Annotated in this window: 407 protein-coding genes, 2 tRNA genes, 1 other RNA gene, 6 pseudogenes and 1 riboswitch (2 of these 417 running past the window's edge); of the genes and pseudogenes, 191 read left to right on the top strand and 225 right to left on the bottom strand. The window is 58.9% G+C overall.

What is annotated here, in order from left to right; genetic code table 11:
• A protein-coding gene (gene bglX / locus QFW87_RS22650; RefSeq protein WP_283181362.1) for a beta-glucosidase BglX crosses the window boundary here: on the bottom strand, positions 1-1298 show its 5' portion. It extends 967 nt beyond the left edge of the window; the window shows 1298 of its 2265 coding nt (coding positions 1-1298); it begins with the start codon at positions 1296-1298; the stop codon falls past the left edge of the window.
• Positions 1299-1574: 276 nt separating this feature from the next.
• Here bglX and QFW87_RS22655 point away from each other — a divergent pair, with 276 nt between their 5' ends.
• Entirely contained in the window at positions 1575-1892 is a 318-nt protein-coding gene (locus tag QFW87_RS22655; RefSeq protein ID WP_283181363.1) for a helix-turn-helix transcriptional regulator, read from the top strand.
• Between the two features lie 11 nt (positions 1893-1903).
• Positions 1904-2164 carry an XRE family transcriptional regulator gene (locus QFW87_RS22660; RefSeq protein WP_283181364.1) on the top strand — a complete coding sequence of 87 codons (261 nt, stop codon included), beginning with the start codon at positions 1904-1906 and terminating at the stop codon, positions 2162-2164.
• 51 nt (positions 2165-2215) lie between these two features.
• On the opposite strand, the gene QFW87_RS22665 is transcribed toward QFW87_RS22660, so the two are convergent.
• Positions 2216-3274, bottom strand: coding sequence for an MBL fold metallo-hydrolase (locus QFW87_RS22665; protein WP_283188924.1), 1059 nt, complete (start codon positions 3272-3274; stop codon positions 2216-2218).
• 213 nt (positions 3275-3487) lie between these two features.
• Between QFW87_RS22665 and QFW87_RS22670 the strand changes: the two genes are divergently transcribed.
• The gene (locus QFW87_RS22670; protein WP_283181366.1) at positions 3488-4099 is read left to right on the top strand and encodes a TetR/AcrR family transcriptional regulator; all 612 of its coding nucleotides are present in this window, start codon (positions 3488-3490) and stop codon (positions 4097-4099) included.
• Between the two features lie 134 nt (positions 4100-4233).
• Here the strand turns inward: QFW87_RS22670 and QFW87_RS22675 are convergent, their stop codons facing one another.
• Positions 4234-5175, bottom strand: a complete 942-nt coding sequence (locus QFW87_RS22675) for a LysR family transcriptional regulator (RefSeq protein WP_283190944.1) — start codon at positions 5173-5175, stop codon at positions 4234-4236.
• Between the two features lie 15 nt (positions 5176-5190).
• Here QFW87_RS22675 and QFW87_RS22680 point away from each other — a divergent pair, with 15 nt between their 5' ends.
• Together QFW87_RS22680 and QFW87_RS22685 are read left to right on the top strand one after the other, a co-directional pair.
• The gene (locus QFW87_RS22680) at positions 5191-5898 is read left to right on the top strand and encodes a CTP synthase (protein WP_283188925.1); all 708 of its coding nucleotides are present in this window, start codon (positions 5191-5193) and stop codon (positions 5896-5898) included.
• A complete protein-coding gene (locus QFW87_RS22685; RefSeq protein ID WP_283181368.1) occupies positions 5895-6218 on the top strand; it encodes an antibiotic biosynthesis monooxygenase in 324 nt (107 codons plus the stop codon). The genes QFW87_RS22680 and QFW87_RS22685 overlap by 4 nt, the downstream gene beginning before the upstream one ends.
• 43 nt (positions 6219-6261) lie before the next feature.
• Here QFW87_RS22685 and QFW87_RS22690 read toward each other — a convergent pair whose 3' ends face one another.
• Complete coding sequence (locus tag QFW87_RS22690; RefSeq protein ID WP_283181369.1) at positions 6262-6588, bottom strand: DUF2025 family protein; 327 nt, start codon at positions 6586-6588, stop codon at positions 6262-6264.
• Positions 6589-6822: 234 nt separating this feature from the next.
• Here QFW87_RS22690 and QFW87_RS22695 point away from each other — a divergent pair, with 234 nt between their 5' ends.
• From QFW87_RS22695 to QFW87_RS22705, 3 genes are all read left to right on the top strand, one after another.
• Positions 6823-7950: a glycerophosphodiester phosphodiesterase gene (locus QFW87_RS22695; RefSeq protein WP_283181370.1), complete on the top strand. Its 1128-nt coding sequence runs from the start codon at positions 6823-6825 to the stop codon at positions 7948-7950.
• 109 nt (positions 7951-8059) lie between these two features.
• Positions 8060-8365 carry a PepSY domain-containing protein gene (locus QFW87_RS22700; RefSeq protein ID WP_283181371.1) on the top strand — a complete coding sequence of 102 codons (306 nt, stop codon included), beginning with the start codon at positions 8060-8062 and terminating at the stop codon, positions 8363-8365.
• A 134-nt stretch (positions 8366-8499) separates the two neighbouring features.
• On the top strand, positions 8500-9678 hold the full coding sequence (locus QFW87_RS22705; RefSeq protein ID WP_283184618.1) for a GAF domain-containing sensor histidine kinase: 1179 nt from the start codon (positions 8500-8502) through the stop codon (positions 9676-9678).
• A gap of 118 nt (positions 9679-9796) precedes the next feature.
• On the opposite strand, the gene QFW87_RS22710 is transcribed toward QFW87_RS22705, so the two are convergent.
• On the bottom strand, positions 9797-11422 hold the full coding sequence (locus tag QFW87_RS22710; protein ID WP_283188926.1) for a methyl-accepting chemotaxis protein: 1626 nt from the start codon (positions 11420-11422) through the stop codon (positions 9797-9799).
• 270 nt (positions 11423-11692) lie between these two features.
• Between QFW87_RS22710 and QFW87_RS22715 the strand changes: the two genes are divergently transcribed.
• Positions 11693-12715, top strand: coding sequence for a transporter (locus tag QFW87_RS22715; RefSeq protein WP_283188927.1), 1023 nt, complete (start codon positions 11693-11695; stop codon positions 12713-12715).
• Between the two features lie 98 nt (positions 12716-12813).
• On the opposite strand, the gene QFW87_RS22720 is transcribed toward QFW87_RS22715, so the two are convergent.
• Complete coding sequence (locus QFW87_RS22720; RefSeq protein ID WP_283181374.1) at positions 12814-13251, bottom strand: multidrug/biocide efflux PACE transporter; 438 nt, start codon at positions 13249-13251, stop codon at positions 12814-12816.
• A 90-nt stretch (positions 13252-13341) separates the two neighbouring features.
• Between QFW87_RS22720 and QFW87_RS22725 the strand changes: the two genes are divergently transcribed.
• A complete protein-coding gene (locus QFW87_RS22725) occupies positions 13342-14196 on the top strand; it encodes a LysR family transcriptional regulator (protein ID WP_283188928.1) in 855 nt (284 codons plus the stop codon).
• A gap of 95 nt (positions 14197-14291) precedes the next feature.
• On the opposite strand, the gene QFW87_RS22730 is transcribed toward QFW87_RS22725, so the two are convergent.
• The 3 genes from QFW87_RS22730 to QFW87_RS22740 form a co-directional block, all read right to left on the bottom strand.
• The gene (locus QFW87_RS22730) at positions 14292-15527 is read right to left on the bottom strand and encodes an RNA polymerase sigma factor (RefSeq protein WP_283188929.1); all 1236 of its coding nucleotides are present in this window, start codon (positions 15525-15527) and stop codon (positions 14292-14294) included.
• Positions 15527-15877 carry a YciI family protein gene (locus QFW87_RS22735; RefSeq protein ID WP_283181376.1) on the bottom strand — a complete coding sequence of 117 codons (351 nt, stop codon included), beginning with the start codon at positions 15875-15877 and terminating at the stop codon, positions 15527-15529. The genes QFW87_RS22730 and QFW87_RS22735 overlap by 1 nt, the downstream gene beginning before the upstream one ends.
• 80 nt (positions 15878-15957) lie before the next feature.
• Positions 15958-16383 carry a nuclear transport factor 2 family protein gene (locus tag QFW87_RS22740; protein ID WP_283188930.1) on the bottom strand — a complete coding sequence of 142 codons (426 nt, stop codon included), beginning with the start codon at positions 16381-16383 and terminating at the stop codon, positions 15958-15960.
• Positions 16384-16523: 140 nt separating this feature from the next.
• Between QFW87_RS22740 and QFW87_RS22745 the strand changes: the two genes are divergently transcribed.
• Both QFW87_RS22745 and QFW87_RS22750 read left to right on the top strand, forming a co-directional pair.
• Complete coding sequence (locus tag QFW87_RS22745; RefSeq protein ID WP_283188931.1) at positions 16524-17009, top strand: GNAT family N-acetyltransferase; 486 nt, start codon at positions 16524-16526, stop codon at positions 17007-17009.
• 7 nt (positions 17010-17016) lie between these two features.
• Positions 17017-17622 (top strand): pyridoxamine 5'-phosphate oxidase family protein, encoded by a 606-nt coding sequence (locus QFW87_RS22750; protein ID WP_283188932.1) that lies wholly within the window; start codon positions 17017-17019, stop codon positions 17620-17622.
• A 138-nt stretch (positions 17623-17760) separates the two neighbouring features.
• Here QFW87_RS22750 and QFW87_RS22755 read toward each other — a convergent pair whose 3' ends face one another.
• From QFW87_RS22755 to QFW87_RS22795, 9 genes are all read right to left on the bottom strand, one after another.
• Positions 17761-18258 (bottom strand): GNAT family N-acetyltransferase, encoded by a 498-nt coding sequence (locus QFW87_RS22755; RefSeq protein WP_283188933.1) that lies wholly within the window; start codon positions 18256-18258, stop codon positions 17761-17763.
• A 406-nt stretch (positions 18259-18664) separates the two neighbouring features.
• A complete protein-coding gene (locus QFW87_RS22760; protein WP_283188934.1) occupies positions 18665-19357 on the bottom strand; it encodes a response regulator in 693 nt (230 codons plus the stop codon).
• A complete protein-coding gene (locus QFW87_RS22765) occupies positions 19354-22047 on the bottom strand; it encodes a sensor histidine kinase KdpD (protein WP_283181382.1) in 2694 nt (897 codons plus the stop codon). Before QFW87_RS22765 ends, QFW87_RS22760 begins: the two co-directional genes overlap by 4 nt.
• A 54-nt stretch (positions 22048-22101) precedes the next feature.
• Positions 22102-24171, bottom strand: coding sequence for a potassium-transporting ATPase subunit KdpB (gene kdpB, locus QFW87_RS22770; RefSeq protein WP_283188935.1), 2070 nt, complete (start codon positions 24169-24171; stop codon positions 22102-22104).
• An 11-nt stretch (positions 24172-24182) separates the two neighbouring features.
• Positions 24183-24863, bottom strand: coding sequence for a K(+)-transporting ATPase subunit C (kdpC, locus tag QFW87_RS22775; RefSeq protein WP_283181384.1), 681 nt, complete (start codon positions 24861-24863; stop codon positions 24183-24185).
• A gap of 10 nt (positions 24864-24873) precedes the next feature.
• Positions 24874-26580 carry a potassium-transporting ATPase subunit KdpA gene (gene kdpA / locus QFW87_RS22780; protein ID WP_283181385.1) on the bottom strand — a complete coding sequence of 569 codons (1707 nt, stop codon included), beginning with the start codon at positions 26578-26580 and terminating at the stop codon, positions 24874-24876.
• A gap of 167 nt (positions 26581-26747) precedes the next feature.
• Positions 26748-26846, bottom strand: coding sequence for a K(+)-transporting ATPase subunit F (kdpF, locus tag QFW87_RS22785; protein ID WP_095130908.1), 99 nt, complete (start codon positions 26844-26846; stop codon positions 26748-26750).
• Positions 26847-27109: 263 nt separating this feature from the next.
• Entirely contained in the window at positions 27110-27595 is a 486-nt protein-coding gene (locus QFW87_RS22790) for a GyrI-like domain-containing protein (RefSeq protein WP_283188936.1), read from the bottom strand.
• 67 nt (positions 27596-27662) lie between these two features.
• A complete protein-coding gene (locus tag QFW87_RS22795; protein ID WP_283181387.1) occupies positions 27663-28325 on the bottom strand; it encodes a LysE family transporter in 663 nt (220 codons plus the stop codon).
• A 139-nt stretch (positions 28326-28464) separates the two neighbouring features.
• On the opposite strand from QFW87_RS22795, the gene alaC reads away from it, so the two are divergent.
• Entirely contained in the window at positions 28465-29676 is a 1212-nt protein-coding gene (gene alaC / locus QFW87_RS22800) for an alanine transaminase (RefSeq protein WP_283188937.1), read from the top strand.
• Between the two features lie 123 nt (positions 29677-29799).
• On the opposite strand, the gene QFW87_RS22805 is transcribed toward alaC, so the two are convergent.
• Positions 29800-31152 (bottom strand): GntP family permease, encoded by a 1353-nt coding sequence (locus tag QFW87_RS22805; protein ID WP_283188938.1) that lies wholly within the window; start codon positions 31150-31152, stop codon positions 29800-29802.
• An 82-nt stretch (positions 31153-31234) separates the two neighbouring features.
• A complete protein-coding gene (locus QFW87_RS22810) occupies positions 31235-31768 on the bottom strand; it encodes a gluconokinase (RefSeq protein WP_008151141.1) in 534 nt (177 codons plus the stop codon).
• A gap of 213 nt (positions 31769-31981) precedes the next feature.
• On the opposite strand from QFW87_RS22810, the gene QFW87_RS22815 reads away from it, so the two are divergent.
• The gene (locus QFW87_RS22815; RefSeq protein ID WP_283188939.1) at positions 31982-33013 is read left to right on the top strand and encodes a LacI family DNA-binding transcriptional regulator; all 1032 of its coding nucleotides are present in this window, start codon (positions 31982-31984) and stop codon (positions 33011-33013) included.
• A gap of 40 nt (positions 33014-33053) precedes the next feature.
• On the opposite strand, the gene QFW87_RS22820 is transcribed toward QFW87_RS22815, so the two are convergent.
• The gene (locus QFW87_RS22820; RefSeq protein WP_283188940.1) at positions 33054-33680 is read right to left on the bottom strand and encodes a DUF998 domain-containing protein; all 627 of its coding nucleotides are present in this window, start codon (positions 33678-33680) and stop codon (positions 33054-33056) included.
• Positions 33681-33770: 90 nt separating this feature from the next.
• On the bottom strand, positions 33771-34643 hold the full coding sequence (locus QFW87_RS22825) for a LysR family transcriptional regulator (protein WP_283188941.1): 873 nt from the start codon (positions 34641-34643) through the stop codon (positions 33771-33773).
• A gap of 120 nt (positions 34644-34763) precedes the next feature.
• On the opposite strand from QFW87_RS22825, the gene QFW87_RS22830 reads away from it, so the two are divergent.
• The 4 genes from QFW87_RS22830 to QFW87_RS22845 all read left to right on the top strand — a co-directional run bounded on the left by QFW87_RS22830 (position 34764) and on the right by QFW87_RS22845 (position 37501).
• Positions 34764-35195 (top strand): PACE efflux transporter, encoded by a 432-nt coding sequence (locus tag QFW87_RS22830; protein ID WP_046049513.1) that lies wholly within the window; start codon positions 34764-34766, stop codon positions 35193-35195.
• Positions 35196-35251: 56 nt separating this feature from the next.
• Positions 35252-35884: a glutathione S-transferase gene (locus QFW87_RS22835; RefSeq protein WP_046049512.1), complete on the top strand. Its 633-nt coding sequence runs from the start codon at positions 35252-35254 to the stop codon at positions 35882-35884.
• A gap of 40 nt (positions 35885-35924) precedes the next feature.
• Positions 35925-36665, top strand: a complete 741-nt coding sequence (locus QFW87_RS22840) for an NAD(P)-dependent oxidoreductase (protein ID WP_283188942.1) — start codon at positions 35925-35927, stop codon at positions 36663-36665.
• 269 nt (positions 36666-36934) lie between these two features.
• Positions 36935-37501 carry a hypothetical protein gene (locus QFW87_RS22845; RefSeq protein WP_283188943.1) on the top strand — a complete coding sequence of 189 codons (567 nt, stop codon included), beginning with the start codon at positions 36935-36937 and terminating at the stop codon, positions 37499-37501.
• A gap of 47 nt (positions 37502-37548) precedes the next feature.
• On the opposite strand, the gene QFW87_RS22850 is transcribed toward QFW87_RS22845, so the two are convergent.
• Positions 37549-38880, bottom strand: coding sequence for an IS4 family transposase (locus tag QFW87_RS22850; protein WP_283182085.1), 1332 nt, complete (start codon positions 38878-38880; stop codon positions 37549-37551).
• 256 nt (positions 38881-39136) lie between these two features.
• Here QFW87_RS22850 and QFW87_RS22855 point away from each other — a divergent pair, with 256 nt between their 5' ends.
• Entirely contained in the window at positions 39137-39631 is a 495-nt protein-coding gene (locus QFW87_RS22855; RefSeq protein WP_283188944.1) for a hypothetical protein, read from the top strand.
• Between the two features lie 65 nt (positions 39632-39696).
• Here the strand turns inward: QFW87_RS22855 and QFW87_RS22860 are convergent, their stop codons facing one another.
• Both QFW87_RS22860 and QFW87_RS22865 read right to left on the bottom strand, forming a co-directional pair.
• A complete protein-coding gene (locus QFW87_RS22860; RefSeq protein ID WP_283188945.1) occupies positions 39697-41016 on the bottom strand; it encodes a PAS domain-containing methyl-accepting chemotaxis protein in 1320 nt (439 codons plus the stop codon).
• Positions 41017-41433: 417 nt separating this feature from the next.
• Entirely contained in the window at positions 41434-42306 is an 873-nt protein-coding gene (locus QFW87_RS22865) for a LysR family transcriptional regulator (RefSeq protein WP_283188946.1), read from the bottom strand.
• Positions 42307-42405: 99 nt separating this feature from the next.
• Here QFW87_RS22865 and gstA point away from each other — a divergent pair, with 99 nt between their 5' ends.
• Positions 42406-43008, top strand: a complete 603-nt coding sequence (gene gstA, locus QFW87_RS22870; protein WP_283188947.1) for a glutathione transferase GstA — start codon at positions 42406-42408, stop codon at positions 43006-43008.
• A 118-nt stretch (positions 43009-43126) separates the two neighbouring features.
• Here gstA and QFW87_RS22875 read toward each other — a convergent pair.
• From QFW87_RS22875 to QFW87_RS22885, 3 pseudogenes are all read right to left on the bottom strand, one after another.
• Positions 43127-43273, bottom strand: a pseudogene (locus QFW87_RS22875) (ABC transporter substrate-binding protein); the annotation flags it as partial.
• Between the two features lie 225 nt (positions 43274-43498).
• A pseudogene (locus QFW87_RS22880) lies at positions 43499-44093 on the bottom strand (PhnD/SsuA/transferrin family substrate-binding protein); the annotation flags it as partial.
• A pseudogene (locus QFW87_RS22885) lies at positions 44082-44927 on the bottom strand (fatty acid desaturase); the annotation flags it as partial. The pseudogenes QFW87_RS22885 and QFW87_RS22880, both read right to left, overlap by 12 nt.
• 348 nt (positions 44928-45275) lie before the next feature.
• Between QFW87_RS22885 and QFW87_RS22890 the strand changes: the two are divergent.
• The gene (locus QFW87_RS22890) at positions 45276-45692 is read left to right on the top strand and encodes a GNAT family N-acetyltransferase (RefSeq protein ID WP_283188948.1); all 417 of its coding nucleotides are present in this window, start codon (positions 45276-45278) and stop codon (positions 45690-45692) included.
• Between the two features lie 12 nt (positions 45693-45704).
• On the opposite strand, the gene def is transcribed toward QFW87_RS22890, so the two are convergent.
• The 3 genes from def to QFW87_RS22905 form a co-directional block, all read right to left on the bottom strand.
• Positions 45705-46244, bottom strand: coding sequence for a peptide deformylase (gene def, locus QFW87_RS22895; RefSeq protein WP_283181401.1), 540 nt, complete (start codon positions 46242-46244; stop codon positions 45705-45707).
• A complete protein-coding gene (locus QFW87_RS22900; RefSeq protein WP_283188949.1) occupies positions 46241-47197 on the bottom strand; it encodes a YihY/virulence factor BrkB family protein in 957 nt (318 codons plus the stop codon). Before QFW87_RS22900 ends, def begins: the two co-directional genes overlap by 4 nt.
• 170 nt (positions 47198-47367) lie before the next feature.
• A complete protein-coding gene (locus tag QFW87_RS22905) occupies positions 47368-47559 on the bottom strand; it encodes a CsbD family protein (protein WP_283181403.1) in 192 nt (63 codons plus the stop codon).
• A 200-nt stretch (positions 47560-47759) separates the two neighbouring features.
• Here QFW87_RS22905 and QFW87_RS22910 point away from each other — a divergent pair, with 200 nt between their 5' ends.
• Positions 47760-48137: a hypothetical protein gene (locus QFW87_RS22910; protein ID WP_033056806.1), complete on the top strand. Its 378-nt coding sequence runs from the start codon at positions 47760-47762 to the stop codon at positions 48135-48137.
• A gap of 61 nt (positions 48138-48198) precedes the next feature.
• On the opposite strand, the gene fadD1 is transcribed toward QFW87_RS22910, so the two are convergent.
• Both fadD1 and fadD2 read right to left on the bottom strand, forming a co-directional pair.
• A complete protein-coding gene (gene fadD1, locus QFW87_RS22915) occupies positions 48199-49899 on the bottom strand; it encodes a long-chain-fatty-acid--CoA ligase FadD1 (protein WP_283188950.1) in 1701 nt (566 codons plus the stop codon).
• A 347-nt stretch (positions 49900-50246) separates the two neighbouring features.
• Entirely contained in the window at positions 50247-51935 is a 1689-nt protein-coding gene (gene fadD2, locus QFW87_RS22920) for a long-chain-fatty-acid--CoA ligase FadD2 (protein ID WP_283181405.1), read from the bottom strand.
• 228 nt (positions 51936-52163) lie between these two features.
• Here fadD2 and QFW87_RS22925 point away from each other — a divergent pair, with 228 nt between their 5' ends.
• The gene (locus QFW87_RS22925) at positions 52164-53108 is read left to right on the top strand and encodes an alpha/beta hydrolase (protein WP_283188951.1); all 945 of its coding nucleotides are present in this window, start codon (positions 52164-52166) and stop codon (positions 53106-53108) included.
• 41 nt (positions 53109-53149) lie between these two features.
• Entirely contained in the window at positions 53150-53620 is a 471-nt protein-coding gene (locus tag QFW87_RS22930) for a MaoC family dehydratase (protein ID WP_046049496.1), read from the top strand.
• 55 nt (positions 53621-53675) lie between these two features.
• On the opposite strand, the gene QFW87_RS22935 is transcribed toward QFW87_RS22930, so the two are convergent.
• The 4 genes from QFW87_RS22935 to QFW87_RS22950 form a co-directional block, all read right to left on the bottom strand.
• A complete protein-coding gene (locus QFW87_RS22935) occupies positions 53676-54539 on the bottom strand; it encodes an HlyD family secretion protein (protein WP_283188952.1) in 864 nt (287 codons plus the stop codon).
• A gap of 10 nt (positions 54540-54549) precedes the next feature.
• Positions 54550-54756, bottom strand: a complete 207-nt coding sequence (locus tag QFW87_RS22940; RefSeq protein ID WP_008151119.1) for a DUF1656 domain-containing protein — start codon at positions 54754-54756, stop codon at positions 54550-54552.
• The gene (locus QFW87_RS22945; RefSeq protein WP_283188953.1) at positions 54743-56731 is read right to left on the bottom strand and encodes an FUSC family protein; all 1989 of its coding nucleotides are present in this window, start codon (positions 56729-56731) and stop codon (positions 54743-54745) included. Before QFW87_RS22945 ends, QFW87_RS22940 begins: the two co-directional genes overlap by 14 nt.
• A gap of 157 nt (positions 56732-56888) precedes the next feature.
• A complete protein-coding gene (locus QFW87_RS22950) occupies positions 56889-57356 on the bottom strand; it encodes a PA2169 family four-helix-bundle protein (RefSeq protein WP_283181410.1) in 468 nt (155 codons plus the stop codon).
• A 203-nt stretch (positions 57357-57559) separates the two neighbouring features.
• Here QFW87_RS22950 and QFW87_RS22955 point away from each other — a divergent pair, with 203 nt between their 5' ends.
• Both QFW87_RS22955 and QFW87_RS22960 read left to right on the top strand, forming a co-directional pair.
• Positions 57560-57796 (top strand): DUF3820 family protein, encoded by a 237-nt coding sequence (locus QFW87_RS22955; protein ID WP_007949456.1) that lies wholly within the window; start codon positions 57560-57562, stop codon positions 57794-57796.
• A gap of 36 nt (positions 57797-57832) precedes the next feature.
• Complete coding sequence (locus QFW87_RS22960; RefSeq protein WP_283181411.1) at positions 57833-59014, top strand: aminotransferase class V-fold PLP-dependent enzyme; 1182 nt, start codon at positions 57833-57835, stop codon at positions 59012-59014.
• A 2-nt stretch (positions 59015-59016) separates the two neighbouring features.
• Here QFW87_RS22960 and QFW87_RS22965 read toward each other — a convergent pair whose 3' ends face one another.
• The 4 genes from QFW87_RS22965 to zwf form a co-directional block, all read right to left on the bottom strand.
• The gene (locus QFW87_RS22965; protein WP_283181412.1) at positions 59017-59742 is read right to left on the bottom strand and encodes an intradiol ring-cleavage dioxygenase; all 726 of its coding nucleotides are present in this window, start codon (positions 59740-59742) and stop codon (positions 59017-59019) included.
• A 218-nt stretch (positions 59743-59960) separates the two neighbouring features.
• A complete protein-coding gene (locus tag QFW87_RS22970; RefSeq protein WP_008151112.1) occupies positions 59961-60626 on the bottom strand; it encodes a bifunctional 4-hydroxy-2-oxoglutarate aldolase/2-dehydro-3-deoxy-phosphogluconate aldolase in 666 nt (221 codons plus the stop codon).
• Positions 60627-60643: 17 nt separating this feature from the next.
• Complete coding sequence (gene pgl / locus QFW87_RS22975; protein WP_283188954.1) at positions 60644-61357, bottom strand: 6-phosphogluconolactonase; 714 nt, start codon at positions 61355-61357, stop codon at positions 60644-60646.
• Positions 61344-62813: a glucose-6-phosphate dehydrogenase gene (gene zwf, locus QFW87_RS22980; RefSeq protein ID WP_134417595.1), complete on the bottom strand. Its 1470-nt coding sequence runs from the start codon at positions 62811-62813 to the stop codon at positions 61344-61346. The genes pgl and zwf overlap by 14 nt, the downstream gene beginning before the upstream one ends.
• Before the next feature lie 243 nt (positions 62814-63056).
• Here zwf and QFW87_RS22985 point away from each other — a divergent pair, with 243 nt between their 5' ends.
• The gene (locus QFW87_RS22985) at positions 63057-63917 is read left to right on the top strand and encodes a MurR/RpiR family transcriptional regulator (protein ID WP_177318169.1); all 861 of its coding nucleotides are present in this window, start codon (positions 63057-63059) and stop codon (positions 63915-63917) included.
• 125 nt (positions 63918-64042) lie between these two features.
• Here QFW87_RS22985 and QFW87_RS22990 read toward each other — a convergent pair whose 3' ends face one another.
• The 11 genes from QFW87_RS22990 to edd all read right to left on the bottom strand — a co-directional run bounded on the left by QFW87_RS22990 (position 64043) and on the right by edd (position 77681).
• Entirely contained in the window at positions 64043-64897 is an 855-nt protein-coding gene (locus tag QFW87_RS22990; RefSeq protein ID WP_283188955.1) for a D-hexose-6-phosphate mutarotase, read from the bottom strand.
• Positions 64898-65005: 108 nt separating this feature from the next.
• Positions 65006-66352, bottom strand: a complete 1347-nt coding sequence (locus QFW87_RS22995) for a carbohydrate porin (RefSeq protein WP_283188956.1) — start codon at positions 66350-66352, stop codon at positions 65006-65008.
• Between the two features lie 194 nt (positions 66353-66546).
• Positions 66547-67707: a sn-glycerol-3-phosphate ABC transporter ATP-binding protein UgpC gene (gene ugpC, locus QFW87_RS23000; protein ID WP_283188957.1), complete on the bottom strand. Its 1161-nt coding sequence runs from the start codon at positions 67705-67707 to the stop codon at positions 66547-66549.
• Positions 67708-67711: 4 nt separating this feature from the next.
• Positions 67712-68557, bottom strand: a complete 846-nt coding sequence (locus tag QFW87_RS23005; protein WP_007902370.1) for a carbohydrate ABC transporter permease — start codon at positions 68555-68557, stop codon at positions 67712-67714.
• Positions 68550-69458: a sugar ABC transporter permease gene (locus QFW87_RS23010; RefSeq protein WP_253550840.1), complete on the bottom strand. Its 909-nt coding sequence runs from the start codon at positions 69456-69458 to the stop codon at positions 68550-68552. The genes QFW87_RS23005 and QFW87_RS23010 overlap by 8 nt, the downstream gene beginning before the upstream one ends.
• Before the next feature lie 161 nt (positions 69459-69619).
• On the bottom strand, positions 69620-70927 hold the full coding sequence (locus tag QFW87_RS23015; RefSeq protein WP_283181417.1) for an ABC transporter substrate-binding protein: 1308 nt from the start codon (positions 70925-70927) through the stop codon (positions 69620-69622).
• A 117-nt stretch (positions 70928-71044) separates the two neighbouring features.
• Positions 71045-72304 (bottom strand): AGE family epimerase/isomerase, encoded by a 1260-nt coding sequence (locus QFW87_RS23020; protein WP_283181418.1) that lies wholly within the window; start codon positions 72302-72304, stop codon positions 71045-71047.
• A gap of 226 nt (positions 72305-72530) precedes the next feature.
• The gene (locus QFW87_RS23025; RefSeq protein ID WP_074879393.1) at positions 72531-74000 is read right to left on the bottom strand and encodes an ATP-binding protein; all 1470 of its coding nucleotides are present in this window, start codon (positions 73998-74000) and stop codon (positions 72531-72533) included.
• Positions 73990-74721 carry a response regulator transcription factor gene (locus QFW87_RS23030; RefSeq protein ID WP_283181419.1) on the bottom strand — a complete coding sequence of 244 codons (732 nt, stop codon included), beginning with the start codon at positions 74719-74721 and terminating at the stop codon, positions 73990-73992. Before QFW87_RS23030 ends, QFW87_RS23025 begins: the two co-directional genes overlap by 11 nt.
• Before the next feature lie 177 nt (positions 74722-74898).
• Entirely contained in the window at positions 74899-75858 is a 960-nt protein-coding gene (locus QFW87_RS23035; protein WP_283188958.1) for a glucokinase, read from the bottom strand.
• A complete protein-coding gene (gene edd / locus QFW87_RS23040) occupies positions 75855-77681 on the bottom strand; it encodes a phosphogluconate dehydratase (protein WP_008155848.1) in 1827 nt (608 codons plus the stop codon). The genes QFW87_RS23035 and edd overlap by 4 nt, the downstream gene beginning before the upstream one ends.
• Before the next feature lie 220 nt (positions 77682-77901).
• On the opposite strand from edd, the gene gap reads away from it, so the two are divergent.
• The 21 genes from gap to QFW87_RS23145 all read left to right on the top strand — a co-directional run bounded on the left by gap (position 77902) and on the right by QFW87_RS23145 (position 103912).
• Positions 77902-78903: a type I glyceraldehyde-3-phosphate dehydrogenase gene (gap, locus tag QFW87_RS23045; RefSeq protein ID WP_056744970.1), complete on the top strand. Its 1002-nt coding sequence runs from the start codon at positions 77902-77904 to the stop codon at positions 78901-78903.
• A 29-nt stretch (positions 78904-78932) separates the two neighbouring features.
• Positions 78933-79397 (top strand): methylglyoxal synthase, encoded by a 465-nt coding sequence (locus QFW87_RS23050; protein ID WP_008155845.1) that lies wholly within the window; start codon positions 78933-78935, stop codon positions 79395-79397.
• Positions 79398-79487: 90 nt separating this feature from the next.
• Positions 79488-80006: a sigma-70 family RNA polymerase sigma factor gene (locus QFW87_RS23055; protein ID WP_283188959.1), complete on the top strand. Its 519-nt coding sequence runs from the start codon at positions 79488-79490 to the stop codon at positions 80004-80006.
• Between the two features lie 124 nt (positions 80007-80130).
• Positions 80131-81111 carry a FecR domain-containing protein gene (locus QFW87_RS23060; protein ID WP_283188960.1) on the top strand — a complete coding sequence of 327 codons (981 nt, stop codon included), beginning with the start codon at positions 80131-80133 and terminating at the stop codon, positions 81109-81111.
• A gap of 122 nt (positions 81112-81233) precedes the next feature.
• Entirely contained in the window at positions 81234-83798 is a 2565-nt protein-coding gene (locus tag QFW87_RS23065) for a TonB-dependent receptor (protein WP_283188961.1), read from the top strand.
• A gap of 113 nt (positions 83799-83911) precedes the next feature.
• Positions 83912-84520 (top strand): biliverdin-producing heme oxygenase, encoded by a 609-nt coding sequence (locus tag QFW87_RS23070; protein WP_283188962.1) that lies wholly within the window; start codon positions 83912-83914, stop codon positions 84518-84520.
• 163 nt (positions 84521-84683) lie between these two features.
• Positions 84684-85079, top strand: coding sequence for a YbaN family protein (locus QFW87_RS23075; RefSeq protein ID WP_283181426.1), 396 nt, complete (start codon positions 84684-84686; stop codon positions 85077-85079).
• 178 nt (positions 85080-85257) lie between these two features.
• A complete protein-coding gene (locus QFW87_RS23080; RefSeq protein WP_283188963.1) occupies positions 85258-87396 on the top strand; it encodes a methyl-accepting chemotaxis protein in 2139 nt (712 codons plus the stop codon).
• Positions 87397-87567: 171 nt separating this feature from the next.
• Positions 87568-88899: a CoA transferase gene (locus QFW87_RS23085; protein WP_283181428.1), complete on the top strand. Its 1332-nt coding sequence runs from the start codon at positions 87568-87570 to the stop codon at positions 88897-88899.
• 703 nt (positions 88900-89602) lie between these two features.
• Positions 89603-91030 carry an arginine-ornithine antiporter gene (gene arcD, locus QFW87_RS23090; RefSeq protein WP_283181429.1) on the top strand — a complete coding sequence of 476 codons (1428 nt, stop codon included), beginning with the start codon at positions 89603-89605 and terminating at the stop codon, positions 91028-91030.
• A gap of 35 nt (positions 91031-91065) precedes the next feature.
• Positions 91066-92322 (top strand): arginine deiminase, encoded by a 1257-nt coding sequence (gene arcA / locus QFW87_RS23095; protein WP_283181430.1) that lies wholly within the window; start codon positions 91066-91068, stop codon positions 92320-92322.
• A gap of 71 nt (positions 92323-92393) precedes the next feature.
• On the top strand, positions 92394-93404 hold the full coding sequence (locus QFW87_RS23100) for an ornithine carbamoyltransferase (protein ID WP_283181431.1): 1011 nt from the start codon (positions 92394-92396) through the stop codon (positions 93402-93404).
• A gap of 73 nt (positions 93405-93477) precedes the next feature.
• A complete protein-coding gene (gene arcC, locus QFW87_RS23105) occupies positions 93478-94407 on the top strand; it encodes a carbamate kinase (RefSeq protein ID WP_283188964.1) in 930 nt (309 codons plus the stop codon).
• Between the two features lie 12 nt (positions 94408-94419).
• A complete protein-coding gene (locus tag QFW87_RS23110) occupies positions 94420-94782 on the top strand; it encodes a DUF5064 family protein (RefSeq protein ID WP_283181433.1) in 363 nt (120 codons plus the stop codon).
• Positions 94783-94909: 127 nt separating this feature from the next.
• Complete coding sequence (locus QFW87_RS23115; RefSeq protein ID WP_283181434.1) at positions 94910-96418, top strand: sigma-54-dependent transcriptional regulator; 1509 nt, start codon at positions 94910-94912, stop codon at positions 96416-96418.
• A gap of 346 nt (positions 96419-96764) precedes the next feature.
• Complete coding sequence (gene gcvH, locus QFW87_RS23120; RefSeq protein WP_007949423.1) at positions 96765-97148, top strand: glycine cleavage system protein GcvH; 384 nt, start codon at positions 96765-96767, stop codon at positions 97146-97148.
• Between the two features lie 11 nt (positions 97149-97159).
• Positions 97160-100012 carry an aminomethyl-transferring glycine dehydrogenase gene (gene gcvP / locus QFW87_RS23125; RefSeq protein WP_283188965.1) on the top strand — a complete coding sequence of 951 codons (2853 nt, stop codon included), beginning with the start codon at positions 97160-97162 and terminating at the stop codon, positions 100010-100012.
• A 159-nt stretch (positions 100013-100171) separates the two neighbouring features.
• The gene (locus QFW87_RS23130) at positions 100172-101548 is read left to right on the top strand and encodes an L-serine ammonia-lyase (protein ID WP_283181436.1); all 1377 of its coding nucleotides are present in this window, start codon (positions 100172-100174) and stop codon (positions 101546-101548) included.
• Positions 101549-101586: 38 nt separating this feature from the next.
• Positions 101587-102711, top strand: coding sequence for a glycine cleavage system aminomethyltransferase GcvT (gene gcvT / locus QFW87_RS23135; protein ID WP_283188966.1), 1125 nt, complete (start codon positions 101587-101589; stop codon positions 102709-102711).
• A gap of 403 nt (positions 102712-103114) precedes the next feature.
• Positions 103115-103327: a cold shock domain-containing protein gene (locus QFW87_RS23140; RefSeq protein WP_003175786.1), complete on the top strand. Its 213-nt coding sequence runs from the start codon at positions 103115-103117 to the stop codon at positions 103325-103327.
• Between the two features lie 96 nt (positions 103328-103423).
• Positions 103424-103912, top strand: coding sequence for an RDD family protein (locus tag QFW87_RS23145; protein ID WP_283181438.1), 489 nt, complete (start codon positions 103424-103426; stop codon positions 103910-103912).
• A 134-nt stretch (positions 103913-104046) separates the two neighbouring features.
• On the opposite strand, the gene nadA is transcribed toward QFW87_RS23145, so the two are convergent.
• The 19 genes from nadA to QFW87_RS23240 form a co-directional block, all read right to left on the bottom strand.
• Positions 104047-105105 (bottom strand): quinolinate synthase NadA, encoded by a 1059-nt coding sequence (gene nadA, locus QFW87_RS23150; protein WP_283181439.1) that lies wholly within the window; start codon positions 105103-105105, stop codon positions 104047-104049.
• A 271-nt stretch (positions 105106-105376) separates the two neighbouring features.
• A tRNA-Lys gene (locus tag QFW87_RS23155) sits at positions 105377-105452 on the bottom strand.
• A 63-nt stretch (positions 105453-105515) separates the two neighbouring features.
• Positions 105516-106208: a 7-cyano-7-deazaguanine synthase QueC gene (gene queC, locus QFW87_RS23160; RefSeq protein ID WP_283181440.1), complete on the bottom strand. Its 693-nt coding sequence runs from the start codon at positions 106206-106208 to the stop codon at positions 105516-105518.
• Position 106209: 1 nt separating this feature from the next.
• Positions 106210-106857 (bottom strand): 7-carboxy-7-deazaguanine synthase QueE, encoded by a 648-nt coding sequence (gene queE, locus QFW87_RS23165; protein WP_008072914.1) that lies wholly within the window; start codon positions 106855-106857, stop codon positions 106210-106212.
• 167 nt (positions 106858-107024) lie between these two features.
• Positions 107025-107873, bottom strand: a complete 849-nt coding sequence (ybgF, locus tag QFW87_RS23170; RefSeq protein WP_283188967.1) for a tol-pal system protein YbgF — start codon at positions 107871-107873, stop codon at positions 107025-107027.
• A gap of 6 nt (positions 107874-107879) precedes the next feature.
• Complete coding sequence (pal, locus tag QFW87_RS23175; protein ID WP_131059800.1) at positions 107880-108377, bottom strand: peptidoglycan-associated lipoprotein Pal; 498 nt, start codon at positions 108375-108377, stop codon at positions 107880-107882.
• Between the two features lie 52 nt (positions 108378-108429).
• On the bottom strand, positions 108430-109710 hold the full coding sequence (gene tolB, locus QFW87_RS23180; protein WP_166675809.1) for a Tol-Pal system beta propeller repeat protein TolB: 1281 nt from the start codon (positions 109708-109710) through the stop codon (positions 108430-108432).
• Between the two features lie 17 nt (positions 109711-109727).
• Positions 109728-110807, bottom strand: a complete 1080-nt coding sequence (gene tolA, locus QFW87_RS23185; RefSeq protein WP_283181442.1) for a cell envelope integrity protein TolA — start codon at positions 110805-110807, stop codon at positions 109728-109730.
• On the bottom strand, positions 110807-111259 hold the full coding sequence (tolR, locus tag QFW87_RS23190) for a protein TolR (protein ID WP_161807482.1): 453 nt from the start codon (positions 111257-111259) through the stop codon (positions 110807-110809). The genes tolA and tolR overlap by 1 nt, the downstream gene beginning before the upstream one ends.
• A gap of 23 nt (positions 111260-111282) precedes the next feature.
• Entirely contained in the window at positions 111283-111978 is a 696-nt protein-coding gene (tolQ, locus tag QFW87_RS23195; RefSeq protein ID WP_017340467.1) for a protein TolQ, read from the bottom strand.
• A complete protein-coding gene (gene ybgC / locus QFW87_RS23200; protein ID WP_008147372.1) occupies positions 111968-112435 on the bottom strand; it encodes a tol-pal system-associated acyl-CoA thioesterase in 468 nt (155 codons plus the stop codon). The genes tolQ and ybgC overlap by 11 nt, the downstream gene beginning before the upstream one ends.
• 124 nt (positions 112436-112559) lie before the next feature.
• Positions 112560-113624, bottom strand: a complete 1065-nt coding sequence (gene ruvB, locus QFW87_RS23205; RefSeq protein WP_283181443.1) for a Holliday junction branch migration DNA helicase RuvB — start codon at positions 113622-113624, stop codon at positions 112560-112562.
• A complete protein-coding gene (gene ruvA / locus QFW87_RS23210) occupies positions 113625-114242 on the bottom strand; it encodes a Holliday junction branch migration protein RuvA (protein WP_007897033.1) in 618 nt (205 codons plus the stop codon).
• A gap of 114 nt (positions 114243-114356) precedes the next feature.
• Complete coding sequence (gene ruvC, locus QFW87_RS23215) at positions 114357-114881, bottom strand: crossover junction endodeoxyribonuclease RuvC (RefSeq protein WP_008147379.1); 525 nt, start codon at positions 114879-114881, stop codon at positions 114357-114359.
• A 156-nt stretch (positions 114882-115037) separates the two neighbouring features.
• Positions 115038-115784, bottom strand: coding sequence for a YebC/PmpR family DNA-binding transcriptional regulator (locus QFW87_RS23220; RefSeq protein WP_283181444.1), 747 nt, complete (start codon positions 115782-115784; stop codon positions 115038-115040).
• Between the two features lie 123 nt (positions 115785-115907).
• Complete coding sequence (gene aspS, locus QFW87_RS23225) at positions 115908-117683, bottom strand: aspartate--tRNA ligase (RefSeq protein ID WP_283188968.1); 1776 nt, start codon at positions 117681-117683, stop codon at positions 115908-115910.
• 122 nt (positions 117684-117805) lie between these two features.
• Positions 117806-118027, bottom strand: a complete 222-nt coding sequence (locus QFW87_RS23230) for a zinc ribbon domain-containing protein (protein WP_010457489.1) — start codon at positions 118025-118027, stop codon at positions 117806-117808.
• A 136-nt stretch (positions 118028-118163) separates the two neighbouring features.
• Positions 118164-118502, bottom strand: a complete 339-nt coding sequence (locus tag QFW87_RS23235; RefSeq protein ID WP_283188969.1) for a ribbon-helix-helix domain-containing protein — start codon at positions 118500-118502, stop codon at positions 118164-118166.
• A 270-nt stretch (positions 118503-118772) separates the two neighbouring features.
• A complete protein-coding gene (locus QFW87_RS23240; protein WP_129437851.1) occupies positions 118773-119243 on the bottom strand; it encodes a Dps family protein in 471 nt (156 codons plus the stop codon).
• 308 nt (positions 119244-119551) lie between these two features.
• On the opposite strand from QFW87_RS23240, the gene QFW87_RS23245 reads away from it, so the two are divergent.
• Positions 119552-120154, top strand: coding sequence for a cold-shock protein (locus QFW87_RS23245; protein WP_283188970.1), 603 nt, complete (start codon positions 119552-119554; stop codon positions 120152-120154).
• Between the two features lie 70 nt (positions 120155-120224).
• Here QFW87_RS23245 and QFW87_RS23250 read toward each other — a convergent pair whose 3' ends face one another.
• Entirely contained in the window at positions 120225-120431 is a 207-nt protein-coding gene (locus QFW87_RS23250; RefSeq protein ID WP_056741397.1) for a SlyX family protein, read from the bottom strand.
• A gap of 3 nt (positions 120432-120434) precedes the next feature.
• Positions 120435-120860 (bottom strand): HIT domain-containing protein, encoded by a 426-nt coding sequence (locus tag QFW87_RS23255; protein WP_283181447.1) that lies wholly within the window; start codon positions 120858-120860, stop codon positions 120435-120437.
• A gap of 411 nt (positions 120861-121271) precedes the next feature.
• Between QFW87_RS23255 and QFW87_RS23260 the strand changes: the two genes are divergently transcribed.
• Together QFW87_RS23260 and QFW87_RS23265 are read left to right on the top strand one after the other, a co-directional pair.
• On the top strand, positions 121272-121682 hold the full coding sequence (locus QFW87_RS23260; RefSeq protein WP_283181448.1) for a hypothetical protein: 411 nt from the start codon (positions 121272-121274) through the stop codon (positions 121680-121682).
• 95 nt (positions 121683-121777) lie between these two features.
• Complete coding sequence (locus QFW87_RS23265; protein WP_283188971.1) at positions 121778-123124, top strand: OprD family porin; 1347 nt, start codon at positions 121778-121780, stop codon at positions 123122-123124.
• Between the two features lie 101 nt (positions 123125-123225).
• On the opposite strand, the gene QFW87_RS23270 is transcribed toward QFW87_RS23265, so the two are convergent.
• Both QFW87_RS23270 and QFW87_RS23275 read right to left on the bottom strand, forming a co-directional pair.
• Entirely contained in the window at positions 123226-124068 is an 843-nt protein-coding gene (locus tag QFW87_RS23270) for a mechanosensitive ion channel family protein (RefSeq protein ID WP_283188972.1), read from the bottom strand.
• Positions 124069-124235: 167 nt separating this feature from the next.
• Positions 124236-124721: a YajQ family cyclic di-GMP-binding protein gene (locus QFW87_RS23275; protein ID WP_007906601.1), complete on the bottom strand. Its 486-nt coding sequence runs from the start codon at positions 124719-124721 to the stop codon at positions 124236-124238.
• Positions 124722-124862: 141 nt separating this feature from the next.
• Between QFW87_RS23275 and QFW87_RS23280 the strand changes: the two genes are divergently transcribed.
• The 3 genes from QFW87_RS23280 to QFW87_RS23290 are packed head-to-tail and all read left to right on the top strand — an operon-like array spanning position 124863 to position 128446.
• On the top strand, positions 124863-125780 hold the full coding sequence (locus tag QFW87_RS23280) for a putative 2-dehydropantoate 2-reductase (protein WP_283188973.1): 918 nt from the start codon (positions 124863-124865) through the stop codon (positions 125778-125780).
• A gap of 45 nt (positions 125781-125825) precedes the next feature.
• On the top strand, positions 125826-127862 hold the full coding sequence (locus QFW87_RS23285) for an ATP-binding protein (protein ID WP_283181452.1): 2037 nt from the start codon (positions 125826-125828) through the stop codon (positions 127860-127862).
• A gap of 2 nt (positions 127863-127864) precedes the next feature.
• The gene (locus tag QFW87_RS23290; RefSeq protein ID WP_283188974.1) at positions 127865-128446 is read left to right on the top strand and encodes a cob(I)yrinic acid a,c-diamide adenosyltransferase; all 582 of its coding nucleotides are present in this window, start codon (positions 127865-127867) and stop codon (positions 128444-128446) included.
• A gap of 105 nt (positions 128447-128551) precedes the next feature.
• Here the strand turns inward: QFW87_RS23290 and QFW87_RS23295 are convergent, their stop codons facing one another.
• The 4 genes from QFW87_RS23295 to secA form a co-directional block, all read right to left on the bottom strand.
• Complete coding sequence (locus tag QFW87_RS23295) at positions 128552-129502, bottom strand: Nudix family hydrolase (RefSeq protein WP_283188975.1); 951 nt, start codon at positions 129500-129502, stop codon at positions 128552-128554.
• Positions 129499-130131 (bottom strand): glutathione S-transferase family protein, encoded by a 633-nt coding sequence (locus QFW87_RS23300; protein ID WP_283181455.1) that lies wholly within the window; start codon positions 130129-130131, stop codon positions 129499-129501. The genes QFW87_RS23295 and QFW87_RS23300 overlap by 4 nt, the downstream gene beginning before the upstream one ends.
• Positions 130132-130278: 147 nt before the next feature.
• Positions 130279-131496, bottom strand: coding sequence for a bifunctional glutamate N-acetyltransferase/amino-acid acetyltransferase ArgJ (gene argJ, locus QFW87_RS23305; RefSeq protein WP_008147411.1), 1218 nt, complete (start codon positions 131494-131496; stop codon positions 130279-130281).
• A 122-nt stretch (positions 131497-131618) separates the two neighbouring features.
• Positions 131619-134354 (bottom strand): preprotein translocase subunit SecA, encoded by a 2736-nt coding sequence (secA, locus tag QFW87_RS23310; RefSeq protein ID WP_283181456.1) that lies wholly within the window; start codon positions 134352-134354, stop codon positions 131619-131621.
• Positions 134355-134661: 307 nt separating this feature from the next.
• Between secA and QFW87_RS23315 the strand changes: the two genes are divergently transcribed.
• Positions 134662-135117, top strand: a complete 456-nt coding sequence (locus QFW87_RS23315; RefSeq protein ID WP_111451433.1) for a DciA family protein — start codon at positions 134662-134664, stop codon at positions 135115-135117.
• A 124-nt stretch (positions 135118-135241) separates the two neighbouring features.
• On the opposite strand, the gene QFW87_RS23320 is transcribed toward QFW87_RS23315, so the two are convergent.
• Positions 135242-136729, bottom strand: coding sequence for a helicase HerA-like domain-containing protein (locus tag QFW87_RS23320; protein WP_283181457.1), 1488 nt, complete (start codon positions 136727-136729; stop codon positions 135242-135244).
• Positions 136730-136918: 189 nt separating this feature from the next.
• Between QFW87_RS23320 and QFW87_RS23325 the strand changes: the two genes are divergently transcribed.
• The 4 genes from QFW87_RS23325 (at position 136919) to QFW87_RS23340 (ending at position 141971) form a co-directional block, all read left to right on the top strand.
• On the top strand, positions 136919-138808 hold the full coding sequence (locus QFW87_RS23325; protein ID WP_283188976.1) for a methyl-accepting chemotaxis protein: 1890 nt from the start codon (positions 136919-136921) through the stop codon (positions 138806-138808).
• A gap of 280 nt (positions 138809-139088) precedes the next feature.
• Positions 139089-140210: a glycosyltransferase family 1 protein gene (locus QFW87_RS23330; protein ID WP_283188977.1), complete on the top strand. Its 1122-nt coding sequence runs from the start codon at positions 139089-139091 to the stop codon at positions 140208-140210.
• Positions 140203-140979, top strand: a complete 777-nt coding sequence (locus tag QFW87_RS23335) for a polysaccharide deacetylase family protein (protein ID WP_283188978.1) — start codon at positions 140203-140205, stop codon at positions 140977-140979. The genes QFW87_RS23330 and QFW87_RS23335 overlap by 8 nt, the downstream gene beginning before the upstream one ends.
• Complete coding sequence (locus tag QFW87_RS23340; RefSeq protein WP_283181461.1) at positions 140976-141971, top strand: lysylphosphatidylglycerol synthase transmembrane domain-containing protein; 996 nt, start codon at positions 140976-140978, stop codon at positions 141969-141971. Before QFW87_RS23335 ends, QFW87_RS23340 begins: the two co-directional genes overlap by 4 nt.
• Here the strand turns inward: QFW87_RS23340 and QFW87_RS23345 are convergent.
• Both QFW87_RS23345 and purU read right to left on the bottom strand, forming a co-directional pair.
• On the bottom strand, positions 141958-142134 hold the full coding sequence (locus QFW87_RS23345; RefSeq protein WP_283188979.1) for a hypothetical protein: 177 nt from the start codon (positions 142132-142134) through the stop codon (positions 141958-141960). The two genes, QFW87_RS23340 and QFW87_RS23345, sit on opposite strands and share 14 nt — an antisense overlap.
• 86 nt (positions 142135-142220) lie before the next feature.
• Complete coding sequence (purU, locus tag QFW87_RS23350; protein WP_283188980.1) at positions 142221-143069, bottom strand: formyltetrahydrofolate deformylase; 849 nt, start codon at positions 143067-143069, stop codon at positions 142221-142223.
• A 340-nt stretch (positions 143070-143409) separates the two neighbouring features.
• Here purU and mvaT point away from each other — a divergent pair, with 340 nt between their 5' ends.
• The gene (gene mvaT / locus QFW87_RS23355) at positions 143410-143787 is read left to right on the top strand and encodes a histone-like nucleoid-structuring protein MvaT (protein WP_007933316.1); all 378 of its coding nucleotides are present in this window, start codon (positions 143410-143412) and stop codon (positions 143785-143787) included.
• Positions 143788-143886: 99 nt separating this feature from the next.
• Here mvaT and sbcB read toward each other — a convergent pair whose 3' ends face one another.
• Positions 143887-145317 carry an exodeoxyribonuclease I gene (gene sbcB, locus QFW87_RS23360; RefSeq protein WP_283188981.1) on the bottom strand — a complete coding sequence of 477 codons (1431 nt, stop codon included), beginning with the start codon at positions 145315-145317 and terminating at the stop codon, positions 143887-143889.
• Between the two features lie 183 nt (positions 145318-145500).
• Between sbcB and QFW87_RS23365 the strand changes: the two genes are divergently transcribed.
• Genes QFW87_RS23365 through QFW87_RS23390 form a run of 6 tightly spaced genes read left to right on the top strand, consistent with a single transcriptional unit; the run spans position 145501 to position 152217 of the window.
• Positions 145501-146226, top strand: a complete 726-nt coding sequence (locus QFW87_RS23365; RefSeq protein WP_283181465.1) for an RDD family protein — start codon at positions 145501-145503, stop codon at positions 146224-146226.
• Positions 146223-147200, top strand: a complete 978-nt coding sequence (locus QFW87_RS23370) for a stage II sporulation protein M (protein ID WP_283181466.1) — start codon at positions 146223-146225, stop codon at positions 147198-147200. Before QFW87_RS23365 ends, QFW87_RS23370 begins: the two co-directional genes overlap by 4 nt.
• Positions 147187-148731, top strand: coding sequence for a DUF4129 domain-containing protein (locus tag QFW87_RS23375; RefSeq protein WP_283188982.1), 1545 nt, complete (start codon positions 147187-147189; stop codon positions 148729-148731). Before QFW87_RS23370 ends, QFW87_RS23375 begins: the two co-directional genes overlap by 14 nt.
• Positions 148728-149891 (top strand): DUF4350 domain-containing protein, encoded by a 1164-nt coding sequence (locus QFW87_RS23380; RefSeq protein ID WP_283181468.1) that lies wholly within the window; start codon positions 148728-148730, stop codon positions 149889-149891. The genes QFW87_RS23375 and QFW87_RS23380 overlap by 4 nt, the downstream gene beginning before the upstream one ends.
• A complete protein-coding gene (locus QFW87_RS23385) occupies positions 149888-150889 on the top strand; it encodes a MoxR family ATPase (RefSeq protein ID WP_283181469.1) in 1002 nt (333 codons plus the stop codon). Before QFW87_RS23380 ends, QFW87_RS23385 begins: the two co-directional genes overlap by 4 nt.
• Positions 150886-152217 (top strand): DUF58 domain-containing protein, encoded by a 1332-nt coding sequence (locus tag QFW87_RS23390; RefSeq protein WP_283188983.1) that lies wholly within the window; start codon positions 150886-150888, stop codon positions 152215-152217. The genes QFW87_RS23385 and QFW87_RS23390 overlap by 4 nt, the downstream gene beginning before the upstream one ends.
• 134 nt (positions 152218-152351) lie before the next feature.
• Here the strand turns inward: QFW87_RS23390 and QFW87_RS23395 are convergent, their stop codons facing one another.
• From QFW87_RS23395 to QFW87_RS23410, 4 genes are all read right to left on the bottom strand, one after another.
• Positions 152352-155552 carry a hypothetical protein gene (locus QFW87_RS23395; protein ID WP_283188984.1) on the bottom strand — a complete coding sequence of 1067 codons (3201 nt, stop codon included), beginning with the start codon at positions 155550-155552 and terminating at the stop codon, positions 152352-152354.
• A gap of 67 nt (positions 155553-155619) precedes the next feature.
• Positions 155620-159732 carry a neuraminidase-like domain-containing protein gene (locus QFW87_RS23400; RefSeq protein ID WP_283188985.1) on the bottom strand — a complete coding sequence of 1371 codons (4113 nt, stop codon included), beginning with the start codon at positions 159730-159732 and terminating at the stop codon, positions 155620-155622.
• A gap of 102 nt (positions 159733-159834) precedes the next feature.
• Positions 159835-164607 (bottom strand): Tc toxin subunit A, encoded by a 4773-nt coding sequence (locus QFW87_RS23405; RefSeq protein WP_283188986.1) that lies wholly within the window; start codon positions 164605-164607, stop codon positions 159835-159837.
• Between the two features lie 132 nt (positions 164608-164739).
• On the bottom strand, positions 164740-168396 hold the full coding sequence (locus tag QFW87_RS23410; RefSeq protein WP_283188987.1) for a hypothetical protein: 3657 nt from the start codon (positions 168394-168396) through the stop codon (positions 164740-164742).
• A gap of 467 nt (positions 168397-168863) precedes the next feature.
• Between QFW87_RS23410 and QFW87_RS23415 the strand changes: the two genes are divergently transcribed.
• On the top strand, positions 168864-169238 hold the full coding sequence (locus QFW87_RS23415) for a DUF6124 family protein (protein ID WP_283188988.1): 375 nt from the start codon (positions 168864-168866) through the stop codon (positions 169236-169238).
• Positions 169239-169331: 93 nt separating this feature from the next.
• On the opposite strand, the gene QFW87_RS23420 is transcribed toward QFW87_RS23415, so the two are convergent.
• Both QFW87_RS23420 and QFW87_RS23425 read right to left on the bottom strand, forming a co-directional pair.
• Positions 169332-169691: a PilZ domain-containing protein gene (locus QFW87_RS23420; RefSeq protein WP_283188989.1), complete on the bottom strand. Its 360-nt coding sequence runs from the start codon at positions 169689-169691 to the stop codon at positions 169332-169334.
• Positions 169692-169932: 241 nt separating this feature from the next.
• Positions 169933-170319 (bottom strand): tetratricopeptide repeat protein, encoded by a 387-nt coding sequence (locus tag QFW87_RS23425; protein ID WP_283181477.1) that lies wholly within the window; start codon positions 170317-170319, stop codon positions 169933-169935.
• Positions 170320-170494: 175 nt separating this feature from the next.
• On the opposite strand from QFW87_RS23425, the gene pyk reads away from it, so the two are divergent.
• The gene (gene pyk / locus QFW87_RS23430; RefSeq protein WP_283188990.1) at positions 170495-171946 is read left to right on the top strand and encodes a pyruvate kinase; all 1452 of its coding nucleotides are present in this window, start codon (positions 170495-170497) and stop codon (positions 171944-171946) included.
• Positions 171947-172232: 286 nt separating this feature from the next.
• Here the strand turns inward: pyk and QFW87_RS23435 are convergent, their stop codons facing one another.
• From QFW87_RS23435 to QFW87_RS23445, 3 genes are read right to left on the bottom strand one after another with little or no spacing between them, the layout of a single operon-like run.
• Entirely contained in the window at positions 172233-172982 is a 750-nt protein-coding gene (locus QFW87_RS23435) for an enoyl-CoA hydratase-related protein (RefSeq protein ID WP_283188991.1), read from the bottom strand.
• Between the two features lie 27 nt (positions 172983-173009).
• Complete coding sequence (locus QFW87_RS23440; RefSeq protein ID WP_283181480.1) at positions 173010-173945, bottom strand: iron-sulfur-binding ferredoxin reductase; 936 nt, start codon at positions 173943-173945, stop codon at positions 173010-173012.
• The gene (locus QFW87_RS23445) at positions 173938-175044 is read right to left on the bottom strand and encodes a GGDEF domain-containing protein (protein ID WP_283188992.1); all 1107 of its coding nucleotides are present in this window, start codon (positions 175042-175044) and stop codon (positions 173938-173940) included. The genes QFW87_RS23440 and QFW87_RS23445 overlap by 8 nt, the downstream gene beginning before the upstream one ends.
• Positions 175045-175391: 347 nt before the next feature.
• On the opposite strand from QFW87_RS23445, the gene QFW87_RS23450 reads away from it, so the two are divergent.
• From QFW87_RS23450 to QFW87_RS23475, 6 genes are all read left to right on the top strand, one after another.
• Positions 175392-176915, top strand: a complete 1524-nt coding sequence (locus QFW87_RS23450) for a fumarate hydratase (RefSeq protein WP_008156025.1) — start codon at positions 175392-175394, stop codon at positions 176913-176915.
• 235 nt (positions 176916-177150) lie between these two features.
• Positions 177151-181704, top strand: coding sequence for a SpvB/TcaC N-terminal domain-containing protein (locus QFW87_RS23455; protein WP_283188993.1), 4554 nt, complete (start codon positions 177151-177153; stop codon positions 181702-181704).
• Positions 181701-184472 (top strand): RHS repeat-associated core domain-containing protein, encoded by a 2772-nt coding sequence (locus QFW87_RS23460; protein ID WP_283188994.1) that lies wholly within the window; start codon positions 181701-181703, stop codon positions 184470-184472. The genes QFW87_RS23455 and QFW87_RS23460 overlap by 4 nt, the downstream gene beginning before the upstream one ends.
• Before the next feature lie 3 nt (positions 184473-184475).
• Complete coding sequence (locus tag QFW87_RS23465; protein WP_283188995.1) at positions 184476-187205, top strand: RHS repeat-associated core domain-containing protein; 2730 nt, start codon at positions 184476-184478, stop codon at positions 187203-187205.
• 98 nt (positions 187206-187303) lie between these two features.
• A complete protein-coding gene (locus QFW87_RS23470; RefSeq protein ID WP_283188996.1) occupies positions 187304-189070 on the top strand; it encodes an ATP-binding protein in 1767 nt (588 codons plus the stop codon).
• A complete protein-coding gene (locus tag QFW87_RS23475) occupies positions 189064-190395 on the top strand; it encodes a sigma-54 dependent transcriptional regulator (RefSeq protein WP_283181485.1) in 1332 nt (443 codons plus the stop codon). The genes QFW87_RS23470 and QFW87_RS23475 overlap by 7 nt, the downstream gene beginning before the upstream one ends.
• Positions 190396-190540: 145 nt before the next feature.
• Here QFW87_RS23475 and QFW87_RS23480 read toward each other — a convergent pair.
• A protein-coding gene (locus tag QFW87_RS23480) for an IS3 family transposase (protein ID WP_283180883.1) occupies positions 190541-191721 on the bottom strand; the annotation gives its coding sequence in 2 pieces (ribosomal slippage) (positions 190541-191466 and positions 191466-191721; 1182 coding nt in all).
• Positions 191722-191892: 171 nt separating this feature from the next.
• On the bottom strand, positions 191893-193011 hold the full coding sequence (locus QFW87_RS23485) for an IS481 family transposase (protein ID WP_283182018.1): 1119 nt from the start codon (positions 193009-193011) through the stop codon (positions 191893-191895).
• A gap of 320 nt (positions 193012-193331) precedes the next feature.
• Here QFW87_RS23485 and QFW87_RS23490 point away from each other — a divergent pair, with 320 nt between their 5' ends.
• The 3 genes from QFW87_RS23490 to QFW87_RS23500 all read left to right on the top strand — a co-directional run bounded on the left by QFW87_RS23490 (position 193332) and on the right by QFW87_RS23500 (position 195770).
• Positions 193332-194651 carry an MFS transporter gene (locus QFW87_RS23490; protein ID WP_283188997.1) on the top strand — a complete coding sequence of 440 codons (1320 nt, stop codon included), beginning with the start codon at positions 193332-193334 and terminating at the stop codon, positions 194649-194651.
• Between the two features lie 208 nt (positions 194652-194859).
• Complete coding sequence (locus QFW87_RS23495; RefSeq protein WP_140676913.1) at positions 194860-195063, top strand: hypothetical protein; 204 nt, start codon at positions 194860-194862, stop codon at positions 195061-195063.
• Between the two features lie 77 nt (positions 195064-195140).
• The gene (locus tag QFW87_RS23500) at positions 195141-195770 is read left to right on the top strand and encodes a flavin reductase family protein (RefSeq protein WP_283181488.1); all 630 of its coding nucleotides are present in this window, start codon (positions 195141-195143) and stop codon (positions 195768-195770) included.
• On the opposite strand, the gene QFW87_RS23505 is transcribed toward QFW87_RS23500, so the two are convergent.
• Together QFW87_RS23505 and QFW87_RS23510 are read right to left on the bottom strand one after the other, a co-directional pair.
• Positions 195771-196001: a hypothetical protein gene (locus QFW87_RS23505; RefSeq protein WP_134417485.1), complete on the bottom strand. Its 231-nt coding sequence runs from the start codon at positions 195999-196001 to the stop codon at positions 195771-195773.
• Positions 196002-196042: 41 nt separating this feature from the next.
• Positions 196043-196396 carry an antibiotic biosynthesis monooxygenase family protein gene (locus QFW87_RS23510; RefSeq protein WP_283181489.1) on the bottom strand — a complete coding sequence of 118 codons (354 nt, stop codon included), beginning with the start codon at positions 196394-196396 and terminating at the stop codon, positions 196043-196045.
• A gap of 335 nt (positions 196397-196731) precedes the next feature.
• On the opposite strand from QFW87_RS23510, the gene QFW87_RS23515 reads away from it, so the two are divergent.
• Positions 196732-197661 (top strand): AraC family transcriptional regulator, encoded by a 930-nt coding sequence (locus tag QFW87_RS23515; protein ID WP_149628398.1) that lies wholly within the window; start codon positions 196732-196734, stop codon positions 197659-197661.
• A gap of 211 nt (positions 197662-197872) precedes the next feature.
• On the opposite strand, the gene QFW87_RS23520 is transcribed toward QFW87_RS23515, so the two are convergent.
• The 6 genes from QFW87_RS23520 to QFW87_RS23545 form a co-directional block, all read right to left on the bottom strand.
• Positions 197873-198928 (bottom strand): ABC transporter ATP-binding protein, encoded by a 1056-nt coding sequence (locus QFW87_RS23520; protein WP_283181490.1) that lies wholly within the window; start codon positions 198926-198928, stop codon positions 197873-197875.
• Between the two features lie 15 nt (positions 198929-198943).
• Entirely contained in the window at positions 198944-199792 is an 849-nt protein-coding gene (locus QFW87_RS23525) for an ABC transporter permease (RefSeq protein WP_283181491.1), read from the bottom strand.
• A complete protein-coding gene (locus tag QFW87_RS23530) occupies positions 199789-200697 on the bottom strand; it encodes an ABC transporter permease (RefSeq protein WP_283188998.1) in 909 nt (302 codons plus the stop codon). Before QFW87_RS23530 ends, QFW87_RS23525 begins: the two co-directional genes overlap by 4 nt.
• Positions 200698-200891: 194 nt before the next feature.
• Entirely contained in the window at positions 200892-201995 is a 1104-nt protein-coding gene (locus QFW87_RS23535) for an extracellular solute-binding protein (RefSeq protein WP_131063254.1), read from the bottom strand.
• A 218-nt stretch (positions 201996-202213) separates the two neighbouring features.
• The gene (locus QFW87_RS23540; protein WP_283188999.1) at positions 202214-203662 is read right to left on the bottom strand and encodes an aldehyde dehydrogenase family protein; all 1449 of its coding nucleotides are present in this window, start codon (positions 203660-203662) and stop codon (positions 202214-202216) included.
• A gap of 8 nt (positions 203663-203670) precedes the next feature.
• Positions 203671-205308 (bottom strand): 5-guanidino-2-oxopentanoate decarboxylase, encoded by a 1638-nt coding sequence (locus QFW87_RS23545; RefSeq protein ID WP_283189000.1) that lies wholly within the window; start codon positions 205306-205308, stop codon positions 203671-203673.
• A 158-nt stretch (positions 205309-205466) separates the two neighbouring features.
• On the opposite strand from QFW87_RS23545, the gene QFW87_RS23550 reads away from it, so the two are divergent.
• Complete coding sequence (locus tag QFW87_RS23550) at positions 205467-206348, top strand: LysR substrate-binding domain-containing protein (protein WP_283189001.1); 882 nt, start codon at positions 205467-205469, stop codon at positions 206346-206348.
• A gap of 181 nt (positions 206349-206529) precedes the next feature.
• Here the strand turns inward: QFW87_RS23550 and QFW87_RS23555 are convergent, their stop codons facing one another.
• Both QFW87_RS23555 and QFW87_RS23560 read right to left on the bottom strand, forming a co-directional pair.
• Positions 206530-207144: an NAD(P)-dependent oxidoreductase gene (locus QFW87_RS23555; RefSeq protein WP_283189002.1), complete on the bottom strand. Its 615-nt coding sequence runs from the start codon at positions 207142-207144 to the stop codon at positions 206530-206532.
• Between the two features lie 41 nt (positions 207145-207185).
• Positions 207186-208067, bottom strand: a complete 882-nt coding sequence (locus tag QFW87_RS23560; protein ID WP_283189003.1) for an MBL fold metallo-hydrolase — start codon at positions 208065-208067, stop codon at positions 207186-207188.
• A gap of 114 nt (positions 208068-208181) precedes the next feature.
• On the opposite strand from QFW87_RS23560, the gene QFW87_RS23565 reads away from it, so the two are divergent.
• Both QFW87_RS23565 and QFW87_RS23570 read left to right on the top strand, forming a co-directional pair.
• The gene (locus QFW87_RS23565; RefSeq protein WP_283189004.1) at positions 208182-209087 is read left to right on the top strand and encodes a LysR family transcriptional regulator; all 906 of its coding nucleotides are present in this window, start codon (positions 208182-208184) and stop codon (positions 209085-209087) included.
• A gap of 222 nt (positions 209088-209309) precedes the next feature.
• The gene (locus QFW87_RS23570; RefSeq protein ID WP_283189005.1) at positions 209310-209486 is read left to right on the top strand and encodes a hypothetical protein; all 177 of its coding nucleotides are present in this window, start codon (positions 209310-209312) and stop codon (positions 209484-209486) included.
• A 9-nt stretch (positions 209487-209495) separates the two neighbouring features.
• On the opposite strand, the gene QFW87_RS23575 is transcribed toward QFW87_RS23570, so the two are convergent.
• Positions 209496-210392 (bottom strand): helix-turn-helix domain-containing protein, encoded by an 897-nt coding sequence (locus tag QFW87_RS23575; protein WP_283189006.1) that lies wholly within the window; start codon positions 210390-210392, stop codon positions 209496-209498.
• A 179-nt stretch (positions 210393-210571) separates the two neighbouring features.
• Here QFW87_RS23575 and pobA point away from each other — a divergent pair, with 179 nt between their 5' ends.
• Positions 210572-211765 (top strand): 4-hydroxybenzoate 3-monooxygenase, encoded by a 1194-nt coding sequence (gene pobA / locus QFW87_RS23580; protein WP_283189007.1) that lies wholly within the window; start codon positions 210572-210574, stop codon positions 211763-211765.
• Positions 211766-211845: 80 nt separating this feature from the next.
• Entirely contained in the window at positions 211846-213363 is a 1518-nt protein-coding gene (locus QFW87_RS23585; RefSeq protein WP_283189008.1) for an MDR family MFS transporter, read from the top strand.
• Between the two features lie 221 nt (positions 213364-213584).
• Here QFW87_RS23585 and QFW87_RS23590 read toward each other — a convergent pair whose 3' ends face one another.
• The 3 genes from QFW87_RS23590 to QFW87_RS23600 all read right to left on the bottom strand — a co-directional run bounded on the left by QFW87_RS23590 (position 213585) and on the right by QFW87_RS23600 (position 216533).
• Positions 213585-214460: an ATPase gene (locus tag QFW87_RS23590; RefSeq protein WP_283189009.1), complete on the bottom strand. Its 876-nt coding sequence runs from the start codon at positions 214458-214460 to the stop codon at positions 213585-213587.
• 118 nt (positions 214461-214578) lie between these two features.
• The gene (locus tag QFW87_RS23595) at positions 214579-215571 is read right to left on the bottom strand and encodes an NAD(P)-dependent oxidoreductase (RefSeq protein WP_283181502.1); all 993 of its coding nucleotides are present in this window, start codon (positions 215569-215571) and stop codon (positions 214579-214581) included.
• A gap of 68 nt (positions 215572-215639) precedes the next feature.
• On the bottom strand, positions 215640-216533 hold the full coding sequence (locus QFW87_RS23600) for a LysR family transcriptional regulator ArgP (RefSeq protein ID WP_283189010.1): 894 nt from the start codon (positions 216531-216533) through the stop codon (positions 215640-215642).
• Between the two features lie 96 nt (positions 216534-216629).
• Between QFW87_RS23600 and QFW87_RS23605 the strand changes: the two genes are divergently transcribed.
• The 3 genes from QFW87_RS23605 to QFW87_RS23615 all read left to right on the top strand — a co-directional run bounded on the left by QFW87_RS23605 (position 216630) and on the right by QFW87_RS23615 (position 218414).
• Positions 216630-217031 carry an ACT domain-containing protein gene (locus tag QFW87_RS23605; RefSeq protein WP_283189011.1) on the top strand — a complete coding sequence of 134 codons (402 nt, stop codon included), beginning with the start codon at positions 216630-216632 and terminating at the stop codon, positions 217029-217031.
• A gap of 7 nt (positions 217032-217038) precedes the next feature.
• A complete protein-coding gene (locus QFW87_RS23610; protein WP_283189012.1) occupies positions 217039-217641 on the top strand; it encodes a LysE/ArgO family amino acid transporter in 603 nt (200 codons plus the stop codon).
• A gap of 176 nt (positions 217642-217817) precedes the next feature.
• Positions 217818-218414 carry a Fe-Mn family superoxide dismutase gene (locus tag QFW87_RS23615; protein WP_095133215.1) on the top strand — a complete coding sequence of 199 codons (597 nt, stop codon included), beginning with the start codon at positions 217818-217820 and terminating at the stop codon, positions 218412-218414.
• Positions 218415-218589: 175 nt separating this feature from the next.
• Here the strand turns inward: QFW87_RS23615 and QFW87_RS23620 are convergent, their stop codons facing one another.
• The gene (locus QFW87_RS23620) at positions 218590-218856 is read right to left on the bottom strand and encodes a DUF6124 family protein (RefSeq protein WP_283190945.1); all 267 of its coding nucleotides are present in this window, start codon (positions 218854-218856) and stop codon (positions 218590-218592) included.
• A gap of 673 nt (positions 218857-219529) precedes the next feature.
• On the opposite strand from QFW87_RS23620, the gene QFW87_RS23625 reads away from it, so the two are divergent.
• From QFW87_RS23625 to QFW87_RS23655, 7 genes are all read left to right on the top strand, one after another.
• Positions 219530-221581, top strand: coding sequence for a bifunctional diguanylate cyclase/phosphodiesterase (locus tag QFW87_RS23625; RefSeq protein WP_283189013.1), 2052 nt, complete (start codon positions 219530-219532; stop codon positions 221579-221581).
• Positions 221582-221789: 208 nt separating this feature from the next.
• The gene (locus tag QFW87_RS23630; RefSeq protein WP_283189014.1) at positions 221790-223136 is read left to right on the top strand and encodes an imelysin family protein; all 1347 of its coding nucleotides are present in this window, start codon (positions 221790-221792) and stop codon (positions 223134-223136) included.
• A 159-nt stretch (positions 223137-223295) separates the two neighbouring features.
• Entirely contained in the window at positions 223296-224723 is a 1428-nt protein-coding gene (locus QFW87_RS23635; RefSeq protein ID WP_283189015.1) for a di-heme oxidoredictase family protein, read from the top strand.
• 26 nt (positions 224724-224749) lie between these two features.
• A complete protein-coding gene (locus tag QFW87_RS23640; RefSeq protein ID WP_283189016.1) occupies positions 224750-225814 on the top strand; it encodes an imelysin family protein in 1065 nt (354 codons plus the stop codon).
• A gap of 14 nt (positions 225815-225828) precedes the next feature.
• Positions 225829-226926, top strand: coding sequence for a DUF1513 domain-containing protein (locus QFW87_RS23645; RefSeq protein WP_283189017.1), 1098 nt, complete (start codon positions 225829-225831; stop codon positions 226924-226926).
• Positions 226927-227175: 249 nt separating this feature from the next.
• Positions 227176-228324 carry an efflux RND transporter periplasmic adaptor subunit gene (locus tag QFW87_RS23650; protein ID WP_283189018.1) on the top strand — a complete coding sequence of 383 codons (1149 nt, stop codon included), beginning with the start codon at positions 227176-227178 and terminating at the stop codon, positions 228322-228324.
• A 13-nt stretch (positions 228325-228337) separates the two neighbouring features.
• Positions 228338-231364 carry a multidrug efflux RND transporter permease subunit gene (locus QFW87_RS23655; protein WP_283189019.1) on the top strand — a complete coding sequence of 1009 codons (3027 nt, stop codon included), beginning with the start codon at positions 228338-228340 and terminating at the stop codon, positions 231362-231364.
• A 203-nt stretch (positions 231365-231567) separates the two neighbouring features.
• Here QFW87_RS23655 and QFW87_RS23660 read toward each other — a convergent pair whose 3' ends face one another.
• The 5 genes from QFW87_RS23660 to colR form a co-directional block, all read right to left on the bottom strand.
• Complete coding sequence (locus QFW87_RS23660) at positions 231568-231795, bottom strand: hypothetical protein (RefSeq protein ID WP_283189020.1); 228 nt, start codon at positions 231793-231795, stop codon at positions 231568-231570.
• A 2-nt stretch (positions 231796-231797) separates the two neighbouring features.
• Positions 231798-232511 (bottom strand): lipopolysaccharide kinase InaA family protein, encoded by a 714-nt coding sequence (locus QFW87_RS23665; protein ID WP_283181514.1) that lies wholly within the window; start codon positions 232509-232511, stop codon positions 231798-231800.
• 4 nt (positions 232512-232515) lie between these two features.
• Positions 232516-233184: a class I SAM-dependent methyltransferase gene (locus tag QFW87_RS23670; protein WP_283189021.1), complete on the bottom strand. Its 669-nt coding sequence runs from the start codon at positions 233182-233184 to the stop codon at positions 232516-232518.
• Between the two features lie 153 nt (positions 233185-233337).
• Positions 233338-234621, bottom strand: coding sequence for a HAMP domain-containing sensor histidine kinase (locus tag QFW87_RS23675; RefSeq protein ID WP_283189022.1), 1284 nt, complete (start codon positions 234619-234621; stop codon positions 233338-233340).
• The gene (gene colR / locus QFW87_RS23680) at positions 234611-235294 is read right to left on the bottom strand and encodes a two-component system response regulator ColR (RefSeq protein WP_095132512.1); all 684 of its coding nucleotides are present in this window, start codon (positions 235292-235294) and stop codon (positions 234611-234613) included. Before colR ends, QFW87_RS23675 begins: the two co-directional genes overlap by 11 nt.
• Before the next feature lie 219 nt (positions 235295-235513).
• Here colR and QFW87_RS23685 point away from each other — a divergent pair, with 219 nt between their 5' ends.
• Positions 235514-236257 carry a phosphatase PAP2 family protein gene (locus QFW87_RS23685; RefSeq protein ID WP_283189023.1) on the top strand — a complete coding sequence of 248 codons (744 nt, stop codon included), beginning with the start codon at positions 235514-235516 and terminating at the stop codon, positions 236255-236257.
• Positions 236258-236374: 117 nt separating this feature from the next.
• On the opposite strand, the gene groL is transcribed toward QFW87_RS23685, so the two are convergent.
• The 4 genes from groL to QFW87_RS23705 form a co-directional block, all read right to left on the bottom strand.
• Positions 236375-238018, bottom strand: coding sequence for a chaperonin GroEL (gene groL, locus QFW87_RS23690; RefSeq protein ID WP_129438004.1), 1644 nt, complete (start codon positions 238016-238018; stop codon positions 236375-236377).
• A 49-nt stretch (positions 238019-238067) separates the two neighbouring features.
• A complete protein-coding gene (locus tag QFW87_RS23695) occupies positions 238068-238361 on the bottom strand; it encodes a co-chaperone GroES (protein ID WP_047532658.1) in 294 nt (97 codons plus the stop codon).
• A gap of 248 nt (positions 238362-238609) precedes the next feature.
• Positions 238610-239089, bottom strand: a complete 480-nt coding sequence (locus tag QFW87_RS23700; protein WP_283189024.1) for an FxsA family protein — start codon at positions 239087-239089, stop codon at positions 238610-238612.
• A 66-nt stretch (positions 239090-239155) separates the two neighbouring features.
• Positions 239156-239887, bottom strand: coding sequence for a HugZ family protein (locus QFW87_RS23705; RefSeq protein ID WP_283189025.1), 732 nt, complete (start codon positions 239885-239887; stop codon positions 239156-239158).
• Between the two features lie 170 nt (positions 239888-240057).
• On the opposite strand from QFW87_RS23705, the gene QFW87_RS23710 reads away from it, so the two are divergent.
• Positions 240058-240816, top strand: coding sequence for an SDR family oxidoreductase (locus QFW87_RS23710; protein WP_283189026.1), 759 nt, complete (start codon positions 240058-240060; stop codon positions 240814-240816).
• Between the two features lie 130 nt (positions 240817-240946).
• On the opposite strand, the gene apbC is transcribed toward QFW87_RS23710, so the two are convergent.
• A complete protein-coding gene (gene apbC, locus QFW87_RS23715; protein ID WP_046047101.1) occupies positions 240947-242041 on the bottom strand; it encodes an iron-sulfur cluster carrier protein ApbC in 1095 nt (364 codons plus the stop codon).
• Positions 242042-242222: 181 nt separating this feature from the next.
• Here apbC and metG point away from each other — a divergent pair, with 181 nt between their 5' ends.
• The 8 genes from metG to QFW87_RS23755 all read left to right on the top strand — a co-directional run bounded on the left by metG (position 242223) and on the right by QFW87_RS23755 (position 249110).
• On the top strand, positions 242223-244274 hold the full coding sequence (metG, locus tag QFW87_RS23720; protein WP_283189027.1) for a methionine--tRNA ligase: 2052 nt from the start codon (positions 242223-242225) through the stop codon (positions 244272-244274).
• 142 nt (positions 244275-244416) lie between these two features.
• Positions 244417-244986 carry an Rnf-Nqr domain containing protein gene (locus QFW87_RS23725; RefSeq protein WP_129438012.1) on the top strand — a complete coding sequence of 190 codons (570 nt, stop codon included), beginning with the start codon at positions 244417-244419 and terminating at the stop codon, positions 244984-244986.
• A complete protein-coding gene (gene rsxB, locus QFW87_RS23730) occupies positions 244983-245993 on the top strand; it encodes an electron transport complex subunit RsxB (protein ID WP_283181521.1) in 1011 nt (336 codons plus the stop codon). The genes QFW87_RS23725 and rsxB overlap by 4 nt, the downstream gene beginning before the upstream one ends.
• Positions 245980-246972 carry an RnfABCDGE type electron transport complex subunit D gene (locus tag QFW87_RS23735; protein ID WP_283189028.1) on the top strand — a complete coding sequence of 331 codons (993 nt, stop codon included), beginning with the start codon at positions 245980-245982 and terminating at the stop codon, positions 246970-246972. The genes rsxB and QFW87_RS23735 overlap by 14 nt, the downstream gene beginning before the upstream one ends.
• On the top strand, positions 246969-247580 hold the full coding sequence (locus QFW87_RS23740; RefSeq protein ID WP_283189029.1) for an RnfABCDGE type electron transport complex subunit G: 612 nt from the start codon (positions 246969-246971) through the stop codon (positions 247578-247580). Before QFW87_RS23735 ends, QFW87_RS23740 begins: the two co-directional genes overlap by 4 nt.
• Positions 247573-248160 carry an Rnf-Nqr domain containing protein gene (locus QFW87_RS23745; protein WP_283189030.1) on the top strand — a complete coding sequence of 196 codons (588 nt, stop codon included), beginning with the start codon at positions 247573-247575 and terminating at the stop codon, positions 248158-248160. The genes QFW87_RS23740 and QFW87_RS23745 overlap by 8 nt, the downstream gene beginning before the upstream one ends.
• Before the next feature lie 25 nt (positions 248161-248185).
• Positions 248186-248824 carry an endonuclease III gene (gene nth, locus QFW87_RS23750; RefSeq protein WP_008155568.1) on the top strand — a complete coding sequence of 213 codons (639 nt, stop codon included), beginning with the start codon at positions 248186-248188 and terminating at the stop codon, positions 248822-248824.
• 106 nt (positions 248825-248930) lie between these two features.
• The gene (locus QFW87_RS23755; RefSeq protein WP_010457665.1) at positions 248931-249110 is read left to right on the top strand and encodes a hypothetical protein; all 180 of its coding nucleotides are present in this window, start codon (positions 248931-248933) and stop codon (positions 249108-249110) included.
• 91 nt (positions 249111-249201) lie between these two features.
• Here the strand turns inward: QFW87_RS23755 and QFW87_RS23760 are convergent, their stop codons facing one another.
• Positions 249202-249828: a response regulator transcription factor gene (locus QFW87_RS23760; RefSeq protein ID WP_008155570.1), complete on the bottom strand. Its 627-nt coding sequence runs from the start codon at positions 249826-249828 to the stop codon at positions 249202-249204.
• A 577-nt stretch (positions 249829-250405) separates the two neighbouring features.
• On the opposite strand from QFW87_RS23760, the gene QFW87_RS23765 reads away from it, so the two are divergent.
• Positions 250406-251038, top strand: coding sequence for a hypothetical protein (locus QFW87_RS23765; RefSeq protein ID WP_283181526.1), 633 nt, complete (start codon positions 250406-250408; stop codon positions 251036-251038).
• 169 nt (positions 251039-251207) lie between these two features.
• Here QFW87_RS23765 and QFW87_RS23770 read toward each other — a convergent pair whose 3' ends face one another.
• Both QFW87_RS23770 and QFW87_RS23775 read right to left on the bottom strand, forming a co-directional pair.
• The gene (locus QFW87_RS23770; protein WP_007898502.1) at positions 251208-252425 is read right to left on the bottom strand and encodes an argininosuccinate synthase; all 1218 of its coding nucleotides are present in this window, start codon (positions 252423-252425) and stop codon (positions 251208-251210) included.
• A gap of 129 nt (positions 252426-252554) precedes the next feature.
• The gene (locus QFW87_RS23775; RefSeq protein WP_283181527.1) at positions 252555-253463 is read right to left on the bottom strand and encodes an OmpA family protein; all 909 of its coding nucleotides are present in this window, start codon (positions 253461-253463) and stop codon (positions 252555-252557) included.
• Between the two features lie 159 nt (positions 253464-253622).
• Here QFW87_RS23775 and pyrC point away from each other — a divergent pair, with 159 nt between their 5' ends.
• Both pyrC and rnt read left to right on the top strand, forming a co-directional pair.
• Positions 253623-254669, top strand: coding sequence for a dihydroorotase (gene pyrC / locus QFW87_RS23780; RefSeq protein ID WP_056742014.1), 1047 nt, complete (start codon positions 253623-253625; stop codon positions 254667-254669).
• Positions 254666-255343 carry a ribonuclease T gene (rnt, locus tag QFW87_RS23785; protein ID WP_046047091.1) on the top strand — a complete coding sequence of 226 codons (678 nt, stop codon included), beginning with the start codon at positions 254666-254668 and terminating at the stop codon, positions 255341-255343. The genes pyrC and rnt overlap by 4 nt, the downstream gene beginning before the upstream one ends.
• A gap of 52 nt (positions 255344-255395) precedes the next feature.
• Here the strand turns inward: rnt and QFW87_RS23790 are convergent, their stop codons facing one another.
• Entirely contained in the window at positions 255396-256727 is a 1332-nt protein-coding gene (locus QFW87_RS23790; protein ID WP_283189031.1) for an IS4 family transposase, read from the bottom strand.
• Positions 256728-256849: 122 nt separating this feature from the next.
• Positions 256850-257452: a peroxiredoxin gene (locus QFW87_RS23795; RefSeq protein WP_064679479.1), complete on the bottom strand. Its 603-nt coding sequence runs from the start codon at positions 257450-257452 to the stop codon at positions 256850-256852.
• A gap of 301 nt (positions 257453-257753) precedes the next feature.
• Between QFW87_RS23795 and QFW87_RS23800 the strand changes: the two genes are divergently transcribed.
• Together QFW87_RS23800 and bfr are read left to right on the top strand one after the other, a co-directional pair.
• Positions 257754-257972: a bacterioferritin-associated ferredoxin gene (locus QFW87_RS23800; protein ID WP_283181530.1), complete on the top strand. Its 219-nt coding sequence runs from the start codon at positions 257754-257756 to the stop codon at positions 257970-257972.
• Between the two features lie 198 nt (positions 257973-258170).
• On the top strand, positions 258171-258644 hold the full coding sequence (gene bfr, locus QFW87_RS23805; RefSeq protein WP_283181531.1) for a bacterioferritin: 474 nt from the start codon (positions 258171-258173) through the stop codon (positions 258642-258644).
• A gap of 172 nt (positions 258645-258816) precedes the next feature.
• On the opposite strand, the gene grxD is transcribed toward bfr, so the two are convergent.
• The 3 genes from grxD to QFW87_RS23820 all read right to left on the bottom strand — a co-directional run bounded on the left by grxD (position 258817) and on the right by QFW87_RS23820 (position 261786).
• On the bottom strand, positions 258817-259158 hold the full coding sequence (gene grxD, locus QFW87_RS23810; protein WP_007943565.1) for a Grx4 family monothiol glutaredoxin: 342 nt from the start codon (positions 259156-259158) through the stop codon (positions 258817-258819).
• Between the two features lie 97 nt (positions 259159-259255).
• Entirely contained in the window at positions 259256-261361 is a 2106-nt protein-coding gene (locus QFW87_RS23815) for a molybdopterin oxidoreductase family protein (RefSeq protein WP_283189032.1), read from the bottom strand.
• Positions 261362-261495: 134 nt separating this feature from the next.
• Positions 261496-261786, bottom strand: coding sequence for a hypothetical protein (locus QFW87_RS23820; RefSeq protein ID WP_008155590.1), 291 nt, complete (start codon positions 261784-261786; stop codon positions 261496-261498).
• Positions 261787-262203: 417 nt separating this feature from the next.
• On the opposite strand from QFW87_RS23820, the gene argF reads away from it, so the two are divergent.
• Positions 262204-263124 carry an ornithine carbamoyltransferase gene (gene argF / locus QFW87_RS23825; RefSeq protein ID WP_283189033.1) on the top strand — a complete coding sequence of 307 codons (921 nt, stop codon included), beginning with the start codon at positions 262204-262206 and terminating at the stop codon, positions 263122-263124.
• Positions 263121-264230 (top strand): ABC transporter ATP-binding protein, encoded by a 1110-nt coding sequence (locus tag QFW87_RS23830; protein WP_283181534.1) that lies wholly within the window; start codon positions 263121-263123, stop codon positions 264228-264230. The genes argF and QFW87_RS23830 overlap by 4 nt, the downstream gene beginning before the upstream one ends.
• Before the next feature lie 111 nt (positions 264231-264341).
• Here QFW87_RS23830 and QFW87_RS23835 read toward each other — a convergent pair whose 3' ends face one another.
• Together QFW87_RS23835 and ybaK are read right to left on the bottom strand one after the other, a co-directional pair.
• Positions 264342-265124, bottom strand: a complete 783-nt coding sequence (locus QFW87_RS23835) for a PhzF family phenazine biosynthesis protein (RefSeq protein WP_283189034.1) — start codon at positions 265122-265124, stop codon at positions 264342-264344.
• A gap of 106 nt (positions 265125-265230) precedes the next feature.
• On the bottom strand, positions 265231-265701 hold the full coding sequence (ybaK, locus tag QFW87_RS23840; protein ID WP_007971306.1) for a Cys-tRNA(Pro) deacylase: 471 nt from the start codon (positions 265699-265701) through the stop codon (positions 265231-265233).
• Positions 265702-266072: 371 nt separating this feature from the next.
• On the opposite strand from ybaK, the gene QFW87_RS23845 reads away from it, so the two are divergent.
• The 4 genes from QFW87_RS23845 to glpD all read left to right on the top strand — a co-directional run bounded on the left by QFW87_RS23845 (position 266073) and on the right by glpD (position 271349).
• Entirely contained in the window at positions 266073-266924 is an 852-nt protein-coding gene (locus QFW87_RS23845) for an MIP/aquaporin family protein (RefSeq protein ID WP_074874028.1), read from the top strand.
• A 75-nt stretch (positions 266925-266999) separates the two neighbouring features.
• Positions 267000-268505, top strand: coding sequence for a glycerol kinase GlpK (gene glpK / locus QFW87_RS23850; protein WP_283189035.1), 1506 nt, complete (start codon positions 267000-267002; stop codon positions 268503-268505).
• A gap of 253 nt (positions 268506-268758) precedes the next feature.
• Positions 268759-269514 (top strand): DeoR/GlpR family transcriptional regulator, encoded by a 756-nt coding sequence (locus tag QFW87_RS23855; RefSeq protein ID WP_007916700.1) that lies wholly within the window; start codon positions 268759-268761, stop codon positions 269512-269514.
• Between the two features lie 296 nt (positions 269515-269810).
• Positions 269811-271349 (top strand): glycerol-3-phosphate dehydrogenase, encoded by a 1539-nt coding sequence (gene glpD / locus QFW87_RS23860; RefSeq protein ID WP_283189036.1) that lies wholly within the window; start codon positions 269811-269813, stop codon positions 271347-271349.
• A gap of 62 nt (positions 271350-271411) precedes the next feature.
• On the opposite strand, the gene QFW87_RS23865 is transcribed toward glpD, so the two are convergent.
• A complete protein-coding gene (locus QFW87_RS23865; RefSeq protein ID WP_283190946.1) occupies positions 271412-272299 on the bottom strand; it encodes a LysR family transcriptional regulator in 888 nt (295 codons plus the stop codon).
• A gap of 105 nt (positions 272300-272404) precedes the next feature.
• Between QFW87_RS23865 and QFW87_RS23870 the strand changes: the two genes are divergently transcribed.
• The 9 genes from QFW87_RS23870 to QFW87_RS23910 all read left to right on the top strand — a co-directional run bounded on the left by QFW87_RS23870 (position 272405) and on the right by QFW87_RS23910 (position 281628).
• Positions 272405-273772: an MFS transporter gene (locus QFW87_RS23870; protein WP_283189037.1), complete on the top strand. Its 1368-nt coding sequence runs from the start codon at positions 272405-272407 to the stop codon at positions 273770-273772.
• Entirely contained in the window at positions 273753-274163 is a 411-nt protein-coding gene (locus QFW87_RS23875) for a DUF4440 domain-containing protein (RefSeq protein ID WP_283189038.1), read from the top strand. Before QFW87_RS23870 ends, QFW87_RS23875 begins: the two co-directional genes overlap by 20 nt.
• 320 nt (positions 274164-274483) lie before the next feature.
• The gene (locus QFW87_RS23880) at positions 274484-275398 is read left to right on the top strand and encodes a glutamate/aspartate ABC transporter substrate-binding protein (protein WP_283181539.1); all 915 of its coding nucleotides are present in this window, start codon (positions 274484-274486) and stop codon (positions 275396-275398) included.
• 350 nt (positions 275399-275748) lie between these two features.
• Positions 275749-276495 carry an amino acid ABC transporter permease gene (locus QFW87_RS23885; protein ID WP_283189039.1) on the top strand — a complete coding sequence of 249 codons (747 nt, stop codon included), beginning with the start codon at positions 275749-275751 and terminating at the stop codon, positions 276493-276495.
• Entirely contained in the window at positions 276495-277166 is a 672-nt protein-coding gene (locus QFW87_RS23890; RefSeq protein ID WP_095132566.1) for an ABC transporter permease subunit, read from the top strand. The genes QFW87_RS23885 and QFW87_RS23890 overlap by 1 nt, the downstream gene beginning before the upstream one ends.
• The gene (locus tag QFW87_RS23895; RefSeq protein WP_129438052.1) at positions 277163-277897 is read left to right on the top strand and encodes an amino acid ABC transporter ATP-binding protein; all 735 of its coding nucleotides are present in this window, start codon (positions 277163-277165) and stop codon (positions 277895-277897) included. Before QFW87_RS23890 ends, QFW87_RS23895 begins: the two co-directional genes overlap by 4 nt.
• A 166-nt stretch (positions 277898-278063) precedes the next feature.
• Positions 278064-279965, top strand: coding sequence for a sensor histidine kinase (locus QFW87_RS23900; protein ID WP_283189040.1), 1902 nt, complete (start codon positions 278064-278066; stop codon positions 279963-279965).
• A complete protein-coding gene (locus tag QFW87_RS23905; protein ID WP_008155247.1) occupies positions 279962-281290 on the top strand; it encodes a sigma-54 dependent transcriptional regulator in 1329 nt (442 codons plus the stop codon). Before QFW87_RS23900 ends, QFW87_RS23905 begins: the two co-directional genes overlap by 4 nt.
• 8 nt (positions 281291-281298) lie before the next feature.
• A complete protein-coding gene (locus QFW87_RS23910; RefSeq protein WP_283190947.1) occupies positions 281299-281628 on the top strand; it encodes a GlpM family protein in 330 nt (109 codons plus the stop codon).
• A 113-nt stretch (positions 281629-281741) separates the two neighbouring features.
• On the opposite strand, the gene QFW87_RS23915 is transcribed toward QFW87_RS23910, so the two are convergent.
• Positions 281742-282410 carry a DsbA family oxidoreductase gene (locus QFW87_RS23915; RefSeq protein ID WP_283181542.1) on the bottom strand — a complete coding sequence of 223 codons (669 nt, stop codon included), beginning with the start codon at positions 282408-282410 and terminating at the stop codon, positions 281742-281744.
• Positions 282411-282511: 101 nt separating this feature from the next.
• Positions 282512-283531: an alpha/beta hydrolase gene (locus QFW87_RS23920; protein ID WP_283181543.1), complete on the bottom strand. Its 1020-nt coding sequence runs from the start codon at positions 283529-283531 to the stop codon at positions 282512-282514.
• A 206-nt stretch (positions 283532-283737) separates the two neighbouring features.
• Here QFW87_RS23920 and QFW87_RS23925 point away from each other — a divergent pair, with 206 nt between their 5' ends.
• A complete protein-coding gene (locus QFW87_RS23925; RefSeq protein ID WP_283189041.1) occupies positions 283738-288966 on the top strand; it encodes a hypothetical protein in 5229 nt (1742 codons plus the stop codon).
• A 43-nt stretch (positions 288967-289009) separates the two neighbouring features.
• Here QFW87_RS23925 and metE read toward each other — a convergent pair whose 3' ends face one another.
• Positions 289010-291322 (bottom strand): 5-methyltetrahydropteroyltriglutamate--homocysteine S-methyltransferase, encoded by a 2313-nt coding sequence (metE, locus tag QFW87_RS23930; RefSeq protein ID WP_283189042.1) that lies wholly within the window; start codon positions 291320-291322, stop codon positions 289010-289012.
• 107 nt (positions 291323-291429) lie between these two features.
• On the opposite strand from metE, the gene metR reads away from it, so the two are divergent.
• Complete coding sequence (metR, locus tag QFW87_RS23935) at positions 291430-292347, top strand: transcriptional regulator MetR (RefSeq protein WP_008155262.1); 918 nt, start codon at positions 291430-291432, stop codon at positions 292345-292347.
• A gap of 120 nt (positions 292348-292467) precedes the next feature.
• Here the strand turns inward: metR and QFW87_RS23940 are convergent, their stop codons facing one another.
• From QFW87_RS23940 to QFW87_RS23955, 4 genes are all read right to left on the bottom strand, one after another.
• A complete protein-coding gene (locus QFW87_RS23940; RefSeq protein ID WP_283189043.1) occupies positions 292468-292965 on the bottom strand; it encodes a GNAT family N-acetyltransferase in 498 nt (165 codons plus the stop codon).
• 2 nt (positions 292966-292967) lie between these two features.
• Entirely contained in the window at positions 292968-293606 is a 639-nt protein-coding gene (locus QFW87_RS23945) for a LysE family translocator (protein ID WP_033057445.1), read from the bottom strand.
• A gap of 25 nt (positions 293607-293631) precedes the next feature.
• Complete coding sequence (locus QFW87_RS23950; protein ID WP_283189044.1) at positions 293632-294066, bottom strand: NUDIX domain-containing protein; 435 nt, start codon at positions 294064-294066, stop codon at positions 293632-293634.
• 192 nt (positions 294067-294258) lie between these two features.
• Positions 294259-295617: an HD domain-containing phosphohydrolase gene (locus QFW87_RS23955; protein ID WP_283181548.1), complete on the bottom strand. Its 1359-nt coding sequence runs from the start codon at positions 295615-295617 to the stop codon at positions 294259-294261.
• A 260-nt stretch (positions 295618-295877) separates the two neighbouring features.
• Here QFW87_RS23955 and QFW87_RS23960 point away from each other — a divergent pair, with 260 nt between their 5' ends.
• From QFW87_RS23960 to QFW87_RS23980, 5 genes are read left to right on the top strand one after another with little or no spacing between them, the layout of a single operon-like run.
• Positions 295878-298184 (top strand): EAL domain-containing protein, encoded by a 2307-nt coding sequence (locus QFW87_RS23960; protein WP_283189045.1) that lies wholly within the window; start codon positions 295878-295880, stop codon positions 298182-298184.
• Positions 298181-300055, top strand: a complete 1875-nt coding sequence (locus QFW87_RS23965; RefSeq protein ID WP_283181550.1) for an EAL domain-containing protein — start codon at positions 298181-298183, stop codon at positions 300053-300055. The genes QFW87_RS23960 and QFW87_RS23965 overlap by 4 nt, the downstream gene beginning before the upstream one ends.
• Positions 300056-300089: 34 nt before the next feature.
• Positions 300090-301049, top strand: coding sequence for a cytochrome c peroxidase (locus QFW87_RS23970; RefSeq protein WP_283189046.1), 960 nt, complete (start codon positions 300090-300092; stop codon positions 301047-301049).
• Entirely contained in the window at positions 301046-302857 is a 1812-nt protein-coding gene (locus QFW87_RS23975; RefSeq protein ID WP_283189047.1) for a DAHL domain-containing protein, read from the top strand. The genes QFW87_RS23970 and QFW87_RS23975 overlap by 4 nt, the downstream gene beginning before the upstream one ends.
• Positions 302854-304266, top strand: coding sequence for an ATP-binding protein (locus tag QFW87_RS23980; protein ID WP_283181553.1), 1413 nt, complete (start codon positions 302854-302856; stop codon positions 304264-304266). Before QFW87_RS23975 ends, QFW87_RS23980 begins: the two co-directional genes overlap by 4 nt.
• On the opposite strand, the gene QFW87_RS23985 is transcribed toward QFW87_RS23980, so the two are convergent.
• Positions 304259-305584, bottom strand: a complete 1326-nt coding sequence (locus QFW87_RS23985) for an APC family permease (RefSeq protein WP_283189048.1) — start codon at positions 305582-305584, stop codon at positions 304259-304261. The genes QFW87_RS23980 and QFW87_RS23985 overlap by 8 nt on opposite strands.
• Before the next feature lie 254 nt (positions 305585-305838).
• Positions 305839-306660 (bottom strand): carbon-nitrogen hydrolase family protein, encoded by an 822-nt coding sequence (locus QFW87_RS23990; RefSeq protein ID WP_283189049.1) that lies wholly within the window; start codon positions 306658-306660, stop codon positions 305839-305841.
• A 125-nt stretch (positions 306661-306785) separates the two neighbouring features.
• On the opposite strand from QFW87_RS23990, the gene QFW87_RS23995 reads away from it, so the two are divergent.
• The gene (locus QFW87_RS23995; RefSeq protein WP_008147857.1) at positions 306786-307586 is read left to right on the top strand and encodes a LuxR C-terminal-related transcriptional regulator; all 801 of its coding nucleotides are present in this window, start codon (positions 306786-306788) and stop codon (positions 307584-307586) included.
• Between the two features lie 646 nt (positions 307587-308232).
• Here the strand turns inward: QFW87_RS23995 and QFW87_RS24000 are convergent.
• A complete protein-coding gene (locus QFW87_RS24000) occupies positions 308233-309474 on the bottom strand; it encodes an outer membrane beta-barrel protein (protein WP_283189050.1) in 1242 nt (413 codons plus the stop codon).
• Between the two features lie 386 nt (positions 309475-309860).
• Here QFW87_RS24000 and glgX point away from each other — a divergent pair, with 386 nt between their 5' ends.
• Positions 309861-311990: a glycogen debranching protein GlgX gene (glgX, locus tag QFW87_RS24005; protein ID WP_283190948.1), complete on the top strand. Its 2130-nt coding sequence runs from the start codon at positions 309861-309863 to the stop codon at positions 311988-311990.
• Positions 311991-312171: 181 nt separating this feature from the next.
• On the opposite strand, the pseudogene QFW87_RS24010 reads toward glgX, so the two are convergent.
• From QFW87_RS24010 to QFW87_RS24035, 6 genes and pseudogenes are all read right to left on the bottom strand, one after another.
• A pseudogene (locus QFW87_RS24010) lies at positions 312172-312436 on the bottom strand (DUF1109 domain-containing protein); the annotation flags it as partial.
• Between the two features lie 292 nt (positions 312437-312728).
• Positions 312729-313974, bottom strand: a pseudogene (locus QFW87_RS24015) (UbiA family prenyltransferase).
• A gap of 35 nt (positions 313975-314009) precedes the next feature.
• A complete protein-coding gene (locus tag QFW87_RS24020; RefSeq protein WP_283181558.1) occupies positions 314010-314384 on the bottom strand; it encodes a GtrA family protein in 375 nt (124 codons plus the stop codon).
• A 150-nt stretch (positions 314385-314534) separates the two neighbouring features.
• A complete protein-coding gene (locus tag QFW87_RS24025) occupies positions 314535-316052 on the bottom strand; it encodes a glucosyltransferase domain-containing protein (protein ID WP_283189051.1) in 1518 nt (505 codons plus the stop codon).
• 1 nt (position 316053) lies between these two features.
• Entirely contained in the window at positions 316054-316995 is a 942-nt protein-coding gene (locus QFW87_RS24030) for a glycosyltransferase family 2 protein (protein WP_283189052.1), read from the bottom strand.
• A complete protein-coding gene (locus QFW87_RS24035) occupies positions 316992-317366 on the bottom strand; it encodes a GtrA family protein (RefSeq protein ID WP_283181561.1) in 375 nt (124 codons plus the stop codon). Before QFW87_RS24035 ends, QFW87_RS24030 begins: the two co-directional genes overlap by 4 nt.
• A gap of 241 nt (positions 317367-317607) precedes the next feature.
• Between QFW87_RS24035 and QFW87_RS24040 the strand changes: the two genes are divergently transcribed.
• The gene (locus tag QFW87_RS24040; protein ID WP_283189053.1) at positions 317608-318732 is read left to right on the top strand and encodes an OpgC domain-containing protein; all 1125 of its coding nucleotides are present in this window, start codon (positions 317608-317610) and stop codon (positions 318730-318732) included.
• A 731-nt stretch (positions 318733-319463) separates the two neighbouring features.
• Here QFW87_RS24040 and QFW87_RS24045 read toward each other — a convergent pair.
• The 3 genes from QFW87_RS24045 to purL all read right to left on the bottom strand — a co-directional run bounded on the left by QFW87_RS24045 (position 319464) and on the right by purL (position 325614).
• Positions 319464-320882 carry an amino acid permease gene (locus QFW87_RS24045; protein ID WP_283189054.1) on the bottom strand — a complete coding sequence of 473 codons (1419 nt, stop codon included), beginning with the start codon at positions 320880-320882 and terminating at the stop codon, positions 319464-319466.
• Positions 320883-321400: 518 nt separating this feature from the next.
• Positions 321401-321712, bottom strand: a complete 312-nt coding sequence (locus tag QFW87_RS24050) for a YqfO family protein (protein WP_283181564.1) — start codon at positions 321710-321712, stop codon at positions 321401-321403.
• A gap of 5 nt (positions 321713-321717) precedes the next feature.
• A complete protein-coding gene (purL, locus tag QFW87_RS24055) occupies positions 321718-325614 on the bottom strand; it encodes a phosphoribosylformylglycinamidine synthase (RefSeq protein ID WP_283181565.1) in 3897 nt (1298 codons plus the stop codon).
• Positions 325615-325888: 274 nt separating this feature from the next.
• Between purL and mltF the strand changes: the two genes are divergently transcribed.
• A complete protein-coding gene (mltF, locus tag QFW87_RS24060; RefSeq protein WP_283181566.1) occupies positions 325889-327349 on the top strand; it encodes a membrane-bound lytic murein transglycosylase MltF in 1461 nt (486 codons plus the stop codon).
• A 125-nt stretch (positions 327350-327474) separates the two neighbouring features.
• Here the strand turns inward: mltF and pdxJ are convergent, their stop codons facing one another.
• The 8 genes from pdxJ to lptF form a co-directional block, all read right to left on the bottom strand.
• Positions 327475-328218: a pyridoxine 5'-phosphate synthase gene (pdxJ, locus tag QFW87_RS24065; protein WP_150654752.1), complete on the bottom strand. Its 744-nt coding sequence runs from the start codon at positions 328216-328218 to the stop codon at positions 327475-327477.
• Positions 328219-328427: 209 nt separating this feature from the next.
• Positions 328428-329117, bottom strand: coding sequence for a DNA repair protein RecO (gene recO, locus QFW87_RS24070; RefSeq protein ID WP_283189055.1), 690 nt, complete (start codon positions 329115-329117; stop codon positions 328428-328430).
• Positions 329118-329290: 173 nt separating this feature from the next.
• On the bottom strand, positions 329291-330193 hold the full coding sequence (gene era, locus QFW87_RS24075; protein ID WP_008151577.1) for a GTPase Era: 903 nt from the start codon (positions 330191-330193) through the stop codon (positions 329291-329293).
• Positions 330186-330875: a ribonuclease III gene (gene rnc, locus QFW87_RS24080; RefSeq protein ID WP_283189056.1), complete on the bottom strand. Its 690-nt coding sequence runs from the start codon at positions 330873-330875 to the stop codon at positions 330186-330188. Before rnc ends, era begins: the two co-directional genes overlap by 8 nt.
• Before the next feature lie 184 nt (positions 330876-331059).
• Complete coding sequence (lepB, locus tag QFW87_RS24085) at positions 331060-331914, bottom strand: signal peptidase I (protein ID WP_283189057.1); 855 nt, start codon at positions 331912-331914, stop codon at positions 331060-331062.
• A 5-nt stretch (positions 331915-331919) separates the two neighbouring features.
• On the bottom strand, positions 331920-333719 hold the full coding sequence (gene lepA, locus QFW87_RS24090; protein ID WP_008151572.1) for a translation elongation factor 4: 1800 nt from the start codon (positions 333717-333719) through the stop codon (positions 331920-331922).
• Positions 333720-333890: 171 nt separating this feature from the next.
• A complete protein-coding gene (lptG, locus tag QFW87_RS24095) occupies positions 333891-334952 on the bottom strand; it encodes an LPS export ABC transporter permease LptG (RefSeq protein ID WP_283181570.1) in 1062 nt (353 codons plus the stop codon).
• The gene (gene lptF, locus QFW87_RS24100) at positions 334945-336063 is read right to left on the bottom strand and encodes an LPS export ABC transporter permease LptF (RefSeq protein WP_283189058.1); all 1119 of its coding nucleotides are present in this window, start codon (positions 336061-336063) and stop codon (positions 334945-334947) included. Before lptF ends, lptG begins: the two co-directional genes overlap by 8 nt.
• A 306-nt stretch (positions 336064-336369) precedes the next feature.
• On the opposite strand from lptF, the gene QFW87_RS24105 reads away from it, so the two are divergent.
• From QFW87_RS24105 to rlmF, 5 genes are all read left to right on the top strand, one after another.
• Positions 336370-337860, top strand: coding sequence for a leucyl aminopeptidase (locus QFW87_RS24105; protein ID WP_283189059.1), 1491 nt, complete (start codon positions 336370-336372; stop codon positions 337858-337860).
• 60 nt (positions 337861-337920) lie between these two features.
• A complete protein-coding gene (locus tag QFW87_RS24110; RefSeq protein ID WP_283181573.1) occupies positions 337921-338349 on the top strand; it encodes a DNA polymerase III subunit chi in 429 nt (142 codons plus the stop codon).
• Between the two features lie 8 nt (positions 338350-338357).
• Complete coding sequence (locus QFW87_RS24115; RefSeq protein WP_283181574.1) at positions 338358-338756, top strand: DNA polymerase III subunit chi; 399 nt, start codon at positions 338358-338360, stop codon at positions 338754-338756.
• A gap of 219 nt (positions 338757-338975) precedes the next feature.
• The gene (locus QFW87_RS24120) at positions 338976-341822 is read left to right on the top strand and encodes a valine--tRNA ligase (protein WP_283189060.1); all 2847 of its coding nucleotides are present in this window, start codon (positions 338976-338978) and stop codon (positions 341820-341822) included.
• Between the two features lie 268 nt (positions 341823-342090).
• Entirely contained in the window at positions 342091-343113 is a 1023-nt protein-coding gene (rlmF, locus tag QFW87_RS24125; protein ID WP_056743581.1) for a 23S rRNA (adenine(1618)-N(6))-methyltransferase RlmF, read from the top strand.
• Positions 343114-343223: 110 nt separating this feature from the next.
• Here the strand turns inward: rlmF and QFW87_RS24130 are convergent, their stop codons facing one another.
• The gene (locus QFW87_RS24130) at positions 343224-343505 is read right to left on the bottom strand and encodes an HU family DNA-binding protein (protein ID WP_007905514.1); all 282 of its coding nucleotides are present in this window, start codon (positions 343503-343505) and stop codon (positions 343224-343226) included.
• 394 nt (positions 343506-343899) lie between these two features.
• Here QFW87_RS24130 and yejK point away from each other — a divergent pair, with 394 nt between their 5' ends.
• Both yejK and QFW87_RS24140 read left to right on the top strand, forming a co-directional pair.
• Positions 343900-344904, top strand: a complete 1005-nt coding sequence (gene yejK, locus QFW87_RS24135) for a nucleoid-associated protein YejK (protein WP_149419038.1) — start codon at positions 343900-343902, stop codon at positions 344902-344904.
• Positions 344904-345254: a glutaredoxin family protein gene (locus QFW87_RS24140; protein WP_283189061.1), complete on the top strand. Its 351-nt coding sequence runs from the start codon at positions 344904-344906 to the stop codon at positions 345252-345254. Before yejK ends, QFW87_RS24140 begins: the two co-directional genes overlap by 1 nt.
• A 26-nt stretch (positions 345255-345280) precedes the next feature.
• Here QFW87_RS24140 and QFW87_RS24145 read toward each other — a convergent pair whose 3' ends face one another.
• From QFW87_RS24145 to QFW87_RS24165, 5 genes are all read right to left on the bottom strand, one after another.
• A complete protein-coding gene (locus QFW87_RS24145; RefSeq protein ID WP_283189062.1) occupies positions 345281-346216 on the bottom strand; it encodes a glutathione S-transferase family protein in 936 nt (311 codons plus the stop codon).
• A gap of 87 nt (positions 346217-346303) precedes the next feature.
• Entirely contained in the window at positions 346304-346615 is a 312-nt protein-coding gene (locus QFW87_RS24150) for a GIY-YIG nuclease family protein (RefSeq protein ID WP_283189063.1), read from the bottom strand.
• A gap of 39 nt (positions 346616-346654) precedes the next feature.
• Positions 346655-347125 (bottom strand): nuclear transport factor 2 family protein, encoded by a 471-nt coding sequence (locus QFW87_RS24155; RefSeq protein WP_283189064.1) that lies wholly within the window; start codon positions 347123-347125, stop codon positions 346655-346657.
• Positions 347126-347236: 111 nt separating this feature from the next.
• Positions 347237-348544, bottom strand: coding sequence for a CynX/NimT family MFS transporter (locus tag QFW87_RS24160; protein WP_283189065.1), 1308 nt, complete (start codon positions 348542-348544; stop codon positions 347237-347239).
• The gene (locus QFW87_RS24165; protein WP_283189066.1) at positions 348534-349193 is read right to left on the bottom strand and encodes a FadR/GntR family transcriptional regulator; all 660 of its coding nucleotides are present in this window, start codon (positions 349191-349193) and stop codon (positions 348534-348536) included. The genes QFW87_RS24160 and QFW87_RS24165 overlap by 11 nt, the downstream gene beginning before the upstream one ends.
• 166 nt (positions 349194-349359) lie before the next feature.
• Here QFW87_RS24165 and QFW87_RS24170 point away from each other — a divergent pair, with 166 nt between their 5' ends.
• A complete protein-coding gene (locus QFW87_RS24170) occupies positions 349360-349671 on the top strand; it encodes a type II toxin-antitoxin system MqsR family toxin (RefSeq protein WP_283189067.1) in 312 nt (103 codons plus the stop codon).
• On the top strand, positions 349668-350150 hold the full coding sequence (locus tag QFW87_RS24175) for a type II TA system antitoxin MqsA family protein (RefSeq protein WP_283189068.1): 483 nt from the start codon (positions 349668-349670) through the stop codon (positions 350148-350150). Before QFW87_RS24170 ends, QFW87_RS24175 begins: the two co-directional genes overlap by 4 nt.
• Before the next feature lie 53 nt (positions 350151-350203).
• On the opposite strand, the gene QFW87_RS24180 is transcribed toward QFW87_RS24175, so the two are convergent.
• From QFW87_RS24180 to QFW87_RS24195, 4 genes are all read right to left on the bottom strand, one after another.
• A complete protein-coding gene (locus QFW87_RS24180; RefSeq protein ID WP_129441418.1) occupies positions 350204-350968 on the bottom strand; it encodes an amino acid ABC transporter ATP-binding protein in 765 nt (254 codons plus the stop codon).
• Positions 350969-350979: 11 nt separating this feature from the next.
• On the bottom strand, positions 350980-352077 hold the full coding sequence (locus tag QFW87_RS24185; RefSeq protein ID WP_283181585.1) for an amino acid ABC transporter permease: 1098 nt from the start codon (positions 352075-352077) through the stop codon (positions 350980-350982).
• Positions 352078-352087: 10 nt separating this feature from the next.
• Positions 352088-353269: an amino acid ABC transporter permease gene (locus QFW87_RS24190; protein ID WP_283189069.1), complete on the bottom strand. Its 1182-nt coding sequence runs from the start codon at positions 353267-353269 to the stop codon at positions 352088-352090.
• Positions 353270-353334: 65 nt separating this feature from the next.
• Entirely contained in the window at positions 353335-354363 is a 1029-nt protein-coding gene (locus QFW87_RS24195) for an amino acid ABC transporter substrate-binding protein (RefSeq protein ID WP_283189070.1), read from the bottom strand.
• A 467-nt stretch (positions 354364-354830) separates the two neighbouring features.
• On the opposite strand from QFW87_RS24195, the gene QFW87_RS24200 reads away from it, so the two are divergent.
• The 5 genes from QFW87_RS24200 to QFW87_RS24220 all read left to right on the top strand — a co-directional run bounded on the left by QFW87_RS24200 (position 354831) and on the right by QFW87_RS24220 (position 360186).
• Complete coding sequence (locus tag QFW87_RS24200) at positions 354831-355487, top strand: alpha/beta hydrolase (protein ID WP_283181587.1); 657 nt, start codon at positions 354831-354833, stop codon at positions 355485-355487.
• A gap of 97 nt (positions 355488-355584) precedes the next feature.
• Positions 355585-357072, top strand: a complete 1488-nt coding sequence (rhlB, locus tag QFW87_RS24205; protein WP_283189071.1) for an ATP-dependent RNA helicase RhlB — start codon at positions 355585-355587, stop codon at positions 357070-357072.
• A 140-nt stretch (positions 357073-357212) separates the two neighbouring features.
• The gene (locus QFW87_RS24210) at positions 357213-358160 is read left to right on the top strand and encodes an ornithine cyclodeaminase family protein (RefSeq protein ID WP_283189072.1); all 948 of its coding nucleotides are present in this window, start codon (positions 357213-357215) and stop codon (positions 358158-358160) included.
• Between the two features lie 148 nt (positions 358161-358308).
• Positions 358309-359436, top strand: coding sequence for an FAD-binding oxidoreductase (locus tag QFW87_RS24215; RefSeq protein WP_283181590.1), 1128 nt, complete (start codon positions 358309-358311; stop codon positions 359434-359436).
• 93 nt (positions 359437-359529) lie between these two features.
• The gene (locus QFW87_RS24220; RefSeq protein ID WP_283189073.1) at positions 359530-360186 is read left to right on the top strand and encodes a PAS domain-containing protein; all 657 of its coding nucleotides are present in this window, start codon (positions 359530-359532) and stop codon (positions 360184-360186) included.
• A gap of 94 nt (positions 360187-360280) precedes the next feature.
• Here the strand turns inward: QFW87_RS24220 and hmpA are convergent, their stop codons facing one another.
• Positions 360281-361462: an NO-inducible flavohemoprotein gene (gene hmpA, locus QFW87_RS24225; protein WP_046048235.1), complete on the bottom strand. Its 1182-nt coding sequence runs from the start codon at positions 361460-361462 to the stop codon at positions 360281-360283.
• 156 nt (positions 361463-361618) lie between these two features.
• Here hmpA and norR point away from each other — a divergent pair, with 156 nt between their 5' ends.
• Entirely contained in the window at positions 361619-363169 is a 1551-nt protein-coding gene (norR, locus tag QFW87_RS24230) for a nitric oxide reductase transcriptional regulator NorR (protein WP_283189074.1), read from the top strand.
• A gap of 409 nt (positions 363170-363578) precedes the next feature.
• On the opposite strand, the gene QFW87_RS24235 is transcribed toward norR, so the two are convergent.
• Positions 363579-364637, bottom strand: a complete 1059-nt coding sequence (locus QFW87_RS24235) for an IS110 family transposase (protein WP_283190887.1) — start codon at positions 364635-364637, stop codon at positions 363579-363581.
• A 257-nt stretch (positions 364638-364894) separates the two neighbouring features.
• Here QFW87_RS24235 and QFW87_RS24240 point away from each other — a divergent pair, with 257 nt between their 5' ends.
• The 4 genes from QFW87_RS24240 (at position 364895) to QFW87_RS24255 (ending at position 367486) form a co-directional block, all read left to right on the top strand.
• Complete coding sequence (locus tag QFW87_RS24240) at positions 364895-365797, top strand: chemotaxis protein (protein WP_008147551.1); 903 nt, start codon at positions 364895-364897, stop codon at positions 365795-365797.
• A gap of 27 nt (positions 365798-365824) precedes the next feature.
• Positions 365825-366283 (top strand): GNAT family N-acetyltransferase, encoded by a 459-nt coding sequence (locus QFW87_RS24245; RefSeq protein ID WP_283181593.1) that lies wholly within the window; start codon positions 365825-365827, stop codon positions 366281-366283.
• A 43-nt stretch (positions 366284-366326) separates the two neighbouring features.
• On the top strand, positions 366327-366653 hold the full coding sequence (locus QFW87_RS24250) for a hypothetical protein (protein WP_283181594.1): 327 nt from the start codon (positions 366327-366329) through the stop codon (positions 366651-366653).
• An 83-nt stretch (positions 366654-366736) separates the two neighbouring features.
• On the top strand, positions 366737-367486 hold the full coding sequence (locus QFW87_RS24255) for a YkgJ family cysteine cluster protein (RefSeq protein ID WP_283189075.1): 750 nt from the start codon (positions 366737-366739) through the stop codon (positions 367484-367486).
• Positions 367487-367546: 60 nt separating this feature from the next.
• Here the strand turns inward: QFW87_RS24255 and QFW87_RS24260 are convergent, their stop codons facing one another.
• The gene (locus tag QFW87_RS24260) at positions 367547-368686 is read right to left on the bottom strand and encodes a transporter substrate-binding domain-containing protein (RefSeq protein WP_283189076.1); all 1140 of its coding nucleotides are present in this window, start codon (positions 368684-368686) and stop codon (positions 367547-367549) included.
• Positions 368687-368828: 142 nt separating this feature from the next.
• Positions 368829-369086, bottom strand: a complete 258-nt coding sequence (locus QFW87_RS24265) for a hypothetical protein (protein ID WP_008147542.1) — start codon at positions 369084-369086, stop codon at positions 368829-368831.
• A 354-nt stretch (positions 369087-369440) separates the two neighbouring features.
• On the opposite strand from QFW87_RS24265, the gene QFW87_RS24270 reads away from it, so the two are divergent.
• From QFW87_RS24270 to QFW87_RS24280, 3 genes and pseudogenes are all read left to right on the top strand, one after another.
• Positions 369441-369665 (top strand): hypothetical protein, encoded by a 225-nt coding sequence (locus tag QFW87_RS24270; protein WP_283181597.1) that lies wholly within the window; start codon positions 369441-369443, stop codon positions 369663-369665.
• A gap of 194 nt (positions 369666-369859) precedes the next feature.
• Positions 369860-371177: pseudogene (locus tag QFW87_RS24275) on the top strand (OprD family porin).
• A 147-nt stretch (positions 371178-371324) separates the two neighbouring features.
• The gene (locus tag QFW87_RS24280; protein ID WP_283189077.1) at positions 371325-372821 is read left to right on the top strand and encodes a sensor domain-containing diguanylate cyclase; all 1497 of its coding nucleotides are present in this window, start codon (positions 371325-371327) and stop codon (positions 372819-372821) included.
• Between the two features lie 94 nt (positions 372822-372915).
• On the opposite strand, the gene lpxC is transcribed toward QFW87_RS24280, so the two are convergent.
• The 18 genes from lpxC to rsmI all read right to left on the bottom strand — a co-directional run bounded on the left by lpxC (position 372916) and on the right by rsmI (position 392422).
• On the bottom strand, positions 372916-373827 hold the full coding sequence (gene lpxC / locus QFW87_RS24285; protein WP_283181600.1) for a UDP-3-O-acyl-N-acetylglucosamine deacetylase: 912 nt from the start codon (positions 373825-373827) through the stop codon (positions 372916-372918).
• Positions 373828-373939: 112 nt separating this feature from the next.
• Positions 373940-375133: a cell division protein FtsZ gene (ftsZ, locus tag QFW87_RS24290; RefSeq protein WP_033061342.1), complete on the bottom strand. Its 1194-nt coding sequence runs from the start codon at positions 375131-375133 to the stop codon at positions 373940-373942.
• 71 nt (positions 375134-375204) lie between these two features.
• Positions 375205-376464, bottom strand: coding sequence for a cell division protein FtsA (gene ftsA, locus QFW87_RS24295; RefSeq protein WP_033061341.1), 1260 nt, complete (start codon positions 376462-376464; stop codon positions 375205-375207).
• A gap of 15 nt (positions 376465-376479) precedes the next feature.
• A complete protein-coding gene (locus QFW87_RS24300; protein ID WP_008147517.1) occupies positions 376480-377349 on the bottom strand; it encodes a cell division protein FtsQ/DivIB in 870 nt (289 codons plus the stop codon).
• A gap of 4 nt (positions 377350-377353) precedes the next feature.
• The gene (locus QFW87_RS24305; protein ID WP_201185775.1) at positions 377354-378322 is read right to left on the bottom strand and encodes a D-alanine--D-alanine ligase; all 969 of its coding nucleotides are present in this window, start codon (positions 378320-378322) and stop codon (positions 377354-377356) included.
• The gene (murC, locus tag QFW87_RS24310; RefSeq protein ID WP_283189078.1) at positions 378319-379779 is read right to left on the bottom strand and encodes a UDP-N-acetylmuramate--L-alanine ligase; all 1461 of its coding nucleotides are present in this window, start codon (positions 379777-379779) and stop codon (positions 378319-378321) included. Before murC ends, QFW87_RS24305 begins: the two co-directional genes overlap by 4 nt.
• Positions 379772-380842 carry an undecaprenyldiphospho-muramoylpentapeptide beta-N-acetylglucosaminyltransferase gene (gene murG, locus QFW87_RS24315; protein ID WP_046048250.1) on the bottom strand — a complete coding sequence of 357 codons (1071 nt, stop codon included), beginning with the start codon at positions 380840-380842 and terminating at the stop codon, positions 379772-379774. The genes murC and murG overlap by 8 nt, the downstream gene beginning before the upstream one ends.
• Positions 380832-382043, bottom strand: a complete 1212-nt coding sequence (gene ftsW, locus QFW87_RS24320; RefSeq protein WP_176471587.1) for a putative lipid II flippase FtsW — start codon at positions 382041-382043, stop codon at positions 380832-380834. The genes murG and ftsW overlap by 11 nt, the downstream gene beginning before the upstream one ends.
• A gap of 2 nt (positions 382044-382045) precedes the next feature.
• On the bottom strand, positions 382046-383392 hold the full coding sequence (gene murD, locus QFW87_RS24325; RefSeq protein WP_283189079.1) for a UDP-N-acetylmuramoyl-L-alanine--D-glutamate ligase: 1347 nt from the start codon (positions 383390-383392) through the stop codon (positions 382046-382048).
• Positions 383393-383397: 5 nt separating this feature from the next.
• Positions 383398-384480 (bottom strand): phospho-N-acetylmuramoyl-pentapeptide-transferase, encoded by a 1083-nt coding sequence (mraY, locus tag QFW87_RS24330; RefSeq protein ID WP_283189080.1) that lies wholly within the window; start codon positions 384478-384480, stop codon positions 383398-383400.
• A complete protein-coding gene (murF, locus tag QFW87_RS24335; protein ID WP_283189081.1) occupies positions 384480-385847 on the bottom strand; it encodes a UDP-N-acetylmuramoyl-tripeptide--D-alanyl-D-alanine ligase in 1368 nt (455 codons plus the stop codon). Before murF ends, mraY begins: the two co-directional genes overlap by 1 nt.
• Positions 385840-387303 (bottom strand): UDP-N-acetylmuramoyl-L-alanyl-D-glutamate--2,6-diaminopimelate ligase, encoded by a 1464-nt coding sequence (locus QFW87_RS24340; protein ID WP_283181606.1) that lies wholly within the window; start codon positions 387301-387303, stop codon positions 385840-385842. Before QFW87_RS24340 ends, murF begins: the two co-directional genes overlap by 8 nt.
• Positions 387303-389042 (bottom strand): penicillin-binding protein 2, encoded by a 1740-nt coding sequence (locus QFW87_RS24345; protein WP_283184627.1) that lies wholly within the window; start codon positions 389040-389042, stop codon positions 387303-387305. Before QFW87_RS24345 ends, QFW87_RS24340 begins: the two co-directional genes overlap by 1 nt.
• Positions 389042-389335 carry a cell division protein FtsL gene (ftsL, locus tag QFW87_RS24350; RefSeq protein WP_033053422.1) on the bottom strand — a complete coding sequence of 98 codons (294 nt, stop codon included), beginning with the start codon at positions 389333-389335 and terminating at the stop codon, positions 389042-389044. Before ftsL ends, QFW87_RS24345 begins: the two co-directional genes overlap by 1 nt.
• Positions 389332-390273, bottom strand: coding sequence for a 16S rRNA (cytosine(1402)-N(4))-methyltransferase RsmH (rsmH, locus tag QFW87_RS24355; RefSeq protein WP_150659115.1), 942 nt, complete (start codon positions 390271-390273; stop codon positions 389332-389334). The genes ftsL and rsmH overlap by 4 nt, the downstream gene beginning before the upstream one ends.
• 2 nt (positions 390274-390275) lie before the next feature.
• Positions 390276-390731: a division/cell wall cluster transcriptional repressor MraZ gene (gene mraZ / locus QFW87_RS24360; RefSeq protein WP_008147486.1), complete on the bottom strand. Its 456-nt coding sequence runs from the start codon at positions 390729-390731 to the stop codon at positions 390276-390278.
• A 356-nt stretch (positions 390732-391087) separates the two neighbouring features.
• Positions 391088-391441, bottom strand: an RNA gene (gene rnpB, locus QFW87_RS24365) — RNase P RNA component class A.
• Positions 391442-391516: 75 nt separating this feature from the next.
• Complete coding sequence (rsmI, locus tag QFW87_RS24370) at positions 391517-392422, bottom strand: 16S rRNA (cytidine(1402)-2'-O)-methyltransferase (protein WP_161990822.1); 906 nt, start codon at positions 392420-392422, stop codon at positions 391517-391519.
• A 177-nt stretch (positions 392423-392599) separates the two neighbouring features.
• On the opposite strand from rsmI, the gene QFW87_RS24375 reads away from it, so the two are divergent.
• From QFW87_RS24375 to QFW87_RS24390, 4 genes are all read left to right on the top strand, one after another.
• Positions 392600-394411, top strand: a complete 1812-nt coding sequence (locus tag QFW87_RS24375) for a penicillin-binding protein activator (RefSeq protein WP_283181607.1) — start codon at positions 392600-392602, stop codon at positions 394409-394411.
• The gene (locus QFW87_RS24380) at positions 394411-394773 is read left to right on the top strand and encodes a YraN family protein (RefSeq protein WP_201185765.1); all 363 of its coding nucleotides are present in this window, start codon (positions 394411-394413) and stop codon (positions 394771-394773) included. Before QFW87_RS24375 ends, QFW87_RS24380 begins: the two co-directional genes overlap by 1 nt.
• A gap of 104 nt (positions 394774-394877) precedes the next feature.
• Positions 394878-395471 carry a phosphoheptose isomerase gene (locus tag QFW87_RS24385; protein WP_008025961.1) on the top strand — a complete coding sequence of 198 codons (594 nt, stop codon included), beginning with the start codon at positions 394878-394880 and terminating at the stop codon, positions 395469-395471.
• Positions 395468-396046, top strand: coding sequence for a BON domain-containing protein (locus QFW87_RS24390; protein WP_283181608.1), 579 nt, complete (start codon positions 395468-395470; stop codon positions 396044-396046). The genes QFW87_RS24385 and QFW87_RS24390 overlap by 4 nt, the downstream gene beginning before the upstream one ends.
• A 190-nt stretch (positions 396047-396236) precedes the next feature.
• Here the strand turns inward: QFW87_RS24390 and QFW87_RS24395 are convergent, their stop codons facing one another.
• From QFW87_RS24395 to rplM, 7 genes are all read right to left on the bottom strand, one after another.
• Positions 396237-396650 (bottom strand): ClpXP protease specificity-enhancing factor, encoded by a 414-nt coding sequence (locus QFW87_RS24395; protein WP_008155980.1) that lies wholly within the window; start codon positions 396648-396650, stop codon positions 396237-396239.
• Between the two features lie 16 nt (positions 396651-396666).
• Positions 396667-397284, bottom strand: coding sequence for a glutathione S-transferase N-terminal domain-containing protein (locus QFW87_RS24400; RefSeq protein ID WP_008155978.1), 618 nt, complete (start codon positions 397282-397284; stop codon positions 396667-396669).
• A gap of 148 nt (positions 397285-397432) precedes the next feature.
• Entirely contained in the window at positions 397433-398215 is a 783-nt protein-coding gene (locus tag QFW87_RS24405) for a cytochrome c1 (RefSeq protein ID WP_283189082.1), read from the bottom strand.
• Entirely contained in the window at positions 398215-399426 is a 1212-nt protein-coding gene (locus QFW87_RS24410) for a cytochrome bc complex cytochrome b subunit (protein WP_283181610.1), read from the bottom strand. The genes QFW87_RS24405 and QFW87_RS24410 overlap by 1 nt, the downstream gene beginning before the upstream one ends.
• Positions 399426-400019 (bottom strand): ubiquinol-cytochrome c reductase iron-sulfur subunit, encoded by a 594-nt coding sequence (petA, locus tag QFW87_RS24415; protein ID WP_007905300.1) that lies wholly within the window; start codon positions 400017-400019, stop codon positions 399426-399428. The genes QFW87_RS24410 and petA overlap by 1 nt, the downstream gene beginning before the upstream one ends.
• Before the next feature lie 267 nt (positions 400020-400286).
• Positions 400287-400679: a 30S ribosomal protein S9 gene (rpsI, locus tag QFW87_RS24420; RefSeq protein WP_003216038.1), complete on the bottom strand. Its 393-nt coding sequence runs from the start codon at positions 400677-400679 to the stop codon at positions 400287-400289.
• 14 nt (positions 400680-400693) lie between these two features.
• Positions 400694-401122: a 50S ribosomal protein L13 gene (gene rplM, locus QFW87_RS24425; RefSeq protein WP_007905295.1), complete on the bottom strand. Its 429-nt coding sequence runs from the start codon at positions 401120-401122 to the stop codon at positions 400694-400696.
• Positions 401123-401367: 245 nt separating this feature from the next.
• Here rplM and QFW87_RS24430 point away from each other — a divergent pair, with 245 nt between their 5' ends.
• Complete coding sequence (locus tag QFW87_RS24430) at positions 401368-402408, top strand: NADP(H)-dependent aldo-keto reductase (protein ID WP_283189083.1); 1041 nt, start codon at positions 401368-401370, stop codon at positions 402406-402408.
• Between the two features lie 104 nt (positions 402409-402512).
• Here the strand turns inward: QFW87_RS24430 and QFW87_RS24435 are convergent, their stop codons facing one another.
• Entirely contained in the window at positions 402513-403649 is a 1137-nt protein-coding gene (locus tag QFW87_RS24435) for an acyl-CoA dehydrogenase family protein (RefSeq protein WP_283189084.1), read from the bottom strand.
• A 244-nt stretch (positions 403650-403893) separates the two neighbouring features.
• On the opposite strand from QFW87_RS24435, the gene QFW87_RS24440 reads away from it, so the two are divergent.
• Both QFW87_RS24440 and ltrA read left to right on the top strand, forming a co-directional pair.
• The gene (locus QFW87_RS24440; RefSeq protein ID WP_173860460.1) at positions 403894-404790 is read left to right on the top strand and encodes a GlxA family transcriptional regulator; all 897 of its coding nucleotides are present in this window, start codon (positions 403894-403896) and stop codon (positions 404788-404790) included.
• 547 nt (positions 404791-405337) lie between these two features.
• Positions 405338-406654 (top strand): group II intron reverse transcriptase/maturase, encoded by a 1317-nt coding sequence (ltrA, locus tag QFW87_RS24445; RefSeq protein ID WP_349294100.1) that lies wholly within the window; start codon positions 405338-405340, stop codon positions 406652-406654.
• A gap of 100 nt (positions 406655-406754) precedes the next feature.
• On the opposite strand, the gene zapE is transcribed toward ltrA, so the two are convergent.
• The 3 genes from zapE to QFW87_RS24460 all read right to left on the bottom strand — a co-directional run bounded on the left by zapE (position 406755) and on the right by QFW87_RS24460 (position 409950).
• Complete coding sequence (gene zapE / locus QFW87_RS24450) at positions 406755-407849, bottom strand: cell division protein ZapE (protein WP_283181613.1); 1095 nt, start codon at positions 407847-407849, stop codon at positions 406755-406757.
• A 91-nt stretch (positions 407850-407940) separates the two neighbouring features.
• A complete protein-coding gene (locus QFW87_RS24455) occupies positions 407941-409296 on the bottom strand; it encodes a tryptophan--tRNA ligase (protein ID WP_283189085.1) in 1356 nt (451 codons plus the stop codon).
• A gap of 24 nt (positions 409297-409320) precedes the next feature.
• Complete coding sequence (locus tag QFW87_RS24460) at positions 409321-409950, bottom strand: alpha/beta fold hydrolase (protein WP_283181615.1); 630 nt, start codon at positions 409948-409950, stop codon at positions 409321-409323.
• 144 nt (positions 409951-410094) lie between these two features.
• On the opposite strand from QFW87_RS24460, the gene QFW87_RS24465 reads away from it, so the two are divergent.
• Positions 410095-410529, top strand: coding sequence for a DUF1043 family protein (locus tag QFW87_RS24465; RefSeq protein WP_283181616.1), 435 nt, complete (start codon positions 410095-410097; stop codon positions 410527-410529).
• 84 nt (positions 410530-410613) lie between these two features.
• Here QFW87_RS24465 and QFW87_RS24470 read toward each other — a convergent pair whose 3' ends face one another.
• Together QFW87_RS24470 and QFW87_RS24475 are read right to left on the bottom strand one after the other, a co-directional pair.
• Positions 410614-411330 (bottom strand): OmpA family protein, encoded by a 717-nt coding sequence (locus QFW87_RS24470; protein ID WP_283181617.1) that lies wholly within the window; start codon positions 411328-411330, stop codon positions 410614-410616.
• 116 nt (positions 411331-411446) lie between these two features.
• Positions 411447-412091 (bottom strand): MBL fold metallo-hydrolase, encoded by a 645-nt coding sequence (locus QFW87_RS24475; protein ID WP_056740859.1) that lies wholly within the window; start codon positions 412089-412091, stop codon positions 411447-411449.
• Positions 412092-412322: 231 nt separating this feature from the next.
• On the opposite strand from QFW87_RS24475, the gene QFW87_RS24480 reads away from it, so the two are divergent.
• Positions 412323-413141, top strand: coding sequence for a PP2C family serine/threonine-protein phosphatase (locus tag QFW87_RS24480; protein WP_283181618.1), 819 nt, complete (start codon positions 412323-412325; stop codon positions 413139-413141).
• 54 nt (positions 413142-413195) lie between these two features.
• Here the strand turns inward: QFW87_RS24480 and QFW87_RS24485 are convergent, their stop codons facing one another.
• The 5 genes from QFW87_RS24485 to QFW87_RS24505 all read right to left on the bottom strand — a co-directional run bounded on the left by QFW87_RS24485 (position 413196) and on the right by QFW87_RS24505 (position 422462).
• Positions 413196-415931: a LuxR C-terminal-related transcriptional regulator gene (locus tag QFW87_RS24485; protein ID WP_283189086.1), complete on the bottom strand. Its 2736-nt coding sequence runs from the start codon at positions 415929-415931 to the stop codon at positions 413196-413198.
• 391 nt (positions 415932-416322) lie between these two features.
• Complete coding sequence (locus tag QFW87_RS24490) at positions 416323-417687, bottom strand: DUF1329 domain-containing protein (protein ID WP_283189087.1); 1365 nt, start codon at positions 417685-417687, stop codon at positions 416323-416325.
• Positions 417688-417715: 28 nt separating this feature from the next.
• Entirely contained in the window at positions 417716-419653 is a 1938-nt protein-coding gene (locus QFW87_RS24495; RefSeq protein WP_283189088.1) for a DUF1302 domain-containing protein, read from the bottom strand.
• A gap of 336 nt (positions 419654-419989) precedes the next feature.
• Positions 419990-421672, bottom strand: coding sequence for a fatty acid--CoA ligase (locus tag QFW87_RS24500; RefSeq protein ID WP_283189089.1), 1683 nt, complete (start codon positions 421670-421672; stop codon positions 419990-419992).
• A 160-nt stretch (positions 421673-421832) separates the two neighbouring features.
• A complete protein-coding gene (locus QFW87_RS24505) occupies positions 421833-422462 on the bottom strand; it encodes a LysE family transporter (RefSeq protein ID WP_046048281.1) in 630 nt (209 codons plus the stop codon).
• A gap of 91 nt (positions 422463-422553) precedes the next feature.
• On the opposite strand from QFW87_RS24505, the gene QFW87_RS24510 reads away from it, so the two are divergent.
• The 3 genes from QFW87_RS24510 (at position 422554) to QFW87_RS24520 (ending at position 425398) form a co-directional block, all read left to right on the top strand.
• The gene (locus QFW87_RS24510; RefSeq protein ID WP_283181623.1) at positions 422554-423519 is read left to right on the top strand and encodes a 2-hydroxyacid dehydrogenase; all 966 of its coding nucleotides are present in this window, start codon (positions 422554-422556) and stop codon (positions 423517-423519) included.
• Between the two features lie 32 nt (positions 423520-423551).
• On the top strand, positions 423552-424550 hold the full coding sequence (locus tag QFW87_RS24515) for a class I SAM-dependent methyltransferase (RefSeq protein ID WP_283189090.1): 999 nt from the start codon (positions 423552-423554) through the stop codon (positions 424548-424550).
• A gap of 52 nt (positions 424551-424602) precedes the next feature.
• Positions 424603-424724: riboswitch (yybP-ykoY riboswitch) on the top strand.
• Between the two features lie 89 nt (positions 424725-424813).
• On the top strand, positions 424814-425398 hold the full coding sequence (locus tag QFW87_RS24520) for a TMEM165/GDT1 family protein (RefSeq protein WP_283181625.1): 585 nt from the start codon (positions 424814-424816) through the stop codon (positions 425396-425398).
• A 122-nt stretch (positions 425399-425520) separates the two neighbouring features.
• Here QFW87_RS24520 and QFW87_RS24525 read toward each other — a convergent pair whose 3' ends face one another.
• Entirely contained in the window at positions 425521-426339 is an 819-nt protein-coding gene (locus tag QFW87_RS24525; protein WP_283181626.1) for a M48 family metallopeptidase, read from the bottom strand.
• 273 nt (positions 426340-426612) lie between these two features.
• Between QFW87_RS24525 and QFW87_RS24530 the strand changes: the two genes are divergently transcribed.
• The gene (locus tag QFW87_RS24530) at positions 426613-428754 is read left to right on the top strand and encodes a methyl-accepting chemotaxis protein (protein ID WP_283189091.1); all 2142 of its coding nucleotides are present in this window, start codon (positions 426613-426615) and stop codon (positions 428752-428754) included.
• A 117-nt stretch (positions 428755-428871) separates the two neighbouring features.
• Here QFW87_RS24530 and QFW87_RS24535 read toward each other — a convergent pair whose 3' ends face one another.
• From QFW87_RS24535 to QFW87_RS24545, 3 genes are read right to left on the bottom strand one after another with little or no spacing between them, the layout of a single operon-like run.
• Positions 428872-429495: an SOS response-associated peptidase gene (locus QFW87_RS24535; RefSeq protein WP_283189092.1), complete on the bottom strand. Its 624-nt coding sequence runs from the start codon at positions 429493-429495 to the stop codon at positions 428872-428874.
• A gap of 35 nt (positions 429496-429530) precedes the next feature.
• Positions 429531-429791 (bottom strand): DUF2007 domain-containing protein, encoded by a 261-nt coding sequence (locus QFW87_RS24540; protein ID WP_283181629.1) that lies wholly within the window; start codon positions 429789-429791, stop codon positions 429531-429533.
• 9 nt (positions 429792-429800) lie between these two features.
• Entirely contained in the window at positions 429801-429983 is a 183-nt protein-coding gene (locus tag QFW87_RS24545; RefSeq protein WP_283181630.1) for a CPXCG motif-containing cysteine-rich protein, read from the bottom strand.
• 142 nt (positions 429984-430125) lie between these two features.
• Here QFW87_RS24545 and QFW87_RS24550 point away from each other — a divergent pair, with 142 nt between their 5' ends.
• Positions 430126-431289 (top strand): 1-acyl-sn-glycerol-3-phosphate acyltransferase, encoded by a 1164-nt coding sequence (locus QFW87_RS24550; protein ID WP_283189093.1) that lies wholly within the window; start codon positions 430126-430128, stop codon positions 431287-431289.
• A gap of 64 nt (positions 431290-431353) precedes the next feature.
• Here QFW87_RS24550 and QFW87_RS24555 read toward each other — a convergent pair whose 3' ends face one another.
• Positions 431354-431638, bottom strand: a complete 285-nt coding sequence (locus tag QFW87_RS24555) for a hypothetical protein (protein WP_283181631.1) — start codon at positions 431636-431638, stop codon at positions 431354-431356.
• Positions 431639-431830: 192 nt separating this feature from the next.
• On the opposite strand from QFW87_RS24555, the gene QFW87_RS24560 reads away from it, so the two are divergent.
• A complete protein-coding gene (locus QFW87_RS24560; protein WP_283181632.1) occupies positions 431831-432037 on the top strand; it encodes a hypothetical protein in 207 nt (68 codons plus the stop codon).
• A 102-nt stretch (positions 432038-432139) separates the two neighbouring features.
• Here QFW87_RS24560 and QFW87_RS24565 read toward each other — a convergent pair whose 3' ends face one another.
• Positions 432140-432724, bottom strand: a complete 585-nt coding sequence (locus tag QFW87_RS24565) for a YajG family lipoprotein (protein ID WP_150658977.1) — start codon at positions 432722-432724, stop codon at positions 432140-432142.
• Between the two features lie 205 nt (positions 432725-432929).
• Between QFW87_RS24565 and QFW87_RS24570 the strand changes: the two genes are divergently transcribed.
• Both QFW87_RS24570 and mqo read left to right on the top strand, forming a co-directional pair.
• Positions 432930-433163 carry a hypothetical protein gene (locus QFW87_RS24570; protein WP_150658978.1) on the top strand — a complete coding sequence of 78 codons (234 nt, stop codon included), beginning with the start codon at positions 432930-432932 and terminating at the stop codon, positions 433161-433163.
• 739 nt (positions 433164-433902) lie between these two features.
• A complete protein-coding gene (mqo, locus tag QFW87_RS24575) occupies positions 433903-435411 on the top strand; it encodes a malate dehydrogenase (quinone) (RefSeq protein WP_223429649.1) in 1509 nt (502 codons plus the stop codon).
• Positions 435412-435478: 67 nt separating this feature from the next.
• On the opposite strand, the gene QFW87_RS24580 is transcribed toward mqo, so the two are convergent.
• The 4 genes from QFW87_RS24580 to QFW87_RS24595 form a co-directional block, all read right to left on the bottom strand.
• Positions 435479-435766 (bottom strand): PA4642 family protein, encoded by a 288-nt coding sequence (locus QFW87_RS24580; RefSeq protein WP_008153397.1) that lies wholly within the window; start codon positions 435764-435766, stop codon positions 435479-435481.
• Positions 435767-435829: 63 nt separating this feature from the next.
• The gene (locus tag QFW87_RS24585) at positions 435830-436315 is read right to left on the bottom strand and encodes a hypothetical protein (RefSeq protein ID WP_283181633.1); all 486 of its coding nucleotides are present in this window, start codon (positions 436313-436315) and stop codon (positions 435830-435832) included.
• Between the two features lie 172 nt (positions 436316-436487).
• On the bottom strand, positions 436488-436961 hold the full coding sequence (locus tag QFW87_RS24590) for a WbuC family cupin fold metalloprotein (RefSeq protein ID WP_283181634.1): 474 nt from the start codon (positions 436959-436961) through the stop codon (positions 436488-436490).
• 4 nt (positions 436962-436965) lie between these two features.
• Positions 436966-437523: a hypoxanthine-guanine phosphoribosyltransferase gene (locus tag QFW87_RS24595; RefSeq protein WP_283181635.1), complete on the bottom strand. Its 558-nt coding sequence runs from the start codon at positions 437521-437523 to the stop codon at positions 436966-436968.
• A gap of 166 nt (positions 437524-437689) precedes the next feature.
• Between QFW87_RS24595 and upp the strand changes: the two genes are divergently transcribed.
• Both upp and QFW87_RS24605 read left to right on the top strand, forming a co-directional pair.
• Complete coding sequence (upp, locus tag QFW87_RS24600) at positions 437690-438328, top strand: uracil phosphoribosyltransferase (RefSeq protein ID WP_150658982.1); 639 nt, start codon at positions 437690-437692, stop codon at positions 438326-438328.
• Between the two features lie 2 nt (positions 438329-438330).
• The gene (locus QFW87_RS24605; RefSeq protein WP_076029807.1) at positions 438331-439605 is read left to right on the top strand and encodes a uracil-xanthine permease family protein; all 1275 of its coding nucleotides are present in this window, start codon (positions 438331-438333) and stop codon (positions 439603-439605) included.
• 110 nt (positions 439606-439715) lie between these two features.
• Here the strand turns inward: QFW87_RS24605 and hemH are convergent, their stop codons facing one another.
• Together hemH and QFW87_RS24615 are read right to left on the bottom strand one after the other, a co-directional pair.
• The gene (gene hemH, locus QFW87_RS24610; protein WP_283189094.1) at positions 439716-440741 is read right to left on the bottom strand and encodes a ferrochelatase; all 1026 of its coding nucleotides are present in this window, start codon (positions 440739-440741) and stop codon (positions 439716-439718) included.
• Between the two features lie 13 nt (positions 440742-440754).
• Positions 440755-441657, bottom strand: a complete 903-nt coding sequence (locus QFW87_RS24615) for a TIGR01777 family oxidoreductase (protein ID WP_283189095.1) — start codon at positions 441655-441657, stop codon at positions 440755-440757.
• Positions 441658-441853: 196 nt separating this feature from the next.
• On the opposite strand from QFW87_RS24615, the gene QFW87_RS24620 reads away from it, so the two are divergent.
• The 11 genes from QFW87_RS24620 (at position 441854) to QFW87_RS24670 (ending at position 451710) form a co-directional block, all read left to right on the top strand.
• A complete protein-coding gene (locus QFW87_RS24620) occupies positions 441854-442840 on the top strand; it encodes an NAD(P)/FAD-dependent oxidoreductase (RefSeq protein ID WP_283181638.1) in 987 nt (328 codons plus the stop codon).
• Positions 442841-442969: 129 nt separating this feature from the next.
• Positions 442970-443929 (top strand): DUF523 and DUF1722 domain-containing protein, encoded by a 960-nt coding sequence (locus QFW87_RS24625; RefSeq protein ID WP_283181639.1) that lies wholly within the window; start codon positions 442970-442972, stop codon positions 443927-443929.
• A 10-nt stretch (positions 443930-443939) separates the two neighbouring features.
• Positions 443940-444881, top strand: a complete 942-nt coding sequence (locus QFW87_RS24630; RefSeq protein WP_283189096.1) for a MerR family transcriptional regulator — start codon at positions 443940-443942, stop codon at positions 444879-444881.
• A gap of 20 nt (positions 444882-444901) precedes the next feature.
• Positions 444902-446347: a deoxyribodipyrimidine photo-lyase gene (phrB, locus tag QFW87_RS24635; protein ID WP_283190950.1), complete on the top strand. Its 1446-nt coding sequence runs from the start codon at positions 444902-444904 to the stop codon at positions 446345-446347.
• Positions 446340-446762, top strand: a complete 423-nt coding sequence (locus tag QFW87_RS24640) for a nuclear transport factor 2 family protein (RefSeq protein ID WP_283181641.1) — start codon at positions 446340-446342, stop codon at positions 446760-446762. Before phrB ends, QFW87_RS24640 begins: the two co-directional genes overlap by 8 nt.
• Positions 446759-447541 (top strand): SDR family NAD(P)-dependent oxidoreductase, encoded by a 783-nt coding sequence (locus QFW87_RS24645; protein ID WP_283189097.1) that lies wholly within the window; start codon positions 446759-446761, stop codon positions 447539-447541. Before QFW87_RS24640 ends, QFW87_RS24645 begins: the two co-directional genes overlap by 4 nt.
• On the top strand, positions 447538-448785 hold the full coding sequence (locus QFW87_RS24650) for an FAD-dependent oxidoreductase (protein WP_283189098.1): 1248 nt from the start codon (positions 447538-447540) through the stop codon (positions 448783-448785). Before QFW87_RS24645 ends, QFW87_RS24650 begins: the two co-directional genes overlap by 4 nt.
• Positions 448782-449597 carry a DUF1365 domain-containing protein gene (locus QFW87_RS24655; protein WP_283189099.1) on the top strand — a complete coding sequence of 272 codons (816 nt, stop codon included), beginning with the start codon at positions 448782-448784 and terminating at the stop codon, positions 449595-449597. Before QFW87_RS24650 ends, QFW87_RS24655 begins: the two co-directional genes overlap by 4 nt.
• Positions 449584-450855: a cyclopropane-fatty-acyl-phospholipid synthase family protein gene (locus tag QFW87_RS24660; RefSeq protein ID WP_283181645.1), complete on the top strand. Its 1272-nt coding sequence runs from the start codon at positions 449584-449586 to the stop codon at positions 450853-450855. Before QFW87_RS24655 ends, QFW87_RS24660 begins: the two co-directional genes overlap by 14 nt.
• Positions 450848-451351 carry a DUF2878 domain-containing protein gene (locus QFW87_RS24665; protein WP_283189100.1) on the top strand — a complete coding sequence of 168 codons (504 nt, stop codon included), beginning with the start codon at positions 450848-450850 and terminating at the stop codon, positions 451349-451351. The genes QFW87_RS24660 and QFW87_RS24665 overlap by 8 nt, the downstream gene beginning before the upstream one ends.
• 53 nt (positions 451352-451404) lie before the next feature.
• Positions 451405-451710, top strand: coding sequence for a YkgJ family cysteine cluster protein (locus QFW87_RS24670; protein ID WP_046030160.1), 306 nt, complete (start codon positions 451405-451407; stop codon positions 451708-451710).
• 34 nt (positions 451711-451744) lie between these two features.
• Here the strand turns inward: QFW87_RS24670 and QFW87_RS24675 are convergent, their stop codons facing one another.
• The 6 genes from QFW87_RS24675 to hemA form a co-directional block, all read right to left on the bottom strand.
• Positions 451745-452263, bottom strand: a complete 519-nt coding sequence (locus QFW87_RS24675) for an acyloxyacyl hydrolase (protein WP_283189101.1) — start codon at positions 452261-452263, stop codon at positions 451745-451747.
• Between the two features lie 112 nt (positions 452264-452375).
• Positions 452376-453167 carry a glutamate racemase gene (murI, locus tag QFW87_RS24680; protein WP_283189102.1) on the bottom strand — a complete coding sequence of 264 codons (792 nt, stop codon included), beginning with the start codon at positions 453165-453167 and terminating at the stop codon, positions 452376-452378.
• On the bottom strand, positions 453160-453915 hold the full coding sequence (locus QFW87_RS24685; protein WP_283189103.1) for a molybdopterin-synthase adenylyltransferase MoeB: 756 nt from the start codon (positions 453913-453915) through the stop codon (positions 453160-453162). The genes murI and QFW87_RS24685 overlap by 8 nt, the downstream gene beginning before the upstream one ends.
• Complete coding sequence (gene prmC, locus QFW87_RS24690) at positions 453909-454739, bottom strand: peptide chain release factor N(5)-glutamine methyltransferase (RefSeq protein WP_283189104.1); 831 nt, start codon at positions 454737-454739, stop codon at positions 453909-453911. The genes QFW87_RS24685 and prmC overlap by 7 nt, the downstream gene beginning before the upstream one ends.
• Positions 454740-455822, bottom strand: a complete 1083-nt coding sequence (gene prfA / locus QFW87_RS24695; RefSeq protein ID WP_283189105.1) for a peptide chain release factor 1 — start codon at positions 455820-455822, stop codon at positions 454740-454742.
• On the bottom strand, positions 455819-457108 hold the full coding sequence (hemA, locus tag QFW87_RS24700; RefSeq protein ID WP_033061251.1) for a glutamyl-tRNA reductase: 1290 nt from the start codon (positions 457106-457108) through the stop codon (positions 455819-455821). The genes prfA and hemA overlap by 4 nt, the downstream gene beginning before the upstream one ends.
• 182 nt (positions 457109-457290) lie before the next feature.
• Between hemA and QFW87_RS24705 the strand changes: the two genes are divergently transcribed.
• The 5 genes from QFW87_RS24705 to QFW87_RS24725 all read left to right on the top strand — a co-directional run.
• Entirely contained in the window at positions 457291-459015 is a 1725-nt protein-coding gene (locus tag QFW87_RS24705; protein WP_283181652.1) for a tetratricopeptide repeat protein, read from the top strand.
• A gap of 4 nt (positions 459016-459019) precedes the next feature.
• Positions 459020-459637 (top strand): lipoprotein insertase outer membrane protein LolB, encoded by a 618-nt coding sequence (lolB, locus tag QFW87_RS24710; protein ID WP_283181653.1) that lies wholly within the window; start codon positions 459020-459022, stop codon positions 459635-459637.
• Positions 459638-459639: 2 nt separating this feature from the next.
• Positions 459640-460491: a 4-(cytidine 5'-diphospho)-2-C-methyl-D-erythritol kinase gene (gene ispE, locus QFW87_RS24715; RefSeq protein ID WP_283184629.1), complete on the top strand. Its 852-nt coding sequence runs from the start codon at positions 459640-459642 to the stop codon at positions 460489-460491.
• A gap of 37 nt (positions 460492-460528) precedes the next feature.
• A tRNA-Gln gene (locus tag QFW87_RS24720) sits at positions 460529-460603 on the top strand.
• Between the two features lie 45 nt (positions 460604-460648).
• Positions 460649-461373, top strand: the 5' portion of a protein-coding gene (locus tag QFW87_RS24725; protein WP_003208392.1) for a ribose-phosphate pyrophosphokinase. The gene runs 217 nt beyond the window's last position; the window shows 725 of its 942 coding nt (coding positions 1-725); its start codon is at positions 460649-460651; its stop codon lies off the right edge, out of view.

Genomic DNA, 461373 nt, shown 5'->3' on the forward strand with positions numbered 1-461373 from the left:
GTCACCGATTGCGAGGGCACGCCGCTTGCGGACCAACTGCCCATGATGTCGACGGTACTTTTTGCCAACGGGCCTATGAGCGCGATCACACCCTCTTTTTTTAGCGGCAAGAGCCCGTTTTCATTCTTCAGCAGCACCAATGTCTTGCGTGCCACCTCACGAGCCGGCGCTCTGTGCAGACGGTTTTCGGCATTGTTATCAGCGGGGTCTTCACTGGCAACGCCGATGCGCCGGTAAGGGTCTTCGAACAGCCCCATGTCATACTTGGCCCCCAGGACTTCCCGCACTGCGTTATCGATATTGCTCTGGGAAACAGCGCCAGACTCAAGCAGCCCGGGTAGCTCCGGACCATAGGAGAAGTCGTTCATGCTCATATCAACACCGGCCCTGATCGCGAGCCTGGCCGCTTCGCGGTGATTCTTCGCAACACCATGCTGAACCAGATCGTTTATCCCATTGTGGTCGCTGATGACCAACCCCTTGAAGCCCCATGCTTTGCGAAGCAGGTCTTGCATCAACCATGCATTGGAAGCGGCTGGCACGCCATTTATCGAGTTAAGCGCCACCATCACCGCTCCCGCGCCACCCTCAATCGCCGAACGATAAGGTGGCAGGTAGTCCTGGTGCATTCTGGCCAGGCCCATGTCGACGCTGTTGTAGTCGCGTCCACCCTCGACAGCACCATACAACGCGAAGTGTTTGGCGCTGGCCATGATGCTGTCGGGTGCTTTCAGGCTTTTGCCCTGGTAGGCCTGAACCATCACTTTGGCAATGCGCGAAACCAGATAGGTGTCTTCACCGAAGCCTTCGGATGTACGCCCCCAGCGAGGATCACGGGCGACATCTATCATCGGTGCAAAGGTCAAATCGATACCGTCCGCACTGGCTTCTTTCGCCGCCGTTCGACCGCTCAACTCAATGGCGTCCATGTCCCAGCTGGAGGCCAGCGCCAGGCCAATGGGAAAAATGGTTCGATGGCCGTGTATCACGTCCCAGCCGAAAAACATCGGTATTTTCAGGCGGCTTTGTTGAGCCGCGTCCTGCATGGGTCTGTTTACGGAACGGCTCACAGAGCCGTACGTACCTCCGATTCGCCCGGCGGTGATCTCTTGGCGCATCCTTTCGGGAGTCATCTTTTCATCAATAGCGATCAGCCGCAGTTGGCCGATCTTTTCCTCCTGGGTCATCTGATTTATCAGGTGGGTGACAAAGGCATCTTTGTTAGACGATTCCATATCGGCCAGGACCGGCAGACTTGTAAAACCGATCAGGGCACACAGCAGACGTAATCTTTTCATGATTGCCTTCCCTGTGACGCATACCACCTGCTTGCTTTTGAAACGCCACCTTTCCTTGTGTTGAAAATCAGAAGCTGACGTTCAAACATTGCTGCTGACGGGGGCTGAAAGCCACTGAGTTTTCAGGATCCCGCATAGAAATAGCGTAGTCGCTCCGACGCTCCTGCCAGAGAGAAAAAACATAACCGATCAAAAAATGAGTTTGATCCGGGCGCAAAACAACTGTACAAAAACACAGTATATTTTGAATCAGCACTCTCGAGCCCGGAGAACACCATGGCCTCTCTTGCGATGAAAATCACCCTGGAACGTATCGCCCTTTTCCAATTCACCCCCGCGCATTGCGCTCAGGCCCGAGCGATGCTGGGTTGGAGTGTGGAGGAGCTGTCTCGGGAATCCGGGGTTTCGGTTGACGCTATTCAGCGTTTCGAGGCGGAGCGTGATGTGCGGGATGTGACCCGGCTTGCGTTGGCTTACCGGTTTGAATCGGAGGGTTTGGTTTTCTTTCCGGGGTTCGCGCCGGGGAGAGGGATGAATGTGAAGGGGTCTACGCCGAATCCGGTGGGGCGAGGGGATTATGCGATGGTTGAGTGAGGTGTCAGCGAATGAGTGAAGTCGATGGAAACGACAGCTGTTTTTACGAGGCGCTGAACTATCCCCATGCGGGTCAGATGCGGGCCAAATCTGAGTACGTTATGAAGATTGGCATACTCCTCGAAACCGGTCGGCTAAGTAAGACGGAGGCGGCGCAAAAGCTCGGGCTGTCTCAGGAGGAGTGGAATGAAATGCTCCGTGGAGAATTTCGCGATTTGACCGTGGCAAAGATCTCGGAATATCTAAACCTGCTAGAGGATGAACGCAGGTAGTTTAGTGGTGAAACTCGGGCCGCTCACGTGAGTCGGCCCGGCAACACATCATCAAGCGTTCTGAGTCGCGACCTGATCGCCTACATTTTCCAACCCTACCCACCAAGCACTACCACGCTGCGGATACATGACGTTGAACGCCTCGCCCATTTGCGGTGTGGTAATCGACATATTGCGCTCCCAGGCCAATGCCAGAATCCGGTCGAAAGGTTCGTACCAGGCGTGCATCGACAAATCGAAGGTGCCGTTGTGAATCGGCAGTAACCAGCGACCTTTGAGGTCAATGTGCGCTTGCAGGGTTTGCTCCGGCTGCATGTGAACATGCGGCCATTCGACGTTGTAGGCACCGGTTTCCATGAGCGTGAGGTCGAAAGGGCCGTACTGTTCGCCGATGCGTTTGAAGCCGTCGAAGTAGCCGCTGTCGCCGCTGAAGAAGATCCGCGTGTCGCCGTCGATCATCACCCACGAGGCCCACAATGTGCTGTTGCTATCGAACAGACCGCGACCGGAAAAGTGTTGCGATGGCGTGGCGATGAACTGGATGCCGTCAACTTCTGTGCCCTGCCACCAGTCCAGTTGGCGCACTTTGCTGGCGTCGACGCCCCACTTGATCAGGGTGTCGCCCACACCCAGCGGCGTCAGAAAGTACTTGGCCTTGTCCGCCAGTTTGAGCACGGCTTGATAATCGAGGTGGTCGTAGTGATCGTGGGACAGGATCACCGCTTCGATCGGCGGCAACTCTTCGAGGCTGATCGGCGGCTGGTGGAAGCGCTTGGGGCCGGCCCATTGCACCGGTGAGGCGCGCTCGGCGAAGACCGGGTCAGTGATCCAGAATTTGTCCCGCAGTTTCAGCAGTACCGTGGAATGACCGAGGCGGTAAACGCTGTGGTTGGGTGCGGCGATCAACGCTGCCTGAGTCAGGGTTTGCACCGGGACGGATGCGGTCGGGCGGGTGTTACGCGGTTTGTGGAAGATCATGTTCCACATGATGCGCAAGGTTTTGCGAAAGCCTTCGCGCTTTACCTGCGCATGGTTTCGAAAGAGCCCTTCTACCTGACGGGAAGCTTCAGGAGTAGAGGCGTTATCCGATGGGGAAGTTGATGTGGCCATGACTGAATGACTCCAGGAAAACCACATGATTCGCGGTTCTCCGCTTGGGACGACAATGGCCAAGGCACGCACGCATCAGCCGCAGATTCTATTGTTCACTGCGCAGGATTCACAAAACATTACACTGCACAGTGTAGTTTCTAGGTTGCATCAAACCCGATCACAAGTAAACTGCCAAGTGTAGTTCTCACTTCTTCCTGCCGAAGCGTACTTATGACAGCTCCACAGCGCCTCACCGACCGAAAACGCGAAGCCATCATTCAAGCGGCGATTGCCGAATTCCGTGCCAACGGGTTCGACATCACCAGCATGGACAAGATCGCTGCCATCGCCGGCGTATCGAAGCGCACGGTGTACAACCACTTCCCCAGCAAGGAAGAATTGTTCGCCGAAATCCTCAATCAATTATGGGCGCGGGTGACATCAGAACAGGAAACGCCCTACCACCCTGACCTGCCGCTGCGCGATCAGATGCGCCGGATGCTGATGGCGAAATTGCAGATGCTGGGCGATGACAATTTTCTCGACCTGGCGCGAGTGGCCATCGCCGCCACCATCCATTCCCCCGAGCGCGCCCAGAATATGGTCGCCCGAATGGGTGAGCGCGAAGAAGGCCTGACCGTGTGGATCCGCGCCGCTCAGGCCGATGGCCGATTGAAACCGGTCGCCCCCGAATTCGCTGCACAACAGATTCAGGGAATGCTCAAATCCTTTGCGTTCTGGCCACAGATTTCCATGGGCCTGCCCGGCCTGTCAGCCGAGATGCAGACCACGGTGGTGGAGTCGGCGCTGGACATGTTTCTGGCCTGCTATCAGCTGCAATAAATGACAATGTCCGCCGCTTTATCAGTGATCGGTAGCGCGGAAAATGACCAAGGCCCACCGAACGCATCGAAAGCCTGACCTCGGAAATGCATCAGCACTTCGTGCGCAAGATCAGCCGAAGGTTTAGCGCTCGCTCACGGCAATCGAAGCGCCCGCCCCAACTCATCGAATAACGTCACCACCGAGCGCAAGGCGCGGCAGTCCGGGCGGGTCAGCAACCAGAGCGCCGTGTCGTAACCGTGTAGCGGCTCGCTCAACGGTTGCAGCCCTTCACCGATGAGGAAGTCCGGTAATGCCGCGACACCGAGCCCGGCCCGTACCAGTTCAGTCACCGACAACATGCTGTTGCAGCGATAACCCGGTGTGACGCCGGGCAACTGCTGACGGCGCCACACGACGGTGGGGTGATCGGGGAGGAAATCGTCCGGCGCAATCCAGGTCAGCGAAGCCAAGTCTTCGGAGTCGACCGATTTCAGATATGCCTCACTGGCACAAACTCGATACGACACCTCCGCCAATCGCCGGCCAACCAAGTGCTCGGGCGGTGTGCGGGTCAGGCGCAAGGCGATATCCGCATCCCGGCGGCTGAGGTTGGCGAAGTCGTTGGAGGTACTCAACTCGATGGTCAGCGCCGGGTAACCGGGCATGAACTTCGCCAACGCCGGCAGCAGCAAGCCTTGCAAGACCGAATCGGTGCAGGTCAGGCGCACCGTACCGCTGATGACTTCACCGCCCTGCTCCACGCCAATGCGCGCCGCCTCTAGCGCCTGTTCGGCCCGCTCAGCCTGCTCGGACAGGGTTTGCGCCAGGGTAGTAGGCAAGTAACCAGCGCGGCTCTTTTCAAACAGCTGCTGGCCCAGCGCGGCTTCCAGTCGGCGCACGGCGCGAAATACGGTCGAGACGTCGACCTTCAACAGCGTCGACGCCCGGGCCAGAGAGCCGCCGCGCACCAGTGCGAGGATCAGGGACAGGTCGGGGTAGTCCAGTCGATAGTGCGTTGATGCATTGATCAATTGGGATAACGCCAATATTGAGTGCGTGAACGCCAATCTATAGTGGGTGCCAGGAATCAACAAGCGTGGAGCGCACTCATGGAAACCCGCCCAATCCGCATCGCCCTGATCGGCGATTACGATCCGCAAGTCACCGCTCACCAGGCCATCCCCATCGCTCTCGGCATGGCCGCTGAACATGCGAACACAGACGTGCAGTTCCAATGGTTGGCCACCGACCGCATCAGCGCCGATGCGCCATTGACTGATTTCGACGGTTTCTGGTGCGTGCCCGCCAGCCCTTACCGCAATAGGGACGGTGCGTTGCGGACGATTCGTTTTGCCCGTGAACAGCAGCGACCCTTCCTTGGCACCTGTGGCGGTTTTCAACACGCCGTACTCGAATACGCCCGAAATGTTCTGGGCTGGGACGATGCCGAACATGGTGAAACATCGCCGGATGCGGCGCGAGCGCTGATCACGCCACTGACCTGTTCGCTGGTGGAGGCCGTCGACATCATTCATCTGGTTGAAGGCTCGTTGATCGCGCAGGCGTACGAAAGCACTGAGATTGTCGAGGGATATCGCTGCCGCTACGGCGTTAATCCAGCATTCGAACGTGAGTTATTGACCCAACAGCTGTGCGCCGTTGGACACGATTCAACCGGCGACTTGCGGGCGGTGGAACTCAAAGGTCATCCGTTCTTCGTCGCGACGCTGTTCCAACCTGAACGCGCAGCACTCAAGGGCAAGCTGCCGCCGCTGGTCCGTGCGTTGATCGCAGCCTGCAAGAGGCAGACGTCATGATCGTCAAGACTCCGCCAGCGCCTTACTACGCGGTGATTTTTACCTCCCTGCGCACTGACGGTGATCACGGTTACGAGCAGGCCGCCACGCGCATGGTCGAACTGGCCCGTGAGCAACCCGGTTTCCTGGGTGTGGAATCGGCTCGGGGTGAGGACGGGCTCGGGATTACGGTCTCCTACTGGGCCAGCGAAGCGGCGATTCTGGCGTGGAAACATCATCCCGAGCACAGTGAGATTCGCGAACGCGGGCGCTCGACCTGGTATTCGTCTTTTCATACGCGGGTGTGCAAGGTTGAGCGGGCGTATCGGTTTGATCAGTGACCATTTGGCGCTCTGAAGAACGCCGACGCAGTCACCGCAAAACTCAGCTCTGCACGAGACTGCGAACCGCCGAAATCTCCGGCACTTCCCGCCGATTCATGTACACCCGCAACGGCTCGGTGATGTTGATCCGATCATCGATGTTCTGATCCAGCAGCAACTGAATCAACTCACGCTTGAGCGTCATGGCCTGCGCGGTACCTGAGGCCCAGACGAATTCGCTGGTGGGAATAATGCCGTCGTCAGCCACGTCCATGCCGAAAGAGTCTTCGCTGAAACGAACAATGTACTGGCCGGTCTTGCGATTGAGGCCGACGAAGCCTTTGAGTTGGTCGGCGGCCTGGCAGATGAGCTCGGAAGTGATGCGCATGATAAACCTCACAGAAGGTCGCAAAGGACCGGTGATCGATGGTTTACACGCAGGGCAAGCGAATGGGCGTTCCCTCTGTCGGGGTAACTGCCGGGGCCAAGAGTACTGCAAAGAAGCGCACAAAAGCGCTGAAAAAATCTGCTTTAAACACGTTTATGTCGGTCTGGCGATAGCGCAAGCGGCGCTCAGTTGTTAAAAGATACGTCTTTGAAAATCTGCGAAAGGACCTCGACCATGCCTGTTACCTTCACCAAGAGCGCCCTGTTGCTGAGTCTGATGCTGGGCCTCGGCCAGGCACAGGCCGCCAGCGAGCCAAGCCCCACCGCACTGGCAACCCGCACGGGCATCCCGCATCCGGCCGTGATCGCCCACCGTGGCGCGTCGTTCGATGCACCGGAATCCACCGCCGCCGCCTACAAACTGGCCCGCGATCTGGGTGCCGACTACCTGGAAATGGACGTGCAACGCAGCAAGGATGGCGTGCTGTTCGCCCTGCACGATGACAACCTGCAACGCACCACCGACGTCGCCAGTAAATTCCCTGAGCGCAAGGACCGCCCGGCCAACGAGTTCACTATCGCCGAGCTGAAAACCCTCGATGCCGGGAGCTGGTTCAACGCTGCCTACCCGGATCGCGCGCGTCCTGCGTACGTCGGTCTGAAAGTTCTGACCCTCGACGAAATCATCGACATTGCCCAAGGCAATCCGCTGCACAAGCCCGGTCTGTACATCGAAACCAAAGAACCGAAGCAGTTTCCCGGGATCGAGCGCGACCTCAAGGAAAAACTCCAGGATCGCGGTTGGTTGAGCCCGGCCGGCTCGAAACTGGCGAAGAGCGATCTGGCGGTTGGCCAGGGCAAAGGTAAAGTCGTGCTGCAAACCTTCGAGAAGAGCAGCCTCGAACTGCTCGAGAAGGAAATGCCGAAAGTGCCGAAAATCCTCCTGCTGTGGGTCGGTGAAGGCAGTATTGAACCGAAATCCAAGGTGACGTTTGCCGAGTCCGGCGACAAGGACAAAGCCACTTACTACGCCAAACAGCAACCGAAAGACAAAGCCGAATTCCAGCAATGGGTCGAGTACGCCAAAGCCCAGGGCGCGATCGGCACCGGCCCTTCTGCCGCGCTGACCAAGGGTGGTGATCAGAGTTACTCGGACCTGGTGCAACCCTGGATGAACCAATACACCCACGATCAGGGCTTGTTGGTGCACGTGTACACCATCGACGATGCCGTGGATTACCAGAAAGTCATGGACGCCGGCGTCGACGGCATCTTCACCAACCGCGCCAGCGAACTGCTCAAGTTCTACAAGCGCCCGGCGGCGGCCAGTGTTGCGCAGTTGTTGCAGAACAACGGGTACTGATGAACGAGGGAACGATCTTCACTCAGTCGCGTTCGGAGAATTAAGGGTGGATTAAGTTGCGCCGGTTAACCTGATCCCACTTAAACAGATCACCCAAGGATAGAACCTCATGAAAACCCTGACTGCCCTGTTCACTGCCGCTGCCCTGACCCTCACCGCTGGCCTGGCCCAGGCCGATGTTCGCGTCGACCAGATCCCTGAGCTGGTCAAAAGCGGCAAGATCAAGCCATTGGAAGAAATGAACCAGGCTGCTCTGAAGTTGCATCCAGGTGCGACCATCACCGACACGGATCTGGATAACCATTTCAACAACTATGAATACGAAGTCGAACTGAAAACCGCTGACGGAAAAGAGTGGGACGTGGATTTTGATGCCGCCACCGGTAAAGTCCTGAGCGACAAGCAAGACACCTGATGCACAAACACCAAGCCGCACGATCTTCGGATCGTGCGGCTTTTTTGCACGTCAAATTCAAGCAATCAAATCGCACCAACGCAGCATCAGCCCGCTAGAATCCCACCACACTGTTCATGCAGAGATGGATTGAAATGGGGCAAGCAGCGGCAGCAGACATCGCCACGATCGCTCGGATCAGTGCGGTGCCGGCGATTCTTCAAGTGATCCGTGAACTGACAGGCCTGCGCTTTGCCGCCGTAGCTCGGGTCACCGAAGAGTCGTGGACAGCGTGTGCGGTGCTCGACCAGCTGAATTTCGGTTTGCAGGTCGGCGGTGAGCTGGACCTTGTCACGACCCTGTGCCACGAAATTCGTCAGGCGCATCATTCGGTGGTCATCGACAAGGCCAGTGAAGACCCGCTTTACCGCGATCACCACACCCCTCGCCTCTATCAGTTCGAAAGCTATATCGCCGTGCCGATTTTCCGCACCGACGGACGCTTTTTCGGCACCATCTGCGCCCTTGACCCCAATCCTGCCCCCCTCAAATCCAGCACGATCCAGAGCACCATGGAATCCTTCGCCCGGATGCTGGCGCTGCAGATCGAGGCCGAAGAAAATCTGCAAAAGACCGAAGCAGCGCTGAGGCAGGAACGGGAAACCGCCAAACTACGCGAGCAGTTCATTGCCGTGCTCGGACATGATCTGCGCAACCCCTTGTTCGCCATTAGCGCCGGCGCCGAAATGCTCCTGCGCAAACTACCCGATCCGGCGAATCAGCAACGGGCCCGGCACATCCTCACCAGCGCCGGTCGTGCGACCAAACTGGTCGATGACGTTCTGGATTTCGCTCGCGGCTCTTTGGGCCGTGGCATTCCCGTGAACATTGAACCGTGCCCGGATCTCGAGGATGCATTGCGGCATGTGATTTCAGAGGTTCAGAGCGTCCATCCCGACCGCACCATTCAATCGTCCATCGGTGACCTGCGCAGCGTTCATTGCGATCGCGAGCGGGTCGCGCAGTTACTCTCCAATCTGGTGGCGAACGCGGTTGCTCATGGCGATCCCGACGGCTCGATCGATATCAGCGCGCAGATCAATGAAGGACAGTTTGTGCTGAGCGTGAAAAATCAGGGGCTGATTGCCGAGGATGCGCTGCCCCATCTGTTCCGGCCCTACTCGCGACCGGCCAGCGGAACACCGCAGGCCGGCCTCGGGTTGGGGTTGTACATTGCCAGTCAGATTGCGCAGTCCCATGGGGGGAAACTGGACGTGGTATCGACCGAGCAACAGGGCACGACGTTTACCTTCAGTCTTCCAGCACGGAGTTAAGCGGTCGTACTGACCAAGGAACCGAAAGTAGATTACCGTGGTCATCGACATCGACACTGCGGACTTGAGATCGACTGTGTACCGACTCGGTAAGCAAACCGGTACACAGCCCTTCCCGTTACGCGCTTAAGCGCGCCGTCACTTCATTCAACTGCCCCGACAACCCGTGCAGGTTGTGGCTGGCCGCTTCCGTGCGCTGCACATTGTCCAGATTGGTGCTGGCGATGCTGGTGATTTCGGTGAGGTTGCGCGAGATGTCTTCGGCCACCGAGGTCTGCTCTTCGGCGGCGGTGGCGATCTGGCGGTTCATGTCGCGGATGGCTTCCACGGCAAGGGTGATGCGCTCCAGCATGGCGCCGGCCTGAGTCACTTGCTCGACACTTTCCTCACTGCGCGACTGACCGCTTTCAATTGCCTGAGCGGCGTCCACCGCACCGGTCTGCACCGTTTGAATGATCTGGTTGATCTCGATGATCGACGCCGCCGTGCGCTGAGCCAGGCTGCGGACTTCATCGGCCACCACGGCGAAACCGCGCCCTGCTTCGCCGGCACGGGCCGCTTCAATGGCTGCGTTGAGCGCCAGCAGATTGGTCTGCTCGGCGATGCCGCGAATCACTTCCAGCACCTTGCCGATGCGCCCGCTGTCGGTTTCCAGACGACGGATGACCGTGGCGGTATTGGCAATTTCGCTGCGCATTTGGGTGATGGTGTGAATGGTGCCCTGCATGACCTTTTCGCCCTGCTGGGCGGACTGGTCGGCATCGTCGGCGGCACGTGCCGCATCGGCAGCGTGGCGTGCGACTTCTTGCGCGGTAGCGGACATTTCGTTCATCGCCGTGGCCACCTGATCGGTGCGGTTGAACTGCTCGTTAGTGCCGCTGGCCATCAGGGTGGCGATGGAATTCAGCTCACCGCTGGCGCTGTCCAGATCCGAGGCGCTGCGCTGCAAACGGTTGAAGGTTTCGGCAAGAAAATCGCGCAGGGTATTGGCGGCCATCGCCAGTTTGCCCAGTTCGTCCTGACGGGAACTGGCCACGCGTTCGGCGAAACGACCCTGACTGAGTTGCGCCACGTACTCGATCAGTTTGCGAATCGGTTCCACCAGGTTGCGGTTGACCAGCCACAGGCTAAATAACCCGATCAATAGACCCGAGGCGAGCATCACAATGATCCCCAGCAACACGGTGCGGTCAGCGTCGGCGCTGATCAGCCTCGATTGCTCGGCACCCTGCTTGCGCAATTCGCTGACCAACTCACTCATCTGATCGCTGGTCGCGCGGTCCACACCTTTGACCGCCGTGTCGCCAACCGTTGGGTTGGCGCCTGCCGCCACGTAGGCGTCACGGCCCTTCTGATAGGCCGCGCCCAACAGGCGATGTTCGTCCCTCAGGCGTTCGATGCGAGTCTTGAGTGACGGCTGGATACCCTTCTGCCCGGCCAGTTCACCGAGGATGCCCTGCACATCGCGCTGACGGTCTTCGAATTGCTTCCAGTATTTGTCCAGATCCGCAGGCTGCTTGCCGCGTAGCAGGACGTTTTTCCACTCCTGAACCTGAACCTTGAATTGCAGGTTGGCTTCATCGATCAATTGCGAGGTATGCAGCGGGCCTTCGATCAGATTCGCGTAGTTCTGAACACCGCTGGACAGAAAGTGAAAGCAGGCCAGGGCAATCAGCAACATGGCCAACAGGCTGCCGCTCAACAAGGCAAGGATTTGTGCTCTCAGGGATTTTTGCAAAAACATCGAGTGATCTCATGACAGGGATAAGGCACGCCCGGCAGGCGTGCAAGGTGTCCGGACATCCCTGTCAGCGACGCTGGCCCAAGACCGCACCGCGAAGTTCAACATCAACATCATCGGCGTGCCAGAGCCTTTCTTTAACGCTTCCGACCACCGGTAGAGTGAATTTTCAGCGCCACTAGACTGTCACAAGGCGGTCAAAAATCCTTGCAATGATGCGGCTCAAGTGAACCTGTGAAACCCGCGACAGGCGCCTCCTCACAGTGAGACCTCATGAACCACAGCATCGACCAAAGTCATCGCGACACGGACCTGTTCGGTCTGCTGTACGGTTTCAGTTTTCGCCCCGGCGAGCGCGGCCGCGAGCTCGATTCGGCCAAGGCGTTGCAATGCCTGCAACAGCCCGGCGACAGCGACGAATTTCTCTGGTTGCACCTGAACCTCGCCCACGCCGCCTGCGAGCGCTGGATGAAGAGCCATCTGGAGTTGCCGGACGAGTTTTTCGAAGCGCTGCATGAGGGTTCACGTTCGACGCGCATCGAGCATGTGGATTCGGCGTTGCTGGCGGTGGTCAACGACGTGGTGTTCAACCTCAGCAGCATGGTTTCCTCGGATGTCTCGACGCTGTGGGTCTGCGCCCGCAGTCGGCTGATCATCAGCGCACGCCTGCAACCGCTGCACTCGGTAGACAAGCTGCGCTCCTCGGTGAAGGCCGGTGAGTGCTTTCGTTCGCCGCTGGAATTGCTGGTGCATTTGCTGCGCGATCAAGGTGAAGTACTGACCCAGATCGTGCGCAAGACCAGCCTCAGCGTCGATCAGATCGAAGATGAGTTGCTGTCCTCAAGGTTGTCGACCAACCGGGCTGAGCTGGGTGCCAATCGTCGAGTGCTGGTGCGCCTGCAACGCTTGTTGGCGCTGGAACCGGGCTCATTGCTGCGCCTGCTCAATCGCCCACCGCAGTGGTTACAGAAGGAAGACGTCAAGGAGCTGCGCAAGTCCACCGAGGAGTTCGCGCTGATCATCAACGACCTCACAGCTTTGGGCGAACGGATCAAACTGTTGCAGGAAGAAATCGCCGCCAACCTCAACGAACAGAGCAACCGCACACTGTTCACCCTGACCGTGGTGACGGTGCTGGCGCTGCCGATCAACATCATCGCCGGGTTCTTTGGCATGAACGTCGGTGGGGTGCCGCTTTCCGGTGATCCGGAGGGGTTCTGGATTCTGGTGGCATTGGTCGCGACGTTTACCGTGATCGCCGGGCGTTGGGCGTTTCGCAAGCGCCAGGATTATTAAGATCAAAAGATCGCAACCTCGTTTCACTCGACAGCTCCTACATTGGAATGCGATCCCTGTAGGAGCTGTCGAGTGAAACGAGGCTGCGATCTTTGCTTTTAAGCTTCGTAAGACTGACGCATGACAAACCGCTCCCGTACCACGTCATACGCCCAGTGGTAGACGTAGGTGTACGGCAGGAAAAACAGCAACACGCCGATATCCAGCACGAACGCTTGCCACAGGCTGACCTTCAGCCACCAGGCAATCAACGGCACACCCACCGCGACCAGACCGCCTTCGAACAACAGCGCATGGACAACACGTACCCACGCGTTGTGCACGAGGTTGTAGTGTTTGAGCGCACGGTCGAACAATCCGTTGAAGACCACGTTCCAGGCCAGGGCAAGTGCCGCGATAGCCATGGTCACGACGCCCATATCGAGCATCGGCTTGTCCATGATCCAGGCCAGCAACGGGGTACAGATCAGGATGGCCAGCAATTCGAAACCGACGGCCTGGAAAATACGTTCAGTGATGGATTTGTTGGCGCTCATGGCCAGACTCCTCTGAGTGACTGTGGTTGCCATGATCCTTCTTCACACCGATACTTCATAACCAATAACCATCGATCAAGGCGATAGTTCATGGCCTCTCAAGAAGTGTTGCAGGCCTTCGTTCAGGCAGCGACTCAAGGCTCGTTTTCCGCCGCGGCGCGCAAATTGGGCCGCAGTCAGTCGACCATCAGCGCCGCCGTGGCCAGCCTTGAAATCGACTTGAACCTGACACTGTTCGACCGCAGCAGCCGCAAACCGAGCCTGACCCCGGCCGGGCACGTGATGCTGCAACGGGCCGAGGAAATCCTGGCCGCCACCAGCCGACTGGAAATGACCGCCAGCCAACTGTCCCAAGGGGTCGAGCCAAAACTGACCGTGGCGATTTCCGACACGTATCAGTCCGACCGATTCGAAGCGGCGCTCAGCGCCTTCGAGCAGCGTTATCCGGACCTGGAACTTGAATGCCTGATCGCCGAATGCGATGACTTGGTGGCATTGGTACAACGGGGTCGGGCGCATGTGGCCTTCGCCGAAAAACAAGACAGTTACCCGCCGGACTTGGTCAGTTCGACCGTAGAAGAACGGACCGAGATTGCCCTGTTCGTGTCCCGCGAGCATCCGTTGGCGGCCCTGAGCCACATCGATCAGGACGTGTTGCAACAACACCGAGAGCTGCGTCTGGCGACGATCGTCAATCCGTATGAAAGCCGGGCAAAGGGGCGCGTCTGGTCGGCGCCGAGTTATCTGATGCTGCTGGAAATGGCTCAGGGCGGATTCGGCTGGGCGCCATTGCCCCGGTGGCTGGTGGAGCGGTTTGGCCCAGGGACGTTGCAGGAACTGGACGTGCGCGGCTGGCCAAAACCGGTGTTCGTCGATGCACTGTGGTCGCGGCTGCATCCGCCAGGGCCGGCGGGGAGTTGGTTGTTAGGCAAAATGCTGGAATAGCGGCGCGGCCACTCGCGGGCAAGCCTCGCGCCTACGGAAGGTGTGAGGAACCTGTAGGAGCGAGGCTTGCCCGCGAAGGCGCCCGCAAGATCACATCACTTCAGCTCCCGCAACCGGGCCTCAATAAACCGCCGCTCCGGCACTTGCTGCGTCAACTCCAACGCCCGCTCATAAGCCGTCCGCGCCTCCTCAACCCTTCCCAACTGCCGACAAAACTCCGCCCGCGCCGCGTGCGCCAAGTGGTAATCCAGCAAATCACCCCGCGCCAGAATCCCTTCAATCAACGTCAGCCCCGCCAGCGGTCCATCCCGCTTGGAGATCGCCGCCGCACGGTTCAGTTCGATCACTGGCGAAGGCGCCGCCCGCAACAGCACGTCATACAGACCCACAATCTCCAGCCAGTCCGTTTCCGCCGCCGTGGGCGCTTCGGCATGCGACGCCGCAATCGCCGCTTGCAGGCAGTAAGGCCCGAAGCGCCGGGTTGTCAGTGCACGCTCCACCAGTGCGCAACCTTCAGCAATCATCTCGGCGTCCCACAACGAACGGTCCTGCTCATCCAGCACGATCAACTCCCCGCTCGCCGACGTCCGGGCCGGGCGTCGGGACTCGTGCAGCAGCATCAGCGCCAGCAGCCCCATCACCTCGGGTTCCGGCAGCAGCTCCATCAACAAACGACCGAGCCGAATCGCCTCGCGGGTCAAATCCTCACGGGTCAGTTCCGCGCCCATGGACGCGGAATAGCCTTCGTTGAACACTAGGTAAATTACTCGCAGCACGCTGTCCAGGCGCTCGGGCAATTCCGCCAGGGTCGGCACTTGATAAGGAATTTTCGCGTCACGGATTTTCGCCTTCGCACGTACGATGCGCTGGGCGATAGTCGCTGGCGCCGACAGGAACGCCCGGGCGATTTCTTCCGTGGTCAGGTCGCAGACTTCGCGCAGCGTCAACGGCACCTGGGCGTCCGCCGCAAGTGCCGGGTGGCAACAGGTGAAGATCAGGCGCAGGCGATCGTCTTCCACGTCTTCATCACTCCAGTCGGCCTGCTCCAGCGACTCCAGTTGAGCGATCAACATCGGTTGCGACGCGATGAAGCGTGCGCGCCGCCGCAACACATCAATGGCCTTGAAGCGCCCCGTGGACACGAGCCAGGTACGCGGATTGTCCGGCACGCCGTCACGCTGCCAGCGCTCGACCGCGACGAAAAACGCCTCGTGCAAGGCTTCTTCGGCGAGATCAAAATCGCCGAGCAAACGGATCAGGGTCGCCAGAATCCGCCGTGACTCTTCGCGATAAACCTGCTCGACCTGCGCCCGTACCGACTCGACAGACATCAGGCGCCGGAATTCAACTGGCGAACGGGACGCACCTCGACGCAGCCGACCCGGGCCGCCGGGATGTTGCCGGCGACCTGGATGGCTTCATTGAGGTCCTTGGCATCGATCAGGTAGAAGCCGGCCAACTGCTCCTTGGTTTCGGCGAACGGGCCGTCGGTGATCGACATCTTCCCGTTGCGCATCCGCACGGTGGTCGCGGTCTGCACCGATTCCAGCGCCTCGGCGGCAACCATTCGGCCACTGCCCTGGATCGCCTCGGCGTAGGCCATGCATTCAGCGTCATTCGGGCTTTCGGGCAGCGAGTGCAACTCGTGCTCGTTGCTGTAGACCAAGCATAAATACTTCATGGGGCTCTCCTGAATCGAACGGATCAACTATGGCTGCTGATTGACGCTTTCGCGACATTCCCGACGAATCGGCCTGACGCTCAGGGCTCCAGGTTGAACAGCGTCGTACCGCTCATCATGTCGAACGGGGCCGACCAGTGTTCGTGGACAATGCGCCATTGCCCATCGTCGCGCCGATAGCAGGCGGTCACGCGCATCCAGCAGGCCTGGGTCTCGCCCTTCTCGTTGGTGCCGCCGCAATGGGCCAGCCAATGGGCGAAGGCGATGTGCTCGTCTGCCACGATGTTCATATGGTCGAAGTCGAACTTGTGCGCGCCCTGGCACATTTCCATGCATTCCTGCCAATGCGCGCGGTAGGCCGCCGTGCCCCGAAATTGCAGGGCCTTGACCGCGTCGTAGGAGACGATGTCCTCGGCATACAAGGGCATGAGTTTCTCGACATCCTTGGCGATGACCGCCTGACGATAGGTGTCGATCAGGGTCTGGATTTCGTGGGTAGCGTTCATGGTGGTTCTCCGTGGTTTTTGTTGTGAAGACACCCTTAGTCGTCTGGCGAAAAGCCAAATCGACAGTAGAAATAAAAATAATCCATGAACGCAAACTCGTTAGAATTCGAAACACATTTTGTTGGAAAAAGGACACTCCAGTGACAGCCCTACTCGTGCCTTACGACAGCCTGAACGCGCTCCAGCGCCAGCAGGTCGAGGCCATTGAAGTTCACAAAGAACAAATCAGGTTCTCCGGCGACATTCACGGTGCGTTGCACACCTTGCTGTCCAAACCCGGCCCCGGCGTCAAAGGATTTGCGCTACTGGTCGAGGAGGTTCCCGTGGCCTTTCTGCTGCTCAAGCGCCCGCCAGTGCTGCCGGCGTGGGCCAATGAACACAGCGCGACCCTTCACGCACTGCAAGTCGATCAACGGGCTCAGGGCAAAGGCTATGGCAAGGCCTGTCTGCAAGCCCTGCCCGACGTGGCCCGTCAGGCGTTTCCGGAGATAAAGGGGCTGGAATTGTCAGTGGATGCGGATAACGCATCGGCCATCGCGCTTTACGCAAAATTCGGCTGGGTCGACAGCGGCGAAGCCTACAGGGGTCGGATCGGTTACGAACGGCGCATGGGTCTGATTTTCTGAGGTGGTTATGCTCAACAGCATCGAAGAACTGGAAGCCCTCTACGGCCAGCCCCACGACCGCGCCGTGCGCAAGCAAATCCCCTTTCTGAACGAGGACTATCAGGCGATGGTCCGCGCCTCGCCGCTGGTAATTGTCAGCTCGGTGGGGCCTGACGGGATGGACGGTTCGCCACGGGGCGACACGCCGGGTTTCGTGCGGGTCATTGATGAACGCACCCTGGCGATCCCGGATCGGCCGGGCAACAACCGAATCGACACCCTGCGTAACGTCGTACTCGATTCGCGGGTGTCGCTGCTGTTCATAATTCCCGGGATTGGCGAAACGTTGCGGGTTAACGGCACGGCAAAGATCAGCGCCGAACCTGGGTTGCTGGAGAGCTTTGCGGTGAACGGCAAACCAGCGCGCACGGTGATGCTGGTGACGGTCGAAGCGGCGTACTTCCACTGCTCCAAGGCCATCGTTCGTTCGGACTTATGGAACCCTGAGAAGCACCTCGAACGCTCTGCCCTGCCAACGGCGGGTGCCTTTCACAAGCGCTTGAACGATGGGCAGTTCGATGCCGAGACGTATGACCGGGAAGCGCCGGTCAGGGTGCGGGACAGTCTCTACTGATACAACGCCCCCCCTTGTAGGAGCTGTCGAGTGCAACGAGGCTGCGATCTTTTGATTTTGGCGGTTTTGAAGCGGCTGAAGAGCAAGATCAAAAGATCGCAGCCTCGTTGCACTCGACAGCTCCTACAGGGCTCGTGTTTACAGCTCCAGAATCATCTCATGCCACTCCATCCCGCCATGGTCAGACGCTGAAGGCTTGATGTAGGCAAACCCGAACCCGGCATACAGCGGAATGTGCCGCTCCTTGCACATCAGATGGATGCTGGTCTTGCCCAACGCGCGCATCCGCTCGATGAATTCGCCCATCAACCGTTTCGCCAGCCCCTGCCCCTGAAAATCCGGGTGCACCACCACCGACATGATGACCACGTGTGGGCCGGCCGGGTCGTGGCCGATCAGTTCTTTGAACGCCTCGTCCGACATTTCTACCTGAAACGCCGCACCGGAATTGATGAAACCGGCTACAACGCCATCGACTTCGGCCACGATGAAACCTTCGGGCCAAGTGGCAATGCGCGTGGCGATTTTTTCGCGGGTGGCGGCTTCGTCGCCTTCGTAGGCAACGGTTTCGATGGCGTAACAGCTGTCCAGATCAGTAGGCAGGGCGTTTCGGATGACAGGGTTCGACGAGTTCATGGCGCAGCGCAGACCTTGGGGCAAGTGAGATGACAGGATAACGCTCGCCGATTCTAGCAATACTTGCTTGCCCTCGAACGCCCGATACCCACCCCTCGTATGAAGTGCATAGGGTTCAAGGACGGCGCCGTAAAGCTTTCATATAACCGCTACCCAAGGCCCCGGGTTCGTATTATCTATCTGTGTCTCGACGATTGATGACGCCCAGCCACGGCAGGTTGAGCGCTCCTCGCCCCACCCCCAGGACTTTGATCATGAGCTCGACTCAAATCGGCCTACTCGTGTTGTTCAGCATTACCTCGTTCGGTTTCATCACGCTGTACATCGATTTCCTGCACGAACGCCGGATCAAGAAAGACAAGTGAGCGACACACGGCCAGGCGCTGCGACCAGCGTCCGCCGTGCTTTACAGCCCCACCAAGCGATATCCCACCTGCAATTCGGTGATGAAATGCTGCGGCTGGGCCGCATCGGCCTCCAGTTTTTGCCGCAAGTGCGCCATGTGCACCCGCAGATAGTGAGCACGATCGACGTAATCCAGGCCCCACACTTCCAACAGTAGCTGGCGATGGGTCATGACCCGGCTTTGTCCGCGAATCAGCGCGCACAGCAAGCGATACTCGATGGGCGTTAGATGGACCGGTTGGTTTTCGCGCCGGACCTCGTGCGTGGCCATGTCCACCTCGATCATGCCGAATGTCACCTTGCTGGTGACCGCGGCGGTGCCGTTTTGCACATGCCGACGCAACTGGGCGCGGATACGCGCGAGTAACTCGGGCACGCCGAAGGGCTTGACCAGATAATCGTCCGCCCCCGCATCCAGTGCCGCCACTTTTTCCTCTTCACGATCACGGGCCGACAGCACCAGAATCGGCACCGTCATCCAGCCCCGCAACTCACTGATCAATTGTTTGCCGTCACCGTCGGGCAAACCCAGATCGACAATCACCAGATCCGGTTGACGGCTGGCGGCGTGGATCAGGGCGCGTTTGACGTTGTCGGCCTCGAACACCTGAAAACCTTCGTCCTGCAGCGCGATACCGATGAAACGGCGGATGTTGGCCTCGTCCTCGACAATGAGGATGCGTGCACTGGTCATAGCGATTCCATGGAAGGCGGATGACCCGCCGGTAAAGTGATGACAAAGCGGATGCCCGAGATGGCCTGAGGCTGAGCCTCGATCGTTGCGCCATGGGCCTGGACAATCCGTTTTGCCAACGCCAGCCCAAGGCCGATGCCGGCAACGGCCGACTCCTGCTGACCCCGGGTGAACGGTTCGAACAAACTCTGAGGCGTGCTGCCCTGAGGACAACCGGGACCGGCGTCGATCACCTCCAACACAATGCTGTCCTCCTCTTGCCGGGCCACAACCTGTACCAGCGTTCCGGCCGGGGTGTACTTGGCGGCGTTGTCCAGCAGGTTGACCAGCACGCGCTCGATCAACAGCGCATCGACTTCCACCAACGGCAACAGTGGCGACAGGGCGGTGCGCACCACATGCCGCGCCAATGGCTCGCGCAGTTGACGCAAAGCACTGCCGACAATTTCCTCCAGTGAGTGCCATTGCCGGTTGAGGCGCACACCGCGTTCCTGCATTCGGGCCATGTCCAACAGGTTTTCGATCAACCGCTGCATGGAGCTGGCCTGATCGCGAATACCGCCCAGCAACTGGGTCAGCGGTCCGGGCGGCGCATGGGGCGCTGCTGCGTCTGCCGCGCCGATTATGGTGGTCAGCGGCGTGCGCAGGTCATGAGAGATCGCAGCCAGCAGGGTATTGCGCATGCGCTCGCCCTCCATCTGCACCAGGGTGCTTTGCGCCACTTCGACGAAATGCACCCGTTCCAGCGCTATCGCCAGTTGGCTCATGCAGGCCTCGAGCAAGCGCTGCTCTTCAGGCCCGTTCAACCGCTCGGGCTCAGCCAGCGCGAGCACCAACACTCCGCGCACGCGCATTGGCGCCTTCAACGGCAAATACCGGCCCTGAGCGGCGGCCAGCGTATCGGTGCCCTGGCCGGCGGGTTGGCCATGGTCGTAAACCCATTGAGCAATGTTTTCATCGATCGCAAATGCACCCGCGCCACAAGCGTGGACACTGTCGGCGGCGTCCGGCAGTGTCAGCCCGACCCGCGCTTCAAATACGCCGCTGAAGGTGCGCAGCGCCACCTCCGTGATCTGCTCCACCGTCAGTGCCGCCGACAAGTCGCGAGCCAACCTGGCCAACGAAGTCGCGCGCCGTTCACGGCTGGCAGCGGTGCGGGCTTCGTGACGCAAGCGTGCCGTGAGCTGCCCGGTGATCAACGCAATACCCAGCATCAGGGCGAAGGTAAAGAAGTACTGGGTGTCGTTGACCGTAAACGACCAGCGTGGCTGGACGAAGAAGAAATCAAAACACAGCACCGCCAGCATCGCCGCCCAGACACCCGGCCCTCGCCCAAAGCGCAGGGCGACCAGCACCACCGTGAGCAAAAACAGCATGACCACGTTGGCCAGGTCAAACACCTGCAACAGCAACGCGGCCACCGCCGTGGCGGCAAAACAGGCCAGGCTGGCCCACAGATAAGCCGGAACCCTGCTGGGCGGAAGCGCTGTATCTGTATTCACCGCCACCGCAACCACGATAGGCAGTGGGCCATGGGCGATGACAATCTGATCGATCTCGGGATGGCGACGGCTGATGCGGTCACTGACCGACTGGTGCCAAAACTGCCAGACCTTGCGCGGGTAATGCCCGAGCACCAGCCGGTTGGCGTTGTGCTCACGAGCAAACGCCACCAAAGCCTCGGCCACGTCCATGCCCGAGAGCGTGGCCGTGTCGGCACCGAATTCGGCGGCCAGTGCCAAGGTCTTCATGGCGGCGGCATAGCGGTGCGCACCCGCGCCACGTCGCTGCACCGAAGGCACATGAACGACAATCCAGTCCGCCTCAAGTTTTTGTGCCAGACGCGCCGCTTCACGAACCAGACGTTCATCCGAAGGGTGCCCTGCCACGCCAACCAGTAAACGCTCGCGCGCGGGCCAAAGGGAATTGATGGATCGCTCGCGGCGATAGTCGCGCATCTGTGCATCGACGCGATCAGCGGTACGCCGCAACGCCAGCTCGCGCAAGGCCAGCAGGTTGCCCTTGCGAAAGAAATGCCGGGACGCGCGCTCGGCCTGGGGCGGCAGGTAGACCTTGCCTTCCTTGAGACGGCGCAGCAGGTCATCGGGTGGCAGGTCGATCACCACCACTTCATGGGCACCGTCGAACAGATGGTCGGGCACGGTCTCGCGCACCCGGATGCCGATGATCCCGCTGACGATATCGTTGAGACTTTCCAGGTGCTGGACATTGAGGGTGGTCCAGACGTCGATGCCGGCGCGCAGCAGTTCTTCGACATCCTGCCAGCGCTTGGGGTGACGCGAACCGGGAACATTGCTGTGGGCCAGTTCATCCACCAGCAGCACCGCCGGACGCCGCGCCAGCGCGGCATCCAGATCGAACTCGCTGAGGGCACACTCGCGATGCATCACGTTATAACGCGGCAGCAATTCCAGGCCAGCGAGCAGTTCGGCGGTTTCCCGGCGGCCATGGGTTTCTATCACGCCAGCCACCAGGTCACGGCCCTGGGTCACTTCGCGTTGGGCCGCGGTGAGCATCGCGCAGGTTTTCCCCACCCCGGCGTTGGAACCGAAATAGATGCGCAGTTTCCCACGCAGGGCGGCCTGTTCGTCCTGTTTCAGCTTCTCCAACAGCGTGTCGGGATCAGGGCGGCCGTCTCGTGAAGCGGTGAACGTATCAATAACGGGCATGGCAATCCTTTTGAACTGCACGGCGCCATACACGGCGCCGTGCAGTCAGTCCTTTCAAACCAGGCCGAGCCCGGTCAACAGCATGTCGATCACCTTGATCCCCGCGAACGGTACCAGCACGCCACCCAGGCCATAGATCAGCAGGTTGCGATTGAGCAACGCCGCCGCGCCGATGGCTCGGTAAGTCACGCCCTTGAGCGCCAGCGGGATCAGAAACACGATGATCAGGGCATTGAAGATCACCGCGCTGAGAATCGCCGAGTTCGGGCTGCTCAGTTGCATCACGTTCAGTGCGCCCAGTTGCGGGTAGGTCGCGACGAATGCGGCCGGTACGATAGCAAAATACTTGGCCACATCGTTGGCCACGCTGAAGGTGGTCAACGCGCCGCGCGTCATTAGCATCTGTTTGCCGACTTCCACCACCTCGATCAGCTTGGTCGGGTTGCTGTCCAGATCGACCATGTTGCCCGCTTCCTTGGCGGCCTGAGTACCACTGTTCATGGCCACCGCCACGTCTGCCTGAGCCAGTGCCGGCGCATCGTTGGTGCCGTCTCCGGTCATGGCCACCAGCTTGCCCTGGGCCTGGTAGTCGCGGATCAGTTGCAGCTTGTCTTCCGGCCGAGCCTCGGCGAGAAAATCGTCAACCCCGGCTTCCACGGCAATCGCTGCCGCCGTCAGGCGGTTGTCGCCGGTGATCATGACTGTCTTGATCCCCATGCGCCGCAGTTCGGCAAAGCGCTCCTTGATCCCCCCCTTGACCACGTCCTTGAGTTCCACCACGCCCAATGCCTGTTGGCCATCACACACCACCAGCGGTGTGCTGCCACGACGCGAGACTTCATCGACCCTGGCCTGCAACGCGGACGGAAAGCTGCCGCCCAGCGCCTCGATGTGCAGGCGAATGGCATCTGCCGCACCCTTGCGGATGCTCCGGCCACCGGCCAGATCGACGCCGCTCATGCGGGTTTGCGCGGTGAAATGCACGAAGCTTGCACCCAGGGCATTGAGGTCCCGCGCCCGCAGGTCGAACTTCTGCTTGGCAAGCACCACGATACTGCGCCCCTCCGGCGTTTCGTCGGCCAGCGAGGCCAGTTGCGCAGCGTCGGCCAGTTCCGACTCCTTAACCCCGGGCGCCGGCAGGAAACTGCTGGCCTGGCGGTTACCCAGTGTGATGGTACCGGTCTTGTCCAGCAGCAGGACGTCAATGTCGCCAGCCGCTTCCACGGCTCGCCCGGAGGTGGCAATGACGTTGGCCGACATCATCCGGCTCATGCCCGCCACACCGATCGCCGACAACAGACCGCCAATGGTCGTGGGGATCAGGCAAACCAGCAGCGCCACCAGTACCGTTGCGCTGACCACGTCACCTCCGCTCATGCCCACCGCGAACATCGAGTACGGGCCCAGGGTCACGATCACCAGCAGAAACAAAAATGTCAGGCCCACCAGCAGAATGTTCAGCGCCACCTCGTTGGGAGTCTTCTGGCGTTTCGCGGATTCGACCATGGAAATCATGCGATCCAGAAATGACTCGCCCGGGTTGACACTGATGCGCACCACCAGCCAGTCCGACAGCACTTTTGTCCCACCGGTTACCGATGAAAAGTCGCCGCCCGCCTCGCGAATCACCGGTGCCGATTCTCCGGTAATCGCGCTTTCATCAACCGACGCCACGCCTTCGATCACCACGCCATCGAGGGGCACCAGATCGCCAGCCTCAATCAACACCACATTGTCCTTGAGCAGTTCGCCGGAAGGCATCGGCATCCAGGCGGAGCCATGCCGGGGTTGCTTCAACAGCTTGGCCAGGGTCTGGCGCTTCATCCCGCGCAAGCTGGCGGCCTGGGCCCGACTGCGCCCCTCGGCCAGTGCTTCGGCGAAGTTGGCGAACAGCACAGTGAACCACAGCCACAACGTGATGCTGAGAATGAAGCCACTGGAGGCTTCACCCTTGCCGCCCAGTGATTGAAACCACAACAGCGTGGTGAGAATGCTGCCCAGGTACACCACAAACATCACCGGGTTCTTCCACTGCGCCTGGGGCAGCAACTTCTTGAAGGCATCCAGGCACGCCGTGAGCAACAACCCACGGTCGAACAAAGGCAAACGAGCTTGCTTACTCATGGTTGTTTCTCTTACTCACTGGCCGCAAGGGGTGGCTGATGCGCAGGCGCCAGAGCATCCAGCGCGAGGTTGAGTTGCAGCACATTGACTCGGGGTTCGCCGAGCAGGCCGAAGGTGCGTTGTTCGGTGTGGGTATTCACCAGCTTCAACAGATCGGCGGGCGGCAGGTGGCGCAGACGTGCGACGCGCGCCGCCTGAATTTGTGCGTTGGCCACCGAAATGTGCGGATCCAAGCCTGAAGCCGACGAGGTGACCGCATCCACCGGCACCTGCGCATCTGCCGCCAGGCCGTTCTGCCGGCGGTAGGCTTCGACCCGCACGGCCACAGCATCGATCAACTTCTGGCTGGTAGGGCCAAGGTTGCTGGCGCCACTGGAACCTGCGTTATACGGCTGCGCCACGCTTTTGCTCGGGTCCAGTGGATCTGCGCCGAGGGTCATGCTCGCACGTCCCTGGAAATACTCGGGGCGGGTGAAATGCTGGCCGATCACCGCCGAACCGATCACCAACCCGTCCCGTTCAACCAGGCTGCCCTGGGCCTGAAACGGGAACAGCACGTTGGCCACCAGTGTGGTGAACAACGGATACGCCAGCCCGGTCAGCAGCATGAAAAACGCCGCCGAAATCAGCACCGGGCGCAACAGGCCGACAAACAGAAATTGCATCTTGGTTTGTGTTTGTACTTGAGTCATCACAGCCCCCTTACTTGTAGGTCTGGCCAGACAGCAACTGCAGTTGCTCGACCAGTGGGCCGAGCGCGAGCGCCGGCAGGAAAGTCAGGCCGCCCACCACCAGCACCACGAACACCACCAGGAACATGAACAGCGGTGTGGCGGTCGGAATGGTGCCGGCACCGGCCGGGATGTTCTTTTTCATCGCCAAGGAACCTGCGACCGCGAGCATCGGCAGCATGGTGAAGAAGCGTCCGAGCAACATGGCAAGACCGATTGTGGTGTTGAAGAACGGCGTATTGGCGTTCAATCCGGCGAACGCCGAACCGTTGTTGGCAGTGCCCGAGGTGTAGGCATAAAGCACCTCACTGAAGCCATGGGGCCCCTGGTTGTTGAGGCTGTTCATGGTGTCTGGCCAGAGTGCCGCCAGGGCCGTGAAGCCAAGAATACAAATGGGGTGCGCCAGCACTGACAGCATCACCAGCTTGATCTCCCGCGCCTCGATCTTCTTGCCGAGGAACTCGGGGCTGCGACCGATCATCATCCCCACCAGAAACACCGTCAGCAACGCGTACTGGATCAGGTTGATAAACCCAACTCCGTCGCCACCGAACACGCAATTGAGCATCATCTGCGCCAACGGTACGAAGCCGCCCATGGGCGTCAGCGAGTCATGCATGGCGTTCACCGAACCGGTGGTTGCGCCAGTGGTGGTGGTCACGAACAGGCTGGTGTCGGCAATCCCGAAGCGCAGTTCCTTGCCTTCCATGTTGCCGCCACTCTGGGTGGCCGACAGCACCTGGTCCGCGCCCACCCGGGTCAGCAGCGGGTTGCCACTTTGTTCAGCCGTGTAAACGATGCTCAGAAAGCCGACGAACATCACCAGGAACGTGCCAAAGAACACCCACCCCTGACGCCGACGCATCAGCATGCTGCCGAAGGTGTACGTCAGCGCCGACGGAATCAACAGCATGCTGAGGATATGCAGCATGTTGGTCAGCGGAGTCGGGTTCTCGAACGGGTGTGCGGCGTTCATGCTGAAGAAGCCGCCGCCGTTGGTGCCGATGTGTTTGATCGACTCGAAACTCGCCACCGCGCCGACGATCAATTGCTGCTGTGCACCTTCCAGAGTGGTGGCCAGTGCCTGGGAATTCAGGGTTTGCGGCATGCCTTGCCAGACATAAACCAGCGCCATGCCAAAACACAGTGGCAGCATCACCCGGTACAGCGTGCGAGTGAAGTCCACCCAGTAGTTGCCGATATCAGCGGAGTTCGACCGACTAAGGCCGCGAATGAAACCCGCCGCTGCCACAACGCCGGACGTTGCGCCGACGAACATCAGGAAGGTGATGACCGCCATCTGGCTGAAGTTGGACAGGCTGGTTTCACCTGAATAAGCCTGCCAGTTGGTGTTGGTGATAAAAGACGCTGCGGTGTTGAACGCAAGATCAGGGGTTTGCGCGTTCAGCCCCAAGGGGTTGAGCGGCATGAAAACTTGCAGGCGCAACACGATGTATCCCAGCAACATCATCGCCGCATTAGATAGCAGCAGGGCCGAGCCATAACGTGCCCAGCCCATCGTTTCGGCCGTATCGATCCCCAGCAGACGATAAGTAGCGCGCTCCGCCAAGGCATGTTTACGCCCGGTAAATACCAGCGTCAGCCACTTACCCATCAACACGGCGAGTCCGGTCATCAACCCGAGAATCACCGCAAATTCCAGCATAGTGCTCAACATGTCGATGCTCCGTTCAAATCTTGCCCATGGCGACGATGACCATGGCTGTCGCAGCAAAAAAAACCACGCTAACCCCCATAAAAATCAGGTCGTACATTGCCGATTTCCTTTCTCAAGACCGCCCTGACGGGCTGATAAAAAAGCCTGTGCCGCAATGACTGCGGCCATCAAAACTTCTCTGCACGGATAAGGGCGTAACCCAGGTAGGCAAACAACAAGGCGGCACACAGGCCGCTGGCGATGTAAATGAACTCGAGTGTTAACAAGACAGCTCCCCCTGACAAAACGAAAGGACACCCGCAATCGGGTACCGGCTGAGAGCGTCAGTACAAAAAACGCACTGAATTCACGCTCTCATCTGCGCCTTGCAGGGTAAGTGAGGGGGTATCAAGGACGGACACTGATTGGGGGCAGCGGTATTAAGACGGCGTATAGAACGAGCGAAACGGACGGTGTGCGAGGGGTGATGCCAGGAGTCAACGACAGCCTTGGACGGGCACTTTGAAGTGCCCGTCCCGGGCTAGGCTCATTACGATTTGAGCGGCAGCCAGATTTCCAGCACACCGGTGTTGAGCGTCGGGTTGAAGTCTTCGCTGTAGCGTTCGAATTCCGGCGCGTCCGCCGCCTGATAACCGGACTGCGGCAGCCAGGTTTTCCAGATGTACTGGAAGGTCTGGGGCAACTGATCGAGAGAGCCTTTGTGCTCGAACACCGCATAGTGCTGAGGCAGGACCTCAACCCAACGGTATTTCTCGGGCAGGTCGTCGAGCTTGCTGATTTCAACGCCGGCGATGTATTCGAAGCCGCCCTTGCCATCCGGATTGCAACAAATGCCGTAGGTCACTTCGTTTTTTTGACCGGGAATTTTGCCCATCTCGGGAATGAATTTCTCCCAGAGATCGGGAATGCCTTTAGTCGTGTCTGCGGTAAATCGTCCACCAAGCCCTGCAATGAGCAGGAAGTGCCCGTGCTCGAAGCGTGGCTTGGCGGCTTCGACGCCTGTTTGCTCATCCATGACTCAACTCCTGGAACAAAAAAGTGGGTTCGGCTGGGAGTATAGAACCCAAACCGAATTCGCCCAGTTACAGTGCATGCAACTGTTCGACGGCACCCGAGCCGACGAACTCGTTATACCCCGATAGGATCACGTAGACCGCGAAATAGCAGAAGATCGCTGCCGATGCCAAATAGGAATAACGCAGCAGTTTGTCACCCAGTAACTTGCCGCCGTGACTCGCTGCGAAGCACAAGGCGACACACCAGAGCAACCCGGCGCACAGAAATCCGCCGAGAAACAACGCCGAACTGAGCGTGCCACCGCCACCGGAACGAGCGATCAATGTGCCGCCCACCGCCGCGAACCAGAGAATGGCGCTGGGAGACGACATGGCGAGGAAGATCCCGCGGAAAAACTCGCGCCGATGAGAGTTCTGACCCACGTCTTCGGCCTGCGCCAATACCGCCTCATGGTGAATCGCCGAATAGATCATCTTCGCCGCGAAGTACAACAACAGCGCCGACCCTCCGATCCACAGCACCCAGCGCACGGTTTCGTATTGCAGCAAAACGGTCATCCCGGCCAAGGCCAGCACGGCGTAGATCAGGTCGCCGACACACGTCCCCAAACCCAGCGCGAAGCCTTGAAAATAGCCACGCTGCATCGCCAACGTGATCATCGCGATGTTGGCCACGCCGATGTCCAGGCACAACGAAAGGCTCAGCAAGAAGCCACTGGTAAATTCCATCAACCGATTTCCTTCGGACAAATTTGTTTACATAGTCGCTGGACAGTTTGCCACATCAGCACTTACATTCCGCCACAGGTCACCGCAGTGACCAGCGTCGCTCGGACGGTTCCGGGCGCTCACGTTACCCGAGGCAACAATGGCTAACCAAGGTTCGCCGCGCCGCTTTGCGCGCATAGATCGACTCCCCCCTTACGTATTCAACATCACTGCCGAGCTGAAGATGGCCGCCCGTCGTCGTGGCGAAGACATCATCGACTTCAGCATGGGCAACCCCGACGGCCCGACACCGCCGCACATCGTCGAAAAACTCGTCACCGTCGCCCAGCGCGAAGACACTCACGGCTACTCGACGTCCAAGGGCATTCCGCGTCTGCGCCGGGCGATTTCCAATTGGTACAAGGATCGCTACGAGGTCGACATCGACCCGGAAAGCGAAGCCATCGTCACCATCGGTTCCAAGGAAGGCCTGGCGCATTTGATGCTGGCCACCCTCGACCAGGGCGACACCGTTTTGGTGCCGAACCCGAGTTACCCGATTCACATCTACGGCGCGGTGATTGCCGGCGCTCAGGTGCGTTCGGTGCCGTTGATTCCGGGCGTGGACTTCTTCGCCGAACTGGAAAGCGCCATTCGCGGCTCGATTCCAAAACCGAAAATGATGATCCTCGGCTTCCCGTCCAACCCCACCGCCCAGTGCGTGGAGCTGGATTTCTTCGAGCGGGTGATCGCCCTCGCCAAGCAGTACGACGTTTTGGTGGTGCATGACCTGGCCTACGCCGACATCGTCTACGACGGCTGGAAAGCCCCGTCGATCATGCAAGTGCCAGGCGCCAAGGACATCGCGGTGGAGTTTTTCACCCTGTCCAAGAGCTACAACATGGCGGGCTGGCGCATCGGTTTCATGGTCGGTAATGCCGAACTGGTCAATGCCCTGGCGCGGATCAAGAGTTATCACGACTACGGCACGTTCACCCCGCTGCAAGTCGCGGCGATTGCGGCGCTGGAAGGTGATCAGCAGTGCGTCAAAGACATTGCCGAGCAGTATCGTCAGCGTCGCAACGTGCTGGTCAAAGGCCTGCATGAACTGGGCTGGATGGTCGAGAATCCGAAAGCGTCGATGTATGTCTGGGCGAAGATTCCCGAGGCTTATGCGCACATGGGCTCGCTGGAGTTCGCCAAGAAACTGCTGGCCGAGGCCAAGGTTTGCGTCTCGCCGGGCGTAGGGTTTGGGGAGTATGGGGATGATCACGTGCGCTTCGCGCTGATCGAAAACCAGGACCGGATTCGCCAGGCCATACGCGGGATTCGCGGGATGTTCCGGGCGGATGGGTTGGTCAACAAATCTTGACGCCTGACACATAACACTGTGGGAGCGAGCCTGCTCGCGAAGGGGGCGTGTCAGTCAACGTTGATGTTGATTGACACACCGCATTCGCGAGTAGGCTCGCTCCCACATTTGGTTTTGCGGTGTTTAAACGAACAGCGACAACAGCAGGATAAAGCCCAGCGCAACGATGGACAGGATGGTTTCCATCGCCGTCCAGGTCTTGAAGGTTTCCGCCACGGTCATGTTGAAGTATTGCTTCACCAGCCAGAAACCGGCGTCGTTGACGTGAGACAGGATCAGCGAACCGGCACCGGTGGCCAGCACCAGCAACTCACGGTTCACACCCGGAATCATCCCCACCACCGGCACCACAATGCCGGCGCCGGTAATGGTCGCCACGGTGGCTGAACCGGTCGCGATACGGATCACCGCCGCCACCAGCCACGCCAGAAGAATTGGCGAGATCTGCGCTTCCACCGCCATGTTGCCGATGACATTACCAACGCCGCTGGTCACCAGCATCTGCTTGAAGCCACCACCGGCACCGATGATCAGGATGATTGCGGCGGTTGGCGCAAGGCTGGCATCCAGCCATTTGAGTATCTGGTTGGAGCCAATGCCCTGCTTGTAACCGAAGGTGTACAGCGACAGCAGCAACGCCAGCAGCAGTGCCGAGATCGGATGACCGATCAGGTCCATGAAAGTGCGGAAGAAGTTGCCGTCCGGCAGCACCACATCGGCAAAGGTCTTAAGCAGCATCAGGAACACCGGCGACAGCACGGTGATCAAGGTGATGGCGAAGCTCGGGAGATCGGCAGAATCGTTATCACGCGCCAGTTGATCGACCAGTTCCTGGTTAGGATGACCCGGAATGTACTTGGCAATGAACGTGCCGTAGATCGGGCCGGCGATGATGGCCGTCGGCAGCGCAACGATCAGGCCGTAGAGAATGGTTTTACCAATGTCGGCACCGAACACGCCGATGGCCAGCAACGGGCCCGGGTGCGGAGGAACCAGACCGTGCACGGCGGACAGACCGGCCAGCAGCGGGATACCGATCTTGATGATCGACACGCCGGTACGCCGGGCCACGATGAACACCAGCGGAATCAGTAGCACGAAGCCGATTTCGAAGAACAGCGGAATACCGACCAGAAAGGCCGCGAACATCATCGCCCACTGCACCTTGTCCTTGCCGAACGCGCGAATCAGGGTTTGGGCAATCTGATCCGCCCCGCCCGACTCGGCCATCATTTTGCCGAGCATCGTGCCCAGCGCGAGGATGATCCCGACGAACCCGAGCACCCCACCGAAGCCGTCCTGGAACGCCTTGATGATGGTGCCGATCGGCATGCCGGAGGTCAGCCCGAGAAAGGCTGCGGCGATGATCAGGGCAATGAACGGGTGAAACTTGAACTTGGTGATCAGGACGATAAGCCCGATCACCGTGACCACTGCATCGAGCAGCAGGAACGTCTCGTGGGACATGCCAAACATTAGGGGTGTCTCCTGGTTGTTGTTGTTATTAAAGCGGGGAATTCACAAGCCATCAGGACAGCGCTATCTCTTCTGGCAAAACTCATACGGCGTGTTTCAGGCCATGAGCCTGCCACCAGTCATGAGCTTGCTTCGCCAATTGGTCGACGCTGTGGTTCGAAGCGTCCAGAGCCAGGGTCAGGGGCTCGCCAACGGGTGATTCAAGGGTGGCGAACTGGCTGTCGATCAGCGTTGACGGCATAAAGTGGCCCGGTCGATGGGAGACACGATCGGCGGCAACTTCAGGGGTCAGCTCAAGGAACACGAAGCCCAGGCCTGGCAAGGCACTGCGCAGACGTTCGCGGTATATGTGTTTGAGGGCCGAGCAGGTCAGCACCGGACGTTCGCCCTTGGCGTCAATGCGGCGCAATTCATCGCACAGGCTGTCGAGCCAGCCAGCACGGTCTTCGTCGTTCAGGGGGATACCCGCGCTCATCTTTTCGATATTGGCGGCAGGGTGGAAAGTGTCGCCTTCAATGGCGGTCGCGCCGCTGAGTTGGCACAAGGCCTCGCTGACGCAAGTCTTGCCGCAACCGGCAACGCCCATGATGACCAGGGCGGTGATGGGATGATTCATGTAACACCTCAGCGCGCAGACAGCGCTACCTTTGCCAGTTATGACACTAGAAAAAGCAGAAGTTGCCGACGCCTTCTTGTCATTTTTGTGGGTTGCAGCATGTTCGTTCCCAACGCCAAAAAACGGGGATCAGGCAAACCCCGCTCACGCATTTGCAGCGGCGTCGAGACAGCGCTACCTTAGTGCCTCGAATTTTGTTTGGCAAGCCGTCCGATGATCTCCCCTAAAAACGATAAAAATACGCGCACCACTGGCCGCCCCACTTTGAACGAAGTCGCACGCCTGGCCGGTGTCAGCCCGATCACCGCCTCTCGCGCCCTGCGCGGGGTCAGCACGGTGGCCACCGAACTGGTGGAAAAAGTGCAGAAAGCGGCGCTTGAACTCAACTACGTGGTCAACCCCGCCGCCCGCGCGTTAGCCTCGGCCCAGAGCCATTCGGTGGTGGTTTTGGTGCCGTCGCTGTCCAACTTATTGTTCATTGATACGCTGGAAGCCATTCATCAGGTTTTGCGCCCAAAAGGCTTCGAAGTGCTGATCGGGAACTTCCATTACTCACGTGATGAAGAAGAAAACCTGCTGCGCAACTACATGGCGTATCAGCCTCGCGGTTTGCTGCTGACCGGTTTCGACCGCACCGAAAGCTCGCGCCGGATGATCGAGGCCAGCAACATTCCGTGCGTGTACATGATGGAACTGGACAGCGCCGCCGGGCTCAATTGCGTGGGCTTTTCGCAACTCGCGGCCGGCGATACAGCGGCCGGGCATTTGCTGTCACGCGGTCGTAAGCGTCTGGCCTACATCGGCGCGCAACTCGATCAACGCACCTTGCTGCGCGGCGAAGGTTTCCGCAAAGCCCTGCAAAAGGCCGGTTTATATGACCCGGATCTGGAAGTGCTGACCCCGCGCGCCTCCTCCGTCGGTCTCGGTGGCGAACTGTTCCTGCAACTGCTCGCCAGTCATCCCGATGTCGATGCGATCTTCTTCGGCAACGACGACCTGGCCCAGGGCGCACTGCTCGAAGCCATGCGCTGCGGGATCAAGATCCCCGAACAAGTGGCGATCCTCGGCTTCAACGACCTGCCGGCCTCGGCGCACATGGTGCCGCGCCTGAGCAGCATCAGCACCCCGCGAGAAGCCATCGGCCGGCGCGCGGCGGAGCAGATGTTGACGTTGATGGCTGGTAATACGGTTGCAAAACCGGTGCAGGACATGGGGTTTGAGTTGAAGGTGCGCGAGAGTACCTGACGCTTTGATCGTTCCCACGCTGCGTGGGAACGATCGGTTACTAAGCGCGACGGCTTATCAGCACCCCGGCAAACACGCCAACCCAAAGGATCGACACGCCATAGTTGATCCGCTGATACAAACCGAACCCCTGCCCCGCCTCAACGGCCTGTCCCATCAAAGGCAGCACCGACAACGCTCCAAGGGTGCACACCAGGGAGAACCAGGCGAACCACTTCAAGCCCAGTACTCGCGACGCTAGATAGATCCATAGCGCACTGGCGATCAACAGCGTCAGAAACATCACCAGACCCGAAAGGTTATGCAGCTTCTGACTGTCGGAGGGATTTGCCAGACCACAGCCGATATCGCAGGAAAAATACCCGGTACCGAAACTGGCAACACCGTGCAGCACGATCAGCACGGCGCTCAGTCGAGCGAGTTTCGAGGTATGGAGGGTCGCGAACGCGGCCAGACCGAAGACGATAAACAACACACCCAACGGAAAATTATTGATCAGCGGCGACACCCCATGAGTCGGTGCCCCGATTGCACCCAGCTCACTCATGGCCTGATTGAGATGGCTGTAACCGGGATAAAGCCTGCCGGTAGTCACTACACCGACCAGCAGCCAAATCGGCGCCAACAAACCCGCCACATAACCCCATTTGAACATTCCCTTGTTCACGCGCCGTCACTCCTTTGATAGCCCTGTCCAAAACAGACAAGTGGCCAGCAACTTAGTGACTATTCGAACAAAAGTCACCCTGTCCGAGCATCAACGCCCCATCAACTCCACAAACGCCAACGCCCCTTTCTGCAACGGCTGGCTCTTGAGCCACACCGCATGCACCGGCAGCACCAGTCCGTTCTCAATGTTGCGGAAGCTCAGGCGTTTGAGCCTTCCGACGTCGAGCAACGGCTGGACCACCGACAGCGGAAAATTGCCCCAGCCCAATCCGGCCTCGACCATTTCCAGCGCCATGGCCAAGGTGTCGGTGCGCCAGTAAGACTCGGCCACCAGCGGCCGGGTTTCACTGATCGGCAGGTCGCGGCTGGCGACGATGATTTGCCGTACGTGGACCAAATCTTCGAGATACACATCCTGGCCTTGAAACAGCGGATTGTCCGCCGCCAGTGTGGCGATCATCCGTTCGGTGCCGACGAACTGGAACCGCTCCAGCACGTTCATGCTCAGCCCGGCGAACGCCAGGCAAACGCTGACCCGGCCGCTGTGGAGCATCGCCAGCACATCATCCTGCGGCGCGCTGAGCATTTCGATGTCCAGTAGAGGATGACGCTCGGCGATGACCTTGATCGCCGCCATCACGCGGCCCTTGTCGATGTCCGCCACGACCCCGATTGACAACTTGCTTTCAAGCCCCAGCGACAACTCGACCGCATGCACTTGCAGCTGTTTGAGCTGCTCGGCAATCAGTCGCGCATGCGGCACCAATGCGCTGGCCATCGCCGTCGGCACCGGCTCGCGATGGCTGCGATCAAACAGGGGATAACCGAGTTCGGCTTCCAGGTTGGCGATGCCCATGCTCACCGCCGACGGCACTTTACCCAGCGCCCGAGCGGCAGCGGAAAACGAGCCGCGCTCGATCACCGCGAGGAACAACTCGATGCTGTCACTGTTGAAATTCATTCCTCTTCCTATCAATAAAACTGAAAGCTACCGACTTTTTCTGTCACGCCTATTGAAGCTATCTTTCGCCGCCTTCGCCAGTGCTCCTGGCTTCAAGTTCGCAGAAAGAGGCAAATTCCCATGCAAGGCGTTAAACGAAAACTGCTCTACGTGTCGCTTTACGAGGTCATCGGCATGACCTTCTCGGCCCTGGGTCTGGCGTTGTTGTCCGGCACCTCGCCCGGCAGCACTGGCCCGTTGGCAGTGATCATTACCACCATCGCGGTGACCTGGAATTTCATCTACACCACGCTGTTCGAGCGCTGGGAAAGCCGCCAGCCTTCGCGAACCCGCACCGTTAAACGGCGCATCGCCCATGCCGTGGGTTTTCAACTAACCTTGATAGTGTTCCTCATCCCGTTGATCGCCTGGTGGATGAACATCAGCCTGGTGCAAGCCTTTCTGCTGGACGCGGCGCTGATCATTTTCATCCCGTGCTACACCTTCGCCTTCAACTGGTTGTTTGATCGCACGTTTGGTTTGCCAACTTCGGCGCTGCCAGATCCGGTTTGAAAACGCTGAATGTCTGTTAGATTCCTGAAGCGTCAAATCGCTAACGGAGTAGCTCAATGGAACATGCACTGAAGATTCTGGGAAAAGCCTCGTCCATCAACGTCAGAAAAGTCCTGTGGACCTGTGAGGAACTGGGTGTTGCCTACGAACGTGAAGACTGGGGCGGCGGTTATGCGTCGACCCACACGCCGGAGTTTCTCAGGCTCAATCCCAACGCACTGGTGCCCGTGATCATCGATGAGGCCGGCGTGCTGTGGGAGTCCAACACCATCTGCCGCTATCTGGCCGGTAAACACCACAACACCGATCTGCTACCCCACGAACCGGCGGCCCGCGCTCGGGTAGAGCAGTGGATGGATTGGCAAGCCACCGAACTCAATGCCTCCTGGAGCTATGCGTTCACGGCATTGGTACGCAAAGATCCGGAATTCCGGGACCCGCATCACATTGCCGCCGGTGTACACGGCTGGAATCAGAAAATGGGCATCCTCGAGCATCAGCTCGCGGCCACCAAAGCGTATGTCGCCGGGCCGCACTTCACACTGGCGGACATCGTCATCGGACTGTCAGTCAACCGCTGGCTGATGACACCGATGGAGCGCCCTGACTACCCCGCCATCGACGAGTATTTCCAACGGTTGGCACAACGCCCGGGATTCCTGAAACATGGCTGCAACGGCCTGCCATAACGCCAAACCCGCAACGCTCCTACCCTGAAAAGAGAGACTCATGAACGGACTCAACGTACTGCTGACCGGTGCCTGCGGCAGAATCGGCAAAACCTTCTTCGAAGCCTCAAAAGACCGCTACACCTTCGTCCTGACGGATCGCATCGAGCCCGACTTTGCGGTCGATGCGCCTCACCGTTTCGTCAGCCTGGAGCTGTCCGACCCCGCGACCATGGGCGAAGTATTGAAAGGGATCGACGTCATCGTGCACCTGGCCGGTATTCCTCACGCCACTGCCACTTTCAATGAGTTGCTGCCCAATAACATTTTGGCCACCACTTACCTGTTCGAAGCCGCGGCGGCGGCTGGCTGCAAGCGACTGGTGTTCGCCAGCAGTGCGCAAACCATCGAAGGCTATCCGGTGGACCGGCAGATCACCCCGGGCATGCAGGTCATGCCGGCCAATCTGTATGGCGTCAGCAAGTGTTACGGCGAAGCGTTGTGTGCGTTCTATGCTGCCAAACGCAACCTCTCGACCATCGCGATACGGATCGGCGCTTTCGAATTCCCGGACCGTCATGAACTGACCAACGCCCGAGACCTGAGCGCCTGGCTGAGCCCACGCGATGCGGTGCAGTTGCTGCAGCGTTCGGTGGAGGTCGAAGGCGTGCAACACCTGATCGCCCACGGCATTTCCAACAACCGCTTCAAGCGCCTGGACCTCAGTGAAACCATGCGGGTGTTGGGTTACCGGCCGGTGGATGATGCGTTTCAGACCTTCGATATCTCGATTGCGCCATAAACCCTCCGATCAGGCCGCCTTCGCCTCGGCGACGTTTCTCAGGTTGTTCCTTGGCGCGAGAGAACCCGCAACCTGATACTGGAAAACATCGCCCATCGCTGACCCACCGTGCGGTCGACCTCTGCCGCCCGGCGGCAAAGATTGACCTCAATTCCTCGTCACTTGCTGAGCTGCAAATATTCAACTAGTTGTTTTTATTAATATTTTTTCACCAGGCACACTATTTGCTGAAAGCACTGCACCGCAAATACCTACAAGGTCTATTCATCATGTTGGTCAGTGCAAAACAAAACCTGGTGGCGCCCCTCCCCAAGCGTCCCGGCGACGAACCGAACTCGGACGCCGCCGCCGGACTTCAGGGCGGCCTGCAAGCCGCCATGACGCAAGCCCTGCAAAACAATGTGCAGGCGCAAACCGCGCAGACCACTAAGCAGGTCCAGGACTCCGCCACCCAAATCGCCACGCAACAGGTCAGCGAAGCGACCCGGATCAGCGACAACGTCGATGAGGCGTTCGCCAAAACCCGCGTGGCCCTGCAAGCCTCTGTCCCGGACGATAGCAAAACCAAGTCCACCGACAGCGCGGCCATGACCGACTTCAAGGACTACATGAGCAAAACGCCGGAACAGCGGCTGCGCGACAGCATCCTGAAAGAGCTGGGCATTACCGAAGATCAATTGAAAGCCATGCCGCCGGAGCAACAACTGGCCATTGGCAAACAGATCGCCGAGCGCATCCAGGACAAGATGAAGATGGCGCAGGCCGACAAAGAAAACGGCGCCACTGAAAAGGCTAATGACCCGCAAGTGGTCGATAAGTTTCTCGCTTCGCTTTAACGCGACCGATACACCCAAAAAAGGGTCCCTTCTCGGGATAATGCCAGTCAGTTAAGCTGACTGGCATTTTTCTTTCTGATCGGATATTTCGGTGATTTGAGCCTTATGGCGCGGGGATAAATGCGCTCTTCCCGTCGATGCGGCAGAACATAATGCGGGGCAGAGGCGTGCAGCTCGGCCAGATATTTGGGGATGTTCCCGGAACGGTCGGCCGAAACGCTGTTGATAAACCCTAAAATTGCCCAAGTACACGCGGCAAAGCTCATTTCGCACGGGTAAATACCTGGACAGTGGCGGCTCATTTCCACCATCTGGTAGCGCAGCAGGTTGTAGCCCAGCAACACACCCCACAGTTCCTGCTCGATCATCTCGGGCGTCTTGCTACGCAATGTATAGCTGCTGTTGAGCAGCGTCTGTTTCATCTCGCGAAACCCTAATTCGATCTCCCATCGCTGGCTGTACAGGTCGACGATTTCGTCGGACGGGAAGCGTAGCGGATCGGCCATCGACGTCAGGATCTGACAAACCTTGCCCTTGACGGTTTTGCTCAGCAATCGCGCGGTCAGGCGCTCCGGCAGCCCCGGCCATTGCGTGCGGGCCTGCGGCGAAGTGCTCAACGAGACCACAGCGTCCTGGCGCCCCAAGCGCTGAATCACTTCGTACTGCGCACCTTTGCGCAGAGGCATCAGCCAATGTCGCTCGATGCCTGCTTGCTGCCACTGATGCAGCAAACCCAAGGAGTAAAAACCGCGATCGAACAGCGTCAGCGAGTGATCGGGCGTGGTTTCGATCAGTTGCTCCGCCAGTTTCATTTCGTTGCTGCGATAGCCATCCAACGCGCTGCCGATCAGCATGTGGCTGGTCAACTCCATTTGGCAGACCATGCGCACCTGGGGGAAACCGGTGTCGCCATGCTGGTTGCTGGCGGAATCGTAGCGCGCCCGATTTTCGGGTGTATCGGGCGTTCGCCATACGACACCGTCGACCCCCAGCAAACGCAAGCCTGCCCAAGTTGGGTGATCCACGGCCTCATGCCAACTTTTCTGAGTCAGATGGAAGACTTGTCGTACAGCCTCGCAGCCCAATCTCTGACGGGCTTGAACCACAGCGCTGGGTGCCACCAATGGACGTTGGCCCGGCAGCATGATGTTCATGCGACTGACCACATCCCAGGCCGACATGCGTCGAAAGAAGGCCATGGAGATCACGCACCAGAGCATCATTTCCAGTGGCAAACGCCGCTTGCGCAGGGTCGCCACGCCGGCCTGTTCAAGTGCCTGCTCGACCAAAGATGGATCGAGTAAAGAATCCAGTCCCTCGATTGAGTTAGGGGTGGAGGCGATATTGTGGGTCAGTTCCAGGGCCCGAGCGAGACGCATAAAAAAATCCGATGCCAGTACAGGCATCGGATTTTGATTTCTTGCGGCCAAAGGTCAAGCGAGAGGGCTTAACTGATCGGCATTAGCCTTCTCGGGACCCTTTTCTTTTTTGGTTCGATGACCGCTCATCGGCTTTACCTGACTAAAGCCTCTTACCTGTCAATTGTGACAGTAGACAGTCGTGAGGGACGGGTAAATCATGAACGTGTTGCGGCAATCATTACTCGCACTAACGATCAAGAGAATGGAGACTGATATGTCTATAAATGCACCCGCTACGACCACACTTTCACTGGACGACAACGCAACCAGTCAATGCGAATCAGCGACTGTGACGTCAACCCAGTCACCACAAAATTTTCGCGGAACCTGCACCGCAAAATTCATGAAGGATGGTAACGAAGTGGCGCCAGCCTTTGATGGCTCGCGCTTTCAACTTGATTACGGCTCGTTCTTTCCGAAAACGATCAAACACATTTACATCGACGACACCATCGATACCGGCCGCGGTTTTGTTTTCGACATCAGCCCTGCGCGCGGAGATGGTACTTATCCAATCCCCCTGACCAATAGCAATACTAACTTCCGTTATTACGTAGGTTTCAATGTCGATGAGGGAGAAATAATTATTAACGTCGACAACGGCAATTGCAGCGGCACATTTAGCCTCACGGTTACTGGCAACCCAAGCGGGGGCGGCGATGAAACTTTGAATATTGTAGAAGGGAGATTCGAAATCATAGATATTTGATTCGCCTTAGACTGCCCCTCTAAAGCGTGAGCTTCCCGAGGCCGAGGGGCAAATCTCACGGGCAGTCAGTTAATTTGCAACGTCGAATTAAACTGACTGATCGCATCCACGACATGCCGCGACCCTTGCTGAATCTCCAGGATCACCTCCCCCGCTTCGTTCGCCAGTTCCACGCCTAACCCGGTGCGACTCAAACTCGATTGCATGCTCGACACCGCGCTCAACGACAAGTCATGGTTCCTGCGCACCACTTCGACAATCTCCAGCGTCGCCTGACTGGTGCGTGCAGCCAGGCTGCGAACCTCGTCGGCGACCACCGCAAACCCGCGTCCATGCTCCCCGGCCCGGGCCGCTTCGATGGCGGCGTTGAGTGCCAGCAGGTTGGTTTGATCGGCAATGCCACGAATGGTCTGGACGATGGTGCCGATGATGTCGGACTGTTTGCTGACGGCATCAATGCTCAGCGCCGCTTCGTTCAAGTCTTTGGAAATGTCCTGGATGATCTGCACCGTTTGCTGCACCACCTGGGAGCCTTTCTGCGCGCAGGCGTCGTTTTGTACCGAAGTGCTGTGGGCCGATTCCGCGGCGGTTTGCAGGGTGGTGACTTGCTGGGTGATGTCGCTGGCGAACTTGACCACTTTGTACAACCGCCCCTTGGTGTCGAACAGCGGGTTGTAGGAGGCCTCCAGGAAAACCGTATGACCGTGCTTATCTTTGCGCTCGAAACGGTGCGTGTGATATTCGCCGCGATTGAGCGAGGCCCAAAACGCTTTGTAGGCCTGAGATTCAGCGTCGGCACGATGACAGAACAGGCTATGGTGCTGGCCAACCACTTCGTTGAGCGAGTAATGCATCGTCTTCAAGAAGTTGTCGTTGGCGGTGATGACCTTGCCATCCGGGGTGAATTCGATCACGGCCATGGAGCGACCGATCGCCGCGAGCATGCTCTCGTTTTCGTGTTCCTTGTAGGTCCTGGCTGAGATGTCAGTGGCGACTTTGATCACACTCCGAACCTGACGATCAGCGCCGAACACCGGCATATAGCTGGCTTCGAGCCAGATCTCCTTGCCGCTCCTGTTCAAGCGTAAAAAGGTCCCGCTAATCGGTTCGCCACGGGCCAGGTCACGCCACAACTTGGCGTAGGCTTCGCTTCGATAAAACGCTTCTTCGCAAAAGATCCGGTGATGCTTACCGCGCACTTCTTCAGCGCTGTAACCCATGGCACTGCAAAAGTTGTCGTTGGCATCGAGCACGATCCCTTCGGGGGTGAACTCAATCATTGCCATCGAGCGACTGACCGCGGCCAACTTCGCGTTAGCCTCGGTCAGCGCGCAACTGAATCGTTCGATTTCCAGCAGGTCGGTCTTGTGACGTCGGTTAAACATAGTCGTATCACCTTCAGCGCGGTCTTTTGTTTGATGAAAGTACTTTGGTCTTTCAACAGCTCCACCACTACGTTCCAAGGAACAGGCACACGCATCCCTCCACAGGAAGGACTTGATCAGGTGATCAATGATGTTTAATCGGAGAGTCCATGCCGCAACGCTCTTATCAAGACATCCTTCTCTTGATAGCCCGGAATCGGGCCAACCCTAACGTTCTGATAAGACATTCCATTGACCGGACAGCTCCGTGTTGTTCAGCGTCGGTGCCTTGGGTTGCGCACACTTTTAACCTGTATGACGGCCTTCTCATGGCGGTCGACATAGTTAGTTAGGAGTCAGCATAGACAGGCGAGGCAGGTAAGCAAGGCCACTAGTCGGCCAGTATTGAGGACAAAATCGGTTCAGCATCGGTATGAGTCATTTCTCGGCAAGCAGACTCATCAGCGCCTGCACCGCCGCCGAGGGCGGCTTGTTCGCAGCGGCCACCAAGGCAAACTCTCGATCGATACGCGGTTTGACCGGCACCACGCGCAGCCCCTGAAGTTGGCTCGGCAGTGTCATCTCCGGCACCAGCGTCACGCCGATGTTTTCCCGCACCAGGGTGAACGCACTGCTCCATTCACGGACCTCGACCCGCACATCAAGCAGTTGCAGTCCGGCATCCCCCGCCAGGCTGCGAGCGTTGGTCGAACAACCGCCCGTGGCCAGTACAAAAGGTTGCTCCGCCAACTCAGCCAGGGAGACGCCCTCTTCATGCGAACGACGAGCCAAGGGATGGCCGCCAGGCACCACCGCCATCCAGGCATCACGTCCCAAGCGACCGGCATTGCGCTCAGTTGCCGGGTTCAACACCACGCCGACATCCACCAGCCCGGCGCCGAGTAGTGTTTCCACTTCATCGTCGCTGACCTCCAGCGCGACCACCTGAATGCCGGGATAAAGCCGATTGAACTGACGCAGCAGCGGCGGCAGGAAAGTCGCCAACACCATGGGAAAACTGGCCAGGCGAATCGTCCCGCGCTGAATGTCTTTGGTGGAATCGACAGTACTGCGAATGGTTTCCAGAGCACCGAGCATGGTTCTCGCGTGTTCGATCACAGACAGGCCGATTGCCGTCGGCAAAGTCTGGCGATTCTCTCGACTGAACAGTTGAACGCCCAGGGTTTCTTCAATCAACGCCAAGGCCTGGCTGGCACCGGACTGGGTCATGCCGACCCGCTCGGCAGCCCGGGTAATGTTGCCCGTGTCAGCCACCGCCACCACCATTCGCCAGTGCATCAGATTCATCATGGCAGTAGCTTTCCTTATGGCGGTTTTCTGAAAGATTAATTTTACCGAGGGTGCCGCGCACTATGACACTGGCGCAAATCCCCAGCCAGAGCCCTGCCGATGAAGTTGTATTACGCACCACACGCCTGCTCGCTGGCGCCGCATATCGTCCTGCGTGAACTGGATCTGCCGTTCGAATTGATCCGCGTCGACAACACCACCAAGCGAACCGCCAGCGGCAAGGACTTCCTCGCCATCAACCCCAAGGGTTACGTCGCGGCATTGCAACTGGACAATGGCCAAGTGCTGACCGAAGGCCCGGCGATCCTGCAATACCTGGCAGACCTGCGCCCCGAAGCGAACCTGGCACCCTTGAGCGGGACATTCGAGCGGGTGCGGTTGCAGGAATGGCTGAATTTCGTTTCGACCGAGATTCATGGCGGGCTGGGCTGGCTGTTCAGTTCGCAGTTCCCGGATGAGGTCAAAGCGCTGATCAAGGAGAAACTGTTCAAGCGGTTTGCGGTGTTGTGTCAGACGCTGGAGCGCCAGGACTATTTGATGGCTGACGGGTTCAGCATTGCCGATGCGTATTTGTTTACGGTGTTGCGCTGGTCGCACCTGTTTGCCATCAATTTGAATGAGTGGCCGGCGTTGGCGCGGTTTCAGGCGCGGGTTGATCAGCGGCCAGCCGTGAAGGCAGCGTTGGCGGCGGAGATGGCGTAGGGCATTAGATCAATCGCGGGCAAGCCTTGCTCCTACAGGATTCAGGTCGTTCGCTCTGTAGGAGCAAAGCTTGCCCGCGATAGCAATCTATTGATCGCTACAAAACATCAGACAGAAATCACAAACTCCCACTGACCTTGGTCGCCACTTCCCCCGGCACCCACGCCTTCCACACCTGCGGCTCATCGCGCAAAAACGCTTCTGCCACCTGACGCGGTTGCAGGCGCTTTTCCCTCAGTTGGCCGAGCGTCTGGTTCAGCAGATTGAAGGCTCCAAGGGTTAGGGGTCGCTGAATGTCCGGTGATCCGGTGACGCGATCCTAGCAAGGAGCCTTATTCTTTAATAAAATTCAAAAAGCATTTTTATATTCAATTTTAGAATTAAACATCAAAAGATCGCAGCCTCGCTTCGCTCGACAGCTGCTACAGATTTACACCGATTTCCTGTAGCAGCTGTCGAGTGAAACGAGGCTGCGATCTTTTCACACCGCCTACCGTAATCGCCCAAACCCCAACGCCTCAGCCTCTTGCTGATAGTCGAGAATGATTTGATAGTCGCTTTCGCTGGCCGGCAATACCTCTTGCAGACCGAGGATTTCGCTGACTTCGGGCAATTCCTGCAACGTCGTGTTCATCACCTGCCGCAGCGCCTCGGCCTGTTCATCGGTGACGGTCGCGGCGGTGATAAACGGTAAGGTCGGACTGAATGCACTTCGCGCGATGACCCGCAGGCCGGCCACTTCTTCTTCGGCGTGCCGCGCCAGATAGGCAAAGGTGACGCTGTCGATGGCCGCCAGGTTCGCTGTTTCTTCACGCAACCCGCGCAGGCTTTCGCGGTGGCTGCCGCTGATACCGACACTGGCGAAGAACTGCCCCTCTCGCTGCAACAGCGCCAGTCGGTGACGCAACAGGTTCATGCCGCTGTTGGAGTCTTCGCCATTGATCACCCCGGGACTGTCGCGAAAGGCCGGCAAGCTGCGCCGTCAGCAGCAAGTACGGGGACAGCCAGAGGTCCATCAGCGAAAGGCCCTCGGCGTTGCGGCGGGTGGCACCCAGTCGCTCGAGCATTCGCGTCAGCCATTGCTCGCGACGCGCGCGGTAGGCGCGGGGCAAGTCGTACCAGGGCAGCCCTGGCAAATCGTGATGCACCAAATGCAGATTGAGGTTGAGAAACAGCCAGCGCCACGGCCAGGCGGCTTCATTGATGACCGTCCTTTGCTCGGGCTCGGCGCGGGGACGGTGTTCATAGTAGGAGCGAATCATCGCAATCGATAGCGCCGGCACGCTGATCAGCAACAGGTAATGCCACACCGGCAGCACGCTGTAGTGGGCCATAAACAGCAACATCAGCAGGGTCAACGTGCCGTGGGTCAGCCATATAAACCAGGCCTGCCGCTCACCTGCTTTTAGACGTTGCAGCTCTTCCCGGGCCAGCGCCAGCAAGGCCAGCGGTGCGCCGAGGACGAAGCGTCCGAGTACGGTTTTGTTCAGCCAGTGCAGACTCTGTTTGAACAGTGAACTGCCCTGCCACTGCTCGGCGCTCAGGTAACGGCTTTCCGGATCGCGCCCCGGTAGAGTCAGGTCTTCGTCGCGGTGATGCAGCAAATGGCTGTCGCGATACAGGGTGTAGGGATACCAGACGGCGAACGGCGCGTAGCCGAGAATCTTGTTCAGCGATGCCCAGCGGGTGGGGTGACCGTGTAGCAATTCGTGCTGCACCGACAACCAGAGCACCACCAGCGGAATCAGCAACAATGTGCTCCACCAGAGCCCCAGCCGATAGCTCCCCAAAACAATGCTGAACCAACCAGCGTACACGCCGACCAGCAACATCCAGGTCGGCCACTCGGTGCGAGCGGTCAGGCGTTGGCGCAGGGTTTCGATTTCTTCACGGTGGGCGGTATCGAAGTAATGGGGCATGGCGTTGCTCAGATCGGGGACCAATCCCCTTCTGTGCAATGGCGCAGGGAAATCTTGCAGATTATTTTAAGGATCGTTCCCACGTCGAGGCGTCGAACCGTCTGCGTGGGAACGATCATTTACCAGCGGCGGGATCAATGCCCGAACACATCCACCTTCTTGGCCTTCTTGTCCGCGCGCTTTTCATCGGCGGTTTTTGCCGGTTTTTTCTTTGCCGCTTTTTTTGAATCCATGCCTTTGGCCATGATACGTACTCCACTCATACGGGATGTGAGCTCAGGTATACACCTATCCCCGCGCTCGCGTTCTTTTATAATCGCCCGCTTTGCGCACCGACAGTCGAAGACCATGCCCAACACCCAGTACACCTTGCTCGCCGAGCCTTTGTGGCCCTTGATGAACAAGTTTTATCGCGCTCACCAATCGTCGATGAAAGCCGTCCGCGACGCTCAACTCTGGGTGGCCAGGCGCGAGGAGATCATTGGCGCGCTGTGTTTGCGACCGGTGGCGGACGGGCATTGGCTGACGGGTTTGTTTGTCGATCCGGCCTGCCGTGAACAGGGCATCGCTGCGGCGTTGATCGCCAAGGCGCTCAAGGATCTTGAAGGCCCGGTGTGGCTGTTTTGTCATCCAGACTTGCGCGGGTTTTATGAACGTCGTGGTTTTACCTTCGACCCGCCACTGCCCTACTCCATGGCCGAACGCCTGAGCCGTTATGCGCGGAGCAAACCGATGATCGCCATGGGTTTGGAAGCCTCTGGATGATTCAGGAAGGCGTCAGTCGTCGGCGTTCGGATCGAGATCCGGGAACATTACTTCGGTAAACCCGAATTTGCTGAAGTCACTGATGCGCGAGGGGTATAACCGGCCGATCAGGTGATCGCATTCATGCTGCACAACCCGCGCATGGAAGCCTTCGGCAACGCGCACGATCGGATTGCCCTTGGGGTCGAAACCTTCGTACCGAATGTGCTGATAGCGATCCACCGCGCCGCGCAGACCGGGCACCGACAGGCAGCCTTCGAAACCCTCTTCCAGCGTCGGGCTCAACGGCGTGATCAGCGGGTTGATCAGAATCGTCTGCGGCACGGCTTCGGCGTCCGGGTAGCGTTCGCTGTGCTCGAAACCGAAGATCACCAGTTGCAGGTCGATGCCGATCTGCGGTGCGGCCAGGCCGACCCCGCCGACGCTTTCCATGGTCTGGAACATGTCGTCGATCAGTTGCCACAGCTCGGGGCTGTCGAACATTTCGGCGGGCACCGGCGGGGCGATGCGCAGCAGGCGCTCGTCGCCCATTTTCAGAATTTCACGGATCATTTGATGACTTCGTCAGTGGTCGGCTTGATCGAGTGATCCCGACCCAGCCCGGAAACGTGTTGTTTGGGTTCGTGATCGAGCTCGCCGGGGACTTTTTCGCCATCATTCTTGCCTTCGGTCGACATGTGCTCGATCACCGCATTCATCTCTGCGCCGAGCAACAGCACTGCGGCGGAAATGTAGAAGTACAGCAACAGCACGATGATCGCGCCGATACTGCCATACATGGCGTTGTAGTTGGCGAACATCTTGACGTACAGGCCGAAACCCAGCGACGCAATGATCCACACCACCACCGCCAGCACCGAGCCCGGGGTGATGAAGCGAAACTCTTGTTTGACGTCGGGCATGACGTAATAAATCAGCGCCACCGCCATCATCAACAGAATCACGACCACCGGCCAGCGCACGATGGTCCAGAGGGTCACGATGAAGTCCTCAAGGCCGACTTGCGAGGCGATCCAGCCCATCACCTGCGGCCCGAGCACCATCAGCGCGGCGGCGACCAGCAGCATGCCGGCGATGCCAACGGTGTAGATAATCGACAGCGGAAAACGCTTCCACGCCGGCCGACCTTCGACTACGTCGTAGGCGGCGTTCATCGCGCTCATCATCAGCCGCACACCGGCGGACGCGGTCCACAGGGCAATCACGATACCGACCGACAGCAAGCCACCCTTGGATTGCTGGAGCTGGTCGATGACCGGGTTCACCTGTTCCAGCGCCTGGGGCGGCAGGACCAGTTCCGATTGCAGGCGCAGCCAGGAGAAGAAGTCCGGCAGGTGCAGGAAACCGATCAGGGCGATCAGGAACAGAATGAAGGGGAAAAGCGAGAACAGCATCTGATAGGCCAACGCCGAGGCATAGGTAGACATCTCGTCGTCGACGAACTCGGTGATCGTGCGCACCATCACACGGTGCAGGCGCAGACCTTTCATGTGTGGGAAAAACATTAGCGTCTCCTTTCGCCGCAAATTTGCTCGAAGTCTGGCGACTCAGGGGCCGTTTTCTACATCAAAGTAGCCTACTTGGCGAGTTTGAAACAATTTCCGTGCGCAAGTTCAGGCTGACACAAAAACGGCCATCCGTGGATGGCCGTTCATGTTGCTCATCAAAGGCCGAATCAAGCCTTGTCGACGCCTTTCTTGATCGCGTCCTTGGCCTTGCCGACCGCTTGCTGGGCTTCGCCTTTCTTTTCCTGCACGACCCCTTCGGCACGCATTTTGTCGCTACCGGTGGCCTTGCCGACGCCTTGCTTGACGTTGCCGGCGGCTTCGTTGGCCATGCCTTTTACTTTATCGCCAGTGCTGCTCATGGTGTTTCTCCTGTGAACAATTCAACGGGGAAAGTTGTTACACAAAGATTGACCGGAGGCGTTTGCGCGGAGTTTCATTTATTTTCACCGCAACATTTCATCGTTCAGTGCAGGTTGGGCTTTATGTTTGCCGACCAACCCCCGAGAATGCGCAACGTATTCAGGCCATGGCGCTGAAGATCCAATCCCGTAGGAATGTTATGAAACTCGATAAAAAGCAGGCCATTGCCCGCAGAAACCAGGAACTTGGCGGTGCTGTGCTTGGCGTCAACAACTGCCATTTCACTGAATTGAACCGCAACCGCAACATCTGGTGGTTCGATATTCCGGTCGCGCGCCTGGCCATTGGTCAGTACGAGTGGGTTCACCTGTTGATGCACACCCCGGATACCGACGAACTGCTGCACCTGAAAGTGCCGACGGTATTCCTTCGGGAGAAGCTCGAAGGCCTGGTGGTGCGCAACGAAGGCAAGCGTAAAGCAGCCTTGAGCCTGGAACTGAGCGCCGACAAGGACTCGTACCTTCAGGACATGCGACCGGCGGGTACCAACGTCAATTTCGCGCAGTTCCGCCTCTGAATAGAGCGTGGGAACGATCGGTCAGGCAAACAAAGCCCCGCATCTGCGGGGCTTTTGTTTGTTACGCGCTTACCTTTTTGACGCCGAGCTTCTTCAGCTCTTCGTCGCGCAACTCGCGGCGCAGGATCTTGCCGACGTTGGTGGTCGGCAGCGCATCGCGGAATTCCACGGCTTTCGGCACTTTGTATCCGGTGACGTTGGCGCGCATGTGCTCCATCACCTGTTCCTTGGTCAGTGTCACGCCCGGTTTGGCGACGATGAAGATCTTGATCGCCTCGCCCGACTTCTCGTCCGGCACGCCGATGGCTGCGCATTGCAGCACGCCCGGCAGGGTCGCGAGCACGTCTTCCAGTTCGTTCGGGTACACGTTGAAACCGGAGACCAGAATCATGTCTTTCTTGCGATCGACGATGCGCATGTAACCGTCAGGCTGGATCAGCGCGATGTCACCGGTCTTCAACCAGCCTTCGCTGTCGAGGATTTCATCGGTGGCGTCCTGACGCTGCCAGTAGCCCTTCATCACTTGCGGACCTTTCACACACAGCTCGCCGATTTCGCCTAACGGCTGTTCAACGCCGGCATCGTCGATGACTTTGCACAGGGTCGACGGAACCGGAATACCGATGGTGCCGATCTGGATGTGCTGAATCGGGTTCACAGTGGCCACCGGACTGGTTTCGGTCATGCCGTAACCTTCACAGATGGCGCAACCGGTGACCGCTTTCCAGCGCTCGGCCGCGGCCAGTTGCAGGGCCATGCCACCGGACAGGGTGACTTTCAGCGCCGAGAAGTCCAGTTTGCGGAAGCCTTCGTTGTTGCACAGGGCGACAAACAGCGTGTTCAGCCCAACAAAACCGCTGAACTTCCACTTCGACAGTTCCTTGACCATCGCCGTCAAATCGCGCGGGTTGCTGATCAGGATGTTGTGGTTGCCGATCAGCATCATCGCCATGCAATGAAAGGTGAAGGCATAGATGTGGTACAGCGGCAGCGGCGTGATCAGGACCTCGCAACCTTCATTGAGGTTAGAACCCATCAGTGCCTTGCACTGCAGCATGTTCGCCACCAGGTTGCGATGGGTCAGCATCGCGCCCTTGGCCACGCCGGTGGTGCCGCCGGTGTATTGCAGCACGGCAACGTCGCCGCTGGCCGGGTTGGCTTCAGCGACTGGCTGGCCGTGGCCCTTGCTCAGTACGTCGTTGAACTTGATGGCCTTGGGCAAGTGATACGCCGGGACCATCTTCTTCACGTACTTGATGACGCTGTTGACCAACAGGCGCTTGAGCGGCGGCAGCAGGTCGGCCACTTCGGTGACGATCACGTGCTTGACGCCGGTTTTCGGCACGACGAGCTGGGCCAGGTGCGCCATGTTGGCCAGGCAGACCAGGGCTTTGGCACCGGAGTCGTTGAATTGGTGTTCCATTTCCCGCGCGGTGTACAGCGGGTTGGTGTTGACCACGATCAGCCCGGCGCGGATGGCACCGAAGACGGCGACCGGGTACTGCAACACGTTGGGCAGCTGCACGGCGATTCGATCGCCCGGCTGCAAGTCGGTATGCTGTTGCAGGTAAGCGGCAAAGGCACCGGACAATTCGTACAGTTCACCGTAGGTGATTGTCTTGCCCAGGTTGCTGAATGCCGGTTTGTCGGCAAAGCGTTGGCAGGACTGCTTCAACACTGCCTGAATATTCGGATACTCGTCTGGATTGATGTCGGCAGCAATCCCGGCAGGGTACTTATCCTTCCAAAAGTCTTCGATCATGGAAGCCCACTCCTCAGCAACGCGAATTCATCACCGCATTTGATGCGATTATTATTGGTGTATGTTTTTTATTGGTATCTGTTTGTTGGTGAGTCTGGCTTTTTATATAGGCCGAGAAGTCACAAAGCGCGCCGAGAGTAGCAGCTTTGCCAGAGGCCGACTAGAGCCAAAAACAGCCTCTACAGTCACATTCGTGACTCAAGACCAAGCAATGGTCTTTTTTAGAGCAAAAATTCTATACAGACATTAAACGCTCTAGAACAGGCCTTACAGCCAAACCTCGAAGACAAAAAAAGGGGCGCCCATAATTGACCGCCCCTTTTTGATGCTGCGTCGCTAACAATTCATTACGCGATATCACGCAACTCCCGCCGCAATATCTTGCCCACCGGCGTCATCGGCAACGACTCACGCAAGACAATGTGCTTGGGCACTTTGTACGCCGTGAAGTTTTCCTTGCAGTAGGCCTTCAGCTCTTCAAGGCTGACACCCGTTTCACGGGCCACCACAAACAGCTTCACCGCTTCCCCCGAACGCTCGTCCGGCACACCGATCACCGCACAGTTGGCGACTTTCGGGTGAGCCATGACCACATCTTCGATCTCGTTCGGGTACACGTTGAAACCCGAGACGATGATCATGTCTTTCTTGCGATCGACGATGCGCACAAAACCGTCCGGGTCGATCACCGCGATGTCACCGGACTTGAACCAGCCTTCGGCATCCAGCACTTCGGCGGTGGCTTCGGGTTTCTGCCAGTAGCCCTTCATGATCTGCGGGCCCTTGATGCACAGTTCGCCGCGCTCGCCCAGAGGTTGCTCGACGCCTTCATCGTTGATGACCTTCAGCGTGGTGCCCGGCACCGGCAGGCCGACCGTGCCGAGCCGCGACTTGTCGCCGTACGGGTTGGTGCAGGCCACCGGCGAGGTTTCGGTCAGGCCGTAACCTTCGGTGATGCGACAACCGGTGAGCTGTTCCCAACGCTCGGCCGTGGCCTTGACCAGCGCGGTGCCGCCAGAGTTGGTGAGTTTCAGGCTGGAGAAATCCAGGGTCTTGAAATCAGGGTGATCCATCAGCGCGACGAAAAGCGTGTTGAGTCCCAAAAGGGCCGAGAACCGCCAATTCTTCAGCTCCTTGATGAAACCGCCGATGTCCCGCGGATTGGTAATCAGCACGTTGTGGTTGCCCGACACCATCATGCACATGCAATTCGCGGTGAACGCATAGATGTGGTACAGCGGCAGCGGCGCGACCATGACCTCTTGCCCCTCGCGCAACAGCGGCTGGCCGTCATTGCCGAACTGCTCCAGGCATGCCCGCACTTGCTGCATATTGGCCACCAGATTGCCGTGGGTCAGCATCGCGCCTTTGGCCAGGCCGGTAGTGCCGCCGGTGTATTGCAGCACGGCGATGTCGTCGAGACTGGCGTTCAGCGGCTTGATGCCCAGGCCCCGGCCCAGACGCAGCGCGCTCTTGAAGGAAGTCGCCTGCGGCAAGGAGTACGCCGGGACCATCTTCTTGACCTTGCTCACCAGGGTATTGACCAGCCAGCCTTTGGCGGTGGGCATCAGGTCGCCCATTTTCGCTTCGATCAGGTACTGGATGTCGGTGTCGGGCAGCACTTCCTGGACTTTCTGCCCGAACATGTTCAGGTACACCAGCGCCCGGGCACCGGAGTCCTTGAACTGATGACGCATCTCCCGCGCGGTGTACAGCGGGTTGGTGTTGACCACAATCAGCCCGGCGCGCAGGGCACCGAACACGGCAATCGGGTACTGCAGGACGTTGGGCATCTGCACCGCAATGCGATCCCCGGGCACCAGGTCGGTGTGGGCTTGCAGGTAACCGGCGAACGCTGCGCTGTGGCGTTCCAGTTCGGCGTAGGTCAGGGTTACGCCCATGTTGCTGAATGCCGGGCGGTCAGCAAATTTCTTGCAGGAACGCTCGAACACCTCGATTACCGACTTATAGGCCCCTTGATCGATGTCCAGGGGCACGCCGGCCGGGCGTTTGTCATTCCAGAAATCAGGTTGCATTGTTCTTGTCCTCTTTACCTGAACCTATCCGGGGCCGCTTTTCTGTCCTTCTTCAAAACAAAGAGCGAAAAAGCGGGGCTCTACGGACACTAGCAGCTATGGCGAATCAGGCAAATATGCCAACAGGCGTCATTGACCGTGTGAATCTTGCAGCAGCGGCGTGACCTGATCAGACGGCACGCCATGGATGCGCTATACAATGCAACGACCAAGCGCAAAGGAACCGCCATGATCCACGACACTTTCTGGCTGAACGCGAGTGACCGCAGCCGCCTCTTCGTCAACCAGTGGCTGCCCGCCGCGCCTTTAAAAGCAGTGATTCTGCTGGCCCATGGCATGGCGGAACACAGTGGCCGCTACGCCCGTCTGGCGGAAAAACTCTGTGATCAGGGCTACGGTGTGTATGCGCCGGACCTGCGTGGACATGGCAAAACTGCCGAAAACGGGACACTGGGCCATTTCTCCGACGATGACGGTTGGTGCAAGGTGGTCGGCGACCTGGCGAGCCTCAACCAGCACATCGGCCAACAACATCCGGGAATGCCGATTGTGTTGCTCGGTCACAGCATGGGCAGCTACATCGCCCAGGCTTATCTGCTGCACCACAGCGCCAGCCTGCACGGGGCCGTTCTCAGCGGGTCGAACTTCCAACCGGTGGCGCTCTATCGCGCGGCGCGGCAGATTGCGCGGTTAGAACGTTTGCGCCAGGGCCCGAAGGGTCGCAGCGCGCTGATCGAATGGCTGTCGTTCGGTTCGTTCAACAAGAAATTCAAACCGGTACGCACGCGGTTCGACTGGCTCAGCCGCGACCCGGCGGAGGTCGACCTGTACGCCAACGACCCGCTCTGCGGCTTTCGCTGCACCAATCAGCTGTGGATCGATTTACTCGGTGGGTTGCAGCAAATCAGCAAAGCGTCCAATCTCGCTCAGATTGATCCGGGCCTGCCGTTGCTGATCATTGGCGGTGAATGTGATCCGGTGAGCGAAGGCAAGCGTCTGAAAGATCTGGCCCATGCGCTGCGCGCTGCCGGCAGCCAAAGCCTGCAACTAACCGTTTACCCGCAGGCACGGCATGAACTGTTCAACGAGAGCAACCGCGATGAAGTGATCAATGACGTGTTGAGCTGGATCGCCCAGGCGCTGAGCCACCGTCGGCCACCCAGATCGGAATAGTTTTTTTTGAATTTATTTATTCGTGACAGGAATTGAAACAGATGACCCAGGTTACCAACACCCCTTACGAGGCCCTTGAAGTCGGCCAGACCGCCAGCTACAGCAAGACGGTCGAAGAGCGCGACATTCAGTTGTTTGCCGCGATGTCCGGCGACCACAACCCGGTGCACCTGGACGCTGAATTCGCCGCTGGCACCATGTTCAAGGAGCGCATTGCTCACGGCATGTTCAGCGGTGCGCTGATCAGCGCTGCCGTTGCCTGCGAGTTACCTGGGCCGGGGACTATTTATATCGGTCAGCAAATGAGCTTTCAGAAGCCGGTGAAAATTGGCGACACGCTGACCGTGCGTCTGGAGATTCTCGAGAAGCTGCCGAAGTTTCGTGTGCGGATTGCCACTCGCGTGTTTAACCAGCGCGATGAATTGGTGGTCGATGGCGAGGCGGAGATTCTGGCGCCGCGCAAGCAACAGACCGTGACGTTGCCTAAGCTGCCGGCAATCAGCATCGGCTGATACCTGACACTGATCGTTCCCACGTCGAGGCGTCGAACCGTCCGCGTGGGAACGATCATTGTGAACCCTCCTGCACCTGCACACTCGCCGTCATCCCCGAACTCAAATTCATCCCTTCCGGCAACTGATCAATCTTGATCCTTACCGGAATCCGCTGCGCCAACCTCACCCAGTTAAACGTCGGCTCCACCTCCGCCAGCAACTGCCCATCCGGCGTGGTATTGCGATCGGTAATCCCGCGACTGATGCTTTCCACATGCCCCTGCAACGCCTCCCCCGCGCTCATCAACCAGATCTTCACCGGATCGCCAACACGAATCCGTGGCAGCTTGGTTTCCTCGAAATACGCCTGCACATAGAAAGTCGAATCGTCGATCAACGCCATCACCGATTGCCCGGCATTCACGTAGTTGCCTTCAGCCAGGCGCAGGTTGGTGATGTGACCATTGCGCGGCGCATGGACCTGACTGCGCGCGAGGTTGAGTTCCGCAACCTTGGCTTCGGCCTGGGCTTCACGCAGTTCGCCACGGGCGACTCCGGCGTTGATTTGCGCATTCTCCCGCAGTTCGGCGCTGATGGCCTGCGGACCGAGGGCAGCGCGGCGGCTGGCTTCATGTTCACGCAGATTGAGCTGCTGCTGACGGGTCTGCACCACCGCCTGGGCTTTCTCCAGCGCCGCTACGAAACGGTCACGATCAATGCTCAGCAATAAATCGCCAGCCTTGACCTGCTGGTTATCAAAAGCCTTGAGCTCACGCACCCAACCCGAGACGTCCGGCGCGATCACCACCACGTCAGCGCGGATCCGCGCGTCCCGAGTCCAAGGCGTGAGCATGTAGTACTGCCACAAATGGAAGCCGGCAAATATCGCCGCCGCCACCAGGCACAAGGTCACCGCGACACGTATCGATGTACGCATTTTCAACTCCTTATAAAGGTCCGAGGACGACGGTGATCAAGGTCAATACACAGACGTACAAGGCGCAATCAAACAATGCTTCGTGCCAGATCCAGCGGCCCACCGGCGTCAGGCGCAAAAGCATGCGCAAGGCACCAGTGACGAGCAGCGCCAGCAGCACATAAATCAGAAACGGACTGAGCAGCACGCCACCCACCGACCACTCACGCAAGCCCATGGCTTTGCTCCTGTTGACGGCACCAGGCGCGCCAGCTGCTTTGCAATTGCAGCACCGCACCTTGAGCCAGTTTCACCGCATCGCTGGGGGGCAATGCGTACAAGGTCTTCAAGAATTCTTCGCTCGGCTGCGCCAACGCCTCGGCGCGATTGCCGGTCGGGCCTTGCTCGAGGATTTTTTCCAGCTGTTCGAGATAACGCCGCTGAGGCGCACTGACCGGTGCCTGCGCCACCGCCAGACTCAAACGCAAATGCAGCAATTCGTCGCCGATGTCCAGGCCGAGCAAACCATCGTCCCAGCGACTGCGCGCCGGTTCCGGCAACTCGGGGTAGTGTCGCGCCAATTGCAGCAAGCGGTCGGCCATGCGCCCGCCAAACCAGCTTTCGGCACCGCGCAGATTGCGCCGGGTCAGGCGCACCAGATCGTCGAGGGTCGCCGCCAGCAAACGTCGGCCATGCCACGTCGGGTTGCGCAGGATCAACAAATGGAACGCCAGCACTGCGGCGCCGACACCGACCACGATGGATTGAGCGCTGTTGAAGAACGCCGCGACATCAAATTTCATCACATTGAGCGGCGAGACCAGCACGATGAAGTGCAGACAAAATGAGGTGGCCGTCGCACCGATCTGCGGTTTGGCCATGCCTAGTGCGCCGAGGAACAACGGCACGCCCATGCCCATGCACAGCAATGCAAAACCACTCCATTGTGGCAGCAGAATCTGCCCGACGATAAACGCAGCCGGAATTGCCAGGAAGATCCCGCGCATAAAACTCATGCCGATCTGAGCGCCGTTCTCGCGGCTGGCGAACAAACTACACACCACGCACGTCAACAGCAGCGCGCCGGAGGCAGCGGGCCAGGCGGTCGCCAACCAGAAGCACGAGACCACCAGAAACGCCAGGGCACTGCGGGTACCGAACATCAGCGCCAATGACAGGTCACGGTGTGGTGTCAGGGTTCTCGGTGGATCGACCGTTTCCTTGCCCTCCTCAACGGCGTTCAACGCGGCGCTGGCCGCCATGGCGGTATCGAGCAACAAGGTGAAACGGGCCAGGCAGTAACTCTGTGCGGAGCTGATGTGCGGGTCGTGGGAAGCGTCGAGCAACCTTGGACGCAGCGCTTGCAGGGTCGCGGTATCCGGGCTGTTGAGCGCCTCTTGAACCTCGGTCATCCAGGGCAACAGCTGCTCGGCTTCCTGGGGTTCCAATTGCTTCCACTGGCGGCGTACCGAACGGGCGATGCGCAGCAGCATCAACAGCTTCTGGCTCAAGCCGCTGATCGCGCGTGCTCGTTGGCGCCCCAGGCTTCCTTCAAACCAGGCATGCTCGCGCTGGGCATCGACGGCGACGATTTTCCCGAGGATTTCCAGCAAGCCTTTACGCGCTTGACCATCACCGGCCAGGGTCGCACGCGCGGCGTTCATGCCGCTTTGCCACGCTGCTCGCGCCTGATCCGCCAATTGCCGTTCAACCCGCATCGGCCAGAGCAGCGCACTGGCGGCGGTGGCGCAAAGAATGCCCAGGGAGATTTCCGTGCAGCGAGCCACGGCTTGATCGAACACGGTCAAAGGATGGGTGATGGCCGGCAGCGCGATGATCGCCACCGTATAACCCGCCAGCACGAACGAATAGGACCAGGCGCTGCGCAGCAAGGTCGAACTCGCCGTACACAACCCCAGCCACAACGCCAAGGCCAACAAAAACAGCCAAGGCGTCTGGGCAAACAACCCCATGAACACCACTGACATGATCGTCCCGACCAAAGTCCCCAACAGCCGCGCCAGGCCCTTCTGCACCACCATCCCCGACAAGGGCTGGGCGACGATGAACGCCGTCATCAGCGCCCATGCCGGTTGCTCCAGGCCCCAGCGTAATGCCAGCCACAGCGCCAGGCCGCCACCGATCAAGGTCTTGATTGCGAACTGTAAGGCGCGGCGGTCAGGCGCAAACAAAGCCTGCAGGGTGATAGGCACGTAATGGACTCTTGGAAAGACGATTTAACGATAGTCGGGATCGGTTCAGTCACTTGATAAACAAATTATTAGCTAGCTAACTAACATCCGTCCAGTGCTAATTCCCGGACACAAAAAAACGCCAGACTGGCTGGCGTTTTTGACAGACAACGAACGCTTACGAGCGTGCGCGAGCCTGGTTACGCAGGGCTTTTACCTGATCGTGATTGCGTTGCACGCCGTGGTACTGACGTTCAACCAGGTCACGAATGCCCACCAGGTTGTATTTGTTGATTTTTTCGATGGCTTCTTTATAAGCCTTGAGTGCATGGTCTTCACCCCGTTCTGCTTCGTTCAGTACGGCCTCTTCATCCTTGCCGGTGAACATCGCTTTCACGTCGACCCAGCGACGGTGCAGGTCACCGCTGACACTGGTAGAGGTTTCCGGATCGCCACCCATGGAACGTACAGCGGCCTGCAATTCAGAAGCAGCCTTGGCGCAGTCAGCCGAGCGCTGTACGAAAATGGCTTTGAGTTCCGGGTGTTTGATGTCTTCAGCGCAAGTCTTGAACCCTTCCTGACCGTCTTTACTGGTTTCAATCAGGTCGTTGAGTACAGAGATGGCTTCTTTATTCATGTCGGTCATTTTCAATTCCTCGCGGGTTGATGAAAGATGCAATAGGTGTTGCATCCTGCATGCCAGCTTTGAACTGATGAGTTATTCCTTATATTTCAATTACTTATCGATTAACAAGAAAACTGTATCCGCTTTATTTGCATGATCTGTCATTTGGCCTGCATGCAGAATGCCTGTATTTTCCAGACTGTTTGAATCAAGACGACTGATTGATGAACCCTGAAAAGCTCGAACTGTTGATTACCCGTGAAATGCCCTTTGGCAAATACAAGGGTCGGATCATTGCCGACCTCCCCGGCCAATACCTGAACTGGTTCGCTCGGGAAGGTTTCCCCCATGGCGAACTCGGCGGCTTGTTGGCTTTGATGCAGGAAATCGATCACAACGGCCTGTCGGAGCTGCTCGAACCCCTGCGCGCCAAACATGGCAAACCCGCCCCTCGCCATTGACCCGACACCCAGACCTGGCCCCTGATTGAGTAAACCATGCCCGATAACACCCGCCGCGCCCGTGACGAAGCCTTCTGGCGAACCTTTGCCGACCGATACGCGGTTGAACCCGGCCCGGTCAACCTTGAAAACGGGTACTTCGGGCGCATGTCGCGCACGGTGGTCGAGGAGTATCAGCGCAACATCGAACTGATCAATCGCAGCAACTCGGTGCACGTGCGGCAACGCTTCGAACAGGGCGAAAGCCTGGAGATTCGCAAACAGCTCGCCGAGCTGATGGGCGTAGCCGCTGACACTGTCGCCCTCACCCGCAACGCTTCGGACGGTCTGCAATCGCTGATTCGCAACTACAACCGTCTGAGGTCGGGCGATCAGGTGCTGATGTGTGATCTGGAGTACGACACGGTCAAAGGTGCCATGCGCTGGCTGGCACGTCATCGCGGCGTCGAGGTGATCGAGATCGAACACTCGCACCCCGCCAGTTTCGACAGTTTGCTGGCCACTTACCGCGAAGCCTTCGTGCGTTATCCGCGACTCAAATTGATGGCCCTGACCCACGTCACCCACCGCTCCGGGCTGGTAATGCCGGTGCAGGCCATTGCTGCAGACGCCAGGGAACATGGCATCGACGTGATCCTTGATGGTGCCCACGCGCTCGGCCAGCTCGAGTTCAATCTCGATAAACTGGGCATCGCCTTTGCTGGCTATAACCTGCACAAATGGATCGGTGCACCGCTGACTCTGGGCTTCATTTACATCGCCCCCGAGCGCCTGGCCGACATCGACCCGGACATGGACGAGATGCATTTCCCGGTCACCGACATTCGCGCCCGCACGCCGTACAGCACGCCCAACATCCCGGCGCTGCTGACCCTGCCGCTGGTGTTCGAGGAACATCGGGCCATGGGTGGCTCCGCCGCCAAGGGCGCTCGGCTCAATTACCTGCGCAACCGCTGGGTGAGCGCGGTACGCGAGTTGCCGGGGATTGAAGTCATGACTCCGGACGACCCGCGACTGTATTGCGGCATCACTTCGATGCGCTTTACCCGGCATGCCGATCAACAGGCGATGGTCGAGCGGCTGCTCAAGGACTACAACCTGTTTACCGTGGCGCGCAGTGGTGCCGCGAGTGGTCCGTGCATTCGCATAACCCCGGGGCTTACCACGACGGGTGCAGACATGGATTTGCTGGCACGGGCGTTGACCGAACTGCGCTGACGTCACACGGTGTGTTTGTCGAAGTCCTCGGGCTTGATCTGCGTCGATACCGCGAAGGTGTCGATGCCGATGGTCGTGTGCCCGAAGTAGCCGTCTTTATTCGAGTCTCGACTCAGGGTGTGAACGTTCAAGGTCGAAGCTTCGCCGCCCATGTTTTCATAGAAAAAATCTTGATCGTTGGTCAGGGGCGAAACGGATCGACCGCGGTACTCCCTGGCGTTGAGTACCGAGCGCGAGGCCACCTCAGGAAAATAGAGCTGACCGACCCAGGCAACATGCCGCTCTTCCAGGTAGTTGTTGCCTTCCATAATGCGTACCACGACGTGAATGTGCAGGGCACGGCCGGCGTAGAATCCCGGATAGATCGTGGTAAACCGCACGATGCCGTTCTTGTCCGTAAATTGCCCGCCACGCAGGTAAGTGTCGTCGTCGGTTCGCGGGATCGAACCGATGTCATCGACTTCGACTTCCTTGTCCGGATTGACCTTGCTCCAACCCGAATACGCCCCGCGTGCGTTGCAATGCCAGATATCCACTAACGCGTCAGTCACCGGTTGCCCGGTCATGGCATCGACGATCGTCAGCCTCAGCACCAAAGGGATGCCATCCATCCCTTCGCTGATGTTTCGTCTGATCAATTTCGGATTTCGGAAATAAGGACCGGCGATCTGTTCGGGTGAAAGCAGGTAAACCGCTGGTGCGGGTGAAACCGGAGTGTTGTCGTCCATAACGTTCTCTCTTCCATAAGATGAACGCAGGTTAACGCTGGCCGAGTAGCGAGATGCGGTAACTATGTATCGCATGATGTCGATCTGTAGCAGCTGCCGAAGGCTGCTACAAAGGTGCGTCGGCAGTCGGATTTTCTTTGGGCAAAAAAAAACGGTGCACCGACCAAGCGCACCGTAAAGCCGTAGAACACCCAACGAAGTGTTTGGTAAAAAGCCGATCAGTCCAGCAGCGCCAATGCCTCGGCAGTGCATTCCTGAATGCGGGCCCAGTCGCCGTTCTTGATCCACTCGGGATCAAGCATCCAGCTACCGCCCACGCACATCACGTTTTTCAACGCCATGTAGCTCTTGATATTGGCCGGGCTGACGCCGCCAGTCGGGCAGAATTTCACTTCGCCGAACGGGCCGCCGAGGGCCTTGATGGCCGCAACGCCGCCGCTGACTTCCGCCGGGAACAGCTTGAAGCGGCGATATCCCAGGCCATAGCCTTCCATGATGCCGGAGGCGTTGCTGATGCCTGGCAACAGCGGAATCGGGCTGTTGACGCTGGCTTCCAGCAGGTCACGGGTGATGCCCGGCGTGACGATGAACTGCGAACCGGCTGCTTCGGCAGCCGCCAGCATGTTGCGATCCAGCACAGTACCGGCACCGGTCACCAGTTCCGGGCGTTGCTCGCGCAGAATCTGGATAGCCTTGAGGCCGAACTGTGAACGCAGGGTCACTTCCAGGGCTGTCAGGCCACCGGCCGCGAGGGCGTCGGCCAGCGGCAGGATGTCCTGCTCGCGAGCGATGGTGATCACCGGCAGGATCCGCGCCTTGGCGCAAAGGCTGTCGATCAGGGCAACTTTGTCCGCCATGGAAACGGTCGGGGATGGGGTTGTCATAGCGGCTGTTCCTAGGCTCATGGGCACCAGTAAATCTCTAACGTAGGTTGCAGAAACGCGCGAATCGGCATGGCGGCGACATCGTCACCGGCCAATGCGGCACTCAGGGTGGTCAGCTTGGACTGACCGGAAATCGATAGAACGGTGGTCTTGGCTGAGGCCAGAAGCGCGCGACTCATGGTCAGGCGCTGATGCGGCACGGTCGGCGCCAGCATCGGCCAGCAGCGACGGCTGCCGTCGATTTTCAAGGCATCGGCCAGGTTCGGGCTGTTGGGGAACAGCGAGGCGGTGTGACCGTCGTCGCCCATGCCGAGTATCAACACGTCGATCGACGGTAATTCCGCAAGCAGGCGATCGGCCTGTTCGGCCGCCAGATCAAGGTTGGCAGTGGCGCTGTACAGACTCAGGAACTGAGCCTTGGCCGCCGGACCTTGCAACAGGTAACGCTTTAGCAGACCGGCATTGCTGTCGACATGCTCTACCGGCACCCAGCGCTCGTCGGCCAGGGTGACGACAACCTTGGACCAGTCCAGCGTCTGCTTGGCCAGGTGCTGGAAAAACGCCACCGGGCTGCGTCCACCGGAAACCACCAAGGTCGCGGTGCTGCGCGCGTCGATCGCGTCACTCAGTTGCTTGGCCACATTCAGCGCCAGGCCTTCGGCCAGCAGCACCGGGCTTTTGAACGCATGGGCGCTGACGCCCTGAGGCAGTTTCAATTCAGATATCGCCATACCACGACCTCCCATCCCGCGTGATCAATGCAATGGAGCTCATCGGCCCCCAGGACCCGGCCGCGTACGGCTTGGGCGCATCACCGGATTTTTTCCACCCGGCGATCAACTGGTCACACCACTTCCACGCGGCTTCGATTTCATCTTTACGGACAAACAGGTTCTGATTGCCGCGCATCACTTCCAGCAACAACCGCTCGTAGGCATCGGGAATCCGTGCGCTGCGATAAGTGTCGGAAAAATTCAGCTGCAACGGACCGCTGCGCAGCTGCATGCCCTTGTCCAGGCCTTGTTCTTTGGTCATCACGCGCAAGGAAATGCCTTCGTCCGGTTGCAGGCGGATAATCAGCTTGTTGCTGATTTGCAGGCGCTGCTCGGGGGCGAAGATGTAGTGGGACGGTTCCTTGAAGTGGATGACGATCTGCGACAGCTTCTGCGGCATGCGCTTGCCGGTACGCAGGTAAAACGGCACGCCGGCCCAACGCCAGTTGCGGATATCGGCACGCAGCGCAACGAAGGTTTCGGTGTCGCTCTGGGTGTTGGAATTTGGCTCTTCCAGGTAACCGGGGACCGATTTGCCTTCGCTGTAACCGGCGATGTACTGACCGCGCACCACCTGAGTGGTCAGGCCTTCCGGGCTGATCGGCGCCAGCGCCTTGAGCACTTTGACTTTCTCGTCACGAATGCTGTCGGCGGACAGGTCGGCCGGCGGGTCCATGGCGATCAGGCAGAGCAGTTGCAGGAGGTGATTCTGGATCATGTCCCGCAGCTGTCCGGCCTTGTCGAAGTAACCCCAGCGACCTTCGATCCCGACCTTCTCGGCCACGGTGATTTCCACGTGGGAGATATAATTCTGGTTCCACTGGGTTTCGAACAGGCTGTTGGCGAAACGCAGGGCGATCAGGTTCTGGACGGTTTCTTTGCCCAGGTAGTGGTCGATGCGGTAGGTGCGGTTCTCCGGGAAGAACTGCGCCACGGCGTCGTTCACCTTGCGCGAGGATTCCAGGTCCGAACCAATGGGTTTTTCCAGCACCACGCGAGTGTTTTCGGTCAGACCGACTTTCGCCAGGTTCTCGCAGATCGCGCCGTAAACGGCGGCCGGTGTCGCGAAGTAGGCAATCACCCGCTGGGCGCTGCCGGCCATTTCGGCCAGGGCGACGTAATCGTCAGCCTTGAGGAAGTCGACGTGCAGGTAACTCAGGCGGGCCAGAAAGCGTTCGACCACGGCTTCGTCCAGCTCTTTGGCGACGACGTAGCGGCGCAGCTCGGAGGCGATGAACGCCAAATGCTGCTGCTCGCTGCCAGGCTCACGGGCCAGCGCGATAATTCGCGTGTCCTCGTGCAACAGGCCTGCGCCATCGAGCTGATAAAGGGCAGGAAACAGCTTGCGCAGGGCCAGATCGCCGAGGGCGCCGAACAAGGCAAAGGTGCACGGTTCAACCGTAATCGAAGGCATGATGTTTGTTCTTTTATCAAGTTAAGCTACAAATACCTTTTTTCAAGGCATCACTCAAGCGAAAATGTAGTAATAACCACAACATTTTCGCAAAATACAGATTCCGAGTGGTGGACGGTCGGAGCCATCAGTAGGATAGGCCACCGTTTGGGGCCGCATCAAAGGCCCAATTTGCATAGCAACACGCTTGTTTGCATCGCAGATGCACTCTTGTAGGCGAACCAAGGAAACCATATGGACCGCGTGCGAAATTTACTGGAACAGATCCAGAATCGCCTTGAAGACCTGAACAAGGCAGAACGCAAAGTCGCCGAAGTGATCCTGCTCAACCCACAGCAGGCCACCCGGTTCAGCATTGCCGCCCTCGCCCAGGCCTCAAAGGTCAGCGAGCCGACGGTCAACCGTTTCTGCCGTTCGTTCGGCGTCAGCGGCTACCCGGAACTCAAGCTTCAATTGGCGCAGAGCCTGGCCAGCGGCGCGGCGTATGTCAGCCGTGCGGTCGAGGCCGACGACAATCCGGAAGCCTATACCAAAAAGATTTTCGGCAGCGCCATCGCCTCTTTGGACAGTGCGTTGCAGGCGCTCGACCCGAACCTGATCAGCCGCGCCGTCGACCTGTTGATCCAGGCCCGGCAGATCCACTTCTTCGGCCTCGGCGCCTCGGCCCCGGTGGCGCTGGATGCGCAGCACAAGTTTTTCCGCTTCAACCTGGCGGTCACCGCGCATGCCGACGTGCTGATGCAGCGCATGATTGCGTCGGTGGCGCACACCGGCGAGTTGTTCGTGATTATTTCCTACACTGGCCGTACCCGCGAACTGGTGGAAGTGGCGCGTATTGCCCGGGAAAACGGTGCTTCGGTACTGGGCCTGACGGCCGAGGGTTCGCCACTGGCCAAGGCCAGCACGTTGAGCCTGAACATTCCGCTGCCGGAAGACACCGACATCTATATGCCGATGACGTCGCGGATCATTCAACTGACCGTGCTGGATGTGCTCGCCACCGGCATGACCTTGCGTCGAGGCGTGGATTTCCAACCGCATTTGCGCAAGATCAAGGAAAGTCTGAATGCCAGTCGGTATCCGATTGGGGATGAGTTCAACTAGGCCAACTTCTTCATTGCCTGATCTGGCCTCATCGCGAGCAGGCTCACTCCCACAAGGGAATGCATTCCAAATGTGGGAGCGAGCCTGCTCGCGAAAGGGCCAGCTGCAACACCGCAACTCTTGAGCTAAACCCCCACCCGCGCCTGCAAACTCAAATGCGCCCTCTCCCCCGGCGCCAGGCTCAGGCTATCGGTCCCGCCACTCGCGGCCTCAACACACACAAACTCCGAAATCTCGTTCCAGCTCACCCCCAGCAACGGTCGCGAGCCCGGATGCCAGACCACGGTGTCTGCATGGTCACCGGTATCGATGCACAACTCACGCTGCCAGGCGTGATCCTTGATCTGTAATTCGCCGTCATGCTGGAACACCCGCTGACAGCCACCCTCTACCCGCAATTCGCCTTCCTGATGACAAATCTGACGGTTCAACTGGTCGTAACCCTGCGCCCCGTCGAGCCCAGACAGCGCTACCTCACCGACGTCACCAATACGCCAATAAGCGTGCAACGCCTGACTCAATTGGCACGGCAGGCTGTCCTGATGCTCGGTGCTCAGACGCAAATCCATGCGTTCGCCCAAGTGCGCGCGCAGGTCCACTTGCCAGTCGCACAACTGAAGTTGCCAGTGCAAGCGCACGCCATCGCCATCAGTGCTGCTGTCCAGCAGCTTCCAGTCGATCAGCCGTGCCCAGCCATGGGACGGCCACGCGTTTTCGCTCGGATGACGGCCATACCACGGCCAGCACACCGGAACGCCACCACGAATCGCGCCGACCTGCGGCCACTTCGCCGCGCACCAGAGCCAGGGTTTCTGACCCTTTGGCTGGAAGTGCAGCAACTGCGCACCCTGCCGACTGAACACCGCCTGACACAGCGGATGGTCGATCACCAGCACGTCGCGCTTCTGATAGCGCTCCCACGCAAACACCGGACGTTCGCGCAAGGATTTGAAGAAGCGTTGTAGCGGATGCTCATGCATGTGCCACGGTCCTGAAAATCACCCGGGGTGTGCAGCCCCCAAAAAAAAGCGGACAGCCTGGGCTGTCCGCAAAAATGCGCACATGGAGAGGAGCTTATCGCAACAGCGTTAGAACACCGACTGAATTTTCAGGCCGGCGACCAGCGCGTTGTCGACTTCATCAACACCACCCGGGTGAGTGATGTATTGCAGGTTAGGACGCACGGTCAGCCAGTTGGTAACGTGGAAGCCGTAGTTGATCTCGTAGTTGTACTCTGTGCTACGCAGCGGCGAGAACAGTGGATCCTCGTACTCGGTGACACCATTGGAGGCGTTGACCAACTCGGCGTTTTTCTTCACGTCATCGTTGACATGGATACGGGCAAAACCGATACCCATGTCATCTTTTGGACGTGCATCGAACGGGCCCTTATACACAAACATCAGCGACTGGTAGTTGTCGACGAAGTTGGTGTCCTTGTCGTGGAAAGTAGCGTTGGCTGCGATGTTCAGACCGCGGGACGCGTCACCGTTGTGGCGGGTGAGTTGTTGCTGCGCAACGAACCAGTAACCGTGTTTGCTATCGTGGCTGCGATAGGCGTTACCGCTGGTGGCTGCATCATTGCCGTCGGCATCCTTACGGACGTCATCGGCATTGGCTGTGCTTTTGTAGTAACCGACACGGTATTCGCCCGGCAGGTTGCCAGGGTTCGGCAACCAGACCAGTTCGACCGGCAGGACGGTGCCCTCGGTACCACTGCCGCTGAGCTTGAAGCCGTTACCGTGCTCCAGTTGCGACGGGTTCTGGTTGTACGCGCCGATCTGCGCATAGAACTCAGGCGAGATGTTGTACTTCACGCGGACCGCAGCCTGCATGACCGGCCAGTTGTACCAGATGTTGGTGGCCCAGTTACCCGCTTGGGAACCGCAGAACGCCAGGTTCTGGAACTCGCAAGGGAAGGTGTTGAAGTCCTCGCCTTCGCCGAAGTAACCGGCTTTGACGTCCAGTTTACCGTCGAGGAACTGGTGCTTGATCCACAATTGGGTCAGACGGACCATATGGCCACGGCCGTAGACTTCCTGTGACGAACTCAAGGTGCCGGCACGCGGGTCGCCGACACGGTCATTGGAAATGTTCTCACCGTTACGGTTAGTGAGCTGGATCTTGGCCTGGGTGTTATCCCAGCCCCACAGTTTTTGCAGGTCCAGCGCCACGCCCAGACCAAACTGGTCGGCGTAACGCGCAGTCTTGTCATCATTAAACCCGCCGTGGAGGTTGCCGCCCACTTCACCGACATAGTCCATCTTGATGTCGATACCCTGCTCGATCAGCCTGGTCCGCTCGCCACCCCAATCACCGGTCATCCATTCGGAGTCGGCGCTGAACGCGTCAGCCGCGTGCACACTACCGGCCAGCATCATTGCCGCAATGGCTGACAACTGGCAGATAAGCTGAGCGTTGTTGTTCTTCTTCATCCCTACATCCTCGTTTTATTGTTATTAACTGTTTTTATTTAACGCGGTGACATCGGTTGCGGCGGATAACAGGCCATCCACCGCGTATTCCCCCTGTGGGAGCGGGCTTGCTCGCGAATGCGGTCTGACATTAAAAAGGGATGTCGACTGATACACCGCCTTCGCGAGCAAGCCCGCTCCCACATTTTTGATCTTCAGCGGCCTTTGAATTGGGTGACGTTGGCAGCTCGTGTTTCGGCTTGTGGCTGACCGGCCACCCCCAGGCGCTCACCAGTCTTGGCATCGAACAGCAGCACTTTCGATGGATCGAATTGCAGGGTCAGGGTCTCGCCCACGGCCGGTGCAACGTCCGGCGCTAGACGGCAGCAGACTTTGGTTTCGTTGAGATTGACGAACACCAGGGTGTCGGGACCGGTCGGCTCGGTGACCTGGACTTCGGCGCGAATGATCGGCAAACCATTCGGCTCGCTGCCCGCCAGCACGATCTGCTCCGGGCGCATGCCGAGGATCACTTCGCGGTCTTCAAGACCGGCGTCTTGCATACCCAACGGCAATTCGCAACGTGCCTGACCACTGTCGAGCAGCGCTACCAGACGACCGTCCTTGCGCTGCAACCGCAGCGGGATGAAGTTCATCGGCGGCGAACCGATGAAGCTCGCCACGAACAGGTTGGCCGGGTTGTTGTAGATGTCTTTCGGCGTGCCGAACTGCTGGATGATCCCGTCCTTCATCACCGCCACTTTGTCGCCCAGGGTCATGGCTTCGATCTGGTCGTGGGTCACGTAGACCGTGGTGGTTTTCAGGCGCTGGTGCATCAGTTTCATTTCGGTGCGCATCTCGACGCGCAGCTTGGCGTCGAGGTTGGACAGCGGCTCGTCGAACAGGTAAATCTTCGGCCGCCGTGCCAGGGCACGGCCCATCGCCACGCGCTGTTGCTGACCACCGGAGAGCTGGCCAGGTTTGCGGCCGAGCAAATGTTCGATCTGCAACAGCTTGGCCACGCGAGCGACTTCTTCGTCGATTTCGGCGGCGGGCATTTTGCGAATCTTCAGGCCGAACGCGATGTTGTCGCGCACGCTCATCGTCGGGTACAGCGCGTAGGACTGGAACACCATGGCGATGTCGCGATCTTTCGGGCTCATGCCGCTGATGTCGGCGTCGTCCACCAGGATCGCGCCGCCGCTGATGTTTTCGAGACCGGCGATGCAGTTCATCAGCGTGGATTTACCGCAGCCCGACGGGCCAACCAGAATCAGGAACTCACCGTCATCGATCTTCAGTTCGATGTTTTTCAGAGTGTCCGGCAAACCGGCGCCGTAGGTCTTGTTGACGTTGCGTAATTCGAGAGTTGCCATTGTTCTACCCCTTGACCGCGCCGGACGTCAGCCCACGCAGGAAATACTTGCCAGCGAATATGTAGACCAGCAGTGTCGGCAGCCCGGCGATCATCGCGGCGGCCATATCAACGTTGTATTCCTTGGCCCCGGTGCTGGTGTTGACCAGGTTGTTCAGGGCCACGGTAATCGGCTGGGCATCGCCACTGGCGAAGACCACGCCGAACAGGAAGTCATTCCAGATTTGGGTGAACTGCCAGATCAGGCAGACCATCACGATCGGGATCGACATCGGCAGCAGGATCTTCCAGAAAATCGTGAAGAAGCCCGCGCCATCAAGCCGTGCAGCCTTGACCAGCGCATCTGGAATGCTCACGTAGTAGTTGCGGAAGAACAGCGTGGTGAACGCCAGGCCGTAGACCACGTGCACCAGCACCAGACCGGTGGTGGTGTTCGCCAGGCCGATCTTGCCGAGGGTAAACGAGGCTGGAAGCAGCACGGTCTGGAACGGCAGGAAGCAGCCGAAAAGCAGCAGGCCGAAGAACAGTTGCGAACCGCGGAAGCGCCACATCGACAGCACGTAGCCATTCATTGCACCGATGAAGGTGGAGATCAGCACCGCCGGCACGGTGATTTTCACCGAGTTCCAGAAGTAGCTGCCCACGCTGTCCCAGGCCTTGATCCAGCCGATGCCGTCAATCACTTGAGGCCAGCTCAGCAGGTTGCCGGTGCGGATGTCTTCCGGGGATTTGAAACTGGTCAGCAGCATCACCACCAGCGGGATCAGGTAGATTGCGGCGGCCAGCAACAGCGTGGCGTAGATTGCGATGCGGCTGAAACTGATCGCCGGTTTTCCGAGTTGATTACTCATGGCGTTTGCCTCGCAATTCGGAGTACAGATACGGCACCAGAATCGCCAGGATCGCGCCGAGCATCATCATGGCGCTGGCTGAACCAATGCCCATCTGGCCACGGCTGAAGGTGAAGGAATACATGAACATCGCGGGCAGGTCGGACGAGTAGCCCGGGCCGCCAGCGGTCATTGCCGCCACCAGGTCGAAGCTCTTGATCGCGATGTGCGCGAGGATCATGAAGGCGCTGAAGAACACCGGGCGCAGGCTCGGCAACACGATCTTCAGGTAGATGGTCGGCAGGCTCGCACCGTCGACTTGCGCCGCACGGATAATCGATTGATCGACACCACGAAGGCCGGCCAGGAACATCGCCATCACAAACCCGGAGGCTTGCCACACGGCGGCGATCACCAGGCAGTAAACCACGCGATCCTGATCCACCAGCCAGTCGAGACGGAAGCCTTCCCAGCCCCAGTCACGCAGCATTTTGTCCAGGCCCAGGCCTGGGTTGAGCAGCCATTTCCACGCGGTACCGGTGACGATCATCGAGAGCGCCATCGGGTACAGGTAAACGGTGCGAATGAAGCCTTCCTTGCGAATGCGCTGATCCAGCAGCACCGCCAGGAACACCCCCAGCACCAGGCTGATGCCGATGAACATGCCACCGAAGACCGCGAGGTTTTTGCTCGCGACCCACCAGCGATCGTTGTCCATCAGGCGGATGTATTGCTGCAGGCCGACCCATTTGTAGCTCGGCATGAAGCTGGAATTGGTGAAGGACAGAACGAATGTCCAGAGGATGTAACCGTAAAAACCAACCAGGACGATCAGCATGCTTGGCGCCAAAACCAGTTTGGGGAGCCAGCGCTGCAGTGCGTCGAACGGTGAGGCTTTGCTGAAAACCGCCACAGAGCTCATCGGGATAATCCAGGTGAAGAGGAATTGATATCGGCAGGGATCCCTTGTGGGAGCGAGCCTGCTCGCGAAGGCGATTTCTCAGCCGACATCATTTCTGAATGTCAGACCGCTTTCGCGAGCAAGCCGGTCTCGCTCCCACAGGGATTACTGAGTGCCGGAGATTACTGGGCGGCTTTGACGGCCGATGCCAGTTGGGCGCTGGCCTTGGCCGGGTCAGCGTTCTTGTCGTTCATGAAGTTGGTCACCACATCGAAAATCGCGCCCTGCACGGCCAGGGAAGTGGCCATGTTGTGCGCCATGCTCGGTTGCAGGCCGCCAGTCTTCTCGTCTGCAAGGAAATCCTTGGCAGCCGCTTGAGCGCAGGAATCGAAGCCCAGACCGCTCATGTCGTTAAGCATGTCGGTACGCACCGGGATCGAACCTTTGTTGATGCTGAAGACTTTCTGGAAGTCTTTACCCAGCGCGACCTTGGCCAGGTCCTGCTGAGCGGCGATGTCGCCTTTGCGATCAGCCTTGAGCTTGAACACCGCCAGGGAATCGATGTTGTAGGTGAAGGCTTTTTCGGTGCCCGGGAACGGCACGCACTGGTAGTCCTTGCCGGCTACTTTCTTGGCAGCGGTCCATTCGCTCTTGGCCCAGTCGCCCATCATCTGCATACCGGCCTTGCCGTTGATGACGTCGGCCGCCGCGATGTTCCAGTCACGACCGGCGCGGTTCGGGTCCATGTAGCCCGTGAGTTTTTTAAGCTCGGTGAACGACTTGGTCATCTCGGCACCCGAGAGGGTTTTCTGATCCAGGTCTACCAGGGCTTTCTTGTAACCGTCAGCGCCCATGACCGAGAGCACCACGTCTTCAAACACGGTGCTGTCCTGCCAAGGCTGGCCACCGTGGGCAAGCGCGATGAAGCCGGCGGCTTTGAGCTTGTCGCCGGCGGCATAAAATTCTTCGAGGGTGGTCGGGGTTTTTTCGATCCCGGCTTTCTTGAAGACTTCCGGGTTGATCCACAGCCAGTTGACGCGGTGAATGTTCACCGGCACGGCGACATAGTCACCTTCGTACTTGACGGTGTCGGAGACTTTCTTCGACAGCAGGCCATCCCAGCCTTCGGACTTGGCAACGTCTTTCAGGGTATCGGTGCTGAGCAGGCCAGTGCTGCCCCACTCCTGGATGTCCGGACCTTTGATTTGTGCAACGCCCGGCGGGTTACCGGCGACGGCGCGGCTTTTGAGTACGGTCATGGCAGTGGAACCGCCGCCACCGGCGACTGCGCCGTCCTTCCAGGTAAAGCCGTCTTTTTCGACTTGGGCCTTCAGAACATCGACCGCGGCCTTTTCACCACCGGAGGTCCACCAGTGAACGACTTCCACCGAACCTTTGGAATCGGCAGCAAGCGTACTCAGCGGAAATGCAGACAGGGGAAGCAGTGAGGCGAGAGAAATGACAGTAGCGAGGCGAGAAATCGCATTCATCTAGTAGTACCTTTCTTGTTGTTATGCATGCAAGTCTGGTGCTTGCGCTGCATAGGATTTTAAACAGGAGTGACCCCTTCGCAGGTAACGAAGGGACGTTCGAATGTCACCACATGGTTACACAGGAGCGCTCTGGGATAACTGTGCCAAGGCAGTCGCCATACTCGGAGCCAGAGGCAATCGCGGGATCAGTACGGCTTGCCAGGCGTGATAAAGGTCGGGTTTACCGGCCCAGATATCGGCGCTCGGGCGGTTCTGCGGATCGAGTTCGTGATGCCAGCTGCCACTTTCGCGGTCGATGAAATGGCTGTCGCAGAATTCCCAAAAAAGTCGGTACCAACTTTCGTATTGCGCATCGCCTGTGCGTTTAAGCAGCGCACTGGCGGCGGCGCTGGCTTCGCAATGGGTCCAGTGCAGACGATGGCGCACCACGGCGCGATTGTCCCAGTCGAGGGTGTAAACAATCCCCGGTGCCCCGTCGACATCCCAGCCGTGACGGCAGTTGTGGTCGAAGAGTTTCTGCGCGTCGCTGGCGAGCCAGCCCGGCGTGAGCATCCCGGCCTTAACCCGCGCCGCTTCGAGGTGCAGCATCAGCCGGGCCCATTCGAAACCGTGACCCGGCGTGGTGCCGTAGGGGCGAAAACCATCAGCCGGGTTGTCGTGGTTGTATTCGCGCAAGGGTTGCCAGTCGCGGTCGAAATGCTCGACCACCAGGTAATCGTTAGCGGCCGCGTGACCGTGGATGACGCGCTCGACGATGCGCTGGGCGCGGCACAGCCAGCGGTTCTCTTCGGTGACATCAGCCAACGCGAGAAAGGCTTCGGTGGCGTGCATGTTGCTGTTGGCGCCGCGATAGGCTTCCTCGACGCTCCAGTCGCGGTTGAAGGATTCGCGCATCGCGCCCTCCTCCTCGCTCCAGAAATGCGCGTCAATGATGTGGATGGCATCGTCGAGCAAGGCCTGTGCGCCGGGACGCCGAGCGACGACCGCAGAACTGGCGGCCAGCGCGACGAAGGCGTGCAGGTAAGCTGCTTTGTCGGTGTTGCCGTCGCGATGCTCGGGGGCAGGGAACCAGCCACCGTGTTCGGCGTCGCGCAATGGGCCGCTGAGGGTTTTGATGCCGTGATCCACCAGCTCGGCGAAACCCGGCAAGCCCTGAATGTGAGCCATGGCGAAACTGTGGGTCATGCGCGCGGTGTTCATGGTTTCGGCGTGGGCGTTGGCCGGCAGGCAGCCCTTTTCATCAAGATTGCCGAAGCCTTCGGCAAGCTTCGAGGCCTTGGCAAACGCCAGCAGGCGCAGGCCTTCGTCGGCGAGCCATTGCTGATGGGCGGGAGCGTTCAGCCAACTGCTGAAAGCGGGTTGGAAGGTGTCCATGGGGTGCCTTTTTTGTTGTTATGACTGGGGGCAGTCTAAACAACGGGCGGAGGCGGGCTTGTAACGAAGGGGGCGAGTTATGTCACCGCTTTGTGACATTCGCCTTGAGGAATGTGTTGAATGGTCTGACGCCTTCGCGAGCAGGCTCGCTCCCACAGGGGAGATGCGTCGTACACAAATCCAATGTGGGAGCGAGCCTGCTCGCGATGGGCGCGACGCGGTCTAACTAATCAACACTACGAGGCAGCTGCAACGTCACCCTCAACCCACCCTCACGCAGGTTTTGCAGGCTGACTTCCCCGCCATGGCTATGCGCAATATTTCGCGCAATCCCCAACCCCAACCCATAACCCTGCTGCTGCCCGGCCAGGCGGAAGTGCGGCTCGAACACCTGCTCCATCCGCTGTTCCGGCACGCCTGGGCCTTCATCGTCCACATGCAGGATGAACGCACTCTGGTCGTCATCAATGTGCAAATGCGCTTTCTGCCCATACTTCAAGGCATTGTCGATCAGGTTGCCGATGCAACGCTTGAGCGCCAGCGGCTTCCCCGGATACGCCGCCAGCGCACGCCCTTGCTGAGTGACGCGACCATTGCCGTTGGGCGCCAGATACGGCTCCACCAGACAATCAAGTACATGGTTGAGGTCCACCGGTTCAATGTTTTCGTGGATGTCGGTGTCTTTCACGCATTGCAGCGCGCCTTTGACCAGCAGCTCCAGCTCATCCAGATCACGGCCGAACTTGGCTTGCAGCGTTTCGTCTTCGAGCAATTCAACGCGTAACCGCAAGCGGGTAATCGGCGTGCGCAAGTCATGGGAAATCGCGCTGAACAACTGGCTGCGCTCGGTCAGATAACGGCTGATGCGTTCGCGCATCGCATTGAAGGCGCGGCCGACCTCAACCACTTCGCTGCCGCCCCCCTCGGCCACGGGTTCGACTTCCGCGCCGAGGGACATGTCCCGTGCAGCCCGCGCCAAGCGCTTGAGCGGCCGGCTCTGCCAGTGCACCAGCAGGCCAATGAACAACAGCAAAAAGCCGCTGGTGAGCACGATGAACCAGACCTGCTGCGCCGGCAGGCCTTGTTCTTCAAGACTGGTGTAGGGCTCGGGCAACAGTGAGGCGATGTACAGCCACTCGCCCGGCGCCATCTGGATTTGGGTGACCAATACCGGCGGGTTCACCGGCTCCAGCGTCAGCGCGTAATGCGCCCAGGAGCGCGGCAATTCATCGAGTTTCAGGCCGCCGTTGAAGATCCGCAGGTCTTCGGGGCTGACAAATGTCACCGAGATATCCGTGTCCTGGCCCAGGGATTGGCGCAGCACTTCGTCCACCGCTTTGAGTACCGCTTCCTTGCGCGGGGTGATCGGCAGCACTTCCATGCCCAAGGGTTTGTCGTTGAGCGTCACCACAAAACGGGTGCCGCCCATGCTGCGCAACTGGTCGAGTACCAATGGCCGAAACGCTACCGGCAGAGAGCGAAAGTAACTGACACTGGCGGTCATCGAATGAGCGAGGCTACGGGCGCTGGTGACCAGGCCTTCAAGTTGGGTGGCGCGCAGTTGCGAGACCCAGATCACGCTCGACAGCGTCTGGGCGAACAGCACCGCCAGCAGCGTCAGCAGCAACATCCGCCCGAGCAGCGAACGCGGCACGGGAATCCGTGCGGCGAGCTTGCGGAAAAACTCAGTGGCCATTGCTGGCAACCACATTGGCGGCCAGTTGGTAGCCGCTGCCGCGCACGGTACGGATCAGCCGCGGTGGTTTTTCGGTGTCGCGCAGGCGATGACGCAAACGGCTGACGGCCATGTCGACGATGCGATCCAGCGGCATCAAATCGCGGCCACGGGTGGCGTTGCCGATGGTGTCGCGGTCGAGGATTTCCTGAGGGTGATCGAGGAACAGTTTCAGCAGCGCGAAATCGGCGCCGGAGAGAATCACTTCTTCGCCATCGATGTGGAACAGGCGATGGCTGACCATGTCCAGCCGCCAGTCATCGAAGGCCAACACTTCGCCGCCGGAACGCTCCTGACCGAACTGCGCGCGGCGTAACAAGGCTTTGATGCGCGCCTGCAATTCACGCGGGCTGAAGGGTTTGCCGAGGTAATCGTCGGCGCCCAATTCCAGACCGATGACGCGGTCGGCCTCGTCGGAACTGGCGGTGAGCATGATGATCGGCACCTGCGCCTGACGCGGGTGCTGACGGATCCAGCGGCAGAGGCTGAAGCCGTCTTCGTCCGGCAGCATCACATCGAGGATCACCAGATCGCTCGGCGCCTCGTTCATCGCCTGACGAAAGCCTGCACCGTCCGGCGTGGTACGAACCTGGAAACCGGCGCGGGTCAGGTAGGTGTCCAGCAACTCGCGTATCTCTTGATCGTCATCGACCAACAAAATCGACTTGTTGACTGAGCTCACGGGGCGGCGTCCTTGTTGTTTGAATTGGGCGGATTATGCCTGATGCACCATTTTTACAAACACCACAAAACTACTGTAGGAGTGAGCCTGCTCGCGATAGCGTTTTTACATTCAACACATTGGTTGACTGACACACCGCTATCGCGAGCAGGCTCACTCCTACAGGTTGATTGCATTTCAAGTCGGGTTGGATTGTTCCAATGCCACACCCGCCCCCATCAATCCGGAGTACGGCGCCGTCACCAGCCACACAGGGATGCCTTTGAAGTAATCACTCATGCAGCCCTTGTCGGCAAAGCACCGGGCAAAGCCGCTTTCGATGAAGAAATCGGCGAACCGCGGAATCACCCCGCCCACGATGTACACGCCACCCCGTCCGCCCGTGGTCAGCACGTTGTTGCCGGCCACACGACCCAGCCAGCAGCAGAACTGCTCAAGCACTTCCAGGGCAATCGGATCACCGGCCAGACCGGCTGCAGTAATCGACTCGGGGGAGTCCAGCACGGGTTCATGACCGTCCACCGCACAAATCGCCCGATAGACTCGTGGCAAGCCGCTGCCACTCAACGCTGTTTCAGCGCTGACATGACCGATCTCATTGAAGATGTGCTGCCACAGTTGAGTTTCCCGCGGACTGCTCAGTGGCAAATCGACGTGACCGCCCTCCCCCGGCAACGCGGCAAACCGCCCTTCACCGAGATCGAGCAACGTGCCGACACCGAGGCCAGTGCCTGGACCAATCACCACCGCCGGCCGCAACGGTTCCGGCGTGCCTTCGCAGACCACCCGAAACTCGTCCGGCTGCAAACGGGTCATGCCCAGCGCCATCGCCGAGAAGTCGTTGACCAGCAGCAGTTGATCCACCTGCAAGCTCTTGCAGAAACCCTTGCGGCTGAGTCGCCAGTGATTGTTGGTGAACTTGAATTCATCGCCGCTCACCGGGCCGGCCACCGACAGGCACACCGAACCGATCGAACCCGATTCCAGGCCAAGCCCGCTCAGGTAGAGGGCAATCGCCTCTTCCGGGCTGGCGTGGTCGGCCGTTGCCAGCACCTGGACCGATTCCAGTTGCTGGTTTTTCCACAACGCGAAACGTGCGTTGGTCCCACCGATGTCACCGACCAAAGCCAGTTTCAATTAAGCGTCTCCAGGGCAGAAGTAAAGGCGCTGGCGCCCTGCTCTGCGGAGCTGAAGGCCATGCGCATGAAACCAAACAGTTCGCGACCGCTGCCGATGTTATTGCCCAACAGGCCTTTGGCAGGTTCGCGCGCTGCGAATTCTTCGGCGTCCACCTTAAGCTCCAGAGTGCCTTTGACGCCATCGACGCGGATGATATCGCCCTCTTGCACCCGCGCCAAAGCGCCGCCCACATAGGCTTCGGGGCTGACGTGAATCGCCGCCGGAATTTTCCCCGAGGCGCCGGACATGCGCCCGTCGGTGACCAGCGCCACTTTGAAACCGCGATCTTGCAGAACGCCGAGGAACGGCGTCATCTTGTGCAGCTCCGGCATGCCGTTGGAACGCGGGCCCTGGAAGCGCATCACGGCGACAAAATCCTTCTCCAACAAACCGGCCTTGAACGCATCGGCCAGATCCTGCTGATCCTGGAACACCATGGCCGGTGCTTCGACGACCTGGTTTTCCAACGCAACGGCGGACACTTTCATGACACCGCGGCCGAGGTTGCCTTCCATCACCCGCAAGCCGCCCTCTGGTGAGAACGCACGCGCGACTGGACGCAGGATGGTTTCGTCGAGGCTTTCGATCGGGCCTTCGCGCCAGACCAGTTCGCCGTTTTCGAGGAACGGTTCCATGGTGTAGCGGCTCAGGCCATGGCCCAGCACCGTGTTGACGTTTTCGTGCAGTAGCCCGGCTTCCAGCAGTTCACGGATCAGGAACGACATGCCGCCCGCGGCCTGGAAGTGGTTGATGTCAGCTTTGCCGTTCGGGTAGACGTGGCTCAGGGTCGGCACCACCTCGGAGAGGTCGGCCATGTCTTGCCAGGTCAGTTGAATGCCCGCCGCCATGGCAATCGCCGGCATGTGCAAGGTGTGGTTGGTCGAACCGCCGGTGGCGTGCAAGGCCACGATGGAGTTGACCAGCGAACGTTCGTCGACGATTTCGCCGATCGGCATGAAGTCGCCGCTCTGCTTGGTCAGACGCGTGACCTGATGCGCCGCTTCGCGGGTCAGGGCATCACGCAACGGGGTGTTCGGGTTGACGAAAGAGGCGCCCGGCAAGTGCAGACCCATGACTTCCATCAGCAACTGATTGGTGTTGGCGGTGCCGTAAAAGGTGCAGGTGCCCGGGCTGTGGTAGGACTTCATCTCCGATTCCAGCAGCTCTTCGCGGCTGGCCTTGCCTTCGGCATAGCGTTGGCGCACGTCGGCTTTCTGCTTGTTGGAAATGCCCGAGACCATCGGCCCGCCCGGCACGAAGATCGTCGGCAGATGACCGAAACGCAACGCGCCCATCATCAGGCCCGGCACGATCTTGTCGCAGATGCCGAGCATCAGCGCGCCGTCGAACATGTTGTGGGACAGCGCCACGGCGGTGGACAGCGCAATCACTTCGCGGCTCGGCAGGCTCAGTTCCATGCCCGGTTCGCCCTGGGTCACGCCATCGCACATGGCCGGGGTGCCACCGGCGAACTGGCCGACGGAGCCGATTTCGCGCAGGGCCTTTTTGATCTGTTCAGGAAAGACTTCGTACGGCTGGTGCGCCGAGAGCATGTCGTTATAGGACGAAACAATCGCAATGTTCGCGGAGTTCATCATCCGCAGACTGTTCTTGTCGTCGGTGCCGCAACCGGCCACGCCATGGGCGAAGTTGGCGCATTGCAGCTTGCCGCGCATGGGACCGTCGCTGGCAGCACCACGAATCAGTGCAAGGTAAGCCTCACGCGTGGCGCGGCTGCGGGCGATAAGCCGTTCGGTGACCTCAAGGACGCGGGGATGCATGTTTAGAACTCCAGGCTAACGGATGTGGCGACCTGATTGTCTATGCTGAACAAGGACCGCTGTGATTGGGATGACAGACGGTTTTCTTGATCGGTCGGACCAGTTGATTCAGGTCACTCGTTGTAGATTGAACAAAATATTGCCATTAAAAAGGCTTGTTTTCTATTTTTATGCGAATAATCTTGTAATTCCAACAACAAAACGACGGCGGCCCTGTTAAATGACTCTTCGAATCGCAATCAATGGTTTTGGCCGAATTGGCCGTAACGTCCTGCGCGCACTGTATACCCAAGGTTATCGCCAGGATCTGCAGATCGTTGCCATCAATGACCTTGGCGACAGCGCGATGAACGCTCATCTGCTCAAGTACGACACTGTTCACGGCACGTTCGATGCCGATGTGCAGCACGATCAGGAAAGCCTGACCGTCAACGGCGACCGTATTTCAGTCAGCGCCATTCGCAACCCGGCCGAGCTGCCGTGGGCTGCCGAGCAGATCGACGTCGTATTCGAATGCACCGGTTTGTTCACCGACCGCGCCAAAGCCGCCGCGCATATTACGGCCGGCGCACGCAAAGTGATCATCTCGGCCCCGGCCAAAGGCGCCGACGCCACGGTGGTGTATGGCGTTAACCACGACATTCTGCGCCAATCGCACCAGATCATTTCCAATGCTTCGTGCACCACCAACTGCCTGGCCCCGGTGGCCCAGGTGTTGCACCGCGAGCTGGGTATCGAAAGCGGTCTGATGACCACGATCCACGCCTACACCAACGATCAGCACCTGACCGACGTCTATCATGTCGATCCGTATCGTGCGCGTTCGGCCACCCAGAACATGATCCCGAGCAAAACCGGCGCGGCTGAAGCGGTCGGTCTGGTGCTGCCGGAACTGGCGGGCAAACTGACCGGCATGTCGGTACGCGTGCCGGTGATCAACGTATCGCTGGTGGACCTGACCGTGCAACTCAAACGCGAAGCGTCGGCCGATGAAGTGAACGCGCTGCTGAAAGAAGCCAGCCAGCACTCGAAGATTCTCGGTTACAACACCCTGCCGCTGGTCTCCAGCGACTTCAACCACAACCCGCTGTCGTCGATCTTTGACGCCAACCACACCAAGTCCAGCGGCAAGCTGCTCAAGGTGCTGGCCTGGTACGACAACGAATGGGGCTTCTCCAACCGCATGCTCGATAACTGCCTGGCGCTGTGCAACGCTGAATAGCCCGCCGTGAAAAAGCAGGAGCAGCACCGATGATCGGTATCAGCTTTACGCAAAAGACCATGGCAGCGCGCAAGCGTATTGCCTTGGTCGCCCATGACCACTGCAAAGTGTTTTTGCTGGACTGGGCGGAGCGGCAGAAAGACAGGCTCGCACAGCATGAACTGGTCGCCACCGGCACCACCGGGTTGTTGTTGCAACAACGCCTGGATTTGCCTGTAGAGAGCATGATCAGCGGTCCGTTGGGCGGCGACCAGCAACTCGGCGCGCGAATCGCCGAGCAGCGGGTCGACATGCTGGTGTTCTTCTGGGACCCGTTCGAACCACAGCCGCACGACCCGGACATCAAGGCGTTACTGCGAGTCGCGGCGGTCTGGAACATTCCGGTGGCCTGCAACGAATGCAGCGCCGACTACCTGCTCAGCAGCCCGATGATGGAGCAGGCGCACGAACATCGGATCCCCGATTACGCGACCTACCTGCTGGGCCGCGCGTAGCCTTTCGAAAATCAGCTTCACAAATCAATACTTGACCACTCGAGCGGATGATAAGCATTATCATTCGCTCGAAATGGATCAGGTCCTCCCGTGAGTCAATCTCGCTTCAATCACGTCTTCATCGCCCAGCGAGTTTCTCTGCTGCGCACATTGGAGCGGATGGTCAACAATCACAGTACCGCCGAAGACCTCCTGCAGGAGACCTACCTGCGAGTGACCCGGGCGCTCAGTGAGCGGGCCATCGATCACCTTGAACCGTTCGTTTTCCAGACCGCCCGCAACCTGGCGCTGGACCATTTGCGTGCGCGGCGCATCCAGTCCCGCACGATGCTCGACGACGTGCCGCTGGACGTGGTGGAAAGCGTCGCCGCCCCTGCCAGCAGTGCCGAAGACGCCGCCCATGCCGAACAATTGCTTGAGCGTTTGAACGTGAGCCTCAATGAGCTCAGCGCCCGCCAGCAGCAGATTTTCATCCTCAGCCGTCTGCACGGGCACAGCTATCTGGAGATCGCCGAGAAGCTCGGCGTGTCATTGAGCACCGTGCAAAAGGAGCTGAAACTGATCATGGCGATCTGTGTAGGCGTGGCCGAACGGTTAAACGGCGACTGAATCTGTAGGTTAATTCTCTATGTGTGAGGATGACCTGCACTGACTATCGGGCTTTGCTACCCTTGCCCCACTTTCAAGCTTCACTAAAAAAACAGCCGTGCCAAGACACTGCCGAGGAAACACCGTGACGGACACGCTTCCAGTGCCTCCCCCCGCCCCCCCTGCGCCCTCCGCGGCGCGGGACCCCGCAAGTGCGATGGACCAGGCCCTGGACTGGCTGATCGTGCTGGACAGTCCGAGCGAGGAACAAACCCGACAGTTTCACGAATGGCTGGCCGCCCATCCGTTGCATGCCGAGGCGTTCGCCAAGGCTCAGGCGATCTGGGAAGGCCCGCAGGTCGTGCAATGCGCGCAAAGCCTGGCCGCCCGGCCGCCGAAAGTGACCGTCCTGTCGCGCCTGCGCCCGCACTGGAAACCCTTGGCCACCGCCGCCGTGCTGATCCTCGGTTTGTTCAGTTTCAGCAATCTGCCGATTCGCCTGCAGGCTGATCACCTGACCGTGGTCGGTGAACGCCAGCGGCTGCAACTGGAGGACGGCTCGAAGGTCCTGCTCAATACCAACTCGGCCTTCTCCAGCACCATCAACGATCAACAGCGCGTTGCCCGTTTGTATCAGGGCGAGGCATTTTTCGAGGTGGCGGCCAATCGCGGCCAGCCGCTGGAAATCGACGCCGGGCCGGTCAAGGCCAGTGTTCGGGACACCGCCTTTGCGGTGCGTTATCTGGACGGCGTGGCACAGGTTCGAGTGCAGCGTGGGGATGTCGACTTGCGAGCGACCCGCGACGACGCGCGAATTCGATTGTCCGCCGGAGAAAGCATTCGCATCGGCCCCAACGGTTTCGATCGCCCCGCCAAACTCGATGCCGCGACCGACCTGGCGTGGGTCCAGGGCCGACTGGTGTTCGAAAACTGCCCGCTGAGCCAGGTGCTGGCGGAGTTGCGTCGTTACTACCCAGGCTGGATCATCAATAACAACGAACAGTTGGCCGACATCGCCGTCACCGGCAATTACCGCCTCGACCAGCCGTTGGACGTGGTCCGCTCGCTGGCCCACATCACCTCGGCGCGACTCCAGGAATTCCCGGCGCTGGTGATTTTGAACTAAATGAGAATTATTTTTACTCGATAGCCAAGCCCCGTACGTCTCGTTATAGCCAATGCAATTGATTCGCATCTGCGGATGCCGATCAGCACCTATAAAGATTCGTGCGACACGGAGCGCTATCGATGTCCTCTCGCCTTACCCGCCAACCTTCTTCACCTTCTCGCGTGCTGTCGCTGCTGACCGCCGCCATCCTGATGGCCGGCAGCGCGCAGCTCTGCGCCGCCACCGCTGCAGAGCAACCGACTCGCAACATGGGCGATTACGCGTTCGCCATCCCTCAGCAGTCGCTGGTCTCGGCACTCAATGCCTTTACCGCCGTGACCGGTTGGCAGGTCGGCTTGCCGGCAGAACTGGCTGAAGGCGTGGCCTCGCCGGGCGTACGGGGTTCGTTGCCACCGGAAAAAGCCCTCGATCGCCTGTTGGTGGGGACCAACCTGAGCTATCGCAAACTGGGCACCAACAACATCGTGCTGGAGAAACGCAGCAACAGCAGCGCGCTCAACCTGGACCAGGTGACCATCAGCGCCACCCGCCAGGAACAGGACGTGAACAGCGTGCCGAGCACCGTCACCGTCCACACCCGCGAAGCGCTGGACCGCAACAACGTGAATAACATCAAAGATCTGGTGCGCTACGAGCCCGGTGTTTCGGTGGGCGGTGCCGGTCAACGCGCCGGCCTCACTGGCTACAACATCCGCGGTATCGACGGCGACCGCGTACTGACCCAGGTCGACGGTGTGCAGGTGCCCGACAGCTTCTTCAACGGCCCTTACGCGCAGACCAACCGCAACTACGTCGACCCCGAGATCGTCAAGCGCGTGGAGATTCTGCGCGGCCCGGCGTCCGTGCTCTACGGCAGCAACGCCATTGGCGGCGCGGTCAGCTACTACACCCTGGACCCGGACGACATCATCAAACCGGGCAAGGATGTCGGCGCGCGCCTGAAAACCGGCTACAGCTCGGCCGATGACAGCTGGTTGACCTCCGGTACCGTGGCCGGTCGCACCGGCGACTTCGACGGCCTGTTGCACTTGAGTCAGCGCAATGGTCATGAAACAGAGTCCTACGGCGAAACCGGCGGAACCGGCCTGAACCGCACCGAGGCCAACCCTGAGGACGTGCGCACCACCAACGTGCTGGCCAAACTGGGCTGGGACTACGCCGACGATGCGCGCTTCGGCCTGACTTACGAGCACTACAAGGATGACCGCGACACCAATCAACTGAGCGCAGTGGGCGGCCCATTTAACGCAGGACGCGGTTTCGGCTTCTATAAATCCCGTACCGGCAACGACACCGTCACCCGCGAACGCTTCGGTCTGGAACACAGCTTCGGCCTGGACAGCGTCCTGGCTGACAACATCAAGTGGACGCTGAACTACCAGATCGCCAAGACTGACCAGAGCACCGAAGAAATCTACGCGCCGTCGCGCACGGTGCTGCGCAACCGCGAAACCACCTACAAGGATCGCCAATGGGTGTTCGATGCCCAGGCTGACAAGTCGTTCGCCATCGCCGATACCGACCACCGCGTCACCTATGGCACGACCATCAAACAGGACAAAGTCACCGGCCTGCGCACCGGTAGCGGCACCTGCCTGACCGTGGCCGGCGCTTGCCGGGTCATCGGTGCTGCCAGCGCCGCCGACACCCTGAAACCGGCCAGCGACTTCCCGGACCCGACCATCAACAGCTACAGCCTGTTCGCCCAGGATCAGATCAGCTGGGGCAACTGGACGTTCCTGCCCGGAGCACGCTACGACTACACCGAACTCAAGCCGCACATCACGGACGAATTCCTGGTCACCGCCGACCAGAGCGGCAACGGCGTGGTGAGTGACAAGACGAAGACCTGGCATCGTCTGTCGCCAAAATTCGGCACCACCTATAGCTTCAACGACAACTACACCTGGTATGGCCAGTACGCCGAAGGCTTCCGCACACCGACCGCCAAGGCGCTGTACGGTCGCTTTGAAAACCTGGCCGGCGGCTATCAGGTCGCACCCAATCCCGACCTGGAACCGGAAAAGAGCAAGAGCTATGAAACCGGCCTGCGCGGCCAGTTCGAGGCAGGCACTTTCGATGTGGCGGTGTTCTACAACAAATACCGCGACTTCATCGACGAAAACGCCATCACGCCCGGCTACACCGAGACCACCTTCCAGAGCAACAACATCGCGCACGCCAGCATCAAAGGCGTGGAGCTCAAGGGTCGCTTGAACCTGGACAGCTTCGGCGCCCCGACCGGTCTCTACACCCAAGGCTCGGTGGCGTACCTGTATGGCCGTAACGATGACAGCGGCCAGCCGCTGAACAGCATCAACCCGCTGACTGGCGTGTTCGGCCTGGGTTACGACCAGGACAACTACGGCGCCCTGTTGAGCTGGACACTGGTCAAGCGCAAGACCCGCGTCGACAGCACCAGCTTCAAAACCCCGGACGGCACCAGCACCCAGTTCAAGACCCCGGGCTATGGCGTGCTTGACCTGGCCGGCTTCTACAAGGTGACCGACGACGTAACCGTCAACGCCGGTTTGTACAACCTGACCAACAAGAAGTACTGGCAGTGGGACGACGTGCGCGGTTACGACAGCGTCGGCGAAGCCTCGGTCACTCAACCGGCCAACCTCGACCGCCTGACTCAACCGGGTCGCAACTTCGCGATCAATCTGGTCTGGGATATCTGACCCTGCCACCTCACTGCGCTGCTTTTAGAAGTGGCGCAGTGAGGTTTTTTTTACTGTCAGGCGCCTGCTTATTCGTCTCGTTACCAAGCGCCTCTTCTTCTCAAGGACTTCTCATGACCACTCAGGACACTGCTCAACGCCCTGCTCTGCGTTCGCAACGTTTGAACCAGATCACAAACGAGCCTCACACCAAGCTTGATGCCTTGGTCAAAGCCCACGCACCGTTTGAAACCCAGGCCAACTTCGCGCGTTTCATGGTGGCTCAGTATTTGTTTCAGTCGGAACTGGTGTCGCTGTACAACGATGCCGAATTGACCGCCATCGTCCCGAACCTGCCAGCTCGCTGCCGTGCTGAAGCAGCCAAGGCGGATCTGGCGGACCTGGAAACTGAAGTTCCAGCGCCAGTCGCCGGTGCGGTGAAGAACCCAACCAAAGCCGAGGCGCTGGGTTGGCTGTTCGTGTCAGAAGGTTCAAAACTTGGCGCGGCGTTCCTGATCAAGCGTGCCGTAGGTCTTGGGTTAAGCGAAACCTTCGGTGCTCGTCATCTCGCTGAACCGGCCGGTGGCCGCGCTGAGGGCTGGAAGAGCTTCGTCAAAACCCTCGACGGGCTGGAACTCAGCGCACAAGAAGAAGCCGAGTTGGATAAAGGCGCTATCGACGCGTTCAACCGCTTCACCGTATTACTGGAACAGGCCTACGCCTCCACCCCCGAACTCGCCTGAAGAAATACATCCCCCTGTGGGAGCGAGCCTGCTCGCGAAGGCGGAGTACCAGTCAACATCTTGATTGGATGTGACATCGCCTTCGCGAGCAGGCTCGCTCCCACAAGGAATTGAGTAAGTCTGCTAGATCCTGATCTAACCTCAATTACCATCCGTGAGCCCTATGCCTCACCTTTCCGCCTCGAAACTCGCCCGTCAGCTGTTTGGTTTACTCGCCTACATCAGCCTCGGCATCGGCCTGATCGCCATCGTCGTACCCGGCCTGCCGACCACCGAGTTCATCCTGCTGGCCGCCTGGGCCGCGACCAAAAGTTCGCCGCGCCTGAGTGCCTGGCTGGAAAACCATCGGCTGTTCGGTTCCATCCTGCGTAACTGGCGAAACGGCAAAATCATCGCCCGCCGAGCCAAGGTCAGCGCCACCGCCAGCATGCTGCTGTGCGCCGGGTTGATGCTGGTGATGCTCGATCATGGATGGCCGATTTACCTGGCCATCGCCGGCATGAGCCTGGGTAATGTGTGGATCTGGTCACGGCCGGAAACGTTGCCGACAATCTCCTGAATTTCTGTCATTTTCAGGGCATTTTCCTGCGCAAACGTTCAACCATTACCGTTCGTCGGTTTTGCGTTCATGTAACCTCCGCCCACGCCGATGTGCATTAAATGGCGCTGAATGGACTTGGCGAACCGGGTCGATCCCGACTCACAGCCAACACCTCATCCATTCGCGAGCTCGTCCTATGTTCGACTCTCTCTCCATCCGCCTGAAAATCGTCCTGCTGTCCGGTCTGTGCCTGCTGGGCGTGGTCGTCCTGATCGTCGGCATGAACATCTACCAGACCGATCAGAACGATGAACTGGTTAGCGCCTCCAGCAGCAAGATGCTCACCGCCAGCGTGCAGAACCTGCTCCAGGCCAAGGCCGCCGAGCAAGCGGTACGGGTGCAGAAGACCTTCGGTGAAAGCCTGCTGGTGGTGACCGCCCTGGCCGATCAGATCGAGGACATGCGCAACATGGCGAGCAAGCGCTCCCTTGACGCCGGCACCCTGCGTGAAGAGTTGAACCAGAGCCTGAAAACCGCCTTCGAGCGCAACAGCAAAGTGCTCGGCATCTGGCTGGCGTTCGAGCCCAATGGCCTCGACGGCAAGGACAGCGAATTCGCCAACGATGCGGCTCGCCAGTCCAACGAAGCCGGTCGTTTCGCCAGCTACTGGAGCCGTGCCGGCGGTGTCGGGATCAACACGATCATGCTCGAAGACGACATGACCAAAACCACCTTGAGCCTCAGCGGCACACCCTATAACAGCTGGTACACCTGCCCTCGCGACAGCAAGCGTACCTGCCTGCTCGACCCCTATGCCGACACCGTCGCCGGCAAGGAAATGCTGATGACCACCATTTCCGTACCGCTGCTGGTAGATGGTAAATCCATCGGTGTGGTGGGTGTGGACATTGCCCTCGACGCGCTGCAAGCGGCGGCTGTCGACTCCCAACGCGATCTGTTCAACAGCGCCGGGCACATGCTGATCGTCTCGGGCAGCGGCGTACTCGCCGGTTACAGCGTCGACGCGAGCAAGGTCGGCAAAAGCATCGGGGACACCCTGGGTGCAGACGGCAAGGACGTTCTGCAATTGCTCAGCGCTGGCACGCCGAAAATTATCGAACAGGGCGACCTGATCCGTGCGGTGTACCCGGTCAGTCCGATTGCCGAGTCCAAGGCCTGGGGCGTGGTGATCGACCTGCCGAAACAAGTGTTGCTGGCCGACTCGGTAAAGTTGCAAGCCGTACTCGACGACGCCCAGCAAAGCGGCACGATCAAAGCGGTGCTAGTCGCTGTCATTGCCGGTCTGGTCGGACTGTTGCTGATCTGGCTGACGGCGTCCGGCGTGACCCGGCCGATCAACAGCGTGGCCGAAATGCTCAAGGCGATTGCCAGCGGCGACGGCGATCTGACGCAGCGTCTGCACTACAGCAAGAAAGACGAACTGGGCGAACTGGTGAGCTGGTTCAACCGTTTCCTCGACAAGTTGCAACCGACCATCGCGCAGATCAAACAAAGCATCACCGATGCGCGCGGTACCGCCGACCAGTCTTCTGAAATCGCCCGTCAGACCAGCGAAGGCATGCAGGTGCAATTCCGCGAAATCGACCAGGTCGCCACCGCGTCCAACGAAATGAGCGCCACCGCCCACGACGTCGCCAACAGTGCCTCGAACGCGGCGAACGCGGCCAAGGGTGCCGACCAGTCGGCCCGCGACGGCATGCAGATCATCGAACGCAGCACCCGCGACATCAATCAACTGGCCGACGAAGTCAGCAAGGCCGTGACCGAAGTCGAAGCATTGGCGGTCAACAGCGAGCAGATCGGTTCGGTGCTGGAAGTGATCCGTAGCATCGCCGAACAAACCAACCTGCTGGCGCTCAACGCGGCGATTGAAGCGGCGCGTGCCGGCGAGAGCGGTCGCGGGTTTGCGGTGGTCGCCGATGAAGTGCGCAACCTGGCCAAACGCACCCAGGACTCGGTGGAAGAAATCCGCATCGTCATCGAGCGCATCCAGACTGGCACTCGCGGCGTGGTGGCCACCATGCATTCGAGCCAAACCCAGGCTCATAGCAACGCCGGGCAGATCCAGCAAGCGGTGCAGGCCTTGAGCAAAATCAGCGACGCGGTGACGGTCATCAGCGACATGAACCTGCAAATCGCCAGCGCCGCCGAACAGCAAAGCGCCGTGGCCGAAGAGGTCAACCGCAACGTCTCGGCGATCCGCACCGTCACCGAAACCCTGACCGGCCAGGCCACCGAATCGGCACAGATCAGCAGCCATCTCAACTCGCTGACCACCCACCAGATGAAATTGATGGATCAGTTTCGGGTTTAAACAGGCGCCACCGAACAATGTGGGAGCAGGCTTGCTCGCGAAAGCGGTACATCAGCCAACATCAATGTTGAATGTAAAACCGCCTTCACGAGCAAGCCCGCTCCCACAGGTTTCATCCGGCCTGTCATCTAATTTGATCTATGCTCGGGCTCTCGTTCCGGAGGGCCTTCGATGACTGATTTACTCACGTCCATTCAAGCCGCACTCGGCTTGCCTCACACCCAGGTCAAGTTCACCTCGAACGGCGCCCTGCCCTCGGCGTTTGCTGTCACCGACCTGGCGTGCGCCAGCATTGCCGCCGCCGGCCAGGCTGCCAGCGAATGGCTGCAGCAACAAACCGGTCGCTTACCCAGCCTTGAGATCGACCGCCGCCTGGCCTCTTTCTGGTTTGCCACTTCGATCCGCCCGATAGGCTGGAGCGTCCCGCCGCTGTGGGATCCGGTCGCCGGTGACTACGCGGCCAAAGATGGATGGATCCGCCTGCACACCAACGCGCCCCATCACCGCGCCGCTGCCGAAACTGTTCTGGGCTCCTGTGCCGACCGTGCAGCGATGGCGAGCAAGGTTGCTCAATGGGTCAAAAGTGATCTGGAGCAGGCCGTAGTCGATGCCGGTGGCTGCGCCGCCGAGATGCGTACCTGGGCGCAATGGCAGGCCCATCCCCAAGGTCAGGCCGTGAACGCCGAGCCGCTGATTCAGTTCGCCGCCAACAGCAGCCAGAACGCCAAACCGTGGCAAGGCTCGGTGGCGCAACCGCTGGCCGGGATCAAGGTACTGGATTTGACCCGCGTACTCGCCGGACCTGTCGCCAGCCGCTTCCTCGCAGGGCTTGGCGCCGACGTTTTGCGAATCGACTCACCAACCTGGAACGAACCGGGCGTGGTGCCGGAAGTCACCCTGGGCAAACGCTGCGCGCGCCTGGACCTGCACGACAAGACTGATCGCGCGGTGTTCGAAAGCCTGCTCAAGGACGCTGACATTCTGCTCCACGGCTACCGCGCCGACGCACTGGAACGCCTGGGTTACGGTGTCGCCGAACGCCAGAAACTGGCGCCCGGCCTGATCGACGTCAACCTCAATGCCTACGGTTGGAGCGGCCCGTGGCAGAACCGCCGCGGCTTCGACAGCCTGGTGCAAATGAGCAGCGGAATCGCCGACGCCGGCATGCGATGGAAGAACGCGGATAAGCCGACGCCACTGCCGGTGCAGGCGCTGGATCATGCGACCGGGTATTTGATGGCGGCTGCGGCGATCACGTTGCTGGGGCGTGGCGGGTCGGCCCGGTTGTCGCTGGCGCGGACGGCGAAGTTGTTGATTGAACAGGGCGCAGGTTCACACGAACCGCTACGGGCAGAGGATGAAAACGATCAGGGCATGTTGGTTGAGCAGACAACCTGGGGACCGGCGCATCGACTTCATGTGCCACTGAAAATCACCGGAACTCCGATGCAGTGGGCACTTCCTGCCGGGGAATTGGGTTCCCATCGCGCACAGTGGTGGTGACTTTTCGGACGCCTTCGCGGGCAAGCCCGCACAGGTTTAGCGTCGTGCTCATTACCGGCATCCGACACAAAAACTGTGGGAGCGGGCTTGCCCGCGAAGAGGCCCGAAAGTCAGCAAAAATATCGGATCAGCTCAGTCTGGCCGACTCAACGAAGTCCACAGCAACTGCGCCGCATGCCCTCGACAAGGCCGCCACGCCTCTGCCCGCGCCTCGGGGAACACATGAGTGGTGCCGAACACATCGAGCGCCAAAGGCTGCCCATAAAAGACGAACGCCAGGGTCAGCATGCCGACGACGGTGATCGCCCAACCCTTTAACTAAATAGTCAAACGGTAATAATGTTTATTGATTAATGGGCCATTAACGTAATTTTATTTATAGCCCGTGCTTCTATCACACGCGTTCTCAATAGCAGTTTTGTGTGTCTAACTTAATAATTCAATTCTCAACTACACGCAAACAAGAAAATTTGCGAAAACTCAAAAACAAACTAGCTTCAAAACTCCATGCGATAGGCATTATTTCTGTTTGATCTGGCCGAGGCCTTTGGATAGGGCTTTCGAGCAGTACCGTTATGTCCGGTAAAAGTTCATAAGTCTTTCATTAACAATGGAATGTGCCTATGCATTGATCCATGTCAGATGAGTGAATAACTAACAGAATTATTCTGTTGTCTCTCTTCTCCTGCATTGGAGTCATGCAATGTCTGAATCCCCCGGAAAACTGAAACTCGGTGCACTTGTTGCGCTGGTGGTCGGTTCAATGATTGGTGGCGGGATCTTCTCTTTGCCGCAGAACATGGCCGCCAGTGCCGACGTCGGCGCGGTGTTGATCGGTTGGGCGATCACCGCCATAGGCATGCTGACGCTGGCCTTCGTGTTCCAAACCCTGGCCAATCGCAAGCCTGATCTGGACGGCGGGGTCTACGCCTACGCCAAAGCCGGTTTCGGCGACTACATGGGTTTCTCGTCCGCCTGGGGTTACTGGATCAGTGCCTGGCTGGGCAACGTCGGTTACTTCGTTTTGCTCTTCAGCACCCTCGGTTACTTTTTCCCTATTTTTGGCGAGGGCAATACTGTCGCCGCCGTTATTGGCGCTTCGGTGCTGCTCTGGGCCGTGCATTTCCTGGTGCTGCGCGGGATCAAGGAAGCGGCGTTCATCAACCTGGTGACCACCGTCGCCAAGATCGTGCCGCTGGTCCTGTTTGTGCTGATCGCGATTTTCGCCTTCAAGCTGGACATCTTCACCGCTGACATCTGGGGCGTGAAAAACCCGGACCTGGGTAGCGTGATGAACCAGGTGCGCAACATGATGCTGGTCACCGTCTGGGTGTTCATCGGCATCGAAGGCGCGAGCATTTTCTCGGCCCGTGCGGAAAAACGCAGCGACGTCGGTAAAGCCACGGTGATCGGCTTCATCACCGTGCTGCTGTTTCTGGTGCTGGTGAATGTGCTGTCGCTGGGCATCATGACTCAACCGGAACTGGCCAAACTGCAAAACCCTTCGATGGCCGCGGTGCTGGAGCACGTGGTCGGTCATTGGGGCGCGGTGCTGATCAGCGTTGGCCTGATCATCTCGCTGCTCGGCGCGTTGCTGTCGTGGGTGTTGCTGTGCGCAGAGATCATGTTCGCCGCCGCCAAGGACCACACCATGCCGGCCTTCCTGCGCAAAGAAAACGCCAACCATGTGCCGGTCAATGCGCTGTGGCTGACCAACGCAATGGTCCAGCTGTTCCTCATCATCACACTGTTTTCCGCCAGCACTTACCTGTCGCTGATCTACCTCGCCACCTCGATGATTCTGGTGCCATATCTGTGGTCGGCGGCCTACGCGCTGCTGCTGGCGGTGCGCGGAGAGAGCTATGAAAACGCTGCCGCCGAACGCAGCAAGGACCTGTTCATCGGCGCCGTTGCCTTGATTTACGCGGTCTGGCTGATCTATGCCGGTGGCGTCAAATACCTGCTGCTCTCCGCCCTGCTCTATGCCCCCGGCGCGATCTTGTTCGCCAAGGCCAAGCTTGAAGTCAACAAACCGGTTTTCACCAACGTCGAGAAGCTGATTTTCGCCGCAGTCGTCGCAGGCGCCCTGGTGGCGGCCTACGGGCTGTATGACGGCTTTCTGACCCTGTAACACCTGATTGTTTTGTCATCTGGAGGATCACTGTAATGACCACGGAAAAAGTTAAGTACGGCGTACATTCCGAAGCCGGCAAACTGCGCAAAGTCATGGTTTGCTCCCCCGGTCTGGCCCACCAGCGGCTGACCCCGAACAACTGCGATGAACTGCTTTTCGATGATGTGCTGTGGGTTGCCCAGGCCAAGCGTGACCATTTCGACTTCGTCAACAAAATGCGTGAACGCAACATCGACGTGCTGGAAATGCACAACCTGCTGACCGACATCGTCGCGATCCCCGAAGCGCTGGACTGGATTCTGGAACGCAAGGTCACCGCCAATTCGGTCGGCCTCGGCCTGATCAATGAAGTCGGTTCGTGGCTGCGCAGCCTGGAGCCGCGCAAGATTGCCGAGTTCCTGATTGGCGGTGTCTCTGCCGATGACCTGCCGGACAGCTTCGGTGGCAAGACCATCCAGATGTTCCGCGACTTCCTCGGCCACTCCAGCTTCATTCTGCCGCCGCTGCCCAACACCCAGTTCACCCGCGACACCACCTCTTGGATCTACGGTGGCGTGACGCTGAACCCGATGTACTGGCCGGCGCGCCGCCAGGAAACCTTGCTGGCCAGCGCCATTTACAAATTCCATCCGCAGTTCACCAACGCCGACTTTGAAATCTGGTACGGCGACCCGGATCAGGAACACGGCAGCGCCACCCTCGAAGGCGGCGACGTGATGCCAATCGGTAATGGCGTGGTGTTGATCGGTATGGGCGAACGCTCGTCCCGTCAGGCCATCGGCCAACTGGCGCTGAACCTGTTCAAGAACAAAGCCGTGGAAAAAATTATCGTCGCAGGCCTGCCGAAGTCCCGCGCGGCGATGCACCTGGACACCGTGTTCAGCTTCTGCGACCGCGACCTGGTCACCATCTTCCCCGAAGTGGTGAACCAGATCGTCGCCTTCACCCTGCGCCCTGACGAAGGCAAACCGGGCGGCATCGACATCCGCCGCGAGGAAACCAACCTCCTCGACACCGTGGCCCAGGCACTCAACCTCAAAGCCTTGCGCGTGGTGGAAACCGGCGGCAACAGCTTCGCCGCCGAACGCGAGCAGTGGGACGACGGCAACAACGTGGTCGCCGTGGAGCCCGGCGTGGTGATCGGTTATGACCGCAACACCTACACCAACACCCTGCTGCGCAAGGCCGGCGTGGAAGTCATCACCATCAGCGCCGGTGAACTGGGACGCGGGCGTGGCGGCGGCCACTGCATGACCTGCCCGATCATTCGCGACCCTATCGACTATTAATTCTGGTGCCCGGCTTCACGCTTACAACGCGTGAAGCAGGCGGATAACCGAAACTTAAGGAGATCCACATCATGGCTTTCAACATGCGTAACCGCAGCCTGCTCTCGCTGATGCACCACACCACTCGCGAGCTGAATTACCTGCTGGACCTGTCCCGCGACCTCAAGCGCGCCAAATACACCGGCACCGAGCGTGCGCACCTGCAAGGCAAAAATATCGCGCTGATTTTCGAAAAGACCTCGACCCGCACCCGTTGCGCGTTCGAAGTGGCGGCTCATGACCAGGGCGCCCATGTCACCTATATCGACCCGGTGTCGTCGCAGATCGGCCACAAGGAAAGCATGAAAGACACCGCCCGCGTGCTCGGGCGGATGTTCGACGCTATCGAGTACCGTGGCTTCGAACAGGAGATCGTCGAAGAGCTGGCCAAGTTCGCCGGCGTGCCGGTGTTCAACGGCCTGACCGCTGAATTCCACCCTACGCAAATGATCGCCGATGTGCTGACCATGCGCGAACACAGCGACAAACCGCTGCATGACATCAGCTACGCCTACCTCGGCGACGCCCGCTACAACATGGGCAACTCGCTGCTGATGATTGGCGCCAAACTGGGCATGGACGTGCGCATCGCCGCACCGAAAGCGTTGTGGCCGCATCAGGATTTCATTGATCAGTGCAAGGGCTTCGCCGAAGAAAGCGGCGCACGTATCACCATCACTGAAGACCCGAAAGAAGCGGTCAAGGGCGTGGACTTCATCCACACCGATATCTGGGTGTCGATGGGTGAACCGGTGGAAGCGTGGGACGAGCGCATCGAGCAACTGCTGCCGTACCAGGTCAACGCGAAAATGATGAAAGCCTCGGGCAACCCGCGGGTGAAGTTCATGCACTGCCTGCCGGCGTTCCACAACAGCGAAACCAAGGTCGGCAAGGACATCGCCGCGCGGTATCCGCACCTGGCCAATGGCGTCGAAGTGACTGAAGAAGTCTTCGAATCGCCGGCCAACATCGCCTTCGAGCAAGCGGAAAACCGCATGCACACCATCAAGGCGATCCTGGTGTCGGCGTTGGCGGATATCTAAAGGCTCACCCGGCGGCCCCCTGTAGGTGCCGCCCCGGGCCATCCGTAATTTCTCTGCTTAGAAGGACTGCATTATGCGTATCGTCGTTGCTCTGGGCGGTAACGCCCTGCTCCGCCGTGGTGAACCGATGACCGCGGACAACCAGCGGGCCAACATCCGGATCGCCACCGAACAAATCGCCAAAATTTATGCCGGCAATGAACTGGTGATCGCCCACGGTAATGGCCCCCAGGTTGGCCTGCTGTCACTGCAAGCGGCGGCGTACACTTCGGTTTCGCCTTACCCGCTGGACGTGCTTGGTGCCGAAACTGAAGGCATGATCGGCTACATCATCGAACAGGAACTGGGCAATCTGCTGGACTTCGAGGTGCCCTTCGCCACACTCCTGACCCAGGTCGAAGTCGACGCCAATGACCCGGCGTTCCAGAATCCGACCAAACCCATCGGCCCGGTCTACGCCAAGGCCGAAGCGGAAAAACTCGCCGCCGAAAAAGGCTGGGCGATTGCCCCGGACGGTGACAAATTCCGCCGCGTAGTGGCCAGCCCGAGACCGAAACGCATCTTCGAAATCCGCCCGATCAAGTGGCTGCTGGAAAAAGGCAGCATCGTGATTTGCGCCGGCGGTGGCGGCATCCCGACGGTGTATGGCGCCCACGGCAAGCTGCAAGGCGTGGAAGCGGTGATCGACAAAGACCTGTGCTCAGCGCTGCTGGCCGAACAGCTCGAGAGCGATCTGCTGGTGATTGCCACCGACGTCCGCGCGGCCTTCATCGATTTCGGCAAACCGACCCAGAAAGCCATCGCCCAGGCTCACCCGGACGATATGGAAAAACTCGGCTTCGCCGCCGGCTCCATGGGGCCGAAGGTTCAAGCCGCCTGCGAGTTCGCGCGCCACACTGGAAAAGTCGCGGTGATCGGTTCACTCTCGGACATCGAAGCGATCATCCAGGGCAAGGCCGGCACGCGGATCAGCACGGCGACACCTGGCATAACTTATTTATAAGGAGAGAAGTCAATGGCAACGTTCGAGCCCGGTCACTTGCACATCGAGCGCCACGCGCTGAACAAGGATGATGTCAGCTACGACCTGCTTCTCGACTATGAAGTCGTCCAGGACCCCAAAGAGGGCAAAGGGATGCAGTTCATATTGCATGGTTCGATCGAGGGTAAAGACGTGAAGGAAACGTTCTTCCTCCCCAAGGACCAGGCCTACAACTTTGCTAGCAACATCACAAAAATTCTTGAAAAGAACGGCATTCCCAAAACGCACAGCAGCCTCGGTTCAAATCATAAATTCTACGACCTGATGTTTGAGGACGTACGGGTGCAACTGGACATGAAATCCGGCGATCCGGTCAAGCCCGAACACCTGGAATAACTCACTCACCTCTGTAGGAGCCGGCTTGCCGGCTCCTACAGGTGACGCTTCCATCACTGGATTTCACCAACCACCCTGCTCCAAGGCATACTTGCCACCCTCCGCACGTCAGATTGAAAACCGCCCCATGCGTATCCACGTCAGCTTCATCGACCGCGTCGGCATTACCCAGGAAGTCCTGGCCTTGCTCGGTGGGCGCAATCTCAATCTGGATGCGGTGGAAATGGTCCCGCCCAACGTCTATATCGATGCCCCGACGCTGAGCCCGGAAGTCCTCGAAGAGCTGCGCGATGCGCTGTTCAGTGTGCGCGGCGTGCAAGCGGTGACGGTGGTCGACATTCTTCCTGGTCAGCGTCGGCATCTGCAGCTTGATGCGTTGCTCGCGGCCATGACCGATCCGGTCCTGGCGCTGGACAGTGCCGGCAAGGTACTGCTGGCCAACCCGGCATTGATTGCGTTGTACGGTCGCGAGCCTGACGGCGAAAGCATCGCCGACCTGTTCGCCGACCCGGCACTGCTCGAAGCCCTGCTGGAAAACGGCTTCCGCCTGCCGTTGCGGGAAGTCACCGTCAACGGCCAGACGTTGCTGCTGGACGCCACACCGATTACCGACGCCGGCGCCCTGCTGACCCTGTATCAACCGAACCGCATCGGCGAACGCCTCTCGGCGCTGCACCACGACCATGCCGAAGGTTTCGATGCGCTGCTCGGTGAGTCCCCGGCGATTCGGACCCTCAAGGCCCGCGCCCAGCGCGTTGCGGCCCTCGATGCGCCCTTGCTGATCCAGGGCGAAACCGGCACCGGCAAAGAACTGGTGGCGCGTGCCTGCCACGCCATCAGCGCTCGGCACAGTTCGCCATTTTTGGCGCTGAACTGCGCGGCATTGCCGGAGAACCTCGCCGAAAGCGAACTGTTCGGCTACGCCCCCGGCGCCTTCACCGGCGCCCAGCGTGGTGGCAAACCCGGGCTGATGGAACTGGCCAACCAGGGCACGGTGTTTCTCGATGAGATCGGCGAGATGTCGCCGTATTTGCAGGCGAAATTGCTGCGCTTCTTGAACGATGGCAGCTTCCGCCGGGTGGGTGGGGATCGTGAGGTGAAGGTCAACGTGCGGATCCTGAGCGCCACGCACCGCGACCTGGAAAAAATGGTCAGCGAGGGTTCGTTCCGCGAAGACCTCTTCTATCGCCTCAACGTCCTCAACGTGGAAGTCCCGCCGCTGCGCGAACGCGGCCAGGACATCCTGCTGCTGGCCCGCTACTTCATGCAGCAGGCTTGCGCGCAGATCCAGCGCCCGGTCTGTCGCCTGGCGCCCGGCACCTATCCGGCCCTGCTGGGCAATCGCTGGCCGGGCAACGTGCGGCAATTGCAGAACGTGATCTTCCGCGCCGCCGCCATTTGCGAAAGCAGCCTGGTCGACATTGGCGACCTCGATATCGCCGGCACCTCCGTGGCGCGTCAGAGCGACAGCGACGTCGACAGCCTCGAACAGGCCATGGAAGAGTTCGAAAAAACCCTGCTGGAAAAGCTCTACGTCAGCTACCCCTCGACCCGCCAACTGGCCAGCCGCCTGCAAACCTCTCACACGGCGATTGCCCATCGATTGCGCAAGTACGGCATTCCCGGCAAGCCGTAACGCGCCGATTTCATCAACCCCACAGGTTTTGTGCCCAGCCTGAAAATCTGCTTAAAAACGACCTCCATCTGTACTGAAAGCGCTACAGCGGAACGATATCGATACACTCTCATTCGATCACCGCTGTGCAAGGCTTTGATCCCACTACGCTTTTTTCTTTGCTTCCGGCTGTAGCGATTTCGCTACAGGCATTCAATTCGCTCGCGCCTCAAAAACTCACAACATACTGATTTATAAGAACTTATTAACATTGGCCGAGATTTTGCTTAGTAACCACGCATAAAGCAGGGCTTTGCCCAGCATTCAATCGCGTCCACCAGACGAGTCTGGCCCCTTAGGAGTTTCCATGAGCGAGTTGCGTTTTACTGAAGATCACGAATGGCTGCGCACCGAAGCTGACGGCACTGTCACAGTCGGCATCACCGCTTTCGCACAGAACGCCCTGGGCGACGTGGTTTTCGTACAACTGCCTGAGCTGCAGTCCTACGACAAAGGCGCTGAAGCCGCCACCGTGGAATCGGTAAAAGCCGCCAGCGGCGTGTACATGCCGCTGGACGGTGAAGTGCTGGAAGTGAACCCGGCGCTGGACAGCAGCCCTGAACTGGTCAACGAAGATCCGCTGGGCGAAGGCTGGTTCTTCCGCTTCCAGCCAACCGATGCATCGGCTGTCGCCAAACTGCTGGATCAAGACGCTTACGACCGTCTGATCAAAGCCAACGCCGAAGCCTGAGGAGCGCTGACATGACTCAAGTAAGCCTGACCACTGCCAACGAATTCATCGCCCGCCACATCGGCCCGCGTGCCGGCGACGAGCAAGCCATGCTCAATAGCCTCGGCTTCGACTCGCTGGAAGCCCTGAGCGCCAGCGTCATCCCCGACAGCATCAAGGGCACCAGCGTCCTCGGTCTGGAAGACGGCCTGAGCGAAGCCGACGCCCTGGCCTTGATCAAGTCCATCGCAGGCAAAAACCAACTGTTCAAGACCTACATCGGCCAGGGCTACTACGGCACCCACACGCCGTCGCCGATCCTGCGCAACCTGCTAGAAAATCCGGCCTGGTACACCGCGTACACCCCGTACCAACCGGAAATTTCCCAGGGCCGTCTCGAGGCGCTGCTGAACTTCCAGACCCTGATCAGCGACCTGACCGGCCTGCCGATCGCCAACGCCTCGCTGCTGGATGAAGCCACCGCCGCCGCCGAAGCCATGACCTTCTGCAAACGCCTGAGCAAGAACAAGGGCAGCCACGCGTTCTTCGCTTCCGTGCATTGCCACCCGCAAACCCTCGACGTGCTGCGCACCCGGGCAGAGCCGCTGGGCATCGACGTGGTGGTTGGCGACGAGCGTGAACTGAGCGACGTGTCGCCGTTCTTCGGCGCCCTGCTGCAATACCCGGCGAGCAACGGTGACGTCTTCGATTACCGCGAACTGACCGAACGCTTCCACGCCGCCAACGCTTTGGTAGCGGTCGCCGCCGACCTGCTGGCCCTGACCGTGTTGACCCCGCCGGGCGAGTTCGGTGCCGACGTGGCCATCGGCAGCGCGCAACGCTTCGGCGTGCCGCTGGGCTTCGGTGGTCCGCACGCGGCGTATTTCTCCACCAAGGATGCGTTCAAGCGTGACATGCCGGGCCGTCTGGTCGGCGTCTCGGTGGACCGTTTCGGCAAGCCGGCCCTGCGCCTGGCGATGCAGACCCGCGAGCAACATATCCGCCGCGAGAAGGCCACCAGCAACATCTGCACCGCGCAAGTGCTGCTGGCCAACATCGCCAGCATGTACGCCGTGTACCACGGCCCGAAAGGCCTGACGCAGATTGCCAATCGCGTGCATCACCTGACCGCGATCCTGGCCCAAGGCTTGAGCGCCCTTGGTTTGCAAGTTGAACAAACCAGCTTCTTCGACACCCTGACCCTGAACACCGGCGCTAACACCGCCAAGCTGCACGACCAGGCGCGTGCTCAGCAGATCAACCTGCGCGTGGTCGATGGTGAACGTCTGGGCCTGTCCCTCGACGAAACCACTTCGCAAGCTGACGTGGAAACCCTGTGGGCCCTGCTGGGCGACGGCAAAACCCTGCCAGACTTCGCGGCATTGGCTGCAACCGTCCAAAGCACGATCCCGGCCACGCTGCTGCGCCAGTCACCAATCCTCAGCCACCCGGTGTTCAACCGTTACCACTCGGAAACCGAGCTGATGCGCTACCTGCGCAAGCTCGCCGACAAGGACCTGGCCCTGGATCGCACCATGATCCCGCTGGGTTCCTGCACCATGAAACTCAACGCCGCCAGCGAAATGATCCCGGTGACCTGGGCCGAATTCGGCGCCCTGCACCCGTTCGCCCCGGCCGAGCAAAGCGCCGGCTACCAGCAGCTGACCGACGAACTGGAAGCCATGCTCTGCGCCGCCACCGGTTACGACGCGATCTCGCTGCAACCGAACGCCGGTTCGCAAGGTGAATACGCCGGCCTGCTGGCGATTCGCGCCTATCACCAGAGCCGTGGCGAAGACCGTCGCGACATCTGCCTGATCCCCTCGTCCGCCCACGGCACCAACCCGGCCACCGCCAACATGGCCGGCATGCGCGTGGTCGTCACCGCCTGCGATGCCCGTGGCAACGTCGACATCGAAGACCTGCGCGCCAAGGCCATCGAGCACCGCGAGCATCTCGCGGCATTGATGATCACCTACCCGTCGACCCACGGCGTGTTCGAAGAAGGCATCCGCGAAATCTGCGGCATCATTCATGACCACGGCGGCCAGGTGTACATCGACGGCGCCAACATGAACGCGATGGTCGGCCTCTGCGCCCCGGGCAAGTTCGGCGGCGACGTCTCGCACCTGAACCTGCACAAAACCTTCTGCATCCCGCACGGCGGTGGCGGCCCGGGCGTTGGCCCGATTGGCGTGAAGTCGCACCTGACCCCGTTCCTGCCGGGTCACGCGCAGATGGCACGCAAGGAAGGCGCGGTCTGCGCCGCACCGTTCGGCAGCGCGAGCATTTTGCCGATCACCTGGATGTACATTCGGATGATGGGTGGCGCCGGTCTCAAGCGTGCCTCGCAACTGGCGATCCTCAATGCCAACTACATTTCCCGTCGCCTCGAAGAGCACTACCCGGTGCTGTACACCGGCAGCAACGGCCTGGTGGCGCACGAATGCATCCTCGATTTGCGCCCACTGAAAGACAGCAGCGGCATCAGCGTCGATGACGTCGCCAAGCGCCTGATCGACTTCGGCTTCCACGCCCCGACCATGTCGTTCCCGGTCGCCGGCACGCTGATGATCGAGCCGACCGAAAGCGAATCCAAGGAAGAACTGGACCGCTTCTGCGACGCCATGATCCGCATCCGCGAAGAAATCCGCGCAGTGGAAAACGGCACCCTGGACAAGGACGACAACCCGCTGAAGAACGCGCCGCACACCGCCGCGGAAATCGTCGGCGAGTGGACGCATCCGTACAGCCGTGAGCAAGCGGTGTATCCGGTTGCGTCGCTGATCGAAGGCAAGTACTGGCCACCGGTCGGTCGCGTCGACAACGTGTTTGGCGACCGCAACCTGATCTGCGCCTGCCCGTCGATCGAAAGCTACGCTTAAACCAAAGGGGGGCGGGTTCACTCGCCCCCTGTAGGAGCAAAGCTTGCTCGCGATAGCCGTTACACGGTCTATCTGATGAACCGCGTCATCGCTCATCGCGAGCAAGCTTTGCTCCTACGGGTTCGCGCTGCATCTATAACAAGAAACCGGAGAACAACCATGTCGTTAAGCGTGTTCGACCTGTTCAAGATTGGCATCGGCCCCTCCAGCTCACACACCGTCGGCCCGATGCGTGCTGCGGCACGTTTCGCCGAAGGTTTGCGCCGTGAAGGGCTGCTGGCAGCGACCACCCGCGTCAAAGTCGAGCTCTACGGATCACTCGGCGCCACCGGTAAAGGCCATGGCAGCGACAAGGCTGTGTTGCTCGGTCTGGAAGGCGAACACCCGGACACCGTGAACACCGAAACCGTCGCCGCCCGTCTGCAAGAGATTCGTGGCAATGGTCGCTTGAACCTGCTCGGCGAACACAGCATTGCGTTCAATGAGAAAGAACATTTGGCGATGATCCGCAAACCGTTGGCCTATCACCCTAACGGCATGATCTTTCGCGCCTTCGATGCCGCGGGCATACAAATCCGCAGCCGCGAGTACTACTCGGTCGGTGGCGGTTTTGTGGTCGATGAAGACGCCGCCGGCGCCGACCGTATCGTCGAAGACGCCACGCCACTGACCTTCCCGTTCAAAAGCGCCAAGGACTTGCTCGGTCACTGCGCCACCTACGGCTTGTCCATCAGCCAGGTGATGCTGACCAACGAAAGTGCCTGGCGCCCGGAAGCGGAAACCCGCGCCGGCCTGTTGAAAATCTGGCAAGTGATGCAGGACTGCGTCGACGCCGGTTGTCGTAACGAGGGCATCCTGCCGGGTGGCTTGAAGGTCAAACGTCGGGCGGCCGCCCTGCATCGGCAACTGTGCAAAAACCCGGAGTCTTCACTGCGCGATCCGCTGTCGGTGCTGGACTGGGTCAACCTCTACGCACTGGCCGTCAATGAAGAAAACGCCAACGGCGGGCGCGTGGTGACGGCTCCCACTAACGGTGCGGCAGGGATCGTCCCCGCTGTTTTGCATTACTACATGCGCTTCATCCCCGGCGCCAACGAAGACGGCGTCGTGCGGTTTCTGCTGACGGCGGCCGCGATCGGCATTCTCTATAAAGAAAACGCCTCGATCTCCGGCGCTGAAGTCGGCTGTCAGGGTGAAGTCGGCGTGGCCTGTTCCATGGCCGCCGGCGCCCTGTGTGAAGTCCTCGGCGGCACCGTGCAGCAAGTGGAAAACGCCGCCGAAATCGGCATGGAACACAACCTCGGCCTGACCTGCGACCCGATTGGCGGGCTGGTGCAAGTGCCTTGCATCGAGCGCAACGCCATGGGCTCGGTGAAAGCCATCAACGCGGTACGCATGGCCCTGCGTGGCGACGGTCAACACTTCGTCTCCCTCGACAAGGTCATCCGCACCATGCGCCAGACCGGCGCAGACATGAAAAGCAAATACAAGGAAACCGCCCGTGGCGGTTTGGCGGTCAACATTATCGAGTGCTGATGTTTACGCGCATCTGCACACTTTTTCAGGAGCTGAATATGTCCACCGAACAACTGTCGAAAACCCCACTGCACGCACTGCACATCGAACTCGGCGCCCGCATGGTGCCGTTTGCTGGCTACGACATGCCGGTGCAATACCCGCTCGGCGTGATGAAAGAACACCAGCACACCCGTGATCAGGCCGGGCTGTTCGATGTCTCGCACATGGGCCAGATCCGTCTGACCGGCGCCAATGCCGCCAAGGCGCTGGAAAGCCTGGTACCGGTAGACATCATCGACCTGCCAGTGGGCACGCAGCGCTACGCGATGTTCACCAACGAAACGGGGGGCATCCTCGACGACCTGATGGTCGCCAACCTGGGTAACGACGAACTGTTCCTGGTGGTCAACGCGGCCTGCAAGGACCAAGACCTGGCGCATCTGCGCAAGCACATCGGCGACCAGTGCACCATCGAGCCGCTGTTCGAAGAACGCGCCTTGTTGGCGCTGCAAGGTCCGGCCGCCGTCACCGTGCTCGCACGCCTGGCATCTGAAGTGGCGAAGATGACCTTCATGCAATTCGCCCGCGTAAAACTGCTGGGTGTGGACTGCTTTGTCAGCCGTTCGGGCTATACCGGTGAAGACGGTTACGAAATCTCCGTGCCGGCCGCCAACGCCGAAGCCCTGGCTCGCGCCCTGCTGGCCGAACCTGAAGTGGCGGCCATCGGCCTTGGCGCTCGCGACTCCCTGCGCCTGGAAGCCGGCCTGTGCCTCTATGGCCACGACATGAACACCGAGACCACCCCGATTGAAGCAAGCCTCCTGTGGGCCATCTCCAAGCCTCGTCGCGCTGATGGCGCACGTGCCGGCGGCTTCCCCGGCGCAGAAACCGTGTTCGGACAGCAACAAGCCGGTGTCAGCCGCAAACGCGTTGGTCTGTTGCCTCAGGAACGCACGCCGGTGCGCGAAGGTGCGGAGATCGTCAATGAAGCAGGCGACATCATAGGTGTGGTTTGCAGTGGCGGCTTCGGTCCGACCCTGGGCGGCCCTTTGGCGATGGGTTACGTCGACAGTGCTTATATCGCTCTCGATACGCCGGTATGGGCGATTGTTCGTGGGAAAAAAGTGCCTTTGCTTGTAAGCAAAATGCCATTTGTTCCACAACGCTACTACCGCGGCTGATTGACTGTTTCTATAAGTAACGCGGTTGCGTTAACAGCGCACTAATGTGTAACGCAACCGCCATAAAACAGTGCATCACTTTACCTGTAAGCTTCGTTTATGAACGTTGCTTATAAGGATCGAAAACAATTGAACACGGCGATTGCATAAGCCAACACTAGTTGCGGCATAAACGCCCCAGCGCGAGCAAATCCGGGCCCTCCACAGGGCTTGTTTTTTCTCCCGTAGTTGGCGTAGAGTTTGTCCACTGTGTTTGCATGGGTCGCTTGGAATCGTGACCTGGGCAGTAGCCTACAAGTTAGCTACATCCCGTTCGACGTCTTCTTACTCTCCTGCAACCAGCCCCAGTACTCTTTCACAAGAAGGAGGCTGTCATTAATTTTTGCGTCAAAGGAAATAAGAAATGTCCCAACGTCAGAGCGGTACCGTCAAGTGGTTTAACGACGAGAAAGGTTTTGGTTTTATCACTCCAGAAAGCGGTCCGGATCTGTTCGTGCATTTCCGCGCTATTCAGGGCAACGGCTTCAAGAGCCTAAAAGAAGGCCAGAAAGTGACTTTCGTTGCTGTGCAAGGCCAGAAAGGCATGCAGGCTGACGAAGTACAAGCAGAAGCCTGATCTTCTGTAACGAAAAAGCCCCTGATGCTGACATCAGGGGCTTTTTTGTGCGCGTAAATCCGTAAAATGGCTTCTTTTTTCCGTCCAGAGGCTGCCATGTCGAAACATCTTCTCAAACCCCAGGGCGACTTTCCTGCCGTCACCCTGGGTCGTCGCCTGGCAGCGATGTTCTACGACTTCTTGTTGTGTGCCGCCCTGCTGATCGTCACCAGCGGCATTTACAAGATGATCCAGATGGCGATCATCGGCGAAGACAAAATGCGCACCCTGACCGAAGCCGGCGCGCTGGATGGCGATCCATTGCTCTCAACGGTGCTGCTGTTTGTGCTGTTCGGCTTCTTCGCCAAATTCTGGACCTGGTCCGGTCAGACCCTGGGCATGCAGGTCTGGTGCATACGCGTGCAAAACGCCGACGGTTCATCCATCAGCCTGTGGCAGGCGTTGCTGCGCTTTGTGGTGTCGATCGCGTCCTTGCTGTGCGTCGGGCTGGGTTTCTTCTGGTCGCTGTTCGACAAACAGAAACGCAGCTGGCACGACATCTACTCCAATACCCAGCTCGTGCGGATTCCAAAGAAAACCAAGTAGTTCAGCCATACGAAAACCACTGTGGGAGCGAGCCTGCTCGCGATGGCGGTGTATCAGTCAACATTGATATGACTGACACATCGCCATCGCGAGCAGGCTCGCTCCCACAGGTTCTGTGACTTATCTGAAAGATCTCAGGCGTTACCGGCCAATTTCATCCGCGCTGCCTGTGTGAAGTCGAGCATGCGCTTGAGCGGCCGAATCGCTTGTGGAATCAGCGCGGGATCGACAAAGATCTCGTTAGTCCCCTCTTTCAAGCTCTTCAGCGTGCGCTCAAGGGTATTCATCGCCATCCACGGGCAATGTGCGCAACTGCGGCAGGCTGCGCCGTTACCGGCCGTTGGCGCTTCGATGAAGACCTTGTCCGGGCACAGCTGCTGCATCTTATAGAAGATGCCGCGATCAGTGGCGACGATAAAGGTCTTGTTTGGCAGACTTTGCGCTGCCGCAATCAACTGACTGGTGGAGCCGACGGCATCCGCCAACTCGATCACCGACGTCGGCGACTCCGGATGCACCAGAATCGCTGCGTCCGGGTACAGCGCCTTCATGTCTTCGAGTTGCTTGGACTTGAACTCTTCGTGAACGATGCAGGCACCGTCCCACAGCAGCATGTCCGCGCCGGTCTGGCGCTGGATGTAGGTGCCCAGGTGTTTGTCCGGGCCCCAGATGATGGTTTCGCCGTTATCCATCAGGCTTTCGACGATCTCCAGCGCGCAGCTTGAAGTCACCACCCAATCCGCCCGGGCTTTGACCGCCGCCGACGTGTTGGCATACACCACCACGGTACGCTCCGGGTGCTGATCACAGAACGCCGAGAACTCGTCAACCGGGCAACCCAGGTCCAGCGAGCAGGTCGCTTCCAGGGTCGGCATCAGGATGCGTTTTTCAGGGTTGAGGATTTTGGCGGTCTCGCCCATGAACTTCACACCGGCGACCACCACGGTCTTGGCCGGGTGAGCATTGCCAAAGCGAGCCATCTCCAGCGAGTCGGAGACGCAACCACCGGTTTCTTCGGCCAGGGCCTGAATGACCGGATCGCAATAGAAGTGAGCAACCAGCACCGCATCCTGAGCCTTGAGCTCGGCAGCGATGGCGGCACGGTAATAGGCCTCTTCCTCGACAGTCAGCGGCTTGGGCTGCTTGGCGTCGAGGTGGGCTTGAACCAGAAGGCGTTCGGAAATCTGCGTCATGTTCGCAAGACCTGCAGGCGCTTTCGCGCGAAAGTCGAGTATACACCCGGCTCCGGACCCTTCAGGGTACCGCCGGGAAAGTGAGTATCATCAGGCACGGACAACGTTGAAGCTGCGCAAGGCTACAGAATATCCCGTTGATGCAAAAGATGATTCTGACCTGCGTCACGGGTCGCAGCCCGGAACTGGGCGAGCTCAAATCGCGGGCAAAAAAAAATCCGGAAATCCTCACTTGCGTGGGCCTTCCAGACTTTTAAAACTGCTACAAAAATGGTGGGTCGTGTGGGATTCGAACCTACGACCAATTGGTTAAAAGCCAACTGCTCTACCAACTGAGCTAACGACCCGCTGTGTGGTGGCGCGTATAATACTGATTTTTAAGGACTATTCAACACCTAATTTGAAATAAATCAAAAATAGGGTGTTGGGTCGCTAACACCGGCCGCTGCAAAGCCTTCTGCACGCAGTCGGCAGCTGTCGCATTTGCCGCATGCACGGCCGTTATCGTCGGCCTGATAGCAGGAAACAGTCAGCCCGTAATCAACACCCAGCTTCACGCCTGCCTGGACGATCTGCGCCTTGCTCAGGTTCTGCAGCGGCGCCTGAATGCGGAAACCATTCCCCTCTACACCGGCCTTCGTCGCCAGATTGGCCATGCGCTCGAAGGACTCGATGAACTCAGGACGGCAGTCCGGGTAACCGGAGTAATCCACGGCGTTCACACCAATAAAGATGTCACGCGCGCCCAACACTTCGGCCCAGCCTAGCGCCAAGGAGAGAAACACGGTGTTGCGCGCCGGCACGTAAGTTACCGGGATACCCTCGCCCGCCACTTCCGGCACATCGATGCTGCTATCGGTCAGTGCCGAACCGCCGATGCCATTCAGGTTCAGACCGATCACCTTGTGTTCGACCACACCCAGGTCGCGCGCAACACGTTCGGCGGCGTGCAGTTCGGCATGGGACCGCTGACCGTAGTCGAAGCTCATGGTGTAGCAGCTGTAGCCTTCAGCGCGAGCCATGGCCACAACGGTCGCGGAGTCGAGGCCGCCGGACAGCAGGATGACTGCACGTTTTTCGGTAGTGTTCAGTTGTTCAGTCATTTCAGCGCCCCGGCTCGTCATTCCAAAGATATTTATGCAACTGCAATTGCAGACGCACTGGCAGGTTGTCCGCCACCACCCAGTCAGCCAGGTCCCGAGCATTCAGGTCATGGTGACTTGGCGAGAACAGGACTTCGCCGGCACGCTGATCCAGACCGTACTGGATCAGCTTGGACACGGCCCAGTCGTAGTCTTCCCGCGAGCAGATGACAAACTTCACCTGATCGTTGGGCGTGAGCAGTTCGATGTTCTCGTAGCGGTTGCGATGGGCTTCTTTAGAACCTGGGGTTTTCAGGTCGACGACGCGACTGACCCGTGGATCGACCGCCGAGATATCCAGGGCACCGCTGGTTTCCAGCGAGACCTCGTAACCGGCGTCACACAACTGCTTGAGCAATGGGATGGCGTTGGGTTGTGCCAGCGGCTCACCGCCGGTGACACAGACGTAACGCGGACGAAAACCGGCCACTTGCTCAAGAATGTCGTCGAGCGTGCGAATGGTGCCGCCAGTGAATGCATAAGCGCTGTCGCAGTATTGGCAACGCAATGGGCAACCGGTCAGGCGCACAAAAACAGTAGGCAGCCCGGCAGTCCGCGTTTCACCCTGCAACGAGTAGAAAACTTCGGTAATTCTCAATGTGTCTTGCATAGTCGCCACGGGCATAACAGCTAAACAGGCTGTCCGCCTCCGTCAGGCACTTCAAGGAACCCCGCCACCGCGCAGATCCCAAAAAGCGTGTTTCATAAAAAGGGCGTGAATTCTAACGAAAAAACCCGCGACAAGCGCGGGTTTCTTCAAAACGGGTCAAGCAGCCCTTACATTTTTTGCAGATCACGCTGGGCCAGCTGAGCGGCGGAAGTGCCCGGGTATTGCGACACGACCTGTTGCAGAATGCCTTTGACCTTGTCGGGATGACCAAGGCGGCGCTCTACATCAGCCAGCTTGTACAGCGAATCAGGCACTTTTGGATGCTTGGGGTACAGCTGTGAAACCTTGGCAAAAGCCTGACCTGCACCTTGCAGATCGCCTTTGGCCAGGTTCACTTCGCCCAACCAGTACTGAGCATTACCCGCGTACTGGCTGTTCGGGTACTTGCGCAGGAATGCGGCAAAAGCCTGGCTGGCCTTGTCGAAATCCTTGGCTTTGATCAGGTCGAAGGCTGCATCGTAATACAGTTTTTCCTTCGCCGGATCAGCCGGCTCACTACCCGCGGCAGGTGCCTGAGCGGCTGCCGCTCCTGCCGCTCCTGCGGCTGCGCCCGCTGCTGCACCGGGGGCATTCAAACTGCCACCGGTGGAAGAATTATCAGGAGTCGCGGCTGGTGCAACGCCGGTTCCTATGCGCCGATCAAGATCCTGATATCGCTCCAGGTTCTCTTGCTTCATGCGCCCTACATCATTTTGCAGAACTTCGATGATGCCTTGTTGGCGCGAGATCTGCTCCTGCATTGATTGCAGTTGGTTGAACAGCTCGCCCTGTGCCGAGACAGGGGCCGAAACCCCTCCCCCGGCATAGGCGCCGTTCGTACCGTAACCCGCAGGCGGATTACTAGTCCCGCTATTGTTATAGCCGGAGTCGTTATCGACCACAGGAACCGCAGCCCACACCGCAAGCGGTGCGAGGCTGAGAGCCAAAACAGTTACAGCACGACGGCACGTTCGCATGACGAATTACTTACGCAGTTCGACGCGACGGTTTTGAGCCCAGGACTGCTCGTCGTTGCCGGTAGCAACTGCACGCTCTTCGCCGTAGGAAACCAGTTCCAGCTGAGCTGGGGAAACACCTTGCAGTACCAGGTAACGCTGAACGGCTTTCGCACGACGCTCGCCCAGTGCCATGTTGTACTCACGAGTACCACGTTCGTCGGTGTTGCCTTCCAGAACAACGCGAGCGCCGTTTGCTTTCAGGTCTTTGGCGTGAATGTCCAGGGAGCGCATGGCTTCTGGCTTCAGGTCCGAGCTGTCGTATTCGAAGTAGAAAGTGGTGATTGCGCGCAGAGCAGCTTCTTCGCTCAGGGAGCCGTCAACTGCACCAGTGTTTGCGCCGTAACCAGCGTTTGGATCTACAGCGCCTTCACCGGCATTGTCGCCGCCTTTGGACGAGCAACCTACAGCTACAGCCATGGCCAGAGCCAGCGCAGCAAATTTACCAAACTTCAGCATTTCCATCGTAAAACTCCTAATGAACCCCAATGTGTTAAGTACAACGTGTAGCGCCGCGTCAGTTCAGGTAAGGGGACCAGGAAGGTTCTCTGACTTCGCCTTGTGCGGTAGGAAGCGGGAGCCTTACGCGTCCATTAATGGACACGAGCATCAAGACTCCCCGGCCCTGCTGGCGGGTGGCGTAGATTACCATGGTGCCGTTGGGCGCAACAGTAGGCGACTCGTCCAGAGTGCTATCAGTGAGGATTTTTACGCTTCCGCGCTGCAAATCCTGGGCCGCCACCTTGAAATTGGTGAAACCTTCCTGACGATGGATCATCACCAGGGTCTTTTCGTCAGCCGAAAGTTTAGGGTTGGCGTTGTAGTTACCGATAAAGGTCACACGTTCCGCACCACCACCGCCTGCGCTGGTTTTGTAAATCTGTGGCTTGCCGCCACGGTCCGAGGTGAAGTAGATGGTCGAACCATCTTTACCCCAGAACGGTTCGGTGTTGATGCCAGGACCGTTAGTGACACGCGTGATCTGACGCGAACCCAGGTTCATCACGTAGATGTCCGGGTTGCCATCTTTCGACAGTACGAATGCCAGACGATTGCCATCCGGCGACCAGGCTGGCGCGCCATTCAGGCCTTCGAAGTTGGTGATCTGCTCACGGCGACCGGTGTCGATGTTCTGCATGAAGATACGCGGACGCTTCTGCTCGAACGAGACATAAGCGATGCGCTTGCCGTCCGGTGCGAAGCGCGGCGACAGGATCGGCTCGCGCGATTGCAGCAGGGTCACGGCACGGGCACCGTCATAGTCCGAACGCTGCAGCGTGTAGCGAGTGTTCTTCTCGGAGAAACGCTCTGCCGTCACGTACAACAGGCGAGTCGAGAACGCACCTTTAATACCGGTGAGTTTTTCGAACGACTGGTCCGCGATGTAGTGCGACATGTCGCGCAGTTGATCGACGCTGCCCGATACGCTGCCGGTCAGCACTTGCTGCTCGGTGGCGACGTTGAACAGTGCGTATTGGACCTGCAGACGACCGCCCGCAGGAGCAATGCTGCCGACCATGACGTACTGGGCGCCCAGCGCCTTGAAGTCACGGAAGATGATTTCGCTGGCCTGGCTTGGCTGGCTGATCATGTTCTGTTTTGGAATCGGCGAGTAGTAACCCGAGTTGCGCAGGTCGTTACCGATGATTTCGGCCATGTCGTCCGGCAGCACGCTGCCGCCCTGGTTGCCGAACGGAACGACTGCAATCGGGGTGGCCCGATCACTGCCGCTGGTGACCAGAATGTTTTTTTCATCTGCTGCCGCTATCCCTGCCATGCAGCAGATAACGACAAGCATTCCTCGAAGAAGGTTTCTCACAAGGCTAGATCCTCAGGTGTGAATGTCATCTTGAATGAACGATACGGAGCGAAATCGCTCGGCTTCATTCCCTGCATTTCTGTCAAACGTCCAATGTTCTTCACCGCTGCTACAGCCGAAGCGTCAAACGGACCATCGCCACTGGACTTGGCCACGCTGACCGAAGTCAACGTACCGTCCGGCAACATGCCGATTTGCAACACGACTGTCATGCCTTTGCGGGCCGAAGGTGGACGAGCCCAACCTTCCGCTGCACGAGCACGGATCAGATCATCGAAACTGCCGGCGACTTCGTCACCCTGCTCATCCGCCAAGGCCTGCTGACGCTCCGGCGTGTCGGAAAGCAAATCTGCCAAGGCCTGAGCCTTTTTGTCTTCGGCGGATTTACGTGCCGCTTCCTGCGATTTTTTCTTCGCCGCATCGGCAGCAGCTTTCTTCTTCGCGTCTTCCGCGACTTTCTTCTTCGCGTCTTCAGCTTCAGATTTTTTCTTGGCGTCTTCCGCGGCTTTCTTCTTCGCGTCTTCGACGATCTTTTTCTTCGCTTCTTCAGCGGCTGCTTTCTTGGCCTCTTCTTCAGCTGCTTTCTTGGCTTCTTCTTCAGACTTCTTCTTGGCTATATCAGCCAATTGTTTCTCTTCGGCCTTTTTAGCTTCGGCGGTCTTCTTCGCTTCATCGGCTTTCTTGGCTTCATCAGCCTTTTTAGCCTCTTCCGCTTTCTTCGTCTCGTCGGCCTTTTTGGATTCTTCAGCTTTTTGAGCCGCATCTTCCTTCTTTTGTTCCGCGGCCTTGATCGCTTCCTGTTCGATCTTTTTCTGTTCCATCTGTTCGACTTCGGTCTGACGCGCGGCAGATTTCTTCGCCTCACCCGCAATCTTCTGATTGGTCTGGGTGGTCGCCTGACTTTTCGATTTCAGTTGATACAGGGTCGCCTGGACAATCGGCTTGGCCGGCGGCAGTTCTGGTGTGAAGGCAAAACTGACGAACAGCATGCCGAACACCAGCACGTGCAAGACAATCGCCAGGACACTAGGCCAGAAGTAGCTTTCCGAGGCGGACGGCTCTCGCATTTGCTGCATCAGGGTGCCTCGGTAATCAAGCCAACGTTACCGACCCCGGCTTTCTGCAACCCGCCCATGGCGCCCATGACGGAACCGTAATCAACGGTCTTGTCGCCGCGGATGAACACTTGGGTACGCTTGCCGCCTTCAGTACCGGCGCGAATGATCTTGGTCACGGCGTCAGTCATCTGCGGCAAGGTCATGGCCTTGTCCTGTTGCTTTTCAGTGTCGACTTCGCTGCCAAGGTTCCAGTAATAGGTCTTGTCAGCCTTGATCGAAATGGTCAGGACCTGAGTGTTGTTGTCCTGCGGCAAGGCTTCGCTGGAAACCTTGGGCAGATCAACTTTCACGCCCTGATTGAGCATCGGTGCGGTCACCATGAAGATGACCAGCAGTACCAGCATCACGTCGATGTAAGGCACCACGTTCATCTCGGCAACCGGCTTGCGCTTTTTGCGAGCTCGAGCGATTAAAGCCATTGGAAATTACCTGCTTATTCTTCGCTGGTGTGCACTTTGCGGTGCAGGATCGCCTGGAATTCATCGGCGAAGGTGTAGTAGCGGCTGATCAGCGTTTCGCTGCGAGCAGCAAAACGGTTGTAAGCGATAACGGCCGGGATGGCGGCGAACAGACCGATCGCGGTTGCAATCAGTGCCTCGGCGATACCTGGAGCCACAGTGGCCAGGGTTGCTTGCTGGGCAGTGGCCAGACCACGGAAGGAGTTCATGATCCCCCAGACGGTACCGAACAGACCGATGTACGGGCTGACGGAACCTACGGTCGCGAGGAACGGCAGGCTCTGCTCGAGCTTTTCTTCTTCGCGGGAAATGGCGACGCGCATGGCACGGGCCACGCCTTCCATGACCGCTTCCGGATCAACGCCTGGCTGCTGGCGCAGACGGGAGAATTCCTTGAAACCGGCACGGAAGATCTGCTCTACACCTGAATCCGGATCAGGGTTGCTGCCGGCCTGACGGTAGAGTTTGGACAGGTCGATACCCGACCAGAAGCGCTCTTCAAAGCTCTCCAGGGCACGTCGACCGGCGCGCAGCAGGTTGCTGCGCTGAAAGATCATGATCCATGAGGTCACCGATGCGGCTACCAGGATCAGCATTACCAGTTGCACCACGATACTGGCATTGCTGACCAGGCTCCACATGGAGGAATGGTCGACGACGTTAGCTTCCACGCTTTATCTCCTGCTTTGAGTGTGTACCCGCGCCGCTCACGTCGGCAAAGGCCGCACGTAGAGCTTCGGGAATGGCCCGGGGTTTCAAACTGTTAGTGCGCACACAGGCCACCAAAAACTGCCCTTCGCAGAGCAGCGCATTATCCGTGGCTCGCCTGACCTGCTGTTTGAAGCGCAGGCTGACACGGTTCAATTCGATTACTTCAGCGCTTACCAGCAGCTCGTCGTCCAGTCGCGCCGGCGCGTGGTAGCGCGCTTCGCTGGAATGCACGACGAACAACAGGTCCTCACCTGCAAGCTGGGATTGGGCAAAGCCCAGCTCCCGGAGCCGCTCGGTTCGAGCCCGTTCCATAAACTTGAGGTAATTAACGTAATACACGATGCCGCCCGCATCGGTGTCCTCGTAATAAACGCGACAACGAAGTGCGAAAGGCTCAAGCCCGTTTTGCGCGCGCATACTCTAGTGCTTACTCCTCAGGTTGCCAATCCGGCCAGGCAACTGTTTTTCATTGATTCACGGCTTTCTGGCGAAAGTACGGTCCTAGGACCGCACAAACCCCGAATAAATCAGCGCGCAAAGGTTATTTATCGTCCACGGCATCGAGGAACTCGTCTACCACGGGCATCTCGCCCAATCGTGACGGGATGTTTAAACCGAAGTGCAGGTACGCATGCCGAGTCACCACTCGCCCCCGCGGCGTACGCATGATGTAGCCCTGCTGGATCAGGTACGGCTCCAGCACGTCTTCAATAGTGTGTCGCTCTTCACTGATGGCTGCGGCGAGGCTATCGACCCCGACCGGCCCACCGTCGAACTTCTCGATCATGGTCAACAACAGGCGTCGATCCTGGTGATCGAAACCACGCTCGTCGACATCCAGCAGGTTCAAGGCCAGGTCGGCGATCGGTTTGGTGATGTGGCCTTTGGCGCGAACTTCGGCGAAATCCCGAACCCGGCGCAGCAAGCGGTTGGCGATCCGCGGCGTACCACGGGCACGGCGGGCGATTTCGAAGGCGCCTTCCGGATCCAGCGGCAAGCCGAGGATGTTAGCCGAACGACTGACAATCGTTGCCAGGTCGGCAGTGTTGTAGAACTCCAGGCGCTGGACGATGCCGAAACGGTCGCGCAGCGGATTGGTCAGCATGCCGGCACGGGTCGTTGCACCGATCAGGGTGAACGGCGGCAGATCAAGCTTGATCGAGCGCGCGGCCGGCCCTTCACCAATCATGATGTCGAGCTGGAAATCTTCCATGGCTGGGTACAGCACTTCTTCGACGATCGGCGAGAGCCGATGGATTTCGTCGATGAACAGCACGTCGTGCGGCTCAAGATTGGTCAGCAGCGCAGCCAGATCACCCGGGCGCTCAAGCACAGGGCCCGAAGTGCTCTTGATCGAGACGCCCATTTCCTGGGCGATGATGTTGGCCAGGGTGGTTTTACCCAGACCCGGCGGGCCGAAAATCAGCGTGTGGTCCAGGGATTCATTGCGCCCACGGGCAGCCTGGATGAACAACTCCATTTGCTCGCGAACGGTCGGCTGGCCAATGTACTCGGCCAGGCTGACAGGACGAATTGCCCGGTCCTGGACTTCTTCGCGGTCACGAGGGCCAGGTGTGGCGGTAATCAGACGATCAGCTTCAATCACTTAGATCATTCCCTTCAGGGCACGACGAATCATGTCTTCACTGCTCAATCCTTTCTCCTTGATCGCAGAAATCGCCTTGCTGGCTTCCTGCGGCTTGTAGCCCAGGGAGATCAGCGCGCTGACCGCGTCATTTTCGGCGGTGGCGACCGGAGCTGGCGCATCTGGCCCACCCGGCTGGTTTGGTACCAAAGCGAACATCGCCGGTACGGTTTCCCAGGCCTTGAAGCGATCCTTGAGTTCCACCAACAAACGCTCGGCAGTCTTCTTGCCCACGCCCGGCACCTTGGTCAGTGCCGAGGTGTCCTGGGACTGCACGCAGCGGACCAGCTCATCGACTTCCAGGCTCGACATCAGGGCCAGGGCCAGTTTCGGCCCTACACCATTGAGACGGATCAACTCGCGAAAAAAGTCTCGCTCGCGCTTGCCGAAGAAGCCATAGAGTAACTGCGCGTCTTCGCGTACGACCAAATGGGTGTGCAAGGTCAGCGGTTCACCGACCGACGGCAAGCGATAAAGCGTGGTCATGGGCACTTCCAGCTCATACCCCAGACCGTTTACATCCAGAATCAGGTGCGGCGGCTGTTTCTCAGCCAGTGTGCCGCGCAAGCGTCCAATCACGTTTCAGATCCTTGAGCGTTGGCCAGATCAGTGCTGGCGACTGACAGAACAAGGGTTTTGCGCCGACGACACAGGCGCAAACCCTCGTTCTATAAAAAATGATTGCTGATGCTATCAGAGACGCAGGCGCCCGCCACGACTGCGTGCCGTACCCAAGCCATGGGGCAACAGGCTGGAACGGGTGTGAGCATGGCAAATGGCAATGGCCAGGGCGTCCGAGGCATCGATCTGCGGTTTGCTGGTCAGTTTCAACATATGCATGACCATCATTTGCACCTGCTCTTTATTCGCCGCGCCGGTCCCGGTCACCGCCTGCTTGACCTGGGTCGCCGTGTACTCGGCGATTTCCAGGCTTTCTTCCGCCCCGGCAACGATGGCTGCGCCGCGGGCCTGGCCAAGTTTCAGCGCAGAGTCGGCGTTGCGCGCCATGAAGACCTTTTCGATGCCCATGGTCACCGGGCCGTAGGTCTGGATGACTTCGCGAACACCGCGATAGACGATTTGCAGGCGTTCATGCAGCTCGCCGGAACCTGTGCGAATGCAGCCCGACGCCACGTACACGCAACCACGCCCGGTATCACGCACCACGCCATAACCGGTAATGCGCGAACCGGGGTCGATACCAAGAATTAAAGTCATAACGCCTGCAGCTTCAGTAAAAGCACGATATTCATTACAGCGAAAAAACTGTGGGAGCGAGCCTGCTCGCGAAAGCGGTTTCATATTCAGCAACAATGTTGCCTGAAATTCCGCATTCGCGAGCAGGCTCGCTCCCACATTGAATCTTAGTCGCCCTTAACCGAGCTGTGCGGCTACCGACTCAGGAATGTCCGCGTTGGAATAGACGTTCTGCACGTCATCCAGGTCTTCAAGCATGTCGATCAGCTTGAGAACCTTCTCGGCGCCTTCCAGGTCCAGTTCGGCACTGGTGGTCGGCAGCATCACGATTTCCGCGTCATCACCTTTGAAACCGGCCGCTTCCAACGCGTTACGCACCGAGTAGAAACCGGCGAACGAGGTGAATACGTCGATGGAGCCGTCTTCGTGGGTCACCACGTCATCGGCATCGGCCTCCATCGCCGCTTCCATCAGCGCATCTTCATCGACGCCCGGCGCGAAGGAAATCTGCCCCTTGCGCTCGAACAAATAGGCCACCGAACCGTCCGTACCGAGGTTGCCGCCGCACTTGCTGAACGCGTGGCGAACAGCGGCCGCGGTGCGATTGCGGTTGTCGGTCATGCACTCGACCATCACCGCCACGCCGCCCGGGCCGTAGCCTTCGTAGCTCAGCTCGACCATGTCGTCGGTGTCGGCAGCACCGGCGCCGCGGGCGACCGCGCGATCAATGATGTCGCGGCTCATGTTCGCGCCGAGGGCCTTGTCCAGCGCCAGACGCAAACGCGGGTTGGAACCCGGATCACTACCGCCCTGACGGGCAGCAACGGTCAGTTCACGAATCCACTTGGTGAAAATCTTGCCCTTCTTGGCATCCTGACGTTCTTTGCGGTGCTTGATGTTCGCCCACTTGGAATGACCCGCCATATCTCGCTCCGAATTCTCTTTGAAACATTGCCCGCCACGCCATGACGCGCCAGCCAGCAAATAAAAATCTCGACCAATCTATAAAGAAAGGGCGCATCCGAAGATGCGCCCTTCTGGTCAGCCTTACTCAGCTTTAGGCGTTTCGCGCAGACGAATATGCAGTTCGCGCAGTGCCTTGGCATCTACCACACCCGGAGCCTGAGTCATGACGCAAGCGGCGCTCTGGGTTTTCGGGAAGGCAATCACTTCACGGATCGACTGGGCGCCGGTCATCAGCATCACCAGACGGTCCAGACCGAAGGCCAGACCACCGTGCGGCGGCGCGCCGTATTTCAGGGCGTCGAGCAGGAAGCCGAATTTCTCTTCCTGTTCCGCTTCACTGATACCCAGCAGACGGAATACCGACTGCTGCATTTCCTTGCGGTGGATACGGATCGAACCGCCACCCAGCTCGGTGCCGTTCAGGACCATGTCGTAGGCACGGGACAGAGCGGTCGCCGGGTTGGCTTCCAGTTCTTCCGGGGTGCACTTCGGCGCGGTGAACGGGTGGTGCAAGGCAGTGAAGCTGCCGTCGTCGTTCTCTTCGAACATCGGGAAGTCGACAACCCACATCGGCGCCCACTCGCAGGTCAGCAGGTTCAGATCGTTACCGACCTTGATCCGCAGCGCGCCCAGGGCTTCGCTGACGATCTTGGCTTTGTCGGCACCGAAGAACACGATGTCGCCGTCAACCGCGCCAACGCGATCAAGGATCACATTGAGGTTGGCTTCAGGGATGTTCTTGACGATCGGCGATTGCAGACCTTCAACGCCTTTGGCGCGCTCGTTGACCTTGATGTACGCCAGGCCCTTGGCACCGTAGATGCCGACGAACTTGGTGTAGTCGTCGATCTGCTTGCGCGGCATGCTTGCCGCGCCTGGAACGCGCAGAGCGGCAACGCGGCATTTCGGGTCGTTGGCAGGGCCGCTGAACACCTTGAAGTCGACTTCTTTCAGTTGATCGGCAACGTCAACCAGTTCCAGCGGGTTACGCAGGTCCGGCTTGTCGGAACCGTAACGGCGCATGGCCTCTTCGAAGGTCATGTGCGGGAAGTCGCCGAATTCCAGATCCAGCACTTCCTTGAACAGGTTGCGGATCATTTTTTCGGTGATGCCCATGATCTCTTTTTCATCGAGGAAGCTGGTCTCGATGTCGATCTGGGTGAATTCCGGCTGACGGTCGGCGCGCAGATCTTCGTCGCGAAAGCACTTGGCGATCTGGTAGTAACGGTCGAAGCCGGCGACCATCAGCAGTTGCTTGAACAGCTGAGGCGATTGCGGCAAGGCGAAGAAGCTACCTGCGTGAGTACGGCTCGGCACCAGGTAGTCGCGAGCGCCTTCTGGCGTGGCGCGGGTCAGAATCGGCGTCTCGACATCGAGGAAGCCGTTCTCGTCCAGGAAGCGACGGATGCTGGTGGTCATGCGCGAACGCAGACGCAGCTTCTCGAGCATTTCCGGACGACGCAGGTCGATGAAGCGATAACGCAGGCGGGTTTCTTCGCCGACGTCGGAGAACTCGTTGAGCGGGAACGGCGGGGTTTCCGCTTCGTTCAATACTTCCAGCTCGTAGCCCAGCACTTCGATCATGCCCGACGCCATGTTGGCGTTGCCGGCACCGGTCGGACGCAGGCGAACCTTGCCGGTGACCTTGACCACGTATTCGCTGCGCACGCGATCGGCGGCGGCGAAGGTTTCAGCGCGGTCCGGGTCGAACACCACCTGGGCCAGACCGTCACGATCACGGATATCGAGGAAAATCACCCCACCGTGGTCACGGCGACGGTGAACCCATCCGCAAAGGGTAATTTCCTGGCCTTCCAGGCTTTCGTTCAGTTGGCCGCAATAATGGCTGCGCATCATGGTAGTGGTTTCGCTTCTCGTAATTCGAAATTCGGTTGGAGACCTTGCTCATATCCTGCCCTTTTGAAAGGCGCCAGATGATGCAAGAGCTCGCACGTGTCGTTCAACTCAGGTTCAAGACCCTAGTCAGCTTTGTCGCCGCCGGCCAGATTCTTCTTGGAACCGGTCTTGAAATCGGTTTCGTACCAGCCGGTGCCGCTAAGGCGGAAGCCCGGCATGGACAGCATCTTCTTAAGCTCTGGCGCCTGGCAGGCAGGGCAGTCAACCAGCGGTGCTGCGCTGATCTTTTGAATGGCTTCCAACTGATGACCACAGGAAGCACATTGATAGTCGTACATCGGCATGGGGGTTGTCTCGGCGATCAGATTGCTACCGCACACGCTGGGTTTTGCGGCAAAGAGCGGGATTATATCCATTAAATGCAGCCTGTGCAGCCGTAAGACTGCACAGACCGACACTCTACCCATTCCACCCCTGTGGCTAAGGCATGGCGACGCAGCCGCCTTCCTTCAGGCTGTGCACGACGCACACAACCCGCACCAGCCCGGTGAAGTTCTTGACCCCGCCGTGACGCAAATGCACCTCACGGTCCACATGGGACAACAGCGCACTGACCGTACAGCAGTTGACCTTGGCCATGTCGCCCAAAATATCCCAATAGACCTGTTCAAGCCGCAAACAGGTTGCAAAGCCATTCAACCGCACTGATCGGGATAAAGGCTGGGCCAGGCCCATATCAAATTCACTGACAAATGGATCGATCCTTATCTCCTTGACCGGACCGCCACTCCCCTCGCTTCGCCTGTCTTCGTAATCCATATCGTTGACACTCCTTTGTCATCCTTGCTTTTTTATAAGAGCAACAAGCTGTTTCTCTATAAAAGCGCAGGCGCAAAGTTATATCCAGATGACTTTATGACCATCAACGTAGGATAAGCCAACAACTGAAGGGCGATCATGGAGACCGTCCTACTCCAGATAATTTCCTACATGCTTGGGCGTAATTTCATTCAACAGAAAGACATTTAAAGTCACGAGAAGACAGGGCGCGAACAACACCCCAAGGGCGCCATCCGCGCACCAATATTGTTACTGATCCAGCAGGGAGCGCAGCATCCACGCGGTTTTCTCGTGGACTTGCATACGCTGGGTCAGAAGGTCAGCCGTTGGCTCGTCACTGACCTTGTCGAGCAATGGAAAAATCCCGCGTGCAGTACGCGTGACCGCCTCCTGGCCTTCGACAAGTTGCTTGATCATGTCTTCAGCGCTGGGCACACCCACCTCCTCCTTAATGGAAGAAAGGCGCGCATAAATAGAATAGGCACCCGGAGCAGGAAATCCGAGGGCACGAATTCGCTCGGCAATCGAATCGACGGCCAGGGCCAACTCGTTATATTGCTCCTCGAACATCAAGTGCAGGGTCCGGAACATCGGACCGGTGACATTCCAATGGAAGTTATGGGTTTTCAAATACAGCACATAGGTGTCCGACAGCAGACGCGAAAGTCCGTCAACGATGGACTTGCGATCCTCTTCACTGATACCGATATCGATTGCCATGCGTTTCCCCTAAAGGTGATGGAATTCATCCAGCAGGTGCAGGACCACTCTAGCAAGCCTACCGGCCCCCCGCAGCCCCGGGTTCTCTGCTTACCTGCGACAAATCGACCCTCAGGGCACCGCTGGACTGCCTGATTTGAGTAGCTGCAGGCTTTGCTGTTAAATAGGCAGTGTGTCGCTACCGCCTATTTTCCCGGGGCTGCGCATAGGCTGGTACCGGGTACGTGTCCAACGCCTCTTATTGTTCTGAAGCGAACCGTACTCAATCAGCTCTTCCTTGTGATCCGTCTTAACGTGAGTTACTCAAAATGTTGAAAATTGTCCACCTGCTAATGGGCGCAGCAGCCTTGCTGTTGTCCTTCATCCCTAGCCTGCGATCCGAAGCCGTACCTTACCTGCAACAACCTGATGCGCTGTACCTGGCCTTTTTCGGCCTGCTCAACCTCACCCTCGCTCCTGTTATCCCTTACTGGAACAAAGGCCCGCGTCATCAACTGCAAAACCTGGTCAGCGCCTTGCTGGTTCTGACCGTCGTCCTGCAAACACTGACGCTGATCGCGCCAATGCCTGTCATTGCCGGTCAACCTGCTGTTCTGTTCAGCCTGGTCGCAGCCCTGATTGCCGTTTTTCTGCACCTGGCCATCAGCTTCTACAAATCTTCACCGGCCGCCGCCTCGCCAAGCTATGACATGAGCAACCGCGATACCGGCACCGTAAAGTGGTTCAACACCTCCAAAGGCTTCGGCTTTATTTCCCGTGATTCCGGCGATGATATTTTCGTGCATTTCCGGGCCATTCGTGGCGAAGGTCATCGTGTTCTGGTCGAAGGCCAGCGCGTGGAGTTCTCTGTCATGAATCGTGACAAAGGCCTGCAAGCCGAAGATGTGATCGCCGCACTGCCGCGCCGCTGATCCAAGGCTAAAAAAAACCGCGAACAGCCTGGCTGTTCGCGGTTTTTTATTGCCCGCCTGTTGGTCACACTCAGTAATGCGGCGGTGGCGCTTCCTCTTCAAACGTCTCGAACTGGCCGGCCATTTCCTCTTGCCGCTTGAGCAATGCCGCCATCTGCAGTTGCAGGCGCTCAACTGCACGCTGCTGCGTCGCCAGCACATCACTCAATGCCTGGATGGTGTCATCCTGAAACGCCAGCTGGCTCTCCAGATCGGTAACGCGATCTTCCAGGCTCATGATTCAACCCTCCAGAAACGTAAAATTATCGGTCAATACCAGGCGCAACCGCTCGCGAATCAACTCGATCTGCTCTGAGCCATAAGGCTTGGCCGGGTGTTGACCCCAGACCGGCGCTGGCCAGGCGGCGTCCTCACGCTTGCGCACAATCACATGCATGTGCAACTGACTGACGACGTTACCCAAGGCCGCGACATTCAACTTGTCCGCGTCAAACGAGTCCTTGAGCATTTCCGCCAGTGCGGTCGTTTCCTGCCACAGCTGCTGTTGATCTGCGACATCCAACTGAAATATCTCACTGATATCGTCGCGACGTGGCACCAGAATGAACCAGGGGTAGTTCGAATCATTGGACAGCAGTAACCGGCACAGTGGGAAATCCCCGATCGGTAACGTGTCTTGTTGAAGCCGTGGATCTAAAGCGAACACTGCGCGCACTCCCGCCTGGTCATCATTTTTCAGCTTAGCGCCCATCCCGAGAGACGGCGCACCAAGCGACAGGACGGCAGCATACCTGCGAACGCCGCTGGCTTCACGACGAACCATGGTCGAAGCCAACCCGAGAAACTATAAACGACCGGTCACGCGCCCCGACATGAGTCATTTTCGTGCAGGACGCACCATTACAGAACCAGCAGCCACACAAAAAACGCTGAACTGACTGATAAACAACGACGCGTTCGAATTTGCCAAGCGGCCGCACTGTATGAATTCAGTACAGCGACTAAAATGTTTTGCACCAAAACCGCACAGTGCGTCTACGCTGAATCGGTCAGGTATCCGCCATCTACTCACTGGTGGGGTGAACCGGTAACATTTTTGGTTGTCACGCCGTCGGCCATGAGCGTACAACACGATGCAAACCATGGCGTCAAGCCCGAACAAAACGTGCTTGAACACCCCGGTTTTATGAGGTTTTTACAGCGACAGGCAAGCATTCAGAAAAAAAACCAGCAAGATTCTGATTTGTGCACGCTTGTTGCATTCACACCCACATCGCCTCTAAAGCGTCCGCTGGAAGTGGAAGCCTCAAGGCAAATAAAAACAGTGGCAGGGTTGCCCTATGGAGATTCAAGCGTTTCACCAGGGACTCTTTTTACCGATGCTCAGGCCCTGGAAAACAACGCTAAAAGTTGTCAGTCCGCTTGCGTCGGGGCTGTAAATTTGCGACATCTACCAAGCCGTTTGCGACAGGGTCGCAAAGAAGCTGAAAGGTTAGATGCCCAAGTATCGCCAACATGGTCGGCGTGATATAAGTTTGCGCCGACACAAAAAGAAAGAGCCGCCCAGATAATAAATCAGGTGGGACGGCAGTACTCTTCTAAAAACCAAAGGAGCAAATCACGATGCGCGTGATGAAGTGGAGCATGATCGCACTGGCAGTTGCAGCAGCAGCCAGTACTCAAATGGCTACGGCCGCACCTTTTGTAAGTGACCAGGCTGAAGCCAAAGGTTTTGTTGAAGACGCCAAGTTCGACTTGCTGCTTCGCAACTACTATTTTAACCGTGACAAGAAAGACCGTTCAGTCGATGACAAAGACTGGACCCAGGGTTTCCACGGTGTATTCAGTTCCGGTTACACCCAAGGTACTGTTGGTGTAGGTGTTGACGCGTTCGGTTACCTGGGTATCAAGCTGGACGCCCGCGACAAGTTTTCCGGCTCGGGCAACCTGTCAACCAACAGCGAAGGCGAAAACAGCGACAGCTTCGGCAAAGCCGGTGGAGCCGTCAAAGTTCGCATTTCCAAGACTGAACTGAAGTTCGGTCAGATGCAGCCAAGCACTTCTCCAGTGTTCGCTGTCGGCGGTTCCCGTCTGTTGCCTCAAACCGCTACCGGCTTCCAACTGCAGAGCAGCGAAGTCAAAGACCTGGACCTGGAAGCGGGTCACTTCTACTCGGCCTCCAGCCAAGATGAGATGAACAGCGACGGTGAGTTGCATTCGCAATACTCGAGCACCTCCGACGATCCGGTTACTGGCCGCACCATGGACTATGCCGGTGGCAAATACGGCATCTCCGACAATCTGAGTGTTTCGCTGTACGGCTCCCATTTCGAAGACATCTGGAACCAGTACTACAGCAACGTGAACTACACCATCCCAATGGGTAGCGATCAGTCGATCAATCTGGACGGTAACATCTACCGCACTACCGATACTGGTAGTTCCAAAGCGGGCGACATCAGCAACACCACGTACTCGCTGGCAGCCGCTTATTCGTTCCTGAAGGCTCACACCATCACCGTTGGTTACCAGAAAGTTAACGGCGATACTCCATTCGACTACGTCGGTGTGGGTGACAACAACCGTGGTGGCGACTCGATCTTCCTCGCCAACTCCATCCAGTACTCCGACTTCAACGGTCCAAACGAAAAGTCTGCACAAGTTCGTTATGACCTGAAAATGGCTGAGTACGGCGTACCGGGCCTGAGCTTCATGACCCGTTACGTTAAAGGTTGGGATATCGACGGTACCAAAATGGACGCCGACAGCCCATACAACTCGTACGGATATGGTGCAGATGGTAAGCACCACGAAACCAACGTTGAAGCCAAGTACGTAGTTCAAACCGGTCCAGCGAAGGACCTGTCCTTCCGCATGCGTCAGGCATGGCACCGCGCCAATACCGACCAGGCTGAAGGCGATATCAACGAATTCCGTCTGATCGTTGACTACCCGCTGTCGATCTTGTAATCGCGAACAACTAGTTTGTAGTTTGCGGTAACAAACAAAAGGCCCATCTTCGGATGGGCCTTTTTTATTGGCTTCTCAAAAATAAATCGAAAGACCGATCATTACACCGTTGCCGATTCCTGAACCACTCGAATCACCCGTTGTGGAAACGGAATATCAATACCCGCTGCCTTCAAACGATCACGGGCTTGTTCGTTAAACATGAACAGCACATTCCAGTAGTCAGCGGTCTTGACCCAGACCCGTAGCGAAACAGTGATCGAGCTTTCGCCCAGCATAGAAATGACCGCTTCCGGTGCCGGGTCAGTCAACACCCGCTCATCCCTAGCCAGTTCCAGCAACACTTCACGGGCCTTTTGCAGATCCGCGTGGCAATCCACACCTACATCAAACACTACTTTGCGTGTCGACTGACGGTTGGTATTGGTAATGATGCCGTTCGACAGATTACCGTTCGGCACGATGATGGTTTTGTTATCGCCGGTACGCAGCACGGTGTGGAAGATCTGAATGCTGTCGACAGTGCCAGCAACACCTTGGGCTTCGATCCAGTCACCAATGCGGAACGGGCGGAACAACAGAATCAGCACACCACCCGCGAAGTTCGCCAGGCTGCCCTGCAAGGCCAGGCCGATGGCCAGACCGGCCGCACCGATGGCCGCAACGAACGAAGTGGTTTCCACGCCGATCATCGAGGCGACGCTGACGATCAGCAGAACCTTGAGAATGATGTTTGCCAGGCTGCTGATGAAGCCTTGCAACGCCAGGTCGGCGTTACGCAGCGCCAACAGGCCGCCGAGCTTTTGCGTCACCTTGTTGATCAGCCACCAGCCGACGGCCAGAGTGATGACCGCCAGCAGCACGCGGCTGCCGTATTCCATGATCATTGGAAGCCAGGCTTGAGACGCCTTGACCAGGTTGTCTACTTCAGCATTCAAATCCATCTACATTCTCCTGGGTTAAGCATAATCCGGGTGGGAGCGGCGGTGCGACGATTCGACTTGCTCGCGAAAGCGGGGTGTCATTCAACAGTGATGTCGACTGATACGCCCTCTTCGCGAGCAAGTCGAATCGTCGCACCGCCGCTCCCACAAGGTTCCCGTCTGAAAGGTCAGTCGCGGAAGTTGTTGAACTGCAGCGGCATATCGAACGTCTTGGCGCGCAGGGCCGCGATGGCTTCCTGCAAGTCATCACGCTTCTTGCCGGTGATCCGCACTTGCTCGCCTTGAATGGCAGCCTGAACCTTGAGTTTGGCGTCTTTGACATGAGCGACGATTTTCTTCGCCAGCTCTTTGTCGATGCCTTCCTTGAGGACCGCTTCCTGCTTCATCAGTTTGCCCGACGCATAGGCATCCTTGACTTCAAGGCACTGCACGTCGATTTTGCGCTTGACCAGGGCCAGCTTGAGGATCTCAATCATCGCTTCGAGCTGGAAATCGGCTTCAGCGGTCAGGTTGACGGTCAGGTCCTTTTCCTTGAACTCGAAGGTGCCTTTGCCTTTCAGGTCATAACGACGATCGAGTTCCTTGACGGCGTTCTCGACCGCGTTGGTGACTTCGTGTTTGTCCAGTTCGGATACCACGTCGAACGACGGCATGTAATCTCTCCAATAAAAGGGCATGCTCGATCACGATGGAGCACGCCTGGCTTGCGGTTAAAATCCGCGCTGATTATAACGGGTCTTTCCCATCATTCACTGCGAGCCTCCCATGCGCGCGATAAACAGAGCAAAAAGCTGATGTCCACCACCTGGCATGTTCTGGGCGCCGGCAGCCTTGGCACCTTATGGGCCACTCGACTGGCGCGGGCCGGCGTGCCGGTCAAGCTGATCGTGCGGGACGCTGCACGCTTAGAGGCGTATGAAGCGGCGGGTGGGCTGACGCTGGTCGAACACGGTGAAGCGAAGTGCTATCCGGTGCCCGCCGAGACACCCGACAACAGTGAACCGATCAGCCGCTTGCTGGTGGCCTGTAAAGCCTACGATGCCGAGAAAGCCGTGGCCCAACTGGCATCGCGCCTGGCCCCCGACGCCGAGCTGATTCTGTTGCAGAACGGTCTTGGCAGCCAGGACGCCGTCGCCACGCAGTTACCGCAGGCACGCTGCATTTGCGCGTCAAGCACCGAAGGCGCCTTTCGCGATGGCGACTGGCGCGTGGTATTCGCCGGCCACGGTTACACCTGGCTGGGGGATGCCGGGCATCCCATGGCGCCGATCTGGCTGGATGACGTGAGCGCCGCCGGTATTCCCCACGAGTGGAGCACCGACATTCTGACCCGGCTGTGGCGAAAACTGGCGCTCAACTGTGCGATCAATCCGCTGACCGTGCTGCACGATTGCCGTAATGGCGGTTTACAGGAACACCACTGCGAAGTCGCCACCCTTTGCGTCGAATTGACCGAGTTGCTTGAGCGGTGCGGTCAACCAGCAGCGGCCGAGGACCTTCAACAGGAAGTCGAACGGGTGATTCACGCGACCGCCGCCAATTACTCTTCGATGTACCAGGACGTCGCGAACCAGCGCCGCACCGAGATCAGCTATCTATTGGGTCATGCCTGCAAAGTCGCCGCGAGGCATCAGTTGAACCTGCCGCACCTCAATCAACTTGAGCAACGGTTGATCACCCATCTGCACAGCCTTGGATTGCCCAGCGACTGAGCAGCGGCTACGCTGGCCACTTGTTCCTTTTCAGCGATGAACCTGATGCCATTGCGCCAGCGCCTTGAAAACCTTCCGGTCGGCCAGAAATTGCTGGCCGCCCTGCTGGTGCTGTTGACCACCGTCCTGCTGGTCGCCAACCTGACTTTTATCAGCGCCGCGTACTACATCTCCCAGGAAAGCATGGCCCCTCAGGCCTTGCAGACCATCGGCCGCCTGGTGTCCAACCCCAGCCTGGTGTCCGAAGCCTTGCAGTCACCGCAAAGCGCCGAACGCCTGCTCAATGAACTCAACAGCTATTCACCGCTGCGCGCGGCGGCCCTTTATAACGGCAAGGGCGAGCGTCTGGCGCAGTTGCAGCATGGCGAAAATCTGAGCCTGCCGGAGCGCTACCGGCACATCGAATCCTGGCAAGCCACCGAGTTTCGCAGCAATCAAGTGATCACCCTGCCCCGCCCCGGCACCGCGCCCGGCCACCTGTTACTGGTCGCCAGCAGCGAACTGCCGATGGCGTTCTACACCGGCACCCTCACCGCCAGCCTCGGGATTCTGATCTTCAGTGTGCTGTTGTGGCTGGTGATCGCCCGGCAGATCAAACGCCTGATTACCCGGCCGATCCATCAGCTCGAAGAGCTGTCCCGGCAAGTGACCCGGGAAGAGAACTACGCCCTGCGCGCCTCCCGCGGCAACCATGACGAAATCGGCAGCCTCGCCGAGGCGTTCAACACCATGCTCTCGCGGATCGAGGCCCGTGAGCAGCAACTCAAGCGAGCACGAGATGATTCCCAGGCCGCGTATGACCAGGCCCAGGGCCTGGCCGAAGAAACCCGTCATACCAATCGCAAGCTGGAACTCGAAGTCCAGGTGCGCAGCAAGATCGAGAAGAAGCTCACCGGTTTCCAGAATTACCTCAACAGCATCATCGACTCCATGCCCTCGGCACTGATCGCCCTTGATGAACAGCTCTACGTGACGCAGTGGAATCAGGAGGCCAGCGCCCTGTCTGGTACACGCCTCGACGAAGCCTTGAACCAGCCGATCTTCCTTGCCTTCGAACCGCTCAAACCGTTTCTGCCGCAACTCAAGCAAACCGTCGAACAGCACACGGTCGCCAAGATCGAGCGTGTCACCTGGTTCAAGGACGACGAACCCAAGCACTACGCGCTGACGTTCTACCCGCTGATGGGCGGCGCCGGTCGCGGTGTGGTGATCCGGATCGACGACATCACCCAGCGCCTGTCGCTGGAAGAAATGATGGTGCAGTCGGAAAAAATGCTCTCGGTCGGTGGCCTCGCCGCGGGCATGGCCCACGAGATCAACAACCCGTTAGGCGCGATCCTGCACAACGTGCAGAACATTCGCCGACGCCTTTCGCCTGATCTGCCGAAGAATCTCGAACAAGCCGAGCAAACCGGGATCTCGCTGGATACGGTCAACAAATACCTGCAAGCGCGCGAAGTGCCGCAGTTGCTCGACGGCATTCAACAGGCTGGCGCCCGGGCGGCAAAGATTGTCACGCACATGCTCAGCTTCAGTCGCCGCAGCACCCGGCAAATGGCCCCGTGCGACCTGCCGGCGCTGATCGATCAGGCGGTGGAAATCGCCGGCAACGACTTCGACCTGGCGATCGGTTTCGACTTCAAGGGCCAGGCAATCATTCGCCAGTTCGATCCAGCATTGGGGCCGGTGCCCGGGACCGCGAACGAACTGGAGCAAGTGCTGCTCAATTTGCTGAAAAACGCCGCGCAGGCGATTCACCAACGTGAAGACGACCGCGAGCCGGGACGGATCATTCTGCGCACCAAGCTGAATCCACCCTGGGCGGAAATCCAGGTGGAGGACAACGGCATCGGCATGAGCGAGAGTGTGCGTAAACGCACCTTCGAACCGTTCTTCACCACCAAGGAGATCGGTCAGGGCACCGGCCTTGGCCTGTCGGTCTCGTATTTCATCATTACCAACAACCACAAGGGTCAGATGGAAGTGCAATCGACCCTGGGCCAAGGCACGTGTTTCACCTTGCGCCTGCCCTTGGCGGGCACCCCGCTCGTCTCTCAAGAACTCAATCAGCTATCGAGGTAACCATGGGCTTTCGCTTGTCGAAGATTTACACCCGCACCGGCGACAAAGGCGAAACCGGGCTGGGCGACGGCCGCCGCGTGCCCAAGGACCATCCGCGGATCGAAGCCATTGGCGAGGTCGATACGCTGAACAGTCAGGTGGGTGTGCTATTGGCCGGGTTGGCGGCGGAAAGTGGCACCTATCCAGGATTGAACGAGGTGATCGAGGTTTTGGCGCCTTGCCAGCATCGGTTGTTTGATCTGGGTGGCGAGTTGGCGATGCCGGTGTATCAGGCACTGAACACGGCAGAAGTCGAACGTCTGGAAGCGGCGATTGATGTGTGGAATGAAGAACTGGGGCCGCTTGAGAATTTCATTCTACCGGGTGGCTCGGCGTTGATTGCCCAGGCTCATGTGTGCAGAAGCCTGGCGCGCAGTGCCGAGCGACGGTGTCAGCAATTGAATGCCGTCGAACCGTTGGCTGGGGTTGGGTTGGCGTATATCAATCGGTTGTCGGACTTGTTGTTTGTGGTGGCGCGGTTGATTGCCAAGCGGCAAGGGATTGCCGAAATATTGTGGCAACCGGCGACCAAACCAGAGGTTTAATCGGCGCCTGTCACGCCGTCTTCGAGAGCAGGCTCGCTCCCACATTGGATCTGTGTGCGCCACAATCCCGTGTGGGAGCGAGCCTGCTCGCGAAGAGGCCAGCCGCTACACCAAAGAATCAGGCCAAAACGCCCGAATCCCCGCCGCACCCTGTGCGCCCGCCTCCCAGGCTTTCTGAAGATCCGCCGGGCCAACACCACCGAGCAAGAACACCGGTTTGCTGAAACCTTCGATCAACGCGCAAGCCTGCTCCCAGCCCAGCGGCTGAGCCCCCGGATGAGTCAGGGTCGGTTGCACCGGTGACAGGGTCACAAAATCCACCCCCATCTGCTCGGCCAACGCCAGCTCTTCAGCGTTATGACAGGACGCCGCCAGCCAGCGCGACGCCGGCAACGGGCGGCCAGCCGCCGCGTACTTGCGCAGTTGCGCGGAGGTGATGTGCCAACCGGCGGACGGGAAATCTCCCAGCCACTCGAACGGCCCCTTGATCATCAACTGCGCCTTGCCCGCACACAGCCCCGCCGCGTCCACCGCCAGATCGCGGTACTTCGGATCGTAACCGTTGGGTGCCCGCAACTGGATCAGCTTGATGCCGCCAGCAATGGCTTTTTGAATACCGCGTAGCAAGGCCGGGGTTTCCAGGTCTTGCGGGGTAATCAAATACTGCGCGGGTAACCGCGCAGCCGCGACAATCGGCTGGTTGGCGGCCGGGAACTCGTAGTTCAGCAGATCGCGGGGCGCGACCCACTCCAACGGCTGGCCTTCGGCGCCGTGCGGTACGCCGCTAAAGGCCGACACTTCCCAGACATCCAGCAACACTTGCTTGTCCGGGTAATCGTGCCGGACCTTGATCAGCGGGCGAGCCGCGTTGACCACGATGCCCAACTCTTCAAGGAGCTCGCGAGCCAGAGCGGTTTCGACGGATTCGTCGGCCTCGACCTTGCCACCGGGGAATTCCCACAGGCCACCCTGATGCTGGGTGTCGGCACGGCGGGCAATGAGGATCTTGCCACTGCCATCACGGATAACAGCGGCAGCTACGTGGACTCGCTTCACTGCCCGACCTCCTCCAGACCCGCCTTCTGCCAAGCCTTGAAGGCCGGCCATTGGTAGATGGTTTCAACGTAGGCCGCGTCCGTCGCAGGCAACCTCACCTGATAGGTGCGCAGGCGCACGGCGATCGGCGCGAAGAAGGCATCCGCCAGGGTCGCGCCGCCAAACAGGAACGGACCGGTTTCGGTGGCGGCGGCGCGGCACTCGGCCCACAACGCCAACATACGCTCAATGTCGGCCTGGACGTCAGCCGGTGTCGGCGACAGCGCAGCGTCGTGGCTCAAGTCGAATGGCATGTTGCCGCGCATGGCGAAGAAACCGCTGTGCATCTGCGCGCAGGCCGAACGGGCCTGGGCGCGGGCGGCGGTGTCTTTGGGCCAGAGGCCGGCGTCGGGGAACTGCTCTGCCAGATACTCGGCAATCGCCAAGGAGTCGGCGATGGTGCCGTGTTCGGTTTTCAACAGCGGGACTTTGCCGGTCGGCGAGTGCTTGAGCAGACGCTCACGCGTATCCGGCTGGTTCAGCTTGATCAGTTCTTCGGTGTAAGGAACGCCGGCCAGGTCGAGGGCCAACGCGCCGCGCAGGGACCAGGAGGAATGCAGTTTGTCGCCGATGATCAGGTGGAGGCTCATGTTCGGGACCTTTTGATGGAGGGAACAAGCCAGTCTGTATAGTGACTGACAGACCGCTTTCGCGAGCAGGCTCGCTCCCACATTGGGTTTGTGTACACCTCAATACCCTGTGGGAGCGAGCCTGCTCGCGAATGGAGCGACTCGGTCTTAAGTACGGTACTCGGCGTTGATTTTCACGTATTCGTGGGACAGGTCAGTGGTCCAGATGGTTTCGCTGCAATCACCGCGCCCCAGCTCGATACGGATCGTGATTTCTTCCTGCTGCATCACGGCCGCACCCTGGGCTTCGGTGTAGGTCGATGCGCGAGCGCCACGGCTGGCGATGCACACTTCACCGAGGAACACGTCGATCTTGCTCACGTCCAGGTTCGGTACGCCAGCACGGCCGACGGCGGCCAGAATGCGGCCCCAGTTCGGGTCGGAGGCGAACAGTGCGGTCTTGATCAGCGGCGAGTGAGCCACGGTGTAACCGACGTCCAGGCATTCCTGGTGATTGCCGCCGCCGTTGACTTCAACGGTCACGAACTTGGTCGCGCCTTCGCCGTCACGAACGATGGCCTGAGCCACGTCCATGCACACTTCGAACACGGCCTGTTTCAGCTTGGCGAACAAATCACCGCTGGCTTCAGTGATTTCCGGCAGTGCTGCCTGACCGGTGGCGATCAGCATGCAGCAGTCATTGGTCGAGGTGTCGCCGTCGATGGTGATGCGGTTGAACGACTTGTTGGCACCGTCCAGCAGCAGGTTTTGCAGCACATCGCGGGAGACTTTGGCGTCGGTGGCGATGTAACCGAGCATGGTCGCCATGTTCGGGCGGATCATGCCCGCGCCTTTGCTGATACCGGTGACGGTGATGGTCACGCCGTCATGCTGGAACTGGCGGCTGGCACCTTTTGGCAGGGTATCGGTGGTCATGATGCCGGTGGCGGCAGCTTCCCAGTTGTTGACCGACAGGTCGTCGAGGGCGGCTTGTAGAGCCCCTTCGATTTTCTCGACCGGCAGCGGCTCGCCGATCACACCGGTGGAGTACGGCAGCACCAGGCTGGCGTCGACGCCGGTCAGCTCAGCCAGTTTGGCGCAGGTACGCTCGGCGGCGGCAAGGCCTGGTTCGCCAGTGCCGGCGTTCGCATTACCGGTATTGGTCAACAGGTAACGCACCGGACCTTGCACACGCTGCTTGGCCAGGATCACGGGAGCCGCGCAAAAAGCGTTCAGGGTGAACACGCCAGCGACCGTGGAGCCTTCGGCACAGCGCATGACCACAACATCCTTGCGCCCCGGGCGCTTGATGCCAGCCGAGGCGATACCGAGTTCAAAACCGGCAACCGGGTGCAACGTTGGCAAAGGACCAAGACCAACAGCCATGAATGCGCTCCTTAATAAATGATGTCAGCACCGCTTTCAGGAAGAACGGTGGTTTAAATGGCAAAACGCCGCGACGGCATAAGCCGGTCGCGGCGCGGGTATTTCAGCGTATGAAACGGGTTTTACTGGATCTGCCCGTGGCAATGCTTGAACTTCTTGCCCGAACCGCAGTAGCAAAGTTCGTTACGGCCCAGCTTCTGTTCATTGCGTACCGGCGCGGTGGCAAGGGCGACATCGACCTCTTCACCCAGCAGTTCCGGTTGCTCAAGCCCCGGTGCTTCGTCGTGCTGGAACTGCATGCGCGCAGCCAGTGCTTCGGCTTCCTGACGCAGGCGTTGTTCTTCTTCGATCGGATCTTCGCGGCGAACCTGAACGTGGGACAGCACACGGATCGAGTCGCGCTTGATCGAATCCAGCAGCTCGGAGAACAGTGTGAAGGACTCGCGCTTGTACTCTTGCTTCGGGTTCTTCTGTGCATAACCACGCAAGTGGATACCATGACGCAGGTGATCCATGGTCGACAGGTGATCTTTCCACAGGTCGTCGAGCACACGCAGAACGATTTGCTTCTCGAAGGTGCGCAGCGCTTCGGCGCTTGCCTGCTCTTCTTTCTCGTTGTACGCGGCCAGCAGCTCGGTCATGAGCTTCTCGCGCAGGGTTTCTTCGTACAGGTGGTCGTCTTCGTCGAGCCATTTCTGGATCGGCAGCGCCACACCGAAGTCGCTCTGCAACGCCGCTTCCAGACCGGCAACGTCCCACTGCTCAGGCAGCGATTGCGGTGGAATGTGTGCGCTGACGGTTGCGTTGAGCACGTCCTGACGGAAGTCGGCGATGGTTTCACCGATGTTGTCGGCGGCCAACAAACTGTTACGCATGTGATAAATCACTTTACGTTGTTCGTTGTTGACGTCGTCGAACTCGAGCAGTTGCTTACGAATGTCGAAGTTGCGGCCTTCAACCTTGCGCTGAGCCTTCTCGATGGCGTTGGTCACCATGCGGTGCTCGATCGCCTCGCCAGGCTGCATGCCCAGGGCCTTCATGAAGTTCTTCACCCGATCAGAGGCGAAGATGCGCATCAGGCTGTCTTCCAGCGACAGGTAGAAACGGCTGGAACCAGCGTCACCCTGACGACCGGCACGACCACGCAGCTGGTTGTCGATACGGCGCGATTCGTGACGCTCGGAAGCAATCACCTGCAAACCGCCCGATTCGAGCACTTGCTGGTGACGTTTCTGCCAGTCGGCCTTGATCTGGGCAATCTGCTCAGGGGTCGGGTCTTCCAGGGTTGCCACTTCTACTTCCCAGTTACCGCCCAACAGAATGTCGGTACCACGACCGGCCATGTTGGTGGCGATGGTCAGTGCGCCTGGGCGACCGGCCTGGGCAATGATCTCGGCTTCTTTTTCGTGGAACTTGGCGTTGAGGACCTTGTGTTCGATGCCTTCCTTCTCGAGCAGACTGGACATGTGCTCGGAAGTTTCGATGGTTGCAGTACCCACCAGCACCGGACGGCCCTGGGTCATGCATTCCTTGATGTCGGTGATGATCGCCGCGTATTTCTCTTCGGCGGTCAGGAACACCAGGTCGTTGTAGTCTTTACGCGCCAGCGGTTTGTTCGGCGGGATAACCATCACCGACAGACCGTAGATCTGGTGGAACTCGAACGCTTCGGTGTCGGCGGTACCGGTCATGCCGGACAGCTTGTTGTACAGACGGAAGTAGTTCTGGAACGTGGTCGAGGCCAAGGTCTGGCTTTCGGCCTGAATGTTCAGGTTTTCCTTGGCTTCGATGGCCTGGTGCAGGCCTTCGGACAGACGGCGACCCGGCATGGTACGACCGGTGTGTTCGTCGACCAGAACGACCTGGCCATCCTGCACGATGTATTCGACGTTGCGATTGAACAGCTTGTGCGCACGCAGACCGGCATAAACGTGGGTCAGCAGGCCCAGGTTATGCGAAGAGTACAGGCTCTCGCCTTCAGCCAGCAGGCCAACGCGGGTCAGCATGTCTTCGATGAACTGGTGACCGGCTTCGTTGAGCTCAACCTGACGGGTCTTCTCGTCGACGGTGTAGTGGCCGGCCTTGGTGACTTCGCCTTCAACTTCTTCGATGTGCAATTCCAGCTGCGGGATCAGTTTGTTGATCTCGATGTACAGCTTGGAGCTGTCCTCGGCCTGACCGGAAATGATCAGCGGGGTACGGGCTTCGTCGATGAGGATGGAGTCGACTTCGTCGATCACGGCAAAATTGAGTTCGCGCTGGAATTTTTCTTCCATGCTGAACGCCATGTTGTCGCGCAGGTAGTCGAAACCGTATTCGTTGTTGGTGCCGTAGGTGATGTCGGCAGCATAGGCCGCACGCTTCTCTTCCGGCGGCTGGAATGGCGTCACCACGCCGACCGTCATCCCGAGGAATTCGTAGAGCGGACGCATCCAGTTGGCGTCACGACGGGCCAGGTAGTCGTTCACCGTCACAACGTGCACGCCCTTGCCGGACAGTGCGTTGAGGTAAACGCCCAGTGTTGCCACCAGGGTCTTGCCTTCACCGGTACGCATTTCCGCGATCTGGCCTTCATGCAAGGTCATGCCGCCGATCAACTGGACGTCGAAGTGGCGCATACCCATGACGCGCTTGCCGGCTTCGCGGGCGACCGCAAAGGCTTCTGGCAGCAGCTTGTCGAGGGTTTCCCCTTTGGCGATGCGGGCCTTGAACTCATCTGTCTTGGCACGCAATTGATCGTCCGAAAGGGCCACCATTTGCTCTTCGAAGGCATTGACGAGTTGCACCGTCTTGAGCATGCGTTTGACTTCACGCTCGTTCTTGCTTCCAAAAAGTTTCTTTAACAAAGGCGCAAACATATCGGCAGGATCTTCCACACTAAAGGGATGGAGGGCGGCCCCGTGAGTCGCCCGAGCAGCCCTCATGGCCGCATGCGAACGAGCATTCTACCCGGAAACGATGGTGAGGAAAGTGGCGTTGTTCCACGATGCTGGCACAGCGTTGTGACGGGGCTCACTTAAAATAAGGGCTTTTTGCTGAACTTCAAGCCATTCACGGCACAAGTTACTTGTTGATTTAATGGGTAAAGCGCTCGCAAAGCAATGGCTCGGGTGCATCCGGTGCTTTCTGCTACCATGGCGGCTCTGTTACTTCAGGTGTCTGATCATGGCATTTCGCCCTCTTACGGCCAGAGCACCCGCCGTCCTGCTTCGCGAAGCCAAACCGCTGAAAGCCATCTTCGGCCACGCTCAACGCCTGGGTCATTTACAACGCCTGCTGGAAAGCCAATTGCAGCCCGCCGCCCGCGAGCATTGCCATGTGGCGTCGTGGCGCGAAGGCAGTTTGTTGCTGATAGTGACCGACGGTCATTGGGCAACCCGCCTGCGTTATCAGCAAAAGCGTCTGCAACGGCAACTACAGATGTTCGACGAATTCGCCAGCCTGACGCGGATTCTGTTCAAGGTTCAACCGCCCACGGTTCAGCAAGGGGCCGCCGGCCATACCATCAGCTTGTCGACGGACGCAGGCGCGACCATTCAGGCCACGGCCGATGGCATTAGCGATCCGAATCTGCGGGCGGCGCTGGAGCGGTTGGCGGCGCACGCCAAACCCAAGGCATGACATAGAACCCAATGTGGGAGCGAGCCTGCTCGCGAAGGCGGCCTGACATTCAACATAGATGTTGTCTGATCTACCGCTTTCGCGAGCAGGCTCGCTCCCACATTGATTGCACCCAGCCAGATGTTCAGCGGCGTTTGTTGCCTCCGAGCAGCGAGCCCATCAAGCCGCGTACCAACTGTCGGCCCAATTGATTGGCCGCCTGGCGCATCGCTGATTTCAGTGCCTGCCCCGCCGCGGTGCCGAGGAATTCCCCGGCCTTGTCGGTGAAGCTTGGCTCTTCGACTGCCGTTTTTCCCGGAACAGCGTCAGGCTCTGGCGCCAACCCTTTGCGCCCCATCAACACTTCATAAGCCGATTCGCGATCAACGGGTTTGTCATACCGCCCCTTGAATGGCGACCCCGAGATCAGCACTGTGCGTTCAGTATCGCTCAGTGGCCCGATCCGCGATTGCGGCGGTGCCACCAACACCCGCTGGACCATCTCCGGCGTGCCCTTGTCCTGCAACGTACCGACCAGCGCCTCGCCAATCCCAAGCTCGGTCAGCACCGACAAGGCATCGAACGCCGGGTTCGGCCGGAAGCCTTCGGCCACCGCTCGCAGGGATTTCTGTTCCTTGGCGGTGAACGCGCGCAAGCCATGCTGAATGCGCAAACCGAGCTGAGCCAGCACGTCATCCGGCAAGTCGCCCGGCGATTGGGTAACGAAATACACGCCAACGCCTTTTGAGCGTATCAGCCGCACCACTTGCTCAAGACGATCCTGCAAAGCCTTTGGCGTACCGGCGAACAATAAATGCGCTTCGTCGAAAAAAAGCGCCAGCAGCGGTTTGTCCGAATCGCCGCGCTCCGGCAATTGCTCGAACAGTTCGGCCAGCAGCCACAACAGGAACGTTGCGTAGACCTTCGGCGCTTCGTGAACCAGACGGCTGGCATCGAGCAAATGAATGCGCCCGCGGCCCTCGGCGGTCGGCTGCAGAATATCTTCGAGTTGCAGCGCCGGCTCACCGAACAGCGCTTCGGCGCCCTGCTGTTCCAGGGTCGCCAGACGCCGCAACAGCGCCTGACTGGAGCCGGTGGTCAGCAGCGCGGCGTCGTCACCCAGTAATTCGGGGTTGTCACGCAAGTGATTGAGCAGCGCCTTCAGATCCTTGAGGTCCAGCAGCAACAGCCCTTCACGGTCCGCCACCTTGAACGCGGCGTACAGCGCTGACTGTTGACTGTCAGTCAGCTCCAGCAGGCTGCCAATCAATAACGGCCCCATTTCGCTCAAGGTTGTGCGCAACGGATGACCGGACTGACCGTGAATGTCCCACAGGGTCACCGGATACGCTTGAGGCGTGTGATTCAGCCAGGGCATCCCGGCGATCCGCTCGGCGACTTTGCCTTGAGGGTTGCCGGCGGCGCCCAGACCACACAGGTCACCCTTGATATCGGCGGCGAACACCGCCACGCCGGCATCGCTGAATGCTTCGGCCATCCGTTGCAAGGTGACGGTTTTGCCCGTCCCGGTAGCGCCCGCGACCAAACCATGACGGTTCGCCAGACGCATGGCCTGGGCAATGGGCTGCCCGGCGAGGTCGGCACCGATAACGAGTTGCAATGAGTCAGGCATTTTGTCCCCCATGGTTAATCTTTGATCCTTCACGGCCGATAGAAATAAGCGAGAGACCCAATTGAAAGCAAGGTCCGACATTCCCCTATGGAGAGCAGGAATTACCGACTCGCTCCATTGCGCACTCATTTTGCGCGCATTAACAGCAACGCGCCCCGAACAATAAGACCTTAGCGGACACCCCGAGCCATGAATAAAAATCTGCGCTTCAGCCATAAAATCCTGCTTGCCGCCGCCCTCATCGTCATTGCCGCCTTCGCCTCGTTCACGCTGTACAACGATTATTTGCAGCGCAACGCCATTCGCGAAGACCTGGATAACTACCTCAATGAGATGGGAGACGTCACCGCCAACAACATCCAGACCTGGCTTGCCGGTCGTATCCTGCTGATCGACAACCTCGCCCAGAACATCGCCATCAACCCCGAACAGGCCACCGTCTCCAGCCTGCTTGAGCAGAAAGCCCTGACGTCGACCTTCATGGCGTCCTACCTGGGCGACGCCACCGGCCACTTCACCATCCGCCCGGATGCGAAGATGCCCGATGGCTTCGACCCACGGGTTCGCCCTTGGTACAAAGGCGCCGAAAGCAGCAGCACCGCCACCCTCACCGAACCCTACATCGACGCAGCCACCGGCCAGACCATCATCTCGATCGCCACCGCCTCGAAAAAGGCCGGGCAAAGCGTGGGTGTGGTGGGCGGCGACTTGAGCCTGCAAACCCTGATCGACACCCTCAGCGCCCGCGACTTCAACGGCATGGGCTATGCGTTTCTGGTCAGCGCCGACGGCAAAATCCTGGTCCACCCGGACAAAGCGCTGGTGATGAAGTCCCTGAGCGAGGCGTACCCGAAAAATACCCCGCGCCTGAGCAGCGACTTCAGTGAAGTGGAAGTCGACGGCAAAACCCGCATCGTCACCTTCACCCCGATCAAAGGCCTGCCATCGGTCAACTGGTACATCGGTCTGTCGGTGGACAAAGACAAAGCCTTCTCGATGCTCACCGAATTCCGCGCCTCGGCGGTCGTTGCGACGATCATTGCCGTGGCCATCATCATCGCTCTGCTGGGCATGCTGATCCGCATCCTGATCCAGCCGCTGCACGTCATGACCCGCGCCATGGCGGACATCGCCGACGGCGAAGGCGACCTGACCAAACGCCTGACCATCCAGAACAACGATGAATTCGGTGTCCTCGGTACCGCGTTCAACCGCTTCGTGGAACGCATTCACGGTTCGATCCGCGAAGTGTCGTCGGCCACCGGGCAAGTCAACGAAGTGGCTCTGCGTGTCGTGGCCGCCTCGAACTCGTCGATGTTCAACTCCGACCAACAGGCTTCGCGCACCAGCAGCGTGGCCGCGGCGATCAACCAGCTCGGCGCCGCCGCTCAGGAAATCGCCCGTAACGCAGCGCAAGCATCGAGTCAGGCCAGCGATGCCCGCAGCCTGGCCGAAGATGGTCAGCAAGTGGTGGATCGCAGCATTGCCGCGATGAATCAACTGTCGAGCATGCTCAGCGCCTCGAGCACCAACATTGAATCGCTGAACAGCAAAACCGTGAACATCGGGCAGATTCTCGAAGTGATCACCAGCATCTCCCAGCAAACCAACTTGCTGGCGCTCAACGCGGCCATCGAAGCGGCGCGCGCCGGTGAAGCCGGACGTGGTTTTGCCGTGGTGGCCGATGAAGTGCGCAACCTGGCGCACCGCACTCAGGAATCGGCGCAACAAGTGCAGACCATGATCGAGGAGCTGCAAATCGGCGCTCGCGAATCCGTCAGCACCATGAGCGAGAGCCAGCGCCACAGTCAGGACAGCGTCGAAATCGCCAACCTGGCCGGTGAGCGTTTGAACAGCGTGACGTTGCGTATTGGCGAGATTGACGGGATGAATCAGTCGGTGGCGACGGCGACCGAGGAACAGACGGCGGTGGTGGAGTCGATCAACGTCGACATTACCGAGATCAACACACTGAATCAGGAAGGGGTGGAAAACCTGCAGTCGACGTTGCGGGCGTGTTCGGATCTTGAGCAGCAGGCGGCGCGGTTGAAACAGTTGGTAGGCAGTTTCCGGATCTGAGGGTTCGATGGTGGATAGGCGTTGAAGCGCAGAACCACCCCTCACCCCAGCCCTCTCCCCAGCGGGGAGAGGGGAAAGGGAGCCGATCGCAAGCTTTTCAAAACCTGAGTTCGACTTGGACTTTCAGGTCTGTCGATGTAGCTCCAAGAACAACTCGGTCAGTCCCCTCGCCCCCTGGGGAGAGGGTTAGGGTGAGGGGGCGCGACACCCCACCACAAAACCCCAACCGAACATCTATCCTTCATAAAGGTCAACCTAGGGAGCCCAACGGACCGGAGGGATGTTCATCGTGCATATCGCTGACATAACCATGTTCTACGCCCCTGCCAGCGGTGGCGTGCGCACTTATCTGGATGCAAAGCACCGTCGCCTGAGCATCAAGCCGGGCATTCGCCACAGTCTGCTGATTCCTGGGGCTTACTTGAGTGAACAGGATGGCGTTTACACGGTTCCGGCCCCCGCCCTGCCCTTCGGCAAAGGTTATCGTTTCCCCCTCCGTCTCGCGCCTTGGCGCAATGTTCTGCAGGATTTACAGCCCGATCTGATCGAAGTCGGCGACCCCTACCTCACCGCATGGGCGGCCCTCGACGCCCGGCGGCAACTCGATGTCCCGGTGATCGGCTTTTACCATTCGGACCTGCCGCTGCTGGTCAGCAATCGCATGGGCAACTGGGTCACCACCAACGTCGAAGCCTATGTCAGCAAGCTCTATGGCAACTTCGATCGGGTTCTGGCACCCAGCCAGGTCATGGCCGACAAACTGATCGGGCTCGGGGTGAAGAACGTTTTCGTGCAACCGCTGGGCGTCGACTTGCAAACCTTCAATCCCACGGCACGAGACACGGGCCTGCGGGCCGAACTGGGCATAGATGAAAACACTCATTTGCTGATCTTCGCCGGGCGCGGCTCCAAGGAAAAAAACCTGCCGGTGCTGCTCGACTGCATGAAACGCCTTGGCCCACGCTATCACCTCCTGCTGGTAGGTTCGTCGATGCCGGCCGCAGTGCCCGACAACGTTACCGTGATCGGTGAGTTCTGTCCGGCGGCACACGTGGCGCGATTGATGGCCAGCGCCGATGCGCTGCTGCACGCCGGTGATCAGGAAACCTTTGGCCTGGTGGTTCTTGAAGCCATGGCCAGTGGCATTCCGGTGGTGGCCGTGGCGGCCGGGGCCTTTCAGGAAATCATCACCGAGCAATGCGGCCTGCTCTGCCCGCCGAATAATCCATTGGCGATGGCCGACGCCGTTCGCGAACTGTTCAGCTCGGGCAGCGTCGTGTTGGGCAAACAGGCCCGCAGCCATGTCGAGCGGCATTACTCTTGGGACACGGTGGTCAACAGCCTGCTGGGGCATTATCGCGCCGTACTTGGCAGCCACTTGCCGCTGACCGCCAGTGGTTGAGCCCATGAACCCGCCCAGTCTGATACTCGTCCTGCACGACGTCGCACCGCAAACCTGGGCCGATTACCAACCCTTTATCGAAGCCGTCGACGCCCTGGGCGAGGTGCCGATGACCTGGTTGGTGGTGCCCAATTTCCACAAGCACAACGATCTGGAGGAGCATCCGGGATTTCGACGTTTGCTCACCCGTCGTATCGCCCGAGGTGACGAACTGGCATTGCACGGTTACTTTCATTGCGATGAAGAGCCCACTCCCACTACTCCACGAGACTGGTTCATGCGCCGGATTTACACCCACGAAGGCGAGTTTTACAGCCTGTCTCAAGAAGCCGCTCTTGCCCGCCTGCGCGCCGGCATCGAAGTGTTCCACCGTTATCACTGGCCGCTGGAGGGCTTCGTTTCTCCGGCCTGGTTGATGAGCGAAGGGACGCGCCAGGCCTTGCGTCAGTTACCCCTGAGTTACACCAGCGATCCGCAGCATCTGTATCGTCTACCGGACTTTACCGCCGTTGATGCGCCAGGCCTGGTCTGGAGTGCGCGCAGTGCCTGGCGCCGAGGGCTGTCGAAGCTCGTCAACGATCAACGCGAACAACGCTGGCAGCAAGCACCGGTGATTCGTCTTGGCTTGCACCCGGTGGATATGCGCCATGGGTTCTCGCGCACTTACTGGCTGCAAACCCTCAAGCGCTTGCTCGACGAGGGACGTGTGCCGATGACCAAGGCACGCTGGCTGGCGCTGCAAAGCGACCGTATGGGTCGCGCCGCATGAGTCGCGGGATACTGCTGCTCGTCGCGCTGCTCGCTGCGGTGCTGATTCCGTCGCTGTTGGGTGGTAACGAAACCTGGTATCGGCTGCGAAGCTTTCCACTGCAATGGCTGCTGATCATGTTCGGCATGATCCTGCTGTGCTGGGTGCTGAACACGATGCGCTTGCGCCTGTTGCTCGGGGATCAGCGCGACAAGGTGGGCCCGCTCAGAAGCCTCGGGGTAGTGATGGCCGCCGAGTTCGCTTATTGCGCTACCCCCGGCGGCAGCGGCGGCCCACTGACGATCATGGCGTTGTTGGCGCGCAATGGCGTGCGTCCAGCCAGGGGCAGCGCCGTGTTTGCCATGGATCAGCTGAGCGATTTGCTGTTTTTTCTCTGCGCGCTGAGCGGGATCCTGATTTACGCGTTGTTCCAGCACCTCAGCCAACGCATGGAATGGCTGCTGACCGTCAGCGCCATTTCGATGTTCGGCGGGTTGTTCAGTTGCGTGGTGGTCGCCCGCTACCATCGAATGCTGATTCGTCTGAGCGGTCGATTGCTCGCCCGCCTGAATGTCAAAGCCACCACGCGCGTACGCTGGGCGCGAAAACTCCTGCACTTTCTGGCGGCGTTCACGGACACACTGAAGCTGCCCTTTCAGACGCTCATCACGGTGTTTGCCCTGACGTGCCTGCATTGGATCTTGCGCTATAGCGTGCTGTATCTGGCGTTGCGTGGGCTCGGGGCGGATTTGCAGTGGGCCTGGAGCTTTCTGATCCAGATGCTTTCGCTAAGTGCGGGGCAGTTCAGCCTGTTGCCGGGCGGTGCCGGGGCGGCGGAGTTGACGTCGGCGGCGCTGCTGGCGCCGATGGTGGGGAAATCCACCGCCGCGGCGGCGATTCTGATCTGGCGGGCGGTGACCTATTACTTTTATCTGGTCGTCGGCGGGCCGGTATTTTTGCTGATGCTTGGGCGGCCGCTGCTGAAGAAGTTGATGAAGTTCAAACAGGCTTAGTTTTATCGTCGGGCTCTTTCTGCAACTGTTCCCACAACTCGGCAGCACCGGGAAACTCCGTGCCGTCTTCGCGGCTCATGTCATCCGGGTCGTAACGACTCAGACACCCTTCGCCCAACGTGGCAGGAGCCTTGGATGTCGCTTTGTCGAGTGGATCGGCCATGGTCATGTCCTCAGTGCAGAAACGGCGAAGGGCCTGAAGCGATTGAACGCCCAGGCCCTTCGAATTTCAATTGTGTTGTATGGCTATCAGAACACGACGGTTTTGTTGCCGTGCACCAGCACCCGATCTTCCAGGTGATAACGCAGACCACGGGCCAGCACCATCTTTTCGACGTCCCGACCGAAACGCACCATGTCGTCGATGCTGTCACTGTGGCTGACGCGAACGACGTCCTGTTCGATGATCGGACCGGCATCCAGCTCTTCGGTCACGTAGTGGCAAGTAGCGCCGATCAACTTCACGCCACGCATCGATGCCTGGTGATACGGCTTGGCACCGACGAACGACGGCAGGAAGCTGTGGTGAATGTTGATGACCTTGTGAGCATATTCACGGCACAACTCGGGCGGCAGGATTTGCATGTAGCGGGCAAGTACGACCACTTCGGCATCGTGCTGTTTGACCAGGCGCGAGACTTCGGCGAATGCCGGCTCTTTATCCTGCGGATTGACCGGTACGTGGTAATACGGAATCCCGTGCCACTCGACCATGCTGCGCAAGTCGTCATGGTTGGAAATCACGCAGGAAATTTCGCAATCCAACTCATCACTGTGCCAGCGGTGCAACAAGTCGGCGAGGCAGTGAGACTCGCGACTGGCCATCAGTACCACGCGCTTTTTCTGCTCGGTATCGGTGATGCGCCAGTTCATCGCGAACTCTTCGGCAATCGGTGCAAACGCTTCGCGAAAGGCATCGATACCGAAGGGCAGCGAATCGGCACGAATTTCGTGACGCATGAAGAACCAGCCACTGAGATTGTCCGAGTGATGGCTCGCTTCAGTGATCCAGCCGTTATGTGACGCCAGAAAGTTACTGACTTTAGCAACGATGCCGACGCGGTCCGGGCAAGCAATCACCAGCCGAAAAGTGCGCATGAGGGTCAAACTCCAGAACTTCGCAAAGGCGGCCATTCTAGCGATTGCGCAGCAAAACTGCAGTATTGATGACGTTTTACCCGACACAAAGGTAAGCGGCACAGGTTCTGGCAGCAGCTGCAACCCGCGCGATGGTGTTCCTGTTGCCAATCTTCAAGTGCCCAATTGTGAATATTCGTGAAGACTGCATCACACTATTTAACTACACCGGCAATTTATGCCCTATTCACCGTAACTAATTTAAATAAAACTCCGGTTAAATGTTTACTTGGTGAAACACCCTGACTATTATTGCCGCACTGTCACCTGCCATCCAGCGCCCCAACATAAGGTAGTCCTCATGTCCTTGATCAACGAATATCGCGCCACCGAAGAAGCTATCAAAGAGCTGCAAGCCCGTTTGAAGAACCTGTCCCAAGACGACAAACTGCAAACCGAGCTGGAATTCGAAGGCAAACTGCGCACCCTGATGGGCGAGTACTCCAAGTCTCTGCGTGACATCATTGCGCTATTGGATCCAGAGTCCAAAACCAAAGCACCACGCGGCGGCGCAGTAAAAACTACTGGTACCAAGCGTGCTCGCAAAGTTAAACAATACAAAAACCCGCACAACGGTGAAGTCATCGAAACCAAAGGTGGCAACCACAAAACTCTGAAAGAGTGGAAAGCCAAGTGGGGCGGTGACGTGGTTGAAGGCTGGGCTACCCTGCTGGGTTAAGCCGCAGCGCTTGTCGCGAACTCATCCGCGACAAAAAAGAACGCCAGCATCTGCTGGCGTTTTTTTATGCCCGGAATTCAACCCCGGACATTTTCGATTTCAAAGATTCAAACGTTTGCGTAATCCTTCGACATAATTCTGCCATTCATTCAGCACCTCTCGCTGAAACGATGTAGCCGCAATACTCCATTGGGCTGCGGCGTCTACAAAAGTTTCCAGCGTATTTGGCGCCCCCCACTCGGGGGCTGACAAACGTTGCTGACAGAATATTCGCCAGCGTTCTTGCTCTTCGAAACTCAACGTATCGGGGAAGTTGCGTGCGCGATATCGAAACAATAATTCCGGCAAGCGTTCATCATCGAAAGGCCATTGTTGTTGCGCTAATTGAGCAGGATCGGCAGACCTGACTTGCTCACATAGGCGCCGATCCCGATCACCGATAAAACCATCGTATAACTGTTGCTCAGGGTCTTGGCTCGGGGTGAAATCTTCGCTGGCGTAAATCGCCTGAACTTTATCTCGCCAAACTGTTTGTGCGTCACTTAGCCGCAGCGCGCGCTCTTGGTAGAGCGACATATCCAGCCCCAAACGTTGCTGATCTTCAGAGCGAAGTACCGACAACGGCGCCACCACCGGGCATTTATTGATGTGGATAAGTTTGAGCGGCACCGGCAACTCGCCCTCGGCCAAGTCATCGCGGCGGGTATACAGCCGTTGGCGCAAGGTGTCGGCATCAAGATCGAGCAAGCCCTGAGGATCCAGGTGCAGGTCACAGACAATCAAGGCGTTCTTGTTTCGCGGGTGCCAGGCCAAAGGCAGCACCACACCGACATAATTGCGCGCCGCTGAAAAGCGCCCCGAGATGTGCACCATCGGCTGCAACAGACGAATCTGATCCATCACCTTTTGTTTACCGCGCAACTGAAACAACCAGTCATACAACTTCGGCTGCTTTTCCCGGATCAGACGCGCCAGGGCGATAGTGGCGCGAACGTCCGAAAGCGCTTCGTGAGCATTTCCGTGATCAATGCCATTGGCGGCGGTCAGGCGTTCGAGTTTGAGCGTTATCCGCCCCTCGTCGTCTGTCGGCCAAACGATGCCGTCAGGGCGCAAGGCATAGGCTGCACGCACCACATCGATCAGGTCCCAGCGGCTATTACCGCCCTGCCACTCGCGCGCATAAGGGTCGAAAAAGTTTCGGTAAAGACTGTGACGGGTCATCTCGTCATCGAAACGCAACGTGTTGTACCCCGCCCCGCACGTTCCGGGCGCAGCGAGTTGGGCATGCACCCGGGTCATGAAATCGGCTTCGCTCAAGCCTTGCTCGGCCAGTCGGCCGGGGGTGATACCCGTGATCGCACAGGCCGCCGGATGGGGCAGGATGTCTTCACTGGGCTGGCAGTAAAGGTTGACCGGCTCGTCTATTTCATTGAGATCGAAGTCAGTGCGAATCCCCGCCATTTGCAGCGGGCGGTCGCAACGGGGGTTGATGCCAGTGGTTTCATAGTCGTACCAGAAGATAGAGGTCACGGGCTATTCCTGAACTGAAGATCGGCGAAGTCTAGGCGTTCACATCCCGCTCCGGCCAGTAATCTCGTCATTCAATCACCTCCGGCCTCTTACCGTGCAATACATAGTTATGTCGTTTTCCCCCTAGAGGCTGCTAGCATCGGCCGGACATCGAATCGCGAACAGGCCACATCAAGGTTGCCCATGCTCGAGACCACAGCACTGCCAAGGAAAGCGACGCTGTCCCCGCCACTGGATACGCGGTATCAAGTCGAAACGCCGGAAGGCATCGACTTGCCACTGCGCCCGGCCGGGTTGATGGTTCGTGCGCTGGCGTTCTCCATCGATCTCGGACTGCGCGGGTTGATCGTCGGCCTGCTGTTCATTGTCCTGGCGTTCCTCGGAAAACTCGGTGCAGGGCTCGGCTCGATTCTATTGTTCGTGGTGAGCTGGTGGTACATGGTGCTGTTCGAAGTGCTCAATCAGGGTCGTTCGCCAGGCAAGCAATGGATGGGCCTGCGGGTGGTGCAGGACGATGGCACGCCGATCGGCTGGTCTGCTTCGCTGCTGCGCAACCTGCTGCGATTTGTCGACATGCTGCCGTTCGGCTATTTCCTCGGGGCCATCAGTTGCCTGCAACATCCCACCTTCAAGCGCCTTGGCGATCTGGCCGCCGGCACGCTGGTGATCTACCGCGAACAACCGCTCGCTCGACCACAACTGCCCGCCGTCCAGCCCCGGCGTCCGGCCTTTACGCTGACACTGACCGAACAACGCGCCATCCTCGGGTTTGCCGAGCGCCAGGGTGAACTCTCTGAAGCACGGGTCAAAGAGCTGGCGGCCATACTCGCGCAACCGTTGCAGGTGTCGGCGCCAGGGGCCGTGGACGAACTCAATGGCATCGCCCGCGGCTTGTTGGGCCCCACATGAAGCAAAGCCTTTTCGAAAGTCGCCACAAGGCCGAATGGGAGCAATTTGCTCTCGTGCTTGAACAGCTGGAGCAAGGCAAGGAAGCAGAACGAGTCGCCGGTTTCCCCAGCGATTATCGTCGTCTCTGCCAGCATCTGGCGCTGGCCCAGGAACGTGGTTACAGCAGCTTTCTAATCGACTCGTTACAGCAACAAGTCTTGCGTGGGCATCAACAGCTCTATCGGCATCGCAGTCGACTGGGTGCCAACGTGCTGGGCTTCATCCTGGCTGACTTCCCGCGACTGGTGCGCGAACAGTGGCGCTTCGTGCTCGCCGCCAGCCTGATGTTTTTTGGCAGCCTGATCGGCATCGCACTGCTGGTGTACCTGTTCCCCGACCTGGTCTACAACCTGATCCCGGCCGAGCAGGTCAGCGAGATGCAAGGCATGTACGACCCCGAGGCCGGTCACCTGGGGCGTTCGGCGGAACGGGCGGCCAGTGAAGACTGGGTGATGTTCGGTTACTACATCATGCACAACATCGGCATCGCCTTTCAGGCCTTCGCCAGCGGTTTGTTGTTTGGCTTGGGCAGCGCGTATTTCCTGTTCTTCAACGGTTTGATGATCGGCGCGGTGGCCGGGCACCTGACGCACATTGGCTACGGGCAAACCTTCTGGTCATTCGTGGTTGGCCACGGCGCCTTCGAACTGAGTGCTATCGCCCTGGCCGGTGCCGCCGGCCTGCAATTGGGTTGGGCATTGATCGCGCCGGGACGCCTGCCCCGCTCCGAAGCCCTGCGGTTGGCGGCGCGCAAAAGCGTATTGCTGATTTGCGGGGTCATGCTGTTTCTGCTGATTGCGGCGTTTATCGAAGCTTACTGGTCGTCCACGATCGGGGTCGCGCCAATGACCAAATACCTGGTCGGCGCAGCGCTCTGGTTGTTGGTGGCGGTTTATCTGCTGTTTGCCGGACGGACCCGCCATGCGCCTGAGTGACGCCACGGTTGTCATCCGCCCGCGCACCACCTGGGAAGCCATGGACCTGGGCATCCTGCTGAGCCAGCGACACCGACGCCTGCTGATGACCAGTTGGGCCATCGTGACCTTGCCGGTTTTCGCGCTGCTCAGTTGGGTGCTGTGGGATTCGCCCTCCCTCGCCGTGTTCATTTTCTGGTGGCTGAAACCGGCGTTCGACCGCCTGCCGCTGTACATACTGTCCAAAGCCATGTTTGGCGAAACGCCCACCCTGAAACAGGCGCTGTACCAATGGCCGCAGCTGCTCAAACCGCAACTGCTGGCGAGTCTGACCTGGCGACGACTGAGCCTGAGTCGCAGTTTCCTGATGCCGGTGGTGCAACTCGAAGGGCTGAGTGGGCAGCCACGACAACAGCGCTTGCAGGTGCTGTTGCAGCGCAACGCCGGTGCCGCACGGTGGCTGACCATCATCGGCGTACATCTGGAAACCGCGCTTTGGATCGGCCTGATGGTGCTGTTCTACATGTTCTTGCCGCAACAGGTCGAACTCGACTGGAGCTGGCAGACCTTGATCACCGCCGCCTCACAGGACTGGCGATGGCTGGAACACCTGACCAACGCCTTTTACGCACTGGTGCTCATTGTCTGGGAACCGGTTTATGTCGCCTGCGGCTTCAGCCTCTATCTGAATCGGCGCACGGTGCTGGAGGCCTGGGATATCGAGCTGGTGTTCCGCCGCATGCGCCAACGCTTGACCAGCGCCGCCGTCACCCTGCTGCTGGCGGCGTTTCTGTTGATGCCGACAGCACAAACCGTGTGGGCCGCCGAGCCAGTCATTTCACCCGACAGCCCACGCCTGCTGGACCAGCCACTGACCAGTCAGGCATCCCGGGACAGCATCAAGGCGATCCTCGATCAGCCTCCGTTCAAGAACAAGGAAACGGTCACGCGCTATCGGTTTGGCGAGGACCAACCCGCCGTCGATAAGGCGGACGATGACAACGCCACCGAATGGCTGGAGGCGCTGCTCAAGCTTCTGGACAACCAACACTTCGGCGCAGCGGCCACGCTGATTGAAGTCGTGTTGTGGGGTGTCGTGATCGGTGCCATTGGTTTATTGATCTGGCATTACCGTGACTGGTTGCAAGCCTTCGTCAGCCGTCGACCGGCCTTGAACAGCAAGGTCGCGCGGCCGTTACCGCAACAGGCTTTCGGCCTGGACCTCAACCGCGAAACCCTGCCTGCCGACATCGCCGCCAGCGCCGAACGCCTCTGGCAAACCCACCCTCGCGAAGCCCTCGGATTGCTCTATCGCGGTCTGCTCAGCCACTTGCTGCACGACTTCAACATGGCGCTGAAACCCGCCGACACCGAAGGCCAGGTCCTGGAGCGCATCGAACACCTGCAACAACCTGCCTTGCTGGCCTTCAGTAAAAACCTGACCGGGCACTGGCAGAACATGGCCTACGGGCATCGCCTGCCTCCCGCGCATGTGCAACAGGAACTCTGTGACGGCTGGCGAGCCTTGTTCGGCCCGGGAGCGTTGCGTTGAACCGGCAACGCTGGCTGGCGGTCGGCGTGTTCATTGCCGTGCTATTGATCGCGCTGAGTGTTTATCTGTACGTCAAGGCAACGCCCTATCAGACAGACATCGATCACGGCCCCTCACCCGAAGCCCAGGCCAATCCTTACCTCGCTGCCGAGCATTTCCTGCGCCAACAGAACCTGACCGTCAGCCACGCCAATAGCCTCGACATCCTGCCCACCCTGGAGCCGCTTCAGCACAGTCTGTTGTTGCTCGGGGACCGGTACAACATGACCCCGCGCCAGATCGATCAGCTATTGAACTGGACCCGGGCCGGCGGGCGTCTTTTGTTTGTTGCCCAGTCGCTGTGGGATGAAAAGACCGGCCAAAGCAATGATCTGCTGCTCGACCGGGTGCAGTTGCACCAGTCGCTGAGCAAAGACCTCAAGGACCCGCCGCCCGCTATCGACGACGATCCTTACCCCAAGCTGACCAAGCTGTATCTGGAAGACGAAAACGCGCCGGCCTACGCTGGTTTTGATACCGCATTCCATCTCGAAGACCCGAAAAACCTCGCCCAGGCCTGGGCCAACAGCGGCAAGGCCACGCACATGATGCAGCTCAATCACGGGCTCGGTTCGATCACCGTGGTCACCGACGCCGACCTGTGGAAAACCCCGGCCATCGACCAATACGACAACGCCTGGCTGCTCTGGTACCTGACCGCGGACACGAACGTGACCCTGCTGTTCAATACCGATCACGACAGTCTTCTGACCTTGCTCCTGCGCTATTTCCCCCAAGCATTGGTCGCCCTTTTTGCCCTGATCGGTCTTGGCTTCTGGCACGTCGGCGTGCGCCAGGGTCCGCTGCTGGAACCGGCCCCAAGGGCGCGCCGCCAACTTCAGGAACACCTGCGCGCCAGCGCCGATTTCATGTTGCGCCGAAACGGTCAACAGCACTTGGTGCAAGCCTTGCAGCACGACATCTTGCGTCGTGTGCGGCGCCGTCATCCCGGTTTCGAACAACTCGGCGTTGCCGAACAATGGCTGGTGCTCGCACGCCTGACCGGGCAACCCACACGCGCAATCAGCCAGGCCATGAGCCCGCGACCGAAGCAGCGGCAGTCCAGCGCTGAATTCAGCCGTCAGGTCGCCCACCTGCAAACCTTGAGGAACGCCTTATGAGTGAACAGATCGAGCCCGGCACACTGAGCCACGCTGCGCAGCAACGCCAACGCGCCAGCCAACTGGCCCAAGCGGTACGGACCGAATTACAGAAAGCCGTGATCGGCCAGAACACCGTGATCGACGACGTCCTCACCGCGTTGATTGCCGGCGGCCACGTACTGCTCGAAGGCGTGCCGGGGCTGGGCAAGACGTTGCTGGTGCGCGCCCTCGCCCGCTGCTTCGGCGGTGAGTTCGCACGTATCCAGTTCACCCCGGACCTGATGCCCAGCGACGTCACCGGGCACGCGGTGTACGACATGCAGACCGAGCAATTCAAACTGCGCAAAGGTCCGTTGTTCACCAACCTTTTGCTCGCCGACGAGATAAACCGCGCCCCGGCGAAAACCCAGGCCGCGCTGCTCGAAGCCATGCAGGAACGGCAAGTCACCCTCGAAGGCCGCGCCCTGCCCATCGTGCAACCGTTCATGGTGCTCGCCACGCAAAACCCTATCGAACAGGAAGGCACTTATCCACTGCCGGAAGCCGAGCTCGACCGCTTCATGCTCAAGGTGCGCATGGATTACCCCGATGCCGAGCAGGAATTGAACATGGTGCGCCAGGTCAGCCGCTCGACCCGGGCCGACATGCTCGACGTGCAACCGCTGCGCACGGTGTTGCAAGCCAAGGACGTGCTGGCCTTGCAGCGCATTGCCAGCGATCTGCCGCTGGACGATCAGGTCCTCGATTACGCCGTGCGCCTGGCCCGCACCACCCGCAACTGGCCGGGCCTGATCCTCGGCGCCGGGCCTCGGGCCTCCATTGCCCTGGTGCGTTGCGCTCGAGCGCGAGCCTTGTTGCGTGGTGGCGAGTTCGTGATTCCGGATGACATCAAAGGCTGCGCCCTCGCGGTGTTGCGTCATCGTGTGCGGATTGCGCCGGAGCTGGACATCGAAGGGCTGGACGTCGATCAAGTGCTCAAGCAACTGCTCGATCAAGTGCCGGCGCCACGCCTGTGAAACCCTCGCGCCTGTTACTGATCTGGCTCGCCTTATTGCTGGCCATCGGTATCGTGCTGGGCGCGTTGCAGGCATTGGAGTTCGCGGTTCCTTCGAGCCTTTTGTCGATCAACTGGGGATTGCTGCTGGCGCTGCTGGCCTTGGCGATACTCGACGGCTTCCGTCTCAAACGACTGCCCTCGCCCCGCGTACAACGGCAGATGCCCGGCAGCCTTGCACTCGGTCGATGGGGTGAAGTGCGACTGGAAGTCGAGCATGACTTTGATCAACCACTAAACATCCAGATCTTCGACCACGTGCCGGAAGGCCTGAGCTTCGAAAACCTGCCACTGTCGATCGAGCTGCAACCCGGTCAGCACAGCCTGATCGGCTACCGCCTGCGCCCGCTCAAACGCGGTCATTTCACCTTTGAACACTGCGAATTCAGCCTGCCGAGCCCATTGGGTCTATGGTCCGACAAACGCCTGCTCAACGTGGCCGACAACACCCGCGTTTACCCGGACTTCGCCCGTCTCTACGGCGGCCAACTGCTGGCCGTCGACAACTGGCTCAGCCAACTTGGCGTGCGCCAACGCCAGCGTCGCGGGTTGGGTATGGAGTTTCATCAGCTGCGTGAATTTCGCGAAGGCGACAGCTTGCGGCAGATCGACTGGAAAGCCACCGCCCGACAACGCACGCCGATTGCTCGCGAGTACCAGGACGAGCGCGATCAGCAGATCATTTTCATGCTCGACTGCGGCCGCCGTATGCGCAGCCAGGACGGTGAACTGGCGCATTTCGATCACGCACTGAATGCCTGCCTGTTGCTCAGCTACATCGCCCTGCGCCAAGGCGATGCGGTAGGCCTGAGTACGTTCGCCTGTGACCGACCGCATTACCTCGCCCCGGTCAAAGGCACCGATCAACTCAAGGTCCTGCTCAACACCGTCTACGACCTCAACAGCACCCAACGCCCCGCCGATTACCAGGCCGCCGCCAGCCAACTGCTGGCCCGGCAAAAACGCCGGGCGCTGGTGGTGCTGGTGACTAACCTGCGGGATGAAGACGATGAAGAACTGCTCACCGCCGTCAAACGCCTGAGAAAACAGCATCGGGTGCTAGTGGCGAGTCTGCGCGAAGACTTGCTCGACACGCTGCGGCACACGCCGGTACAAACCTTGTCGGAGGCGCTGGCTTATTGCGGGACGGTGGATTATTTGAATGAACGAGCCGAACTCCATGAGCGGTTGAGTGCTCATGGAGTGTCGGTGGTGGATGCTCGGCCCAGGGAGCTGGGTAGCCAAATTGTGACGCGCTATCTGGCCTGGAAAAAAGCGGGAGCATTCTAGGCTCTTTACTAAAAATGCCTGCGCGTGTGCATCTAAAACTCAACCCGCACTTTTGCCCTGTTTCATTACCGTCCCAGATACCTATATTGATAACTGGATTACCGGCGTACAACGCAAGGTTCAGGCAATTGTCATCAGCCTGAAGAATCGAGGGCATGGGTCGGGTTATATCGGATGCCTAATGAAAACGGCTGCGGTGGTGACAGTCCAAGCAGATTGGCAGCCTCGGCAAACCAACGAAAACTTCCGTCCTTTTTATCGCCACATTCAGCGCCCCATATCAGCCCTGCCATGCCCATCGACCGTTTTTCGCCCAGCGCCGGTCTCACGATTACGCTCAGGTCGTTCGGCAATGTCCCCGCCCAGCCCAACCTCACAGGGATACCCATGAGTGGATTGTCGGTCATTGTGGGGGCAATGCTGTACGAATAGCCGTTGGCGCGACGTGGAAACGCTGTTTTTTCCCCCAGTTTTTGGCCCGATTCGAGGTCTCGGTAAAAGACCACGCCCAGCCACGGGCTTGTCGGCAACGCGTCAACCTCCAGGGAAGCCGATGATAATTGCCCCGTGTAAGGGCTGTTTACCTCAGCCTTGACCTCAGCCTTGACCTCAGCCGGGCCTGTGGTCTTCGGTTGATAGGCATAGGATGACCAGCCGTCCCCCTGAGTGGGCACGATCAACGCTTGCGCATCTTCCTTTCCTTTCCAGCTCACGGGAACATTCGCCACGGGGGCTTTCGTGTAAAACGAGCCCACTTGAACCCACACCCTGGCACTTTCATTCCCTGTCAGCACGGGTCTGATCGTCGCCTCGCGCCGGCCGATGATTTCCAGCCGGTTGTGCCCCAGCGACATGGCCATCGATGTCGAGGACATAGCCAGTTGAGGCAGCAACGTCAACTGCAGTGAGAAGTCGCCTGCATGCTGGCTGTTACGGCAATCGAGCGACCATCGTGCCCCGCCCGATACGATCTCGACACCAGAGCCCACAGCAGGCTCGACGATCACGTTCAGTTGCTCAGCCGGTATGCCGTTCCAGTCGAGCACCATCGATAAACCGGACAGCGGCCCCAATGGATTGGGCAGGAATGAGAATGCATGCTTCGCCCCCAGGCACGGGTACGACGATACAGCGGAAAGCACCGGGGTTGTATCCAGCGAGACGCGGCCCTCATCGGCGAGATTTCTGGAGATCAATCGGCCAGACAGCTCCCAGTCCTGACTGATTACCCCGAGAGCGCTCAGCTTCAACTCGAACCTGCCGCTCTTCGTTGCACCCCCCGTGATTTTCCATTGCAGTCCGGCAGCGGTGAGCTTCTCTGGCACACCAATGGCTCGGTCAAACGTCAGCCCCAGGCCCGGATCACCATCCCGCCAGTCCAGCGTTACATCCTTGTCGAGCAACTGGCTGCCAGGCTTGGGCGTAAGTGTCAGGGTAACGGTCTCGCCTCGCCAGCAGACAAAACCGAGCGCTGCGGGTACGAGCGGGTTGCCGATCGTCCACTCAACCTCGGTCTTCCAGGGGTTCGTCGCCCAGGCCGTGAACGGGAATGTCTCTTCAAGCGTTTCGCCCTCCCCGCCGCGAACCTGGATTGTGGCGACAAGATCCTGAGGGCCAGCTGCAGTCGGCTGATAGGACAACTCCGTCCAGCCCCCTTTGCCGGTGAGCGTCGTGACAGAACCGCCAGGCGTCTGCCATTCGACTTCCACGTTCTCCACACCCACCCGGGTCTCAGGTTCCACAAGCTGCAACAGCACCTGCACGCGCTCAACTTGATCGATCACCGGGGAGCGATTGGCCTGGCGCGTATCACCGACAATGTACCGGTTGAGCCCCAGCGACATCCGATTGGATTTGGACGTGTCTTGCAACCGTTCTGCCGCCAACAGCAACTCAAACTCGCCGTCCTTCGTTGCATGGGTGCAATCGAGTGTCCAGACGACCTCCCCACTTTTCCAATCAACAGGCGTATTCAGTGACGGAGTCACGGTGATCCCGAGCGACTCGGCCGATTCACCTTTCCAGATCAACTTCAACGGATAGTCAGGCAGCTCGCTGCCCGGCGAAGCACTCACGCGGACGGTGAACATACCCCCACGGTGGGGATAGCCGGCCCTGGTACCCCAAAGCGATTGTGTTCCGCCCTCAAAAGTCACCTGTGCAGAGTCAAACGGATCAGCCGCCAGCACTTTGACTTCCAGCGTTTCATTCAACACGCCGGACGTGTAGTAAGGGCTATCGATCGCAATTTCGACCTTTTTCAGGCCGGCGACCGCAGGCGAGTAATCAACGCCGACAACACCGACGCTATCGGTATAGGTGACTTTCGACTCACCTTCCAGCATCCAGACAACCTGGCGTTCCATAAGGGGGAGGTCGGTGTAAAACGATTTCACCGTGCCTGTCAGACGGACCGACTGCTTATTGACGATCGGATCGAAATCACCGTTTTTGGGGTCTGCCAATGCGACGCGGTGATCGCCGATCGACAGTGTCAAAGGACAGGGTTCAGCATCCCACCTGCTGACAATCATCAGTTCAAGTACACGCACAGATGCAGTGCCCGAGATACTGAACAACCAAGGGTTTTCCAGCATCTGCAATGTATCCAGTTTGGGGGTCATGACCACATTTGGGTCAAGGTCCTCGTTTTCGTCAGCCATCAACAAGGCAACTTCGGAGCCTTGCCACGCCCCGCCATCCGCCTCCTGGAACGTCACCTTGATGCCCTCGGCTCCCCGGCACACATAAACGGTTCCATCGGCGTGCCTCTGCTCATCGACCTGCACATGAAGCAGCTTCAAAGGCTTTAGTACAATCCCGAAGTGCACACGGGTAAAGCTCATTCCGGCGGGCTCGTGTACGTCCGGAAAACCAAAAAGCACAGCAAGTGACTCGTTGCGGTCATTGGGCTGAAGGTCAACTACGTATTCGCGAAGCGCGGGATTGAAATCCAGAGGATCCTCTATCGGCAGGATCTCGTACGGCGGGTCGTCTGACGCCACCACGCTCCCGACCGGCAGTTCAATGTTATCTCCCCATTTACCGTCGCGGGCGATTCGGAAAAAGCCGTTTTTTAGCGAACTTTGATACAGAAAGCTCAATACATGTTTCACACCCTCGCCGCGCAGCGGCGGCAATGTGAACGCTTGTTCGAGAGTTGCCTGAACGACCAGGCGCGCGACGTAGATCCGTCCCCCGTCATAATCGGGTTCCTCCAGGCTGGCAGCGTGGTGGGGGGGGTCCCCCTTTTTCCACCCTTCAAACCAAACATCTTTGTCAAAACTGCCATTGACTATCAGGCTCTCGCCTTTCCTTACGGATTTCTTATTCATGATGATCAAGTCCTTGTGTTCAACCAAAGTCGCCGACTGCGCACCCCACCGAAAACCCCTCTGGAACTCACGGCGTCGTCTCCGGGGGGGCGAGCAGCGTTTCCACCTCGCGTGCCAGCTCCGGTCCGCCATCCCTGGCCAGATAGCGGACGGTCACAATGATGTCGTTCAGAGACGCAAGCATTGACGCTTGTTCTTCCTTGCCATGCCGGGGAAAGCTCAACGTCCACGTCGACACCGCACCGGTACCTTCGAAGGGCAGGTAACGGTCGTCGGTCGCCATGACGACCATGCCGTTATCGTCCAGGCCGGTGGAAACGCAAATCTGTTGGCTGTTGCGCACATTGATCTTGATATCCGGCCCCGCCGCGCTGTCCTTCACCCCGTGCATGAACTGCACGGCTGAAAACAGTGGTTTGGTCAACGTATGGCTTCCACGCTGCACCAGAATCGCTCGCACGTCCTGGTAAGGCCCCACCAGTACCGGCAGCGAAACGCTGACCGAAATGATCTGCCGGCAGTAATGCCCGGGGTAATCGAGGTCGAACAGCTTTTGGGGGAGGTTGAAGTTCAGGCTGCCCGACCCGTTGCTGGGGTGAAACACCGCCAGGGCCTCCTGCCAACAGTCATAGTCCTGATCCGGCGCATGAGCCGGATTGTCGAACAGCTGTCGCAACGACACCGTCTTGACCAGCTCCAACCGCCGTTCGTGCCGTTTGAGGTACTCGCTTTCCAGCAACAGCAAGTCCAGTTTCAGCGACTCGGCCGCCGTCAGGCCGTGGTACTTCTCCATCCACACTTCCGGGCGAATGAAGGACTTGGTGTCATAGTCGCCGGTTTCGTAGCGCATGCAGGTTTCAACGGTCTGACACAGTGAGATCACCGCATCATGGGCCGGAAAATAGAGGTTCTTCATCTGGCCCAGCATCCAGGAGCTGAGTTCGACCGTGGTCAAGCGCTCCTGTTTGTAAAACGTGTAAAGCGCCTGAGCCTGGGCACTCGCGGTTTCGGTCTGGCGCAGGCTGGCCGTGGCCGCGCTGATAGAGTGGTCATGAGCCAGCAGTTGCTGATCCATCGCCTGCAGTTCAAGCCTGGCCTGCTGGCTGTTGAAGTTCCAGTCTTGCTGGCGACGCCGGTAGTGTTCGGAGCTGGCCATGCGGTCGGCGTCCATGAGCAAGCCTTCCGAGATCACCTGCATCCCGTAACCTACAGCACGAAAGGGGCTGCCAATCTGATGACCGCCATTGGCCACACCGAAGACATTGGGAAATGTATCGAAAATGGCGCCCACGCCCATATACCCGGAACCCGTGGCAGCAAATATTTTGCCAGCCAGTATTTGATCCATGACCTGGTATTCGGCCACCGACACATTCTCGCTGGATAACTGCTCGTAGTGATCCATGCGTGCCTGCACCTGCCCCCGGGTTTGCAACAACGCATTCCTGGCCTCTTGCAACTGGCTGATGGTTTCCTTCTGAACATTTTCGGCAAAGGCACCCAACTCGATCAAATGGCTCTGTTGCAATTCCTCCTGCTGACCGCGATCACGCTGCTCCATATGAAGGCGCAATTGCTCGCCAAAACGCGCATGGGTTTCCACGGCACGCAAGGCCATTTCCAGCATCGTGCGGAACCGATACGGCGGCACCACCAGTTGCCCCCCCATCCGCCGCGCCAGACCATCGGTGCCGGCCGCTTGTGCCCGTAACAATTCCCGAGGGTCTGCTGGCGGCGCGTAAAGGGGCAGGGACAACGGTTTGCCATCCAGCGTCAGGTAATGACGCAGGTTGAACATTCGTTGACTGATTTCACGGTAAGTATTCAGCCACTCCTGATTAAGCGGTGCCCGAAAGACTTTGACCCCCAGCATCTCCAGTCGGGGTCGGGTGGTCGTGCCCTGGGGCCAGGCGTCCGCCGACAGTACGAATGTTTTCTCGAACGCCCTCAATGTCTGACGTTCGTCCACTTCGCGAATCAGATCTTCGATGGATTTGGGCTCCCAATCGTTGGCCGTACCAAACTCAGGGGCTTCGCCCATCAGCGACTGCGCACGCAAGTAATGCAATTGCGCCGCCGCCAGACTGTCGCGGGTCAACTGCCGGTACAACCAGTCGCCCCATTCGATCAGCGTGCGCACATACCCCATGAACAAGGCAATCTGGTAGTGCCTGGGCCTGGCATAGGCAATGGCGTCCGGGTCATTGGGCAAGGCCAGTTCATGGGCAATGTCGCCAGGCAGGTTGAGCGGCCGGCAGCGCCAATAGTCGGGGGCGTCCGGCACACCGGGTTCGATGTCCGCAAAAGACTGCGCCTTCAATTGCGGATCGAACAGGTAATGACTCCAGCGCTGAGCCTCAAGAAAACGCCCTTCATCGCGCAGGCGATGGGTGACCAGGTGCACCAGGTGAAAAAACAACTCCCAGAAGTACAGCCCATTGCTGCCGTCGAAGGGGCCATTGATTTCCACGGCACCATCGGGCAGCGCGGGTTCTGGCAAATGCTGGGTCGTCCAGTCCAGTACCGCCGCCACGGAAATATCCGCCCGGGCCACCAGTTGCGGGCCGATCAGCGTATTCAGACGGGTGTAACGGAGTTCTAGCCCGGTGATCGCACCATTGAAGTCCAGAAACTGCGCCGCCGAGTCGGGGCTTCGATGGAGTTTTGGCACCACATACGTTTGCGGTGATGAGGACAGTTTCACATCGAAAGCGTTGCGGCCGTGCACCTCGGCCCCAAAAACAAAAGGAATCGCCTCTCCGATGGGTAATGAACCAACATCGCGTTTGATTTCCATCCACGGTGTGCGCAGATTTCCGTTGATCTTGAGCTTGCCTGTCCATGGCGGCGGATCTCCCACTGTCGCGGCGGTGAATTCAAGTTTGAACGTCGCCTCCACGTCGCCAAGGTTCTTGTCGCAGGTCCCCCGCACCCGCAGGACGTCCTTCAGCGTGCCGGCTACCAACTCGCGCGCAACGGTCACCTCCAGCTTAAGGTGCTCATTCAGGTCTCCCTGCTCTTGGTTTCTACTGTCCACCGTCAACACAATGCGCTCCTGCGGCATGACGGTGTACTGCAACGTATCGCGGTCCTTGAACCGTACGTGCGCCAACTCCAACAGGGCGGCCATCTCGTTCGGCTGCTTGCGAAACAGCGTGTCACGGATCTCGTAGATGGAAGGCTTACCTTCGTCATCCTCGCCCATCGACGAGACGCCGGTGAAACACACCGCCAGTTTGTCATCCGCGCCGCGTTTCTCGGCAAACACCACCGCTACCAGACGTCCCGTTGACGGTTCAAAGTCCTTGTCGTACTTCAACTGGTGCAAAGTCACCGGAGCGGACCATTGCCCGCTGATCGTCACGAAAGACGCCAGCACGTCCAGCCGCGCCGGCTCCACCTGATGACCTTCATTGTTAGTCAGCGCCTCGGCCCAGGTGGCCCAGACCACGGACAGACGTCCCCTCCAGAACACCGGACGAATATCCAGCATCGTTCCAGTCAACGGAATATCGATCGCTTGCCACTCGCCCCAGGCCGTCGGGTTGACATAGCTCGGGTTGTCAGTGACATCGATCCGCGCCTTACGCCAGAAATACCGGTAAGGCGGAGTGCGCTCCCTGCCGATGAAATAATACGTGGCGTCCTTGAAGTCGCTGCGGTCGATATAACCGCTGAGCACCTCCAGGTCACAGGTTTCCTGGAAGGCACGCAAATACTCCTTGATCGCGCTGTGCACCGAATCTTCGGTGAGCCGCGTCTGGCTCAGGTTGCTTTCAAGGGTTTTGAATAAACTCGTTCGTTTGATCCGCAACGAGGGATCGATAAAATTTTCCGGGTAATCCTCCACCATTTGATTGGCGGCCCAGATATCAAAGCGACTTTCGATGTTCTGCCAGTACTCCACATCTTCAGGGTCGAAACGCGCCTCGGAATAACCCGGTTCCATGCCGTTGTATACGCTGTTGATGTACTGCTGGACGCTGGCGATCGCCTGCGCCACATGGGTGGTCCGAGGCTCGGCACTGACCTGCGGGTCGACGAACAACAGCTCGTACAAATCGTCCCGGGTCACCGGTATTACCTCACCCGGTTGTTTAATCAGTCGTTTATTACGCGCGAGGCTGGCGACGGCGTCGAGCAATGACTGAGCCATTGGGCCCTGGTTGGACATCGACATGTTGGACTCCCATCCTGATAACTCAATGCCTCAGCCCGACAACGGGCGCAAGGGCAACCGTGGTGTACCGAACGCCAGGGCCTCATGGCCCCGGCGCGACATTCAGCTCGCGGCGGGCTTTCTCAACGTGCCCGGCAACAGAAAAATCTCGCTCACTTGCGAGCAATTGAGCGCTAACTGGAAATCGCCATCGCGCACATCGGCGCAATCGATGAGCCAGGACAACGGTTCGTCCGGTTTAAACGCTTCGGTAGCGGCAAGCCTTGGCGTGAACGTTATACCCATTGCGACGGCGCTATGGACGGCACTCCAGCCGACAACGGCGGTCGCCTTTTCCCTTTCGGGCAGCGCACTCACCGGCTCGATCTTCAGCCGGTAGCTACTGTTTCTCAGCAAGGGCAGCGTGTCGTTCACCCCTTCGACGAAGTGTTCAACGTCGTTCTCCAGCTTGAAGAGCTTGACGTCCCATAGGAAAGCCGCCTCGACGTTCAGGTCGAAAACCTGCTCGGAGTCCATGTTTTCCGGTCGAGCCGCTACCCTGTACACCCCTTTGGTACTGACCTTGAATGGAAACGTCGAGCGCCCGGCCGAATCGGTTTCGATCGTAATGCTTTCGGTGACGGACCCTTCTTTCGAGATCAACGCACTACGCCATGTGACCGGGTAATTCGTGATCGGACGAGCGCCGTCCGAGAGGCTGTCCTTGAGCTCGATCCAGAGCATGCTCGGCTCACGCGCCCCCGCGACAGGGACCCTATAGTCGGTGGACCAGTCCGTAATCAACACATCCTCAGCCACGAAGATCTCGATACACTTCTGCAGACCGAGCGTGCCGACTTCCGCTGTCACCTCCGATTCACCCGCGCTGTCCAACCGGGACGTCCAGACAGCACGACCGTGCACATCGGTCGTCGCGGTTCCCTCTTCGGCTCCCACACTCCATCGAACCTTGTAGCCCAGATACGCGTCACCGTCTGACCCAATCACATCACATACCAACCGTAACAACCGGCCAACCACGACTGCCGAGTCGATATAAAAGGCTTTGATGCGGGGCTCATCGACATATTCGATGTCGGTGAACACTGTGGCCTCCCCGCTGAGCACATGCCGGGCAGTGACTCTCTCTTTCCCCGGCTGCCGACTAGTCAAGTACACCCTGGCGATACCCTCGTTGTTGGTAAAGGTTTCTTCCGGACTGATCGTGCCCAACTTCGAGGACCAGGAAATCGGCTTGCCGATGGCCAGGTTTCCATAATCATCGATGACCTGCACCGAAACCCTGGCGGTGTCTTTCCCATCGGCCAGCAAGGCGCGATCCGGCACCACCTCTTTGCTTGACGTCTTAAAGCTCAGAGCATCACCGCAATCGATCACTACGGTGCCCGCATGGACCTCTTCACGCATGTCCAGCCTGTACGACACATGAGCAGCGCCCATTTCACTGCCGGCCAGCAATCGGGTCGACGTCTTGCCCTCATGGTCGGTACGGGTGGCGTAGTCCAACAGCACCCCGACTCCGCTGTGGCTCCAGTACACATCGACATACTTCATCAACTCGCCGGCGAAGTTGCGCAGGACCAGAGTGAAGGTCGCCATTTCACCCGGCACATTGGCCACCAGTTTTTTGTTGTCCACCTGGCAACGTACATCGACGCTTTGGCCGAACTCGCCAAGGGGCTCGTCCTGTCCGCCCACAGACGCGCGCGACAGGCTTTCCAGCGCACTTTCTGCAGCCTCGCGATAGGCTTCGTCGCTGCTTTTAGGCGTCAAACGGCCCAACGTCAGCAACGTTGTGAACCCCATGCCTGTCAGCTCCTCGCCTTCCAGTAACCGCAGCAGCAACGCCAGTTGCGGCAGATTGCGGATCAGCGGTTTGGGTGCCCCGGATCCGTCCTGCGCAGGCGGGTTGACATGGACGGCGCACTCCAGAACGTCTCTGATGCCACAGCCGAAAAAGTCGGCCAACTTCCCGGCCGCCGCATCACGTACCAGGCTCAGGGCATCGTCGGAGAGGTCCTCGGGCAGTTGATTGACCATTTTCAAGTAGTCGAGCAGTTTCTCAGCCGGTTGCCTGGCCAGTTTCACGGCCCGACCGTACAGGGTCAGATAGAAGATGGTTCTGAGTGACAGCTCGCTTCTGTCCTCCACGCCGAACCAGGTCGATTGCCCACCTTCCAGGTACTGCACCAACATCGCTGAACTGAGCTTGATCTCGCGGGCCACACTACTGCGCCGGCGCAATTCGACCAGCAGCCGCAAAAATTCCCGTTGCTCGGACTCCTCAGGATCAGGGGGCTCAACCGGCTCCTCGGCGGCTTCCGCCGGCAGGCCTGCGGGAATGGCCTTGATCGCCTGGCCAAGGAGTTGATAGACATTACCGCCCGACCAGTCGATAACCGGCAGTACCAGGTCCGAAGACAACTCCAGATACACCGCAAAACTTTCCTGAACCACCGAGCGCTGTCCCGTCCGGGTCTTCAACACCGCCGTCAGGATGGTGCCTTCTACCCAGGGCATGCTCTCTAACGGAACGCCGGCGGCCTTCACTGCCGCGTTGATTTCCACACTAGCGCGGTCCCGGTAGCTGTTTTCGGATTCCCCGCTCCGGGCGATAATCAGCCCGGCATCGTCCACCAACTCTGCGAGCAGGTGCATCCAGCCTCGAAGGGCCTTGTCGGGTGGTACCCCTGCGTCCAGCAGTAGCGCTTCGCTCATGCGTACCGGTTGCAGCTGGGTATTCAATTGCTCCAGCAACTTGAGTTCCGCATCGGCCGCCGCCACCGGCACCGGCACCGGCTGCACATGCTGCATCAGCCACATTGCGCTCAACTGTTCGTGCCGGCTCCAAAACACTGCCGTAAGCGCTGCATGGATAACACTCAACGTATCGGTCTGCGTCGTGAATTTGTGCAGGGCAACCTGCGTAGGCCCCGCCAACCGGGCGAGCCAACCATCGTTTTCAGTATCCAGAAAATTCAGCAGCGCCACCCCTTCCAGCGGGCTGATCCCAAACAAGCGAGGCAACCGCACCAGTCGATAAAAACTCGACAGCACCGAGAGGCTGCGCTTGAGCTTCATGGCCGACATGCCGGCCCCCGGGTCATGGGCAATGGCAATCAACACGGCCAGATACCGGTAAGTGCTGAAGGTAATGCCCAGGGCCGCACAAATGTGATCGGCGGTACGTTGATCTTCGTTGTTTTGCGGGACCACGGAGAACTCGACGTCATCGATCTGCAGTGGCTTGAGAAACAACGATTGCGCGTTGTAAATACGGTCGAACTGCGAGAGCTCCTTGCCCCGCCCATACACCGAAACAACGTCCAGAAAGGCCGCACACTCTTCCGCCGTACAGCCGTAATCGCCTCGCAACTCTTGAAACAGACCAATAGAGCGCATCGTGTCATCAGTGATCCAGATGACCTTGACGCGAGTCGATCCTCCACGGTTTTCGGCGTTGATTGACGCAATGATCAATTGGTCAGTCTCGTAGGCCGCCAGACCCAGCCAGCGATCCAGACGCACCTTGCGATTGATGCGGTCAAAACGATGCTGGTTGCTGCTGTCAAGATTCCGGAGCGTGAAACTCACTGCGTTGCCGCTGCTCACCCTTTGCAGACAGATCGCCTCCCCCAGGCCACCATGGACATACACCGATCCGAAATCGACCGAGGTGGCCGGCGCGGCAGAATTGGTTTCGTCGATCGGCTTGAGCGGGTCTCGCCCCCTGAGCAGGGCCGGAACATTGGGAGACAACACAGGGGCAAACTCCCCAATGGAAAACAGCGCCTCCACCCCGGTCTGATCAAGCTGCGTGGCCCGGCTGAATGCATCGAGGTCCAGCAATTCCCCATAGCCCTCACGGTCGAAGTTATCCCGGTAAAAGTCCTTGAGCGGGGTATCCGAGGGCTCAACGACATGCCGGGTTCGCGGGTTGACCCAAGGCAGCGTCGGTCTTTTATCACCGAGGGAGGACGAGGCGGGCGTGTGCCCAGGCTCGGTCAACAGCGCCTGCTGTCCGGGTGCCAGGCCTGACGTCATGCGCAAGGCAATATCGGAATTGGCACCACGGGCCCCCGTTTCCTTGAAGTACGGATACTGCAAGTCAGTCAGGCGCACGATATCGCCCAGCAGGTTGGAGTTCCGGCGAGCCTTGACGGAATGTTCAATGGTTTGCCAGGAGCGGTCGAAAGGTAATGTGTTGGGGTAGCGCGTGGTGATCAACAAACCGTCGATGTCCAACTGAACCTGCTTGTTGGCCTCGATGTTGGCCATCAACACCTCGGTCACGATACCGATCACCGGTTCCACACGATTGACCGCGCCCTCGTCGATCAAAAGAGCCCACAGATCGGGACGTCGCACTTTCAGACCAATGCTGCTCGCTGACGCGCCGCTGGGCTCAATATTGAGCAACGCCCATTGAATGATCGACATCAGGTACGCCACCGGGGAAACGCTCGATTCAATAGCCCCGGCGGGGCTGCTGTTGGCCAAATCCGGCTTGAACAGATCGGCGAACGTCGGCCCGTCCACCAGCGCTCGCACGCCGATACGCGGCCCGCGGCCGGCATCCTCGTGGCGCGTTAAACGCTGCTCGCGGAACTCACGCGCCAGGTACCGGGCCAGGCTGTAACTGCGTTGCAGCAACAGACGCCCCTCGTGCGCGGTGAGTTTGAACTCCTTGCACAGATCGGCGTGGCGTCGCTGCACCAGATCGAACACGTTACCGCCCTTGTTCATGAACGTCTGCAACGTGCCCAACCGGGCAATGCGCGCCTCACTGAAGAGATTAACCAGCAGTTGCTGGCTGGGACGAAGACTGGAACCTGTCATTGTCATGCTCCTTGATTGACCGATAGCGCCGTGCATCGGCCTGGGCGCTTGAAAGGCGAACACTGTGGGGGAGATTCAATACCTGCACCGGACCCGCGTCTACTGTCATAAATGACAGTAGACGCGACCGTTTGCCTGAGGATTCACGCATCGGCATGACACGCTCATTCAACCCGCGTTAACCACCCACAGCCGGACGGGCACCGGCATCCAGCCAGACGTTGTCCCTGCTTTGGTTACATTCCCGGTAATGACAAACGGGCCAATTGGCAACGTACGTGTGACGACGATCGCCCAATGCCCCTGAGCGTCCGCCACACCCGTGCCGTAACCGGTATTACCGTCACCGTCCTTGCGCAGGTTCACGGTCGCCCCCGGCAATGCGATGCCGCGGATCAATGGGCGAGGGGGGACTTGAGCGTTGCTCTGTGGGCTGAGTATGACCAGGGGTCTGATTGTGTTTGTCACAACGACGCTGATCGGGCCGCAAAAGACTGAGAGCTGGCCGTCGATAAACTGTCGCGCCACAATCTGATACGGTCCAACAGCCAGCACAGGCAGACGAAGCGACCATACGCCCTGTGCATTCACGATGGCGTAGGCTTCGACCTGCGTCGGGTTGTTGTGCTTGTGCACATCAACACGGGCACCCGGTATGCCAGTACCGCTGATCAGTGGCTGCACTTCGACTTGTTCGTTCATCTGCGGCCCGGTAATGACGGGGCCTGGAAAATTGGCGGCTACCTGAACCACATTCAACGCCTGATTCGACAGCCGCAAGGCAGACAACACAGCATCCCGGTTCTGACGAACAGAACAGGTAAACGCGCCTACCGGCAACGCTTCCTTGAAGCTGGCCGTCCAACGACCCTCGCGGTCCACGAAACCACCGGCCAATTCGTTGAGGAGGCCTGCTTTGAAAATCTGAACATAAGCCCCTGGCACACCACTGCCCGACATCACCGGCTTGCGCCCTACGCTGTCACCTGGCTTTGGGTAATCGACCGTCGGTGCCGTGAAGTCCTTGGCCATTTTCTCCACCATAAAGCGCCCGCTTTCGACCCACTCCGACACGACGCCCCCAGAGATTTGTCGCACCACGACCCGGCAAGCCCCCTCCGGCAACATCGCCGGGCTCTGTATTTCCCATCGCCCGTTGGCATCGGCAGTCGTGAACGCCAGCACCAGCGCAGGGTCGAAGCAGGAGGCAACGGTGATCGCCGCCCCCGGCGTGGCCAGCCCCCGGTAAAACGGTTGGGCGCCCACCCAGTCACCGGCGGCCGGTTCGTAAAGGGTCGGCCCGGCAGCGAGCAACGTCACGCTGGCGACACTCCAGTCCGACGCCACGGCATTAAGGGTACTGCGTGCACGATACAAGTAAGGATCTGCCCCTCCCAGCCCATGGGTCAATTTGCCAGACCAGTAACCCTGCGGATCCACCACAAAACTACCGATGACCTCCGTGTAACCATCCCGCGTCACGCTCACCGTATCGCCGGGATAACCCGCCCCGGATGCCACCACCCACGCTGGCGTGACGAATTCGCCCCCGCTCGGGCTTTCGATCACCGGCGCATTCGGCACGACGGTGAACACACGGTTGATACTGGACCGCTTCCCGCCCTTGTAATTCTGCTCGGCCACCATTGTTGTCGAGCCCACAGTCGGCAGGTTGACAGTCCGGCGCCAATTGCCCTGCGCGTCCACCACAATGCCGGATGCAATCACCGTGTTGCCGATCTTCAGCGTGACCAACGCTGCGGGTATACCGGTGCCCACCACCTCGCTGCTGCGAGCAAACCGGCCATTGGCAGCGGGCGTGGTGATGACCGGCACCCCCACCTTGACGTTGAAGGTTATCTGGGCACTGCGTTCGGATGCGTACGTCCCGTACTCTTGCACGGCATAGATGACCTGCGGCCCCTCTTTCTCGAACTCCTTGTCGAGTTCAACCGCCCAGTCACCCAAGGTCTGTACGGTCGTTTGCCCCAGCACCTTGTTGTTGACCGTAGCGTCGAACACTTTGATCGTGCTGGCCGGGAATGCGTTCGTGCCCCGGACGATGAGTTTGAAACCCACCTCGCCATTGTTCTGCGGGTAAGTTATGCCCGGCACCGGGGTTTTGACCGTGAAGGTGTGATCCTTCCAACCGGATGCCTGCCCGCCAAACGTCGCTTGTACCTGAACGGTGATCCGGCCGGGAGACTTCAGCGTGGCGTTAAAACTCCACGCCCCTGTCGTGGGGTTGGACTTGAACTCACGGATCGGTGCGCCATCCTTATAGCGCACGACGACATCGGCATTCCGCCAGGTGGCGCCCACGAATTCTGTCGTCAGCGCCACGGGCGCGCTGCCGGGTTTGGTGACGAGCGGCAGGTCGGGCTTGATGATCAGATTGGGCGCTGTTGTCGCAGGGGACCAGACGTTGTTCATCAACTGCAAGGCAGTGACCACGTAAGTACCGGGGGCCAACTTGTCAGTAGCCCTGACGGTCCACGTACCGCCAGCGACCACATTTGCTTGCCCAAGAAGGGCATGAGTGCTGCCGTTGAGCCGGACTTCGATCCTGGCAGCGGCCTGCCCCGTCCAGACGTTGCCTCGCCCGGTGAACGTAGGGATCTGTCCGCTCAGCGTGGGAGTATTGAGGGTCGGCTTGGGTGTAATGATCTCTACTGTAAACGTGCGATATTCGGTGCTGTAAATACGCCCGCCGACCGAATCGGAAACGCTTTGCAGCAAACTAAATCCGTATGGATTGTTGGACGGTAGAAGATCTGGGATGTCCGCTGACCAGCCTCCGTTTGTGGCAGGAACGGTCAGGAAAGGAGTGGGGGTATCACTGTAGTGAATGTGAACCTGAGTATCCGTGGCGTTATAGGCGCGACCGTACACCCTAATGATGGTGTCGCTGATGCTCGCGACAACGACTAGCGGTAACTTAGGGGGGCGGATTTTGAAGGAGCGGAGAGCACCTCGCCGTGACACTTGCCCGTTATAACGTTGTAGCGCAACAAGATGTCTATAACCTGGCTCCAGATTGAGCGGAACGGCCCAGGCTCCCTCCGCTGATACAAAACCTTCACCGAGTTTGACGATCTGCGTGTCCTGGTATATTTCGACCTTGGCGAGGGCTATCCCATCGCCTCCACTAATGGTAAATACCTGCTCTTGCTCACTAGCGGGAGCAGGAGAAGTAATGGCAGGGCCGCCGAGTATGTGTAAGGGGAAGGCGTCCGAATAGCCGAGGGGGACGCCAGCCAATATGTATTGAACTTGTACACTGACGTGACCACTTAGCCCTATGTCCGTCAGCGGTGCTTCCCATTCGCCATTTTGTTGAACGGCAACTGCCTCGCTGAGCGCTTTCCTATGATTTGTCGCGCTGACCACGTGGACAATTGCCCCTGCGTTGCCTTTGCCCTTGAAGATGAGCTGGGAGCTAGGGACTACCATAAAGAAAGTTGGATAGGTAACAGTAGCCCCGACAACAGTAATGGGGTAGCTCGTTGGACTGCCAATACCTACGTACCTGAGATTGACCGTATGGGGACCCAGGGCCAGATTTCTCACTTCATAGGACCAGGAGCTAGGTGATTCGGACTCAGTCCTTGCGAATCTTTCGACCGTATCAATTCCTATATAGACGTACTGCTCGCTTGGGTCTTTGGTGCCTGAGAGGGTCGTCCACCGAAGCACGAAATGGGCGGAAGTCAGCGTCGGCTTTGCTGCTAGTGGTAGCACGGTGGGATCGTCGACCTCGTGATTATCTTCAGCCTCTGGCGACTCCTGCCCCTGCGTTATGAGTTCTTCCCGATCATCAGACATGAAATCAGCTCCTCAGCTGTGGTAGGCAGCCAGTGGGTTGGCGCTGAGAGATTCTTATCTTCATCCCTCAGCACTGCCTACCTGTAAAAACTGACAGTCCCGACGAACGGCCACGCTACACTCCGCCACTTTCTCCAATGTTTTCAACGCCTCAGTCCGCGGCTACAACGTCTTGCGCCTTTGCCTACAGATCCGCCAGAATCCGCCGGCTTGTGCGCCTTGGTCTTGCCCCGTAACTTGATCCGCGTCGCTGCCAATCAGCGATCGGGTTTAGTCGCCCGGTGTTGTACGAATGTGCATAAGCGTCATCCAGTCGGGTTTTCCCTATCCCCCGCACTTGATGGTGGCTGTTCGCAGGGCGCTCTCGGGCGCGCCGGTTTTCGTACTCGCCGGTCGACTAACCTGCTTACAGCCGCCACCCCTCGTTTAGTCGCAAGGTCGTGGCAGCCCCAATCGAGTACGAAAATATGTTCAAACCAACACCTAATCCACCCCCCGAAACCGACCCGGTTTCCCCCTACGCCACCCTCGATTCAAAAAAGCTCCACGCCGCCGCCGACAAGGCGCTCGACCACTACCTCAAACCCGACATCACCTCCCTTCGCTCTTCCCAGGACCGCACCATGAAAATGTTCACCGTTGTGTCCGATGCCAACCCCGAAGCCTTGACCATCGAGACCTACGAGACCTTTTCGACGGTCAGCATTCTGCTGCTGGACCTGGCCGAAAGCCTGGACGACAAGCCGCGACATCTGGCGATGGCGATTTATCAGTTGAGTGAATTGGGGTTGTTGCTGGTGGAGAGGTCGCTGGAGAACGAGATGGCGATCAAGACGACGTAACATCAAGATCAAAAGATCGCAGCCTTCGGCAGCTCCTACATTGGGTTGGTGTGCACCCGGTAGGAGCTGCCGAAGGCTGCGATCTTTTGCTTTTCAGGCAGAAGCAGGCAACGGCTGAAAACTGAAGTATCGCTTCAAGGCGCTGACCAGTTGCCCATACTCCGGCGGTGCCCGTTGCAGGCTGAACCCGGCGTCATAGTGGTGAGGGGTCGTGTCTTCATGGCACCACAAACAACTCGCCTGAAGGTCAATGACCTGCAGGCAGCCATTGCTGGCGGGGATTTTCAGGCGCAAATCGAAATCGGCGCCGATCATCATCGGCAACTGGCTGATCAGCATCAGCCCGTCTTCGGACACGTTGCCCAGAAAGCCGATGGGTTTGTCGGTGACGCTGTTGAACACTCTTAGAAAATACGGCAGTTGATGCCGCTCGATCCGGCGGTCAGTGAACATACGCAATTGGCCCAGCAAGGCTCTTAAGCAGAGCCGCACTAATGCTTCGGAACGGGCCGGCTTCTTTTATATAGAAGCATGGGCGCGCTCTCCCCGATCCCGGTGCGACAGTCCATAAAGCCGCTGTCGCTTACTCCTGCCGATCACAGGTGTTACCTCGATTAGAGGCAAGGCTCTAAACCGATCTATTCGACTATAGCTCACCACTGCCGGTGAGCCAGCCTTTGAACAACGACGACAATCAGAACCGCGTCGGGCGCACGACCGCAGCAGCGCTGCGCAGCGGATAGTGGCCCAGCGACTGCAAGGTTTCCAGGCGGGCGCGGGCGCGGTAGGCGTATTCACTTTGCGGGTACGAGGCGATGATGAACTGGTAGGTTTGCGCGGCATCGACAAACAGTTTCTGCCGTTCCAGGCACAAGCCGCGCATCATCGATGCTTCCGGCCACACGTAAGGCCGAGCTCGGCTGGCGCGTTCGACTTTGGACAGTTCAAGCATGACCTGCTCGCAGTTGCCGCGGTCGTAGGCCCTGTAGGCGTTATTCAAATGATGGTTCATTGACCAACGGGTGCAGCCCGTGACGCTGAGGGCACTGATGGCAAGGGCGGCAATGAGCACGAATCGCATGGGGGTTCTCCTGTCTTGAGCTCTGTATCGACCCGTGGTGCAAAATCTTCAGGAATGTTCGTTTAAAGAAACAAGCGAATAACAAAGCTCTTCACAAAAAGTAGTGCATATGAACAATGACTACACCCCTAGAGCATAGTAGCCTCACTCAGCGCTTGAACTCAGGAGTCTATGCATGTCCGTCCGTCGCACCAAAATCGTCGCTACCCTTGGCCCGGCCAGTAACTCGCCGGAAGTTCTCGAACAGCTGATTCTGGCTGGCCTGGACGTCGCCCGCCTGAACTTCTCCCACGGCACCCCCGACGAGCACAAGGCTCGCGCGAAGCTGGTGCGTGACCTCGCTGCCAAGCACGGCCGCTTCGTCGCCCTGCTGGGTGACCTGCAAGGCCCGAAAATCCGTATCGCCAAATTCACCAACAAGAAGATCGAGCTGAAGATCGGTGATCAATTCACCTTCTCCACCAGCCATCCTCTGACCGAAGGCACCCAGACCGTCGTCGGCATCGACTACCCGGACCTGGTCAAGGACTGCGGCGTGGGCGACGAGCTGCTGCTCGACGACGGTCGCGTGGTGATGCGCGTTGATACCGCCAATGCCACCGAGCTGAATTGCACCGTGCTGATCGGCGGCCCGCTGTCCGACCACAAAGGCATCAACCGTCGCGGTGGCGGCCTGACCGCTCCGGCCCTGACTGAAAAAGACAAGGCCGACATCAAGCTCGCTGCCGAGATGCAGGTCGACTACCTCGCGGTGTCCTTCCCGCGTGACGCCGCCGACATGGAATACGCCCGTCAACTGCGCGACGAAGCCGGCGGTACGGCCTGGCTGGTGGCGAAGATCGAACGCGCCGAAGCCGTGGCCGACGACGAAACCCTCGATGCGCTGATCAATGCATCCGACGCCGTCATGGTGGCTCGTGGTGACCTGGGTGTGGAAATCGGCGACGCCGAGCTGGTAGGCATTCAGAAGAAAATCATTCTGCACGCACGTCGCCACAACAAGGCTGTGATCGTGGCGACCCAGATGATGGAGTCGATGATCCAGAACCCGATGCCGACCCGCGCCGAAGTTTCCGACGTGGCCAACGCCGTGCTCGACTACACCGACGCCGTGATGCTTTCGGCGGAAAGTGCCGCTGGTTTGTACCCGCTGGAAGCCGTGCAAGCCATGGCGCGCATCTGCATCGGCGCTGAAAAGCACCCGACCAGCAAGACCTCCAGCCACCGCATCGGAAAGGTCTTCGAAAGCTGCGACCAGAGCATCGCGTTGGCGGCCATGTACACCGCCAACCACTTCCCGGGCGTGAAGGCGATCATCGCGTTGACCGAAAGTGGCTACACGCCGTTGATCATGTCGCGCATCCGTTCCTCGATACCGATCTACGCGTTCTCCCCGCACCGCGAAACCCAGGCCCGCGCGGCGATGTTCCGTGGCGTCTACACCGTACCGTTCGACCCGGCATCGCTGCCGCCTGAGCAAGTCAGCCAGGCCGCGATCGACGAGTTGCTCAAGCGCGGCGTAGTGGAGAAAGGCGACTGGGTCATCCTGACCAAGGGCGACAGCTACCACACCATCGGCGGCACCAACGGGATGAAAATCCTGCACGTTGGCGACCCGATGGTCTGAGTAATCGACCGCTGAAAAACAAAAGCCCCGCCATGTGAATGGCGGGGCTTTTTTGGTTTTTGTGTGGAGGTGTTTGGCTGGAGTTTTGTGTCGGTTTGCAGATCCACCCCCCTCACCCCAGCCCTCCCGAAACGTCGGACCGCCCCCAAGGGGGCGAGGGGAAAGGGAGCAGATCGGGGGGCGCTTCAGGTCCTGAGTTCGGCTCGATATTGCAGGTCGATGTACTTCGCCAGAACAACTCGGTCAGCTCCCTCTCCCTCTGGGAGAGGGCTGGGGTGAGGGCTTTTCAATGCCTGCGAATAAACCCGGTCAACGCCGCAATCGCCTCCGGCGAGCGCAGCCGTTGAGTGAACAATGCGCCCTCTTCTTCTATTGCCTTGCGCAGCTGCTCGCGGTCCGGGGCTTTCATCAATTGCTTGCTGATGCGCACCGCCTCCGGCGGCAGCGATTCAAAACGCAATGCCATCTCCCGCGCCTTGGCCAGCGCCGCTTCGCCACTGCCCAAGGCTTCAGTCGCAATCCCCCACTGCGCAGCCTGCTCACCACTAAAACCTTCACCGAGCAGCAACAACTCGGCGGCTTTGGCATGTCCGAGCAAACGCGGCAGGATCAGGCTGGAACCAAACTCCGGGCATAACCCGAGATTAACGAACGGCATGCGAAGGCGCGCATCGCGACTGACATACACCAGATCGCAATGCAGCAGCATCGTCGTGCCAATGCCCACCGCTGCGCCGGCCACGGCGGCGATCACCGGTTTGCGGCATTCGAGCAGGGTGAGCATGAACTGAAACACCGGGCTGTCGAGGTTGCTCGGTGGTTGCTGGATGAAGTCGGCGATGTCGTTGCCAGCGGTGAAGCACTCGGTAGAACCGGTGATCAGCACGGCGTTGATTTCAGGGTCGGAATCCGCCTGTTTCAGCGCTTCGGCCAAGTGGCTGTACATGGCGCGGGTCAGGGCGTTTTTCTTGTCGGGGCGGTTGAGGCGCAGGGTCAGCAGGCCGCGCTCACGTTCAAATTGGATGGCATCGCTCATGGTCGGTCTCGCATCGAAAATCAGCGCTCAACCGCGGAGAACAAAGACGTCCGCCAGCAGTTGATTGCGCGGCAATCCCGCCAGATACAAGCGCCGGGCAAAGGCGTCGACGCTGTCAGGGGCCCCGCAGAGTAAGGCCAGGGTTTGCCGGGAGACAAGCCGCAGTTGCGCCAAAGCCTCTGGCAACTCGGCCGCGGTCCACAGCTCAATGCTCAGGTTCGGGTGGCTGGCGGCCATGGCCTGCAGGGGTTTGGCCAGGTAATGCTCCTCGGCATCATGGGCCAGATGAATGACACGAATGGCACCTTGGTGATCTTGCCGTAGCGCTTCACGCAAGATACCGAACAACGGCCCCAAACCCGTTCCGGCGGCCAACAGCCAAAGCGCTCGGGTGTTCCAGTCAGGGTCGTAATGCAAGGCCCCGCCGCGCAACTCGCCGAGGTGGATCGAATCGCCGATTTTCAACTGACTGGCCGCGTCGCTGAATTCCCCCGGCTGGCGACAATCGAGATGGAACTCCAGAAAGCGGTCTTCTTCCGGCAGGCTGGCCAATGAATACGGCCGCGCCACGTTGCCCGCCCACAACACCAGATGCTGCCCGGCGCTGTAGCGCAACGGACGCTCGGGGGTCAGGCGCAAACGCAACACGCTGGCGCTTAACCAATCGACAGCCGCCACCTCGGCCGGGCGGCCATCCTGCTGAGGATCGAAGGTGTGCACCTGCAAGTCCTCGACCACCTGACACTGGCACGCAAGGCGCCAGCCTTGCTGACGCTGGTCTGCGCTCAGGGCGTCGGGGCGGCTGTCACTCGGCAACCCTTGGACACATTGCACCAGACAGGCGTGGCAACTGCCGGCGCGACAGCTGTAGGGCACAGACACGCCGTTCTGATTCAACGCATCGAGCAGGTTGCTGCCCGCCGCCACCGACCATTGGCGTTCGCCGACCCGTAACTCAGGCATCGACGTTCTCCCACGCCGCCGCGCAACGATTGCGGCCGTCACGCTTGGCGCGATAGAGCGCCTGATCGGCGCGCTGCAAGGCTTCATCGAGATCGTCGCCCAGTTCGAGCAACGTCATGCCCGCCGACAAGCTGAGATGGGCGACGTTGAGTCCGATCAGTTCTACATCGGTGAACGCAATGCGCAGCCGCTCGCAACAGGAGGTCAAGCGCTCGGCGTTGCAATCGGGCAACAGCACGACGAATTCTTCGCCACCGTAACGGGCCAGAACATCGCCATCGCGCAAGCAGGCGGTGGCCACGGCGGCAAAGGCTTGCAGCACCTGATCACCGGCGGCATGGCCGTGCACGTCGTTGATCCGTTTGAAATGGTCGAGGTCGATCAGCGCCAGGCCATGCATGACACCGGCGTCCATGGCCTTCAGCTCACGGGAGGCCAGGCGCAGGAAATGCCGGCGATTGAACAGCCCGGTCAGTTCGTCGGTGGCCACCAGGTCTTCGAGCTGGCGCATCATCCCGCGCAGGGTGTCCTGATGCGCCTGCAAGGCAAATCGGCGCTGACGCATGCGTAGACGGGAGGCCTGGACGTGACGGGCATAAAGTTCCAGCCAGACCAACACGATGAGCAGCACGCACACCTGCAATGCGGCCAGCGCCGGGTCGGGTAACTGGAAGTGGTAACCCTCCCACAGCGTGATCGCGCTGAAACTTACGAACACCAACAGCGCGCACCGCAAGAAGGCAAGGCGCGAAAGATGAAACAACCCGAACAGCAGAATCAGCACGTAGAACACCAGGAACGCGCCGCGTGCCTCGTCCAGATGGGCGATCAGCCAGGTTTGCCAACCCAGCCCCAGCAACACTTGCGCTTCGGTCAGGCTGGGGTCGGAAAAACGCAGGTTGCAGCCGCTGTAAAACACCGCAAACAACGCCGCCTGACTGATGACCACCAGCGCACTGCCGATGGCAACGCTGGGCAGGGATTCATCGTAATGACCGGTGAAAAACGCCAGCCACAACAGCAGCAAAGCCAGGGCGTAGGTGCCGGCTGCGAGGGCAAAGCGTTTGAGCAACAAGCGCTGGATGGCGTTATGGGTCAATCGTTGACTCACCGTGCGAAGGGAGGCTGCTTGAGTGTCCTACTCTACAGACCGAATGCCACTTTAGTAGCGTGCCTGATAAATGACCATTCAATTTTAAGGGCGGAAAACTGGCGTCAGAACGCTGACTGATTTCCTGATCCTTGCTACAGGGATCGTGTTCGATATGCGACCAACGATTGACTACCGGCGGGTGTGCCCGGAACCGAGGAGCGGTATACTGCCGCGCCTTTTTAGCGTCGCGCCAGCAGCCCCGGCGTGCCTTGTAAAGGTGCTTGCAACCGACCGATGCACCCAAGCTGCAAGCACCTTATTGAATGTTCCCGTCTTTTAGAGGAGCGCGACTCATGACCGTGATCAAGCAAGACGACCTGATTCAGAGCGTTGCCGACGCCCTGCAGTTCATTTCCTATTACCACCCCGTTGACTTCATCCAGGCGATGCACGAAGCCTACCTGCGCGAAGAATCCCCAGCGGCCCGTGACTCCATGGCGCAAATCCTGATCAACTCGCGGATGTGCGCCACCGGCCACCGCCCGATTTGCCAGGACACCGGCATCGTTACCGTCTTCGTTCGCGTGGGCATGGACGTACGTTGGGATGGCGCCACCATGGGCCTGGACGACATGATCAACGAAGGCGTGCGCCGGGCTTACAACCTGCCGGAAAACGTCCTGCGTGCCTCGATCCTCGCCGACCCGGCGGGCGCTCGTAAAAACACCAAGGACAACACCCCGGCCGTTATTCACTACTCCATCGTTCCGGGTAACACCGTGGAAGTGGACGTGGCGGCCAAGGGCGGCGGTTCCGAGAACAAGTCGAAAATGGCCATGCTCAACCCGTCCGACTCGATCGTCGACTGGGTGTTGAAAACCGTTCCGGAAATGGGCGCTGGCTGGTGCCCACCGGGCATGCTCGGCATCGGCATCGGCGGCACCGCCGAGAAAGCCGCCGTGATGGCCAAGGAAGTGTTGATGGAATCCATCGACATCCACGAGCTGAAAAAGCGCGGCCCGTCCAACCGTATCGAAGAGATGCGCCTGGAGCTGTTCGAGAAGGTCAACCAACTGGGCATCGGCGCCCAGGGCCTGGGTGGCCTGACCACCGTGCTCGACGTGAAGATCATGGATTACCCGACCCACGCCGCTTCGTTGCCGGTGTGCATGATTCCGAACTGCGCCGCCACCCGTCACGCGCACTTTGTGCTCGACGGTTCCGGCCCGGCCTCGCTGGAAGCGCCACCGCTGGACGCCTACCCGGAAATCGTCTGGGAAGCCGGCCCGTCGGCCCGTCGCGTCAACCTCGACACCCTGACCCCGGAAGACGTGCAGAGCTGGAAGCCGGGCGAAACCGTCCTGCTCAACGGCAAAATGCTCACCGGTCGCGACGCCGCGCACAAGCGCATGGTCGAGATGCTGAACAAGGGTGAAACCCTGCCGGTGGACCTCAAGGGTCGCTTCATCTACTACGTCGGCCCGGTTGATCCGGTGCGCGAAGAAGTGGTTGGCCCTGCCGGCCCGACCACCGCGACGCGGATGGACAAGTTCACCCGTCAGATCCTCGAGCAAACCGGCCTGTTGGGCATGATCGGCAAATCCGAGCGCGGCCCGACCGCGATCGAAGCGATCAAGGACCACAAAGCCGTTTACCTGATGGCAGTGGGCGGCGCGGCTTACCTGGTGGCACAAGCCATCAAGAAATCCCGCGTGGTGGCTTTCGCCGAACTGGGCATGGAAGCGATCTACGAGTTCGACGTCAAAGACATGCCAGTGACTGTTGCGGTCGACAGCAAGGGTGAGTCGGTACACATCACCGGTCCTGCCATCTGGCAGAAAAAGATCAGTGAAAGCCTGGCGGTAGAAGTGCAGTAAACGCTTCAGCTTGCCAATACGGCCGGGTCGTCTTTTAGATGATCCGGCCGTTTTTTTTGGCACCGCTTTTACCATTCGCGATAAAGCGTCGTGTCGTCCATCTTATTCGGTCTAAAAATACAGGCCTTACCTGTCACATCTGACAGGTCACGCAGCACCTTGATCTTGTTAGCGTTGCTTCATCACGCAATTCCGATACCACGGGAGAGCGCAAAGTCGACACAGGATCAGCCCCATGGAAGAGCAAGCCTCCCTGAGCATCACCGAGCCCTCCATCGCCAAGAGTGCTTCCATTGCCACGATTGGCAAAAGCTGGGGATCGGTCGGCGTGACGGGCAGTGCCTCGTTCGAGTTGCCGCTGCCCCTTTCAGCAGGGCGCGGTTTCGATCCCGCCATGACGCTGAGCTATGACAGCCAGGGCGGTAACGGTCCGTTCGGTATTGGCTGGCGTTTGGGCACCAGCGCTATCACTCGCCGGACCAGCAAGGGTGTGCCCGATTACCTCGCCGCCGACATCATGGTCGGCCCCGGCGGCGAGGAGTTGATGCCCGAGCTGGATGACAAGGGCAAGCCCAAGTCCAGAATCGAGACTCAATACCGCGAGCTCCCCATTGGCGAGCACAGCGTAGTGCGCTACTGGCCGCGGATCGAGAGTTCGTTCGACCTGATCGAGCTCTGGCAACCGGATGAAAAACCGCCCTTCTGGCTGGTACACGGAGCCAATGGCAGCCTGCATGTGTACGGTAAAACCGACGCTTCGCGCCGTGCCGAGCCTGTCGACCCGGCCACCCCTGACGCGCCACCGCGTATCGGTGTGTGGTTGCTGCTCGAAAGCATGACCCCCCATGGCGAACACATCTGTTTCGACTACAAGCCCGAAGATCAGACTCACTCCCCGGATGACCCGCACGACTATCGTGCCCAGCGTTTTCTGCACCGGGTGTATTACGGCAATGCCCTGGCCAGCAAAGACTTGTACGCCTGGACGGTAGAAAACCCGGCAAACCTGGGCTGGCATTTCCACCTGGTGTTCGACTACGGCGAACGGACCCGAGATCTGGAAAAGAAACCGCTCTACGGCCCTCCGTTCGATACTCCCGGCGAGGGTTATGGTGAGTGGCAGTTGCGCGACGATCCCTTCCATAGCTACACCTATGGTTTCGAACTGGGCACCCGACGCCTGTGCCATCAGGTTTTGATGTTTCACCATTTCCCCGCAAAACCGGATCAAAAGCCGGCGCTGATTCGACGATTGCTACTGCAGTACCAAACGACTCCCTTGGCGTACACCCAACTGGTGGCGGCGCACTATCAGGCGTACGACGCCGGCGGCGCCGTGGAAAATATGCCACCGGTGGAATTCGACTATTCAGGCTTCGAACTCAATCAGCAGTCGAGCCCGTTCTTCCCCTTCGAAAACATGCCCGGCATCGAGGACGGCGCGCACCACCAATGCGTCGATCTGTTCGGTGAAGGCGTGCCGGGGTTTATCTGTCGTTATGACCAGAGCTGGTATTACCGCGAACCCTTGCGCGCGCTGACGGGGGCGGATGACATCCACTACGGCCCATGGACAGAACTGTCCCGAATTCCCGTGGCCAATCGCAATCAACCGACCTATCAGGCGTTGACCGATCTGACCGGCGACGGTCGGCTCGACTGGATCCTCGCCTCACCCGGCATGAGCGGTTTCCACACCCTCAACCCCGATCGCAGCTGGTCAGGGTTCATTCCCTTTACGGCGTTCCCGGTGGAGTTTTTCCACACGCTTTCACAGTCTGGCGACTTGATGGGTGACGGGCTCAGCTCGATGGCGCTGATCGGCCCGCGAAGCGTGCGCCTGTACGCCAATCGGCGTGAAGGCGGTTTCGCCCAGGGCCAGGACGTCGAGCACAAACCGGAGACCGATCGCCTGCCGCTGTTCAGCAATTCACGCAGCGAACTGGTGATGCTGGGTAACTTGCTGGGCAGTGACATGACCGAGCTGTGCCGCATCCGGCACGACGAAATCAGATGCTGGCCGAACCTCGGTCACGGTCTGTTCGGCAAAGGTTTTGTCATGAGTGCCCTGCCCTTCGATTACGCGACATTCGACGCGGCGCGGGTGCGGATTGCCGACCTCGACGGCTCCGGCGCACCGGCACTGATTTATCTGAAGTCCGACTGTTTCGAGATCTATTTGAATCACGGTGGCAATGGTCTGGAGCAGATCCCCGTCACGGTCCGTTGGCCCGACGGCATCCGTTACGACAACCTGTGCCAGGTCACCCTCGCCGACCTGCAAGGCCTGGGTTGCGCGAGCCTGATTTTGACCGTGCCGCACATGAAACCACGGCACTGGCGCTACGATTTCGTCAGCACCAAGCCTTACATGCTGGTCGCCAGTAACAACAACATGGGTTGCAGTACCCAGGTGGTGTATCGCAGTTCGGCGCAGGAATGGCTGGATGAAAAGCATCGGATACTCAAGCTCAAACGTTTCCCGATTTCCTACTTGCCGTTCCCGGTGCCCGTGGTCAAGCAACAAAGCCAGCTCGATGAAATCACCGGCAATCGCCTGAACCAGTTTTTCCAGTATTTGCACGGTTACTACGATGGCCGGAACCGCGAGTTTCGCGGCTTTGGCCTGCTAAGCCAGACCGACAGCGAAACAAGCGCCAGTGAAGACGACATCGGCTTTACCGCCCCGGCGCTGGTCTGCACCTGGTTTCACACCGGACGGCAGATCGACCTGCCACGCGATGGCTATTTCAACCGTGACTCCGAAGCGTGTGATTTGAAACCCACGCTGTTCTGCCAGTATCACCGCAACGACGCTTTCGATGACCCGATCCCGCCGCCCGATGAAGCCACCGCCCACGAAATCGCCCGAGCCCTTGCAGGTTCAGTGTTGCGCGTGGAGACCTACGCTGGCGACGATGACCTGTCCACGGCGGTGCCGTTCGCGGTGGAGGAAAGTCGTTACAAGGTCCGCGAACTGCGCAAAAAAGGAGACCATGACGCTTACCCGATTATGCTGCCCTTGCAACTGGAGAAGATCAGCTACCAGTACGAGCGCTTCATGAACGACCCTCTGTGCCGACATGAAATCACCTTGGGCCATGACGAGTTCGGTCTGCCTGTGCATGCCATCACGGTCAGTTATGCACGGCGTAGAACCGCCAGCGATGAACCGCCCTTTGACGATGTCGATGAACAGAAATGGTGGCTTGATGCCCACGATCCGGCACAGCAGTCTTATTACCTGAGCGAAACCCGCGCCGAGTTCATTCACTTGAAGGAGGACCTGCAAGGCTGGCGACTGGGTCTGCCCTATCTGCAACGGGGCAACGCAATGGTCTTGCCCAAGGAAACGGCACCCGCAGGACTTACCCCGGCAGATATCTCCCATGAACGGTTTATCGAGCTGTACGCCTCGCCCGAATGGGCCGCTCAGCGGCTACTGACCACGCAGTCGGTACATCGCTACCTCAAGACTGACGATCGAACCATACTTGCCGATGGCAAAGCCGATTTCGAGGCACTGCGGGCACCGCTGGAAATTGCCCAACTGGACAAGACAGCACTGCAAGCCTACGACACGGTGCCGTCGCTCGTTATTCGGGACGAACTGGAAAAAATCGGCTATTCGGCCATGCCTCTGGTGCTGGGGATAGACGAGGAGGCAGACAAGGAAGAGGACAAGGAGAGAAATCTATGGTCGTCCCGGTATGGTTTTGCCAAGTACGGCGAGTTCGATAGTTTTTACAAAGTGATGGCGTACAACGAAACGCCCAGTTACGGCATCACGACAGCCCGCTACGACGCCTACTGTCTGCTGCCGAAAAGCATCACGCAGCCGGACGGGTGCGAAGCCCGTTTCGAATATGACTATCACGCGCTGCAACTCATGCGCAGCATCGATGCCAATGACAATGTCGAAGAAGCCCTTTACGAGCCGTCCGGACAACCCCTTGCCATCAGTTTTTATGGAACTGAAGACGACAAAGAAGTTGGTTTTCGCCCCCTCGATGAACACGTACGTCCCGTGGACCATCGTCCGGACCCTGCCATCGAAGATCCGAAAGGCGCCCTGAAAAAAGCGGCCAGCGTATTGAGCAAGGACCTGTTCAGCTGGATGGGCGAACTTCCCCATTCCGTCAGGCAGACACCTGACTGGCTGACCACCTGGGTCGCACAAGGCTACGTGCTGCCAAGTCTACACATTTGCGCCAGCGCCCGCCGTCGCCTGTCCCGGCTCAAGTCCCTGACCGGGCCTGAACAAGCGCTGCTCGACCTGATCCACACGGTTCCTCGCGAACCGGTGCACAGCGTCGTCCTCACCGCTGACCGCTATTGGGATGATGAGCTGCAACAAATCCAGATCGTCAAAGCTTTCGTGGATGGTTTCGGCCGGCCACTGCAGACCAAACAGTTGGTCGAGCCGGGACAGGCTTTTGTGGTGGAAAACGGTGAGCTGGTGATTGAAGACGGCAAGCCAAAAATTGCGCACGCCGATCCGCGCTGGCGCGTCAGCGAACGTGTGGAATACAACAACAAGGGGTTGGCCGTTCGGGCGTTTCGCCCTTACTTCGCCAATGGGCACCGCTATATCAATGACCACTCTTTTCGTGAGTTCGGCCATCACGATCAGAACTTTTACGACGTGCTGGGTCGCCTGAACAAAGTCATCAACGCCAAAGGAGATGTCGCGCTCGAGATCATCCATCCCTGGTACTCCACCAGCCTGGACTTTAATGACACCTATGTTGCGCCGATTGATGGTGAGCTGAAGGCAGGCAAGCCATGACAACCACCGTCCATTGGCGGACCCCGAATGTGACGGCCATTGATAGCCGGGGCTTACCGATTCGCCAGATCGCCTACTTGCGCAAGATCGCTGCCGGCCCAGTGGCCCCCCTGATCACCCGCCAGCACTACGACGCCGCCGGGCGACTGCTCGAGCAATGGGATCCGCGTCTGTTTGGGCTCGTCCCGAACCTGACCACGGTCTACCGCCTGTCCGGTGAACCGCTGAAAGTCGACAGCGTCGACGCCGGCTGGCGTTTGAGCCTGCCAGGCTTGGCCGGGGAAGTGCTGGTGCGTTGGGACCAACGTGGCAGTCATTGGCGCACCACCTACGACCCTCAATTACGCCCGCTGGTCGTTGAGGTAATTGATACACCGAACGTCGAAACCTTTACCTATGCCGATGCATCCGCCGACCCCGCCCACAACCTGCGCGGTCAGTTGACCGAGCAGCTCGACCGCTCCGGTCCCTTGAGCCTCGACAGCTACAGCTTGCTGGGACAGCCACTGCGAGAAACCCGAACCCTGGCCGAGGGCAAGCCCTACCAAAGCTGCCGGATTTACAGCCCGCTCGGTACGCTGTTAACCCAGACCGATGCCGGTGACCACCAGCAACAGTCGCGTTACGACATCGCCGGGCAGCTCAAACAGGTTGAGCTGCTACTAAAAGGCAGCCCGAACTGGCAGCCGGTTCTCAAAGACGCGCAGTACAACGCCGCTTGCCAGATCACCGAACAACGGGCCGGTAATGACGTGCTCAGCACCTGGACCTACGACCCGGCCGATGGGCGCCTGTCCATGCAGCGAGCGCAAAAAAAAGCCGAGCCAGCTCTGCAAGATTTCGAATATTTCTACGACCGCGTTGGCAACATCATCCGCCTCGAAGACCACGCCTTCCAACCGACATTTTTCGCCAACCAGCTGATCGACGGCCATCGCGACTTTACCTATGACTCGCTGTACCGACTGATCAGCGCCAGCGGTTACGACGATGCGCCGCCGTCGGATGTTCCGGGTCGGCCCCTGCCCGGGGATCCGAACAATCGGCTCAACTACACGCAACACTATGATTACGATCACGGCGGTAACCTGATCGAACTGCGTCACGTGCGTGCGGGCGCTTCGCAGACTCGCCAGATATTCATCGACCCCGGCAGCAATCGTGGCGTGCGCTGGACAGAGGGAGATCCTGCTCCGGTTTTTTCCGAGTTGTTCGACCTTCACGGCAACCTCAAGGACTTGCAACCGGGCAAAGCCTTGCAGTGGAACAGCCTGGACCAGTTGGAAGCGGTCACGCTGGTCCAACGCGACAATGGCCCCGATGACCAGGAGTTTTACCGCTACAGCCAAGGCGTGCGTGTGTACAAACGCCATGAAACCCACACGTCATCGCTCAGCCATTTCCAGGACGTGATCTACCTGCCGGGGCTGGAAATCCGCACCCGCGACAGCGGCGAAAAATTGCATGTGATCACCCTACCCGGCGGACGCGGCAGCGTGCGTTGCCTGCACTGGGTCAGCGGCAAACCCGCCAACATCGCCGCCGATCAATTGCGCTACAGCCTCGATGACCACTTGGGGTCCTGCGCGCTGGAACTCGATCATGATGCGCAAGTGATCAGCCAGGAAGGTTATTACCCGTTCGGCGCCACGGCCTGGTTCGCGCGCGGCAGTGAGGTGGGCGTCGACTACAAAACCATCCGCTATTCGGGCAAGGAAATGGATGACAGCGGGCTGTATTACTACGGTGCGCGCTATTACGCGCCGTGGTTGCAGCGCTGGGTCAGTGCCGACCCGGCGGGGGATGTGGACGGGCTGAATTTGTATGGGTTTGTCGGGAACAATCCCCTGAATTACTTCGATGACAGTGGTGAAAGCAAAAAACCCAGCGAGTTGAAGAGTGAAATCATCAGTGGCTTCAAATTTCTATCCAGTGTTCACCATGAAATGAACACCCTGGACAAGCAGCTCGGTGATCTTTCCCATCCGGCTGCATTCCGATTGAACATTCTGAAGAATTTTATCTATCAAGTCGGCAGTATTCCTGTCGGCTGGTTCACGTCATTCAATGCTGCCGGCGAAGCATCTGGTGCGTTTCCCAACTTCAGCAACGCCAATCCGCATATGTCTGGCGCCCTGTCCGGAATGTTGTTAGGCAACCAGGTCGCCGATGCAAGCACCGGGTTGTATGCAACCCAGATGAGCCCCTTGAATCTCAATACGCCGGTGGTACCGGATCCTTCTGCTTTCAGCGCTGACGCCCTCAAAGAAAAAGCCGGTTTAACACAGACGAGCACCCCGTTTTTTCATGAACCGACAGGCGAAGAACTGTTAGAAAACTCTATCGCGTTGGTGTCCAGAACGGCCGGTGCTTATATACCGGGGGTGGGAGAAGCCATTGCAATGGCAAAAGTAGCCGAGGATGGAAGCAGGGCCGAAGAAGGCCTGTTCACACAGGAACTTAATGAGATCGAGTCGACGCTGGAGCAGTTAAGCGAAGCGACCCTCACCGTTGCCGCCATGATCAATGCGAACTATGCAGAGCTGGGTATTAGAGAGTTTTATGACGAAAGCCATCACGGTCTGGACTTCCTGATTGACCTTGGACTTGGACGAGTGGGCACCGAAAAATCAAAAATGGTCAGGCAGGCGAAGCTTCATCCCTTTAAGGAACGAGCTCTGAGTGACATTAACGATACGAAAGCCACGTTAAAAAGATACGGCAATCACCTCACACAAAAAGCAGCGAAAAAAGCGGCCGGAGGTTGATCGATGACTATTAGCGAGTCTGTGCATCGACGCACGCCTGACATCACCACCCATGACGGCAGAGGTTTACCGATTCGCCAGATCGAGTACTTGCGCAAGGTCGCTGCCGGCCCCGTGGAAACACTGATCACCCGCCAGCACTACGACGCCGCCGGGAGATTGCTTGAGCAATCAGACCCGCGACTGTTCGGTGTCGTCCCCAACCTGATCACCGTATACCGCTTATCCGGCGAGCGGTTGAAGGTAGATTCCGTCGACGCTGGCTGGCGCTTGAGCCTGGCCGGACTGGCCGGGGAAACGCTGCAGCGCTGGGACCAACGTGGCAGTCATTGGCGCACCACCTACGACGCTCTGTTGCGCCCGCTCAGCATCGAGGAAAACGGCGAGCCCAACGTCGAAACCTTTACCTATGCCGATGCCTCCGCCGATCCTGCTTTCAACCTGCGCGGCCAGCTGACCCAGCAGCTCGACCGCTCTGGCACCTTGAGTCTCGACAGCTATGGCCTGCTGGGGCAGCCCCTGCGCGAAACCCGAACCCTGACCGAGGGCAAGCCCTACCAAAGCAGCCGGATTTACAGCCCGCTCGGTACGCTGTTAAGCCAGACCGATGCCGGTGACCACCAGCAACAGTCGCGTTACGACATCGCCGGGCAGCTCAAACAGGTTGAGCTGCTACTAAAAGGCAGCCCGAACTGGCAGCCGGTTCTCAAAGACGCGCAGTACAACGCCGCTGGCCAGATCACCGAACAACGGGCCGGCAATGACGTGCTCAGCACCTGGACCTACGACCCGGCCGATGGGCGCCTGTCCATGCAGCGAGCGCAAAAAAACGCCGTGCCAGCGCTGCAAGATTTCGAATATTTCTACGACCGCGTTGGCAACATCACGCGCATCGAAGACCACGCGCTCAAACCGATTTACTTCGCCAACCAGCTCATCGACGGTCATCGCGATTTCACCTATGACTCGCTGTACCGGCTGACCAGCGCCACCGGTTACGACGATGCGCCGCCGTCGGATGTTCCGGGTCGGCCCCTGCCCGGGGATCCGAACAATCGGCTCAACTACACGCAACACTATGAACACGATCACGGCGGTAACCTGATCAAACTGCGTCACTTGCGGGCAGGCGCCTCACAGACCCGCGAGATGTTCATCGACCCTGCCAGCAACCGCGGTGTGCGCTGGAAAGAGGGAGATCCTGTACCCGTTTTTTCCGAGTTGTTCGACCGCCACGGCAATCTCCAGGACTTGCAACCGGGCAACGCCCTGCAGTGGAACAACCTGGACCAGCTGGAATCGGTGACGCTGGTCAAACGCGCCAACGGCCCCAATGACGAAGAGTTCTACCGCTACAGCCAGGGCGTACGCGTGTACAAACGGCATAAAACCCACACGTCCTCGCTCACTCATGTCCAGGACGTGATCTACCTGCCGGGGCTGGAAATCCGCACCCGCGACAGCGGCGAAAAATTGCATGTGATCACCCTACCCGGCGGACGCGGCAGCGTGCGTTGCCTGCACTGGGTCAGCGGCAAACCCGCCAACATCGCCGCCGATCAATTGCGCTACAGCCTCGACGATCATTTGGGTTCCTGCGCGCTGGAGCTCGATCAACAGGCGCAGGTGATCAGCGAGGAAGGTTATTACCCGTTCGGCGCCACGGCCTGGTATGCGCGGGGAAGCGAGGTGGACGTCGACTACAAAACCATCCGCTATTCGGGCAAGGAAATGGATGACAGCGGGCTGTATTACTACGGCGCGCGCTATTACGCGCCGTGGTTACAACGTTGGGTCAGTGCCGACCCGGCGGGGGATGTGGATGGGTTGAATCTGTACGGGTTTGTGGGGAACAACCCTATGCGGTACATCGATAATGCAGGGTTCAGCAAGACAGAAACCGAACGACGCACAGAAATAAAAGGGTTCATCAAAATCCTGTCCTCAGCAACGAAGGCCGTAGATAAACAAAATACATTGCTGGAGCATGCTTTTGAGGAAAAGGACATAAACCGTACGATCGCTAAAACTAACGTATTCGCTGTTGTAACCGGTGTTGTTGCCTACGGTTCAGGAGTGGTCGGAGGCTTCACAGGTGGACTGGTGGGAACGAGTATTCTTCCCGGAGTGGGTACTGTCACGGGCGCGACCGTCGGTGCTTTCGGCGCAAGAAAAGCGGCCAGTAAAGGCATGGAGAAATTAGGCATCGCAACGAATCTTGAGCCTTCGATTACACCTAAGGCTGCTGCTCTTTCCTGGGAAACAATCAAGAAGGATAGTGCCTCGATTCTTTCTGTCGAATACGCTAAAGGCCTGCGCAATGAATACAACCCGCTTACATCGAAAGGCCAAAAAACATATTTCAAGGAGACAGTAACGTTCGCAATGGGGGGGCTCATAAAGAAGGGTGCAAAAGAACTGATCGCGTTGGGAAAACTCTCTGAAGAATCAAATGATCTGGTAGACGGCTTGAGCCCCATGAAGGTCAATGGACTGGAAGCCGCTTACACGAAACTGGGCAACGATGTCGCCGCAGATTTCAACCTCGCAATGGAAAACTTTATCGCATTAGGTACCCCAACGCTGTACTCGACCGGTGGGGCGACAGGTCCTGCAGAGTTGATAGAGCTCAAAACCATAAAAGCAGACATGATGATATTCAAGGCGAAATTACAAAGAGCGCAGGGAAATATTGCAAGGTACAGACAGCGACAAGACTGGCCGAGCAAGTGAACGTCACCGTCAGCCTGAAGCGTGCGCAGGACTATTACAGAGACTCTACACAGGCATGCTATCTTGCCGGTCCCGATGACTGACCCGTTGCCGTCCACATGCCTTTGAATGCCCGCGCAGCCAGGTTGACGCTCTATACCTTGCTGATCCTGGCCGGTGCCGCGCTGGCTGCAGGTTTTGCCGTGCGTCATGCCGAGCGCCAGGCGCTGGTCGAAGACGCCGCCCGCGCCAATCAGCAATTGGCGCTCTACGCCAACTCCCTGCACACCCTGATCGACCGCTACCGCGCCCTGCCTGCCGTGCTCGCGCTGGATCCGCAATTGCGTGCAGCCCTCAAGGGTTCGGTATCCGCTGAACAGCAGGACGCACTGAACCGCAAACTGGAAAAAATCAACGGCGCAGCCCACTCATCGACCCTGGAACTGCTCGACCACACCGGCCTCGCCGTGGCCGCCAGCAATTGGCGTTTGCCCAGTAGTTACGTCGGCCACAACTACGGTTTTCGCCCCTATTTCAGCCAGACGCGCACCCAAGGCACCGGGCGTTTTTACGCGGTGGGCGTGACCAGCGGCATTCCCGGTTACTTCCTGTCCAGCGCGGTCACCGGTGACGACGGCCAGTTCCTCGGCGCCATGGTGGTGAAACTCGAATTCCCGGAACTGGAGCGCGAGTGGCGCCAGGGCAGCGACACGCTGCTGGTCAGCGATGCACGCGGGATTATCTTCATCGCCAACCAGCCGGGCTGGCGCTATCGCCTGTTGAAACCGCTGAGTGACAGCGATCACGCCGAACTCAAGGTCACCCGTCAATACGATAAACAACCGCTGACACCGCTCGAGTATCAATCGGTGCGGCGCTTCGACGACAACAGTGACCTGACGCGGGTCGTGGGTCCTGACGGGACGGCGAATTACCTGTGGGAATCGCTGCCACTGAGCACTGAAGGCTGGACGTTGCACCTGCTGCGCCGCCCGCAAATCGCGTTCGAAGACAGCCGCAACGCCGGGCTCGCCGCCGCCGGGTTGTGGCTGGCGGTGGTGTTTCTGTTGCTGTTCCTCAATCAGCGCTGGCGTCTGGCCAAGCTGCGCCAGCGCAGTCGCGAAGAGCTCGAACAACTGGTGGAAGAACGCACCCGCGACCTGCGCACCGCTCAGGACGGTCTGGTGCAATCGGCCAAACTCGCCGCTCTCGGCCAGATGTCTGCCGCGCTGGCCCATGAAATCAATCAGCCATTGACCGCCCAGCGCATGCAGCTTGCTACTCTGAGGCTGCTGCTCGATCACGGCAGGGTTGACGACGCTTACAAGGCGCTCAAACCGGTGGATGACATGCTGACGCGCATGGCCGCCCTCACCGGCCACCTGAAAACCTTCGCCCGTAAAAGCCCCAGCGGTTTACGCGAACGCCTGGACCTGGCGGCGGTGGTCGACCAATCGTTGCTTCTGCTCGACACACGGTTGCGCGATGAACAGGTCAGCACGGTGCTGCACCTGACGCGCCCGGCCTGGGTGCGTGGCGATGCGATTCGTCTGGAACAGGTGCTTATCAATTTGCTGCGCAATGCCCTGGACGCCATGCAGGACAAGCCCTGCAAACGCCTGGAAATCCGTCTCGAAGCCGACGAACAACTCTGGCGCCTGACCGTTACTGACAACGGTGGCGGCATTGCCGAAGAGCACTTGGCCAACGTGTTTGATCCGTTCTTCACCACCAAACCGGTGGGTGATGGCCTGGGCCTCGGGCTGGCCGTATCCTTTGCCATCGTTCATGAATCGGGTGGACGCCTGAGCGCCGACAATCATGCAAACGGCGCGGTGTTTACCGTGACCTTGCCCATCGACCTGGAGGCACCTGGCTCATGCTGAACTCAGTGATGGTGGTCGACGACGAAAGCAGTATTCGCAGTGCCGTCGAACAATGGCTGAGCCTGTCGGGGTTCGAGGTGCAGTTGTTCAGCCGCGCCGATGAGTGCCTGGCGCAGCTGCCGAAGCATTTCCCCGGGGTGATCCTCAGCGACGTGCGCATGCCGGGCATGACCGGCCTGGAACTGCTGGCCGAAGTTCAGCGGCGCGATGCCGACTTGCCGGTGATTCTGCTGACCGGTCACGGCGATGTGCCGATGGCGGTCGAAGCGATGCGCGATGGCGCCTACGACTTCCTTGAAAAACCCTTCAGCCCCGAAACCCTGCTCGGCAGCCTGCGCCGTGCGCTGGACAAGCGGCGGCTGGTGCTGGAAAACCGCGCCCTGCATGAGCAGGCGGACAACCGCGCCAAACTCGATGCGACGTTGCTGGGCGTGTCCCGTGGTTTGCAGACGCTGCGTCGGCAAGTGCTGGACCTGGCGACGCTGCCGGTCAATGTGTTGATACGTGGTGAAACCGGCAGCGGCAAGGAGTTGGTTGCCCGTTGCCTGCACGACTTCGGCCCGCGGGCCGACAAACCGTTTGTGGCATTGAACTGTGCGGCGATCCCCGAGCAGTTGTTCGAGGCCGAGCTGTTCGGCCACGAGAGCGGCGCGTTCACCGGCGCCTCGGGCAAACGCATCGGCAAGCTCGAATACGCCGATGGCGGCACGCTGTTTCTCGATGAAATCGAAAGCATGCCGCTGGCTCAGCAGGTGAAATTGCTGCGGGTGTTGCAGGAGCAGAAGCTGGAGCGGTTGGGCTCCAATCAGAGCATCCGCGTGGATTTGCGAATCATCGCCGCGACCAAACCCGACTTGCTCGACGAAGCCCGGGCCGGACGCTTTCGCGAGGACCTGGCCTATCGGTTGAACGTGGCCGAGTTGCGGCTGCCACCGTTGCGCGAGCGGCGTGAAGACATTCCGTTGTTGTTCGAGACGTTTGCGCACAATGCCGCCGAGCGTTTGGGGCGGACTTTTCCACCGCTGAGTGGCCCGCAGTTGAGCCACCTGCTGAGCCACGACTGGCCAGGCAATGTGCGCGAATTGGCGAACGTTGCTGAGCGGCAAGTGTTGGGGCTGGGCGAGCCGGAACCGGTGGGGATCGATCCTGGGCAATCGCTGGCGGCGCAGCAGGAAGCGTTTGAAGCGCATTGTTTGCGCGCGGCGTTGACCCGGCATAAGGGCGATGTGAAAGCGGTGCTTGAAGAGCTGCAACTGCCGCGCCGGACCTTTAATGAAAAGATGCAGCGGCATGGGTTGAGTCGGGAGATGTTTTTGGGGGAGTGAGTTTTCACGCGGGATTTTCAGTGATGCTGAAATCCATCCCCTCACCCCAACCCTCTCCCCAACGGGGAGAGGGGGAAAGGGAGCAGATTTGTGTTGTTTTCAAAGCTGCGTTCGGCTCGGTCTTTCAGGTCGATGTATGTCGTGGTCAACTAATTCCGGACACCTCGATAGGTGATTTTGATGCCATCGCCCGTTCATAAACTGTCGGTGGCAGATATCCCAGTTTCGAGTGCAGCCGTTCGTTGTTGTAAAACCCAACGATGTACTCAGTGATGTCGCGTATCGCCTCGCCATGGTTGGCGTAATCACGTCGCCATACCCGCTCCATTTTCAAGCTCAGGAAGAAGCGCTCCATCACTGCGTTATCCCAGCAGTTACCTTTACGGCTCATGCTTTGCTGCATGTCACTTCTTGCCAGCAGCGCTCTGTAGCTCGCACTCGCGTACTGGCTGCCGCGATCCGAGTGGGCGATCAAGCCGGGTGGCGGTTGACGTTGAGCAACCGCCAGCTGCATTGCACTGCACACCAGTTCAGCGGGCATGTTCGGCGCCATTGACCAGCCCACTACCTTGCGTGAGAACAAGTCCAGCACCACAGCCAGATACAGCCAGCCACTGCGGGTTCGGATGTAGGTAATGTCTGCTACCCAGGCCTTGTTCGCCGCCTCGGGTTCAAATTGGCGGTTCAATACATTTTCAGCAATCGGCAGGTCATGTTTGCTGTCGGTGGTGTGCACAAATTTACGCTTCCAGGCCGAACGCAGGCCGTTGACGCGCATCATGCGGCGAATCTTGTAAATGCCTACTTCCATACCCTTTGCACGTAACGCTTTACGCAATGGGCGACTGCCATAGCAGCCGCCACTTTCAGCAAACGACGCCTTGAGTTGCAGAGCAACGGGGCAGATCGATGCAGGAGCCTCAGCGCGCTTGTTTGCCTCGTAGAAGCCGGATCGACTAACCCCCAACAAACGACACACATACGCCACCGAATAAGCCTTCTGTTGCAGCTGCCGAACCAAGCGGTACGTTACTTCAGCTCGCGGGCAAAGAAGGCGGTGGCTTTTTTTAATACATCGTTATCCATCTTGAGTTGACGGTTTTCTTGCTCCAACTGACGAATACGCTGTTGCTCAGAGGTCAGCGGCTTGCCGATCCCGGCTTGTCCCAACTTCTCGGCCTCATACTGTTGTACCCAGCGTCGAACGGCCGTATCACCAATATCAAGATCACGACAAACCTGTGAAACACTCAGGCCCTGGTCCTTGATCATCTTTACAACTTCCAGCTTGAAGCTGTCGTCGAATACTTTACGTTTGTCGGTCATGGAGAACTCCTCAATAGGTGCATTTTCCACCTATCGGGGTGTCCGGGGAAATTAGACCACTGCAGTAGCTCCAAGAACACCTCGGTCAGTCCCCTCGCCCCTGTGGGGTGTTTGTACCGGACACATGGTGGACACATGGTGGACACATGTTCGGGGACATGGTGGACGTCTTCAAAGCCGCTTTCCTGATACAACGGTCTGCAAGCTCAAGTCAATTTTGGCAATGCGATGTCTGCTCCAATAGATGTCGTAGATGCCATCCTCGGTCGTTTCTCTGATGGCTATGTGCTCGCCGATGAAGGCCTTTCCAATCGCATACTTGCGGCTTTTCCAGTACATCTCGCCATTGGCCTGAACCTTTCTGATCAAATCCCCTTCGGCGTACTCCAGTGCTTGCCGATGCTCCTGGTATTCACGAGGACTACAGCTGTAGCGAGTCGCTGGAACCTCCATTTCCAATGCTTGATGGGGGCGTTTCTGGTTGTAGATATCGCGCCAGATATCGAAGGCGTTCTGTGCCCCAAGCAGGTCGATGAAGCACTGACCTTGCAAAACTTCAGCCTTGAGGCTGCGGTGAAAACGCTCAAGCTTGCCCTGAGTCTGCGGGTGATAAGGCCTGGAGTGGCCCACTCGGATGCCCTGGCTCATCAGCCAGACCTCTAACGCGGTATAAACCCCGCTCTGATCGCCCCACGGTGCACCGTTATCCATGGTCATGCGCATCGGCAAGCCGTAGCGCCGAAACACGTGGATAAGCTGCTCCTGCACGGTCTGACGCTGCTCGTTGCCACAGGCCGCGATGCACAGCGAGAACCGCGAATGGTCGTCCAATACCGTCAAGGGATGGCAGCGACCATGGCGCATGCCGACATGTCCCTTGAAGTCCATCTGCCAAAGATCGTTGGGGGCTTCATGCTCAAATCGGATAAAGGGTTTGGTATTTGCCGCCTGCGGGTCGATTCGCGAATTACGCTGCAAAATCGCATGCACCGTGCTGACGGCGGGCATCAAATACCCCTCATCCTCCAGATTGCGTTTGAGCTTGCGGGCGCCCCAGGCCGTGTGCTCCACCCCCAAGGCCAGAATCTGCTTTTCAACCGTATCAGCGCAGCGTTTGGGTGAATGTTTTGGGCGCCGAGACTGGTCGTGCAAGCCGTCTGCACCAGAGGTTTCGAACCGGCCAAGCCATTTGTATCCGGTGCTTGGGCTGATATGAAAGCGTCGGCAGAGTTGTCGGATATTGGCCCCTTCTTGCCGAGCTAACAGTACAAATTCGGAACGAAGCTGCATGGTGGACACCTCTTCCCAAGACACAAACCATCTCCTTTCAGATGAGCAATGTGTCTATTTAAAAGTGTCCACCATGTCTCCGAACACCTGTCCACCATGTGTCCGGTACAAACATGGGGAGAGGGTTAGGGTGAGGGGTGTTTCTCCCTGAATAAGCGGATTTCCGCTCACACCCCCATCACTCATAAGCAAACATCCGCTCATAAAACCCCGTCACCCCCTCTAAACCGGCCCTCCTCCCGTTGGCACACCTCCTGCTATAGCCCAAGCAGGCTGCGTTTCAACGCGCTCCACAAAAACAATTAAATGAAGGATCCGTCATGGATAACTCACAAACCCTGCCTCTTGGGTCGGCAGCTTCGCCTGCCAAAGAAAGAACCACTGCCAGTCGCATCAAATCGATCTTCAGCGGCTCTGTCGGCAACATGGTCGAGTGGTACGACTGGTACGTCTACGCCGCCTTCTCCCTGTACTTTGCCAAAGCCTTTTTCCCCAAAGGCGACACCACCGCACAACTGCTGAACACCGCCGCGATCTTCGCCGTGGGCTTCCTGATGCGCCCGATCGGTGGCTGGTTGATGGGCCTCTACGCCGACAAGGCCGGTCGCAAGAAAGCGCTGATGGCTTCGGTGTACCTGATGTGTTTCGGCTCGCTGCTGATCGCCCTGAGCCCGGGTTATGAAACCATTGGCATCGGCGCACCGATCCTGCTGATTTTCGCCCGTTTGCTGCAAGGTCTGTCGGTCGGTGGCGAGTACGGGACCTCGGCGACGTACCTCAGCGAGATGGCGACCAAGGAACGTCGCGGCTTTTACTCCAGCTTCCAGTACGTGACCCTGATCTCCGGCCAGCTCATCGCCCTGGCGGTGTTGATCGTGCTGCAACAGACCCTGACCACTGAAGAGCTGTACGCCTGGGGCTGGCGCATTCCGTTCGCCATCGGCGCGCTGTGTGCCGTGGTCGCGCTCTACCTGCGTCGTGGCATGGAAGAAACCGAGTCTTTCACCAAGAAAGAGAAGGCCAAGGAAAGCGCGATGCGCACCTTGATGCGCCATCCGAAGGAACTGATGACCGTGGTCGGCCTGACCATGGGCGGTACGCTGGCGTTCTACACCTACACCACGTACATGCAGAAATACCTGGTGAACACCGTCGGCATGAGCATCTCCGACTCCACCACTATTTCGGCCGCCACGCTGTTCCTGTTCATGTGCCTGCAACCGATCATTGGCGGGCTCTCGGATAAAGTCGGTCGCCGGCCAATCCTGATTGCCTTCGGTGTTCTCGGAACGCTGTTCACCGTGCCGATCCTGACCACCCTGCACACCGTTCAGACCTGGTGGGGCGCGTTCTTCCTGATCATGGCGGCGCTGATCATCGTCAGCGGCTACACCTCGATCAACGCGGTGGTCAAAGCCGAACTGTTCCCGACCGAAATCCGTGCGCTGGGCGTCGGCCTGCCGTACGCGCTGACCGTGTCGATCTTCGGCGGCACCGCTGAATACATCGCGCTGTGGTTCAAGAGCATCGGCATGGAAACCGGTTACTACTGGTATGTCACCGCGTGTATTGCCGTGTCGTTGCTGGTCTACGTGACCATGAAAGACACCCGCAAACATTCGCGGATCGAGACGGACTGAGTCCGTAAGCGACACAAAAAAAGGGGCAGACCTGGCAAAGGTCTGCCCCTTTTTCATTGACGCTGAAAAGAGTGCGGTCAAGACAAATAAGTGCGCCATGAACAATTTGTCACATAAGCAAAAGAGCGAATTAATCAGCGGTTAATGCCCTCCACAGACTCTCCTCGCCGATTCATTACATTGTGCAAGCGAACCTGGAGTACACACCATGAAAACCCAACTGATCCTCGCCCTGACCCTCTCTGTACTGGCCGCCAGTACCTTCGCCGCTGACGGTTACGATCGCACCGGCTCTGCCGCTTTCACCTCCGGAAGTGGCGCTGCAGTCGCCTCCGCTGGAAACGATCGCACTGACTCGGCGAAGGTCGCTTCCGACAGCGCCGATCACACCGACGCAGCCCGTACCAACTGATCTCACGCTGGAAATTACCCGTCAGCCCTTGCACTATGGCCGTCTTCGCTACGAACCGAATTCAGGAACCCCATGCCATGGCTGACGACATCCATTTCTACGAACCCGCCAACGGCCACGGCCTGCCGCATGACCCGTTCAATGCCATCGTCGGCCCGCGCCCCATTGGCTGGATTTCCTCTCAGGATGCCGATGGCCGCCTGAACCTGGCGCCTTACAGTTTCTTCAACGCGTTCAACTACATTCCGCCGATCATTGGGTTTTCCAGTGTCGGGCGCAAAGACAGCCTGAATAACATCGAGCGAACCGGCGAGTTCGCTTGGAACCTGGCGACCCGTCCGCTGGCCGAGCAGATGAACCGGTGCTCTGCCATGGTCCCGCCTGAGGTCAACGAGTTCGAGCTGTCCGGGCTAACCCCGGCAGCGTCGAAAATCATTCAGGTGCCGCGCGTCGCCGAAAGTCCGGTGTCCTTCGAGTGCAAGGTCACGCAGATCATTCAGTTGCAGCGGGCGGACGGCGAAGTGGTGCCGAGCTGGCTGATACTCGGCGAAGTGGTCGCCGTGCATATCGCCAAGTGGCTGTTGAAGGATGGGGTGTACGACACCGCCGCGGCAGAACCGATCCTGCGCGGCGGCGGGCCAGCGGATTATTTCCAGCTGGGGCCTGAGGCGTTGTTCAAGATGTATCGCCCGGGGGCGGTCAAGTAATTACCAGATCAGGTCGCCGTCTTCGCTGACGCCTTTGAGGTGTGTCAACTGCAGCGCGGCGGCTTCATCGGCCTCATGGGCAGTTTTGAAGGTCTGTTCTTCGAGCAGCTTGTGAAAGCGCGGTGCACCCGAACCACCGATGGCCTTGGTGGCGATTGCGGCGTGATAGCCGCCTTCACGGGGTACTACGGCAGATACGGCTTCGAAGGTTTCAAAGGCTTTGCGTGCCATGTCGCGGATCCTGGCTGATTGAGAGTTGAGCCATTAAACCCTCAACCCGCCATTTTGTGTACCCACGACTGGGACTGCCCCAGCGCCTGGGCAGCCGACACGTCCTTGAAGGTATGAAAATCCAGGCTGTTGACCACCAGGTCTTGCACCAACTCGGCAAAAATCTGCATGGCCGGGGTGCTGAAATAAGCGGTCATGGCCTGCTGGTTCATCCAGAAACCGGACACCAGCCACAACTCGGGATCGCATTGCGAATGCTGCAGCGCAAAGCTCAAGCAACCCGGTGCGCTACGAGACGGTTCGATCAAAGCGCTGAGGCGCGCACCGAGTTCCGCCGAACGCCCGGCGCGGGCGCGGACAAAGGCCATATGACTGACGGGGATCTGCGTAGACATGGTTAACCCTCCCAGGTACTCGAGTGGCAGCCGTGGGACGGGCTGCGACAGGATCAAAGGTTAAGCGCGCAAGTAGAAGCGCGGCTAGTCGATTCCTGCCGGCTTGTTGCACAATCCTGCGCGGCTTCTCGAAAAACCTATAACAACCTGTTAAAGCTTTCGTGCCAATGAAACAGGGCTTTCAAGCAAGTTTTCCTTGGGTTGCCCTGACATAGAGGTGCCGTTAATTCACTCCGTGCAGAATCAGGCAAGGTTGAGGCAGGATGTGTCTACCGCCTCGTCTTGCACAAACTTAAGCTCACCTCATTATTGACGCCCCACCGAGGATGCCTTGCATGTCGTCGCTCGATCACTTTGAAGCCCCGCTGGACGCCGACATGGAGAAACAGCGCGCGGAACTGGCCGCTATCATTCGCCATAACACGGCGGAGGATGGCACTTATGCGACTGCCGTCGGCTCGCTCTTCATGTCTCGCCATAGCAAGTCCCATGAGTTTGCCCCGGTACTGGCGCAACCCGCGCTGTGCATCATGGCGCAGGGCCGTAAAGAGGTCAGGCTGGCCGATGAATACTTCAACTACGATCCGCTGAATTACCTGGTGGTCTCCGTCTCGATGCCATTGAGCGGACGCGTGGTGAACGTCACGTCTGAAGAACCGATCCTCGCGGTGCGGCTGGACATTGATCCGGCAGAAATCACTGCGCTGATTGCCGACGCTGGCCCTCTCGGTGTGCCCACCCGGCCGACGGGACGCGGCTTGTATGTTGAACGGATCGACACCGCGATGCTTGACGCGGTGTTGCGTCTGGCACGTTTGCTGGATGCGCCGAAAGACATCGCCATGCTCGCACCGCTGATTCGCCGGGAGATTCTTTATCGGTTGTTGCGCAGCCAGCAGGGGCATCGGCTGTACGAAATCGCTATCGCCAACAGCCAGAGCCATCGCATCAGCCAGGCGATCAAATGGCTCAACGGCAACTATGAACAGCCGCTGCGCATCGATGATCTCGCGAAGGAAGTGAACTTGAGTGTGTCGACGTTGCATCACCGGTTCAAGGCGATGACGGCGATGAGTCCGCTGCAGTATCAGAAGCAACTGCGTCTGCAAGAAGCGCGGCGGTTGATGCTGGCGGAAGGGCTGGAAGCTTCGGCAGCGGGGTATCGAGTGGGGTATGAAAGCCCTTCGCAATTCAGCCGAGAGTACAGCCGGTTGTTCGGGGCGCCGCCGTTGCGGGATTTGGCGCGGTTGCGGTTGACGGTTTGAGGTTGTGTGTTGATCTCAAGAGCCACCCCTCACCCCAGCCCTCTCCCCACGGGGGAGAGGGGGAAAGGGAGCCGATCTTCATACTTTTCAAAGCCTGAGTTCGACTCGAAATTTCAGGTCGATGTCACTCGAAAGAACACCTCGGTCGACCCCCTCTGCCCCTTGGGGAGAGGGCTGGGGTGAGGGGCCGATCCAACGGCAGAAACCCAATTTAGGCGCCGAGTACGCGGCACGCCTCAGCCGGAAGGGTCACCGACACCGGGTTGCCAATGCTCAACCCAAACCCCTGACACGGCGTACTCAACGCTGTAAACGACACCCCGGAACACTCCACAGTCGTCTCAATCGTCGCGCCAATATCACGCACAAACGTCACCTTACCGAGCAACCGATTCCCCGCCGTCGCCTGTGGATGCGACAGTTGCAGGTCCTCAGGGCGAATCAGCATTTTGACTTTCTCACCCACCACGATGCTGCTGCAGATCGGCACTTCCAGCGCATCGCCACCCGGCAGCCCGATCTTGCCGTTGCCCAGTGCCGTGGCCGGGAAGATGTTGCCCGAGCCGATAAAGTCCGCGACAAATTCATTGGCCGGGTGACGATAAATCTCAATCGGCGTGCCCACCTGCTGCACGCGATGCTCACCCAATACCACGACGATATCCGCCATGGTCATGGCTTCACGCTGGTCGTGGGTCACCATGATGGTGGTGATGTTCAAGCGTTGTTGCAGCTGACGGATTTCCACCTGCATCGATTCACGCAGCTTGGCGTCCAGCGCCGACAGCGGTTCGTCGAGCAGCAGAATTTTCGGGTGATTGGCAATCGCCCGGGCAATCGCCACGCGCTGACGTTGGCCACCAGAGAGTTTCGACACCGGACGGTCGATCATTTCCTGCAACTGAATCAGTTGCAACAACTCCACCACCCGCGCCTGCTGATCAGCCTTGCTGACCCCACGCAGTTTCAGCGGATAGGCGATGTTCTCCCCCACCGTCATGTGCGGAAACAGCGCCAGCGACTGAAACACCATGCCGAAGTTACGCAAATGCGCAGGCGTATGGCCGATGTCTTCACCGTCCAGGCGAATCTCTCCGCCGCTCAGGGTTTCAAGCCCAGCGATCATTCGCAGCAACGTGGTTTTGCCGCAGCCCGAAGGGCCGAGAAAACACACCAGTTTGCCCTCAGGCAAATGCAGGTTTACATCTTTTACCGCGCAGGCCGAGCCGTAATGTTTCTCGACGTTTTCCAGAATCAGACCAGTCATGTTGCACCTCAAGAATCAGAACGAAACGCCACCTTCACCGACTAACTTCTCCAACGCCCAGATCAGGACGAAGTCGATCAGCACGATCAGCACGGCAAACGAGAAAACGGTTGGGTCGAGCGATGACACGGTGCGGCTGTACATCCAGATCGGCACGGTCATGACGTCGATGGTGTAGAGGAAGTAGGTCACGGTGAATTCGTTGAACGAGACGATGAACGCCAGCAGCATCCCCGCCAGAATCCCCGACTTCATCAGCGGCACCACCACATCGATAATCGCCCGGGTCGGTGAAGCGCCAAGCATCTGCGCGGCTTCTTCGACTTCGCTGCCGATGGAGAGCATCGCGGCGGTGCAGTTTTTCACCACGAACGGTAACGCCAGGATCACGTGGGCAATCACCAGCCGCGACGTAGTGATTTGAAAGGGCAGGCTGTCAAACACCAGCAATAACGCCAGCCCCAACACCACCATCGGAAACACCAACGGCAACGACATCAGTTGCAGCGCCACGGCTTTGCCGCGGAACTCACAACGGGTCAGGGCATAAGCCGCCGGCACCGCGACAATCGTCGCAAACACCATGGTCAGGCACGCCACCATCAAGCTGGTGGTCATGGCTTTGCCGAGGCTCAGCACATCGCTGGAATCCGGCGACACGAAGGTGTTCCAGGCAGCCTTGTACCATTGCAGGCTGTAGCTGCTCGGCGGGAAGTCGAGGTTCGACGCACCGCTGAACGACATCACAATCATGGTCAGGATCGGCAACACCGCCAGCAGCAGGATGAAGCCCGACAGGATGCCGGCAAACTTGCCGGTCTCGCCGGGCAGCAGCCCATAACGTTTCTTGATCACAGAGCTCATTGCGAAGCCTCCAGCATGCGCCGACGACGGCCAGTGATGTATTCGGACAAGGTCATGATCGCGAGCGTGGTGACAATCAACACCACACCGGCAGCAGACGCTGCGGGCCAGTTCATCAGCGGGGCGATCTGGTCATGCACCATCACGGCCAGCATCGGCACGCGTCGGCCACCGAGCAGCAATGGCACCACGAAGCTGCTGGCGTTGTAAGCGAATACCAACGTCGCACCCGTGATGATCCCCGGCATGCTCATCGGCAGCACCACCTGACGGAAAACCTGCAAACGACTGGCGCCCAGCGTTGCGGCAGCTTCTTCGTAGGTACGGGCGACGCCACGCATGGCGCTGGCAATCGGCAGCACGGCCAACGGGAATGCGGTTTGTACCAAGCCCATCAGTACGCCGTTCTGGTTGTACAGAAACATGATTGGTCGCTTGATCAGGCCCAGGCCCATCAGCGCCTGGTTGAGCATCCCGCCAGGTCCCAGAATCACCAGCCAGCCGTAGCTTTGCAGCAACAGGTTGACCAGCAATGGCAACAGCACCGCGGCGAGGAAGATCCGGCGCACAAACGGTGAGGTCAGCCGCGACATGGTGTAGGCCACCGGGATCGCCAGCACGACCGCAATCACCGCGCTGATCAGCGCCAGACGCAGGGTTAGCAGCAAGGATTTGAGGTAATACGGTTCCAGCAGTTGGGCGTAACTGGCCAGGCTGAACCCGGTCCATTCCGCGCCCTTGGTGCCCACGCTCATGCGCAGTACCAAGAGGCTGGCGGCAATCAATACGCCCAGAAACAGCATCGACGGTGAGAGGAAAATCCAGGCACGCGTCGTCGGCGAAACACCCCGATTGACGCGCACTGGAGCGGCGGCGACCGGATGAGTCAGAGGTTGGTGTTCCATAGCAAGGGTCTCGTCAATGGAAAGCAGCTGAGCGAGCACAGGCCTCGAAATCACATTGGCCCTTGTGGGAGCGAGCCTGCTCGCAATAGCGATTTGTCAGTCGACATCAATGCTGAATGTCAGTCCGCAATCGCGAGCAGGCTCCCTCCCACAGGGGATCTATAGAGTTTTCAGGACCTGTGTTCGTCACTCGATCAGGAAGAAAAGATTTCCGTGTAACGACGAATCCATTGGTCATGCACGGAGGCCAGGAAGGCGTTGTCGTGCATGATCGCCTTCTCGGCAATCTGCTCAGGCGTGAGGATGTACGGGCTCTTGCGCGCTTCGGCGGAGATGATCGCCTTGGCGTTGACCGGACCGTTGTAGATGTCCTCAGCCATCTTGCCCTGCACCAGTGGGTCCAGAGAGTGGTTGATGAAGGCGTAGACCAGGTCGGTGTCGCCCGGACGATTCTTCGGCATCACAGAGAGCATCAGGTCGGTGTAGAAACCTTCCTTCATGCCGAAGGTGGCGCCCAGACCGTAAGCCGGATCGCGGATCTGTTTCGGGAAGAATGCCGGTGCGTACAAGCCACCCATGTCCAGCGAGCCGGTACGGAACAGTTCGGCGATCTGGTTCGGGTTTTCGCCCAGGGTCACTACGCGATCTTTCAGCTCGGCGAGCTTCTTGAAGCCCGGTTCGATGTTGTGTTCGTCACCACCGGCCAGTTTGGCGGCGATGATGATCAGGTCCATCGCTTCGGTCCAGTTCGGCGGCGGCAGGAAGATGTTCGGCGACAGCTCGGCGTCCCACAGGGCCGCGTAACTGTCCGGCGCTTCCTTGATGGTGCGGGTGCTGTAGACGAGGCTGTTGCACCACAGCAGGTAACCGATGCCGTGACCGTTGGCGCCGGTGCGGTATTTCTCCGGTACATCGACCAGGTTGGGAATGCGGTTGAGGTCGGGTTTTTCCAGCAGGTTGGCCGCGGCCAGACCTTCGGCGCCGACGCCGGCCAGGGTGATGATGTCGTACTGCGGACGATCACCAGCGGCCTTGAGTTTGGCGACCATTTCCGAGGTGCTGCCAGTGCGGTCAGCGATGACCTTGCAGCCGTACTTGTCTTCGAAGGTTGCCGCGATGTTGCGCAGTGCGGCGAGACCGGTGTCATCCGACCAGGTCAGCAAACGCAGGGTCTTGCCCTGGAAGCGTGTGTCGCTGGCATTGGCCTTGACGAAGGGCAAACTCATGGCCGCCGCGGCTACGGACGCCACGCCCACGGTTTTAATGAATTGACGTCTGTTTAAATCATGCTCGCCCATGAAGGACTCCCTTTGTTTTTGTAAGTATGAGGTTGGTCGCAACCGTTGCATCCGCGCGCCAAGATCAGCACCAAACCCCCGGTTTCAAAGGGTTTGAGTTGAGCCGACCGCTTCATCCTGAGGTCGTGCAAAACACCTGACTATCGATAAAAACTCATTGAAGCCATGACGCCAGCGCATGCCTCATCGCGAGGCATGCGCTGACCCTTTTCGAGCCGTCAGACCGCTCGAATCACGTGTTTTATTTCCTGGAAAGCCTGCAAGCCCCACGGCCCCAATTCGCGGCCGATGCTGCTCTGTTTGTAGCCACCCCAAGCGGCCTGCGGGAAGATCACTTGCGGCGCGTTGATCCACACAAGCCCCGCCTGCAAGGCGTTGGCGACCCGATCTGCAACTTCAGCGTCGCGAGTGACGACGCTGGCCACCAGACCGAACTGGGTGTCGTTGGCCAGGGCAATCGCCTCGGCTTCGCAGGCAAAACTGCGCACGCAGATCACTGGTCCGAAGATCTCTTCACACCACAGCGCACTGTCGAGGGGCACTTCAGTGAAAATCGTCGGCTGCAAAAAATAGCCGCGCGACAGGTCTGCTGGACGATTGCCGCCGCAAACCAGCTTGGCGCCAGCACTCAAACCACGATCGATGTGACCGAGCACGCGCTGGTACTGCGCCTGATTGACCAGTGCGCCCATTTCCACGTTCGGGTCGAACGGGTCGGCTACACGAATGGCTTCGGCGCGGGCCTTCAAACGGATGAGGAATTCATCGGCCAGTTCATCAGCGACCAGCACACGGCTGGTGGCGGAACACATCTGCCCGGCATTGAAGAAACCACCGCCACAGGCCACTTCCACGGCCAGTTCAATGTCGGCGTCTTTGAGCACCAACAGCGAGGATTTACCGCCCAGTTCCAGGCTCACGCCCTTCACGGTTTCAGCTGCACGTTGCATCACCTGGACGCCGACCGCGTTGCTACCGGTGAAGGAAATCTTGGCGATGCGCGGGTCGGCCGACAGCGGCGCGCCGACTGCCAGGCCAGTGCCGCAGACCAGGTTGAACACGCCCTTGGGCAGGCCGGCCTCGGCGATGATCGCTGCCAGTTCCAGTTCCGGCAGCGGTGTCACTTCGGAAGGCTTGAGCACCACGCAGCAACCCGCGGCCAAAGCCGGGGCGAGTTTCCAGGCGGTGGTGACCATCGGGAAGTTCCACGGCACGATCAGGCCGACAACACCTGCGGGTTCACGACGCAGACGAGCGCTGAAGTCGTCGGTTGGCAGCTCCACATTGCTGTCTTGCTTGGCATCGAGCCCTTCGGCCAGACCGGCGTAGTACTCGAAGGTGGCGATCACGTCGTCGACGTCGATGGCCGCTTCAAACAGCGGCTTGCCGTTGTTGCTCGACTGCAAGTGCATCAACTGTTCGCGACCGGCCTGCACACCCGCAGCGATTCGGCGCAGGATCGCGCCGCGCTCGGCGCCGGTGGTTTTCGACCAATCCTTGAAGGCGTCGGTCGCCGCAGTGACGGCTTGATCGACAGCACGTTCATCGCAGCCATTCACGGTGGTCAACAGGGCTTCGGTCGCCGGGTTGATCACGCGTAAATGTTCGGTGCCGGCCGACCATTGGCCATCAATGAACAGGCCGTCCAGTGTCGTTGGGAAAGTCATGCGGAAAGTCATTTCGACACCGCCTTCATCCACTGCGTCTGATCGATTTCAATCAGGGTCGGGCCCTGGCGATCGGCGGCGGCGCGCAGTGCGTTGCGCAGTTGCTCGACACCGTTGATGGCTTCGGCTGCACAGCCCAGCGCCTTGGCGACACCGATGAAGTCCGGGGTGTAGATGTCTACGCCAACCGGCTCGATGGCGCGGTTGACCATGTACTTCTTGATCTCTTCGTAGCCCTGGTTATTCCACAGCAGGACGATCACCGGGGTGCGCGCTTCAACGGCGCTGGCCAGTTCCGGCAAGGTAAATTGCAGGCCGCCGTCGCCGATCAGGCACACCACTGGCGGCCGGGCACCATTTTCAACGGTGCCGCCGAGCCAGGCGCCGATGGCTGCCGGCAAGGCGTAACCGAGGGTGCCGTAACCGGTGGACGAGTTGAACCAGCGACGCGGGCGTTCCGGGTTGAACGTCAGGTTGCCGGTGTACACCGGTTGGGTCGAATCGCCGACGAAGACTGCGTTTGGCAGTTCGTGCAAGACGGTTTCCAGGAAACGAGTCTGGGCCAAGGTCGGAGCGTCCCAGGTGGCGGCCAGTTCGTCGCGCAAGCGTGCGGCACGCACTTGGCCCCAATCGTTACGGCGCTCGGCGAGCGACTTGTGCGACAGCGCACTCAGCAAGGCCTGGGCGGCGTTGCGCGAGTCGGCCACCAACGCGACCTTCGGCGGGTAGTTGCGCACGGTCTGGTCGGGGTCGATGTCCACACGTAGCAGCACGCCAGAAATCTCGAAGCCGCCAGCGAAGGTGACGTCGTAATCGGTCTCGGCCAGTTCGGTGCCGATCGCCAACACCACGTCAGCTTCAGCCACCAAAGCACGAGTCGCGACCAGGCTTTGGGTCGAGCCGATCAGCAACGGATGGTTGGATTCGAGCATGCCTTTGGCATTGATGGTCAGGGCCACCGGGGCGTCCAGCAGCTCGGCCAGTTCAGTCAACTCGGCGGCGGCTTCGATCGCACCGCCACCGGCGAGAATCAACGGGCGCTTGGCACCGGCCAGCAGCGCGGTCATGCGGCTGATTGCACTCGGCGAGGCACCGGCGCGGTCGATGTTCACCGGGACGCTGGCGAGCAGGTCATCGGCCTCTTCGACCAATACGTCCAACGGAATTTCGATATGCACCGGACGCGGACGGCCGGCCTGGAACAGCGCAAAGGCACGCGCCAGGACGCCCGGCAATTCAGCCGCCGACATCAAGGTGTGGGAGAACGCCGCCACACCACCGACCAATGCGCTCTGGTTCGGCAACTCGTGCAGCTTGCCGCGACCGCCGCCCAACTGGCTGCGCGATTGCACGCTGGAGATCACCAGCATCGGGATCGAGTCGGCGTAGGCCTGGCCCATGGCGGTGGTGATGTTGGTCATGCCAGGGCCGGTGATGATGAAGCACACACCCGGTTTGCCGCTGGTGCGAGCGTAACCGTCGGCCATGAAACCGGCGCCCTGTTCGTGACGCGGAGTGACGTGGTTGATGCTCGAACGGGCCAGCCCGCGATACAGCTCCACGGTGTGAACCCCGGGAATGCCGAACACCTGCTCAACCCCGTAATCTTCGAGTAACTTGACCAATACTTCGCCGCACGTCGCCATGTCTTTGCCCTTCTTGTTCGTTTGAGACGCCGGACCTGCGCAGTGTTTATGATGCGTTGGCAGTCCAGGGATGGCCTCATTGGAACGGGCGACACGTAGCCGCAACAATGGATAAAAAGTCATACTAGCCATGTCCTCACGTCATACCTTGGATCCCAATGAAACGATTGCCTCCCCTGCCGGCGCTGCACACTTTTCTGATTACCGCGCAGTGCTGCAACTTCACCCGTGCTGCCGAACAGCTGTACATCACCCAAGGTGCGGTGAGTCGGCAGATCGCCGGGCTGGAAGAACATCTGGGTTATGAACTGTTCATTCGCCAGGCCCGAGGCCTTGGTTTGACGGCCGAAGGACGGGAATGGCTGCCACGGGTCCAGCAGATTTTCGGCTTGATCGACGAAGCCGTGGAACAGATCGGCGAGAAGCGCGAAACCCTGCAACTCAAGGCCCCGACGTGTGTCATGCGCTGGCTGTTGCCACGGCTGTTGCACTGGCAACGGGAGCGCCCGGATGTGCCGGTGGAATTGACCACCACGGTCAAGCACGGTGTGGATTTTCATCGCGAGCAGTTCGATGCAGCGGTGATGTACGGCGCACCGCCGGACAGTTCATTGGTGTCTCAACATCTGTTTGATGAACAACTGACGCCGGTCTGTTCCAAGCCGTTGCTCGAAGGTCCGGTGCCGCTGCTGAGGCCGGAGGATCTGGAGCAGCACATGCTGCTGCACCCGACCCGGGATGAACGGGACTGGAAGGCCTGGCTGGCCACCGCGGATATTCGCTTGAGCAATGTCGGCAAGGGTCAGCATTTCGAAACGCTGGACCTGGCGATGTCGATGGCGTCCCAAGGGACAGGCGTGGCGATCGGGGATTGGTCGTTGATTGGCGATGATTTGAGTGCCGGGCGGCTGGTCATGCCATTTGACTTGAAGGTGAAGACGGGGTTGGCGTATTACCTGGTTTTCCCGGAAAAACCCGGGCCTTCGCCGAAGTTGCGTGAGTTGATGGGGTGGTTGGTGGAGCAGGCTCAGGCGCGCTAACTGATCGTACCCTTGCGCTGAATTGCACCCATAGCAGCTGGCGCAGCCTGCGTTCGGCTGCGCAGCAGTCGTAAAACCATCCACCGCGGTGTGTCAGAAAAACTGTGGATATCGGTTTACGACTGCTGCGCAGCCGAACGCAGGCTGCGCCAGCTGCTACAGGTTTGTGGTGTTACGAGGATCAGTAGCCGACAGTAAACCGCTGCCGAGAATACTTCGGCACTTCCACTTCATCCAGCATCGCAATCGCATAATCGGCAAAAGTGATCCAGCTACGCCCTTCGCTACTCACCAGCAAATCATCTTTGCCGATCCGAAACGTCCCCGTGCGCTCACCTTCGACAAACTCTGCCGACGGCGAAAGAAAGGTCCAGTCCAGATCGCTTTCCTCACGCAGGTTCCCAAGAAACAAAGCGCCGGCACCCGCCTCGGCTTTGTATTCCTCCGGGAAGCCCTTGCTGTCGATCACCTGAGTGCCGTCCGGCAACAACAACGAACCCGCACCGCCCACCACCAACAGACGTTTTACGCCGGCCTTCTGAACCGGCTCGATGACGGCGCTGGCAGGAAGGGTCGCGAAGTGCGCAGCACTGATCACCACGTCATGACCCGCGACTGCCGCTTGCAAGGCCTCGGCGTCGAGGGCATCAACATTTTTGCTGACCACACCGGCACGCTGGCCGATCTTCGAGGTGTCGCGGGCGATGGCAGTGACGCTGTGACCACGGCGCAGGGCTTCTTCCAACAGTTGGCTACCGGCACGACCGGTGGCACCAATGATTGCGATCTTGCTCATGACGTTCTCCAGTGTGGATCAGTGTGAGTGGGCGAATCGGGTTACCACTTCATCTCGCCCTTGGCGACTTTGGCGCTCAGTTCCAGGGAGCTTTCTTCACCCAGCTTCGGGTAGCGTTTTTTCATCGCGGCGATCAGCGCGGCAGCGTCCTTTGCCTTGGCGGTTTCTTCGTCGAAGGCCTTGATGTAATCGGCGGTGAACTGCACGGCGGCCAGGGAGCGAGCGCTCTCACCGAGGTAATGACCCGGCACGATGGTTTTCGGTTTCAGGGTTTCGATGGCATGCAGCGTGGTCAGCCAATCGGCGTGGGACTGCGGCGTCTGGGTGTCGGCCATCCACACGTGGATGTTTTCCGCGACGACGACGCCACCGACCACGGCCTTGATTGACGGAATCCAGACAAAGGTGCGATCCGGTTGCTTGCCGTCCAGCCCCACCACCTGCAGTTTCTGCCCTTCGAGCATCAAGCTGTCGCCCTTGAGTACATCCGGCACGATGGTTTTGGCTGGCACGTCGGCGCCCATTTTCGGCCCCCAGAACGCCAGTTTGCCGTCGACGGTTTTCTGGATGTGATCCACGGTCGGCTGCGAGGCGAGCACTTTGGCATTGGGGAATGCGGCGGTCAGGGTGTCGAGGCCGAAGTAGTAATCCGGATCACCGTGGCTGATGTAGATGGTGGTCAATTGCTTGCCGCTGGCGCGGATCTTTTCGACCACTTGCTCGGCCTGGGATTTGCCAAATTGTGCATCCACCAAAATCGCGTCTTTCTGGCCGCTGACCAACACCGAGGTCACCGGGAAGATCGCCTTGTCGCCCGGGTTGTAGACATCCAGGGTCAGGCTCGATGCTGCCGCGGCATGGGCGGCGAAACCGAGGGTGGCGGTGGCCAGCAAAATACGTTTAAGCGAGGTGAAGCCGATCATCTGTTGCTCCGTTGTCCGAATGCCGTGCTTGGCGATGGGACAGAGCTTAGTTGCATGACTCAGTACAAAAAATGCGATGCTGGGACATAGTTTGTTTCTGAAAGCGGGCAAATCATGGATCGTCTACAAGCAATGCGGGTGTTCGTCACGGTGGTTGACCTCGGCAGCCAGTCGGCCGCCGCCGATCACCTGGACCTGTCACGGCCAGTGGTTTCGCGCTATCTGGCGGAGCTGGAGGATTGGGTCGGCGCACGCCTGATGCACCGCACCACGCGCAAGCTGAGCCTGACCGCCGCCGGCAGTGAAATCCTGCCTCGATGCCGGCAGATGCTCGACCTCTCCACGGACATGCAAGCCGCCGTCAGCGAACCGGACGAGGCACCGCGCGGCGTGTTGCGCATCAGCGTCAGCACCTCGTTTGGTCAGGCACAACTGGCGGATGCCATGGCTGCTTACGTCAAACGTTATCCCGGCGTCAGCATCGACCTGCAGATGCTCGACCGCACGGTGAACCTGGTGGATGAACGCATCGATCTGGCGATCCGCACCAGCAACGACCTGGACCCGAACCTGATCGCGCGACGGCTGACGGTCTGCCGCTCGGTGATCTGCGCCTCCCCCGCTTATCTGCTCGAACACCCGACGCCGCTGCGGGTCGAGGATCTGAGCCAGCACAATTGCCTGACCCACTCCTACTTCGGCAAAAGCCTCTGGCATTTCGAGGAGGACGGCGAGCAGGTGTCAGTGCCGGTGCAGGGCAACATCAGCGCCAACGAAGCCAGCACGTTATTGCGCGCGGCGATGGCCGGCGCCGGGGTGGCGATGCTCCCCAGTTATCAGGCCGGCGTGCATGTCCACAGCGGCGAACTGATCCGCCTGCTGCCCCACGCTGAACCCCGACAAATGAACATTTACGCGGTGTATGCCTCACGCAAACACATGCCGGCGGCGTTGCGCAGCATGCTGGATTTTCTGGTGCTCAGATTTCCGGAAGAGCCGGAGTGGGATATCGGCCTGTAACCGAATCAAAAAAATGTGGGAGCGAGCCTGCTCGCGAAAGCGGTCGATCATCCAACAATGATTTCGACTGACCCACCGCATTCGCGAGCAGGCTCGCTCCCACAGGGGTTCATCAGTGTTCTGAATGTCGGGGTACATGCGTAAGCCGCGTTGCTGGCAACTCACTGGCACTGACCTATGCTGAAACTAGTACCGAAGGGTATTCGTTCAGAGGTCAACGCCATGAACATCAAAACAAGAAGATACCTCGCGATTTTCATCACCTGCGCGGCCACGCTCGCGCTGTATGGCACCGCGGCCTGGCGCGTCGAGCAATTGCGACAAATGCCCCGTGAATACGCGAGCTGCAACTTCGAGCGCTGCATTCCCCACAATGCGACCCTCAACGCCCTCAAGTAACGAAGGGGATCAGGCCTCGTTGTCCTGATCGGCCTTCAAACGGTCACGAAATGCCTTGGGCGAGATCCCCACTCGACGCCGGAACAGGCGCGTGAAGTTGGTCGGATCAGAGAACCCCAACACGTCGGACATCTCATAAATGGTCATGCTGGTGTAGGTCAGCAAGCGCTTGGCCTCCAGCAATTGACGTTCGTGCATGATCTGCAACGCCGGTTGTCCCGCCAGCTCACGGCAGGTGCCGTTGAGGTGGGACACGGAAATCCCCAGCCGATGGGCCAGGTCTTCGACCTTGACGTGTTGGCGATAGGTCTCTTCCACCAGTTGGATAAAACCGTTCAGATATTCCCGGGCACGCTGCGGACGCTGGCTGGCGTTGCGGCGGGAAATTACCTGGCGGCTGACCCACACCATGATCACGCTGACCAGCGAATGCATGAGCATTTCGCGAGCCGGCTGGTGGCCGGTGTATTCGTCTTGCAGCGCTGAAAACAGGCTATTTAGGTAGTCGCCTTCCTTGCCCGCCGGATAACTTTCGGCCTGGGCCAGGGCGTTCACCGAGTTGCCCAGTTGCGCCTGAAGATGGGCGACCAGCGGCGCGGCAAGAGTAACCACAAACCCTTCGACGTCCTCGGAAAACCGGAAACCGTGAACGGACAGCGGTGGCAGGATCTGGATCGCCGGCTCGATCAATTGCGTACGCTTGCCTTCGATTTCAAGCTCTGCCTGACCTTTGAATACGAAGAGCAGCTGACACAAATCGGCGTGGCGGTGGGGTTTGATTTCCCATTGGTGTTCGCGGCTGCGTTTGGAAATGGTTTCACAGTGCAGCAAGTCCGGGGTCGGCCAATCCAGGCTTTCACCGTAGAGCTTGAACACTGGAATCGAAGGTAGGTCAGGCTTGTTCATCACTTCAATCCAGGCCTCGGGGGTAGGCGGGCGATAATCGCACCGATTGGCAGAATGTACAGGTATCGGCTCAGTTTTCCCCTTCAATTGACAGACTCGCGAGAGAAAAATGCAAGCACTCGATCCATAAAAATTATTCACCGGCCTTGGTCGCGTGAAGCTTGCGAGTCATAAAAACAATGAAAGCGCTGAAAACGCAAATCGCCATCATCGGCGCCGGTCCGTCCGGTTTATTGCTCGGCCAGTTGCTGCACAATGCCGGCATCGACACCCTCATTCTCGAACGCCAGACGCCGGACTATGTGCTCGGACGAATCCGTGCCGGTGTCCTCGAACAAGGCATGGTAGAGCTGTTGCGCCAGGCCGGGGTGGGGCAGCGCATGGACGCCGAAGGGCTGGTCCACACAGGCTTCGAACTGGCCCTCGACGCACGCCGCGTACACATCGATCTGCAAGCCCTGACCGATGGCAAAACGGTGATGATTTATGGCCAGACCGAGGTCACCCGCGACCTGATGGCCGCTCGTCGGGAGGCCGGTGCGCAGACGATTTACGAGGCAGGCAACGTCGTTCCTCACGGGATGAAAACCGAAGAGCCGTTCGTGACTTTTGAGAAGGACGGCGAACTGTATCGACTCGATTGCGACTACATCGCCGGGTGCGACGGTTTCCATGGCGTGGCCCGGCAGTCGATTCCTGCCGAGTGCCTGAACGTGTTCGAGCGAGTCTATCCGTTTGGCTGGCTGGGAATTCTTGCCGATACCCCGCCAGTGCACGAAGAGCTGGTTTACGCCCGGCATGAGCGCGGTTTTGCCCTGTGCAGCATGCGTTCGGCCACCCGCACTCGCTATTACCTCCAGGTGCCGGCCGACGAGCACATCGAGAACTGGTCTGATCAGCGCTTCTGGGATGAACTCAAATCCCGTCTGCCTTGCGCGTTGGCAGCGTCGTTGATCACCGGGCCTTCCATCGAAAAAAGCATCGCGCCGTTACGCAGCTTTGTCGTCGAACCGATGCAGTACGGACGGATGTTTTTGGTCGGCGACGCCGCGCACATCGTCCCGCCTACCGGCGCCAAGGGCCTGAACCTGGCGGCCAGCGACGTCAGTACGCTGTTCAACATTCTGCTGAAGGTTTATCGAGAAGGCCGTGTGGATTTGCTGGAGAAATACTCCGAGGTCTGCCTGCGTCGGGTGTGGAAAGCCGAACGGTTTTCCTGGTGGATGACCTCGATGCTGCACCGCTTTGACGATAACGACGCCTTCAGTCAGCGGATTGCCGAGTCGGAACTGGGGTACTTCGTCGACTCCGAGGCCGGTCGAAAAACCATTGCAGAAAATTACGTCGGTCTTCCATACGAGGCTATCGAATAGCCTGCTATCGACTTACACTGGCGAGCATCCCCGCTCGCCTTGCTCCTTGCGGGTCAATCACTGTCCGCAGGTTCTAACCCGTGACCAATCTCAACCAGCCCGAAACGCCAAAACCGGCCATTCGCAGCGTGTTGATCGCCCTGATGCTGGCGATTTTTCTTGGCGCGCTGGACCAGACCATCGTCGCCGTGTCGATGCCGGCCATTTCCGCACAATTCAAGGACGTCAGCCTGCTGGCCTGGGTGATTTCCGGCTACATGGTGGCGATGACGGTGGCCGTGCCGATCTACGGCAAACTGGGCGATCTCTACGGTCGATGCAAGTTGATGCTGTTTGGCATGGGGTTGTTCACGGTTGCTTCGTTTTTCTGCGGCATGGCCCAGAGCATGGAGCAACTGGTGCTGGCGCGAATTCTTCAGGGCATCGGCGCCGGCGGAATGATTTCGGTCAGCCAGGCGATCATCGGCGACATCGTGCCGCCCCGGGAGCGCGGCCGCTATCAAGGCTATTTCAGCAGCATGTACGCAGTGGCCAGCGTGGCCGGCCCCGTACTCGGCGGTTACATGACCGAGTACCTGTCATGGCGCTGGGTATTTTTGATCAACCTGCCGTTGGGCCTCGGTGCCTGGCTGGTGGCCAATCGAACGTTGGTGGGTCTGCCAGTGCCGCAACGCAAACCGATCATCGATTACCTCGGCACGTTGCTGATGATCATCGGCTTGACCGCCTTGCTGCTGGGCATCACCCAGGTCGGCCAGGGCCATTCGTGGCGTAGCGCCGACGTGCTGGGCCTGCTCGGTTGTGCGGTGTTGGTACTGGCGCTGTTGGTCTGGCATGAACGCCGGACGCGGGAGCCGCTGCTGCCAATGCATTTGTTCGCCAATCGCAATGCGATCCTGTGCTGGTGCACGATCTTCTTCACCAGTTTCCAGGCGATCTCGCTGATTGTGTTGATGCCGCTGCGCTTCCAGAGCGTTACCGGCGCTGGGGCCGACAGCGCCGCGCTGCACCTGTTGCCGCTAGCGATGGGCTTGCCGGTCGGCGCGTATTTCGCCGGCCGCCGGACTTCAGTGACCGGGCGCTACAAACCCATGATCCTGACGGGCGCCGTGCTCATGCCGATTTCGATACTCGGTATGGCGTTCAGTCCTCCCCAGGCCTTTGTGCTCAGTAGTCTGTTTATGTTGCTCAGCGGGATCGCTAGCGGCATGCAGTTCCCGACTTCCCTGGTCGGAACGCAGAACGCGGTGGCTCAACGGGACATTGGTGTCGCCACCAGCACTACCAACCTGTTCCGCTCACTGGGCGGTGCGGTGGGTGTGGCCTTGATGTCAGCCCTGCTGCTGGCGTTGTTACAGGACTCAAGTTTTGCCCACCTGGCCGGCTCTTCGATGATTGCCGAGGGCAGTTCCGGAAATGTCTTACTCGATGGTTTGAACGCCGCGCCGGGGGATGCGCAGAACGCCTTGCGTGCCGAACTGCTGCTGACCTTCCAGAATTTGTTGATGGTCAGCGCGGCGGTGTCGCTGCTAGGGCTGGCGGCGGCGATTGCCATGCCGAACATGGTGTTGCGTGGGCGCGAGGATAAGGTTCGGTAGATAGACCGAAGCGCCTGCATTCGCGAGCAGGCTCGCTCCCACATTGGATCTCCGTCGTACACAAATGCTGTGATCACTGGAGATCTACTGTGGGAGCGAGCCTGCTCGCGATTACGGTGTGTCAGGCACCGCCGTAGACGGCAATGGGGTATGTATGGATATTCAGCGAATGGCAGTGTGTAAGGAGATCATTCCCGGGGAATCCGGGAATGATTCATGGCTCAAGGCCTTGCGCGCAGCTGCTGTTGCAGATTCTGGATCTGCGCCTGAAGGGTGTTGATGTTGCGGGTGACCTGGCTACGGAAGGCGTCGAATTCGGCGGTATTGGTCCCGCCTGGTGTCGCGGCCGGGCGATTGTCCTGTTCGCTTTTGAGCACAATGACTTCCTGCTCCAGACGCTCGATGGCGGCGCTCGGGTTGCCTTGTTTCTTCAGTGCAACGATGTCGGCGCCAAGGCTTTTTAGCTGTGCGTCGAATTTGTCTGTGTCCACCGGGGTGCTTTTCAGCACGGCTACATCGCTGTTCAAGACTTTGACCTGAGCCTGCAATTGAATGGTGGCGCTCTGTTGCTCAGTGGTCTGAGCGGTCATCTGCGCCAGGCGCTTATCCAGATCAGTGGTTTGTGCGCTCATCAGTGCCAGGCGCTTGTCCAGATCGGTGGTCTGGCCGACAACACCTTGCTGTTGTTTGCTTTGATCCTGGAGTTTGCTTTCCAGCTGTTTGATTTGCAGCTTCAAGGCTTCGCTGTCGCTGCTGACGTTGGTCTGACTGGCCACAACCTTGCCGGAAATGTCCTGCAAGCGCCCCGCCGCATCTTCACTGATACGCGCGAAACTTTCCTGGGTCGCCACCAATTGCTGTTCCATCAGCGAGAGCTGCTGGAAGCTCCACCAGGCAAGGCCTGCAAAAGCAAAGAACAAGGCGCCAACCAGCGCCCATAGCGGGCCGGTGCTCGGGCTTTTGACTTTGACGACTGGCGCGGTCCGCGAATGTACGGAGTTGCGAGCCGTGGTCGGAAAAACATCGTCGTCGAGGCTGTCGGCACGCAGGCTCGGTACATCGTCGAAGTCGTCGTTGGCATCGTTACGCATGGACATTGAGTCAACCTTTGTGGAACGCGGTGATGGCTTGATGCGGCGCAGTATAACCCCCACTGCCGCATCGATTGACCCTCAACCCCGAACTCGGTTCAGTGTGGCGGCGCTAACCCGTGCGTCAACGAATGTCCTGGGCCTTCCACCAGCCGCAGAATTCATCGAGGGCGGTCCAGAGACTGACTTTGGGATCGTAGTCCAGATAATGCCGGGCGCGGCTGATGTCCAGGGTGAAATTTTTGTTCATCACCTGCATGCCCAGGCGCGACAGGGTCGGTTCGGGACGACCCGGCCACAACTTGCACACGCCCTCGTTGAGCGCCGCTACGCTGTAGGCCAAGCCGTAGGAACGGTAGCGCGTGACCTGTGGGACATCCATCTTGCGCATCACGTAATTGACCACGTCCCACAACGGCACCGGCGTGCCGTTGCTGATGTTGTAGGCCTTGCCCAACGCCGAACCACTGGCCAGCAGACTGCTTAGCAACGCTTCATTGAGGTTTTGCACGCTGGTGAAATCAACCTTGTTCAGGCCGTTGCCGATGATCGCGAGCCGTCCCTTGCGCTGCATTTTCAGCAATCTCGGGAAGATGCTCATGTCACCAGCCCCCGTCACGAAACGCGGGCGCAGGGCCAGGGTTTCGAGGCCGAACTCCTGAGCGCCGAAAACCTTTTGCTCCGCCAGGTATTTGGTGGCGGCGTAGGGATGTTTGAAACGCTTGGGCACCTGTTCTTCGGTCAGCCCCAGATGATCGCGGCCATCAAAGTAGATCGACGGCGACGACAAGTGCACCAGACGCCGAACCCGCTGTTTCAGGCAGGCCTCGACCACGTTTTCGGTGACCTGCACGTTGCCTTGATGAAAGTCCTGATAACGCCCCCACAAACCGACCGCACCGGCGCAATGCACCACGGCTTCGACGTCTGAGCACAGATCGCGTGCCAATTCCGGGTCGCTCAAGTCCCCCTGGATGAACTCGGCGCCACGGCGCACCAGATGCTCCACACTTTCGGCCCGGCGACCGTTGACCCGCACGTCCAGGCCCTGCTCCAGGGCAAAACGCGCAAAGCGCCCGCCGATGAAGCCGCTTGCGCCGGTAACCAGAATCTTCATGAATTGCTCCGAATATTTCGTTTTGCGTTTTGCATATTGCGTAGGGCGTGAGGACTTGACGCTGCCCATCAGTCCAACGGCACCAGCCATTGCTTTGATGAGCGCACCAACTGATCGGTCAGTAGCCCCAGCAACTGACCGCCATTGCGCCAATGATGCCAGTACAGCGGCACATCGATCGGCTTATCTAGCAAAAGCTCTACCAATACACCGCGCTCCAGTTGCTCGCGCACCTGCAGTTCAGGCACCAGGCCCCAACCGAGTCCCGCTTCGGTGAGGCGGATGAAGCCTTCGGACGAGGGGCATAGATGGTGTTCGAATCCGCCATCGACGCCGAGGGACGCGAGGTAGCGATGCTGTAGGAAATCGTCCGGGCCAAACACCAATGCGGGCGTTTTCGACAACAGATCGGCGCGCACACCTTCAGGAAAATGCCGAGCAATAAATGCCGGGCTGGCCAACGCACGGTAGCGCATGGCCCCCAGCAAAACGCTGCGCGCGCCGGCCACCGGTCGCTCGCTGGCGCAGACGCACGCCGCGACTTCACCGGCGCGCATGCGTTTGAGGCCGACCGTCTGGTCTTCGACCACCAGATCAAGCAGCAGATGCTGCTGCGCACAAAAATCCCCGACCGCCACGGCCCACCAGGTGGCGAGGCTGTCGGCATTCAAAGCGATGCGCAGACGTTCCGGCTGGCCTTCTTCGTCGAGTGCCGGCACCAGGGTTTGCAAGTCCCGTTCAAGCAAACGCACCTGCTGCACATGGTTGAGCAATCGTCGGCCGATTTCGGTTGGCGCCGGCGGTGTAACCCGCACCAGTACCGGTTGACCGACCCGCGCCTCGAGCAATTTGATGCGCTGAGAGATCGCCGACTGAGATAAACCCAGCACCTGCGCAGCACGTTCGAACCCGGCCTGCTCAACCACCGCAGCCAGGGCAGACAGCAATTTATAGTCGAACATCAGTTTTCCTAATGAGCGATCAGCATGATTGGTTTTTCTTATACAGCGTTGCACCGGAGAATGGCCAGCAAGAACTCTTGAACAAGGATCATCGACATGGCTGGCGAAACTTCATTGGCAACCCTGCTGCGCAGCATGAGCCCGCAACTTAACCTCGGCGAATACGTGTTCTGCACCCTGCGCGACGGCAAGTTGCCGGCAGGCCTTGAGATTGTCGGCAGCTTCCGCGAGCAGGAAGGTCTGACGGTGATTCTGGAACGCTCCCACGCCGAGAAGGCGGGTTTCAGTTTCGATTATGTCGCGGCCTGGATCACCTTGAACGTGCACTCGGCCCTCGAAGCCGTCGGCCTGACCGCCGCGTTCGCCACGGCATTAGGCCAGGCCGGCATCAGTTGCAACGTGATTGCCGGCTATTACCACGACCATTTATTCGTCGGCCAGGCCGATGCCGAACGCGCCCTGCACGTGCTGCGGGATCTGGCGGCCAACGCGGAGTAAACATCTTATGTGGCAAAGCTATGTGAACGGCCTGTTGGTGGCCGCGGGGCTGATCATGGCGATCGGTACTCAGAATGCGTTCGTGTTGGCTCAGAGCCTTCGGCGCGAACATCACCTGCCCGTGGCGGCACTTTGTGTAACCTGCGATGCCTTGCTGGTGGCCGCCGGGGTGTTTGGCCTGGCGACGGTGCTGGCGCAGAACCCGACGTTGCTGGCGGTCGCCCGTTGGGGTGGCGCGGCGTTTTTGATTTGGTATGGCAGCCTGGCGTTGCGTCGGGCCTGCTCGAAACAGAGCCTGCAGCAGGGCGAAAGCCAGACCGTGCGTTCACTGCGCGCGGTGATGCTCAGTGCTTTGGCCGTAACGCTGCTTAACCCGCACGTTTATCTGGATACCGTGTTGCTGATTGGCTCTCTCGGTGCCCAACAAACCGAGCCCGGCGCTTATGTCGTGGGCGCGGCCAGTGCGTCGTTGCTTTGGTTTTTCACCCTGGCGCTCGGCGCGGCGTGGTTGGCGCCATGGTTGGCGCGGCCAAGCACCTGGCGAATCCTTGATCTGTTGGTGGCGGTCATGATGTTCACAGTGGCGTTTCAATTAATCGTCGCCAGCTGATTATTCCAAAAGGCTCTGGAACCTCTATTCCACACAGTTGTTGCGTGGTTATGCCGCACCCCCGGTGCTATGATCCGATCCGATGCGCCGCAAAGAGTACAAACTCCCCGGCGCTTGTCTGGCCGCCCGTGATCGGCCTTGCGCTCACCGCAACTGACCTGATTAGGAGAATCATCATGGCTTTCGAATTGCCGCCGCTGCCTTACGCACACGATGCCCTGCAGCCGCACATTTCCAAGGAAACTCTGGAATACCACCACGACAAGCACCACAACACCTATGTCGTGAACCTGAACAACCTGGTGCCAGGCACCGAGTTCGAAGGCAAGACTCTGGAAGAAATCGTCAAATCTTCCTCGGGCGGCATCTTCAACAACGCCGCTCAGGTCTGGAACCACACTTTCTACTGGAACTGCCTGGCGCCAAACGCCGGCGGTCAACCAACCGGCGCACTGGCTGACGCAATCAACGCAGCCTTCGGTTCGTTCGACAAGTTCAAGGAAGAATTCAGCAAGACTTCCATCGGCACCTTCGGTTCCGGTTGGGGCTGGCTGGTGAAAAAGGCTGACGGTTCCCTGGCCCTGGCCAGCACCATCGGCGCCGGCAACCCGCTGACCAACGGCGACACCCCGCTGCTGACCTGCGACGTCTGGGAACACGCTTACTACATCGACTACCGCAACCTTCGTCCAAAATACGTCGAAGCGTTCTGGAACCTGGTCAACTGGAAATTCGTGGCTGAGCAGTTCGAAGGCAAAACCTTCACCGCTTAAGATCGACGCCAGTCAAAAAAACCCGGCTTTTGCCGGGTTTTTTTATGGGCGCTGGAAATGTGTTGTCTGTTCGGACGCCTTCGCGAGCAGACTCGCTCCCACATTTGGAATGCGTTCCCCTGTGGGAGCGGGCTTGCTCGCGAAGAACGATGACACGGTCAACCTGACGGAATGCCTAGTCCTGTGTGTCGACGATATCCAAAGCCCTGTTCACAGCAAGGTCCGCCAGCATGACGATCTGCGCAATGGCCAACGCCGTACTGCGCTGGGAGCCGCTCAGGTAGGTGGCGAAATCGCTGGCCAGAACACTTGCCGAGGCCAATGACTCACAGGCGTGGGCCAGGAGGGTTTCGGTGTTCATGTCCGGGGAGATCAGGAACATGGGGCTGGGGTTGTAGGGTTTGGAGCTGTTGAAGGGGGGATCGGGGATTAATTTATCCAAGGGAATGCCTATGACGTTGGGTGCCATTCCCTCGCCGTTTCTCACGCGACGAAGAGGTGGCAGCTATGTGCGAGGTGAGAAACCGGTCATAGACACCCGGCCAGACCGAAGTCTGCCCGCACACAGCCGCCATAACGCATATGCAGCAGATAAGCTGGCGGCAATTATGCGGATACTGGCGATGGATGACTATGACTTGCCGGGTTCTCACACCCGATCGCTGAGTTTTCAGCGACACCCAAAAGGTTATTGAACCCGCTTCCTACGGGCAACCTGAAAACCTCGTGGGAAAGGTCTGGTTTTTTTACCCCTGTTTAAACGGACGCATCCGTTGCCTGTGCGGCCGCTATCGCGAGCAAGCTCGCTCCCACATTCAAAACGTGTACATCAGCAGAAACCAGAGCAATTTCCCACGATGAAACCAGCATTCAGCCCCTTGCCCCAACGCCACAGCCGTCTAACATCAACCAAACGGAAAATATGTCCCAATCCCCCTCAAGTTGAAGGACCCAACAACCGACACAGTACGAATAGGACAAACACTCCAACGACAGCATTTCGGCCAAGCTACAGGCAAAACCCAATGTGATTGATTGTCCCTTTGACTGCCATCACCGGATTGCCAATACTCATGGCAACTTGACGCTACCCGCACGGAACAAGGAATGACTCTTTGAAGCTGGAACTCAAGAACAGCTTGTCGGTGAAGTTGCTTCGGGTAGTGCTCCTGTCGGCATTGATCGTCGGCGTGGTCTTGAGCTGCGCGCAGATCGTTTTCGATGCCTATAAAACACGCCAGGCCGTGGCCAGCGATGCCCAACGCATCCTCGACATGTTCCGCGACCCCTCGACCCAGGCCGTCTACAGCCTGGACCGGGAAATGGGTATGCAGGTTATCGAAGGCCTGTTTCAGGACGACGCTGTGCGCAAGGCCTCCATTGGCCATCCCAACGAAGCCATGCTCGCGCAAAAGTCTCGCGAGCTGCAGCATTCCGACAGTCGCTGGCTGACCGACCTGATCCTCGGCAAGGAACGCACCTTCACCACCCAGCTGGTGGGTCGCGGCCCTTACAGCGAGTATTACGGCGACTTGAGCATCACCCTCGACACCGCCACCTACGGCCAGGGTTTCATCGTCAGTTCGGTGATCATCTTCATCTCCGGCGTGTTGCGTGCGATGGCCATGGGGCTGGTGCTGTACCTGGTCTATCACTGGCTGCTGACCAAGCCGCTGTCGCGGATCATCGAACACCTCACGGAAATCAATCCGGATCGCCCCAGCGAACACAAAATCCCGCTGCTCAAGGGGCATGAAAAGAACGAACTGGGAATCTGGATCAACACCGCCAACCAGTTGCTCGAGTCCATCGAGCGCAACACCCATTTGCGCCACGAAGCGGAAAACAGCCTGCTACGCATGGCCCAGTACGACTTCCTCACCGGCCTGCCGAACCGCCAGCAATTGCAGCAGCAACTGGACAAAATCCTGGTAGACGCCGGCAGGTTGCAACGTCGGGTCGCGGTATTGGTCGTCGGCCTGGACGACTTCAAGGGCATCAACGAACAATTCAGCTACCAGACCGGCGACCAACTGCTGCTGGCCCTGGCCGATCGCCTGCGCGCTCACAGCGGACGCCTTGGTGCCCTCGCCCGCCTCGGCGGCGACCAGTTCGCCCTGGTTCAGGCCGACATCGAACAACCCTACGAAGCGGCCGAACTGGCCCAAAGCATTCTTGATGACCTGGAAGCGGCATTTGCCCTCGATCATCAAGAGATTCGTCTGCGCGCGACCATCGGCATCACCCTGTTCCCCGAAGACGGTGACAGCACCGAGAAACTGCTGCAAAAAGCCGAGCAGACCATGACCCTGGCCAAGACTCGCTCGCGCAACCGTTATCAGTTCTATATCGCCAGTGTCGACACCGAAATGCGCCGCCGTCGCGAGCTGGAAAAAGACCTGCGCGACGCCTTGGCCCGTGGCCAGTTCTACCTCGTCTACCAGCCGCAGATCAGCTATCGCGATCACCGGGTGGTGGGTGTCGAGGCGCTGATTCGTTGGCAGCATCCCGAGCACGGGCTGGTTCCGCCGGACTTGTTCATCCCCCTGGCCGAGCAGAACGGCACCATCATCGCCATCGGCGAATGGGTGCTGGATCAGGCGTGCAAACAATTGCGCGACTGGCATGACCAGGGTTTCGTCGACCTGCGCATGGCGGTGAATCTGTCCACGGTGCAGCTGCACCACGCCGAGTTGCCACGGGTGGTCAACAATTTGCTGCAGATGTATCGCCTGCCACCGCGCAGCCTGGAGCTGGAAGTCACCGAAACCGGCCTGATGGAAGACATCAGCACGGCTGCCCAGCACCTGCTGAGCCTGCGTCGCTCCGGCGCGCTGATCGCGATCGACGACTTCGGCACCGGATACTCATCATTGAGCTATCTGAAAAGCCTGCCGCTGGACAAGATCAAGATCGACAAGAGCTTCGTTCAGGACCTGCTCGATGACGACGACGATGCGACCATCGTTCGGGCCATCATCCAGTTGGGCAAGAGCCTGGGCATGCAGGTGATTGCCGAAGGCGTGGAAACCGCCGAGCAAGAGGCCTACATCATCTCTGAAGGCTGTCACGAAGGTCAGGGCTATCTCTACAGCAAGCCGCTGCCGGCGCGGGAATTGAGCGCGTATCTGAAACAGGCTCAGCGCAGTAACGCGGCTATTTTGTAGAAGATCAAAGGATCGCAGCCTCGTTTCACTCTGTAGCAGCTGTCGAGTGAAACGAGGCTGCGATCTTTTGATCTACCTCACGTGTCTCCGTGAATAAGAAATATTTACAAGCACAACCCTTTACACATAATGCGAAAGATTTGCATTATGTCGCAGTTTTGCGCGCTTGCTGCGCCATTCCACCCCCTCTCGAAGCAGGATGTTCGCCATGATTCGTATGCCTCTGGCTACCGCCAGTCTGTTGGCCATCGCTATTTCCCTCGCCGGTTGTGGCGAAGGCAAAGACAAAGCTGTCGCTGCGCAAGCACCGAATCCGGCCGCCAGCACCACGGCCCCGGTTGCTGCGCCTGCCGCTGTTGGTAAAATCGACGAAGCCGCCGCCAAAGCCGTTGTCGCGCATTACGCCGACATCGTCTTCGCCGTTTACAGCGATGCCGAATCCACCGCGAAGACCCTGCAAACCGCCGTCGACGCCTTCCTCGCCAAGCCGAACGCCGACACCCTGAAAGCTGCCAAGGCTGCCTGGATCGCTGCCCGCGTTCCTTACCTGCAGAGCGAAGTGTTCCGCTTCGGCAACACCATCATCGACGATTGGGAAGGTCAGGTGAACGCCTGGCCACTGGACGAAGGCCTGATCGACTACGTCGACAAATCCTACGAGCACGCACTGGGTAACCCGGGCGCCACGGCCAACATCATCGCCAACACCCAGGTTCAGGTCGGCGAAGACAAGATCGACGTGAAAGACATCACCCCGGCAAAACTCGCCAGCCTGAACGAGCTGGGTGGTTCCGAGGCCAACGTTGCCACCGGCTACCACGCCATCGAATTCCTGCTCTGGGGCCAGGACCTGAACGGCACCGGCCCTGGCGCTGGCAAACGCCCAGCTTCCGACTACCTGGAAGGCAAAGGTGCAACCGGCGGTCATAACGATCGTCGTCGCGCTTACCTGAAGTCCGTGACCCAACTGCTGGTCAGCGACCTGGAAGAAATGGTCGGTAACTGGAAGCCGAACGTGGCCGACAACTACCGCGCCACCCTCGAAGCCGAGCCAGCTGAATCCGGCCTGCGCAAAATGCTGTTCGGCATGGGCAGCCTGTCCCTGGGCGAACTGGCGGGCGAGCGCATGAAGGTTTCCCTGGAAGCCAACTCGCCGGAAGACGAACACGACTGCTTCAGCGACAACACCCACAATTCGCAGTTCTACGATGCCAAAGGCGTTCGTAACGTGTACCTGGGTGAATACACCCGCGTCGACGGCACCAAAATGACCGGCGCCAGCCTGTCGTCCCTGGTGGCCAAGGCTGACCCGGCTGCCGACACCGCGCTGAAAGCCGACCTGGCTGCGACCGAAGCGAAGATGCAGGTTATCGTCGATCACGCCAACAAGGGTGAGCACTACGACCAGCTGATCGCTGCCGGCAACACTGCTGGCAACCAGATCGTGCGCGACGCTATCGCTTCCCTGGTCAAGCAGACCGGTTCGATCGAAGCAGCCGCTGGCAAACTGGGCATCAGCGACCTGAACCCGGACAACGCTGATCACGAGTTCTGATCAACGCTGTCTGAATAAAAAGGCGACCTTCGGGTCGCCTTTTTGCTGCCGGTCGCCGATCAGTTGCCCCACATCAACCAAACGATAATTCCTCTTATTCAATCCCCCCTGCCCTGTTAGACTTTGCGCCCTTGTTTTGCTCGTCTTGCAGGATGTCTGATGCCCTCGCTGCCTCTTCGCTTGTCCGCACTGTTGCTGGCCCTGGGCCTGAGTGCCTGCGATGACGCCCCGCGCTTTACCCAAGCCGAACCCGGTGAAGCCCGGTCCGGTGGCAGCGCAACCGTGCGCAAGACCGATCAGAACGCATTTTCCCTGCCGTCCGCCAACCTGCCGCCGTCACGGCGCGTGGACTTCAGTGTCGGCAACAGCTTTTTCCGTAATCCCTGGGTGATCGCCCCGTCGACCACCACCGCCCGGGATGGCCTCGGCCCGCTGTTCAACACCAACGCGTGCCAGAACTGCCACATCAAGGACGGACGCGGTCATCCGCCCACGCCTGATGCGCAGAACGCCGTGTCGATGCTGGTACGTCTGTCGATTCCCGATACGCCAGCGTATGCCAAGGTCATCGAGCAGCTCGGTGTCGTCCCGGAGCCGGTCTACGGCGGCCAGTTCCAGGACATGTCCGTACCGGGTGTCGTGCCGGAAGGCAAAGTGCGCGTCGATTACACACCCGTTCCGATTCGCTTCAAGGACGGCACCGAAGTCGAGTTGCGCAAGCCGACGTTGCAAATCACCCAGCTCGGCTATGGCCCGATGCACCCTGACACGCGCTTCTCAGCCAGGGTTGCACCGCCAATGATTGGCCTGGGCCTGCTCGAAGCAATTCCCGACGAGGCGATCCTGGCCAATGCCGAGGCTCAGGCAAAAGACAAAAACGGTATCGCCGGACGCCCGAACCGGGTCTGGGATGACGCGCAGCAAAAATCCGTTCTCGGGCGATTTGGCTGGAAGGCCGGCCAACCAAACCTCAATCAGCAAAATGTTCATGCGTTTTCCGGGGACATGGGCCTGACCACCAGTCTGAGACCCGTTGATGACTGCACCGCCGCGCAAACCGCTTGCAAGCAAGCGCCCAACGGTAATGGCCCGGATGGCGAGCCGGAAGTCAGCGATAACATCCTGCGTCTGGTGCTGTTCTACAGCCGTAACCTCGCCGTACCGGCCCGCCGCGATGTCAGCGCCCCCGAGGTGCTGGCCGGCAAGAATCTGTTTTTCCAGGCCGGATGCCAGTCCTGCCACACCCCGAAATACACCACCGCCGCCAACGCCGCAGAACCTGAACTGGCCAATCAAGTGATTCGCCCTTACAGCGATCTGCTGCTGCATGACATGGGCGACGGTCTGGCCGACAACCGTACCGAATTCCAGGCCAGTGGCCGCGACTGGCGTACTCCGCCGTTGTGGGGCATCGGCCTGACGCAAGCAGTCAGTGGCCACACCCAGTTTTTGCACGATGGCCGCGCCCGCAATCTGCTCGAAGCCGTGCTCTGGCATGGCGGCGAAGCAACAGCGGCGCAGCGACAGGTTTTGTCTTTCAATGCCGAGCAGCGCGCTGCGTTGCTGGCGTTCTTGAATTCTCTTTAATACGTATTCCATAGCGGGAGCCCGACATGTTCCGTCCCAAATTGTTGTTCACCAGCCTTGCCGCACTCGCCCTGGGCGCCTGTTCGCCTCAGGATCCGCAGGCCGTCACGTCGGCGGCGATCGCCAAGTCGGTAATCCTGCCGACCTACACGCGCTGGGTTGAAGCCGACCGCCAACTGGCCGTCAGCGCCCTCGCCTACTGCGAAGGCAAGGAAAACCTCGACACCGCCCGCGCCGACTTCCTGCACGCGCAGAAAGCCTGGGCCGAGTTGCAGCCACTGCTGATCGGGCCGCTGGCCGAGGGCAATCGCGCCTGGCAGGTGCAGTTCTGGCCGGACAAGAAAAACCTCGTCGGCCGTCAAGTCGAGCAACTGGTCACCGCACAGCCGCAGATCGATGCCGCTGCATTGGCCAAGTCCAGCGTTGTGGTTCAAGGCCTCTCCGCCTACGAATACATCCTGTTCGACAGCAAGCCTGATGTGGCCAACGCTGAACAGAAAACCAAGTACTGCCCGCTGCTGATCGCGATTGGCGAGCGTCAGAAACAACTGGCCGAAGAAATTCTGAAAAGCTGGAACAACACCGACGGCATGCTCGCGCAGATGAGCAAATTCCCGAACCAACGCTACGCCGATTCCCACGAAGCCATCGCCGATCTGTTGCGCGTGCAAGTCACCGCCCTCGACAGCCTGAAGAAAAAACTCGGCACGCCGATGGGCCGTCAGACGAAGGGTTTGCCGCAACCGTTCCAGGCCGATGCATGGCGCAGCCAGTCGTCCCTGACCGGTCTCGAAGCCAGCCTCGCCGCCGCCAAAACGGTATGGGAAGGCGTCGACAACAAAGGCCTGCGCGGCCTGTTGCCGAGCGAGCAAAAACCTTTGGCCGACAAGATCGACGCCGCTTACGCCGCGTCCCTGAAACTGTTCGCCAGCAACCAGCGCTCGCTGACCGAAATGCTCGGCGATGACGCCGGTCGCCAGCAACTCAACGAAATCTACGACAGCCTCAACGTCGTCCACCGCCTGCACGAAGGCGAACTGGCCAAGGCGCTGGGCATCCAACTGGGCTTCAACGCCAACGACGGTGACTGATGAGGGCAAGTTCCATGCTGCGACGCCAGGCTTTGACGTTAGGTAGTTTGCTGCTGGGTGCGGTGACACTGGGCGGCTGGACGCTGTTCAAGCAGAAGGACAAAAGCCCGCTGCTGCTCTCGGCGCGGGACGATACCGACGGCAAGCACTACGCCGTCGGTTACCGGCTGGACGGCACCCGGGTGTTTGCCACCCAGGTTGGCCAGCGTTGTCACGACATCATCAACCACCCGACGCTGCCGATCGCGCTGTTCGTCGCCCGTCGACCAGGCACCGAGAGTTACCTGATCGACCTGCGCGACGGCACGCTGCTGCAAACCGTGGTCTCACAGCCGAACCGGCACTTCTACGGTCACGCTGTGATTCACAAGAGCGGCGATTGGCTGTACACCACCGAGAACGACACCTCTGATCCGGGTCGTGGCTTGCTGGGTGTGTATAAGTTCGAAGGCGAGCGACTTATCCACAGCGGCGAGATCCCCACCCACGGCGTCGGCCCGCACCAGGTGTCGTGGATGCCCGATGGTGAAACTCTGGTGGTCGCCAACGGCGGCATTCGCACCGAGGCCGAAAGCCGCGTCGAAATGAACCTCAACGCCATGGAACCGAGCCTGGTCCTGATGCAACGCGACGGCACCCTGCTGAGCAAGGAAACCCTGGCCCAGCAGATGAACAGCGTGCGTCATTTGGGGATCGCCAGTGACGGCACCATCGTCGCCGGCCAGCAGTTCATGGGGCCGTCTCACGAGTCTTCGGAGCTGCTGGCGATCAAGCGGCCCGGCCAGCCGTTCGTGGCTTTCCCGGTGCCTGAGCATCAGTTGCAGGTCATGGGGCATTACACCGCCAGCGTCGCGGTGCACAGCGAACTGCGCCTGGTGGCGTTGACCGCGCCACGGGGCAACCGCTTTTTCATCTGGGACCTGGACAGCGGTGAAGTGCGCCTGGACGCGCCGCTTCCAGATTGCGCCGGGGTCGGCGCGGTAGCCGATGGCTTTGTCGTGACCTCGGGTCAGGGGCGCTGCCGGTTCTACAACTGCCGCCAGACAAGCCTTGTTGCAAAACCCCTCGATCTACCCGCAGGGCTCTGGGACAACCACCTTCACCTCATCTAAACACAGCCCTTTGTAGCAGCTGGCGCAGCCTGCGTTCGGCTGCGCAGCAGTCGTGAAATCAGGCGCCGCGATGTTTCATGCAAACCGAGGTGTCTGGATTTGCGACTGCTGCGCAGCCGAACGCAGGCTGCGCCAGCTGCTACAGGTCGGGGTGACGCCTCCCTGTAAGTTCTGCCAGTTGGAATCAACCTCCCACTCGGAGTAATGTGCCCGACTGTCTCACCTGGTTTTCTCCAAGGAAGTGGAAATATGCTGCGTCGCCGCATGCTGATCATGTTGGGTGTTGTTTTGCTGATCGTGCTGATCCTGGCCGGTTACAAAGCCTTCTCCATCTATACGATGATTCAGGGCTTTGCTGTGCCGAAACCGGCGATCAGTGTCGCCGTGGCCACGGCCACCGAACGGCCGTGGCAAGCCCGCCTGCCCACCGTCGGCACGCTCAAGGCGCTGCAAGGCGTGGACCTGAGCCTGGAGACCGATGGCACCGTCATCGATTTGCAGTTCGAGTCAGGGCAGAAGGTCAAGGCCGGTCAACCACTCCTGCGGCTCGACAGCGCCGTGGAAAGTGCCTTGCTGGAAACGGCTCTGGCCGACCTCGGGCTAGCCCAACTCGATTACGGTCGCGGTAGCCAACTGGTAGGCAGCCAAGCCATTTCCAAAGGCGAATTCGACCGACTTTCGGCGGTGCAGAAAAAGAGCAAGGCCACGGTCAATCAACTCAAGGCTGCACTCGGCAAAAAGAGCATCGTCGCGCCCTTCAGCGGGACCATTGGCATTCGTCAGGTGGACATCGGTGACTATCTCGCCAGCGGCACCATGATTGCCACCCTGCAAGACCTCAGCAGCCTCTATGTTGACTTCTTCGTGCCCGAGCAGTCGGTACCGAAGATCGCCATCGGCCAACGGGTACAGATCGTTGTCGCGGCCTACCCGACACAAACTTTCCCCGGCACCATCAGCGCGATCAACCCGAAAGTCGAAAATAGCACGCGCAACGTCCAGGTCCGCGCGACCCTGGCCAACCCCGACGGCAAACTGCTGCCGGGGATGTTCGCCAGCCTGCAAGTGTTGTTGCCCGACCCGCAGCCGCGCATCGTCGTGCCGGAAAGCGCGATCACTTACACGCTGTACGGCAACTCGCTCTATGTCGTCGCGCAGAAAAAAGCCGAAGACGGCAGCTTGGAAAAAGACGACAAGGGCCAACCGATCCTGATCGCCGAACGGCGTTTCATCGAAACCGGCGAGCGCCGCGATGGGCAAGTGATGATCACCAAAGGTGTGCAGAACGGCGAAAAAGTGGTCACGGCCGGCCAGATCAAACTGGACAACGGCGCACACATTGCGATCAGCGACGACAAGACCTTAGCCGAGAAGAACAGCCCGCCGCGCGCGGACTGATCAAGGAATCCCCATGGCTTTTACCGACCCGTTCATCCGCCGCCCGGTGCTCGCCACCGTGGTCAGCCTGTTAATTGTGCTGCTGGGCTTCCAGGCCTGGAGCAAGTTGCCGCTGCGCCAATATCCACAAATGGAAAACGCCCTGATCACGGTGACCACCGCTTATCCCGGGGCCAATGCCGAAACCATTCAGGGCTACATCACCCAACCGATGCAGCAAAGTCTGGCCAGTGCCGAAGGCATCGATTACATGACCTCGGTCAGTCGCCAGAACTTCTCGGTGATCTCGATCTACGCGCGCATCGGCTCCAACAGCGACCGCTTGTTCACCGAACTGCTGGCCAAAGCCAACGAGGTGAAGAACCAGCTGCCCCAGGACGCCGAAGATCCGGTGCTGAGCAAGGAAGCCGCCGACGCCTCGGCACTGATGTACATCAGTTTCTTCAGCAAGGAACTGAGCAACCCGCAAATTACCGACTACCTGTCGCGGGTCATCCAGCCGAAACTGGCGACCCTGCCGGGCATGGCTGAAGCCGAGATTCTCGGCAACCAGGTATTTGCCATGCGTCTGTGGCTGGACCCGGTCAAGCTGGCCGGTTTCGGCCTGAGTGCCAGCGACGTGACCGATGCCGTGCGCAAATACAACTTCCTCTCCGCCGCCGGCGAAGTGAAAGGCGAGTACGTCGTCACCAGCATCAATGCCAACACCGAACTCAAATCCGCCGAAGCCTTTGCCGCGATTCCGCTCAAGGTCGAGGGCGACAGTCGCGTGCTGCTCAGCGATGTGGCGCGGGTTGAAATGGGTGCGGAAAACTACGACTCGATCAGTTCTTTCGGCGGTACGCCTTCGGTGTACATCGGCATCAAGGCCACGCCCGGCGCCAACCCGCTGGACGTGATCAGGGAAGTGCGCAAGATCATGCCGGACCTGGAAGCCCAACTGCCGCCGAACCTCAAAGGTGAAATCGCTTACGACGCCACGCTGTTTATCCAGGCCTCGATCGACGAAGTGGTGAAAACCCTGTTCGAAGCGGTTCTGATCGTCATTGTGGTGGTGTTCCTGTTTCTCGGCGCGCTGCGTTCAGTGGTGATCCCGGTGGTCACCATCCCGCTGTCGATGATCGGCGTGATGTTCTTCATGCAGATGATGGGCTACTCGATCAACCTACTGACGTTGCTGGCGATGGTATTGGCCATCGGCCTGGTGGTGGACGACGCCATTGTGGTGGTGGAAAACATCCACCGGCACATCGAAGAAGGCAAGACGCCGCTGGATGCGGCCATCGAAGGCGCCCGGGAAATCGCCATGCCGGTGGTCTCGATGACCATCACCCTGGCGGCGGTCTATGCGCCGATCGGCTTCCTGACGGGGCTCACAGGGGCGCTGTTCAAGGAGTTCGCCTTGACCCTGGCCGGCGCGGTGGTGATCTCCGGCATCGTCGCCCTGACCCTGTCGCCGATGATGTGTGCCTTCCTGCTGCGTCACGACGAAAATCCCAGCGGTCTGGCCCATCGCCTGGACCTGATTTTCGAAGGCCTCAAGCGCCGTTACCAAAGCATGCTCCACGGTACCCTCAACACCCGGCCGGTGGTGCTGGTGTTCGCGGTGATCGTGCTGTGCCTGATTCCGGTGCTGCTCACGTTTACCAAGTCGGAACTGGCGCCGGACGAAGACCAGGGCATCATTTTCATGATTGCCAACGCCCCGCAACCGGCCAACCTCGACTATCTGAGCACCTACACCGACGAGTTCGTCACGATCTTCAAGACGTTTCCCGAGTACTACTCGTCGTTCCAGATCAATGGCTTCAACGGCGTGCAATCGGGAATCGGCGGCTTCCTGCTCAAGCCGTGGAACGAACGCAGCCGCACGCAAATGCAGATCCTGCCCGAGGTACAGGCCAAACTGGAGAGCATTTCCGGCCTGCAAATCTTCGGCTTCAACCTGCCTTCCCTGCCCGGCACCGGCGAGGGGCTGCCGTTTCAGTTCGTCATCAGTTCCGCCAACGATTACGAGTCACTGCTGCAAGTGGCCGACCGGGTGAAAAAACGGGCAATGGAATCCGGCAAGTTCGCCTTCGTCGACCTCGACCTGGCGTTCGACAAGCCCGAAGTGGTGGTGGATATCGATCGCGCCAAGGCCGCACAGATGGGTGTTTCCATGCAGGATCTTGGCGGGACACTCGCGACGTTGCTGGGTGAGGCGGAGATCAACCGTTTCACCATTGAAGGTCGCAGCTACAAAGTCATCGCGCAGGTCGAACGGCCCTTCCGGGATAACCCCGACTGGCTGAACAATTATTACGTCAAGAACACCCAAGGCCAACTGCTGGCCCTGTCGACCCTGATCACCGTGACCGACCGGGCGCGTCCACGGCAGTTGAACCAGTTCCAGCAACTCAACTCGGGCATCCTGTCCGGGGTTCCGCTGGTCAGCATGGGTGAAGCCATCGACACCGTGCGCCAGATCGCTCGGGAAGAGGCGCCGGTGGGTTATGCCTTCGATTATGCCGGCGCATCACGGCAATACGTCCAGGAAGGCAGTGCGCTGTGGGTCACCTTCGCCCTGGCGCTGGCGATCATTTTCCTGGTACTGGCCGCCCAGTTCGAAAGCTTCCGCGATCCGCTGGTGATTCTGGTGACCGTACCTTTGTCGATCTGTGGTGCGCTGATCCCGCTGTTCCTGGGCTGGTCGAGCATGAACATCTACACCCAGGTCGGCCTGGTGACGTTGATCGGGCTGATCAGCAAACACGGAATCCTGATCGTCGAATTTGCCAACCAGTTACGCAAGGACAAAGGCCTGACGCCGCGCGAGGCTGTGGAGGAAGCGGCGGCCATTCGTCTGCGTCCGGTGTTGATGACCACCGCTGCGATGGTGTTCGGCATGGTGCCGTTGATCATCGCCACGGGGGCGGGCGCCGTCAGCCGGTTCGACATCGGCATGGTGATCGCCACGGGGATGTCGATCGGAACGTTGTTTACGTTGTTTGTGCTGCCGTGTGTTTACACGTTGCTGGCTAAACCCGATAAACCCTAGGGGAACGCAGCACAACCCTGTGGGAGTGAGCCTGCTCCGGGCGGCGTTCCGACGATTGCGGTGTGTCATTCAGCCTTGATGTTGACTGACACACCGCAATCGCGAGCAGGCTCACTCCCACATTGGTTCGGCATCACGACCTGAGCGTCGGGAATAAAAAAGGCCTCGCATTAGCGAGGCCTTTTATTTGGGCTTCAATCTGTTCAACTCTGTGGCCTCAATCCTTGAGAAAGTCCGAACATGAACAGCAATAAATCATGATCGGGTTGGGATGCCACGGATGCCTTCGCAACTCGTGGCATTGGACAATGCGCGTCGCCGCTCACTGAACTGAGGACCTGCGGGCGGGGCTGCTCCCATGCCGCCACCGCCAGTGAAGCAACTGCCAAGGCTCCTATTAAAAATACACCTCGTGCAATTTCGAGTTTCATTGCTATAAACCCTTGATAGCGCTGCCAAACGCCGTCTTATAAAAATAGACGAGTTTCTGCCAGTCCGTCGTGCTGAACGACGAGTGGCGACGCAGTTGTTTCATGTCATGCGTAGCCGCTTGCCGGGCGGTCAAACGCTGCCGACATTTCTCCAGATCGATCAAGGCCACTTCAACCTTGGCAGCCTCGTCTTCACCTGTGACGCGCACGAATACGTGCTTGACGTAGAGGCAGCTGTGCTGCCAGCGACCCTTGTGCATCCGGGCCAGGTTCTCGGCCAGTTCCTTCAACACTCGATCATGCACAGCCTCACCGTGACGTTCGCGACCACCGCCAGCGTACCAGTGTTCGATTTCCTCGAAGCCGTCCAGCGCCTTGGTGATCAGCAATGCGCGCCATTTATGCACCGGATCGCGCTGTGCACCGCAAAAAACGATTTCCGGAACGCGAACGTCGAGCAGGTTCAGGCCGATGAGCGCATCGCGCTCGCGCAACACCGTCGGCCGACCGAACGGGTGCAGCAAGCTGCGATGGATATGACCGGTCTGACGTTTAACGTAAAGCAACTGTCCATTGCTGCTCACGACGCGCTGCACGCCACTTTCTCCACCGCGACGGACGTTGGGTTCTTCTACCCACTCACCGCGCTGATTCCAGAAATAGTCGAAGCGGTCCTGAGGAGCGACGTCCGTTTCTGCTGCACATTGCACTGCCATTCTGTTACCTCTTGCGTAATACGTAGACCCGCCACATGGCATAGAGCGGTAAAAAGTCCAGTTGTTCCTGAATACGGAAACCCACCTGCTCGAATTCCTTTTCAACCGTAGCCGCCGGTAACACAAATCGATTTTGGTAACCTTCCTGCCCACGGGTTTTCTCGAGGCGCTTGCGTTTCCACGCTTTGAAATTGCCGTCCACCCACAAAGAAAGGATCACGCTGTCGCGGGTGACGCGCTCGAATTCACGCAAAATAGCCAGTCGATGCTCGGCTTCACCGATGTGATGGAGCAAACGCATGCAGAAAATGCTGTCGACGGCGTTATCAGGCAAGGCGATGTCAAATGCAGAAGTGTGCAAGGGCCGTACCCGTTTCACCACCTCGGCAGGTTGCGCCTGCATGGCAATCTTCAGCATGGATTCGGAGTTGTCGGCCCCAATGATCGCACGATTGGTTTTTTCCGCCAGCAATGGCCAAAAGCGCCCCGCACCGCAGGGCAAATCGAGGATCAGCCCCGGCTCACCGACCAGTGCCAGCGCCTTGCGCGCCAGTTGCTCGTCACGCCAGTGAGACAGGCGGCGGCCAAGGCCATCCTGGTGTTTGCGCAGGTATCGTTGAGCGTGTTGATCATCGTATTTTTCGGAAAAATCAAGTTTGATCGGGCCGGCCATCACCAAGGTTTCCTTAACTGCTGATGGCACCCACGATAGGTAGCGCCGTGTCAGCGACAGGTCATTCCTTTGTGAAAAAAACGTCATGTAAAACCACAAATTATTTCGAGGTTTTGCAGGGCGGCAACGATGGCTCTGGGCCGTTGCGACCGATCAGCTCACATCCGACGAACACAACTCCACCTCAAAACGACAACCATGAGGCTCCATGTTCGTCAGGCTGACGTTCCAACCCTGGTTTTCACAGATCCGCTGCACCAGCGACAGCCCAAGCCCCAAGCCCTCACCGCGCTTCTCGTTGCCCCGCACGAACGGCTCGAACATCGCCTCGCGCTTTTCCTCGGGAATGCCCACGCCACTGTCCTCGACCATGAAACCCGTGGCCGTCAAGGTCAGGCGGATGAACCCGCACTCGGTGTAATGCAGCGCGTTACGCAGCAGGTTGCCCATGACCGCGTGCAGAAGGGTTGCGTTGTAGCAAGTGTTAGTCGGATTACCCGGTTCAAAGTTCAGTGCCAGCCCCTTGGCCTCGATCGGCTCGCGCCACTGATTGAGCAGTCCATCGGCTATCTGGCTCAGGGTCTGCTGGGGCGACATGCTGGCGTCTTCACGTTGTGCGCGGGCCAACATCAGGAAGGTTTGCACCAGCTCGCGCATCTCCTCACAAGCACGGGCGATTCGCTGGACCTGTGCACGTCCACGCTGATCGATGCCGGGGTTTTCCAGCAGCAGCTCGCAGGAACTGGCGAGCACCATCAATGGCGTGCGCAGCTCGTGACTGACGTCACTGGTGAACAACCGTTCGCGGGTCAACGCCTGGCGCAAGCGCCCGAGGGTGGCGTCGAAGGCCACGGCCAACTCGCCCACCTCATCAGCCGCGTAATCCGGCGCCAGCGGTGGCGCAAGACCTAATAATTGATCACGGTGACGGACCTGACGGGCCAGCCGCACCACGGGCGCCATCACTTTGCGCGCCAGTACCCAGCCAAGAAACACCGCCAACGCCAGACTCAGGACGAAGCCCACCAGCACCACGGCAAACAGCACCCGTTCACGCTCTTCGAAATCGCTCTGATCCTGCAACAGCACATAATGCCGGCCGTCGACGACTTCGACCATCGCGTGATACGACAGCTGTTCGCGAAACACTTCGTGAAAGCCCGGGTCCAGGTGCCGCAGGTCCTTGGGCAGCTCGAAATCCCCCGGCCCGCCGCTGAAATAGAACATCTGGTCCGGCTCGGGACGGTGGCTCCAGTCCGACACGCTGTCCATCAGCAACAGACGTTGCAAATCGCCGCCCAGACCTGCCGAAATCAGTTTCTCTTCGACCAGGTGCACGGTCGCCACAATGCCCATGGCGAAGGCCCCTGCCACCAATGCGCTCATCAGCGCAAAGGCGATGATGATCCGTTGAGCAAGGCTCTGTTTAAACTCCATCTCGGCCCTCGGCCAAGCGATAACCCACACCGTGCACGGTTTGCAGCAACGGTTTGGCGAACGGCTTGTCGATCACTTGGCGCAATTGATGGACGTGGCTGCGCAGGCTGTCGCTGTCCGGGCAGTCATCACCCCACAGCGCCTCTTCGAGAATTTCGCGGCGCAGTACGTGAGGACTTTTTTGCATCAACACGGCCAGCAATTTCAGCCCCACCGGGTTGAGTTTGAGCAGACGACCTTCGCGGGTGACTTCCAGGGTATCGAGGTCGTAGATCAGATCGCCGACCTGCAGGGTGCGGCGACCGCCACCCTGGGCGCGACGCATGACCGCCTCGATGCGCGCCGCCAATTCAGACAGCGCAAAGGGTTTGATCAGGTAGTCATCGGCGCCGGATTTGAAGCCTTGCAGCCGGTCGTCCAATTGATCGCGAGCGGTGAGCATGATCACCGGCGTGTCGCGGCGCGCGTCTTCACGCAGACGTTTGCACAGGGTGTAACCGTCGATGCCCGGCAACATGATGTCGAGCACGATCAAGTCGTAATGCTCGGTGGCCGCCAAGTGCAAGCCTGACAAACCGTCCTGCGCGCAATCCACGGTATAACCTTTGAGCCCCAGGTAATCGGCCAGATTGGCCAGGATATCGCGGTTGTCTTCAACCAATAGAATTCGCATGGGTGTCTCCTGCGTACACAGTAACGGCCGTCTTGGCCCGCGCAGCTTAAGGCCAAGTGTGGCTGAGGGCTAGGACTGTGTGCAGTTGTAAATCCACCCCCATAAACCCGGGATGGCTATAACGACTTTTTCACTATCGATTCACACGCCGACGACAGAATCAGGCTCAAACTCCGCGCGGCTGCGTTTTCAGAACATTTCACCGACCAAGGAACTGCCATGGTTTCGACTGCTGTCCGCCCCGCCTCCCGCCCGCTGAATTTCTGGGTGTGCCTGGGCGTTCCCGCCATCGCGGCGATCGTTCTGGTGCTGCTCGAACTGACGTCCCTGGACATGGACCTTGCCAAGCTGTTCTATGACCCGGTCGCGGGGGATTTCATCGGCCGGCACAGTTACTTCCTGGAAGAGATCCTGCATGACCGCGCCAAGCAGGTGGTCATCGCCTTCTCGGTGTTGGCCATCTTCGGTTTCATCGCCTCTTTTTTCATGGACAGGCTCAAACCGATCAAACGGGAACTGGGCTGTCTGGTGCTGTCTCTGGCGCTAGCGACCTCCTTTGTCACGCCAGTCAAAGCGGTGACAGCGGTTCAATGCCCGTGGAGCCTTGAGCAGTTCGGTGGTCACGAGACCTATAGCGAGTTGCTCAGCCCTCGCCCGCACACCGATAAACCTGGCCGTTGCTGGCCCGGCGGCCATGCGGCGACCGGTTTCACACTGTTTGCGCTGTTCTTTGTCCTGCGCGACCGTCGTCCGCGTCTGGCGCGCAAGGCGTTTGTGTTCGCTTTCGCGTTGGGCACGGTGTTTTCCATCAGCCGGATGATGCAGGGGGCGCACTTCTTTTCGCACAACGTGTGGACGGCGATTTTCTGCTGGCTGATTTGCCTGGGGGCGTATTACTACATTCTTTATCGGCCAGCCTCGAAGGCTGAGCGAGAGTCCGAAGCACAACCGGTCAACGCCTGAAACACAGATCAAAAATGTGGGAGCGAGCTTGGCCCGAGGTGACCCTCGAAATCCGGGCAATAAAAAACCCCGCCTGCTTATCGCAGGCGGGGTTTTTTAGTACGGGGTAAGGCTGGCTTACATCATGCCGCCCATGCCACCCATACCGCCCATGTCTGGCATACCGCCGCCAGCTGGTTTGTCGTCCGGAGCATCAGCGATCATGGCTTCGGTGGTCAGCATCAAGCCACCAATGGACGCCGCAGCCTGCAGAGCAGAACGAGTCACTTTGGTAGGGTCGAGGATGCCCATTTCGATCATGTCGCCGTATTCGCCGGTAGCAGCGTTGTAACCGAAGTTACCCGAACCTTGCTTGACCTTGTCGACTACTACGCTTGGCTCGTCGCCGGAGTTGGCAACGATCTGACGCAGTGGCGATTCGATAGCGCGACGCAGTACAGCAATACCGACGTTCTGATCAGCGTTGTCGCCTTTCAGTTCGCTGATGGCTTGCAGAGCGCGAATCAGCGCTACGCCACCGCCAGGTACCACGCCTTCTTCAACGGCTGCACGGGTAGCGTGCAGGGCGTCTTCAACGCGGGCTTTCTTCTCTTTCATTTCAACTTCGGAACCAGCGCCAACCTTGATCACTGCAACGCCGCCGGACAGTTTGGCCAGGCGCTCTTGCAGTTTTTCACGGTCGTAGTCGGACGAAGTGTCGGCCACTTGCTGACGGATTTGCAGAACGCGAGCCTGGATATCAGCTTCAACGCCGGCGCCGTCGATGACGGTGGTGTTTTCCTTGGTTACGGCTACGCGCTTGGCATTACCCAGGTGTTCCAGGGTAGCGCTTTCCAGGCTCAGACCGATCTCTTCGGAGATAACGGTACCGCCGGTCAGGACAGCGATGTCCTGCAGCATGGCCTTGCGACGGTCACCAAAGCCTGGAGCCTTGACGGCAACCACTTTGACGATACCGCGCATGTTGTTCACAACCAGAGTCGCCAGGGCTTCGCCTTCAACGTCTTCGCTCACGATCAGCAGCGGACGACCTGCTTTGGCAACGGCTTCCAGTACTGGCAGCAGTTCACGGATGTTCGAGATTTTCTTGTCGACCAGCAGGATCAGCGGACCGTCGAGCTCGGCAGTCATGGTCTCTGGCTTGTTGACGAAGTACGGGGACAGGTAGCCACGGTCGAACTGCATGCCTTCAACAACCGACAGTTCGTTTTCCAGGCCCGAGCCTTCTTCAACGGTGATCACGCCTTCTTTACCGACTTTTTCCATGGCTTCGGCAATGATGTCGCCGATGGAGTTGTCGGAGTTGGCCGAGATGGTGCCGACCTGAGCGATGGCTTTGGTGTCAGCGCACGGCTTGGACAGGGCTTTCAGCTCTTTGACGATTGCGATGGTCGCTTTGTCGATGCCGCGCTTCAGGTCCATCGGGTTCATGCCGGCAGCGACGGCTTTCAGGCCTTCGTTGACGATCGATTGAGCCAGAACGGTAGCGGTGGTGGTGCCGTCGCCTGCGTCATCGTTGGCACGGGAGGCAACGTCTTTGACCAGCTGCGCGCCCATGTTTTCGAAGCGATCTTTCAGCTCGATTTCTTTGGCAACGGACACGCCGTCCTTGGTGATGGTCGGAGCGCCGAAGCTCTTCTCGATGATCACGTTACGGCCTTTAGGGCCCAGGGTCGCTTTTACTGCGTCAGCCAGGACGTTGACACCGGCGAGCATTTTCTTGCGGGCGGAATCGCCGAATTTAACTTCTTTAGCAGCCATGATCGATATTCCTTAAATACTTTGTAGTAGCGGGAAAATGAGCGGGGAATCAGCCTTCGATAACAGCGAGGATTTCGTTCTCGCTCATTACCAACAGGTCTTCGCCGTCGACTTTCACGGTGTTGCTGCCGGAGTACGGGCCGAACACAACCTTGTCACCCACTTTAACGGCCAGTGCACGCACTTCACCGTTGTCCAGCACGCGGCCGGTACCGACAGCGAGGATCTCGCCGCTGTTGGCTTTTTCAGCAGCCGAACCTGGCAGGACGATACCGCCAGCGGTTTTCTTTTCTTCTTCGCTGCGACGGATGACGACGCGGTCATGCAGAGGACGAAGCTTCATTGTCGATCTCTCCTAATTGTGGTTTTCATCGGCCGGTGTATTCCCGGCGGGTTTAACAAATCCGGCGGTGCCGGGTGCGGTTCGTCGAGCGAACCGCGGAAGTCTGTCTGGCGTAATCGCCAGAAACCTTGCGGTGACCGTTACATAAGGGCGCATAAGCTTATTACAAGGGCGAGGAAGCAAATTTTTTCAGGTTGCTGCCCCACAAACGAACACGGCACCCGAAGGTGCCGTGCCGGTATAGCGGATTACTTGGTATCGCGGTGTTCGAATTCGCCTTCGATCACGTTCGGCTCACGGCCTAGCGGCTCGCGGGTCGCAGGGCCGCCGCCACGTGGCTGAAGGTCGTCGGCGAATGCACGCTGACGGATTGCCGCCTCTTCGGCACGCTGGCGCATTTTATTGGCCAACAGTCGACGAGAGATCGGCAGCAACATGATCAGACCCAGCACATCAGTGACGAAGCCCGGCAGGATCAACAGACCACCCGCCAGTGCCAGCATCAAACCTTCGAGCATGGTCTGGGCCGGCAACTCGCCGCGGTTCAGGCTTTCACGAGCACGCAATGCGGTTGCCAGACCAGCGATACGCAGCACGAACACGCCGAGCATCGAGCCGAGAATGACCAGCAGCAGGGCCGGGAAAAACCCGATCGCCCCGCTGACCTTGACGAATATGAACAGCTCCAACACCGGGAACAGTACAAAGAGCAATAAAAAAGGGCGCATCAAATGGTTCCTCAACGCAAGAATGCCTTGCCAGTAATCCCTAGATGACGTCGCCGTTTCGTGAATTCAAGCGTCGGCCACTTCATTTTTCGGCCAATGTTCGGCGTGAGCCAGGAAAACCAAGGCTTCGCGCACTTGTGTCGGCGTATTACACGGTGCTTGAAACGGCAACCAATAGAGCCCCTGGCCAATGCGCAGGTGCATGCCTTCGGTGTCGATACCCGCCAGTTGCGCCGGCTCGGTTTTCGGCAGGCCCGCCAGTTCGACGTAGTGGACGATGGCTTTGGCGTGATCGGCATTCATGTGCTCGACCATGCTCGCTTCGGCCTTACCGGCGAACGGGTTGGCCAAGGTCAGTTGATCGACCCAGTGAATCGCACCGAAGCCGCCGATGTAACGGTGACGTACCGGTTTGAGCACCCAGAAATCGAAATCGTGGGCCTTGTGGTAGCTCTGCGAATCCGGGAAATAGCGGTAGTAACGCTCAGCCGCCGCTTCGATGGCTGACTCGTCCTCGAGCTTTTCTGCTTCGGCGAGGTAAGTCAGACGACCAACGGCTTGCACGTCTTCGGCCCCGCGCTCACCCACAAACAGTGAGCATTTTGGATCTTTCTGCAGGTTGTGAGTGTGCTGAGCGATGCGGCTGATAAGGATCAGCGGCCGGCCCTGTTCGTCCAGACAGTACGGAACCACGGAGCCAAACGGGAAACCGGGCATCGCCTTGGAGTGTGTCGAGAGCACCCCACGGTATTCCTTGAGAAGCAATTCTCGGGCATTCTTGGCCGCTTCAACGCTCAATTTATGACTCCTTATATAGAATCCGTCAAAAAAACGGACAGGCGCCTGGGGATAAGCTCCAGTACGCCATCGGGGCAGTTCTCATGTGCAGCCAGGCCGCATCAGGTGCAGATCGAGAGGCTACTCTCTAAAAGGAAACCACTCCTCTGACCTGCTATTGGGGCATGCGAATGCAACTCACTGACAAAGTAATCATTATCACGGGCGGTTGCCAGGGTTTAGGCCGTTCCATGGCCGAGTATTTCGCCGATAAAGGCGCGAAGCTGGCGCTGGTGGACCTGAACCAGGAAAAGCTCGACGACACCGTAGCCGTTTGCAAGGCTAAAGGCGTCGATGCTCGCGCTTATCTGTGCAATGTCGCCAATGAAGAGCAAGTGACCCACATGGTCGCCCAGGTGGCCGAAGACTTTGGCGCGATCCACGGCCTGATCAACAACGCCGGGATCCTGCGCGATGGCTTGCTTATCAAGGTCAAGGACGGCGAGATGACCAAGATGAGCCTGGCCCAGTGGCAGTCGGTCATCGACGTCAATCTGACCGGCGTATTCCTGTGCACCCGTGAGGTCGCGGCCAAAATGATCGAGCTGAACAACAGCGGCACGATCATTAATATCTCGTCGATCTCCCGCGCTGGCAACGTCGGCCAGACCAACTACTCCGCCGCCAAGGCCGGTGTCGCTGCGGCGACCGTGACCTGGGCCAAGGAACTGGCACGCTACGGTATTCGTGTGGCAGGCATTGCACCGGGTTTTATCGAAACCGAAATGACGCTGAGCATGAAGCCTGAGGCGCTGGAGAAGATAACGTCCGCGATTCCGCTCAAGCGCATGGGCAAGATTGAAGAGATCGCCCATTCGGCGGCGTACATTTTCGAGAACGACTATTACACCGGTCGGATTCTTGAATTGGATGGCGGGTTGCGGATTTAGGGCCTACACAAAACAAATGTGGGAGCGGGCTTGCTCGCGAATGCGATAGATCAATCAACTTATCTGTTGAATGACATACCGCCTTCGCGAGCAGGCTCGCTCCCACAGGGGATCGCATTTCTTCAGCGAATCAATCGTCGCTGATGGTGATGTTCGGCATGGCCGGTGTCGCCGCTTCCTGCAACACGATCCGCGCGCCGACATGGCGGGCCAGTTCCTGGTAAACCATCGCAATCGGGCTGTCAGGCTCGGCGATCACCGTTGGCTTGCCGCCGTCGGCCTGTTCGCGGATGGCCATCGCCAAGGGCAACGAAGCCAGCAGCTCGACGCCGTACTGGTTGGCCAGCTTCACACCACCGCCCTCACCGAACAGATGCTCGGCATGCCCGCAATTGGAGCAGATGTGCACGGCCATGTTTTCCACCACGCCCAGCACCGGGATGTTGACCTTGCGGAACATTTCCACACCCTTGCGCGCGTCCAGCAATGCCAAATCTTGTGGCGTGGTAACGATCACCGCGCCGGCCACCGGGACTTTCTGCGCCAGAGTCAGCTGGATGTCGCCGGTGCCTGGCGGCATGTCGATGACCAGGTAATCCAGGTCGCCCCAGGCGGTTTGAGTGACCAGTTGCAACAAGGCGCCGGAAACCATCGGCCCGCGCCAGACCATCGGCGTGTTGTCATCGGTCAGGAACGCCATGGACATGACTTCAACACCGTGGGACTCGATCGGAATAAACCACTTCTGATCCTTGACCTTAGGTCGGGTGCCTTCGGGGATGCCGAACATGATGCCCTGGCTCGGTCCGTAAATATCCGCGTCGAGGATCCCGACCTTGGCGCCTTCGCGGGCCAGGGCCAGGGCCAGGTTGGCGGCGGTGGTGGATTTACCCACACCGCCCTTGCCGGACGCCACGGCCACCACGTTCTTGACGTTGGCCAGACCCGGGATCTGCGCTTGAGCCTTGTGCGCGGCAATGACACTGGTGATCTCGACGCGGGCGATGGTCACGCCGTCCAGCCCTTCAATGGCCATTTGCAGCAACTGCGCCCAGCCACTCTTGAACAGGCCGGCGGCGTAGCCCAGCTCCAGCTGGACGCTGACGCGATCACCCTGAATGTCGATGCCACGCACGCACCCGGCGCTGACCGGGTCCTGGTTCAGGTAAGGGTCGGTGTATTGGCGAAGGACGGCTTCCACCGCTGCGCGATTGACGGCGCTCATGGGCAACTCCGATAGCAAGACTGGAAAATCAGGCGGGTATCCTACGCCGGACACACATTTGTGGCGAGGGAGCCCGACGCAGGTTGGCGGTTGTCGTCGATCGAAACAGGCTCACGGGGTGAAAAATATACGCCGGCGCTTTATAGTGGCCGACCTCCGTTTCATCAAGTAGCCGAGCCCCATGTCCGAGCCACGCAAGATCCTCGTCACCAGCGCCCTGCCCTATGCCAATGGTTCGATCCATCTTGGCCACATGCTGGAATACATCCAGACCGATATGTGGGTGCGCTTCCAGAAGCACCGCGGCAATCAATGCATTTATGTCTGCGCCGACGACGCCCACGGTTCGGCCATCATGCTGCGCGCGGAAAAGGAAGGCATCACCCCGGAACAACTGATCGCCAACGTCCAGGCTGAACACAGCGCCGACTTTGCCGAGTTCCTGGTGGACTTCGACAACTTCCACTCCACTCACGCCGAAGAAAACCGTGAGCTGTCGAGCCAGATCTACCTGAAGCTGCGCGACGCCGGGCACATCGCCCAGCGTTCGATCACTCAGTACTTCGACCCGGAAAAGAAAATGTTCCTGGCCGACCGCTTCATCAAGGGCACCTGCCCGAAATGCGGCACCGAAGACCAGTACGGAGACAACTGCGAAAAATGCGGTGCGACCTACGCGCCGACGGACCTGAAGGATCCGAAGTCGGCGATCTCTGGCGCTACTCCGGTGCTCAAGGATTCCCAGCACTTCTTCTTCAAGCTGCCGGACTTCCAGGAAATGCTGCAAGCCTGGACCCGCAGCGGCACCCTGCAAGAGGCTGTGGCGAACAAGATCGCCGAATGGCTGGACGCCGGTCTGCAACAGTGGGACATCTCCCGCGATGCGCCGTACTTCGGTTTTGAAATCCCTGACGAGCCAGGCAAATACTTTTACGTCTGGCTGGACGCGCCGATCGGCTACATGGCCAGCTTCAAGAACCTCTGCGACCGCACGCCGGAACTGGATTTCGACGCGTTCTGGGGCAAGGATTCCACCGCCGAGCTGTACCATTTCATCGGCAAGGACATCGTCAACTTCCACGCCCTGTTCTGGCCAGCCATGCTCGAAGGTGCCGGTTTCCGTAAACCGACCGGCATTAACGTGCACGGTTACCTGACCGTCAACGGTCAGAAAATGTCCAAATCCCGCGGCACCTTCATCAAGGCCCGGACCTATCTCGACCACCTGTCGCCGGAATACCTGCGCTACTACTACGCGGCGAAGCTGAGCCGTGGCGTCGATGACCTGGACCTGAACCTCGAAGACTTCGTGCAGAAGGTCAACTCCGACCTGGTCGGTAAAGTCGTCAACATCGCCAGCCGTTGCGCCGGTTTCATCCAAAAGGGTAACGGCGGTTTGCTGGTGGCCGGCAACGCCGCGCCAGAATTGACCGAAGCGTTCCTGGCCGCAGCGCCAAGCATTGCCGAGGCCTACGAGGCTCGCGACTTCGCCCGTGCCATGCGCGAGATCATGGGCCTGGCCGACCGTGCCAACGCCTGGATCGCCGAGAAGGCGCCGTGGTCGCTGAACAAACAGGAAGGCAAGCAGGACGAAGTCCAGGCCATCTGCGCCTTGGGCGTGAACCTGTTCCGCCAGCTGGTGATTTTCCTCAAGCCGGTGTTGCCGTTGCTGGCCGCCGACGCCGAGGCGTTCCTGAACGTCGCGCCGCTGACCTGGAACGACCACGCTACCTTGCTCAGCAACCATCAGCTGAACGAGTTCAAACCGTTGATGACCCGTATCGACCCGGTAAAAGTGCAAGCCATGAGCGACGCCTCGAAAGAAGACCTGACCGCCAGCCAGACCGACACCGGTGAAACTGCACCTGCCGGCAATGGCGAACTGGCCAAGGATCCGCTGTCGCCGGAAATCGAGTTCGATGCCTTTGCCGCTGTCGACCTGCGCGTCGCCCTGATCCTCAAGGCCGAACACGTGGAAGGTGCCGACAAACTGCTGCGCCTGACCCTCGACATCGGTGACGAGCAACGCAACGTGTTCTCCGGAATCAAGAGCGCTTATCCGGATCCGTCCAAGCTCAATGGTCGTCTGACCATGATGATCGCCAACCTCAAGCCACGGAAAATGAAGTTCGGCATCTCCGAAGGCATGGTGATGGCGGCCGGCCCTGGCGGTGAAGAAATCTACCTGCTCAGCCCTGACAGCGGCGCCAAGCCTGGTCAGCGCATCAAGTAAGCTTCTGCTGTAAACCGATCCCACAGTCGTGCCTGACGCGACTGTGGGATTTTCATGTCTGGCCCACCCTCCGTCCTTGCCGGATAATGCCTAAGCTTTTTAGACCGCTCCGTTAAAAAGCCCCGTTCTTGCCGGCACGATCATGACCGAAATTGTTCTTACGCTTATCAGCACTGCCCTGATCAACAACCTCGTGTTGCACTGGCCGCTGGGCGTCGATCCGCTGCTGGGCAACGAGCATCGACAGGTCCATGCGTTGGGCCTTGCGACGACGTGTTTGATGCTGATCGTCGGCACGCTGGGTTACTCGGCCTACCGTTGGTTGCTGGTCCCGCTGGAGCTGACGTCGCTGCGCCTTTTCGTCTTCCTTCCATTAAGCGTTCTGCTGATTGGCCCGCTGCTGAAAGTGCTTTCCCGGTTACTTCCAAAGCTTGCGTTCGATGGCCTCTGGCCCCTGCTGCTGGGCAATGCTGGCGTACTCGGCCTGACGCTGCTCAATGCTCAGGACGACAAAGGCTTCTTCCACGCCATGGCCCTGAGCCTGGGTGCCGGCCTGGGCTTCTGGCTGGTACTGAGCCTGTTCAGCGACTTGCGCCAACGCACAATCGAAAATGATATCCCCCTGCCCTTTCGCGGCCTGCCCATCGACCTGATCGGCGCCGGATTGATTGCAGTGGCCTTTCTCGGATTCAGCGGACTGATCAAAACATGAGTCTGATTCAACGCATCGACGCCCTCTTGCCGCAGACCCAATGCGGCAAGTGCGGCCACCCCGGATGCAAACCGTACGCCGAAGGCATTGCCAGCGGCGAACCGATCAACAAGTGCCCGCCGGGCGGCAGCGAAACCATCGCCGCCCTGGCCGAGCTGTTGAAAGTGCCGGTGCTGGAACTGGACGTCAGTCGCGGTTCGGCCCCGGCGCAGATCGCCTATATTCGTGAAGCGGAGTGTATTGGTTGCACCAAGTGCATCCAGGCCTGCCCGGTGGATGCCATTGTCGGCGCGGCGAAATTGATGCACACGGTGATCGTCGATGAATGCACCGGTTGCGATCTGTGCGTAGCGCCCTGCCCGGTGGATTGCATCGAGATGCGGCCGTTGCCGCTGGCCACAGTGCTGCCGATTGTCGGTGGCCTGGCGTTCAGCTTTGAGGAGCAACGCGCCCGGACGGTCAAGCGCAATCACGCACGGCGCCGATTCGAACAGCGCAATGCTCGCCTGCGTCGCGAAGAAGAACAGAAAATCGCCGAACGTCAGGCCCGAGCCCAACGCGCCATCCAGCACAGTGAGGTGGCGACGCTCAATCCGGTTCAGGCCGCTCTTGAGCGAGTCCGCGCACAGAAGGCAGCCAATGCGGATACGGCGCTGAAAAAGGCCAAGATCGATCTGGCGATGAGTCGGGCGCAACTGAACAAGTCACTCAAGGCGTTCGGGCATCCGCCGACCTTCGAACAGCAGTCGCAACTGATCGTCCTGCAACAGCAGTTCGAGGCAGCCGAACAGGCGTTAGCGAAACTGGAAAGTACTGCACCGCCAGCCGCGGCACCCGTCGTTCCGGCGAAAAATGCGCAGCTGAATCGGGCAAAGATCCAGCTGGCCATGCGCCGCGCCGAACTCAAGAAAGGCCAAGCCAGCGAAGCGCCAGCTGAGCAGATCGAAGCCCTGGAACGCGCGGTGAGTGAAGCCGAGCGTCAGGTGGATGCCTATGCAGCCCCTTGAATCGGTCGACGAGCGCCTTCAGCAGACCATGAAGCTGGTATTGCTGGCCACCGTGCCGGGAATGCTGGTGTTTTTCTGGCTGTATGGCTGGGGCGTGTTGATCAACCTGATTCTGACCGGTGTTACCGCACTGGCCGTTGAAGCGACCGTATTGCGCTTGCGCAAGCTTGCGGTCAAGCCGGCCCTGAGCGACGGCAGTGCGCTGGTCAGCGCGACGCTGTTGGCTCTGGCCTTGCCGCCTTATTGCCCGTGGTGGCTGACGGTCTGTGCCGCGGCGTTCGCGATGGTGTTCGGCAAACACCTGTATGGCGGCGTTGGCAAGAACCCGTTCAACCCGGCAATGCTGGGCTTCGCCCTGGTGCTGGTGACCTTTCCCCAACAGATGACCCTCTGGCCGTCATCCCATGGGCTGGACCTGATCGGCGGCTTGCAGCAGGTGTTCGGGTTCAGCCTCGGGCAGACGCCAGACGCCTGGGTCCAAGCCACGGCGCTGGACAGCCTGCGGATCAACAAAAGCCTGACCATGGACGAACTGTTTGCCGCTAACCCGGCGTTCGGTCATTTCGGCGGCCGAGGCATGGAATGGGTCAACCTGGCCTTTCTGGCAGGTGGCGCGTTTCTGCTGCAACGACGGGTGTTCAGCTGGCATGCGCCGGTCGGCATGCTCGCCAGCCTGTTCATCATCAGCCTGCTGTGCTGGAACGGCTCGGGCTCCGACTCCCATGGTTCGCCGCTGTTTCATCTGCTCACTGGCGCGAGCATGCTGGGTGCATTCTTCATCGTCACGGAACCGGTGTCCGGTGCAAAAAGCCCCGGCGCGCGACTGCTGTTCGGCGCGGGCGTCGGGCTGCTGACGTACCTGATTCGTACCTGGGGTGGTTATCCGGACGGCGTAGCCTTTGCCGTGCTGTTGATGAACCTCTGTGTGCCGGCGCTGGAGCGGTTTGCCACCTCCAGACTGGAACGGGGTGCGCCATGAGCCGAGCGTCGAGCGTTGTGATCCTGGTGGTGCTGGCAGGCTTGGGGATTGGCGCGACTTACCTCGTGCAGCACACCAGCGCGCCGCGCATTGCGGCCGAACAGCGCCTGATCGACAGTCGTAACCTGCTGGACTTGCTCCCTGCTGGAGGCTACGACAATCAGCCGCTGGAACAGACACTCGCCCTCGAAAATACTGAGCTGGCCAACAGCACGCTGCTAGGTGGCTACCTGGCGACCAAGACTGGCCAACCCAGCGCCGTGTTGCTGCGCAGCCAGACCCTGGGCTACGAGGGTTCCATCGAATTGCTGATCGCCATCGGCGCAAACGGCAAGGTGTTAGGCGTGAAAACGCTCAAGCAATCGGAAACTCCGGGCCTGGGCGGCCGACTCGCCGACTGGCCCAATGCCTGGCTTCAGGGATTTTCCGGAAAGTCCCAAACCGAACCTGCCGACAATGGCTGGGCCTTGAAAAAGGATCAGGGGCAATTCGATCAAATGGCGGGGGCAACCATTACTTCGAGAGCGGTCATCAACGCCATCCATGACGCGTTGCGCTATTTCGACGAACATCAGCAACAGTTGATCGGGAGCAGCGCTCATGAATAAGTCATCGACGCTGCAGAATTCACTGATGCTTGCGCCGCTGATCGGCGCCACAGATTCATTGGTGACCGCTCTGGGCTTGTGGCTGATGTTCATCGTGGTGATCAGTGCCTTTGGGGTGAGCATGGGCGCGTTGCGATCCCGACTTGTCCCGGAGACACGTTTGCTTGCCAGCGTCCTGCTGGCGGCCACGCTGACCAGCTGCGCGGAACTCGCCGCGCAAGTCTGGTCGCTGCAATGGCACCAACATGTAGGGCTCTATGCAGGATTGATTGCCTTGCAATGCGTTGTGCTGGAACACACCGGTTTTCTCCAGAGCGCCTGGCGTGATCGCCTGCGCCGATGTGGCCTTTTCGGCGCGTTGATGGCGGGCCTTGGCTTGCTGCGCGAATTCATCGGCAACGGAACATTCGGCAGCCATCTGCCATGGTTGGCCGGCACTGCGCAAACGGACTGGCAAGGCTGGGTACTGACCGCCGACGGTGGCTTGCGCCTGGCCACCCTGGCCCCTGGTGGATTCATTCTGCTGGGACTGCTGCTCGCCGCACGTCAGGCCTGGACCCGCTCGACGCCCTCTCACTGACCGCCTTCGAGGAAACGCACTGCCCATGAATGCCGCAAAACGTCTGGAAATTTTTCGCCGATTTCACGAAGACAACCCGGAACCGAAGACCGAACTAGCCTACTCCTCGCCGTTCGAATTACTGATATCAGTGATTCTCTCGGCGCAGTCGACCGATGTCGGCGTCAACAAGGCCACCGCCAAACTCTATCCGGTGGCCAATACACCGGCGGCGATTTATGCCTTGGGTGTCGAGGGACTGTCGGAATACATCAAGACCATCGGCCTGTTCAACAGCAAAGCGAAAAACGTGATCGAGACCTGTCGCTTACTGATGGAACGTCATGGAGGCGAAGTGCCGCAAACCCGTGAAGAGCTGGAAGCGTTACCCGGCGTCGGCCGCAAGACTGCCAACGTGGTGCTCAATACCGCATTCCGTCAGCTGACCATGGCCGTGGACACGCATATTTTCCGGGTCAGCAATCGTACCGGCATAGCTCCAGGCAAAAATGTGGTCGAGGTTGAGCAAAAACTGATGAAGTTCGTGCCGAAGGAATATCTGCTGGATTCCCATCACTGGCTGATCCTCCACGGACGCTATGTTTGCTTGGCTCGCAAGCCTCGCTGCGGCAGTTGCCGGATCGAAGACTTGTGCGAATACAAGCAAAAGACTTCGGACGATTGAGGCGCTATTAGGTTTTTTGATTTATCGATTGAAAAAATCTTTTTTACCCGCCGGGAGTTTATCGATATAAGGAGCGCCAAAGGCAGCCTTAGCCTGGAGTAACACTATGAGCACTGGCAAAGAGCAATTGGACGTAGAAGACGACTTCACCCCTGTTGAGACTGATGATGCTGAGCCGGTGGTTGAAGTGGCGAAGACCAACCTGAGCAAACGCCGTACCATCGACAATCTGTTGGAGGAGCGCCGACTGCAAAAGCAATTGGCCGATTACGATTTTGATCTATGACACCTAAAAGCCTCCCGAAACGGAGGCTTTTTACTAAGTCCCGACCCCTGATCCCCCCCCGTTCATCGCGCCTCGTCAAACGCTGAGGCAGTCACACCAGACCATTGCGTTGAGCCAATTCGATCAGGTCGACCAAGGAGCGAGCATTGAGCTTCAACAACAGACGAGTCTTGTAAGTACTGACGGTCTTATTGCTGAGGAACATTCCGTCGGCGATCTCCTTGTTGGTCTTGCCTCGGGCCAATTGTTGCAAGACCATCATTTCCCGTCCCGACAGTCGATCCACCATATCGGCCTCACTGGCGTTCCCCAAACTGGAACGTACGGTATGCAAGGCTTGATTCGGAAAGTAACTGTAGCCCGACAATACTGCCTTTATTGCACTGAGCAACTCAGTGAGATCCTGTTGTTTGCAGACATACCCTGCGGCACCGGATTGCATGCAACGCATGGAAAAATGCCCAGGTGCCTGGGAAGTTAATATCAGCACTTTCATGGGCATCGCTGTCGATGTCAGACGCGCAATGACTTCCAGCCCATCAAGTTTCGGTATTCCAATATCCAGGATGACAATATCCGGCATATGCTCACGGGCAAGTTGCAACGCATCCACGCCATTATCTGTCTCTGCAATAACCTCGTAGCCGTGACGCTCCATTAGCATACGTACCGCAAGACGAATGACGGGGTGATCATCCACGATCAGCACTTTATTCATGGGCAAGTCCAATTTTCGCTGTTCGAATTTTTAGAGCCCGCACGATAGCCTAGTCGTTTCACCCATGGCATGCCGCCCCCCTCGGCCACCCACACCGAGAGACATTCCCTACAGACATTGAAGAATAATCTTACAAAATTCCCAAAAATACGGTGGGGGTAAACGTTTTATCAACCAGAAAATATTTCGATTATCCGCAGTTTTTTTGTTTCAGTTTACAACCAGAAAACCAAATAACAGGGTTCGCCGCAAGAGGTCCAACGAATACTGACTATTGAGCTACCCTTAAAAGTAACTGATATTTACCACTTGAAACCCCACACCACAAACACCGCACATCAAGAATGTAGTAAAAATCACACCAGGCAACACTTCAACAACAAACTCAATCCAATACCACCTAAAACCCTACAACAGAGGCACCCGCCGCACACTCAATACCGCTACTATCAAACCCTCTAAATCTAAAACTTAAAAGGAGCCACCGCACCAATACAATCACCGACCACTTAGTTATTAAAATCAAACCAAAACATTAATCAACCGAGAAAAAATAATATTTCAACGAGCAAAACACATGATCAAATCAAAGAAAAAAATCATCAACCCCATGACAGTTATTGCAATATTTGCCGCTATTTCTGAAACATCGGCCGCCGTATCACTGCCCTTTCTCGACAATAAGGAACGGGAGTTCTATATCTGGTTCCTGATCAGTTTCCCTTTTTATTTGCTTTTTCTTTTCTTCGCCACACTCAACTTCAACTATCGGTCGCTGTACGCGCCATCCGATTACGGCAAGGGAAAGCACTTTATAAAAGTGATGGACAACGCTGAACGCGGTCAGCGACCCGATAACCTGAAGGACCCTCCCGCCCGGATCGATATTCAGACGGGCCTCTCGGCTCTACAGTACGTTTGCATGGCCGAGCAGCTAAAGAACCTGCACATCATCGATGCGCGGTGGCTAAACAAGAAAATGGAATTCGGTGCCTGGATTGAAAAATACCGACGCCCACAGGGAAGCCCTGCACAAGTGATCGTATTTCTCACCTGTACCGATTCGGAGGCATTACTGAAGGAAAGCGCAAGCAAGCAATCAAAACAGGCAAAGAATCGCAGCGGCCCAACGCTTTGCATTGCTTACAATTTGAATTCACACGGTCTGACGATTCTTGATCACTCTTTTTACCTGACACGCAGCAGGTAACGCTTGAAGAGCATTCAGAGAGAGGAAACAGAAGGAAGGTATTACAGATACAAATAGAGCGCTGATAACACGATGACCGGTAGGAAAACTCCCCCTATTCAAAATTGTGGCCTTGTCACCGACAAGGCCACAACTCTATTACCGTCGTTCCACTACGGTTTCAAAGATCTCAGAAAAGCTTCCGGCCTTTGTTCGCCGCAATTCGCATGCGCAAGGCGTTGAGTTTGATGAAGCCCGCCGCGTCGGCCTGGTTGTAGGCGCCGCCATCTTCTTCGAAGGTCGCGATGTTGGCATCGAACAACGATTCGTCGGACTTGCGACCGGTGACGATCACGTTGCCCTTGTACAGCTTCAGGCGCACAACGCCGTTCACGTGGGCCTGGGACGCGTCGATCATCTGTTGCAGCATCAGACGCTCAGGGCTCCACCAGTAACCGGTGTAGATCAGGCTGGCGTATTTAGGCATCAGCTCGTCTTTGAGGTGAGCCACTTCGCGGTCAAGGGTGATCGATTCGATCGCACGGTGGGCGCGCAGCATGATGGTGCCGCCTGGGGTTTCGTAGCAGCCACGGGACTTCATGCCCACGTAACGGTTCTCAACGATGTCGAGACGGCCGATACCGTGTTCGCCACCGATACGGTTCAGGGTCGCCAGCACGGTAGCCGGGGTCATTTCGACGCCGTCCAGTGCGACGATATCGCCGTTGCGGTAGGTCAGTTCCAGGTATTGAGCTTTGTCAGGAGCCTTCTCCGGGGAGACGGTCCATTTCCACATGTCTTCTTCGTGCTCGGTCCAGGTGTCTTCCAGCACGCCGCCTTCATAGGAGATGTGCAGCAGGTTGGCATCCATCGAGTACGGGGATTTTTTCTTGCCGTGACGCTCGATCGGGATGTTGTGCTTTTCAGCATAATCCATCAGCTTTTCACGGGAGAGCAGGTCCCATTCGCGCCACGGAGCAATCACTTTCACGCCTGGCTTCAAGGCGTAGGCGCCCAGCTCGAAACGAACCTGGTCGTTGCCCTTGCCGGTGGCGCCGTGGGAAATGGCGTCAGCACCGGTTTCGTTGGCGATTTCGATCAAGCGCTTGGCGATCAACGGACGAGCGATGGAAGTACCCAGCAGGTACTCGCCTTCATAAACGGTGTTGGCGCGGAACATCGGGAAAACGAAATCGCGCACGAATTCTTCGCGCAAGTCGTCGATGTAGATCTCTTTCACGCCCATGGCCTGTGCCTTGGCGCGTGCAGGTTCGACCTCTTCGCCCTGACCCAGGTCAGCGGTGAAGGTCACGACTTCACAGTTATAAGTATCCTGCAGCCACTTGAGGATCACCGAAGTGTCCAGGCCGCCGGAATACGCCAGAACGACCTTGTTTACGTCCGCCATGCCATCACTCCACGGGGTTCTACGGAAAGCCGTCAAGTCTACCGGTCATGCAGGATAATTTACAGAGGCGCGACAGCTTATGACGACGAAGCGACAGATTATGTCGAGTGAGCGACGATTACAGCGGGTTCAGGAGGTCGATGCAGCGCTCGCCGATGCGGTGGCCTGAGGGGCCGACTTTTCGGTGGGCGTAACGCGCGCGAGGTGCACATTGACCCGACGGTTCTTCGCCCGGTTGGCGGAATTGGTATTGGGCGCCAATGGATAACGCTCGCCGTGAAAGCGCACGGTGATCTGCGATTCCTGAATGCCGTTGGCCTTGAAGAACTCCATGACTGCCAGGGCCCGACGCCGCGACAGGTCACGATTGGTCAGGCGGTTGCCGCTGTTGTCCGAGTGGCCATCGAGCTCGACGTGGTTGACCGTCGGATCAGCCTTCATGAACTCCAGCATCACTTGTAATTGCGCCTTGGCCTGCGCGTCGAGATCGATGCCTTCACCGGGGAAGCCGATCTGCGATTGTTTAACCTGCTCGAAATTCTTCGGCAGCAGCTTCGCCACGCAGCTCTGGTAGTCGTTGAAGGCCTTGCTGAACTTGACCGGCAACAGGCGCACTTCCGACACCCGGCCATCGCCCGAGTAATGTCGAACGACCGGACTGCGGCCGTCCATCAGGCCACTGATCAAGCGGCCAGCCTGAACTTGCGAACTGTTAAACAACACATTGCCGCTGCCGATTCGTACAGAACCGAGGTTGATGTCGCCACGCCCCGGCTGCCAGGGTGCAGCCGCCGCCAGCAAGGTGGCCGAACCGCCGCCGATCATCGAGTTATAGGCCTTCAGACGAAACGTCGCTTGCTCGCCAGCGCGACGCACGAACTCGCCCGAACCGAAATCGCTGATCGGCTGAGTCAGGCGGCACTCGAACTTGTCTCCTTCGACCGTCCACTCGATGCTCTCCAGACGGGTCTGGAAAGTGAGCGCCATCGCAGGAAGGCTGGCAAACACGCTGAGCAAGGCTAAATAACGCTGGCGCACGGGAGGCTCCACTGGCTTCTACAACAAAAAGACCGACACACAGATGTTTACGGCATACCTGTTGGATATCGGAAGCTTCCTGCAAAACTTGATAGCGAGTGCCTGGAAGAGTCTTTTCCGGTAGCATTCCCCTCAGTTTGACCCGCCTGGAATCCCCTCATGTCCGACCGCCTGACCCTGCTGCGTCCCGACGACTGGCATATTCATCTTCGCGATGGTGCTGTGTTGCCCAATACAGTCGCGGATGTCGCGCGCACCTTTGGTCGCGCCATCATCATGCCCAACCTGGTACCTCCGGTGCGTAACACCGCTGAAGCCGACGGCTATCGCCAGCGGATTCTCGCTGCACGCCCGGCTGGCAGCCGCTTCGAACCGTTGATGGTGCTGTACCTGACCGACCGCACCCAGCCCGAAGAAATTCGCGAGGCCAAGGCCAGCGGCTTCATTCACGCCGCCAAGCTGTACCCGGCCGGCGCGACCACCAACTCGGACTCTGGTGTCACCAGCATCGACAAGATTTTCCCTGCACTTGAGGCCATGGCCGAAGTCGGGATGCCCTTGCTGGTTCACGGTGAAGTCACCCGTGGCGATGTCGACGTGTTCGATCGCGAAAAATTCTTTATCGATGAGCACATGCGTCGTGTGGTCGAGCGCTTCCCGAGCCTCAAAGTGGTGTTCGAACACATCACTACCGCCGACGCCGTGCAGTTCGTCAACGAGGCTTCGGCCAATGTTGGCGCGACCATCACCGCGCATCACCTGCTGTACAACCGCAACCACATGCTGGTGGGCGGGATTCGGCCGCACTTCTATTGCCTGCCGATCCTCAAGCGCAACACCCATCAGGAAGCCCTGCTCGACGCCGCCACCAGCGGCAGCGACAAGTTCTTCCTCGGCACCGACTCGGCGCCCCATGCCCAGCACGCCAAAGAAGCCGCTTGCGGCTGTGCCGGCTGCTACACAGCTTATGCAGCGATCGAGATGTATGCCGAAGCCTTCGAACAGCGCAACGCGCTGGATAAGCTCGAAGCCTTCGCCAGCCTGAACGGCCCTCGTTTCTACGGCCTGCCGGTGAACACCGATCGCATTACCCTGGTCCGCGAAGAGTGGACCGCCCCAACCAGCCTGCCATTTGGCGAGCTGACCGTAATCCCGCTGCGCGCCGGTGAAAAACTGCGCTGGCGCCTGCTGGAGGAACACGCGTGAGTGAAGACCATTTCGACGACGAACAGGACGGTCAAGGCGGCGGAGGTGGTTCGCGCCACCCGATGGCTGAGCGCTTCCGTGGATACCTGCCAGTCGTTGTCGACGTTGAAACCGGTGGTTTCAACTCTGCCACTGACGCCTTGCTGGAAATTGCCGCAACCACCATTGGCATGGACGAAAAAGGGTTTGTGTACCCCGACCACACCTACTTCTTTCGCGTAGAGCCTTTTGAAGGCGCGAACATCGAAGCGGCCGCTCTGGAATTTACCGGGATCAAACTCGATCACCCGCTGCGCATGGCAGTGAGTGAAGAAGCAGCGCTGACCGACATCTTCCGCGGCATCCGCAAGGCTCTGAAAGCCAACGGTTGCAAACGGGCGATTCTGGTCGGGCACAACAGCAGCTTCGATCTGGGTTTCCTCAACGCCGCTGTCGCACGCCTGGATATGAAGCGCAATCCGTTTCATCCGTTCTCGAGCTTCGATACCGCGACCCTGGCCGGTCTGGCTTACGGCCAAACCGTACTGGCCAAGGCCTGTTCGGCAGCCGACATCGACTTCGACGGTCGTGAGGCCCACTCGGCTCGCTACGACACCGAGAAGACGGCCGAGCTGTTTTGCGGCATCGTCAATCGCTGGAAACAAATGGGCGGCTGGGAAGACTACAACGACTGATCGTTGGGTTTATCCCGCCCATAAAAAAACCGGCCTCAACGGCTAATGCCAGTCAGTTAAGCTGACTGGCATTTTTCTTTCTGATCGGATATTTCGGTGATTTGAGCCTTATGGCGCGGGGATAAATGCGCTCTTCCCGTCGATGCGGCAGAACATAATGCGGGGCAGAGGCGTGCAGCTCGGCCAGATATTTGGGGATGTTCCCGGAACGGTCGGCCGAAACGCTGTTGATAAACCCTAAAATTGCCCAAGTACACGCGGTAAAGCTCATTTCGCACGGGTAAATACCTGGACAGTGGCGGCTCATTTCCACCATCTGGTAGCGCAGCAGGTTGTAGCCCAGCAACACACCCCACAGTTCCTGCTCGATCATCTCGGGCGTCTTGCTACGCAATGTATAGCTGCTGTTGAGCAGCGTCTGTTTCATCTCGCGAAACCCTAATTCGATCTCCCATCGCTGGCTGTACAGGTCGACGATTTCGTCGGACGGGAAGCGTAGCGGATCGGCCATCGACGTCAGGATCTGACAAACCTTGCCCTTGACGGTTTTGCTCAGCAATCGCGCGGTCAGGCGCTCCGGCAGCCCCGGCCATTGCGTGCGGGCCTGCGGCGAAGTGCTCAACGAGACCACAGCGTCCTGGCGCCCCAAGCGCTGAATCACTTCGTACTGCGCACCTTTGCGCAGAGGCATCAGCCAATGTCGCTCGATGCCTGCTTGCTGCCACTGATGCAGCAAACCCGAGGAGTAAAAACCGCGATCGAACAGCGTCAGCGAGTGATCGGGCGTGGTTTCGATCAGTTGCTCCGCCAGTTTCATTTCGTTGCTGCGATAGCCATCCAACGCGCTGCCGATCAGCATGTGGCTGGTCAACTCCATTTGGCAGACCATGCGCACCTGGGGGAAACCGGTGTCGCCATGCTGGTTGCTGGCGGAATCGTAGCGCGCCCGATTTTCGGGTGTATCGGGTGTTCGCCAGACGACGCCGTCGACCCCCAGCAAACGCAAGCCTGCCCAAGTTGGGTGATCCACGGTCTCATGCCAACTTTTCTGAGTCAGATGGAAGACTTGTCGTACAGCCTCGCAGCCCAATCTCTGACGGGCTTGAACCACAGCGCTGGGTGCCACCAATGGACGTTGGCCCGGCAGCATGATGTTCATGCGGCTGACCACATCCCACGCCGACATGCGGCGAAAGAAGGCCATGGAGATCACGCACCAGAGCATCATTTCCAGTGGCAAACGCCGCTTGCGCAGGGGCGCCACGCCGGCCTGTTCAAGTGCCTGCTCGACCAAAGATGGATCGAGTAAAGAATCCAGTCCCTCGATTGAGTTAGGGGTGGAGGCGATATTGTGGGTCAGTTCCAGGGCCCGAGCGAGACGCATAAAAAAATCCGATGCCAGTACAGGCATCGGATTTTGATTTCTTGCGGCCAAAGGTCAAGCAAGAGGGCTTAACTGATCGGCATTAGCCTCAACGGCCTGTTTTTTTATGCCTCAAACGTGCCTTACAGCGCAGCAGCGTTCTCGGTCAGGTAAGCCGCGACGCCTTCGGTCGAAGCGGTCATGCCTTTGTCGCCTTTTTTCCAGTTGGCAGGGCAAACTTCGCCGTGCTCTTCGTGGAATTGCAGAGCGTCGACCAGACGGATCAGCTCTTCAATGTTACGACCCAGCGGCAGGTCGTTGATGATCTGCGAACGGACAACGCCTTTGTCGTCGATCAGGAACGCGCCACGGAAAGCCACGCCGCCTTCGGACTCAACGTCGTAGGCCTTGGCGATTTCGTGCTTCAGGTCGGCAGCCATGGTGTAGCGAACTTCGCCGATACCACCATTGTTGACCGGGGTGTTGCGCCAGGCGTTGTGGGTGAAGTGCGAGTCGATCGAAACGGCGATCACTTCAACGTTGCGTGCCTTGAAGTCAGACATGCGGTTGTCCAGAGCGATCAGCTCGGACGGGCAAACGAAGGTGAAGTCCAGTGGGTAGAAGAACACCAGGCCGTATTTGCCTTTGATGGCCGACGACAGGGTGAAGCTGTCTACGATTTCGCCATTGCCGAGTACGGCCGGTACGGTGAAGTCAGGGGCTTGTTTGCCTACGAGTACGCTCATTGGATATCTCCTGGTCTAATAACGTGAAAAACTGGGCTCGCATCAGCCTGCCACCTTCAGGCGACAGCCCTGTGACACGAACCCGCTTCATAGGACCGGCCATCATACACTGCGTTTTTGACCTGTCCTTAACGGTTTTTTTGTCAGGGGAAATGCAGTCGACGGGTTTTCCTCGTGATCGATGCCGAGAGGAAACCGTTCGTCAGCCCTGATCAAAGCTTTCAGAAACCACTTTGACAATCATTCTCGTTAACATTAAGATCCATCGCAATTGAGTCACAACCAGCGACGGTTTTCACTTATGTATGTTTGCCTCTGCACTGGCGTCACCGACGGTCAAATCCGCGAAGCGATCTATGAAGGTTGCTGCAGCTATAAGGAAGTCCGTCAGGCCACCGGCGTAGCTAGCCAATGCGGCAAATGTGCCTGCCTTGCCAAGGAAGTGGTCCGCGAAACCCTGACCAAATTGCAATCGGCCCAGGCCGCGATTCCCTTCCCTGTAGAATTTACTGCCGCGTAAATAACGTATTTCAAAGAACCGGACTTGATGTCCGGTTTTTTTATGTCTGAAAATCAACCGCTTACGCTCTAGACGCGGAACACAAACATTCTTATTCCGATTAATTTTCACTTAAGTTTCAATAACTTAGGTTTGACACTCTTAATTACGCGGCTCAAACTCTGCCTTATAGACAGTTACTTAGGGCAGGACCCCATCATGAAAGGCGACGTTACAGTCATCCAGCATCTCAACAAGATCCTTGCCAATGAGCTGGTCGCGATCAATCAATACTTCCTGCATGCACGCATGTACGAAGATTGGGGCCTGAACAAGCTCGGCAAGCACGAGTACCACGAATCCATCGACGAGATGAAGCACGCGGACAAGCTGATCAAGCGCATCCTGTTCCTTGAAGGCCTGCCGAACGTCCAGGACCTGGGCAAGCTGCAGATCGGCGAACACACCCAGGAAATGATTGAGTGCGACCTGCGTATCGAACGCACCGGTCATGCGGATCTCAAAGTGGCCATCGCTCATTGCGAAACCGTTGGCGACTTTGGTAGCCGTGAACTGCTTGAAGATATTCTTGAATCCGAAGAAGAACATATCGACTGGCTGGAAACCCAACTGGGCCTGATCGATAAAGTCGGTCTTGAGAACTATCTGCAATCGCAGATGGGCGAAGAGTAAGTTAGCGCCCGCTAAACTCGAGACAATAAAAAGCCCCGCGCTCTTTTAAAGAGGCGGGGCTTTTTTAATGACCCTGTAGGAGCATGGCTTGCCAGCGATGAACGATGACGCGGTGTTCTTGCTAAACCGCGGCGCCTGCATCGCGAGCAAGCTTTGCTCCTACAGATACCAATCAGGCTTCGGTCTTGTTGGCAGCAGCAGCTTCGACAGCAGCCTTGATGGTGGTTTGCAGCGAACCGTCTGCAGCCATCTCGGTCATGATGTCGCTACCGCCGACCAGCTCACCGCCAACCCACAGTTGCGGGAAGGTTGGCCAGTTGGCGTATTTTGGCAGGTTGGCGCGGATTTCCGGGTTCTGCAGGATGTCCACGTAAGCAAATTTTTCACCACACGCCATCACGGCCTGCGCGGCTTTCGCAGAGAAGCCGCACTGCGGGGCATTCGGCGAGCCTTTCATGTAAAGCAGAATGGTGTTGTTAGCAATCTGCTCTTTAATCGTTTCGATGATATCCATGGAGCACCTCGGCTGAACTTTCCGACTCAGGGGTCGGCACGGTGGCGCATTGTAACGGAAACCCGAGCACCCTGCTCGGTCTCCCCGACAGACTTGATCAAGCCGCCGCCACGGTCACTGGCACACCGTTCAACGCCGCATTGCCCGACAACTCATCGAGCTGACACTCGTCGGTCAGGTCATTGGCGCTGGAACCCGGCTGACCACTGGCAATGGTCATCTGCACACCCGGCCGCGCATGGCCCCAACCGTGCGGAAGGCTGACCACGCCTTTCATCATATCCAGACTGCCGAGCACTTCAACTTCAATCACACCGACCCGCGAACTGACCCGCACTCGCTGTCCGTCGTTGAGCCCACGGCTGGCCAGGTCATCCGGGTGCATCAGCAATTGATGGCGCGGTTTACCCTTCACCAGGCGGTGATAGTTGTGCATCCACGAGTTGTTGCTGCGCACATGACGGCGGCCAATCATCAGCAACTCATCAACGGCCGGCGCTTTCAATGCCGCAAAGCGCACGAGGTCAGCAAGGATCGCGGCAGGCGCTGCCTGGACTCGCTGATCAGCTGTTTTCAGACGTGGAGCCAGATTGGATTTCAATGCCCCAAGATCGACACCGTGAGGGTGATCAAACAACGTCGCCAGCGATAGCTTGTGCTCCGAAGCGTCGCCATACAGCCCCATCCGCAAGCCACGGTCGATCATCTGCGCTGGCGGGATCGTCGGTTTCAGTTCCTTGCCAGTCTTCGCAGCAAACGCCTTGGCCAGCCCCACGAAAATCTCCCAGTCATGCAACGCACCTTCAGGTTTGGCCAGAATCGCGCGATTGAACCGACTGACGTTACGCACCGCAAACATATTGAAAGTCGTGTCGTAATGATCGTTTTCCAGGGCCGAGGTGGACGGCAGAATCAGGTCGGCATAACGCGTGGTTTCATTGATGTACAGGTCGATGCTGACCATGAACTCCAAACCGTCCAGAGCCTGCTCCAGTTGTCGGCCATTGGGCGTCGACAGCACCGGATTACCCGCCACGGTAATCAGCGCGCGGACCTGCCCTTCCCCTTCGGTGAGCATCTCTTCGGCCAGCGCCGACACCGGCAGTTCTCCACCGTATTCAGGACGCCCGGAGACCCGGCTCTGCCACAGATTGAAATGCCCACCGGAGGTGGACGCCACCAAATCCACCGCCGGTTCGGTGCACAACGCACCTCCCACGCGATCGAGATTACCGGTGACCAGGTTGATCAACTGCACAACCCAATGACACAAGGTGCCGAACGCCTGGGTCGAGACACCCATGCGGCCGTAACAGACCGCTGTCGGCGCCGCCGCAAAGTCCCGCGCCAGTTGGCGGATCTGTTCGGCGGGCACTGCGCACAGCGGGCTCATGTCCTCGGCGGTGAAATTCGCGACCGCCTCACGCACCTCATCCAGACCGTCCACCGGCAAATGACTGTCGCGGGTCAGGCCTTCAGCGAACAAAGTGTTGAGCAGCCCGAACAACAACGCCGCATCGCCACCGGGGCGCACAAACAGATGCTGATCGGCAATCGCCGCCGTTTCGCTACGGCGCGGATCGACCACCACCACTTTGCCGCCGCGGGCCTGAATGGCCTTCAAGCGCTTCTCCACATCCGGCACGGTCATGATGCTGCCGTTGGAGGCCAGCGGATTGCCGCCGAGGATCAGCATGAAATCGGTGTGATCGATGTCCGGGATCGGCAACAGCAAACCGTGGCCGTACATCAAATGGCTGGTCAGGTGATGGGGCAACTGGTCGACTGAGGTCGCGGAAAACCGGTTGCGGGTTTTCAACAGGCCGAGAAAGTAATTGCTGTGGGTCATCAGCCCATAGTTGTGCACGCTGGGGTTGCCTTGATAGACCGCCACCGCGTTCTGTCCGTGACGCTCCTGAATCGCCGCCAGACGTTCGGCTACAAGGTTGAAGGCGACTTCCCACTGGATGGGTTGCCATTCACTGCCGACACGTAACATCGGCTGACGCAAACGATCCGGATCACTCTGAATATCTTGCAAGGCGACGGCCTTGGGGCAGATGTGCCCGCGGCTGAATGTATCCTGAGCGTCACCCTTGATCGAAGTGATCTGCACCGCGCCTTCGACCTCGGTGGTTTCGATGGTCAGGCCGCAGATGGCTTCACACAAGTGGCACGCACGGTGATGGAGAGTCTTGGTCATGGCCAGTCTCTGTCTTGTTATGGGCGGGCGATATCGGCCGCGGGAACAAAACTATGGCGCCTGATCCACTGCTGCGCCAGCGACGTTCGTCTTGTGAATCGGCGGCCATCAGGCCAGCCGATGACCGCTGGGGATCAGTTCGGCGGCAGCCTCGGCGGCGCCTGCAACTGGATCTCCTGGATGGTTTCGATCTGCTCTTGAGCGACATGAACACCGGTGAGTTCGCCGATCAGCCGCCAGTGCTCGTCGAGCCCGGTGCTGATGGTTGCCATGCGGTCGATCATCCGCCGGCCGGCAGCCTTGGTCACTTCGTCTTCACTGCGCATCAACTCGAAGGACATCGAGGTCATGGACGCGGTGAGGTGGGTCAGCGAGCGAGCCGTGAGGCCGAGTAATTCCATTAACTGTCGTTCTTTCGATTCCATTCCGAAGGCTTCCTGCGTCGTTCGTGCGTTAGTTATAACCCGCCGCTTTGCATTAGCAAATGTTTCAGACCAGACACATCCCTCAATCCTGAGTACAAATGTTTCGAATGACAGGTCAGAAACCGACCGTTGCTACGCCTTCCCCGCCCCGTTTGATTGCAAAGCCCCGCACCCCCAGTGTACAAATGACGGGCTGCTGTCAGGAAACAGGCTTCAAAAGCGCTACTGCGGTCATCCCGTAGCCCCTCTGAAATCCCCTAAAAACCGTAGCCCTATTGGTAAGACGCGACATTTAATTATAAGATCGCGCCTTCCCCTATTTCGTCGCCCCGTGCGGCTTACGCCGCAGGTCTCGCCCGTTTTTCAGTTAAACAAGGCTTTGAGTATCTGCGGTCTGTTGCAAAAAGGTAGTCAATGATGAGCGCAAGGCACTTTCTCTCCCTGATGGATTGCACGCCCGAAGAGCTGGTCAGCGTGATCCGTCGAGGCGTTGAGCTCAAAGACCTGCGTAACCGCGGCGTACTGTTCGAGCCCCTGAAAAACCGCGTGCTCGGGATGATTTTCGAGAAATCGTCGACCCGCACCCGAATTTCGTTCGAAGCCGGCATGATCCAGCTCGGTGGCCAGGCGATCTTCCTGTCGCCGCGCGACACCCAACTGGGCCGTGGCGAGCCGATCGGCGACTGCGCCATCGTCATGTCGAGCATGCTCGACGCGGTGATGATCCGTACCTTTGCCCACAGCACCCTGACCGAATTCGCCGCCAACTCGCGCGTGTCAGTGATCAACGGCCTGTCCGATGACCTGCACCCGTGCCAGTTGCTGGCCGACATGCAGACCTTCCTAGAGCACCGCGGCTCGATTCAGGGCAAAACCGTGGCCTGGATCGGCGACGGCAACAACATGTGCAACAGCTATATAGAAGCGGCGATCCAGTTCGACTTCCAGTTGCGCGTCGCTTGCCCGGAAGGCTTTGAACCCAACCCTGAATTCGTGGCCAAGGCCGGTGATCGGGTCACCATCGTCCGCGATCCGAAGGATGCCGTACGCGGCGCCCACCTGGTCAGCACCGACGTCTGGACCTCCATGGGCCAGGAAGAGGAAACCGCCAAGCGCCTGAAGCTGTTCGCGCCGTTCCAGGTCAACCGCGCCCTGCTCGACCTGGCCGCCCCGGATGTGCTGTTCATGCACTGCCTGCCGGCCCACCGTGGCGAAGAGATCAGCGTCGACTTGCTCGATGACCAGCGCTCCGTCGCGTGGGATCAAGCCGAAAACCGTCTTCACGCACAAAAGGCCCTGCTCGAGTTTCTCGTCGAGCCGGCGTATCACCACGCATGAGCCATCCATTACTGCTGAACCTGCGTAATCTCGCCTGCGGCTATCAAGACCAGCGAGTCGTGCAGAACCTCAACCTGCATTTGAATGCCGGCGACATCGGTTGCCTGCTGGGCTCATCGGGTTGCGGCAAGACCACCACCCTGCGAGCCATTGCCGGTTTCGAACCGGTACACGAAGGTGAAATCCAGTTGGCGGGCGAGACGATCTCCCGCGCCGGGTTCACCCTTGCCCCGGAGAAACGCCGGATCGGCATGGTGTTTCAGGATTACGCACTGTTTCCGCATTTGAGCGTGGCCGAGAACATCGCCTTCGGGATTCGCAAGCACCCGCAAAAGGATCGCGTCACCGAAGAATTGCTGGAACTGGTCAACCTGAAAAACCTCGGCAAGCGCTTCCCGCATGAGCTGTCCGGTGGTCAACAGCAGCGCGTCGCTCTCGCCCGCGCCCTGGCGCCGGAACCGCAATTGCTGCTGCTCGACGAACCCTTCTCCAACCTTGATGGCGAGCTTCGGCGCAAGCTCAGCCATGAGGTGCGCGATATCCTCAAGGCCCGTGGTACCAGCGCGATTCTGGTGACCCACGACCAGGAAGAGGCCTTCGCAGTGAGCGATCATGTGGGGGTTTTCAAGGAAGGTCGTTTGGAACAGTGGGACACGCCCTACAACCTGTATCACGAACCGCTGACGCCGTTTGTCGCCAGTTTCATTGGCCAGGGTTATTTCATTCGCGGTCAGCTGAGCAGCCCCGAGTCGGTGCAGACCGAACTAGGTGAGTTACGCGGTAATCGTGCCTACACCTGGCCGGTTGGCGGAGCGGTGGATGTATTGCTGCGTCCGGACGATATCGTTTATGCACCGGACAGCACGTTGAAGGCCCGGATTGTCGGCAAGTCTTTCCAGGGTGCGTCGACCTTGTATCGCTTGCAGTTGCCGACCGGCGCGCAGCTGGAATCGATTTTCCCGAGCCATGCCGATCATCTGGTGGGTTCAGAGGTCGGCATTCGTGTCGCGGCTGAACACTTGGTGTTGTTTCAGGCATCGGGCAGTACGGCGGCGCAGATTCCGGTCGTAGAGTCCGGCGTCCGCCGCTACAGCAGCGCCCACTGACACCCCGTTTCTGTAGGAGCAAAGCGTGCTCGCGATAGCATCGCCACGGTTTAGCTGATGCACCGCGACATCGTTCATCGCGAGCGAGCTTTGCTCCTACAAAGGTCAGCATCAACCCAGCATTAGCGTTCCGCTTGCAACGAGCGTCGCATTCCCGCCGATTTTCACCCGATCCCCTTCCAGTCGACAGAACAACTCTCCGCCCCGCGCCGAACACTGATAAGCCGTCAGGCTCGACTTACCCAAACGTTTCGACCAGTACGGAATCAGGCTGCAATGAGTCGAACCCGTCACGGGGTCTTCGTTGATGCCGATCGCCGGTGCGAAGTAGCGGGAAACAAAATCATGCTGGCTGCCCCTGGCCGTGACAATTGCTCCTGGCCACGGCAGCTTCGCCAGCGCAGCCATGTCCGGCTGACATTCGAGCACCGCCTGCTCGGACTCCAGCACCACGAACAACTCGTTCGACCCCAGCACATCAACCGCTTCCACACCCAGCGCGCGCTCGACATCCAGGGTCACGCCCACTTCCGACGGAATGAGCGCCGGAAAATCCAGCCACAAGCGCTCACCCTCACGGCTCACGCTTAGCGGGCCGGACTTGCAGACGAAGTCCAGTCGCTCGACCGGCTCTTTGTAGATTTCAAACAGAATATAAGCGCTGGCCAGAGTTGCATGACCGCACAACGGCACCTCGGTGGTTGGAGTAAACCAGCGGATGCGCCAGCCCTGCCCTTCGCGTACCACGAAGGCGGTTTCGGCGAGGTTGTGCTCGGCGGCGATCTTCTGCATCAACTCATCGGCAAGCCAGGCATCGAGGCGATAGACCATCGCCGGGTTGCCACTGAACGGCCGATCACTGAACGCATCGACCTGATGAAACTCAAGCTGCATAACATTCTCCCTTTGTCAGGCCACCGAGCATGAAGCTGCCGACAATGCGGCACCAGTGACAGAGCCCGTCAATTTGCACCATACAGCGCCGGGCTGATAGTCCGCGTCAGGCACGGCCGATATCAGCGAACTTCGCCTGGGTATGTTCGGCCAACACCGCGGGTGCCAATTCGACTTCCAGCCCTCGTCGCCCCGCACTGACAAAAATGCTGGCGAAGGGCTGAGCTGAATTATCGATAAAGGTGCGCAAGCGCTTTTTCTGTCCCAGCGGACTAATGCCGCCCAAGAGGTAACCGGTGGATCGTTGCGCTGCGGCAGGATCGGCCATTTCGACTTTTTTCACGCCCGCTGCATGCGCCAGGCCCTTTAAGTCCAGACTTCCGACGACCGGCACCACGGCCACCAGCAACTCACCTTTCTCGCTGGCCGCCAGCAAGGTCTTGAACACCTGCGCCGGATCCAGTCCCAGCTTCTCCGCGGCCTCCAGCCCGTAGGACGCTGCCTTCGGATCATGTTCGTAACTGTGCACGCGATGTTCGGCACGAACTTTTTTCAACAAATCCAATGCAGGGGTCATGACAGCTCCAGACTGGGCGGCGGTAGAAAAATACTGCGCTGGATTCTAGGTCATCGATCAATAAAAGGCTCTATTGCGGCGCTATTTCAAAGGCTTGGCGGCGCCTTATGCCGTTCGTCCACCTTCGGCCTGTCGCGTGAACGATGCGGTCATTCATGTGACTAATAGTTCGATTGTGACTGACGGTTCACTTTCGACCTTTGACAGCAGCGTTTCTTGTCTATATTTTTTCGATTCTGAATACTGTACGAATGTTCCTATCGCAGCACCCTGCAGTAGGCCGAGAACAGGATGGGGATCCTGCCTCGGTGAAAATCGCGCTTTTGACCATGATGCAAAAGCGCCAGACAACAACAAAAACGAGGTTTTCAATGACAACTGCTTTACAACAACCGTCACTCTCAAGCCAATGCATGGCCGAATTCTTGGGTACTGCGCTGCTGATCTTTTTTGGTACAGGCTGTGTTGCCGCTCTCAAAGTCGCGGGTGCCAGCTTCGGCCTTTGGGAAATCAGCATCATCTGGGGTGTCGGCGTGAGCATGGCGATCTACCTGACCGCCGGCGTTTCCGGGGCTCATCTCAATCCCGCCGTCAGCATTGCCCTGAGCATTTTCGCTGACTTCGAAAAGCGCAAACTGCCTTTCTATATTCTCGCCCAGATCGCTGGGGCCTTCTGTGGAGCGTTGTTGGTTTACACGCTGTACAGCAATTTATTCTTCGATTACGAACAAACTCACCATATGGTTCGTGGTACTCAGGCCAGCCTCGAATTGGCGTCGGTGTTTTCCACCTTCCCCAACCCGGTCTTGTCCACGGCACAAGCCTTCCTGGTTGAAGTGATCATCACCGCCATCCTGATGGGCGTGATCATGTCCCTGACCGACGACAACAATGGCTTGCCAAAGGGTCCGCTCGCTCCGCTGCTGATCGGCCTGCTGATTGCCGTGATTGGTAGTTCGATGGGGCCGCTAACCGGTTTTGCGATGAACCCGGCGCGCGACTTCGGTCCTAAACTGATGACTTTCTTCGCTGGCTGGGGTGAAATTTCCTTCACTGGCGGGCGCGATATCCCGTATTTCCTGATTCCGATTTTTGCACCGATTGTCGGTGCCTGCCTCGGTGCTGCAGCGTATCGCGGGCTGATTGCCCGTCATCTGCCCAGCGCCCTACCTGCTACAAAGGACGCAGCACCGGCCATAGACGGCAAACCAAGAACTTCTTGATACCGTTGGCGTGTGATCCTGCCCATCAGATCACGCGCCGGACCTCACTCCCTTTTTTCGTCCAAGGCAATCGACATGACCGACACTCAGAATAAGAACTACATCATTGCCCTCGATCAGGGTACGACCAGCTCGCGCGCGATCATTTTCGACCGCGACGCGAACGTGGTTTGCACCGCCCAGCGCGAATTCGCACAGCATTACCCGCAAGCCGGCTGGGTTGAACATGACCCGATGGAAATCTTCGCCACCCAAAGCGCCGTGATGGTCGAGGCCCTGGCTCAAGCCGGCCTGCATCACGACCAGGTCGCCGCCATCGGCATCACCAACCAGCGCGAAACCACCGTGGTCTGGGACAAGACCACCGGCCGCCCGATCTACAACGCAATCGTCTGGCAGTGCCGCCGCAGCACCGAGATCTGCCAGCAACTCAAGCGCGACGGTCACGAGCAATACATCAGCGACACCACCGGCCTGGTGACCGACCCGTACTTCTCCGGCACCAAGCTCAAGTGGATCCTCGACAACGTAGAAGGCAGCCGCGAACGTGCGCGCAAAGGCGAATTGTTGTTCGGCACCATCGACAGCTGGCTGATCTGGAAATTTACCGGCGGCAAGGTGCACGTCACCGACTACACCAACGCCTCGCGCACCATGCTCTTCAACATCCACACGCTGGAGTGGGACGCGAAGATGCTGGAGGTGCTGGATATTCCGCGCGAGATGCTGCCGGAAGTTAAATCCTCGTCGGAAATCTACGGCCACACCAAAAGCGGCATCGCCATCGGCGGTATCGCTGGCGACCAGCAAGCAGCCCTGTTCGGCCAGATGTGCGTCGAGCCAGGCCAGGCGAAAAACACCTATGGCACCGGCTGCTTCCTGCTGATGAACACCGGCGACAAAGCCGTGAAGTCCAAGCACGGCATGCTCACCACCATCGCGTGCGGCCCGCGCGGCGAAGTGGCTTACGCGCTGGAAGGCGCCGTGTTCAACGGCGGTTCGACTGTTCAGTGGCTGCGTGACGAACTGAAGATCATCAACGACGCCCACGACACCGAATACTTCGCCAACAAGGTCAAGGACAGCAACGGCGTGTACCTGGTACCCGCCTTCACCGGTCTGGGCGCTCCGTACTGGGACCCGTATGCCCGTGGTGCATTGTTCGGCCTGACTCGCGGCGTACGCGTGGATCACATTATTCGTGCAGCCCTGGAGTCAATTGCCTACCAGACCCGCGACGTTCTCGACGCCATGCAACAGGACTCCGGCGAACGCCTCAAGTCCCTGCGCGTAGACGGCGGCGCAGTCGCGAACAACTTCCTGATGCAATTCCAGGCCGACATCCTCGGCACTCAGGTCGAGCGTCCGCAAATGCGCGAAACCACCGCACTGGGCGCGGCGTACCTGGCCGGCCTGGCGTGTGGCTTCTGGGGCAGCCTGGACGAGTTGCGCGGCAAGGCTGTGATCGAGCGCGAATTCGAACCGACCCTGGACGAAACCACGAAGGAAAAACTCTACGCCGGCTGGAAAAAAGCCGTCAGCCGCACCCGCGATTGGGAACCACACGAAGGCGCTGAATAAGCCAAGTACAAGATCCAGATAGGGTTCGTCCAAACAGCGTGAAAACGTAGCGAGCGAAGGAAAGACAAGGAAAAAACAGGCGAGGACCGGCTGGGGTCGCCCCCGACTTTACGAGGTTGTAAATGAGCGTCCGAGCCTGTTTTTAACGCAGTATTTCCGAGCGCAGTAGTTTTCACGTTGTTTGGAAACTGGTCGGGAGCAGATTCCTGCGTCATCATGGGCGAATTTTGCACGGCAGCCCAAAGGAAGCCCCATGAATCTGCCTCCCCGTCAGCAGCAAATCCTCGAACTGGTCCGCGAACGCGGCTATGTCAGCATCGAGGAAATGGCTACGCTGTTCGTCGTTACACCGCAAACCATCCGCCGCGATATCAATCAGCTCGCGGAAGCTAATTTGTTGCGTCGCTACCACGGCGGCGCAGCCTACGATTCCAGCGTCGAAAACACCGCCTACGCCATGCGTGCCGATCAGATGCGCGATGAAAAGCAGCGTATCGGTGAAGCCATTGCGGCTCAAATCCCCGATCACGCCTCGCTGTTCATCAATATCGGCACCACCACCGAATCCATCGCCCGGGCGTTGCTCAATCACAATCACCTGAAGATCATCACCAATAACCTGCATGTAGCCTCGATGCTCAGCGCCAAGGACGACTTCGACGTTCTGCTGACTGGTGGCAACGTGCGGCGTGACGGTGGCGTGGTCGGTCAGGCCAGTGTCGACTTCATTAACCAGTTCAAGGTTGATTTCGCCCTGGTCGGCATCAGCGGTATCGATGAAGACGGCAGTCTGCTGGACTTCGACTATCAGGAAGTTCGGGTGTCGCAGGCGATCATCGCCAATGCCCGACAGGTCATCCTCGCGGCTGACTCCAGCAAATTCGGGCGCAACGCCATGATTCGTCTAGGGCCGATCAGCTTGATTGATTGCCTGGTGACCGATCAGCAGCCTGTGCCGGCGTTGGCGCAGTTGTTGAGTCAGCACAAGATTCGGTTGGAAGTCGTCTAACCCCCCCGACATATTTGGTGCCTGTACTGGCGCCTTCGCGAGCAAGCCCGCTCCCACAGGTTCAGCGCAATCCTTGTGGGAGCGGGCTTGCTCGCGAATACGATCGCCCATGCAACACACCTTCTGCGGCTTACCGCACATCTAAATGTTCGAAAATTTTCCTTTAACAGCCCTTCGATCAGTATTTTCAATCGAAGTTAACTGGCTGTGGGCGACTTTATGGGCTACCATTTTCGCAAATGAACATTAATGTTCGAATTCCAATACAGAAAATCATAAAAGCCCGAGGCTAGCCGATGCCCACTTCTACCTTGCCTACGCCCCCTCTCGCTGAGATCTACGATATCGCCGTCATCGGTGGCGGGATCAATGGCGTGGGGATCGCAGCGGATGCCGCCGGTCGCGGTCTTTCGGTGTTTCTTTGCGAAAAGGATGACCTGGCCAGCCACACCTCGTCAGCCAGCAGCAAGCTGATCCACGGCGGCTTGCGCTACCTTGAACATTACGAATTCCGCTTGGTGCGCGAAGCCCTGGCCGAACGCGAAGTGCTGCTGGCCAAGGCCCCGCACATCGTCAAGCAGATGCGCTTCGTGCTGCCGCATCGCCCACACCTGCGTCCGGCCTGGATGATCCGCGCCGGTCTGTTCCTTTATGACAACCTCGGTAAACGGGAAAAACTCGAAGGCTCGAAAAGCCTGAAGTTCGGCCCGGACAGCCCGCTTAAAAGCGAAATCACCAAAGGCTTCGAATACTCGGATTGCTGGGTCGACGATGCTCGTCTGGTGGTGCTGAACGCCATGGCCGCCCGCGAAAAAGGTGCCCACGTTCACACCCAGACTCGCTGCGTCAGCGCCCGTCGCACCAAGGGCATGTGGCACCTGCATCTGGAGCGCGCCGATGGCAGTCTGTTTTCGATCCGCGCCAAGGCGCTGGTAAACGCCGCAGGCCCATGGGTCGCCAAGTTCATTCGTGACGACCTGAAGATGGAATCGCCGTACGGCATCCGCCTGATTCAGGGCAGTCATCTGATCGTTCCGAAGCTGTACGAAGGCGAACACGCGCACATTCTGCAAAACGAAGATCAACGCATCGTGTTCACCATTCCGTACCTGAACCACTTCACCCTGATCGGCACCACCGACCGCGAGTACACCGGCGATCCGGCTGCAGTTGCGATCACTGAAGGCGAAACCGATTACCTGTTGAAAGTGGTCAACTCCCATTTCAAGAAACGCATCAGCCGCGACGACATCCTGCACAGCTATTCCGGCGTTCGCCCACTGTGCAACGACGAATCCGACAACCCGTCGGCCGTCACTCGCGACTACACCCTGGCGCTGTCGGGCACCGGCGAAGAAGCGCCGCTGTTATCGGTGTTCGGCGGCAAGCTGACCACCTACCGCAAACTGGCCGAGTCAGCGCTGGCGCAACTGGCTCCGTACTTCAAGGACATCAAGCCGAGCTGGACCGCCAGCGCTACCCTGCCGGGCGGTGAAGACATGACCACCCCGCAAGCCTTGTGCGCCTTGATCCGTGACAAATTCGACTGGGTGCCGACCGAAATTGCCCGCCGCTGGGCCACCACCTACGGCAGCCGCACCTGGCGCATGCTGGAAGGCGTGCAGAATCTCGGCGATATGGGCGAACACATCGGCGGCGGGCTCTACACCCGTGAAGTCGATTACCTGTGCAGCGAAGAGTGGGCGACCACCGCGCACGACATTCTGTGGCGTCGCAGCAAGCTGGGGCTGTTCACTACTCCGGCGGAACAGGAAAAGCTCAAGGATTACTTGAACAAGGTCGAACAGAACCGCAGCAAGATCGAAGCGGCCTGATCGGCAATCCGGTTAAAGCCAAGCCCCTGAATCTCACGATTCAGGGGCTTTTTTGTAGGCGCTTACTGCGCCAGATGCAGCAACAGGAAATCAATGAACGCCCTCGATTTGTGGGGCAAATGCGGGCTGTTGGGAAACACCACGTTGACGGACTGCGAGGGCAGCGAATAGTCGGGCAACAACCGGATCAGCCGCTCGCTGGCGATGTCGTCCTTGACCACCCAGGAGGGCAGCACCGAAACACCTAGCGACGACAACGTCATGGAACGGATGGCCGTGGAAGAATTGGATTCAAACTGATTGATCCCATTGATCTCGACATCACCCAATTGCGGATGGCGCAGCGTCCACTGAGTGGGCGCCTGCAGGTTGCTATTGGCAATCCACGGCACCGCATTCAGGTCCTGAGGATTCTGCACCGGGTGACGAGCAAGAAACGTCTCGGTAGCTACCAGGACAATTTCATAATCCGCCAGTTTACGGCTCTTGAAAGCCGAGTCCGCCAAGTTTCCAAGACGGATAACCAGGTCTAACTTTTCTGCCACCAGATCATTGAGTGACGAATTAAAGTTATAACTGAGTTTTATTTCCGGGTAGCGCTCTATAAATTGCGGGATCAGCGGGAGAATATACGCTTCACCGTATTCACTGGTGGAACTCAACCGCAACTTACCGGACACCCTATTATGTCCTTTCAATACATTACCAAAAGCATTATCGATATCCGCGACAATACCTTTGAACTCTTCATAAAAATCCTGACCGATTTCGGTGAGGGATATATTTCGGGTATTTCGAATCAACAACGTCGCTGACAGCACGTCCTCTAGCGCCTTGACATGCAGGCTGGCCATGGCTTTGCTGATGCTCAGGTAATTGGCAGCCTTGGTGTAAGAACCAAAATCGACCACGGCCAGGAATGTCTGGACCCGATTAAGATGAGTGTGCATAGCAATATGGCTCACTGTTAAATCCCGTCAAACACTGTTTCAAGGATAGTCGTATCGACAGTTCAAGTCCACCGCCCCTATGCTTTGCGGCAAAGGGGAAACAACATGACCTATCGCTACAAAGTTGCACTAATATTCCTGATCGGTTTTTTTATAGACTGCATTAACATCTTTATGTCGGCGGTTGCATTACCGAGTATATCGACGGCGCTGCACGTTAGTACTTCAGACGTTGCCTGGGTGGCTAACGCTTATATTCTGGGGCTGACACTGATCATCCCGGTCAGCACCTGGCTGGCCGGTCGTTTTGGCAGCCGGGAAATCCTCACCGCCTCGATGATCGTATTCACAGGCTCCGTGTGGATGTGTGGGCTGGCCAACAGTTTCAACGAACTGGTGATCTGGCGCTTCGTCCAGGGCGTTGGCGGCGGACTGTTGATTCCTGTCGGCCAGGCGCTGACGTTCAACCTGTTCAAGGGTGAGCAGCGGGCGAAAATATCCACATTGGTCATGGCCGTTGCCCTGATAGCGCCCGCCATTTCACCTACCATCGGCGGCGTCATCGTCGACAGCAGCTCCTGGCGCTGGGTCTTCTACAGCAACATTCCGTTCTCGCTGATCGCTGCATTGTTGTCCTGGTTCTGGATCAACGAAGCGCGCCCGACGAGTTTGCCCAGACCCGACATCAAGGGCTTGCTGCTGGTTAGCGCGGCGCTCGGCAGCCTGCTGATGGGAATGTCGTTGTATGGCGGCGACGCTCCGGCAGGGGTGGCCGCCCTCTTCGTCATGGCCGGCGTTTCTTTCGTCGTGCTGTACGGGCTGCACTACCGCACCTGCAAAAACCCGATCATTGAACTGAGCCTGCTCAAAAGCAAAAAACTCAGCACCTCCATTTTTATCTATTACGCGATTCCAGGTGTGTTCACCGGAGTCAACTTGATGAACATCTTCTTCCTGCAAAACACCCTGCACTTCAGCGCCCGACTGACAGGGATGTTCATGATCCTGTATGCCATCGGCGCGTTCATCGCGATGTTGATCTGTGGCCGGGTCTATAACCGGATGGGCGCAAAGCGGCTGTTTGCCCTGGGCATGCTGTTACACAGCGCCGGCATTGCCACCCTGTTACTGGTGAACAATCCCTCAGACCTTTGGATGATTGTCATCGCCTACAGCTTGATGGGGATCGGCGGCGGCATCGGTGCCAACACAGCACAAACCACGTCATTGATGGACTTTGAGGGCAGTGACACCCACAAGGCCAGTGTCATCTGGAACATCAACCGACAGATGTCATTCAGCATCGGCGCTGCCCTCTTCCTGATGGTTTTCAACCTGCTCTTGAAGCATTTCGATACCACCCAGGCGTACCACGTGACCTTCGCCATCGCCGCGCTGGTGGGCCTGTTTCCACTCTTTCAACTGAGTCAGTTGAACACTCAAAAGGACTGTCATGCACAACAAAATAGTTGAACAGGCGCACCACAGCATTCATCACGTGCACGCGTTGATCCACACCCTGTTCACCGATTCAAACGGTAAGGGGCAGGCCGCTTTCGAGCCGCTGATGTCGGCATTCGCCGAGCACTTCACCATGGTTACCACTTCGGCCGCCATCGTCAGCCGGGCGATGGTTGAACAGATGTTCAAGGGTGCGGTCGGCGCCAAGCCAGGTCTGGAAATCGTCATCAGCGACCTGCAGACGGTATGGCAAGAAGGCGCCAGCGTGGCGATCCGCTACCAGGAAACCCATCGCCTCAACCAGCGCGAAAGCTCACGGGTTTCGGTGGCGATCATTGGCATGCATCACCACAACGCCCAATGGACCTACCTGCATGAAACGCCGCTAAGCCGGGAAAGCTGATTCTCGTATGAACGGCACGATCACTGACTCTTATCTGGCCAATAGGGCGTTATTGGCCGCAAACTCCATTCGGTTTTCCGAACGCGACCTGTCGGTCGATTCGGTTAACCGGATTCTCCAGCATCAAAAATCTCGCCATAAATATTTAATCCCCTTATAAATCAATAGTTTGATCTATTCAGCCTAGCCTGGCACGAGTCATGCTCTACACTCTTGGACGAATGACCGCTGTGCCAACCCTTCAGGAGCCGGCAAGCATTCGAAGCACGAAAAGGGCCGATGAACTGGCTCCATATAAAAACAATGTCGAGGAAAATTTGATGCGCATCGTTCCCCATCTCCTGGGCGCAGCCATTGCTGCCGCTCTGATCAGCACTCCAGTTTTCGCCGCCGAGCTCACCGGCACCCTGAAGAAGATCAAAGAGTCCGGCGTTATCACCCTCGGGCATCGTGACGCTTCCATTCCGTTTTCCTACATCGCGGACGCTTCTGGCAAACCGGTTGGCTACTCCCACGATATCCAGCTGAAAATCGTTGAAGCCATCAAAAAAGACCTGGACATGCCGAACCTCCAGGTCAAGTACAACCTGGTGACCTCGCAAACCCGTATCCCGCTGGTGCAGAACGGCACCGTGGACGTCGAGTGCGGCTCCACCACCAACAACGTCGAGCGTCAGCAACAAGTTGACTTCTCCGTCGGCATCTTCGAAATCGGCACCAAGCTGCTGGCCAAGAAAGATTCGCCCTACAAAGACTTCGCCGACCTTAAAGGCAAGAACGTCGTGACCACCGCCGGCACCACGTCCGAGCGCATCCTCAAGTCGATGAACGCCGACAAGCAGATGGGCATGAACGTGATCTCCGCCAAAGACCACGGCGAGTCCTTCAACATGCTGGAATCGGGCCGTGCCGTTGCTTTCATGATGGACGACGCCCTGCTGGCCGGTGAAATGGCCAAGGCCAAGAAGCCGACTGACTGGGCCGTAACCGGTACTGCACAGTCCTACGAAATCTACGGTTGCATGGTCCGCAAGGGTGACGCACCGTTCAAGAAGGCTGTGGATGACGCGATCGTTGCGACCTACAAGTCCGGCGAGATCAACAAGATCTACGAAAAATGGTTCATGGCGCCAATCCCGCCAAAAGGCCTGAACCTGATGTTCCCGATGAGCGACGAGCTCAAGGCCCTGATCGCCAATCCGACCGATAAAGCGGCTGACGACAAGAAATCCTGATTTCTGACTAACCTTATCTCCTGACAGGGCGCTGCCCTTTCAGGGGATAGTCATTCCCTGCTGGCATTTTTGGAAACACTCGAACCGGTGGCTGTCGAGCCGCTCGTGTGTGCCTGATCGTAGTGGTCTGTACGGTCAGTTCGTTAGCTCAAATTCGGTGCCGGAAGTTCATATCCAAGGCGCTGTGACGAGTCATAGCCCGCTATGGCGAGGAACAGCAACGCAGGAGATGGACTTCCGGGGCCGGAGTTGAGCTGACAGAACTGACCACACAGACCACCTAGGTCAGGCGGGAACGGAGCTTCCCCAGGCGGGCATTTGTACATCGAACGATCTGAGGGGAGACCCTAATGAATTACAACTGGGACTGGGGCGTGTTCTTCAAGTCCACCGGCGTGGGCAGCGAGACGTATCTCGACTGGTACGTCTCCGGTTTGGGCTGGACCATCGCCATCGCCGTCGTGGCCTGGATCATTGCTCTGTTGCTGGGCTCGATTCTGGGTGTCATGCGCACCGTACCGAACCGCATCGTATCGGGCATTGCGACCTGTTACGTCGAACTCTTCCGTAACGTGCCGCTGCTGGTTCAGCTGTTCATCTGGTACTTCCTGGTGCCCGATCTGCTGCCTCAGAACCTGCAAGACTGGTACAAGCAGGATCTCAATCCGACCACCTCGGCGTACCTGAGCGTTGTCGTGTGCCTGGGCCTGTTTACCGCCGCCCGCGTTTGCGAACAAGTGCGTACCGGCATCCAGGCGCTACCGCGTGGCCAGGAAGCCGCCGCTCGCGCCATGGGCTTCAAGCTGCCGCAGATCTACTGGAACGTGCTGCTGCCCCAAGCCTATCGGATCATCATTCCGCCGCTCACCTCGGAATTCCTGAACGTGTTCAAGAACTCTTCCGTCGCGTCGCTGATCGGCCTGATGGAGTTGCTCGCGCAGACCAAACAGACCGCCGAGTTCTCCGCCAACCTGTTCGAAGCCTTCACCCTGGCAACGCTGATCTACTTCACGCTGAACATGGGCCTGATGCTGCTGATGCGCATGGTCGAGAAGAAAGTGGCCGTACCGGGCCTGATCTCCGTAGGGGGTAAATGATGGAATTCGACTTCTCGGGCATCATCCCGTCCCTGCCGGGATTGTGGAACGGCATGGTCATGACCCTGCAACTGATGGCGCTGGGCGTCGTCGGCGGGATCATACTCGGCACGATCCTGGCGCTGATGCGCCTGTCTCACAGCAAACTGCTGTCGAACATTGCCGGCGCCTACGTTAACTACTTCCGCTCGATTCCGCTGCTGCTGGTCATCACCTGGTTCTACCTGGCGGTGCCGTTCGTACTGCGCTGGATCACCGGCGAAGACACCCCGATCGGCGCGTTCGCCTCCTGCATCGTGGCGTTCATGATGTTCGAAGCGGCGTACTTCTGCGAAATCGTCCGGGCCGGTGTCCAGTCGATCTCCAAGGGTCAGATGGGTGCTGCCCAAGCCTTGGGCATGACGTATAGCCAGATGATGCGGTTAATCATCCTGCCGCAAGCGTTCCGCAAGATGACCCCGCTGCTGCTGCAACAGAGCATTATCCTGTTTCAGGACACCTCGCTGGTCTACGCGGTCGGTCTGGTGGACTTCCTCAATGCCTCGCGTGCCAGTGGCGACATCATCGGTCGCTCCAACGAGTTCCTGATCTTTGCAGGTCTCACGTACTTCACAATCAGCTTTGCCGCCTCGCTGCTGGTCAAGCGTCTGCAAAAAAGGTTTGCCGTATGATCTCTATCAAGAATGTCAACAAGTGGTATGGCGACTTCCAGGTACTGACTGACTGCAGCACCGAGGTCAAAAAAGGCGAAGTGATTGTGGTGTGCGGGCCGTCCGGCTCCGGCAAATCCACCCTGATCAAATGCGTCAACGCCCTGGAACCGTTCCAGAAAGGCGACGTGGTGGTCGATGGCACCTCCATCGCCGATCCGAAGACCAACCTGCCGAAACTGCGTTCGCGCGTTGGCATGGTGTTCCAGCATTTCGAACTGTTCCCGCACCTGACCATCACCGAAAACCTGACCATCGCGCAGATCAAGGTGTTGGGCCGCAGCAAGGAAGAAGCCACGAAGAAAGGCCTGCAACTGCTTGAGCGCGTCGGGCTGTCTGCCCATGCGCATAAGCATCCGGGCCAGCTCTCCGGTGGTCAGCAACAGCGTGTGGCGATTGCCCGTGCGCTGGCGATGGACCCGATCGTCATGCTGTTCGACGAACCGACTTCGGCGCTGGACCCTGAAATGGTCAACGAAGTACTCGACGTGATGGTGCAACTGGCCCACGAAGGCATGACCATGATGTGTGTGACCCACGAAATGGGCTTCGCCCGTAAAGTGGCGGACCGGGTGATTTTCATGGACCAGGGCAAGATCATCGAAGACTGCATGAAAGAGGAGTTCTTCGGCGACATCAACGCCCGCGCCGAGCGTACGCAGCATTTCCTCGCCAAGATTCTGCAGCACTAAGTCCTGCCACCGCTTCCACCCCTGTGGGAGCGAGCCTGCTCGCGAAGACGGCTTAACAGTCAACATCGACATTGACTGACCCACCGCTTTCGCGAGCAGGCTCGCTCCCACAATGGGCCGGCGGCGATTCACAAGTAAGTGTTGTGGTTGACCCAAGGCATCTGTGATGAAATGCGACCCCACTCTCTATCGCGCCGCGCCGCCATCACTCGCCGTGAAACCCCGTCTGATTCGCCATCTGTTCCTGCCGCCGCTGGTCATCGCCCTGATGATCGGATTGGGTTACCTCGGTTTCTGGGTCAGTGAACACTACGGGATTCGCAGCCTCAGCGAGAACGGCCAGCGTCAGCTGGAACTGCACGCCCGCGCTGTCGAGAGCGAGATCAGCAAGTACACCTACCTGCCCAGCCTGCTGGAACTCGAGTCCAGCGTTTCGAAGCTGTTGGCCGACCCGTCGCCAGAACACCGGCAGACGGTCAATGAATACCTCGAAGGCCTGAACCGGCGCAGCCGCAGTCGGGCTATCTATGTGATGGACACCACAGGCCGTGTCATGGCCACCAGTAACTGGCGCGATGTCGACAGTTACCTGGGCGAAGACCTGTCCTTCCGCGCCTATTTCCAGAATGCCGTTCGCGGTCAGTCGGGGCGCTTCTATGGCATCGGCAGCACCAGCGGCGAACCCGGTTACTACCTGGCTCATGGCCTGGAAGAGCACGGCAAGATCATCGGCGTCGCGGTGGTCAAGGTCCGCCTCGAAGCCATGGAAGAACGCTGGCAGCGCGCGCGGCTGGAAGCTTTCGTCAGCGATGAAAACGGCATCATCATTCTTTCCAGCGATCCGGCACGGCGCCTGAAATCGGTTGTACCCCTGAGCGACGAGACCAAGGAAAAACTGGCCCGCAGCCTTCAGTACTACTGGTTCCCACTGAACGAACTGCAACCGCTGGCCCGGGAAAAACTGGCCGAAGGCGAGGAAAAACTCACCTTCCCCGCCAACAGCGAAGTGGAATCAGATGAAGAGGACATCAGCTACCTGTCGCAAACCCGCCCATTGAGCGATACCCCGTGGAATTTCACCCTGCTCACCCCCCTGCAGGATTTGCGGCGCGAAGCGATCAATCAGGGGATTCTGGTGGCGGTGGCGTTTGCCCTGGTGGCGTTCCTGCTGATCGCCTGGAACGAGCGGCGCAAGGTCATTGCAACGCGCCTCGCCGCCCGGGAAGCCTTGCAGGAGGCCAACAATCAACTGGAGCGTCGGATTACCGAACGCACCACTGATCTGCGCGCCAGCAACGAACGGCTCAAGGGACAGATCCGCGAACGGCGTCTGGCCGAAGAGACGCTACGCCGCGCCCAGGATGAACTGGTGCAGGCCGGTAAACTCGCGGCCATCGGCCAGATGTCCACCAGCATCGCCCACGAATTGAACCAACCACTGGCGGCGCTGCGGACCTTGTCCGGCAACACCGTGCGGTTTCTGGAACGCGGTCAGCTGGACGTTGCCAGCACCAACCTCAAGACCATCAACGAACTCATCGACCGCATGGGCCGGATCACCGCCAGCCTGCGTTCGTTCGCTCGCCGCGGTGATGACAAAGGTCAGGGCAGCCTCGGCAAAGCGGTGGATGCAGCCTTGCAGCTGCTCGGTGGTCGCGTGGAAAGCGCTCATTTGCAGCTGCACCGAGACTTCGCCGATCTGCAGGTGCAGATCGACCAGACGCGCCTGGAGCAGATTCTGGTCAACCTGATCGGCAACGCCCTCGACGCCATGCAGGCACAGCCGCTGCCGGAATTGTGGCTCGAAGGCGAAGAGTACGATGGTAAATATCGCCTTCGCGTACGCGACAACGGCCATGGCATCGACGCCGAAGCACGCAAACATCTATTCGAACCGTTTTTCACCACCAAACCTGGTGAACAGGGCCTGGGCCTCGGCCTGACCCTTTCCGCCAGCCTGGCCGCCGCCACCGGCGGTCATCTGGGTGTCGAACACCCGGCCAGCGGTGGTACCACCTTCGTCCTCAGTTTACCGTTGGTAAGCCCCACTCACGCCGAGCCAATATGAACAATGACCTTAGTGTGCTGATCGTCGAAGACGACCCCCATGTGCTGCTCGGCTGCCAACAGGCGCTGACCCTGGAAGACATTCCCTGCGTGGGCGTCGGCAGCGCCGAAGAGGCGCTGGAGCGGGTCGGTGACAACTTCGCCGGCATCGTCATCAGCGACATCCGCCTGCCGGGCATCGACGGCCTGGAATTGCTGACCCGACTCAAGGCCCGCGATCGCAGCCTGCCGGTGGTGCTGATTACCGGCCACGGCGACATCTCCATGGCCGTCGGCGCGATGCAGAAAGGCGCCTATGACTTCATGGAGAAACCTTTCTCCCCCGAACGTCTGGTCGATGTGGCGCGCCGTGCGCTGGAGCAACGCAGCCTCGCGCGGGAAGTCTCTTCGTTACGTCGGCAACTGGCGGAACGGGATTCCCTCGAAGGCCGGATCATCGGCCGCTCGCCAGCCATGCAGAACCTGCGGGAATTGATCGCCAACGTTGCCGATACCTCGGCCAACGTGCTGATCGAAGGCGAGACCGGCACCGGTAAAGAGCTGGTTGCGCGTTGCCTGCACGACTTCAGTCGACGGCACACCAAGCAGTTCGTCGCGCTGAACTGCGGTGGTCTGCCGGAGAACCTGTTCGAAAGCGAAATTTTTGGCCATGAAGCCAACGCCTTCACCGGCGCCGGCAAGCGGCGAATCGGCAAGATCGAACATGCCGACGGCGGCACGCTGTTCCTCGACGAAGTGGAAAGCATGCCGCTGCCACTGCAAATCAAACTGCTGCGGGTGTTGCAGGAACGCACCCTCGAACGCCTCGGGTCGAACCAGAGCGTGGCGGTGGATTGCCGGGTGATCGCGGCGACCAAGTCTGATCTGGATGAGTCGAGCAAGGCTGGCGAGTTTCGCAGCGACCTGTATTACCGCTTGAACGTGGTGACCCTTGAATTACCGCCGCTGCGCGAACGCCGTGAAGACATCCTGCAACTGTTCGAACACTTTCTGCAGCAGTCGTCCCTGCGCTTCGACCGCGCGGTGCCGGACCTGGACAACCAGACCCTGTCGAATCTCATGAGCCACGACTGGCCGGGCAACGTGCGCGAACTGCGCAACGTCGCCGAGCGTTTTGCCCTCGGGCTGCCGGCCTTCAAGAAATCCGGCGCCAGCGGTAGCAATCAGGGCCTGGCCTTCGCCGAAGCGGTAGAAGCTTTTGAACGTAACCTGCTGAGCGACGCTTTGCAGCGCAGTGGCGGCAATCTGACCCAGGCCAGTCTGGAACTCGGGATGGCCAAGACCACGCTGTTCGACAAAGTGAAGAAGTACGGGCTGAGCCACTGATGGACCTGATCCTCAAAGCAACCCTGGGCGCGGCCGTGGTGGTGATCCTCGCCGCGTTGGCCCGGACCAAAAACTATTACATCGCAGGATTGGTGCCGCTGTTTCCGACCTTTGCGCTGATTGCTCATTACATCGTCGGCAAGAGCCGTTCGCTGGAAGACTTGAAGACCACCATCGTGTTTGGGATGTGGTCGATCATTCCTTACTTCATCTACCTGGCGACGTTGTATGTGATGGTGGACCGGATGCGGTTGGAGGCTTCGCTCGCTGTAGCGGCGGTGGCTTGGTTGATGGCGGCTACGGTGTTGGTTTCGGTTTGGGTTCGTCTTCACGGCTGACTGATGTGATCGCTTTTAGTACCACCCCTCACCCCAGCCCTCTCCCCACGGGGGAGAGGGGGAAAGGGAGCCGATCTTCATGCTTCTAAGCCTGAGTTCGATCCCACAGAACCTCACCCGTTAACCGTCCCACCCTTCGCCTCACTCATGATCTGCCGAATCGCCCCGACAAACGTCTCCACTGGCTGCCCGCCAGTGACGGCGTATTGTCCGTTGAACACCACGGTCGGCACCGAACTGACGCCTCGCGACAGCCACAACTGCTCTTCTTCGAGAACCTCTTTGGCGAACTCGTCCGACGCCAAAATCGCCTCGGCTCGGGACCGATCCAGCCCCACGCTTTCGGCGATCTGCGCCAACTGCCCATGGTCGGACGGATTGCCGCCCTCGGTGAAATACGCCTTGAACAGCGCCTCTTTCAGATTGAACTGCAACCCTTCCAGTCCCGCCCAGAACAGCAAGCGGTGGGCGTCGAAGGTGTTGTAGATGCGACTGTTGCCGTCCGTGCGAAACGCAAACCCGACCTCGGCGCCGCGCGCGCGGATCATCTCGCGATTCTTCTGGGATTGCTCGGGCGTCGAGCCGTACTTCTCGGTGATGTGTTCAGTGATGTTCTGTCCTTCCGGGCCCATCTTCGGGTTCAGTTCGAACGGCTGGAAACGGATCTCGGCCTGTACCTCGTCGCCCAGCAAATCCAGAGCCCGGGTCAGGCCGTAGAGGCCGACGACGCACCAGGGGCAGGACACGTCGCTGACGAAATCGATTTTCAGGGGGGTACTCATCACACACCTCGCAGACTGGAACGCGCCGGAAAGCTCGAACGATACACCCGACGAGGCCGAGGTGGCAGCCACTCCATTGATCCCACATTTGGATTTGGGGGTTACAGGAGATTTGGTTTCGCCACCGGATCAATCTGCGCCCAATGCGAGGTGTCTTCGCGGTGGGCCTGCAAGTACGGCAACACCGCCGCCAGCAATGGCACCTTGAACGCCTCCTGGAAACGATGGGCCAACCCCGGAATCAGCTTCAACTGACTGCCGCGGATATGCGCCGCCAGGTGCACACCGTGCATCACCGGCAGCAATGGATCAGCAGTGCCGTGAACCACCAGCGTCGGAACGCGCAGTTGATTGAGCAGTGACACACGACTGCGCTCGGCAAGGATCGCCATGATCTGGCGCTTCACGCCCTCGGGATTGAACGCCCTGTCATAGGACTGCGCCGCCTGATGCAGTAGTGCTTGCCGATCATCGCTCACCGTCGGGCTGCCCAGCGCCGCCAGCAAATCGGCTTGCTGCTCCAGTGCTACTTCGCGATTGGGCGCCCCACGGCGCGACAACAGTTGTACCAACGCCGCACTCGGTGCCGGCAAGCCTTCGGCCCCGGAACTGGTCATGATCAGGGTCAGGCTCTCGACCCGTTGCGGCGCCATCGCTGCCATGTGCTGGGCGATCATCCCGCCCATGCTCGCGCCCAACACGTGGAATTGCTCGACGTGCAACGCATCCATCAATCCAAAAGCATCGTCAGCCATATCGGTCAGGGTGTACGGCGCCGACACCGGCAAACCGAGTTTGTAACGCAGCACTTCGAACGTCAGGTTGGCATCGACGGGCGCTTGCCGCCAGGTCGACAGGCCGACATCGCGATTGTCATAACGAATCACCCGAAAACCCTGCTGACACAGCGCGACCACCACCTCGTCCGGCCAGTGAATCAGCTGCCCGCCAAGGCCCATTACCAGCAACAACGCTGGGTCCGAGGCACGGCCGATGCTCTGGTACGCCAGGCTCACCTGTGCCAGATCGACCCGTTCGGTCGGAACATTGATATCGCAACGAGACGCCGCCAAGGACGGCAGGCCGAACAACAGCGCGGCCAGGAAAAAGAAAACACGCATGAAAAACACCGAAACGCAGAACTCCAGTAGAGCGCGAGTCTGATGAAGTTTGTTCAAGCGCGCTGCCACAGTTACGTGACAGTTTCGTGAATATCGCCCAATGGTCGATGCGATAACTATGTAGTGCCATGGACGGTGGCGAGTTTCTTTTAATGGCGCTCGTCAAGAGCGGATACGCCGCTCCCCTGCACAAGAGCCACGTTGCCATGAATGAAAGAGCGTTCAGCGCCCTGCCCGTCTCCCCGCCGGTCGTGATGGCGGCCCATCCGCCCCTGAAGAACAACCCCGATGAAAGCCTGTTGCTGAGCGCCTCGACCCGCTGGCGCGACAGTAGCCAGGCATTGCACGCGTTATTCGCCGCCGCGCCGCAGAGAAACCACCGCACTGAACAATCGCTCAACCAACGCTGGAATGCCTACTGGGACGCTCGAGCCCCCGGCACGCCGGTGTCGCGGCGCGAGCGGGCGGGTCAGTTGTACCGCAACCATTTCGAGGCAACCGCTCAAGTGGCGTTTGCTCGCAGAACCCTGAGCGCCGAACAGTTGAAGCCGCTGCTGTTGATCATCGACCCTCCCGTCGAAGGGTTGAGCCTGGACAATCAACCCATCCATACCGAGCAGTTGACCCTGATCCTGAGTGACAGCGGCACACTAAAACTCCCCGCCGCCTGGGTCATCAGCGTGGGGAATCGGGCGCCCGTCGCGCAGTTTCTGTATCTGCCCTGCCGGCCTGTTTCCATCCAGATCTTCAATCAGCGCAGCGACATGGAGCACTGGCTGTCTCGACAAGCGCTCATCCCGCCGGGCCTGCCCGACGATGACTTGCGCTTCGAATACACAGCGAACTCCCAGCCGCTAACGGCAGGCATCACTGAACTGCTTTTACACCCGCGGCACGCAAACGCAGTCGTTTTCGCCTCACCACCAGACCTTGGGGAACCGCCGTCAGACAACGGCATTGATGATGAAGAGCAACCGTTATTCGACAATCTGTTTGCCGATATTCCCTGGCCCCAGCGGCAGGCCTCGCTGAACAAGCAGCGCGATGCGCTCGAAACGCTGTTGGGAGATGAGCTCGAAAGCGACCGCCAACAGAAATTCAAAGAGGCACTGAAGGCGCTCGAGACGGCAGAGCAAGCCGCCGATACAGCTGCATCCGCGCTGCTTTACAGGTCGCGCACTTTCGACTTTGTGACCCTCAACCGCGAGTTCAGCGCGCTCTATCAGGCGCACAAGGATGGCCTGGGTGCCGAGGCCCAGCTTCAACTGGCCCTTAGACAGGTCAACAGCGATGAATCAAGCCTGCTCAAAGCGGCGTTGGACACGCCGCTCGCTGCCGATCGCGATGCCACCATCACCGCGGCCAGCCTGACACTGTCGCTGACCGAACCGAATGTCGGCGTCTTGACCCAGGAGCTCAACGGACCCTTCGTCATCACCCGAGCGCCGCTCGACGCCGCATCGCCACACAGCCTTTTGCTGTACTGGCCCGGTACCGGCGGCGGCTTGCAACGGTTCGCCAACCGCACAGAACTTGAGCGGCACGTGTTCAAGATTCAGGACCAGGATAAGATTCTGGCGTTGCAGCTGAAAAACATTCATACCGACCCGCTGCAATACAGCCTCAATAAACAAACGACCCATTTCGAAGAAAAGGCAGCGCAAATACGCCAGCAATATCCCGATGCAGCCCAGGCTCTACAGCGTGCAGGCGAACTGGAAAAGCTACGCAAACAAACGTTGGCCACCTTACAAGTCCCGGTGCCGGCCGCTAGAAGTCTTGCCTTTTCGCACCTGTTGGAACAAAGCCGCAGCGTTGCCCTCTTCTCCTTGCTGCCCGAGTGGCTGGCCAATTTATCGGCGTTCGACCGCGTTGAACTCAAGACTTTGGTTGAGACTTACATCCTGGCGATGCGCCGTAGCCACGAACAGCTGGAGATCGCCCTGGCGCCCCGTGACGAATTCACCCGTCAACATTTGCATGCCCACCTGCGAAAAGACTTCTCGCTCCTGGGGCATTTTGACGTACACCTTGATCTGCCCGACTCGGTCACTCTGCAAAAACAACTGGTTGATGGCGCAGCCCCGGGAACCCCGCAGAAACTCGTCGCGGTTCCCAGTACGACCCGCAACAAAATGTCACTCGAAGACCTCGCCCAGCTCAACATCGACAACACCCCATCGATGCAGCGGGAGCCTCTTTCGCTGCGACTGGGCTTTATGCGGGTGCAAGTTACAGCCGCGATCCCCACCGAACGCCGGACATTGGCAAGCGGCATCACCCTGCCCTGGCTGCGCAAGGTCCTGCCCGAGCTTGATCTACCCCAGGCGTACGAAACACTGATCCGCGGCGCATTCATGGGGTCGGCCAGCGAGACTGCGTTCGTGAAAGAGCATCGCCGCGAATGCCTGATCGAGCCCTGGCGCCTGATGCTCAAGTTGCTGGGGAAATGCGCGCGCCTGCAAAAACAGATCAATCAAAACGAATGGCAGGTATTGAACATCGCCATTGAGGCCAATACCCCTGAAGCCTGGAACGTGGACGGCAAACGCATCGTGCTCCTGGCGGCGTACCTGAGCGCCGGGGGCAAGGACACGCAAAACGAGGGGCCAACCACCTTGTCTGGCGTGACCTTCATTGAAGAGCAAGTCAGCAAGGTGACCCTGCTTTATCTACCTGATAGCCCCGACGGTCAGTTTTTGCGGCGCTACGACACTCTGGAAGCCGCTCGCAGGGCCTTGTTCAATCTGTGCCTGCGCAGCGAGATGGTCAGCTACCTGGCAGGACGAGCCTTGCACGGCAAGGTGCAGGCCCATATCAGCCGTATCAACCAGGCCGTGCTTAAACACTTCGACGCCATGATCGGCGTCGGGGTGCCTTGGCCGAAAACAACATCACTGGCGGCCCATCTGCTCAATGCCCATATGGGACGCCTGATCGAAGCGCATCGCGGAACCTCCCGTTCCAACGATGCCTTGTATCTGGAGCGCTACGCGCTCAGTGGTCCGAGGGCGTTCAATTACATGAAGATGGCGTTGGGCGTGGTGCCCTTTGTCGGCTCGGCCATCGCCCTCTACGATGCCTGGACCAGTGCCAACCGAGCCGTTGCGGCCCTGTTGCGCGGCGACATTGGCGATGGACTGACGGAGATTGAATCGGTGCTGCTGTCACTGATCGATGCCGCCATGGACATACTTCCCGGCGCTTCCGTGGGGTCCAGGTCAGCCAAGGGCGCTCGATCACTGACGCGTATTCGTCAAACTGAAGCATTGGGCAAAAGCGTGGGTGCGTTGTCAGGGAGGACAAGGCGGCAAGCGCGGCATGGTTTCAATCGCTTCGCCGGTTACGATTACGAAAAACCGATCTCCCTGACCGGTCTGCAACCGGCGACCCACGGGGTCTACCGCAATATCTACCGTCACGCAGACGGCGACTTTATCGTTCGCCAGGGACGCATCTTTCAGGTTGAACGCAGCACGGACTCACGAAACTGGCGACTGACTGGCACTCGTCAAAAAACCTACAAACAACCCATCGGCCTTGATGAAGCAGGCCATTGGGACACTTACTTCGGTGTCTACGGGGTGACCTTCGAGGGGGGTGGGCTCGGCGGTGGCGGTGTGCTCGGGCATCTGGCAGATACGCTTGATCCGCTCTGGCCGGCCGCCATTCGCGAACGCCTGCCGCGATGGTGGGTCGATGAGGCTTTCCGCCGGCAGAACGCATTGACCGAAGCGGCAGACGACTTTGCCCCGCAACTCGATACCCGGGTTGCGCGTACCAACGCCGCCATTGAACAGTACGATGCCAGCCCCGTAGAACACCGTCCGACACTGATGCCGGCTACCGAAGCTGCGTGTATCGGCGACATTGAACTGGCCAGCAGACACTACCAGACACTGGTTGACCTGTTGCCCTTGACCCACGGCAACAAACGGCGTGTGCTGCGAGACGCGCAAAGCCATGACGCGTTGTTGATTGCCGATCGGTACAAGCGTCGGGTGTTCTTTTCCAATCACCGAGCCGATCCGTTGATCGACAGGATCGACGACCTTATCGACCGCCTGGACGCACTGCCGAACACTGCGCTCAGCGAACGCTTTCGTCTGCTGCGAGAAACCCGATTGGTGCGTGTGGACTTTCTGCGCGAACTGGAGCAAATCGATGCTGCGATGCGCGACCTCAACGTGTGGTACGAGCGCATAACAGTCAGCACCCACAAGGCGCATCTGACCTCCGAAGTCATGATGTTGAACGGGAGGCTCAGCGAGGCCAATCTGCTCTACTTGAGAACCGGCCACCTGCTGGAAATCGTCAAACGCTTTGACACAACCCGAGATATCTCCTGGCTCTATCTGCAAGCACAGGCAGAGAATCTGCGGGCCAAAGTCGATCGCGCCTTGTTCACTCAATACAGCCTGCCGGAAGTCACCGCCACCAGAGCCCAGCGCAACCGGATATTGCAGGAGTGCCTCGATCTTTACAGCGAGTTTCGACGCAACATGAATGCCTGGACCACCAGCTACCCACAGCACTTCCATCTGGACGCCGTGGCGCCACTGTTGGAGGGTATCGAGAAAATGGCCGAACGGGCGCGCAAGGCCATCGATCAGCCGACTCCCCCTTCCCCTGCCGGGCAACGCAGCAAAAAAGTGTTCACCACCGAAGACGATCAATTGCTGATTGGGGTGGAGCGCTGGGAACCGACGACCCAAAAGCACCAGTACTCCCTGACAGGCCAGGGCGGATTTGAGGAGGTTTGGGAACAAGGTTCAAATGGCAAGTTTCGCCTGCTGAACCCGCCGGAACAGGCAATTCGCCCTGTGCAAAGGGACCTTGGATCTTTGGTCGAGGATGCTCAGAGCCGACTGCAATCACAGCAGTCTTACAAGGCCAAGGTTCAATCCTACGCAGCTCAAGACATGCTCCCGGTCGATCTGGAACACATGATGGTCAGCGAGGCCAGCGAGCTGACCCGCCGCGCGCTCAACATCGAAGAGATTGCTCCGCAGAACGCCATCATCCAGCAACTGCGCGACAAGGCCACCGAACTCACCACCACCGGACGTGAAATGCGCACACGGCAGTCGTTGAGTACTAAAAAACCTACCGATGGAATGCTCGATGACCTGGTCCGCCACAACGCATTGGAGATACGCAAAACGAGCCCAATGAAAAACCTGGGCAAACGTCCTGACGGTCGAATCGATTACCTGCAGGAATACGAAGTATGGGATTTGACTGCAACGCCTCCCAAGGTGCTGTGGTATGCCCATTTCCACTATGCCAAGGCAGCACCCACCTTCGATGTGTTCGAGAAGGCCCATCTGAAACTGCCGGAACACCGATTTCTGACCCACGCCGATAACGCCGCGCTTCCCTATGCCGATATCGGCAAGAAGTCAGCGGCACTCAAGCATTTCGAGCAGGTTTAGAACGCAAAACGGGAGCGGTTTGTCCGCTCCCGTTTTGGCTACCTTATGCCAATTGGCTTCTCAACTGCCGCGCCGCCGCCACCATGTTGACCAACGCCGCCTCAGTCTCAGGCCACGCCCGAGTCTTCAACCCGCAATCCGGATTGACCCACAACCGCTCGGCTGGAATGCGCTTCACGGCTTTGCTCATCAACTTGACCATTTCGGCCGTGTCCGGCACCCGTGGCGAGTGGATGTCGTAGACGCCCGGGCCGATGTCGTTCGGATAGTCGAACGCTTCGAAAGCCTCCAGCAATTCCATGTCCGAACGCGAGGTTTCGATGGTGATCACATCGGCGTCCATCGCCGCGATGGACTCGATCACATCGTTGAATTCGCTGTAGCACATGTGGGTGTGGATCTGGGTTTCGTCACGTACACCGGAGGCGCTCAAACGGAAAGCTTCTACCGCCCAATCCAGATATTCCTGCCATTGCGCCCGACGCAGCGGCAAGCCTTCACGGAAGGCGGCTTCGTCGATCTGCACGATCTTGATGCCGGCGCTTTCCAGGTCCACCACTTCGTCACGCAAAGCCAGGGCGAGTTGCTGCGCCTGAATTTTGCGCGAGACGTCTTCACGCGGGAACGACCACATCAGCATGGTCACGGGGCCGGTGAGCATGCCTTTCATGACCTTGTCGGTCAGGCTCTGGGCATAGGTGATCCAGTCGACGGTCATGGCGTTCGGACGGCTCAGGTCGCCATAGATGATCGCCGGTTTCACGCAGCGCGAACCGTAGCTCTGCACCCAACCAAACCGGGTGAACAGATAGCCGTCCAGCTGCTCGGCGAAGTACTCGACCATGTCGTTGCGTTCGGCTTCACCGTGTACCAGCACGTCCAGCCCCAGGCGTTCCTGGACTTGCACGGCGTGGCGGATTTCGCTGTGCATGGCGTCGGTGTAGTCGTTGGCCGACAGTTTGCCTTGCTTGAACGCCTGGCGTGCCAGACGGATCGAACCGGTCTGCGGGAACGAACCGATGGTGGTGGTCGGGAATGCCGGCAGTTTCAACTGCGCACGCTGCTGCTCGATGCGTTTGGTGAACGGCGAGTGGCGTTGGCTGTCCTTGTCGCTGATGGCGTTTATCCGTGCCTGCACCTCGGCTTTATGGATACGCGGTGACTCGGCACGGCTGGCTTGAATCGCACGGCTCTCAGCGAGGGCGGCTTGCACCTTGGTAGATTGCGGGTCGTTCAGGGCATCGCGCAGCACGGCGATTTCGCCGCACTTCTGCACGGCAAACGCCAGCCAGCTTTTCAGTTCCGGATCGAGTTTGTCTTCGCGATCCAGATCCACCGGGCTGTGCAGCAGCGAGCAGGAACTGCTGACCCACAGGTTGTCGCCGAAGCGTTCCTGGGCCGGCTGCAGTTGCGCCAGCACTTGCTCCAGTTCGCAGCGCCAGACGTTGCGGCCGTTGACCAGGCCCACCGAGAGAATCTTGTAGGTCGGCAGACGGTCCAGCACTTGGCCGAGCTGATCCGGGGCGCGCACGGCGTCGATGTGCAAGCCTTGCACCGGCAGGCTGACCGCCAGGCCGAGGTTGTCTTCCAGTCCACTGAAGTAGGTCGCCACCAGTTTTTTCAGCGGCGAGTATTGAAGGATGTGATAGGCGCGTTCGAAAGCGTTTTTCCAGGCCTGTGGCAGGTCAAGGGTCAGGATCGGCTCGTCGATCTGCACCCACTCAACGCCTTGAGCGGCGAGGCGACCGAGGATTTCGCCGTAGATCGGCAGCAGGCGTTCCAGCAGGTCGAGCTTGTCGAAGTCGTCGCCTTTGGCTTTGCCCAGCCACAGGTAAGTCAGTGGACCGATGATCACCGGTTTGACGTTGTGGCCCAGCGCCTTGGCTTCGTCGACTTCGTCGAACAACTGTTCCCAGCTCAGCTTGAACTGCTGGTCAGCGGTGAACTCCGGGACAAGGTAGTGGTAGTTGGTGTCGAACCACTTGGTCAGTTCCTGGGCGTATTGCGCTTTGCTGTGTTCGCCGCCGCAGCAGGCAGCCGTGGCGCCACGGGCCATGGCGAACAGGGTGTCGAGGGTCGGCAGGCCGCGTGAGTCCTTGGCGCTGTCGAAACGCTCGGGGATCACACCGAAGGTCAGGGAATGGGTCAGGACCTGGTCGTACCAGGCGAAATCGCCCACGGGCAGCAGGTCGATGCCGGCGTCTTTCTGCAATTGCCAGTGGGTGGCGCGCAATTGGCGGCCGACGCTTTTCAGCGCGTCCTGATCCAGATCGCCCTTCCAGTAGGATTCGAGGGCTTTTTTCAGTTCGCGGTCCGCGCCGATGCGTGGGAAACCAAGTGTATGGGCCAGAGCCATGGTGAACTTCTCCCTGTAAAAGATGGCGCTATTGTCGACAGCCAACCCAACATGAGACAAACTCAACCTTTTCGTGTTGATCACAAGTTTTCCTCATGGAGCCCCCAGTGCTTGAAATCCGTCACCTGAAGACCCTGCACGCCTTGCGCGAAGCCGATAGCCTGGTGGATGCGGCCGACCGCTTGCACCTGACGCAGTCGGCCCTGTCCCACCAGTTCAAGGAACTGGAGGAGCGCATGGGCATGCCGTTGTTCGTGCGCAAGACCAAACCGGTGCGTTTCACCAGCGCCGGTTTGCGTCTGCTGCAACTGGCCGACGCGACCTTGCCATTACTGCGCGGTGCCGAGCGCGATATCGCGCGGCTGGCCGGTGGCACTGCCGGGCGTTTGCACATGGCGATCGAGTGTCACAGTTGCTTTCAGTGGCTGATGCCGACCATCGACCAGTTCCGCGATGCCTGGCCGGAAGTCGAACTGGACCTGGCCTCAGGGTTCTCCTTCGCCCCGCTGCCGGCGCTGGCCCGTGGCGATCTGGATTTGGTGGTGACCTCCGACCCGCTGGAACTGGCCGGAATCACTTACGTGCCGTTGTTCACCTATGAAGCGATGCTCGCGGTCGCCAACCAGCACCGTTTGGCGAGCAAGGCCTACATCGTCCCGGAAGATTTGCTCACCGAAACGCTGATCACCTACCCGGTGGAGCGTGATCGACTGGACATCTTCACCCGTTTCCTGGAACCGGCCGATATCGAACCGGCTCAGGTCCGCACGTCGGAACTGACAGTGATGATGATGCAATTGGTGGCCAGCGGTCGCGGCGTGTGCGGCATGCCCCATTGGGCGCTGCATGAATACAGCTCACGGGGTTATGTGAAGGCCAAGCGGCTGGGCGAGAAAGGTTTGTTTGCGACGCTGTACGCCGGGATTCGCGCCGACATGCTGGATGCGCCGTATATGCGCGACTTTTTGCTGACGGCCAAGGACACGTCGTTCTCGACACTCGACGGCGTCAGCGCCGTTCGCTGACACACCACATACCCCTGTGGGAGCGAGCCTGCTCGCGATGGCGGAGTGTCAGTCAGCATTGATGTAGCAGACAGATCGCATTCGCGAGCAGGCTCGCTCCCACAGGGATTTCGGTGATCTTTAGAGCTCGCGCCACATGTGGATTTTGTCGAAGTAGTCTTCGCCCACCCGCACCGCCAGCGGTTCAAGACCAAACTGGATGAAGCCGCAACGCTGGTACAGGTTGAACGCGGCGTCATTGCCGGCGGTAACGGTCAGCTGGATCAACCTCAGACCTTTATGGTCCTGCGCTTCAGCCAGGGCGGCCTGCACCAGGTGATAACCGAACCCGCGTTGCCGGACCTTGCCCGACACGTACATGCCAAACAATGTCGCCTTGTGCCGGGCCTTTTCCCGTGGTTCGAAGGCCAGGCCGACGATGCCCGCCAACTCACCGCCTTCGAACGCGCCGAACACCACGTCCAGCTTGCTGCTCAGGCGTGATTCCCACCAACTCAACGGCATCACGGCGCGTTCGCGCACGCTGGAAGTAAACGCCTGGGGATGCAGGTCATAGGCTTCGAGCATCAGCGCCCGATAATCCAGGGCATGACTGGCATCAAGCCGTTCAATCCACATGTTCAAGCCATCCGTCGTTGTTCCAGCATCAGTCGCACCGCCAGCGCCGACAGCACGAACCCCATGAAATAGCGCTGCACCGCCAACCAGGACGGGTTGTTGACGAACCAGGAGGCGATGCCCGCGGCGAACAGCGCGATCAGCAGATTGACGCTGAAACTGACGCTGATCTGAGTCAGACCCAGCGTGATGCTTTGAGTGAACACCGAGCCATGCTCAGGCGTAATGAACTGCGGAAACACCGACAGATAAAACACGGCGATCTTCGGGTTCAGGGCGCTGGTCAGAAAGCCCATGGTGATCAGTTTGCGCGACGAGTCCGGCGGCAACTGCTGCGCCTCGAACGGTGAACGCGCACCCGGTTTGACGGCTTGCCAGGCCAACCACATCAGGTACAGCGCGCCAGCCCACTTCAGCACTTCGTAGGCCATCGGCACCGCCAGAAACACCGCGGTCAAACCGGCAGCAGCCGCGAACAGGTGCACGAAAAAACCCGCGACCACACCGAGCAACGAGGTCACACCGGCCTTGCGCCCCTGGCAGATCGAACGGGAGATCAGGTAAATCATGTTCGGCCCCGGCGTCAGTACCATCAGCAATGCGGCAGCGGCGAAAATCAGCAAGTCTTGAAGCGGGATCATGGGCAGTCCTTTGCCCGGGCAATAATCAGGCAGTTTCGGTTAACAAGGCACGATAAAACGGCAGGATCAGGTCCCGTGTCAATGGCGCCAGCGTGACATTGCCGTCGGTGGCCAAGTCGATCCAGCGCACCTCTTCGATCTCCGCCGCAGGCGAAACGTCTGAATCGATGGTCAGCTGAAAGAGTTCGGCCTGGACGGTAAAACCCGGCTCATTGACGGCCGGTGCCGAGAATTGCCCGAGATAAGTGGCGTGTGCCGGATCGATGACCAGCCCCAATTCTTCTTCCAGTTCACGGGCCAGCGCGTGGACCGGTTGCTCATGGGCTTCGATCTTGCCCCCCGGCTGCATGAACGCTTCGGTGCCGCGCTTGCGAACCAACAGCGTGCGACCGTCCGGGCCGATCAACAGGGCGGCGGCGATGCGGATGAGGCGGGGCGAAGCAGCGGATGAAAGCGTCATGGATCAGGATCGTCCTTGGAAAAAAGCGCAAGGATCACATGGCCGCTGCCGCTTCGTCACCCCGAAAACAGCATCTACCAAGCCCTCTGTGGGAGCGAGCCTGCTCGCGATGAAGACGACGCGGTTTTTCAGGAACACCGCATCATCGTTCATCGCGAGCAGGCTCGCTCCCACATTGGACTAGTACAGTTCCTAGACCCCACTGGCCTCGAGAATCGCAACTTCCTCCGGCACCTTCACGAAAATGCTGTATTTCGCGCCTTCCATGGCTTCGAAGGCGATCAACTTCTCCACCAGCGGCCCATTCAACACCTTGCCGGCATTGAGCAGCAGCATGCCGTTGTCGGCATTGAGGTTGCGCGCCAGGATCATGCCTGCCGCCACTTCCCGTGTGGTCAGCACCTTGACCGACGGATCGGCCAGCGAGATGTCGCTCAGGTACGCGGCACAGACCTGGATGAAATCTTCCACCAGTTCGGGATCGTAAAGCCGCCCGGCATAGCTGCGGATGTAGATCAGTGCTTCATCGCTATTCATCTGCCGCTCGAGGATCAGCCCGCGCTGCAACTCGATGAAATCCACCGCCAGTTTCAGCAGGCGTGAACCGAACGGAATCGCCTCGCCCTTGAGCCGGTCAGGGAAGCCGCTGCCATCCCAGCGCTCCTGATGATGAAGAATCAGACGGGCGGCGTCCTTCATCGGGTCGAGCGTCATCAACAGCGATTCACTCTGCTTGGGATAACCGCGATAGCGCTCCCGATCGCTGTGGTGCAGCAGGTCCGCGGGCGCGGTCATCATGCTGTCGGTCCAGCTCAGCTTGCCGATGTTGTAGAGCGCCGCGGCCATGGTCAGGTCGCGACTGGTGCCCTCGTCCAGGCCATGAAGTTTGCAGTAGACCCGCACCAGTTCGATGATCTGGCGGTTGGTCTGTTTGGCCGGCGGCAGGCGCAGGTTAGCCAGCAGCGAGAACACCTCGGTGCCGGTGACATAGCTGTGCTTGAGCTCTTCGTAGGCCAGGTCGAGCATGTCGGCGGTCTGCTGGAGTTCGGCGGTGCGGGCGGCGACGTGTTTTTCCAGGGTGATGTTGAGCGACTTCAACTGGTCGTTCTGCAGCCGGGTCAACTGCTCCAGACGCTGGCGTTCGCGCTCGGAATATTGATGAGCCAAAGCCTGGCGCAAGGTCAGGAGCATTTCCTCGTCGTTCCAGGGTTTGCTGATGTAGCGGTGAATCTTCCCTTCGTTGATCGCTTTGATGATCGTCGGCATGTCCGCGTAGCCGGTGAGCAGAATCCGGGTGGTCGTCGGGTAAAGCTGATGGATGCGCGCCAGCAGCGTGGCGCCGTCCATGTTGGGCATGCGTGCGTCGGTCATCACCAGGTCAATGGAGTGTTGCTCCATGATCTCCAGCGCCTGGGCACCGCTGGTGGCCAGCAGCAACTCGTAGGGCTGGCCGCGTAACAGGCGACGCAGGCTGTTGAGGATTGACTCCTCGTCATCGACCAGCAGCACCTTGGGTTTATCGTTCAAAGTCGTGGGGAGTTGCTCTTCCATGGCGTCACCTCAAGTGAAACGGGCACATCGTTGTGGCAGGCCCCGAGGCAAACATCCCCTATTGCCGGAGCCTGACCTACAGGCTAGATGATTTTCAGCCCGCCAAAGGAAATGATTCAGCTCATTGAGTTGCGCGAAGTGCTGGACTGACGACTATGCTCAGCTGACTCGGATCCATAATCTGTACGTTCGGCCAGGTGATCAGGGAAAGGAAGCCCCTCTATGAGTACACCGCATCAAACTGCTGCCGGTACTGGCGTATGTCGATAAATACGCTGCTGGCGCGGACCAACCGGCGAGTTCTTATCGTCGACGACACCGCCTCGATTCATGCGGACTTCGCCAAGATCCTCAGTCCGCCATCGATCGATGACGACAGCCTGATCAGCGCCGAAAATGCCCTGTTCGGCACCCCTGCGGCGCTATCGCTGCAGAGCTTTGTGCTCGACTCGGCGTTTCAGGGGTTCGAAGCCCTGGATAAGGTCGAGACGGCGCTGGCCAACGACATGCCCTATGCGATGGCCTTCATCGACATGCGCATGCCGCCGGGCTGGGACGGGCTGGAAACCATCGAACGGCTGTGGCAGGTCGATCCCAAGCTGCAAGTGGCGCTCTGCACCGCTTATTCCGACTATTCCTGGGAAGACATCGACGAGCGCCTGGAACTGGGCGATCGCCTGCTGATTCTCAAAAAGCCCTTCGATGCCATCGAAATCCGCCAGATGGCCAGCGCATTGACGGCCAAGTGGCAAATGACCGAAGACGCAGAGCTGAAGATGTCGCTGCTCGAACAGGCGGTAGAAGAACGCACCCGAGAGCTGTCCGACGCCAACATCATCGTGCAGAACAGCCCCACCATTCTGTATCGGTTGCGCGGCGAGCCGTCGTTTCCGTTGATGTATATCTCGCACAACATCACCAAATACGGTCATGTCGCGGCGAAACTGGTCGCCTCGGCCAACTGGGCTCAGGAACTGATCCATCCAGATGATCAATCGAAGGTCGACACCGCCATGGCCCGGGTGCTGGACCGTCATGCGGCGGGCGCTTCCATCGAGTTTCGGATGCGCACTGGCGAAGGAGCCTGGCGTTGGGTCGAAAACCGCTACATCCCGGTGCGCGACGATGAAGGCCGTTTGCTGGAAGTCGAAGGCATCATCATCGACATCACCGAACGCAAACTGGCCGAAGAGAAAATCGCCCTGCTGGCCCGCACTGACGGGCTGACCGGGCTGGCCAACCGTGCGACGCTGATCGAGCGGTTGCACCAGGCATTCGCCTCTGCGCGTCGGGGGGCGGCACCGTTCGCCATGTTTTACCTGGACCTGGATCACTTCAAACGCATCAACGACACCCTCGGCCATCCGGTGGGCGACCTGTTGCTGCAAGAGGTTGCACGCCGGATCAAAGCCTGCGTGCGCGAAAACGATGTGGTTGCCCGCCTCGGCGGTGACGAGTTCGCGATCTTGCAACTGGACGTCGGTGACCCGACCCAATCCGCAGCCCTGGCCGCCAAGATCCGCGATACGTTGGTACTGCCCTATTCCCTGGACGGCAATGACGTGCGGGTCTCGGTGAGTATCGGCATCAGCAGCTGCACCCCGGAAAGCACCAGCGCCGACGGCCTGCTGACTCAGGCCGACATGGCGCTGTATCGCTCCAAGGAAAAGGGCCGCAACCAGTACCACTTCCATTCCGAGGAGATCAATCAGGAGGTGGTCGAACGCATGACCATCGCCAGCGACTTGAGAGCGGCCATCGAACACCAAGAACTCGAACTGCATTACTGGCCGGAAGTGGACCTGAGCAGCGGCAAAATCCTCGGCATGGAAGCGCAGGTCCGCTGGAACCACCCTGAACGCGGTTTACTGGAAGCCCCGGCGTTCCTGCCTGCGGCGGAAAAGACCGGCACCATCGTCGCGCTCGGTCACTGGGTGCTGGATCGCGCCTGCCAGCAAATGCGTCAATGGCGCGATGAAGGCATGGCGCCGCCGGTGATTGCGATCAAGCTGTCCCTGGCCCAACTCAAGAGTGGTCCCGAACTGATCTATGACGTGCTGCGCACCACCGCGCGCTGGGAACTCTGCCCCTGGGACCTGCGCTTCGACGTCACCGAAGCGACGCTGGCCCAGACCAAATGGACCCACAACGATGTGCTGCCGCGCCTGCGTGAGCTGGGGGTGAAGATCGCCATCGACGACTTCGGCACCGAGTACTCCTCGTTCGACTACCTCAAGACCTACCAGGTCAATCACCTGAAACTCGCTCAGGCCTTCATCGACACCGCCGCCCGCGATCCGGCCAGCGCAAACACCCTGCGCGCCATCATCAACTTCGCCCGTGAAGTCGGGATCGGCATCATTGCCGAGGGCGTCGAAACCCAGGAGCAGCGCAGCTCGCTGATGGCCACCGGTTCACCGATGAACGCCCAGGGTTACTTCTTCAGCAAAGCGGTCAGCAGCCAGCAGGCCGCCGAGCTGCTGAAGGCCGGCAGCATCGTGCCCCCGAACCATGACATCGGGCCGATTCTGGACAACCCGCCACGCTCCACGGAGGACAAAGGATGAAAACGCCTTTCGTGCGGACTAACCGGCGCATCCTGATCATCGACGACACGCCCTCGATTCATGAGGATTTTCGCAAGATTCTTGGCCCAGAGACCGAAGGCGAACAGACCCTGGCTGGTGCTGAAGAAGCCCTGTTCGGCACCGTACAGCTTGATCGGCTGACGTTCCAGCTCGACTCGGCCTACCAGGGCCAGGAAGCCCTCGAACTGGTCACGCGCGCACTGGCCGAAGGTCACCCCTATGCCATGGCGTTCACCGACATGCGCATGCCTCCTGGCTGGGACGGCCTGGAAACCATCGAACAACTGTGGAAGGCCGACCCTCACCTGCAAATCGCGTTGTGCACGGCCTATTCCGATTACACCTGGGAAGACATGGCCGAACGGCTGGAGTTCGGCGACCAGTTGCTGGTGCTGAAAAAACCCTTCGACAGCCTGGAAATCCGTCAGATGGCCAGTGCCCTGACCTGGAAATGGCAGATGGCACAGGACGCGGCGATGAAGGTCCTGAGCCTGGAGCAAACCATCGAGGCGCGGGTCCACGAATTGCTCAAGGTATCGCACCTGTTGCAGTACGACGTGCTGACCGAGCTGCCCAACAGCACGTTGCTCGGTGACCGGCTGAACCAGTCCCTGGCCCTGTCCCGGCGCCATGACAAGCAACTGGCCGTGATGTTTATGGGCCTCGATCGCTTCAAGCGCATCAACAATGCCCTGGGACATCCGGCCGGGGACGAGATGCTCAAACAGGTCGGCCGTAATCTGGTGGCGACGGTGCGCGAGTCCGACTCGGTGTTTCGCTACGGTTCCGATGAATTCGTGGTGATCCTCGCCGACGTCCGCCATCCCCAGCAGACCAAGGGCATCGCCGAAAAACTCTTGAACGCCATCCGCGCGCCCCAGCACATTGCCGGCCACGACCTGAGCGTGACCGCCAGCCTGGGGATCAGCATCTACCCCGAGGACGGCCTCGATGCCATCTCGCTGATCAAGAAAGCCGAAACAGCGATGCGCAACGTCAAGGAAAGCGGCCCGAACGATTACAGTTTTTTTATCGACGACATGAACCAGCGCGCCCGGGATCAGCAAAGCATCGAGTCTGGCATTCGCCTGGCGCTGGAGCGCAACGAATTTGTCCTGCATTACCAGCCCAAGCTGGACCTGAGCAGCGGCCAGGTGGTCGGTGCCGAGGCGCTGATCCGCTGGCAAAAACCGGGGCACGGTCTGGTCTACCCGTCCAAATTTATCGGTGTGGCCGAAGACAGCGGTTTGATCGTGCCGTTAAGCAAATGGGTGCTCGCCGAGGCTTGCCGACAAACCTGCGCCTGGCAGGCCGCGGGGCTGCCGAAAATCTATATGTCGGTGAATATCTCGGCCATCGATTTCCGTCAGCGGGACTTTGTCGACGGCATCGAACAGACACTCAAACAAACAGGTCTGGAACCGGCCTTGCTGGAGCTTGAAATCACCGAAGGCGTGTTGATGCAGAACGTCGAAACCACGGTGACCGCGCTGACCCGGCTCAAGGCCATGGGCGTGCGACTGGCCATCGATGACTTCGGTACAGGTTATTCCAGTCTGAGTTACTTGCAGCGTTTTCCCATCGATGTGCTGAAAATCGACCAGTCGTTCATTCGCGGCTTAAGCAGCGACAGCAACGACGCTGCCCTCGTCAGCGCCATCATCAGCCTGGGCCGGAGCCTCAAGCTGACCATCATTGCCGAAGGGGTGGAAACCCTCGAACAACTGGATTTCCTCAAGGCCCATCAATGCGAGGAAGGCCAGGGTTACTACTTCAGCAAGGCCGTGGAGCCGGACGCCTTCGTCCGGTATCTGGGGTCGGTGCAGCCCTCTTCATCCGCAGCCACGTGAACGATGCGCAGGCCCCAAGCCAAGGAATCATCAGATGTCGCCTTCTTTTCACCGTCTGCTATTGGCGCCGTTGTTCGGGCTCTGCCTGAACGCTGGCGCCGCGCCGCTGGATGAACCGCTCAAACCGCTGCCGGCGGTGCCCCAACAGAACCCGCTGCGGGTCGAACTCGGCCGCCAGTTATTCAACGAGAAACGCTTGTCGGTCAACGGCAGTCTGTCCTGTGCCAGTTGCCATCGACTGGAAAACGGCGGGGCCGACAACAAGGCGTTTTCCATCGGGTTCAACGGCGTTCCAGTGACGATCAACACCCCCAGCGTATTCAACTCCAGTCTGAATTTCCGGCAATTCTGGAACGGTCGCGCCGACACCTTGGAAACCCAGATCCACGGAGTGGTGCAGAGCCCCAGTGAAATGGGCAGTGACTGGGTACACGTGGTGGAAGTGCTATCCGCTGACCCGGCTTATCGGACCTCGTTCAGCAAGGCCTACCCCGACGGCGTGACCATGAACAATGTGCAGAATGCCCTGGCCACCTACGAACGCACGCTGATCAGCGCCAACTCGCGCTTCGACCAATACCTGATGGGCGATACCGACATTCTCACCCGGGAGGAAAAATACGGTTATCAACGCTTCAAGGACTACGGCTGCATCGCTTGCCATCAAGGGGTGAACATCGGCGGCAACATGTTCCAGAAGTTCGGGGTCATGGGCGACTACTTCAAGATTCGGGGCAACCCCGCCGAAGCCGACCTGGGCCGCTATCTGGTGACCAAGGACGAAGAGGACCGCAACGTGTTCAAGGTCCCGAGCTTGCGCAACGTCGCCGTGACCGCGCCGTATTTTCACGATGGTTCGGCCAAGACCCTCGAAGAGGCGGTGGATGTGATGTTCAAGTTCCAGCTCGGTCGCAATCCCTCTGACGACGACAAGACCCTGATCATCAAATTCCTCAAGACCCTGACCGGTGAATGGGGAGGCAAGCCCTTATGAAGACGACTAACCGCCGCAACCTGGCGTTGCTCAGCGTCGTGGCCGTGATGCTGGCTTCGGTGCTGCTGTTCCTGTACCTCAAATCCAACTCGAACCAGACGACGACCTACGCCGAATCCCGGGACGTGATCGGCCGGATCAAGCAGTTGAACGCACAATGGGAAACCGAGATCCTCAAGGCCAGGATCGCCATCAGTCACAACTACGATCCGTTGGTCGCACCGCTGACCGAGATGACGAACCTGTGGGAGCGGCTCGACACGATGGAGTCGAACCACGGTCGCACCGAATCGCCTGTCTGGCGCGCCAGCCATGATGCGTACCTGACCGCCATTCAGGAAAAGACCCGGTTGGTGGAGCAGTTCAAATCTCACAACGCCGTGCTGCGCAATTCGTTGGCGTTCCTGCCCACCGCCGAGGACGACATTCAGGAACAGCTGGGCCGGTTGGTGGATGAGGACCAACTGCAACTTCATAACATCACCACCGACACGTATGACTTGCTGCTCAGCAGCCTGGAGTTCGCTCAGGTCACCTCCGACGACAAGGCCGCCGACATCCTGCTCGGGCTGAACAAACTGGGGGTGAACAAACTGCGACTACCGGAACCGTTCCACAGCCCGATCGATATTTTGAGCAGTCACATTGCGCTGATCCTGCGCGAACAACCCGTGGTCAATCGGTTGCTGGAAAACATCGAAGCCGTTCCCGTGGCCGAACGCCTGGACGATATTACCAACCTGCTCAACACCGATCAGCAGCGGACCGATGCGGTCGACCAGCGCTATCACTTCTACATGCTGTTGTTTTCGGTGCTGCTGGTGTTGCTGCTGGTGTACCTGGCGATTCACCTGATGCGCAGTTTCACCGTGATCAATCGCGTCAATAAAGCCCTGCAAACCGCCAATGACGACCTGGAACTGCGGGTTGAAGAGCGCACCCGCGAGCTCAGGGATACCCAGAGTGAACTGCTCGACACCGCGCGTCAGGCCGGCATGGCCGAGATCGCCACCAATGTGCTGCACAACGTCGGCAACGTGCTCAACAGCGTGAACATTTCAGCCGACCTGGTGACCCGCAAACTGCGCGCCAGCAAAGCGCAGGGCCTGGGCAAGGCCATGCAGCTGATCAACGAACATCCAGGCGACCTCGGCACCTTTCTGACCGAGGACGCAAAAGGCAAGTTGCTACCGGGTTACCTGAATCAACTGGTGGACGCGATAGCCCTGGAACAACAAGGCATGACCGACGAACTGGCCCAGTTGACCAAAAGCGTGGACCACATCAAGGACATCGTCGCCACCCAGCAATCCTACGCAGGCGCCAACAGCCTGATGGAACCGCTGCACATCAGCGAACTGCTGGAAGACGCCCTGCGCATGAACTCCGGCGCCCTGACCCGACACCACGTCACGGTGGTCAAGGAGTACAGCAATGTGCCGCAAGTCATGGGTGACAAGCACCGGTTGTTGCTGATCCTGATCAACCTGATCAGCAACGCCAAATACGCCATGTCCGACCTCAGCAACCGCCCGCGGCAAATGACCCTGGGGGTCAAAATCGTCGAAGACAAGACCCTGCAAGTCAGCGTCAAGGACGACGGCGAAGGCATCGCCGAGGAAAACATGACGCGCATCTTTGCCCACGGGTTTACTACCCGCAAGGAAGGCCATGGCTTCGGCCTGCACAGCTGCGCCCTGGCTGCCATCGAAATGAATGGCCACCTCACCGCCCATAGCGACGGACCGGGCAAAGGGGCGATGTTCACGTTGCAGATCCCGCTGAAAACCGTACCGGAGGAAGCATGAGCGAGCTTTCGAACCGACGCATTCTGCTGATCGATGACACCCTGTCCATTCACGTGGATTTCCGCAAGATTCTCATGCCCATGCCGGAGCAGACCGTCGAACTGGACGAGATGGAGGTCGCGCTGTTTGGTAGCGAAGTGAAATCAACCAGTGCGCTGTTCGAGCTGGACTCGGCCTATGGCGGCCAGGAAGGCCTGGGCAAACTGAACGAAGCCTTGCAAGAACATCGCCCCTACGCCCTGGCCTTTGTCGACATGCGCATGCCCGAGGGCTGGGACGGTGCGCAGACCATCGAACATTTGTGGCAGGCCGACCCGCGCCTGCAAGTGGTGGTGTGCACCGCCTATTCCGACTATTCGTGGGATGAATTGCTCGATCGATTGCAGGCGCATGACCGGCTGCTGATTCTGAAAAAGCCGTTCGACAACATTGAAGTCCAGCAGATGGCCAACACCCTGCTGACCAAATGGGACATGACCGAACGGGCCAGCGTGCAGATGGACCATTTAGGGCAAATGGTCGAGCGCCGAACCCGGCAGTTCACAGAGGCCAGCGTTGAGTTGCAGCGGGAAATCGACGAGCGCAAACAGCTTGAAACCCAATTGGTGCAATCGGAAAAACTCGCTTCATTGGGGCAACTCGCGGCCGGCGTCGCTCATGAAATCAACAACCCTATCGGCTTCATTTCCTCCAACCTCGGCACCCTGGATGGCTACTTCAGACAGCTGCAGGAAATGCTCGACGCCTATCGGGATGCGGAAGAGGCGATCGGCTCCAGCGAGCTCGTCGAGCGTTTGAACCAACTGCGCGAACGGGTCGAGCTGGAGTTCCTGCGCGAGGACATTCCGCTCCTGATCAAGGAGTCCAAGGACGGCATCAACCGGGTCGGGCAGATCGTCAAGGACTTGAAGGACTTCTCCCGGGTGGACTCCAATCAGGAATGGCAGTGGGCCAATCTGCAACAGGGCATCGAATCGACCTTGAACATTGTCGCCAACGAACTCAAGTACAAGGCCGATGTGCTCAAGGAATATCAGGACCTGCCCGACATCGAATGCCTGCCTTCGCAAATCAATCAGGTGATCATGAACCTGATCGTCAACGCCTCTCAGGCCATCGGCCCGGAGCGCGGCACCATCACCTTGCGCACCGGGCTTGAAGCGGAAACGGTGTGGATCGAGGTCGCAGACACCGGCGCCGGCATTGCGCCGGACTGCCTGCAAAAAATCTTCGACCCGTTCTTCACCACCAAACCGGTGGGCCAGGGGACAGGGCTAGGGTTGTCCCTGTCCTATGGCATCGTGAAAAAACATCGGGGGGATATTACGGTGCGCAGTGAAGTTGGCGTGGGAACCACGTTTCGGGTCCAGTTGCCGATTCACCAATCCAAACCGTTCCCGCCTATGTAGCCTCCTGGAAATCCATCTCCGGTGGCTGGCGACGGAAGCCGTCGGTCAGTACCGCCAAGTACACCACGCCAATCGCCAGCCAGCTCAGGCCCAGATAGATCGCCAGGTGATCGAGGCTGACCATCAGCCACAAATCCGCCGCCAGACCGATAAACGGGAACAGCAGAAACAACACGAATTCACGCAGCCCTTTGTTCTCACCGCCAATCCAGTAGTGAAAGATCACCGACAGGTTCACCAGACTGAACGCCAGGAACGCGCCGAAGTTGATGAACGAGGTCGAGGTGGTGACGTCCAGTTTCAGCGCCAGCAAAGCGACCACGGCGCACAGCAGGATGCTGTTGATCGGCGTGCCAAAGCGTTCGTGCAAGGTGCCGAAGAACGATTTTGGCAGCACGCCGTCACGGCCCATGGCGAACAACAGCCTCGAGCCGCTGGCCTGCGCCGACAGGCCCGACGCAAACTGGCCGACGATCAGGCCGATCAGGAAGATCGACACGAACAGATCACCACCGATGTTGCGGGCAATTTCATAGGCCGCCGAGTCGACGCTGTCGAACTGGAACGACGGATGCGCGATCTGCACGAAATACGACACACCGACAAAGATCAGGCCGCCGATCAGGGTGATCAGCATGATCGCTCGCGGGATGGTGCGGCGCGGGTCGCGGGTTTCTTCGGTCAGGGTGCTGACCGCGTCAAACCCGAGGAATGAATAACAGGCGATGGCTGCACCGCTCATGATCAGCGGCATCTGCATGTCACCGTTGAAGAACGGTTTGATCGACCACAACGGCGTGCTCGCATCACCACCGACGTAATGAACGCACAGCGCAACGAAGGCGATCAGCACCAGGAACTGCACCAGCATCAGTAACGCGTTGATGCCGTTGGCCAGTTTCAGACCGACGATGTTGATCGCGCTGGTGATGCCGATGAACGCCAATACCCAGATCCACTGCGGTACGGCCGGGAAGGCGAAGTTGAGGTAGGCCGCGCCGATCAGCCAGATCGCCATCGGCAGGAACAGGTAGTCGAGCAGCACGGCCCAACCGGCGATGAAACCGAGTTTCGGGCTGATCGCCTTGCGGACATAGCTATAGGCCGAGCCAGCGACGGGGAACGCCGAAGCCATTCGGCCGTAACTCATGGCGGTGAAAAACATCGCCACCAGCGCCGCCAGATAAGCAGCCGGGACCATGCCGGCGGTGGATTGAGCGAGGATGCCGAAGGTGCCGAGCACAATGATCGGCGTCATGTAGGCGATGCCGAACAGCACCACCGAACCCAATGACAGGGTGCGTTGCAAACGAGCCATGAGCGACTACTCCGAATTTATTAGATTTATGGCAGAGCCGAGTTCGGCAAAAATTTACGTCTACTGCAAAAGCCACCCCTCACCCCGGCCCTCTCCCCAGGGGGGAGAAGGGGAAAGGGGGCAGATTTCCATGCTTTTCAAATCCTGAGTTCGACCGGGTGTTTCAGGTCGCAATATTTCTTGAGGACTCTACGGTCAGTCCCCTCTCCCTCCGGGCGGTCCGACGTTTCGGGAGGGTTAGGGTGAGGGCTGGTTCAACGCTCAGGAATCAATAACTCCCGAACACCGCCGATCTGCTCCACCACTTCCCCAGGCAACCGCAGCCGCTGATCATCCAGATACCGATAATCCTGTCGCGCCGCCGTCAGCTGATTCAGATCCAGTTCAACCGCAAATTGTCCTTCCTCGCGTCCGGCCTCGAATAACAAAGTCCCCAGCGGATCCACCAGCGCACTGCCGCCCGCAAAGACCAACCCGCCATCGCCCTCTTCCACCCGGTTGACCATCAGCGCAAACGCCTGGTTTTCCTGGGCGCGGGCCATGATCGCGGTGCGGTGCGTCGGGCCGTACGGGTCCATGTTGCCGTTGGTGACGATCAGCAGTTCGGCCCCCAATTGCGCCAGGGCCCGGGCGGTTTCCGGGAATTCGATGTCGTAGCAAATCAGCAGGCCGACCCGCACACCGTTCCACTCACACGTGGCGTAACGGTCGCCGGCCTCGAACACCCCGCGATCCGACGCCCAGAGGTGCGTCTTGCGGTATTTCAGCGCGATACCTTCAGGGGTGATCAGCAGCGTGGTGTTGTAGAAGCGGCCGTTGTCGGTCTCGGCCATGCCGATCACCACGGCGATGTTGTATTCACGGGCCGCAGCCAGCACCGCGCTGACGGTCGGACCGTCCAGCGGTTCAGCGGTTTCGGCCAAGGCCTCGAGGGACGGAAAGCCCATCAGGTGGGTTTCGGGAAACACGATCAGCTGTGTATCGGCAGCACAGGCAGCCATCGCCTGCAGAGCGCGTTCGAGGTTGTAAGCCGTGTCGTTGTCACGGCCCGCCAACTGGGCGAGTTCGACTTTCATGGTCATTCCTTGTTCTTAACCAGGCTGGCAGAAAGATTGCCCGGTCGGTGTCTGTGCGCCAGTATGCGCAGCAAGCCACCGGCCGGGAAATCACGCCGCTGGGGTAACCCGATAGGGGTAGAGGCATGACACTCTCGTTAGACGACATCGCGTGGCACCGCTCGGTCGGGCAACTGATCGACGCCCTGGACAAGCCCAATTTCTGGACGCAGCTGGTACGGTTGCTGGATCAGTACGTGACCTTCGACAGCTGGGTGGCGCTGCTTTTCAGCGCCGATCAGCATCCGCAAGTGTTCGCCGAATGCCCGGGCGCGGACGGCAGTCCCGATCAGTTGTTCCAGGACTATCTGCGCGGTTTGTACCTGCTCGATCCGTTCTATATCGCCTGTCGCGAGCAGTCGCGCACCGGGCTCTATCGCCTGTCGGAAGTGGCGCCGGAGCATTTCGAGCTGACCGAGTATTACCAGCGCTACTTTCGTCTGAATGTGGTGGCCGATGAAATCCAGTTCAATTGCCAGCTCGAAGGCGACCGCACGCTGTGCCTGTCACTGGGCAGCAAGCAACGTTTCAGCGGCCAGCAGATTGCCTTGCTGTCGCTGATCCAGCCCTGGGTGCTCGGCCTGTTGCGCCAGCGCCTGCCTTACGAAATCAACGAAGTCGTGGCCCTCGCACCAGCACCGCCGCAAGTTGACTGGCGCGTGCAGCTGGAAGCGTCGGTGCAGCAACTCAAAGGCGCGCAATTGACCGCCCGGGAACTGGATGTCGGGCGCTTGATGCTCAGCGGTTGCTCCAGTAAAGAAATCGCCCGTAAGCTGGAAATCTCTGTCGAAACCGTGAAAGTCCATAAGAAACACATGTACAGCAAACTGGGGATCAAATCCCAGTCAGAGCTGTTTTCGATTTTTCTCCAGGCACAAAATGCCTGACTGCCCCACCGAGTCCGAACCCAAGGAAACCGTATGAGCCTGTCACTCCTGAGCCGCTAAGCCTTCTTTGCCGTCTGTGTGATGCTTACCCTCGCCAGCCTGCCCTTCCTGGAGCACGACGGGCTCTGGCCGATCACCGTCGTCACCGGCATTCCTGCCCTCCACGCCCCTCCCCCATCAAAAATAACCAAACCCAGATCAACACCTCACAAACTGCCGCCCTCGATCACCTGGACTGGCAAAAACGTTGCACTCGGTTGACGGGGCCGAATAACCCTTCCTGATATTGATGCCGCCAGCGAAAGACCGGGTTGGCATTAACGTCATGTTCGCGAGCGATCAACGACACGGAGGTGCCAGACTGGAACGTGGCTTCGACAACTTTGCGTTTGAATTCTGGCGGGAAGTTGGGGCGGCGAGCGGGTCGACGGGCTGGGGCAATGATATCCAAGACAGTGTCCACCAAAAAATGATGGACACTATTTTTGCTAATTTTTGAGGCTCTCAGCAGTGGGTACTGGCCGGTCGGTTACGCCAATTGCTTCAGTGAACTTAATTTTCTCACGGAGTCCTCTCATGCCTAATAACAACGTTCCGTATCTCTGCACTTTTTGCAGGTTACGACCGAACAAGCAGTGAGCGCCAATTAGAAAAGAACGCCTGCCTCAGCAAGCACGCGAGCCTGATCGCGCTGGGTACCGTTGTCTCCAAAGGTTGAGCCCGAGGTGGCGTCCTCAGTGCGCACGTAGGCGAGTTCGCCTCGCACGAAGAAGCGACCGTCTTGATAGGTCGGCGTAGCGGTCAGCGACCAGGCGTTGGAGCCTGTCCCATAAAGCAGATTGGTGGGTGAGCAGTCCTCGTCGGCTCCGCATTCGCCGCCGTTGCTGTCCAGGTATTCGGCGCGGGCACCGATAGACCAGTGACTGGAGAAGCTGTACTTGGCAAGGATCGCTGCCCCGTAGGTTTGCGCTGCGCGATCTATATCCGCTTTCGAGTCCTTATCGACCCGGGTGTATTGCAGGTAAGGCGTGAGCGTCAATGCCCCATCGGTGTGGGTGAAGATCAAATTGTAAATCTGGCTATTGTTCTGCGCTGTGGGTGTCGCCACAGAGGATTCCGAGTTGCTGGAGAAGTTTGTGCCCCCGATCACGCTTAAAGTGTTGGCGGCATCAAAGGCGTATGAGAACGAGCCTGTGACCCAGTTGTACTTGCCGGAATAGAAACCGTCGTTCAACGATATCGCTGCATTCGTCTTGCCACCGGAGTAGTTGACCTGCACACCACGGCTGACGGCAGGCTCCTGGTTCCAAAGCAGCCCACGCTGGATGTTGATGTTCTGGAAAGTGAAGGTCGACTCAGCTCCGATCAATGTGGGCAGCGAGCCGGCCATCAGGGAAATTTCAGGGCTGAGCACTGCCTTCAAGTAACCGACTGGAACATCACCGTAAAGCCTGTCCACGGTTTTGTCCGACTTGAGATAGGCCGAACCAAGAGAGGGCAGCGCATACGATCCGGCCTGTATGTAGAACTGCAGCGGCCCCTCGATCGTCTGTATTTCCACTTGGGCGTTGCTGATGTCGGACAGTGACTCGGAATTGCCGGTGTCGGGTGCATCCACTACATGGTTTTGCCACAGGGCGATCCCCGTCAGTTGCCCGCTTACGTAGACTTTCCCCAGCGGGCCAGCATCAATGGCGAAAGGGTTTTCATTGGGCTGTAACGAGCTGGAAAGGCTGGGTGAAGACAGCGGCGCAGCGGAAACACTGGTGACCGCCAGCAGGGCTGCAACACCACCGTACATGCTCAAAAACCTGCCGGTGTGGTTCGAAGTTTCAACCGCAACGAGACAACCATCAAGGCCCAAAATACGCGTGACATGCTGCTTCATAGTGATGCTCTCAATACCTTGGATAAACAGCCAGATAGAGTATTGAATCGCGCATCAAGTTGTAGTTAGGTTTCCCCTCTCCCGCATAAAATTTCAATAAAAACAATAAATTATCATGGTCTAAATAGTGCAATGAGTTCTAACTTGGCTGATCACGAGTAAACACACCGACTTCGCGCCACTGGGATTCGAGCGTTGACTTGACAGCATTTGCATCAATTTCTGGACGGTGGGCATAACCACGACTCCACCGATCACACCGTCCGCCTGCTCCCGCACCATTCTAGCTTCGGTGCAGAATCACACATGGGCCATGAATAAGTATGACCTCGAAGACGCCTGACTGCGGAGCCCAGAGCGCCGCCTGTAACGATTTCCAAAGCCAAATGCATTCACGTGTTCAGGAAGGCCAGCCTTATCCACTCGGAGCTACATGGGACGGCTCTGGGGTCAATTTTGCAATTTTCTCGGCCCACGCTACTAAGGTCGAACTTTGCCTGTTCGACGCCGACGGGAAAGAAGAAATGGAGCGGATTGAGTTGCCAGAGTTTACTAACGAAACTTGGCACGGTTACCTACCCGACGCACGGCCTGGCACTTTATATGGCTATCGAGTGCACGGGCGTTATGAGCCGCAAAACGGCCATCGCTTCAACCATCACAAGCTGCTAATCGACCCGTACGCCAAGCAGATCGTGGGCGAGCTGGAGTGGGACGATGCGCTGTTTGGTTACACCATAGGCCATCCCGATGCTGACCTGTCGTTCGATGAGCGCGACAGCGCGCCGTTCATGCCGCGCTGCCGGGTGATTGATCCAGCGTTTACCTGGGGCAACACGCCCAAGCCAAATGTTCCATGGGCCCGTACCGTCTTCTATGAAGCCCACGTGCGCGGTTTCACCAAACAACATCCCAGTGTGCCAGAGGCCGCGCGAGGTACGTTTGCCGCATTTCACGAAAGTGATGTGGTGGAATACATTAAGTCGCTGGGCGTTACTTCGATTGAACTGATGCCCATCCACTACTTCCTGAATGACAACCACCTGCTTGAGAAAGGCTTGCGAAATTATTGGGGCTACAACACGTTGGCGTTCTTCGCGCCGCATGCACGCTACATGGCTGGGAGTTCGATTGGTGAATTCAAAATCATGGTCTCAAGACTCCACAAGGCAGGCTTGGAGGTCATTCTCGACGTTGTCTACAACCATACTGCCGAAGGCAACGAGTTGGGCCCTACTCTTTCGCTCAAGGGCATCGACAACGCCAACTATTACCGCCTGATGCCGAACGATGCGCGCTACTACATCAACGACACCGGTACTGGTAACACCCTGAACATGAGCCACCCTTGTGTACTGCAGATGGTCACCGACTCGTTGCGTTATTGGAGCAACGAGATGGGCGTCGACGGCTTCCGCTTCGACTTGGCAACCATCTTGGGCCGCGAACCCCACGGCTTCGATGAAGGCGGTGGCTTTCTCGACGCGTGCCGCCAAGACCCTACCCTGAACCACGTCAAATTGATTGCAGAACCATGGGATTGCGGCCCTGGCGGGTATCAGGTCGGCAATTTCCCTCCTGGCTGGATGGAGTGGAACGACAAGTTTCGCGACATCTCCCGAGCCTTCTGGAAAGGCGACGATAATCGCCTCGGTGATTTCGCCAAGATCTTCCTGGCGTCTGGCGATCAATTCAACCGACGCGGTCGCGAGCCAGCCTCCTCCGTAAACTTCATTACCGCTCACGACGGTTTCACGCTCAACGACCTGGTCTCTTACAACGATAAACACAACGAAGCCAACGGCGAAGATAACCGCGATGGCCACTCGGACAACCGTTCCTGGAACTGCGGCGTCGAAGGTACAACCGATGACCCGCAGATTATCGAGTTGCGCTACCGACAGATGCGCAACTTACTCGCCACGCTGTTCCTGGCTCAAGGTACACCCATGCTGCTAGCCGGCGACGAGTTTGCAAGAACTCAGGGCGGCAGTAACAACGCTTACTGTCAGGACAGCGAGATCGGCTGGATCAACTGGGACATCAGTGAAAAAAGCGTCGAGCTGCAGGACTTCACGCGATACCTGATCGACCTACGCAAGCGCTACCCATTACTGCGTCGCAACCGGTTCTTTACCGGCGTCTACAACGCGCATCTGGATATCAAGGATGTCAGCTGGCTACAGCCCAATGGCGAGGACATGGGCAACGAGCAATGGAATGATGCTAGCAACCGATGCTTAGGCATTTTGCTTGATGGCCGTGCGCAACCTACCGGCATTCGCAAAGCGGGTGGAGAAAATTCGCTCTTGATTATCGTCAACTCACATTTCGACATAGTCGACTTCATCTTGCCCGAAGTGCCGCAAGGGCAATATTGGAAATTGCAATTAGATACCAACGAGCCGGAGCTGATAGCGGAGGAAGTGTTCAAGTTTGGCGACAGCTATCAAGTCGCTGGGCGTTCGACATTGCTATTTGAACTGGCCGTCAGCCAGAAAAAGAAACGCCGATAGCCTGCCCCGCTCCGCGAGGGTCGTGTGGCTCTGCTACTGTGTCCGTGGGTACCTCACGCTGCTCCATGAATCCGAAGTGCAGACTGACCTAGAAAAGCTCATTACTAAGCTTCGACCTCAAAAGAAAGCGGACAAGTCAGTGAGCTTTTGAGCAGTAGTCATAGACAATGCGCACGATCTGCTACCAGCGCAGCCAGCGTCGCCCGAGTAATGCGCCTAGTACAGTCGGCACCAGCATGCCCAGCAAGTACCCCCCCCCAAAAATGGTACTTGCGTCTCGGGGCAGTGTAGGGAATTTGCAATCGTCGCCATTGCACTGGCGAGTAGTCCGCCGCAGGCTCCTGACAGCGTCAGGTTGGTTGGTGCGAGACCGCGTAGCGCCCAAACACAGCGATAAACCCCGGAATCGACAGCAAGGTTATGTTGAGTGCGCATACCTGCCAGGTTTCTGCTTCGATAAACCGGTTTAAGGGACGCAGGTGCAGCACATGATCACTGCTGGCCAGGCAACTGTCTCCGTAACTGCGGCCGTTGCCGAACGGCAACGTCGTGCCGTGGATATAGATCAATCGTTGCAGATGTTGCTCCAGATCATTTCGCCATGCGCATGAATGGCCTGTTTGCGGTGCCGAGGGGTAATGCCCCCATGAGCTCAATTGATGATTCATCGTTCGAACCGACCCCATTGAAAATTGAAACTGCCACCCAGGGCGCTCGCATCCGCGCGGCCGCGACGTTTCATGCCGCCAACCAAAAAATCAGGCCAAACATCGCGCCCATCGCCAGGCTCAGGCGATCCCGAAGCGCAAAGATCACAGGGTCGTCATTCATCCTGCCGCGATGGGTCAGCATCCAGATACGGGTGATCCAGAACAGCAACAACGGGCAGGCGAGCCAGATCATCCGGGGGTAGGCATAGAGCGCGATCGTGGCGTTGTCATGGATGTACAACGCAAGGACCATCACCGACAGGTATCCGGACGCAGCCCCTAATGAGGAAAGCATCGCTAGGTCGGCAGGATAGTAATCACGGCCACCGGTTTTCCCGGTAATGCCATTGCGCAGTGCCGCCTGGAGTTCGGCATAACGCTTGACCAGTGCCAGGCTCAAAAACATGAACATCGAAAACGCCAGCATCCAGGAGCAATCACATCCAACGCCATGATCCGTTTCAGCACCAGCGAATAGATCAGCGTCAACATGTAGTAAGTGGCCAACACGGCGGCAAACTGTCAGGGCAACCACCACCAGGCGCCAGCAAAGGAGACAAACAATAAACAGGGGAACGCTGTCAGGCCGGACTTGATCGACAACCGCCCACTGGCAAAGGGTCGATTGCGTTTGCTCGGATGCCTTCGATCATCCTCCAGGTCCAGCAGGTCATTAAGAACATAAACACCGGAGGCGCATAACCCGAAAAACACAAAAGCCAACAGACCGTGCCAGAGCAGGAGCGGATTGCTCATCTGATGCGCGGCCAGCAACGGCACAAAAATCAGGGCATTTTTCGCCCATTGATGGATGCGAAACGCCTTGTACAAATCCCTGAATTTCGTCGTTCCTGAACGAACTACTTGCACGACATTGTCCAGGCTTTTAATAGCGAGTTCGACGCCTGGCAGAGGATTGACGACATAGGCCCGTTCGGCCGAACGCCATATCGACAGATCGTCAAGAGAATGACCGACGCAATCAAAACCGCTCTCACCGTACAACGCGACCAGCAAATCACGCTTGTGCGTGCCCGACAGATTGCACTCCAGGCTCGTGGCCAGGACGTCATCAAACACCTTGTGACATCGATATCCGTCGCCATGGCCAACTGTTCTTTCAAAAAAGCCTTGCCGCGACTGAGCCAACCCAAAGGCTTGAGCCACCCTGACGGCTGGCTACGTACAAAAGCCATGGCGCTTTCGAAAAGAAGATCGGACCTGAGGAGCGTTCCATCCAGATCGACCACAAACGGTCTGGACGTGACGTTCAGCTGTATTTTCCGTCGCGCCACACGCTGAGAAACCTTCACGACTCACGTCCGCGAAACACCACAAACCTGGAAAAGAAGAACCCGCCAATCAGGCTCAATAGACAAAACGATGTCACCGTCACCAAACCATGAAGCCGCCACAGATCGGCAATACGCCCGACGCCGTAGCTCACGACGCCCATGACAGCGCTGAACAACAGATAGCCAAGCACGGTCGCCTTGTTCTCAAAGGTGTAAAGCGAATGCACATAGAAGGAAAAGCTGGCCGCGACGCAAAACGCTGCCAGGTTGCTGGCGGCCTGACTGAGTTCGGCGGCGACGGTGAGTACGAAAAAAAACTGCCAATGGATGAGCGCATTGACCACGCCAATGACCATGTAGCTACAGAATCCTTTCCATAACACTTTCATTCCGCCACCTGCCAATATCCCTGTTTGAGGTGCTTTTCAAACTAAGTGACAACCCTGTAACGGTCTACTGTCAGAAATAACAGGTAGGTGAGGATTTCTGACCAACGGTCATGCTGACGATATCGTCGCGAACTGTATCCCCCTCACATTTCACCAGTGAAGCGCCTTAATCGGCGCGGGCTCTTTCATGACAATAAAACCGTAATCGCCGAGCAGATAAATCCGGTAGTACTGGCTCTCCAGCACCGGTGGATAACCCTGATAACCCACCCGGGTCGCGTTACGTCGCTCCTTCTCCGCAACGACGTTGGTGATGCCCACTTTCGGCAGGTTCTCGGCCAGCATGAAAAAGTCGATGTTCAGCAGATAGTGCAACACCGGCATCTGCTTGAACGAGCCCGCCGCCCCCAGCAGCCAGTGATCGGAATAGGTCACTGACATGTAAATGCGCTTGGCTTCGAGCAGCTGTCGATTCGACGCGATGTCGTGTTCAAGACTCAATAGCGCGCTGGACGCGAAGGCTTTCTGCACCGTCAGCACCCGCCCATAGGCATACGAAATCGAAAGCATCGCCAACAATGGAACCACCAACAACAGCGGCAACCGCTGGTGGATTCGTGCCAGCGCCAGATGGCTCAAATAGAACAACAGCACCAACAGAACCGCGAAGCCCATCAGGGTCCTGGCGCCTTCATTGAAGTCCCGGAAAAACAGCGCGACACCCGACACCAGCAGCGCCACGACCGGCAATGTCAGGAAACACACCAGGCCGATCAGGAACTTCTTCAGCCCTGTGTCCTGACGTTCCAGCACGTTCAGCCCCAGCCGGACACTGCCGGCAATGGCACACAGCAGCAGCAGTGCGGCGAACACCCAGGCAAATCCGCCGTGAAACAGCAGCACGACTTTTTCCAGCACCCGGGCGATATTGATTTGAATTTGTAGTAGGGGCTGCGCCGTCCAGTTCAACAACAAGGTGCGATTACCACTCATGAACGGATAAGCACTGACGCTGTAAATCAACCAGCCCAGGATGGCCTGCGATATTTTCCAGCCGATCAACTCGCACCACTGCGGCCAGGCCAGCTTGTCATTCGCGTTCCTGAGCAGTTCCAGGCAACACAGGCCCAGAAACACATTGAGGCTCACCTGATAGAGCCCCAGCGCCAGGGCAATCAGGAACGAGGGCACCAACCAATGAACAATGCGCGAGGGATGACGAAAGGTGATCGCGTAGATGACCGCCACCACGCTCAACGCCATGGCGGGGCCGTCGTATTGATAGGACAGGTTTTGCAGAAAGAATGGGTTGAACCAGAGCGGCAACGGCACGAGGCAGCAAGCAATCGTCGGTTGCGGGTAGTAATGAAACGTCAGGCTGGTCAAAGCCGAGGCCATGGCCAGCACCGCGATCAATAGCGGCAGCGGAAAGATGTTCGGCGCGGCATTGCTGAAGGTCAGCAGGTTGTAGAACAGTTCGGTGAATAACCGTCCCTGTTCCGCCCAGGCCGTACCAGCCGCGGCCGACAGGGATCGCCAGTTGTCATCGATATACGGATAGTCCGCAAGGATCAGCGGCACCACATACACAAAGGTCGCCAACAGAAAAAACAGCCAGACCTGCCGATGTCCGAGTTCCTTGCTGAAAAAATCGCTGAACCTGCCCATGCTAAAACCCGAGCCGGTCTTTGCCGCCGACGACGTCTTTGACGATATAGCGCGGCCGATGTTTGGCTTCGATGTAGATGCGGCCGACGTACTCACCGAGAATGCCGATGCCGATCAGCTGTACGCCGCCGAGAAACAGGATCGCGGTCATCAACGACGGGTAACCCGGGACGCTGTTGCCGAAGAAAATCTTGTCCAGCACCATGTACACCGCGTAGAACACCGCGAAGATCGAAATACCGCCACCGACGTAAGTCCATAAACGCAACGGCACCGTACTGAACGAAGTCACGCCTTCCAGCGCCAGGTTCCAGAGCTTCCAGCCATTGAACTTGCTGGTGCCCGCCACTCGCTCGGCTCGCTCGTATTCCACCACCACGGTGGTGAACCCGGCCCACGACAGCACGCCTTTCATGAACAACTGGTGCTCGGGAAGCGCGCGAATCACGTCGACCACCTTGCGGTCCATCAGACGAAAATCCCCGACGTTTTCTTCGATACGGGTGTAAGCGATACGGTTCAGCACACGGTAGAACAGCGACGCGCTGTGGCGTTTCAGGTAACTGTCGGCGGTGCGATCCCGGCGTTTGGCGAGCACCACATCTGCGCCTTTTTGCCACTCGCCAATCAACCGCGGGATGACGCTGATCGGGTCCTGCAAATCGACATCCATGGGAATCACCGCATCGCCGGTGGCATATTCCAGGCCGGCGAACAACGCCGGTTCCTTGCCGAAGTTGCGCGAGAAGTTGATCAGCAATACCTGTTCATCGGCCTGCGCCAAGGCCTTGACCTCTTCAGCCGTCCGGTCGGAACTGCCATCGTTGATGAACACGATTTCGACCTCAGCCTGGTCAAGCCTCAACTCGCGACGCACTGCCTGATAAAACAGACTGATCGCCTGTTCTTCATTGAATACCGGAACGATCAACGAGACTTTCATGCGTTACGCCCGCGAAAGACCACGTACTTTGAAAACAGAAAGCCAAGCACCAGGCTCAATGCCGAAAAGATAGCCACCGTCAGCAGGCCGTGAAGTCTCCACACGTCGCCTGCATGGCCGACGCCCAGACTCAGCGTCCCCATGGTTCCCAAGAATAGAAGATAGCCGCCGACCGACGCCTTGGTATCGAAGGTATACAGCGCGTTCATATAGAAGGAAAACGAGGCGGCCACGCAGAAGGCAGCCAGGTTACTGACAGCCTGACTGAAGCCGGCCCCCACGCTCAGCAGGAAAAAAATTTGCCAGTGGATCAGCGTGTTGGCGACCCCGACCACCGTGTAGCTGGAAAATCCTTTCCACAAGAGCCTCATGCTGACTCTCCTGTTTCAAGTCATAAAACTTTGAACCTGTCTACTGTCAGAAATCACAGGTCTGACGGCCTTTCAGACCAACGGTCAGGGTTTGCCTCAATGCCAGGAGACATCCCGTAATATCCCGGTTTTGCAATTACCAGCAAATCACGCCACCCTGCCGCGCCGCCGATGTGCGGCGCGCAATCTTTGGCGCCTTCGGCGACTCCTTATCTCAACACCCGTTCACGAGCCCGCCGTCATGACGTTTGAGCGCGATCACCGAATCGACTTTTTTCGCGGCCTGGCACTGATCTTCATTTTTTGGGATCACGTGCCTCATAACCCCCTTGGCCAAATCACCCTGCGCAATGTCGGTTTCAGCGATGCCGCAGAAATATTCGTGTTTCTCGCCGGCTACGCGGCCGTTCTGGCCTACGGCAAAATCCTTGCGCGCGATGGTTACCTGATCGCCTGCGTGAAGATTCTGCGGCGCGCCTGGGTGCTCTACGTGGTCCATATTTTCCTGCTGGCCATGCTGATGGGCATCGTGTTCTTCGCCAACAGTCATGTGGAAACCCGCGATCTGGTGGAAGAAATGGGCCTGCATCACTTCATCACCAACCCCCAGCAAGCGTTGACGGATGAGTTACTGCTGCGCTTCAAGCCGAACCTGATGGACCCGCTGCCGCTGTACATCGTGCTGCTGGCGGGATTGCCACTGGTCCTGCCGTTGCTGGTGCGCAAGCCGTGGGCGGTCGTAGCGGTGTCATTGGCGGTGTACTTGCTGGCACCGCGGTTTGGCTGGAACCTTGCGGCAATCAAGGACGGTGTGTGGTACTTCAACCCCGTCACCTGGCAACTGCTGTTTATCCTCGGCGGCTTTGCGGCGATCCACGGGCTGCGGCCACGGTTGCCCGACACTCGCCCGCTGTTGCGCCAGCCCTTGTTTGTCAGCGCAGTGGTGTACGTGGTGGTGACCGGCGTGATTACTGTCTCCTGGCGCTGGCCGGAAATTCACGATGCCCTGATGCCAGCCAGCCTGAGCAACCTGCTGTACCCGATCAGCAAGACCGATCTGTCGCCGGTCCGTCTGCTGCACTTCCTGGCGCTGGCTTATGTCACCGCCAGGCTCTTGCCCGGCAACGGCTGGACGCAAAACTGGCTGGCGCAGCAATGCTGTCGCATGGGGCGCTACTCACTGGAAGTGTTCTGCCTCGGTGTGCTGTTGGCGCCCTTGGCGGACATGCTCAACGCCCTGACCGACGATGCGTTTGCCATGCAGATTTTTACAGCGTTGGTGGGTGCCGGGGTGATGGCGTTGCTGGGCGCGTGGCTGGACTTCAATAAACGCCTGAATCGATCAGTGCAAACCGCGACAGCCTGAAATGCAAAAGCCCCGGCCAATGCATGCTGTTCGCTTAAGAAAATGGATGGCGGCCTGAAAGCCGGCCGGGTTTTGATCGTGTATATATCCATTTCTGTGGTCACGGCTACTTAGGGTTCCGCCCTTACGGCGGGTCACTTGGAAAAGCCCCAAGTAACCAAGGGCTCTTGCCCCTTTCGTTCAGCCCTTCGCCTAGGCTCAGGGTGCCCTCGCTCCGGTCCTGCTCCGTGGGCCCGCCGCCATCGGCCATCCATGGCCCGGGGCGGCTAACCCGGCATCCATGCCGGGTTGCCCCCTGCGCAGTACCTCCACTCGGCCTCTCGAGGGGGCGTGCACCGCAAAAGCAAAAGCGAGGCGGCCAACCGGCCGGCCTGGCTTCAAGTGAACGCATTTCCCTGTAGGAACTGTCGAGCGAAGCGAGGCTGCGATCTTTTGATCTTGCCATTGCTTTGCTTTGGCTTCAGATCTGCCGCCCCTTTCCCAGAGGCCGAACGCAGGCGTTGCGCAGGGGGCACCGCGGCAAGGATGCCGCGGTAGCCGCCCCCGGCCATGGATGGCCGATGGCGGACCCCCGGAGCAATGCCGGAGTGAGGGCATGCCGAGCCTAGGCGAGGCACCGAATGGCGGGGCAAAAGCCCTTGGTTACTTGGAGCTTTTCCAAGTGACCCGCCGTAAGGGCGGAACCCTAAGCCGCCATAACCGCAGGAACGGATATATACAGGCGTTACACCTTACGAAGCCGAACGCACCGCACCCTGCGACACATTGGTCGGTTGCAGCTTGAACACGTAGAACAACACCGTCAGCAGGACCAGGAACGCCGGGCCCACATAGAGCGCCACGCGAGTATCCGGGAAGTACGCCATGAGGCCGACCACCAGCACCAGAAACGCCAGCGCCAGATACGAACTGACCGGGTACAACCACATCTTGTATTTCAGGCCGGCACGTTCGCTGGCGCTCAGGCCTTGGCGGAACTTGAGCTGGGCCAGCAGGATCATGGCCCAGGTCCAGATCGCGCCGAAGGTGGCAATCGCCGTCACCCAGACGAAGACTTTTTCAGGCACCAGGTAGTTGAGCAGCACGCCCAGCAACAAGGCACCGATCGACAGCAGCAAGGCGCGACGCGGCACGCCGTTGTTCGAGGTCTTGGCGAAGCCGGCCGGGGCCTGACCATTCTGCGCCAGGCTGTAGAGCATGCGCCCGGTGCTGAAGATGCCGCCGTTGCAGGACGAGAGTGCCGCAGTGATCACCACGAAGTTGATGATGCCGGCGGCAGTCTTGATGCCCAGACGCTCGAAGGTCATCACGAACGGACTGCCTTGGGTGCCGATTTCGTTCCACGGGTAGATCGACAGAATCACGAACAGCGCGCCGACGTAGAACAGCAGAATCCGCCAGAACACCGAGCCGATCGCATTGGGAATGGTCTTCTGCGGGTTCTTCGCTTCACCGGCGGTCAGGCCGATCATCTCGACGCCGAGGTAGGCGAACATCACCATTTGCAGGGACATCAACACGCCTTGCACGCCGTTGGGCATGAAGCCGCCGTGCGCCCAGAGATTGGAAATCCCCAGCGCCACGCCGTCGTTGCCGAAGCCGAACGCGATCACGCCGATACCGCCGATCACCATCGCAATGATGGTGACGATCTTGATCAGGGCGAACCAGAACTCGAATTCACCGAAGGCTTTCACCGCGATCAGGTTGATCGAGCCCATGCTGATCAATGCGGCGAGTGCCCAGATCCAGCGCGGCACATCGGGGAACCAGACGCCCATGTACACCGCCACCGCGGTGATTTCCGCAACGCAGGTCACCAGCCACAGGAACCAGTAGTTCCAGCCGGTCAGGAAGCCCGCCAATGGGCCGAGGTAGTCTTGAGCATAACGGCTGAAGGAGCCGGCGACCGGGTTGTGCACCGCCATCTCGCCGAGGGCGCGCATGATCACCAGGATCGCCAGACCACCGATGATGTAGGACAGCATGATTGCCGGACCGGCCATCTCGATGGCCTTGGCCGAACCGAGGAACAGACCGACGCCGATACAGGCACCGAGCGCCATCAAGCGAATATGCCGTTCGCCGAGTTCGCGTTTGAGCGGGCCGCCTTGAGCGGTCTCGCCATTGGGCAGGTGATTGCCTGGCATAGGGGTACAACCTCGTCTTGTTATTGGATATGACCACCGAGTGTCGAAGCGCTGACCGGTAAGCCAATGCTTTTCTGAAACCGGGCCTGCTTCGTGGGCAAACCCGTCTTGCAGGACAAAACCTGCAAGATCAGCGGGGCGTGCAGTATAAAAAGCTTCCTACAGGGTTTTTCACTCTATAAACCACAACATTCAGCGAGAACTCTCGGGAAAAGCCGGGTTTACGGAGGGGCATTACCTGCCTTACGTAGGATTATTCAACAATGAAACGGCGCGGAGTATTGCACGGTAATGGTGCATCGTCATATCCCTATCCAGCCAGCATTCGCACGGCGATGGCTCTAGTTCAAACCTTTAAGGCGACTCAACCTCTGTGGCGAGGGGACGCTGGATATAGCGTCCGGGTGCGAGCAAGCCCGCTCCCACAGTTTTGATCTCCACACCGCCATCAAATGCCGGCCAATAAAAAACCCGCTGAACGCTAATTCAGCGGGTTTCTCATTTCAGCGGCAGGCAGATCAAAAATCCTCCAACCGCCATACCTCATAAGCCGGCGTCTCGTAGGGATGACTTTGCTTCAGAGCCAACACCACAGAACGAATCAACTCATCCGCAACGACAAGCTCAACCTTCCATTCCTCAACCTGCTCGACCTGCCCCGCTTCCCCAATAAACGGCTGACTGCCATCCAATGGACGAAACTGGCCGAGGCCGAGCACTTGCCAGGCGCAATGGTCATAAGCGCCGATCCGTCCGCCACCGGCAGCGAATACGGCACTCTTGACCTGTTGCACATGGCTGGCCGGAACAAAAAAGGAAAGCTTGTACATAGCGCTTAGTTAACCCAGACGCGCGCATTACGGAACATACGCATCCAGGGTGCGTCTTCGTTCCAGTCTTCCGAACGCCACGAGTTCTGCACCGCGCGGAACACACGCTCCGGGTGCGGCATCATGATGGTCACGCGACCGTCGCGGCTGGTCAAACCGGTGATCCCGCGCGGCGAGCCGTTCGGGTTGGCCGGGTAGTTTTCGGTGACCTTGCCGTGGTTGTCGACGAAACGCATCGCCACGCAACCCGACAGATCAGCTTCCAGCAACGCTTCTTCGCTGGCGAACTCGGCATGACCTTCACCGTGAGCAATAGCGATCGGCATACGCGAACCGGCCATGCCTTGCAGGAAGATCGAGTTCGATTCCTGAACCTGAACCATCGCCACACGGGCTTCGAACTGCTCGGAACGGTTACGCACAAAGTGCGGCCAGAACTCGCTGCCCGGGATCAGCTCGTGCAGGTTGGACATCATCTGGCAACCGTTGCACACGCCGAGGGTGAAGCTGTCGTTACGTTCGAAGAAGCCCTGGAACGCATCGCGTGCACGGCTGTTGAACAGCGCGGACTTGGCCCAGCCTTCGCCGGCACCCAGTACGTCGCCGTAGGAGAAACCACCGCAAGCGACCAGACCTTTGAACTCGTTCAGGTCGACACGGCCGGCCAGAATGTCGCTCATGTGCACGTCGATCGCGTTGAAACCGGCGCGGTCGAACGCGGCCGCCATTTCCACCTGACCGTTGACGCCCTGCTCACGCAGCACGGCAACCTGTGGGCGGATGCCTTTCTTGATGTAAGGCGCGGCGACGTCCTGGTTGACGTCGTAGCTCAGCTTGACGCTCAAGCCCGGATTGTCTTCTTCCAGCAGCACGTCGAACTCTTGCTCGGCGCAGTCGGCGTTATCACGCAGACGCTGGATCTGGTAGCTGGTTTCAGCCCACTGACGTTGCAGCAGACGGCGCTGCCCTTCGAATACGGTTTCGCCGTTGAAGGTGATGTTGATCTGGCCGTTGTTCATCGGCTGACCGACCACCGAAACGCAGTCACCCAAACCAGCAGCGCTGAACTGCGCGAGGATGTCTGGAGTAGCGTCCTGGCGAACCTGGATCACGGCGCCCAGTTCTTCGTTGAACAGGATTGCGGCGATGTCGGCGGAAGTTTCTGCCAGACCGTCGAGGTTCAGGCTCAGACCGCAATGGCCGGCGAAGGCCATTTCCACGGTGCTGGTCAACAGACCACCGTCGGAACGGTCGTGGTAAGCCAGCAGGTGACCGTCGGCGTTGAGGCCTTGGATCACGGCGAAGAAGGCTTTGAGGTCTTCGGCGTCGTCGACATCCGGTGCTTGCGAGCCGAGCTTGCCGTGAACCTGGGCCAGGATCGAGGCGCCCATGCGGTTTTGGCCGCGGCCCAGATCGATCAGGATCAGGTCAGTGGTGCCCTTGTCCATGCGCAGTTCCGGCGTCAGGGTCTGACGGATGTCAGCCACAGGCGCAAAACCGGTCACGATCAGGGACATCGGCGAGGTGACGGTCTTGTCGACGCCTTCGTCGTTCCAGCGCGTGGCCATGGACATGGAGTCCTTGCCCACCGGAATGGTAATGCCCAGCTCAGGGCACAGTTCCATGCCGACTGCTTTCACCGTGTCGTACAGCCGCGCGTCTTCGCCTGGGTGACCGGCAGCGGACATCCAGTTGGCCGACAGTTTGATGTCAGAGATCTTGTTGATGCGCGAAGCCGCGATGTTGGTCAGGGTTTCGCCAATGGCCATACGGCCCGACGCCGGAGCATCCAGCAGAGCCAGCGGAGTACGCTCGCCCATGGCCATGGCTTCACCGGTGTACACGTCGAAGCTGGTGGCGGTGACGGCAACGTCGGCTACCGGAACCTGCCACGGGCCGACCATTTGATCACGGGCCACGAGGCCGGTGATGGTGCGGTCGCCGATGGTGATCAGGAAGCTTTTGCTCGCCACGGCCGGGTGATGCAGAACGCGTTCGACGCAGTCTGCGATCTCGAGGGTCGACGGATCGAAATCGTCGCCCAGTTCGTTTTCACGAACGGCCGAACGGTGCATGCGCGGGGCTTTGCCCAGCAGCACTTCCAGTGGCATGTCCACCGGGCTGTTGCCGAAGTGACTGTCGGTGACCGTCAGTTGCGGCTCGGCAGTGGCTTCGCCGACGACGGCAAACGGGCAACGCTCGCGTTCGCAAATCGCCTGGAAGCGTTCGAAGTCAGCCGGCCCGACCGCCAGAACGTAGCGTTCCTGGGATTCGTTACTCCAGATTTCGTGCGGGGCCATGCCCGGCTCGTCGTTTGGAATGTTGCGCAGTTCGAAGCGACCGCCACGGTTGCCATCGTTGACCAGTTCCGGGAAGGCGTTGGACAGACCGCCCGCGCCGACGTCGTGGATGAAGCTGATCGGGTTGTGCTCACCCAACTGCCAGCAACGGTCGATGACTTCCTGGCAGCGACGTTCCATTTCCGGGTTTTCGCGCTGTACGGAAGCGAAGTCCAGGTCTGCCGAGCTGGTACCGGTGGCCATGGAAGAAGCCGCGCCGCCGCCCAGACCGATCAACATGGCTGGACCGCCGAGGACGATCAGCTTGGAGCCAACGATGATCTCGCCTTTCTGCACGTGTTCGGCACGGATGTTACCCATACCGCCGGCCAGCATGATCGGCTTGTGGTAGCCGCGAACTTCGTCGCCACGCGGGGTGGTGATCGACTGCTCGAAGGTACGGAAGTAACCAGTCAGGGCCGGACGACCGAATTCGTTGTTGAACGCGGCGCCACCCAGTGGACCTTCGATCATGATGTCCAGCGCAGTGACGATGCGCTCAGGCTTGCCGTACGGCACTTCCCACGGCTGTTCGAAGCCCGGGATTTGCAGGTTGGACACGGTGAAACCGGTCAGGCCAGCCTTTGGCTTGGCACCGCGACCGGTGGCACCTTCGTCGCGAATCTCGCCACCGGAACCGGTGGACGCGCCCGGGAACGGGGCAATCGCGGTCGGGTGGTTGTGAGTTTCGACTTTCATCAAGATGTGCACCGGTTCCTGCACCGCGCCGTACTGACGGGTTTCAGGGTCCGGGAAGAAACGACCGGCGACGTTGCCGACGATCACCGAAGCGTTGTCCTTATAAGCCGACAGAACGCCTTCGCTGTGCATCACGTAGGTGTTCTTGATCATGCCGAACAGGCTTTTTTCCTGGCTCTGACCGTCGATGTCCCAACTGGCGTTGAAGATCTTGTGACGGCAGTGCTCGGAGTTCGCCTGGGCGAACATCATCAGTTCGATGTCGTGCGGGTTGCGCTTCAAGCCGACAAAGGCATTGACCAGGTAGTCGATCTCGTCTTCGGCCAGGGCCAGGCCCAGCTCGGTGTTGGCTTTTTCCAGCGCGGAGCGGCCGCCACCCAGCACGTCGATCGCGGTCAGCGGTTTCGGCTCGGCATGACTGAACAGGCCGGCGGCTTGTTCAAGGTTACCGAGGACGATCTGGGTCATGCGGTCATGCAGCACGCCTGCGATCAGCTGCGCTTCGGCGTCGCTGAACTGGCCGGCGACGTAGAACGCGATGCCACGCTCCAGGCGCTGGATTTTCGTCAGGCCGCAGTTGCGAGCGATGTCGCTGGCTTTACTGGACCACGGCGAGATGGTGCCGAACCGCGGCAACACCAGGAACAGACGACCGGTCGGCTCTTGTACCGGAACACTTGGGCCGTACTTCAGAAGGCGCGCGAGCACCTGCTGTTCGTCGCCGGTCAGGACGCCGGTTACTTCGGCGAAGTGAGCGAATTCAGCATACAAGCCGCTGACAGCCGGGACCTTCTGGCTCAGTTGCTCAAGGAGTTTGCTGTGGCGAAAGGCAGAAAGGGCAGGAGCGCCGCGCAGGATCAACATCTTCGGGACAGCCTCGGGAAGGGGTGTGCTTTGAGGCCGTGCATTCTAGCCTAAACAGGCCGCGACATCACCCGAAACGGTACGGGCGGCTGCACCCGGGCGTCGGGCCGGGTGTTTGGGCCTGAAACCAGGGGGTGCCTGGGGTTATTTTTGCCGTCACACATTAGCGTCCGAGCCCATTCCTGCGGGCTTCACGCGGGTTTATCGCTCTCTAGCAGACAAGCCCTTCGCTGTCGAGATATGGCGCTCGTGGTCCTTTGCGTATACTGCGCAAATGTTTTCCCCAACGGCTTTGCGTCCGCGGTACGCCAAATGGCTGATCGCAACCGGACTCTTCCTGGTGCTCAGTGGCTGTGTTGATAAACCCAACACGCTGGAGCGCGTAAAGGAGGATGGCGTGCTGCGGGTGGTTACCCGTAACAGCCCCGCCACCTACTTTCAGGATCGCAACGGTGAAACCGGCTTCGAATACGAGCTGGTGAAGCGCTTCGCCGACGATCTGGGGGTAGAACTCAAAATCGAAACCGCCGACAACCTCGACGACCTGTTCAATCAGGTGGGCAAACCCAACGGCCCGGTGATCGCTGCTGCCGGCCTGGTCAGCAGCGACAAACGCAAACAACAGGTGCGGTTTTCCCACTCTTACCTCGAAGTCACCCCGCAGATCATCTATCGCAACGGCCAATCGCGGCCGACCGACGCGAAGGATCTGGTGGGCAAGAAGATCATGGTGCTCAAGGGCAGCACCCACGCCGAGCAATTGGCGGAGCTGAAAAAGAAATATCCCGGCATTGAATACGAAGAGTCCGACGCCGTTGAAGTCGTCGACTTGCTGCGGATGGTCGATGAAGATCAGATTGATCTGACCCTGGTCGATTCAAACGAAGTCGCGATGAACCAGGTCTACTTCCCCAAGGTGCGGGTAGCCTTCGACCTCGGTGACGCCAGCAACCAGAGCTGGGCGGTGGCCGCCGGCGACGACAACAGCTTGCTCAACGAGATCAACGCCTACCTCGACAAGGTGAAGAAAAACGGCACCCTGCAACGTCTGAAAGACCGCTATTACGGGCACGTCGATGTGCTCGGCTACGTGGGCGCCTATACCTTCGCCCAACACTTGCAGCAACGGCTGCCCAAATACGAACAGCACTTCAAAGCGTACGCCAAGAAAGAGAAAGTCGATTGGCGCCTGCTGGCCGCGGTCGGCTATCAGGAATCCCTGTGGCAAGCGGCCGTCACGTCGAAGACCGGCGTGCGCGGCCTGATGATGCTGACCCAGAACACTGCGCAGGCCATGGGTGTGTCCAACCGACTGGACCCCAAACAAAGCATCATGGGCGGCGCCAAGTACCTGGCTTATGTGAAGGAACAGCTGGATAAGTCGATCCAGGAACCGGATCGCACATGGTTTGCACTGGCGGCCTACAACGTTGGCAGCGGTCACCTGGATGACGCGCGCAAACTGGCGGCCAAGGAAGGACTGAACCCGGACAAGTGGCTGGACGTGAAAAAGATCCTGCCGCGCCTGTCCGAGAAGAAGTGGTTCAGCAAAACCCGTTACGGTTATGCCCGTGGCGGCGAACCCGTTCACTTCGTGGCGAACATCCGCCGCTACTACGACATCCTGACGTGGGTGACCCAGCCGCAGCTTGAAGGCAATCAGGTCGCCGAGGGCAACCTGCATGTGCCGGGGGTCGACAAGACCAAGCCGAATCAGGAAACCCCACAGCTTTAACAGCCACCACCAATCAAATGTGGGAGCGAGCCTGCTCGCGATGGCGTCTTAACATTCAACAAAGATGTTGCCTGTAAAACCGCTATCGCGAGCAGGCTCGCTCCCACATTGGCTTTGTGTTCGGCTTAGGCTTTTGCGGCGGCCAGAATCAGCGCCTTCATCTCCGAAACAGCCGACTTGAACCCAACGAACAACGCATGAGCCACCAGCGCGTGGCCGATGTTCAGTTCGTTGATGCCTTTGATCGCCGCTACAGCTTCAACGTTGTGGTAATGCAGACCGTGGCCGGCATTGACGATCAGGCCTTGAGCCAGACCAAACGCCACGCCATCCGCCACACGCTTGAGCTCTTCAGCCACATCGGTCGGCGTCTCGGCATCGGCGTAACGACCGGTATGCAGCTCAATAGCCGGCGCGCCAACACGACGAGACGCTTCGATCTGCCGCTCGTCAGCATCAATGAACAGCGACACTTCACAGCCGATTTTCGCCAGGCGATCCACCGCCGCTTTAATCCGTGCTTCCTGCCCCGCCACGTCCAGACCACCTTCGGTCGTCAGCTCCTGACGGGTTTCCGGCACCAGGCAAATGTGCGCCGGACGAATGCGTTCGGCGAACGCCATCATCTCTTCAGTGACGCCCATTTCGAAGTTCATGCGGGTTTGCAGCACATCCTTGAGCAGCAACACGTCGCGTTCCTGAATGTGCCGACGGTCTTCGCGCAGGTGCACAGTGATGCCGTCAGCGCCCGCCTCTTCCGCGTCCAGTGCTGCCTTGACCGGATCCGGATAGCGCGTGCCCCGGGCCTGACGCAGGGTGGCAACGTGGTCGATGTTCACGCCAAGAAGAATGCGATTGCTGGTGGTCACGGAAGCGCTCCTGAAAATGGAAAAGTTCGGCGCACAGCATACACGGGGAGATAGGGTCTGTTGATGTTTGGCAGCGGCCGCGACGGATGACCACTTGGTGCAGGGCAAGGCGCGAGGAACGTAGTTTGGTTGTTCCAAATAAGTTCCGAGCAACGCAGCCCTGCGCCAAGTGGGCGCCCGGCGCGGCCGCTACCAAGCATCAACAGACCCTATGGCTTGCGAAACAACTCGCGACTCACCAAGGGACGACCGCCCAGATGAACGGCCAGTGCCTGACGCATCAATCGCTTGGCTGCTGATAGCGCGCCAGGGGCAGACCAATCTGCATCGGCCATCGCCAGCAGCTCGGTGCCGTTGAACAGACCGGGTTGCAGCAGGTAGACCCGTTCGAGCCCCGCATCCACTTGCAGACGGTAGAGACCGTCCGGCGCGATGGGATCGCCATGGATGTCGGCAGTCAGGGCGAAGCCATAACCCAAGTCATCCAGCAGTCGCCATTCGAAGGATCGCAACAAAGGCTCCAGCGGACGACCTTCGGCAAGCGCAAGCAGGGTCGCGGCGTAGTGATCAAACACAGCGGGATGGGGATCTTCGGACGGCAACAGCCGAATCAACAGCTCATTGAGGTAGAGACCGCTGAACAGCGCCTCACCATTGAGCCAGGTGGAGACGCCAGCGCTTTCCATGCGACCGACGTTCTTCAATTCACCACGCCCACGGAACTCGACCTCCAGCGGCACGAATGGCCGCGCCAGCGTTCCGGCCTTGCCCCGCGCACTGCGCAACACCGCCCGCAGCCGACCTTGCGGCGTGAGGAAATCCACCAGCGCGCTGTTTTCGCGGTAGGCGCGGCTGTGGAGCACGAAGGCGGGTTGGCCAATGGGTGGGGTTTGGGACATGGAAGTCAGCGTTCTCAATGAGTCAGCACAGATTTATAAACTACCCAAAACCAATGTGGGAGCGAGCTTGCTCGCGATGAGGACCTGACATTCAACATTGATGTTGACTGGCAGACCGCTATCGCGAGCAAGCTCGCTCCCACAGGGGTTCTTCGGTGTATCAGGAACCGGCGTTACAGGTCGCCGTAACCCAGCGAACGCAAGGCGCGTTCGTCGTCGGACCAGCCGCCTTTCACCTTGACCCAGAGGTTGAGCATGATCTTGGAATCGAACAGCAACTCCATGTCCTTGCGCGCCTCGGTGCCGATGCGTTTGATCCGCTCGCCCTTGTCGCCAATGATGATTTTCTTCTGGCCATCGCGCTCGACGAGGATCAAGGCATGGATGTGCAGGGTTTTGCCCTGCTGCTTGAACTCTTCGATTTCGACGGTGATCTGGTACGGCAGCTCGGCGCCCATCTGGCGCATGATTTTCTCGCGTACCAGTTCAGCGGCGAGGAAGCGGCTGCTGCGGTCGGTGATCTGGTCTTCCGGGAAGAAGTGATCGTTTTCCGGCAGGTAACCGGCAATCACGCGCTCCAGCGTTTCGAGGTTATGCCCGTGCTGGGCCGAGATCGGCATGATCTGCGCGTTCGGCAACTGTTCCTGCAACCAGGTCAGGTGCGGCATCAGTTCGGCTTTGTCTTCGATGCGATCAGTCTTGTTCAGCGCCACGATCAGCGGGCCGGTCACGTATTGAACGCGCTCGAGCACCATCTGGTCTTCGTCGGTCCACTTGGTGCGGTCAACCACGAAGATCACCACGTCGACGTCTTTCAACGCCGCCGAAGCGGTCTTGTTCATGTAGCGGTTCAGGGCTTTCTCGCCCCCTTTGTGCATGCCGGGGGTGTCGACGTAGATCGCCTGCACGGCGCCTTCGGTCTTGATGCCCAGCATGTTGTGGCGGGTGGTTTGCGGTTTGCGCGAGGTGATCGCCAGTTTCTGACCCAGGATGTGGTTCAGCAGCGTGGACTTGCCCACGTTGGGACGGCCGACGATGGCAACATAGCCACAGCGAGTTGCAGTTGAATCAGTCATTGCCATTCTCCACACCCAGGGCAATCAGTGCTGCGGCGGCCGCTACCTGTTCGGCAATACGACGACTCACACCCTGACCTCGGCTTTTTTCATTCAGTAAGGTGATTTCACATTCGACGAAGAACGTCCGGCAATGCGGCTCACCCTGGATATGCACCACTTCGTAACGTGGCAGCTCACAACCCCGCGACTGCAGGAATTCCTGCAGACGGGTTTTTGGATCTTTGTTGGTGTCGACCAGTGTCAGGCCTTCGAACTCCCCGGCCAGCCAGGCCAGCACACGCTCGCGCGCCATGTCCATGCCGGCGTCCAGGTAGATCGCACCGATCAGCGCTTCAAGGGCATCGGCCAGAATCGACTCGCGACGGAAACCGCCGCTTTTCAACTCACCGGAACCCAGGCGCAGGTATTCGCCCAGATCGAAACCGCGAGCCAGTACGGCCAGGGTCTCGCCTTTCACCAGGCGTGCGCGCAAGCGCGACAACTGACCTTCGCGAGCCAGCGGGAAGCGATCGAACAGCGCCTCGCCAGCAACGAAGTTAAGGATGGCATCACCGAGGAATTCCAGGCGTTCGTTGTTACGCCCGGCAAAGCTGCGGTGAGTCAGGGCCAGGACCATCAGTTCCTGATCCTTGAAGGTGTAACCGAGCTGACGCTCGAGACGGCTTAAGGAGACGCTCACGGTTTACCCACGCTGAGTTCGTGGTTGGATTCCACCGCCATCGCCGTGATGCGGCGCAGGCTTGGGACAATTAACGCTGTGTTCAAAAATAACGTCCTGAATATCGTTGTTTTCATGCTTCTGATGCCGATTGTGCCGGCTCCAGAAATGCATTCGGCGCTGTGTTCAACAGCGCCGTGTGTGATTACTTGATCAGGCCAACCCGCGAGAAATTCGGCAGGTGACTGAGTTTGGGTTCCGGCCAGCTCATCCAGACTGCGAAAGCCTTGCCGACGATATTCTTGTCGGGAACCATGCCCAGCAGATCCTTGGGAATGCTCGGATCATCCCAGTAGCGACTGTCGTTCGAGTTGTCGCGGTTGTCGCCCATCATGAAATAGTACCCGACAGGCACGGTCCACGAACGGTCCGGCGTTGCGCGGTAACGGCTCATTTCCTTGCGGATCAGGTGCTCGGCGACGCCGAGTTTTTCCTTGTAGAGCTCAGCGCTGCCCAACGTGCCCGGCTCGGAGCCGACCAGTTGTTCGGCAATCGACTCACCGTTGACGAACAGACGCTTGTCAGCGGTGTAACGAATCTGGTCACCCGGCAGGCCCACCACACGTTTAATGTAGTTGACGTTCGGATCGCTCGGGAAGCGGAACACCATCACATCGCCGCGCTGTGGATCACCGACTTCGATGACCTTCTTGTCGATCACCGGCAAGCGGATCCCGTAAGAAAACTTGTTCACCAGAATGAAGTCGCCAACGTCCAGCGTCGGTTTCATCGAGCCGGAAGGAATCTGGAACGGTTCCACCAGGAACGAACGCAGTACCAACACGATGAACAACACCGGGAAGAACGACTTGCCGTATTCGACCAGCAGCGGCTCTTTGTTCAGTTTCTCGACCACCACCCCATCAGGCTGGCTGACGCTGCCCTGATAGGAGGCAATGGCGGCACGCCGACGCGGCGCCAGGAAAACCAGATCGAGCAACGCCAACAGGCCGCAGACGAACACGGCGATGACCAGCAACAGCGGGAAATTTAGTGACATAGGACCTAACTATCCAACCTGAGCACTGCAAGGAAGGCTTCTTGTGGAATTTCCACGTTGCCGACTTGCTTCATGCGTTTCTTACCGGCCTTTTGCTTCTCAAGCAGTTTCTTCTTACGGCTAACGTCACCGCCGTAGCATTTGGCCAATACGTTCTTTCTGAGCGCCTTGACAGAGGTCCGCGCAATAATCTGCCCGCCAATGGCGGCCTGGATCGCGACGTCGAACATCTGACGTGGAATCAGTTCTTTCATCTTCTCGGTCAACTGGCGACCTTTGTAGTGCGCGTTATCCTTGTGCACGATCAACGCCAGGGCGTCGACCTTGTCACCGTTGATCAGCACATCCAGTTTCACCAGATTAGCCGATTGATAACGATCGAAATGGTAATCCAGCGAAGCATAGCCACGGCTGGTGGATTTCAGACGGTCGAAGAAGTCCAGGACCACTTCGTTCATCGGCAAATCGTAGGTCACTTGAACCTGGGTACCGAGGAACAGCATGTCGTGCTGTACGCCACGCTTCTCGATGCACAGGGTAATGACGTTGCCCAGGTGCTCTTGCGGCACAAGAATATTGGCCCGCACGATCGGTTCGCGCATGTCTTCGATCGAGGACAGGTCTGGCAGCTTCGACGGGTTGTCGACGTAAATCGTTTCGCCGGTTTTCAGCAGCAGCTCGAAAATTACCGTCGGTGCCGTGGTGATCAGATCCAGGTCGTACTCGCGCTCCAGGCGCTCCTGGATGATTTCCATGTGCAGCATGCCGAGGAACCCGCAACGGAAGCCGAAGCCCAGGGCGTCGGAGCTTTCCGGGGTGTATTGCAGGGACGAGTCGTTGAGTGTGAGCTTTTGCAGGGCTTCACGGAAATCTTCGAAGTCGTCGGAACTGACCGGGAACAGGCCGGCGTATACCTGCGGCTGAATGCGTTTGAAGCCTGGCAGCACGTCGACGTCCGGCGTGGAGCTCAAGGTCAGGGTGTCACCGACCGGTGCACCGTGAATGTCCTTGATGCCGGCGATGATGAAGCCCACTTCGCCGGCTTTCAGGTCAACGGTGGCGGTGTGTTTCGGGTTGAAGACACCGACGCTGTCCACGAGGTGGATCTTGCCGGTGGACTTGACCAGGATTTTGTCGCCCTTCTTCACACGACCGTGGCGCACGCGAACCAGGGAAACAACGCCCAGGTAGTTGTCGAACCAGGAGTCGATGATCAACGCTTGCAGCGGATCTTCATAGTTGCCGGTCGGCGCAGGAATGGTCTTGACCAGACGCTCCAGCACTTCGTCGACGCCCAGACCGGTCTTGGCACTGCACTCGACCGCATCGGTGGCATCGATGCCGATGATTTTTTCGATTTCTTCTTTCACGCGGTCTGGATCGGCCTGAGGCAGGTCGATCTTGTTCAGGACCGGCATCACTTCCAGGCCCTGCTCAATCGCGGTGTAGCAGTTGGCTACCGACTGCGCTTCAACGCCCTGACCGGCATCGACCACCAGCAACGCGCCTTCACAGGCCGCCAGCGACCGGCTGACTTCATAGGTGAAGTCGACGTGGCCCGGGGTATCAATGAAGTTCAGCTGGTACTTGATGCCATCGCGAGCGGTGTAATACAGGGTGACGCTGTGGGCCTTGATGGTGATCCCGCGTTCACGTTCCAGGTCCATGGAGTCCAGAACCTGGGCTTCCATTTCGCGCTCGGCAAGGCCGCCACACATCTGGATGAAGCGATCGGCCAGCGTCGACTTGCCATGGTCAATGTGGGCGATGATGGAGAAATTGCGGATATGACTCAAATCACTCACGGATCAACACTCAAAAAGGCTGCAGGCATAGCCCGCCGAAAAATAGCCGGGAATTGTACCTGATCCACGGCGCAAGCGTCACGTTCGCAGGTCAGACGGCGCCTACAAAAACGCCCCGGTCTTGCGACAGGGGCGTTTTGAGTGACCTGCAAAGTCAGAAGAAACCCTTGATCAACCGGCCCGGCGCAACAACCAGACCCCGGCCAAGGCACAAACACCCGCCGGAACAAGCACCGCAAACAGTGGCGAGAAACCGAAGACCAGGCTCGACGGGCCGAGCAAATCCTGAACGATACGGAAGGTGAAACCCACCAGCACGCCAGTGAACACTCGCTGACCGAGGGTCACCGAGCGCAATGGACCGAAGATGAAGGAAATCGCCATCAGTACCAGAGCGGCGGTGACCAGCGGCTGCAACACCTTGACCCAAAATGCCAGCCAGTAACGACCATTGTTCAGGCCCTGATCAGCCAGGTAGTGGATGTAACCCCACAGACCGCTGATCGACAGCGTGTCAGGCGACATGACCACCGTACTCAACAGCTGCGGACTCAAGGCGACATTCCAGCGCTCGTCCGGGGTGGTGACCACTTCGGTGCTCTTTTCATGGAACAGCGTGGTGGTGACGTCGCTCAATTGCCAGTGATCCTGATCGAACTTCGCCCGCTTGGCGAAGCTGGAAGACAGCATATGACGCTCATTGTCGAAACGATAACGGGTGACGCCGTACAGCAAACCGTTGGGTTGCACCGAGTTGACGTGAATAAACTCATCGCCCTGGCGGTGCCACAAACCATGCTTGGCGCTCTGCGCATCACCGCCACCCTGAGCCAGGGAGCGATTGGCCTGAGCGGTGACTTCGGTGGCCGGCGCAACGTATTCGCCGATCAGCACACCCACCACCATCAGGATCAGCATTGGCTTCATGACCGCCCAGACGATTCGTCCGATCGACACGCCCGCAGCGCGCATGATGGTCAGCTCGCTGTGACTGGCCAGACTGCCGAGGCCTATCAGGCAACCGATCAACGCCGCCATCGGCAACATATCGTAAAGACGACGCGGCGCGGTCAGCAGGACATAACTCAACACGTCGACCAGGGTGTAGGTATCGCTGGCATCCCCCATCTCATCGATGAACGCAAACAGTGTGGCCAGACCGAGAATGATCCCCAGTACCGCCAGAATTGCCACGAACACGCTGCTACCAATGTAGCGATCGAGCTTATCCACGAGCCACCTCCAGCGCGCTGCGGCGACTCGCCAGCTTCAACTGCAAGGGTTCCCAATAGAGCAAGCCCAGGCCGATGGCCAGGAAGATTGCGTGCACCCACCACAACCCCAGAGCTGGCGGGATTTTGCCCTTTTCAAGGGCGCCGCGGGCGGCAATCAGGATGGACAGGTAAGCCATATAAAGAAGAATCGCCGGCAACAGCTTGAGGAAACGGCCCTGACGCGGATTGACCCGCGACAGCGGCACCGCCATCAGGGTCACGATGAAGACCAGCAATGGCAGGGACAGACGCCATTGCAGTTCGGTGCGGGAGCGAATGTCATCGCTGCCGATCAGGGAACGGGTGGTCATCGCGTCGCGGTCGGTCACTTCGTCGCTGACGTCCGGTTTGGGCAGCAATACGCCGTACTCCTCGTACTTGATCGCCCGGTAGTCGGCCTGCCCCGGATTGCCGTCATAGCGATAGCCGTTGTCGAGAATCAGGTAACGGTTACCGTCGGGGCGGATTTCCTGACGGCCCTTCTCGGCCACCAGCACGGAGATCCCGCGATCCTTCTTATCGGACGAGACATTCTTCTGCGAAATGAATACGCCGCCGAGATTGATGCGGTCATCCGACAGCGTTTCGGTGTAGGTCACCCGTGTTCCGTCGCGCAGCGCCTGGAAGCGACCCGGCTCGAGGGTGTCGAACTCGGTCAGGGCATCCTGCTTGTTCAACAGCAACTGGAACTGATTGGCACCTTGTGGCGCCAGGCTCAGGCTCAGCCATGCCACCACCAGTGCGACCAGGGTGGCTGGAAAAAGGGTCATGGCAAACAGACGCTGCTGGCTCATGCCGGTGGCCGACAGCACGGTCATTTCGCTTTCAAGGTACAGGCGACCGTAGGCCAGCAGGATTCCGAGAAACAGGCCCAAAGGCAAAATCAACTGCAGGAAACCCGGCAGACGAAAGCCCATGATCAGGAATAACGAGCCCGGATCCAGGAGGCCAGAGGCCGCCTGGGCGAGGTATTTGATGAAGCGACCGCTCATGATGATGACCAGCAGCACAGCGCTGACGGCGCTCAAGGTCAACAGGACTTCGCGGGATAGATAACGGAAGACGATCAAACCAGACACTCCAGGGTTGTCAGGCTAAGGCGGCCAAACAAGCAAACGTATCGGGCAGCCCGCAAGACAGAGCCGCCGAAAAAAGTTGGCGCATTATCCTGTGATTGGGTGCGCCTGTCACTGCGCATGCTCAAGCAGGCGGGTAAAGCGCTGAAGATCGTACGACCGAGGGTTGTCAGGCTCGGGGCACGAGGTTCAAACTGCGGCCTTTGTCGCGGGCCGTGACCTGCGCCTTTCTATTTATAAGCAAGCTCGAATGATGCCGTCGAGCTCTTGCGTGTTGACCATTAATTCAGGGACCCGGACATGGAACTGGTTGTAAAAAGCGTTAGCCCAGAAACGTTGAAAACCGCCACTCTGGTGGTCGCCGTCAGCGAAGGCCGCAAGCTCGGCGCCGTCGCCAAACAACTCGACGAACTGAGCGGTGGCGCCATCAGCGCTGTGCTCAAGCGCGGCGACCTGGCTGGCAAAGTCGGTCAGAGTCTGTTGCTGCACAGCTTGCCGAACCTCAAGGCTGAGCGTGTGCTGCTGGTCGGCGTTGGCAAGGACGAAGAGTTGGGCGACCGCCCGTTCCGTAAGATCATTGCCGGCATCCTCAATACCCTCAAAGGCCTGGGCGGCAGCGATGCGGTGCTGGCCCTGGACGAAGTCGCGGTCAAAGGCCGCGACAGCTACGGCAAGACCCGCCTGCTGGCCGAAACCCTGGTGGACGGCGAATACACGTTCGACCAGTTCAAGAGCCAGAAAGCCGAACCTCGCGCCCTGAAGAAAATCACTTTGGTGACCATCAAGGCTGCACAGGCTGAAGTCGAGCGCGCCGTGGCCCACGCCACCGCCATCGCCAACGGCATGGCGTTCACCCGCGACCTGGGCAACCTGCCGCCGAACATCTGCCACCCGACGTTCCTCGGTGAGCAGGCGAAGAACCTGGGCAAAGAATTCAAAAGCCTGAAAGTCGAAGTCCTTGATGAGAAGAAGATCAAGGACCTGGGCATGGGCTCGTTCTACGCCGTGGGCCAGGGCAGCGCCCAGCCACCGCGCCTGATCGTCATGCAATACAACGGCGGCAAGAAATCCGAGAAGCCGTATGCACTGGTCGGCAAAGGCATCACCTTTGACACGGGTGGTATCAGCCTGAAACCGGGCGCCGGCATGGATGAAATGAAGTACGACATGGGCGGCGCTGCCAGCGTGTTCGGCACCCTGCGTGCCGTGCTCGAGCTGAAACTGCCGATCAACCTGGTGTGCATCCTGGCCTGCGCCGAGAACATGCCGAGCGGCAACGCTTCGCGTCCTGGCGACATTGTCACCACCATGAGCGGCCAGACCGTGGAAATCCTCAACACCGACGCCGAAGGCCGTCTGGTGCTGTGCGACGCCCTGACCTACTCCGAGCGCTTCAAGCCGCAAGCAGTGATCGACATCGCGACCCTGACCGGCGCTTGCGTCGTTGCGCTGGGTTCCCACACGTCGGGCCTGCTGGGCAACAACGACGAACTGATCGGCCAACTGCTGAGCGCCGGCCAATCGGCTGACGATCGCGCCTGGCAACTGCCGCTGTTCGATGAATATCAAGAGCAGCTGGACAGCCCGTTCGCCGACATCGCCAACATTGGCGGCCCGAAAGCCGGCACCATCACCGCTGCCTGCTTCCTGTCGCGCTTCACCAAGAACCTCAACTGGGCGCACCTGGACATCGCCGGCACGGCCTGGACCAGCGGCGGCAAGGACAAGGGCGCCACTGGCCGTCCGGTTCCATTGCTGACCCAATACCTGCTGGATCGCGCCAAAGCCTGAAACCGATGACCTCGGGCGGCGTCACTTCCGGGTGACGCCGCTCTTGGCTCAGGAACCGCAATGACCAAAGTCGACTTCTATATCCTGCCCAGCGCCGATCCTTCGGCACGGCTGGATTTCGCCTGCAAGCTCACCGAAAAAGCCTGGCGCATGGGCCACCGCATCTATCTGCATTGCAGCGATGCTGCACAGCGCGACGATCTCGATGCGCGTCTGTGGGCCTTCAAGGGCGAAAGCTTCGTGCCTCATGGCCCCGCTGAAAATGAGCCGGACGGTTTGATTGTGTTGGGCTTTGGCGATGACTGCGGTCCGCATCAGGACCTGTTGGTCAATCTCGCCCTGAAAGTCCCGGCATTCGCCAACAAGTTCGCCCGTGTGGCGGAAGTGGTGGTGGAAGATCCGACGATTCGACAGGCCGCGCGGGAGAGTTTCCGTTTCTACCGCGAACAGGGCTATCCTCTGCAAGATCACCGTTTACAGCGACTCTGAGCATTCCGATGGACACTCCAAAACCGCAGCAAAAGTCCGCGCACCTGCTGGATGACCTTGAGTCGATCCGCCAACTGCTCGGCGATGACAACCTGCAACCACCCTTGCTTACCGATACGGTCGAGGAAGGTGATCAGGAACAGATTCCGATGCTGTTCGATACAGTCGGCGCCAGCTCGCCAACCCTCGAACCGGCGCCACCCGCCCCTGCTACCCCTGCCGCCCAACCGGCGCCCGCCGCCAGCAGGGGTCCCGACGACCTGCTGCACCTGGATAGCGAACTGCGCGCCGCCGCGCAATTGATCATGCAAGACGTGATCGACGACTTCGCCCCGCACATCGAAACCGAAATCAAACGCCGCCTCAGCGCGCGGATGGAACGGCTCCTCAGCCAGTACAACGACTGAACCGAACACAAATCCCTGTGGGAGCGGGCTTGCTCGCGAATGCGGTCTGACATTCAACAATTATGCTGACTGACACAACGCCTTCGCGAGCAAGCCCCCCACACTGGATCTGCGGCGCCTTTGATAACGCGCCCTGTCTGCACTCACTCGCCCAACGCCCCATGCCCCGCTATACTTGCCGGCTTTTCCTGAATAAATGCCAATAGGGTCCCGCCGCGCATGGATAAGACCTACCAGCCGCACGCCATTGAAACTTCCTGGTACAACACCTGGGAGTCAGAGAATTACTTCGCCCCGCAAGGCGCGGGCGAGTCCTACACCATCATGATCCCGCCGCCGAACGTCACCGGCAGCCTGCACATGGGTCACGGCTTCAACAACGCGATCATGGACGCCCTGATCCGTTTCCGTCGCATGCAGGGTCGTAACACCCTGTGGCAGCCGGGTACCGACCACGCCGGTATCGCCACGCAAATGCTGGTGGAGCGCCAACTCGAAGCCCAGGGCCAGAATCGTCACGATCTGGGCCGTGAGAAATTCCTCGAAAAAGTCTGGGAATGGAAGGATCAGTCCGGCGGCAACATCAGCCGTCAGATCCGCCGTCTCGGCTCGTCCGTGGACTGGGGCCGCGAGCGCTTCACCATGGACGACGGCCTCTCGGAAGCCGTTAAAGAAGCCTTTGTTCGCCTGCACGAAGACGGCCTGATCTACCGCGGCAAGCGTCTGGTCAACTGGGACACCAAGTTGCACACGGCAATTTCCGACCTCGAAGTGGAAAACCACGACGAGAAAGGTTTCCTGTGGAACCTGAAATACCCGCTGGCCGACGGCGCCAAGACTGCTGAAGGCCAGGATTACCTGATCGTCGCGACCACTCGCCCGGAAACCATGCTCGGCGACGCCGCCGTAGCGGTTAACCCGAACGATGAACGCTACCAGGCCCTGATCGGAAAATTCGTCGAGCTGCCGCTGGTCGGCCGCCGCATTCCGATCATCGCCGATGATTACTGCGACCCTGAATTCGGCACCGGTTGCGTGAAAATCACCCCGGCCCACGATTTCAACGACTACGAAGTCGGCAAGCGCCACAACCTGCCGCTGCTGAACATCTTCGACAAAAACGCTGCTGTATTGCCGGCCTGTCAGGTGTTCAACCTCGACGGCACGCTAAACGAAAGCATCGACGGCAAGATTCCGGCTGACTACGCCGGCCTTGACCGCTTCGAAGCGCGCAAGCAGATCGTTGCTGCGTTCGATGCTGCCGGCCTGTTGGTCAGCGTCAACGACCACGCGCTGAAAGTGCCGAAAGGCGACCGCTCCGGCACTATCATCGAGCCGTGGCTGACCGACCAGTGGTACGTGTCGACCAAGCCTTTGGCTGAGCCTGCCATCGCCGCCGTTGAAGACGGCCGCATCGCGTTCGTGCCGAAACAGTACGAAAACATGTACTTCTCGTGGATGCGCGACATCCAGGACTGGTGCATCAGCCGTCAGTTGTGGTGGGGCCACCGGATTCCGGCCTGGTACGACGAGTCGGGCAAAGTCTATGTCGGTCGCGACGAAGCCGAAGTACGTGCCAAGCACAACCTCGGCCCGGACGTTGCGCTGCAACAGGACAACGACGTTCTCGACACCTGGTTCAGCTCGGGTCTGTGGACGTTCTCGACGCTCGGCTGGCCTGAGCAGACCGAATTCCTGAAGAAATTCCACTCCACCGACGTGCTGGTGACCGGTTTCGACATCATTTTCTTCTGGGTTGCCCGGATGATCATGCTCACCATGCACTTGGTGAAAAACGAAGACGGCACGCCGCAGGTTCCGTTCAAGACCGTTTATGTTCATGGCCTGGTGCGTGATGGTCAGGGCCAGAAGATGTCCAAGTCCAAGGGCAACGTTCTGGACCCGCTGGACATCATCGACGGTATCGAGCTCGAAGACCTGGTTCAGAAACGTACCTCGGGCATGATGCAGCCGAAACTGGCGAAGAAGATCGAGAAGCAGACCCGCGACGAGTTCGCCGACGGCATTGCCAGCTACGGCACCGACGCCCTGCGTTTCACCTTCTGCTCGCTGGCGTCCACCGGTCGCGACATCAAGTTCGACATGGGCCGCGTCGAAGGCTATCGCAACTTCTGCAACAAGATCTGGAACGCCGCGCGCTACGTGCTGGACAAGGGCGAGGACTGCGGTCAGAACGGCGAAGCTTACGAGCTGTCGCTGGCGGATCGCTGGATCATTTCGCAGCTGCAACGCACCGAAGCCGAAGTGACCCGCCAACTCGATCAGTTCCGTTTCGACCTGGCCGCACAAGCCTTGTACGAGTTCATCTGGAACCAGTATTGCGACTGGTACCTGGAACTCTCCAAGCCTGTGCTGTGGGACGAAAACGCGCCGGTCGAACGTCAGCGCGGCACCCGCCGCACGCTGGTTCGGGTGTTGGAAGTCGCGCTGCGTCTGGCACATCCGTTCATGCCGTTCATCACCGAAGAAATCTGGCAGCGCATCGCGCCGCTGGCCGGTATCGAAGGCAAGACGATCATGCTGCAACCGTGGCCAGTGGCCAATGAAGAGCGCATCGATCCGGCGGCCGAGAACGATATCGAGTGGCTCAAGGAACTGATGCTCGGTACGCGCAACATCCGTGGCGAAATGAACATCGGACCGGGCAAGCCGCTGAACCTGTTCCTGAAAAACATCAGCGCTGAAGATCAGCGTCGTCTGACCGAGAACGAAGCCCTGCTGAAAAAGCTGGCTCGCCTCGAATCGATCACCGTGTTGGCCGCCGGCGAAGAAGCGCCGCTGTCCGCCACGGCTCTGGTCGGTGAGATGGAAGTGCTGGTGCCGATGGCTGGCCTGATCGACAAAGACGCCGAACTGGCACGTCTGGACAAAGAAATCCTGCGTCTGCAGGGCGAAGTTCAGCGCGTGGGCGGCAAGCTGTCTAACGCCGGTTTCGTCGACAAGGCCCCGGCCGAAGTCATCGAGAAGGAGCGCGCCAAACTGGCTGAAGCTGAACAAGCTTTGGGCAAGCTGGCCGAGCAGCATGCGCGGATTGCCAGCCTGTAACGGCAAATCGCAATGAAAACGGGAGGCCCGCAACGGCCTCCCTTTTTTATGCCTGCCGCTTTCCTTAATCCACCAAAAATCCCCTGTGGGAGCGAGCCTGCTCGCGATGACGGTGCATCAGTCAACATCTGCGTTAACTGACACGCAGCCATCGCGAGCAGGCTCGCTCCCACAAGGGGGACTGCAGTGTTTGTCACAATTGGGTTCGCAGCGGCTGGATGTGGGACAATACCCGCCACTTTTAGCCATACCCGAATCGACCACGCCCATGAACGCCCCCCGCACACCAAGACCTGCGCGCAAGAAGCCTGACTCCGCCACCCCGGCCAAAGCCGTGGAACCGCGTGAAAAGGCCAGCCTGCACCCGCGCAACCGCCATCAGGGTCGTTACGACTTCCCGGCGCTGATCAAAACCACGCCGGAACTGGCGAAGTTCGTGATCATCAATCCATACGGCAAGGAAAGCATCGACTTCGCCAGCCCGGACGCGGTGCGGGTGTTCAACCGGGCGTTGCTCAAGTCGTTCTACGGCGTCGCCCATTGGGACATCCCGGCCGATTACCTCTGCCCTCCGGTTCCGGGCCGTGCCGATTACGTGCACTTCCTGGCCGACCTGCTGGCGAGCGTCAACGACGGTGAGATCCCGCGCGGCGCGCCGGTCAAGGTGCTCGATATCGGCATGGGCGCCAACTGCGTCTATCCGTTGATCGGCTACAGCGACTACCGCTGGCACTTCCTCGGCTCGGAAATCGACCCGACGGCCGTGGCCGCTGCCAAAGCCATCGTGCAGTCCAACGGGTTGAACAAAGCCATCCAGCTGCGCCAGCAAAGCAACCCCAAGCACATTCTGTTGGGCCTGCTCGAACCCGGCGAACGCTTTGACCTGACCATGTGCAACCCGCCGTTCCACGCCTCGATGGACGAAGCGACCAAAGGCAGCGAGCGTAAATGGCGCGCCCTGGGTCGCGCCGACCCAAAACGCAAACTGCCGGTGCTGAACTTTGGCGGTCAATCGGCAGAATTGTGGTGTGAAGGTGGCGAAGCACGGTTTGTGACGCAACTGATCGCCGAGAGCGCGCATTTCCAACACAAAGTGCTTTGGTTCAGCACCTTGGTGTCGAAAGCCTCAAACCTGCCGGCGATCCAGACGGCGCTGAAAAAGGCCGGCGTACTGGAAAGCCAGGTTGTGGAAATGTCTCAGGGGCAGAAGCAAAGCCGCTTCGTCGCCTGGACCTTCCAGACCAAATCCGAGCAGCAGGTCTGGCGCGAACGTTGGGCTCGCAAAAGCTGAGTAGCGGCTTAAACAGCAATTGGCCCTTGGTCAGTCGCTGAATCGCTGAATCGCAGACACAAAAAAGCCGTGCCCGGATCACTCCGGAGCACGGCTTTTTTTACTGCGTCTTACTTGTTAACAGCGTCGGTCAGGCCTTTGGCCACAACCAGCTTGATAACTTTCTTGGCAGCGATTTCGATGGCAGCGCCAGTCGAAGGGTTGCGGCCGGTACGGGCAGGACGCTCAGTCACTTTCAGTTTGCCGATACCTGGCAGAGTGATTTCGCCGCCGTTTTCCAGCTGATCGGCAACGATTTGGCCCAGTTGGTCCAGAGCGTTACGCGCGGTGGTTTTTGGCGCGTCGATAGCTTCAGCGATGTCGGCGATCAGTTGGTCTTTAGTAAGAGCCATGTAGTGTTCCTTCCCTATCAAATTCATATGGATTGCAGAGTGCAGTGTCAGCCATCGAGCCCGATCTTCTGGATCTGGCACCCTCGGCCAATAACCACTGGATCGGGGTTATAGATACCGAAATCAGGGTTTGGTTCGACCTGACAAATGCTGAATGCACGCTTAACGCTGTGACTTCGCGTAAGACCGGGCAAAACTAGCACAGGGACGGGGAAATATCCGCCTCTAGCTACCCATTTGGTCAGCTTTATTACTCTAAAACTGTAAAAAACAGCATAAGCGCTATCGGACACCTGCGAATTGCCCTTCGTGCCGCGCCAAAACCAGTGGTTGCGGTACACTTGGCACTTTTTGGGGGAGCACGCCCTCCTCTCTTCAATCAGCCGAGAAGCCCATGCCGATCCGCCATTGCATCGTCCACCTGATCGACAAAAAACCCGACGGCACGCCCGCAGTTCTCCACGCTCGCGATTCCGAACTGGCCGAGTCGAGCGCCATCGAGTACATGCTTGCCGACCTCAATGAGAGCTACAACGCCAAACAAGGCAAGGCCTGGGGTTTCTTCCATGCTGAGTCCGGGGCGCATCCGTTCAGCGGCTGGCTGAAGGAATACCTCGAGGGCGGCAAGGATTTCACTGCGTTCAGTCGGGTGGCGGTGGAACATCTGCAAAAGCTGATGGAAGAGTCGAACCTCTCTGTGGGCGGCCACGTGCTGTTTGCGCATTATCAGCAAGGCATGACCGACTACCTGGCGATCGCCCTGCTGCACCACAGTGAAGGCGTTGCAGTGACCGATCAGCTGGACGTGACCCCGTCCCGGCATCTGGATTTGGGCCAACTGCATCTGGCGGCGCGAATCAACGTCTCGGAATGGCAGAACAACAAGCAGTCCAAGCAGTACATTTCGTTCATCAAAGGCAAGAACGGCAAAAAGGTTTCGGAGTATTTCCGCGACTTCATCGGCTGCCAGGAAGGCGTCGACGGCCCAGGCGAAACCCGCACCCTGCTCAAGGCTTTCAGCGACTTCGTCGAAAGCGAAGACCTGCCGGAAGAATCCGCCCGCGAGAAAACCAAGACCCTGGTGGATTACGCCAGCAGCCAGGCAAAATTGGGCGAGCCCATGGGCCTGGAAGAACTCTCGGAACTGATCGACGAAGAGCGCCCGAAAGCCTTCTACGACCACATTCGCAACAAAGACTACGGCCTGTCCCCGGAAATCCCGGCAGATAAACGTACCCTCAATCAGTTCCGCCGCTTCACCGGTCGCGCCGAAGGCCTGTCGATCAGCTTCGAAGCGCACCTGTTGGGCTCGAAGATCGAATACGACGAAGAAGCCGGCACGCTGATCATCAAAGGCCTGCCGACCCAACTCACCGACCAGCTCAAGCGACGTAACTGATGCTCGGTGGCGTGCTGAAGAAATTCCTGCTGATCCTGCTGGTGGTTGTGGTCTATCAGAACTGGGGCAAGATCGAGCGGGTGTTCCATCCGACGCAGGTGGTGTCCGAGCAGACTCAGGCCAAGGCCAACGTCGTGCTCTACGCCACCGAATGGTGCGGATACTGCAAATTGACCCGGCGCTTTCTCGACCAGAAAGGCATTCCGTACAAGGAATTCGATATCGAGAAAGATGCCGAGGCGCGCAAGGCTTATGAGGCGCTGGGTGGCGGCGGGATTCCGATCATCGATGTGAACGGGACGTTGATTCGCGGGTATGACCCGGATGCGATTCTCGCGGCCCTAAAATAATTCGATCGGGGTAATTAATACTTGTGTCAGCGTGCCTCGATGCGGAACCCGAACCGCGGAAAATGCACATGCACCAACCCGCCACGCTCGTCTTCACGGCGCAAAATCAATTCCTCACGCCCCGCAAACAGCAGCTCACCGGCCACCGAATCAACGCCGTAGTCAGTGGCCGCAATCACCACCAATTGGCCCACCTCAAACCCGTTCGGCTCATCGAACTGCTCATCCGGCAATGCGGCCGGTGTGGCATTACGCGCGACCTCCAGCGCCTCCTCGGACGTCATCTCGCTGAACGCGCCATGACCGAAGCCCATCACGCGCCCGAACCATGCGCTGACCGCGGGATAGGCATCAACCAACGGTGAAGTTACCGGTGTGGCTTTGAGGAACCACAGCGGATGGGCCAGGGCAAAGTCGGCAATCGACGGCTCGCCGAACAGGAAGTCGCCCTGTTCGCGCTGAAGCTGCTGCTCCAGACGTCCCATGATCGTCGGCCATTGATGCTTGGCCTGCTCTGCGGACAAACGTGTAGCGCTGCCTCCACTGAACAGCCCGGCGCGATCGGCCATGAATGCCTTGATCGCTTCTGGCGGTAATGCGCCAAAGCGCACGGCCACCGATTCCGGCTGAAACACCAGGCTCACCGCATGCTGAAACACCACAGAATCCGCCCACGCGGCGAAGGTCGCGGCGATCATTTCCTGACCTTCCGGGAAGAACGCCGGCAAGGCTTTTTCCTGTTCCAGACGGCGGGCGATCAGCGACGTGTCGCAATAGATATCTGCGCCAATCTGCAACACCGGTGTCTTGCGGTAGCCGCCGGTCAACGCCGTCAGATCAGGTTTTGGCATCACGGGCGAAACCTTCACCGAGCGCCAGGACAACCCCTTGAAACCCAGCAACAGGCGGGCCTTTTCGGCGAAAGGGGACGTCGGGTAGTGATGAAGAATCAACTCGGACATGCTCGGCTCCGCCGCTGGGAAAGGAATCCGCAGCTTAGCGCGCAATCCGCCAGCAGCCTACAGATCTGCCTGATGGGTACTGATCATTCAGATTGATAAGCCCGCAGAAAAGGTCGTCACCAGACATTCCTTGGCGCTTTTCTTGAGTTTTTTGATCAGCCGTTCCTGACGCAGCGCTTCGCTTTTATCGCGGCAGACTTCGGTGTAAACCAAGGCCACGGCTGGGCTGGAGAGGAAGAATCGCGCACCCTTGCCGCTCTGGTGAGTAGCGAATCGGCGCACGGGATCATCGCTGATCCCGCAGTAGAGCGAACCATTGGCCGCGCGAACGAGGTAGACGAACCAGGGTTTGCTCACCGGCGTATCGGCATCGACGGAGATTTCGCTGAGGGTGTTCACGTGACGATCAAGGCTTGTAGGAAACAAGCCGCGATCTTATCAGCGACTGGCCTGGAATGCCTTCAGCCCCTTCAAGGCTTGAGCGCGAACGGCGTTTCTCACCGCTGGCGTCCAGCCCAATAGCAGCCCTTTGAACCCCAGCGCCTGCCGGGACCAGGTCCACATGTCGAAGCTGTCGTGATGCTCGCAGATCTTGCCATCGCGAAAAACGAAGCGGGCCTGAATATCGTTGACCACCGTGTTGCCGGTCTGGCTGAACAGGTACGTTGCCACCCAATGGGCGCCACCCGTGCGCTCATCGCTGCGCACGTTATCGAACGTCAGGGAAAAGTCCTTGGCCCGGGTGGTGAGCATGCGCCACATGTCGCCGGCATCGCGGCCACGCAGCTCGCCGAATGCTGGATCACTGAACACCACGTCGTCGGTATAGCAGGCACTCATGGCCTCGACATCCAGCCGCTGGAAGGCTTGGTAGAACTGGGTGATCAATGCGCTGTGGGCATCACTCATGGGCAAGTTCCCTGATGTGCAAAGTGGCTTCAAAAGACTGCCTCACGATAGTCAACAAACGCGCGGAACACTATCGGCATTCGTGGGCCGAATACCAACAGTGTGCGGGTGTCAGACCTTTTCGCTTTCGACCTGGACGTACAGCGAACGTCCGGCGCCGAGACCGGCAATGATCGCCCCGAGGCCAATGATGGCGAAGATCCAGCCCAGGGCGTTCCAGCCGCCGGTCCAGTCATGCACGATACCCACCGCGAACGGCCCCATGGACGCCAGGGTGTAACCAAAGCCCTGAGCCATGCTCGACAGGTTCGCCGCGACATGCGAGTCCCGCGAGCGCAGCACGATCAGCGTCAGCGCCAGACTGAACGCACCGCCCTGCCCCAGACCGAGCAGGATCGCCCAGCCCCACAAGCCTTCGATCGGTGCGTAGAGGCAACCGAATAAACCGCCAAGGGTCAGCAGCATGACGATGACGATCGCCAGACGCTGATCCTTGCCGCGGGTCGCCAGCCACGGCGCGGCCAGTGAACTGGCCAACTGGACAATGACAGAACCCGAGAGCACCAGGCCGGCCTGGGTCGGGGTCAGGCCGCGGCCAATCAGGATCGATGGCAACCAGCCGAACACGATGTAAGCCAGAGAAGATTGCAGGCCCATGTAGAGCGTCACTTGCCAGGCCAGCGGATCACGCAACAGACCGCGAACCCGATAGGCGACGTTGTGCGCGCCGTGTTTCTGACCGACTTGCGGCAACCAGAAAATCGCCGCGACCAATGCCGGCACCACCCAGAAGCCGAGGCCCAGCGCCCAGTTCTTGTCGAAATGCTCGCTCAACGGCACGGTCGCGCCCGCCGCCATCGCCGCGCCCAGACACAGCGCCATTGTGTAGACGCCGGTCATGGTCCCGGCGTGTTTAGCGAAGTCGCGCTTGACGATACCCGGCAACAAAACGCCGATCACGCCGATGCTCGCACCGGCCAGCACGCTGCCGGCAAACAGGCCGATTGTGCCGAACGAACTGCGCAGGATGATCCCGCCGGCCAACATCAAAAGAATCCCCAATACCACCCGTTCGGCGCCGAAACGTCGTGCCAGCACGGGCGCCAGCGGTGCAAACAAGCCGAGGCACAGCACCGGCAACGTCGTCAGCAAACCGGCCTGAGCTGACGACAAACCGAGGGTCTTCGAGATCTCGCTGAGCATCGGCGCCATGCTCGACAGCGCCGGGCGCAGGTTCAGCGCCACCAGGATCAAGCCCAGCAACAACAGCCATGGACGACGCAGGATCGGGTGGCTTTGCTGGACTTCTTCGTCATTGGCCTCGGCGTCGATCAGCAGTTCTTCGAGTTCCGCCGTGCGCTTGGGTTGCGTGATGTTGCTGTTATTGGCAGACATGGAATTCTCGGTTTCAAGGTTCATTGATCAACTCCCTCGAAAGGGCTTTGGCCCGCTCCGGGTCGCGTTGCTCGACGGCATCAAGCAGTGCGATATGAAGGTCGAACACCTCCTGGCGTCGAGGGCTGATGTTCAGGGTTTCGCGCAAATGCGCACCGACGATGCTGGAGAAGTAGCGATACAGCTCGCTGAGCGTCGGGTTGTGCGCGGCGTCCACCAGACGGCGGTGGAACACCAAGTCGCAGGCGATATACGTGTCGAGATCGCCGTGATAGTGGCTGCCGCTGACGCCCAATGCTTCACGCAACGCCACAAGGTCTTCGTCGGTACGCCGCAGTGCGGCCAGACCGATGGCCTCGACTTCCAGAATGTGCCGAGTCTCCCGGGCTTGCTCGTGGGAGCAGCGGGACAACGCCTTCAGGGTGTCGAGCGGATCAACCACCGCCCGCAGGTAGCTGCCATCGCCCTGACGGATTTCGATCAACCCGGAAAACGCCAACACGCGCATGGCTTCGCGCACGGTGTTACGGCTGATGCCCAGTTCTGCGGACAGTTCAGGTTCTGTGGGCAAGCGCTGACCGACCACCCAAACGCCTTGATTGATGCGCAGGCGCAATTGGTCCAAGGCCTGGTCGACCAGGGACCGTTTAACTAGCGGAGAAATGTCTGACATAGGATTCGCCCTTTCATCCAATCATAGGATGAATTTTCTGACATGTTAGTCAGATCCACGTAGGACGGCAACCGCCTACGGTCAGGGAGAGGGAAATGGAGCGGGATTATCGATTAGTCAAAATTACCCTTTAAGGGTAATTTCATGGACGGGTTAGCGGCTTCTTATGGAAAAGAACACACCCCATTACAACCTGGTTGTGATTAAGCAAGACGTCATCCGACTTGGGAAGAAAGCGTTTACCCGCAGCGCGCAAAAGGGCGGCAGAGAGCTGGGCCTGAGTTTCGAAGAGGTGCAAGAAGTCATTTTCGGGCTGCACGCAAGCATGCTGTACAAATCGATGACCACCTATGACGATCATCGCGTCTGGCAAGACGTTTACTACACCCGTTCGCACGGTCGGGAGACTTATATCAAGGTGACCTACCGCCCTGGTGGAGGCCCTCCGGTAATCTCTTTCAAGGAGAAGGACTCATGAAAACCAAACAGTGTTTCAGCTGCGGCGCCCTTGAAGGAATGAGACATTTCGAGGGGCGCGGTGAAACCTTGAGCGTAAAGGGGATGGAACGTCGGGTAGATGATCTATCCGGCTGGGAATGCCAAATGTGCGCGGAAGTCGAGTTCGACGACATCTGTTCACAGCGATATTCTGACGCAGGTGATGAACTGGTCATCGCCGGCAGACAGATGATCGGCGCCGAGATGAAGCGCATCCGCCGCAAACTGCATCTGTCCCAAAAAGAAGCGGTGCTGTTGTTGTCCGGTGGCGGACATAACGCATTTTCCCGCTACGAGCGCGGCGAAATACTGCCACCGAAGGCGTTGATGCTGCTGATGCGTCTGCTTGACCGCCATCCGCATTTGCTCATCGACGCGAAAATTCTGGGTGAAGGAGCGGATTTAAGGGGCTTTAAAGAGACCGTGCACAAAGAGCACGAAACGCTGACGGTTTCCTGAGCAAAAAACAAACCCGGCGCGAGGCCGGGTTTGTTCTGCGATTCAGCCTGACATCAATGCAGAATCTGGCTCAAGAACAGCTTCGTACGCTCATTCTGCGGATTATCGAAGAAGTCGTTCGGCGCGGCCTGTTCGACGATTTCACCTTTGTCCATAAAGATCACGCGGTTAGCCACGGTGCGGGCGAAGCCCATTTCGTGGGTTACGCAGAGCATGGTCATGCCGTCTTCAGCCAGGCCGATCATGGTGTCCAACACCTCTTTCACCATTTCCGGGTCGAGCGCCGAGGTCGGTTCATCGAACAGCATGATTTTCGGTTTCATGCACAAGGCACGAGCAATCGCCACACGCTGCTGCTGACCGCCGGACAATTGCCCCGGGAATTTATGTGCCTGCTCCGGAATGCGGACGCGTTCCAGGTAATGCATGGCGATTTCTTCGGCCTGGCGCTTGGGCATCTTGCGCACCCACATCGGCGCCAGCGTGCAGTTCTGCAGGATGGTCAGGTGCGGAAACAGGTTGAAGTGCTGGAACACCATGCCGACTTCACGGCGAACCGATTCGATCTGCTTGAGGTCGTTGGTCAGCTCCACGCCATCGACTACGATGCGACCTTGCTGGTGCTCTTCCAGACGATTGAGGCAACGAATGGTGGTGGACTTGCCGGAACCCGACGGGCCGCACAGGACGATACGCTCGCCCTGTTTAACGTTCAGGTTGATGTCTTTCAACACGTGGAACTGGCCGTACCACTTGTTCACGCCCTGCATCTGAATAATGCCTTCAGGGCTCACAGGCTGTTTGATCGCTTCACTCATAAACTACGCTCCTAACGCTTGTGGCCAGTGTCCAGCTTACGTTCCAAATGCATGGAGTAGCGGGACATACCAAAACAGAAAATCCAGAACACCAAGGCCGCGAACACATAGCCTTCGGTGGCCATGCCCAACCATTTCGGGTCGGCGGCGGCTTGTTTCACGCTGTTGAGCAAGTCGAACAGGCCGATGATGATCACCAGGCTCGTGTCCTTGAACAGCGCAATGAAGGTGTTGACGATGCCGGGGATCACCATCTTCAAGGCTTGCGGCAGAATCACCAGGCCCATGCTGCGCCAGTAACCGAGGCCCATCGCTGCAGCCGCTTCGTACTGACCTTTGGGAATCGCCTGTAGACCGCCACGCACCACTTCGGCGACGTAGGCCGACTGGAACAGGATCACACCGATCAGTGCCCGCAGCAGTTTGTCGAAGTTCATGCCTTCAGGCAGGAACAACGGCAGCATCACCGAGGACATGAACAGCACCGTGATCAACGGCACGCCGCGCCAAAATTCGATGAAGGTCACGCAGACCACCCGAATCGCCGGCATGTTCGAACGACGGCCCAGCGCCAGGACGATACCCAGCGGCAGAGCACCGGCAATACCGACGGTGGCGATCACCAGGGTCAGCATCAGGCCGCCCCATTGGCTGGTCGCCACGGCGCTCAGGCCGAACACGCCGCCGTGCAGCAGGCACCAGGCAATGATCGGGTACAGCACCAGGAAGCTCAGGCCATACACCGCTTTATGGTGAAAACGCGAGATGAACAACGGTGCCACGCCGATGACCGCCAGCCACACGGTCAGGTCCACGCGCCAGCGCAGGTCCACCGGGTAGTAGCCGTACATGAACTGGCCGAAGCGCTGCTGGATGAACACCCAGCAGGCGCCCTCCTTGGTGCAGTCAGCCTGGGTGGTGCCGACCCAGTTGGCATCGAGGATCGCCCAGCTCAGGATTGGCGGCACCACCAGGTAGATCAGGTAGAACGCGAACAGGGTCAGCAGGGTGTTGAGCCAGCTGGAGAACATGTTGGCGCGCATCCACGCCACGACACCGATGCTGCGGCTCGGGGGTGGCATGTCAGGTTTGAAAGTATGAGTACTCATGCGCTTTTCCTTACCGCTCGATCAGCGCAATGCGCTTGTTGTACCAGTTCATCAGCAGGGAAATGCTGATACTGATCGCCAGGTACACGCTCATGGTGATGGCAATCACCTCGATCGCCTGCCCGGTCTGGTTCAGCACCGTACCGGCAAACAACGAGACCATTTCCGGATAACCGATACCGGCCGCCAGCGAGGAGTTCTTCGCCAGGTTCAGGTATTGGCTGGTCAGCGGTGGAATGATCACGCGCAGGGCTTGCGGGATGATCACCTTGCGCAGCGTCGGACCGTTGCGCAAACCCAACGAGTGCGCCGCTTCGGTCTGGCCGTGGCTGACCGACTTGATGCCCGAACGCACGATCTCGGCGATAAACGCCGCGGTGTACACCGTCAGGGCCAGGGTCAGCGCCAGCAGTTCAGGGATCAGCACCCAGCCACCGACGAAGTTGAAGCCCTTGAGCTCCGGCATTTCCCAATGCACGGGGGCGCCGAAGATCAGCGCACACAGCGCCGGGATCACCAGCAACAGCGCCAGGCCGGTCCAGAACTTGCGGAACGGAACGCCGGTGGCTTCGAAGCGTTTGTTGGCCCAGCGGCACATCAGCACGATGGCGACGATGGCCACGACGACGCTGACCACAAACGGCCAGAAACCGTCCGCCGCCAACGCTGCGGGCATATTCAGGCCGCGGCTGCTGACGAAGAAGGTGTCGCCGAAGTTATGGCTGTTGCGTGGCCCTGGCATGGTCAGGAACACCGCGAAGTACCAGAACAGGATTTGCAGCAGCGGCGGAATGTTGCGGAAGACTTCCACATAAACAGTCGCCAGCTTGGCAATGATCCAGTTCTTCGACAGCCGTGATACGCCGACGATGAACCCGAGGATCGTCGCCAGGATCACGCCGATGAAGGTCACCAGCAGGGTGTTGAGCAAGCCGATGACAAACACCCGGGCATAGCTGTCCGATTCGGTGTAGTCGATCAGGTGTTGAGCGATGCCGAAACCGGCACTGCGCTCCAGAAAGCTGAAGCCGGAGGTAATGCCCCGGTGTTCAAGGTTGGTCTGCGTGTTGTCGAACAGATACCAGCCCATCGAGACCACCGCCACAATGGTGATGATCTGAAATAGCCACGCACGCACTTTTGGATCGCTGAGGCTGAGCCTCTGCTTTGGTGCGCCGATTGAATTTTGCATGAAGTGCCCCGCAAAGAATGGAACAGAACATCACCCGGCGGTTGGCCCACCGGGTGATAGAACCATCAGCGCACTGGTGGTGCGTATTGAATGCCGCCGTTGTTCCACAGAGCGTTCAGCCCGCGGTCAATGGCCAGTGGAGTGCCCTTGCCGAGGTTTTTCTCGAACACTTCACCGTAGTTACCCACTTGCTTGACGATCTGAACGACCCAGTCTTTCTTCACTTTCAGGTCTTTGCCGTATTCACCGTCAGCGCCCAGCAGACGAGCAACGTCCGGGTTCTTGGTGGCTTTGGCTTCAGCTTCAACGTTTGTCTGGGTGATGCCCATTTCTTCAGCGTTGAGCATCGCGAACAGGGTCCACTTGACGATGCTGAACCACTCTTCGTCGCCTTTACGCACGACCGGGCCCAGAGGCTCCTTGGAGATGGTTTCCGGCAGAACGACGTAGTCGGTCGGGGTCGCCAGCTTGCTGCGTTGTGCGTAGAGCTGGGATTTGTCGGAGGTCAGCACGTCGCAACGACCGGATTCCAGCGACTTGGCGCTTTCATCGGAGGTGTCGAAGGTGATCGGGGTGTATTTCAGACCGTTGCCGCGGAAGTAGTCGGAAACGTTCAGCTCGGTCGTGGTACCGGCTTGAATGCAGATGGTGGCGCCATCGAGCTCTTTAGCGCTCTTCACACCCAGTTTGTTGTTCACCAGGAAGCCGATGCCGTCGTAGTACGTCACGCCGGCAAACACCAGACCCATGCCCGAATCGCGCGAACTGGTCCAGGTGGTGTTACGCGACAGCACGTCGATTTCACCGGACTGCAGCGCGGTGAAGCGCTCTTTGGCGTTCAACTGGCTGAATTTGACCTTGGTCGCATCGCCGAAAACGGCAGCGGCCACAGCGCGGCAGACGTCAGCATCGATGCCGATGATCTTGCCAGTCGAATCCGGAACCGAGAAGCCCGGCAAACCGTCACTGACGCCGCACTGTACGAAACCTTTCTTCTGCACTGCATCCAGGGTTGCACCCGCCTGAGCGAACCCACTGACACCGAGTACTGCGGCTGCAGTCACGATAGCCAGGGTGGATTTCAACATCTTCATTCAAACCTCCAGTTTTGCTCTTGTTGTGTCGGAGCTTGAGTCCAGTCGCACCCTTATGAGGCGTTGTTGACCCGTGTTGGCTTTTTTTGGGGTCAACCGACGTAAGACCTGCGCTATGAGTCTAGTAGGAGAAAATCCACATCATGGACAACTCACTTCTCACCAATCGGCCGAACGGGCTGTAGCCCTTTCACGTTCGCGAAGCCCGTAGCGGCCACTGGCGAACATCCATCACCGGATTCTTTGCTATCCCACCGCCAGCAGTACACTGATAGTGTTACCGCAAGGCGCGAGATGGGTTGCACCGCTTCCCCATAGCAAAGCCCGTACCAGACCGCTCGCCGAAGCGATTGCGCGACAGGTCAATAGCAAAACTTGTAGCCTTGCGACATCTTCTTAACTGATCAATCAGGCACTCCCTCAGACCTCGCACTCAAAGAGAGCACCTGCACAACATTGGAGCAACCATGACCGAGCCCTTGATTCTTCAGCCCGTCAAGCCCGCAGACGCCTGCGTTATCTGGCTGCACGGCCTGGGCGCCGATCGCTACGACTTCTTGCCGGTGGCCGAGGCGTTGCAGGAAAGCCTGCTGACCACCCGCTTCGTTCTCCCTCAGGCACCGACCTGCGCCGTGACCATCAATGGTGGTTACGAGATGCCAAGCTGGTACGACATATTGGCCATGAGCCCCGCGCGCGCGATCAACCGCGAGCAGCTGGAAGAGTCGGCACAAAGGATCATTAATTTGATCGAAGTGGAGCGCGCCATCGGAATAGACGCCTCGCGGATATTTCTTGCAGGTTTTTCCCAAGGTGGCGCGGTGGCGTTACACGCCGCGTTTCTGAAATGGCAGGGACCGCTGGGTGGCGTAATTGCCCTCTCGACCTATGCACCGACCTTCAGCGAAGAACTGGAGCTTTCCGCCAGCCAGCAGCGCATTCCCGTACTGTCTTTACACGGCCAATACGATGATGTCGTTCAAAACTCCATGGGCCGCACCGCTTACGAGTATCTAAAGCAGCATGGTGTCACCGCGACATGGCAGGAATACCCAATGGCCCACGAAGTGTTACCCGAGGAAATTCGCGATATTGGCGTCTGGCTCGCCGAGCGCTTGCGTTAACCGCTTATGTAAAAACAGCCCATTGATCCATCCCACTACGCCGCGCCCGATTCTTGCATTACACTGGCCGGCGTATATTCCTTAATCAATTGATGAGATGACCGTGCTCAAAGCACTCAAAAAAATGTTCGGTAAAAGCGAGACTGAGCAGCTCGCGCCAGTCTCCAGCGCTCCGTCTCACCATCCCAGCCACCGCACCGACGGTAATCAGTCTGGCCGGACCGCAACCGTAGCGGTACCGAAGCACGAACCGATGGCCACACCGACCGTCCAACCCGTTGAGGCTCAAGCCTCTGAAGAACCGAGCAGCGAAGCTGCGAAACCTGCCAAACCGCGTCGCGAACCGAAGCCAAAAGCGCCGGTTACCCCCTGGAAACTCGAAGACTTCGCCGTCGAACCCCAGGAAGGCAAAACCCGTTTTCACGATTTCAAACTCGCCCCCGAACTGATGCACGCCATACAGGACCTGGGCTTCCCGTATTGCACGCCGATCCAGGCACAAGTCCTGGGCTTCACCCTGGCCGGCAAAGATGCCATTGGCCGCGCCCAGACTGGCACCGGCAAAACCGCTGCGTTCCTGATTTCGATCATCACCCAGTTGCTGGAAACCCCGCCGCCGAAAGAGCGTTATATGGGCGAGCCGCGGGCACTGATCATTGCGCCGACCCGTGAACTGGTGGTGCAGATCGCCAAGGACGCGGCCGATCTGACCAAGTACACCGGCCTCAACGTCATGACGTTTGTCGGCGGCATGGACTTCGACAAGCAGCTCAAGCACCTCGAAGCCCGTCATTGCGACATCCTCGTGGCCACTCCGGGCCGTCTGCTGGACTTCAACCAGCGCGGCGACGTGCACCTGGACATGGTCGAAGTCATGGTCCTGGACGAAGCCGACCGGATGCTCGACATGGGTTTCATCCCACAAGTGCGTCAGATCATTCGCCAGACTCCGCCGAAGGACGAGCGTCAGACGCTGCTGTTCTCCGCGACCTTCACCGAAGACGTGATGAACCTGGCCAAGCAATGGACCACCGACCCGTCGATCGTCGAGATCGAGTCGCAGAACGTGGCCAGCGAAAACGTCGAGCAGCACATTTACGCTGTGGCCGGCGCCGACAAATACAAACTGCTCTACAACCTGGTCAACGACAACGGTTGGGAGCGGGTGATGGTGTTTGCCAACCGCAAGGACGAAGTGCGGCGCATCGAAGAACGCCTGGTCCGTGATGGCGTCAATGCCGCGCAACTGTCTGGCGACGTGCCGCAGCACAAGCGCATCAAGACCCTCGAAGGTTTCCGCGAAGGCAAGATCCGTGTCCTGGTCGCCACCGATGTGGCCGGTCGCGGCATTCACATCGACGGCATCAGCCACGTGATCAACTTCACCCTGCCGGAAGTCCCGGACGACTACGTGCACCGCATCGGTCGTACCGGTCGTGCCGGCGCCGATGGCGTGTCCATCAGTTTTGCCGGTGAAGACGACTCCTACCAGCTACCGTCCATCGAGGCGCTGCTGGGTCGCAAGATCAGCTGCGAAACGCCACCGACGCATCTGCTGCGGGCGGTTGAGCGCAAGCGCCCGTAACGCGGGTCGCATTAAAAGAGGCGCAGCCGGAAACGGACTGCGCTTTTTTTTCGTCCGGTTTTTTTCAACAGGAGCTTGCTCGCGATAACTAAAAGTCCATAATGGACAAATTAGTTTACTTCCAGCTCCCGGAGCCGACCATGTCCAGTACGCCTTACGTGATCACCCAACCTCAGGCCCGCGAGCTGCTGGCGCAGTTCGACGTACCGCAGATCCTGCGCAAACTGTTCCGCGACCTGGCCGCCGGGCAAGCTGTGCAACCGGCGCAGCAGCTAGTGGAGTTTCCACAGGGCGCTGGCGACTTCATCAACTACATGGGCGTATTGGCCGAAGACGGTGTTTACGGGGTCAAGACCTCGCCGTACATCGTGCGTGAACAAGGCCCGCTGGTGACCGCCTGGACGCTACTGATGTCGATGCAGACCGGCCAGCCGTTGCTGCTCTGCGATGCCGGTGAACTGACCACGGCACGCACCGCCGCAACAACCGCAGTGGCGGTCGACGCCCTCGCCCCGCTCAAGGCCCGACACCTGGCGATCATCGGCAGCGGCAAGGTCGCCCAGGCCCACCTGCATTACGTCAAAGGTCTGCGCGACTGGCAGAGCATCAGCCTCTACTCGCCGAGCCTGAGCGACAAGAATTCCGAAGTATTGGCACAGCTCCTAAGTCTCGATCCTCGGCTGACCATCGTCGACAGTCGTGAAGCGGCCGTGCGAGACGCCGATGTCATCATGCTCTGCACCTCGTCTGCAGGCCCGGTGATCGACCCGTCAAGCTTGAGCAAACCGGCGCTGATCACCTCCATCAGCACCAACGCGCCGCGTGCCCATGAAGTGCCGCCGCAGAGCCTCAACGACATGCAAGTGTTCTGCGACTATCGTCTGACCACCCCGGGCTCGGCCGGCGAGATGTTGATTGCCGGTGAACAACATGGCTGGGACAAAAATGCGATCATCGGCGACCTGCCCGATCTGCTCAGCGAAAAAGTGCGGCGCCCCGACTACGACCGTCATGTGTTCTTCCGCTCCATTGGCCTGGGTCTGGAAGACATCGCGCTGGCCAATGCCATCTACCGCCTACAGCACTAACACCACGAACCCTTGTAGGAGCGAGGCTTGCCCGCGAAAGGAGCGCCTCGGACTGTCAATCAGACCGAGTCATCGTTCTTCGCGGGCAAGCCTCGCTCCTACAGAGGCCTCCACAAAATCCGCATTTACGCCCCATCAGGAGATGTTCATGAGCCAGGCAGACTTCATCATCATCGGCGGCGGGATTGCCGGCGCTTCCACCGGTTTCTGGCTGTCGCAGCACGCCCGAGTGATCGTGCTCGAACGCGAGTCCCATCCGGCTTACCACTCCACCGGACGTTCAGCTGCACTGTTCACCGCCGCCTACGGCACGCCTCAAGTTCGGGCCCTGACCCAAGCCAGCCGCGACTTCTTCGACGCGCCTCCGGCCGGTTTCTGCGAACACCCGCTGCTGACCCCGCGTGGCGAGATGACCGTGGACTTCACCGGTGACCCGGCCGAACTGAACAATCAATACCTGAGTGCCAAAGCCACGGTGCCGGAGATGCAGCTGCTCAGCGCCGACGAGGCCTGCGTGCGCCTGCCGATTCTGCGCCGGGAAAAAGTCCATGGTGCGATTTACGACCCGACCGCCAGCGACATCGACACCGATGCCTTGCACCAGGGCTACCTGCGCGGTATCCGACGCAACAAAGGCGAAGTTCATACCGACAGCGAAGTCCTGAGCCTGACCCGTGACGCCGAAGGTGAATGGCAAGTACAAACCAACGGTCAGACCTTCAGCGCCCCGGTCATCATCAACGCGGCAGGTGCCTGGGCCGACAAGATCGGCGAGCTCGCCGGCGCCAAACCACTGGGCCTGCAACCCAAGCGCCGTGCGGCGTTCATCTTCGCCGGCCCCGAGGGCGTGGACATCCACCATTGGCCAATGCTGGTCAGCCTCGACGAATCCTTCTACATGAAGCCCGACGCCGGAATGTTCCTCGGCTCGCCAGCCAACGCCGACCCGGTGGAACCGCACGACGTTCAGCCCGAAGAGTTGGACATTGCGATGGGCATCTACCAGATCGAAGAAGCCACCACCCTGACCATCCGCCGTCCGACCCGCACCTGGGCCGGCTTGCGCAGCTTCGTGAGCGACGGTGATTTGCTGTCCGGTTTCGATCCGCAGGTGCCGGGGCTATTCTGGGTAGCGGCACAAGGCGGTTATGGCATCCAGACCTCGCCGGCCATGGGCCAGGCCAGCGCTGCACTGGTGCGCGGCGAAGCCTTGCCCGAGCAACTGACTCGCTTCGGTCTGAACCCCGGGATGCTCTCCCCCGCTCGACTGGGCTGACGTTCAGACGTCAGGTGACGTGTCGACACGATTGCGGCAAACTTCCAACGCCCCTTTTTGACGGGGCGCTGATGCTGTCTGGAGCTCCACTTTATGAACGCCCAAGAACAAGAACCGGCCCGCGATGACTCAGCATTGAAGAGCTCGCCGCTGGACAATTTCCGCGCGATCGCCGATGCCATCGCCACGTTGTTCTTTCCTCACGCCGAGGTGGTGCTGCACGATCTGCACACACAGAAGGTCGACTACATTGCCAACAACCTGTCCAAACGGGAAATCGGTGACGACTCGGCGCTGGGGGACATGCTCAGCGAAGAGATCAGCGAACGAAACATCGGGCCGTACGAAAAGCTCAATTGGGATGGCCAGAAGATTCGCAGCCTGAGCAGTGTGCTGCGCGACGGCGAAGGTCATCCGCTGGCGGTGCTGTGCATTAATCTGAATATTTCGTTGTTCGAAAATGCCAAAGCCGCTCTGGATCTGTTCCTGTCACCGAGCAAGTTGATTCCGCAACCGGACTCGCTGTTTCGCGATGACTGGCAGGAGCGGATCAACACCTTCCTCCACGCCTGGCTTCGCGAACGTCAGCTGAGCCTGAACCTGCTGACCCGTGACCATAAGCGCGAACTGGTGCTGGCACTGCACGCCGAAGGCGCCTTCAAAGGCAAAAGCGCCTCCAACTATGTGGCGAACGTGCTGAACATGGGGCGGGCAACGGTGTACAAACATTTGAAAGAACTGAAGGGCTGAAAGACCGACACGCACTCGTAGGAGCACGGCTTGCCGGCGAAGGCATCCTTAAGATCGCCTTCGCCGGCAAGCCGTGCCCCTACAAGATAAGCGGTTACTCCAGCGCCGAAGCCGGCCCGAAGAACTCGTAACGGCTTTGCTTCTCCGGCACACCCAAGGCTTTGAGGTGGCGCTTGACCGCCGCCATGAAGCCTTTAGGACCGAGGAAGTACGCGTCCAGATCGCGCTGCTGCGGCAACCACTCGCCCAGTTGCTCCTGGCTCAACAGGCCAACCTTGTGCGCCGCCGGGCTCACGCCATCATCTTCGTCGTAGCAATAGAAGCGTTTGAGTTGCGGGTGACGCTCGGCCAAGCCATCGATCCAGTCGCGGAAAGCATGAACGCTACCGTTACGCGCGCAGTGGATAAAGTGCACCGGCCGTTCGGTCGCCAGCGCCGCTTCGAGCATCGCCAGCGTCGGTGTGATGCCAACGCCGCCGCTGATCAGCACTAACGGTTTGTCGCTGTCGGTCAGAGTGAATTCGCCCGATGGCGGGAACAGCTGGATGCTGGAGCCCACATGTAATTGATCGTGAAGATGGTTGGAGGCGCGGCCACCGGTTTCACGTTTGACGCTGATCCGGTACTGGCCCTTGTTGGCCAAGGCCGACAGTGAATAGTTACGACGAATCTCTTCACCATCGAGGATCAGTTTCATGCCAATGTACTGGCCCGGCTCTGCTGCCAGAATCGGGCCTTTGTCAGCCGGTTCGAAGTAGAACGAGATGATTTCCGCGCTTTCTTCGACCTTAGCCACCACGATGAATTCCCGCGCCCCGCGCCAGCCACCCGGTGCCTGTTCCTTCTGGTCGTAGATGCTGGTTTCGGCGCCGATCAGGATGTCGGCCAGTTGACCGTAAGCAGCCCCCCAGGCGGCCATCACTTCAGGTGTGGCGATCTCGTCGCCCAGCACTTCGGAGATGGCTCGCAGCAGGCAGGCGCCGACAATCGGATAATGTTCCGGGAGGATTTGCAGGGCGACGTGCTTGTTGATGATCTTGGCCACCAAGTCGCCCAACTGGTCGAGCTGGTCGATGTGCCGCGCATACATCAAGACACCATTGGCCAAAGCGCGCGGCTGATCACCGCTAGCCTGGTGGGCCTGGTTGAACAGCGGGCGAACTTCCGGATACTCGGACAGCATCATGCGGTAGAAATGAGTGATCAATGCTTCGCCACCGCTTTCCAGCAAGGGCACAGTGGATTTGACGATTGCACGGTCTTGAACGCTAAGCATAAGGCGACTCCTGATCTGCTTGATTTTCTAACTGACTGCCTTGTACTTATCAGTTTTCATGCCAGAAAATAAAACCTTATAAATCAATCAGTTAAGTTCTTTATAGTCATATCGACACACACTGACTTATAGTCATACCGACTACATGGAGTCACTATGACTGCAAAAGCCTTGCTAACCACCCTGCTTCCACTGGTCGCCGACCTGTCCCGCGAACTCCCCGAAGGCGAGCGTTATCGGCGCTTGCTCGAAGCCATGCGCGCCTTGCTCCCGTGCGATGCTGCTGCCCTGCTGCGCCTTGATGGCGAATGGCTGGTGCCGCTGGCCGTCGACGGGTTGAGCACCGACACCCTAGGCCGACGCTTCAAAGTCAGCGAACACCCGCGCTTCGAAGCGCTGCTCAGCAGCCCCGGCCCGACCCGTTTCGCCGCCGACAGCGACTTGCCCGACCCTTACGACGGACTGGTCGATGGCCTTGACGATCATCTGGAAGTCCACGACTGCATGGGCTGCCCGCTGTTTATCGACGAGCGTCCGTGGGGTTTGCTGACCCTCGACGCACTCGATCCGGAGCGCTTCGAACCGATCGAACTGGACGCCCTGGAAGCCTTCGCCAGCCTCGCCGCCGCCACCGTCAACGCCGCCGAGCGCATCGAACGCCTGGCCAATCGTGTCGAAGACGAACATCAGCGCGCCGAGGTTTACCGACAAGCCAGCGGCCAGCAGAACCGCGAGATGATTGGCCAGAGCAAGGCCCACAAACGGCTGGTGGAAGAAATCAATCTGGTGGGCGGCAGCGATCTTACCGTGCTGATCACCGGCGAAACCGGGGTCGGCAAGGAACTGGTCGCCCAAGCCATCCACGCCGCATCGCCCCGGGCCGACAAGCCGATCATCAGCCTCAACTGTGCCGCGCTGCCGGATACGCTGGTGGAGAGCGAATTGTTCGGCCACGTCCGCGGTGCCTTCACCGGCGCGATGAACGATCGGCGCGGCAAGTTTGAACTGGCCAATGGCGGCACGCTGTTTCTCGATGAGGTCGGTGAGCTGTCCCTGACCGTCCAGGCCAAATTGCTGCGAGTCCTGCAAAGCGGTCAGCTGCAGCGATTGGGGTCGGATAAAGAACATCAGGTGGACGTACGGCTGATCGCCGCGACCAATCGCGACCTGGCGGAGGAAGTGCGCAGCGGCCGTTACCGTGCCGACTTCTATCACCGCCTGAGCGTTTATCCGTTGCTGGTGCCAGCGCTGCGTGACCGTGGGCGGGATGTGCTGCTGCTCAGCGGCTATTTTCTGGAGCAAAACCGTTCACGCATGGGCCTCAACAGCCTGCGCCTGAACAGCGATGCGCAGGTTGCATTGCTGGCGTATACATGGCCGGGAAATGTGCGGGAGCTGGAGCATTTGATTGGCCGAAGTGCCTTGAAGGCGCTGGGTAATTGCAAGGAACGGCCGAAGATTCTGAGTTTGAGCGCGGCGGATCTGGATCTGCCCACTGGCAGCGTTGAGCTTGCAACCGAGCCAGCCCCTGTCAGCCCTGCTGCTTTGGTCTCGGGAGACTTGCGGGCAGCGACCGAGGATTATCAGCGTCGACTGATCAACGCCTGTCTGGAACGGCACCATAACAATTGGGCGAGTGCAGCGCGTGAGCTAGGCTTGGATCGGGCGAATCTTGGGCGAATGGCCAAACGCCTGGGCATGAAGTAACACGATCCCCTGTAGCAGCTGCCGAAGGCTGCGTTCAAGCCGGGGTCGCGCTCGACCGCAGCCCTCGCCAAACCATTCACCGCGCTGTATCTGGAGCACCGAGGGCTCGGGATTTACGACTGCTTCGCAGCCGGACGCAGCCTTCGGCAGCTGCTATGTATGGACTCGCCCCCACTGTCTACCCGCTTTTGAAAAACCGCCGCCCCGTTGCATCTATGTATTAGGCCTATTCGAGGAAGCCGTCTTCGGCTTCTGGCCAAAATTGGAAGAGCTCGTGGTATGCCGATTACAGTCAGGCCTCGAAGGCCAGTAGCAGCTAAGGCATCAATCCACGCCGGTCTTACCTGGGGTCAATTTTTTTTCAGCAAAGGGCCGGACAGTTAGTACCTCGGTGGCAGAACTCTGTCGCTCAGTGGCTCATCGTCGCTTGCCGGCCATCACCAGCCTGGCGACGATAAGTCTGGTCATTCTGTAGAAGCACCCAGACGATTCGCAGGTTGCGGTTGGCTAACCTGACCGCAGCCTCCTTACGGCCCAGTCGGCTCATCCAGCGCAACAAGCGGCGGTCATCGGGTTGCTGGGAATCAGGTCGTAGTTGTTGCAGTACCGCATGGGCTCCCTGGATCATCAGGCTGCGTAAATAAACATCGCCTCGCTTGGTCATGTCCCCCAGCCGGACCGTCTGCCCGCTGCTGTGCTGGTCAGGCACCATGCCAAAGTACGCGGCAAACTTGCGGGCATTGGGAAATCGCTCAGGCTTGGTTTCCTTGGCCACCAGTGCCGTGGCAGTGACTGGGCCGATGCCGCGCACAGTCATCAGTCGCTTCGCCGTCATGTCGGCGTTGGCGGCCACTTCGAGGCGCCCCGTCAGCACGCTGATGCGTTCGCCCAAATGGCGCCACTCGGCCAACAGTTCGTCGATCAGTTCACGCAGCAGACCCGGCACCGGCTGGGTGGCATCTTCCAGTACCCGCGGAATTTTCTGGCTGATCGCAACATCGCCCTGCGCCAAGGCCACGCCATGCTCGAGCAGCAGGCCGCGCATCTGATTACTCACGGCGGTGCGGCGACGCACGTAACCTTGACGAGCGCGATGCAGTGCCTGCATGGCCAGCGCCGCAACGCTTTTGACCGGCACTGCGCAGATCTTTTCATCGCGACCAGCCCGCAGGATCGCCAGCGCATCGTTGCGATCATTTTTAGGCCCGCTGCGATGTGTGGCCACCAAGCCGGCTGGAAGAATCCGCGCCAGATTGCCTTGGTCTTGCAGCTGCCGGGCCCAGGCTTGAGCACCCGGGCCGGTCTCCATCAGAACCACGACATGAGGCGGCAACTGGCGTAGAAACTCATAAAACGCCTCGCGCGACTTGATCCGTTGCTCGTAGTGCACCTGGCCGAGGACGTCTTCACCGGCGACCTGAAAGACCTGCTTGGCCAGATCGACCGCCACGGTTGTGCAGGCCGACAAATCGGAAGAAGACAGGAATTGATCAATCGAAGTATGCTTTTTCATGGACTCGCCCTCGCTGTCGTTGGCTGTTTAGACTGCCACCGTGGCGCATTGACGCCTCGGCTTGGGCGAGTCCATCCAATTACAGGGATCGCACTCAATGGTCTGGCGACGGAATACCCCTAAAGCCTGCCCGCAACAAGTCGATAACCCGGCATCGATAGCTGTTGGCGATCCTCGCGGTCGCCCATCACCTTTTTCCACAGAAGGTTTTTATGTCTTCAAACAAAGCCCGCGCAGACTCACTTTCGCTTCTGCTGTTTACCTTGCGCAGCGGCAAGCTGATGGCGATCAACCTGCTGAAAGTCAGTGAAATCATTCCCTGCCCGCCGCTGACCAAGCTGCCGGAGTCACATCCCCACGTCAAAGGCATCGCCACCCTGCGCGGTGCCTCGTTGTCGGTGATCGACCTCAGCCGTGCCATCGGCGAACGACCGCTGGAAGACCCGAACGGTGGCTGCCTGATCGTCACCGATGTCAGCCGCTCCAAGCAGGGTTTGCACGTTCAAGCCGTGAGCAAGATCGTCCACTGCCTGACCACCGACATCCGTCCGCCGCCCTTTGGCTCTGGCGGCGTGCGCTCGTACATTACTGGCGTGACCTCGGTCGACGGCACGTTGGTACAGGTGCTGGACATCGAAAAAGTGATTCATGGCATCGCCCCCGCGCAGATCGAAACGGCCCCGACCGAACTGAGCATGGAAGACGCCGAAGTACTCGGCAACGCACGGATTCTGGTGGTCGATGACAGCCAGGTGGCGCTGCAGCAATCGGTGCACACCCTGCGCAACCTCGGTCTGCAATGCCACACCGCCCGCAGTGCCAAGGAAGCGATCGACTGCCTGCTGGACCTGCAAGGCACGGCCCAGCAGATCAACCTGATCGTCTCGGACATCGAAATGTCGGAGATGGACGGTTACGCATTTACCCGAACCCTGCGCGAAACCCCGGACTTCTCGCACCTCTATGTGCTGCTGCACACCTCTTTGGACAGCGCGATGAATAGCGAAAAGGCCCGTCTTGCCGGCGCGAACGCGGTGCTGACCAAGTTCTCGTCGCCAGAACTGACCAAGTGCCTGATCGAAGCAGCCAAGGCTGTCGCTGAACAAGGTCATTGAGGCTTGAGCAAGGACTTCTGCTTTTTGATGCGGCGCAACCTCGCTGACGTTGTGCCTGCGATCACTTGGCCTCAGGGAATCGTCCTCAGCGACTACCGCCCCGTTCTGGCTGAAGCCGTTCATCGTTTAATGGAACTGGGCTATCAGCAAGGTGGCGGTCGCGTGCCGGCACTCGACGTCTGGCAACAGCGTTTTGAAACCGATCCTGAATATGATCCGAGTCTGTGCTTTATTGCTCTGGATACCGAAGGTATCGTCGGCGTCTGCCAGTGCTGGACCAGCGCCTATATCAAAAACCTGGTGGTGCATCCACGGGCTCAAGGGCAAGGATTAGGACGCGCGTTGCTGCTACATGCTTTCAAGATATTTCAGCAACGACACGAAGGTTTTGTGGATTTGAAGGTGCTGGAAGACAACCTTCGGGCGCAGCGTTTGTATGAAAACGCCGGAATGCGTGTGATCCGCCGGGAACCGGTTCCGGCCTGACATACTCAGACCTTGGTCAATACCCGCCCAAGGATGCCAGCACATGAAAGCCTCGACCCTTACCCTCCTCTGTCTCGCCGCCCTCGCTACCCAGGCCCATGCCTCCAGCCCCGACGCCTGGGCCGCCTACGACAAAGCGGTGCTCGCCAGTTGCACCAAGGCCAGCGGCTTGAAGAATGCCAAACCCGTCGGCAACGCCGCGCAGTTCGATGACCGGGTTGGCTACACCGCACTGCTGTTGCAAGGCCAATACCCGCAAAAACACATGAAAGGCCAGCAAGGCACCGAACTGTGTCTCTACAACAAGAAAAGCAAAACCGCTTACGTCACCGAATGGGACTCCATCCGCCCCACCACCAAGGCGCAGTGACTGGCGCATAACTTGCTTCGATAGCGGCCTTTGCGGCGGCATTCTGTCGCCGTTTCATGTCCTTTTATGCGACTGGCCGTTCAATGAATACGACGTTTTCCTGCGTAGGCTGTGGCAAATGCTGCAATGACCACCACGTGCCCCTGACCCTGCCCGAAGCCCGAATGTGGGCGGCCGATGGCGGTCAGGTGATCGTGCTGGTGGAAGGTTTCCTGGACAATGGCCTGGGCCTGCCAGTGCAGCAACGCGAACACGCCGAACGCCGTTCGGTGAGGGTTCGAAGCGGCGCATCCGAGGCGCACATAGCCATTACCTTTGCCGCCTACAACGTCGGTCCTTGCCGGAATCTTGACGAAGACAACCTCTGCCGCATCTACGAACGCCGGCCGCTGGTGTGCCGCATCTACCCGATGGAAATCAATCCACACATCCCCCTGAACATTGCCGTGAAGGAATGTCCTCCCGAGTCGTGGGAAAAGGGACCGGATCTGATTGTGGGTGGTGAATTGGTGGATCAGGAACTGGTGGGATTAATCCAGCGCTCCCGTCAGGCGGATCGCGATGACATTCGGACCAAGGATGCGATTTGCGCGTTGTTGGGGATTCGGACTACAGCACTGAAGGGCGATGGCTTTACTGCTTATCTGCCAGACATGACGGCGTTTGCGAGGGTCATCGACCAAGTTGCGACGCAGCCTGTGGCCGGGTCAGGCGCTGACTGGTTGTTTCATGTGTCGGGCGAGGACATCGCCGGGCAAGTGCAGGCGGCCGGGGCGCACGTGGCGACTGATGCTCCCGAGAATTACGCGTTCATTTCGTTGCGGGCAGCCTAAGACGCAAGACTTCGGAACCACTGCGCAATCCCGTTGCGCAGTGATTCGTCGTCAAGAGGGTTAGCTGGCCGTCACCGCCAGACATTCCACTTCTACCCGCGCGTTCTCGACCAACTTGCCAGCAAACGTCGTACGTGCGGGCAAACGATCCGCCGGAAAGAAACTGCGATACACAGCACTCATGGCGGAAAAATCCCTTATGTCGGCAAGGATGACCGTGCATTTGGCCACTTGAGCCAGGGACGAACCGTTGCGTTGCAGCGCGGTACGCAAGTTCTCCATGGCCTGGGTCGTCTGCGGGCCGATGCCGCCCTTCACCAGTTCACCATCAGCCCCGAGGCCGATCACCCCGGAAAAGTAAAGGGTCTCGCCGACCTGCACCGCATCGGAGAATGGCAGACCTTCCTCATTCGGAAAGTAGCGTGGTGAGTCTGGTGCTGCGGGTGGCAAATAACGCTGGGTAATCGCCTGGTACTGGCCATTTTGCTTAAGACGCTCAAGCGCCGCATTCAAGTTATCGCGCAGCAGGGTGTCGGTTTTTCGCACAGCCATGGCCACGCCACTGCCCAGCATGGGGTCCTTGAGAGGGGCACCGGCAAACTCGAAAGCTTGCCCTTGGGGCAGGCTTAATAACGCTTGGGTAATTTCAATGGAGTCTTGCAGGGTTGCATCGATATCACCCACCAGCAGGCTGTCGACCAGTTGATTGTTGAGAGCGAAACTGCGAATCGTCACTCCGGCCGGGGCCCAACGGGACTTGGCGAACGCTTCGCGGCTGGTGCCTGTCAGGACGCCGACACGCTTGCCCTTGAGCGATTGCACATCCGGTTGAAGATTCGCCCCTTTGCGCGCCACCAGACGGCTACTCAGGGGGTAAAGATTATCGGTGAAATCGACCCGCTCTCGACGCGCCGATGTTGCCGTCATCGGCATGATCACGTCGAAAAGGTTGGATTCGAGGGCGTGAATGTTGGTCGCGTAATCCTGATCAACCCAGACACAGCGGGATTTGAGTTCGGCACACAGTGCATCGCCCAACTCGATATTCAATCCGACCAGCTCACCCTTGTCGTTACGACTCTCGAACGGTGGAACCAGGGCTTCGACACCGAAACGGATCTGCGGATCGGGCGCAGACGACATGCAGCCAGTGGTCAGGACCACCAGCGACAGTAGAGAGAGGGTTTTTACAAGAGACATTTTGGCGGCCTTCATCAAAAATTCAGGGGTATGAATCTTTGACGAGTGGCCGCCGACTTTCCCAGAGGGCGAATCGCTCATCCTTGTGGGAATAATCTCAATGACAGGAGGAACAATTACCGGTCAACAAAACGCCTGACAGTCAGCGTTTACCCATTGAGCGACGAGTGCCGGGTGGCGCTGCGCCCGGGGTCTTGGTATGGCCGTTCTTGGCGCCGTTCTTGTACCAAGGCTGGCTGGCGTTCTTTGCGGCAGCCAGGTCGCCCGGCTTGAACGGGAATTTGAACGCAGGGATCTCGGCTTTGGTTTCGCTGTCTGCGCTGGAGTCGACGCTGTCTGGCAGGTCTGCCTGGTCGTCGCTCAAAGCGTCGGCAACCGGCGGTTGTGTCGGGGAAGTCATGAAAGCTCCGGGTGATGCCATAGAGTCGGGCCCGGTCAGCGAGCCGCGAAAGGCGGCAGTATACCTGTGTCGGAAGCAGCAAGCTTCAAGCCGCAAGCGAGTCCGTCGGGTTTTGTATTGACGGCCTGACGCCTTCGCGGGCAAGTCGGGTCGCCGCATCGCTCGCTCCTACGGTCCAAGCGAAGAACGATAACGCGGTCAACCTGACTGAACGCTACTTACGTCGGCACAGGTGCTGCACAACTCTTACCTCCCACGCAACAGTCCTTTCATGAATCCGCTCTTTTTCCCCTCTCCAATCCCCCTTATCTTTGCCGCACCAAACAGCACTTGCCAAGCAAGAAGGTTTTAAAGATGTCCAACACTATGGGTATTGCCAGCGCTTTCGTTTTGTCCTCTTTGTTTCTGTCTCCGTTCGCCATGGCTGAAGAGTCGCAGACGTTCGTCGCGCAAAATTCCGCACGCGCTGCTGCATTCAAACAGAATCAGAGCGAAATGACGGCCAAGGCTCAGGAAGCTGCGCAAACCCCTCAAGCGTCGACCACTCAAGCCCAGTCACGGATTGAGAAAGACAGCTGATTGCCAAGTATCACTCTGTTCCCTCGACACTTTTCATCGGCTCTTCCCTTTGAAAAGTTGTAGACAAAGCCGCTGCTATCAGCGGCTTTTTTTCGTTGTGGTTTTAAACAGCGTCAGTTCGTCTTCCCTAACAAGAAACATCCTGAGTCTCAAAACAATGAGGCTCTTAGTTGACCCAAGGAGCTTTACTGCTAGTGCGTTTCCCTCTTAGATTCAGCCCGTTATTCATTGCAATCGCTGCAACGGTGGTTCCTGCTGCTCACGCCGCAGACGACTCAAACGCCGAAGGTTTCGTTGAAGGCTCGAGCCTCAACCTCAACGCCCGTAACTACTACATGAACCGCAACCGCCTGCAGCAGACGGACGACAACATTGAATGGGGCCAGGGTTTCCTAGGCCTCTTCGAATCGGGCTACACCCAAGGCACCGTCGGTTTCGGCGTTGATGCCCACGCCATGCTCGGGCTCAAGCTCGACGGCGGTGGCGGCACTGATAATTCGAGCATCCTGCCGGTCAGCGATGGCAACGGTAAAGCGCCGGGCTCTTTCTCGACGGCGGGCGTTACGCTGAAAGTGCGTGCCTTCGATACCGAACTGAAGGCCGGTGACTTGTTTCTCACCAACCCGGTGATCGCCGGCGGCGAAACCCGCATGTTGCCCCAGACCTTTCGCGGCGTCAGCCTGACCAACCACAGTTTCGACGGCTGGATGATTGAAGGTGGCCAGGCAAGTTTCACCAAGCCTTACAACCAGAGCGGACACACCCGAATCGGCACGTCCTACGGCAGCCTGGCCGACGGTGACGAAAGCCGGCACCTGAACTGGGCCGGTGTCGCCTGGAGCGGTCTGCCGGGGTTGACCAGCAGTCTTTATGCTTCCGAGCTCAAGGACATCTGGAACCAGTATTACTACGATCTGGACTACACCTACGCGCTGAATGATCTGGTCAGCCTCAACCCGGGTCTGCACGCCTATCACACGCAAGACACCGGCAATGCGCTGCTGGGTAACATCGACAACAACACGTACAGCCTGCTTCACCGTCGGCGTGGGCAATCACAGCGTCACCGCCGCGTATCAGCGGGTCAACGGCGACACGCCGTTCGACTACATCAGCCAGGGCGACAGCGTCTATCTCGACAATTCCCAGCAGTATTCGGACTTCAACGGCCCGAACGAACGCTCCTGGAAACTCAAGTACGCCTACGACTTTGTCGGGCTCGGCCTGCCCGGCCTGACCTCGGCGGTCTCTTACTCCCGAGGTGAACTGGACCTGACCAAGGTCGATCCGGACAGCCCCGGTTATGCCTCGTGGTACAGCGCTGATGGCAAAAACGCCAAGCACTGGGAACGCGACATTGATCTCAAGTATGTGGTTCAGGGCGGCAAGGCCAAAAACCTGGCGCTGCGCCTTCAATGGGCGACCAACCGTGGCGGCAACGGCTACGGCGCGCTGGATCAGGACAGCGACGAATACCGGGTGATCGTCGACTACCCGCTCAATGTCTTCTAAGCTTCAATAAGTAAAAGGCCAGCATGTTTTGCTGGCCTTTTTTTTATCCGGGATTTATACAGGCGCTCCGAACGCAAACGGTTTCTGGGATTCTGCCTGAGTCTTGCAAAACACTTTCATAACGCCTCATTAGCAGAAGTCAGAACCATGAGTGTGAGCAGTGCAACATCTCACCATCCGATCCGGTCGACGCGATCGGAGCGGCTTCTGGTTCTTGGCAGTTTGCTGCTGGTGATTGCGATACTAAGCATCGTGGCGTTCCTGCTCATTCGCGAACGCGCCGATGCTGAACAGTCTGCCACTCGCGCAGCAACCAATATCGTGCAATTGATCGACGCAGACGTGTTACGCAACGTCGAACTCTATGACCTGTCCTTGCTCGGCTTGATCGCAGCCTCGCAGCGTGAAGACCTCAAGAGCGTTTCCCCTGCCATCCGCCATCTGGCCTTGTTTGACCGTGCCACTGCCGCGCCGTACAAGGGCGACATTTTGTTGCTGGACAACAAGGGCGACGTGATCGCCGACTCGGCCTCGGTAGAGCCCAGAAAGGGCAATTTTGCTGACCGCGAATACTTCCAGTCGCACGTAAACAATCGTGATCCGAGCATGCTCATCAGCCGTCCCTTCCGGTCCAGGCAGGCTGAACATGAATGGCGAATCAGCTTCAGTCGCCGGATCAGCGGCTCACAGGGTGAATTTCTTGGCGTGGCCGAAGCCGCCATGCGCTTGAGTTATTTCGATCAGCTGTTCAACAGCTTGAGCATCGGTCGTGACAGCTCGGTCAACCTGATCAGCTCGGACGGGATTCTTCTGGCTCAGGAACCCCGCCTGGCCGAAGAGCTGATTGGCAAGGACTTCAGCAGCCGCCCCAACTTCCAGCGCATCGTCAAAGAAGGCAACGGCAGCTTCACCGGTGTTTCAAGCCGCTATAAGGACAAACGCCTGTACACGTTCTCCAAGGTAGGCAACTTGCCGTTGATCGTCATCGTTGCACTGTCCAGTGATGAAGTGTTTGCCTCGTGGAAGCGCACGGCGGTGGTGGTTAGCGTTGCGACTATTGCGCTGTGCATCAGCTTGCTCTGGCTGACTTGGCTGCTCAGCCGGGAACTGCGCCTGCGCCACAACGCCGAACAGGAACTGGCGCAACTGGCCGCCACCGATGCCTTGACCGGCCTAGCCAACCGCCGAACGCTGGATCAGGTCCTGCGTCATGAGTGGTTCCGCGCTCAACGTTCCGGCCAGCCATTGTCGCTGCTGATGATTGATGCCGACCACTTCAAGGCCTTCAACGATCGTCATGGTCATCAGGGTGGCGATGATGCGTTGCGCTCGGTGGCCAAGGTGATCTCCGACAATGTGAGGCGACCAGCGGATCTGGTCGCCCGTTACGGCGGCGAAGAGTTTTCGGTGATTCTCGCGGAAACCGACAGCCAGGGTGCGCAACAGATTGCCGAACACATCCGAGCGACAGTCGAGCAATTACCGCTGGTGGCAGGTGCCGAGTCGCCGATTACTGTCAGTATCGGTATCAGTACCTGGACCACAGCTGCCGAGATCAGCTTGGAACAACTGCTGTTCGCAGCGGACAAGGCGTTGTATCAGGCCAAGGAACGTGGGCGTAACCGGGTGGTTGCTGCTGACTGAGGATTTGATCGTTTCCACGCTCTGCGTGGGACCGATCAGGTATAAAAAAAGGCCACCCGAAGGCAGCCTTTAAAAAACTAGAGAGGTTTTTTACTTACACGGCCGCAACTGGACGCATGTAAGAGATCGGTGCAGTGCTGGCGTCATCGAAAGTCACGACTTCCCAAGCATCTGTCTGCTCAATCAACTTGCGCAGCAGCTGGTTGTTCAATGCATGTCCGGACTTGAAGCCCTTGAACTCACCAATCAGGCTATTGCCCAGCAGGTAGAGGTCACCAATTGCATCGAGGATCTTGTGCTTCACGAATTCGTCTTCATAGCGAAGGCCATCTTCGTTCAGTACACCATCCGCGTCGACCACAATAGCGTTTTCAACGCTGCCGCCGAGTGCGAGGTTGTGCTTGCGCAGGTACTCGATATCACTCATGAAACCAAAGGTACGGGCGCGGCTGACTTCTTTTACAAACGAAGTGCTGGAAAAATCCACGCTTGCACTTTGTGTGCGGTCACGGAAAACCGGGTGATCGAAATCGATCTCGAAGCTCACTTTGAAACCTTCGAAAGGGACGAAAGTGGCGCGCTTGTCGCCGTCTTCCACTGTCACTTCCCGCAGGATCCGGATGAACTTCTTGGCAGCGTCCTGTTCTTCCAGGCCGGCCGATTGGATCAGGAATACGAAAGGTCCAGCGCTACCATCCATGATCGGAACTTCAGACGCGGAGAGCTCGACGTAGGCGTTATCGATGCCCAGGCCAGCCATGGCCGAGAGCAAGTGCTCCACCGTATCCACTTTGGTGTCACCACTGACCAATGTGGTCGACATCGTGGTTTCACCAACGTTTTCCGCGCGGGCAGGAATCTGCACCACAGGGTCGAGATCGGCACGAACAAACACAATGCCGGTGTCGATAGGTGCGGGCTTGAGGGTCAGGTATACCTTCTCCCCGGAGTGCAGGCCTACACCTGTAGCACGGATAATATTTTTCAGTGTGCGTTGTTTAATCATGGCTTGGGCCGCTTCAGCGCAAATTGCGAACTGGTATCAACAAAGGCTGGCGATGATAGCAGACCAGACCTTTGCTGAACACCAATCACCTTCATAGCCCTGATACATTCCATTAATCGGCCTGACGACGCAGGAAAGCCGGAATGTCCAGGTAGTCCAGATCATCTTGCGGATTCATCTTCGCGGCAGTCGCAGCACCGGCTTGAGCCTGGTTGCGCATGACGGTCGGACGGTCCAGGTCACGGTAGTTTACCGCAGGCGCTTCCTGACGCGAAGGCGCTTGCTGTTGCGGTTGCGATGCCACGGACGTGTGCATGGTGTTGTCGATGACCTTTACAGGCTTCTCGATTTTCGCGCCCAGACCAGTAGCAACCACGGTCACGTGCAGCTCGTCGCGCATGTCCGGATCGATAACGGTACCGACCTTGACCATTGCGTGTTCGGAAGCAAAGGCTTCGATGATGCTACCCACGTCGGAGTACTCACCCAGAGACAGGTCAGGACCGGCGGTGATGTTCACCAGGATGCCGCGTGCACCTTGCAGGTTCACGTCTTCCAGCAACGGGTTGCGAATGGCCGCTTCGGTGGCCTCACGTGCACGGTTCGGACCGCTGGCGCAGCCAGTGCCCATCATCGCCATGCCCATTTCGCTCATCACGGTCCGTACGTCGGCAAAGTCGACGTTGATCATGCCCGGACGCTTGATGATGTCGGAGATACCGCGAACGGCACCGGCCAGTACATCGTCGGCCTTGGCGAATGCGGACAGCAGGCTCGCGTCCTTGCCAAGGATGGTCAGCAGCTTCTCGTTGGGAATGGTGATCAACGAGTCGACGCTTTCAGACAGCAGACGGATGCCTTCATCGGCGATCTGCATGCGCTTGCGGCCTTCGAACGGGAACGGACGAGTCACCACCGCAACGGTGAGAATCCCCATTTCCTTGGCCACTTCGGCAATGATCGGCGCAGCACCGGTACCGGTACCACCGCCCATGCCAGTGGTGATGAACACCATATTGGTGCCCTGCAGGACTTCGGCAATGCGCTCACGATCTTCGAGAGCGGCCTGACGACCTACTTCAGGGTTGGCGCCAGCGCCGAGACCTTTGGTCACGCCGGTGCCCAGTTGCAGGATGGTCCGCGCGCCGATGGATTTCAGCGCCTGGGCATCAGTGTTGGCGCAGATGAATTCAACGCCTTCAATGTTGCTCTTGACCATGTGGTTGACGGCGTTGCCGCCGCCTCCGCCAACACCGATAACTTTAATTACCGGGCTTGCGGGGATGTTGTCTACGAGTTCGAACATTTTCCCTCTCCTTTCATTTCTCTAGTTTTTTCGCCTACTGCCTGTATCTACAACGGTGCTGCGGTAAATCTTTAGAAGTTGCCTTGTACCCAGCTCTTGAAGCGATCGAGCAAGGCGACTTTCGGTTCTTCATTGCTGTAGCTGTCGCGGCTGCTGATGCCCGAGAACGAAATCCCGTCGGACTGCTTCTGCAGGCCGTACATCAACAGGCCAACGCCGGTGGAATAAATCGGGTTGCGGACCACATCGTCCAGGCCCTTGACGCCATGCGGCACGCCCAGGCGGACCGGCATGTGGAAGATTTCTTCGGCCAGTTCGACTGCGCCTTCCATCTTCGACGTACCACCGGTCAGCACGATGCCGGCCGGGATCAGGTCTTCGTAGCCACTGCGACGCAGCTCGGCCTGGATCAGCGTGAACAGCTCGTCGTAACGCGGCTCGACCACTTCGGCCAGGGCCTGACGGGACAGCTCGCGCGGTGGACGGTCGCCGACGCTTGGAACCTTGATGGTTTCACCGGCACCGGCCAGTTTGGCCAGGGCGCAGGCGTAGCGAATCTTGATTTCTTCGGCGTACTGGGTCGGAGTGCGCAACGCCATGGCGATGTCGTTGGTCACCTGATCGCCCGCAATCGGGATGACCGCGGTGTGACGGATCGCGCCTTCGGTGAAAATCGCAATGTCGGTGGTGCCGCCACCAATGTCCACCAGGCACACGCCCAGTTCTTTCTCGTCGTCGGTCAGAACCGAGTAGGCCGAAGCCAGTTGCTCGAGAATGATGTCGTCGATTTCCAGGCCGCAGCGACGCACGCATTTTTCAATGTTCTGTGCGGCGTTGACGGCGCAGGTGACTACGTGAACCTTGGCTTCCAGACGTACGCCCGACATGCCCAGAGGCTCACGAACACCTTCCTGGTTATCGATCACGTAATCCTGCGGCAGGGTGTGCAGCACGCGCTGGTCAGCCGGGATTGCCACGGCCTGGGCGGCGTCGAGAACGCGCTCGAGGTCGGCGGAGCTGACTTCGCGATCACGAATCGCCACGATGCCGTGAGAGTTCAGGCTGCGGATATGATTGCCAGCCACGCCGACGAACGCCGAGTGAATGCGGCAACCAGCCATCAGCTGCGCCTCTTCGATCGCGCGCTGGATCGATTGCACGGTGGACTCAATGTTCACCACCACGCCTTTTTTCAGGCCACGAGACGGATGGGTACCGATCCCGACGATTTCCAGCGTGCCGTCGTCCGAGACCTCGCCGACCAGCGCCACCACCTTGGAGGTGCCGATATCGAGACCGACGATCATTTTGCCGCTTTGCACGTTTGCCATGGGTCCTGCCTCTTCTTAATTCTTCGCGACAGCGGGTTGGGCTGTCGTGGGCGCTACAGGTTCCCGCCAGCCAACAGCGAGGCCGTTGGCGTAGCGCAGATCGATGCGCGCAATGTTCGTAATCTGTTCTTTAAGCGTCTTGTCATAGATGGCAATGAAGCGGCGCATCTTTTCCAGCAGGTTGCCGCGTCCCAGCAACAGTTCGATTCCCGGGCCTGCGCTGCCGGCGCCGGTGGTCAGGAACCAGCTGCCTCGATCACGCAATTCCAGGCGTGCAATCGAGAAGCCCAACGGCCTGAGCATCTGGCTCAGCACCTGGTATTGCTGCATCACTTGCTGTTGGGCCCGTTGTGGGCCGAACAGCTGTGGCAAGTGTTCGTAGTTCGCCAGCTCTCGCGGGGTGAACGCCTGCCCCTGGTTGTTCAACAGCGATTCATCGCCCCAACGGGCCACCGGCAGTTGTTCTTCCAGGCGGATCACCACTTGATCCGGCCACACCCGACGCACTTCGGCGTGGGCAATCCACGGCATCGTTTCAAGCTCGGTGCGCATGCTCGCCAGGTCGATGGTGAAGAAGCTCGACGCCACGTATGGAGCGATCCGCTGCTGCACCGCTTGCTGGCTGATGTAACTCAAGTCGCCCTGCACGTTGATCTTGGTGATCGGCCGGTCGGCGTACGGCAACAAACGCTGCGCGCCTTCGTAAGTGCCGAAACCCAGTGCGACCAACAGCACCGGCCAGAACAAGGATTTCAGAAAACCAAAATTGGCTTTCGGCAGGCGCGCAGACATCGGCTCTTTGGCCACCATTCGGCTGGCACCCCGCGGCACCGGCTTGCGGCCGGGTGGTGCGGAGGGCTGATGTCTCAGCTGTGCGCCTTGCATGGTCTTAACCTCGCGGCTCGTTATTGCCGGCAATGCTGGCGGCCAAAATCGCCAGAACCAGTTGCTGGAAATCCAGACCGGCAGCACGAGCCGCCATCGGCACCAGACTGTGATCGGTCATGCCCGGTGCGGTGTTGACTTCCAGGAACCAGAACTGCCCGTCGGCGTCCTGCATCACGTCAGCCCTGCCCCAACCGGCGATACCCAGCGCCTCACAGGCTTTCGCCGTGAGGTCCATCAGTTCTTTTTCTTTGCTGCTGTCCAGGCCACACGGAATCCGGTACTGAGTATCGGAAGCCACGTACTTGGCGTCGTAGTCGTAGAAACTGTGCGTCGTGCCCAGGGCGATCGGTGGCAACACCTGGTCACGCAGGGTGGCGATGGTGAACTCCGGACCTTGAATCCATTGCTCGACCAACACTTGCGAATCGTAGGTACTGGCCGCTTTCCACGCGTCGATCAACTCCGACGCGGAGGTCACTTTGGCCATCCCGATACTTGAACCTTCATGGGCCGGTTTGACGATCAAAGGGAAGCCCAGTTCCGTCGCCGCCGAAATACAATCGGCCTCGGAGCTCAGTACGGCATGGCGTGGCGTCGGAATACCGAGGCTGTGCCAGACCTGTTTGGTCCGCAGCTTGTCCATGGCCAGTGCCGAGGCCAGAATGCCGCTGCCGGTGTACGGAATACCCAGGCATTCCAGCAGGCCCTGCATGCTGCCGTCTTCACCGCCACGACCGTGGAGAATGATGAAGGCGCGATCGATTTTTTCGTTCAGCAGACGCTGCAAAAGATCATCGCCCACGTCGAGACCAAACGCGTCCACACCGGCGCTTAGCAGCGCGTCGAGAACCGCGTTACCCGACTTGAGAGAAACCTCACGCTCGGCACTCTTGCCGCCGAAAAGCACGGCGACGCGGCCGAAGTCTTTCGGCGCAATGGTGGAGACGAGGTTGGCGTAAGCAGCAGTCATTTCAACTTCCCCACACTCGGCGCAGCAACGGCGCCTGCGAACAACGGACTTTTCAACAGTTTCGGCGCGAGACCACCGATGTCACCGGCGCCTTGGCACAACAGAATGTCGCCGGCACGCAGCAGCGGCTTGACGATGGGCGCGAGGTCAACACCGCGCTCGATGTAGATCGGGTCGAGTTGACCGCGCTGACGAATGCTGTTGCACAGCTTGCGGCTGTCCGCGCCAGGGATCGGTTCTTCACCGGCCGGGTAGACTTCCATCAGCAGCAGGACGTTGGCGTCGGCCAATACATTGACGAAATCGTCGTACAGGTCGCGGGTCCGGCTGTAACGGTGCGGCTGGTAGACCATCACCAGACGGCGTTCCGGCCAGCCACCGCGCACGGCTTTGATGACCGCGGCGACTTCGGTCGGGTGGTGACCGTAGTCGTCGACCAGCATCACGCTGCCACCTTCTACCGGCAGTTCGCCGTAGACCTGGAAGCGTCGGCCGACACCCTGGAACCCGGACAGGCCCTGGACGATGGCTTCATCGCTGACGCCCTCGTCGGTGGCGATGCAGATGGTTGCCAGTGCGTTCAACACGTTGTGGTTGCCCGGCATGTTCACCGAGACATCCAGCGGATCGCGATCAGGACGCAGCACGGTGAAGAAGGTCTGCATGCCCTGCTGGCGCACATTGATTGCGCGTACATCGCAGTCGTCGCCGAAGCCGTAAGTGACCGTCGGACGTTTCACCTGCGGCAGGATTTCACGCACCACCGGATCGTCCAGGCACACCACCGCCAGACCGTAGAACGGCAGGTTGTGCAGGAATTCGACGAAGGTTTTCTTCAGTTTATTGAAGTCACCGTCGTAGGTCGCCATGTGGTCGGCGTCGATGTTGGTGACCACGGCCACCAGCGGCTGCAAGTGCAGGAAGCTGGCGTCGCTTTCGTCAGCTTCAGCGATCAGGTAACGGCTGGTGCCAAGTTGAGCATTAGTGCCCGCGGCATTCAGACGGCCACCGATCACGAATGTCGGGTCCAGGCCACCGGCGGCAAACACCGAAGCGATCAGGCTGGTGGTGGTGGTTTTGCCATGGGTACCGGCGACGGCGATGCCGTGGCGGTAGCGCATCAGCTCAGCCAGCATTTCAGCGCGAGGCACCACCGGAATGCGGCGTTCCAGGGCGGTGGCGACTTCCGGGTTGGACGTGTTCACGGCACTGGAGGTAACCAGCACATCGGCGTTCGCGGCGTTCTCGGCGCGGTGGCCGATAAAGATCTGGGCGCCGAAGGACTCGAGACGCTCTGTCACCGGCGAAGCTTTCAGGTCGGAACCGGACACTTCATAGCCCAGGTTCAACAACACTTCGGCGATACCGCACATGCCCACGCCGCCGATTCCGACGAAGTGGATGCGACGGATGCGGCGCATTTCCGGTTGCGGCATGGCTTTCTGATTCTCAACCATGGGCCACCTCCAGGCAGGTATCGACCACGTTACGGGTTGCATCGGGTTTGGCCAGGCGGCGTGCCGCGGTGGCCATGTCGGTCAGTCGTTGTGGTTGCATCAAGACCTCTGTCAGGCGTGCGGCAAGATCCGCTGCGCCAGTCGTTCTTTGCGGCATCAGGAAGGCAGCGCCTTCACGGGCCAAATAATCGGCGTTGCGGGTCTGGTGATCGTCGATCGCATGGGGCAAAGGCACCAGCATCGAGGGCAGACCGGCGGCAGCCAGTTCACTGATGGTCAGCGCGCCTGCACGGCACACCACCAGGTCGGCCCAGCCATAGGCTTGGGCCATGTCTTTGATGAAAGGCTGCACTTGCGCCTCGACGCCAGCCGCGCGATAGCGCTCTGCAGTCACTTCATCGTGGTTTTTGCCGGCCTGATGAAACACTTCCGGGCGCAGGTCGGGGGCGACTTGCGACAGGGCTTCAGGCAGCAACTTGTTCAACGGTTCTGCGCCCAGGCTTCCACCCAGGATCAGCAAACGCGCCTTGCGACCGGCCAGCGCCTGTCGCGGTGTTTCGAGGAACAGCTCGGTGCGCACCGGGTTACCGGTGGTCCGACGGCTGCCCGACAGGGTAAAGGTGTCGGGGAACGCTTCACAGACTCGGGCGGCCAACGGCACCAGCAACCGATTGGCGGTACCGGCCACGGCGTTCTGCTCATGAACGATCACCGGCACGCCGGCCAGTTTGGCTGCAACGCCACCAGGACCGGTCACATAACCACCAAAGCCGACGACACACACCGGCCGCAGCTGACGAATGATCGCCCGCGCCTGCCAGATGGATTTGAGCAACATGAACGGCGCCTTGAGCAGGGACAATTTGCCCTTGCCGCGCAGACCGCTGGCATTGATTCGATGCAGTTCGATGCCGGCCACTGGAACCAGATCGTTCTCAATGCCGCGCGGGGTCCCGAGCCAATGCACGGTGTAACCACGGGCCTGGAATTCGCGAGCACAGGCCAGCGCCGGGAACACGTGGCCACCGGTGCCGCCGGCCATGATCAATACGTTAGCGCCCATGGGTCGGCTCCTCGGCGAAGTCGCTCTCATGGAACTCCATCTCTTCGCTGCCCAAGTGGGTTCGACTTTCCCATTCAATGCGCAGCAACAAGCCGAGACAGGCACAGCAGATCACCAACGAACTGCCGCCATAACTGAGGAACGGCAGGGTCAGACCTTTGGTTGGCAACAACCCGACGTTCACCCCGATGTTGATCAGGAACTGACCAATCCACAGGAACGACAAGCCGTACGCGATGTAGGCGGCGAAAAATTGCTTGGCCTTCTCGGCCCAATAACCGATGTACATGCCACGAATACAGACAAAGACGAACAGCGCCACCGTGCACAAAGAACCCACAGCACCCAACTCTTCGGCCAGGACCGAGAACACGAAGTCGGTGTGGGCTTCCGGCAGGTAGAACTGTTTCTGCACGCTGTTGCCCAGGCCAACGCCCAGCCATTCGCCGCGACCAAAAGCGATCAACGCTTGAGACAACTGATAGCCAGCACCGAACTGGTCGGCCCACGGATCCGCAAAGTTGGTCAGGCGCGCCATTCGATACGGCTGCACTTGAATCAACAACACCACCGCCGCGACCGCCAGGACAACCATCAAGGAAAAACGGAACAGCCCGACCCCGCCAAGGAACAGCATCGCAGCAGCAGCCCCCATCATCACGACGGTGGCGCCGAAGTCCGGTTCCATCAGCAACAGACCCGCCATTGGCAGCAGAACGATGAACGGCTTGAAGAAGCCCATCCAACTTTCACGCACTTCCTTCTGACGACGCACCAGGTAACCGGCGAGGTAGATCACCACGAACACCTTGGCGATCTCGGAAGGCTGAACGTTGAAGAAACTGAAGCCGATCCAGCGCATCGAACCGTTCACTTCACGGCCGATCCCCGGGATGATCACCATCACCAGCAAACCGAACGCACCAATCAGCATCAGCCAGCCCAGGCGTTGCCAAGTGGCGATCGGAATCATCATGGTGACGATGCAGGCACCCAGGCCCAGCACGATGTAGATAAGGTGGCGAATCATGTAATACAGGGCGCTGCCCGACTGCACAGCCGCCACTTCGGTCGAGGCCGATGCAATCATGACCAGCCCGAGGCCGATCAATGCCAGGCAGCCGGCGAGCATCGGGAAGTCGAGGTCGATGCCGCGCCCGGTGATGATCGGCGACGGATACGGCTTGATGATGTTCATCAGGCTCATGCCAGATCCTCCACTGCGCGGACGAACTGGTGACCACGGTCTTCGTAATTCTTGAACATGTCGAAACTGGCGCAGGCCGGCGACAACAACACGGCGTCGCCCGTCTCTGCGATGGCGCGGCATTGCTCGACCGCTTCGATCAGCGAGTTAACGCGAATCAGTGGCACGGCATCGCCGATGGCCTGAGCGATCAGCTCGGAGTCGCGACCCATCAGCACCACGGCGCGGCAGTTAGCCGCCACCGGATCACGCAGGTCCTTGAACTCGGCACCCTTGCCGTCGCCACCGGCGATCAGCACGAGCTTGCCGTCGATGTCCGCGCCCAGGCCTTCGATGGCAGCCAGTGCGGCGCCGACGTTGGTGGCTTTGGAATCGTTGTAGTAGCTCACGCCATTCAGGTCACGGACCCACTGGCAGCGATGCTCAAGCCCGGCAAAGGTACGCAGGCTCGAGAGCATGGCGTCGAACGGCAAGCCGACCGCGTGCCCCAGCGCCAATGCCGCCAAGGCATTGGACTGGTTGTGGGCGCCGCGAATTTTCAACTCGCGCACCGGCATCAGGTTCTGGAATTCGAAGGCCAGGTACTTCTCGCCGTCTTCTTCGCGAATACCGAATGCCTTGAAATCAGGTTTGCTCAAGCCGAAAGTCCAGCACGGCTGACCTTCGCCCATCAGCGGACGGCTCAGGGCATCCTGACGGTTGACCACAAACTGTTTGGCTCCCCGGAAGATCCGGTGCTTGGCCAGGTGATAGGCCGGCAGACCGCTGTAGCGGTCCATGTGGTCTTCGCTGACGTTGAGCACGGTCGCCACTTCGGCGTTGAGCTGATCGGTGGTTTCGAGCTGGAAGCTCGACAGTTCCATCACGTACAGCTCGACGTCGTCGCTGAGCAGGTCCAGCGCCGGCGTACCGAGGTTGCCACCGACGGCGACGCGCTTGCCGGCCGCCGCAGCCATTTCGCCGACCAGTGTGGTGACGGTGCTTTTTGCGTTGGAACCGCTGATGGCAACGATCGGCGCCTTCGCGTTACGCGCGAACAGCTCGATGTCACCGGACAATTTCACGCCACGGGCGGCGGCAGCCTGCAGGGCCGGGGTCGCCAGGGCCAGGCCGGGGCTCACGTAGAGCTCGTCGGCGCGGCACAGGAATTCGACGTCCAGCTCGCCACAACGCACTTCCACGTGCGGATAGTCACGCTTGAGCGTGGCCAGTTCCGGTGGATTTTCCCGCGTGTCGGCGACAGCAAACGACGTGCCCCGGTTCGCGAGGAAGCGAACCAGGGACATGCCGCTCTTGCCGAGGCCGACAACGATGCGGAAGTGGTCAGAAGCGATCAGAGACACTCGTTCTACCTCAGCTTCAGGGTGGCAAGGCCAACCAGCACGAGAATCACGGTGATGATCCAGAAGCGGACGATCACGCGCGGCTCGGGCCAGCCCTTGAGTTCAAAGTGGTGGTGAATCGGTGCCATGCGGAACACACGGCGACCGGTGAGCTTAAAGGAAGCGACCTGAATGACGACTGACAGGGTCTCCATCACGAACACGCCGCCCATGATGAACAGGACGATTTCCTGACGGACGATCACCGCGATGGTGCCCAGTGCCGCGCCCAGCGCCAGTGCGCCGACGTCGCCCATGAACACCTGAGCCGGATACGTGTTGAACCAGAGAAACCCGAGGCCCGCGCCGATCAAGGCGCCGCAGAACACAATCAACTCACCTGCGCCCGGCACATACGGAATCAGCAGGTATTCAGCGAATTTCACGTTACCCGACAGGTAGCAGAAGATCCCCAACCCGCCGCCGACCATTACGGTGGGCATGATCGCCAGACCGTCGAGGCCGTCGGTCAGGTTGACCGCGTTGCTCGAGCCGACGATCACGAAGTAGGTCAGGACGACGAAGCCTATGCCCAGCGGAATGCTGTGGTCCTTGAGCATCGGCAGGATCAGGGTGGTTTCCACCGGCGTCGCTGCGGTCATATAAAGGAAGATCGCCGCGCCCAGGCCGAACACCGATTGCCAGAAGTACTTCCAGCGGCTCGGCAAGCCACGGGAGTTCTTCTCGATCACTTTGCGGTAATCGTCGACCCAGCCGATCGCGCCGAACAACAAGGTCACCAGCAGCACGGTCCACACGTAACGATTGGACAGGTCAGCCCAAAGCAACGTGCTGACGCCGATGGACGAAAGAATCAGCGCGCCGCCCATGGTCGGGGTGCCCGACTTGGACAAGTGCGATTGTGGACCGTCGTTACGAACGGATTGACCGATCTGACGGTTCTGCAAAGTGCGGATCATCCACGGGCCAAAGCACAGCGACAAAACCAACGCGGTCAGCACACCGAGAATCCCGCGCAGGGTCAGGTACTGAAAGACCGCGAAGCCTTTGTAGAACTGTTGCAGATACTCCGCTAGCAGCAGCAGCATTAATGTTTCTCCAGGCTGGTCCCGCACAAAGCGACGACGATGTTTTCCATCGCAGCGCTGCGCGAGCCCTTGATCAAAATGGTGGTGTTTGTGTCTTGCTCGGCGCCCAGGGCCTTGATCAGTTCAGCCTGAGTGCTGAAGTGAAAGGCCTGCTCGCCGAAAGCGTTCACGGCGTGAGCCATCATTGGCCCGACAGCGTAAAGCGCGGAAACCTTGCCACGGGCGTACTCGCCCACGTCGCGGTGCCCCTGCTCCGCCCAATCGCCCAACTCGCCGATATCCCCGAGCACCAGAACGGTGCGGCCGGAAAAGCCGGCGAGTATATCAACGGCGGCACACATGGAGGTGGGGTTCGCGTTGTAGGTGTCATCAATCACGCGCATGCCATTGCTGGCCAGTTGCGCGACGGTGCGACCCTTGACCGGCTGCACCGCGCCGAGGCCGGTGGCGATACCGAACAGCGACACGCCCAGCGCATGGGCGGCGGCGGCGGCGGCCATGGCATTGGCGACGTTATGGGTGCCGAGCAGGTTCAGTTGAACGCGCTCCATACCTTCAGGAGTGTGCAGGTTGAACGCCGGGCAACCGCGAGCGTCACGGTCCAGATCGCTGGCGTAGAAATCGGCACTGACATTGCTCAAGGCGAAGGTCAGCACTTTGCGACCGGCAGCGCGGGTCTTCCAGATGTCGAACGCCTTGTCGTCAAGATTGAGAACGGCGACGCCATCGGCATCCAGCCCTTCGATAATCTCGCCCTTGGCTTCGACGATTTTTTCCGGCCCGCCGAACTCGCCAACATGGGCGGTCCCGGCGTTGTTGAGCACGGCCACATGAGGTTTGGTCATGCCGACGGTGTAGGCAATTTCGCCGAGACGCGAAGCACCCAGTTCGATCACCGCAGCGGTATGTTCCGGTACGAGTTCGAGCAGGGTCAGTGGAACGCCGAGGTCGTTGTTCAGGTTGCCACGGGTCGCCAACACCGGACCGCGCGTGCGCAGGATGCTGGCGAGCATTTCCTTGACCGTGGTCTTGCCGCTGGAACCGGTAATCGCTGCGACAGGATGGGTGTAAGCCGCACGGTTCAACGCACCGAGTTGCCCCAGCGCCTGACGAGTATCTTTCACCAGCAATTGCGGCAGTGTGCTGTCGGCGACTTCACGCTCGACCAGCGCCGCTACGGCACCTTTTGCGGCGACGTCATTGAGATAGTCATGACCATCAAAACGCGGGCCGGTCAGGGCAATAAAGAGCTGGCCTGGTTTGATCGCGCGGCTGTCGATGCTGACGCCGTCGAAGCTGGCATCGGCAGTGACCAAGCGGGCATTCAGCGCGCCGGTCAGTTCGCTCAGTTTCAAGGCTTTAAGCATGGACCACCTCCCACGCGGTCAAGGCGTGATCGGCCTCGACCAGATCGGAGAACGCGTGACGCTGGCCGTTGACTTCCTGATAGTCCTCGTGACCTTTACCGGCCAGGACAATCACGTCATCCGCCGAAGCGCTGGCGATCAATTGGGCAATCGCCTGGCCACGGCCAGCGACGAAGGTGACTTTATCCACAGCGGTAAAACCGGCGCGGATGTCGTCGAAGATCACTGCAGGGTCTTCAGTGCGCGGGTTGTCATCGGTCACCAGCACGCCGTCAGCCAGACGCTCGACCACTTCAGCCATGAGCGGGCGTTTGCCGCGATCGCGATCACCACCGCAACCGAACAGGCACAGCAAACGGCCTTTGGCGTGAGGACGCAGGGCCATCAAGACTTTTTCCAGCGCATCCGGCGTGTGGGCGTAATCGACCACCACCAGCGGCTGAGTACCGCCGCCGAGGCGCTGCATGCGTCCGGCCGGGCCTTCGAGTTTCGGCAGCACGTTGAGGATTTCGTCCAGCGCGTAGTCCAGCCCCAGCAAGGCGCCGACCGCAGCCAGCACGTTGCTCAGGTTGAAGCGACCGAGCAAAGTGCTGCGCAGATGATGCTCGCCCTGCGGCGTGACCAGCGTGGCGCGCACGCCTTCGTCATCGAACTGTGCTTCACGGCAATACAGGTAGGCGCTGGCATCTTCCAGGCTGTAGGTGATCAGGCGCGACTCGCGTTTATCGGCTGCCAGTTGGCGGCCGAATTCGTCGTCAAGGTTAACCACCCGGCACTTCAAATCATTCCAGGCGAACAGCTTGGCCTTGGCTTCGCCGTAGGCTTGCATGGTGCCGTGGTAATCCAGGTGATCGCGGGACAGGTTGGTCATCACCGCCACATCGAACGCCAGTGCGGTCACGCGGCCCTGATCCAGACCGTGGGAAGAAACTTCCATGGCTACGGCTTTGGCGCCGGCCTTTTTCAGGTCGGCGAGGGTCGCCTGCACGGCGATCGGGTTCGGCGTGGTGTGCAAGCCGCTTTCGAGTGCCCCGTAAAAACCGGTGCCCAACGTGCCGACGATGCCGCAGTGCTGGCCGAGCAAATCCAATGCTTGCGCAACCAACTGCGTCACGCTGGTTTTGCCGTTGGTGCCGGTCACACCGATCAGGTTCAGGTGACGACTAGGGTCACCGTAAAAACGCCCGGCAATGTCCGACAACTGCGCCGCCAGGCCTTTGACCGGAATCAGCGGCACATCGGTAATCGGCAATACAGTCGCGCCTTCGACTTCATACGCCACAGCGGCAGCGCCGCGTTGCAGGGCGTCGGCGATGTGCGCGCGACCGTCGAGTTTGCCGCCAGGGACGGCGAGAAACAGATCGCCAGCCCGCACGTTGCGGCTGTCCAGGGTCAGTTCGCGGATCAACAGATCGCGGCCGGCGTGGGCAAAAATCTTGTTCAGACTCAGAGACATCAGCCTCGCCCTCCATTGGCTTTCAGCGGAACGACCGGTGCTGCGTTCGCTTGTTGAGTAGGTGGCAGGTTGTCCGGGGTGATGTTCATCAGGCGCAAGGTCCCGGACATCACTTTGCTGAACACGGGCGCCGATACCAGACCACCGTAGTAACCGGCTTTGGTCGGTTCATCGATCACCACCACAATGGCGTAACGCGGATCGCTCATCGGGCCGAAGCCGGCGAACAGCGAGCGGTAGGAATTCTCGGCGTAGCCTTTGGTGCCGACCGACGTTTTACGCGCGGTACCTGACTTGCCGCCCACGTGATACGCCGGCACTTGCGCACGGAATACACCGCGCGGGGCTTCGATCACTTGTTGCAGCATGGTTTGCATGGTTTTCGCGACAGCTTCCGGCAATACCTGTGTGGTTTGCGGCGCCTTGTCGGATTTGATCAGGGTCAGCGGCGCGAGGCGACCATTGTTGGCCAGGGCCGAGAAAGCGTGGACCAACTGGATCGCGGTCACCGAGATACCGTAGCCGTAAGACAGCGTGGCGGTTTCAGCCTTGCGCCATTCGCGGTAGTTCGGCAGGTTGCCGACGCGCTCGCCCGGGAAGCCCAGGCCCGTGTCCTGGCCGAGGCCGACTTTTTGCGCCAGACGGAAAATCGTTTCGCCGCCGATATCGAAGGCGACCTTACTCATGCCGACGTTACTGGAGTTGATCAGAATGCCAGTTAGGTCGAGTACCGGACCTTCACTCTTGGATACGTCCTTGATGGTGTATTTACCAATCTGCAAGGTGCCCGGGTACACCTCAACGGTATCGGTTGGCTTCCAGCGCCCGGTTTCAATCGCGGCGCTCATGGAAATCGCTTTCATGGTCGAACCCGGTTCGAACACGTCGATCATCGCGCGGTTACGCATCATCGCCGGTTGCAGGTTGCGACGGTTGTTCGGGTTGTAGGTCGGCTGGTTGACCATGGCGAGGATCTCGCCGGTCTTCACGTCCATGATCACCAGGCTGCCGGCCTTGGCGCCGTTCTCGATGATCGCGTTACGCAGTTCGCGGTTGGCCAAATATTGCAGACGCAGGTCAATGGACAACGCCAAGGGCTTACCGGCCTTGGCGTTTTTGGTCACCTGAACATCTTTGATAAGTCGACCGCGCCGATCCTTGATCACCTGTCGCTTGCCGGGGACCCCGGCCAGCCATTCGTCGTAGGCCAGCTCGACGCCTTCACGACCGTGGTCATCGATGTCGGTAAAACCAACCATATGGGCAGTGACTTCACCGGCCGGGTAGAAACGCCGGAATTCTTCGATGCCATAAACGCCCGGCACTTTCAGATCGAGCACGGACTGGCCCTGTTCGGGGGTCAGCCCGCGCACCAGATAAATGAATTCTTTGTTGGCCTGGGCCTCGAGACGTTCGGCCAGGGCTTTCGGGTCCTGCCCCAAGGCAGCCGCCAGTGCAGGCCACTTTTCTTTGGCCGTTTGCATTTCCTTGGCATTGGCCCAAAGGGTGGTGACTGGGGTACTCACGGCCAAAGGCTCGCCGTTACGGTCGGTGATCAGACCACGGTGAGCCGGAATCGGAATATGACGAACACTGCGCGCGTCGCCCTGACCTTTAAGAAAGGCACGGTCGACTACTTGCAGATCGATAATGCGCCAGGCAATCGCCGCGACCATGACGCCGAGCAAACCCAGCACCAGGCGGAACCGCCATGGAAAGAGTGCGCCCTCGAGTTTCATCATGGCGCCACCATCTGCACTTCAGCTGCGCCAGGAATGCGCATCTTCAGTTGCTCGGTCGCCAGGACTTCGATACGGCTGTGGGCGGTCCAGGTGCTCTGTTCGAGAATCAAACGGCCCCACTCCGCTTGCGCCTTGTCGCGCACGCTCAACTCGTTGTACAGCGAGTTCAGCAGTTGACGGTTCCAGTGGGCGCTGTAGGAAACGCCGATGGCCGACACGAGCACGCCAATAAACAGCAGAAACATGAAAAAGCTTCCGCCGGGAAGTGGCTTGGCGAAAAGCTTGCTCACCGCAGCTTCTCCGCGACGCGCATGACGGCGCTACGGGAACGTGGGTTGGCTTTGAGTTCGGCTTCGGAGGCGGACTGCGCTTTGCCATGGATTTTGATTATTGGTTCGAAGGCGACGTGACGTACTGGCAGGTTGCGCGGCAGGTTGTCGGCTTCGCCTTTCACCAGCTTGCGCATGAACAGTTTGACGATGCGGTCTTCCAGCGAGTGGAAGCTGATGACCACCAGACGGCCGCCGACTTCCAGGCATTCCAGCGCGGCTTCGAGGCCGGCTTCCAGATCACCCAGTTCGTTGTTGACGTGAATACGCAAGCCCTGGAACGCACGGGTCGCCGGGTTTTTGCCCTTTTCCCAGGCCGGGTTGGCGACTTTCAGGACTTCAGCCAGATCGGCAGTGCGCTCGAACGGCTTGATGTCGCGACGCTCGGCCACGGCACGGGCCATGCGGCCGGAGAAACGTTCTTCGCCGTATTGCTTGAACACTCGGGCGATTTCTTCCACCGGGGCGGTGTTGACGAATTCGGCAGCGCTGATCCCGCGGGACGGATCCATGCGCATGTCCAGCGGGCCATCATTGAGGAAACTGAAGCCGCGCTCAGGGTCGTCGAGCTGCGGCGAGGACACGCCGAGGTCGAGCAAAACGCCGCTGACCTTGCCGTCCAGACCACGTTCGGCAACTTCCGAACCGAGCTCGGCAAAGCTGCGCTGTACAACGACAAAGCGGCCGTCTTCGGCCGCTAGCGTTTGCCCGGTGGCAATCGCTTGAGGATCTTTATCGAATCCGAGCACCCGACCCTCGGGACCGAGCTGGCTGAGGATCAACCTGCTGTGTCCGCCGCGCCCGAACGTACCGTCCAGATAGCAGCCATCAGGACGTACGGCGAGAGCCTCCACGGCTTCGTCAAGCAGTACGGTGATGTGGTTAAAGCCGCTATCAATAGTCACAGGATCAAATCACGCAGTTCATCAGGCATGGCGCCCGGTTGTTGAATGGCAGCCAGGTCAGCGGCAGAAACCGCATCCCAGGCATCCTCGTCCCACAATTGGAACTTGTTGAGTTGGCCTACCAACATCGCGCGCTTATCCAACTTGGCATACTCACGAAGACGCGGCGGAACCAGAAAACGACCACTGCCATCGAGCTCGAGGTCGACGGCATTACCAATCAGTAAACGTTGCAGGCGGCGGTTCTCTTCGCGAAGCGAAGGCAGTGCGCGCAGTTTGGTTTCAATAATTTCCCACTCATCGAGGGGGTAAACACACAAACACGGATCAACGGCATCAATTGTGACGATTAACTGACCGGAACTACGCGAAACGAGCTCGTCACGGTACCGGCTCGGCATAGCGAGACGGCCCTTTGCATCGAGACTGATAGCGTTAGCTCCGCGAAACACGACAGCGTTTCTCCAAATATTAGCGTTTTGAGCTCAAAAAACCCACTTCATGCCACTTTCCGCCACTTGTGCACACTATAGGAATGCGGCCACCGCACCGTCAAGGCGCGGATTAAAGGAAAAGCCTTACAGAACTGAGATTTAGGACCGTATTAGGAGGGGTAAGGAGAATCAGACGTGTAATCCCGCTCAATAACTTGAACCAGCACTGATGGCTGCGCTCGAAAGTTAAAGTAATTTGTTAAGAGTAAGATTTTTTCGGTATTAGGAAAGTGCTTCTGCTGTTGATTCTGTAAGGAGGGAAATTGCTACTACAGGCGCCCTGCTCAATGATTAAAGCAGGTAGGGGGAAAAAGGTGGAGAGTCGATCTGTAAGCCGGGTTCTGTCTTGAACAGTCATTCGTCTACGATGGCCATCACTGGACATCTTTAGCAACCTACCCGGTCCCAGCGCGGGCCACGCCTTGGGACCCTATTTGGTCTTGCTCCAAGTGGGGTTTACCTAGCCACGAACTGTTGCCAGACGTGCGGTGCGCTCTTACCGCACCTTTTCACCCTTACCGGCGCCGAAGCGCTTAGGCGGTTATTTTCTGTGGCACTTTCCGTAGGCTCACGCCTCCCAGGCATTACCTGGCACTTCGCCCTATGGAGCCCGGACTTTCCTCCCCCCCCTAATTTTCATAGAGGGCAGCGACTGTCCGATCGACTCTCCGCCGCGAAGATTAACGGCAGAGCAGCCGAAGGACAAGCGCTAAACGCCTTGGGCTACGCCTGCACGTCGGTTTTTACTCGCCCTTCTGTTTATCCAGCGCGACCTGATAGAGCACATTCTTGCGCTCGCCGGTAATTTGCGCCGCCAACGCTGCGGCTCGCTTGAGCGGCATTTCTTCAAGCAACAGATTCAGAATGCGCATCGCTTCACTGCTGACGGCGTCCTCGGTCTCGGGGGCAGACCAACCCGCCACCAACACCACGCACTCACCGCGCTGCTGATTGCTGTCTGACTCGACGAACTCGCGTAACTCGGCCAGCGGCAAGCCTTTAAGGGTTTCGAAAGTCTTGGTCAGCTCGCGCGCCAGCAACGCAGGACGTTCACCACCAAACACCAACTCCATGTCTTGAAGGCACTCAAGGATCCGGTGCGGGGCTTCATAAAAAATCAGCGTACGCGGTTCTTCCTTTACCAACTCAAGACGGGCACGCCGACCGACAGCCTTGGCCGGTAGGAAACCTTCGAAGATGAAACGGTCCGACGGCAACCCCGCCGCCGACAACGCTGCGATCAACGCGCAGGCGCCCGGAACCGGCACCACATTGATACCCGCAGCACGAGCCTGACGCACAAGGTGATAACCCGGATCGGAAATCAACGGCGTGCCGGCATCTGAAATCAGCGCCACATCGTCGCCGGCAAGCAAGCGAGTGATAAAGCGGCTACCTTCATCCCGCTCATTGTGTTCATGGCAGGCCGCCAGCGGCGTAGGAATACCGAAATGCTGCATCAATCGCTGTGAGTGACGGGTATCTTCGGCGGCGATCAGGGCGACCTCGCGCAGGATTTTCAGTGCACGCGCACTGATATCGTCCAGGTTGCCGATGGGCGTCGCCACCACATAAAGCGAGCCAGCAGCGGAATTCAAAGCACCTGGAGCAGTCAAAGCGCACACCTCATGATCGGTAAAAGCCGCCATTGTAGCGCGTCGCGACGCTCGCGATACGCGCAAGCAACCCTCGGTTTTGCAGCCTTTTGTGCAGTGCCGCAACATTTGCACGTGCTAAATTGATCGATTCACACCAGTAACATCGCGCCCCGGCCAGTGCTTGGGTACAATTCCACGCTAATTTGATCGAGTATCAGGAACACTTACATGATCGCTTGCCTGCGGCTGCTCACTGCCCTCTGCCTCGCTGCCTTGCTGGCGGCTTGCGCCAGCTCGCCCTCCTCCAGCCTTGGCGAACTTCCACGGACCCCGGATGCCAGTATCGAGCAATTGCTCGCACAGGCCGCTCAAAGCAAAGACCCGGAAAAAGCCTCCCTGTTGCGCCTGAGCGCGGCAGACCTGGCCTATCGTCAGGGGAATGCCGGCCAGTCCGCGCAAATCCTGCAACAAGTCCCCGTCGAAACACTCAAGCCTGGCCAACAGGTTTTCGCCAGTACCCTGGCGGCTGAACTGGCCATGGTTCGCAATCAGCCCAAAGCGGCGCTGACAGCCTTGAGTCATCCGAGCCTGCAACGCCTGAGTGAACTGCCGGTTGAGCAACAGGTTCGCACCGGCACCGTCCATGCCCGCGCCCTTGAAGCCGATGGCCAGACGCTGGCCGCCGCACGGGAGCGCATCTTCATCGCGCCAATGCTCGAAGGTGACGCGGCAAGCAAAAACCACGAAGCGATCTGGACCCTGATCGCCTCGCTGCCGACCGATCAATTGCAGCCGAGCGCCACCGACGACCTCGGCGGCTGGATGGGCCTGGCACTGGCGGTGAAAACTGCCGGCACCCTGGAACAGCAGCAAGCCGCGATCGACAACTGGCGCGCACAGAATCCAAAGCACCCGGCCGCCATCCAGTTGCCGCTGCCACTGACCAAGCTCAAGGAACTGGCCAGCCAGCCCCTGAGCAAAATCGCCCTGCTGCTGCCACAGGACGGCCCGCTGGCGTCGGTCGGCAAAGCACTGCGCGAAGGTTTCATGGCAGCTCACTACCAGGCCCAACAAGCCGGGCAGAAGCCGCCAGCCATCGAGCTCTATGACAGCTCGCGCCTGACGTCCCTCGACGAGTTCTATCGCAAGGCTCAGGCCGACGGCGTGCAACTGGTCGTCGGCCCGCTGGAGAAACCTCTGGTCAAACAGCTCAGCGCTCGCCCGCAACTGCCGATCACCACCCTGGCGCTGAATTACAGCGAAGGCGCACAAGGTCCGGCCCAGCTGTTCCAGTTCGGTCTTGCGGCTGAAGACGAAGCCCGTGAAGTGTCCCGCCGCGCTCGCGCCGATGGCCTGCATCGCGCAGCCATCATGGTGCCGAAAGGCGAATGGGGCGATCGCGTCTTGAAAGCGTTCAGCCAGGATTGGCAGGCTAACGGTGGCAGCATCGTCGCTACCGAACGTGTCGACCAACCGGTTCAACTGGCCCAGCAGATCGCCGACATGTTCCAGCTGCGTCAGAGCGAAGGTCGTGCAAAGAGCCTGCAAAGCACCGTTGGCGGGCAGGTAGCCGCCCAGCCTTCGCGCCGTCAGGACATCGAGTTCATCTTCCTGGCTGCAACGCCTCAGCAAGCCCAGCAGATCAAGCCCACCCTGAACTTCCAGTACGCCGGTGATGTGCCGGTTTATGCCACCTCCCACGTGTTCAGCGCCAGCGGCGACGTGAATCAGTACAACGACATGAACGGCATTCGCTTCTGCGAAACCCCATGGTTGCTGGAGGCCAACGATCCACTGCGCAAACAGGTTACCGCTCAATGGCCACAAGCTGCTGGCAGCCTGGGCCGTCTGTACGCGATGGGCGTTGACGCCTATCGCCTGGCACCACGCCTGGGTCAACTCAAGGCTCTGCCGGACAGCCGCATCGAAGGTCAATCGGGCAGCTTGGGCATGACTGCAACCCAGCGAGTCGTGCGTCAGTTGCCATGGGCACAGTTCGTCAGCGGCCAGGTTCAACGCCTGCCGGACACCCCGCGCTGATGCCCGACGGATCACGCCAGCAAAGCGGTAAAGATGCCGAGCGCCATGCGCTCGAACATCTTCAACAACAAGGTCTGCGCCTGCTGGCGCAGAACTGGTTGTGTAAACGCGGCGAGCTTGATCTGGTCATGCTTGATGGCGATACAGTAGTATTCGTTGAAGTCCGCTACAGAAAAAACACTCAATGGGGTGGCGCGCTCGGTAGCATCGATGAGCGCAAACGGCAGAAGCTGATAGTTGCCGCGCAGTATTTTCTTCAGCGCGAGTCGCGTTGGGCCAATTCCCCTTGCCGTTTCGACGTGGTTGCCATCGACAGCAACCTTGATCAGTTGAACTGGTTGCAGAATGCCTTCGACAGCTGATCGCAAGCACCCCGAACCGGACACTTTCACCCAACACTTTTGCTCTTTGCTTTGCGGGCTGCACATTCATGTGCCGAGTAGCCGCGCTAATTAAGGTCACACAGATGGACATGCAATCCCGAATTCGCCAGCTTTTTCAGGCCAGTATCGATACCAAGCAAATGGCGATGGACGTACTTGCACCGCACATCGAGCAAGCCAGCCAAGTGATGGTCAACGCCCTGCTCAACGAAGGCAAAATGCTGTCCTGCGGCAACGGCGGCTCTGCCGGTGATGCCCAGCACTTCTCGTCCGAGCTGCTCAACCGTTTCGAGCGCGAGCGTCCGAGCCTGCCAGCGATTGCGCTGACCACCGACAGTTCGACGATCACCTCGATCGCCAACGACTACAGCTACAACGAAATCTTCTCCAAACAGATCCGCGCCCTCGGCCAGCCGGGTGACGTATTGCTGGCGATTTCCACCAGTGGCAACTCGGCAAACATTATTCAAGCGATCCAGGCCGCACATGATCGCGAAATGATTGTCGTAGCATTGACCGGTCGCGATGGCGGCGGCATGGCATCGCTGCTATTGCCCGAGGACGTCGAGATTCGCGTACCGGCCAACGTCACCGCACGTATTCAGGAAGTCCACCTGCTGGCGATCCATTGCCTTTGCGATTTGATCGACAGCCAACTGTTCGGGAGTGAAGAATGACCCCTAATCGCCTAGGCCTTCTGGCCTTGACCCTGTGCCTCGGCATCAGCGGCTGCACCTCGGTGGTTAACGCCAGCCGTGAAGCACCGATTGAAGATGACCGCGGCACCCGCACCTTCGGCAGTAAGATCGACGACTCTCTGATCGACACCAAGGTCGGCGTGAACATTGCCAAGGCCGATCCAGCCCTGGATAACGACTCGCACATCGTCGTCACCAGCTTCAATGGCATCGTGCTGCTTGCCGGGCAAACCCCGCGCGCAGACCTCAAGGCCAAAGCCGAACAGGCTGCGGCGGCTGTTCAGCGGGTGAAGACGGTTCACAACGAACTGCAGGTTCTGCCACCCTCCGGTTTCCTTGCCCGCCAGAATGACACCTGGCTGACTTCCAAGATCAAGACTCAGATGCTCACCGACCCGAACATCCCGGGCTCGCGCATCAAGGTTGTTACCGAGAACGGCATCGTCTACCTGCTGGGCCTGCTGACCAAACAGGAAGCCGCTCAGGCCACCAACCTGGTGCAAGGCGTTTCCGGGGTGCAGAAGATTGTGAAGTTGTTCGAGTACATCGACTGACACCTACTCACCTGCGATGGCGTCCCTGGATCGCCATTGACCCGTAGGAGCTGTCGAGTGAAACGAGGCTGCATCTTTTGATGTTGCTTTTAAAGATCAAAAGATGCAGCCTCGTTTCACTCGACAGCTCCTACACGTTTGAAGGTGGTGAAGTAACAAAAAAGGCGATCCATCCGGATCGCCTTTTTTGTTACTTCACCACCTTCAAACTCGGTCGACCGCTGGGACGCGGCGGCTCGCTGTCGGGTGGCGGAATATCATCATCCGGCTCGATCTCTTCCTCGTCTTCCATAGGCGATTCCAGATCGAACACCATGCCCTGACCGTTCTCCCGGGCGTAAATACCCAGGATCGATGCGATAGGCACGTACAGGGTGTGCGGCACGCCACCGAAACGCCCTTCGAAGCTGACCGCTTCGTTGTCCATGTGCAGATGACGCACGGCTGCCGGCGATACGTTCAGGACAATCTGTCCGTCACTGGCAAAACCCTGAGGCACCTGCACCGACGGATACTCGGAATTGACCAGCATGTGCGGGGTGCAATCGTTGTCCACAATCCACTCGTAGAGCGCGCGGACCAGATAAGGTCGACTGGAGTTCATAGCGGCTCCTTAAGCCTTAGCGCATATCGCGTTCGACACCAGACAGACTCGCCTGGAAAGCCTCACGCGCAAACGAGCGCTCCATGTAATCAAGCAGCGGCTTGGCAGGCCGCGGCAGTTCAATACCCAGAATCGGCAATCGCCAGAGTATTGGCAATAGGCAGCAATCCACCAGGCTTTGTTCCTCACTGAGGAAAAACGGCTTGTCGGCGAACAACGGCGACACGCCGGTCAGGCTTTCGCGCAGCTCTTTACGAGCCACGACACGGGCTGCTTCCTTGGACCGGGAATCCAGGATCAGATCCACCAGACCACACCAGTCACGCTGAATACGATGAATCAGCAGACGGCTGTTGGCACGCGCCACTGGATAAACCGGCAGTAAAGGCGGGTGCGGGTAACGCTCATCCAGATATTCCATCACCACGGTCGACTCCCACAACGCCAGGTCACGATCGACCAGGGTGGGCAAGCTGCCGTAAGGGTTCACTTCAATCAGTTTAGGCGGCTGGCGACCAGCTTCCACGTAAATGATCTCGGCGCTGACACCCTTCTCTGCAAGTACGATACGCACTCGGTGGGAATAGTGGTCGGCGGGGTCGGAGTAACAGGCCAACCGATTGGTCACGCCCATGGCGGTCCTCCTCGCTTGTTGAAATTATCGGAAACGGAAAAACGCGCGCGCCCAGAGGGCGCCTCCCGTAACGCCTGGATCACCAGGCTCGTTACACCTTCAGAGACGCCCTTGGGCGCGCGCGATTGACAGCAATTTTACAGCAATATCAATGGACGTCTTTCCAGTATTCACGCTTGAGCAAGTAAGCGAATACGAAGAAGAACGCCAGGTACAGCAACACATAGGTACCGATGCGCTGATGCTGCAGCTTCACCGGGTTGGCCGAGTAGGCCAGGAAGGTCACCAGATTCTTGACCTTCTCGTCGAACTGCTCTTCGTTCAGCGTGCCGGTTTTCGGCAATACAGTCAGTTGATCGCAGGCTTCATGCGTCAAAGCGGTGCCGGTCAATGGATCGTATTGCTTTTTGTCGCCTTCGACGATTTGAACTTGTTTACAGCCTACCACCTGACGACCCTGCAGGCCGACCAGAACGTTAGGCATCCCGACGTTCGGGAACACCTTGTTGTTCACGCCCCAAGGACGCGATGGGTCTTCGTAGAAAGATTTCAGGTAACCGTAGAGCCAGTCAGTGCCACGAACACGAGCGACCAATGTCAGATCCGGTGGCGCGGCACCGAACCAGGTCTTGGCATCAGCCGGCTGCATGCCGATGTTCATGTGGTCACCGATCTTGGCGCCAGTTAACACCAGCTTCGACAGCATGAGATCGTGAGGAATGCCCAGATCATCGGCTACACGTTCGTAGCGCTGGAACTTGGCGCTATGGCAACCCATGCAATAGTTGGCAAACGTACGTGCGCCATCCTGCATGGCAGCCTGGTCGGAAACGTCGATATCGACTTTTTCCAGCTCGGGAGCACCCGCTGTCGACGCGAACGAGAACACTGGCATGGCAGCAAGAATCAGTACAGCAAATAGCTTTTTCATCAGCCAGTCACCCTTTCCGGAACCGGTTTGGTCTTCTCGAGCCTGGTGTAGAACGGCATCAGAATGAAGTAGGCGAAGTACAGGAAGGTACATACCTGCGACAGCAACGTACGGCCTGGAGTTGGAGCCAATACGCCCAGCACGCCCAGGATCACGAACGAAATGCAGAACACCCAGAGCCAGATCTTGCTCATCCAGCCTTTGTAGCGCATCGACTTGACGGGGCTACGATCGAGCCATGGCAGGACGAACAGCACAGCGATGGCCGCACCCATGGCGATAACGCCCAGGAGCTTGTCCGGAATCGCTCGCAGAATCGCGTAGAACGGGGTGAAGTACCAGACCGGAGCGATGTGCTCTGGCGTCTTGAAGGCGTTCGCCACTTCAAAGTTCGGCTTCTCGAGGAAGTAGCCGCCCATTTCCGGGAAGAAGAACACGATCGAGCAGAAGATGAACAGGAACACCACCACGCCGACGATATCTTTCACGGTGTAATACGGGTGGAAGGCAATGCCGTCCAGCGGTACGCCGTTTTCGTCTTTGAATTTCTTGATGTCCACGCCGTCCGGGTTGTTCGAACCGACTTCGTGCAGCGCCAGAACGTGCAGCACCACCAGACCGAGGATCACGATCGGCAAGGCAACAACGTGCAGGGCGAAAAAGCGGTTCAGGGTGATACCGGAAATCAGGTAGTCACCACGGATCCACTGAGTCAGATCGTTGCCGATGACCGGGATCGCACCGAACAGCGAGATGATCACCTGGGCCCCCCAGTAGGACATCTGACCCCACGGCAGCAGGTAACCCATGAAGGCTTCAGCCATCAGCGCCAGATAGATCAGCATGCCGAAGACCCACACCAGCTCACGCGGCTTCTGGTACGAACCGTAGAGCAAGCCACGGAACATGTGCAGATAGACCACGATGAAGAACGCCGAAGCGCCGGTGGAGTGCAGCAGACGCAGGATCGAGCCGTACTCGACGTCGCGCATGATGTATTCGACGGATGCAAACGCCTCTTCCGCCGATGGGGTGTAGCTCATGGTCAGCCAGACACCGGTAACGATCTGGTTGACCAGAACGAGCAGTGCGAGGGAACCAAAGAAGTAGAAGAAGTTGAAGTTCTTCGGGGCGTAGTACTTGCTGAGATGGTCTTCCCACATTTTGGTCGCGGGAAAGCGCGCATCAACCCAATCCATGAACTTGCTCATCACGCTTTCTCCGTATCGACGCCAATGACAATGATGTCATCGGTCTCATAGGAATGCGGGGGAACTGGCAGGTTCAAAGGCGCAGGTTGCGACTTGTAGACGCGGCCAGCCAGATCGTAGTGGGAACCGTGGCAAGGGCAGAAATAACCACCTACCCAGTCCTTGCCCAGATCCGCAGGCGCCACTTCTGGACGGAAGGTCGGCGAGCAACCCAGGTGCGTGCAGATACCGATCAGCAGCAGAACCTCTGGCTTGATCGAACGCGTTTCCGGGTCGACATAGGTCGGTTGTGTCGAGTTCTTGGAGGTCGGGTCAGACAGCTGGCCCTCGATCTTTTTCAGATTCCCCAGGATTTCCTCGGTACGGCGGACAATGAACACCGGCTGACCGCGCCACTCAGCAATCATCTGCTGGCCTGGCTCGATTTTGCTGACATTCACCTTCACCGGTGCACCTGCGGCTTTCGCCTTGGCACTGGGAAACCATGACCCCACGAACGGGACCGCAGCCCCCACCGCTCCTGCAGCACCCACCACGGATGTGGCTGCTACCAAGAAGCGACGCCGGCCTGCATTCACGCCGTCATTGCTCATTCAGTCCTCTCCCATCAGCTTTGTGGCCTGTTAAATCAGGCGTCTACTAAGTAAAAATCTGAACTTATAAAAATTTTGCCGAATGGTAATGAAAAGCCCCAATTCTGACAAGGTAATTACCGAGGGGCTCCACTGCCAAGCCTTGCAGTATAGGGCTTCTACGGCTGTGGCAAGTTGTCACAGAGCAATTCTTCGATAACTCACGCCCATAAAAAAACGCCCAGCTTCGCGAGGAAGCTGGGCGTTCTTTTTGAACGTAAAAGCGAATTAACGCTTCGAGTACTGCGGACGCTTACGCGCTTTACGCAGACCAACTTTCTTACGTTCAACTTCACGTGCATCGCGAGTAACGAAGCCAGCTTTGCGCAGAGCGCCACGCAGGGTTTCGTCGTACTGCATCAGTGCGCGAGTGATACCGTGGCGGATTGCGCCAGCTTGACCACTTACACCACCACCGATCACGGTGACGTAGATGTCGAATTTCTCGACAGTCTCAGTCAGTTCCAGCGGCTGACGAACTACCATGCGGGCAGTTTCGCGGCCGAAGAAATTTTCCAGGGTGCGGTTGTTGATGGAGATGTTACCAGTACCCGGACGCAGGAAAACGCGTGCGGTTGCGGTCTTGCGACGGCCAGTGCCGTAATTTTGAGTCGCCGACATAATGAACTATTCCGTTAAAACTTCAGTTCTTGGGGCTGCTGAGCAGTATGAGGGTGTACAGCGCCCGCATAGACTTTCAGCTTACGATACATGTCGCGACCCAGCGGGTTCTTAGGCAGCATGCCTTTGACCGCGGTCTCGATCACGCGCTCAGGGGCTTTAGCAATCAGCTTTTCGAAGTTGATCGACTTGATGCCGCCCGGGAAACCGGAGTGGGAGTAGTAGATTTTGTCGGTGGTTTTAGCACCGGTTACACGAATCTGCTCGGCATTGATAACAACGATGTAATCGCCGGTGTCAACGTGAGGAGTGTACTCAGCTTTATGCTTGCCACGCAGACGGCTCGCGATTTCGGTGGCCAGACGACCCAGGGTCTGACCTGCAGCGTCGACGACAAACCAGTCGCGCTGTACTGTTTCCGGTTTAGCAGTAAAAGTTTTCATTCTTTATAGCCTCAGGGGCCGCCCTGTAAATTAGACGGCGGATCTTACTGAATAGTGCGTACTTTGACAAGTCAAAGGCAGCCGGATACAGACGCTTTCGGGGGCTCGGGTCGGCGCGTCCGTTCAACGGCAAGATTCTTCGGCGGCGGCGCATCACTTCCACTGCAGAAAGAGGTGCGCAATTATGCAGATTGCGAAAAATAATTCAACCTGCTTTTATGATTGTTTTGCCCAAGGAGCACCCGATGGACTATCGACAGCTAGGCCGAACCAATCTGAACGTGAGCGCCATCTGCCTCGGAACCATGACCTGGGGCGAGCAAAACAGCGAGGCTGAAGCCTTCGCCCAGATTGAACGAGCCAAGAGTGCCGGGATCAATTTCATCGATACCGCCGAGATATACCCGGTGCCGCCCAAGGCCGAAACCTACGCCTCCACCGAGCGCTACATCGGCAATTACTTCAAAAGCCGGGGTGATCGCGCCGACTGGATCCTGGCCAGCAAGATCGCCGGCCCCGGCAACACCATCGACTACATCCGCGACAAAAACCTGCGACACAACCGCCAGCACATCACCGAAGCCGTGGACGCCAGCCTCAAGCGCTTGCAGACCGACTACATCGACCTCTACCAGCTGCATTGGCCGGAGCGCAGCACCAATTTCTTCGGTCAGCTCGGTTACAAACACACGACCGAAGCCAACCTCACGCCGCTGGAGGAAACCCTCGAAGCGCTGGACGAACAGGTCAAGGCCGGCAAGATCCGCCACATCGGCCTGTCCAACGAAACGCCATGGGGCACCATGCGTTTCCTCGCCCTGGCGGAAGCCCGTGGCTGGCCGCGCGCTGTGTCGATCCAGAACCCGTACAACCTGCTCAACCGCAGCTTCGAAGTCGGCCTCGCGGAAATCGCCATCCGCGAACAGTGCGGCCTGCTCGCCTATTCGCCGCTGGCGTTCGGTTTCCTGTCGGGCAAGTACGAAGGTGGCGCGCGTCCACCTAAAGGCCGCCTGAGCCTCTACAGCCGCTTCAGCCGCTATTTCAACCCGCAGTCGGAAGCAGCGTGCAGTCGTTATGTGGCACTGGCGCGTGAACACGGCCTGGATCCGGCACAAATGGCGTTGGCGTTCGTTACGCAGCAGCCGTTTGTGACCAGCAACATCATTGGCGCGACGACGATGGAGCAGCTTGAAAGCAATTTAGCCAGCTTCGAGTTGAAGCTGTCGGATGAAGTACTGGAGGGGATTGAGGCGATTCACAAGGATCACCCGAACCCGGCACCTTGATTGATTCATAGGCCCCATCGCGAGCAAGCTCGCTCCCACAGGTACAGCGCAATCCCTGTGGGAGCGAGCCTGCTCGCGAAGGCGTCAGTCCAATCACTGCAAAATCAAAGCGACCGCGCAATAATCTCCTTCATGATTTCATTGGTCCCCGCATAAATCCGCTGCACCCGCGCATCCGCCCACGCCCGGGCGATCGGGTATTCCCACATAAAACCGTAACCGCCATGCAACTGCACGCACTCGTCGAGCACCTTGCATTGCAGGTCAGTGCCCCAATACTTGGCCATCGCCGCGGTCGGCACGTCGAGCTTGCCTTGCAGGTGCAGCTCCAGACAACGATCGACAAAGACCCGACCGATCTGAATCTCGGTCGCCATCTCCGCCAGTTTGAAGCGGGTGTTCTGGAAGTCGGCGATCGCCTTGCCAAATGCCTTGCGCTCGCGGGTGTATTCCAGCGTCCATTGCAGCGCTGCTTCAGCCGAAGCCAGCCCGCCGACGGCAACGGTAAGACGCTCTTGTGGCAATTCCTGCATCAGGTACGCGAAGCCCATCCCGGCCTGCCCCAACAGGTTTTCCTTTGGCACACGCACGTCCTGGAAGAACAGCTCCGAGGTGTCCTGTGCTTTCATGCCGACTTTTTCCAGGCGTTTGCCCTTGGCGAAGCCTGGGGTGTTGGCCTCCACCAGAAACAGGCTGGTGCCTTTCGCGCCGGCCTTTGGATCGGTCTTGGCCACGACAATCACCAGGTCAGCGAGAAAGCCGTTGGTGATGAAGGTCTTCGAACCGTTGATCACATACTCGTCGCCATCGAGCACCGCGGTGGTTTTCACCCCTTGCAGGTCGGAACCGGCACCCGGCTCGGTCATGGCAATCGCCGTGACCATCTCGCCAGACACCAGTTTCGGCAGGTATTTGTGTTTCAGCGCTTCACTTCCGTAATGCAGGATGTAAGGCGCGACGATGTCCGAATGCAGGGAAAAACCGATACCGGTCAGGCCGAGACGACCGACCTCTTCGATCACCACCGCACTGTAGAGAAAGTCCGCCCCCAGGCCGCCGTATTCTTCCGGCAGATGCGAGCACAACATCCCCGCCTCCCCTGCCTTGTTCCAGAGTTTGCGGTCGATATAGCCTTGTTTTTCCCACTGCCCATGGAACGGCACGGCCTCTTTTTCGAGGAACGTTCGCACGCTGTCGCGAAAAAGTTCGTGCTCGGAGCTGAACAAGGTTCTGGGGATCATGCGGCACCTGTCGTTATTGTTAGCCGGAATTGACCTTCAGAGACTATGCCTCGCATCCGATACAGGACACTGGACACATCCGACAAAAAATAAGACGATCCAGCCGTCTGGTGACCACTTTCCCCTATAAGAATAAAGTTGAATTATGTCTAACCAAGTCTCCACGCCCTTGCGGCGCGTCAGCATCCTGGCTATCGACCGGGTTTTCGCTTCCACCCTCATGCAAGCCAAGGATTTCTTCCATCTGGCCAGCCTGCGTTACGGCAAACAACTGGGCCAAGGCCTGACTCCAGCGTTCGAAACCCGTCTGGTCAGCCCCGACGGCAAACCGGTGAACAGCTTCAGTGACGTGATCATGCCGGTGGACGGCGGCCTGGAAAACGCCGACATCATTGTCCTTCCAGCCTTCTGGGACGATTTCGACACCCTTTGCCAACGTTATCCACAGGTCCTGCCCTGGCTGCGTCAGCAACATGCTCGCGGCGCAGTGCTCTGCGGCGAGGCCACCGGGGTGTTCTGGCTGGCCGAGGCCGGACTGCTCGACGGCAAGGAAGCGACCACTTACTGGCGCTTCTTCAATGCATTTGCCGAACGCTTCCCACGGGTTCAGCTCAATCAGGACAAGCACCTGACCGATGCCGACAACCTGTATTGCGCTGGAGGAACCACCTCGGCCTGCGACCTTTACATTTACCTGATCGAACGCTTCTGCGGCGCCAACGTGTCTCAGGCCGTGGCGCGGGACATTCTCTATGAAGTGCAGCGCAGCTACTCGCCAGGACGAATCGGTTTCGGCGGTCAGAAGCTGCACCAGGATGTGATCATCCTGCAGATCCAGCACTGGCTCGAAGAACACTTCGCCGACAAATTCCGTTTCGAAGACGTGGCTCGCGAACACGGCATGAGCATCCGCAATTTCATGCGGCGCTTCCAGACCGCCACCGGCGACAAGCCGCTGCATTACCTGCAACGACTGCGCATCGAAACCGCCAAGGGCTTGCTGTCCGGCAGCCGCAAGAGCATCAAGACCATCAGCTATGAAGTCGGTTACGACGATGCAAGCTTCTTCGCTCGGTTGTTCCGCCAGCACACGGAGTTGTCGCCAAACCAGTATCGACAGCAGTTCCAGCAAGCTGCGTAGGCAGCTGACACAACACAAACCAATGTGGGAGCGGGCTTGTGGTGAGCCTCAGGATTCGGGCACAAGGATCTTCAGCGCACAAAAAAGGGCCTGCATTTGCAGGCCCTTTTTTATTGTGCGCCCAGCATGGGCGCAATCTTGTGGGTGAAAGTCCCGCCGTAAGCTGACCACAGCGAACGAAGTGAAGCGCAACTGCATGAGGGTGACCGAGTGTGGGGAGGAAGCGTGAATCGAAACCGCGAGCCGATGGACAAGAACCGGATATAAGGCGAAGCCGATCAGGGCGAGCGGGCCATAAACCGCGAAGCTCTTGTGGTCAAAGATCAGGCTGCGTAAATCCGGCGGTTGTGCGGGGAAGGATTGCGTTCTTACCTGGGGAGATCTCGCCTCGTGCCTGAAAGGGCGACGGTGCAAGCCGGAGCGAGAAGTCAGCAGAGGCCGTAGTAGTCATCTTTTTTTTTTTGACGAAGGGCCGAACGAGAGAAAGCGTTATAGGCCATGTTGATGCGAACGACCGGAAGTCAGATGCCTGCCAAACGCGGGGCGGATGGAGACTGCGAACGGTGAAGCCGTGAGAAGCTCCGTCAGCGACGAGGTCAATCGCCCGCAAGATGAATCCGACAACGCAGGGCAAGGGCTGCTGGAACGGGCCTTTGCGAGAGAAAACCTGAAACGGGCATGGAAGCGAGTCAAGGCCAACAAGGGTGCTGCGGGAGTCGACGGTCTGGACATTGAACAGACGGCCGAACATTTGCTGACCCGTTGGCCTGCGATTCGCGAACAGCTTCTTTCAGGTGCCTACCGGCCCAGTCCGGTGCGGCGAGTGGTGATTCCCAAGCCTGACGGCGGTCAACGTGAGTTGGGTATTCCGACGGTCACCGACCGTTTGATCCAACAGGCGTTGCTGCAAGTCTTGCAGCCGTTGCTTGATCCAACCTTCAGTGAACACAGCTACGGTTTTCGTCCGGGACGTTGTGCGCAGGACGCCGTGTTGGCGGCTCAGCGCTACGTGTCCTCGGGTCGAAAAGTGGTAGTGGATGTTGATCTGGAGAAGTTCTTCGACCGGGTCGATCACGACATTTTGATTGACCGTCTACGCAAACGGATCGCGGATCAGGCGGTTATTCGACTGGTTCGGGCGTATCTGGATGCGGGAGCGCTGATCAATGGCGTGGTCGAGAAAAGCCGCTGCGGGGCGCCGCAAGGTGGCCCGTTATCGCCGTTGCTGGCGAACGTGCTGCTGGACGAAGTGGATCGGGAGCTTGAACGCCGAGGCCATTGCTTTGTGCGCTATGCCGACGATGCGAATGTGTATGTTCGCAGCCGCAGGGCTGGGCAGCGGGTAATGGCCCTGCTGAGACGGTTGTACGAAAAGCTGCACTTGAGCGTCAACGAGAGCAAGAGTGCAGTGACGAGCGCATTGGGTCGCAAGTTTCTGGGATACGCCTTCTGGGCATCTGCACAAGGCGTCAAAAGAGCAGTGGCGGTCAAGGCGCGCAAGCAGTTCAAGCAACGGATACGCGAGCTTACTCGTCGCTCAGGCGGTCGCAGTCTGCGACAAGTCGTCGAAAATCTACGCCCTTATCTCTTGGGCTGGAAAACTTACTTTGGGTTGTCACAAACACCGAAAATCTGGCGAGAGCTGGACGAATGGATACGACACCGATTGCGAGCGATCCAGCTTAAGCAGTGGAGGCGTGGACCGACGATCTACCGCGAACTGAGGGCGCTGGGAGCCAGCAGCCAATCGGCCCGGAAAGTGGCGGCCAACTCGTATAGCTGGTGGCGTAACAGCCGATTTGAGCTGAATCGAGTGTTGAATATAGCGTGGTTCGACAGGCTGGGACTGGTGCGACTCTCATAACCTCAATCTCTCGAACCGCCCGGTGCGGACCCGCATGCCGGGTGGTGTGGCAGGGGAGCGGCCTATGAAGGCTGCCCCCTATGCCGATTTCCGAAATGTCCTACGGCTTATGCGCCCGGGACAGGAATTCGTGAGACTGCATTTCCAGCAGACGGCTGAGCGTGCGCTGGAACTCGAAGTTCAGGCGACCACCGGTGTAGAGGTCTTTGAGCTCGACTTCAGCGGAAATGATCAGCTTCACGTTGCGATCGTAGAACTCGTCGACCATGTTGATAAAGCGTCGGGCGATGTCGTCGGTGGTGACGCTCATCTGCTCGACACCGCTGAGCAACACAGCGTGGAAGATCTTGCCAAGTTCGATGTAATCGTTCTGGCTGCGCGGGCCGTCGCAGAGTTCGCGGAAGTCGAACCAGGCCACGTCATCGCAAGTGCGCAAGGCACGGATTTCGCGGTTCTCGATCATCAGCACATCGTTCTCGATGGCTGCCGTGCATTCCGGCGTCAAGGCGCGGAAGCTCTTGCGCAGGCTTTCGTGGGACGCATCATCCAGCGGAAAGTGGAACAGCTCCGCTTGCTCAAGGTGACGCAGACGATAATCGACGCCGCTGTCGACGTTGACGATGTCGGTATTCTGCTTGATCAGCGCAATCGCCGGCAGGAAGCGCGCACGTTGCAGGCCGTCCTTGTACAGACCGTCCGGCACGATGTTCGAAGTCGCGACCAGGGTCACGCCGTTCTTGAACAGCTCTTCCATCAGCGTGCCGAGGATCATCGCGTCGGTGATGTCGGACACGAAGAATTCATCGAAACAAATCACCCGGGCTTCGTCGGAGAAGCGCTTGGCGATGATGGTCAGCGGGTTTTTCTCGCCGCCAAGGGTCTTCATCTCTTCGTGCACACGCTTCATGAAGCGGTGGAAGTGAGTGCGGACCTTTTCCTTGAACGGCAGCGCTTCGAAGAAGGTGTCGACCAGATAAGTCTTGCCGCGACCGACGCCGCCCCAGAAGTACAGACCCTTGACCGGTGCCGCGTCTTTCTTGCCAAACAGTTTGCCGAACAGGCCCGGTTTGCTGTGCGAGGCCGCGACCAGATCGTCGTACAGGCGCTGCAAATGGCGCACCGCAGTTTCCTGCGAAGCGTCATGGAAGAATTCCGGGCGTTTCAGATCAGCTTGATATCGTTCTAGGGGCGTCATAATTCGTTAGCAAGGCAACAAAAACGGGCCGTCACTGTAGCGACGGCCCGTGGGAATGGCAATCGGCCCTTGGTCGGGCCGAGCCGCTGATTTATTCCTGGACCGGCGTCAAGGCCACACGCAAGGCGTCGATGGCGACGTCGCGAGCAGCGCTGTCGGCGAAGGCCGGGCTGTCGCCGACGCACTCGCCTTCCAGCCAGACGCTGAAGCTCAGGTCTTCGCTGCGCACGTCCAGAGGCTGGCCGGCTTGCAACTGCTTGGTCACCTGACCGGCGGTTTTACCGTCGCCAAAGTTGCGCGACAGCAACAATTGCTCGCCATCGGCCGCCAGCAGACGGAAGCGGAAGCTGCCATCGTCTTCACGAAAACTGACGAAACGCGCGGCTTTCGCGGCTTTCTTCTTGGTGGTGGCCGCGACTTGGGTCTGGGCAACGAAAGAGCGCAGGCCGACCGCTTCACGCAGTTCGTGAAGGAACGGCGTCGCAACGGAGCGGGCCTTTTTCGCGCCGATCTGCAAGATATCTTCCAGGTCTGCCGGGCGTTCGATCAACCGGTGATAGCGCTCGCGGGACTCGCCCAGTTCGCTGTCGAGCAGTTGGAACAGACGATTTTTCGCCTCGCCCCAACCCAGGCCCTGCAACAATTCGCTGCGGAATTCGTCGGCCTGCGCTGGGGTGGCGAAGGCCTGGAACAAAGTGAACAGGTGCGAGTTGTCCGGATCTTTGGCTTCGCCCGGCGCGCGGGAATCGGTGACGATCCGCGAAATCGCGTCCTTCATTTCCTTGGCGCTGCTGAACAACGGAATGGTGTTGTCGTAGCTCTTCGACATCTTGCGACCGTCGAGGCCTGGCAGCGTGGCGACGCTTTCTTCGATCAGCGCCTCAGGCATGGTGAAGAATTCTTTGCCCTGACCGAACAGATGGTTGAAACGCTGGCCGATGTCACGGGCCATTTCCACGTGCTGGATCTGGTCACGACCGACCGGCACCTTGTGAGCGTTGAACATCAGAATGTCCGCGGCCATCAGCACCGGGTAGCTGTACAAGCCCATGGTGATGCCAGCGTCCGGGTCTTCGCCGGTTTCAACGTTCTTGTCCACCGAAGCCTTGTAGGCGTGGGCGCGGTTGAGCAGGCCCTTGGCGGCAACACAGGTCAGTAGCCAGGTCAGCTCGGGAATTTCCGGGATGTCGGACTGGCGATAGAAGGTTACGCGGTCCACATCCAGGCCACCGGCCAGCCAGGTCGCGGCGATTTCCAGACGCGAGCGCTGGATGCGCAGCGGGTCATCGCATTTGATCAGGGCGTGGTAGTCGGCCAGGAAGTAGAACGAATCGGCATTGCTGTCACGGCTGGCGATGATCGCCGGACGGATAGCGCCGGCGTAGTTGCCCAGGTGCGGCGTGCCGGTGGTGGTGATGCCGGTGAGGATACGGGTACGAGTCGTCATGGGTAATCGCTTGTCAGACTGCAATCAATTCGAAAGACGCGGCAGGATCAGATCCTTGAGATCGGTCAGCTTGCCATGAAAAAAGTGTCCGCATTCTGCCACTTTCAGCAGCTCATGGGGGCGCTCGAGTTTCGAGGACCAGTCGTAGACGGCTTGCGGATCGATGACTTCGTCGGTTTCCGGCTGGATCAGGGTCAGCTCGCCTTGCTGCGGCAGTTGATCCTGATCGCCCAGGCGCATGACCGCTGGCGCAACCATGAACAAATGCTTGAGCTGTTCGCCCTTGGCTTCCAGTCGTCCGCCGAGACTTGCTGCAACAAAACCGCCGAAGGAGAATCCGAACAGCGTCAGCGGCAACTCGGGGTGTTTGGCTCGTAGCCATTCGGCCACCGCCTGGGCATCATCGACTTCGCCCGTGCCCATATCGTGGGTGCCTTCACTGGCACCCACGCCGCGATAATTGAAACGCAAAGTAATCAAACCGGCATCGCGCGCGGTGCGCTGCAAGGTCGAGACGACTTTGTTGAGCATGGTGCCGCCCTGCACCGGGTTCGGGTGGCAGATCAGCGCAACGCCGCGCGGCTGCTCATTATCCAGATACAAAGCTTCCAGTTGACCGACCGGGCCATCAATCACTACAGGGGTTTCGCGCATAAGCAAGGAAGGAACTCCGTGACCTCGAATCGGGTCGACTCGTCTAGCAAATTGTCTGTGCCAATCTATTGCGAGTGAATCGCGGTATACAGCGCAGGTTCGAGCCGTTAACGTAAAGCAAAGCCGTTTATAGAGGAAGGACTCGTGGAACACTCGCTCTTAGTTTGGTTGTTGCCGACTCTTGCCCTGGTTGTGGGTGTCGCCATTGGTTTCCTGATCGCTCGCCTGGTGCCGAATGCCGCTCCTAGCAGCACACAACGTCAGCTGGATGACGTTCAGGAACGTTTCGACAGTTATCAGAACGAGGTGGTCACCCACTTCAACAGCACTGCAACACTGGTCAAGAAGCTGACTCAGAGCTATCAGGAGGTGCAGGATCACCTCGCCGAGGGTGCTAACCGCCTGGCCCTGGACGAGCAAACCCGCCAACGCCTGCTGGCCTCCCTGCACGCCGACGCGGCAGTGGCCCCACGGGAACGCCTGACGCCGCCGCGCAATCAGGAGCCGCCTCGTGATTACGCCCCCAAAGCCCCGAACGCGCCGGGCATGCTCGATGAGCATTACGGCCTGAAGAAGTAATCAGGTTTCGCGCGATACAAAAAAGCCCGCCCGATCTGTTAAGGATCGGGCGGGCTTTTTTACGCCTGGGGTTCAGTCAGGCTGTTACTGGTACTGCTGAGTCGGTTGCTGATACTGCTGACCCGGAATCGCCTTCAGGTTGACCTCGACCCGGCGGTTCTGCGCCCGACCATTGACGTCACCGTTGCTGGCAATCGGGTTATCCGGGCCGGCACCGCGAGCCGACAGGTTGGCACCGCTCACGCCCTGAGACGTCAGGTAAGTGGCCACGCTCTGGGCGCGACGCTGGGACAGGTCCATGTTGTGCTGGCGGCTGCCGGTGCTGTCGGTGAAACCGACGATCTCGATCTGGTTCTGACTGAACTCCTTGAGCGAGCCTGCCAGATTGTTCAGCGGCTGGTAGAAACTCGACGCGATGTTCGCCGAATCGGTAGCGAAGGTGATGTTGCCCGGCATGATCAGTTTGATCTGATCCCCCTGGCGCTGCACTTCCACCCCGGTGTTGGCCATGCTGGCGCGCAGCTTCTTCTCCTGCTGGTCGGCGTAATACCCGTAACCAGCGGCGGAAGCACCGACAACGGCAGCGCCAATCAGCGCGCCCTTGCCACGGTTGTCGTGACCGATGGCGGCACCGGCCAACGCACCGGCCAGAGCGCCGAGGCCGCCGTATTTGGCGGTTTTACTCATGCCCGTGGAACCACCGTCGGCCTGGCCCTGGTTGTCGTAAGGGTTAGGTGAGGCGCAGCCAGACAGCAAGGCCACAGCCGTAGCGACAATAATCAAACGCTGCTTGGTGAACATGAAGAGCTCCTACTTTTTGCATTCTGTGGTGCAACGGACTAAGGCATTAAACCTTCGCGGGCGTTGGATCATTGCAGATGAAAATAATTCCGCCACGCCCCTCACAACGTTAGAAATCACGCCCGCACAAAAGGGTTCTCGCGCATTTCATCGCCCAGACGCGTGTCGGGACCATGCCCGGTTACCACCGTCGCCTCTTCGTCGAGGGTATACAGCCGCTGCTTGATCGACCGCACGATGGTCGCCTGATCGCCACCCCACAAATCCGTGCGCCCTACCCCGCGACGAAACAACGTGTCACCGGCAATCAGCAGCTTAGCCTCTGAAAACCAAAAGCTCATGGAGCCCGGCGTATGACCTGGCGTGTGCAACGCTACGCCGCAACCGCACGCCAGTTCTTCATCATCGGCCAACCAGCGATCCGGCGACGGCACCGGCGTGTAAGGCACACCGAACATCTGGCACTGCATCTCCAGGTTGTCCCAGAGAAATTGATCTTCTTTATGCAAATGCAGGGTTGCGCCGGTTTTCTCCTTCAACTGACCGGAAGCCAGGAAGTGATCGAGGTGCGCATGGGTATGAATGATGCTGACCACTTTCAGGCCTAGAGCGTCGAGCCGCGCGAGGATCAGTTCGTGATTACCGCCCGGATCGACCACGATGGCCTTTTTGGTGATCGGGTCGCCGATGATCGTGCAGTTGCACTGCAAAGGGCCGACGGGGAAGGTTTCGCGGATGAGGGCTGTATTCGGGGTTTGCATGGGTTTAATCCTGGTGCCAAGGCTGGGTACTGCGGTTGTGATCCGCAAAATTGATAGGTTATCCTCGCGCCGCGCCTATTTTGAAACAAGACGGCAGGAAGCCAATGCCCGGTTCAAACGACTCTAGAAGCGTTTTTTAACGCTCAGCCCAAAAAGGATAATCCCATGCAAGAAGACTATCTCCTTCGTCAGGACATTAAAGGTATCGAAGCCTGGGCACAGGTCTGAACCATGCCTGAGATCCCGGTAGACTTCAGCTGTAAAACGACCTGCGCGTTTGTGGCAGGACGCTCGCACCTCAAGACTCAAACGCCTTGCCAGGACTATGTCGCGGCCAGAGAGTCCAACGAGGTGACCTGCATTTCATTGGCCGATGGGGCTGGCTCCAGAGCCAAATCCGAAATCGGCGCTCAAGTAGCGGTCACGGCTACCCTGGCCTTTGTCTGCAAAAACTTTGAAAGCCTCTGGCAAAACATGGACAAACACAACGCGAAGGCAGCCCAGCGACTGGTTAATCGCTGCCTGGACGCGTTCAGACGCAAATCTGCAAAGCTTGGCGGCGATATCAACGACCTGGCTTCTACCTTGTCGTTCGTCGCTTACTCACGAGGCCGCTACCTGGCAGGTCACTTGGGCGATGGCGTCATCGCAAGCGTTGATGCGGACGGACAACTTCTGGTCCTTTCTCATCCAGAAAATGGCGAGTCGGCCAATACCGCCCCGTTGCTGACTGACCATAAAGCGGCGTCGCGGCTCAGGTTGTACCGTGGGCAAATCGAAGCCACGACTGGCTTCGCGATCATGAGCGACGGCACCACAGAAAGCCTCTATGACAAATCCAGCGGCGTCCCCGCCCCGGCGATCCAAAAGCTGCTGGAATGGAATGCAACGTTGCCCAGAAAAAAAATGAAGGAAGTGTTGGGTGATAATTTGCAACAGTCCATTGCCAGTAAAACCGGAGATGACTGCTCCATAGGCTTACTGTCGATCCTGAAGCACTCCGTCGACGTGGGGCAGTCATCCGGAGTGACTGTCTCAGAGGAGAAATGACCGAAAACTTCTGATCGCAAGGCCCAACTTGTTTCGGAGGTCTTCAAACGGCGATTACTGCAATACACCCAACTCTTTTGCCCTGGCGACCGCTTGCGTGCGCCGTTCAACCCCAAGCTTGCTGTTGATATGGCTGGCATGGGTTTTCACCGTGTGCAGCGAAATGAACAGCTGGTCGCTGATCTCCTGATTCGAACAGCCTTGGGCGATCAGTCGCAGGACAGCCATTTCCCGCGTACTGAGTTGTTCCGCCGCAGTGGATGACTCCGCGGGACGGGCTGCCACTGTCGGAAGCTGTTCTGAAAGGCTCTGTGAAACGGGTGTCGGCGCACTGAGTTGAAGTTGTCCACGCAGCCAGTCCGGATGTTCAGCCAACAACCTGTCAAACGGTTGCAGCACTCCTCCGGCCGCCGCTTCCAGTGCCTGACTAAAGGCCTTACGGGCTTCGGGTTCGCGCCCGCCCCCCAGCAACAACGTCACTTTCTGAGTCAGTGCCATCACGCTGAGCAGTTGCCTGCCCGTTTGCTGCCCATGCTCTAGCAACGCATTCAATCGTCCTTCGGCCAGCATCGGCTGCCCCTGAATGACCTCCAGCAAGGCCTGTTGCAACTCGATATGCAGCGGCAGTTGCGGATGAAACTCCGGAGGGGCTGCCGCGTGTTCACCGTTATAGGTCTGGCCCAAGCGAGCGAGCCAGGCTTCGGCCAGATCGGTACGCCCCTGCGCCAGCCAGAGTTCGCATTTGACCAGGGTGATCATCGCCAGGTAGTAGATCGGTGGCACGTCCCAGATGTGCATCAGGCGCTCGGCTTCGGCAAGTTCAGCGAAGGCTTTGGCGAATTCGCCGCTGCTGCCCTCCAGCCTGGCGATCACGCAGTGGCCGATCAATACGCTGATATCACGACAGGCGCGTGCTTCATTCAAACCGGCTTGCAAGCGTGCCCGCGCGGCTTGGGGCTGCAAGCGCAGGGCTAACAAAAAGCCTTCGTACAAAGTCAGTCGGGCGCGTACGGCATAGAGCCGTTGCGGGGATAACCGTTGCAGGCGTTGCTGCCCCTGGCGCACTTCATCCAGCGCACGAAGGATTTCCCCTCGTGCTTGCAGCACGCGAGCGCGGTCGTAATGGGCCAGCGCTTCGAACAGCGGGTTGCCGACCCGTTGCGCCAACTCCAGAGACTCACGGTTCAACCCGCGGGCACGCCACAAGTCGCCGTCGGCAATGGCCAGGTTGGACAGGGTCGAGAGGCACATCAGGCGCTGCCCGTAGCGTTTGGCGGGCAGGCTCTCCTGCGCTTCGGTGCAGTAGAGCAGCGTCAGCTCACGATTGCCGCGCCCGCGAGCGATGATCCCGCTCAGGGCCAGCCATTGCGCCAGCATGGATTTCTGCGCAGTGGCGGACGGGGCCGGCAGGAAGCGGCTCAAATGACTGGCCAGTTCCTCGGCGGCGTCCAGCTGACAGGCCAGCCCCAACGCCCAGCTGTACAGCACGATCAGCCGTGGCGTGCTGATCAGCAGGCTGTCGGGCAAGTCCATTTTCCAGCGCAGCAACATGCCGACGTTCTGTTCGGCCAGCAGTTGTTCTTCGGAGAGGTTCTGCACCAGGTTCGCCGCGACGTCCAGATGCCCGGCGCGCAATGCCTGCTCCACCGCTTCATCGAGCAGCCCCTGGGCATTGAACCAGCGACAGGCGCGCAGGTGCAGGCTGGCCGCCGGCACCATCGCTTGCGCGGTAGGCCGGGTGCGCAACAGGTCGGAAAACAAGTGGTGGTAGCGGTACCAGTGACCGTTTTCATCCAATGGCACCAGGAACACCTGATGGGCCAGCAGAAAACGCAGGATCTCGGCACTGTCATGGGCTTCGCGAACGGCGTCGCACAGTTCGCTGCAAAAGCGTTCCTGAGGTGCTGTGTCGTAAAGGAATGACTGCACCTCGGCGGGCAGACAATCGATGACTTCTTCCAGCAGATAATCGCGGATCAGCCCTTCCCCGCCATGCAGCGTCTGCGGCAAAGCACCCTGGGTGCCCGCTTCGGACGCCGCCAGTAGCCAGAAACGCAGTCCGGCGACCCAACCTTCGCTGCGCTGGATGAGGCTCTCCAGCGCTTCGCCGCGCAAGGAACTGCTATGACGATCAAGCAGGGTCAAGGCTTCATCGTGAGTCAGGCGCAAGTCCTGTTCATTCAACTCGAGCAGTTGCCGTGACAGCCGCAGGCGTGCCAGATGCCAGTCCGGCCGCTGCCGACTGGTGACCATGACCAGCAAGCCGTCGGGCAGATGATTGAGGAAAAATTGCAGGCAGCGATCGAGCACCGGGCCCTGCGCCAGATGGTAGTCATCAAGCACCAACAGCAGGGGCGTACTCGAAGACAGGTGCACGGCCAACTCATCGAGCAAACCGTCCAGCCATTCTTCAAAGGCAAACGGTTGATGCCGCTGGCGCATTTTCAGCAGGCCCAGGGACTTGCTGCCCAGTTGCGGAAAAAAGTCCTGGAGGCCTTCGAGCAACCGCTCGAGAAAACGTCCGGGATCGCTGTCTCGCGGACTCAACCCCAGCCACAGACTTTGCCAGTGAGCCGGCAAGCCCTGACAGAACTCCACGGCCAACGAACTTTTGCCAAACCCCGCCGGTGCGCTGACCAGCAACAGCCTGCCACCAAGCCCCACACTCAGGCGCTCGCACAGACGAGGCCGCAGCACATGGCCGTCGGGCAACGGAGGCCGAAAAAAGCGCCCGTCCAGTGCCGCGACGACAACGCTTGCAGGGCCCGGGTGTGGGGACAGATCAGTCATGGCCGGCTCTTGTTTGAATGGCGGTTGGCGGCGTTGCAGATGTCCGCAGCCTAGCGGTAAACGAAGAGGGAATGAAGGTTATTGCTACAAATGGCTACAAAAAGAATACAAGCAGGAGTGCCGAGCAAACCCGACAGCCACACCGCCCTCGTAGCAGCTGTCGAGCTTGCGAGGCTGCGTTCGGCTGCGAAGCAGTCGTAAAACCATGCAACGCGGTCTGTCAGACAAACCGCGTGCACCGAATTTGCGAGGACTTCGGTCGGGCGCGACCCCGGCTCGAACGCAGCCTCGCAAGCTCGACAGCTGCTACAACGATCTTTGTGAACTGAAAAAAAAACGCCCCGAACCAGTCGGGGCGTTTCTCGAGGATGCGGCCTCTGTTCAGTACCGCTTAGCGAACACCCTCTTGGCGCAGCGCAGCCGGAGTGAAGTCGCTGGTAGTGGCGGTGAAGCCGAAGTCATACGCCGATTTCTCTTCGTTCTTCATGCCCAGTGCCAGGTAGCGGCCCGATTGCAGGTCGTACAAGGTTTCCAGGGTGTACCACGGCACCTGAACGTTGTAGTAGTTCTGGGAGTGAGCTTCCGCCACACGCCACAGTTGATTACGACCGTCGTAGTGGTCGATCACGGCCGCCTGCCAGGTGTCTTCGTCGATGTAGAAGTCACGCTTGGCGTAGATGTGGCGCTGACCTTCCTTCAAGGTAGCCACCACATGCCAGACCCGGCGCAGCTCGTAACGAGTCAGGTCCTGGTTGATGTGACCGGCCTTGATGATGTCGTCGTACTTGAGTTGCGGCGAGTCGAGTTTGTAGGCGTCGGAGGCGATGTACATCTCTTTCTTGCCTTCGAGCTTCCAGTCGTAACGATCCGGCGCGCCGTTGTACATGTCCAGGTTGTCGGAGGTCCGCAGGCCATCGGCTGCGGTACCCGGCCCGTCATAGGACACTTGCGGTGCGCGACGCACACGACGCTGACCGGCGTTGTAGACCCACGCCGAACGAGGCTCTTTCACCTGGTCGAGGGTTTCGTGCACCAGCAGCACACCACCGGCCAAACGTGCCGGCGCGGTCACTTTCTGCTTGAAGTAGAACAGGATGTTGCCCGGGTTCGCCGGATCGTAATCCTTCATCTTGTCGCGGAACACGAACTGGTCCTGGAAGTACACCAGGCTGTACGAGCCATTCGGTTGTGGCGTGGCCTGGGTCACCAGACGGGTCACGCTGCCACCGCGATAGCGGGTGATGTGGTTCCAGATGACTTCAACGCCGGTCTTCGGGATCGGGAATGGGATTGCGGTTTCGAAGTTCTCCAGACCGTTGCCGCCGGACACCAGGTTGGTGCTGGTGGCGTTTTTCTTGATGGAGGCAAACACGGCATCCGGCACGGTGGCGCCGCGATGGGACGGGTAGACCGGCATCTTGAAGGTTTCCGGGTAGCGCTTGAACATCGCGTACTGGCCCGGTGCGAGCTTGTCCTTGTACTGGTCGACGTTTTGCGCAGTGATGGTGAACAGTGGTTTTTCACTGGCAAACGGGTCGGACAGGAAGCCTTTGCCGTCGACAGCGCCGGCGTTTTTCGGCAATGGTTTCCAGGCCGGAATCGAACCGTCAGCATTGCCGGCCATTTCGGCGCCCATCGGGGTCAGGCTCTTGCCCAGTTTGTCGGCTTCAGCCGCAGGGACCGCAGCCATGACGCTGGTCGCCAGCAGCGTAAGCCCCAGAAATCCAGCGTGGAACAGACTCTTTGTCGTTTTCATAGGTGTGTTCGTCCTGAAAATACAGTGCTTAGAAGTTCACGCCGAAGCTGAGCGCAACGAAATCGCGGTCATCGACGGTGGTGTACTTGCCATCAAAGAAGTTGGTGTAAGCCAGGCTCGCGGTGTAGGTGTTCTGGTACTCGGCATCGACGCCCAGGCTCACCGCTTTACGACCTTCCTCGAAGTTGCCGCCAGGGCCAGGCGAGTAGCCTTCCACGTCATGGGACCAGGCCACGTTCGGCTTGAGGTTCACGCCGGCGAATACGCTGTTGTATTCCCAGATGGCACGACCGCGGTAACCCCAGGAGTTTGCGGTGGTGAATCCGTCGTTTTCACAGTAGCGGCTCACATTGTTTTGCGGTCCGCCTGCCAGGGTGCCGGTGTTCAATGTCTGGCACTGACCACCTGGCAATGGACCAGGGCCGTAGCTCGGGTCACGGCCGTAACGCGCTTTGTTAGTGCTTTCCAGACCACCAACGTGAGTAAAGCCGACCTCGCCCACCAGAGTCAGCCGCTCAGCACCCATCACCTGGTCGAAGAAGTGAGTAAGGGTCGTCTGCAGTTGGGTGACTTCCTTGCGGCGATAGCCTTTTTGATCCGCCCCTGGCGTACCTTGGAGTACGGAAACGTTAGGGTTCAGAGGTGTCAGACCGGAAAAGAGAATGTCGGTGGTGTTGAGCTGAACCGGAGCATTCGGCCGGTAGCTGACTTCACCACTCCACGCAGTACCTGTAGGTAATGTGGTCGAGAAGCTCAAGCCATACAGGCGAATATCTTCAGGGTACTCGACGTAGTAGCTGGAGTTACCGGCCACATTCAATGGCAACAAGGTCGGTGCCAAGTTACGCGCGACAGCGAGAGGAACACCCCTGGCCACCAGCGAGCCCACCAGGCCCGCCGCGCTGTAAGCGCTCGCCGGAGCACCTTTGCCGCTGAAAATCGGCGCACGGCTGTGGTAGTTCATGAAGTAGGCGCCGAACTCGGTGTCCAGCGGATCGAACATGTATTTGAAGGACACGCCAAATTGACCGCTGTCACGGGCATCGCGATCCGGACCGCGACGAACGATGACACCTTCATCCGGGTCACCCCAGGTCACGCCCCTGGCAGCCAGGGTGTTGATGCTGGCATTACGCAACGAAGCCGGCAGCCTCGCAGCCGTCAGTGCGCTGTTGAGCCCGTTACGGGTGCGCAGTACGGCCAGGTTGTTGTCGCAGCCATCCGAAATCACGTCCGGTTGCGAGAAGAAGGTGCCGCAGTTGTCGGTAACGGTCTGGTCCCATTCGAGCTGGTAGAAGGCTTCGGTCGAGAGGTTCTCGGTGAGGCTCTGGGACACGTAGAACATGTTGACCGGGATCAGGCCTTCCTTGATCTCGGCACCTGGACGACGGAACGCGGACACGTCGATCGGGTTGATCGAGTTGATGCCGCCGCCGATGAAGGTACTTTCACCCCAACTCACTACTTGCTTGCCCAGACGCACGGAGCCCGGCTGATCGGCAACGGAGTAGTTGTGGTAGACGAAGGCGTCGAGGATCTGGCCCCCGGAGGACTTGGCGCCTTCCTTGCGGTTGCTGTCGCTGATGTCCTTGAACGGACGGCTTTCGTCCTTGAGTTCAAAGTCGTACCAGTATTTGCCACGGACGAAAACGCCGGTATCGCCATATTTCAATTCGAGGTCATGGATGCCCTTGAAGATCTTGGAGAACGTTTCGCCGCTCTTGAAGTTCAGGTGACCGTCGTCGGAAGTCTGGGACAGGCCGCGGCCGCCGTTGTTGACGCCGATGAGGTTCTTGTTGGCACTTTCAGTAGACCAACTGGCACCGATCGACAGGGACGAGTCGAACTGACCTTCGATTTCACCAACGTTGAAACTGACGCCGAATGCTGGCCCGGCGAGCGTAGAGGCAAGACTGACCGCCAGGGGCAGTTTTGCCCGGCGCCAGAACTGGTTTACTGATGTCATCGACGCTACTCCATGTGCATTATTGTTATGGCAGTGAGCACTTCTAAAAACGCTGTGGATGACTGGGAGCCAAGGTATCCCTAAGTCATGCCAAAGTTGCATCGCCCCGGTGTGTGCGTTTGCTCCGTTCTTAAAAATCCTTGAGCGGACTATAGCCAGCAGGTAGTACTGCTTGATCCCTCTAAAGTGTGATTTGCAGCTGCCAACCACTCTGGAACAGTCCTTTGCCAAGCCGACGCCCGTCGGCACGCCAAGGATGGCTGAAATTTCAGATTTGACAAGCCAAGCGCTTGCTTGGTGGGGCTGGCGCGCCCTTTTGGGCACGCCAGGTGACGTTCAAAGCGTCGAGAGGAAGGTGCTGTTGTTGGCTTGCCATTCGGTGATGTCGACGCGAATACGCTTCTTGTCGAGTTTGCCGACACTGGTCTTGGGAATTTCAGTAACAAGGGCGATCTGGCTCGGGATGGCCCACTTGCTCAGGTGCCCCAGTTCCACGAACGGCTTGAGGTGTTCCTTCAGTTCTTTGGCCCCGATCTCATGGCCTTCGCGGACCACCAGCAGTGCGAACGGACGTTCGCCCCACTGCGGATCGGCGATGCCCACAACTGCTACTTCGCGTACCGCAGGGTGACGGCTGATCAAGTCTTCAAGGTCCAGGGAGGAGATCCACTCGCCGCCGGTCTTGATCACATCCTTGATCCGGTCGCGAATGTCGATCACCCCCATGCTGTCCAGGGTCGCTACGTCACCGGTGTGCAGCCAGCCCCCGGCCCAGAGCTCGGCGCCCTTTTGCGGTTCGTTGAAATAGCCCTCGGTGAGCCACGGTGCACGCAGCACCAGTTCGCCTTGGGTCTCGCCATCGGCGGGCAGGAAGTTGCCGTCGGTGTCGACGATCGCCGCCTCCACCAATGGCCCCGGCACACCGGCCTTGATCCGGTACGTGGTGCGTTCGTCTTCGGTGCCGGCCATCAGCTCGTCGTTGAGGTGCGCGCACGAGATCAGCGGTCCGGTTTCCGACATGCCGTAAGCGGCGGTCAGCTGAATGCCATTGGCCTTGGCGGCTTCGTACAACGTGCGGTTCAACGCACTGCCGCCGATGACAATTTTCCAGCCACCAAAGTCGGTGCCTTGCGCGGCCTTGGAATTAAGGAGCATTTGCAGAATGGTTGGTACGCAATGGGAAAAAGTGACCTTCTCCTTGCGCCACAGCTCCACCAGGTATTCCGGGTCATAACGACCGGGATAGACCTGCTTGAGCCCGAGCATGGTCGCTACATACGGCAGGCCCCAAGCGTGCACGTGGAACATCGGGGTGATCGGCATGTAGACATCGTTGGTGCCCAGCAAACGCACGCTGTCGATGGCGCCCATGATGGTCGACACGCCCATGGTGTGCAGCACCAGTTGCCGATGGGTGAAGTACACACCTTTGGGATTACCGGTGGTGCCGGTGGTGTAGAACGTGGTCGCGACCGAATTTTCGTCGAAATCCTGAAAGTCGTACTGCGTGCTCGCCGCCGCCAGCAACTGCTCGTACTCGCCGATGAGGTTCGGCAGGTCGGCGGGACTCGAAGGCAGGTCAGTCAGCAGCAGGGTTTTCTCCACCGTGGTCAGGTGCCCGGCAATCGCCTGATACAACCCGACGAACTCGCTGTTGACCAGCACAAAGCGGTCCTCGGCGTGGTTCATGGTGTAGAGGATTTGTTCCGGAGACAGCCGCACGTTAATGGTGTGGATCACCGCGCCGATCATCGGGATGGCGAACATGCATTCCAGATAACGATGGCTGTCCCAGTCCATCACCGCCACGGTATCCCCGGCCTTGACGCCGGCCGCCGTCAGCACGTTGGCCAGCCTGGCGACCCGTTCGATCAGGGTCGGATAGCTGTAGCGCAACTGGTCACGGTAAATGATCTCGCGGGTTTTTTCATAACGAGCGCCGGACATCAGCAGCCGTTTAATCAGCAGCGGATACTGGTAAGCGCCTTCGGCTGGAGGGATAACGCGAGTCTGCAACATAAGAGTCCCTTTTCTGACTGCACGGTCGTGGCTGAAAGTAAGCACTTTAGTGGTCTTGGACGCCAGCCAAATCAGCCAAAGGAATGATTTGCAAAGTCGTGCAAATGCTAGCGTTGCGCCAGCACCTGCTGGTATTTCTTATCCATGACTCATAGCGCGATCAATGCATCTCGGTAAACGCGAGTTTCACACCGATGGCGATCAGTACCGCGCCCATCGTCCGATCGAACCAGTGGCCCATCCGGGCAAAACCTGCGCGCACGCGCTGCTGGCTGAACAGCATCGCCACCAGGCAAAACCACACAGCGGTGGCCACCGCGAGGTAAATGCCGTAGCCCGCCTGTACCGCCAGCGGCGTGTGCGGATTGATCACCACGGTGAACAGCGAAAGGAAGAACAGCGTCGCTTTCGGGTTCAGACCGTTGGTCACGAAACCCGACGTGAAGGCGCCGCGAGCAGTGCGCTCGCCCGCTTCCTTGTGCAGATCGTCAGCCGCAGGTTGGGCCGGCTGTGCTCGCAAGGCCTTGAAGCCGATGTACAGCAGGTACGCGGCGGCGGCCCATTTCAGGGCATTAAACAACACGATCGACTGGGACACGATCAGGCCAATGCCGAGCAACGAATAGCCGACGTGCAGGAAAATGGCCGTGCCGACACCCAGCGCCGTCCAGGTGCCAGCGCGACGACCATGGGTCACGCTCTCACGCACCACCACGGCAAAGTCCGGGCCGGGGCTGGCCACGGCCAGCAAGTGAATCAGGGCAACGGTCAAAAACTCTGTCCAGTACATGGGGGATCCTTTTGGCCAAGCGTAACTGTTTGTTTCATCTGGTAGGCTCGGCAGATTACGCCTTCAGTTCATTGCACAAAAGGTACAGTTGATGACGAACACTCACCGCGCCGTTTTCCTCGACCACCCGTCCCTGGACCTGGGTGACCTCGACCTCAGCCCGCTGCAAGAGTGTTTCAGCGACTTACAGCTTTTCGCCCAGACCACGCCGGACCAGGTGATCGAACGCCTCAAGGGCGCCACCGTTGCCATCAGCAACAAAATCCTGATCGACGCCGCCGCCATCGCAGCCAGCCCCGAGCTGAAGCTGATCCTGATCACGGCCACCGGCACCAACAACGTTGACCTCGCCGCCGCCCGCGCCAACGGAATTACCGTCTGCAACTGCCAGGGTTACGGCACGCCCTCGGTGGCGCAGCACACGATCATGTTGCTGCTCAATCTGGCGACGCGCCTGGCCGATTATCAAAAGGCTGTCGGCGAAGGTCGCTGGCAGCAGGCGAAACAGTTCTGTCTGCTGGATTACCCGATTGTCGAACTGGAAGGCAAAACCCTCGGCCTGCTCGGTCACGGCGAACTTGGCGGCGCGGTCGCACGACTGGCCGAAGCCTTTGGCATGCGTGTACTGCTCGGCCAGATTCCCGGGCGCCCTGCCCGACCGGATCGTTTGCCACTGGAGGAGCTGCTGCCGCAGATCGACGCGCTGACCCTGCACTGCCCGCTCAACGAACACACCCGCCACTTCATCGGAGCCCGTGAGCTGGCCTCGATGAAACCCGGTGCATTCGTGGTCAACACCGCACGCGGCGGCCTGATCGACGAACAGGCCCTGGCCGATGCCTTGCGCAACGGTCACCTGGGCGGCGCGGCCACCGACGTGTTGAGCGTCGAGCCACCGACCGCCGGCAATCCGCTGCTGGCCCAAGACATTCCACGGTTGATTGTCACCCCGCACAATGCTTGGGGCAGTCGCGAGGCACGCCAGCGAATCGTGGGCCAGTTGACCGAAAACGCTCAGGGATACTTCAGTGGTAAAGCGCTGCGGGTCGTCAGTTGATAGACTGCGGCACTTTTTTACAGGAGCAGAGTATGGATCCGCGCAGTGAAGTACTGCTTCGTCAGGCTGAATTATTCCAGGGTTCGGTGCTGCTGGCCGGTTTGCCCGCCGACGACCTGCTGGGCCGTCTGCCCGACGCTCATGGCTGGTGCTGGCATGCCGGCGATCAAGCAGCGCTGGATGCCCGCTTCGCCGAGCGCAGTCATTTCGGTGTGACTGTAACGGAGCGCGCGTTCGACACCGCCGTGGTGTTTCTGCCCAAGTCCAAGGACCTGACCGACTACATCCTCAACGCTCTCGCCTCCAAGCTGGCCGGTCGTGAACTGTATCTGGTGGGTGAAAAACGCAGCGGCATCGAAGGTGCGGCCAAGCAACTGAACCCCTTCGGCAAGCCGCGCAAGCTCGACAGCGCGCGGCATTGCCAGCTGTGGCAGGTTACCGTGGCCACTGCGCCAGAAGCCAAGTCGCTGGAAAGCCTGGCCCAGACTTATGAGTTGCCGCTGGCCGAAGGTCCGCTAAAAGTCATCAGCCTGCCGGGCGTGTTCAGCCACGGTCGGCTGGATCGCGGCAGCGCGCTGTTGCTGGAACATTTGGACAAATTGCCGAGCGGCCATTTGCTGGACTTCGGTTGCGGTGCCGGTGTGTTGGGAGCAGCGGTGAAACGTCGCTATCCACACAACCAGGTCACCTTGCTTGATGTGGATGCCTTTGCCGCCGCCAGCAGTCGCCTGACATTGGCTGCCAACGGTCTGGAAGCTGACGTGATTACCGGTGACGGTATCGACGCAGCACCGATGGGCTTGAGTGCAATTCTGAGCAACCCACCCTTCCATGTCGGGGTTCACACCGACTACTTCGCTACCGAGAACTTGCTGCGAAAAGCTGCTAAACATCTGAAAAATGGTGGAGAACTGCGCTTGGTAGCCAACAGCTTCCTGAAGTATCAGCCGCTGATCGAAGAGCATCTGGGCGTGTGTGCGATCAAGGCTGAAGGACAGGGTTTCAGAATCTATCGGGCCAAACGCGGCTAGGTCTTCTTTTTAAAAAAGAGGCTTGCCCAATCGGATTTGTCTAGGCAGAATCCGCTCCGTCCTAGGGGAGTAGTCTCCCACGAGCGCCATGCTCGTCCGGCATACGTCAACATACTTGGTCAACAGACCATGGCGTATGCGACCAAGCGTCCGCATCAGACGGATCGCAGGGTTTGACAAGACCTATGACACGAACACCTTACCCGGGGCGGGAAGGCTGTACGTGTCATAGCCGTGTCGACCCGCCCCTTAGGAAAACCCTGATGCTGGACTCATTTCTCGTTCCCACCGCAATCGTTGCCTTGGCCGAAATCGGCGACAAGACGCAACTGCTCGCGCTCATTCTCGCCGCTCGCTTTCGCAAACCCTGGCCGATCATCGCCGGCATCGTCGCTGCAACCCTGGCCAACCACGCGGCCGCCGGCGCGGTAGGTGCCTGGGTCGGTAGTTTCTTCTCGAATGCGACGCTGCACTGGATCCTCGCCGCGAGCTTCACCGCGACCGCATTGTGGACCCTGGTGCCGGACAAGATGGATGACGACGAAGCCAGCACCGCCCGCAAGTTCGGACCGTTCCTGACCACGTTGATCGCGTTTTTCCTTGCGGAGATGGGCGACAAGACTCAAGTCGCCACGGTGATGCTCGCTGCGCAATACCCGGAGCTGTGGCTGGTGATCATCGGCACCACCGTCGGGATGTTGATTGCCAACGTGCCGGTGGTTTTGGCGGGTAACTTTGCCGCGGATAAATTGCCGTTGACCCTGATCCGTCGCCTGGCGGCGTCGGCGTTCTTCATCCTCGCCATTGTCGCGGTGTACAAGGCGATGCAGAGCAGCGGTTGGGCTTGATGCGGTAGGCCGTCAGACCGCGTTATCGTTCTTCGCGAGCAGGCTCGCTCCCACAGGTGATCGCGTTCCAATGTGGGAGCGAGCCTGCTCGCGATAGCGTCAGTGGCAGCACCGCATGAACATCAGGATTTCTTGGCTTTCTCGTACAGCGGCATGACTTTCGGAATCGCCGCTTGCAACGAAGCAACCCGACTGGCCGACGCCGGGTGCGTGCTCATGAACTCTGGCGGCGAACCTTGCGAAGCCTTGCTCATCTTGTTCCACAAGGTGATCGCCGCGTTCGGGTTGTAGCCGGCGCGAGCAGCCAGTTCCAGGCCGATCAGGTCCGCCTCGTTTTCATTGGAGCGACTGTTGGGCAAGGTCATGCCGTAGTTGGCCACGGTATCCGCCAGCGCCAGGCTGTCCTGACCCAGACCGAACAAGGCACCGGCGCCCTGCTTGGCCATTTCGATGCCGTAAGCCTTGGACATCGCTTCACGACCATGCTCGCGCAGGGCGTGGGCGATTTCGTGGCCCATGATCGCGGCGATTTCATCGTCGGTGAGTTTTAGGCTGTCGATCAGGCCGGTGTAGAAAATGATCTTGCCGCCAGGCCCACAGTTGGCATTGAGTTCGTCGCTCTTGATCAGGTTGACCTCCCACTTCCACTGGGCCGAATCTGGTCGAAAAATCGGCGCCTGGGCAATCAGCCGGTCGGCAATGGCCTGGACACGTTTGGCCTCGCTACTGGTCTTGTCCAGCACGCCTTTACTGCTCGCCTCGCCAACTGTCTTTTGATAAGACTGGGCGTACATCTGATTAACCTGATCGGTCGACAGCATGCTGAACATGTACTGTTTGCGCTCAACGCCCACCGCGCCACCGCTGGTGGTGTTGACCGACTGACAACCCGCGAGCAGCAGACCTGCGCTCAGCGCACACACAACCAATGTCTTATTCATCAAAAATTTCCCTGAAAACATGCCGGTTATCCTAGGCGGTGAATTGTATTGGCGCCAGATACAACAGAGGTGTAGACGCACATTTCAGACAAAGCTCTCATGACCGTAGGAAAAAATTCACCTAACAGCGCCCACCGCGGTCGATAACGGCCCGTAATGATTCATTTGCGACATTAACGCCTACAAAACAGCCAATTCGCCAAACCCCGCTCATGGCCATCGACACCCCTGCCGATACAGCACCGCAGACGTCCTCTTGCGTGCGGAGCACCCATGAAATTCAAGTCGATCCAGTTTTCCGTGGCGGCCCTCGCCGGCGCCATCGTTCTTAGTGTCGTGGCAGCTCTGGTGCTGTACGCGTTGTTTTCCGGCGCACGGACACAAGACATGGTCCAGCAGCGGACCCAGGCACAATTCGAGCAAGTCATCGAACAACGCCTGACGTCACTGGCGCAAACCCAGGTCAGCCAGATCCAGCGCGAGCTCGAAGCGCCACTGCTGATTGCCGGCGGACTGGTGCGAGTCAATGCATTGATCGGTACCCCGGGCGCCGATGGCCAGCCACAGTTGAGCCTGAGCCGTGAGCAATTGATCAGCCTGATCAAGGAAAACGTCACCAAGAACCCGAAAATTCTCGGCACCTACGTCGGTTGGGAAAAAAACGCCCTCGATCACAACGATGCGGCCTACGTCGACACCAAGATTGTCGGCATCGACGCCAGCAACGGCCGCTTCCTGCCGTGGTGGTTCCGCAACGAAGACGGCAGCCTTGGCCTGGATAAACTGGTGGACGTCGACGACCAGAAAACCCTGTCCACCGGCGTGCGAGCCAGCGAGTACTACCTGTGCTCGAAAGAAACCAAAAAATCCTGCGTGATCGATCCGGCGCCTTACAAGGTCGGCGACAAGATCGTCATGCTCGCCTCCTTTATTGAACCGATCATGCTCAACGGGGCCTTCCAGGGCATCGTCGGCGCCGACCTCTCGGTGAACTTCATCCAGGAAATGCTCCTCGGCGCGAATCAGAAGTTGTACAGCGGCGCTGGTGAAATGGCCCTGATTGGCGGCAACAGCCGGATCGTTGCCTACACCAAGGACCCGAGCAAATTCGGTGAGAAAGTCAGCGACATCCTCGACAGCCAGCAGATCGCCAACATGGCCAATCTCAAGCGCGGTGAAGTCACCTACACCGTCGACAAGGCCCAGGGCCGGATCGAGTTGTACCTGCCATTCGGCATCGGCCAGACCGACGCTCGCTGGACCCTCATGCTGCAACTGCCGTTGAACGCGGTGATGGCCGACCTGCAAAAACTTCAGACCGATCTGGACGCTCAGCGCAAGTCCGACACCTTTGGCATGGCCATGGTCGGATTGTTGATCGCCGGTATCGGTTTGCTGGTGATCTGGCTGGTGGGCCACGGCATTGCCCGGCCGCTGAAGCAGATGGTTGCCATGCTCGACGACATCGCTCAGGGCGAAGGCGACCTGACTCGCCGCCTGACCAGCGATCGCGCCGACGAACTGGGCGCGATTGCGAAAGGCTTCAATACCTTCCTGGCCAAGTTGCAGGCGATGATCACCCAGGTGGTGACTTCGGTGCAGAGCGTCAGTGATTCGTCGGAACACACCGCCGACATCGCCATCCGCACCAACATCGGTGTGCACAAGCAAATGGCCGAGATCGATCAGGTGGCCACGGCGGTGCATGAAATGACCGCCACCGCCCAGGACGTGGCGCGCAACGCGACCCAGGCTGCGCAAGCCGCCAGTCATGCGGATCAGGCAGCGGCGCAAGGCATGCAAATCGTGCGCGATACGTCGAACTCGATTGGCGTACTGGCGATAGAAATCGGCAAGGCTGTCGGCGTGGTGCAAACCTTGGCCAAGGACAGCGAGAACATCAACGCGATCCTGACGGCGATTCGCGGGATTGCCGAACAGACCAACCTGCTGGCCTTGAACGCGGCCATCGAAGCGGCCCGCGCTGGCGAACAGGGACGCGGTTTTGCGGTGGTAGCCGATGAAGTGCGCAACCTGGCGCAGAAGACTCAGAAAGCTACTGAAGAAATTCAGACCATGATTCAGCAACTGCAACAAGGCACGCGCGATGTGGTGCGTGTGATGGAGGACAGTCAGAACCGTACCGACGAAAGCGTGCAGCACGCGGCGAAAGCGGCCGAGGCGCTGGAGACGATTACTCAGGCGGTGTCGGTGATCAACGACATGAACACCCAGATTGCCAGTGCGGCAGAGGAACAGAGTGCGGTGGCTGACGACATCAATCGGAACGTGATCAACATCGGGCAAGTGGCCAATGAAGTGGCGGGCGGAGCGGATGAGTCGAGTGCGGCGAGTGCGGATCTGACCAAGTTGGCTGAACAGCAGCGGCGGTTGATCAATCAGTTCAAGGTCTGATCCAAAGGCCTCTTCGCGGGCAAGCCTCGCTCCTACAGGGGATCACATAACCCGTAGGAGCGAGCGGTGCGGCGATCCGACTTGCCCGCGAAGGCGTCCGCACAGGCGCCACATCAGTTAGCCGGGGGTAAGGCACTCCGGCCCATTCAGCTTCGGATCATTCACCAGATTCGCCAACACCCGCTCGCGCAACCCCGCGGGTTCACTGGCGAGCAATGCCTGCAAGGCATGCAACGGAGTCTCTGGATTGAGCCACGCTTCCTGCCCCGCCGCATCGAGTATCAACGGCCGGCGCTGACTCGCCGCCGGCTGCGTGATCACCGCCGTGCTCAGCCACACCTGCTCTTGCACCGGATACGCTTCCCAGATCGCAGCAAAAAACAGCGCCGAACCCTCCCCCGGTGTCAGCCAATACGGACGCTTGCGCGTCGTGCCGCGCCATTCGTAAAAACCGTTGGCCGGCAGCAGGCAACGGCGTTCGCGCAGGGCCTGGCGAAACATCGGTTGTTCGGCAACGGTTTCGGCCCGGGCATGGGCTGGCGTACGGGACAAATCGGTCAGCCACGGCGGCGTCAACCCCCAACGCGCTCGGGCCAACTCACGCTGACCGTCAACACCCGCGCGCAGCATCAACACCGAATCGTTGGGAGAAATATTCCACTGGGCCTGCTGATCGGTGGGGAAGCCGGGCAGGGCCGCGAAGGCGGGGTTCCAGCGAAACAGGGCATAACGTCCACACATGGGGCAACACGACTCTTGATAAAACGGACACCAGCCTAACAGACCAGCGTGCCGGGAAAACTTTCCGGTTCATCGCCGGGCAGTGGAAGCGCGGCATTGTACGCGGTGATCAGCTCCCGGGCGTATTCGGCCTGGTCGTTATCCACCGACAAGCCCAGCAAGCCGTAAATCGGCAGTTCGCCGCTTCCACCGAGCAAATCACGCCCCACCAGATGCGCTTCGATACCCTCGCTGGCCAGCATGCCTTGCAGCAACTCACCTTCCATCAGGTTTTCAGGCTCGTAGATTCGCTGCATAGACGCCCCTCACTCATTTTCGCTGAACACTTCGAGATGCCATTCCTCTCCGTGAACCTGCAACACAAACGTTATCGGCCGACAGCACACCTGACAGTCCTCGATATAGGTCTGATCGCCCCCGGACAGATCCACAGACGTCTCAACCTCCTCACCACAATACGGACATTCATACTGCGCAGTTTCCAGCATCGCGGTCTCCCAGGTGACTTGTGCGTATAATCGCCGGTCTATTTGCAGGGCTATTTTCGTCTGGCTGACTTTTCAGACCGTGCCCCGTTGGTTTTCGATCAAAACCTTTACTTACCCTAGCCGTTTCTAACAAGAGAGCATGATGGGCGAATTCGATGCCATCCGACCTTACAATGACAGCGAAGTCCCGGCAGTGCTGGACCGGCTGCTCGGCGACAAGGCGTTTCTAGATATCCTCATCCACTTCCGCTTCCCGCGTTTTGCCGGTGCTTTCGGCTGGATGCTCAAACCTCTTATAGCTCATCGGCTGCGCCGTGAGTTCGCCGGCGTTACATCGGTGGCCACGTTGCAGGACAAAGTCGAGATGTACGTCGACCACACCATCGAGCGAGCCACGGACGGTGTGACGTACACCGGCGTCGAGCAGTTCAGGTCCGGCAGCGCCTACCTGTTCATCGCCAACCATCGCGATATCGTAATGGACCCGGCCTTCGTCAACTACGCCGTGTACCACGCCGGCCTGCCGACACCGCGCATCGCGATCGGCGACAACCTGCTGCAAAAGCCCTTCGTCAGCGATCTGATGCGCCTGAACAAGAGCTTCATCGTGCACCGTTCGATCGCCGGTCGACGCGAGAAGATGGCGGCGTATCAGCTGCTGTCGGCTTACATCAACCACTCGATCCGCAAGGATTGCGCCTCGATCTGGATCGCCCAGGCCGAAGGCCGGGCCAAAGACGGCGACGACCGCACCGAGTCGGCCATCCTCAAGATGTTCCACATGAGCCGCAAGGACGAACCATTCGGCGAAGTCATTCAGTCGTTGAACCTCACCCCGGTGTCGATCAGCTACGAATACGACCCGTGCGATCAAGCCAAGGCTCGCGAGCTGTTTATCCGCGCCACCACCGGCAGCTACACCAAAGTGCCGGGCGAGGACGATGTGAGCATTGCCAAGGGCATCACCGGCTACAAGGGCCGCGTGCATGTGAACTTCGCTTCGCCGATCACCGAGCTGTTCGATGACACCAAGCAATTGGCGATCGAGATGGACCGGCAGATCCTCGGCGGCTACCGCCTGTTCCCGGTGCACTACCTGGCCTACGCCCAGTGGAAAGATGCAGACCCGCAATTGCAGGTGCCGAAAGCCGCTGAGGTGTTTGCGGCCGACGAACTGGCCAAGGCTCAGGAGCAATGGCAACAGCGTCTGGACGCTTGCCCTGAGGAGCATCGTCCGTTCATGGTCCTGCAATACGCGACGCCGGTGCGCAATCAGTACCGTGTGAAAGCAGGATTGCCGCTGTAACGTTTTTGGCGGGATACGACAACGGCGCCCTCGGGCGCCGTTTTCATTGCTGCGTATTTTGCTGTCAGAAGCGTGTACTGATCCACGACACCAGCAGCGCCAATCCCAGGCAGGCAAAACCGAATCGATAAAAAAACCGGTTCATGCGCAAGGTCGCCCCATCCAGCATCAACGTCGGTTCATCGATACGACGGCTCTGGCCTTGCGCTTCGAGAATGGCCAACGCGCGCTGTTCGCGGCGGCGAGTGGCATGCAGCAACCAGCCGCCCGGAAAGGCAAACAACAAGGCCAACAGGTTGATCAACTTGGCGGGATGGTTGGTAAACAGCGAAATCAAATGCAACGACATCACGGACCTCAGCAAAACAGGTGTGGCAGACGCCGAACCGACGACCGCGGCGCGAATTCTACTGAAAGCCTCGCCTCGTGCCCTTGCTTTCCGACAAGTAACGAACCATTTGACCGATTCCTGTCCTGTGTCACGGCGCCGTCATCTGAATACGCCAGTCTGGCGCCCCTCGAAACCGACACGGAAACCGTCATGTTGCACGCCGAAAACCAGGATCGCCTCTACCTCATTGCTCAAAGCGACGAACAACAAAACCTCGTTGGCAGCCTCGCCTTCAACGTCCAGGACCGCCACTGGCTGGTGTATTGCGCATTGGGTGGGCATCAGCATTCGGATTTGCCAGAGACGGATTTACTGACAGGCGTGAGTGTTCTGGATTTTTACTCCGAAGCAGCATGACACCGCTGCCCCCCTGTGGGAGTAGTCCCACCAAAAATCAGCAAGCATGAAAAAGCCCGGGGCCATTGCTGGCAACCGGGCTTTTTTGAACCCAGCGAATGTTTATTCGCCGAGAATCTGACCAATCGTCGGATCCTTGAACAGACGCGTCAACGCATCGCTCAGCACATCACTGACCAGCTTGGTATTGGTTTCCTGATTCGGCGCCATACCAAAACGTTGATCCAGGGACGCACCGTAACGCCCGCTGTAACGACGATTGGCATTCTGCACATCGGAGCGGAACGTCGCGCCGATGGTGGCCTCAGTCACGTACATGCCTTCTTTAGGCGACTGATACTTCAGCTCGGCCAGGGTCACGGTTATTTGCGGTGCATTCGGTGCATTGTTGGTTGGCGTAAAACCCAGCAACCGCACGGCCGCTTCGGCCTGAGCCTGCAACTTCGGCAGAATTTGCGCGCCCTGCACGGTGATCGCGCTGGTCTCAGGGTACAGGCCACCACGGGTGCCCAAAGTCGGCGACGGACGACCGTCCACCACACGCACCACCACCGGTTGACCATGACCGACCGGTGCCAGCTGAGTCGTCAGCTTGGGTTCCGGATTCAGTTGTTGCGGGCTGTGGGCGCAGCCGACCAGCGTCAAACTGGTCACAGTGATCAAACCGAACAACAGGCGTTGCAACATGCTCTTTTCTCCAGAATCAGGCACAAACAGGCCGGCAGTATAGCGGTGCGCCACTGCGGCTAACCAGCACCCCACAGTGAATACTGAAATGTCTGACAAACCCTTGGGAAGCCGGTTCCTGTCACACAGATGTCATCGCCCATACACTTTCACGTCACGGCTCGCTGGCAACCTTCACAGCAGTCACCCCACAAGGTACTTCGCCATGCGCTATCTCATCTCGCTGTTCAACCCACGTCCTCTGCATCGCTGCTTCGCCCTGCTCGACCGTAACGGCCACTGCCAGGCATTCAAACAGTGCAGCCTCCAGCCGATGGGTGATGACTGGGTCGAAATCGAAGAAATCCGTCTCAACTGGTTACACCATCCCCTGCCCCCTAGCGCCCGTGTCAGCCAGCGCCAGCCACGTGCGCGGGCTCAACATCTGTTGACCACCTGACCGAACACCTAATAAAAGTCATTAAACACGACCATTTCCCTACGTTTCTTCGCTACAATCTCCCCCCGATTATAAGGACGTCTCCTGATCGGGCCTCGCAGCATCGTCAATGCGCTTGTATTGACACCCCGCACCGCCCACAGAGAGCCGCCCACACAGATCGAGTGAAGCTGGCGCGCTTGCTGTTCCTTGAGCAAAACCCCCACTTTTCGCGAATCTGCAGAGCTGTCATTACGCTCGGTTACTGAGCTGTTTGCCCGTTTTGCCTGTCATGTATCCCATGGCGGCAATCCATCCGGGCACGGTGCCAGGCTGGGGCAGCCCTTTTTTGAGGTTCACGTCTTCAAAAGAGCGTGAAAAAAACGGGTTTTCACAACTTCACAAGAGTGTGGCGAGCAAATGAATAGTTTTGCGTCTGAATATGCACCATTAGCGTCTGAAACAGCCCAACGACACAGGACCGAGTACGCCTCGAACACCGGATCCTGAAGCCTGTCCTCTACGGATTTGGTTGCACAAACGGATGTATCGACCATAAGTCGAATTGCCAGCCGCGCGTTGAAGTGAGTTCATGTAACTCTTTTAGACCCGGCCGGTAGCGTCCGTCGAAGTTGCGAAAAATTGCGAAGATTCGGACATGGCGATACTGCCATGGGTACCTGGGGCATCACTGACACGCCCCTGAACGCCTGGCAGCCATGCCGACAATTTGGTGCTGCAGATTTTGGAGACGCGTTAAATGGCGCATAACGAAGCAGTCGACGTAGTACTGGTTGGGGCCGGCATCATGAGTGCCACCCTCGCTGTACTGCTCAAAGAGCTCGACCCCGCGATCAAGCTGGAAGTCGTCGAGCTGATGGATTCCGGTGCCGCGGAGAGTTCGAACCCGTGGAACAACGCCGGTACCGGTCACGCCGGGCTGTGTGAGCTCAACTACACGCCGCAGGCCGCCGACGGCACCGTCGACATCAAGAAAGCCGTGCACATCAACACCCAGTTCGAGGTGTCGAAGCAGTTCTGGTCCTACCTGACCAGGAAAAGCACCTTCGGCTCGTGCAAGACGTTCATCAGCCCGGTGCCGCACCTGAGCTTCGTCCAGAGTGACGATGGCGTTTCCTTCCTCAAGGAACGCTTCAAGACGCTGAGCAAGCACCACGCCTTCTCGGACATGGAATACACCGAAGACAAGGCCACCATGGCCGAGTGGATGCCGCTGATGATGCCTGGCCGGCCGGCCGACGAAGTCGTCGCCGCCACCCGCGTCATGAACGGCACCGACGTCAACTTCGGCGCCCTGACCAATCAACTGCTCAAGCACCTGACCAGCGCACCCGATGCCCAGGTCAAGTACTGCAAGCGCGTGACCGGCCTCAAGCGTAACGGCAGTGGCTGGACCGTCAGCATCAAGGACGTCAACAGCGGCAATTCCCGTGACGTCGACGCGAAATTCGTGTTCCTCGGTGCTGGCGGCGCGGCACTGCCGCTGCTGCAAGCTTCGGGCATCGAAGAAAGCAAAGGCTTCGGCGGCTTCCCGATCAGCGGCCAGTGGCTGCGTTGCGACAACCCGGAAGTGGTCAAACACCACCAGGCCAAGGTTTACAGCCAGGCGGCCGTGGGTTCGCCACCGATGTCGGTGCCGCACCTGGACACCCGCGTCGTCGATGGCAAGAAGTCCCTGCTGTTCGGACCTTACGCCGGTTTCACCACCAAGTTCCTCAAGCACGGCTCCTTCATGGACCTGCCGATGTCGGTTCGCGCCGGCAACATCGGCCCGATGCTGGCCGTGGCGAAAAACAACATGGACCTGACCAAGTACCTGGTCAGCGAAGTGATGCAGTCGATGGAACAGCGTCTGGATTCCCTGCGTCGCTTCTACCCTGAAGCGAAAGCCGAAGACTGGCGCCTGGAAGTGGCCGGCCAACGGGTGCAGATCATCAAGAAAGACCCGAAAAAGGGCGGCGTTCTGCAGTTCGGTACCGAACTGGTCGCGGCCAAGGACGGTACGCTTGCTGCCCTGCTCGGCGCTTCGCCAGGTGCGTCGGTGACCGTTTCGATCATGCTTGAGCTGATCGAGAAATGCTTCCCGAACAAAACTTCTGGTGAATGGGCTGCCAAGCTCGCGGAAATCTTCCCGGCTCGGGAAAAAGTTCTGGAAACCGACGCTGCGCTGTATCGCAAGATCAATGTGCAGAACAACGTCGCGCTGGAACTGGTTGAAGCCAGCAACGAGACCGAAAGCTACGCTTGATTCGGCCGCATAAAAAACGCCCCGTTCTTATTGAGAGCGGGGCGTTTTTTTGTGCCTTTAAAAGATCTTAACCGCGAGCCTTTTCGATCAGTTCGATGTACTCGGCCGCGTTGCGCTGATCCTTGATCAGGGCGACGAAGTCGTTGCCGTGCTCATCCTTGCCGTCCAGATCCAGACCGGCTTCGACGAAAAACGTCAGAAAACGCCCGAAGTCATCGATGCGCAGGCCGCGGTAGGCCTTGATCAGTTTGTGCAGCGACGGCGACGTGGCGTCGACCGGTTCGAAATCGAGGAACAGCTTGATCTGCTCATCGCCGATCTCGTCACCAATCACTTGCTTCTTATCTTTACGCATTGCCGACTCCAGCTCGCAGACATTTCACGGGACGGGCAGTTTACCCCTCCGCGGGCATAGGGCTCAACGCGGACGAACGCTGCCTGTGTGCAGATCGGCCCAGACATGGCCGTTGGCGTAGCTGAGGAACTGGCAATACACCGTGTCATTGCGCAACAAGTCGATCACCACCCGGTACTGGGCCATCGGGTAAAACAGCGTCAAGGTTTTGCTTTTGTCGTCGTAGATCGGCTTTTTCAGGCTTTTGCTTTCGCCATCGAAATTGACCAGCACCTGGTTGATGGTCGCGCCCTTGTTCAAGGATTTGCCCTTGAGACGGATCAGCAACGGTGAGGTCACCGGAATCGGCTGCTGGTTTGACTGGCGTTGACTGCCGACCACCACCGAGTACTCGGTGACCTGCAACAGCTGTTGCTGCTCGGGCTCCGCGTCACGCAGGGTCAAGTCATCGGGGGGCAGGAACTGCGCGTGCATCGGCGCCGGGGCGGCAGCCAGAGGCAGGCTGACGGTCAGCAACAGGGCGACGCAGCTGCGGATCAAAAGGCTCATGACAGGCTCCCAAGACGAGGCCGAGCACTGTAGCAGCTGCCGAAGGCTGCGTCCGGCTGCGCAGCAGTCGTAAAACAGGCAATGCGTTTTTTCAGTTAAACCGTGGGTTCAGATTCTACGGCTTCTGCGCAGCCGGACGCAGGCTGCGCCAGCTGCTACAGAAATCTGATTATCAATCGAACTGCGCGCGCATCCACGCGTGATACTCGGCCACACCCGGCTCGCCTTCGCGCGGTGCCCAGTGCGCAAGCTCACCCTCACCGACCGGGCGATAAGGGCCAGCCTTGCATTCGAACATCAGGCTGTCGGCTTCCAGTACCACCAGACCATGGAACACACCGGTCGGCAGATCCACGCCAACACAATCGCCACCGGCCTGCAGAATCTGTTTTTTCAGCACGGCGCCCGACTCATCGAAAATCAACAGGCCAAGCCGCCCCTTGAGGACCAGCAAGGTTTCGGCTTTGTTATCGCCCAGATGGCGGTGAGGCGGGATGTAGGTGTTCGGCTGCAACCCTACGGCCATGCGATGACAAGCGTCTTCCATCTGATGGAAGTTGTGATGCTGACGTCCGCGAGGATTGGCTGCGGCTTTCTCGGCCAATTCAGCGAACAGGGTTTGATCGAGAAAGCTCGGAGCGGTCATGTTCTTACATTCCTTTAACAGCAAAAATCCCGTTGGCGTTACGCCAGTAGCCTTTGTAATCCATGCCGTAACCGAAGATGTAACGGTCGATGCATGGCAGGCCGACGAAGTCGGCTTTCAGGTCCGGGCGAGCCTTGCGGTCGTGGTCCTTGTCGATCAGCACGGCGGTGTGCACAGCACGGGCGCCGGCGTGTTTGCAGAAGTCGATGATCGCGCCCAGGGTGTGACCTTCGTCGAGGATGTCGTCGATGATCAGCACGTCACGGTCGATGAACGACACTTCCGGCTTGGCTTTCCAGAACAGATCGCCGCCGCTGGTTTCGTTGCGATAACGAGTGGCGTGCAGGTAGGACGCTTCCAGCGGGAAGTTCAGATAGGTCAGCAGCTTGCCGGAAAAAATCAGCCCGCCGTTCATCACGCAGAACACCACCGGATTGCTTTCAGCCATCTGATCGTTGATTTGTGCACCGACACGGGCGATGGCCGCCTCGACTTCAGCTTCGGTGTACAGGCAGTCAGCCTCTCGCATGATTTGACGGATATGCTCGAGATCAGCAGACATGGCGCTCTCCAGGGGGGGTGACGGACTGAGGAAAAGCGGGCAAAGGTACGCATCCCTCACGGCCAGATCAAGCGTTTATGGACTAACGTACTCTATGTCTATAGGACAACACCCTCGGATAGATTAATCTAGGCCGGTTTTTTTGCCCGCCGCCGGAGCCTTTCCCATGCCCATCCTCGAGATCCGCCATCCGCTGATCCGCCATAAACTCGGCCTTATGCGCCGCGCCGACATCAGCACGAAGAATTTCCGTGAGCTCGCTCAGGAAGTCGGTGCCCTGCTGACTTATGAAGCCACCAAAGACCTGCCGCTGGAAAGCTACGACATCGAAGGCTGGTGCGGCACGGTGTCGGTCGAGAAAATCGCCGGCAAGAAAATTACCGTGGTGCCGATCCTGCGCGCCGGTATCGGCATGCTCGAAGGCGTGCTGAGCCTGATCCCGGGCGCCAAAGTCAGCGCCGTGGGTGTGGCTCGCAACGAACAAACCTTGCAGGCCCACACCTACCTGGAAAAACTGGTTCCGGAAATCAACGAGCGCCTGGCGATGATCATCGACCCGATGCTCGCTACCGGCAGCTCCATGGTCGCGACCATCGACCTGCTGAAAAAAGCCGGTTGCCGGGATATCCGCGCGATGGTGCTGGTGGCTGCCCCTGAAGGCATTGCCGCCGTAGAAAAGGCTCACCCGGACGTGACCATCTACACCGCTTCCATTGACGAGAGACTGAACGAACACGGTTACATCATCCCAGGCCTGGGCGATGCCGGTGACAAGATCTTCGGCACCAAGCAGAAGGACGCTTGAGCATGCAGCAAGAGTTCAACGATCCGCTCTGGCGCACGGTGCTGTCGGGTGCGCAGATGCTGTTCGTGGCCTTCGGCGCCCTGGTGTTGATGCCGCTGATTACCGGCCTCGACCCGAACGTGGCGCTGTTCACCGCAGGCCTGGGGACGATTCTGTTCCAGATCGTCACCGGGCGTCAGGTGCCGGTGTTCCTGGCGTCAAGCTTTGCCTTCATCACCCCGATCATTCTCGCCAAGGGCCAGTTCGGTCTCGCGGCGACCATGGGCGGTGTGATGGCGGCCGGTTTCGTCTACACCTTCCTCGGCCTTGCGGTGAAGATCAAAGGCACCGGTTTCATTGACCGTCTGCTGCCACCAGTGGTGATTGGTCCGGTGATTATCTCCATCGGCCTGGCCATGGCGCCAATCGCCGCCAACATGGCGATGGGCAAGGCTGGCGACGGCACCGAACTGATTCATTATCAGACGGCAATGCTGATCTCGATGCCAGCGCTGCTGACCACCCTGATCGTCGCGGTATTCGGTAAAGGCATCTTCCGCCTGGTACCGATCATCTCCGGCGTGCTGGTGGGTTTTGCGATGGCGTTCTATTTTGGCGTCGTTGATACGGCGAAAATTGCCGCTGCACCGTGGTTTGCGATCCCGCACTTCACCGCGCCGGAATTCAACTGGCAGGCGATTCTGTTCATCGTGCCGGTGGCCCTGGCTCCCGCCATCGAGCACATCGGCGGCGTGATCGCTGTCGGTAGCGTGACCGGTCGCGATTACCTGAAGAAACCCGGCCTGCACCGCACCCTGCTCGGCGATGGCATTGCCACCACCGCAGCCGGCCTGTTTGGCGGTCCACCCAACACCACCTATGCCGAAGTGACGGGCGCGGTGATGCTGACCAAGAACTACAACCCGAAGATCATGACCTGGGCGGCAATATTCGCCATCAGCCTGGCGTTCGTCGGCAAATTCGGCGCGCTGCTGCAAAGCATTCCAGTGCCGGTGATGGGCGGAATTCTGTGCCTGTTGTTCGGTTCGATCGCGGCGGTGGGCATGAACACGCTGATTCGCCACAAGATCGACCTGGGCGAAGCGCGCAATCTGGTGATTGTCTCGGTAACCCTGGTGTTCGGGATTGGCGGCGTCCTGGTCGGCACCGGCACAGGGCCGGACGACTTCGGCCTTAAAGGCATCGCGCTGTGCGCGGTGACGGCGATTGCGCTGAACCTGTTGCTGCCAGGTAATGACAGCTGGAAGCACAAGAAGGCGAATGAATCGTTGCTGTAACGGCTTGAGATCTTTGCTGCCAGTTAGATTGCTTTCGCGAGCAGGCTCGCTCCCACAGGTTTTGTGATCGACGCCGATCCAATGTGGGAGCGAGCCTGCTCGCGAAGCTTTTAAAGCGCCAGCGGCGCTCGCTCGCACAACGTGCTCAACGCCCGCGCCCACTGCGGATCGTCGTTGAGACACGGCACCAGCACCAACTCCTCCCCTCCCGCCTCGTGGAACTGCTCTTTGCCGCGATCACCGATCTCTTCCAGCGTCTCAATGCAATCGGCGACGAATGCAGGGCACATCACCAGCACTTTCTTCACGCCCATTCCAGCCAACTCATCGAGGCGTGCTTCGGTGTAGGGCTCAATCCACTTCGCCCGGCCCAGACGCGACTGGAACGACACCGACCACTTGCCGTCCGCCAAGCCCATGCGCTTGGCAAACTCGGAGGCGGTGCGAAGGCATTGGGCGCGGTAACAGGTGGCCAACACTTCGGGGGATGCGTTCTTGCAGCAGTCTTCATTCTTGAAGCAATGCTGCCCGGTCGGATCGAGCTTGGTCAGGTGCCGCTCCGGCAAACCGTGAAAACTCAGCAGCAGGTGATCGTGATGCTGTTCCAAATAGGGCTTGGCACTGGCGACCAGCGCATCGAGGTATTCCGGCTGATCGTAGAACGGCTGGAGAATCGAGAACTGTACGTCGAGCTTCTTCTCGCGCACCACTCGTTTGGCTTCTTCGATTACCGTAGTCACGGTGCTGTCAGCGAACTGTGGATAAAGCGGCGCGAGAGTGATTTTTTTGTAGCCCTGGGCGGCCAGCTGCACCAATTTCGACTCAATCGACGGTTCACCGTAACGCATCGCCAGCTCCACCGGTCCGTGGGTCCACTGGGCTGTCATGGCCTGTTGCAGGCGACGGCTGAGCACCACCAACGGCGAGCCCTCCTCCCACCAGATCGAGGCGTAGGCGTGGGCAGACTGCTCCGGGCGCTTGAACAGGATCAGCGACACCAGCAAACGTCGCACCGGCCATGGCAGGTCGATCACATACGGGTCCATCAGAAATTGATTGAGGTAACTGCGCACATCCGCCACCGAGGTGGAGGCCGGTGAGCCCAGATTGACCAGAAGCAATGCGTGATCAGTCATGCAACGTCCTATTTCAAAGGCGGCTGGAAAGGTCGTCCAGAGCCGCGCGCAAATCGGTGAACTGGAAAGTGAAACCCGCTTCCAGCAAGCGAGCCGGTACGGCCTTCTGGCCGCCCAGCAACAGCAATGACAATTCGCCCAGACACACCTTTAACGCCAGGGCCGGCATCGGCATGAACGTCGGGCGGTGCAGCACGCTGCCCAATGTCTTGGCAAACTCGCGGTTGCGCACCGGCTTGGGCGCGCAGGCATTATAAGGACCACTGGTGTCTTCCTGATGCAGAAGAAAATCAATCAGGGCGATTTGATCGTTGATATGGATCCACGGCATCCACTGCCGGCCACTGCCGATAGGCCCGCCCAGCCCCACTTTGAAGGGCAGCAACAGCCGCGACAAAAAGCCGCCCTCGGCCGACAACACCAGCCCGGTACGAATGAAGATCACGCGAATGCCCAAGCCTTCGGCACGCTGGGCGGTTTCTTCCCAGGCGATGCACAACTGGCTGGCGAAATCATCGATGACCGGTGGAGACTTCTCGGTCAATTCCCGCTCGCCCCCGTCACCGTACCAACCGACCGCAGACCCCGAAATCAACACCTGCGGTTTTTGTTCACGGGTTTCGAGCCAGGCCAGCAGGGTTTCGGTCAGGGTGATGCGACTGCTCCACAACAGCGCTTTGCGTCTGGTTGTCCAGGGGCGATCGGCAATCGGTGCACCCGCGAGGTTGATAATCGCATCCACCGACTCCTGGCCGATGTCCTCGAGGCGGGCCACTCCGCGCACTTGGGCACCGCAGGTTTTCGCGACTTTTTCAGGCTGGCGACTCCAGACCGTCAGGCGATGACCCTGACTCAACCAGAGGCGGCAGAGTTGACGTCCTATCAAACCAGTACCGCCGGTCAGCAATATGTGCATGACTACTTCCTCGCGTAGCGTTTTACTCTGATCACTAGTCTATTTTTATAAGCAGGGATCTTTGGTATCGGGCAGGCTCTGTGATTAACAATAGGCCAAGCTGTCAGAACGAGAACGCTAAAAGTTATACCAAAAAACAATATTGTACAGGTTTAAACCACGGCGTAGTCTGTACAGAAAGGTAAACGAGGCCCCTATGACTGTACCTATCGCAATCATCGGCACCGGCATCGCCGGGCTCTCCGCCGCCCAGGCCCTGACAGAGGTCGGGCATGTCGTTCAACTTTTCGATAAAAGCCGCGGCAGTGGCGGACGCATGTCAAGCAAGCGCAGCGATGCGGGTGCTCTGGACATGGGCGCGCAATATTTCACTGCCCGCGATCGCCGCTTCGTCACTGAAGTCCAGCGCTGGCAAGGCAACGGCTGGGTCGCTGAATGGATGCCGCAGCTCTACACCTACCATGGCGGCCAGCTCAGCCTGTCGCCGGACGAACAGACGCGCTGGGTCGGCACGCCGCGCATGAGCGCCATCACCCGCGGCCTGCTCGGCGACCTGGAAGTGCATTTCGCCTGCCGCATTACCGAGGTCTATCGCGGCGAGGAGCACTGGCATCTGCAGGACGCCGAAGGCTTCACCCACGGCCCGTTCAGTCATGTGATTATCGCCACGCCAGCGCCTCAGGCGACTGCACTGCTGGCCTCCGCGCCGAAACTCGCCGGTGCCGCCGCCGGGGTGAAAATGGACCCGACCTGGGCTGTCGCGCTGGCGTTCGAGACACCGCTGGATACGCCCATGGAAGGCTGCTTCGTACAGGACAGCCCGCTCGACTGGCTGGCTCGCAACCGCAGCAAACCTGGACGTGACAACACCCTCGACACCTGGGTCCTGCACGCCACCAGTGCCTGGAGCCGGCAACATATCGACCTGCCCAAAGAAGCAGTGATCGAGCAATTACACGGCGCATTTGCCGAGCTGCTGCACAGCGCCATGCCTGCCCCGACCTTTAGCCTAGCTCACCGCTGGCTCTACGCCCGCCCCGCCAGCAGCCATGAATGGGGAGCCCTGGCCGATGCCGATCTGGGCCTCTATGTGTGTGGCGACTGGTGCTTGTCCGGTCGTGTCGAAGGCGCCTGGCTCAGCGGCCAGGAAGCCGCCCGCCGTTTGCATGCGCATCTGCAGTGAATCGCAGCTCCTAAGGGAGCGACGGCAAAAACCTATACAAATAATTTGACTTGTACACCTTTGAATCTATGATGAAACCATGTTGTACAGAATTAACGCTCTGTACAGGTTTAGATTCGAGGTGCTCCGATGCCCCACGTCACCGTGAAACCGAAGATCGCCATCAGCGCCTGCCTGATGGGCGCAGAAGTGCGTTACAACGGCGGGCACAAGGCGTCGCGGCTGTGCTGTCACACCCTCACTGACTATTTCGATTTTGTCCCGGTTTGCCCCGAAGTCGCCATCGGCCTCGGTATTCCTCGGGAGCCGATCCGCCTGGTTGGCGATCCCGAACATCCCGAGGCTGTCGGCTCCGTCAACCCTGAGCTCAATGTCACCCGGCCGCTCGCCGAGTACGGACAGAAAATGGCCGCGGAACTGGGCGATCTCTGCGGCTACATCTTCATGCAGAAATCCCCGTCATGCGGCCTGGATCGGGTCAAGGTCTACCACGCCAACGGTGCGCCGGTGGACGGTGGTGGCCGTGGCATCTACGCCCAGGCGTTCTGCGCGCGGCATCCGGATTTACCAGTTGAAGAAGACGGCCGCCTCAACGACCCGGTGCTGCGCGAAAACTTCCTCACCCGCGTGTTCGCCTATAGCGCCTGGCAGCAGTTGCTGCGCGACGGCCTGACTCGTCGTGGCCTCACGGACTTTCACTCGCGCTACAAATACCTGCTGATGGCCCACAACCCGATGCAATACAAAACCCTGGGCAATCTGCTGGGCAACATGGGCCAGATCGATCCGAATGAACTCGGCCCACGCTATTTCAGCGAGCTGATGACGGCCTTGAAAAAATGCGCCACACGCCGCAGCCACACCAACGTCCTGCAACACATCAGTGGCTATCTCAAACAGGCCATCAGCCCTGAAGACAAACAGGAAGTGCAGCACGTCATCGGTCAATACCGCCACGGCATCGTGCCGCTGGTGGTGCCGTTGACGCTGCTCAAACACTACTTCCGTCAACACCCGGATCCATACATTGCGCAACAGGTTTACCTGCAACCGCATCCGGAAAATCTCAGCCTGCGAAACGCGATCTAATGACAATCCAATGAAAAGCCCACTCGACACCAGCGCCAGCGAAGACCTCGGCGCCGACTTCAAGAAAGCCCTCGACGAAGGCTGGCTGCCGATCCGTGAGGTCGCGCGCCAGACCGGCGTCAACGCCGTCACCCTGCGGGCCTGGGAACGGCGTTATGGCCTGATCGTTCCGCAACGCACGCCCAAGGGGCATCGGCTGTTCTCTGCCGAACACGTTCAACGCATCCTGACGATCCTCACCTGGCTCAACCGCGGCGTGGCCGTCAGCCAGGTCAAGCAACTGCTCGACACCCCGCAAGCCTTTACCGAATCCGTCGAAAACGATTGGCAAGTGATGCGTCATACGCTGCTGCAAGCGGTCACTCAACTGAACGAACGCACCCTCGATGACACCGTCAATCAGGCCATGGCGTTGTATCCACCACGGACCTTGTGCGCACAACTGCTGATGCCATTGCTGGCTGAATTGGAGCAACGCTGGCAAGGCCAGTTCGGCGCGCAGATGGAGCGGGTGTTTTTTTACTCCTGGTTACGCAGCAAATTTGGCGCACGCATCTACCATAACAACCGTCAGTTACGCACCGCGCCACTGTTGTTGATCAATCAATCGGACGTGCCACTGGAACCACACCTGTGGCTGACCGCCTGGCTGATCAGCAGCGCCGATTGCCCGGTGGAAGTGTTCGACTGGCCACTTCCCGCCGGCGAACTCGCGCTGGCGGTCGATCACCTGCAAGCCCGCGGCGTACTGCTGTATTCCAGCAAAGCCATGAACCTTTCACAGCTGCCGAAACTTTTGAATGGCGTCAGTTGCCCAAAAATGATTGCCGGACCAACGGTATGCATCCACCACGCCGAGTTGCCCGTAAAAACTACTGAGATCGCTGATTTGTTCTTGGCCGAAGACCCGTTAACGGCCCATCAAGACCTGGTTCAGCGTGGACTAATTTAATGAAACGTACGGACACCACCATGCAATTGATCTGGTTGCGCAGCGACTTGCGCCTACATGACAACACCGCCCTTTCGGCCGCCGCTGCTCGCGGCCCGACTGTGGCGGTGTATCTGCTGAGCCCGGAGCAATGGCTGGAGCACGATGACGCGCCGTGCAAAGTGGATTTCTGGTTGCGCAATCTTGGCGAGTTGAGCCGTACGCTGGGCGAACTGAATATTCCTTTGCTGATCCGCACGGCATCACGCTGGGATGAAGCGCCGAAGGTGCTGCTCGAACTGTGTCAGCTATTGAAGATTGGCGCGGTGCACCTCAACGAAGAGTACGGCGTTCATGAAAGCCGTCGTGATGACGCCGTGGCCGAGTCGCTCAAGGCCCATGGCATCGACGTCTATAGCTACCTCGATCAACTGCTGTTCAAACCGGGCAGCGTGCTGACCAAGACCGGCACTTACTTTCAAGTCTTCAGCCAGTTCCGCAAAGTCTGCTACGACCGTCTGCGTGCGTCGTTACCAGGGCTGGTCGTCGCACCCGCGGTTCAGGCGCCACTTACTATGCGCAGCGACAAAATCCCATCAAGCGTTGAAGGTTTCAAAACGCCGTTCCACAGTTTGCGCACACTCTGGCCGGCCGGTGAAGCCGAAGCCCGGCGCCGTCTCGACACCTTCGCCGACGCCCAGATCGACTATTACAAAAACGAGCGAGACTTCCCGGCCAAACCGGGCACCAGTCAGCTCTCGGCTTATCTCGCCGCCGGGGTGATTTCCCCTCGCCAATGCCTGCACGCCGCCCTGCAAAGCAATCAAGGGGAATTCGAAAGCGGTAAGGTCGGCGCGGTGACCTGGATTAACGAACTGCTGTGGCGCGAGTTTTACAAACACATTCTGGTGGGCTACCCACGGGTCTCGCGTCACCGTGCTTTCCGCCCGGAAACCGAAGCCCTGGCCTGGCGCGACGCCCCGGAAGAACTGCTGGCGTGGCAAGAAGCCCGCACCGGCCTGCCGATCATCGACGCGGCCATGCGCCAATTGCTCGAAACCGGTTGGATGCACAACCGACTGCGCATGGTCGTGGCGATGTTTCTGACCAAAAACCTGCTGATTGACTGGCGTGAAGGCGAGCGCTTTTTCATGCGGCACCTGATCGACGGCGACCTCGCGGCGAACAACGGTGGCTGGCAGTGGAGCTCGTCCACCGGCACCGACTCGGCGCCCTACTTCCGGATTTTCAATCCGTTGAGCCAATCTGAAAAATTCGACAGCGAAGGCGTATTCATCAAGCACTGGCTGCCGGAACTGGCCGGGTTGAACAAAAAGGAAGTGCACAACCCGGCCAACCTTGGTGGGTTGTTCGGCGTGGCAGATTATCCGTCGCCAATCGTCAACCTAAGCACCTCGCGCCAACGAGCACTGGCCGCGTTCAAGAACCTGCCAACACGACAACAGGCCGGAGGACACGATGAGTGATTTCCTGCGCCGTTTTGCCCAACAGTTTGCAGCCTTGGACAAAGACTGCCTGCAACACCTCAATCAGCTCTACACCCACGACGTGCACTTCACTGATCCTCTGCACGAAGTTCAGGGCCTAGTGCAAATGCGCAGCTACTTCAACGAGCTCTACGCCAACGTCAGCGATCTGCACTTCGACTTTCATGGCTTCGACCAGATCAGTGAAGGCGAGGGCTATTTGCGCTGGGTCATGAGTTATCGCCATCCGCGCCTGGCCAGCGGTCAGTTGATTCGGGTCGATGGCTGCTCGCACCTGCTCTGGCGCGATAAGGTTTATCGCCACCGGGATTACTTCGATGCCGGGGCGCTGCTTTACGAACATGTACCCGTATTGGGTCGGGCGATTGCCTGGCTGAAAAGGAGAATGGGATGAGTTTTACACCTCCACGGCGATATTGGTTAACCGGCGCCAGCAGCGGCATTGGCGCCTCGCTAGCCGAAGAAATACTGAAAACCGGCGCCCACGTCGCCGTCAGCTCACGCTCGGCGGCGGTGCTGAAAGTCTTGTCCCTGCGTTATCCGGGGCAAGTGCTGGTGGTGCCCGGTGACTTGACCAACAGCCAGACAGTCCGCGAAATCGGCGCGCAAATTGCCGAAGACTGGGGATCCCTGGACACGGTGATTCTCAACGCAGGCACCTGCGAATACGTTGACGTTCACCAATTCGATTCGTCGATTGTCGAGCATGTGGTGCGCACCAATTTGCTCGCCAGCGCGTACTGCATCGAGGCGGCCTTACCGTTGCTGCGCAAGGGTACCGCGCCACACTTGGTGGGCGTCGCCAGTTCGGTGACGTACTTGCCGCTACCCCGCGCCGAAGCCTATGGCGCGTCAAAGGCCGGGCTGCGCTACTTGTTCGAATCGTTGCGCATTGATCTGGCGCCGGAAGGCATTGAAGTCACCGTGGTCAGCCCGGGGTTTGTCGAGACACCGTTGACGGCGAAGAACGATTTCCCGATGCCGCTCAGTTGGCCTGTGGATAAAGCTGCGAAGCACATCTTCGCCAAACTCAAAAACCGCCCACTGGAGATCGCGTTTCCCGGACTGTTCATGGCCGCGCTCTGGCCGCTGTCAAAAATGCCCAACAGCGTGAAACTGGCCATCGGCAAGCGCATGGTACGCAGCAGTCCGCCGATCAAGGATGTCCCTTGAACATCGCCATCATCGGCAGCGGGATCTCGGGGCTGACCAGCGCCTACCTGCTCAATCGCAGGCACGAGATCACCCTGTTCGAGGTCAGCGACTGGGTCGGTGGTCACACCCACACGGTGGACGTGACTGTCGATGGCCAGCGCTATGCAGTGGACACCGGTTTTATTGTGTTCAACGACTGGACCTACCCCAATTTCATTCGCCTACTGGGCCAGCTCGGCGTGGGCTTCAAACCCACCGAGATGAGCTTCTCGGTCACCGACCCGGACTCGGGCCTCGAGTACAACGGCAACAACCTCAACAGCCTGTTCGCCCAACGTCGCAACCTGATGTCGCCAGGGTTCTGGGGCATGTTGCGCGACATCCTGCGGTTCAACAAAGAAGCCCAGCGCGACCTCGAAGAACAACGGATCGCCGCCGACACCACCCTCGATCAATACCTCAAGGCCGGCGGCTACGGCGAGCGCTTTATCCTGCATTACATCGTGCCGATGGGCGCGGCGATCTGGTCGATGTCCATGGCCGACATGCTCGGTTTCCCGTTGCAGTTCTTCATCCGGTTTTTCAAGAATCACGGCTTGCTGTCCGTCAGCAATCGTCCGCAATGGAGTGTGATCGAGGGTGGTTCAAGCGCTTATGTCGCACCTCTGACCGCGTCTTTTAAAGACAAGATCCGCCTCAATTGCCCAGTGACCCGCGTTGAACGCGATGAAGACGGCGTCGTTATCCACAGCGCCGCCGGCAGCGAGCGCTTTGACAAAGTGGTGTTCGCCTGCCACAGCGATCAGGCCCTCAAACTGCTGGCCAAACCGAGCAGCGCCGAACAGTCGATCCTTGGCGCCCTGCCCTACGCCGACAACGAAGTGGTGTTGCACACCGACACGCGCTTGCTGCCGGTGCGAAAGCTTGCCTGGGCCAGTTGGAATTATCGCCTCGGTGGTCCCGGTCACACGCTGGCCGCCGTCACTTACGACATGAACATTCTGCAAGGCATTCAGAGCGACACCACGTTTTGCGTCAGCCTCAATCAGAGTGCAGGCATCAGCCCGAACAAAGTGCTCGCCAAATTCACCTACGCCCATCCGCAATACAGCTTGGCTGCCGTCGCCGCGCAGGCACGCTGGGATGAATTGGACGGCGCGCAGCACACTTGGTTTTGCGGCGCTTATTGGGCCAGTGGTTTCCATGAAGACGGTGTGGTCAGTGCGCTGCGGGTTGCTCGCTCGCTGGGAGAAGAGTTGTGAACAGCGCCCTTTACAGCGGCTGGATCGCCCATCGGCGGTTTGCCCCGCGGCGCCATGAATTCCGTTACCGGATCGGTCTGCTGTACCTGGACCTCGACGAACAGGACGCGGTGCTTGGCTTGTCGCCGCTGTCGGGCACCAGCCGTTTCGCGCCGTTCTCGTTTCGCGAAACCGATTACTTGAAAGCCTTCACTGGCAGTGGCACGCGCTTGATCGACGCGGTACGCCAGCAAGTCGCCGAGGTAATCGGCCATGTGCCACACGGCTCGATCTGCCTCCTGACCCAAGCCCGCAGTTGGGGCCTGTCGTTCAACCCAGTGAGTTTTTTCTACTGCCATGAGGCCGACGGCCAACTGGCGGCGATTCTCTGCGAAGTCACCAATACGCCCTGGCGCGAGCGTTACCACTACGTGTTACCGGCCAAGGCACCGACGAACGTGCAGGACTTCCACCAGCATTTCGCCGTGGCAAAGGCGTTTCATGTGTCGCCGTTTCTGCCGCGCGACATTGAATACCGCATGAGCTTCAGCCCCGCAGCGCAAAAACTCGGCGTGCACATGGCGGATTGGCAAGGCGAACTGAAACTGTTCGACGCCACACTCAACCTGCACCGCGAAGCCCTCACCCGCGGCAGCCTGCACCGTTACTTGCGGCGCTTTCCGTGGATGACCGCGAAAACCTGTCTGGCGATTTATTGGCAAGCCGTGCGCTTGCTACTGAAACGCGCGCCGATATTTGCTCATCCGGCTGCCGATGGCAGATTTCAGACCACCATTGTTCCCCCCAAGGATCGCCGCCATGAAACCCTCTAGTGTCTCGGCCAAAACCAACCTGTTAAGTACCAACGGCCTGACCGGATCGTTGCTGCGCCGTGGTGTGTTGCGGCAGATGGCGCAGCTCAAACACGGGCAACTGGTGGTCTTCGAAGACGGCGAACGGCACGTCTTCGGTACCGCCGGTAGCCATCCCGTGGGCGAAATCCATATCCTCGACGCCGCGGCCTGGGGACTGGTGGCGAGTAACGGCTCGATTGGCGCAGGCGAAGCGTTTATCCACGGCTACTGGAGTTCGCCGGATTTGACGGCAGTGGTGCGTGTCTTCGTCAGCAACCTTGACGTGCTGGATGCGCTGGAAGGTGGACTGGCAAAACTGAGCCGCCCGTTCGTGCAGAGCCTGCACTGGCTCAATCGCAACACACGCAAGGGCTCGCAGAAAAACATCGCGGCACATTACGACCTCGGCAATGACTTGTTCGAGCAGTTTCTCGACCCGACCATGATGTATTCCGCCGCGCAGTTCCTCACCCCTGAAGACACCCTGGAACAGGCGCAACTGAACAAGCTCGAACGTATCTGCCAGAAACTCGCGCTGCAACCCAGCGATCACCTGCTGGAAATCGGCACCGGCTGGGGCAGCATGGCGCTTTACGCCGCCCAGAATTACGGCTGCAAAGTCACCACCACCACGCTGTCGAAAGAGCAGTACGCCTTTACCGCGCAACGGATCGAAGCCCTGGGTTTGCAAGACCAGGTCACACTGCTGCTGTCCGATTATCGCGACCTGACCGGGCAGTACGACAAACTGGTGTCGATCGAGATGATCGAAGCGGTTGGTCATCGCTTCCTGCCGACCTACTTCAAGCAATGCGCGCAGCTGCTCAAGAGCAACGGCTTGATGCTGTTGCAAGCGATCACCATCCGCGAGCAGCGCTACGAACAAGCCAAGAGCAATGTCGATTTCATTCAGCGTTACATCTTCCCCGGCGGCGCCCTGCCCTGCGTGCAGAAAATGCTGGAGATTGTCAGCCGTGACACCGACATGAACCTACTGCACATGGAGGATTTCGGCCTGCACTACGCCCGAACCTTGCGCCTGTGGCATGAGAATTTTCGCCGCGCCCACGGTCGCTTGAGCGAAATGGGCTACGACGACTATTTCCTGCGGCTGTGGGAATTTTATCTGTGCTACTGCGAAGGTGGTTTCCTGGAACGCACCATCGGCACGGCGCAATTGCTGCTGGCCAAACCCGCCGCGATGCCGGCGCCGCTGCTCGGCCGATTCGATGCTTGAACGATGGGCAAATGCCGCGCTGTTTCAGGTCGGCTGGTTTGCCTGCGTGATCGGAGGCAGTGGTCTGTGGTTGCTGGTGGCGTTGGCGGTGTTGGTGATTCATCTATTGTGGATAAGTCGCTGGGCTGATGAAGGCCGACTGATCCTCAGCGTGGTGCTGCTGGGAACGACGGTCGACAGTTCGTTGCGCTGGCTGGGGGTGTTCGACTTCAACGATGTCGCGCCGCTGATTCCGATGTGGCTGATGCTGTTGTGGGCGTTGCTGGCAACCACTTTGCGACATTGCCTGCAATGGACCGCCAATCCCTGGTGGCTCGGCAGCCTACTAGGCGCCGTCGGTGGACCGTTGTCGTATTACGCGGGTGGACAATTGGCCGGGGTACAATTTCCCTATGGACAATGGCCGACACTGATCGGCATCGGATTACTGTGGGCGCTGCTGTTTCCCACGCTGCATTACATGGCTCAGCGGCTGGCGTCCAATACTCACAGCTGAGCGTCCGTCAGGCCTTTCACACAGCCCCGGCCCACTGCCTTACACTGCGAGCCATGAAAACCATTCCCCACACACAAATCGCCGAACCGGTGGTCACCTGCTCGACCTGCGCCGCTTGCTGCTGCCAGCTCGAAGTCATGCTGATCACCGACACAGGCGTGCCCGAACGTTTTATCGATACTGATGACTGGGGTGGGGAAGTCATGTTGCGTCTGGATGACGGTTGGTGTGCTGCGCTGGATCGCAACAGCATGATGTGCACCATCTATGAAAAACGCCCGCTGATCTGCAGGGAGTTCGAGATGGGAGCGCCTGAATGCATCGACGAACGCCAGGGGATTACCACGGCGTATCGCTGAACTCAAACCCACCCCCATTGATTGGGCAGTGTGCTTAGAGCGGCATCGTGTAATGCAGCGCGTAGCTTTCTACACCATCGTTCGGGCTGCTCAGCCCGGCATTTGAATAGTGCGTCGCACGAATCCCGACTTCATGTCCGCCCGTAAAGCGCAGCCCAAAACCGAACCGGTCTTCAAACTGAAAGGCATTGCCGAGATTGTTGTTTTCGACTTCGGTATTGGCGAACACCGCAACGCCAACGCCCAACTCCAGGTAGGGTTTAACGGTCTGCCCGGCAAACTCGTAAACCAACACCGGGGAGAACGACAGGCTGTGGTTGCTGGAGGTCTTGTCGCCCTCCCAATAGGTGTAGGCACCGCTCCAGTAACCAGTTAAACGACCGATATCACTCTGCAACCAGCTCTTGTCCCAATCGAATTGCATGCCCAGTCGATAGGTCATGGTCGACTCGCTAGTCTGGCCGACCGCGAACTCCACGCCTGCCGCCTGTACGGTAAAACTGTGCCCCATCAGTGCGGCCGCAATCGCGGCCAAGCAGAATAGTCGCTTCATTAGAAACATCCTTTTCCGAACGATTTCGTATGGTTTTTTTGTTGCTTGACGCTATAGAAGTCGACGCTTAATCAGAAGTTCACCCCAATTACTCGCTTGCCCCGAGTTTTGTTTACTCCTTGAAGCTTCGCACAACGCCAGCGGTATTCCACAGTATCGGCAAGATATTTCTGAAATGCTCCGGATCGGCACTCGTCCAGAACTGTGCAGCACGAGCAGGCTCCTCGGCGAGCAATTCACGCTCGGCCAACAGACGCTGAAGTTGCCGCGCTACAGCGGCGCCGGTGTCGATCAAGCTGATGTCATCGGGGATCATCTGCCTAAGCAACGGCTTTAGGAAGGGGTAATGCGTGCAGCCAAGAATTATCGTGTCGCACCCGGCGCCGAGCAGCGGTTCGACATACCTGGCAAGCAACTGGCGCAATGCCTCACTGTGCAGATCGCCGTTTTCAATCAGCTCCACCAGGCCGGGGCACGGCTGAGTGATGACTTGCACATCGGTGGCGAATCGGTCGAGCAAAGCGGCGAACTTGGCACTCTGTAAGGTGCCGGTGGTGGCGAGCACACCGACCACACCGCTGCGGGTGGCGGCAGCGGCCGGTTTGACCGCAGGCTCCATACCGACAATGGGCCACTCGGGATAATCGCGCCGCAAGTCTGCAACCCCAGCGACAGTCGCTGTGTTGCAGGCCAACACCAGGGCCTTGGCGCCCTGCTGCTGAAAAAAACCAGCCATCACACTGCAGCGATGACGGATGAATTCCGGGGTTTTCTCGCCGTAGGGAATATTCCCGCAATCGGCGACGTACAACAGTGACTCGTTGGGCAGCAAACGCCGGATCTCGGCCAGCACCGAAAGCCCACCGACACCGGAGTCGAACACGCCAATCGGCGCTTCACGCATGCTTCGAACCACAGACGCTGCAGCCCGGATCACGCTTGACCCGCAATTCGCGAAAGCGCGAGCCCAAGGCATCGATCAACAACAGGCGCCCCACCAGCGGATCGCCGAAACCCACCAGCAACTTCATGGCTTCCAGCGCCTGAAGGCTGCCCACCAGGCCAACCAAAGGTCCTACGACGCCGGCTTCGCTGCACGTCAGTTCGGCTTCGCTGCCGTGACCATATAAACAGTGGTAGCACGGGCTTTCCGGACGGCGCGGGTCAAACACTGACAACTGACCTTCGAGCCGAATCGCTGCGCCGCTGACCAGAGGTTTGCCGGCGGCGACACACGCAGCGTTGACCGCTTCGCGGGTGGAAAAATTGTCGGAACAGTCCAGCACCAGATCCACTGCAGCCACGGCGGCGGCCAGGGAGTCTTCGTCCAGCGCGGTGCGATGGGCGATCAACTGAATCTCGGGATTGATTGCAGTCAGTCGGCGAATAGCCGAATCGACCTTGCTCAGGCCGATGCTGTCGGTGTCGTGAACGATCTGGCGCTGCAAGTTGGTCAGGTCGACGGTGTCGAAGTCCGCCAGATGCAACTCACCGACGCCGGCCGCTGCCAGATACAGCGCAACCGGCGAGCCGAGACCGCCGAGACCGACGATCAACACGCGGCTTTCTTTCAGTCGCAACTGGCCGTCGATGTCGACGTGTTGCAACAGAATCTGCCGACTGTAGCGCAACAATTCCTGATCATTCAGCACGGCAGGCGCCCCAGGCTGATACGTTCGTGACCGCCCAGATCGGTGCGGCTGTGGACTTCTTCAAAACCGCGGCTCAGCAGCAAATCGCGTACCGCAGTGGCTTGATCGTAACCGTGTTCGAGCATCAACCAACCGCCCGTTTCAAGGTAATCCGGCGCCTGGGCGACGATCAGACGCAGATCGTCGAGCCCGTCGACGCCGGCCACCAAGGCACTGGCCGGTTCGAAGCGCACATCACCTTCCACCAGATGGGGGTCGGCGGAGGCGATGTAAGGCGGGTTGCTGATGATCAGTTGAAAGCGCTGACCTTCCAGCGCGCTGAACCAATGACTGCTCAGCACGATGGCGTTGTTCAGGTGCAAGCGCTGGCGATTGCGCTCGGCCAGGGCCACGGCTTCGAGCACGCGATCCACGGCGGTCACCTTCCAGGCCGGACGCTCGCTGGCCAGGGCCAACGCAATGGCGCCGCTGCCGGTGCCGAGATCGAGGACCTTGGCAGGTGTGGCTGGCAGGAGTTCTAGCGCCGCCTCCACTAACAGCTCGGTGTCCGGGCGCGGGATCAGCGTATGCGGCGCCACTTCCAGATCAAGCTTCCAGAAACCTTGCTGACCGAGGATGTAGGCCACTGGCTCACCGCCACGGCGGCGCTGCAAATACTCGGCAAATTTAAGCGCCGCCTCGCTCGGGACGATGCGCTCGGGCCAGGTGTGCAGAAAACTGCGGGACTTGCCCAGTGCAGCGGCCAGCAACAATTCGGCATCCAGGCGCGCGGTGGGCGAATCGGGCAGGTCGGCTGCGCGTAACAAACTGGCAATGATCGTCATTTACTCACCTATCGCTGCCAATTGGTCGGCCTGGTATTCGGCCAGCAACGGCTCGATCACCGCATCGACGCCACCCGCGAGGATTTCGTCGAGGGAATACAGCGTCAGGTTGACCCGATGGTCGGTGACCCGACCCTGGGCAAAGTTGTAGGTGCGGATCCGCTCCGAGCGATCGCCCGAACCCACCAGCAATTTACGCTCGCTAGCGATAGCGTTCGCGGCGGCGCTGGTCTGCTGATCGTTGAGCTTGGCCGACAGCCAGGACATCGCCCGGGCGCGGTTCTTGTGCTGGGAACGTTCTTCCTGGCACTCGACGACAATACCGGACGGCAAGTGCGTGATGCGGATCGCCGAGTCCGTTTTGTTAACGTGCTGACCACCGGCACCGGAGGATTTGTAGGTATCGATGCGCAAATCCGAGGGGTTGATCTCGATCGCTTCCTGTTCGTCCGGCTCGGGCAACACGGCTACGGTGCAGGCCGAGGTGTGGATGCGACCCTGGGATTCGGTGGCCGGAACCCGCTGCACGCGGTGCGCACCGGATTCGAATTTCAGCTTGCCGTAGACATTGTCGCCTTCGACGCGAGCGATGACTTCTTTAAAGCCGCCGTGCTCACCGATGTTCTCCGAGAGGATTTCCACCCGCCAGCCGCGACGCTCGGCGTAACGCGAATACATGCGGAACAGGTCACCAGAGAAAATCGCCGCCTCGTCACCGCCGGTGCCGGCGCGGATTTCGAGGAACACGTTACGCCCATCGTTCGGATCCTTGGGCAGCAGCATGCGTTGCAGGCTGGCTTCGATTTCGATCAATTGCTCTTTGGCTTCGCGGACTTCTTCCACGGCCATTTCGCGCATGTCCGGGTCGCTGTCCTTGAGCAGCGCCTGAGCCCCCTCGAGATCGCTTTGCACCTTGAGCAACTGTTTATAGGTTTCGACAATCGGTTCGACTTCCGCGTATTCCTTGGAATAGATGCGGAATTTGTTCTGATCGGAAATGACTTCGCCGTCGCCAAGCAAGGCGGTCAATTCCTCGAAACGGTCCTGGAGGATGTCCAGCTTATTGAGCAGTGACGCTTTCATTGCGGTTTTTTATCCGAAAAGCTATCCGATGAGCCCTCATTGAGGGCAAAGAGTTCCTGGGCCATGGCCAGCGCATCGAGGCGGCCTTCGGCAGAAAGCTTTTTCAACTGTACGCTCGGTGCGTGCAAGAGTTTGTTGGTCAGGCCCCGCGCCAGTTGCACCAGCACGTCTTCGGCGCTGCTGCCGTTGGCCAGCATGCGTTGGGCCTTCTGCAATTCTTCGTCGCGCATGCGCTCACTTTGTTGGCGATAGGCCTTAAGCACATCCACCGCCGCCAGCTCACGCAGGCGGACCATGAAATCTTCGGCACCGATCGAGACCATCTCTTCCGCCGCTTGGGCTGCGCCCTGGCGACTCTTGAGGTTCTCGGCGACCACTTCATGGAGATCGTCGACGCTATAAAGGTAGACGTCGTCCAGTTCGCCGACTTCCGGCTCGATATCCCGGGGAACGGCGATGTCTACCATGAAGATCGGTTTGTGTTTGCGCAGCTTCAGGGCGCTTTCCACCGCGCCTTTACCGAGAATCGGCAACTGGCTGGCGGTGGAACTGATAACGATGTCACTGCGCACCAGTTCCGCCGGGATGTCCGAAAGCAACACCGCGTGGGCGCCGAACTGCTCGGCCAGAATGCTCGCGCGCTCCAGGGTGCGGTTGGCAACGACGATGCGCTTTACACCCAGTTCGTGCAGATGACGGGCGACCAGGGTGATGGTCTCGCCGGCGCCGATCAGCAAGGCCTGGCTGCGTTGCAGGTCGCTGAAAATCTGTTTCGCCAGACTGACCGCGGCAAACGCCACGGACACCGGGTTCTCGCCGATGGCGGTGTCGGTGCGCACCTGTTTGGCCGCATTGAACGTCGCTTGGAACAGCCGCCCGAGCAACGGACCGATGGTGCCGGCCTCGCGGGCCACGGCGTAGGCCGATTTCATCTGACCGAGAATCTGCGGTTCGCCCAACACCAGCGAATCAAGCCCGGAGGCCACCCGCATCATGTGACGAACTGCCGCATCATCTTCATGCACATAAGCACTCGCGCGCAGCTCTTCGAGGCTCAAATGGTGATAATCGGCCAGCCAGCGCAATATGATGTCAGCCGAAAGGTGATCCTGTTCTATATAGAGTTCACTGCGATTGCAGGTGGAAAGGATCGCAGCTTCGCGGCTGTCGGTGAGTCGGCAGAGCTGCTGCAAGGCCTCCACCAGTTGCTCAGGGGTAAAGGCCACGCGCTCGCGGACGTCTACTGAAGCAGTCTTGTGGTTAATACCGAGTGCAAGGAAGGCCATTCAAAGTCGCTGATGGTGACGTGAAGCCGGCAATTGTCCTACTTCGACAGAGCCAGAACAACTACCGCTGACTATTGTCCCAATGACCTGCCTCTATAAAGGCACCGATTGAGACTCGGTTATGTTTGGCTGAAGGCTTGTGTCATGATGATCCGACCGCAGGTTAGTCGTCCTCTTCCTATATGAATAGATCTTCCGCGTTGCTCCTCGCTTTTGTCTTCCTCAGCGGCTGCCAGGCCTTGGCACCCGTTTCGTCGGACGGTACGCCGCCGGTCGAAGACAGCACTCCGGCCCCTGAAAAGCCCAAGGTTTACAGCTCATTCAGTGAAGAAACCGTCTTCAGTCTGTTGAGCGCCGAACTGGCTGGCCAACGCAATCGTTTCGACATTGCCCTGGACAACTACGTCACCCAGGCGATCAATACTCAGGATCCGGGCATCTCCGAGCGGGCATTCCGTATCGCCGAATACCTGGGCGCCGATCAGGCTGCCCTGGACACCGCGTTGATCTGGGCGAAAAACGCCCCGGACGACCTCGAGGCGCAACGGGCCGCTGCCGTGCAACTGGCTCGTGCCGGGCGTTATGACGACTCCATGGTCTATATGGAGAAAGTCCTGCAAGGCAAGGGCGACACGCATTTCGACTTCCTCGCCCTGTCTGCGGCCGATACCGACCAGGACACGCGCAACGGCTTGATGAAAAGTTTTGACCGTTTGTTGCAGCGCCATCCGAACAACAGTCAGCTGATTTTCGGCAAAGCCTTGCTCCTGCAACAGGACGGTGACGCCAAGGGTGCGCTGGGCCTGCTGGAAGACAATCCACCGGACGACGGCGAAATAGCGCCAATCCTGCTGCGCGCGCGCCTGCTGCAAACCCTCAATCGTGGCGATGAAGCGTTGCCGCTGCTGCAAAAAAGTATCAAGAAGTACCCGGACGACAAACGCCTGCGCCTGACTTACGCGCGCATGCTGGTTGAACAGGACCGCATGGACGACGCCAAAGCCGAGTTTTCGAGCCTGGTTCAGCAGTACCCCGAAGACGATGAACTGCGTTATTCCCTGGCGCTGGTCTGCCTGGAGGCCAAGGCCTGGGATGAGGCCAAGGGCTATCTGGAAGACCTGATTGCCCGGGAAAGCCACGTCGATTCGGCTCACTTGAACCTCGGTCGTATCGCTGAAGAGCGCAACGACCCTCAAGCCGCGTTGATCGAGTACGCCCAGGTCGGCCCGGGCAACGATTACCTGCCAGCGCAATTGCGTCAGGCCGATATCCTGATGAACAACGGCAAGACCGCCGAAGCCCAAAGCCGTCTGGCTGCGGAGCGCGATGAGCAGCCCGATTACGCGATTCAGTTGTATTTGATCGAAGCCGAAACCTTGTCCGCCAATAAACAGCCCGACAAGGCCTGGAATGTATTGAAGCAAGCCTTGCAGCAATACCCGGACGATCTGAATCTGCTGTACACCCGCGCCATGCAAGCGGAAAAACGCAATGACCTGGCGCAGATGGAAAAAGACCTGCGCCTGATCATCAAGCGCGATCCGGACAACGCGATGGCATTGAACGCCCTCGGTTACACCCTGTCCGACCGTACGACGCGCTACGCCGAAGCCAAGACCTTGATCGAACAGGCGCACCGAATCAATCCGGAAGACCCGGCGGTACTCGACAGTCTCGGCTGGGTGAATTTCCGCATCGGCAATCTCGACGAAGCCGAACGCCTGCTGCGCCAGGCGCTGGAGCGCTTCCCCGATCAGGAAGTCGCCGCGCACCTGGGTGAAGTCCTGTGGGCCAATGGCAAGCAACGGGAAGCCAAACAAATCTGGAGCAAGTTCCTTAAGGAGCAGCCCGACAGCCCCATCCTGCGCAGCACCATCAAGCGCCTGACCGGATCAGAGACTCTTTAAGATTATGTTTTTGCGCCACCTCATTGTTTTCAGTTTCATCGCCCTGCTCGCCGGTTGCGCGGGCTTCGGTGCCCGCGAATCAGTCCAGGGTCAAGGCAACACGGCCCAATGGCGCGAGTACAAACAGCAACTGACCAGCCTCGACGGCTGGCAGATCAACGGCAAGATCGGCATTCGCGCCCCGAAAGACTCGGGCAGCGGCACGTTGTTCTGGCTGCAGCGACAGGATTACTACGACATTCGCCTCTCCGGCCCCTTGGGTCGTGGCGCCGCACGCCTGACCGGCCGCCCCGGCAAGGTCTCGCTGGAAGTTGCCAACCAGGGCCGCTATGAAGCGCCGACACCTGAAGTGTTGGTCGAAGAACAGCTGGGCTGGAAGTTACCGGTGTCCAATCTGGCCTGGTGGGTTCGCGGGCTCCCGGCCCCGGACAGTAAAAGCCGTCTGACGCTGGATGCCGACAGCCGCCTGGCCAATCTTGAGCAGGATGGCTGGCAAGTCGAATACCTCAGCTATGCCGAGCAAAATGGCATTTGGCTGCCCGAGCGGATCAAACTGCACGGCACCGACCTTGACGTCACGCTGGTGATCAAGGAATGGCAACCTCGCAAACTGGGGCAGTGAACATGACCGCTCCGCGCTTGACGCTGCCCTCCCCGGCCAAACTCAATCTGATGCTGCACATCCTCGGTCGCCGTGAAGACGGTTATCACGAGTTGCAGACTATTTTTCAGTTTCTCGATTATGGCGATGAAATCACGTTCGCCGTTCGTGATGACGGTGTGATTCGACTGCACACCGAATTCGATGGCGTTCCTCACGACAGCAATCTGATTGTTCGAGCTGCAAAAAAACTTCAGGAGCAATCCGGTTGTTCGCTCGGTATCGACATCTGGATCGAAAAAATTCTGCCCATGGGCGGTGGAATCGGTGGCGGCAGTTCAAATGCCGCGACGACTTTGCTCGGCCTCAATCATCTTTGGCAACTGGGTTGGGATGAGGATCGGCTGGCCACTTTGGGCCTGACGCTTGGCGCGGACGTCCCGGTTTTCGTACGTGGGCACGCGGCTTTTGCCGAAGGCGTGGGGGAGAAACTGACCCCTGTAGACCCCGAAGAACCGTGGTATCTCGTGCTTGTGCCGCAAGTCTCTGTAAGTACAGCAGAAATTTTTTCAGATCCGTTGTTGACACGTAACTCTTCTCCCATTAAAGTGCGCCCCGTTCCCAAGGGAAACAGTCGAAATGACTGCTTACCGGTGGTAGCAAGGCGTTATCCAGATGTACGTAACGCATTGAATTTGTTAGGTAAATTTACCGAAGCAAAACTCACCGGAACTGGAAGTTGTGTGTTTGGGGGCTTCCCAAGCAAAGCTGAAGCTGATAAAGTCTCGGCCCTTCTTACAGAGACCCTTACAGGGTTTGTAGCAAAGGGAAGCAACATTTCGATGTTGCATCGCAAGCTGCAAAGTCTGCTCTAAAAGGAATCGAGTACTGGGTACTCGTTGCAACAGATACAGGGGCGTCGCCAAGCGGTAAGGCAGCAGGTTTTGATCCTGCCATGCGTTGGTTCGAATCCAGCCGCCCCTGCCATTTTCTATACTCATCCAGGTTACCCTCAGCCTCTAGGTACTGCGCGTGTCCAAGATGATGGTCTTTACGGGGAACGCTAACCCCGATCTGGCTCGGCGTGTTGTACGTCAGCTGCATATCCCTCTCGGTGACATCTCTGTCGGAAAGTTCTCCGACGGCGAAATTACTGCCGAGATCAATGAAAACGTCCGCGGTAAAGATGTCTTCATTATTCAGCCGACTTGCGCTCCGACCAACGATAACCTGATGGAACTGGTAGTGATGGCTGATGCCTTCCGCCGCTCCTCGGCTACTCGTATCACTGCTGTTATTCCTTACTTTGGTTATGCCCGTCAGGATCGCCGTCCGCGTTCCGCACGTGTGGCTATCAGCGCGAAAGTCGTTGCTGACATGCTTACCGTAGTCGGCATCGACCGTGTTCTCACGGTTGATCTGCATGCTGACCAAATCCAGGGTTTCTTCGATATTCCGGTAGATAACATCTACGGCTCCCCGGTATTGGTGGATGACATTGAAGATCAGCGCTTCGAAAACCTGATGATCGTGTCCCCGGACATTGGCGGCGTCGTGCGTGCACGTGCTGTTGCCAAATCCCTGGGCGTGGATCTCGGGATCATCGACAAACGCCGTGAGAAAGCCAATCACTCTGAAGTGATGCATATCATCGGTGATGTCGAAGGGCGTACCTGTATTCTGGTCGATGACATGGTCGATACCGCCGGCACTCTGTGCCACGCGGCCAAGGCCCTGAAAGAGCATGGCGCTGCCAA

It is taken from the genome of Pseudomonas sp. PMCC200344, from assembly GCF_030053095.1.
GTDB classification, from domain to species: Bacteria; Pseudomonadota; Gammaproteobacteria; order Pseudomonadales; family Pseudomonadaceae; genus Aquipseudomonas; species Aquipseudomonas svalbardensis.

What these genes read in the sequence shown, in the direction of transcription:
- ftsA (WP_033061341.1), bottom strand. Translation starts at nt 376,464, where the DNA reads ATGGCAAACGTGCAAAGCGGCAAAATGATCGTCGGTCTCGATATCGGC.
- QFW87_RS23545 (WP_283189000.1), bottom strand. Translation starts at nt 205,308, where the DNA reads ATGGCGACGTGCGGCGAAGTATTGGTCAAGTTACTCGAAGATTACGGG.
- QFW87_RS24340 (WP_283181606.1), bottom strand. Translation starts at nt 387,303, where the DNA reads ATGTCTCTGAGTCTGAACAAGATTTTTGCCCACGCCGGCCGCGATCTG.
- ftsZ (WP_033061342.1), bottom strand. Translation starts at nt 375,133, where the DNA reads ATGTTCGAACTCGTAGACAACATCCCCGCAAGCCCGGTAATTAAAGTT.
- QFW87_RS23455 (WP_283188993.1), top strand. Translation starts at nt 177,151, where the DNA reads ATGGAAGAGCAAGCCTCCCTGAGCATCACCGAGCCCTCCATCGCCAAG.
- QFW87_RS24380 (WP_201185765.1), top strand. Translation starts at nt 394,411, where the DNA reads ATGCCCGACGGATCACGCCAGCAAAGCGGTAAAGATGCCGAGCGCCAT.
- ugpC (WP_283188957.1), bottom strand. Translation starts at nt 67,707, where the DNA reads ATGGCAACTCTCGAATTACGCAACGTCAACAAGACCTACGGCGCCGGT.
- rpsI (WP_003216038.1), bottom strand. Translation starts at nt 400,679, where the DNA reads ATGTCGGCGACTCAAAATTACGGCACTGGCCGTCGCAAGACCGCAACC.
- QFW87_RS23995 (WP_008147857.1), top strand. Translation starts at nt 306,786, where the DNA reads ATGACACTCTCGTTAGACGACATCGCGTGGCACCGCTCGGTCGGGCAA.
- QFW87_RS23015 (WP_283181417.1), bottom strand. Translation starts at nt 70,927, where the DNA reads ATGAATGCGATTTCTCGCCTCGCTACTGTCATTTCTCTCGCCTCACTG.
- QFW87_RS23790 (WP_283189031.1), bottom strand. Translation starts at nt 256,727, where the DNA reads ATGCGTCTCGCTCGGGCCCTGGAACTGACCCACAATATCGCCTCCACC.
- groL (WP_129438004.1), bottom strand. Translation starts at nt 238,018, where the DNA reads ATGGCTGCTAAAGAAGTTAAATTCGGCGATTCCGCCCGCAAGAAAATG.
- QFW87_RS22905 (WP_283181403.1), bottom strand. Translation starts at nt 47,559, where the DNA reads ATGAGCAGCACTGGCGATAAAGTAAAAGGCATGGCCAACGAAGCCGCC.
- QFW87_RS22760 (WP_283188934.1), bottom strand. Translation starts at nt 19,357, where the DNA reads ATGACCAGTGCACGCATCCTCATTGTCGAGGACGAGGCCAACATCCGC.
- QFW87_RS22750 (WP_283188932.1), top strand. Translation starts at nt 17,017, where the DNA reads ATGCTCAACAGCATCGAAGAACTGGAAGCCCTCTACGGCCAGCCCCAC.
- QFW87_RS23615 (WP_095133215.1), top strand. Translation starts at nt 217,818, where the DNA reads ATGGCTTTCGAATTGCCGCCGCTGCCTTACGCACACGATGCCCTGCAG.
- QFW87_RS24630 (WP_283189096.1), top strand. Translation starts at nt 443,940, where the DNA reads ATGAAAAGCCCACTCGACACCAGCGCCAGCGAAGACCTCGGCGCCGAC.
- lepB (WP_283189057.1), bottom strand. Translation starts at nt 331,914, where the DNA reads ATGTCACTAAATTTCCCGCTGTTGCTGGTCATCGCCGTGTTCGTCTGC.
- QFW87_RS23575 (WP_283189006.1), bottom strand. Translation starts at nt 210,392, where the DNA reads ATGAACAAGCCTGACCTACCTTCGATTCCAGTGTTCAAGCTCTACGGT.
- QFW87_RS23235 (WP_283188969.1), bottom strand. Translation starts at nt 118,502, where the DNA reads ATGGATTACGAAGACAGGCGAAGCGAGGGGAGTGGCGGTCCGGTCAAG.
- QFW87_RS23770 (WP_007898502.1), bottom strand. Translation starts at nt 252,425, where the DNA reads ATGGCGGACGTAAACAAGGTCGTTCTGGCGTATTCCGGCGGCCTGGAC.
- QFW87_RS24140 (WP_283189061.1), top strand. Translation starts at nt 344,904, where the DNA reads ATGCTCGGTGGCGTGCTGAAGAAATTCCTGCTGATCCTGCTGGTGGTT.
- QFW87_RS24210 (WP_283189072.1), top strand. Translation starts at nt 357,213, where the DNA reads ATGTCCAGTACGCCTTACGTGATCACCCAACCTCAGGCCCGCGAGCTG.
- QFW87_RS24050 (WP_283181564.1), bottom strand. Translation starts at nt 321,712, where the DNA reads ATGTACAAGCTTTCCTTTTTTGTTCCGGCCAGCCATGTGCAACAGGTC.
- rsmI (WP_161990822.1), bottom strand. Translation starts at nt 392,422, where the DNA reads ATGGCGGCTTTTACCGATCATGAGGTGTGCGCTTTGACTGCTCCAGGT.
- QFW87_RS23330 (WP_283188977.1), top strand. Translation starts at nt 139,089, where the DNA reads ATGTTCATCGTGCATATCGCTGACATAACCATGTTCTACGCCCCTGCC.
- QFW87_RS23340 (WP_283181461.1), top strand. Translation starts at nt 140,976, where the DNA reads ATGAGTCGCGGGATACTGCTGCTCGTCGCGCTGCTCGCTGCGGTGCTG.
- rlmF (WP_056743581.1), top strand. Translation starts at nt 342,091, where the DNA reads ATGAACGCCCCCCGCACACCAAGACCTGCGCGCAAGAAGCCTGACTCC.
- pobA (WP_283189007.1), top strand. Translation starts at nt 210,572, where the DNA reads ATGAAAGCGCTGAAAACGCAAATCGCCATCATCGGCGCCGGTCCGTCC.
- QFW87_RS23920 (WP_283181543.1), bottom strand. Translation starts at nt 283,531, where the DNA reads ATGCGTGTTTTCTTTTTCCTGGCCGCGCTGTTGTTCGGCCTGCCGTCC.
- QFW87_RS23885 (WP_283189039.1), top strand. Translation starts at nt 275,749, where the DNA reads ATGAATTACAACTGGGACTGGGGCGTGTTCTTCAAGTCCACCGGCGTG.
- QFW87_RS23435 (WP_283188991.1), bottom strand. Translation starts at nt 172,982, where the DNA reads ATGAGCGATGCCATCCAATTTGAACGTGAGCGCGGCCTGCTGACCCTG.
- QFW87_RS23975 (WP_283189047.1), top strand. Translation starts at nt 301,046, where the DNA reads ATGAAGACGACTAACCGCCGCAACCTGGCGTTGCTCAGCGTCGTGGCC.
- QFW87_RS23970 (WP_283189046.1), top strand. Translation starts at nt 300,090, where the DNA reads ATGTCGCCTTCTTTTCACCGTCTGCTATTGGCGCCGTTGTTCGGGCTC.
- arcA (WP_283181430.1), top strand. Translation starts at nt 91,066, where the DNA reads ATGACCACGGAAAAAGTTAAGTACGGCGTACATTCCGAAGCCGGCAAA.
- QFW87_RS24665 (WP_283189100.1), top strand. Translation starts at nt 450,848, where the DNA reads ATGCTTGAACGATGGGCAAATGCCGCGCTGTTTCAGGTCGGCTGGTTT.
- nth (WP_008155568.1), top strand. Translation starts at nt 248,186, where the DNA reads ATGAATGCCGCAAAACGTCTGGAAATTTTTCGCCGATTTCACGAAGAC.
- QFW87_RS23540 (WP_283188999.1), bottom strand. Translation starts at nt 203,662, where the DNA reads ATGACTTTCCCAACGACACTGGACGGCCTGTTCATTGATGGCCAATGG.
- QFW87_RS22825 (WP_283188941.1), bottom strand. Translation starts at nt 34,643, where the DNA reads ATGAATTTCAACAGTGACAGCATCGAGTTGTTCCTCGCGGTGATCGAG.
- def (WP_283181401.1), bottom strand. Translation starts at nt 46,244, where the DNA reads ATGATCCGTGAAATTCTGAAAATGGGCGACGAGCGCCTGCTGCGCATC.
- QFW87_RS23415 (WP_283188988.1), top strand. Translation starts at nt 168,864, where the DNA reads ATGTTCAAACCAACACCTAATCCACCCCCCGAAACCGACCCGGTTTCC.
- alaC (WP_283188937.1), top strand. Translation starts at nt 28,465, where the DNA reads ATGGCTAACCAAGGTTCGCCGCGCCGCTTTGCGCGCATAGATCGACTC.
- QFW87_RS23875 (WP_283189038.1), top strand. Translation starts at nt 273,753, where the DNA reads ATGCACAACAAAATAGTTGAACAGGCGCACCACAGCATTCATCACGTG.
- QFW87_RS22990 (WP_283188955.1), bottom strand. Translation starts at nt 64,897, where the DNA reads ATGCATGAGCATCCGCTACAACGCTTCTTCAAATCCTTGCGCGAACGT.
- QFW87_RS22685 (WP_283181368.1), top strand. Translation starts at nt 5,895, where the DNA reads ATGATCGTCAAGACTCCGCCAGCGCCTTACTACGCGGTGATTTTTACC.
- QFW87_RS23605 (WP_283189011.1), top strand. Translation starts at nt 216,630, where the DNA reads ATGGCTGGCGAAACTTCATTGGCAACCCTGCTGCGCAGCATGAGCCCG.
- QFW87_RS24245 (WP_283181593.1), top strand. Translation starts at nt 365,825, where the DNA reads ATGCGGCGCAACCTCGCTGACGTTGTGCCTGCGATCACTTGGCCTCAG.
- QFW87_RS23130 (WP_283181436.1), top strand. Translation starts at nt 100,172, where the DNA reads ATGTCGTTAAGCGTGTTCGACCTGTTCAAGATTGGCATCGGCCCCTCC.
- QFW87_RS23800 (WP_283181530.1), top strand. Translation starts at nt 257,754, where the DNA reads ATGTATGTTTGCCTCTGCACTGGCGTCACCGACGGTCAAATCCGCGAA.
- QFW87_RS24385 (WP_008025961.1), top strand. Translation starts at nt 394,878, where the DNA reads ATGGACATGCAATCCCGAATTCGCCAGCTTTTTCAGGCCAGTATCGAT.
- QFW87_RS24510 (WP_283181623.1), top strand. Translation starts at nt 422,554, where the DNA reads ATGACGAACACTCACCGCGCCGTTTTCCTCGACCACCCGTCCCTGGAC.
- QFW87_RS22910 (WP_033056806.1), top strand. Translation starts at nt 47,760, where the DNA reads ATGAAACTCGATAAAAAGCAGGCCATTGCCCGCAGAAACCAGGAACTT.
- QFW87_RS22715 (WP_283188927.1), top strand. Translation starts at nt 11,693, where the DNA reads ATGAACCACAGCATCGACCAAAGTCATCGCGACACGGACCTGTTCGGT.
- QFW87_RS23490 (WP_283188997.1), top strand. Translation starts at nt 193,332, where the DNA reads ATGGATAACTCACAAACCCTGCCTCTTGGGTCGGCAGCTTCGCCTGCC.
- QFW87_RS22955 (WP_007949456.1), top strand. Translation starts at nt 57,560, where the DNA reads ATGAACCCTGAAAAGCTCGAACTGTTGATTACCCGTGAAATGCCCTTT.
- QFW87_RS23240 (WP_129437851.1), bottom strand. Translation starts at nt 119,243, where the DNA reads ATGGCAATCGATATCGGTATCAGTGAAGAGGATCGCAAGTCCATCGTT.
- QFW87_RS22735 (WP_283181376.1), bottom strand. Translation starts at nt 15,877, where the DNA reads ATGAAGTATTTATGCTTGGTCTACAGCAACGAGCACGAGTTGCACTCG.
- QFW87_RS23700 (WP_283189024.1), bottom strand. Translation starts at nt 239,089, where the DNA reads ATGCGCCCTTTTTTATTGCTCTTTGTACTGTTCCCGGTGTTGGAGCTG.
- QFW87_RS24115 (WP_283181574.1), top strand. Translation starts at nt 338,358, where the DNA reads ATGGACACTCCAAAACCGCAGCAAAAGTCCGCGCACCTGCTGGATGAC.
- QFW87_RS23635 (WP_283189015.1), top strand. Translation starts at nt 223,296, where the DNA reads ATGCCCTCGCTGCCTCTTCGCTTGTCCGCACTGTTGCTGGCCCTGGGC.
- QFW87_RS23500 (WP_283181488.1), top strand. Translation starts at nt 195,141, where the DNA reads ATGGCTGACGACATCCATTTCTACGAACCCGCCAACGGCCACGGCCTG.
- QFW87_RS24505 (WP_046048281.1), bottom strand. Translation starts at nt 422,462, where the DNA reads ATGTACTGGACAGAGTTTTTGACCGTTGCCCTGATTCACTTGCTGGCC.
- secA (WP_283181456.1), bottom strand. Translation starts at nt 134,354, where the DNA reads ATGTTTGCGCCTTTGTTAAAGAAACTTTTTGGAAGCAAGAACGAGCGT.
- QFW87_RS24200 (WP_283181587.1), top strand. Translation starts at nt 354,831, where the DNA reads ATGACCGAGCCCTTGATTCTTCAGCCCGTCAAGCCCGCAGACGCCTGC.
- QFW87_RS23345 (WP_283188979.1), bottom strand. Translation starts at nt 142,134, where the DNA reads ATGGCCGATCCACTCGACAAAGCGACATCCAAGGCTCCTGCCACGTTG.
- QFW87_RS22700 (WP_283181371.1), top strand. Translation starts at nt 8,060, where the DNA reads ATGAAAACCCTGACTGCCCTGTTCACTGCCGCTGCCCTGACCCTCACC.
- QFW87_RS23025 (WP_074879393.1), bottom strand. Translation starts at nt 74,000, where the DNA reads ATGGCCACTGAGTTTTTCCGCAAGCTCGCCGCACGGATTCCCGTGCCG.
- QFW87_RS23960 (WP_283189045.1), top strand. Translation starts at nt 295,878, where the DNA reads ATGTCGATAAATACGCTGCTGGCGCGGACCAACCGGCGAGTTCTTATC.
- mqo (WP_223429649.1), top strand. Translation starts at nt 433,903, where the DNA reads ATGGCGCATAACGAAGCAGTCGACGTAGTACTGGTTGGGGCCGGCATC.
- QFW87_RS24435 (WP_283189084.1), bottom strand. Translation starts at nt 403,649, where the DNA reads ATGATCCCCAGAACCTTGTTCAGCTCCGAGCACGAACTTTTTCGCGAC.
- QFW87_RS22960 (WP_283181411.1), top strand. Translation starts at nt 57,833, where the DNA reads ATGCCCGATAACACCCGCCGCGCCCGTGACGAAGCCTTCTGGCGAACC.
- arcC (WP_283188964.1), top strand. Translation starts at nt 93,478, where the DNA reads ATGCGTATCGTCGTTGCTCTGGGCGGTAACGCCCTGCTCCGCCGTGGT.
- QFW87_RS23895 (WP_129438052.1), top strand. Translation starts at nt 277,163, where the DNA reads ATGATCTCTATCAAGAATGTCAACAAGTGGTATGGCGACTTCCAGGTA.
- lpxC (WP_283181600.1), bottom strand. Translation starts at nt 373,827, where the DNA reads ATGATTAAACAACGCACACTGAAAAATATTATCCGTGCTACAGGTGTA.
- ltrA (WP_349294100.1), top strand. Translation starts at nt 405,338, where the DNA reads ATGGAGACTGCGAACGGTGAAGCCGTGAGAAGCTCCGTCAGCGACGAG.
- QFW87_RS23370 (WP_283181466.1), top strand. Translation starts at nt 146,223, where the DNA reads ATGAAGCAAAGCCTTTTCGAAAGTCGCCACAAGGCCGAATGGGAGCAA.
- QFW87_RS22970 (WP_008151112.1), bottom strand. Translation starts at nt 60,626, where the DNA reads ATGACAACCCCATCCCCGACCGTTTCCATGGCGGACAAAGTTGCCCTG.
- QFW87_RS24110 (WP_283181573.1), top strand. Translation starts at nt 337,921, where the DNA reads ATGACCAAAGTCGACTTCTATATCCTGCCCAGCGCCGATCCTTCGGCA.
- QFW87_RS24190 (WP_283189069.1), bottom strand. Translation starts at nt 353,269, where the DNA reads ATGCAAAATTCAATCGGCGCACCAAAGCAGAGGCTCAGCCTCAGCGAT.
- kdpA (WP_283181385.1), bottom strand. Translation starts at nt 26,580, where the DNA reads ATGTTGAGCACTATGCTGGAATTTGCGGTGATTCTCGGGTTGATGACC.
- QFW87_RS24525 (WP_283181626.1), bottom strand. Translation starts at nt 426,339, where the DNA reads ATGAATAAGACATTGGTTGTGTGTGCGCTGAGCGCAGGTCTGCTGCTC.
- QFW87_RS23110 (WP_283181433.1), top strand. Translation starts at nt 94,420, where the DNA reads ATGGCAACGTTCGAGCCCGGTCACTTGCACATCGAGCGCCACGCGCTG.
- QFW87_RS24120 (WP_283189060.1), top strand. Translation starts at nt 338,976, where the DNA reads ATGGATAAGACCTACCAGCCGCACGCCATTGAAACTTCCTGGTACAAC.
- QFW87_RS22835 (WP_046049512.1), top strand. Translation starts at nt 35,252, where the DNA reads ATGGAACATGCACTGAAGATTCTGGGAAAAGCCTCGTCCATCAACGTC.
- glgX (WP_283190948.1), top strand. Translation starts at nt 309,861, where the DNA reads ATGCATTCACGTGTTCAGGAAGGCCAGCCTTATCCACTCGGAGCTACA.
- QFW87_RS22695 (WP_283181370.1), top strand. Translation starts at nt 6,823, where the DNA reads ATGCCTGTTACCTTCACCAAGAGCGCCCTGTTGCTGAGTCTGATGCTG.
- QFW87_RS23830 (WP_283181534.1), top strand. Translation starts at nt 263,121, where the DNA reads ATGAGCCATCCATTACTGCTGAACCTGCGTAATCTCGCCTGCGGCTAT.
- QFW87_RS23560 (WP_283189003.1), bottom strand. Translation starts at nt 208,067, where the DNA reads ATGATCGGCTTCACCTCGCTTAAACGTATTTTGCTGGCCACCGCCACC.
- QFW87_RS24000 (WP_283189050.1), bottom strand. Translation starts at nt 309,474, where the DNA reads ATGAAGCAGCATGTCACGCGTATTTTGGGCCTTGATGGTTGTCTCGTT.
- QFW87_RS23260 (WP_283181448.1), top strand. Translation starts at nt 121,272, where the DNA reads ATGAGCGTACAACACGATGCAAACCATGGCGTCAAGCCCGAACAAAAC.
- QFW87_RS23440 (WP_283181480.1), bottom strand. Translation starts at nt 173,945, where the DNA reads ATGCCTGAGTTACGGGTCGGCGAACGCCAATGGTCGGTGGCGGCGGGC.
- QFW87_RS23420 (WP_283188989.1), bottom strand. Translation starts at nt 169,691, where the DNA reads ATGTTCACTGACCGCCGGATCGAGCGGCATCAACTGCCGTATTTTCTA.
- QFW87_RS24300 (WP_008147517.1), bottom strand. Translation starts at nt 377,349, where the DNA reads ATGCAAGGCGCACAGCTGAGACATCAGCCCTCCGCACCACCCGGCCGC.
- QFW87_RS24145 (WP_283189062.1), bottom strand. Translation starts at nt 346,216, where the DNA reads ATGTCCGAGTTGATTCTTCATCACTACCCGACGTCCCCTTTCGCCGAA.
- QFW87_RS24640 (WP_283181641.1), top strand. Translation starts at nt 446,340, where the DNA reads ATGAGTGATTTCCTGCGCCGTTTTGCCCAACAGTTTGCAGCCTTGGAC.
- QFW87_RS22705 (WP_283184618.1), top strand. Translation starts at nt 8,500, where the DNA reads ATGGGGCAAGCAGCGGCAGCAGACATCGCCACGATCGCTCGGATCAGT.
- QFW87_RS23640 (WP_283189016.1), top strand. Translation starts at nt 224,750, where the DNA reads ATGTTCCGTCCCAAATTGTTGTTCACCAGCCTTGCCGCACTCGCCCTG.
- QFW87_RS24565 (WP_150658977.1), bottom strand. Translation starts at nt 432,724, where the DNA reads ATGTTGCAACGCCTGTTGTTCGGTTTGATCACTGTGACCAGTTTGACG.
- QFW87_RS23925 (WP_283189041.1), top strand. Translation starts at nt 283,738, where the DNA reads ATGAATGAAAGAGCGTTCAGCGCCCTGCCCGTCTCCCCGCCGGTCGTG.
- QFW87_RS23745 (WP_283189030.1), top strand. Translation starts at nt 247,573, where the DNA reads ATGAATAAGTCATCGACGCTGCAGAATTCACTGATGCTTGCGCCGCTG.
- QFW87_RS24405 (WP_283189082.1), bottom strand. Translation starts at nt 398,215, where the DNA reads ATGAAAAAGCTATTTGCTGTACTGATTCTTGCTGCCATGCCAGTGTTC.
- QFW87_RS24455 (WP_283189085.1), bottom strand. Translation starts at nt 409,296, where the DNA reads ATGACGACTCGTACCCGTATCCTCACCGGCATCACCACCACCGGCACG.
- QFW87_RS23020 (WP_283181418.1), bottom strand. Translation starts at nt 72,304, where the DNA reads ATGGACACCTTCCAACCCGCTTTCAGCAGTTGGCTGAACGCTCCCGCC.
- QFW87_RS23595 (WP_283181502.1), bottom strand. Translation starts at nt 215,571, where the DNA reads ATGAAGATTCTGGTTACCGGCGCAAGCGGCTTCATCGGCGGGCGCTTT.
- QFW87_RS24595 (WP_283181635.1), bottom strand. Translation starts at nt 437,523, where the DNA reads ATGTCTGCTGATCTCGAGCATATCCGTCAAATCATGCGAGAGGCTGAC.
- QFW87_RS23270 (WP_283188972.1), bottom strand. Translation starts at nt 124,068, where the DNA reads ATGGATTTGAATGCTGAAGTAGACAACCTGGTCAAGGCGTCTCAAGCC.
- QFW87_RS24570 (WP_150658978.1), top strand. Translation starts at nt 432,930, where the DNA reads ATGCGCTATCTCATCTCGCTGTTCAACCCACGTCCTCTGCATCGCTGC.
- QFW87_RS24040 (WP_283189053.1), top strand. Translation starts at nt 317,608, where the DNA reads ATGACGTTTGAGCGCGATCACCGAATCGACTTTTTTCGCGGCCTGGCA.
- recO (WP_283189055.1), bottom strand. Translation starts at nt 329,117, where the DNA reads ATGTCCCAAACCCCACCCATTGGCCAACCCGCCTTCGTGCTCCACAGC.
- murC (WP_283189078.1), bottom strand. Translation starts at nt 379,779, where the DNA reads ATGGTTGAGAATCAGAAAGCCATGCCGCAACCGGAAATGCGCCGCATC.
- QFW87_RS23010 (WP_253550840.1), bottom strand. Translation starts at nt 69,458, where the DNA reads ATGAGCTCTGTGGCGGTTTTCAGCAAAGCCTCACCGTTCGACGCACTG.
- QFW87_RS23100 (WP_283181431.1), top strand. Translation starts at nt 92,394, where the DNA reads ATGGCTTTCAACATGCGTAACCGCAGCCTGCTCTCGCTGATGCACCAC.
- ybgC (WP_008147372.1), bottom strand. Translation starts at nt 112,435, where the DNA reads ATGCGCGCGCAAAACGGGCTTGAGCCTTTCGCACTTCGTTGTCGCGTT.
- yejK (WP_149419038.1), top strand. Translation starts at nt 343,900, where the DNA reads ATGCCGATCCGCCATTGCATCGTCCACCTGATCGACAAAAAACCCGAC.
- QFW87_RS23250 (WP_056741397.1), bottom strand. Translation starts at nt 120,431, where the DNA reads ATGAGCCTGGAAGATCGCGTTACCGATCTGGAGAGCCAGCTGGCGTTT.
- QFW87_RS23565 (WP_283189004.1), top strand. Translation starts at nt 208,182, where the DNA reads ATGGATCGTCTACAAGCAATGCGGGTGTTCGTCACGGTGGTTGACCTC.
- argJ (WP_008147411.1), bottom strand. Translation starts at nt 131,496, where the DNA reads ATGGCTGTTGGTCTTGGTCCTTTGCCAACGTTGCACCCGGTTGCCGGT.
- QFW87_RS23655 (WP_283189019.1), top strand. Translation starts at nt 228,338, where the DNA reads ATGGCTTTTACCGACCCGTTCATCCGCCGCCCGGTGCTCGCCACCGTG.
- QFW87_RS22665 (WP_283188924.1), bottom strand. Translation starts at nt 3,274, where the DNA reads ATGGCCACATCAACTTCCCCATCGGATAACGCCTCTACTCCTGAAGCT.
- QFW87_RS24030 (WP_283189052.1), bottom strand. Translation starts at nt 316,995, where the DNA reads ATGAAAGTCTCGTTGATCGTTCCGGTATTCAATGAAGAACAGGCGATC.
- QFW87_RS24490 (WP_283189087.1), bottom strand. Translation starts at nt 417,687, where the DNA reads ATGAAAACGACAAAGAGTCTGTTCCACGCTGGATTTCTGGGGCTTACG.
- bfr (WP_283181531.1), top strand. Translation starts at nt 258,171, where the DNA reads ATGAAAGGCGACGTTACAGTCATCCAGCATCTCAACAAGATCCTTGCC.
- QFW87_RS22660 (WP_283181364.1), top strand. Translation starts at nt 1,904, where the DNA reads ATGAGTGAAGTCGATGGAAACGACAGCTGTTTTTACGAGGCGCTGAAC.
- QFW87_RS24160 (WP_283189065.1), bottom strand. Translation starts at nt 348,544, where the DNA reads ATGAACCTTGAAACCGAGAATTCCATGTCTGCCAATAACAGCAACATC.
- QFW87_RS23230 (WP_010457489.1), bottom strand. Translation starts at nt 118,027, where the DNA reads ATGCCGATGTACGACTATCAATGTGCTTCCTGTGGTCATCAGTTGGAA.
- QFW87_RS24535 (WP_283189092.1), bottom strand. Translation starts at nt 429,495, where the DNA reads ATGTGTGGACGTTATGCCCTGTTTCGCTGGAACCCCGCCTTCGCGGCC.
- QFW87_RS24670 (WP_046030160.1), top strand. Translation starts at nt 451,405, where the DNA reads ATGAAAACCATTCCCCACACACAAATCGCCGAACCGGTGGTCACCTGC.
- QFW87_RS24605 (WP_076029807.1), top strand. Translation starts at nt 438,331, where the DNA reads ATGCAGCAAGAGTTCAACGATCCGCTCTGGCGCACGGTGCTGTCGGGT.
- fadD1 (WP_283188950.1), bottom strand. Translation starts at nt 49,899, where the DNA reads ATGATCGAAGACTTTTGGAAGGATAAGTACCCTGCCGGGATTGCTGCC.
- QFW87_RS22935 (WP_283188952.1), bottom strand. Translation starts at nt 54,539, where the DNA reads ATGCGTACATCGATACGTGTCGCGGTGACCTTGTGCCTGGTGGCGGCG.
- QFW87_RS23145 (WP_283181438.1), top strand. Translation starts at nt 103,424, where the DNA reads ATGTCGAAACATCTTCTCAAACCCCAGGGCGACTTTCCTGCCGTCACC.
- QFW87_RS23470 (WP_283188996.1), top strand. Translation starts at nt 187,304, where the DNA reads ATGCCTTTGAATGCCCGCGCAGCCAGGTTGACGCTCTATACCTTGCTG.
- apbC (WP_046047101.1), bottom strand. Translation starts at nt 242,041, where the DNA reads ATGAGCGCCGTCAATCGCGCAGCGGTGGAAGCCGTCCTTCGCCAATAC.
- pyk (WP_283188990.1), top strand. Translation starts at nt 170,495, where the DNA reads ATGTCCGTCCGTCGCACCAAAATCGTCGCTACCCTTGGCCCGGCCAGT.
- QFW87_RS24520 (WP_283181625.1), top strand. Translation starts at nt 424,814, where the DNA reads ATGCTGGACTCATTTCTCGTTCCCACCGCAATCGTTGCCTTGGCCGAA.
- QFW87_RS23900 (WP_283189040.1), top strand. Translation starts at nt 278,064, where the DNA reads ATGAAATGCGACCCCACTCTCTATCGCGCCGCGCCGCCATCACTCGCC.
- pyrC (WP_056742014.1), top strand. Translation starts at nt 253,623, where the DNA reads ATGTCCGACCGCCTGACCCTGCTGCGTCCCGACGACTGGCATATTCAT.
- QFW87_RS23465 (WP_283188995.1), top strand. Translation starts at nt 184,476, where the DNA reads ATGACTATTAGCGAGTCTGTGCATCGACGCACGCCTGACATCACCACC.
- rhlB (WP_283189071.1), top strand. Translation starts at nt 355,585, where the DNA reads ATGACCGTGCTCAAAGCACTCAAAAAAATGTTCGGTAAAAGCGAGACT.
- QFW87_RS23835 (WP_283189034.1), bottom strand. Translation starts at nt 265,124, where the DNA reads ATGCAGCTTGAGTTTCATCAGGTCGATGCGTTCAGTGATCGGCCGTTC.
- QFW87_RS23815 (WP_283189032.1), bottom strand. Translation starts at nt 261,361, where the DNA reads ATGACCAAGACTCTCCATCACCGTGCGTGCCACTTGTGTGAAGCCATC.
- QFW87_RS23760 (WP_008155570.1), bottom strand. Translation starts at nt 249,828, where the DNA reads ATGAATAAAGTGCTGATCGTGGATGATCACCCCGTCATTCGTCTTGCG.
- QFW87_RS24105 (WP_283189059.1), top strand. Translation starts at nt 336,370, where the DNA reads ATGGAACTGGTTGTAAAAAGCGTTAGCCCAGAAACGTTGAAAACCGCC.
- QFW87_RS23755 (WP_010457665.1), top strand. Translation starts at nt 248,931, where the DNA reads ATGAGCACTGGCAAAGAGCAATTGGACGTAGAAGACGACTTCACCCCT.
- QFW87_RS23065 (WP_283188961.1), top strand. Translation starts at nt 81,234, where the DNA reads ATGTCCTCTCGCCTTACCCGCCAACCTTCTTCACCTTCTCGCGTGCTG.
- QFW87_RS23085 (WP_283181428.1), top strand. Translation starts at nt 87,568, where the DNA reads ATGACTGATTTACTCACGTCCATTCAAGCCGCACTCGGCTTGCCTCAC.
- zwf (WP_134417595.1), bottom strand. Translation starts at nt 62,813, where the DNA reads ATGCCTTCGATTACGGTTGAACCGTGCACCTTTGCCTTGTTCGGCGCC.
- QFW87_RS24480 (WP_283181618.1), top strand. Translation starts at nt 412,323, where the DNA reads ATGCCTGAGATCCCGGTAGACTTCAGCTGTAAAACGACCTGCGCGTTT.
- QFW87_RS24550 (WP_283189093.1), top strand. Translation starts at nt 430,126, where the DNA reads ATGGGCGAATTCGATGCCATCCGACCTTACAATGACAGCGAAGTCCCG.
- QFW87_RS23980 (WP_283181553.1), top strand. Translation starts at nt 302,854, where the DNA reads ATGAGCGAGCTTTCGAACCGACGCATTCTGCTGATCGATGACACCCTG.
- tolB (WP_166675809.1), bottom strand. Translation starts at nt 109,710, where the DNA reads ATGCTTGTCGTTATCTGCTGCATGGCAGGGATAGCGGCAGCAGATGAA.
- glpK (WP_283189035.1), top strand. Translation starts at nt 267,000, where the DNA reads ATGACCGACACTCAGAATAAGAACTACATCATTGCCCTCGATCAGGGT.
- QFW87_RS24645 (WP_283189097.1), top strand. Translation starts at nt 446,759, where the DNA reads ATGAGTTTTACACCTCCACGGCGATATTGGTTAACCGGCGCCAGCAGC.
- hmpA (WP_046048235.1), bottom strand. Translation starts at nt 361,462, where the DNA reads ATGCTTAGCGTTCAAGACCGTGCAATCGTCAAATCCACTGTGCCCTTG.
- QFW87_RS22670 (WP_283181366.1), top strand. Translation starts at nt 3,488, where the DNA reads ATGACAGCTCCACAGCGCCTCACCGACCGAAAACGCGAAGCCATCATT.
- QFW87_RS23425 (WP_283181477.1), bottom strand. Translation starts at nt 170,319, where the DNA reads ATGCGATTCGTGCTCATTGCCGCCCTTGCCATCAGTGCCCTCAGCGTC.
- QFW87_RS22830 (WP_046049513.1), top strand. Translation starts at nt 34,764, where the DNA reads ATGCAAGGCGTTAAACGAAAACTGCTCTACGTGTCGCTTTACGAGGTC.
- QFW87_RS23890 (WP_095132566.1), top strand. Translation starts at nt 276,495, where the DNA reads ATGGAATTCGACTTCTCGGGCATCATCCCGTCCCTGCCGGGATTGTGG.
- QFW87_RS23765 (WP_283181526.1), top strand. Translation starts at nt 250,406, where the DNA reads ATGATCAAATCAAAGAAAAAAATCATCAACCCCATGACAGTTATTGCA.
- QFW87_RS24620 (WP_283181638.1), top strand. Translation starts at nt 441,854, where the DNA reads ATGACTGTACCTATCGCAATCATCGGCACCGGCATCGCCGGGCTCTCC.
- QFW87_RS22950 (WP_283181410.1), bottom strand. Translation starts at nt 57,356, where the DNA reads ATGACCGACATGAATAAAGAAGCCATCTCTGTACTCAACGACCTGATT.
- QFW87_RS23955 (WP_283181548.1), bottom strand. Translation starts at nt 295,617, where the DNA reads ATGGAAGAGCAACTCCCCACGACTTTGAACGATAAACCCAAGGTGCTG.
- gcvH (WP_007949423.1), top strand. Translation starts at nt 96,765, where the DNA reads ATGAGCGAGTTGCGTTTTACTGAAGATCACGAATGGCTGCGCACCGAA.
- ruvC (WP_008147379.1), bottom strand. Translation starts at nt 114,881, where the DNA reads ATGACTTTAATTCTTGGTATCGACCCCGGTTCGCGCATTACCGGTTAT.
- kdpC (WP_283181384.1), bottom strand. Translation starts at nt 24,863, where the DNA reads ATGACTCAAGTACAAACACAAACCAAGATGCAATTTCTGTTTGTCGGC.
- QFW87_RS24170 (WP_283189067.1), top strand. Translation starts at nt 349,360, where the DNA reads ATGGAAAAGAACACACCCCATTACAACCTGGTTGTGATTAAGCAAGAC.
- QFW87_RS23985 (WP_283189048.1), bottom strand. Translation starts at nt 305,584, where the DNA reads ATGGCTCGTTTGCAACGCACCCTGTCATTGGGTTCGGTGGTGCTGTTC.
- QFW87_RS23740 (WP_283189029.1), top strand. Translation starts at nt 246,969, where the DNA reads ATGAGCCGAGCGTCGAGCGTTGTGATCCTGGTGGTGCTGGCAGGCTTG.
- pal (WP_131059800.1), bottom strand. Translation starts at nt 108,377, where the DNA reads ATGGAAATGCTGAAGTTTGGTAAATTTGCTGCGCTGGCTCTGGCCATG.
- QFW87_RS22730 (WP_283188929.1), bottom strand. Translation starts at nt 15,527, where the DNA reads ATGTCTGTCGAGTCGGTACGGGCGCAGGTCGAGCAGGTTTATCGCGAA.
- QFW87_RS23515 (WP_149628398.1), top strand. Translation starts at nt 196,732, where the DNA reads ATGTCGTCGCTCGATCACTTTGAAGCCCCGCTGGACGCCGACATGGAG.
- QFW87_RS24675 (WP_283189101.1), bottom strand. Translation starts at nt 452,263, where the DNA reads ATGAAGCGACTATTCTGCTTGGCCGCGATTGCGGCCGCACTGATGGGG.
- purL (WP_283181565.1), bottom strand. Translation starts at nt 325,614, where the DNA reads ATGTTGATCCTGCGCGGCGCTCCTGCCCTTTCTGCCTTTCGCCACAGC.
- QFW87_RS24045 (WP_283189054.1), bottom strand. Translation starts at nt 320,882, where the DNA reads ATGCCAGGCAATCACCTGCCCAATGGCGAGACCGCTCAAGGCGGCCCG.
- QFW87_RS24515 (WP_283189090.1), top strand. Translation starts at nt 423,552, where the DNA reads ATGGATCCGCGCAGTGAAGTACTGCTTCGTCAGGCTGAATTATTCCAG.
- nadA (WP_283181439.1), bottom strand. Translation starts at nt 105,105, where the DNA reads ATGACGCAGATTTCCGAACGCCTTCTGGTTCAAGCCCACCTCGACGCC.
- murI (WP_283189102.1), bottom strand. Translation starts at nt 453,167, where the DNA reads ATGCGTGAAGCGCCGATTGGCGTGTTCGACTCCGGTGTCGGTGGGCTT.
- QFW87_RS23275 (WP_007906601.1), bottom strand. Translation starts at nt 124,721, where the DNA reads ATGCCGTCGTTCGACGTGGTATCCGAACTGGACAAACACGAAGTCACC.
- QFW87_RS23400 (WP_283188985.1), bottom strand. Translation starts at nt 159,732, where the DNA reads ATGTCGATGTCCAACCAGGGCCCAATGGCTCAGTCATTGCTCGACGCC.
- QFW87_RS24590 (WP_283181634.1), bottom strand. Translation starts at nt 436,961, where the DNA reads ATGACCGCTCCGAGCTTTCTCGATCAAACCCTGTTCGCTGAATTGGCC.
- QFW87_RS24180 (WP_129441418.1), bottom strand. Translation starts at nt 350,968, where the DNA reads ATGAGTGAAGCGATCAAACAGCCTGTGAGCCCTGAAGGCATTATTCAG.
- QFW87_RS24500 (WP_283189089.1), bottom strand. Translation starts at nt 421,672, where the DNA reads ATGTTGCAGACTCGCGTTATCCCTCCAGCCGAAGGCGCTTACCAGTAT.
- hemA (WP_033061251.1), bottom strand. Translation starts at nt 457,108, where the DNA reads ATGGCCTTCCTTGCACTCGGTATTAACCACAAGACTGCTTCAGTAGAC.
- glpD (WP_283189036.1), top strand. Translation starts at nt 269,811, where the DNA reads ATGCCCACTTCTACCTTGCCTACGCCCCCTCTCGCTGAGATCTACGAT.
- QFW87_RS23550 (WP_283189001.1), top strand. Translation starts at nt 205,467, where the DNA reads ATGAAACGATTGCCTCCCCTGCCGGCGCTGCACACTTTTCTGATTACC.
- QFW87_RS23845 (WP_074874028.1), top strand. Translation starts at nt 266,073, where the DNA reads ATGACAACTGCTTTACAACAACCGTCACTCTCAAGCCAATGCATGGCC.
- QFW87_RS23570 (WP_283189005.1), top strand. Translation starts at nt 209,310, where the DNA reads ATGAACATCAAAACAAGAAGATACCTCGCGATTTTCATCACCTGCGCG.
- metE (WP_283189042.1), bottom strand. Translation starts at nt 291,322, where the DNA reads ATGGCTCTGGCCCATACACTTGGTTTCCCACGCATCGGCGCGGACCGC.
- QFW87_RS22925 (WP_283188951.1), top strand. Translation starts at nt 52,164, where the DNA reads ATGATCCACGACACTTTCTGGCTGAACGCGAGTGACCGCAGCCGCCTC.
- purU (WP_283188980.1), bottom strand. Translation starts at nt 143,069, where the DNA reads ATGCGCACTTTTCGGCTGGTGATTGCTTGCCCGGACCGCGTCGGCATC.
- murF (WP_283189081.1), bottom strand. Translation starts at nt 385,847, where the DNA reads ATGCTTAAAGCCTTGAAACTGAGCGAACTGACCGGCGCGCTGAATGCC.
- QFW87_RS23630 (WP_283189014.1), top strand. Translation starts at nt 221,790, where the DNA reads ATGATTCGTATGCCTCTGGCTACCGCCAGTCTGTTGGCCATCGCTATT.
- gap (WP_056744970.1), top strand. Translation starts at nt 77,902, where the DNA reads ATGACTCTTCGAATCGCAATCAATGGTTTTGGCCGAATTGGCCGTAAC.
- QFW87_RS22940 (WP_008151119.1), bottom strand. Translation starts at nt 54,756, where the DNA reads ATGGGCTTGCGTGAGTGGTCGGTGGGTGGCGTGCTGCTCAGTCCGTTT.
- QFW87_RS23510 (WP_283181489.1), bottom strand. Translation starts at nt 196,396, where the DNA reads ATGTCTACGCAGATCCCCGTCAGTCATATGGCCTTTGTCCGCGCCCGC.
- QFW87_RS22690 (WP_283181369.1), bottom strand. Translation starts at nt 6,588, where the DNA reads ATGCGCATCACTTCCGAGCTCATCTGCCAGGCCGCCGACCAACTCAAA.
- QFW87_RS23315 (WP_111451433.1), top strand. Translation starts at nt 134,662, where the DNA reads ATGGCATTTCGCCCTCTTACGGCCAGAGCACCCGCCGTCCTGCTTCGC.
- colR (WP_095132512.1), bottom strand. Translation starts at nt 235,294, where the DNA reads ATGCGAATTCTATTGGTTGAAGACAACCGCGATATCCTGGCCAATCTG.
- QFW87_RS22860 (WP_283188945.1), bottom strand. Translation starts at nt 41,016, where the DNA reads ATGTTTAACCGACGTCACAAGACCGACCTGCTGGAAATCGAACGATTC.
- QFW87_RS22995 (WP_283188956.1), bottom strand. Translation starts at nt 66,352, where the DNA reads ATGAAGAAGAACAACAACGCTCAGCTTATCTGCCAGTTGTCAGCCATT.
- QFW87_RS24615 (WP_283189095.1), bottom strand. Translation starts at nt 441,657, where the DNA reads ATGCACATATTGCTGACCGGCGGTACTGGTTTGATAGGACGTCAACTC.
- QFW87_RS24625 (WP_283181639.1), top strand. Translation starts at nt 442,970, where the DNA reads ATGCCCCACGTCACCGTGAAACCGAAGATCGCCATCAGCGCCTGCCTG.
- QFW87_RS23725 (WP_129438012.1), top strand. Translation starts at nt 244,417, where the DNA reads ATGACCGAAATTGTTCTTACGCTTATCAGCACTGCCCTGATCAACAAC.
- QFW87_RS24025 (WP_283189051.1), bottom strand. Translation starts at nt 316,052, where the DNA reads ATGGGCAGGTTCAGCGATTTTTTCAGCAAGGAACTCGGACATCGGCAG.
- QFW87_RS24400 (WP_008155978.1), bottom strand. Translation starts at nt 397,284, where the DNA reads ATGGGCGTGACCAATCGGTTGGCCTGTTACTCCGACCCCGCCGACCAC.
- QFW87_RS22890 (WP_283188948.1), top strand. Translation starts at nt 45,276, where the DNA reads ATGCCCAACACCCAGTACACCTTGCTCGCCGAGCCTTTGTGGCCCTTG.
- QFW87_RS24460 (WP_283181615.1), bottom strand. Translation starts at nt 409,950, where the DNA reads ATGCGCGAAACCCCTGTAGTGATTGATGGCCCGGTCGGTCAACTGGAA.
- QFW87_RS24495 (WP_283189088.1), bottom strand. Translation starts at nt 419,653, where the DNA reads ATGACATCAGTAAACCAGTTCTGGCGCCGGGCAAAACTGCCCCTGGCG.
- murG (WP_046048250.1), bottom strand. Translation starts at nt 380,842, where the DNA reads ATGGGCGCTAACGTATTGATCATGGCCGGCGGCACCGGTGGCCACGTG.
- QFW87_RS23520 (WP_283181490.1), bottom strand. Translation starts at nt 198,928, where the DNA reads ATGACTGGTCTGATTCTGGAAAACGTCGAGAAACATTACGGCTCGGCC.
- QFW87_RS23735 (WP_283189028.1), top strand. Translation starts at nt 245,980, where the DNA reads ATGCAGCCCCTTGAATCGGTCGACGAGCGCCTTCAGCAGACCATGAAG.
- QFW87_RS23795 (WP_064679479.1), bottom strand. Translation starts at nt 257,452, where the DNA reads ATGAGCGTACTCGTAGGCAAACAAGCCCCTGACTTCACCGTACCGGCC.
- QFW87_RS23405 (WP_283188986.1), bottom strand. Translation starts at nt 164,607, where the DNA reads ATGCACGGCGCTATCGGTCAATCAAGGAGCATGACAATGACAGGTTCC.
- aspS (WP_283188968.1), bottom strand. Translation starts at nt 117,683, where the DNA reads ATGATGCGCAGCCATTATTGCGGCCAACTGAACGAAAGCCTGGAAGGC.
- QFW87_RS22900 (WP_283188949.1), bottom strand. Translation starts at nt 47,197, where the DNA reads ATGTTTTTCCCACACATGAAAGGTCTGCGCCTGCACCGTGTGATGGTG.
- QFW87_RS24395 (WP_008155980.1), bottom strand. Translation starts at nt 396,650, where the DNA reads ATGAACTCCAGTCGACCTTATCTGGTCCGCGCGCTCTACGAGTGGATT.
- QFW87_RS23990 (WP_283189049.1), bottom strand. Translation starts at nt 306,660, where the DNA reads ATGAAAGTCGAACTCGCCCAGTTGGCGGGCCGTGACAACGACACGGCT.
- ybaK (WP_007971306.1), bottom strand. Translation starts at nt 265,701, where the DNA reads ATGACCCCTGCATTGGATTTGTTGAAAAAAGTTCGTGCCGAACATCGC.
- mvaT (WP_007933316.1), top strand. Translation starts at nt 143,410, where the DNA reads ATGTCCTTGATCAACGAATATCGCGCCACCGAAGAAGCTATCAAAGAG.
- QFW87_RS24250 (WP_283181594.1), top strand. Translation starts at nt 366,327, where the DNA reads ATGAAAGCCTCGACCCTTACCCTCCTCTGTCTCGCCGCCCTCGCTACC.
- QFW87_RS23675 (WP_283189022.1), bottom strand. Translation starts at nt 234,621, where the DNA reads ATGGAGTTTAAACAGAGCCTTGCTCAACGGATCATCATCGCCTTTGCG.
- QFW87_RS24305 (WP_201185775.1), bottom strand. Translation starts at nt 378,322, where the DNA reads ATGACTGCTGCTTACGCCAACCTCGTCTCCACCATTGCGCCGAAAGAC.
- QFW87_RS24175 (WP_283189068.1), top strand. Translation starts at nt 349,668, where the DNA reads ATGAAAACCAAACAGTGTTTCAGCTGCGGCGCCCTTGAAGGAATGAGA.
- QFW87_RS24390 (WP_283181608.1), top strand. Translation starts at nt 395,468, where the DNA reads ATGACCCCTAATCGCCTAGGCCTTCTGGCCTTGACCCTGTGCCTCGGC.
- QFW87_RS24240 (WP_008147551.1), top strand. Translation starts at nt 364,895, where the DNA reads ATGTCTTCAAACAAAGCCCGCGCAGACTCACTTTCGCTTCTGCTGTTT.
- rplM (WP_007905295.1), bottom strand. Translation starts at nt 401,122, where the DNA reads ATGAAAACTTTTACTGCTAAACCGGAAACAGTACAGCGCGACTGGTTT.
- QFW87_RS22710 (WP_283188926.1), bottom strand. Translation starts at nt 11,422, where the DNA reads ATGTTTTTGCAAAAATCCCTGAGAGCACAAATCCTTGCCTTGTTGAGC.
- QFW87_RS23855 (WP_007916700.1), top strand. Translation starts at nt 268,759, where the DNA reads ATGAATCTGCCTCCCCGTCAGCAGCAAATCCTCGAACTGGTCCGCGAA.
- argF (WP_283189033.1), top strand. Translation starts at nt 262,204, where the DNA reads ATGAGCGCAAGGCACTTTCTCTCCCTGATGGATTGCACGCCCGAAGAG.
- QFW87_RS23300 (WP_283181455.1), bottom strand. Translation starts at nt 130,131, where the DNA reads ATGAGCCTCCACCTGATCATCGGCGACAAACTGCATTCCTCCTGGTCC.
- QFW87_RS24530 (WP_283189091.1), top strand. Translation starts at nt 426,613, where the DNA reads ATGAAATTCAAGTCGATCCAGTTTTCCGTGGCGGCCCTCGCCGGCGCC.
- rsxB (WP_283181521.1), top strand. Translation starts at nt 244,983, where the DNA reads ATGAGTCTGATTCAACGCATCGACGCCCTCTTGCCGCAGACCCAATGC.
- QFW87_RS23460 (WP_283188994.1), top strand. Translation starts at nt 181,701, where the DNA reads ATGACAACCACCGTCCATTGGCGGACCCCGAATGTGACGGCCATTGAT.
- QFW87_RS23535 (WP_131063254.1), bottom strand. Translation starts at nt 201,995, where the DNA reads ATGGGCGAGCATGATTTAAACAGACGTCAATTCATTAAAACCGTGGGC.
- QFW87_RS24130 (WP_007905514.1), bottom strand. Translation starts at nt 343,505, where the DNA reads ATGGCTCTTACTAAAGACCAACTGATCGCCGACATCGCTGAAGCTATC.
- QFW87_RS23950 (WP_283189044.1), bottom strand. Translation starts at nt 294,066, where the DNA reads ATGACGCTTTCATCCGCTGCTTCGCCCCGCCTCATCCGCATCGCCGCC.
- QFW87_RS22720 (WP_283181374.1), bottom strand. Translation starts at nt 13,251, where the DNA reads ATGAGCGCCAACAAATCCATCACTGAACGTATTTTCCAGGCCGTCGGT.
- QFW87_RS24155 (WP_283189064.1), bottom strand. Translation starts at nt 347,125, where the DNA reads ATGAGTGATGCCCACAGCGCATTGATCACCCAGTTCTACCAAGCCTTC.
- norR (WP_283189074.1), top strand. Translation starts at nt 361,619, where the DNA reads ATGACTGCAAAAGCCTTGCTAACCACCCTGCTTCCACTGGTCGCCGAC.
- queC (WP_283181440.1), bottom strand. Translation starts at nt 106,208, where the DNA reads ATGACTGAACAACTGAACACTACCGAAAAACGTGCAGTCATCCTGCTG.
- QFW87_RS23710 (WP_283189026.1), top strand. Translation starts at nt 240,058, where the DNA reads ATGCAACTCACTGACAAAGTAATCATTATCACGGGCGGTTGCCAGGGT.
- QFW87_RS23590 (WP_283189009.1), bottom strand. Translation starts at nt 214,460, where the DNA reads ATGTCCATGCGTAACGATGCCAACGACGACTTCGACGATGTACCGAGC.
- QFW87_RS24485 (WP_283189086.1), bottom strand. Translation starts at nt 415,931, where the DNA reads ATGACTGATCTGTCCCCACACCCGGGCCCTGCAAGCGTTGTCGTCGCG.
- QFW87_RS22765 (WP_283181382.1), bottom strand. Translation starts at nt 22,047, where the DNA reads ATGCCCGTTATTGATACGTTCACCGCTTCACGAGACGGCCGCCCTGAT.
- QFW87_RS23495 (WP_140676913.1), top strand. Translation starts at nt 194,860, where the DNA reads ATGAAAACCCAACTGATCCTCGCCCTGACCCTCTCTGTACTGGCCGCC.
- QFW87_RS23870 (WP_283189037.1), top strand. Translation starts at nt 272,405, where the DNA reads ATGACCTATCGCTACAAAGTTGCACTAATATTCCTGATCGGTTTTTTT.
- prmC (WP_283189104.1), bottom strand. Translation starts at nt 454,739, where the DNA reads ATGACGATCATTGCCAGTTTGTTACGCGCAGCCGACCTGCCCGATTCG.
- QFW87_RS23080 (WP_283188963.1), top strand. Translation starts at nt 85,258, where the DNA reads ATGTTCGACTCTCTCTCCATCCGCCTGAAAATCGTCCTGCTGTCCGGT.
- QFW87_RS23050 (WP_008155845.1), top strand. Translation starts at nt 78,933, where the DNA reads ATGATCGGTATCAGCTTTACGCAAAAGACCATGGCAGCGCGCAAGCGT.
- QFW87_RS22815 (WP_283188939.1), top strand. Translation starts at nt 31,982, where the DNA reads ATGATCTCCCCTAAAAACGATAAAAATACGCGCACCACTGGCCGCCCC.
- edd (WP_008155848.1), bottom strand. Translation starts at nt 77,681, where the DNA reads ATGCATCCCCGCGTCCTTGAGGTCACCGAACGGCTTATCGCCCGCAGC.
- QFW87_RS24555 (WP_283181631.1), bottom strand. Translation starts at nt 431,638, where the DNA reads ATGTCGTTGCATTTGATTTCGCTGTTTACCAACCATCCCGCCAAGTTG.
- QFW87_RS24185 (WP_283181585.1), bottom strand. Translation starts at nt 352,077, where the DNA reads ATGAGTACTCATACTTTCAAACCTGACATGCCACCCCCGAGCCGCAGC.
- QFW87_RS22810 (WP_008151141.1), bottom strand. Translation starts at nt 31,768, where the DNA reads ATGAATCATCCCATCACCGCCCTGGTCATCATGGGCGTTGCCGGTTGC.
- QFW87_RS24475 (WP_056740859.1), bottom strand. Translation starts at nt 412,091, where the DNA reads ATGCAAACCCCGAATACAGCCCTCATCCGCGAAACCTTCCCCGTCGGC.
- phrB (WP_283190950.1), top strand. Translation starts at nt 444,902, where the DNA reads ATGCAATTGATCTGGTTGCGCAGCGACTTGCGCCTACATGACAACACC.
- QFW87_RS24545 (WP_283181630.1), bottom strand. Translation starts at nt 429,983, where the DNA reads ATGCTGGAAACTGCGCAGTATGAATGTCCGTATTGTGGTGAGGAGGTT.
- QFW87_RS24375 (WP_283181607.1), top strand. Translation starts at nt 392,600, where the DNA reads ATGATCGCTTGCCTGCGGCTGCTCACTGCCCTCTGCCTCGCTGCCTTG.
- QFW87_RS24280 (WP_283189077.1), top strand. Translation starts at nt 371,325, where the DNA reads ATGAGTGTGAGCAGTGCAACATCTCACCATCCGATCCGGTCGACGCGA.
- QFW87_RS24195 (WP_283189070.1), bottom strand. Translation starts at nt 354,363, where the DNA reads ATGAAGATGTTGAAATCCACCCTGGCTATCGTGACTGCAGCCGCAGTA.
- QFW87_RS23600 (WP_283189010.1), bottom strand. Translation starts at nt 216,533, where the DNA reads ATGTTCGACTATAAATTGCTGTCTGCCCTGGCTGCGGTGGTTGAGCAG.
- QFW87_RS22790 (WP_283188936.1), bottom strand. Translation starts at nt 27,595, where the DNA reads ATGGATGAGCAAACAGGCGTCGAAGCCGCCAAGCCACGCTTCGAGCAC.
- QFW87_RS23695 (WP_047532658.1), bottom strand. Translation starts at nt 238,361, where the DNA reads ATGAAGCTTCGTCCTCTGCATGACCGCGTCGTCATCCGTCGCAGCGAA.
- zapE (WP_283181613.1), bottom strand. Translation starts at nt 407,849, where the DNA reads ATGACGCCCCTAGAACGATATCAAGCTGATCTGAAACGCCCGGAATTC.
- QFW87_RS23820 (WP_008155590.1), bottom strand. Translation starts at nt 261,786, where the DNA reads ATGGAATCGAAAGAACGACAGTTAATGGAATTACTCGGCCTCACGGCT.
- QFW87_RS23265 (WP_283188971.1), top strand. Translation starts at nt 121,778, where the DNA reads ATGCGCGTGATGAAGTGGAGCATGATCGCACTGGCAGTTGCAGCAGCA.
- QFW87_RS23670 (WP_283189021.1), bottom strand. Translation starts at nt 233,184, where the DNA reads ATGGCCGGCCCGATCAAACTTGATTTTTCCGAAAAATACGATGATCAA.
- lolB (WP_283181653.1), top strand. Translation starts at nt 459,020, where the DNA reads ATGTTTTTGCGCCACCTCATTGTTTTCAGTTTCATCGCCCTGCTCGCC.
- QFW87_RS24705 (WP_283181652.1), top strand. Translation starts at nt 457,291, where the DNA reads ATGAATAGATCTTCCGCGTTGCTCCTCGCTTTTGTCTTCCTCAGCGGC.
- hemH (WP_283189094.1), bottom strand. Translation starts at nt 440,741, where the DNA reads ATGACTGATCACGCATTGCTTCTGGTCAATCTGGGCTCACCGGCCTCC.
- QFW87_RS23375 (WP_283188982.1), top strand. Translation starts at nt 147,187, where the DNA reads ATGCGCCTGAGTGACGCCACGGTTGTCATCCGCCCGCGCACCACCTGG.
- QFW87_RS23865 (WP_283190946.1), bottom strand. Translation starts at nt 272,299, where the DNA reads ATGCACACTCATCTTAATCGGGTCCAGACATTCCTGGCCGTGGTCGAT.
- QFW87_RS22795 (WP_283181387.1), bottom strand. Translation starts at nt 28,325, where the DNA reads ATGGAATTTACCAGTGGCTTCTTGCTGAGCCTTTCGTTGTGCCTGGAC.
- QFW87_RS23285 (WP_283181452.1), top strand. Translation starts at nt 125,826, where the DNA reads ATGCCATTGCGCCAGCGCCTTGAAAACCTTCCGGTCGGCCAGAAATTG.
- gcvT (WP_283188966.1), top strand. Translation starts at nt 101,587, where the DNA reads ATGTCCACCGAACAACTGTCGAAAACCCCACTGCACGCACTGCACATC.
- arcD (WP_283181429.1), top strand. Translation starts at nt 89,603, where the DNA reads ATGTCTGAATCCCCCGGAAAACTGAAACTCGGTGCACTTGTTGCGCTG.
- QFW87_RS22725 (WP_283188928.1), top strand. Translation starts at nt 13,342, where the DNA reads ATGGCCTCTCAAGAAGTGTTGCAGGCCTTCGTTCAGGCAGCGACTCAA.
- kdpB (WP_283188935.1), bottom strand. Translation starts at nt 24,171, where the DNA reads ATGAGTAAGCAAGCTCGTTTGCCTTTGTTCGACCGTGGGTTGTTGCTC.
- QFW87_RS23665 (WP_283181514.1), bottom strand. Translation starts at nt 232,511, where the DNA reads ATGGCAGTGCAATGTGCAGCAGAAACGGACGTCGCTCCTCAGGACCGC.
- QFW87_RS24585 (WP_283181633.1), bottom strand. Translation starts at nt 436,315, where the DNA reads ATGAGCCTTTTGATCCGCAGCTGCGTCGCCCTGTTGCTGACCGTCAGC.
- QFW87_RS23475 (WP_283181485.1), top strand. Translation starts at nt 189,064, where the DNA reads ATGCTGAACTCAGTGATGGTGGTCGACGACGAAAGCAGTATTCGCAGT.
- QFW87_RS23220 (WP_283181444.1), bottom strand. Translation starts at nt 115,784, where the DNA reads ATGGCGGGTCATTCCAAGTGGGCGAACATCAAGCACCGCAAAGAACGT.
- QFW87_RS24660 (WP_283181645.1), top strand. Translation starts at nt 449,584, where the DNA reads ATGAAACCCTCTAGTGTCTCGGCCAAAACCAACCTGTTAAGTACCAAC.
- pgl (WP_283188954.1), bottom strand. Translation starts at nt 61,357, where the DNA reads ATGGCGATATCTGAATTGAAACTGCCTCAGGGCGTCAGCGCCCATGCG.
- upp (WP_150658982.1), top strand. Translation starts at nt 437,690, where the DNA reads ATGCCCATCCTCGAGATCCGCCATCCGCTGATCCGCCATAAACTCGGC.
- QFW87_RS22850 (WP_283182085.1), bottom strand. Translation starts at nt 38,880, where the DNA reads ATGCGTCTCGCTCGGGCCCTGGAACTGACCCACAATATCGCCTCCACC.
- QFW87_RS22930 (WP_046049496.1), top strand. Translation starts at nt 53,150, where the DNA reads ATGACCCAGGTTACCAACACCCCTTACGAGGCCCTTGAAGTCGGCCAG.
- QFW87_RS23140 (WP_003175786.1), top strand. Translation starts at nt 103,115, where the DNA reads ATGTCCCAACGTCAGAGCGGTACCGTCAAGTGGTTTAACGACGAGAAA.
- QFW87_RS23245 (WP_283188970.1), top strand. Translation starts at nt 119,552, where the DNA reads ATGTTGAAAATTGTCCACCTGCTAATGGGCGCAGCAGCCTTGCTGTTG.
- QFW87_RS23610 (WP_283189012.1), top strand. Translation starts at nt 217,039, where the DNA reads ATGTGGCAAAGCTATGTGAACGGCCTGTTGGTGGCCGCGGGGCTGATC.
- QFW87_RS23525 (WP_283181491.1), bottom strand. Translation starts at nt 199,792, where the DNA reads ATGAGCTCTGTGATCAAGAAACGTTATGGGCTGCTGCCCGGCGAGACC.
- QFW87_RS23645 (WP_283189017.1), top strand. Translation starts at nt 225,829, where the DNA reads ATGCTGCGACGCCAGGCTTTGACGTTAGGTAGTTTGCTGCTGGGTGCG.
- QFW87_RS23290 (WP_283188974.1), top strand. Translation starts at nt 127,865, where the DNA reads ATGGGCTTTCGCTTGTCGAAGATTTACACCCGCACCGGCGACAAAGGC.
- fadD2 (WP_283181405.1), bottom strand. Translation starts at nt 51,935, where the DNA reads ATGCAACCTGATTTCTGGAATGACAAACGCCCGGCCGGCGTGCCCCTG.
- tolA (WP_283181442.1), bottom strand. Translation starts at nt 110,807, where the DNA reads ATGCAGCAAATGCGAGAGCCGTCCGCCTCGGAAAGCTACTTCTGGCCT.
- QFW87_RS23320 (WP_283181457.1), bottom strand. Translation starts at nt 136,729, where the DNA reads ATGCCTGACTCATTGCAACTCGTTATCGGTGCCGACCTCGCCGGGCAG.
- QFW87_RS23385 (WP_283181469.1), top strand. Translation starts at nt 149,888, where the DNA reads ATGAGTGAACAGATCGAGCCCGGCACACTGAGCCACGCTGCGCAGCAA.
- QFW87_RS23945 (WP_033057445.1), bottom strand. Translation starts at nt 293,606, where the DNA reads ATGATCCCGCTTCAAGACTTGCTGATTTTCGCCGCTGCCGCATTGCTG.
- QFW87_RS24540 (WP_283181629.1), bottom strand. Translation starts at nt 429,791, where the DNA reads ATGCAGCGAATCTACGAGCCTGAAAACCTGATGGAAGGTGAGTTGCTG.
- QFW87_RS22840 (WP_283188942.1), top strand. Translation starts at nt 35,925, where the DNA reads ATGAACGGACTCAACGTACTGCTGACCGGTGCCTGCGGCAGAATCGGC.
- QFW87_RS23485 (WP_283182018.1), bottom strand. Translation starts at nt 193,011, where the DNA reads ATGCAGCTTCGTTCCGAATTTGTACTGTTAGCTCGGCAAGAAGGGGCC.
- QFW87_RS24165 (WP_283189066.1), bottom strand. Translation starts at nt 349,193, where the DNA reads ATGTCAGACATTTCTCCGCTAGTTAAACGGTCCCTGGTCGACCAGGCC.
- QFW87_RS23905 (WP_008155247.1), top strand. Translation starts at nt 279,962, where the DNA reads ATGAACAATGACCTTAGTGTGCTGATCGTCGAAGACGACCCCCATGTG.
- mltF (WP_283181566.1), top strand. Translation starts at nt 325,889, where the DNA reads ATGTTTTCCCCAACGGCTTTGCGTCCGCGGTACGCCAAATGGCTGATC.
- QFW87_RS22680 (WP_283188925.1), top strand. Translation starts at nt 5,191, where the DNA reads ATGGAAACCCGCCCAATCCGCATCGCCCTGATCGGCGATTACGATCCG.
- petA (WP_007905300.1), bottom strand. Translation starts at nt 400,019, where the DNA reads ATGAGCAATGACGGCGTGAATGCAGGCCGGCGTCGCTTCTTGGTAGCA.
- QFW87_RS23940 (WP_283189043.1), bottom strand. Translation starts at nt 292,965, where the DNA reads ATGTGGATTGAACGGCTTGATGCCAGTCATGCCCTGGATTATCGGGCG.
- gstA (WP_283188947.1), top strand. Translation starts at nt 42,406, where the DNA reads ATGAAGTTGTATTACGCACCACACGCCTGCTCGCTGGCGCCGCATATC.
- QFW87_RS24410 (WP_283181610.1), bottom strand. Translation starts at nt 399,426, where the DNA reads ATGAGCAAGTTCATGGATTGGGTTGATGCGCGCTTTCCCGCGACCAAA.
- QFW87_RS22755 (WP_283188933.1), bottom strand. Translation starts at nt 18,258, where the DNA reads ATGAACTCGTCGAACCCTGTCATCCGAAACGCCCTGCCTACTGATCTG.
- QFW87_RS22740 (WP_283188930.1), bottom strand. Translation starts at nt 16,383, where the DNA reads ATGAACGCTACCCACGAAATCCAGACCCTGATCGACACCTATCGTCAG.
- QFW87_RS24260 (WP_283189076.1), bottom strand. Translation starts at nt 368,686, where the DNA reads ATGTCTCTTGTAAAAACCCTCTCTCTACTGTCGCTGGTGGTCCTGACC.
- QFW87_RS24560 (WP_283181632.1), top strand. Translation starts at nt 431,831, where the DNA reads ATGTTGCACGCCGAAAACCAGGATCGCCTCTACCTCATTGCTCAAAGC.
- gcvP (WP_283188965.1), top strand. Translation starts at nt 97,160, where the DNA reads ATGACTCAAGTAAGCCTGACCACTGCCAACGAATTCATCGCCCGCCAC.
- ybgF (WP_283188967.1), bottom strand. Translation starts at nt 107,873, where the DNA reads ATGCGAACGTGCCGTCGTGCTGTAACTGTTTTGGCTCTCAGCCTCGCA.
- QFW87_RS23070 (WP_283188962.1), top strand. Translation starts at nt 83,912, where the DNA reads ATGACCACTCAGGACACTGCTCAACGCCCTGCTCTGCGTTCGCAACGT.
- QFW87_RS23685 (WP_283189023.1), top strand. Translation starts at nt 235,514, where the DNA reads ATGGTTTCGACTGCTGTCCGCCCCGCCTCCCGCCCGCTGAATTTCTGG.
- QFW87_RS24220 (WP_283189073.1), top strand. Translation starts at nt 359,530, where the DNA reads ATGAACGCCCAAGAACAAGAACCGGCCCGCGATGACTCAGCATTGAAG.
- era (WP_008151577.1), bottom strand. Translation starts at nt 330,193, where the DNA reads ATGACTGATTCAACTGCAACTCGCTGTGGCTATGTTGCCATCGTCGGC.
- QFW87_RS23555 (WP_283189002.1), bottom strand. Translation starts at nt 207,144, where the DNA reads ATGAGCAAGATCGCAATCATTGGTGCCACCGGTCGTGCCGGTAGCCAA.
- QFW87_RS24430 (WP_283189083.1), top strand. Translation starts at nt 401,368, where the DNA reads ATGGACTATCGACAGCTAGGCCGAACCAATCTGAACGTGAGCGCCATC.
- QFW87_RS22655 (WP_283181363.1), top strand. Translation starts at nt 1,575, where the DNA reads ATGGCCTCTCTTGCGATGAAAATCACCCTGGAACGTATCGCCCTTTTC.
- QFW87_RS23005 (WP_007902370.1), bottom strand. Translation starts at nt 68,557, where the DNA reads ATGAGTAATCAACTCGGAAAACCGGCGATCAGTTTCAGCCGCATCGCA.
- QFW87_RS23915 (WP_283181542.1), bottom strand. Translation starts at nt 282,410, where the DNA reads ATGAGTACCCCCCTGAAAATCGATTTCGTCAGCGACGTGTCCTGCCCC.
- QFW87_RS23660 (WP_283189020.1), bottom strand. Translation starts at nt 231,795, where the DNA reads ATGAAACTCGAAATTGCACGAGGTGTATTTTTAATAGGAGCCTTGGCA.
- QFW87_RS23115 (WP_283181434.1), top strand. Translation starts at nt 94,910, where the DNA reads ATGCGTATCCACGTCAGCTTCATCGACCGCGTCGGCATTACCCAGGAA.
- QFW87_RS24345 (WP_283184627.1), bottom strand. Translation starts at nt 389,042, where the DNA reads ATGAAACTCGAGGGCGCACTCTTTCCATGGCGGTTCCGCCTGGTGCTG.
- QFW87_RS23365 (WP_283181465.1), top strand. Translation starts at nt 145,501, where the DNA reads ATGCTCGAGACCACAGCACTGCCAAGGAAAGCGACGCTGTCCCCGCCA.
- QFW87_RS22805 (WP_283188938.1), bottom strand. Translation starts at nt 31,152, where the DNA reads ATGTTTGGCATGTCCCACGAGACGTTCCTGCTGCTCGATGCAGTGGTC.
- QFW87_RS22965 (WP_283181412.1), bottom strand. Translation starts at nt 59,742, where the DNA reads ATGGACGACAACACTCCGGTTTCACCCGCACCAGCGGTTTACCTGCTT.
- QFW87_RS23880 (WP_283181539.1), top strand. Translation starts at nt 274,484, where the DNA reads ATGCGCATCGTTCCCCATCTCCTGGGCGCAGCCATTGCTGCCGCTCTG.
- QFW87_RS24215 (WP_283181590.1), top strand. Translation starts at nt 358,309, where the DNA reads ATGAGCCAGGCAGACTTCATCATCATCGGCGGCGGGATTGCCGGCGCT.
- QFW87_RS23325 (WP_283188976.1), top strand. Translation starts at nt 136,919, where the DNA reads ATGAATAAAAATCTGCGCTTCAGCCATAAAATCCTGCTTGCCGCCGCC.
- grxD (WP_007943565.1), bottom strand. Translation starts at nt 259,158, where the DNA reads ATGGATATCATCGAAACGATTAAAGAGCAGATTGCTAACAACACCATT.
- QFW87_RS24255 (WP_283189075.1), top strand. Translation starts at nt 366,737, where the DNA reads ATGAATACGACGTTTTCCTGCGTAGGCTGTGGCAAATGCTGCAATGAC.
- QFW87_RS22845 (WP_283188943.1), top strand. Translation starts at nt 36,935, where the DNA reads ATGTTGGTCAGTGCAAAACAAAACCTGGTGGCGCCCCTCCCCAAGCGT.
- QFW87_RS23410 (WP_283188987.1), bottom strand. Translation starts at nt 168,396, where the DNA reads ATGTCTGATGATCGGGAAGAACTCATAACGCAGGGGCAGGAGTCGCCA.
- QFW87_RS24020 (WP_283181558.1), bottom strand. Translation starts at nt 314,384, where the DNA reads ATGAAAGTGTTATGGAAAGGATTCTGTAGCTACATGGTCATTGGCGTG.
- prfA (WP_283189105.1), bottom strand. Translation starts at nt 455,822, where the DNA reads ATGAAAGCGTCACTGCTCAATAAGCTGGACATCCTCCAGGACCGTTTC.
- QFW87_RS23280 (WP_283188973.1), top strand. Translation starts at nt 124,863, where the DNA reads ATGTCCACCACCTGGCATGTTCTGGGCGCCGGCAGCCTTGGCACCTTA.
- QFW87_RS24035 (WP_283181561.1), bottom strand. Translation starts at nt 317,366, where the DNA reads ATGAGGCTCTTGTGGAAAGGATTTTCCAGCTACACGGTGGTCGGGGTC.
- queE (WP_008072914.1), bottom strand. Translation starts at nt 106,857, where the DNA reads ATGCAAGACACATTGAGAATTACCGAAGTTTTCTACTCGTTGCAGGGT.
- mraY (WP_283189080.1), bottom strand. Translation starts at nt 384,480, where the DNA reads ATGCTGCTGCTGCTAGCGGAGTATCTGCAACAGTTCTACAAAGGCTTC.
- QFW87_RS23450 (WP_008156025.1), top strand. Translation starts at nt 175,392, where the DNA reads ATGACCGTGATCAAGCAAGACGACCTGATTCAGAGCGTTGCCGACGCC.
- QFW87_RS23530 (WP_283188998.1), bottom strand. Translation starts at nt 200,697, where the DNA reads ATGGAACACCAACCTCTGACTCATCCGGTCGCCGCCGCTCCAGTGCGC.
- QFW87_RS24470 (WP_283181617.1), bottom strand. Translation starts at nt 411,330, where the DNA reads ATGTTCACCAAGCAGCGTTTGATTATTGTCGCTACGGCTGTGGCCTTG.
- ispE (WP_283184629.1), top strand. Translation starts at nt 459,640, where the DNA reads ATGACCGCTCCGCGCTTGACGCTGCCCTCCCCGGCCAAACTCAATCTG.
- QFW87_RS24270 (WP_283181597.1), top strand. Translation starts at nt 369,441, where the DNA reads ATGTCCAACACTATGGGTATTGCCAGCGCTTTCGTTTTGTCCTCTTTG.
- QFW87_RS24580 (WP_008153397.1), bottom strand. Translation starts at nt 435,766, where the DNA reads ATGCGTAAAGATAAGAAGCAAGTGATTGGTGACGAGATCGGCGATGAG.
- QFW87_RS23075 (WP_283181426.1), top strand. Translation starts at nt 84,684, where the DNA reads ATGCCTCACCTTTCCGCCTCGAAACTCGCCCGTCAGCTGTTTGGTTTA.
- QFW87_RS23505 (WP_134417485.1), bottom strand. Translation starts at nt 196,001, where the DNA reads ATGGCACGCAAAGCCTTTGAAACCTTCGAAGCCGTATCTGCCGTAGTA.
- QFW87_RS24265 (WP_008147542.1), bottom strand. Translation starts at nt 369,086, where the DNA reads ATGACTTCCCCGACACAACCGCCGGTTGCCGACGCTTTGAGCGACGAC.
- QFW87_RS22865 (WP_283188946.1), bottom strand. Translation starts at nt 42,306, where the DNA reads ATGATGAATCTGATGCACTGGCGAATGGTGGTGGCGGTGGCTGACACG.
- QFW87_RS23965 (WP_283181550.1), top strand. Translation starts at nt 298,181, where the DNA reads ATGAAAACGCCTTTCGTGCGGACTAACCGGCGCATCCTGATCATCGAC.
- QFW87_RS23395 (WP_283188984.1), bottom strand. Translation starts at nt 155,552, where the DNA reads ATGAATAAGAAATCCGTAAGGAAAGGCGAGAGCCTGATAGTCAATGGC.
- metG (WP_283189027.1), top strand. Translation starts at nt 242,223, where the DNA reads ATGTCCGAGCCACGCAAGATCCTCGTCACCAGCGCCCTGCCCTATGCC.
- QFW87_RS22855 (WP_283188944.1), top strand. Translation starts at nt 39,137, where the DNA reads ATGTCTATAAATGCACCCGCTACGACCACACTTTCACTGGACGACAAC.
- QFW87_RS23650 (WP_283189018.1), top strand. Translation starts at nt 227,176, where the DNA reads ATGCTGCGTCGCCGCATGCTGATCATGTTGGGTGTTGTTTTGCTGATC.